The 424,916-nt window shown below is 38.2% G+C and carries 358 protein-coding genes, 1 tRNA gene, 1 other RNA gene and 1 riboswitch (1 of these 361 only partly in view); of the genes, 169 read left to right on the top strand and 191 right to left on the bottom strand.

The features are described 5' to 3' along the window. Together AC6I5C_RS07925 and AC6I5C_RS07920 are read right to left on the bottom strand one after the other, a co-directional pair. Positions 1–4,425: FIDD domain-containing protein (locus AC6I5C_RS07925; protein WP_497904673.1), on the bottom strand; the 4,425-nt coding region annotated here is incomplete at its 3' end. A gap of 16 nt (positions 4,426–4,441) precedes the next feature. After that, positions 4,442–4,921 carry an RNA-binding protein gene (locus AC6I5C_RS07920; protein WP_497904672.1) on the bottom strand — a complete coding sequence of 160 codons (480 nt, stop codon included), beginning with the start codon at positions 4,919–4,921 and terminating at the stop codon, positions 4,442–4,444. Between the two features lie 194 nt (positions 4,922–5,115). On the opposite strand from AC6I5C_RS07920, the gene folE reads away from it, so the two are divergent. The 5 genes from folE to AC6I5C_RS07895 all read left to right on the top strand — a co-directional run bounded on the left by folE (position 5,116) and on the right by AC6I5C_RS07895 (position 9,004). Continuing rightward, positions 5,116–5,793: a GTP cyclohydrolase I FolE gene (gene folE, locus AC6I5C_RS07915; protein ID WP_076664189.1), complete on the top strand. Its 678-nt coding sequence runs from the start codon at positions 5,116–5,118 to the stop codon at positions 5,791–5,793. 27 nt (positions 5,794–5,820) lie between these two features. Continuing rightward, positions 5,821–7,302, top strand: coding sequence for a cysteine--tRNA ligase (gene cysS / locus AC6I5C_RS07910; RefSeq protein ID WP_497904671.1), 1,482 nt, complete (start codon positions 5,821–5,823; stop codon positions 7,300–7,302). Between the two features lie 74 nt (positions 7,303–7,376). Continuing rightward, positions 7,377–7,598 (top strand): membrane protein insertion efficiency factor YidD, encoded by a 222-nt coding sequence (gene yidD / locus AC6I5C_RS07905; RefSeq protein WP_076664186.1) that lies wholly within the window; start codon positions 7,377–7,379, stop codon positions 7,596–7,598. A 79-nt stretch (positions 7,599–7,677) separates the two neighbouring features. After that, positions 7,678–8,508: a prolipoprotein diacylglyceryl transferase gene (gene lgt / locus AC6I5C_RS07900; protein WP_497904670.1), complete on the top strand. Its 831-nt coding sequence runs from the start codon at positions 7,678–7,680 to the stop codon at positions 8,506–8,508. Position 8,509: 1 nt separating this feature from the next. After that, entirely contained in the window at positions 8,510–9,004 is a 495-nt protein-coding gene (locus tag AC6I5C_RS07895) for a DUF192 domain-containing protein (RefSeq protein WP_497904669.1), read from the top strand. Here the strand turns inward: AC6I5C_RS07895 and AC6I5C_RS07890 are convergent. From AC6I5C_RS07890 to mdh, 5 genes are all read right to left on the bottom strand, one after another. Then, positions 8,966–9,457, bottom strand: coding sequence for a GNAT family N-acetyltransferase (locus tag AC6I5C_RS07890; protein ID WP_497904668.1), 492 nt, complete (start codon positions 9,455–9,457; stop codon positions 8,966–8,968). The genes AC6I5C_RS07895 and AC6I5C_RS07890 overlap by 39 nt on opposite strands. A gap of 3 nt (positions 9,458–9,460) precedes the next feature. Then, the gene (locus AC6I5C_RS07885) at positions 9,461–10,756 is read right to left on the bottom strand and encodes a phosphoribosylamine--glycine ligase (protein ID WP_497904667.1); all 1,296 of its coding nucleotides are present in this window, start codon (positions 10,754–10,756) and stop codon (positions 9,461–9,463) included. A gap of 168 nt (positions 10,757–10,924) precedes the next feature. Next, a complete protein-coding gene (secDF, locus tag AC6I5C_RS07880; protein ID WP_497904666.1) occupies positions 10,925–13,939 on the bottom strand; it encodes a protein translocase subunit SecDF in 3,015 nt (1,004 codons plus the stop codon). Between the two features lie 202 nt (positions 13,940–14,141). After that, positions 14,142–14,780, bottom strand: a complete 639-nt coding sequence (locus AC6I5C_RS07875) for a hypothetical protein (protein WP_497904665.1) — start codon at positions 14,778–14,780, stop codon at positions 14,142–14,144. A gap of 149 nt (positions 14,781–14,929) precedes the next feature. Next, on the bottom strand, positions 14,930–15,856 hold the full coding sequence (gene mdh, locus AC6I5C_RS07870; RefSeq protein ID WP_053975687.1) for a malate dehydrogenase: 927 nt from the start codon (positions 15,854–15,856) through the stop codon (positions 14,930–14,932). Positions 15,857–16,091: 235 nt separating this feature from the next. Between mdh and AC6I5C_RS07865 the strand changes: the two genes are divergently transcribed. Continuing rightward, positions 16,092–16,427 (top strand): cupin domain-containing protein, encoded by a 336-nt coding sequence (locus AC6I5C_RS07865; RefSeq protein ID WP_497904664.1) that lies wholly within the window; start codon positions 16,092–16,094, stop codon positions 16,425–16,427. A 52-nt stretch (positions 16,428–16,479) separates the two neighbouring features. Here AC6I5C_RS07865 and gyrB read toward each other — a convergent pair whose 3' ends face one another. Both gyrB and asnB read right to left on the bottom strand, forming a co-directional pair. Then, entirely contained in the window at positions 16,480–18,420 is a 1,941-nt protein-coding gene (gyrB, locus tag AC6I5C_RS07860) for a DNA topoisomerase (ATP-hydrolyzing) subunit B (protein WP_497904663.1), read from the bottom strand. 375 nt (positions 18,421–18,795) lie between these two features. Beyond that, positions 18,796–20,460: an asparagine synthase B gene (asnB, locus tag AC6I5C_RS07855; RefSeq protein ID WP_497904662.1), complete on the bottom strand. Its 1,665-nt coding sequence runs from the start codon at positions 20,458–20,460 to the stop codon at positions 18,796–18,798. Between the two features lie 233 nt (positions 20,461–20,693). On the opposite strand from asnB, the gene AC6I5C_RS07850 reads away from it, so the two are divergent. Further along, positions 20,694–21,230, top strand: coding sequence for a DUF2911 domain-containing protein (locus AC6I5C_RS07850; protein WP_497904661.1), 537 nt, complete (start codon positions 20,694–20,696; stop codon positions 21,228–21,230). 52 nt (positions 21,231–21,282) lie between these two features. Here AC6I5C_RS07850 and AC6I5C_RS07845 read toward each other — a convergent pair whose 3' ends face one another. Then, positions 21,283–21,912 (bottom strand): 7-carboxy-7-deazaguanine synthase QueE, encoded by a 630-nt coding sequence (locus AC6I5C_RS07845; RefSeq protein ID WP_053975692.1) that lies wholly within the window; start codon positions 21,910–21,912, stop codon positions 21,283–21,285. 104 nt (positions 21,913–22,016) lie between these two features. On the opposite strand from AC6I5C_RS07845, the gene AC6I5C_RS07840 reads away from it, so the two are divergent. Genes AC6I5C_RS07840 through rluF form a run of 6 tightly spaced genes read left to right on the top strand, consistent with a single transcriptional unit; the run spans position 22,017 to position 27,095 of the window. Further along, positions 22,017–23,549 (top strand): helicase HerA-like domain-containing protein, encoded by a 1,533-nt coding sequence (locus AC6I5C_RS07840; RefSeq protein ID WP_497904660.1) that lies wholly within the window; start codon positions 22,017–22,019, stop codon positions 23,547–23,549. 40 nt (positions 23,550–23,589) lie between these two features. Continuing rightward, entirely contained in the window at positions 23,590–24,144 is a 555-nt protein-coding gene (locus AC6I5C_RS07835; protein WP_497904659.1) for a hypothetical protein, read from the top strand. 15 nt (positions 24,145–24,159) lie between these two features. Next, positions 24,160–25,125 carry a YitT family protein gene (locus AC6I5C_RS07830; RefSeq protein WP_497904658.1) on the top strand — a complete coding sequence of 322 codons (966 nt, stop codon included), beginning with the start codon at positions 24,160–24,162 and terminating at the stop codon, positions 25,123–25,125. Between the two features lie 5 nt (positions 25,126–25,130). Then, the gene (locus tag AC6I5C_RS07825) at positions 25,131–25,493 is read left to right on the top strand and encodes a cupin domain-containing protein (RefSeq protein WP_497904657.1); all 363 of its coding nucleotides are present in this window, start codon (positions 25,131–25,133) and stop codon (positions 25,491–25,493) included. Beyond that, positions 25,493–26,320 (top strand): alpha/beta fold hydrolase, encoded by an 828-nt coding sequence (locus tag AC6I5C_RS07820; protein ID WP_497904656.1) that lies wholly within the window; start codon positions 25,493–25,495, stop codon positions 26,318–26,320. Before AC6I5C_RS07825 ends, AC6I5C_RS07820 begins: the two co-directional genes overlap by 1 nt. Before the next feature lie 16 nt (positions 26,321–26,336). Continuing rightward, positions 26,337–27,095: a 23S rRNA pseudouridine(2604) synthase RluF gene (gene rluF, locus AC6I5C_RS07815; protein WP_497904655.1), complete on the top strand. Its 759-nt coding sequence runs from the start codon at positions 26,337–26,339 to the stop codon at positions 27,093–27,095. Positions 27,096–27,153: 58 nt separating this feature from the next. On the opposite strand, the gene folD is transcribed toward rluF, so the two are convergent. From folD to AC6I5C_RS07800, 3 genes are all read right to left on the bottom strand, one after another. Beyond that, entirely contained in the window at positions 27,154–28,038 is an 885-nt protein-coding gene (folD, locus tag AC6I5C_RS07810) for a bifunctional methylenetetrahydrofolate dehydrogenase/methenyltetrahydrofolate cyclohydrolase FolD (protein ID WP_497904654.1), read from the bottom strand. 102 nt (positions 28,039–28,140) lie between these two features. Continuing rightward, on the bottom strand, positions 28,141–29,469 hold the full coding sequence (ffh, locus tag AC6I5C_RS07805) for a signal recognition particle protein (protein ID WP_053975700.1): 1,329 nt from the start codon (positions 29,467–29,469) through the stop codon (positions 28,141–28,143). 139 nt (positions 29,470–29,608) lie between these two features. Further along, the gene (locus AC6I5C_RS07800) at positions 29,609–31,870 is read right to left on the bottom strand and encodes a LamG domain-containing protein (RefSeq protein ID WP_497904653.1); all 2,262 of its coding nucleotides are present in this window, start codon (positions 31,868–31,870) and stop codon (positions 29,609–29,611) included. Positions 31,871–32,030: 160 nt separating this feature from the next. Here AC6I5C_RS07800 and AC6I5C_RS07795 point away from each other — a divergent pair, with 160 nt between their 5' ends. The 3 genes from AC6I5C_RS07795 (at position 32,031) to AC6I5C_RS07785 (ending at position 35,829) form a co-directional block, all read left to right on the top strand. Next, complete coding sequence (locus AC6I5C_RS07795) at positions 32,031–32,549, top strand: RNA polymerase sigma factor (protein WP_497904652.1); 519 nt, start codon at positions 32,031–32,033, stop codon at positions 32,547–32,549. Between the two features lie 78 nt (positions 32,550–32,627). Further along, a complete protein-coding gene (locus AC6I5C_RS07790; RefSeq protein WP_497904651.1) occupies positions 32,628–33,524 on the top strand; it encodes a FecR family protein in 897 nt (298 codons plus the stop codon). Next, entirely contained in the window at positions 33,517–35,829 is a 2,313-nt protein-coding gene (locus AC6I5C_RS07785) for a TonB-dependent receptor plug domain-containing protein (RefSeq protein ID WP_497904650.1), read from the top strand. The genes AC6I5C_RS07790 and AC6I5C_RS07785 overlap by 8 nt, the downstream gene beginning before the upstream one ends. A 28-nt stretch (positions 35,830–35,857) precedes the next feature. Here AC6I5C_RS07785 and argS read toward each other — a convergent pair whose 3' ends face one another. After that, positions 35,858–37,636: an arginine--tRNA ligase gene (gene argS, locus AC6I5C_RS07780; RefSeq protein ID WP_497904649.1), complete on the bottom strand. Its 1,779-nt coding sequence runs from the start codon at positions 37,634–37,636 to the stop codon at positions 35,858–35,860. 544 nt (positions 37,637–38,180) lie between these two features. Between argS and AC6I5C_RS07775 the strand changes: the two genes are divergently transcribed. Next, positions 38,181–40,244 carry a tetratricopeptide repeat-containing sensor histidine kinase gene (locus AC6I5C_RS07775; protein ID WP_497904648.1) on the top strand — a complete coding sequence of 688 codons (2,064 nt, stop codon included), beginning with the start codon at positions 38,181–38,183 and terminating at the stop codon, positions 40,242–40,244. A gap of 62 nt (positions 40,245–40,306) precedes the next feature. Here the strand turns inward: AC6I5C_RS07775 and ctlX are convergent, their stop codons facing one another. Both ctlX and AC6I5C_RS07765 read right to left on the bottom strand, forming a co-directional pair. Then, positions 40,307–41,254 carry a citrulline utilization hydrolase CtlX gene (gene ctlX, locus AC6I5C_RS07770; RefSeq protein ID WP_497904647.1) on the bottom strand — a complete coding sequence of 316 codons (948 nt, stop codon included), beginning with the start codon at positions 41,252–41,254 and terminating at the stop codon, positions 40,307–40,309. Positions 41,255–41,356: 102 nt separating this feature from the next. Then, positions 41,357–41,938 (bottom strand): NUDIX hydrolase, encoded by a 582-nt coding sequence (locus AC6I5C_RS07765; protein ID WP_076664165.1) that lies wholly within the window; start codon positions 41,936–41,938, stop codon positions 41,357–41,359. A 122-nt stretch (positions 41,939–42,060) separates the two neighbouring features. Between AC6I5C_RS07765 and pyrE the strand changes: the two genes are divergently transcribed. Further along, positions 42,061–42,705 carry an orotate phosphoribosyltransferase gene (gene pyrE / locus AC6I5C_RS07760; protein WP_053975705.1) on the top strand — a complete coding sequence of 215 codons (645 nt, stop codon included), beginning with the start codon at positions 42,061–42,063 and terminating at the stop codon, positions 42,703–42,705. A gap of 22 nt (positions 42,706–42,727) precedes the next feature. After that, entirely contained in the window at positions 42,728–43,123 is a 396-nt protein-coding gene (locus AC6I5C_RS07755; protein WP_053975706.1) for an SRPBCC family protein, read from the top strand. Here AC6I5C_RS07755 and AC6I5C_RS07750 read toward each other — a convergent pair. Beyond that, positions 43,120–43,851 (bottom strand): biotin--[acetyl-CoA-carboxylase] ligase, encoded by a 732-nt coding sequence (locus tag AC6I5C_RS07750; RefSeq protein ID WP_497904646.1) that lies wholly within the window; start codon positions 43,849–43,851, stop codon positions 43,120–43,122. The two genes, AC6I5C_RS07755 and AC6I5C_RS07750, sit on opposite strands and share 4 nt — an antisense overlap. A 96-nt stretch (positions 43,852–43,947) precedes the next feature. Between AC6I5C_RS07750 and rsfS the strand changes: the two genes are divergently transcribed. From rsfS to AC6I5C_RS07720, 6 genes are all read left to right on the top strand, one after another. After that, positions 43,948–44,319 carry a ribosome silencing factor gene (gene rsfS / locus AC6I5C_RS07745; protein ID WP_053975708.1) on the top strand — a complete coding sequence of 124 codons (372 nt, stop codon included), beginning with the start codon at positions 43,948–43,950 and terminating at the stop codon, positions 44,317–44,319. Positions 44,320–44,329: 10 nt separating this feature from the next. Beyond that, positions 44,330–46,258 carry an ATP-dependent zinc metalloprotease FtsH gene (ftsH, locus tag AC6I5C_RS07740; protein WP_053975709.1) on the top strand — a complete coding sequence of 643 codons (1,929 nt, stop codon included), beginning with the start codon at positions 44,330–44,332 and terminating at the stop codon, positions 46,256–46,258. Between the two features lie 112 nt (positions 46,259–46,370). After that, a complete protein-coding gene (locus AC6I5C_RS07735) occupies positions 46,371–46,982 on the top strand; it encodes an LUD domain-containing protein (RefSeq protein ID WP_076664163.1) in 612 nt (203 codons plus the stop codon). 43 nt (positions 46,983–47,025) lie between these two features. After that, entirely contained in the window at positions 47,026–47,847 is an 822-nt protein-coding gene (locus AC6I5C_RS07730) for a phosphatidate cytidylyltransferase (protein WP_497904645.1), read from the top strand. Beyond that, positions 47,837–48,487: a phosphatidylserine decarboxylase family protein gene (locus AC6I5C_RS07725; protein ID WP_076664162.1), complete on the top strand. Its 651-nt coding sequence runs from the start codon at positions 47,837–47,839 to the stop codon at positions 48,485–48,487. The genes AC6I5C_RS07730 and AC6I5C_RS07725 overlap by 11 nt, the downstream gene beginning before the upstream one ends. Further along, positions 48,487–48,753 (top strand): acyl-CoA-binding protein, encoded by a 267-nt coding sequence (locus AC6I5C_RS07720; RefSeq protein WP_497904644.1) that lies wholly within the window; start codon positions 48,487–48,489, stop codon positions 48,751–48,753. Before AC6I5C_RS07725 ends, AC6I5C_RS07720 begins: the two co-directional genes overlap by 1 nt. A gap of 2 nt (positions 48,754–48,755) precedes the next feature. On the opposite strand, the gene AC6I5C_RS07715 is transcribed toward AC6I5C_RS07720, so the two are convergent. The 37 genes from AC6I5C_RS07715 to rpsL all read right to left on the bottom strand — a co-directional run bounded on the left by AC6I5C_RS07715 (position 48,756) and on the right by rpsL (position 73,001). After that, positions 48,756–49,670, bottom strand: a complete 915-nt coding sequence (locus tag AC6I5C_RS07715) for a dimethylarginine dimethylaminohydrolase family protein (RefSeq protein WP_497904643.1) — start codon at positions 49,668–49,670, stop codon at positions 48,756–48,758. Positions 49,671–49,751: 81 nt separating this feature from the next. After that, positions 49,752–51,038, bottom strand: a complete 1,287-nt coding sequence (locus AC6I5C_RS07710; protein WP_053975715.1) for a citrate synthase — start codon at positions 51,036–51,038, stop codon at positions 49,752–49,754. Positions 51,039–51,219: 181 nt separating this feature from the next. Then, on the bottom strand, positions 51,220–52,785 hold the full coding sequence (locus AC6I5C_RS07705; protein WP_497904642.1) for a glycogen synthase: 1,566 nt from the start codon (positions 52,783–52,785) through the stop codon (positions 51,220–51,222). A gap of 241 nt (positions 52,786–53,026) precedes the next feature. Then, positions 53,027–54,316 (bottom strand): phosphopyruvate hydratase, encoded by a 1,290-nt coding sequence (gene eno / locus AC6I5C_RS07700; protein WP_497904641.1) that lies wholly within the window; start codon positions 54,314–54,316, stop codon positions 53,027–53,029. A gap of 176 nt (positions 54,317–54,492) precedes the next feature. Then, positions 54,493–55,596, bottom strand: coding sequence for a glutamine-hydrolyzing carbamoyl-phosphate synthase small subunit (gene carA / locus AC6I5C_RS07695; RefSeq protein ID WP_053975718.1), 1,104 nt, complete (start codon positions 55,594–55,596; stop codon positions 54,493–54,495). A 248-nt stretch (positions 55,597–55,844) separates the two neighbouring features. After that, positions 55,845–56,327, bottom strand: a complete 483-nt coding sequence (gene rplQ, locus AC6I5C_RS07690) for a 50S ribosomal protein L17 (protein ID WP_053975720.1) — start codon at positions 56,325–56,327, stop codon at positions 55,845–55,847. A 69-nt stretch (positions 56,328–56,396) separates the two neighbouring features. Continuing rightward, complete coding sequence (locus tag AC6I5C_RS07685) at positions 56,397–57,389, bottom strand: DNA-directed RNA polymerase subunit alpha (protein WP_053975721.1); 993 nt, start codon at positions 57,387–57,389, stop codon at positions 56,397–56,399. A 23-nt stretch (positions 57,390–57,412) separates the two neighbouring features. Beyond that, on the bottom strand, positions 57,413–58,018 hold the full coding sequence (gene rpsD / locus AC6I5C_RS07680) for a 30S ribosomal protein S4 (RefSeq protein WP_497904640.1): 606 nt from the start codon (positions 58,016–58,018) through the stop codon (positions 57,413–57,415). 175 nt (positions 58,019–58,193) lie between these two features. Next, a complete protein-coding gene (gene rpsK / locus AC6I5C_RS07675; RefSeq protein ID WP_497904639.1) occupies positions 58,194–58,583 on the bottom strand; it encodes a 30S ribosomal protein S11 in 390 nt (129 codons plus the stop codon). Positions 58,584–58,594: 11 nt separating this feature from the next. Next, positions 58,595–58,969: a 30S ribosomal protein S13 gene (gene rpsM / locus AC6I5C_RS07670; protein WP_053975724.1), complete on the bottom strand. Its 375-nt coding sequence runs from the start codon at positions 58,967–58,969 to the stop codon at positions 58,595–58,597. A 2-nt stretch (positions 58,970–58,971) separates the two neighbouring features. Next, positions 58,972–59,088 (bottom strand): type B 50S ribosomal protein L36, encoded by a 117-nt coding sequence (gene ykgO / locus AC6I5C_RS07665; RefSeq protein WP_008269159.1) that lies wholly within the window; start codon positions 59,086–59,088, stop codon positions 58,972–58,974. A 4-nt stretch (positions 59,089–59,092) separates the two neighbouring features. After that, entirely contained in the window at positions 59,093–59,308 is a 216-nt protein-coding gene (gene infA / locus AC6I5C_RS07660) for a translation initiation factor IF-1 (RefSeq protein ID WP_026753784.1), read from the bottom strand. Positions 59,309–59,319: 11 nt separating this feature from the next. Next, positions 59,320–60,663, bottom strand: a complete 1,344-nt coding sequence (secY, locus tag AC6I5C_RS07655; RefSeq protein WP_053975725.1) for a preprotein translocase subunit SecY — start codon at positions 60,661–60,663, stop codon at positions 59,320–59,322. A gap of 13 nt (positions 60,664–60,676) precedes the next feature. Next, positions 60,677–61,129 (bottom strand): 50S ribosomal protein L15, encoded by a 453-nt coding sequence (rplO, locus tag AC6I5C_RS07650; protein WP_053975726.1) that lies wholly within the window; start codon positions 61,127–61,129, stop codon positions 60,677–60,679. A 12-nt stretch (positions 61,130–61,141) separates the two neighbouring features. Continuing rightward, on the bottom strand, positions 61,142–61,324 hold the full coding sequence (gene rpmD / locus AC6I5C_RS07645) for a 50S ribosomal protein L30 (RefSeq protein WP_053975727.1): 183 nt from the start codon (positions 61,322–61,324) through the stop codon (positions 61,142–61,144). Positions 61,325–61,335: 11 nt separating this feature from the next. Further along, positions 61,336–61,860, bottom strand: coding sequence for a 30S ribosomal protein S5 (gene rpsE / locus AC6I5C_RS07640; RefSeq protein ID WP_053975728.1), 525 nt, complete (start codon positions 61,858–61,860; stop codon positions 61,336–61,338). 6 nt (positions 61,861–61,866) lie between these two features. Beyond that, complete coding sequence (rplR, locus tag AC6I5C_RS07635; protein WP_497904638.1) at positions 61,867–62,226, bottom strand: 50S ribosomal protein L18; 360 nt, start codon at positions 62,224–62,226, stop codon at positions 61,867–61,869. Between the two features lie 10 nt (positions 62,227–62,236). Next, positions 62,237–62,779: a 50S ribosomal protein L6 gene (gene rplF / locus AC6I5C_RS07630; RefSeq protein WP_497904637.1), complete on the bottom strand. Its 543-nt coding sequence runs from the start codon at positions 62,777–62,779 to the stop codon at positions 62,237–62,239. Positions 62,780–62,798: 19 nt separating this feature from the next. Further along, on the bottom strand, positions 62,799–63,197 hold the full coding sequence (gene rpsH / locus AC6I5C_RS07625) for a 30S ribosomal protein S8 (protein WP_053975731.1): 399 nt from the start codon (positions 63,195–63,197) through the stop codon (positions 62,799–62,801). Between the two features lie 75 nt (positions 63,198–63,272). Continuing rightward, positions 63,273–63,542 carry a 30S ribosomal protein S14 gene (rpsN, locus tag AC6I5C_RS07620; RefSeq protein ID WP_053975732.1) on the bottom strand — a complete coding sequence of 90 codons (270 nt, stop codon included), beginning with the start codon at positions 63,540–63,542 and terminating at the stop codon, positions 63,273–63,275. A 3-nt stretch (positions 63,543–63,545) separates the two neighbouring features. Continuing rightward, a complete protein-coding gene (gene rplE, locus AC6I5C_RS07615) occupies positions 63,546–64,097 on the bottom strand; it encodes a 50S ribosomal protein L5 (protein WP_053975733.1) in 552 nt (183 codons plus the stop codon). A 5-nt stretch (positions 64,098–64,102) separates the two neighbouring features. Continuing rightward, positions 64,103–64,414 carry a 50S ribosomal protein L24 gene (rplX, locus tag AC6I5C_RS07610; RefSeq protein ID WP_053975734.1) on the bottom strand — a complete coding sequence of 104 codons (312 nt, stop codon included), beginning with the start codon at positions 64,412–64,414 and terminating at the stop codon, positions 64,103–64,105. A 13-nt stretch (positions 64,415–64,427) separates the two neighbouring features. Next, positions 64,428–64,796: a 50S ribosomal protein L14 gene (gene rplN, locus AC6I5C_RS07605; RefSeq protein ID WP_053975735.1), complete on the bottom strand. Its 369-nt coding sequence runs from the start codon at positions 64,794–64,796 to the stop codon at positions 64,428–64,430. A 2-nt stretch (positions 64,797–64,798) separates the two neighbouring features. Continuing rightward, on the bottom strand, positions 64,799–65,056 hold the full coding sequence (rpsQ, locus tag AC6I5C_RS07600) for a 30S ribosomal protein S17 (protein ID WP_053975736.1): 258 nt from the start codon (positions 65,054–65,056) through the stop codon (positions 64,799–64,801). A 17-nt stretch (positions 65,057–65,073) separates the two neighbouring features. Beyond that, positions 65,074–65,265, bottom strand: a complete 192-nt coding sequence (gene rpmC / locus AC6I5C_RS07595; protein WP_053975737.1) for a 50S ribosomal protein L29 — start codon at positions 65,263–65,265, stop codon at positions 65,074–65,076. Positions 65,266–65,274: 9 nt separating this feature from the next. Next, entirely contained in the window at positions 65,275–65,700 is a 426-nt protein-coding gene (gene rplP, locus AC6I5C_RS07590; RefSeq protein WP_053975738.1) for a 50S ribosomal protein L16, read from the bottom strand. Between the two features lie 18 nt (positions 65,701–65,718). Further along, positions 65,719–66,435 carry a 30S ribosomal protein S3 gene (rpsC, locus tag AC6I5C_RS07585; protein WP_053975739.1) on the bottom strand — a complete coding sequence of 239 codons (717 nt, stop codon included), beginning with the start codon at positions 66,433–66,435 and terminating at the stop codon, positions 65,719–65,721. Positions 66,436–66,444: 9 nt separating this feature from the next. Further along, complete coding sequence (gene rplV, locus AC6I5C_RS07580; protein ID WP_053975740.1) at positions 66,445–66,855, bottom strand: 50S ribosomal protein L22; 411 nt, start codon at positions 66,853–66,855, stop codon at positions 66,445–66,447. 8 nt (positions 66,856–66,863) lie between these two features. Continuing rightward, positions 66,864–67,142 carry a 30S ribosomal protein S19 gene (gene rpsS, locus AC6I5C_RS07575; RefSeq protein WP_053975741.1) on the bottom strand — a complete coding sequence of 93 codons (279 nt, stop codon included), beginning with the start codon at positions 67,140–67,142 and terminating at the stop codon, positions 66,864–66,866. Positions 67,143–67,148: 6 nt separating this feature from the next. Then, entirely contained in the window at positions 67,149–67,976 is an 828-nt protein-coding gene (gene rplB / locus AC6I5C_RS07570; protein WP_053975742.1) for a 50S ribosomal protein L2, read from the bottom strand. A 10-nt stretch (positions 67,977–67,986) separates the two neighbouring features. Next, entirely contained in the window at positions 67,987–68,277 is a 291-nt protein-coding gene (rplW, locus tag AC6I5C_RS07565) for a 50S ribosomal protein L23 (RefSeq protein ID WP_053975743.1), read from the bottom strand. A gap of 7 nt (positions 68,278–68,284) precedes the next feature. Next, positions 68,285–68,914, bottom strand: a complete 630-nt coding sequence (rplD, locus tag AC6I5C_RS07560; RefSeq protein ID WP_053975744.1) for a 50S ribosomal protein L4 — start codon at positions 68,912–68,914, stop codon at positions 68,285–68,287. Continuing rightward, positions 68,914–69,531 carry a 50S ribosomal protein L3 gene (rplC, locus tag AC6I5C_RS07555; protein ID WP_497904636.1) on the bottom strand — a complete coding sequence of 206 codons (618 nt, stop codon included), beginning with the start codon at positions 69,529–69,531 and terminating at the stop codon, positions 68,914–68,916. Before rplC ends, rplD begins: the two co-directional genes overlap by 1 nt. Positions 69,532–69,677: 146 nt before the next feature. Further along, positions 69,678–69,983 (bottom strand): 30S ribosomal protein S10, encoded by a 306-nt coding sequence (gene rpsJ / locus AC6I5C_RS07550; RefSeq protein WP_007650482.1) that lies wholly within the window; start codon positions 69,981–69,983, stop codon positions 69,678–69,680. A gap of 11 nt (positions 69,984–69,994) precedes the next feature. Then, positions 69,995–72,121 (bottom strand): elongation factor G, encoded by a 2,127-nt coding sequence (gene fusA / locus AC6I5C_RS07545; protein ID WP_497904635.1) that lies wholly within the window; start codon positions 72,119–72,121, stop codon positions 69,995–69,997. A gap of 4 nt (positions 72,122–72,125) precedes the next feature. After that, positions 72,126–72,602 carry a 30S ribosomal protein S7 gene (gene rpsG / locus AC6I5C_RS07540; RefSeq protein WP_053975747.1) on the bottom strand — a complete coding sequence of 159 codons (477 nt, stop codon included), beginning with the start codon at positions 72,600–72,602 and terminating at the stop codon, positions 72,126–72,128. A 24-nt stretch (positions 72,603–72,626) separates the two neighbouring features. Continuing rightward, entirely contained in the window at positions 72,627–73,001 is a 375-nt protein-coding gene (gene rpsL, locus AC6I5C_RS07535) for a 30S ribosomal protein S12 (RefSeq protein ID WP_053975748.1), read from the bottom strand. A 194-nt stretch (positions 73,002–73,195) separates the two neighbouring features. On the opposite strand from rpsL, the gene AC6I5C_RS07530 reads away from it, so the two are divergent. The 6 genes from AC6I5C_RS07530 to rlmB all read left to right on the top strand — a co-directional run bounded on the left by AC6I5C_RS07530 (position 73,196) and on the right by rlmB (position 82,628). Next, on the top strand, positions 73,196–74,860 hold the full coding sequence (locus AC6I5C_RS07530; RefSeq protein ID WP_497904634.1) for a POTRA domain-containing protein: 1,665 nt from the start codon (positions 73,196–73,198) through the stop codon (positions 74,858–74,860). A 100-nt stretch (positions 74,861–74,960) separates the two neighbouring features. Further along, complete coding sequence (locus AC6I5C_RS07525; protein WP_497904633.1) at positions 74,961–78,113, top strand: SusC/RagA family TonB-linked outer membrane protein; 3,153 nt, start codon at positions 74,961–74,963, stop codon at positions 78,111–78,113. A gap of 10 nt (positions 78,114–78,123) precedes the next feature. Continuing rightward, on the top strand, positions 78,124–79,572 hold the full coding sequence (locus AC6I5C_RS07520) for a SusD/RagB family nutrient-binding outer membrane lipoprotein (protein WP_497904632.1): 1,449 nt from the start codon (positions 78,124–78,126) through the stop codon (positions 79,570–79,572). Between the two features lie 20 nt (positions 79,573–79,592). Further along, positions 79,593–80,516, top strand: a complete 924-nt coding sequence (locus AC6I5C_RS07515; RefSeq protein ID WP_497904631.1) for a hypothetical protein — start codon at positions 79,593–79,595, stop codon at positions 80,514–80,516. Positions 80,517–80,529: 13 nt separating this feature from the next. Then, a complete protein-coding gene (locus tag AC6I5C_RS07510) occupies positions 80,530–81,756 on the top strand; it encodes a hypothetical protein (RefSeq protein ID WP_497904630.1) in 1,227 nt (408 codons plus the stop codon). A 137-nt stretch (positions 81,757–81,893) separates the two neighbouring features. Beyond that, positions 81,894–82,628, top strand: a complete 735-nt coding sequence (gene rlmB / locus AC6I5C_RS07505) for a 23S rRNA (guanosine(2251)-2'-O)-methyltransferase RlmB (protein WP_497904629.1) — start codon at positions 81,894–81,896, stop codon at positions 82,626–82,628. On the opposite strand, the gene AC6I5C_RS07500 is transcribed toward rlmB, so the two are convergent. After that, positions 82,625–83,386, bottom strand: coding sequence for a rhomboid family intramembrane serine protease (locus tag AC6I5C_RS07500; protein WP_497904628.1), 762 nt, complete (start codon positions 83,384–83,386; stop codon positions 82,625–82,627). The genes rlmB and AC6I5C_RS07500 overlap by 4 nt on opposite strands. 142 nt (positions 83,387–83,528) lie before the next feature. On the opposite strand from AC6I5C_RS07500, the gene AC6I5C_RS07495 reads away from it, so the two are divergent. Next, the gene (locus tag AC6I5C_RS07495) at positions 83,529–84,809 is read left to right on the top strand and encodes a replication-associated recombination protein A (protein WP_497904627.1); all 1,281 of its coding nucleotides are present in this window, start codon (positions 83,529–83,531) and stop codon (positions 84,807–84,809) included. Here the strand turns inward: AC6I5C_RS07495 and AC6I5C_RS07490 are convergent. The 4 genes from AC6I5C_RS07490 to radC form a co-directional block, all read right to left on the bottom strand. Beyond that, positions 84,806–85,606, bottom strand: coding sequence for a hypothetical protein (locus tag AC6I5C_RS07490; protein ID WP_497904626.1), 801 nt, complete (start codon positions 85,604–85,606; stop codon positions 84,806–84,808). The genes AC6I5C_RS07495 and AC6I5C_RS07490 overlap by 4 nt on opposite strands. Before the next feature lie 39 nt (positions 85,607–85,645). Next, on the bottom strand, positions 85,646–86,335 hold the full coding sequence (locus AC6I5C_RS07485; protein WP_497904625.1) for a YjjG family noncanonical pyrimidine nucleotidase: 690 nt from the start codon (positions 86,333–86,335) through the stop codon (positions 85,646–85,648). Continuing rightward, entirely contained in the window at positions 86,322–87,626 is a 1,305-nt protein-coding gene (locus AC6I5C_RS07480; protein WP_497904624.1) for a polysaccharide deacetylase family protein, read from the bottom strand. The genes AC6I5C_RS07485 and AC6I5C_RS07480 overlap by 14 nt, the downstream gene beginning before the upstream one ends. Before the next feature lie 90 nt (positions 87,627–87,716). Next, the gene (gene radC / locus AC6I5C_RS07475; RefSeq protein ID WP_053975759.1) at positions 87,717–88,415 is read right to left on the bottom strand and encodes a RadC family protein; all 699 of its coding nucleotides are present in this window, start codon (positions 88,413–88,415) and stop codon (positions 87,717–87,719) included. 133 nt (positions 88,416–88,548) lie between these two features. Here radC and AC6I5C_RS07470 point away from each other — a divergent pair, with 133 nt between their 5' ends. Together AC6I5C_RS07470 and AC6I5C_RS07465 are read left to right on the top strand one after the other, a co-directional pair. Further along, positions 88,549–88,998: a DUF1569 domain-containing protein gene (locus AC6I5C_RS07470; RefSeq protein ID WP_497904623.1), complete on the top strand. Its 450-nt coding sequence runs from the start codon at positions 88,549–88,551 to the stop codon at positions 88,996–88,998. Between the two features lie 6 nt (positions 88,999–89,004). Then, the gene (locus AC6I5C_RS07465) at positions 89,005–89,598 is read left to right on the top strand and encodes an FMN-binding negative transcriptional regulator (protein ID WP_497904622.1); all 594 of its coding nucleotides are present in this window, start codon (positions 89,005–89,007) and stop codon (positions 89,596–89,598) included. Between the two features lie 26 nt (positions 89,599–89,624). Here AC6I5C_RS07465 and AC6I5C_RS07460 read toward each other — a convergent pair whose 3' ends face one another. Both AC6I5C_RS07460 and AC6I5C_RS07455 read right to left on the bottom strand, forming a co-directional pair. Then, complete coding sequence (locus tag AC6I5C_RS07460) at positions 89,625–90,269, bottom strand: hypothetical protein (RefSeq protein WP_497904621.1); 645 nt, start codon at positions 90,267–90,269, stop codon at positions 89,625–89,627. A gap of 6 nt (positions 90,270–90,275) precedes the next feature. Then, a complete protein-coding gene (locus AC6I5C_RS07455; protein WP_497904620.1) occupies positions 90,276–90,914 on the bottom strand; it encodes a hypothetical protein in 639 nt (212 codons plus the stop codon). A gap of 228 nt (positions 90,915–91,142) precedes the next feature. Between AC6I5C_RS07455 and AC6I5C_RS07450 the strand changes: the two genes are divergently transcribed. Further along, positions 91,143–93,776, top strand: coding sequence for a mechanosensitive ion channel family protein (locus tag AC6I5C_RS07450; protein ID WP_497904619.1), 2,634 nt, complete (start codon positions 91,143–91,145; stop codon positions 93,774–93,776). Between the two features lie 3 nt (positions 93,777–93,779). Next, the gene (locus AC6I5C_RS07445) at positions 93,780–93,989 is read left to right on the top strand and encodes a putative signal transducing protein (RefSeq protein WP_497904618.1); all 210 of its coding nucleotides are present in this window, start codon (positions 93,780–93,782) and stop codon (positions 93,987–93,989) included. Between the two features lie 77 nt (positions 93,990–94,066). Here AC6I5C_RS07445 and AC6I5C_RS07440 read toward each other — a convergent pair whose 3' ends face one another. Then, positions 94,067–95,803, bottom strand: coding sequence for a TonB-dependent receptor domain-containing protein (locus tag AC6I5C_RS07440; RefSeq protein ID WP_497904617.1), 1,737 nt, complete (start codon positions 95,801–95,803; stop codon positions 94,067–94,069). 30 nt (positions 95,804–95,833) lie between these two features. Next, positions 95,834–98,860, bottom strand: a complete 3,027-nt coding sequence (locus AC6I5C_RS07435) for a tetratricopeptide repeat protein (RefSeq protein WP_497904616.1) — start codon at positions 98,858–98,860, stop codon at positions 95,834–95,836. 257 nt (positions 98,861–99,117) lie between these two features. Here AC6I5C_RS07435 and AC6I5C_RS07430 point away from each other — a divergent pair, with 257 nt between their 5' ends. Next, positions 99,118–99,801: a cell division ATP-binding protein FtsE gene (locus AC6I5C_RS07430; RefSeq protein ID WP_053975767.1), complete on the top strand. Its 684-nt coding sequence runs from the start codon at positions 99,118–99,120 to the stop codon at positions 99,799–99,801. Between the two features lie 20 nt (positions 99,802–99,821). On the opposite strand, the gene AC6I5C_RS07425 is transcribed toward AC6I5C_RS07430, so the two are convergent. After that, positions 99,822–100,643, bottom strand: coding sequence for a 2OG-Fe(II) oxygenase (locus tag AC6I5C_RS07425; protein ID WP_497904615.1), 822 nt, complete (start codon positions 100,641–100,643; stop codon positions 99,822–99,824). A 95-nt stretch (positions 100,644–100,738) separates the two neighbouring features. Between AC6I5C_RS07425 and AC6I5C_RS07420 the strand changes: the two genes are divergently transcribed. Together AC6I5C_RS07420 and AC6I5C_RS07415 are read left to right on the top strand one after the other, a co-directional pair. Continuing rightward, complete coding sequence (locus AC6I5C_RS07420; RefSeq protein WP_497904614.1) at positions 100,739–101,632, top strand: glycosyltransferase family 2 protein; 894 nt, start codon at positions 100,739–100,741, stop codon at positions 101,630–101,632. After that, on the top strand, positions 101,629–102,573 hold the full coding sequence (locus AC6I5C_RS07415) for a glycosyltransferase family 2 protein (protein WP_497904613.1): 945 nt from the start codon (positions 101,629–101,631) through the stop codon (positions 102,571–102,573). The genes AC6I5C_RS07420 and AC6I5C_RS07415 overlap by 4 nt, the downstream gene beginning before the upstream one ends. Here AC6I5C_RS07415 and AC6I5C_RS07410 read toward each other — a convergent pair. Then, on the bottom strand, positions 102,540–102,935 hold the full coding sequence (locus tag AC6I5C_RS07410) for a sugar 3,4-ketoisomerase (RefSeq protein WP_497904612.1): 396 nt from the start codon (positions 102,933–102,935) through the stop codon (positions 102,540–102,542). The genes AC6I5C_RS07415 and AC6I5C_RS07410 overlap by 34 nt on opposite strands. Continuing rightward, a complete protein-coding gene (locus AC6I5C_RS07405) occupies positions 102,925–103,767 on the bottom strand; it encodes a glycosyltransferase family A protein (RefSeq protein WP_497904611.1) in 843 nt (280 codons plus the stop codon). Before AC6I5C_RS07405 ends, AC6I5C_RS07410 begins: the two co-directional genes overlap by 11 nt. Before the next feature lie 55 nt (positions 103,768–103,822). Here AC6I5C_RS07405 and AC6I5C_RS07400 point away from each other — a divergent pair, with 55 nt between their 5' ends. Then, the gene (locus tag AC6I5C_RS07400) at positions 103,823–104,962 is read left to right on the top strand and encodes a glycosyltransferase (protein ID WP_497904610.1); all 1,140 of its coding nucleotides are present in this window, start codon (positions 103,823–103,825) and stop codon (positions 104,960–104,962) included. Here the strand turns inward: AC6I5C_RS07400 and AC6I5C_RS07395 are convergent. The 6 genes from AC6I5C_RS07395 to AC6I5C_RS07370 form a co-directional block, all read right to left on the bottom strand. Then, positions 104,955–105,725, bottom strand: a complete 771-nt coding sequence (locus AC6I5C_RS07395) for an acyltransferase (protein ID WP_497904609.1) — start codon at positions 105,723–105,725, stop codon at positions 104,955–104,957. The genes AC6I5C_RS07400 and AC6I5C_RS07395 overlap by 8 nt on opposite strands. Beyond that, positions 105,722–107,200: an oligosaccharide flippase family protein gene (locus AC6I5C_RS07390; RefSeq protein WP_497904608.1), complete on the bottom strand. Its 1,479-nt coding sequence runs from the start codon at positions 107,198–107,200 to the stop codon at positions 105,722–105,724. Before AC6I5C_RS07390 ends, AC6I5C_RS07395 begins: the two co-directional genes overlap by 4 nt. Before the next feature lie 11 nt (positions 107,201–107,211). Continuing rightward, positions 107,212–108,522: an O-antigen translocase gene (locus tag AC6I5C_RS07385; RefSeq protein WP_497904607.1), complete on the bottom strand. Its 1,311-nt coding sequence runs from the start codon at positions 108,520–108,522 to the stop codon at positions 107,212–107,214. Beyond that, the gene (locus AC6I5C_RS07380) at positions 108,523–109,623 is read right to left on the bottom strand and encodes a DegT/DnrJ/EryC1/StrS family aminotransferase (protein WP_497904606.1); all 1,101 of its coding nucleotides are present in this window, start codon (positions 109,621–109,623) and stop codon (positions 108,523–108,525) included. Beyond that, positions 109,620–110,570 carry a GNAT family N-acetyltransferase gene (locus tag AC6I5C_RS07375; RefSeq protein ID WP_497904605.1) on the bottom strand — a complete coding sequence of 317 codons (951 nt, stop codon included), beginning with the start codon at positions 110,568–110,570 and terminating at the stop codon, positions 109,620–109,622. Before AC6I5C_RS07375 ends, AC6I5C_RS07380 begins: the two co-directional genes overlap by 4 nt. Positions 110,571–110,692: 122 nt before the next feature. Next, a complete protein-coding gene (locus tag AC6I5C_RS07370; RefSeq protein WP_053977021.1) occupies positions 110,693–110,926 on the bottom strand; it encodes a hypothetical protein in 234 nt (77 codons plus the stop codon). 184 nt (positions 110,927–111,110) lie between these two features. Between AC6I5C_RS07370 and AC6I5C_RS07365 the strand changes: the two genes are divergently transcribed. Together AC6I5C_RS07365 and AC6I5C_RS07360 are read left to right on the top strand one after the other, a co-directional pair. Then, entirely contained in the window at positions 111,111–112,418 is a 1,308-nt protein-coding gene (locus AC6I5C_RS07365) for a hypothetical protein (RefSeq protein WP_497904604.1), read from the top strand. Continuing rightward, a complete protein-coding gene (locus tag AC6I5C_RS07360) occupies positions 112,402–113,559 on the top strand; it encodes a glycosyltransferase family 2 protein (RefSeq protein WP_497904603.1) in 1,158 nt (385 codons plus the stop codon). The genes AC6I5C_RS07365 and AC6I5C_RS07360 overlap by 17 nt, the downstream gene beginning before the upstream one ends. Before the next feature lie 84 nt (positions 113,560–113,643). Here AC6I5C_RS07360 and typA read toward each other — a convergent pair whose 3' ends face one another. Further along, entirely contained in the window at positions 113,644–115,443 is a 1,800-nt protein-coding gene (gene typA, locus AC6I5C_RS07355) for a translational GTPase TypA (protein WP_053975784.1), read from the bottom strand. A gap of 310 nt (positions 115,444–115,753) precedes the next feature. Here typA and AC6I5C_RS07350 point away from each other — a divergent pair, with 310 nt between their 5' ends. The 10 genes from AC6I5C_RS07350 to AC6I5C_RS07305 all read left to right on the top strand — a co-directional run bounded on the left by AC6I5C_RS07350 (position 115,754) and on the right by AC6I5C_RS07305 (position 122,442). Beyond that, positions 115,754–116,113 (top strand): hypothetical protein, encoded by a 360-nt coding sequence (locus tag AC6I5C_RS07350; protein WP_053975785.1) that lies wholly within the window; start codon positions 115,754–115,756, stop codon positions 116,111–116,113. 39 nt (positions 116,114–116,152) lie between these two features. Beyond that, entirely contained in the window at positions 116,153–116,971 is an 819-nt protein-coding gene (kdsA, locus tag AC6I5C_RS07345; RefSeq protein WP_497904602.1) for a 3-deoxy-8-phosphooctulonate synthase, read from the top strand. An 11-nt stretch (positions 116,972–116,982) separates the two neighbouring features. Continuing rightward, on the top strand, positions 116,983–117,843 hold the full coding sequence (locus tag AC6I5C_RS07340; RefSeq protein WP_497904601.1) for a hypothetical protein: 861 nt from the start codon (positions 116,983–116,985) through the stop codon (positions 117,841–117,843). Positions 117,844–117,923: 80 nt separating this feature from the next. After that, complete coding sequence (locus AC6I5C_RS07335; RefSeq protein WP_053975788.1) at positions 117,924–118,388, top strand: GNAT family N-acetyltransferase; 465 nt, start codon at positions 117,924–117,926, stop codon at positions 118,386–118,388. Positions 118,389–118,522: 134 nt separating this feature from the next. Next, positions 118,523–119,131 (top strand): hypothetical protein, encoded by a 609-nt coding sequence (locus AC6I5C_RS07330; RefSeq protein WP_076664121.1) that lies wholly within the window; start codon positions 118,523–118,525, stop codon positions 119,129–119,131. Positions 119,132–119,134: 3 nt separating this feature from the next. Continuing rightward, the gene (locus AC6I5C_RS07325; protein ID WP_076664120.1) at positions 119,135–119,428 is read left to right on the top strand and encodes a winged helix-turn-helix domain-containing protein; all 294 of its coding nucleotides are present in this window, start codon (positions 119,135–119,137) and stop codon (positions 119,426–119,428) included. A gap of 53 nt (positions 119,429–119,481) precedes the next feature. Further along, the gene (creD, locus tag AC6I5C_RS07320; protein ID WP_497904600.1) at positions 119,482–120,855 is read left to right on the top strand and encodes a cell envelope integrity protein CreD; all 1,374 of its coding nucleotides are present in this window, start codon (positions 119,482–119,484) and stop codon (positions 120,853–120,855) included. Positions 120,856–120,927: 72 nt separating this feature from the next. Further along, positions 120,928–121,416 (top strand): Coq4 family protein, encoded by a 489-nt coding sequence (locus tag AC6I5C_RS07315; protein ID WP_497904599.1) that lies wholly within the window; start codon positions 120,928–120,930, stop codon positions 121,414–121,416. Continuing rightward, positions 121,413–121,790, top strand: coding sequence for a ribosomal maturation YjgA family protein (locus tag AC6I5C_RS07310; RefSeq protein ID WP_497904598.1), 378 nt, complete (start codon positions 121,413–121,415; stop codon positions 121,788–121,790). The genes AC6I5C_RS07315 and AC6I5C_RS07310 overlap by 4 nt, the downstream gene beginning before the upstream one ends. Further along, entirely contained in the window at positions 121,783–122,442 is a 660-nt protein-coding gene (locus tag AC6I5C_RS07305) for a DUF1361 domain-containing protein (RefSeq protein WP_497904597.1), read from the top strand. Before AC6I5C_RS07310 ends, AC6I5C_RS07305 begins: the two co-directional genes overlap by 8 nt. Here AC6I5C_RS07305 and AC6I5C_RS07300 read toward each other — a convergent pair. Continuing rightward, positions 122,439–123,221 (bottom strand): SDR family NAD(P)-dependent oxidoreductase, encoded by a 783-nt coding sequence (locus AC6I5C_RS07300; protein ID WP_307900006.1) that lies wholly within the window; start codon positions 123,219–123,221, stop codon positions 122,439–122,441. The two genes, AC6I5C_RS07305 and AC6I5C_RS07300, sit on opposite strands and share 4 nt — an antisense overlap. Positions 123,222–123,377: 156 nt before the next feature. Beyond that, positions 123,378–124,580, bottom strand: a complete 1,203-nt coding sequence (locus tag AC6I5C_RS07295; protein WP_497904596.1) for an NAD(P)-dependent oxidoreductase — start codon at positions 124,578–124,580, stop codon at positions 123,378–123,380. A 236-nt stretch (positions 124,581–124,816) separates the two neighbouring features. Here AC6I5C_RS07295 and ssrA point away from each other — a divergent pair. The 4 genes from ssrA (at position 124,817) to AC6I5C_RS07275 (ending at position 126,835) form a co-directional block, all read left to right on the top strand. After that, positions 124,817–125,212, top strand: a transfer-messenger RNA (tmRNA) gene (ssrA, locus tag AC6I5C_RS07290). Between the two features lie 55 nt (positions 125,213–125,267). Beyond that, positions 125,268–125,453, top strand: coding sequence for a hypothetical protein (locus AC6I5C_RS07285; RefSeq protein WP_497904595.1), 186 nt, complete (start codon positions 125,268–125,270; stop codon positions 125,451–125,453). 65 nt (positions 125,454–125,518) lie between these two features. Further along, positions 125,519–126,382, top strand: coding sequence for an outer membrane beta-barrel protein (locus AC6I5C_RS07280; RefSeq protein ID WP_497904594.1), 864 nt, complete (start codon positions 125,519–125,521; stop codon positions 126,380–126,382). A 165-nt stretch (positions 126,383–126,547) separates the two neighbouring features. Then, positions 126,548–126,835, top strand: coding sequence for a hypothetical protein (locus AC6I5C_RS07275; RefSeq protein ID WP_497904593.1), 288 nt, complete (start codon positions 126,548–126,550; stop codon positions 126,833–126,835). Between the two features lie 79 nt (positions 126,836–126,914). On the opposite strand, the gene AC6I5C_RS07270 is transcribed toward AC6I5C_RS07275, so the two are convergent. Beyond that, the gene (locus tag AC6I5C_RS07270) at positions 126,915–127,916 is read right to left on the bottom strand and encodes a T9SS type A sorting domain-containing protein (RefSeq protein WP_497904592.1); all 1,002 of its coding nucleotides are present in this window, start codon (positions 127,914–127,916) and stop codon (positions 126,915–126,917) included. 325 nt (positions 127,917–128,241) lie between these two features. Between AC6I5C_RS07270 and AC6I5C_RS07265 the strand changes: the two genes are divergently transcribed. Together AC6I5C_RS07265 and AC6I5C_RS07260 are read left to right on the top strand one after the other, a co-directional pair. Continuing rightward, positions 128,242–128,700: an RNA methyltransferase gene (locus AC6I5C_RS07265; protein WP_497904591.1), complete on the top strand. Its 459-nt coding sequence runs from the start codon at positions 128,242–128,244 to the stop codon at positions 128,698–128,700. A 136-nt stretch (positions 128,701–128,836) separates the two neighbouring features. Continuing rightward, entirely contained in the window at positions 128,837–129,859 is a 1,023-nt protein-coding gene (locus AC6I5C_RS07260; protein WP_497904590.1) for a hypothetical protein, read from the top strand. A gap of 1 nt (position 129,860) precedes the next feature. Here the strand turns inward: AC6I5C_RS07260 and AC6I5C_RS07255 are convergent, their stop codons facing one another. The 9 genes from AC6I5C_RS07255 to AC6I5C_RS07215 form a co-directional block, all read right to left on the bottom strand. Next, positions 129,861–130,211 carry a hypothetical protein gene (locus AC6I5C_RS07255; protein ID WP_497904589.1) on the bottom strand — a complete coding sequence of 117 codons (351 nt, stop codon included), beginning with the start codon at positions 130,209–130,211 and terminating at the stop codon, positions 129,861–129,863. 62 nt (positions 130,212–130,273) lie between these two features. Beyond that, the gene (locus AC6I5C_RS07250) at positions 130,274–131,698 is read right to left on the bottom strand and encodes a hypothetical protein (RefSeq protein WP_497904588.1); all 1,425 of its coding nucleotides are present in this window, start codon (positions 131,696–131,698) and stop codon (positions 130,274–130,276) included. A gap of 125 nt (positions 131,699–131,823) precedes the next feature. Beyond that, positions 131,824–132,588, bottom strand: a complete 765-nt coding sequence (gene trpA, locus AC6I5C_RS07245) for a tryptophan synthase subunit alpha (RefSeq protein ID WP_497904680.1) — start codon at positions 132,586–132,588, stop codon at positions 131,824–131,826. Positions 132,589–132,596: 8 nt separating this feature from the next. Further along, the gene (trpB, locus tag AC6I5C_RS07240; RefSeq protein ID WP_497904587.1) at positions 132,597–133,778 is read right to left on the bottom strand and encodes a tryptophan synthase subunit beta; all 1,182 of its coding nucleotides are present in this window, start codon (positions 133,776–133,778) and stop codon (positions 132,597–132,599) included. Further along, positions 133,759–134,403, bottom strand: a complete 645-nt coding sequence (locus AC6I5C_RS07235) for a phosphoribosylanthranilate isomerase (RefSeq protein WP_497904586.1) — start codon at positions 134,401–134,403, stop codon at positions 133,759–133,761. The genes trpB and AC6I5C_RS07235 overlap by 20 nt, the downstream gene beginning before the upstream one ends. Next, positions 134,400–135,185, bottom strand: coding sequence for an indole-3-glycerol phosphate synthase TrpC (gene trpC / locus AC6I5C_RS07230; RefSeq protein WP_497904585.1), 786 nt, complete (start codon positions 135,183–135,185; stop codon positions 134,400–134,402). The genes AC6I5C_RS07235 and trpC overlap by 4 nt, the downstream gene beginning before the upstream one ends. Before the next feature lie 2 nt (positions 135,186–135,187). Then, positions 135,188–136,180, bottom strand: a complete 993-nt coding sequence (gene trpD, locus AC6I5C_RS07225; protein WP_497904584.1) for an anthranilate phosphoribosyltransferase — start codon at positions 136,178–136,180, stop codon at positions 135,188–135,190. A gap of 42 nt (positions 136,181–136,222) precedes the next feature. Then, on the bottom strand, positions 136,223–136,789 hold the full coding sequence (locus AC6I5C_RS07220; RefSeq protein ID WP_076664100.1) for an anthranilate synthase component II: 567 nt from the start codon (positions 136,787–136,789) through the stop codon (positions 136,223–136,225). 39 nt (positions 136,790–136,828) lie between these two features. Beyond that, complete coding sequence (locus AC6I5C_RS07215; RefSeq protein WP_497904583.1) at positions 136,829–138,232, bottom strand: anthranilate synthase component I family protein; 1,404 nt, start codon at positions 138,230–138,232, stop codon at positions 136,829–136,831. 309 nt (positions 138,233–138,541) lie between these two features. Between AC6I5C_RS07215 and AC6I5C_RS07210 the strand changes: the two genes are divergently transcribed. The 5 genes from AC6I5C_RS07210 (at position 138,542) to AC6I5C_RS07190 (ending at position 143,130) form a co-directional block, all read left to right on the top strand. Then, positions 138,542–139,066: a redoxin domain-containing protein gene (locus tag AC6I5C_RS07210; RefSeq protein ID WP_497904582.1), complete on the top strand. Its 525-nt coding sequence runs from the start codon at positions 138,542–138,544 to the stop codon at positions 139,064–139,066. A gap of 5 nt (positions 139,067–139,071) precedes the next feature. After that, positions 139,072–139,683 carry a thioredoxin family protein gene (locus AC6I5C_RS07205; protein WP_497904581.1) on the top strand — a complete coding sequence of 204 codons (612 nt, stop codon included), beginning with the start codon at positions 139,072–139,074 and terminating at the stop codon, positions 139,681–139,683. A 105-nt stretch (positions 139,684–139,788) separates the two neighbouring features. Beyond that, positions 139,789–140,106, top strand: a complete 318-nt coding sequence (locus AC6I5C_RS07200) for a rhodanese-like domain-containing protein (protein WP_497904580.1) — start codon at positions 139,789–139,791, stop codon at positions 140,104–140,106. Positions 140,107–140,116: 10 nt separating this feature from the next. Then, positions 140,117–140,521 carry a rhodanese-like domain-containing protein gene (locus AC6I5C_RS07195; RefSeq protein WP_497904579.1) on the top strand — a complete coding sequence of 135 codons (405 nt, stop codon included), beginning with the start codon at positions 140,117–140,119 and terminating at the stop codon, positions 140,519–140,521. 191 nt (positions 140,522–140,712) lie between these two features. Continuing rightward, on the top strand, positions 140,713–143,130 hold the full coding sequence (locus tag AC6I5C_RS07190) for a protein-disulfide reductase DsbD family protein (protein WP_497904578.1): 2,418 nt from the start codon (positions 140,713–140,715) through the stop codon (positions 143,128–143,130). Positions 143,131–143,170: 40 nt separating this feature from the next. On the opposite strand, the gene AC6I5C_RS07185 is transcribed toward AC6I5C_RS07190, so the two are convergent. From AC6I5C_RS07185 to AC6I5C_RS07145, 9 genes are all read right to left on the bottom strand, one after another. Next, positions 143,171–144,355 (bottom strand): acetate/propionate family kinase, encoded by a 1,185-nt coding sequence (locus tag AC6I5C_RS07185; RefSeq protein WP_497904577.1) that lies wholly within the window; start codon positions 144,353–144,355, stop codon positions 143,171–143,173. A gap of 18 nt (positions 144,356–144,373) precedes the next feature. After that, positions 144,374–146,467: a phosphate acetyltransferase gene (gene pta / locus AC6I5C_RS07180; protein WP_497904576.1), complete on the bottom strand. Its 2,094-nt coding sequence runs from the start codon at positions 146,465–146,467 to the stop codon at positions 144,374–144,376. 459 nt (positions 146,468–146,926) lie between these two features. Further along, positions 146,927–148,207: a hypothetical protein gene (locus AC6I5C_RS07175; protein WP_497904575.1), complete on the bottom strand. Its 1,281-nt coding sequence runs from the start codon at positions 148,205–148,207 to the stop codon at positions 146,927–146,929. Between the two features lie 38 nt (positions 148,208–148,245). Continuing rightward, the gene (locus AC6I5C_RS07170) at positions 148,246–148,830 is read right to left on the bottom strand and encodes a YceI family protein (RefSeq protein WP_497904574.1); all 585 of its coding nucleotides are present in this window, start codon (positions 148,828–148,830) and stop codon (positions 148,246–148,248) included. A 201-nt stretch (positions 148,831–149,031) separates the two neighbouring features. Continuing rightward, positions 149,032–150,393 (bottom strand): oxygen-independent coproporphyrinogen III oxidase, encoded by a 1,362-nt coding sequence (hemN, locus tag AC6I5C_RS07165; RefSeq protein ID WP_497904573.1) that lies wholly within the window; start codon positions 150,391–150,393, stop codon positions 149,032–149,034. Positions 150,394–150,511: 118 nt separating this feature from the next. Next, entirely contained in the window at positions 150,512–151,351 is an 840-nt protein-coding gene (locus AC6I5C_RS07160; RefSeq protein ID WP_497904572.1) for a universal stress protein, read from the bottom strand. Between the two features lie 82 nt (positions 151,352–151,433). Beyond that, complete coding sequence (locus AC6I5C_RS07155; RefSeq protein ID WP_053975821.1) at positions 151,434–152,489, bottom strand: response regulator; 1,056 nt, start codon at positions 152,487–152,489, stop codon at positions 151,434–151,436. Next, complete coding sequence (locus tag AC6I5C_RS07150) at positions 152,486–153,730, bottom strand: PAS domain-containing sensor histidine kinase (RefSeq protein ID WP_497904571.1); 1,245 nt, start codon at positions 153,728–153,730, stop codon at positions 152,486–152,488. Before AC6I5C_RS07150 ends, AC6I5C_RS07155 begins: the two co-directional genes overlap by 4 nt. 135 nt (positions 153,731–153,865) lie before the next feature. Beyond that, positions 153,866–154,399, bottom strand: coding sequence for a lipid-binding SYLF domain-containing protein (locus AC6I5C_RS07145; RefSeq protein WP_053975823.1), 534 nt, complete (start codon positions 154,397–154,399; stop codon positions 153,866–153,868). 201 nt (positions 154,400–154,600) lie between these two features. On the opposite strand from AC6I5C_RS07145, the gene AC6I5C_RS07140 reads away from it, so the two are divergent. Further along, a complete protein-coding gene (locus AC6I5C_RS07140; protein WP_497904570.1) occupies positions 154,601–156,517 on the top strand; it encodes a glycoside hydrolase family 97 protein in 1,917 nt (638 codons plus the stop codon). Positions 156,518–156,580: 63 nt separating this feature from the next. On the opposite strand, the gene AC6I5C_RS07135 is transcribed toward AC6I5C_RS07140, so the two are convergent. The 15 genes from AC6I5C_RS07135 to AC6I5C_RS07065 all read right to left on the bottom strand — a co-directional run bounded on the left by AC6I5C_RS07135 (position 156,581) and on the right by AC6I5C_RS07065 (position 180,315). Next, positions 156,581–158,200, bottom strand: a complete 1,620-nt coding sequence (locus AC6I5C_RS07135) for a sodium:solute symporter (protein WP_053975825.1) — start codon at positions 158,198–158,200, stop codon at positions 156,581–156,583. A gap of 9 nt (positions 158,201–158,209) precedes the next feature. Then, positions 158,210–159,388 carry an aldose epimerase family protein gene (locus tag AC6I5C_RS07130; protein WP_497904569.1) on the bottom strand — a complete coding sequence of 393 codons (1,179 nt, stop codon included), beginning with the start codon at positions 159,386–159,388 and terminating at the stop codon, positions 158,210–158,212. Between the two features lie 33 nt (positions 159,389–159,421). Beyond that, positions 159,422–160,912: an L-arabinose isomerase gene (gene araA, locus AC6I5C_RS07125; RefSeq protein WP_497904568.1), complete on the bottom strand. Its 1,491-nt coding sequence runs from the start codon at positions 160,910–160,912 to the stop codon at positions 159,422–159,424. A gap of 15 nt (positions 160,913–160,927) precedes the next feature. After that, complete coding sequence (locus AC6I5C_RS07120) at positions 160,928–161,629, bottom strand: L-ribulose-5-phosphate 4-epimerase (RefSeq protein ID WP_076664085.1); 702 nt, start codon at positions 161,627–161,629, stop codon at positions 160,928–160,930. Next, positions 161,629–163,305 carry a ribulokinase gene (locus AC6I5C_RS07115; RefSeq protein WP_497904567.1) on the bottom strand — a complete coding sequence of 559 codons (1,677 nt, stop codon included), beginning with the start codon at positions 163,303–163,305 and terminating at the stop codon, positions 161,629–161,631. The genes AC6I5C_RS07120 and AC6I5C_RS07115 overlap by 1 nt, the downstream gene beginning before the upstream one ends. 58 nt (positions 163,306–163,363) lie before the next feature. Beyond that, a complete protein-coding gene (locus tag AC6I5C_RS07110) occupies positions 163,364–165,400 on the bottom strand; it encodes an alpha-L-arabinofuranosidase family protein (protein WP_497904566.1) in 2,037 nt (678 codons plus the stop codon). A 105-nt stretch (positions 165,401–165,505) separates the two neighbouring features. Next, complete coding sequence (locus AC6I5C_RS07105; protein ID WP_497904565.1) at positions 165,506–166,516, bottom strand: glycoside hydrolase family 43 protein; 1,011 nt, start codon at positions 166,514–166,516, stop codon at positions 165,506–165,508. Positions 166,517–166,518: 2 nt separating this feature from the next. After that, positions 166,519–167,862, bottom strand: a complete 1,344-nt coding sequence (locus AC6I5C_RS07100; RefSeq protein WP_497904564.1) for an MFS transporter — start codon at positions 167,860–167,862, stop codon at positions 166,519–166,521. An 82-nt stretch (positions 167,863–167,944) separates the two neighbouring features. Beyond that, positions 167,945–170,317, bottom strand: a complete 2,373-nt coding sequence (locus AC6I5C_RS07095) for a beta-L-arabinofuranosidase domain-containing protein (protein ID WP_497904563.1) — start codon at positions 170,315–170,317, stop codon at positions 167,945–167,947. 1 nt (position 170,318) lies between these two features. Next, entirely contained in the window at positions 170,319–171,314 is a 996-nt protein-coding gene (locus tag AC6I5C_RS07090) for an arabinan endo-1,5-alpha-L-arabinosidase (RefSeq protein WP_497904562.1), read from the bottom strand. Between the two features lie 4 nt (positions 171,315–171,318). Beyond that, on the bottom strand, positions 171,319–172,326 hold the full coding sequence (locus AC6I5C_RS07085; RefSeq protein WP_497904561.1) for a glycoside hydrolase family 43 protein: 1,008 nt from the start codon (positions 172,324–172,326) through the stop codon (positions 171,319–171,321). Positions 172,327–172,428: 102 nt separating this feature from the next. Next, on the bottom strand, positions 172,429–174,006 hold the full coding sequence (locus AC6I5C_RS07080; protein ID WP_497904560.1) for an arabinan endo-1,5-alpha-L-arabinosidase: 1,578 nt from the start codon (positions 174,004–174,006) through the stop codon (positions 172,429–172,431). Between the two features lie 33 nt (positions 174,007–174,039). Next, positions 174,040–175,590 carry an alpha-N-arabinofuranosidase gene (locus AC6I5C_RS07075; protein ID WP_497904559.1) on the bottom strand — a complete coding sequence of 517 codons (1,551 nt, stop codon included), beginning with the start codon at positions 175,588–175,590 and terminating at the stop codon, positions 174,040–174,042. A gap of 81 nt (positions 175,591–175,671) precedes the next feature. Next, complete coding sequence (locus AC6I5C_RS07070; RefSeq protein WP_497904558.1) at positions 175,672–177,240, bottom strand: RagB/SusD family nutrient uptake outer membrane protein; 1,569 nt, start codon at positions 177,238–177,240, stop codon at positions 175,672–175,674. An 18-nt stretch (positions 177,241–177,258) separates the two neighbouring features. Then, positions 177,259–180,315 (bottom strand): SusC/RagA family TonB-linked outer membrane protein, encoded by a 3,057-nt coding sequence (locus AC6I5C_RS07065; RefSeq protein WP_497904557.1) that lies wholly within the window; start codon positions 180,313–180,315, stop codon positions 177,259–177,261. Between the two features lie 237 nt (positions 180,316–180,552). Between AC6I5C_RS07065 and AC6I5C_RS07060 the strand changes: the two genes are divergently transcribed. The 5 genes from AC6I5C_RS07060 to AC6I5C_RS07040 all read left to right on the top strand — a co-directional run bounded on the left by AC6I5C_RS07060 (position 180,553) and on the right by AC6I5C_RS07040 (position 187,149). Then, complete coding sequence (locus AC6I5C_RS07060) at positions 180,553–181,242, top strand: NUDIX hydrolase (RefSeq protein ID WP_497904556.1); 690 nt, start codon at positions 180,553–180,555, stop codon at positions 181,240–181,242. A gap of 378 nt (positions 181,243–181,620) precedes the next feature. Further along, complete coding sequence (locus AC6I5C_RS07055; protein WP_497904555.1) at positions 181,621–182,364, top strand: hypothetical protein; 744 nt, start codon at positions 181,621–181,623, stop codon at positions 182,362–182,364. 209 nt (positions 182,365–182,573) lie between these two features. Then, a complete protein-coding gene (locus AC6I5C_RS07050) occupies positions 182,574–183,800 on the top strand; it encodes a glycoside hydrolase family 88 protein (protein ID WP_497904554.1) in 1,227 nt (408 codons plus the stop codon). Positions 183,801–183,813: 13 nt separating this feature from the next. Continuing rightward, complete coding sequence (locus AC6I5C_RS07045; protein ID WP_497904553.1) at positions 183,814–185,121, top strand: BNR repeat-containing protein; 1,308 nt, start codon at positions 183,814–183,816, stop codon at positions 185,119–185,121. Positions 185,122–185,133: 12 nt separating this feature from the next. Next, the gene (locus AC6I5C_RS07040; RefSeq protein ID WP_497904552.1) at positions 185,134–187,149 is read left to right on the top strand and encodes a DUF2264 domain-containing protein; all 2,016 of its coding nucleotides are present in this window, start codon (positions 185,134–185,136) and stop codon (positions 187,147–187,149) included. Position 187,150: 1 nt separating this feature from the next. Here AC6I5C_RS07040 and AC6I5C_RS07035 read toward each other — a convergent pair whose 3' ends face one another. The 4 genes from AC6I5C_RS07035 to AC6I5C_RS07020 all read right to left on the bottom strand — a co-directional run bounded on the left by AC6I5C_RS07035 (position 187,151) and on the right by AC6I5C_RS07020 (position 193,664). Continuing rightward, positions 187,151–188,656 (bottom strand): hypothetical protein, encoded by a 1,506-nt coding sequence (locus tag AC6I5C_RS07035; protein ID WP_497904551.1) that lies wholly within the window; start codon positions 188,654–188,656, stop codon positions 187,151–187,153. A 457-nt stretch (positions 188,657–189,113) separates the two neighbouring features. Further along, positions 189,114–191,060 (bottom strand): M43 family zinc metalloprotease, encoded by a 1,947-nt coding sequence (locus tag AC6I5C_RS07030; RefSeq protein WP_497904550.1) that lies wholly within the window; start codon positions 191,058–191,060, stop codon positions 189,114–189,116. A 47-nt stretch (positions 191,061–191,107) separates the two neighbouring features. Beyond that, positions 191,108–192,367 carry a BamG family beta-barrel-assembly machinery protein gene (gene bamG / locus AC6I5C_RS07025; protein ID WP_497904549.1) on the bottom strand — a complete coding sequence of 420 codons (1,260 nt, stop codon included), beginning with the start codon at positions 192,365–192,367 and terminating at the stop codon, positions 191,108–191,110. Continuing rightward, complete coding sequence (locus tag AC6I5C_RS07020) at positions 192,351–193,664, bottom strand: DUF4270 family protein (RefSeq protein ID WP_497904548.1); 1,314 nt, start codon at positions 193,662–193,664, stop codon at positions 192,351–192,353. The genes bamG and AC6I5C_RS07020 overlap by 17 nt, the downstream gene beginning before the upstream one ends. A gap of 240 nt (positions 193,665–193,904) precedes the next feature. Here AC6I5C_RS07020 and AC6I5C_RS07015 point away from each other — a divergent pair, with 240 nt between their 5' ends. The 10 genes from AC6I5C_RS07015 (at position 193,905) to AC6I5C_RS06970 (ending at position 203,607) form a co-directional block, all read left to right on the top strand. Continuing rightward, positions 193,905–194,804, top strand: a complete 900-nt coding sequence (locus tag AC6I5C_RS07015) for a DUF6268 family outer membrane beta-barrel protein (RefSeq protein ID WP_497904547.1) — start codon at positions 193,905–193,907, stop codon at positions 194,802–194,804. Then, positions 194,801–195,820 carry a Kelch repeat-containing protein gene (locus AC6I5C_RS07010; RefSeq protein ID WP_497904546.1) on the top strand — a complete coding sequence of 340 codons (1,020 nt, stop codon included), beginning with the start codon at positions 194,801–194,803 and terminating at the stop codon, positions 195,818–195,820. Before AC6I5C_RS07015 ends, AC6I5C_RS07010 begins: the two co-directional genes overlap by 4 nt. Positions 195,821–195,899: 79 nt before the next feature. Further along, complete coding sequence (locus AC6I5C_RS07005; RefSeq protein ID WP_497904545.1) at positions 195,900–196,259, top strand: DUF4907 domain-containing protein; 360 nt, start codon at positions 195,900–195,902, stop codon at positions 196,257–196,259. A 37-nt stretch (positions 196,260–196,296) separates the two neighbouring features. After that, positions 196,297–197,028, top strand: a complete 732-nt coding sequence (locus tag AC6I5C_RS07000; RefSeq protein WP_497904544.1) for a LytR/AlgR family response regulator transcription factor — start codon at positions 196,297–196,299, stop codon at positions 197,026–197,028. 127 nt (positions 197,029–197,155) lie between these two features. Then, entirely contained in the window at positions 197,156–198,484 is a 1,329-nt protein-coding gene (locus AC6I5C_RS06995) for a TolC family protein (RefSeq protein ID WP_497904543.1), read from the top strand. 5 nt (positions 198,485–198,489) lie between these two features. Beyond that, positions 198,490–199,710, top strand: a complete 1,221-nt coding sequence (locus AC6I5C_RS06990) for an efflux RND transporter periplasmic adaptor subunit (RefSeq protein WP_497904542.1) — start codon at positions 198,490–198,492, stop codon at positions 199,708–199,710. A 57-nt stretch (positions 199,711–199,767) separates the two neighbouring features. Next, positions 199,768–200,520: an ABC transporter ATP-binding protein gene (locus AC6I5C_RS06985; RefSeq protein WP_497904679.1), complete on the top strand. Its 753-nt coding sequence runs from the start codon at positions 199,768–199,770 to the stop codon at positions 200,518–200,520. A 53-nt stretch (positions 200,521–200,573) separates the two neighbouring features. Next, positions 200,574–201,794, top strand: coding sequence for an ABC transporter permease (locus AC6I5C_RS06980; RefSeq protein WP_497904541.1), 1,221 nt, complete (start codon positions 200,574–200,576; stop codon positions 201,792–201,794). Further along, entirely contained in the window at positions 201,787–202,860 is a 1,074-nt protein-coding gene (locus AC6I5C_RS06975) for a sensor histidine kinase (RefSeq protein WP_497904540.1), read from the top strand. The genes AC6I5C_RS06980 and AC6I5C_RS06975 overlap by 8 nt, the downstream gene beginning before the upstream one ends. Positions 202,861–202,863: 3 nt before the next feature. After that, a complete protein-coding gene (locus AC6I5C_RS06970) occupies positions 202,864–203,607 on the top strand; it encodes a LytR/AlgR family response regulator transcription factor (protein ID WP_497904539.1) in 744 nt (247 codons plus the stop codon). A gap of 88 nt (positions 203,608–203,695) precedes the next feature. Here AC6I5C_RS06970 and AC6I5C_RS06965 read toward each other — a convergent pair whose 3' ends face one another. The 8 genes from AC6I5C_RS06965 to AC6I5C_RS06930 all read right to left on the bottom strand — a co-directional run bounded on the left by AC6I5C_RS06965 (position 203,696) and on the right by AC6I5C_RS06930 (position 216,838). Then, positions 203,696–204,796 (bottom strand): alkaline phosphatase, encoded by a 1,101-nt coding sequence (locus AC6I5C_RS06965; RefSeq protein WP_497904538.1) that lies wholly within the window; start codon positions 204,794–204,796, stop codon positions 203,696–203,698. 331 nt (positions 204,797–205,127) lie between these two features. Beyond that, positions 205,128–206,225, bottom strand: a complete 1,098-nt coding sequence (locus AC6I5C_RS06960; RefSeq protein WP_497904537.1) for a phosphoglyceromutase — start codon at positions 206,223–206,225, stop codon at positions 205,128–205,130. 11 nt (positions 206,226–206,236) lie between these two features. Then, positions 206,237–207,826, bottom strand: a complete 1,590-nt coding sequence (locus AC6I5C_RS06955) for a fibronectin type III domain-containing protein (protein WP_497904536.1) — start codon at positions 207,824–207,826, stop codon at positions 206,237–206,239. A 1-nt stretch (position 207,827) separates the two neighbouring features. Beyond that, positions 207,828–209,189: a (R)-1-hydroxy-2-aminoethylphosphonate ammonia-lyase gene (gene pbfA / locus AC6I5C_RS06950; protein WP_497904535.1), complete on the bottom strand. Its 1,362-nt coding sequence runs from the start codon at positions 209,187–209,189 to the stop codon at positions 207,828–207,830. Further along, the gene (locus tag AC6I5C_RS06945; protein ID WP_497904534.1) at positions 209,176–210,444 is read right to left on the bottom strand and encodes a ComEC/Rec2 family competence protein; all 1,269 of its coding nucleotides are present in this window, start codon (positions 210,442–210,444) and stop codon (positions 209,176–209,178) included. The genes pbfA and AC6I5C_RS06945 overlap by 14 nt, the downstream gene beginning before the upstream one ends. Before the next feature lie 2 nt (positions 210,445–210,446). Beyond that, complete coding sequence (locus tag AC6I5C_RS06940) at positions 210,447–212,075, bottom strand: alkaline phosphatase family protein (RefSeq protein WP_497904533.1); 1,629 nt, start codon at positions 212,073–212,075, stop codon at positions 210,447–210,449. 14 nt (positions 212,076–212,089) lie between these two features. Further along, positions 212,090–213,670 carry a SusD/RagB family nutrient-binding outer membrane lipoprotein gene (locus AC6I5C_RS06935; protein WP_497904532.1) on the bottom strand — a complete coding sequence of 527 codons (1,581 nt, stop codon included), beginning with the start codon at positions 213,668–213,670 and terminating at the stop codon, positions 212,090–212,092. A 12-nt stretch (positions 213,671–213,682) separates the two neighbouring features. Further along, on the bottom strand, positions 213,683–216,838 hold the full coding sequence (locus AC6I5C_RS06930) for a SusC/RagA family TonB-linked outer membrane protein (protein ID WP_497904531.1): 3,156 nt from the start codon (positions 216,836–216,838) through the stop codon (positions 213,683–213,685). 195 nt (positions 216,839–217,033) lie between these two features. Here AC6I5C_RS06930 and AC6I5C_RS06925 point away from each other — a divergent pair, with 195 nt between their 5' ends. Continuing rightward, the gene (locus tag AC6I5C_RS06925) at positions 217,034–217,600 is read left to right on the top strand and encodes a helix-turn-helix domain-containing protein (RefSeq protein ID WP_497904530.1); all 567 of its coding nucleotides are present in this window, start codon (positions 217,034–217,036) and stop codon (positions 217,598–217,600) included. Positions 217,601–217,623: 23 nt separating this feature from the next. Here the strand turns inward: AC6I5C_RS06925 and AC6I5C_RS06920 are convergent, their stop codons facing one another. The 6 genes from AC6I5C_RS06920 to pflB form a co-directional block, all read right to left on the bottom strand. Further along, positions 217,624–218,304: a phosphonatase-like hydrolase gene (locus AC6I5C_RS06920; RefSeq protein ID WP_497904529.1), complete on the bottom strand. Its 681-nt coding sequence runs from the start codon at positions 218,302–218,304 to the stop codon at positions 217,624–217,626. A gap of 2 nt (positions 218,305–218,306) precedes the next feature. Next, positions 218,307–219,461 carry a TIGR03364 family FAD-dependent oxidoreductase gene (locus tag AC6I5C_RS06915; protein WP_497904528.1) on the bottom strand — a complete coding sequence of 385 codons (1,155 nt, stop codon included), beginning with the start codon at positions 219,459–219,461 and terminating at the stop codon, positions 218,307–218,309. 3 nt (positions 219,462–219,464) lie between these two features. Beyond that, positions 219,465–220,751: a DUF5690 family protein gene (locus tag AC6I5C_RS06910; RefSeq protein ID WP_497904527.1), complete on the bottom strand. Its 1,287-nt coding sequence runs from the start codon at positions 220,749–220,751 to the stop codon at positions 219,465–219,467. A gap of 172 nt (positions 220,752–220,923) precedes the next feature. Further along, complete coding sequence (locus tag AC6I5C_RS06905; protein ID WP_497904526.1) at positions 220,924–221,721, bottom strand: formate/nitrite transporter family protein; 798 nt, start codon at positions 221,719–221,721, stop codon at positions 220,924–220,926. 43 nt (positions 221,722–221,764) lie between these two features. Next, positions 221,765–222,517 (bottom strand): pyruvate formate-lyase-activating protein, encoded by a 753-nt coding sequence (pflA, locus tag AC6I5C_RS06900; RefSeq protein ID WP_497904525.1) that lies wholly within the window; start codon positions 222,515–222,517, stop codon positions 221,765–221,767. Between the two features lie 109 nt (positions 222,518–222,626). Continuing rightward, a complete protein-coding gene (pflB, locus tag AC6I5C_RS06895) occupies positions 222,627–224,882 on the bottom strand; it encodes a formate C-acetyltransferase (protein ID WP_497904524.1) in 2,256 nt (751 codons plus the stop codon). A gap of 471 nt (positions 224,883–225,353) precedes the next feature. Between pflB and AC6I5C_RS06890 the strand changes: the two genes are divergently transcribed. From AC6I5C_RS06890 to katG, 5 genes are all read left to right on the top strand, one after another. Further along, positions 225,354–226,658 (top strand): hypothetical protein, encoded by a 1,305-nt coding sequence (locus AC6I5C_RS06890; RefSeq protein WP_497904523.1) that lies wholly within the window; start codon positions 225,354–225,356, stop codon positions 226,656–226,658. 11 nt (positions 226,659–226,669) lie between these two features. Further along, positions 226,670–227,554, top strand: a complete 885-nt coding sequence (locus tag AC6I5C_RS06885; RefSeq protein ID WP_497904522.1) for a decaprenyl-phosphate phosphoribosyltransferase — start codon at positions 226,670–226,672, stop codon at positions 227,552–227,554. After that, complete coding sequence (locus tag AC6I5C_RS06880; RefSeq protein WP_497904521.1) at positions 227,551–228,150, top strand: HAD-IB family hydrolase; 600 nt, start codon at positions 227,551–227,553, stop codon at positions 228,148–228,150. The genes AC6I5C_RS06885 and AC6I5C_RS06880 overlap by 4 nt, the downstream gene beginning before the upstream one ends. Positions 228,151–228,254: 104 nt before the next feature. Then, positions 228,255–228,455 carry a hypothetical protein gene (locus tag AC6I5C_RS06875; RefSeq protein WP_497904520.1) on the top strand — a complete coding sequence of 67 codons (201 nt, stop codon included), beginning with the start codon at positions 228,255–228,257 and terminating at the stop codon, positions 228,453–228,455. 762 nt (positions 228,456–229,217) lie between these two features. Further along, positions 229,218–231,389, top strand: a complete 2,172-nt coding sequence (gene katG, locus AC6I5C_RS06870; RefSeq protein ID WP_497904519.1) for a catalase/peroxidase HPI — start codon at positions 229,218–229,220, stop codon at positions 231,387–231,389. A 192-nt stretch (positions 231,390–231,581) separates the two neighbouring features. On the opposite strand, the gene AC6I5C_RS06865 is transcribed toward katG, so the two are convergent. Beyond that, on the bottom strand, positions 231,582–231,827 hold the full coding sequence (locus AC6I5C_RS06865; RefSeq protein ID WP_076664041.1) for a hypothetical protein: 246 nt from the start codon (positions 231,825–231,827) through the stop codon (positions 231,582–231,584). Between the two features lie 209 nt (positions 231,828–232,036). On the opposite strand from AC6I5C_RS06865, the gene AC6I5C_RS06860 reads away from it, so the two are divergent. From AC6I5C_RS06860 to AC6I5C_RS06830, 7 genes are all read left to right on the top strand, one after another. Continuing rightward, positions 232,037–232,873, top strand: coding sequence for a CHAD domain-containing protein (locus AC6I5C_RS06860; protein WP_497904518.1), 837 nt, complete (start codon positions 232,037–232,039; stop codon positions 232,871–232,873). Between the two features lie 72 nt (positions 232,874–232,945). Further along, positions 232,946–233,527, top strand: a complete 582-nt coding sequence (locus AC6I5C_RS06855; protein ID WP_497904517.1) for a DUF2202 domain-containing protein — start codon at positions 232,946–232,948, stop codon at positions 233,525–233,527. Positions 233,528–233,849: 322 nt separating this feature from the next. Beyond that, positions 233,850–234,503 (top strand): hypothetical protein, encoded by a 654-nt coding sequence (locus AC6I5C_RS06850; RefSeq protein WP_497904516.1) that lies wholly within the window; start codon positions 233,850–233,852, stop codon positions 234,501–234,503. Between the two features lie 65 nt (positions 234,504–234,568). Further along, the gene (locus tag AC6I5C_RS06845; RefSeq protein ID WP_497904515.1) at positions 234,569–235,027 is read left to right on the top strand and encodes a DUF2059 domain-containing protein; all 459 of its coding nucleotides are present in this window, start codon (positions 234,569–234,571) and stop codon (positions 235,025–235,027) included. A 133-nt stretch (positions 235,028–235,160) separates the two neighbouring features. Next, positions 235,161–235,892: a DUF4328 domain-containing protein gene (locus AC6I5C_RS06840; RefSeq protein ID WP_497904514.1), complete on the top strand. Its 732-nt coding sequence runs from the start codon at positions 235,161–235,163 to the stop codon at positions 235,890–235,892. 51 nt (positions 235,893–235,943) lie between these two features. Then, positions 235,944–236,924: a YARHG domain-containing protein gene (locus tag AC6I5C_RS06835; RefSeq protein WP_497904513.1), complete on the top strand. Its 981-nt coding sequence runs from the start codon at positions 235,944–235,946 to the stop codon at positions 236,922–236,924. Positions 236,925–236,941: 17 nt separating this feature from the next. After that, positions 236,942–237,577, top strand: a complete 636-nt coding sequence (locus AC6I5C_RS06830) for a DUF2306 domain-containing protein (protein ID WP_497904512.1) — start codon at positions 236,942–236,944, stop codon at positions 237,575–237,577. Between the two features lie 52 nt (positions 237,578–237,629). Here AC6I5C_RS06830 and AC6I5C_RS06825 read toward each other — a convergent pair whose 3' ends face one another. Both AC6I5C_RS06825 and AC6I5C_RS06820 read right to left on the bottom strand, forming a co-directional pair. After that, positions 237,630–238,679, bottom strand: a complete 1,050-nt coding sequence (locus AC6I5C_RS06825) for an acyltransferase family protein (protein ID WP_497904511.1) — start codon at positions 238,677–238,679, stop codon at positions 237,630–237,632. A 22-nt stretch (positions 238,680–238,701) separates the two neighbouring features. Beyond that, entirely contained in the window at positions 238,702–239,289 is a 588-nt protein-coding gene (locus AC6I5C_RS06820; protein WP_497904510.1) for an ankyrin repeat domain-containing protein, read from the bottom strand. 215 nt (positions 239,290–239,504) lie between these two features. Between AC6I5C_RS06820 and AC6I5C_RS06815 the strand changes: the two genes are divergently transcribed. From AC6I5C_RS06815 to AC6I5C_RS06805, 3 genes are all read left to right on the top strand, one after another. Then, positions 239,505–241,592 carry a helix-turn-helix domain-containing protein gene (locus AC6I5C_RS06815; protein ID WP_497904509.1) on the top strand — a complete coding sequence of 696 codons (2,088 nt, stop codon included), beginning with the start codon at positions 239,505–239,507 and terminating at the stop codon, positions 241,590–241,592. A gap of 223 nt (positions 241,593–241,815) precedes the next feature. Beyond that, on the top strand, positions 241,816–242,178 hold the full coding sequence (locus AC6I5C_RS06810; RefSeq protein ID WP_497904508.1) for a hypothetical protein: 363 nt from the start codon (positions 241,816–241,818) through the stop codon (positions 242,176–242,178). Between the two features lie 124 nt (positions 242,179–242,302). Next, on the top strand, positions 242,303–245,002 hold the full coding sequence (locus AC6I5C_RS06805; RefSeq protein ID WP_497904507.1) for an AAA domain-containing protein: 2,700 nt from the start codon (positions 242,303–242,305) through the stop codon (positions 245,000–245,002). A 167-nt stretch (positions 245,003–245,169) separates the two neighbouring features. Here AC6I5C_RS06805 and AC6I5C_RS06800 read toward each other — a convergent pair whose 3' ends face one another. After that, positions 245,170–245,346, bottom strand: a complete 177-nt coding sequence (locus AC6I5C_RS06800) for a BF3379 family histone-like protein (RefSeq protein WP_497904506.1) — start codon at positions 245,344–245,346, stop codon at positions 245,170–245,172. Positions 245,347–245,626: 280 nt separating this feature from the next. On the opposite strand from AC6I5C_RS06800, the gene AC6I5C_RS06795 reads away from it, so the two are divergent. The 5 genes from AC6I5C_RS06795 to AC6I5C_RS06775 all read left to right on the top strand — a co-directional run bounded on the left by AC6I5C_RS06795 (position 245,627) and on the right by AC6I5C_RS06775 (position 248,589). Beyond that, positions 245,627–246,130, top strand: coding sequence for a thioredoxin family protein (locus AC6I5C_RS06795; protein WP_497904505.1), 504 nt, complete (start codon positions 245,627–245,629; stop codon positions 246,128–246,130). Between the two features lie 123 nt (positions 246,131–246,253). After that, positions 246,254–246,985, top strand: coding sequence for a hypothetical protein (locus AC6I5C_RS06790; RefSeq protein WP_497904504.1), 732 nt, complete (start codon positions 246,254–246,256; stop codon positions 246,983–246,985). A 74-nt stretch (positions 246,986–247,059) separates the two neighbouring features. Continuing rightward, positions 247,060–247,437, top strand: coding sequence for a hypothetical protein (locus tag AC6I5C_RS06785; RefSeq protein WP_497904503.1), 378 nt, complete (start codon positions 247,060–247,062; stop codon positions 247,435–247,437). 23 nt (positions 247,438–247,460) lie between these two features. Then, positions 247,461–247,904 carry a hypothetical protein gene (locus tag AC6I5C_RS06780; RefSeq protein ID WP_497904502.1) on the top strand — a complete coding sequence of 148 codons (444 nt, stop codon included), beginning with the start codon at positions 247,461–247,463 and terminating at the stop codon, positions 247,902–247,904. Positions 247,905–247,956: 52 nt separating this feature from the next. After that, a complete protein-coding gene (locus AC6I5C_RS06775; protein WP_497904501.1) occupies positions 247,957–248,589 on the top strand; it encodes a hypothetical protein in 633 nt (210 codons plus the stop codon). Between the two features lie 203 nt (positions 248,590–248,792). Here AC6I5C_RS06775 and AC6I5C_RS06770 read toward each other — a convergent pair whose 3' ends face one another. The 5 genes from AC6I5C_RS06770 to AC6I5C_RS06750 form a co-directional block, all read right to left on the bottom strand. After that, positions 248,793–253,676: a DNA repair ATPase gene (locus AC6I5C_RS06770; protein WP_497904500.1), complete on the bottom strand. Its 4,884-nt coding sequence runs from the start codon at positions 253,674–253,676 to the stop codon at positions 248,793–248,795. A 117-nt stretch (positions 253,677–253,793) separates the two neighbouring features. After that, positions 253,794–255,884, bottom strand: a complete 2,091-nt coding sequence (locus tag AC6I5C_RS06765) for a flotillin family protein (RefSeq protein ID WP_497904499.1) — start codon at positions 255,882–255,884, stop codon at positions 253,794–253,796. A 17-nt stretch (positions 255,885–255,901) separates the two neighbouring features. After that, positions 255,902–256,555, bottom strand: a complete 654-nt coding sequence (locus AC6I5C_RS06760; protein WP_497904678.1) for a hypothetical protein — start codon at positions 256,553–256,555, stop codon at positions 255,902–255,904. A 59-nt stretch (positions 256,556–256,614) separates the two neighbouring features. Next, entirely contained in the window at positions 256,615–257,325 is a 711-nt protein-coding gene (locus AC6I5C_RS06755; protein WP_497904498.1) for a PspA/IM30 family protein, read from the bottom strand. Positions 257,326–257,346: 21 nt separating this feature from the next. Then, on the bottom strand, positions 257,347–257,742 hold the full coding sequence (locus tag AC6I5C_RS06750) for a YbjN domain-containing protein (RefSeq protein WP_497904497.1): 396 nt from the start codon (positions 257,740–257,742) through the stop codon (positions 257,347–257,349). Positions 257,743–257,998: 256 nt separating this feature from the next. Here AC6I5C_RS06750 and AC6I5C_RS06745 point away from each other — a divergent pair, with 256 nt between their 5' ends. The 4 genes from AC6I5C_RS06745 (at position 257,999) to AC6I5C_RS06730 (ending at position 263,899) form a co-directional block, all read left to right on the top strand. Next, entirely contained in the window at positions 257,999–258,772 is a 774-nt protein-coding gene (locus AC6I5C_RS06745; protein ID WP_497904496.1) for a helix-turn-helix domain-containing protein, read from the top strand. Between the two features lie 355 nt (positions 258,773–259,127). Then, a complete protein-coding gene (locus AC6I5C_RS06740; RefSeq protein ID WP_497904495.1) occupies positions 259,128–259,799 on the top strand; it encodes a phosphoglycolate phosphatase in 672 nt (223 codons plus the stop codon). 1 nt (position 259,800) lies between these two features. Beyond that, positions 259,801–261,234: an FAD-dependent monooxygenase gene (locus AC6I5C_RS06735; RefSeq protein WP_497904494.1), complete on the top strand. Its 1,434-nt coding sequence runs from the start codon at positions 259,801–259,803 to the stop codon at positions 261,232–261,234. A gap of 166 nt (positions 261,235–261,400) precedes the next feature. Next, on the top strand, positions 261,401–263,899 hold the full coding sequence (locus AC6I5C_RS06730) for a glycoside hydrolase family 95 protein (RefSeq protein ID WP_497904493.1): 2,499 nt from the start codon (positions 261,401–261,403) through the stop codon (positions 263,897–263,899). Between the two features lie 36 nt (positions 263,900–263,935). Here the strand turns inward: AC6I5C_RS06730 and AC6I5C_RS06725 are convergent, their stop codons facing one another. Continuing rightward, the gene (locus AC6I5C_RS06725) at positions 263,936–264,787 is read right to left on the bottom strand and encodes a universal stress protein (protein ID WP_497904492.1); all 852 of its coding nucleotides are present in this window, start codon (positions 264,785–264,787) and stop codon (positions 263,936–263,938) included. Positions 264,788–264,854: 67 nt separating this feature from the next. Next, a complete protein-coding gene (locus tag AC6I5C_RS06720; protein ID WP_497904491.1) occupies positions 264,855–265,241 on the bottom strand; it encodes a hypothetical protein in 387 nt (128 codons plus the stop codon). A gap of 288 nt (positions 265,242–265,529) precedes the next feature. Between AC6I5C_RS06720 and AC6I5C_RS06715 the strand changes: the two genes are divergently transcribed. From AC6I5C_RS06715 to arsB, 6 genes are all read left to right on the top strand, one after another. Further along, positions 265,530–266,120 (top strand): CDP-alcohol phosphatidyltransferase family protein, encoded by a 591-nt coding sequence (locus AC6I5C_RS06715; protein ID WP_053978549.1) that lies wholly within the window; start codon positions 265,530–265,532, stop codon positions 266,118–266,120. A gap of 7 nt (positions 266,121–266,127) precedes the next feature. Next, positions 266,128–267,345 (top strand): metallophosphoesterase, encoded by a 1,218-nt coding sequence (locus tag AC6I5C_RS06710; protein ID WP_497904490.1) that lies wholly within the window; start codon positions 266,128–266,130, stop codon positions 267,343–267,345. Positions 267,346–267,428: 83 nt separating this feature from the next. Further along, positions 267,429–267,758 carry an ArsR/SmtB family transcription factor gene (locus tag AC6I5C_RS06705; RefSeq protein WP_053978545.1) on the top strand — a complete coding sequence of 110 codons (330 nt, stop codon included), beginning with the start codon at positions 267,429–267,431 and terminating at the stop codon, positions 267,756–267,758. Positions 267,759–267,802: 44 nt separating this feature from the next. Continuing rightward, positions 267,803–268,267, top strand: a complete 465-nt coding sequence (locus tag AC6I5C_RS06700; protein ID WP_497904489.1) for a DUF6428 family protein — start codon at positions 267,803–267,805, stop codon at positions 268,265–268,267. A 14-nt stretch (positions 268,268–268,281) separates the two neighbouring features. Then, positions 268,282–268,902 (top strand): arsenate-mycothiol transferase ArsC, encoded by a 621-nt coding sequence (locus tag AC6I5C_RS06695; RefSeq protein WP_497904488.1) that lies wholly within the window; start codon positions 268,282–268,284, stop codon positions 268,900–268,902. After that, complete coding sequence (gene arsB, locus AC6I5C_RS06690) at positions 268,902–269,948, top strand: ACR3 family arsenite efflux transporter (RefSeq protein WP_497904487.1); 1,047 nt, start codon at positions 268,902–268,904, stop codon at positions 269,946–269,948. The genes AC6I5C_RS06695 and arsB overlap by 1 nt, the downstream gene beginning before the upstream one ends. 77 nt (positions 269,949–270,025) lie before the next feature. Here arsB and AC6I5C_RS06685 read toward each other — a convergent pair whose 3' ends face one another. After that, on the bottom strand, positions 270,026–270,781 hold the full coding sequence (locus tag AC6I5C_RS06685; RefSeq protein WP_497904486.1) for a spondin domain-containing protein: 756 nt from the start codon (positions 270,779–270,781) through the stop codon (positions 270,026–270,028). A 219-nt stretch (positions 270,782–271,000) separates the two neighbouring features. On the opposite strand from AC6I5C_RS06685, the gene AC6I5C_RS06680 reads away from it, so the two are divergent. The 3 genes from AC6I5C_RS06680 to AC6I5C_RS06670 all read left to right on the top strand — a co-directional run bounded on the left by AC6I5C_RS06680 (position 271,001) and on the right by AC6I5C_RS06670 (position 275,774). Then, positions 271,001–271,699 carry a winged helix-turn-helix domain-containing protein gene (locus tag AC6I5C_RS06680; RefSeq protein ID WP_497904485.1) on the top strand — a complete coding sequence of 233 codons (699 nt, stop codon included), beginning with the start codon at positions 271,001–271,003 and terminating at the stop codon, positions 271,697–271,699. 5 nt (positions 271,700–271,704) lie between these two features. Then, a complete protein-coding gene (locus AC6I5C_RS06675) occupies positions 271,705–273,180 on the top strand; it encodes a sensor histidine kinase (RefSeq protein ID WP_497904484.1) in 1,476 nt (491 codons plus the stop codon). 161 nt (positions 273,181–273,341) lie between these two features. After that, positions 273,342–275,774 (top strand): glycoside hydrolase family 95 protein, encoded by a 2,433-nt coding sequence (locus tag AC6I5C_RS06670; protein WP_497904483.1) that lies wholly within the window; start codon positions 273,342–273,344, stop codon positions 275,772–275,774. 39 nt (positions 275,775–275,813) lie between these two features. On the opposite strand, the gene AC6I5C_RS06665 is transcribed toward AC6I5C_RS06670, so the two are convergent. From AC6I5C_RS06665 to AC6I5C_RS06650, 4 genes are read right to left on the bottom strand one after another with little or no spacing between them, the layout of a single operon-like run. Next, on the bottom strand, positions 275,814–276,203 hold the full coding sequence (locus AC6I5C_RS06665; RefSeq protein ID WP_497904482.1) for a YchJ family protein: 390 nt from the start codon (positions 276,201–276,203) through the stop codon (positions 275,814–275,816). Between the two features lie 8 nt (positions 276,204–276,211). Further along, a complete protein-coding gene (locus tag AC6I5C_RS06660; protein WP_053978571.1) occupies positions 276,212–276,571 on the bottom strand; it encodes a hypothetical protein in 360 nt (119 codons plus the stop codon). A gap of 29 nt (positions 276,572–276,600) precedes the next feature. Beyond that, on the bottom strand, positions 276,601–276,825 hold the full coding sequence (locus AC6I5C_RS06655; RefSeq protein ID WP_497904481.1) for a hypothetical protein: 225 nt from the start codon (positions 276,823–276,825) through the stop codon (positions 276,601–276,603). Between the two features lie 39 nt (positions 276,826–276,864). Continuing rightward, positions 276,865–279,267 carry a patatin-like phospholipase family protein gene (locus AC6I5C_RS06650; RefSeq protein ID WP_497904480.1) on the bottom strand — a complete coding sequence of 801 codons (2,403 nt, stop codon included), beginning with the start codon at positions 279,265–279,267 and terminating at the stop codon, positions 276,865–276,867. A gap of 379 nt (positions 279,268–279,646) precedes the next feature. Here AC6I5C_RS06650 and AC6I5C_RS06645 point away from each other — a divergent pair, with 379 nt between their 5' ends. The 4 genes from AC6I5C_RS06645 (at position 279,647) to AC6I5C_RS06630 (ending at position 306,377) form a co-directional block, all read left to right on the top strand. Continuing rightward, positions 279,647–290,710: a DUF8693 domain-containing protein gene (locus AC6I5C_RS06645; protein ID WP_497904479.1), complete on the top strand. Its 11,064-nt coding sequence runs from the start codon at positions 279,647–279,649 to the stop codon at positions 290,708–290,710. A gap of 224 nt (positions 290,711–290,934) precedes the next feature. Then, on the top strand, positions 290,935–297,672 hold the full coding sequence (locus tag AC6I5C_RS06640; RefSeq protein WP_497904478.1) for a DUF8693 domain-containing protein: 6,738 nt from the start codon (positions 290,935–290,937) through the stop codon (positions 297,670–297,672). A gap of 264 nt (positions 297,673–297,936) precedes the next feature. Continuing rightward, on the top strand, positions 297,937–305,367 hold the full coding sequence (locus AC6I5C_RS06635; RefSeq protein ID WP_497904477.1) for a DUF8693 domain-containing protein: 7,431 nt from the start codon (positions 297,937–297,939) through the stop codon (positions 305,365–305,367). A 194-nt stretch (positions 305,368–305,561) separates the two neighbouring features. After that, on the top strand, positions 305,562–306,377 hold the full coding sequence (locus tag AC6I5C_RS06630; RefSeq protein WP_497904476.1) for a DUF8693 domain-containing protein: 816 nt from the start codon (positions 305,562–305,564) through the stop codon (positions 306,375–306,377). An 82-nt stretch (positions 306,378–306,459) separates the two neighbouring features. On the opposite strand, the gene AC6I5C_RS06625 is transcribed toward AC6I5C_RS06630, so the two are convergent. Beyond that, positions 306,460–307,392: an FKBP-type peptidyl-prolyl cis-trans isomerase gene (locus AC6I5C_RS06625; protein ID WP_497904475.1), complete on the bottom strand. Its 933-nt coding sequence runs from the start codon at positions 307,390–307,392 to the stop codon at positions 306,460–306,462. A 200-nt stretch (positions 307,393–307,592) separates the two neighbouring features. On the opposite strand from AC6I5C_RS06625, the gene AC6I5C_RS06620 reads away from it, so the two are divergent. Together AC6I5C_RS06620 and AC6I5C_RS06615 are read left to right on the top strand one after the other, a co-directional pair. Beyond that, positions 307,593–307,967 carry an RNA-binding S4 domain-containing protein gene (locus tag AC6I5C_RS06620; protein WP_053978388.1) on the top strand — a complete coding sequence of 125 codons (375 nt, stop codon included), beginning with the start codon at positions 307,593–307,595 and terminating at the stop codon, positions 307,965–307,967. Between the two features lie 51 nt (positions 307,968–308,018). Next, complete coding sequence (locus AC6I5C_RS06615; protein ID WP_497904474.1) at positions 308,019–308,522, top strand: phosphoribosyltransferase domain-containing protein; 504 nt, start codon at positions 308,019–308,021, stop codon at positions 308,520–308,522. Positions 308,523–308,532: 10 nt separating this feature from the next. On the opposite strand, the gene AC6I5C_RS06610 is transcribed toward AC6I5C_RS06615, so the two are convergent. Beyond that, on the bottom strand, positions 308,533–309,060 hold the full coding sequence (locus AC6I5C_RS06610) for a shikimate kinase (protein WP_497904473.1): 528 nt from the start codon (positions 309,058–309,060) through the stop codon (positions 308,533–308,535). 117 nt (positions 309,061–309,177) lie between these two features. Here AC6I5C_RS06610 and AC6I5C_RS06605 point away from each other — a divergent pair. Further along, positions 309,178–309,250, top strand: a tRNA-Lys gene (locus AC6I5C_RS06605). A 66-nt stretch (positions 309,251–309,316) separates the two neighbouring features. Here AC6I5C_RS06605 and AC6I5C_RS06600 read toward each other — a convergent pair. The 8 genes from AC6I5C_RS06600 to AC6I5C_RS06565 all read right to left on the bottom strand — a co-directional run bounded on the left by AC6I5C_RS06600 (position 309,317) and on the right by AC6I5C_RS06565 (position 321,817). Further along, complete coding sequence (locus tag AC6I5C_RS06600; RefSeq protein ID WP_497904472.1) at positions 309,317–309,883, bottom strand: TlpA family protein disulfide reductase; 567 nt, start codon at positions 309,881–309,883, stop codon at positions 309,317–309,319. Between the two features lie 89 nt (positions 309,884–309,972). Beyond that, positions 309,973–312,243 carry an aconitate hydratase gene (locus AC6I5C_RS06595; RefSeq protein ID WP_497904471.1) on the bottom strand — a complete coding sequence of 757 codons (2,271 nt, stop codon included), beginning with the start codon at positions 312,241–312,243 and terminating at the stop codon, positions 309,973–309,975. A gap of 173 nt (positions 312,244–312,416) precedes the next feature. Beyond that, complete coding sequence (locus AC6I5C_RS06590) at positions 312,417–315,194, bottom strand: bifunctional aconitate hydratase 2/2-methylisocitrate dehydratase (RefSeq protein ID WP_497904470.1); 2,778 nt, start codon at positions 315,192–315,194, stop codon at positions 312,417–312,419. A 253-nt stretch (positions 315,195–315,447) separates the two neighbouring features. Next, on the bottom strand, positions 315,448–316,587 hold the full coding sequence (locus AC6I5C_RS06585; protein ID WP_497904469.1) for an acyltransferase family protein: 1,140 nt from the start codon (positions 316,585–316,587) through the stop codon (positions 315,448–315,450). A 23-nt stretch (positions 316,588–316,610) separates the two neighbouring features. Then, entirely contained in the window at positions 316,611–317,564 is a 954-nt protein-coding gene (locus AC6I5C_RS06580) for an AAA family ATPase (protein WP_497904468.1), read from the bottom strand. 1 nt (position 317,565) lies between these two features. Next, positions 317,566–318,975, bottom strand: a complete 1,410-nt coding sequence (locus AC6I5C_RS06575) for a peptidylprolyl isomerase (protein ID WP_497904467.1) — start codon at positions 318,973–318,975, stop codon at positions 317,566–317,568. A gap of 1 nt (position 318,976) precedes the next feature. Beyond that, positions 318,977–319,831 carry a peptidyl-prolyl cis-trans isomerase gene (locus AC6I5C_RS06570; protein WP_497904466.1) on the bottom strand — a complete coding sequence of 285 codons (855 nt, stop codon included), beginning with the start codon at positions 319,829–319,831 and terminating at the stop codon, positions 318,977–318,979. Next, positions 319,832–321,817 (bottom strand): peptidylprolyl isomerase, encoded by a 1,986-nt coding sequence (locus AC6I5C_RS06565; RefSeq protein WP_497904465.1) that lies wholly within the window; start codon positions 321,815–321,817, stop codon positions 319,832–319,834. Between the two features lie 208 nt (positions 321,818–322,025). Here AC6I5C_RS06565 and AC6I5C_RS06560 point away from each other — a divergent pair, with 208 nt between their 5' ends. The 7 genes from AC6I5C_RS06560 (at position 322,026) to AC6I5C_RS06530 (ending at position 328,207) form a co-directional block, all read left to right on the top strand. Then, the gene (locus tag AC6I5C_RS06560) at positions 322,026–322,481 is read left to right on the top strand and encodes an SRPBCC family protein (RefSeq protein ID WP_053978378.1); all 456 of its coding nucleotides are present in this window, start codon (positions 322,026–322,028) and stop codon (positions 322,479–322,481) included. Beyond that, positions 322,474–322,713, top strand: a complete 240-nt coding sequence (locus AC6I5C_RS06555; RefSeq protein WP_497904464.1) for a hypothetical protein — start codon at positions 322,474–322,476, stop codon at positions 322,711–322,713. Before AC6I5C_RS06560 ends, AC6I5C_RS06555 begins: the two co-directional genes overlap by 8 nt. Before the next feature lie 10 nt (positions 322,714–322,723). Next, positions 322,724–324,601, top strand: coding sequence for a M1 family metallopeptidase (locus tag AC6I5C_RS06550; RefSeq protein WP_497904463.1), 1,878 nt, complete (start codon positions 322,724–322,726; stop codon positions 324,599–324,601). A 154-nt stretch (positions 324,602–324,755) separates the two neighbouring features. Beyond that, entirely contained in the window at positions 324,756–325,130 is a 375-nt protein-coding gene (locus AC6I5C_RS06545) for a hypothetical protein (protein ID WP_497904462.1), read from the top strand. Positions 325,131–325,338: 208 nt separating this feature from the next. Further along, positions 325,339–326,304, top strand: a complete 966-nt coding sequence (locus AC6I5C_RS06540) for a hypothetical protein (protein WP_497904461.1) — start codon at positions 325,339–325,341, stop codon at positions 326,302–326,304. A 141-nt stretch (positions 326,305–326,445) separates the two neighbouring features. Next, positions 326,446–326,787, top strand: coding sequence for a hypothetical protein (locus AC6I5C_RS06535; RefSeq protein WP_497904460.1), 342 nt, complete (start codon positions 326,446–326,448; stop codon positions 326,785–326,787). Between the two features lie 163 nt (positions 326,788–326,950). Beyond that, positions 326,951–328,207: an NAD(P)/FAD-dependent oxidoreductase gene (locus AC6I5C_RS06530; protein ID WP_497904459.1), complete on the top strand. Its 1,257-nt coding sequence runs from the start codon at positions 326,951–326,953 to the stop codon at positions 328,205–328,207. Between the two features lie 72 nt (positions 328,208–328,279). On the opposite strand, the gene guaB is transcribed toward AC6I5C_RS06530, so the two are convergent. The 9 genes from guaB to AC6I5C_RS06485 form a co-directional block, all read right to left on the bottom strand. Further along, on the bottom strand, positions 328,280–329,752 hold the full coding sequence (guaB, locus tag AC6I5C_RS06525; protein ID WP_053978372.1) for an IMP dehydrogenase: 1,473 nt from the start codon (positions 329,750–329,752) through the stop codon (positions 328,280–328,282). Positions 329,753–329,824: 72 nt separating this feature from the next. Beyond that, positions 329,825–330,508, bottom strand: a complete 684-nt coding sequence (locus AC6I5C_RS06520) for an Insecticidal toxin complex protein (protein ID WP_497904458.1) — start codon at positions 330,506–330,508, stop codon at positions 329,825–329,827. 73 nt (positions 330,509–330,581) lie between these two features. Further along, complete coding sequence (locus AC6I5C_RS06515; RefSeq protein ID WP_497904457.1) at positions 330,582–331,886, bottom strand: DUF3570 domain-containing protein; 1,305 nt, start codon at positions 331,884–331,886, stop codon at positions 330,582–330,584. Positions 331,887–331,888: 2 nt separating this feature from the next. After that, a complete protein-coding gene (locus AC6I5C_RS06510) occupies positions 331,889–332,101 on the bottom strand; it encodes a DUF4266 domain-containing protein (protein WP_171971859.1) in 213 nt (70 codons plus the stop codon). Next, the gene (locus tag AC6I5C_RS06505; RefSeq protein ID WP_497904456.1) at positions 332,098–333,075 is read right to left on the bottom strand and encodes an FAD:protein FMN transferase; all 978 of its coding nucleotides are present in this window, start codon (positions 333,073–333,075) and stop codon (positions 332,098–332,100) included. The genes AC6I5C_RS06510 and AC6I5C_RS06505 overlap by 4 nt, the downstream gene beginning before the upstream one ends. Before the next feature lie 8 nt (positions 333,076–333,083). Next, positions 333,084–333,521 carry a thioredoxin family protein gene (locus tag AC6I5C_RS06500; protein ID WP_497904455.1) on the bottom strand — a complete coding sequence of 146 codons (438 nt, stop codon included), beginning with the start codon at positions 333,519–333,521 and terminating at the stop codon, positions 333,084–333,086. 162 nt (positions 333,522–333,683) lie between these two features. Then, the gene (locus tag AC6I5C_RS06495) at positions 333,684–334,547 is read right to left on the bottom strand and encodes a hydroxymethylglutaryl-CoA lyase (RefSeq protein WP_497904454.1); all 864 of its coding nucleotides are present in this window, start codon (positions 334,545–334,547) and stop codon (positions 333,684–333,686) included. Positions 334,548–334,598: 51 nt separating this feature from the next. After that, positions 334,599–335,216, bottom strand: coding sequence for a LysE family translocator (locus tag AC6I5C_RS06490; RefSeq protein ID WP_076663595.1), 618 nt, complete (start codon positions 335,214–335,216; stop codon positions 334,599–334,601). After that, positions 335,216–336,235 (bottom strand): quinone-dependent dihydroorotate dehydrogenase, encoded by a 1,020-nt coding sequence (locus AC6I5C_RS06485; protein ID WP_497904453.1) that lies wholly within the window; start codon positions 336,233–336,235, stop codon positions 335,216–335,218. Before AC6I5C_RS06485 ends, AC6I5C_RS06490 begins: the two co-directional genes overlap by 1 nt. A gap of 121 nt (positions 336,236–336,356) precedes the next feature. Here AC6I5C_RS06485 and pepT point away from each other — a divergent pair, with 121 nt between their 5' ends. Continuing rightward, a complete protein-coding gene (gene pepT / locus AC6I5C_RS06480; protein WP_497904452.1) occupies positions 336,357–337,595 on the top strand; it encodes a peptidase T in 1,239 nt (412 codons plus the stop codon). Between the two features lie 77 nt (positions 337,596–337,672). Next, entirely contained in the window at positions 337,673–338,266 is a 594-nt protein-coding gene (locus AC6I5C_RS06475) for a YdeI/OmpD-associated family protein (protein WP_497904451.1), read from the top strand. Positions 338,267–338,343: 77 nt separating this feature from the next. On the opposite strand, the gene yajC is transcribed toward AC6I5C_RS06475, so the two are convergent. From yajC to AC6I5C_RS06455, 4 genes are all read right to left on the bottom strand, one after another. Next, entirely contained in the window at positions 338,344–338,625 is a 282-nt protein-coding gene (gene yajC / locus AC6I5C_RS06470; protein WP_053978363.1) for a preprotein translocase subunit YajC, read from the bottom strand. Between the two features lie 4 nt (positions 338,626–338,629). After that, positions 338,630–339,112, bottom strand: coding sequence for a DUF1573 domain-containing protein (locus AC6I5C_RS06465; RefSeq protein WP_053978362.1), 483 nt, complete (start codon positions 339,110–339,112; stop codon positions 338,630–338,632). Between the two features lie 68 nt (positions 339,113–339,180). Beyond that, positions 339,181–340,125 (bottom strand): transcription antitermination factor NusB, encoded by a 945-nt coding sequence (nusB, locus tag AC6I5C_RS06460; protein ID WP_240472309.1) that lies wholly within the window; start codon positions 340,123–340,125, stop codon positions 339,181–339,183. Positions 340,126–340,237: 112 nt separating this feature from the next. Next, positions 340,238–341,341 carry a Glu/Leu/Phe/Val family dehydrogenase gene (locus AC6I5C_RS06455; protein WP_497904450.1) on the bottom strand — a complete coding sequence of 368 codons (1,104 nt, stop codon included), beginning with the start codon at positions 341,339–341,341 and terminating at the stop codon, positions 340,238–340,240. 136 nt (positions 341,342–341,477) lie between these two features. Here AC6I5C_RS06455 and AC6I5C_RS06450 point away from each other — a divergent pair, with 136 nt between their 5' ends. Beyond that, positions 341,478–343,235, top strand: a complete 1,758-nt coding sequence (locus tag AC6I5C_RS06450) for an ABC transporter ATP-binding protein (RefSeq protein ID WP_497904449.1) — start codon at positions 341,478–341,480, stop codon at positions 343,233–343,235. 76 nt (positions 343,236–343,311) lie between these two features. Further along, the gene (locus AC6I5C_RS06445; protein WP_053978359.1) at positions 343,312–343,713 is read left to right on the top strand and encodes a PUR family DNA/RNA-binding protein; all 402 of its coding nucleotides are present in this window, start codon (positions 343,312–343,314) and stop codon (positions 343,711–343,713) included. Between the two features lie 98 nt (positions 343,714–343,811). Here AC6I5C_RS06445 and AC6I5C_RS06440 read toward each other — a convergent pair whose 3' ends face one another. From AC6I5C_RS06440 to AC6I5C_RS06430, 3 genes are read right to left on the bottom strand one after another with little or no spacing between them, the layout of a single operon-like run. Next, positions 343,812–344,843 carry a 1-acyl-sn-glycerol-3-phosphate acyltransferase gene (locus tag AC6I5C_RS06440; protein ID WP_497904448.1) on the bottom strand — a complete coding sequence of 344 codons (1,032 nt, stop codon included), beginning with the start codon at positions 344,841–344,843 and terminating at the stop codon, positions 343,812–343,814. Continuing rightward, on the bottom strand, positions 344,840–345,751 hold the full coding sequence (locus tag AC6I5C_RS06435) for a bile acid:sodium symporter family protein (RefSeq protein WP_497904447.1): 912 nt from the start codon (positions 345,749–345,751) through the stop codon (positions 344,840–344,842). Before AC6I5C_RS06435 ends, AC6I5C_RS06440 begins: the two co-directional genes overlap by 4 nt. A 4-nt stretch (positions 345,752–345,755) precedes the next feature. Continuing rightward, on the bottom strand, positions 345,756–346,091 hold the full coding sequence (locus AC6I5C_RS06430) for a tRNA-binding protein (protein ID WP_053978357.1): 336 nt from the start codon (positions 346,089–346,091) through the stop codon (positions 345,756–345,758). A gap of 127 nt (positions 346,092–346,218) precedes the next feature. Between AC6I5C_RS06430 and AC6I5C_RS06425 the strand changes: the two genes are divergently transcribed. The 5 genes from AC6I5C_RS06425 to AC6I5C_RS06405 all read left to right on the top strand — a co-directional run bounded on the left by AC6I5C_RS06425 (position 346,219) and on the right by AC6I5C_RS06405 (position 352,949). Next, entirely contained in the window at positions 346,219–346,779 is a 561-nt protein-coding gene (locus AC6I5C_RS06425; protein ID WP_497904446.1) for a thioredoxin family protein, read from the top strand. Between the two features lie 61 nt (positions 346,780–346,840). Then, entirely contained in the window at positions 346,841–349,630 is a 2,790-nt protein-coding gene (locus tag AC6I5C_RS06420; protein ID WP_497904445.1) for a DUF8487 domain-containing protein, read from the top strand. 93 nt (positions 349,631–349,723) lie between these two features. Then, positions 349,724–350,197 (top strand): DinB family protein, encoded by a 474-nt coding sequence (locus AC6I5C_RS06415; RefSeq protein ID WP_497904444.1) that lies wholly within the window; start codon positions 349,724–349,726, stop codon positions 350,195–350,197. 129 nt (positions 350,198–350,326) lie between these two features. Then, positions 350,327–352,036, top strand: coding sequence for a right-handed parallel beta-helix repeat-containing protein (locus AC6I5C_RS06410; RefSeq protein ID WP_497904443.1), 1,710 nt, complete (start codon positions 350,327–350,329; stop codon positions 352,034–352,036). A 154-nt stretch (positions 352,037–352,190) separates the two neighbouring features. Next, entirely contained in the window at positions 352,191–352,949 is a 759-nt protein-coding gene (locus tag AC6I5C_RS06405) for a DUF6090 family protein (RefSeq protein ID WP_497904442.1), read from the top strand. A 3-nt stretch (positions 352,950–352,952) separates the two neighbouring features. Here the strand turns inward: AC6I5C_RS06405 and AC6I5C_RS06400 are convergent, their stop codons facing one another. From AC6I5C_RS06400 to AC6I5C_RS06390, 3 genes are all read right to left on the bottom strand, one after another. Beyond that, positions 352,953–356,222, bottom strand: coding sequence for an FIDD domain-containing protein (locus AC6I5C_RS06400; RefSeq protein WP_497904441.1), 3,270 nt, complete (start codon positions 356,220–356,222; stop codon positions 352,953–352,955). A gap of 122 nt (positions 356,223–356,344) precedes the next feature. Next, the gene (locus AC6I5C_RS06395) at positions 356,345–357,574 is read right to left on the bottom strand and encodes a glycosyltransferase (protein ID WP_497904440.1); all 1,230 of its coding nucleotides are present in this window, start codon (positions 357,572–357,574) and stop codon (positions 356,345–356,347) included. Then, positions 357,574–358,050, bottom strand: coding sequence for a heme-binding domain-containing protein (locus AC6I5C_RS06390; protein WP_497904439.1), 477 nt, complete (start codon positions 358,048–358,050; stop codon positions 357,574–357,576). The genes AC6I5C_RS06395 and AC6I5C_RS06390 overlap by 1 nt, the downstream gene beginning before the upstream one ends. Positions 358,051–358,087: 37 nt before the next feature. Here AC6I5C_RS06390 and AC6I5C_RS06385 point away from each other — a divergent pair, with 37 nt between their 5' ends. The 3 genes from AC6I5C_RS06385 (at position 358,088) to AC6I5C_RS06375 (ending at position 360,294) form a co-directional block, all read left to right on the top strand. Beyond that, entirely contained in the window at positions 358,088–358,651 is a 564-nt protein-coding gene (locus tag AC6I5C_RS06385) for an adenylosuccinate lyase (RefSeq protein WP_497904438.1), read from the top strand. A 106-nt stretch (positions 358,652–358,757) separates the two neighbouring features. Continuing rightward, complete coding sequence (gene purB, locus AC6I5C_RS06380) at positions 358,758–360,101, top strand: adenylosuccinate lyase (RefSeq protein WP_497904437.1); 1,344 nt, start codon at positions 358,758–358,760, stop codon at positions 360,099–360,101. A gap of 16 nt (positions 360,102–360,117) precedes the next feature. Next, positions 360,118–360,294 (top strand): hypothetical protein, encoded by a 177-nt coding sequence (locus AC6I5C_RS06375; RefSeq protein ID WP_157503292.1) that lies wholly within the window; start codon positions 360,118–360,120, stop codon positions 360,292–360,294. Between the two features lie 75 nt (positions 360,295–360,369). Here the strand turns inward: AC6I5C_RS06375 and AC6I5C_RS06370 are convergent, their stop codons facing one another. The 4 genes from AC6I5C_RS06370 to AC6I5C_RS06355 all read right to left on the bottom strand — a co-directional run bounded on the left by AC6I5C_RS06370 (position 360,370) and on the right by AC6I5C_RS06355 (position 362,544). Continuing rightward, entirely contained in the window at positions 360,370–360,915 is a 546-nt protein-coding gene (locus AC6I5C_RS06370) for a GFO_1091 family lipoprotein (RefSeq protein WP_497904436.1), read from the bottom strand. Between the two features lie 4 nt (positions 360,916–360,919). After that, positions 360,920–361,492, bottom strand: a complete 573-nt coding sequence (locus AC6I5C_RS06365) for a GFO_1090 family protein (RefSeq protein ID WP_497904677.1) — start codon at positions 361,490–361,492, stop codon at positions 360,920–360,922. Positions 361,493–361,556: 64 nt separating this feature from the next. Then, the gene (locus tag AC6I5C_RS06360; protein ID WP_497904435.1) at positions 361,557–362,048 is read right to left on the bottom strand and encodes a PG0215 family putative anti-sigma factor; all 492 of its coding nucleotides are present in this window, start codon (positions 362,046–362,048) and stop codon (positions 361,557–361,559) included. After that, positions 362,035–362,544, bottom strand: a complete 510-nt coding sequence (locus AC6I5C_RS06355) for a GFO_1088 family ECF-type sigma factor (protein WP_053978346.1) — start codon at positions 362,542–362,544, stop codon at positions 362,035–362,037. Before AC6I5C_RS06355 ends, AC6I5C_RS06360 begins: the two co-directional genes overlap by 14 nt. A 245-nt stretch (positions 362,545–362,789) precedes the next feature. On the opposite strand from AC6I5C_RS06355, the gene AC6I5C_RS06350 reads away from it, so the two are divergent. Further along, the gene (locus tag AC6I5C_RS06350; RefSeq protein WP_497904434.1) at positions 362,790–364,229 is read left to right on the top strand and encodes a GFO_1087 family putative carboxy terminal peptidase; all 1,440 of its coding nucleotides are present in this window, start codon (positions 362,790–362,792) and stop codon (positions 364,227–364,229) included. Between the two features lie 51 nt (positions 364,230–364,280). Here AC6I5C_RS06350 and AC6I5C_RS06345 read toward each other — a convergent pair whose 3' ends face one another. Beyond that, positions 364,281–365,360, bottom strand: coding sequence for a YncE family protein (locus AC6I5C_RS06345; protein WP_497904433.1), 1,080 nt, complete (start codon positions 365,358–365,360; stop codon positions 364,281–364,283). 3 nt (positions 365,361–365,363) lie between these two features. After that, complete coding sequence (locus AC6I5C_RS06340) at positions 365,364–367,199, bottom strand: TonB-dependent receptor plug domain-containing protein (protein ID WP_497904432.1); 1,836 nt, start codon at positions 367,197–367,199, stop codon at positions 365,364–365,366. A 32-nt stretch (positions 367,200–367,231) separates the two neighbouring features. Continuing rightward, positions 367,232–367,455: riboswitch (cobalamin riboswitch) on the bottom strand. A gap of 72 nt (positions 367,456–367,527) precedes the next feature. Between AC6I5C_RS06340 and AC6I5C_RS06335 the strand changes: the two genes are divergently transcribed. From AC6I5C_RS06335 to AC6I5C_RS06315, 5 genes are all read left to right on the top strand, one after another. Next, complete coding sequence (locus tag AC6I5C_RS06335) at positions 367,528–368,670, top strand: ABC transporter substrate-binding protein (RefSeq protein ID WP_497904431.1); 1,143 nt, start codon at positions 367,528–367,530, stop codon at positions 368,668–368,670. After that, positions 368,663–369,694: a FecCD family ABC transporter permease gene (locus tag AC6I5C_RS06330; protein ID WP_497904430.1), complete on the top strand. Its 1,032-nt coding sequence runs from the start codon at positions 368,663–368,665 to the stop codon at positions 369,692–369,694. The genes AC6I5C_RS06335 and AC6I5C_RS06330 overlap by 8 nt, the downstream gene beginning before the upstream one ends. 12 nt (positions 369,695–369,706) lie before the next feature. Continuing rightward, positions 369,707–370,501 (top strand): ABC transporter ATP-binding protein, encoded by a 795-nt coding sequence (locus AC6I5C_RS06325; RefSeq protein ID WP_497904429.1) that lies wholly within the window; start codon positions 369,707–369,709, stop codon positions 370,499–370,501. 130 nt (positions 370,502–370,631) lie between these two features. Then, complete coding sequence (locus AC6I5C_RS06320) at positions 370,632–372,359, top strand: tetratricopeptide repeat protein (protein ID WP_497904428.1); 1,728 nt, start codon at positions 370,632–370,634, stop codon at positions 372,357–372,359. A 79-nt stretch (positions 372,360–372,438) separates the two neighbouring features. Then, the gene (locus AC6I5C_RS06315) at positions 372,439–373,827 is read left to right on the top strand and encodes a DNA recombination protein RmuC (protein WP_497904427.1); all 1,389 of its coding nucleotides are present in this window, start codon (positions 372,439–372,441) and stop codon (positions 373,825–373,827) included. Positions 373,828–373,920: 93 nt separating this feature from the next. On the opposite strand, the gene AC6I5C_RS06310 is transcribed toward AC6I5C_RS06315, so the two are convergent. The 3 genes from AC6I5C_RS06310 to rpmH all read right to left on the bottom strand — a co-directional run bounded on the left by AC6I5C_RS06310 (position 373,921) and on the right by rpmH (position 377,504). Then, positions 373,921–374,310: a T9SS type A sorting domain-containing protein gene (locus tag AC6I5C_RS06310; RefSeq protein WP_082332049.1), complete on the bottom strand. Its 390-nt coding sequence runs from the start codon at positions 374,308–374,310 to the stop codon at positions 373,921–373,923. A 76-nt stretch (positions 374,311–374,386) separates the two neighbouring features. Next, positions 374,387–377,239, bottom strand: coding sequence for a carbamoyl-phosphate synthase large subunit (carB, locus tag AC6I5C_RS06305; RefSeq protein ID WP_053978338.1), 2,853 nt, complete (start codon positions 377,237–377,239; stop codon positions 374,387–374,389). A 103-nt stretch (positions 377,240–377,342) separates the two neighbouring features. Next, positions 377,343–377,504, bottom strand: a complete 162-nt coding sequence (gene rpmH / locus AC6I5C_RS06300; protein ID WP_076663569.1) for a 50S ribosomal protein L34 — start codon at positions 377,502–377,504, stop codon at positions 377,343–377,345. A 166-nt stretch (positions 377,505–377,670) separates the two neighbouring features. Between rpmH and AC6I5C_RS06295 the strand changes: the two genes are divergently transcribed. Together AC6I5C_RS06295 and AC6I5C_RS06290 are read left to right on the top strand one after the other, a co-directional pair. Beyond that, positions 377,671–378,234, top strand: coding sequence for a hypothetical protein (locus AC6I5C_RS06295; RefSeq protein ID WP_076663568.1), 564 nt, complete (start codon positions 377,671–377,673; stop codon positions 378,232–378,234). 181 nt (positions 378,235–378,415) lie between these two features. Then, positions 378,416–379,096, top strand: a complete 681-nt coding sequence (locus AC6I5C_RS06290; RefSeq protein WP_497904426.1) for a hypothetical protein — start codon at positions 378,416–378,418, stop codon at positions 379,094–379,096. Positions 379,097–379,104: 8 nt separating this feature from the next. On the opposite strand, the gene cls is transcribed toward AC6I5C_RS06290, so the two are convergent. Genes cls through AC6I5C_RS06275 form a run of 3 tightly spaced genes read right to left on the bottom strand, consistent with a single transcriptional unit; the run spans position 379,105 to position 382,214 of the window. Next, complete coding sequence (gene cls / locus AC6I5C_RS06285; RefSeq protein ID WP_497904425.1) at positions 379,105–380,565, bottom strand: cardiolipin synthase; 1,461 nt, start codon at positions 380,563–380,565, stop codon at positions 379,105–379,107. After that, positions 380,562–381,503, bottom strand: a complete 942-nt coding sequence (locus tag AC6I5C_RS06280) for a lytic transglycosylase domain-containing protein (RefSeq protein WP_497904424.1) — start codon at positions 381,501–381,503, stop codon at positions 380,562–380,564. Before AC6I5C_RS06280 ends, cls begins: the two co-directional genes overlap by 4 nt. A 48-nt stretch (positions 381,504–381,551) precedes the next feature. Then, complete coding sequence (locus AC6I5C_RS06275) at positions 381,552–382,214, bottom strand: alpha/beta hydrolase family protein (protein WP_497904676.1); 663 nt, start codon at positions 382,212–382,214, stop codon at positions 381,552–381,554. 203 nt (positions 382,215–382,417) lie between these two features. Between AC6I5C_RS06275 and AC6I5C_RS06270 the strand changes: the two genes are divergently transcribed. Continuing rightward, positions 382,418–382,714, top strand: coding sequence for a GNAT family N-acetyltransferase (locus AC6I5C_RS06270; protein ID WP_171971857.1), 297 nt, complete (start codon positions 382,418–382,420; stop codon positions 382,712–382,714). Positions 382,715–382,770: 56 nt separating this feature from the next. On the opposite strand, the gene AC6I5C_RS06265 is transcribed toward AC6I5C_RS06270, so the two are convergent. Then, positions 382,771–383,289: a hypothetical protein gene (locus AC6I5C_RS06265; protein WP_497904423.1), complete on the bottom strand. Its 519-nt coding sequence runs from the start codon at positions 383,287–383,289 to the stop codon at positions 382,771–382,773. A 105-nt stretch (positions 383,290–383,394) separates the two neighbouring features. Continuing rightward, positions 383,395–384,720, bottom strand: a complete 1,326-nt coding sequence (mtaB, locus tag AC6I5C_RS06260) for a tRNA (N(6)-L-threonylcarbamoyladenosine(37)-C(2))-methylthiotransferase MtaB (protein WP_497904422.1) — start codon at positions 384,718–384,720, stop codon at positions 383,395–383,397. 322 nt (positions 384,721–385,042) lie between these two features. On the opposite strand from mtaB, the gene AC6I5C_RS06255 reads away from it, so the two are divergent. Then, entirely contained in the window at positions 385,043–386,635 is a 1,593-nt protein-coding gene (locus AC6I5C_RS06255) for an ABC transporter substrate-binding protein (protein WP_497904421.1), read from the top strand. On the opposite strand, the gene AC6I5C_RS06250 is transcribed toward AC6I5C_RS06255, so the two are convergent. Both AC6I5C_RS06250 and AC6I5C_RS06245 read right to left on the bottom strand, forming a co-directional pair. Then, positions 386,632–387,810: a GlmU family protein gene (locus tag AC6I5C_RS06250; protein ID WP_497904420.1), complete on the bottom strand. Its 1,179-nt coding sequence runs from the start codon at positions 387,808–387,810 to the stop codon at positions 386,632–386,634. The genes AC6I5C_RS06255 and AC6I5C_RS06250 overlap by 4 nt on opposite strands. 151 nt (positions 387,811–387,961) lie before the next feature. Further along, entirely contained in the window at positions 387,962–388,213 is a 252-nt protein-coding gene (locus AC6I5C_RS06245) for a type B 50S ribosomal protein L31 (protein WP_053978329.1), read from the bottom strand. A gap of 159 nt (positions 388,214–388,372) precedes the next feature. Between AC6I5C_RS06245 and AC6I5C_RS06240 the strand changes: the two genes are divergently transcribed. The 11 genes from AC6I5C_RS06240 (at position 388,373) to purL (ending at position 402,577) form a co-directional block, all read left to right on the top strand. Then, positions 388,373–388,903 (top strand): DUF4199 domain-containing protein, encoded by a 531-nt coding sequence (locus AC6I5C_RS06240; RefSeq protein WP_497904419.1) that lies wholly within the window; start codon positions 388,373–388,375, stop codon positions 388,901–388,903. A gap of 43 nt (positions 388,904–388,946) precedes the next feature. After that, a complete protein-coding gene (locus AC6I5C_RS06235; RefSeq protein ID WP_497904418.1) occupies positions 388,947–389,894 on the top strand; it encodes a glycosyltransferase family 2 protein in 948 nt (315 codons plus the stop codon). 97 nt (positions 389,895–389,991) lie between these two features. Further along, on the top strand, positions 389,992–391,719 hold the full coding sequence (locus tag AC6I5C_RS06230; protein WP_497904417.1) for a phospho-sugar mutase: 1,728 nt from the start codon (positions 389,992–389,994) through the stop codon (positions 391,717–391,719). After that, positions 391,719–393,545, top strand: a complete 1,827-nt coding sequence (locus tag AC6I5C_RS06225; protein WP_497904416.1) for an ABC transporter ATP-binding protein — start codon at positions 391,719–391,721, stop codon at positions 393,543–393,545. The genes AC6I5C_RS06230 and AC6I5C_RS06225 overlap by 1 nt, the downstream gene beginning before the upstream one ends. Before the next feature lie 292 nt (positions 393,546–393,837). Further along, a complete protein-coding gene (locus AC6I5C_RS06220) occupies positions 393,838–394,380 on the top strand; it encodes an RNA polymerase sigma factor (RefSeq protein ID WP_053978324.1) in 543 nt (180 codons plus the stop codon). 31 nt (positions 394,381–394,411) lie between these two features. Further along, complete coding sequence (locus AC6I5C_RS06215; protein WP_497904415.1) at positions 394,412–394,927, top strand: hypothetical protein; 516 nt, start codon at positions 394,412–394,414, stop codon at positions 394,925–394,927. Continuing rightward, on the top strand, positions 394,924–395,367 hold the full coding sequence (locus AC6I5C_RS06210; protein ID WP_497904414.1) for a sensor of ECF-type sigma factor: 444 nt from the start codon (positions 394,924–394,926) through the stop codon (positions 395,365–395,367). The genes AC6I5C_RS06215 and AC6I5C_RS06210 overlap by 4 nt, the downstream gene beginning before the upstream one ends. 192 nt (positions 395,368–395,559) lie before the next feature. After that, the gene (locus tag AC6I5C_RS06205) at positions 395,560–396,774 is read left to right on the top strand and encodes an RsmB/NOP family class I SAM-dependent RNA methyltransferase (protein WP_497904413.1); all 1,215 of its coding nucleotides are present in this window, start codon (positions 395,560–395,562) and stop codon (positions 396,772–396,774) included. Between the two features lie 18 nt (positions 396,775–396,792). Then, positions 396,793–397,881, top strand: coding sequence for an endonuclease (locus tag AC6I5C_RS06200; protein WP_497904412.1), 1,089 nt, complete (start codon positions 396,793–396,795; stop codon positions 397,879–397,881). Between the two features lie 57 nt (positions 397,882–397,938). After that, on the top strand, positions 397,939–398,799 hold the full coding sequence (locus tag AC6I5C_RS06195) for a fructosamine kinase family protein (RefSeq protein WP_497904411.1): 861 nt from the start codon (positions 397,939–397,941) through the stop codon (positions 398,797–398,799). A 112-nt stretch (positions 398,800–398,911) separates the two neighbouring features. Further along, the gene (purL, locus tag AC6I5C_RS06190) at positions 398,912–402,577 is read left to right on the top strand and encodes a phosphoribosylformylglycinamidine synthase (RefSeq protein WP_497904410.1); all 3,666 of its coding nucleotides are present in this window, start codon (positions 398,912–398,914) and stop codon (positions 402,575–402,577) included. Between the two features lie 295 nt (positions 402,578–402,872). Here the strand turns inward: purL and ppdK are convergent, their stop codons facing one another. Beyond that, positions 402,873–405,599, bottom strand: coding sequence for a pyruvate, phosphate dikinase (gene ppdK, locus AC6I5C_RS06185; protein ID WP_497904409.1), 2,727 nt, complete (start codon positions 405,597–405,599; stop codon positions 402,873–402,875). Between the two features lie 365 nt (positions 405,600–405,964). Between ppdK and AC6I5C_RS06180 the strand changes: the two genes are divergently transcribed. The 9 genes from AC6I5C_RS06180 (at position 405,965) to AC6I5C_RS06140 (ending at position 418,779) form a co-directional block, all read left to right on the top strand. Continuing rightward, a complete protein-coding gene (locus AC6I5C_RS06180; RefSeq protein WP_497904408.1) occupies positions 405,965–406,393 on the top strand; it encodes a hypothetical protein in 429 nt (142 codons plus the stop codon). A 250-nt stretch (positions 406,394–406,643) separates the two neighbouring features. Then, a complete protein-coding gene (locus AC6I5C_RS06175) occupies positions 406,644–409,358 on the top strand; it encodes a phosphoenolpyruvate carboxylase (RefSeq protein ID WP_497904407.1) in 2,715 nt (904 codons plus the stop codon). A 69-nt stretch (positions 409,359–409,427) separates the two neighbouring features. Beyond that, a complete protein-coding gene (locus AC6I5C_RS06170) occupies positions 409,428–410,051 on the top strand; it encodes a class I SAM-dependent methyltransferase (protein ID WP_497904406.1) in 624 nt (207 codons plus the stop codon). Positions 410,052–410,169: 118 nt separating this feature from the next. Then, positions 410,170–411,918: a TrkH family potassium uptake protein gene (locus AC6I5C_RS06165; RefSeq protein ID WP_497904405.1), complete on the top strand. Its 1,749-nt coding sequence runs from the start codon at positions 410,170–410,172 to the stop codon at positions 411,916–411,918. Between the two features lie 11 nt (positions 411,919–411,929). Then, positions 411,930–412,613: a potassium channel family protein gene (locus AC6I5C_RS06160; RefSeq protein WP_497904404.1), complete on the top strand. Its 684-nt coding sequence runs from the start codon at positions 411,930–411,932 to the stop codon at positions 412,611–412,613. A gap of 575 nt (positions 412,614–413,188) precedes the next feature. Continuing rightward, positions 413,189–414,124 (top strand): mechanosensitive ion channel family protein, encoded by a 936-nt coding sequence (locus AC6I5C_RS06155; protein WP_497904403.1) that lies wholly within the window; start codon positions 413,189–413,191, stop codon positions 414,122–414,124. A 155-nt stretch (positions 414,125–414,279) separates the two neighbouring features. Continuing rightward, positions 414,280–415,656, top strand: coding sequence for a cytochrome ubiquinol oxidase subunit I (locus tag AC6I5C_RS06150; RefSeq protein WP_497904402.1), 1,377 nt, complete (start codon positions 414,280–414,282; stop codon positions 415,654–415,656). Between the two features lie 12 nt (positions 415,657–415,668). Continuing rightward, on the top strand, positions 415,669–416,706 hold the full coding sequence (cydB, locus tag AC6I5C_RS06145) for a cytochrome d ubiquinol oxidase subunit II (RefSeq protein ID WP_497904401.1): 1,038 nt from the start codon (positions 415,669–415,671) through the stop codon (positions 416,704–416,706). Positions 416,707–417,009: 303 nt separating this feature from the next. After that, a complete protein-coding gene (locus AC6I5C_RS06140) occupies positions 417,010–418,779 on the top strand; it encodes an AMP-dependent synthetase/ligase (RefSeq protein WP_497904400.1) in 1,770 nt (589 codons plus the stop codon). Positions 418,780–418,870: 91 nt separating this feature from the next. Here AC6I5C_RS06140 and AC6I5C_RS06135 read toward each other — a convergent pair whose 3' ends face one another. Both AC6I5C_RS06135 and AC6I5C_RS06130 read right to left on the bottom strand, forming a co-directional pair. Beyond that, positions 418,871–421,288: a T9SS type A sorting domain-containing protein gene (locus tag AC6I5C_RS06135; protein WP_497904399.1), complete on the bottom strand. Its 2,418-nt coding sequence runs from the start codon at positions 421,286–421,288 to the stop codon at positions 418,871–418,873. Between the two features lie 322 nt (positions 421,289–421,610). Beyond that, positions 421,611–424,916, bottom strand: the 3' portion of a protein-coding gene (locus tag AC6I5C_RS06130) for a DUF8693 domain-containing protein (protein WP_497904398.1). It continues 837 nt past the right edge of the window; the window shows 3,306 of its 4,143 coding nt (coding positions 838–4,143); its start codon lies off the right edge, out of view; the stop codon is at positions 421,611–421,613.

Raw genomic sequence — 424,916 nt, 5'->3', positions numbered from 1 at the left:
GCGCACATAGATGGTCTGTGGGCTGGCCATGTTCGCATAGGCCGTTGGGTCGGGGATCGCTCCGGTCCCCTGCTCAGCATCGAAAAGGCTCTCGTGGTAGCTGGCAGATACCCCGGCCTCTCCGTTGATGATATAGGTCTCGTTCTCCGTTAGGTCGAACAGCTCCACCTCGTCACCAGTGTTCTCGTCGTCGCACAGTTCGATGTCCGATGGGTCCTGGCTCGGGGTAGGGTTCGGCAACACGCGGATCGTCAGTGTCGTCTGGTCCGTACAGCCCGTGTCCGTATCGGTCACCACCACAAACAGGGTCTGTGGGTTGGCCGCCACTCCGTTCACCGAAGTGTTAACATAGGCCGTTGGGTCGGGTATCGCATTGGTCCCCGCATCGGCATCCGCCTGGGTCTCATAGTAGCTCACGCTCCAGCTTCCCTCGTTGCCCGTGATCTCCCCGTCCTTAACGGTAAGGTCGAACACCGTCAGCTCATCGGCCACCTCGTCGTCACAAAGCTGCAGCGGCGTTGGCTGGATCGCTACCGGCGGCAGTTCCACACGGATCTCGAACTCGCCCGTGCTCACACAGCCGTTCCCTAGGCTCTCCACTCTTACATATATGGTCTGTGGGTTGGTCTGGTTCACATAGCCCCATGGATTGGCGATCGGTGCCGTTCCCGACTCTGCATTGGCGGCCGTCAGGTGGTAGCTAAGGTCAAACTGTGTCGGGTCCTGTGTCCCGAGGATCCCTGAATCCATAGAGGTCAGGTCGAAGCTCGCATAGCCGTCCGTGTTCGTATCGCAGATCACATAGTCCTCGATGGCCGTAGGCACTACCGGTGACGGCAGTACGTTCAGCTGCAGGCCTACCACGGTATGGCAGCCCGTGAGCATGTTCTCCGCTCTGGCATATACCACTTGGGCATTGGCCACGATATTGTCGTAGGGGCTCAACAGCGGGGTGTCGCCGTTCTCTGCATCTGCCTGGGTCTCATGGTAGGTGATGGCAATGTCAAGTTCCCCGTTGATGATCTCCTGGGTGCGCTCCTCCAAATCGAAGCTCGCATAGCCGTCGTTGTCACCGTCACATTCCTCCAATGGGGTCGGGTCCGCCTCCGGTGAAGGGATAGGGTTCACCCTAAGGTCAAGTATCACCGTGCTGTAGCAGCCCGTATTGCTGTTCTCTGCCCTAACAAATAGGGACTGGGGGTTGGCTATGTTCGTGTAGGGGCTCGAAAGGGCGTTGTCGCCGCTATCGGCGTCCGCCGCTGTAAGGTGGTAGCTAAGCACGATCCCAACCTGTCCGCCAAGGATACCCGCCGTACTGTCCTCAAGTAGAAAGGACTCCTGTTCGTCGCCAGGGCTGTTGTAGTCGCAGAGCTCCAATGCCGCTGGCTCCATCAGTACCGGCAACGGGTTCACGATAAGCTCCAGTGGCACCACTTTGTGGCAGCCGTTGGCGCTGTCCTCCACACGTACCCACACCTGCTGTGCGAACGGTACCGTGTTGGTAAAGCTCAGTGGGTTCGGGATGGCAGAGGTGCCGGACTCGGCATCGTCCTCCGTAAGGTAGTAGGATACCACATACTGTACAGGGTCAAGGCCGTCAAGGACCTCGCTGTCCTTCAGTGTCAGGTTGAACTGTGCATAGCCGTCTCCCGAGGCGTCGTCGCACACTTCCAATGCCGTTGGCTCCTCAAGCTGAGGAGTCGGGTGCACCACCAAAACAAGCTCTACGATCGTCGCACAGTCCGTCGCGATCGTTGCGCTCTCAACCCGCACATAAAGCGTCTGTTGGTTCTGGACAATATTGTAGTAGGGGCTCGACTGGGCACTCGCCCCATTCTCTGCATCGATCAAGGTCTCGTGGTAGGTCAGCACCAATCCCGTGTTCCCCCCGGTGATCGCCGCCTCGGCATCCGAAAGGTCGAACACGCCAAAGCCATCGCTGTCCGCATCGCAGTACTCCAAGGGGTCGGGGATGTTCGCCTCTGGCGCCTGTTCCACCACAAGGTCCAAGGTGGTTGTACTGTAGCAGCCCGTCTGGATATCTTCAATACGTACGAAAACCGTCTCGCCCGTGGTCCCGAAATAAGGGATCGCCAGTGCATTCGCTCCCGACTCGGCATCAGCCAGTGAGTTGTAATAGCTTACAACAAATGATGGATTGTTTCCGTTGATCTCTGAATTCTTTATGGTAAGGTCAATGTCAGTCGAACCGTCCGGTACGTTGTCGTCGCACACTTCCAATGGGGTCGGGTCCACATAACTCGGCAATGGGTTCACCCAAAGCTGGAAACTCGTGGTACCGTAACAGTCCGGATAGTTATCATCCTCCACCCTTACATAAATGGTCTGTGGGTTGGAAGTATTGCCGTAGGAAGAAGGTGTTGAAATGGCTCCCTGAGCCAATTCAGCGTCCGTAAGACTGGTATAGTAATCAACGCTGTATACCGCTGGATCCTGTGCTCCCAAAATAAAACTGTCTTGGGCCGTTAGGTCGAAAATATCAACTCCATCATTAGAACTATCATCACATACAATTAAATCTGTTGGTTCAAATGCTTCGGCTAATGGGACAAAAGTCACATTTACATCCTCAGAAACCACACAATCCTCATCAGTGACTATTACTGAATAACTTCCAGAATTTGGAGATAAAACGATTAAACTTGAATTAGTTTCTCCAACTAACTCATCTCCTTCATAAATCCACTGATATGTAGCCGTCTCTGAACTAACCCCAGTATTTAATAAAACTGAAGAGCCATCATTACACACTACTTGATCTGGTCCTAAATTCACCTCAAAACCAGGGTCTTTATAAACCACTACATCATCTGTTACTGTTACAGTATCTCCATTACAATTAGTATAAACCACTTGAGCAGTATAAACTTCAGTTGTAGTATTACAAACAGACAGAACAGGATCCGTTCCCACTACGTTACCATCTGAATCTAACCAAGAGAATTCAATTACACTAGGACCTGCAGGAGTAAAACGCCAAGCTTCCTCCGAAGTTGACCATGCCCCTGTATTCCTCCCTGGAGGAACAAAAGCCTCTGTTCCTGCATCATTTTGAATTCCAATCACTGTACTTCCACTATTAAAAGTAGGACATGAAGGACTATTAGCTATATAAATATCAATGACATTTGTAGTTTCATAAAGCACAGCCATATGTGTCGCTATTAAACTAGTACATTGGTACATTGGGACATTATAAAACGAAACCGCTAAAACTCTATTAGGAGCTGTCCCTATGATTTCCCACCGTATCTCTTCATTAGATCCTGCAAAAGGGTTAATATCATGACAAGGTGTAAAAATATTAGCTTCGCCTAATGTAGGGTTTGAGTTATTTGGAAGCGACTCTGTAAATGCATAACCATTAGAGCCTGTCCCTGTATCACTTGGATCTACATCAAACCTAATTACACCATTAGAGCCCACTTGGAATTGTGTTTCAATACCTCCAAAAAAACAAAAGTCAAATGGCAATTGTTGGGGTGCATTCCATGCATCATCAATATCCGTGTTTACAGAATTGGTCAATCCTTGAAAAGGAAATGGCGGCACAAATACAATTTCAGTGATATCATAAGTATTGGTTTCCCCGATATCTAAAAAAGTGGCCGATATTTCAACACAATCTTCCCCACAAGGAATAACTACATCTTCTCCTGCATCGACATAAGGATTCCCTGGCGTGGATGCTCCAATTTGAGCCTCAACCCCTATGTCATTGGCACTTTGACATCCAGCTGGGTTACTATCTGTAATAGTTAATGTTACATCATAAATTCCCGCAGTTGTGTAGGTATAAGTCACACTTTGTCCCACCGCAGTATTTCCGTCTCCAAAATCCCATAAATATGTAGCACCACTACCGTCTACTGAAAAGGAACCACTACCATTAAACGTTATGGTTTCATTTACATCTGCAATTACTGTATTGGTTGTATCTAAGGCGGGGACGGTACTTTCTATATTTGCCACAATACTCTGACAGGGTGTATAACAACTTATTTCTGCGGCCCAACCTGTTGTAACCCCTGTTCCATTTGAAATAAATTCAAAAGTTAAACATCCACTTGTGTTAGACGAAGAAGGCTCTATAAAACCGGGGTTATTAGCTCCAGAAAAAGTACCTAAAGTAGGGTTTGAAGTAGTATCACCATCATAGACAGTTAAAACATCAGCGTTTAATTGTGATGAAAATTCTGTAAAGTTCAATTGTACTACATCCCCAGTATTTTCAGGACATATGGTTATTACAAAGTTTTCATTACTTGAATAATTACCACCAGATCCTCCAGAGTCATAGAACATACCTGAACACTGATTTACTATTCCGTTTTGCATTATGACATCCTGGGAAAACGAGACGTATGAATATATCAAGAAAAATACTAGTAAAGCTTTTTTCATAAACTAAGATAGGGAGTTAAAGTTGTTGATGTTGAGGTTTAATAGCTATCAAATAATTTGTATTATCAACCCAATAATAAGTTGTAAACCTATTTTTTGAATAAAAATCAAACTGATATTTCAAAGGATTAAATCCATCCACTGAAAAAATATCTCTTTCTAAATTGGAAATATAAGCTGTAAAAAGAGGTACTTGAGACAACTTTTGATAAACAGATAAATCTTTACCGGGATGTTGAGTTACTTCAACTCTATTCCTCAAAATATTTTTTACATCCTTTAACCTTTGTGGTCTAGTCAAAATATCTTCTTCAGCTTTATCTCCATAAACTTCAATTATTTTAGATAATTCTTTAGAATCTAATGGATCATCAACATTTTCGTAATATATAACTCGAGCAAGTGATTGCTTGTTAGATCGCGTTTGGGCGACAGAATGATTTATAAAAAAAAGTGCAAAACCTACGACAAGTAGGGAGGGTAGTTTTAAATTCATATTGTAGTTTAGTTTTTAAAGGTGCGGAATTTAAGGAATTTTTAATAAAATATTAGCACTTACTTAATGATTTTAACACTTGCTTTGTGCAATGATATAACAGCTCAAATTAAAAAACCCCTACCCGCAATTTGATTTTTTTAATTGCTTATCTTTGCAATCTGTTTAATAAGAGCTTATTTTGAATTTTTGAAATGAAAATAGAAAACGACATAGAAGATTTTGAAGCTTTAGGGAACGATCATATTGGTACTTCGGCAAATACACCGATGAGAGAAGATGCCTTCAAACTTTCCAATGATGAAAAAATCGATATCATCAAGGATGATGTGCGCCATATCATGGAAACCTTAGGTCTGGACTTAACTGACGACAGTTTAAAAGGCACCCCAATGCGCGTTGCCAAAATGTTCGTAAAAGAAATTTTTGGAGGTCTTAACCCCGACAAAAAACCTAACGCTTCTACTTTTGATAACAAATACAAATATGGAGAAATGTTGGTGGAAAAAAACATCACCGTATACTCCACTTGTGAGCACCACTTGCTTCCAATCGTAGGAAAGGCCCATGTGGCCTACATCTCTAACGGAACGGTAGTAGGGCTTTCAAAAATGAACCGTATAGTTGATTATTTTGCCAAACGTCCACAAGTACAGGAACGTTTGACCATTCAAATAGTAAAAGAACTTCAAGAGGTTTTAAATACCGAAGATGTTGCCTGTGTTATCGATGCTAAACATTTATGTGTGAACTCTAGAGGAATCAGAGATGTGGACTGCAGCACAGTAACTTCGGAATTTGGCGGAAAATTTAAAGAAAAAGAAACCCGTAGAGAATTTCTGGATTATATTAAATTAGACACCCAATTTTAGTTTAAAAACCTAACGTAATACATCAGCATGCAACTTTACGAGCAACAACCTATTTCTATATACAATTCACTTAGCGGACAAAAAGAAGCGTTCAAACCTATCAACGACGGCTATGTAGGCATGTACGTTTGTGGACCTACGGTTTATAGCAATGTCCATTTAGGAAATGTAAGAACCTTTATGTCCTTTGATGTTATCTTTAGATATCTAAAGCATCTAGGCTATAAAGTGCGTTATGTTAGAAATATTACAGATGCTGGTCATTTGGAGAATGATGCTGATGTTGGTGAAGACCGCATTGCCAAAAAGGCACGTTTGGAACAAATTGAGCCTATGGAAGTTGTACAACGTTACACTGTCGATTTCCACAACATCCTGAATACTTTCAATTTTTTTCCGCCAAGCATTGAGCCAACGGCAACAGGCCATATCATAGAGCAAATTGAACTCATCAAAAAAATCATTGATAACGGTTTGGCTTACGAGGTAAATGGGTCGGTGTATTTTGATGTTTTAAAATACAACGAAACCAAGCCTTACGGTATCTTGAGCAAGCGTAATGTTGAGGATTTAATTCACAACACGCGCGCACTTGATGGACAAACAGATAAGAAAAATCCTCAGGATTTTGCCCTCTGGAAAAAAGCAGAACCACAGCATATCATGCGCTGGCCTTCCCCTTGGAGCGATGGATTCCCTGGATGGCATTTGGAATGTACTGCCATGAGCACCAAATATTTGGGAGAACAATTTGATATCCATGGAGGCGGAATGGATTTAAAATTCCCTCACCATGAATGTGAAATCGCCCAAGCCGAAGCTTGCAACAACCACGCGCCCGTAAACTATTGGATGCATGCCAACATGTTGATCATGAACGGTAAGAAAATGGCGAAATCTACTGGAAATTACATTTTGCCAAATGAAATTTTCTCAGGAGACAATCCTCATATTACAAAAGCTTACTCACCGAGTGTAGCCCGTTTCTTTATGCTTCAGGCGCACTATAGAAGTGTCTTGGATTTTACCAATAATGGCTTATTGGCAAGTGAAAAAGGTTTCTACAGGCTTATGGATGCCATTAATGTATTAGATAGCATTACTCCTTCGGGCAATTCTACCTTCAATGTTTTGGAATGGAAACAGAGCTGCTACGACGCTATGAACGATGACTTTAACACCCCTATTTTGGTGGCCAACCTGTTCGAGGCCGTTAAGTTCATCAATCAATTGAAAGAAGGAAGCGCGAGTATTTCCGAAGAAGATTTAAAAACTTTAAAGGAAACCATCCATGCATTTGTATTTGACATTTTAGGTTTGGTGAATGTAACTGCAGAAGATTCTGGCACAGATAAACTTTCAGGCGCAGTAGAACTATTGATCAAATTAAGACAGGAAGCAAGAGCCAATAAGGATTTTGCCATGTCCGACAAAATTAGAGACGAATTGGCTGAAGCAGGCATTCAGTTAAAAGACGGTAAAGACGGCACCACTTTTACGACCAATTAATTAGTTGTGCAGTCTACCTATATCATAAAAGGGTGCAATAGTATTGCGCCCTTATTTAATTATAATTTAGCCTCATGAAAAAGTTGCTCATTGCTCCTTTTCTATTTCTTATAAAGGTATATCAAACAATGATATCCCCGTTCACACCGTCTACTTGCCGTTACCAACCTACCTGCTCACACTACACTAAAGAAGCGCTCCAAAAACACGGACTTTTTAAAGGCGGTTGGCTCTCCATTAAACGAATCTTGAGCTGTCATCCGTGGGGAGGCAGCGGTTATGACCCAGTTCCCTAAACCAACACATTAATTTACCCAAACCATAACGTGTAGTCTTTTTCAAAGTGCTATATTTACCCTTGAAAATTTTTATCATATGCATTTTTTATCCTTCGTTTGGGACCCTTCAAAAGGAATCGATTTAGGCTTTTTTACCCTACACTATTATAGCATGATGTGGATTGTGGCATTTGTCCTTGGACTTGCCATTATGAAACGCATCTACAAGCACGAGAACCAAAGCGATGAATCTTTGGATTCACTTTTCATCTATTCAGTAATAGGAATTATGTTGGGTGCCCGATTGGGACATGTGATTTTTTACCAACCAGAATTGTTCAAAGAAGACTTTTTCAGCATCTTTTTACCGTTCAGTTTTAAAGGCGGCATTCACTTTACAGGCTTTCAAGGTTTGGCCAGCCACGGAGCTGCCATTGCCATGATTGTTTCCATGTACCTTTATAATAAAAAAGTACTTCACAAATCGGTGCTTTGGATTTTGGACCGCGTAGTAATTCCGGTAGCTTCTGGTGCTGTATTTGTAAGATTGGGGAATTTCATCAATTCTGAAATTATTGGAAAACCAACAGGAAGTGACTATGGCGTGATCTTTAAGCAACTGCCTCAGGACATGCAAGTGCCAAGACACCCTGCTCAACTTTACGAATCCTTCTCATATGTATTCGTATTTTTGATCTTATGGTATTTCTATTGGAAAACCAACAAAAGCGAGCAACAAGGCTTTTTGTTTGGTTTGTTCCTAGTGCTTTTGTGGACCATCCGTTTCTGTGTAGAATTTGTGAAGGAAGCCCAAAATGCAGAACGTGCCGATTGGGCTTTGAACACAGGTCAATGGCTAAGTATTCCATTTATTCTTATTGGCCTTTACTTCATGTTTGTATACAAACCGAAAACTGAATTGAGCTAAAATGCGTAAAATATCTATTGGCAGCCTTCTTTTCCTTTCCTTATTTATAGCCATAACGGTTATATCCTGTAAGGACCAACCCAAGGTTGTCAAGGAGATTATAGTTGAATTTAAGAAAGAAGGCACGCTTAGTCTTTACAAAGCAGCTTCCGACTCCCTAGTAAAAACCATTGCCATTGAAATTGCCGATGACGACTATCAAACCCAAACGGGCTTGATGTATCGCAACACTATGGAAAACAACCAAGGCATGCTTTTTATATTCCCAAGGGAAGAATTCCATAGTTTTTATATGAAAAACACACGGATTCCTTTGGACATTATCTTTATTGACAAGGATAAAACCATTATCAATATCCAAAAAAATGCCAAACCTTTTGATGAAACTTCCTTGCCTTCCACTGCCCCAGCCCAATATGTGTTGGAAATTAACGGAGGGCTTTCTGATGAATGGAATTTAAGAGCCGGAGATCGTATCTATTTTACTAGACTCTAAAAGCAACGGCGGACAACTATAGATGATTTCTGTATCGCCATATGGCGTTGTGATGCATTCACTTTTTCCAAAGCCATTCTTGGCATAAAAACTATGCAATGCTTCATCCTCAATAGCTAACCAAAAGCCATTTTTAGGATAATTTTCCCTTACCAACATCAACCATTCCGAACCCAATTTCTGCCCCCTAAAGGCTTCCATGGTATAAATAAAACCTAGATAAAAATATTCCTTTGAAAACCAATTTTCGGCACCTTGCTTATAGTATAACAAATCTGGTGGGCACTGCTTAAACACTAGCCCTCCCACCATAATTTGTTCATTGTTTTTAATTACATACAGCTTTGTAGTTTCTTGAATGTCTTCCCAAAACGGCACAATAGCCTCTTGCCAATCCTCTGGAAGTTTTTCAAAAAAAAGGTTCGCTTTATTTGTATAGTCTAATAGTTCCATCACCTATAGCAGTCCCCAAGACCATAATTTATCGGAATCTTCAAACCAACGATCACCAATATCGGTTCTGTAATATCCGTTATTGATGATGACGTTCTGAATCCTGTTATACATCAAGCGTTGGGCATCTTTCATGGTAAGTCCAGATCCAGTTACCAAAACGGCAATCCCAGTATTTCCGGTAATAAGCCATTCATTATTCACATTTTTCAAATGCATTGGGTGCACACCCTCCTTGACATTCCTTTTAAACACCACCACGGCGTCCTTTGAAAAGAGCTCGAAGGATTTTTTATCATTATAAGGAAATGGTGGTACTACGATAAACGCCCCCACATGAAAGCCCTTTTTCACGGAAATCCTAAACTGTTGTCCCGAAGCAATTTTATACAGCATTTCGCCAATTGGCTCAACAATAGAAGACCGTTGAATCAAGATTTGCGGATAGCCAAAACGCGAGGTGAACTCCAATGGATAGATTCCTTTACCATTAACGATACAATTCAGGTCGATATGCCCCACAAACTTATGTTTCGACAAGGTAGTTTTAAAATGTCTTAAAGTAGCTTCAAAAATTGGAGATTTGTCGGCCCAAAACATGCTCGTACCCATTTCTCCTGTAGACACACCAAGCTCCTTTGGAAATAGCTTCTTATGCTCAAACGTGATGTTGATTGGTGCTAGAAAATCGGTACCATTGAAAAAGGCAGACACACCAATCTCCACACCCTTTACCTTTTTCTGCAACTGAAAAGTTCCAAATTGGTCTCCCCAAGATTTTTCGTAGGCTTTCAAAACCCTAATGACATCCAAACCTTCATCATCACTCCCCACAAACAACAATTGTTTGATGTCCTGTGTTTCTCCACAGGGTTTAATAACATAAGCATTGGGATGCTGTTGAATGTATTGAATAGCCTCTTGAAAACTAAAGAATTCCTTATAGGGCAAGGTTTTTATCTTGTGGCGCTTCAATTCGCTTTGGCCAAAATCCCTATCGAGTTCCAACCTATCGGTATATTCAGTGCCACCAAACACCAATTTACCTTGAGCCCGCAAGTCTTCACATTCCCTTCCGTAGCCGGTATAGTCAAAAACTATAAGATCGGCCCAATCGATATGCGCTTTCCAATCCCTAACTTTTTTAAGGAACCCGAAGCCAATTTCGCGGGAGTCCTTATCTTCAATACACATTTTTACTTGATTGCCTTCTAGTGAAGCTGCATAGGCAATATCCAATATTTCTCCCCATCGAGAAACAAAGAGGAGTTTTCTAGGAGGTGTAGGCTGTGCTTTCACACTCCAAAAAGTCAAAAATAATCATAAACGTAACGTCTAATTTTTCGATTCAAAATTAGTCAAATAATCAATTCAAAAATTAGAGGGCAGCGTAATTTTTAGTTAATAATTAGCCAATAAAAAAGGCTACCAAAACGGTAGCCTTTTTCAAATTATATAAAGAAATTATTAGTCTTCTTTTGGTGCTTCACCTTTATCCTTTAAAGAATCATACATGATAGGCGTTGCAATGAATACAGAAGAGTAAGTACCTACTACTACCCCAACGATCAAGGCAAACAATAGACCTCTTAATGAATCTGCTCCAAAGGTAAACATGGCCAACAATACTACCAAAGTAGTAAGGGAAGTATTCAAGGTTCTACTCAATGTACTGTTGATTGCAGAGTTGATATTAGCGCCTCCTTTGAATCCTAATTTCTCAGCAAGCACCTCTCTAATACGGTCAAATACAACCACGGTATCGTTAAGCGAGTAACCAATTACCGTTAAGATAGCCGCGATGAAAGCTTGATCGATTTCCATGCTGAATGGCATGAAAGAATGCGTGATAGAGAACACACCCAATACAATGATAATATCGTGGAATACCGCCGCAACAGCACCCAATGAGAATTGCCATTTCTTGAAACGTAACAAGATGTAAAGGAATACTACAACCAAAGATCCTAATACTGCCCAGAAAGATTCTTTCTTGATATCATCGGCAATGGTTGGACTTACTTTACTTGACAATACTTTACCAATACCGTTTTTACCATCGGCAAAATCTTGGTAAGCCATTCCTGAAGGCAAGTAAGGCTTCAAGGCGTCAAATAACATTGTTTGTACTTCCTCATCAGCTTCAGCTGAGTTTTCGTCTACTTTGTATTTAGTAGAAATTTTCAATTGGTGTGAGTTTCCGATAGTTTTCACTTCGGCACTACCAAACTTATCCATCAAGTTAGCTTTAACTTCTTCTGGCTTCACGTCTTCAGTAAAACGCACTTGGTAAGTTCTACCTCCAACGAAGTCGATACCTTGATCCAAACCTTTAGTAGCTAAAGATCCGATGCTCAATACCAATAAAATTCCAGAAATGATGTAAGCAACTTTTCTTTTGGTGATAAAGTTGATGTTCGTGTTTTTGAACAAACCTTTTGTTAATCCAGTTGAGAATTCTAAAGACTTCCCTTTGTTCACATACCAATCTACTAAAATTCTTGTAATGAAAATTGCAGTGAACAACGATGTTACGATACCAATTAATAAAGTAGTTGCGAATCCTTTGATTGGCCCTGTACCAAATACAAATAAGATGATTGCTGTAAGACCAGTAGTGATGTTGGCATCCAAAATTGAAGACAATGCATTTGAGAAACCGTCTTTAATAGCTTCTTGCTGTGTCTTACCTGCCGCAATTTCTTCCCTGACACGCTCAAAGATAAGTACGTTAGCATCCACCGACATACCAATGGTCAATACGATACCCGCTAAACCAGGAAGTGTCAATACTGCTCCCAATCCTGAAAGCACACCAAAAATCAACAAGATGTTGAACAACAATGCGATATCCGCAAAGCTACCCGCAACACCATAGTAAAGAATCATCCATACCAATACTAAAGCCAAGGCAATCATAAATGATTTGATACCAGAGTCGATAGCTTCTTTTCCTAAAGATGGTCCAACCTCATCAGCTTGAACGATATCGGCAGATGCAGGTAATTTACCAGCTCTCAATACGTTTGCTAAATCCACTGCTTCATTTAATGTGAAAGCACCAGAAATTTCAGAGTTACCTCCAGAGATAGGCCCTGTACTTACACCAGGTGCAGAGTATACGATGTCATCCAATACAATGGCAATTTGGCTTTGTTGTTGGTAAGCTCTACCAGTCATTTCTTCCCAAATCTTAGCACCTTTGCTGTTCATTTGCATGCTTACAGAAGGCTTCCCTAATTGGTTGTAAGATTGACGTGCATCTGTAATTACAGCTCCACTCAATTCTGGCTCATTTTCTCTGTTTCCAACCAATGCATATAAATCTATATAGTCGCTATCCTTAGGTTGGATACCCCATGCAAATTTCACATAACGTTGCTCAGCTGGCAATAAAGCTCTTACTTTTGGATTGTTCAAGTAAGATGTGATTAAGTCTTTGTCCTTAGCTTCAAAAGTGGCTACAGAAGCACCTCCTGCTCCGTAACCTCTCAATAAATCCAAAATTGGATTTGCTTCCACATCTGTAGAATCAGCAGAAGTTTCACCTACCAATTTATCCAATAAATCAGCATTTCCTTCTTCTGTAGTTGTAGAATCTGTTGCAGTTTCAGCAACCTCAGCTACTTCTGTTTTCTTTTCAGCATTTACAATCGGCTTCAACACCTCATTAGCTTGTGCCAAAAATGGTAAAAATTGATCTCCTCTGTAAGCATCCCAAAACTCTAACTGAGCTGTACTTTGTAATAATTTTTTAACACGCTCTACATCCTTGGCTCCTGGAAGCTCTACAAGGATACGTCCTGAATTTCCTAAACGTTGGATGTTTGGTTGTGTCACCCCAAACTTATCGATACGCTTACGCAATACCTCAAAAGCAGATACGATAGACTCATCTACCTTCTTCTTGATAACATCCTTAACTTGGTCGTCAGACATGTCAATAGTGATTTCTTCACTTAAGGTACGGTTAGCGAAAATGTCTGGAGACGCCAATTTTGTGTCACCTTTAATAGCGTCAAACGCAGTAAAGAAAGACTCCAAATATGGCTCTTGAGCATCTTTTTGGATTTCTTCAGCATCAGATAATGCTTTGTTGAAAACAGGATCTGTAGTGTGGTTAGCCAATCCTTCCAAGATATCTTTTACAGAAATCTCCAAGATTACGTTGATACCACCTTTAAGGTCCAATCCAAGGTTCATGGCCTTGTCCTTAACCTCTGTATAGGTATAATCTGCAATACCTATGTCAAATACTTTAATACTTTGTCTTTTTCCGTCCACCTCAACTTTATAGGTTTGAAGTGAATCCAAATAACGAATCTCCTCGGCATTGATTTCCTCTGGAGTATTGTATTTACTAAATGCCGCTTCTTCAGCAGCTGCGTCTATTTGATTGGATTTAAAGGTAAATGATAATTGATAGATACTTACCAGTCCAAACAATAGTGCAAACAATTTTACTAATCCTTTGTTTTGCATTTTTAATTATTTATTGGTCAATTTTTTAATCGGGCAAATATAGAATTTACCCTTGATTTGACAATTATTCTAAATGATTTTGTAAGTGGTTAGCTGTTTATGGAATATTCCATAAAGCTAGCTGTGTTTTTTGAGGCTTTCGCTGTCCCTTTTTTGGTTGACATTGAAAACTTCTTTTGCTGATAATTGTGCGGGAAGAATTTTATCCCAACATCCCATACAAGCTGGGGCCTGCCCTTACTTCTGGGATTTTTTTGGAGATATTGTCTATTGCAAGCGCAATATTTGTGTAGAATTTATAGGCAACCTTTACATCTGTTGGCACCGTTTCAATACTGAACACCTCCACAGATAAGGATTCGTGTGCCATGAAAGAACGATCGTGGTTTGCTTTCAGTTCCACAGCCATCTTTCCACCTAAATCAAAGGCGGAATGATCCCCCTTGTGGATTTCGTAGACATCCAGATCATACTTAACCGAAGAATCTTTGATTGGAACTTTTGGAGCTTGCTCTTTGTGTTCAACTCCAGTGTAGCCTAACTCCAACAAATCATCTTCTGCCAATAACTTTTTGATACTGGCAACATCGGTGTCGCTGTAATAGGTAATTTTTAACTGTCCGTCTTGAAGTTCACTAACCTTGATATGTTCAACCCCTACTTGTTGTAGTTGTTCGGTTAGCTCGACAATGGCCTTTTTGGCTTCAGCTGATGATACATCCCCATTAGAGAACTGCAACACGATTTCCTGATTTGGAACAGGATTGTGCTGTTTTGCTGCAATTCCCCCTAAGAGTGAAAGGATAATTATTAAAGTACTAATGTACCATCTTGAATTCATGCGCCAAATATATAAAAATTTCAAGATTGAACTCGCTGAATCCCGCATAAATTAAGGTGCTATATCAGATTTAAAACCTACTTATAAATAGCTTCTTACAAAAAAAGGCTGCCTAATGGCAACCTTTTCAATCTTTTATTGTTTGGTGATTATACGTCCAACAAACCGTTGGTCTTTGTAACACCTTCTGCACTAGCAGCCATATGTGCTTTTTCAGCATCACTCAATTCAATTTCTACGATGCTTTCAATACCGTTTCTACCTAAAATTACTGGTACCCCGATACACAAGTCAGACAAACCGAACTCACCTTCCAACAACGCAGAACATGGGAACATTTTCTTTTGGTCGCAAGCAATAGCCTGTACCAAAGCGCTTACTGCCGCTCCAGGTGCATACCAAGCTGAAGTACCTAACAATTTAGTTAAAGTGGCTCCACCAACTTTAGTATCTTCCTTAACTTGCTCCAGTCTTTCTTCCGATAAGAACTCAGTTACTTTAATACTGTTTCTGGTTGCATGGGCAGTTAACGGTACCATACCTGTATCGCTGTGTCCACCAATAACCATTCCGTCTACATCACTGATAGGCGCTTCTAAAGCCTCTGCCAATCTGTACTTGAAACGAGCCGAATCCAAAGCTCCTCCCATACCTATGATACGGTTTTTAGGAAGTCCAGATGTTTTGTGTACCAAGTAGGTCATAGTATCCATTGGGTTACTCACCACAATGATGATTGTGTTTGGGGAATTTGCAATCAAATTTTCAGATACTGTTTTCACAATTCCAGCATTGATTCCAATCAATTCCTCACGAGTCATTCCTGGCTTACGAGGAATTCCTGAAGTGATTACACAGATATCACTACCTGCAGTTTTGGTGTAATCGTTGGTTACCCCTGTAATTTTGGTATCAAATCCGTTTAAAGAAGCTGTTTGCATCAAATCCATAGCTTTACCTTCGGCAAAACCTTCTTTGATATCCAACAAAACCACCTCACTTGCAAAATCCTTAATTGCAATATATTCCGCGCAACTGGCACCAACCGCACCAGCTCCAACTACTGTTACTTTCATATAAAAAAATTTTTAGTATTTGTTGATTTTAAGTCAGCCAAAAATACGAATTTTTATACGGTTAATGAAGCCTAAAGAGATAAAATAACAAGGATATTTGCAACAATTTTAAGCCCGTTTTCAAAACGTAAAAAACCTTGTCTAACTACCGCAACTTTCAAGAAATTCAATCAGAAAACACAAAAAAATCCCGTACTTTTATTGGTTCATTCTCAATAAGAAATCACAACACAAAATGGAAGTTATCAAAGCAGACGATGGGTTTCAACCCGTGAATTCAAATCCCGATATCCAACGAAAAGTTATTCACCTAAACGACCTGATGGTAACCATCATCGATTTTCATAATGGCCCTATGGAAGTTCCAGATCCTTTTCACCATCACCCACACGAACAAATCACTTATGTAGCTTCTGGTTCCTTACTATTTTTTATTGAGAACCGACAATACACCTTGCATGTCGGCGACAGTTTTAAAGTAGCTTCCAACCTGAAACACTCTATACAGACGCTCACAGAACATGTGAGATTAATAGATAGTTTTTCTCCTATTAGGGAAGAGTTTTTATAAACAAAAAAAGAGTACTTTTCAGCACTCTTTTTTATTCTAATTCTGTTTGCAATTACGCGTCAATATTTGCGTAAATGGCATTCTTTTCAATGAATTCTCTACGTGGCGGCACCTCATCTCCCATCAACATTGAGAAAATACGGTCTGCCTCACTACCATTATCAATATTCACTTGACGCAAGGTTCTAAACTCAGGATTCATGGTTGTGTCCCACAACTGATCTGCGTTCATCTCTCCAAGACCCTTGTAACGCTGTACGTTTACACTTCCTCCAAACTCTTCAGAAATAGTATCACGTTCCTTATCGTTCCACGCATACTGCTTTTTGTTTCCTTTTTTCACCAAGTAAAGTGGCGGCGTTGCGATATAAATATGTCCGTTTTCAATCAACTCTTTCATATATCTGAAGAAGAAGGTCAAAATCAAGGTTGCAATGTGGCTACCATCGATATCGGCATCACACATGATCACAATTTTATGATATCTAAGCTTCGAAAGGTTCAAGGCTTTACTGTCTTCTTCGGTACCAATAGTCACCCCAAGAGCGGTAAAGATATTCTTGATTTCTTCGTTTTCAAATACCTTGTGGGTCATTGCTTTTTCCACGTTCAAGATTTTACCTCTCAAAGGCAAAATAGCTTGGAACGCTCTATCACGACCTTGTTTGGCAGTACCACCTGCCGAATCTCCCTCGACAAGGAATACCTCACATTTTGTTGGATCCTGCTCTGAACAGTCACTCAGTTTCCCAGGAAGCCCCCCAATACTCATAACTGTTTTACGTTGCACCATTTCACGCGCCTTTTGAGCGGCATGACGTGCCTGTGCAGCAAGGATTACTTTTTCAACAATTAATTTTGCATCTTCTGGGTGTTCTTCCAAATAGTCAGTCAGCATCTCTGAAACCGCCTGGCTCACACTAGCAGACACTTCTCTGTTTCCTAATTTGGTCTTGGTTTGTCCCTCAAATTGAGGCTCCGCTACCTTCACCGAAATGATTGCCGTTAAACCTTCACGGAAGTCATCTCCTGCAATATCAAACTTCAACTTATCCAACATTCCAGATTCATCGGCATACTTTTTCAAAGTATGGGTCAATCCTCTTCTAAAACCAGATAAGTGCGTTCCCCCTTCATGGGTGTTAATATTGTTTACATAGGAATGTAAATTTTCAGCATAAGAAGTATTGTAAATCATGGCTACCTCAACTGGCACACCATTTTTCTCACCTTCAAAGGCAATGGCATCCTTCATTAACGGTTCACGGTTTCCATCCAAATAGGTAATGAATTCCTTCAATCCATTTTCAGAATAGAAAGTTTCCCCTAAATATTCACCTTTTTCGTCTTTGTTTCTCTTATCCAACAAGTGAATGGTAATTCCCTTATTCAAGTAAGCCAACTCACGCATTCTACTTGCCAAGGTATCATAGCTATACTCTAAGGTTTGTTGGAAAATTGTTGGATCTGGCTTAAAGGTTACAGTCGTACCTCTACGCTCAGTTTCTCCAACAGTCTTTACAGGATATAGAGATTTTCCTCTTTCATACTCCTGCTCCCAGATTTTACCGTCTCTGTAAACGGTGGCTTTTAAATGCTCAGACAACGCATTCACACAACTCACACCTACCCCGTGCAGACCTCCTGATACTTTATAGGAATCTTTATCGAATTTACCCCCAGCACCAATTTTAGTCATTACCACTTCTAAAGCAGAAATTCCCTCTTTCTTGTGAAGGTCTACCGGAATACCACGTCCGTCGTCCTCACAAGTAATGGAATTATCTTCGTTGATAATAACCGTAATGTTGTTACAGTGTCCCGCAAGAGCCTCGTCGATTGAGTTATCAACCACCTCATAAACCAAGTGGTGCAACCCTCGTACTCCTACATCACCAATATACATGGATGGACGCATACGTACGTGCTCCATCCCTTCAAGCGCCTGGATACTATCCGCCGAATAATTGTGCTTGTTGAATTCTTCCTTCATATATTACTATGTTATATTTTCTTTTAAAATTTTATAACTAACTGAATTTTAATAGATTAAAAATTACATTAATCACTCGCATAAAAAATCAGCAAGTATTTTTACAAAAACACATAAAAAAATGCCCTGTACGGCATCTTTTAGTGTACTCACAAAGATAAGAATTTAAGGCACCATTAAAAAGCTTTTTAGAGAGTTTGATTCAAAATTATCAACAATTGTTAACTACTCAAAAATGGCTTAAAAAGGCTAAAAAAGGCCTTAAAATAGATTTTCTCCATTTTTCGTTTATCAGCAAAAAGCAAAAAAACCTAAAATCCCGCAGAGGCGACATTTTAGGTTTCACAAACAAAACTACGAAATCTAATTGAGACCTTAATAGGCCTCGGCATGCACATTTGCTACGGCCCTACCCGATGGATCGTTCATGTTTTTAAAGGCTTCATCCCACTCCAAAGCAACTTTGGTACTACAGGCCACACTAGCTTCCTGTGGCACCGATAAAGCAGCTGCATCACTAGGGAAATGCTCTGCAAAAATAGAGCGGTAATAGAACTCCTCTTTATTGGTTGGGGTTTGTATAGGGAACTTATACTTAGCATTAGCCAGTTGCTCATCGGTTACGGCTTCGCTTACCAATTCCTTTAAGGTATCAATCCAACTATACCCTACACCATCGCTAAATTGTTCCTTCTGTCTCCAAGCAACGCTTTCTGGCAAATAACTCTCAAACGCCTTACGCACGACCCATTTCTCCATACGCTCTCCGTTGATCATTTTATCCTGCGGATTGATGCTCATGGCCACATCCATAAATTCCTTGTCCAAAAACGGTACACGTCCTTCAATTCCCCAGGCAGCCAAACTTTTGTTCGCTCTTAAGCAATCGTACATATGAAGCTTGCTCAACTTACGCACAGTTTCCTCATGGAACTCTTGTGCATTTGGTGCTTTATGGAAATACAAATAACCTCCAAACAGCTCATCAGCACCTTCTCCAGACAACACCATTTTAATCCCCATAGACTTGATTACTCTAGCCATTAGATACATTGGCGTACTTGCCCTAATGGTAGTGATATCATAAGTTTCCAAGTTGTAGATAACATCCCTAATGGCATCCAAGCCTTCCTGAATGGTGAACTTTATTTCGTGGTGCACCGTGCCTATGTGATCTGCTACCTTTCTAGCCGCAGCTAAATCCGGTGAGCCTTCCAATCCTACAGAAAAGGAGTGTAATTGCGGCCACCAAGCATCCGATACATCATCGCTTTCAATACGTTTTTGGGCATATTTTTTAGCAATGGCCGATGTTACCGAAGAATCCAAACCTCCAGACAGCAGCACCCCATAAGGCACATCACTCATCAATTGTCTGTGTACAGCTGCTTCCAAGGCTTCCCTAATTTTTTCAATACTGGTTTCATTATCCTTTACAGCTTCATAATCGGTCCAATCTCTTTTGTACCACTGCACAAATTCGCCATCCTTACTATATAAATAATGCCCCGGAGGAAACAATTCTATTTTAGTACAAATACCTTCAAGCGCTTTCAATTCAGAAGCTACATAAAAAGTTCCATTGGCATCCCATCCTATATATAAAGGAATAATCCCCATATGGTCACGAGCCACAAAATATTCATCCTTATCTAAATCATAAATAGCAAAGGCAAAAATACCGCTTAGCTCATCTACAAAATCAACTCCACGCTCTTTATAAAGCGCCAAAATAACTTCGCAATCACTTTCAGTTTTAAATTCATAAGTCCCTGTGAACTCCTTACGCAAAGTTCTATGGTTATAAATTTCGCCATTGGCCGCCAACACCAACTTACCATCATCACTCAACAACGGCTGCTTCCCTGAGGCGGGATCTACAATAGCCAAACGTTCATGCGCCAAAATTGCCTTTTCATTATTAAAGATCCCATTCCAATCCGGTCCGCGATGACGGATCTTTTTAGACATCTCCAATACTTGGGGTCTTAAATCTTCTGCTTTCTGTTTTAAATCGAATGCACATACAATTCCACACATATTAATCAAGTTTTAATTACATGTCAAAGATGTATTTTACATATCATAATAAAAACATAACAACACATTATACTTCCAATTTGTAACTTTTAAAATATTTTTAAATAAAAATCGTTATTTAAAAACAACGGTTTTAAGCCATTCACATTTCAATTGTCAATTTAAAATGTATGATTTTTCGGAAACTATTTTTACAAATTCTTCTATCTTTAAACAGTCAAAAAAACATTTTTATGAAAAATAGAATCATCACAACACTTTTACTGGTATTCACCATGTTTTTGTCGCAAGGTATAAATGCCCAAGAATTCAGCGATTTAGACAAAAGTCCAATGGATGCAGCTGCATATCCTACTAGCCACAAAGAAAGCAGCAAGAGCATTAAAGTAATATACAGCCGCCCTCAATTAAAGGGACGCCCACTAAGCAAATTGACTCCAGAAGGCAAAGTTTGGCGTACAGGAGCTAATGAAGCTACTGAAATCACGTTCTCTAAAGACGTTGTTTTTGCAGGAAAACCTGTAAAAGCCGGAACGTATTCATTTTTTACAATTCCAGGTGAAAAGCAATGGACAATTATTTTGAATTCTGCTACCAATGTTTGGGGAGCTTATTCCTATGACGAAGCACAAGATGTCGCGAGAGTTACCGTTCCGGTAAGTGAAGACAAAAAAGCTTTGGAAGCCTTTTCAATTACTTTTGATAAAGATGCGACCATGTATTTAGGATGGGACACCCTAAGAGTAGCCATCCCAATTGAAGTGAAATAAATTCTTTTACATAGCACAACAAAAAGGCCTTGAAAATTCAAGGCCTTTTTTATTAGGGTATATTTAGGTACTTATGCGTTTGTAAGGACACTTTCCACTTTGGATTTTTCATGACATAATCCACAATTTCCGGAATCATCTTTTCGCGTTTGCTCCACTCTGGCTGTAAGTACAAAATACAGTCTTTGTTTACTTGAGCCGCCTGCTCTTCAGCAAAACGGAAATCATCCATATTATAGACAATCACCTTAAGCTCATTGGCATTCTCATACACTTTTTGTGTTGGAAGCTTCATTTTTTTGGGTGATAAACAAATCCAGTCCCAAGTTCCGCTCAACTCATATGCACCAGACGTTTCAATATGAACTTTCAATCCCTTCTCCTTCAACTGTCTTGTTAACTCCGTCATATCCCAAGTCAATGGCTCGCCACCGGTAACCACAATCGTGTCGCTATATTTTGCAGCGTTTTCTACAATCTTGGAAGTTTCTGTAGGCGGATGGATTTCGGCATTCCAGCTTTCCTTCACATCACACCAATGACATCCAACATCACAACCACCTACACGGATAAAGTAGGCAGCTGTTCCTTTATAAAATCCTTCCCCTTGAATGGTGTAAAATTCCTCCATCAAAGGCAACATTAGTCCCTTGTCTACCAAGGTCTGTACATCTTGTTTCATAGAGTGCAAAGATAGGTTACTAGTAGAAGTTTCTTGTTAAAATATTGAAAAGATTTTCCAGCGTATTGCTGCAAGATTAGTACTTTTATAAAAATTTTGGGACTATGGGCAAAACGGAAGACTTTCTCAATATCATTCAAGAAGGAAACACATTTAAAGGAGACTTTATCACAGTAGGTTCAGCTATGTTGGATGGAAAAACATTGCCCAAAGCCTTTGTAAATATTCCTTTAAAAACCATGAACCGTCACGGCCTTATTGCCGGTGCCACGGGAACAGGAAAAACCAAAACCCTGCAGGTGTTGGCGGAAAATTTATCTGAAAAAGGAATTCCTGTATTGCTTATGGACATCAAAGGTGACCTTAGTGGTTTAGCCAAACCAAGTCCTGGTCATCCAAAAATTGAAGAACGTCATGAACTCATTGGCCTTCCTTTTGAAAGTAAAGCCTTCCCGGTTGAAGTCCTCACCCTTTCTGAACAGGATGGCGTTCGATTGAGAGCTACCGTGAGTGAATTTGGCCCTGTGTTAATTTCCAGAATACTGGATGTTTCCGAAACCCAAGCAGGGATTATCGCCGTTATCTTTAAATACTGTGACGACCATCAATTGCCGCTTTTGGACTTGAAGGATTTCAAAAAGATTCTTCAATATGCTACCGATGAAGGCAAAGAAGAATTTGAAGCTGCCTACGGACGCATTTCAACCTCTTCCACTGGAGCCATTTTGAGAAAAATTGTGGAACTGGAACAGCAAGGAGGCGATTTGTTTTTTGGAGAACGCTCGTTTGATCCGCAAGATTTGTTACGTGTAAACGAAGAAGGCAAAGGGTACATTAACATCATCCGCCTTACAGATATTCAGGATCGTCCTAAACTGTTTTCAACCTTTATGTTGAGTCTTTTGGCTGAAATCTATTCTACATTTCCAGAACAAGGTGATGGCGAAAGACCAGAGCTGGTACTATTTATCGATGAGGCTCACCTTATTTTTGATGAAGCTTCCAAAGCCTTACTCAACCAAATAGAGAGTATCATAAAACTTATCAGAAGTAAAGGTGTCGGGATTTATTTTGTAACGCAAGATCCTACCGATGTGCCAGAATCTGTTTTGGGACAATTGGGACTTAAGATCCAGCATGCCCTTCGCGCTTTTACAGCCAAAGACCGAAAAGCCATTAAGCTTACCGCTGAAAACTATCCTGAAACAGACTATTACGATACAACGGAAGTCCTTACTTCTTTGGGAACAGGAGAAGCCTTGGTTTCTGCATTGGATGAAAAAGGAAGACCAACGCCTTTAGCAGCAACCATGATGCGTGCTCCCATGAGCCGCATGGACATTCTAACCGAAACAGAGTTGAGTGAATTACTTTCCAAATCTAATTTGGTCAAAAAATATAATGAAACTGTTGACAGAGAAAGTGCCTACGAACTACTGAACAAGAAAATTGAAGTAGCCCAAGCCAAAGAATCTCAAGAAAAAGCCGAACAGGAGCAAAAAACCATAGAGAAAGCTCAAAGAAAGCAAACATCGTCTACCAAGCGAGACAACTCTTTAGATCCCTTAATTAAAGTAGTGACCAGTCCCTCATTTATCCGTGGTGTCTTTGGTATACTTAACAAAGTTTTAAAATAAACCTTTAACCTAATATTAATTACAAACCATTTTTAAAGAAATGTACAAATCTATTTTAAGCCTCAGTATTCTATCAATTTTAGCGGTAAGCTGTAAAAAGGAACAAGATCCTTTTGCCATTGAAAAGCAACATGTAGGATTGCTTACCGATTCCACAAAAGTTAAAGATCTCAAAATGATTTTTGCCCAGGATTCCATTGCCCAACCAATTACAGGTGATGAATATATGAGAGGAGGCAGCGATATAGAAATTTTCACAAAAACCGGAGACAAATTGTTGGTATTGACTCCAACTCAGGCATTGGATTCTACAGCTACCATAGAAAGTGTACAGATAATGGACCCACGCTTCAAAACCGCAAAAAACATTTCTACGGTAAGTACATTTAAGGAAATTCAAGATTCTTATAAAATTACCAGAATCAATAACCTTATCAATACCGTTGTGGTATTTGTTGATGAAATCAATGCCTCGTTTACGATTGACAAAAAAGAATTGCCTGCCAACTTAAGGTTTGACATGAATTTGAAGATTGAAAAATCACAAATTCCAGACAGTGCCAAAGTGAAGTACTTTTTCGTACACTGGAACTAGATATGAAATAACGAAATGAACCCTTTTTTTTCAAAACTACTCGCCGACATTGCTCGCAAACGCCTGGAAACAGACCACAAACCTATTTCCAAAAAGCAAATTGAGCCAATGGTAACATCCCTACGGGTAGAATTGTCACATGCCATCAGGTCCTATTTTTTTATTGTCCTTGGTGTATTTTCGGCTGGATTTGGATTAAAAGGGTTTTTATTACCCAATCGCTTTATCGATGGAGGAGCTACTGGGATTTCCCTGTTATTGGAAAATATCACCCACATTGAACTAGGCTACCTTCTTGTCTTGGTCAACATCCCATTTTTAATCTTAGGCGCTCTCACCTTCAACCTTAAATTTGCTTTAAAAAGTATTAGCGCAATAGCCTTTTTGGCCTTTGTAGTCCATTTTGTGGAGTATCCCACTATTACCGATGACAAACTGCTCATTGCTGTTTTTGGAGGATTCTTCCTAGGGTTGGGAATTGGAATGGCTATGCGTGGCGGCAGCGTTATCGACGGAACAGAAGTTTTGGCCATCTATTTAAGCCGAAAACTATCGATGACTGTCGGAGATGTCCTCTTGGTGACCAATATTATTATCTTTTCATTTGGCGCCTATATTCTTTCAATAGAAACGGCACTCTATGCCATTCTCACCTATCTTGCCGCTGCCAAGACTGTTGATTTTGTTGTTGACGGTGTGGAAGAATATGTTGGTGTGACCATTATTTCTGAAAAACATGAAGAAATACGAATCATGCTTATTGAAAAACTACGTCGTGCTTGTACCATTTACGCTGGAAAAGGCGGTTATGGCCAACACGGAAAAAGCTACGAAAAAGACATTATCTATACAGTAGTAACACGTTTGGAATTGGCTAAATTACACACCGAAACTGATAAGATAGACAAAAACGCTTTCATTATTATGGGAGTTGTCAAGGACATTAAAGGAGGCATGATCAAGAGAAAACCATTAAAATAAAGTCGATGAAAAATTATACCGTCCAAGACAATCCTTTTGTTGTTCCCACCGATGATGGAAAAGTAATTAAGGAACATTTTGGAGTGGCCACCAATGGCGACACCCAATTGAGCATTGCCCATATGATAGCACCTCCCGGCTGGAGCGAACCTTTCCAAACACCGGAATTTGATGAATATACTTTCATTATAAAAGGTCAAAAGCAATTCATTATTGAAGGAGAAACCGTTGTGCTAAAAGCAGGTCAATCTATTAAAATAAACAAGCATACTAGAATACAATACTCCAATCCATTTACAGAACCTTGCGAATACATTGCTATTTGCAAACCCGCGTTTTCAATGGACTTGGTCAATAGAGAATCATAATGAAAAATACTTTGGTTAAACTTGTGGGACTAAGTGTAAACACCTCAAGTTTCATCTCGAAATCTTTTGCTGCTGAAAGGGCCTTAAGCATATTTTCAACTCCTTTAAAGGGCAGGCCTAATGAAGAACAATCGGATTTTTTAAACACGGCTTTCAAGGAAGAATTACAATACAACAACATTCCCATAATGACCTATCGTTGGCTGGGGAAGAAAGAAACCGTTTTATTGGTTCATGGTTGGGAAAGCAATTCGGCACGCTGGAAAAACCTCATCCTAGAATTAAAGGCAAAGGATTACAACATTGTAGCTTTAGATGCTCCGGCACATGGAAATTCAGGAAGCAAGGGCTTCAATGCACTTCTCTATGCTGAATTCATAAATGTGGTTGCTAAAAAATATAGCCCAAGCATTATTATTGGGCATTCTGTTGGTGGCATGGCTTCGGTTTATTTTCAACACACCCATCAGATTTCTTCCATACAAAAAATGATTTTATTGGGAGCTCCTTCCGAGTTTTCTGGAATATTGAATCGTTATGTTGAAATGCTAGGCTACAATAGAAGAGTATCCAATCAACTAAATTCCATTATTCGAGACAGATTTGGCGTTACTCCAAAAGAGTTTTCAACTTCAAAATTCATCTCTAATATCACACCAAAAACACTGATTATCCATGATGAATTGGATAAGATCATTCCTTATCAAGATGCCCTTCTACTAAAAAATGCCTACCACAACAGTAAATTGATCACCACCAATGGTTTTGGCCATTCACTCAACAATGCTACGGTAAGCAATCATATTCATTCTTTTTTAGAGGGTTAAACACTATCTTTGCGCCATGGAAGATCAATTGAAACGATTAAATAAATACCTCAGCGAAGTTGGTTATTGCTCAAGAAGAGAGGCCGATAAACTTATTGATGCTGGACGCGTGACCATTAACGGAAAAGTTCCTGAAATGGGTACAAAAGTAGCTCCCACGGACCAGGTACATGTGGATGGAAAATTAGTCACCAACACCAAAGAAAGTTTTGTATACCTTGCTTTCAACAAACCTGTAGGTATTGTTTGCACTACAGATACCCGAGTTGAAAAAGACAATATCATTGACTTTATAAATTACCCTAAACGTATTTTCCCCATTGGAAGATTGGATAAACCCAGTGAAGGATTGATCCTATTGACAGATGACGGTGACATCGTCAATAAAATTCTTAGAGCTAGCAACAACCACGAAAAGGAATATATTGTAACTGTTGACAAACCTATTTCGCAAACGTTTATCGAGCGTATGTCTAACGGTGTTCCTATTCTGGATCAAGTTACCAGAAAATGTAAAGTTGAAAAGTTAGGCAAGTATGAATTCAAGATTGTATTAACCCAAGGGCTCAACCGACAAATACGTCGCATGTGTGAGTATTTGGGTTACGAAGTACAAACCTTAAAGCGTGTAAGAATCATGAATATCAATCTTGATGTACCTCTTGGAGCATACCGTGAACTTACCAAAGAGGAAATGAACGGCCTTGAAAAGTTGTTGCAAGGTTCAACCAAAAGCTATACCCCAAAACCACCAACAAGACGTAAAAACCCTTAAATATTTATAATAAAAAAGGAGCTCGATGAGCTCCTTTTTTATATGTATTAGCAAACTTCTATTTTGCTGCTTGATGTCTTTCTCTTGCCAATAAAGTATTTTTAAGCAACATAGCAATTGTCATAGGCCCTACACCACCTGGAACAGGGGTAATATGACTAGCCTTGGGACTTACACTTGCAAAATCCACATCACCGGCTAAACGGTAACCTGCCTTTTTAGTCTCATCTGGTACCCGTGTAATTCCAACATCGATAATTACCACACCATCTTTAACCATATCACCTGTAAGGTATTCTGAAATACCAATAGCAGCTACGATAATATCGGCACTACGAGTAATGTCTGCCAAGTTTTTAGTACGACTATGTACCACAGTAACGGTAGCATCACCAGCCTTACGCTTTTGGCTCATTAAGATACTCATAGGGCGACCAACAATATGGCTACGGCCCATAACCACCACATTCTTTCCTGAGGTTTCTATATTGTAACGCTCCAACAATTCCATAATCCCAAATGGAGTCGCCGGTAAAAAGGTAGGCAAATCCAAAGTCATTCTACCTACGTTTGTTGGGTGGAATCCATCAACATCTTTATCAGGATCGATTGCCATCAATACTTTTTGCTCATCGATATGCTTCGGCAAAGGTAACTGAACGATAAATCCATCGATATCATCATTCGTGTTTAATTCGTGGATTTTTTCCAATAAAACGGCTTCCGTGGTTTCTTCTGGCAGGTCTATTAAAGTTGAATTAAACCCGATTTTCTCACAAGCTTTAACTTTAGCATTCACGTAAGTCATACTCGCACCATCGGTCCCTACTAAAATCGCAGCTAAATGCGGCACTTTCTCACCATTAGCAATCATGCCTTGAACATCGATCGCTATCTCATCTTTAATATCATTGCTGATTTTCTTACCGTCTAAAATTGTCATTTCTTCCGCTTTGGTTGGTCACTCGCAGAATAGACCAAAAACTTATCATTAAAACCTCACCCGTCTGCGTCCAGGGAGACAACCTTTATAAGTTGATATTTTTTATCTCATATTCTTCATGGCCTGCATCATGCGTTTACCGCCGCCACCTTGCATCATCTTCATCATTTTGCTCATTTGGTTAAACTGCTTCAGCAATTGGTTAACCTCTTGAACCGATGTTCCAGAACCTTTACCTATACGTTTTTTACGACTGGCATTGATAATTGAAGGGTTAGAACGCTCTTCTGGAGTCATAGAATGAATTATCGCTTCAATTCCTTTAAAGGCATCATCATCGATATCTATATCCTTCATCATTTTACCAGCACCAGGAATCATCCCGATAAGGTCCTTCATATTACCCATTTTCTTGATTTGCTGAATCTGCTTTAGGAAATCATCAAACCCGAACTGGTTCTTTGCAATTTTCTTTTGAAGTTTACGTGCTTCCTGCTCATCAAACTGCTCTTGCGCACGCTCAACCAAGGACACAACGTCCCCCATCCCCAAAATACGGTCGGCCATACGTGAAGGATAGAACACGTCTATGGCTTCCATTTTCTCACCGGTACCAATAAACTTGATTGGTTTATTTACTACAGACTTAATAGAAATAGCTGCTCCACCACGAGTATCCCCATCTAATTTGGTAAGGATAACCCCATCGAAGTTCAATACATCGTTAAAGGCTTTTGCCGTGTTAACCGCATCTTGACCAGTCATGGAATCTACCACAAACAATGTTTCTTGTGGTTGGATAGCATTATGGATGTTCGAGATTTCGGTCATCATAGCCTCATCTACTGCCAAACGACCCGCGGTATCGATAATTACCACATTAAATCCGTTGGCTTTTGCATGGGCAATACCGGCTTGAGCAATAGCAACCGGATCAGGATTTCCCTTGTCGCTATAAACCTCAACATTAATCTGCTCCCCTACTACGTGCAACTGATCAATCGCCGCTGGACGATATACGTCACAGGCAACCAATAATGGACGCTTGGTCTTTTTATTTTTAAGATAATTTGCTAATTTTCCTGAAAAGGTAGTTTTACCAGACCCCTGCAAACCGGACATTAAAATAACGCTTGGATTCCCAGAAAGGTTGATTCCTTCAGCATCACCACCCATTAACTCGGTCAATTCATCCTTGACCAATTTCACCATTAATTGCCCTGGTTGTAGAGATGTCAATACATCTTGCCCAAGTGCTTTTTCCTTAACTCTATTGGTAAATTCTTTGGCTATCTTAAAGTTAACGTCGGCATCTAACAAGGCGCGTCTTACCTCTTTAAGAGTTTCTGCTACATTGACTTCGGTAATACTTCCATGTCCCTTAAGAACGTGTAAGGCCTTATCTAACTTTTCACTTAAATTATTAAACATATTATTCCTGAAATTTTAAGAAGTGCAAAGTTAACAATTTGTAATATATTAAGGAAGTAAACCTCTTAATTCTAAAAGAAAAAAGGATTGCTATGGCGAGCAACCCCTTTTAACAACCTAAAAACTAAAAAAAACTATCTTAAAGACACGTGAAGCAATCTGCTTCCAGTGTAAATAATTCTCCTACTTCGTTTGGACTGAGCGTTCTTTTATAAACCCTTAAATCATCCAAATGACCAGTAAACCATTGCCCCAGAATGTAATTTTCCAATTGGCTTTCATCAATATTGAAATTTGAGTTTTCATCAACATTTCTCATAGTCCCATCCCTATAAAGCCTTACTGTATTGTTAGAATCTACTGTAAGCACTAGATGATGCCAATTTGTAATATCATACCATAAATCTGTACTAGCATTCCAATCCATATCCCAAAGACCGTAATCGTTTGTAGTATCACTCATCATAGGAGTATTCATATCATATACAGCCAATTGAAACCCCTCATTTCCCATTGCCCCTTTTTGAAAGAGCCACTCTAAATTACCTTCTTCTGTATTTTGCATTTTAAACCAAAGACTTACTGAAAAGCTATCCCCTTGAACCAATTGATTTTGTTCTGTCACAGCTATCGACAAATAATCTTCACCAGAAAATGCCACTGCACAGCTTGGGTTTCCATTTCTATCCTCAACATAATCTACAGTCATATTCCCAGCTTCATTACCATCAATTAGATTAACAGCCTCATTGGAAAAAGGCATATAAATGATCAAATCATTGGTCATAATTCCGGGATTTGCACAATCATTACAATCCTCTACTTCCAATTCCACCTCAAAAATTTCAAAAGTATCCGTGCCCGCCATGGTCACTCTAGCATAAATGGTTTGCGGATTGGACACGTTGTTGTATGGAGAAACCAATTGATTCATCTCCATTTCGGTATCAGAAACAGTTTCATAAAAGTCTACCTCAACCTCATCTGTCACACAATTTGGATAGACATTATTCAGATCAAAGCTGGCCATGCCATCAAAAGGTTCTTCATCACACATAGTCATTTCTGCATCCGAAAAACACTCAAAAACGGATTCATTTTCACAATTTTGTATTAAAGTCAATGCTGTGTCACCATCCATAAACAATAGCCCATCTTCCTCACATTCCAAAAGCTGCCAAACGCCATTGTAGGTATCCGTCCCAGTAAGGTTAATACTTAAAAACAATTCCCCTTCTTCCACAGAAATTTCCCAAGTGCCTTCATCGTACACTTCTTCTTCGTTTAACAATGTCAATTGATCATTTGTATTGAACAAAAAGACAGTTGACGAAGGTGGATAGTTATTTAAAGCTGGTATTTGGCTACATTCCATTAACAACTCCTGTATGGTTTCCAAATTGCAATCTGAAGTATCTTCACATTCTCTTTCCAACACTACGGTAATTTGAGCATCCCCGACTGTTTTCACCAATTCAAAATGCTCTTCACCACATTCTATCACCAACCAATCTCCTCCCAAATCCTCAGAAAAAGCAGTCAATTCGGATAAAGTTACAATCACACCTTGGTCTGAAATGGACGTTTGCCAATTGCCTCCAATAGCCACCGCTGTATCCCCATCTGCTATTGACAAAGTGCCATTGTCTTCAAAGTTTATTTTCAATGATTCAAAATCATCCGAACCATTATAGCTTTCTACTTCCCAATAACAAGTTGTTAGGAATTCATCTACTTCAATTTCGGAACAAGTATCATCATTACAGATTGCCGCGGCATTTTCAATAGCCTCAAGCAGAGCTTCGTTAGAAGTTATTTCCACTTCATCTTCATTGGGTAATACCATTGTGATTGGAAAATTTATACTAGCCAACAGTTGTGCATCGTTAGACAACTGTAACCCCTGAAGGAATTCATACAGTTCCCAATCACTTTCCAAAGTCACTGTTTCGGTAGCTTGGGAATTGGCATTATAAATAGAAAATGATATTGGGTAGACAAAATCGATGCAATCGATGACTTCCAAAGCCTCTTCACAGGTTTCAATCCACACCTCCAACTCCTCGTCATTGTTGATCACTATTTCCGAATAGTCATTAAGCAGAATGGTTATTGGATAAAGGAACTCCAAGGTATCATCATCCTCATCAAATTCATCAAAAATCTCCAATATTCCCTGTAAATCTTCCAAGGTATTAACGGTAATAGAAGTTTCATTTACTATCACAGTTACAGGCAAATCAACCGACAGGCAGCTAGCATTATCCAAAATATCATCCAGGGTTCCGTCGTTTGCAGAAGTCAACGCCATGACACTGACCAAAGTTGCATCAAAATTCACAACATCGGTCGTATCAGGTTGGTTGGGTGCCACATCTTCCTCTTGACAAGATGTGGCCATGATAAGGGTTAAAAGGCAAAAAAAGGTGTTTCGAAAAAATTGGTTGGTTGGTAATTTCATTGTTAGCAAAATTTATTTCTCATTAATAAAACAAGAAGGTACAAAAAATTCCTACCGTTAATATTTATTTTTAATAAGTTTATGGGCTGAAAATCAAACTATGCCCAAACAATTACATGACAACATCTGTGCCGAACACCTGTTCTCGTCGTTGTTTAAGAAATACTCAAAAGATTTACATGATTTTTTGTATTACAAGTTTGGAGACCGTTTGAACCCAAAGGACAAAGTTCAGGATGCCTTTATCAAACTTTGGGAAAATTGCGGCAAAATCCCTCCTAACAAAGCTAAAAGCTTCCTGTTTACTACCGGAAATAATTTGATGCTTAACGAGGCTGCCCACCAAAAAGTAGTCCTCAAGCACCAACAGATAAAACCCAAATCGCATACCGCCATCACCCCTGAATTTTTAATGCAGGAGGAAGAGTACTTGAAAAAGCTTGAAAAAGCCTTAAGTAACCTAACAGAAGCCCAAAGAGTAGCATTTATGATGAATAGAGTTGAGGGCAAACGATTTAAAGAAATTGCCGAGATTTTGGGAATTTCCACCAAAGCTGTTGAAAAGCGCATATATGGCGCCCTAAAAAAATTACAAGAAGATATAGAAGGATTTAAATAATATACCTTCACCAAACTATTTCAAGATATCGGGTAGGAAATTGGGAAGACTAATTGTTATATAGGTGTAACGAATACCATGGAAAGAGAAGATTTAATACAGAAATGGCTGGACCACAACCTTAGCGAAGAGGAACATGAGGCTTTTAAAAAGCTTGATGACTACGAAGCTTTAATACAGTTGGACCAGTCCATGAAGTACTTTAAGGCTCCCGAATTTAATGTTGGAGAAACCCAAGCCACGGTATTAAAACGTATCAAGTCCAAAAAGAAAAAAGGTATCAATACGCCCCTTATTTTAATGCGTATTGGCGCCATTTTTCTTGTAACGTTTGGCATATACTATTTTTATACATCGCGAGACATCACCGTAACAACTTTGGCTGCCGAGAAATCTACCATTTCGCTGCCAGACAAATCACTCGTCACTTTAAACGCTCTAACCTCCCTTGTTTATAACAAAAGACATTGGAAACAAAAAAGAGAAGTGATTCTAGATGGAGAAGCTTTTTTTAAAGTTGCCAAAGGCGCCACCTTTGATGTAAAAACCGATCTTGGCACTGTAACTGTTTACGGAACTCAGTTCAACGTTAAGGAACGAGACAATTATTTTGAAGTTATATGCTACGAAGGTTTGGTTGGTGTAACCTATAACAACGAACTCACCAAACTCCACCCTGGAGAGCATTTCCTGATAAGAAATGGCAAATATATTGAAACCGACATTACCCAAACCGCAGCTCCTACTTGGACCAACAACGAAAGTTATTTTAAAAGTTCGCCTTACAGTGAAGTCATTTCGGAGTTTGAAAGACAATATAACGTCACTATCCAACTTCAGGACATAGATACATCGCAATTATTCACGGGAAGTTTTACGCATAAAAACATGGATGTTGCCTTAAAATCCATTACCTTACCACTCCAATTAAGATTTACTAAAACTGCTAATACCATTACTTTGATACGTGAGTAAAAAGGAAGTTTATTTTCTTTTCATTTCATTGTTCTTTTTTGGTGTCAATAGAATTTCGGGGCAACAGACCTTAAAAAAAGACCTGCCTCTCATCTCTATTTTAAACACTTTAGAAGACCGTTACGATATTCACTTTAGTTATATAGACAAAACGGTTGAAGCCATTTATACTACGCTTCCTCCTGATCATTTATCATTAGAAGAAGCTTTGGAGCTCCTCAAAGTTGAAACCAATTTGGACTTTATTGTCATAGATGCCAAAAGTGTCGTGATTTCAAAGCGCATCAATCCTTTAAGTGAAGTGATTACCCAGAAACTGGAAGAGGTTGTCATCAACAACTTCCTTACCAAGGGAATTTCCAAAAAGAATGATGGAAAAGTCACTATTGAAACTGGCAAGTTTGGAATCCTACCAGGCCTAATTGAACCCGATATTTTGCAGACTATTCAGGCATTGCCAGGAATTATTAGTGTTAATGAAACCGTATCCAACATTAATGTAAGAGGTGGTACCCACGATGAAAACCTAATTTTGTGGGACGGCATCAAAATGTACCAATCAGGACATTTTTTTGGTTTGGTATCGGCTTTCAATCCCTATTTAACCAAATCTGTAGATGTTTCAAAAAACGGAACTAGTGTAAGGTTCGGGGACGGTGTTTCAAGTTTGATCAACATGAAGCAATCCAACAACCTAGACCAAGATTTTAAAGTTGGTACAGGCTTCAACCTTATCAGTGCCGATGTGTTTTCCAAAATACCACTTTCAGAAAAAACAGAAATCCAAATAGCCGCCAGACGCTCCATTTCCGATTTAATTATTACACCAACCTACGAACAATATTACAAAAGAGCTTTTCAGGACTCAGACCTTTCAGGAACCAATGAATCTTCCCAAGTCATTCGTAATAATGAGCATTTTTACTTTTACGATATATCCACCAAATTCCTATATGATATCAGCGACTCTGACCAATTACGATTTAATTTTTTGACGATTAGAAACAACCTAGATTATGATGAACAGACCAATATCGAAGATACTTTAGAAACCTTGAATAGTAGCCTGGAACAGGACAATTTGGCTATGGGCTTGGAGTATTTAAAATATTGGAACAGCCGATTGACCACAACCACCCAAGTTTATTGGTCTAATTACAATTTGAATACCACCAATTACGATTTGATAGACGAGCAGCGATTGATGCAAAAAAACGCTGTGAGCGACATAGGCATTCGTATAAATGCCACCAACCACGTAGACCAAAATCTTAAAATCTACGGCGGCTACCAGTTCAACGGCGTGGTTGTAAAAAATTCGGAAGATGTCCTTAATCCGGAATACCATGATTATTCTAAGGAAATTAACCGTATTCATGCTCTTTATGCCGAAGCGGAATTCACCTCAGTCAATAAAAATACTTACGCTCGAATTGGTTTGCGCACCAATATTATTGAAAAGTTGAACGAAGTCTATACCGAACCAAGATTGTCCGTTAGCCATAAACTCAACAATGCCTTTAGAGCCGAATTCCTTGCTGAATTCAAAAGCCAGACCATGGCACAAATTATCGATTTACAAGATGATTTCTTAGGAATTGAAAAACGCCGTTGGGTACTTTCAAATAACGACAACATTCCTGTGATACAGAGTAAACAAGCCTCGGCTGGAATTCATTACAACAAAAACAAGTTACTTATAAGTGCCGAGATATTTGCTAAAAAAGTAGAGGGCATTAACAGTAGAAGTCAAGGATTCCAGAATCAATACCAGTTTCTAAACACGATAGGGTCTTATTTCACCAAGGGCTTCGACTTTTTGGTCCATAAAGAATTTAAATCTACAAGTGCGTGGTTAAGCTATTCCAACAGCAACAATGATTATACTTTTGAAGAATTCAATGAAGGGAACGACTTCCCAAACAACCTAAACATCAAACATGCCCTAACTTTTGCTGGAACCTACCAAATGAACAGTCTTAAAGTGGCCCTTGGAGTGAATTGGCATAGCGGAAAACCCATCACTTTACCTGCAACTATCCAAGACAATTCCAATAACACCATTGAATATAGTAATCCCAACGGCAGCAACTTAAAGGATTATTTAAGAACCGATGTTTCCGCTAATTACACCTTCAAAACAAGTCAAACATCGCATGCCATTATAGGCATGTCCATATGGAATTTACTCAACCGCAAAAATGTAGTAAACACCTATTACACGTTGAATGAAGACACCGTTTCTACAGTAGAAATCAGTTCCCTAGGAATTACCCCTAATGTAAGTTTTAGAGTAAATTTTTAAAATTTAAAAACCAGCTTTAGGTTGAAACCTACATGCGCTCTGGCACGTTGATCCCTAAAAGGCTAAAGGCGTTTTTAACCACTACCCCAACCATTTTGGACAACTGAACTCTAAAGTTTTTGTCATTGTCATTATCGGCTCCAAGGATAGATACATTTTGGTAGAATGAGTTGAACTCCTTCACCAAATCGTACGTATAATTGGCAATTAATGCAGGACTATGATTGTTAGCTGCGTTTTGCACAACCTCGGGAAACAACTGTAATTGCTTTAACAGTTCTTTTTCCTTTTCATGCAATTCAATATCACTATAAGCTCCTTCTAATGCACTTCCTGCTTTCCTTTGGATAGATTGGATTCTGGCATATGTATATTGAATGAAAGGACCTGTATTTCCTTGGAAATCGATAGATTCCTTTGGATCGAACAAAATTCGTTTTTTAGGATCAACCTTTAAAATGTAATACTTCAAAGCTCCCAGTCCAATAGTTTTGTAAAGCTCGATTTTTTCCTCTTCGGTATAACCATCCAATTTTCCCAATTCATCCGAAATTTCTTTGGCTGTAGCGGCCATTTCATCTACCAAATCATCGGCATCCACTACGGTTCCTTCTCTACTTTTCATTTTTCCAGAAGGCAAATCCACCATTCCATAACTTAGGTGATAAAGATTTTTGGCCCAGTCAAATCCTAGTTTTTTCAGGATCAAAAACAACACTTGGAAGTGGTAATCCTGCTCATTACCCACTGTATACACCATACCACCAACATCCGGATGATCCTTAATTCGTTGAATGGCGGTACCAATATCCTGGGTCATGTAAACGGCCGTTCCATCAGCTCTCAGCACCAACTTTTCATCCAAACCATCTTCGGTTAGGTCACACCACACAGAACCGTCTTCCTTCTTATAAAACACACCTGATTTTAACCCTTCGGTTACAAATTCCTTTCCTAATAAGTAAGTTTGGCTTTCGTAATACAAGTGGTCAAAATCAACACCTAAATTTTTATAAGTGATATCAAAACCTTCATATACCCAACCATTCATTTTAGTCCACAGTTCAACAACTTCCTTATCTCCTGCTTCCCATTGACGCAACATATCCTGAGCTTCCAATAAAATAGGCGCCTGTTTTTTGGCTTCTTCCTCGGATAAGCCCTGCGCCACCAATTCCTGGATTTCATTTTTATATTCCTGATCGAACTTTACATAGTAATTCCCTACCAGTTTATCACCTTTCAAACCTGTGCTTTCAGGGGTTTCACCATTACCATATCGTTTCCAAGCCAACATACTTTTACAGATGTGGATTCCACGATCGTTGATAATTTGTGTTTTGTAGACTTTTTTACCCGAAGCCTTCAATATTTCAGCAACACTATATCCTAACAAATTATTTCTAATATGCCCCAAGTGTAATGGCTTATTAGTGTTGGGTGAGGAATACTCTACCATAATAGCCTTGTCCTTAGGTTCTGGTGTTACAAAACCGTAGTCAGAGTTTCCTGAAATAGAGGTAAAGAAGTTTAAATAATAAGCATCATCAATTTCAACATTCAAAAAGCCCTTTACAACATTATAGCCTTTCACCTCTTCAACATGCTTTACCAAATATGCTCCAATCTGCCCTCCTATTTGAACAGGATTTCCTTTTACCACACGCAACATAGGAAACACCACAACTGTTATATCTCCTGCAAATTCCTTACGGGTTGCCTGAAATTCTACAGTTTCCAATTCAGCATTAAAAATATCTTTAACAGCCTGTTTTACGTATTTCGATAAAGTGTCTTGAAGGTTCATTTTGCTTATTTTTAAGTGTGCAAAGATAGCACTTTTAACAGTATTTCAATAACAATACACCACAACATACATCTCTATAACCTCTCTCTTCCTACGAGAATGCCTGCAGAATTGCTATTTGAATACAGCCCATCTTTCTATAGCAACTTTACATCTTCAAAGTTATTCGTTAAAATGAATTAAAAAACCCCAACAAACTACAAGTCAGAACATTATAAAAACACTCAACAGAATTCAAAATTTAACAGAAACTTCTCATTAAAATTGCCAATTCTATGCATTTCATCGATACTTTCATTTTTTAGTAGGAGATACCGTTCACTTTATCTAATTTTTTGGTAGTAAAACCCAAAAATTAGATTTTTACTTGGCTTTTAAAGATTTTTGAAGGGAGCTATTAATCAAAGTCCCAAATATTGATGATACTTAATATTCAACCCGTAGTAGGATTGTTATTATTGTATTTTGTGTCCTTACTTCACCTCTCCCTCAAGGCAAGTTGGCTTAAAAACAGTATTGCAACAAGTAAAACATTATTTGGAAAATGAAACAGTTAATCATCTTAGCTGCTTTATTTTCTGCCCTCCTTAGTTATTCTCAAACTAGGGAGATAGACAGCCTTACCCTAGAATTAGCGTATCAAAAACAAGATTCTATCAAGGTTGAAACCTCATTATTGCTTATAAAAAACCTTTATAAAACCAAGGATTACCAAAAGGCCTCTATGTTTGTGGACCAAACAGAGCGCTTATCAAAATCGCTTAATTACACCAAAGGTGTTGCCGAGTCTGTTTACTACAAAGCCCTTATCTATTCCCAAAGGGGAGACTACTATAATTCTATAGACAGTTTTAACAAATCCAGAAAATTATACCAACAGCTTAACGATACCTTAGGGATTGCCAAAGTGAGCAATTGCATGGGACTTATAGAAATTAAGCGCGGTAACTATATTGTAGGATTAGAGAATTCGCTTTCGGCCATCAATATTTTTGAAACCAAAAATCTCAGGGAAGAATTAAGTTCGGCCTACAACAATTTGGCCGAAGCATATTACAAAACCCAGCAAATAGACAAAGCAATTGAGTTCAACCTAAAAGCCTTGAGCGTTCGAGAACAATTACAGGACAGTACTGGCATTAAAACTTCCACAAAAAACATTGCCCACCTTTACTCTTTAAGAAGAGAGCATCGCAAAGCCATTGAGTATTATGAAAAGGTCTTGAAATTACTCAATCCAGAAAAGGATTTGGATCTTAAGGGTGAAATTCTTCCCAGAATTGGGGAAGAATATTTGCGTTTTAAAGATTACGACAAAGCTGCAGACTATTTGGTTGAAGGTTTAAAATTTAACCGAAGAAGAAATGATAAGGAAGGCTTGTTACGCTCCCTCAACTCGGTTGGAAAACTAAATCTTACACAAAATAAAACAAGGTTGGCAGAAAGGCAATTAGATGAAGCCTACGCCATTGCCAAGGATGGCGGCGACCAATTGGAATTACTAAAGAACTACCAACTCCACAAAGAGTTGGATTCCATGCAGGGGCAATATCAAAATGCCTTTTTCTGGCAAGGCAAATATTACGCACTTAAAGAAGAGTTGGAAAAACAAAACCAACCAAAAATACCAGTTAACACAGATGTTATTATTAGGGAAGAAAAGCCATTGGTTACTTCTAGCACAGAAGAAGCTTCTGCAATTATCCCTAGCCTGACATCCAAAAACAGTCAGGAAGTCAAAAAACTGAAACTGATTTCTTATGTCCTTGTTGCAGCATTTTTAATCGCACTCACTTTTTTAATGCTCATTTATTTAAGGCGAAAGAGCAGATTGGCCTACACCAAGGAACTTGAAGAAAAGAACAAACAAATCCAGATGCAAAACGAAGCCATTTTGGAGCAATCCCTTCACTTGGAAGAAATCAACAAAGTGAAGGATCGTTTGTTTTCTATCGTTTCACACGACTTGAAGGATTCGGTGTCTTCTATCAAAGGGTTTATTGATCTGTTAAAAGAAGACAGCCTTTCCAAAGAAGAATTCTACGACCTTATCCCAGAGCTTAGCGAAAATGCCAATAATGCCTCCCTGCTATTATTCAATTTGTTGAACTGGTCCAAATCGCAAATGCAGAACCTGGAACCAAACCCTGAACTGTTCAATATCCAGGAAGTATTTCAAACCAAGATCAGCTTGATTGAACAAAAGGTGGAGCAAAAACGCATCGTTTTAATTGACGAATCCCAACGTGATTTCATCTACGCAGATAGAAGTATGGTTGAAATAGTTATTCAAAATCTATTGACCAATGCCGTGAAGTTCAGTAAAGTTGGAGATATTATTACCGTTTCCAATATTGACAGAAATGGCAGATCCTTAATTTGTGTAGAGGATACAGGCGTGGGGATTTCTCCAGAAAACATGGAGAAGCTTTTCAAAAACAACACCTTCACTACCGTTGGCACTAAGAGCGAAAAAGGAACTGGTTTAGGACTTACTATCTGTAAAGAATTGGTTGAGTTGAACCACGGAAAAATTTGGGTAGAAAGCACTCCTAATGTAGGAAGTAAGTTTTTTGTGGAATTACCTAAATCGAAACCGAACAAGTAACTTTCGAAACAAGGGCAAAAGAGACTTTTGGAAAGCAAAGCTAACAGCTATACCCAGTTTATTTAAGCCAATCTTAATCCTGTACGCGGCAAAAACACTTCAGCCATCATACAACGGGCACTTCCACCTCCACAAGTTTCAATAGTCTCAAGTGAACTAGACAAAATAGGACAATGCTTTTCAATTTTAGCAATTTGGTCTTTGGTCAAACTATCATATGCTGATTGGCTCATCACCAAAAAGCGTTGATCATTTGCACCTCTTACCTGTAACATATTTCCAGCAAATTGATGCATTTGCGCTTCAGTAATGGCAATAACTTCCTTGCCATCTGTCTTTAAATGAGTAAGCACATTTTTGCGTTCCTTTTTATCATCGATACTGTCCAAACAGATAACTGCAAAAGTTTCAGCCAAACACATCATTACATTGGTGTGATAAATAGGTAAACGCTTCCCTTCTACTGTTTGAAATGCCGTAAATACCACGGGAGTATATTCAAAATCTTCGCAAAATTCTATAAACAGCTCCTCATCGGCTCTAGGTGATAGCGCACAGTAGGCTTTACCATTTACACGATCCAACAGCAAACTCCCAGTCCCCTCCAAAAAGACACCTTCTTCTTCGGCACTGGTGTAATCCACAATATTTTCAATAGTAAATCCCTCTTTTTCCAATATTTCAAGCACATCCTCACGACGCTCCCTCCTTCTGTTTTCAGCAAACATAGGATATAAAGCCACATCACCATTTTCATGAAAACTTACCCAGTTATTAGGAAAAATGGAGTCCGGCGTATCCAAAGAAGGATCATCATTTACCACTACTACATTTACTCCAACAGCTCGCAGTTTTTCAACAAAAGCATCAAATTCCTCTTGAGCTTTCTTATTGATATCTGCTTGTACTAAATCCAAATCTTCCTGAAAATAGTTATTAACGGCAGTTTGTTCATTCATCCTAAAGTTTACTGGACGAATCATTAATATGGTATTTGTAGTTTGTGGCATGCTATTAAAAATTTGCGGACAAAATTAAGCTTTTTTGAATGAGATAATTCCCTAAAATGAGAAGTTTCATTTTACATCCCAATAAGATTCGAAATCAAAAAACTAGATGAGAATTTTAATATTAGCATAGGAATTATTCATAGCCTTTATTTGTTGAGCTTCATTCAACCATTTCACCTTAGTAATCCCCTCGTTTTCCTGTGGCTCCAACTTCCCCTCAAACATCGTTTTCATTTCAAACCAATGGGTAATCTTAATTTTATGCTTTCCGTTGCGCTTAAAAATATGGTAGGTGATATCCAACGCCCTTGTTATTTCAAGGCCTTGCACCCCAGTCTCCTCTTCCACTTCTCTCAAAGAAGTTTCTTCTATTGACTCCTTCCCCTCAACTTTTCCCTTCGGAAGATCCCATTTGTTATTACGGTAGATAAAAAGCACTTCCTCTCTGTGGTTAATTACTTTTCCCCCACCGGCAACCACGTTAGGTAATTTCTTTAGGAATTTCTTTAAAAGTTTATCGGGATTTTTATGAATAAGCCTGACCTCTTCCAATGAGGTTGTGTTGAGCTCCTTAATTACCTTACTGATGTTAACCGTATCCAAAAGGTAATTTTTAAAATTGGTTTCCTCACTAACAACCGACGTTAATATAATTGGTTTGTCATTGACAAAGACTTGGTACATTGATATTGCTGATAGTTTAAAGCTGTAAAAATATTACTTTTTAATTCATACTGAGGATTTCAAATTTAATTTTATTTAAAATTTTCAAAATTACTTATGCCAAAATTGTGTAGTTTTGCCCTATGATTTTTAATAAACATACCGCCAAAAAAACCGCAGAAGTTTTATTGCAAATCAACGCTATAAAACTTAGTCCGCAAGAACCATTTACTTGGGCTTCTGGATGGAAATCTCCCATCTACTGCGACAACAGAATTATTTTATCCTATCCACCTATTCGCAATTACATTCGCGAAACCATGGCCAAACAAATTGAAAAGCAATATGGCAAGCCAGATGTAATTGCAGGAGTTGCCACTGGAGCTATTGGTATAGGAATCTTGGTTGCCGAATATTTAGGATTACCTTTTGTTTATGTGAGACCTGAGGCAAAATCGCACGGACGCCAAAACCAAATTGAGGGCCACCTTGAAAAAGGACAGAATGTAGTGGTTGTAGAAGACCTGATCAGTACTGGAAAAAGCAGCTTGAATGCCGTAAAAGCCTTGAAAGATGCTGATGCAAACGTTAAGGGCATGATTGCCATTTTCACTTATGGTTTTGACGTTGCCAAGCAAAGTTTTGAAGAAGCAGACATTCAATTACAAACTTTAGGCAACTATGAAAGCTTGTTGGATCAGGCCTTAGAAACCAACTATATCACCAAACAGCAACAGGAACTTTTGGCACAATGGAATGCCAATCCAAGTGAATGGAACGCTAATTGATATAGCTTAATAAAAAAACGACATGAATTTAGAATCCCCAAAAGTAATTGTAGATAAAACCCCTCAAGAAACCTTTGATTTCTTATCGGAAGTGAAAAATTTTGAAAAGTTAATGCCTGAAAACATTAGCAAATTTGAAATTTTAGGGGACGACACCTTTTTGTTTGCACTTAAAGGTATGCCGGAAATCGTACTCAAAAAGAAAGAAACTATCGCCCCGAATAAAATTGTATTAGGTGCAGCCGGTGGCAAGATGGACTTTTCTTTAACCGGATCTATTGCTGAAACTGCTGATAACAAAAGTGAAGTTCAGCTAGCATTTGCAGGCGATTTCAACCCTATGATGGCCATGATGGTCAAAGGGCCTATCTCCAAGTTCATAGAGACGCTTGTAACCAAAATGACAACAACGGTTTAATACAATAAGGTAATTTCTTTAAGATCGAATGTTTTAAGGACTTCATCTTCCAAAAGAACTTCAAGACTCCCAGAGTCCGTCACACCTTTTATAAAACCCGCAAATAGATGGCCTTCAACATCCTTAAATGTTGAAGGCTTATTTATTCTGAACAGTCGCTTTTCATATAACCTTTTAAGTTCTTTGGTCTCGCCATTTTCGAGCATCGTAAAATAATACTCCATTTTATTGATTATCTTATTCAACACTTCATCTAGATCAAAAACATTTCCGGAAGTTAAACGCATGGACGACGCTTTGGGCAAATCGGGGTATTCCGTTTGATTAACATTAAGTCCTACCCCAATAATGGTATACTGGATTTGATTTTGTTTGATGACATTTTCAATAAGAATGCCAGCAATTTTCTTGTTTTCTGACAAAATGTCGTTTGGCCATTTTACCTTTACCCTTTTTAATCCAAAATATTTCAAGACATCAGAGATTGCCAAAGCGGCGGCCATACTGATGAAAAATTGGTCTTCAATTTTCAAAAAAGAAATGTCCTTAAGCACGCTAACAGTAAGGTTTTTACCCTCTTGAGCATCCCATTGAGTCCCCATTTGCCCGCGCCCTTCTGTTTGTCTATCAGTCATAACAACCGTGTAATCCTCAAGTAATTGAGCAGCACTTAACTGCCGTAAATAGGAATTGGTTGAGTCAATGGCACTAAGTTTGATAATGTGCATAAAGGAAATATTTATTACTTTATATTTTTCTTAATAAAATTTAAGGTTCAAAAGAACTAAAAAAATAATAACTTTGCACAAAACTAAATCAATTTAATGGCTAAAAAAAACAGTAATGTAGATCAACTAATAGCAACGATATTAGCTGGTATTGAAGATGTTAAAGGGAAGGAGATTACAATTCTAGATTTAAGAGAAATTGAAAACACTGTCTGTGATTATTTTATTGTTTGCGAAGGAACTTCCAATACACAGGTAAACGCCATAGTCAATTCCATCCAAAAAAAGGTTAGTAAAACACTTAAAGATAACCCTTGGCATGTTGAAGGTGTCGACAATGCCGAGTGGGTACTTATCGATTATGTGAACGTTGTTGTACACGTGTTCCAAAAACACGTTAGAGAGTACTATGACATAGAAAGCCTTTGGGGAGACGCAAAAACAACAGTTATAGAAACAAGTTACTAAAAGAGCATTAATGGCAAACGACAATAAGAACACCAACAAAAAACCAAAATTTAACCTCTATTGGATCTATGGAATCGCAATATTGGGGATTTTAGCTGTACAATTATTATTTGGAGGTTTTGGCAGTGAAACTACATCCACTACCACACCCCAACAGTTTTTGGAATTTCTGAAAGATGGGGATGTTTCCAAAATTGAAATCATCAATAAAAGAGAAGCTAAGGTCTACCTAACTGACGAAGCCGAGAAAAAGGAGGTTCACAAAAAAACCATTCCAAACAGTATCTTACCTACGGTTGCGCCTTTACCTAACTATTCTTTTGAATTTGGAGATTTACAAAACTTCGAAAAAGGAATTAACGAAACCATTAAGGACAATAACCTTACTACAGAGGTAAAATATAAAACCGAGGAAAACCTTTGGGGCAATTTCCTTATCTCTTTATTACCGTTTGTATTGATTATTGCCGTTTGGGTATTTATTATGCGTCGTATGTCTTCTGGTGGAGGCGGTGGTGCTGGAGGGCAGATTTTCAATATTGGAAAATCGAAAGCCAAACTTTTTGATGAAAAGACTGATGTAAAAACATCTTTTAAAGATGTAGCCGGATTGGAAGGTGCTAAGGAAGAAGTACAAGAAATTGTAGACTTCCTTAAAAACCCGGAAAAATACACCTCTTTGGGAGGTAAAATCCCAAAAGGAGCCTTATTGGTAGGACCTCCGGGAACAGGTAAAACCTTATTGGCTAAAGCTGTTGCCGGTGAAGCCAAAGTACCATTCTTCTCATTGTCTGGATCGGATTTTGTGGAGATGTTCGTAGGAGTTGGTGCTTCTAGAGTAAGAGACTTGTTCAAGCAAGCTAAAGAGAAATCACCTTCTATCATCTTTATTGATGAAATTGATGCCATTGGTAGAGCTCGTGGAAAAAGCAATTTCTCAGGGTCTAATGACGAACGTGAAAATACGCTTAACCAACTTTTGACTGAAATGGATGGTTTTGGAACCAATACCAACGTTATTGTATTGGCCGCTACCAACAGAGCCGATGTTTTGGATAAAGCGCTTATGCGTGCTGGTCGTTTCGACCGCCAGATTTTTGTAGATCTTCCAGACGTAAGAGAACGTAAGGAAATTTTTGAGGTACACTTAAGACCTATTAAGCAATCTGAAAAATTGGATATCGATTTCCTTGCCAAACAAACCCCAGGATTCTCTGGAGCGGATATTGCCAACGTATGTAACGAAGCGGCTTTAATTGCTGCTAGAAATGGCAAAAAAGCGGTAGATAAGCAGGACTTTTTAGATGCTGTGGACCGTATCGTTGGAGGTTTGGAGAAGAAGAACAAAATCATCACTCCTGAAGAAAAACGTGCCGTGGCTTATCACGAAGCTGGTCACGCCACTATAAGCTGGATGTTGGAACACGCTGCCCCTTTGGTAAAAGTAACCATTGTACCACGTGGACAATCGCTTGGTGCTGCTTGGTATTTACCTGAAGAGCGCTTAATTGTACGCCCAGAACAAATGTTGGATGAAATGTGTGCTGCCCTTGGAGGTAGAGCTGCTGAGAAAGTAATTTTCGACAAAATTTCTACTGGAGCTTTGAGCGATCTTGAAAAGGTAACCAAACAAGCAAGAGCTATGGTAACCATTTATGGCCTTAGTGATAAAGTGGGTAATTTAACCTATTACGATTCCTCAGGACAGTCAGAATATGGCTTTACAAAACCTTATAGCGAGCAAACTGCTGAGTTGATTGATAAGGAAATTTCAGATATCATTGAAGAGCAATATGCTCGTGCTATCAAGATTCTTGAAGAGAACAAAGACAAGCTTACGGAACTAGCTGAAGTCCTCCTTGACAAAGAAGTCATCTTCAAAGATAACCTTGAAAAAATATTTGGAAAAAGACCTTTTGAAAAGGAAAAAGAAGCTTAGGAAAAACACCTAATGTTTTTATAAAAAACTTAAATTAACCATGTGTTACTTTAAGTTTTTTTATATTTGAATTAATACAATACGAATAACCCGGGTTAATAGCAATTCATACATGAGTCTATTTCGTAAAATCTTCGGACTTAAGTCTGATAATGAAGAGGATAACATAAAAAACGAAGAGAGAGGCAAGTACATGCCGGAGATCAAGCTACCTGTAGATGAAAGATTCACGATCAATTTTAAGGCTAATGGTGGTAAATTCCTGTATTGTGAAAATCTTGACGAAATAAGAGATAGCCTTAGATTGATTTTAAGTGAAAATGACTGGCAGAATGAATCGGTTTTACTTTTGGACGATCGCTTAAAAGAGCTTTTCAAAGGAATGCAATACCAGTCTACCAAAAACCTTTCTGAGGCTACCTACTTTTTATCTACTTGTGAATATTTGATTTCTGATGATGGTTCCTTATTGATTTCATCCAATCAAATTGCCGAGAAAAAGCTTATTGAACTTCCCTCAAATTTTATCATTTATGCTACCACAAGCCAATTTGTTGAAAATATTGGCGAAGGTCTTAGGGGTATAAAAGGGAAAAACAAGGAAAAAATCCCTACCAACATTACTACCATTAAGCACTTTAAGGCCCCTACTGAAGATAAAGATTTCCTTTCCTACGGAAGTAGTTCAAAAAACTTATATTTGCTCCTTCTAGAGGATTTATAGGCGGACATCTTAATCCTTTCTTCTAAGCATATAAAAACAATTCATGAAAGAACTTGTTACTAGGACTCTATCCGGTATTTTATACGTTAGCTTGCTCATGCTTTCTCTTTGTTGGAAATGGGCATTGGCAATTTTATTTTACCTGTTTGGTCTAGTTTGCTTGGCAGAGTTCAAAAAGTTGATTGGGCTACAAAAGTTTCTACCTTACATCATCTTTACAATCTTATATTTTGTATTTGGATATTGGGTTTCCATTTTGAATTCTAAATCTGGATTTAATGATTCTATTCAAATACTTCATGTCATCACCATCTTTGTGCAATTATTTTTGATTAAGGATTTGTTTTCTGAAAAAACCATTCCTCTTTTCAGTTCTAAGAGATACATCATCACCACATTTTATTTGTCCAGTGGTTTTGTGTTTTTGTTTTTAATTGCCAACCTACACCACACTTTTACTCCATTACTGCTTTTGGGAACCTTTATTCTTTTGTGGACCAATGATACCTTTGCTTATTTGGTTGGAAAGAATTTTGGAAAACAAAAACTCTTTGCCAAAGTTTCTCCTAAGAAAACCGTTGAAGGATTTTTAGGAGGATTGTTTTTTTCCTGTGTAGCTAGCTATTTTATTGCTAAATTTACAGATACCTTAACGTTCAACAACTGGCTTGCTATGGCAATTATTGCAAGTGTTTTTGGGACTTTAGGGGATTTGATAGAATCTAAGTTCAAAAGACAAGCTAACGTAAAGGATAGCGGGGTAATTATGCCTGGTCACGGTGGATTACTGGACCGTTTGGACAGCATTATATTTGCAGCACCTTTTATCTATTTATATTTAAGATTTATTACCTATGTTTCATAAAGAAGGGCATAAAATTATTTTCATCACACTGGTTATTGTAGTTGCTTTATTAATGACCATTGATTACACTGTTCAATTGCCATGGCTAAGAACTGTTTTAATGTTGGCAGCTTTGGTTTTCTTGATTTTGATTTTACAGTTTTTCAGAAACCCAAAAAGAAACACGGTCGCAAACGAGCACCACGCCCTCTCCCCTGTTGATGGTAAAGTGGTCGTTATTGAAGAAGTTTTTGAAAAAGAATTCTTCAATGAAAAGCGTATACAAGTATCTGTTTTCATGTCTCCAATCAATGTGCATGTAACCCGCTACCCAGTAGGAGGAAATGTAGTGTACAGCAAATACCATCCAGGAAAATATTTGGTGGCATGGCACCCAAAGGCAAGTGAAGAAAACGAGCGCACGACAGTGGTGGTAAACAGTCCCACCTTTGGAAACGTACTTTACCGTCAAATTGCAGGAGCTTTGGCAAAACGTATTGTAAACTATGCCAAAGAAAATGATAAAGCTATACAAGGAGCCGATTCTGGCTTTATTAAATTTGGCTCTAGAGTAGACGTATTTTTACCCCTAGATGCCGATATAAAAGTAAGCCTTAATCAAGTTGTAAAAGGAGGCGAAAGCATTATAGCTGAGATATAATGACATCTGAAGAATTGGATATTGAGTTTAAGGAAGCCGTAAAAATGGTTAACAGCTATACGGAACCTTTTCCCGCAGACTTCTTATTGCGTCTTTACGCCTACTATAAAAAGGCTACAGGAGATTATGGTCGGCCAAGTAGCCGAAAGCCTATCATCAATGCTTTTAAAACCAATGCGCTTTTCCAGGTTCAAAATGTAAGCCGTGAAGAAGCCAAGCGTATTTATATTGATTTGGTAAAAAACTACTTTCTTTACCGCAAATAAACCTAATCTCTTATTAAAGGCATCGTAGAGCAGCGCAACAAGCCTTCCTGCTTTGCTATTTCGGCATAAGGCACCTCCTCTACGGTAAATCCATTAGACCTTAGCCAATCGTTTAATCTGGTAAAATTACGCTCGGAAATCACTACATTTTCTGAGATGGAAAATACATTACTATACATATTATACATTTCATCTTTAGTGATTTCAAAAATATTCTCCTTTCCAAAGAAATCTACCAACCAATTGTATTCGCTTTCAACCAAAAATCCATTTTTATGGAGGATTGCTTTATCTTCTCCCACAGGCTGAAAACAACAATCCAAATGAAGGGCATTTTCCTTGGCATTGGTGTTGGATTTTCGAAGTTCGAAGGCCTTCACTATTTTATCTGGAAATAACTCTTGTAGCGCAATTACAGCGTCCATATTGGTTCTTGCCGTTATGAAATTGGAATAATCTGGCCCGGAATAGGTTCCAACAAAAATATAATCTCCATACAACATCACATCTCCCCCTTCCACGTGGCAATCTTCAGGTAGAGTTATCACATTTTCTGAAGGAATTTGATCAATGACATGCTGAATGGCTTCCACCTCACGTTCACGATCAGGTAGGATATTGGCTTTTATCAGTTTATCTTCAATCACAAAAGCAATGTCACGAGCAAAAATTTGGTTGTAATCCTTGATTGTTTTTGGTCTAAAAACAGTGACATCATACTTTTCAAACACTTTAGCCACAGCGTCCATTTCCTTGATCATATCATCTTCTTTAGGATATGTACCTGCTTTGATATGTTCTATGGATTTAGGATCATAAGCCTCCTCTTCCGTTGGAATGGGACCGATACTTTCTGCGATTCCTAAAACAACTGCTCTAAGACGTGACGTCTCGTCATTAACATGTAATTGTAACATAAAGTGTATGAATTATAAAAAAAAACTGCCCAAAAAGAGCGTATGCAATTTTAAGGCAGTTTTTTCTATTTATAAAATCTTTTATCTGTCTTTTCTTTCTTTGAAAGACCTTAACGTTTCTCCAACGTATACTTGACGTGGACGTCCAATTGGTTCTTTACGCAATCTCATTTCTCTCCACTGTGCAATCCAACCTGGAAGTCTTCCTAAAGCAAACATAACTGTAAACATGTCTGTTGGAATTCCCATAGCTCTATAAATGATTCCAGAGTAGAAATCTACGTTTGGATATAGCTTACGGTCTACAAAGTACATGTCTTCCAAAGCTTCTTTTTCCAATCCTTTTGCGATATCCAAGATAGGATCTTCAATTCCTAAATCTCCCAATACTTCATCGGCAGCCTTTTTGATGATTTTAGCTCTAGGATCGAAGTTCTTGTACACACGGTGTCCGAATCCCATCAAACGGAATGGATCGTCTTTATCTTTGGCTTTCCCCATGTATTTTTTGGTATCGCCACCATCTGCTTTAATAGCTTCCAACATTTCCAAAACAGCTTGGTTAGCTCCACCGTGAAGTGGTCCCCAAAGCGCAGAAATACCTGCAGAAAGCGATGCAAACAAACCGGCATGAGATGACCCCACGATTCTAACAGTAGAAGTAGAACAGTTTTGCTCGTGATCGGCATGAAGAATCAATAACTTGTCCAAAGCATTGATCAAAATTGGATTTTGAACATATTCTTCGTTTGGTTGTTTGAACAACATTTTCAAAATGTTCTCTACATAACCCAAATTCTTATCTCCATAATCTAATGGCAATCCTAATTTCTTGTGCATTGTCCAAGCTACCAATACCGGGAACTTAGCCAAAATTCGAACAATGGCATTGTACATTTCTTCCTCAGAATCTACATTTACCGAAGAAGGGTTAAATGCCGTAAGTGCACTGGTTAAAGAGGACAACACTCCCATTGGGTGTGCAGATCTAGGAAATGCATCCACAATCTTTTTAATATCATCATCAACAACAGAGTGCTTTTTTATATCGCTGTGAAATTGGTCCAATTGCTCTTGGGTTGGCAATTCTCCAAAAATCAACAAATAAGCTACTTCTAAGAAATCGGCCTTTTCGGCTAATTCCTCAATAGAATAGCCCCTATATCTCAAAATTCCTTTTTCTCCATCCAAAAATGTGATAGCACTTTCACACGCTCCGGTATTTTTATAACCCGGGTCAATGGTAATTACTCCATTGGTAGCACTTCGTAAATTTTTGATATCGATGGCAACTTCATCTTCTGAGCCTTTGATTAAAGGAAACTCATGTTTTTGACCGTTAATTTCTAATATAGCTTTATCTGACATATTTCAATAAAAAGTTTTTAAATGGTTGTCTTGAAACGACAGCCCCAAATTTATGAAATATCTCACGATTATTAAAGCTTCTCAACAAAGGATTTAACTATTGAAATATTAATAAAATTGATACCGAAAACAAGGTTAGAATTACAAATTTCGTAAGTGTCTTATTTTCAATATCTAGGATTTATTCTTGATAAATTTCCTCGTTAACTTCCAATTTGTATAATTTGTGGTAATATTCTATTACTGAAGATTTCCATGTAAATTTTTGGGCTTTTGCGTTAAGACAGATGTCATCCCACTTGGGTTTATCTTTGAAAAAAACATCCAAAGCCTTTTGGAACACCTTAATAAAGTTTTGTGTTTTTTCATTAATAGTTGCCCCGTCAAAAGCAAAGCCCGTTTTCATATGCTTCACCGTATCCTTCAATCCACCAGTATGGTGCACCAAACAAGGCTGGGCATTCCGCATTGCCAACATTTGACTGATACCGCAGGGCTCAAAAAGACTAGGCATTAAATACAGATTGGATTCGGTATAGATGGAATCGATAACTTCCTCAGACTGTCCGTTGAAGAAGATAAAATTTTCGTAATCGTAACTAATTTTATGAAGCAACTCCTCGTATTCTGGGGCACCAGTACCCAAAATAACATATATACCATTTACAGGTTTAAGCTTTTCTAAAATGGAAATCAATAATTCTGGAGAGTTTTTATAAAAATAAAACTTCTGCTCTGTAAGCCTCGCTACACTGGCACAAACAAACTTTGCTGGGTCTTTAATCAACTTAACAATTTTCTCGCCAGTATGCACCAAAAATTGCGATTTGTATTCTTTATCCGGATTTTGAAGCCATTCAAAAATAGCTTGAATAGCATTCACATAAAAAGCACCATGTGGAACCAAATTGATGTTTTTATAGTTGCAACCATTTAAAATTCCAAACAAACGCTCCTCATCATTAGCCTCTTTTAAAAACCCTTCTAGGCCTTCTCCTCCAATAAAGTTTGGAAAATCACTAGGCTTCATTATATCTTCTTTATACGAGGGTGATACGGTATGTACGGCATTTGCAAACTTAATTCCCAAAGCCATAAGGTTAATACAATCATGGTACCTAGGATCTTTTAAACGATCGTAATCAAACTCTACTTCTGGATAAAAGGCCTTTAGGGAGGACGTGCTACCTTCAAAGGGACGAATACCCTGAATAGCTAAATTATGAATGGAATACACAAACCTAATGTTATTTAAAAAACCATACGCAGGATGGTAAGCTCTCAAAAAAAGTACCATACTGGAATGCCAATCGTGTAGGTGTACAACATCCAGATGCCCAAAAACGTCTTGTTTTATGGATTGGGCAACGGCCGTACAAAACAATGAAAACATACAGGCATCTGTAAAGAAAGGCTGCTCTGGATCGTTAAAGTAGATATGTGCAATATTTCCAGAAACAATTTCAGGATGATGAATAACGTAATGTGTAATATTATCATATTCCTTTTTGGGAGTAACCTTGTATACTTCGGCCATTTCTTCTTGGCCACGATAAGAAAAATGTAGCTCGGTAAGCTTTTCCCCGTTTACATGCAACCTGCCATAAGCCGGCGTTACAACATGGGCTCTATCTCCAAATGCTGCAATCTGCCTAGGCACATCCCTAACTACATCTCCCATCCCCCCTGCTTTACAGTTTTTGATTGCGTCATTTTCGGCTGAAACAAAAAGAAAGTTTGACTGCATGTATTGAGGTTTTAGTTTTAACTAATGACTTATTTATGCTTTTTTTGAAATGCCAACACTGAATTGTTTGGGTTTGGCTTAACGTACTTTATTTTATCATAAATTACTTAAAATAAATTGAGTAATAAAATGTTTACACATTATTTCAATATTAAAATTAAAATAATTTCTAACTAGCAATAAAAAAGCCCTCTGTTTTCACAGAGGGCTCTTCTAAATGTATTATCACTTAAAATTATGGTTATTTTACTTTAAACGCATTTGTTTGCGGGTAGTAAGCAACATCTCCCAATTCTTCCTCAATACGCAGCAATTGGTTGTATTTTGCCATACGGTCACTACGTGAAGCCGATCCTGTTTTAATTTGTCCTGTATTTAAAGCTACAGCCAAATCAGCGATTGTGTTGTCTTCAGTTTCTCCAGAACGGTGAGACATTACAGAAGTATAGCCAGCGTTGTGCGCCATGTTTACAGCTGCAATAGTTTCAGAAAGTGTTCCAATTTGGTTTACTTTAATCAAGATAGAATTAGCAATTCCATTCTCGATACCTTTAGCCAAACGCTCTACGTTAGTTACATAAAGGTCATCTCCTACCAATTGTACTTTATCTCCGATAAGTTCAGTTAAATATTTCCAACCATCCCAATCGTTTTCATCCATACCATCCTCAATCGAGATAATTGGATATTTAGCCACCAATTCCGCTAAGTAATTTGCTTGCTCTTCAGAAGTTCTTACCACTCCCTTATCTCCTTCAAATTTAGTATAGTCGTATTTTCCGTCAACATAGAATTCCGCTGAAGCACAGTCCAAAGCAATCATTACTTCGTCACCAAATTTATAACCTGCTTTTTCAACAGCTTTTTGGATAGATTCAATCGCATCTTCTGTACCATCTAAAGTAGGCGCAAAACCTCCTTCATCACCTACAGCAGTACTTAAACCTCTATCATGTAATACTTTTTTAAGGTTGTGGAAAATTTCTGTTCCCATTTGCATAGCGTGCGTAAAGTTTTTAGCCTTTACTGGCATCACCATAAATTCTTGAAACGCGATAGGCGCATCACTGTGAGAACCTCCATTGATGATGTTCATCATTGGTACTGGCAATGTCTTAGCTGACACACCACCTACATATCTGTAAAGAGGCATTCCCAATTCATTAGCAGCCGCTTTTGCTACAGCCAAAGAGACTCCTAAAATGGCATTGGCTCCCAATTTTGATTTATTTGGAGTTCCGTCCAAATCAATCATCATTTTATCGATAACATTCTGTTCAAATACAGAAACCCCTAACAACTCCTGAGCAATTACAGAATTTACGTTTTCTACAGCCTTTAAAACGCCTTTACCCATATAAGAATCGCCACCGTCTCTAAGCTCCACAGCCTCATGCTCACCAGTAGATGCTCCTGATGGTACTGCAGCTCTTCCCATAACGCCGTTTTCCGTTACTACATCAACCTCTACGGTTGGATTTCCTCTTGAATCTAATATTTGTCTTGCGTGAATGTTAATTATTATGCTCATAATGCTTAGTTTAAGGTTGATTACTTATTACTTAATTATCTATTTTTTCTTTAACAAATTTACGAAATAGTTACCCAAATAATGGCTCCAAAATCATTATTATACATTAATCTTACTACATTGTTTTCGAATAAAAAAAACCTCAAAAAAAAGTGAATTTCTTTGAGGTTTTTCTATTATTTATTTTTGATGTTTTCTATAAATTGATCAAACAAATAAGAAGAATCGTGTGGACCAGGACTTGCCTCTGGATGGTATTGTACCGAGAACACATTTTTGCTCTTCATCTTGATCCCTGCTACCGTATTGTCATTTAGGTGAACATGGCTAATCTCAATATCTGGGTGGCTTTCAGTTTCTTCTCTATTAATGGCGAATCCGTGGTTTTGAGAAGTAATTTCACCTTTTCCAGTTGCTAAGTTTTTAACCGGGTGATTGATTCCTCTATGGCCGTTATGCATCTTGTATGTAGAAATACCGTTGGCCAAAGCAATTACTTGATGCCCTAAACAAATCCCAAATAACGGCAAGTTTCTTTCAATGATTTTCTTTGCAACCGCTTGAGCTCCTTCCAAAGGTTCTGGATCACCAGGACCATTAGATAAGAAATACCCATCAGGATTCCATTCGTTCATCTCTTCAAAAGTAGCATTGTATGGAAATACCTTAATGTACGCATCACGTTTTGCTAGATTACGAAGGATATTCTTCTTGATTCCTAAGTCTAACGCAGCAATTCTATACGTAGCGTTTTCATCACCAAAATAATAAGGCTCCTTGGTAGACACTTTTGATGCCAACTCCAAACCATTCATTTCTGGTACTTTAGCCAATTGCTCTTTTAAACCTTCAATATTGTCAACATCAGTAGAAATTACAGCATTCATAGCCCCGTTCTCTCTAATGTAGCTTACCAAGGCACGTGTATCCACATCTGAAATTGCCAAAACGTTATTCTTTTCAAAGAAATTTTTCAAAGAATCATCGGCAGCTTCACGTGAATAATTGAAACTGAAATTTTTGCAGATCAAACCTGAAATTTTAATAGAATCAGATTCAACTTCTTCTTCTTTGGTACCATAATTCCCAATATGGGCATTGGTTGCTACCATGATTTGCCCAAAATACGATGGGTCTGTAAAGATCTCTTGATACCCTGTAGTTCCTGTATTAAAACATACTTCACCAAAAGCAGTTCCAGATTGTCCGATGGATTTCCCGTAAAAAATGGTTCCGTCAGATAATAATACTAAAGCTTTGTCTCTTTTATTGTACTTCATTTGTTCGAAAAGTTTTGCAAATTTCCACAAAAAAAAGGACAAACTAAAATGTTAGGGGCTATATTTTAAATTGACAGGGAATTATAACAAGTTAAACTTTTCTAAACATCAAAAACATTGTTTTACTATCCTATATATTCCATACCTATATATAAAAGTTTATTAAGTCAAGGATTAAAAATTAGACCATAAAAAAAGGGATAAACAAATTGTTTATCCCTTTTGAACTTAAAGTATTAAAATACTTTCTATTCTTCTTCCTCGTTTGCAGTTTTAGTTTCAGCAGCAGCTGGTGCAGGAGCAGCAGCTTTAGATCCACCTCTTCTACTTCTACGGGTAGTTTTCTTTTCTGGTTTCCCAGCATTGTAGATTTCATTGTAATCAACCAACTCGATCATTGCCATATCAGCGTTATCCCCAAGACGGTTACCCAATTTAATGATTCTTGTGTATCCTCCTGGACGATCGCCTACTTTGGCAGCAACATCTCTGAACAACTCAGCTACAGCTTCTTTTTGTCTTAAACGAGCCATAACAATACGTCTGTTGTGCGTAGTGTCTTCTTTTGATTTTGTAATCAAAGGCTCAACAAATAGCTTTAAAGCTTTAGCTTTAGCAACAGTGGTGTTGATACGCTTGTGCTCGATTAAAGAACAAGCCATATTGGCCAACATTGCTTTTCTATGAGCTGTCTTTCTTCCTAAATGGTTAAATTTCTTTCCGTGTCTCATGACATTTGATGTTAACCTTCATCTTGCTCAACCCAGGATTGGGGAGCAAACTATGAAGGAATTTGTTTGTTAGTCTTTATCTAATTTGTATTTGCTCAAATCCATTCCGAAACTTAATCCCTTAACAATTACAAGTTCTTCCAACTCTGTCAAGGACTTTTTACCGAAGTTTCTGAATTTCATTAAATCGTTCTTATTAAAAGAAACCAAATCTCCCAATGTGTCTACTTCAGCCGCTTTCAAACAGTTCAATGCTCTTACAGAAAGGTCCATGTCAACCAATTTGGTCTTCAATAACTGTCTCATGTGAAGTGATTCTTCATCATAAGTTTCTGTTTGTGCAATTTCATCCGCTTCAAGGGTAATGCGCTCGTCAGAGAACAACATGAAGTGGTGAATAAGGATTTTAGCAGCTTCTGTTAAAGCATCTTTTGGGTGTATTGATCCATCTGTGATGATTTCAAAAACCAATTTCTCATAATCGGTCTTTTGCTCAACACGATAGTTTTCAATACTATACTTCACATTTTTTATTGGCGTATAAATTGAATCGGTAAATATAGTACCAATTGGAGCAGAAGCTTTTTTGTTTTCCTCAGCAGGTACATATCCTCTACCTTTTTCAATAGTAATTTCCATGTTGATGTTCACCTTTGGATCCAAGTTGCAGATCACTAGATCTTTGTTCAACACTTGGAAACCAGAAATGAACTTTTGAAAATCACCTGCTGTGATTTGCTCTTGTCCAGAAATAGAAATAGAAACAGATTCGTTATCGATTTCATCAATTTGGCGCTTGAAGCGAACCTGCTTTAAGTTCAAAATAATTTCTGTAACATCTTCCACTACTCCTGCAATGGTAGAAAACTCGTGATCAACGGTTTCTATTTTAACAGATGTAATGGCAAATCCTTCCAAAGAAGATAATAACACTCGTCTTAAAGCGTTACCTACTGTCAATCCATATCCTGGTTCTAAAGGTCTAAATTCGAATTTACCTTCAAAATCAGTAGAATCAATCATGATTACTTTGTCAGGCTTCTGAAAATTTAATATTGCCATATTGTGTGTTTTGTTTCTAGTTATTATTTAGAGTATAATTCGACGATGAATTGCTCGTTGATATTTTCTGGAATTTGCACTCTTGCAGGAACTGAAACATAAGTTCCTTGCTTGGTTTCGCTATTCCAAGTAATCCACTCATAAACTTCACTAGAATTAGCCAATGAATTTAGAATGGTTTCTAAAGATTTTGATTTTTCTCTTACTGCAACAACATCACCAGCTTTCAATTGGTAAGAAGGAACGTTTACGATTTCACCGTTCACAGTAATGTGTCTGTGAGAAACCAACTGTCTAGCACCGCTACGAGAAGGAGCAAGCCCCATTCTGTAAACTACGTTGTCAAGTCTAGACTCACAAAGTTGTAACAATACCTCACCTGTAATTCCAGGAGCAGCAGTTGCTTTTTTAAACATGTTTCTGAATTGCTTTTCCAAAATACCGTAAGTGTATTTTGCTTTTTGCTTCTCCATCAATTGAACAGCATATTCAGATTTTTTTCCACGACGCTTGTTTGCACCGTGTTGACCTGGAGGATAGTTTCTTTTTTCAAAAGCCTTGTCATCTCCATAGATAGCTTCACCGAATTTACGGGCTATCTTAGTTTTAGGACCAGTATATCTTGCCATTTGTTAAAATTAATTGTGGGAGTGTTTATGAATTAAGGTCTTATTCTTATCCTTCGATAAACAATAAATCTCCCGTTAATACTTGTTTATAAATTTTTCAGCTTGCAAATTTAACAGAAATAATTAATATCAATTGTAAAAACAATTGATATTAATTATAAAATTTCTGAATAAATTATACTCTTCTTCTTTTTGGAGGTCTACATCCATTGTGTGGTAGTGGAGTAACATCGATAATTTCTGATACTTCGATACCTGAGTTATGGATAGATCTAATAGCAGATTCTCTTCCGTTACCTGGTCCTTTTACATAAACCTTCACTTTTTTCAAACCTGCTTCTTTAGCTACACCTGCAGCATCCTCTGCAGCCAATTGCGCAGCATATGGCGTGTTCTTTTTAGAACCACGGAAACCCATTTTACCGGCAGATGACCATGATATAACATCTCCTTTTTTGTTAGTCAAAGAGATGATGATATTGTTGAAAGAGGCCGCAATGTGCGCTTCTCCAATAGAGTCAACAATTACTTTACGCTTTTTAATTTTAGTATTTGACTTTGCCATGTTACTAATTATTATTTAGTTGCCTTTTTCTTGTTTGCAACTGTTTTTCTTCTACCTTTTCTTGTTCTAGAGTTGTTTTTAGTACGTTGACCTCTTAATGGAAGTCCCGCTCTATGACGAATACCTCTGTAACATCCAATGTCCATTAAACGTTTAATGTTCAATTGAGTTTCAGAACGAAGCTCACCTTCAATAGTATAAGCTGCCACAGCCTCACGGATGCTTCCGATTTGGTCGTCTGTCCAGTCCTGTACTTTTGTGCTCTCGTCAACTTTAGCTGCCGCTAAAATTTCTTTCGCTCTACTTCTACCTATTCCATAGATATAAGTTAAAGAGATAACTCCTCTTTTCTGTTTTGGTATGTCTACACCTGCAATTCTTGCCATAATTACCCTTGTCTTTGTTTGAATCTAGGATTCTTTTTGTTAATCACGTAAAGTCTACCTTTTCTGCGCACTAGTTTACAGTCTGCGCTTCTTTTTTTAACTGATGCTCTTACTTTCATCGTATTAGTATCTATAAGTTATTCTAGCCTTAGTTAAATCGTAAGGACTCATTTCTAATTTTACTTTGTCTCCTGGTAACAGTTTAATATAGTGCATACGCATTTTACCAGAAATATGCGCAGTCACAATATGACCATTCTCCAACTCAACTCGGAACATTGCGTTAGACAATGCTTCGATGATTGATCCGTCTTGTTCTATTGCTGCCTGTTTTGCCATAGTATAATAATTTAAGCTACTGCTTTTCTATTTTTACCAGTTTTCATCAAGCCATCATAGTGTTTGTTTAACAAGTAAGAATTTACTTGTTGCATGGTATCTATTGCAACTCCTACCATAATTAGTAATGATGTCCCTCCAAAAAATAAGGCCCAACCTGCCTGTACATCCATTAGCTTTACAATGATGGCTGGGAACACAGCTATCAAAGCCAAGAAGATAGAACCAGGTAAGGTAATTTGCGACATTATCTTATCCAAATATTCTGAAGTTTCAGATCCAGGACGAATACCTGGGATAAAACCACCACTACGCTTTAAATCATCTGCCATTTTGTTCGTTGGAACAGTAATAGCAGTATAAAAATATGTAAATACAATAATCAATAATGCAAATACCACGTTATACCAAAATCCGAAAATATCTGAGAACTGTGTTTGCATCCATGTACCTACGGCTCCAGAACCAAATGATTTCCCAATTAAACTAGGCACGAACATAATTGCCTGTGCGAAGATGATTGGCATTACACCTGAAGCATTCAATTTTAAAGGTAAAAATTGTCTGGTACCAAAAACATTCTTTTCATAACCACCAGTTGCGGTACGTCTAGCATATTCAACAGCTACTTTACGTACTCCCATAACTAGCATGATAGATCCAAGGATGATCAACAACCAAATTACAAGTTCGATCAAGATCATGATCAAACCACCGTTTGATTGTGTAACCCTTGCAGCATATTCTTGCAAGAAGTTTTGTGGCAACTTAGCAATGATACCTACCATAATCAATAATGAAATACCATTACCAATTCCTTTGTCGGTGATTTTTTCACCCAACCACATTGCGAAAACAGTACCTGTTACCAAGATGATTATAGATGAAAAATAGAACATCCCTCCTGTACCCAATAAAAAGGCACTTTGAGGAATACCTAAAGTAGGTAAACTTGCCAAATATCCTGGTGCTTGAACCAAACAGATACCAATGGTTAACCAACGAGTAATCTGGTTGATTTTTTTACGCCCACTTTCTCCTTCTTTCTGTAGCTTTTGAAGATAAGGAATCGCAATTCCCATCAACTGCACCACGATAGAAGCAGAGATATATGGCATAATACCCAACGCAAAAACAGAAGCGTTAGCAAACGCTCCTCCTGTAAATGCATTTAAGAGCCCAAGAAGTCCATCTTCAGTATTGTTTGCTAAACCTCCCAATTGAGATGCATCAATACCAGGAAGCACTACTTGTGCACCAAAACGATAAACCAAAAGCAGGCCGAGCGTAAGCACGATCCTGTCTTTTAGTTCCGTTATTTTCCAAACATTTTTTAAAGTGTCTATAAATTTCATACTCTAATAAGTCTTATAAAGTTACGGCTTCTCCACCTGCAGCTTCAATTGCAGCTTTTGCTGAAGCAGTAAATTTATGAGCAGATACTTTTAGTTTAGATTTCAATTCTCCACGACCTAGGATTTTCACTAGTTCGTTTTTACCAGCCAAACCAAGTTCAACCAATGTATTAAAATCAACAGTATCCTTCACCTTATTATCATCAACCAACTGTTGTAATGTATCAAGGTTTACACCTTGGTACTCTACACGGTTAACATTAGTAAATCCAAATTTAGGTACACGTCTTTGAAGAGGCATTTGTCCACCTTCAAAACCAACTTTCTTAGAATATCCAGAACGAGACTTAGCTCCTTTGTGTCCACGTGTAGCAGTACCACCTTTTCCAGAACCTTGTCCTCTACCTACTCTCTTACCTTGATTTTTAACTGAGCCTTCAGCTGGTGTTAAATTACTTAAGTCCATTTCTATGCTGTATTATTTTGTTTCTTCTACAGAAACTAAATGTTTAACTTTATTCACCATACCAACGATGTTTGGAGTGGCATCATGTTCTACAACCTGACCGATCTTTCTCAAACCTAAAGCTTCCAAAGTTCTCTTTTGGGTTTGCGTACGGTTGATTGCACTTCTTACTTTTGTTACTCTAATTTTTGCCATCGTCCTATAAATTAACCGTTAAATACTTTTTCAAGAGAAATTCCTCTATCCCTAGCTACAGATTCAGCGCTTCTTAATTGTAATAATGCGTCAAAAGTAGCTTTTACCACGTTGTGAGGGTTAGAAGATCCTTGAGATTTAGACAATACATCATGTACTCCCACTGCTTCCAAAACTGTTCTTACAGCACCACCAGCAATTACCCCGGTACCAGGAGCTGCAGGAATAATATTTACTCTTGCACCACCAAATTTACCTTTTTGCTCGTGTGGCAAAGTTCCTTTGATAATTGGAATTTTCACCAAGTTTTTCTTAGCATCTTCTACAGCTTTAGCGATAGCAGTAGCAACGTCTTTAGATTTTCCTAAACCGTGTCCTACTACTCCAGCTTCATCTCCAACTACTACGATAGCTGAAAAACCGAATGCTCTACCTCCTTTTGTTACTTTAGTAACCCTTTGTACACCAACTAAACGATCTTTAAGATCTAATCCACCTGGTTTTACCAATTCTGCGTTTTTATATTTTTGATACATAATTTCTTAGAATTTTAGTCCTGCTTCTCTAGCACCTTCTGCCAATGATTTAACTCTTCCGTGATATTTATATCCTCCTCTATCAAAAGAAATAGTATCAACACCTGCTTTAAGAGCTTTCTCTGCGATTGCTTTACCTACCAAGGCAGCAATTTCAGTTTTGTTTCCAGCAGCAGCAGCGCTAATGTCTTTATCTCTTGAAGATGCAGAACTGATAGTTGTACCAGTTACATCGTTTATAAGTTGAGCATAAATTTCTTTATTGCTTCTAAATACAGCCAATCGTGGTCTAGCTTCAGTTCCTGAAACTATTTTACGGATTCTGCTTTTTATTCTTAGTCTTTTCTGATTCTTTGTCAATGCCATAACTTAACTATTAAGCTGATTTACCTGCTTTTCTTCTTAATTCTTCACCAACAAACTTGATACCTTTTCCTTTGTAAGGCTCTGGTTTTCTGAAACTACGGATTTTCGCAGCTACTTGTCCTACCAACTGTTTGTCGTGAGAGGTTAATTTAACGATTGGATTTTTACCTTTCTCAGATATGGTCTCAACTTTAACTTCAGGAGCTAAATCTAAGATAATATTATGAGAAAAACCTAATGCTAAATCCAATTTTTGTCCTTGGTTCGATGCTCTATAACCAACACCCACCAACTCTAGTTGCTTGGTCCACCCTTCAGATACACCCTTAACCATATTGTTAATCAAGGCTCTATAAAGACCGTGCTTTGCTCTTTCGTCTTTTTTATCTGAAGAACGCTCAACTATAACGTTTCCTTCTTCTACTTTAATTTCTACACCAGAAAATTCTTGAGTTAATTCACCTAATTTACCTTTTACAGTAATTACATTGTCTTTAACTTCAACTGTAACTCCTCCTGGGATAGTTACTGGGTTTTTACCTATTCTTGACATGTCTTTCTGTTTTTATAAATTAGTAAACGTAACACAATAATTCTCCACCAACGTTTTGTTGTTGCGCTTGCTTCCCTGTTAACACACCGTGAGATGTTGAAACAATAGCAATTCCAAGACCGTTAAGAATTCTTGGCATTTCATTGGCACCTGCATATTTACGTAAACCTGGTTTACTGATTCTTTGAATCTTTTTGATTACAGGCTCTTTAGTTTCTTTATTGTACTTAAGAGCGATTTTAATGCTCCCTTGTACTGAAGAATCGTCAAACTTGTAACTTAAAATATATCCTTGATCGAATAATATTTTAGTAATTTCCTTTTTCAGCTTAGATGCTGGAATCTCAACCACTCTGTGGTTGGCTTTCACGGCATTTCTAATTCTTGTTAGATAATCTGCGATAGGATCTGTATACATGTATATTAATTTGCGGTTTTGGTTTTCGGAGCCGACCTTCGGCTCCGAACTTCAAACCAGTTTATAATTCTTTTTTTACCAGCTAGCTTTTTTCACTCCTGGAATAAGTCCTTTATTTGCCATTTCACGCAACATTACACGTGAAATTCCAAATGTACGAACATACCCTTTAGGTCTTCCTGTAAGTTTACATCTGTTGTGCATACGTACTGGAGAAGCATTTTTTGGTAACTTCTGTAGTGCTTCGTAATCTCCAGCTTCTTTTAAAGCTTTACGTTTCTCAGCATATTTAGCTACTGTTTTTGCTCTTTTTACCTCACGGGCTTTCATTGATTCTTTAGCCATATCTTAGTTCTTTTGAAAAGGTAGTCCTAATTCAGTTAATAACGAATGTGCTTCTTTATCAGTCTCTGCAGACGTTACAAAGGTAATGTCCATTCCTGATATTTTGTTGATTTTGTCAATATCAATTTCTGGGAAAATGATTTGTTCGGTAATACCTAAGTTGTAGTTACCTCTACCATCAAATCCAGTAGCTTTGATACCACCAAAATCTCTTACACGTGGTAAAGCTGAAGTAATCAAACGATCTAAGAATTCGTACATTCTCTCTCCTCTTAAGGTTACGCGGGCACCAATTGGCATTCCCTTACGTAATTTGAAAGTTGCAACGTCTTTTTTAGAAAGTGTAGCTACAGCTTTTTGTCCAGAGATCTTAGTTAATTCTTCAACTGCATGATCGATTAATTTCTTATCAGCAACCGCAGCACCAACTCCTCTAGATAAGATGATCTTTTCTAGTTTAGGTACTTGCATTACGTTTTGATAACCGAATTCTTCTGTAAGAGCCGCAACGATTCTGTCGCGGTACTCTTGTTTTAATCTTGGAGTATAAGTCATAACTACTATATTACTTCATTAGATTTTTTGGCAAATCTTACTTTTTTATCACCTTCCATTTTGTAACCTACTCTAGTAGTTTCACCTTTAGAATTTACCAAAGATAAATTCGAGATGTGGATTGGTGCTTCTTTCTCTACGATACCACCTTGAGGATTTTGTGCGCTTGGCTTAGTGTGCTTCTTCACAATGTTCACTCCTTCTACGATGGCCTTGTTCTTATCTACAAATACTTTAAGTACTTTACCTTCTGATCCTTTGTTGTCTCCAGCAATTACTTTTACGGTATCTCCTGATTTTATTTTAAGCTTTGTCATCTTAGTTTAGTCATTAAAGCACTTCAGGTGCCAATGATACAATTTTCATGAATTGTTTATCACGAAGTTCTCTAGCAACAGGTCCAAATACACGTGTACCTCTCATCTCACCTTGAGCATTTAAAAGTACACAAGCGTTGTCGTCGAATCTAATGTAAGATCCGTCTGGGCGTCTTACTTCTTTCACGGTACGCACAACAACAGCAGTAGAAACTGCTCCTTTTTTTACGTTTCCGTTAGGAGTTGCATCTTTTACAGAAACAACAATTTTATCTCCAATAGAAGCATATCTCTTCTTAGTACCACCTAGAACACGTATTGTTAATACTTCTTTTGCTCCAGTGTTGTCGGCTACTTTTAATCTTGATTCTTGTTGTACCATAATTACTTCGCTCTTTCAATTATTTCTACTAATCTCCAACATTTAGATTTACTCATAGGTCTTGTTTCCATGATCCTTACAGTATCTCCAACGTTACAGTCGTTTGTTTCATCGTGTGCAACGTATTTTTTCGTTTTCAACACGAATTTACCATACATAGGGTGTTTTACTTTCTTAACCTCAGAAACCACAATGGACTTCTGCATTTTGTTACTTGTAACAACTCCTATACGTTCTTTTCTTAAGTTTCTTTTTTCCATCTTTCAGCAGAATACAGTTATTGTAGTTCTCTTTTAGTTAATTCAGTCTCAATTCTTGCTATTGAACGTCTTACCGAACGCAATTGAATTGGATTTTCTAAAGGAGAGATTGCATGAGCCATTTTTAGGTCTGCATAACTCTTTTTGGTCACACCAAGTTGTTCTTGTAACTCGGCTGTAGATAGCTGTTTAATTTCTGATTGCTTCATAATACATTCTTATTGAGCTTCGTCGTAATCTCGAGCTATAATAAACTTAGTTTTAACTGGAAGTTTTTGTGCGGCCAATCGCAAGGCTTCTCTTGCAACTTCTAAAGGCACACCGGTAACTTCAAATAACATTCTACCTGGTTTAACCACAGCAGCCCAATATTCAACAGCACCTTTACCTTTACCCATACGTACTTCAAGAGGTTTCTTTGTGATAGGCTTGTCTGGAAAAATTTTGATCCAAAGTTGCCCCTCTCTTTTCATATAACGTGTTGCAGCAATACGGGCAGCTTCGATTTGACGCGCAGTAATAAATTCTGAGTCAAGCGATTTTATACCAAACATTCCATTTGAAAGTACGTGCCCTCTTCCGGCATTTCCTTTCATGCGACCTTTCTGTTGCTTACGAAACTTTGTTTTCTTTGGTTGTAACATCTTCTTTTACTTTTAAAATTACTTTCTTCGTCGAGATTTGTTTGTATTACCTCCACGTCCTGTTTTTCCTTGCTTTTTGGATAACCCAACTAGCGGAGAAAGTTCTCTCTTACCATACACCTCACCTTTCATGATCCATACTTTTACTCCCAATCTACCGTAAGTAGTGTGGGCCTCTACCAAAGCATAGTCGATGTCAGCTCTAAATGTCGATAATGGAATACGACCTTCCTTGTAGTGCTCGGAACGTGCCATCTCAGCACCGTTCAAACGGCCACTGATCTGTACTTTGATTCCTTCTGCATTCATACGCATCGCAGCCGCGATAGCCATCTTGATTGCACGTCTATAAGAGATACGGTTCTCAATTTGACGAGCAATGCTAGACCCTACCAAGAATGCGTCAAGTTCTGGTCTCTTTATTTCAAAGATGTTTAACTGAACTTCCTTGTTTGTAATCTTTTTAAGCTCTTCTTTCAACTTGTCTACCTCTTGACCACCTTTACCGATAATGATACCAGGTCTGGCAGTAGTGATAGTAACGGTTACAAGTTTAAGCGTACGCTCAATAATTACTCTAGACACACTAGCTTTAGATAAACGAGCGTGAACATATTTTCTAATCTTATCGTCTTCAGCAAGCTTGTCTCCATAGTCATTGCCTCCGTACCAGTTAGACTCCCATCCTCTGATGATTCCTAAGCGATTTCCGATTGGATTTGTTTTTTGTCCCATATCTCTATCTTAGCTTTGTGTGTTGTTATTTAATGCTCCAATCACAACTGTTACGTGGTTAGAACGTTTTCTAATTCTGTGTGCTCGACCTTGAGGAGCTGGACGCAATCTTTTCAACATTGTTCCTCCATCTACTCTGATCTCTTTTACAAATAAGTTAGCCTCTTCGATGTTAGCATCTTCGTTTTTAGCTTGCCAGTTAGCGATTGCAGATAGTACAAGTTTCTCTAAACGACGTGATGCTTCTTTCGAGCTAAATCTAAGGATCTGAAGAGCTTTTTCAGCTTTTTGACCTCTTACCAAATCAGCTACTAAACGCATTTTTCTTGGTGAGGTAGGACAGTTGTTCAATTTTGCAAAAGCAATTTGCTTTCTGTCTTCTTTCATAGCCTCTGCCATTTGTTTTTTACGACTTCCCATAGCTCTTCTTATTTTTTACCTTTATTTTTTGCACCTGCATGCCCTCTAAAAGAACGTGTTGGTGAAAATTCTCCTAATTTATGACCTACCATGTTTTCTGTTACGTAAACTGGTACAAACTGACGACCGTTGTGTACTGCAATAGTTTGTCCTACGAAGTCTGGAGTAATCATAGAAGCTCTAGACCAAGTTTTGATAACTGTCTTCTTGCCAGACTCAACATTTTGTTGAACTTTTCTATCTAATTTATAATGAACGTAAGGTCCTTTTTTTAATGATCTTGCCATGTCCTATTATTTCTTTCTACGTTCTACAATATATTTATTACTCGCTTTTGTCTTAGAACGGGTTCTGTAACCTTTAGCAGGTAAACCTTTTCTTGAACGTGGGTGTCCTCCAGATGAACGTCCTTCACCACCACCCATTGGGTGATCTACAGGGTTCATTACTACGGCTCTTGTTCTTGGTCTTCTACCTAACCATCTGCTTCTACCTGCTTTACCAGATACGATCAACTGGTGGTCTGAGTTAGATACAGCTCCAATAGTAGCCATACAAGTTACAAGTACCAATCTGGTTTCACCTGATGGTAATTTAACGGTAGCAAATTTACCGTCTCTTGCCATCAATTGAGCGAAAGCTCCAGCACTACGAGCCATAACAGCTCCTTGCCCTGGGTGCAACTCAATACATGAAATAATAGTACCTAAAGGTATTTCGCTTAAAGGCATTGCGTTTCCAATTTCTGGAGCTACTCCCGAGGCACCAGATACAACGTTTTGTCCAACTTGTAAACCATTTTGAGCAATGATGTATCTTTTTTCACCATCTTGGTAGTTCAACAACGCGATAAAAGCTGTTCTGTTTGGATCGTACTCGATAGTTTTCACTTCAGCAGGGATTCCTGCTTTGTTTCTTTTGAAATCGATGATACGATACTTCTTTTTGTGACCACCACCAATGTAGCGCATGGTCATTTTTCCTTGACTGTTTCTACCACCAGATCTTTTTTTCGGAGCAAGCAAGCTTTTCTCCGGCTTATCAGTAGTGATGGCGTCAAATCCATTAACTACTCTAAAACGCTGAGCTGATGTAATCGGTTTTAATTTTCTTACTGACATTTTCGTCTAATTACATGTTACTGTATAAATCAATTGTCTCACCTTCCGCCAGTTGTACAAATGCCTTTTTAACGGCATTTGTTTTACCATGCTGAATACCTGTTTTTGTATAACGGGTTCTTCTTTCTGGACGGACATTTATAGTACGAACTTTTTCAACAGAAACGCCATAAGCAGCTTCTACTGCTTTTTTAATTTCTACCTTGTTCGCCTTTGTGCTCACTTCAAAGCTAAAGCAGTTGTTCAACTCACCTTGAGTTGTTGCTTTCTCTGTGATAATAGGTTTAATTAAGATACTCATGACTTTCTTATTTACTTAAATTCGTTTCAATTCCCTCTAGAGCCCCCTCTAAAAGGACTACTTTACTTGCGTTCAAAATTTTATAAGTGTTTAATTCTGAGGCAGTTATCACTTCAGACCCTTTAAAATTACGCGACGACAAATATACATTATTATTTGACGCTCCCAATACAAACAAAGATTTTTTGTCTTGAATATCAAGGGCTTTTAAAACCGCTGTGAAGTTCTTTGTTTTTGGAGTGTCAAAGCTAAAGTCTTCCAAAACTACGATTGACTTGTCATTTGCCTTAATGCTCAAAGCTGATTTACGAGCCAAACGCTTAAGGTTTTTGTTCAATTTGAAACTGTAGTTTCTTGGTCTTGGACCGAACATACGTCCACCTCCTTTAAATACTCCAGACTTGATACTACCCGCACGAGCTGTACCAGTTCCTTTTTGCTTTTTAAGCTTACGAGTACTTCCAGAGATTTCAGCTCTTTCCTTAGCCTTGTGAGTACCTTGGCGTTGGTTAGCCAAATACTGCTTAACGTCTAAGTATACTGCGTGATTGTTAGGCTCAATAGCAAACACATCCTTAGAAAGCTCTGCTTGTCTACCTGTGTCTTTTCCGTTTATATCTAAAACTGCTACTTTCATTATTTCTCAATGATTACATAAGAGTTTTTGTGTCCTGGAACACATCCTTTAACTACAATAAGGTTCTTTTCTGGAACTACTTTGTAAACTCTTAAATTTTCAACTTTCACTTTTTCACCACCCATTCTTCCGGCCATCTTGATTCCTTTGAATACTCTCGCAGGATAAGATGCTGCACCGATAGAACCAGGAGCTCTTAAACGGTTGTGTTGACCGTGGGTAGCTTGTCCAACCCCACCAAATCCGTGACGTTTTACAACCCCTTGGAATCCTTTTCCTTTAGAAGTTCCTGAGATGTCCACAAACTCACCTTCGATGAAGTGCTCTACTGTGATTGCATCACCTAATTTGTAATCTCCTTCAAATCCTTGGAATTCAACGACTTTTTTCTTAACAGAAGTACCAGCTTTTTTGGCGTGACCAAGTTCCGCTTTCGTAGCACTTTTTTCTGTCTTGTCATCGAAACCAAGTTGAAGAGCATTATACCCGTCAACCTCTTCGGTTCTGACTTGGGTAACGATACATGGTCCAGCTTCGATTACTGTACATGGAATGTTTTTTCCATTTTCATCGAAAATGCTGGTCATACCGATCTTTTTTCCTATTAACCCAGACATATTTATTAATTATTAAATTGATTACTATATTATTTTAAAAAATTCAGGGTCAAAATACGTTTCAACCCTGAACTGTACTTTTTCCGTTTTTCCTTTGCACGAAGCGCCGGACATGTGATCAAGAAAATTTTTCTTGATGTGCTTACTTACACCTTGATCTCTACTTCAACTCCACTTGGCAATTCAAGTTTCATTAAAGCATCGATTGTTTTAGAAGATGAAGAGTAGATATCCAACAATCTCTTGTAAGAGCTTAATTGGAACTGCTCTCTAGACTTCTTGTTTACGTGTGGTGAACGTAATACAGTGAAAATCTTTTTGTGAGTTGGTAATGGAATTGGACCCGTTACAACAGCACCTGTACTTTTTACTGTTTTTACAATCTTGTCAGCTGACTTGTCAACCAAGTTGTGATCGTAAGACTTTAATTTTATTCTGATTTTTTGACTCATTTTCTTAAGATTTAAGCTTCAACTCCTTTAGCTGCCTTAATCACTTCTTCCGCAATGTTCGAAGGAGTTTCAGCATAATGTGAAAATTCCATAGTAGAGGTTGCTCTACCAGAAGACAACGTACGTAAAGCAGTTACGTAACCAAACATTTCTGATAATGGTACGTGCGCTTTTACAACTTTAGATCCAGATCTATCGCCCATGTCATTAACCTGTCCACGACGACGGTTAAGGTCACCTACGATATCACCCATGTTTTCTTCTGGAGTGATAACTTCCAATTTCATGATAGGCTCCATAATCACGGCTTTAGCAGCTCTTGCAGCAGCTTTGAAACCAAGTTTAGCAGCCAATTCGAATGATAACTGGTCAGAATCCACATCGTGGTAAGATCCGTCTGTCAAAGTTACTTTCATAGCATCTACTTCGTAACCTGCCAATGGACCGTTTACCATAGCCATCTTGAATCCTTTCTCGATTGAAGGGATAAATTCTTTTGGTACGTTACCACCTTTGATCTCTGAAACGAACTCTAGACCAACTTTACCTTCTTCTGCAGGCTCAAGAGTAAATACGATATCCGCGAATTTACCACGTCCACCAGATTGCTTCTTGTAAACCTCTCTATGTTGTGCAGTTTGAGTAATAGCTTCTTTGTACTCTACTTGAGGTTGTCCTTGGTTAACTTCAACCTTGAACTCACGCTTCAAACGGTCAACAATAATATCTAAGTGAAGCTCACCCATTCCAGAAATGATAGTCTGTCCTGTAGCTTCATCTGTTCTTACTGTAAAAGTTGGATCTTCTTCTGCCAATTTAGCCAAAGCCATACCTAGTTTATCAACGTCAGCTTTAGTTTTAGGCTCAACCGCGATACCAATTACTGGATCTGGGAAGTCCATACTTTCCAATACAATTGGGTGTTTCTCATCAGACATAGTATCACCAGTCTTGATGTCTTTAAACCCTACTGCCGCACCAATATCACCAGCCTCGATATATTCGATAGCATTTTGCTTGTTAGAGTGCATTTGATAGATACGAGAGATACGCTCCTTTTTACCTGAACGGTTGTTCAAGATGTAAGAACCTGCATCTAAACGTCCAGAGTAAGCTCTAAAGAATGCCAAACGACCTACGAAAGGATCGGTAGCAATTTTAAATGCCAATGCAGCGAAAGGCGCGTCAACACTTGGTTTACGAGTCTCTTCAGCTCCTGTGTCTGGGTTAGTACCAATAATGTTATCTCTATCTAATGGAGAAGGCAAATAACGACAAACAGCATCTAATAAGAACTGTACACCTTTATTTTTAAATGAAGAACCACAAATCATAGGAATGATAGCCATATCCATTACAGCAGCTCTAAGTGCAGCGTGCACTTCTTCTTCTGTAATAGAGTTTTCATCTTCCATGAATTTCTCTAATAAGTTCTCATCGTAAGAAGCTACCTCTTCGATTAAAAGTGCACGGTATTTGTGCGCTTCTTCTTTCATATCTTCTGGAATGTCGATAACATCAAAAGTTGCCCCTTGAGTTTCATCATGCCATACGATAGCTCTGTTTTTTACTAAGTCTACGATACCTTTGAAATCTGCTTCGTCACCAATGTTCAATACGATTGGCACCGCGTTAGATTTCAACATATCTTTTACTTGTTGACATACTGCTAAGAAGTTAGATCCTTGACGGTCCATCTTGTTAACAAATCCAATACGTGGTACTTTATAGTTATCAGCAAGTCTCCAGTTAGTTTCAGATTGAGGCTCAACACCATCAACTGCACTAAATAAGAATACCAAACCATCTAATACACGTAATGAACGGTTTACCTCTACAGTAAAGTCAACGTGACCCGGAGTATCGATAATGTTAAAGTGATACCCTTGAGTCTCTGGAGTAGGCTGCGCATTCTCCAATGGGAACTGCCATGTACAAGTTGTAGCTGCAGATGTGATAGTAATACCACGCTCTTGCTCTTGCTCCATCCAGTCCATAGTTGCAGCACCATCGTGCACCTCACCAATTTTGTGAGAAACCCCTGTATAATAAAGTATACGCTCCGTTGTTGTTGTTTTACCAGCATCAATGTGAGCTGCAATACCTATATTTCTTGTAAGTTTTAAATCTCTTGCCATTTTATTAGAATCTAAAGTGTGAGAATGCTTTGTTAGCCTCTGCCATCTTATGAGTATCTACTCTTTTCTTAACGGCTGCTCCTTCTTCCTTAGCTGCTGCTAAAATTTCTGAAGCCAAACGTTGTGCCATAGATTTTTCATTTCTTTTACGCGCATAACCGATTAACCATTTCATTGCAGTTGAAATTTTACGGTCTGGACGTATTTGCATAGGGATTTGGAATGTTGCACCACCAACTCTACGGCTACGTACTTCTACGTGAGGCATAACGTTTGATAAAGCATCTTTCCAAAGTTCCAACGCTGTTTTCTCATCATCAGCTTTCTTAGACTCTACAATATCAATAGCATCATAGAATATTTTAAAAGCTACAGACTTCTTACCGTCCCACATCATCATATTAACGAAACGTGTTACCAACTGATCGTTAAAACGTGGATCTGGTAAAAGCGGTCTTTTTTTCGCTTGTCTTTTTCTCATGTCTTCTTCTTAAAGTTTTTTTAATTACTTCTTAGGGCGTTTTGCACCATACTTAGATCTACGTTGTGTTCTACCATTAACACCTGCAGTGTCAAGAGCTCCACGAACGATGTGATATCTAACTCCTGGTAAATCTTTTACCCTTCCGCCTCTAACCAATACTATCGAGTGCTCTTGTAGGTTGTGACCCTCACCTCCGATGTATGCGTTAACCTCGTTACCGTTTGTTAAACGAACCCTTGCTACCTTACGCATTGCTGAGTTAGGTTTCTTAGGCGTTGTAGTATAAACACGAGTACACACACCACGTCTTTGTGGGCACGAATCCAAAGCAGCCGATTTACTCTTCTTGGTTATTTTGGCTCTTCCTTTTCGTACTAATTGTGAAATTGTTGGCATATATTACTATATAATTTTTATTAAAGCCTCTATTTAGAGGGCTGCAAAGGTAGGAATAAAAATGAATTTTTCAAATGTTAAGTGATTAATTTTAAAAAGTTTGGTGAATTATTTTTTACTCCGCATATTTTAGTTGAATTATTTCCGTTAGCTTTGAAATCAAATTCCGTATGATGCCCTCCTCAAAATTGTTAATGCAATTAATTTTTTGGACGTTGCTTTGCAACATCATTCACGCTCAATCACTTCACTTAAGCGTTCAGGGTAAAACCGAAAAAGAAACCCAAATCATTGACTCCATAGGGTACAAAAAAATCTACTCTAATTATAGCGAGTTGGAAACTGAGCTGTTTTCCCTTCAACAAAAAATAAACAAACTGGGGTATTTGGAATCAAACCTCGAAGACCTCACAAAAGAATCCGATTCAAGCTACCTTGCTCTCTTACATTTAAACAACCATTACAAAACCATCCATGTATATTTTAAGGGATTAGACCCTAAATATTTAAAAGCACTCAACCTAAAAACACTTGATGACTATTTACTCATTAGCATTGCAGAACTAGAAGACACTTTAGAAGCCCTCAATACTGAGATTGCCAATACAGGAGACCCATTTAGTTCACTTGAATTAACGGACCTAAAAAAAATAAATGATTCCACTCTATCAGCTAATCTGAAAATCATTAGCAATAAAATCAGGACCATAGATGGTATAGTAATTAAAGGTTATGAAAAATTTCCAAGGTCATATGTCAAACACTTTTTAAAAATCAAGACTTCTCAAACATTTAACCTATCCAAAATAAAAGAACGAACAAACCTGTTAAACGATTTGCAATTCGCCAACCAAATCAAGGATCCCGAAGTTTTATTTACCAAAGATTCCACTACCTTATATTTATATATAGAAAAGACCAAAGCGAATTCTTTTGATGGCTTTTTAGGGTTTGGAAGTAATACGGAAACTCAAAAATTGGAATTTGACGGTTATTTAAATCTATCCTTAATAAATAATCTCAATTATGGTGAATCCTTAAAACTACTATATAAGAGTGATGAGAATGACCAAAGAACCTTCAACCTTGATGTTAGTCTCCCCTATCTTTTCAAAACTCCCATTGGGGTAGATGGTAATCTTAATATTTTCAGGAGAGATTCCTCGTTTGTGAATGTCACACAATCCGCCAACATATTTTACCAACTCAACTCTAGGAACAAACTATCAGCTGGGATACACGGAATCAACTCCAACAATTTACTGGACAACGCAACGAGTACCATTACAGATTACAAATCGACTTTTTATAAAATCAATTACGCTTTCATAAAACCACAATATTACGATAACCTATTTCCAACAAACTTTCTGTTTGATTTTTCTACCGGCTTTGGAAAACGCTCATCAGAATTCAAAACAGAAAGGCAAACCCAGTTTCAAGTCAATAGCTATAAAATTTTCAACTTAAACGACAGGAACAGCCTATTCACTCGTTTAAATGGAGCCTATTTAAATTCCGACCAATATTTAGAAAACGAATTGTATCGCTTTGGAGGCATCAATTCTATAAGAGGATTTGAAGAAAACAGCATCTTAGCCAACCTATACGCAGTACTCAATACAGAATACAGATACCGCCTCTCAAATAACCTTTATGTTCACAGTGTTTTAGACGCCTCATATTTTGAAAACCAATTAAACGACACCAAAAAAAAACTATTTGGAGTAGGATTTGGTTTTGGACTTCGCACAAACACAGGGTTATTTAAACTCAACTACTCCAACGGAAAGACAGAAAACCAGAAATTTAAGTTTTCCGATTCCAAAATCCACATCAGCATTTCCTCTACATTTTAACAAAAAAATTAAAAGGCTTCATTAATTTTTAATGCAAGTTTGTTGTTTTATTAACTTTTTATTAAGATATTCGAACAGGCTAATTCAAATTAATTTAAATATGAAAACAAAGTTTAGTGGAATTCTAACGCTAATACTGGCGTTTGTTGTGCAAATAACTTTTGCACAAGAAAAAACAATTTCAGGAACGGTTACGGATGAAACCGGCCTACCGCTTCCTGGAGTTAACATCATTGTGAAAGGCACTACAAATGGAACCCAAACAGATTTTGATGGAAACTATGCCATCACAGCTAAATCGGGTGATATTTTAACTTTTACATACATCGGACTAAAAACCCAAGAAATCACGGTAGGCTCATCAAGTACAATTAACATCACTATGTTGGAGGATGCGGCTGTTCTTGATGAAGTTGTAGTAACCGCCTTAGGGATTAAACGAGAAGAAAAAGCACTAGGGTATTCTGTACAAAGTATCAAAGGTGAGGGTATGACTGAAGCTCGAGAAAGTAACATATCAAATGCCATTAGTGGTAAAGTTGCTGGAGTTCAAGTAACTGGAACTTCCGGAAGTGTAGGAGCCTCTTCACGTATTGTACTTAGAGGTAACTCCTCTATTACAGGTAACAATGAACCACTATATGTCGTAGACGGTGTACCTATAGACAACAGGTCATTTGGTAACGCAGGAAGCGGAGGAGGAGTAGATTTACCTAATGGCGCTGCTGATATTAATCCTGATGACATTGAATCAGTAACCGTCCTTAAAGGACCTAACGCAGCTGCTTTATATGGTTTACGTGCAGGTAACGGGGTAATTGTCATCACTACAAAAAGTGGCAGTGGAGCCAAAAAATTTGGAATATCAATTAACACAAACGTAACCTTTTCAAATCCATTACTACTACCAAATTACCAAAACTCATATGGACAAGGTGGAGACCCTAGCTATTTTGAGTTTGTTAACGGTGCTGGTGGAGGTGTTGGCGATGGTGTAGACGAAAGTTGGGGGCCGGCTTTAGATTCCGGACTGGAATTCATACAATGGAACTCTCAACTATATGGAGGTGCTCCACTTCCTTGGCAATCATACCCAGACAACGTAAAAGACTTCTTGGATACAGGAATAAACATTAGCAACAATGTTTCTTTAACTACCGATAAACTAAGACTATCCATCGGAAACAGTGATGAAAAAGGAATGGTTCCGTTCACTGAATTAAAAAAGACAACTTTTGGTTTAAACGGAACACTTGATTTAGGTGAACGCTTTACAGCAATGGCTTCGGTTACTTATTTCAACATAGATAGTGATAATCTTCCGATAACAGGTTACAACAACGAAAACCCATTCCAACAATTCATCTGGTCTGCTAGACAAGTGAACTTCTCTGATTTAAGAGATTGGAGAAATTTCCCTTTAGCTCCGGCAGGGACTGCAGCAGAGGGTACTCCTTTGAACTGGAACCACAATTTCCAAAACAACCCTTATTGGGTATTGGAAACCAACAGAAACACATTGGAAAAAGACCGTATAATAGGAAATGTAGATTTGAGCTATGAAGTTTTGGATTGGTTAACTGTAGGAGCTAAAGTTGGTATCGATTACTACAATCAATTTGAAACAAGAAGACAAGCCAAAGGTAGTAACAATGCTCCTGATGGATCTTATTACGAGATTGAAAGACGTTTTGAAGAAATCAACTCTAGCCTATTGGTTAGTATCAATAAAGACTTGGGAGAAAATTTCAACTTCTCTTTAAACTTAGGTGCCAATAAAATGTCACAAAAAAATAGTTTGACATCAGGTTATCTTCCGGCTTTGGAATTACCAAACCTCTACACTCTTTCCAACCTTCAAACAGGGGCCACGGCAGGAACAAATGTTAGCCCAACAGGTGCTCAATATTTATTCCCACAAAGTTCTCAGGAAATAAGCAGTGTGTATGGTTATGGACAGATAGGATTTGGAAATTTTGTCTTTATCGACTTCACGGCTAGAAACGATTGGGCCAGTATTTTACCTGTTGAGAATAATTCCTTCTTCTATCCATCCGTGAGTGGATCTATTGTCCTTACCGATGCATTGGATTTTACAAGCAACACCGTAAACTTCTTAAAGTTAAGGGGAGGTTGGTCAAAAGTTGGTAGTACAGGTGCCTTAGGCCCTTATAGATTAAACTCTATTTATAGTCTAGGTAATAATGCATTTGGAAACCAAGCCTCTGTTCCAGATATTCAATGGAATCCCAATTTGAAGGCTGAAACTGTTACTGGAGTGGAAGTAGGTATTGATGGTAAGTTCTTCCAAAACAGATTACGTTTTGGATTCACCTACTACGACCAAAAATCAGAAGACCTTTTAGTACCAATTCAGGTTACAGCGGCAACAGGTTTCACAAATGTGTGGGATAATGTGGCCGATATGACCAATAAAGGATTTGAAGTTCAATTTGGAGCGACCGTAATAGAAACAGAAGATTTTAGTTTCGACATAGACCTTAACTGGGCCACCAATGAAAATGAAGTTACTTCTCTTGGAGAATTGGACACTTATATCTTAGGCGGTCAATGGGGACTTAATTTGGAAGCAAGACCGGGATTACCTTATGGAGTTTTGGTTGGTAGAGATTTTGAAAGAACCGAAGATGGTCAAGTAATTTACGAAGATGGTCTTCCAGTAATTGACCAAGACTATAAAGTTTTAGGAGACATTGCTCCAGATTGGACTGGAGGTGCAAACTTTGCCATTAGAATTAAAAACTTTGACCTTTCTACTTTGATCGATGCCAAAATTGGTGGCGATGTACATAGTATGACTTACGCTTGGGGTAGATATGCAGGAACTCTTGAAGAATCTTTGATTGGAAGAGAATCTGGTGTTGTTGGAAATGGTGTTATGTCAGATGGAAACGGAGGATACGTTCCAAACAATGTAGTGGTAGATGCAAAAGTTTTCAACCAAGCAGCCTATAGTAACGACGTAGAATCTAGTTCTATCTTCGATGCTTCCTACGTAAAACTAAGACAAATTACTTTGGGGTATTCGATTCCAAAGAAATTCTTCAAAAACTCCGCTATAGAAGGATTAAAATTCTCTGTTGTGGGGAGAAATCTAGCGATGTTGTATAAGAAAGCACCGCACATCGATCCTGAAACAGGATTTAGTAGTGCCAATGGACAACAGGGCCAAGAATTTGGTCAGTATCCATCAGCGAGAAATATTGGTTTCAACATCAACTTAAAATTCTAAAAAAAAGATTATGAAAAAAATAAAATTCATTATTTGCACCTTCATCACGCTTTCCGTGATTACAGGTTGCACCAAAGATTATGAAGAGCTTAATACAGACCCTAATAATCCTGTAGCGGTTCCTGCCCACCTATTGTTAGGAACCACACAAAGAGTCTACATGAATGTGATGCATGGTGTATTAGGTGGAGCTGGTGGTGATATGGGCGCTGTTTGGGCACAGTTGTGGACAAAGGTTCAATACAACTCGGAAGAGCGTTACATTCCAAGACGTACTGTAATTGACAATATTTGGGATAATGCTTTTGCAAGTGTTATTGCCGAAGCAGACGCTATGGAAAAGTTAGCTATGGAAGAAGGCAACACAAACCTTCAAGCCGCCGCAATGATCATGAAAGCTAGTGGATTTCAGTTTTTAACAGAACTATTTGGACCTATTCCATTTACTGAAGCAATGAACCCAACTATCCTGAAGCCCGTTTATGATGATGAAGCTACAATTTACAATGGAATCATAGATATGTACACCGAAGCTGCTTCTATGCTAGCTAATGGTTCCGGAGAAATAGTTGCTTCTTCTGATTTATTCTACGGAGGAGATGTGACGAAATGGAGAAAACTGGCCAACTCTTTAAAATTCAGAGCTTTGATGAGGATTTCATCCACACAAGATGTTAGTTCAGAATTACAGGCACTTGTAAATGGAGGTTACCTTATGTCATCAAATGCAGATGACGCCCAGGTTAACTACACAGCAACACAACCTGATGCCAACCCAATCTACGAATTGATTGATTTTGGATCTAGATTGGAGTATAAAGTAAATTCTCTTGTTGTAGATAGAATGACAACCTTAAATGATGATCGTTTACCCCTATATGTTGCCCCAGCAGAATCTGATGGAGCATACAGAGGGAAACCAGCAGGCTATGGAGACCTTACCGCTTTACCTAACGAAGGTTTAGGTTATACATATGCCAACATTTCTGGACTTGGAGATTTCTATTTAAATCCTGAATTACCGGGAGTATTAATGTCTTTTTCGGAACTTAGTTTCTTAATGGCAGAAGCTGCAAATGAAGGCTATATTTCTGGAGGTCTAGATGCTGCCTTGAATTACTATTACACCGGTATCGAAGCGAGTTACGAATTTCATGGCATTAGTCCTTCCTCATACATTGGACAAGAAGGTTTAGGTTTTGCCAATCAAAATGATGCACGTGAAAAAATTGGTGAAGAAAAGTGGTTAGCACTTTTTGGACAAGGGTTTGAAGCTTGGACAGAATGGAGAAGAACAAATGTTCCTGTCCTCACTCCAGCGATCGAAGGGGATATCAATCAAATTCCTTCAAGATATTACTACCCAACAACAGAACCATCACTTAATGGAGATAACCATGCTGCGGCCGCCTCTTCGATTGGAGGTGACGAATTGACTTCTTCATTATTTTGGCAATAATAACCTATAAACTTACAAGTATGAAAAATATAAAATTCTTAATATTAATGTTGTTTTCGTTGTCAATGGTTGTATCCTGTGTAGACGACGATAATGACGAATTAACCGGCGGAGCATCAACTGGGGGTTTAATTACACTTAATAATGCTGCTATAGGTTATGTCGTGGGAAATGGTGCAACTTATACCGCCTCTGGAAGTGTATACCAAGGCAATACCAAGACTGTAAATATCGACATATATAAATCCTTCACTAGTTCGGCAACTGGAAATAGTACCGATGAAATCTTATATGATTCTGTTACAATTACAGATACTGAATTAGGAACCAATGCTCCTTTTTCAACATCGTTTACTTATGAAGATTTAATAGAAGGTTTGACATTGGATGGAAGCCCATTACCTACAAGTGATAGCGAACTAAATATTGGGGACTTTTGGACCCTTCGATATGAAGCGACCCTGAGTACTGGAGAGGTTTTTGCTAGCGCTGCAACTACAAAAGTATCTGTTGGGACGCGCTTTGCAGGACTTTACCGCTGTATCGAAGCAGAATACTATAGACTTGGTGTACTTACCTATACAACTTCAGATTGGCCTTCAGAAACAACCATTGAATCTGTTGATGCAACCACCTACAGAGTTGTAGAATACTTCGGAGCATTTAATGGTAATGAGTGGTACTTCCAAATTGACGAGAACGACAAAATCACCTATCCTGACGAAACTCCTAGTGGAGATGCCCAAACAGGAAACGGACAACCGTTGATTACCTGTGAATCTTCTCCAGCAGATATGAGTAATGTTCCATGTGGGGCAGAAACTAATATTGTAGTAAGAGATGAAGTGAATGGTGAGGATTTACTATATATGTCCTTTGGCTATTATACTTCAGGATCTGGATCAAGAGAATTCTATCAAGTCATGGAAAAAATTGTAGAATAATAAATCAAAAAACATGAAAAATAAATTTATAAAAATATATCTTATGGTCTTTGCTCTTATTGTTACTACAGCTTGTAGCGACGATGATCTAACAGGGCACAGCACCATGGAACCAAGCAACCCAACACTTAGCGTTGCATTGGATTTCGCTAATAACCAAACTTTGGTTGAAGAAGAAACAACTTATGGTTTTACAGTAAGTATAAGTGAACCTCAAATTGTAAACGTAAGAGTTTATCTTGAGCAAACTGCTGGGGACGCAACTGATGGTGAGGATTTTTCTTTTCCACATAGCGTAACAATTCCTGCGGGGTCAACTTCTGTATCAGATGTAATTGCCATTCATGCCGATGATTTAATTGAAGAAACTGAAACAGCTACAATCAAAATCGGTACAGGTAATGAATCCAACGTTTCAGCTATAAATGAGCAGGTCGTTACGTTCAATATCCAAAACCTTGTTGAAGGTGATTTAATGATAGGAATGTCTTGGGAAACTGCAACAACGGTTACGGACAATTTCGGAACAGAATTGGGAGCTACGGACGTAGCCGATTTACGCTTACTGATAACTGATGTTCCTTACACAGAAATATTAGGAGGTGCAGATGGGGGTAGCTTTGAAACTTACACCATTTCTTCAGACACTCCTGACGGTGATTACTACGTGGTAGCGGATTATTACTCTGCTATGGACATTCCTGTAGATTTAAATCTACATTTGACCTTTGACCAAACAGGAGTTATCAACGGTGAGGAATATAGTTTTGCAGGTGCAATGAATACTGGAAATTCTTGCTCCAGTGTTTACTACATCATGGCTCAAATAACCAAAATGGGAGATAGTTACACAATCACGGAAATTGGAGAAAGTAGCCCAGTTACGGCGGCACCTTTCATTGGAACAGCAACTGTTGTAACCGATGAATGGGCTGATTATGATCCAGGAGAAACTATAGAAATTGAAGAAGGCTCAAATGAAAATGAATTTTGGATAAGAGCATATGGTAATCCATATATTGAAAATCCTGATACAGCATACTTTATAGTTACTATTGATCCTGCAACCGCAAATGTCACCCTTATGTCCAATGAAGACTTTCAATACGGATGTAGTGAAGGAGTCGTAACTGGTTCTGGAACTGTAAATGCCTGTGCAGGTACAATTGACCTTGTCTTAGACTTTGGTCTTGGTAATTGTGGGGATTATCCTGGATATGGTTTCTCACTACAATTATAAACTCTGAATAATTAACCAATTATTATAGTTAGTCTTTAAACCACCTCTTAGAGGTGGTTTTTTTTTTATGAATTGCTTCTACTATTTATTTTATCCAATACATTTTTGTAAAACTTGTTTTTTATACCTTTGTCGCAATGGAAAAAGAGACTACAATTTTTGGGATTAGAGCTGTTATTGAAGCGATTAAATCTGGGGAGAACATCGATAAGATTTTCATCCAAAAAGGACTACGAGGAGATTTGTTTTCAGAATTGGAACAACTTCTAAAAAAAGAGCGTTTAAACACCTCCTACGTTCCTGTTGAAAAGCTCAATAGACTTTCCAATAAAAACCATCAAGGAGTTATTGCCCAAATTGCACCAATTACTTTTTACGACTTGGAAGAGTTGGTAATGGAAGTGATGGAATCTGGTAAAACACCGCTCTTTCTCCTACTCGACCAATTAAGTGACGTCCGCAACTTTGGAGCCATTGTGAGAACAGCAGAATGCACGGGCGTTTCCGGAATCATTATTCAAAAGAAAGGTGGCGCACCAGTAAATGGTGACACCGTAAAAACCAGTGCTGGGGCTATTTTTAAAATGCCAATTTGCAAGGTTGACCACATTAAGGATGCTGTTTTCTATATGCAAGCATCAGGAATTAAAGTCATTGCTGCGACTGAAAAAACAGACCAAACCCTTTACGATATTTCTTTTACAGAACCATGCGCCATTATCATGGGATCTGAAGGAAAAGGTATCAACCCTTCGGTGTTGAGTGTTGTAGATGAAAAAGCTAAACTTCCTATTTTGGGAGAAATTGAGTCTCTAAATGTTTCCGTGGCTTGTGGGGCCTTTTTATATGAAGCTATTCGCCAAAGACGTTAATCTTCGGCTGGACTTTTTTTAAAATCGTAAACTATCTTTACCTGACTTTCCTGTTGCAAATTGTTTTTATTTTCTTCAGATTCATCTATTTCGTCCTTTAGTTCGATGAAATTACCATTTTCATCAAAATGTTTCAAAAAAGGGTCATCATCCTCGTTATAATCTGGTTGCTGCCATACATAACGTTCTGGCTTAGCAATGGTCTTTCTGAATAGCAACGCAAACAAAAAGCCTGTAATCAAACCTGCCAGATGCCCTTCCCAGGACATCCCCCTCTCCCCTGGGAATACATACCAAATCATACTCCCGTATAAAAAAACAACCAGAAAGGAAAGTGCCACCAACCTATAATACTTGGCAAAAATACCCTTGAAGAATATAAAACTCACCAAAACATATATTAAACCACTTGCTCCAATATGGTTGGCTGGTCGCCCAATACACCAGGTAATGAATCCCGACAGTATGATTCCATATAACAGTACTTTCCAAGCTATTTTTCGGTAGAAATAGAACAAGGACATGGACAACACCAAAAGCGGAAGACTGTTGTGGTACAGATGTTTGATATCGGAATGAATAAACGGACTGAACAACACGCCTCGAAGTCCCTTTAACGTTAACGGATACACCCCAAAGTTTTTAATACCGTGAAAAAAACGAACTTGAAGCCAAAATACAATCCAAATCGCCAGCACCATAAAAATTGGATAAGCGACAACGCCGGTAGAATATTTAAATTGTTGTGAATTGTCCATATTTAAATTTAGAATATTCTTGTCAAAATACTAACCATTTATAAGTTTAATGAAATATTGTCATCTTTATTATTCATATAAATTGAAAAATTGAATCACAATCAGCTTACAAACTTGCCTCTCAATTTTGTAATTTTACCCTATGAATGAACCCTTAGCAGAACGACTCAGGCCCAAGCACCTTAAGGATTACCTTAGCCAAACCCATTTGGTTGGCGAACAAGGTTCTCTATCGCAACAATTAAAAAATGGCGTCATACCATCCATGATTTTTTGGGGGCCACCTGGCACTGGAAAAACCACTTTGGCCAATATAATTGCGAATGAATCAGGGCGTCCCTTTTACACCTTGAGTGCCATTAGCTCAGGAGTAAAGGATGTGAGAGATGTTATTGAAAAGACCAAGCAAAGTGGGGGTTTGTTTACTACCAAAAATCCAATCTTGTTTATTGATGAGATCCACAGGTTTAGTAAATCGCAACAAGATTCCCTGTTACAAGCTGTAGAAAAAGGTTGGGTAACTCTTATTGGCGCTACCACGGAAAACCCGAGTTTTGAAGTGATTCCTGCACTTATTTCTCGCTGTCAGGTTTATGTATTGAATTCCTTCAGTAAAGAAGATTTGGAAGCGCTTCTCAACAGAGCTATCCAAGAAGATGACATCCTATCTACAAAGAACATTCAATTAAAGGAAACCGAGGCTTTGATTAGACTTTCGGGGGGTGATGGACGTAAGCTTCTCAATATTTTTGAGCTTATAGTCTCTTCCTTTGGAGAAGACCAGGATATTGTCATTACCAATGACGATGTGTTTAAAAAAGTGCAGAACAATACGGTTCGTTATGACAAAACCGGCGAACAACATTACGATATTATTTCTGCCTTTATAAAATCCATAAGGGGAAGCGATCCCAATGCTGCCGTATATTGGTTGGCTCGAATGATTGAAGGGGGAGAGGATGTTAAATTCATTGCACGTCGACTTCTTATTTTAGCCAGTGAAGATATTGGCAATGCCAACCCCACTGCCCTCGTCATTGCCAATAATTCTTTTCAAGCTGTTTCCTCAATTGGCTATCCAGAATCCCGCATAATTTTAAGTCAGTGTGCCATTTATTTGGCCACCTCTCCAAAAAGCAATGCATCCTACCAAGCTATAGGTAAAGCGCAGCAATTGGTAAGACAAACGGGAGATTTATCTGTGCCATTGAGCATAAGAAATGCCCCCACGAAACTCATGAAGGAGCTAGGTTATGGTGAAGATTACAAGTATGCACATAGTTACGAGAACAACTTCGCTCCTCAGGAATTTCTACCGGACGAAATTAAAAATACAAGGCTCTACGAACCAGGAAACAATGCAAGGGAACAATCGCAACGTGAGTTTTTAAAACAGCGTTGGAAAGACAAGTACGGCTATTAAAACTTAATGTTTAAGGTTTTTGAACTTACCGATGCGCCATTGTTATGGGAATAGTACCAAGTACCATTTTCTTTGTATACGATAGCATCGCTACCTTTTACCACAAATACATCCGTTTTGGAAGTTTCCAAAAGAACCATCACAACCTTTGGAGTTCTATCTACCAATTGATACCCTTTATCCAAAGCCTGCGCATACAAGGTTTCTGTTTCACTTACTGTTGAAGGAGTAGATTTTATTGTATTACTCACCGAAGCCGATGTTGTTACAACAGGAGTAGTTTCCTTTGGAGTATTTGTAACAGCTGGAGTCGTTTCCGTTAAAGTCGTAATCGGTTGGCTAACACCTGACACTGGCTCATAAACGTAGTCCATATATTGAAAAGTTTCAAAAGCATCTCTCAAGGCCATGGTATATGCCTTGTCGTATTCCTTTTCCCTTGACTCCCCTACTTTGGATGACTGAATTACTTTTCCATCACAATTTTTTAAATCTATTTGCAATTTGGTTTTAAATACGCCACCTTTTATTTGAGTAACATTGGCATACATAGCCAAACATCTGTTGGAGTGTAAATCCGCAGGAAGTGTTTCATTATTGAAAAAAGCAGTAAAACCATATTTGTTGAATAGGAATTTGGTCAAGGAATTTAATTGATATTCATCGTGTGCTTTTAGAAATTCATATGTCGTTGGAATGATAACATATTTATAATTGTTTACAGCATCTTGTGCAAAGCTTCCAACCGCAAACAAGTTGATAGATACCAGTAATAAAAGACGTTTATAAAAATTCATTGTATTTCTTTTTTTGAATTATAAAGTTACTTATTAAGTCTAAAGATAATTTTTTAATTGAATAAGATGTGTTACTTGTTTTACAGATTCTTCTACCTCTTCATTCCGGCAGTTAAAAAAAATGGCGTCCAATCCAACTTCCATGGCGCCTTGTACGTCCGCTTCTAAACTATCCCCTACCATAATGCTCTCTTCAGGCTTGGCATTGGCTTCGTTTAGTGCGAACTTAAAGATTTCGGGATTGGGCTTCTTCACTCCCACCACTTCGGCATTGGTCATAGTTTTGAAAAAATGGCCCATTTTGGAACCATCCATCTTTTTGTTTTGGGCTTCCTTAAAACCATTGGTAATGATATGAAGCTCATAGTTCGGCCTTAAATAATCCAAAATTTCCAAAGCCCCTTCGTACACGTGATTGAACGTGGTTAAATAGGTGATATAGTCTAGTGAAAGTTGCAAAATAAGCTCATCCGATGCTTCAAATTCTATGCTATCAAAGGTGTCACGCAACCTACCGTAGCGCAACTTTTCCTTGTCGACTTTTTCATGCCTGTAGAGTTTCCAGTAGTTATGGTTCACTACATTATAAACATCCAAAAACCTATCCAACGGGGCTTGTATCCCATGGATTTGGAAGATTTTTTCAAAGGTCAATGCAGAGTTTCGGTCAAAATCCCAAAGGGTATGATCCAAATCAAAAAATACGTGCTTGATTTTATGAAGCTTCATTTACAGAATCCAAAACAATATTAAACAATTCCCTAAATCCTTTCCATCTATCATTCTCACTAAACGTATAGTTATGGAAAATGGGCGTAAAGGTACCGTTTACTTTTTGCACACTCTTTATCAACCGCTGTAATTCTTCCTTTTTATCTAAAAGAGACTGCTTTTTTAACAGTGCAAAATCAATAAAATGAAAGGAATTAATCTGCAGAGGCGTTTGGATTTCATAATCCAAATCGTAAAACTGAAATGGCGTACAGGTACTTGCCCTAAAACCCAATTCGTTAATATAACCCATGGTAAAATCCTGCGTCACTTCCAATTCAATCAAACTTCTGTAAGTTTCTGGCAGATTGATTTTTGAAAACGAATTACGAGATGCTTCCAAATTATAGTTGGTGATGGCTTCCATTTTGGCCTTTTCCTTCTTCAAAACGTCCTTGTTATCCAAAGCAAAATAAGAAACCTTAAGCCCTACCTTACAATAATCCGCCACCGATTTGATGAGAGCCACAAACTTTTTCTTGTTCACATTGATATTCTTATCATAAGTAGAAAAATCACCAATCAAGAAAAACACCATGAATTTATCCTTAAACTGTTTTTGGCGGTTAATGATCCATTTAAAATTATCGTAAGGATCTCTTTGAAACCCAAAAATCACCAAAAAACGGGTATAGAGACTTTTCAATTTAAAGCGAAACAAATCACTCATCGTTCCTCCAATAGTCCTCAACAACCCTTTTTGTTTGTAGTAATAGGCCATTGGCACATCTATCACAGGTTGTACCTTATACTTCTTTTCAGGAAATTGAAACGTCTCAAATTGCTCCTGAATGACAGCCTTGAATTTATAGGCCCAAATATCGATAACTGGTTGATTGAGAAACCCATTTTTATAGGCCAGACTTTCCTTGGCCACAAACCTCCCGTAAGAATCTTTAACGTGAGGCATATATTCCTCATAACGACAAAGCAGATAAAATGCAGCCGAAAAAATATCAAAGGGCAAACTACTTTTTTCACTCGTGGTAAAAAAGCATTTGGTATCTTCCCACTCCATCACGTTAATTTCCACATCGCTCAGCCCCTGCTCAAACAACAGCTCATGACTTCTTATAAAAATTTCATTGCCCAAAGGTTGTTTGGTATACGACATTTTAATGTCCTCATGGGCAATAAACTCTTCAATAGTAGTAGTAAACCCAACAGGAATTCCCAAAATCCTAGTGCAGATATGCTTGAAAGTATAAGTTAAACGCGGGGTTATTTTATGGGTATAGACTAATAGCATAGATAGTATTGGAAGGCCTCAACCAGTGTTGTCAATCAAAAATAAGAAATTCCGAAAGTCCACCGATAGCATCTCCCTATAAATTTAATTTCACAGGATGCCGTCATCGGCGAAACTAAAATAAGCTCTTTCGGTAATGATTAAATGATCCAACACTTTTATATCCAAACTAGAACTTGCCTGTTTTAATTTTTGGGTGATTTGTTTATCGGCTTCACTAGCCACTAAAGTTCCAGAAGGGTGATTGTGAACTAAAATAAGTCCTGTAGCTCCCACTTGGAGCGCTGTTTTCAAAACCAATCGCACATCAACAAGAGTTCCTGTAATCCCGCCTTTGCTCAACAAATTTTTCTGAATTACCTTATTTGAATTGTTGAGATAAAGTATCCAAAACTCTTCATGGGGCAACTCACCCACAATGGGCTGCATAAGTTCAAACACCGAAGCACTGGAGAGTATTTTTTGTTTTTCCAAGGCTTCCTCCCCTCTACGTCTTCTCCCCAATTCCATAGCCGCAACAATGCTAATTGCTTTGGCCTCACCAATCCCTTTGAACTCCATAAGCTGAGTAATACTCAATTTTCCAAGGTCATTCAGATTGTTATCTACACTTGCCAAAATACGTTTACAGAGTTCCACAGCACTTTCACTTCTACTTCCTGATCCTATTAAAATAGCAAGCAATTCAGCATCGCTCAATACCGACTTTCCTTTGTCTCGTAATTTTTCTCGGGGCTGGTCGTCTTGTGACCAATTTTTAATGGAGAATGATGGCTGGTTATTCTGCATAAATAAAACTTAAGGGTTAGTGTTCCTTAAATTTACATAAAGTAAATCAAACTTTTAGGCATATTAAATTTTGCCTGACATTCTTTGAAATCCTTTTTATTGTAAATTTACCCGATACCATTTAAACCTAATTATGAAATCCCTTTTTGCCACTTCAGCACACAATGAGCTTCTAGAACGAATAGAAAACATTCAAGAAAACAGTATTCCACTTTGGGGAGAGATGAATGCCTCCAAAATGTTTGCTCACTGTTGTGGTCCTTTAAAAGTGTCGTTGGGGAAGCTTGAATTGGAAAAACCGAATTTTATGATGAAGTTTATGTTGTCATTTTTCAGAACTTCCCTTTATGATGACAAACCTTGGAAAAAAGGCTTACCTACCACCAAGGAATACAAAATTACCAAAGACACCAATTTCGGCAATTCCAAAAAAGAACTGATAGACCTCATCAACGAATTCCAAGCTAAAAAAGACCAAAAGACCTGGCCAGTACATCCTTATTTTGGATCCTTTACTCCCGAGCAGTGGGGAATGATGCAGTATAAACATTTAGATCATCACTTTACACAATTTGGAGTATAACGGTTTATGGCCTATCCTCCAAAAACATATCAGGACAGCTCTTTATCTCATTTGCTTGAAGTTATAAAAGCATATCCCTTGGCGACGGTAATTTCTGTAGAGAACAACCGCCCAGTAGTTACTCATATCCCATTGGTCTATAAAGAGGGTAAACTCATTGGCCATTTGGACAAACAAAATCCACAAGCCGAACTTCTAAAAAACAACCAACCGGTTACTGCTATATTTTCTGGACCTCAAGCATACATTTCTCCCAGTAATTTTGAGTCGGAACAACTGCCAACATGGAATTATATTTTTGTGCATGTTCAAGGAAATGCCATTGAAATTTCAGATGCAAATGCCATCAAGGACTCCATGGTAGCCATGACCCATTTTTTAGAAGCTCCAGACCATAAATACATTTTGGAACAGGACAATCCAAGAATGGAGCAACTTATCAACTACGTAAGTGGCTTTGAAATAGACATTACCCATTGGGAGGGCAAATTCAAACTTTCGCAGGACAAACCTCATCAAGAATTTGAACAGGCCAAAGAAGCCCTTATCACTGAAAACCAAAAGAGCATTCAAGAGTTTTTGGGGAGACTCTTTAAGTGAATGCCCTTTTCAAAAAATGATTTAAATTATTCCAAATGAAAGGAAACCAATCGTCTTTCTATTGCAGGAATGTCTAACGCTACATGTGATGGAGTATCCTTTACCAAGCCTATTCCTTCGGCATAGTAATAGTTAACTTTACCCGTATACATAGTTTCATCTTCATCATATTTCAAATAATACTCCATTTTCAAACATTCAAAACTTCCTGATTCTACATCAACCATAACAGGGTTTTCATCAACTTGAATATAATAGGAACCAAAACCTTCCAATTCCCTAACCAGAATTTCATCAAAATTGTTGTTTACAAATTTGATACTGTTATCCTGGTCTATAAGCGAGCCTTTATAAGCCCTTAAATATTCAAAGTGCTCTCCGTTGGGATTACAGTAAGTTATCTCTGCATCATTTCCCGTAGTCTTTGTTCTAAACTCAAAATAAGAGTCCCCATAAATATGCTTTGTACCAACTATGGATACAGAATCTATAATACCAGTATCTTCATATGCTTGAGATGTTGTATTATACTTAAAATTCTTATAGACCCAAGAATTCCCAACTTTTAATGCATAATAGTCTTCAGGCGAAGGACCGGAATCGTCACTCGAACTACAAGACACTAAAAGGAATATTACCGCTATTGCGAATGCTGTTGCTTTCATTTTCATAAACTATTAATTTTTAATTTTATAAGAATCCAATCTTCTAATAATATATGGGATGGGCTGACTCACCCATGACACTGTTTTATAAACCAATCCCACGCCGTCTGCATAGTAATGACGATCTACTGCTGGATATTGCTGTCCTGAAGGAGAAATAAAATATATTTCAGAGTTTATACATGTGAATGTTCCTGCTTCAACCGTGAGTTCCGTGGTTCCTTCCACCAAGCGTTCGTAAATTGATCCATAATTCGATTCCGAAAGCAATCGCTCTGAATAATCATTGTTTATAAATTTCACAAAACCATCATCCCGTAAAAGAGTTCCTTCATAGTCCCGCAACAACTCAAAATGTTCTCCATTGGCATTATAAAGAGTGCTACCAGAGTCATTGCCTGTTGTAAAAGTTCTAAATTTGTAATATGTATTACCATAAACTTGCTCCTTACCCACAATACTTACAGAGTCTACAACACTTGTCCCTAAATACTCGTCTAGAGAAGAACTATATCGATAGTGTTTATAAACCCAAGAGTTTCCAACTTTCAAAGCATAAAAATTGGAGGATTGATTGGAGGATTCATCGTCGTTCGAGTCACAGGCAAGAAATAACGCCCAAAAGCATAAACAGAAAAGAATACGTTTCATAATTGATTGGTTAAAATTGATTAATTAAAAAACGTAGTTGTACTCTATGCTTGTGATTTTATGATTTACAATTCATTTAACGCAATAATTCCTACAATATTATTGAATCTTAAAATTTCTTATCCAACACTACAAAACAACCAACTACACCATTCATTTTCAATAAACTAAATATTTTTTAAGGGAATAAAATAGTATATTAGCTATGTAAGTCCATGGCCAATATTTATGTTTAAAATTTCCTCGCACATATATAAAACTATTGTATTTCTTGCGCTGCTTACATTTCCTATCCTTACCATTGGACAGATTTTGGATACGGAAATCCCCAATGTTATATCAGATTCCATAAAGACAAAAACGCCAAAGGTCATTCCGCTTACCCATATAATCGAAGGGATAGAAGTTACCAACAAGGAGATTTCGAGCATCAATAAAAAAATCAACAAGGACAGAAAGATTACAGAAATAGATTCGATGTTCCCCATTTATGAGGAGTTTTTAAAAATCCAGAAGGAGGAGGTTAACAAATTTATCAAAGCCGATCCGAACCGTGAAAAAATAGTCAATCTCATCATTAAATGGGAAGGCTATGGTGAGTATCTGGGAATCTGGCAGTCTGAAATTAACGAATTTGAAGAACGCAACTCTAGACTTTACGAAACTATTGAACCGGCTGAAACTACTTGGAATTTAACCTATGACAATGCTCTTGAAGAAAATGCACCTCCCGAAATTTTAAACAATATTGTAGCCATTAGGGATAGCGTTATAAAACTCAAAGATATCATTCTGAAAAACAATAATGACTTTTTGAGTATGGAAGCCAGGATTAATGTAGAATTAAATGAAATTGATGAAGTCATTGAAGAACTGACCTCTTTGAAAGATTCAGATGTTTACAATTTGTTCTATCAACGCCTCGCACCTGTTTGGAAAACGTCCTTCAGTAATATTTGGGAGCGCTCCGGAACCAATAATATTGATGCAGTTAAAAAGAGTACACTAGGCTCCTTCGATTTTGTAAAAAACCTTAAAAGATCCCTTCCGCTCTTTTTATTTTTGGTAGCCTTGATCACACTTCTTGTGCTCTACTTAAAAAAGGCTTTTTCAACTTACCCTTTCACAGACGAGAATGCATATTTACAACATGCTAAAGATGTTCTCACGGAACATTATGTAGCAACTATTTTCTTCCTTACCTTTCTGTTGGCCAGGTTTTATTTTGTACCAGCCCCAAAATTGGTTTTGGACATCTTTACACTATGCTCTTTATTCTCGGCCATTGCATTGGTTAGACCTTTAATGTATAAGCGCTTTAAAAAGCTTATCTACTTTGCCATATTCTTTTATGTGTTCGACTCGGTTAAAACCTATGTCTGGTTCAATGCGGAACAATATAGACTATATACATTCATAGAAGCGGTTTTGGTTATGGTCGTGATATTTTCCTTTACCCATCCTTACAGAGAAACCCTAAAAATGAAAATGGAAACTTTTGGGAAATTCCTATTAAGATTCACTCCATTGATTTACGTTCTGTGTGGCATCTCCATACTCGCCAATATACTTGGATATATCAATTTAACCGATTTAACTTTAAAAATCAGTACCCGAAGTGGGGTATTCATCATTTTGTTTTATTCCCTATTGATTATTTCCAATTCCATTTTCTTGAGTATCATCCATAGGCATTTTAGTGTACAACCATCCTTCGATCCAGAGTTAAAACTGCAAACAGAAAAGAAAGTACTCAAGTTCAATAGAGTAACTGTCATTATCATTTGGGGATTGGTCTTTCTTAGTATGATAGACCAATTAACCCCTATCCTAACTTATTTTACAGACACCTCCAGTGAACCCTATAAGTTTGGAAATTTGTCATTCACCCCAAATGAAGTCCTATCATTTCTATTAGTATTATTCATCTCTTTTGCGCTCACCCGAATCATATCATTTCTTATTAATGATGATCAAGGAATTTTAAGAGTGTTTAAACTTCCTAAAGGAATTCCTGCTGCCATATCTCTGGTAATAAGATACCTGATTATTGGCTTCGGATTGATCTTAGCCCTATCTTCCCTTGGTATCGATTTAAGCAAATTTAACCTTATGGCTGGGGCGTTGGGCTTAGGTATTGGTTTTGGTTTACAAACCGTTATATCCAATTTTGTATCTGGATTGATTTTGGTCTTCGAACGACCCATTTTACAAGGCGATACTGTTGAAGTGGACAACCTCTTGGGAACCGTAAATCGAATTGGAGTGAGGTCTTCTACCATTACTACTTTTGATGGCGCCGAAGTGATTGTACCCAACAACAACCTAATTTCAAACGACCTCATCAACTGGACGCTTTCCAACAATACCAAACGTGTCGAAATATTGGTTGGCACCTCTTATAGTTCCGATCCCAATGAAGTACTTAAAATTTTATATGATGCCGCAATCAACTATGAAGACACCCTTAAAAATCCACCACCACAAGCCTTATTTGTAGACTTTGGAGACAACTCTCTCAACTTCACACTTCGTTTTTGGGTACATTATGAAGTTTCGTTACAGGCCAAAAGTGATGTCTCTATTGAAATCTATAACCAATTCAAAGAAGCAGACATCGAAATTCCGTTCCCACAGCGTGACATCCATGTAAAAAATATTCCCGAAATTGTTTCCAATTATAAAACGCCACCACCTCATGATCCACCAGATGCCGAAGCCAATATGGACGACACTGAGATTCCTAAAGTGGTAATCCCCATTGAGCACAGAGATCCAGGGCACGATGTAGAAGTTGAGAAAAAAGAAAGTGAAGCAAACGATGATCAAGAACCAAACAATGACAACCAAGAAACCCAATAAATCATGAAACAAGTTACTGTATATTCAGCAAAATCGGATGTTAAAGCCATGGCAATAAAAAATTTGTTAGCCGACAACGATATTTCCTTTACCGAAATTGATAAGAGAGATACCTCTTATGCCAATCTTTTCGGAAATATTGAAATTTCAGTTGATGAAACCGATGCTGAAAAAGCCCAATCCCTAATTGAGGAACTTCAGCTTGAGGAATAAAAAAAAAGTGAAGCTCCAATCCAAGGTTTTACGCTTGGTTTGAAGCTTCAAAAAATATTATTCAACAAAAAGGTTATCTAAAAATCGAACTGGTAAGTTGCTCCTCCAAGAATCTGTAAGCCTTGAACAGGGTAATTCATCCAACGTTCGTAATCCTGGTTGAACAAGTTATTCCCTTTAAGGAAAATAGATAGTTTTTCGTTCACTCTATAACCAGCATGTAAGTTAACATCAAAATAACCATCAAGCGTTCTGGTTTCTTCAATTGGTAAGATCAAAGTACCCTCTTCAAAGAACACATCTTTACGCTCCCCTACATAGAACAAACTAGCACCAGCAAACCATTGTTCGGTAATTTGATAATCCGCAAACAAAGAGGCCTTAAGTTCTGGAAGGTTCCATGCCTCGTCTTGATTATTCGTATTATACATAAAATATGCTGCCTTTGCTCCAAGATTAAAATTTCTATTGATGTCTACGCTAAGCTCTCCTTCAAAAGAAAAGGTCTTGACATCGTCATAGACAACTCCAAAAGAGTTTCCGTATTGGTAATCTTCAGTGGCTTCTCCCAATACACTATTCGCCTTGAAAAGCGCTTTATTTCTATCGGCTGTATAATTTCCACTAACGCTATACCCAATGGTATTGGTCAATTTACCTTTCACACCTAAAGTAGCATTGTACTGCTGGTCTGTTGGTACCACCAATAAGGTTGGTGACACAAATAGATTTTCCATTGCAAAATCCTCATAGGTATTTTGTATTAAACGACCTTCAATGCCTCCAAATGCAATCATCAACTCATCTACCAAACGGTAAGATCCCGTTATATTTGGATAGATATACAGCTTGTTATCGCCATCTTTTGTATTGTTTAAATACACCAATCCAATTCCTAAATTAAGGGTTAAATCATCCTGCACCAACTGATAGCTAGGCGCCAATCCAACATTGAAATTACCGTATTCCAATTTATCCTCGGAGTAATAGTTTCTTTCAAAAGAACCTCCCAAATAATCCACGGTTACTTCTGTTTTAATGGTTTCGTCCATTAAAGGAATACCAAAAGTTCCCTTTACCAGCAAACGGTTTTCACTTGAACCTTGATCATCCCCAAAATGCCTAAAACGCAAACTAGCCTCCTCTGCTATGGCATCATCAAAAGTAATCTTACCTCCTACATTGGCATTATAAAACGCATGCTTCACATTTAAATCGTTGGCGGTAGTTCCATCAAAATACGGTTGCGGCAATCCATACCAATTATAGGTAAGGAATTTTCCTCCTCCATCAACACGCCAAGTATAATTGCGCTGTCTTTGGGTAAAATTGGCATGAAGGTTAGTATTTGAAAATTTGTCATCCAAAAGCAAACCATCGATGCCTCCTTGAGACGAATGGTGACTAAAATACCCGCCAACCGTTTCGGTATTGCTCAATTTATGATTCAAATACACTTCCCCTAAAATGGTCGTGTAGGTCCCCAATCCTAAAGAGGCATAGTTATCGTACAACTTTACAGATTTCGTCTTGGCCACAGCTTCTGCTTTCCCTTTGGCAGGCGTAAACGTGGAGGCCACCGGAATGGAGAAAATATTGTATTTCACTTCCTTTTTAGTTGCCGTGGTTTTATCATCCAAAGTAGGTTCTTCCTTTATTTTAAACGCATCGGAAATAGTAGGTGTATATGGTTTTACCACAGTTACCACTTGGGTGTCGATGGTATCATTGGTTTGTTTGCGCTCCTGCGCATAGGTTTGACATACAGTTCCCGTAAAGGCCGTAAGTACTATATATTTAAATTGCTTGAACATGAATATCTATTATTTGTTTTGAGGAAAAAATTAGTTGCCTGGTTCTGAAATTACCGATGAATTGGTCTTGGCCTGTTCGGTTTTGATCTTGTTCAATTCCTCTTGGGCTTCTTGCACAACATCATCAAACTCTACAAAATTCTTGGTAACACTTTCCAAAATATAAGTGGCTTGGAAAGCATCATCCAAAGCATAGAAGTTTTTGGCCATGATCACCAAACCTTTAGCACTGTAATATTTGTAGCTGGAGTAATCTTTGGCCAACTGTTGAACCGTTGCGTTGGAAGCTTCAAACTGCCCTTCCTTGTTTTTGAAATAGGCATTATAATAAAGTGCCTCTGCCGCCAAAGAACCTGTTGCTATCTTTTCAACATTGGCATAGGCCGTTTTAGCCTTGGCTTCATCCCCAGTTTTAATAGCCGAACGCGCAATAATAATCTGGGCATCACTTTTCACCTTATTGTCAATTTTGGAATTCGACAATACTTTTTCGGCATAACTTACCGCTTCGGAATACTTTTCCTGCTTGTAGTACGCATTCATTAAGTTGGATTGCGCATAAGTGATATTTTGAGGATAATCCGCTTCGGTTTCCAAACGCTTCAACAAGGGAATGGCCTCATCCAATTGAGAGGTATTCAAATAAATTTCGGAAAGCTTTACCATGGCCTGCTCGGTGTATTCATTTTTCGGTTTGTCCACCACATATTCATAATGAGATTGGGCATTCTCTGGCAAATCCTTTTTGGTATACAGTTCTGCCAAATAGAAATGTGATTTCAAGGCGTGAATCCCATTCGGAAATTCCGTCAAGTAGGTATTGAATTGCTTGATGGCTTTTTCAGAATTATTATCCAAATACTGCTTTTCGGCAGCTAAGTATGAAGTGTTGTCCAACTCGGCATCGGAGACATCAATATAATCTAGAGTTCTTACCCATTCAGCATATTCGTCTACACGTCCCAAATCAATATAAATCAAACGCGCTGTGGCAACCGCCTGCACCGCTTCTTCCGAATTCGGAAAATCTTTGGCCACTGTTTTAAACTTGGTCAAGGCCCTATTGTTGTCATTGGTATTGTAGTAAGACAACCCTTGACGCAATAATGATTTCGAAACAAAAACCGAGTTTTTATAATCTGAATTCAATCTATCGTACATGGCCATAGCCTTATCGGTTTCACCTGCCTTTACATAAGAATTGGCCAATTCGTACATAGCATCATCACGTAACGAAGATTTAGGATAGCCATTGATAAAAGCATTGAGCTCCTGGATTTTTTTGGAACCTTGTCCTAAATAGCCATAACTCATCGCCTTCTGGAAAAACGGATAATCCGACTCCAAAACTTTAAGAGCAATCGCCTTATCATAAGCAGCAATGGCATTGCTGTAATCGCTAGACACAAAATAACCGTCACCAAGTCTTAGGTAAGCGTCATTTACTCTTAATTTGTCCTCTTTATTTGCGTTGATAAATTCTTGAAAATGCTCTGTAGACTTCGGATAATTTTTCAGTTTGAAATAGGTATAGGCCAAGTTGTAATCTATATGTTCCATTTCTGGTACATTGTCGGCCTCTGCCTGTTGTAAAAATTGCTTAAAGCCAATAAGTGCATCGTTGAAATTATTCAGCAAGTAATCTGTTTCTGCTTTCCAGTAAATAGCCCTAGCGGTAAACACAGAGTCTTTAGCTTCTTGAGCCGAACTGGAGAACATACCTTTAGCCTCGTTATACTTAGCCTCGTTGTACATTTCAATTCCGCGGTAAAAGGTCACTTTTTGATACGCTACCCTATTTTCGAAGCTGCGCTTTCCTTTCAAAAGCTCCAAAGCCTCTTCGTAATTTTTTGAAGTGATATAAGAGTCAATCAATAAAGTCTCCACCTCTTCCTTGTAAGCTGTATTAGGATATTTTTCCAGATAACCTGTCAATACCTGCGGCACGGATTGATAAGGATTTCCAATTTCATAACTGATCTTGGCATAATTCAACCAAGCATCTTCTTGAATTTTCAAATCGAAATCCATTTGAGATGCATTCCTGAAAGCATTCAAGGCTTCCTGCTTTTTATCCAAATTGATGTAGCTTTCACCTAAATGATAATAGGCATTTTGCGCCACACTATTTGTTCCGTCTATAATTTTATTGAACTCTGAAATTGCACTTTCAAAATCATTTTGCTTGTAATAAGCATAGCCCAACTGATAGTAATCTGTATTTGTCCACTTGCCTTTTTTGCCTTTATAAGCCTTTAAATAAGTAATGGCTTGATCATATTGACCCAAATTGAAATAACTCTCCCCAATGATTTTGGAAAGGTCAGACACTTCATCCCGATTCCCTTTTGCCATTTGGGCTTTGGCTAGTTCAATGGCTTTTTCAAAGTTTCCTAATTTAAAATTTAAATCCGCTTGGTAATAGGAAAGTTTTTCTTTGTAACCTTCTTGGTCGCTAACTTGATCAAAATATTCATTCGCGGTATCATAATCATCCCCTTCATAAGCCATATAACCAATATAATACTTGGCTTGTGACCCGTATGTTTTTGAATTGACCACACGGTTCAAATACTTTTGAGCTTCCACTTCTTCCTTAGTTGAATACAAGGAATACCCGTAGTTGAAATAGAAACGATCGCGCTCTGTACGCGAAATGCTGTTTTCTTCCACACGCTCGTACCACTTCCGTGCATACGAATATTTACCGTTTGCGAAATAGTAATCCGCCACATCCAAAAATGCCGTATTACGCTTGGTGCTCGTAGGGTAATTGTCCACAAACTGCTGCATTAAAAAATCAGCATTCTTTTGGTTTAATCGTACCGCACAATTGGCGATGTAATAGGCACAATCCGATTCCACCTGCTCATTACCCGACTGGTCCTTGACCTGATCGAACAATGTTTGGGAAGCTTGGTACTGTTTGTTGTTGTAAAGTGTGAGGGCTTTTTGGTAATCCACCAAATCGTTGGTGTAAATTGAAGATTCCTGTGCTTGTATATAAACGTTTAGCATCGCAAAGCTTGCTAAAGTGATTATTTTTTTGTGAGCCATTAAGTTCGTTTTTTTGATGTTCAAAGATAAATGAATCCTTATACTATAACGACGGATTTTACGTATAATTATAAACGGATTTATTAAAAATTACGTTTACAAAAAGAAGCTAAGCCCTTACATTTTTGAATAATTACAATTTTCTGTTTGACGAATTCGAGTTGATATTCAGCCCATAGACTTTGCAAAACATAAAATTTGAATTTTGAATTTTAAAACAATACATTTACAACGCTTAAAAAATACCCCACTACAAGATGTCCGAAATGGTTTTACAATTAAAAGACGCCTCTATTTTCCAAGGAGAAAATATGGTGCTCAGCAATGTGAATTTTGAAATGCACAAGGGTGATTTTGTGTATTTAATTGGAAAAACCGGAAGCGGAAAAAGTAGTTTTATGAAAACGCTTTATGGCGATTTGGAACTTACCAAAGGGGAGGGCTCCATCGTGGATTTTGACTTGAGAACGCTAAAGGAAAAGGACATTCCTTTCCTACGCCGCAAGCTTGGAATTGTATTTCAGGATTTCAAATTACTACCAGATAGAACCATCAATGGTAATTTGGAATTTGTTTTAAAAGCAACGGGGTGGAAAAACAAAAATGAAATCACGGAACGCATTGAAAAAGTATTGGACAAAGTAGGTATGAAGACCAAAGGGTTTAAATTTCCTCATGAGCTTTCCGGTGGAGAACAACAACGCATTGCCATTGCAAGGGCCTTATTGAACGAACCAGAACTTATCCTTGCCGATGAGCCTACTGGAAACCTAGATCCTCAAACCAGCATTGAGGTAATGGAAGTGCTGCGTGAAATCAACAAAAATGGCAACACCATCCTTATGGCTACACACGACTATGCCTTGCTTTTGAAATACCCAAGCAAGACCTTAAAATGTGACGAGAATAAGGTTTTTGAAGTGGTGCAGCGCAGGGGTTAGTTATTGAGATATCGCTTCATTTACTTCTTATAGATGTGAGGATTCTTCCTCACACCTTTCTTGAACAATTTTCGCAACATCATTCTTAAATTGGAATCTACATCCAATACAATATTTGTGAACTTATTTTCTGGTCTTCCCTTAAACTTAGTGACATGGAATTTATCTGTAGTTTTCAGGGGCGTATCACTAAAAAAATAATTCGAAATGCAACATCTGCTCTTGTCTACCGTCACTTTATTTACAGAGTGCCAAGAAGTGTCATGAGTGGCCATAACAACAAGCCTGTTAAACTTGCTCTCTACAACTAAAGGCTCCTTTTTTGGTCCATTTGGCCAAAGTTCTAAATGACCTCCAAAGTCAGTTTCCCATCCTGGGGTAACATAATACAACAAGTTAAATACTCTCCAACGCTCTCTTTCGGCATCATGTGAATTATCTAGATGTGGGTGTAAAAAATTGTTTTGAGCCATCAAAGATATACCCCCAGCATACAAAGACTCATCCGCAAATAGCGAAGGAGCGCCACAGATTTCCCCTACCAACTCCACAATATTTTTTTCTTGAAATGCGTAAATAACTTTCTCCAAAAGGGGATTGTGCTGGTTCATCTGGGCAGATACATGCTTATATTCCCTTAAGCTCTTCAACTCTCTCATTTCTGAAGAATCAGGAAACACATCATAGCATTGTTTAGCTAGCTCTTCTGGTAATAAATCATCGATATAAAAATATCCAATTCCAGACTTCGTGCTATTATAGCACGACATAAGATGTTCCTTTTCGCTATTTATTTTATCGTAAATTAATTTAGAAATATCGCTTGATGAAAGAGCTTCCATTAAAAGTATTTTAAAAAACATCGCAATTTACACCTTTTCACAAAAAGCCCTGTGAGATGGATTAAAAAATGTATTTTTGAGCATTATTTTCAAGAATGCTTTCCGTACTCATACCCACATATAATTACGCTGTATTTGAACTCGTAGAAGCCCTTTACAACCAATTGAAAGTTGCAAATATTGCTTTTGAAATTTTGTGCTTGGAAGATGGTTCAAATAATGACTTCATTGAAAAGAATAGAGCCATAGAGAATTTTAATAATACTAGACAGCTAATTTCAAACACCAATCTTGGAAGAACCAAAGCTAGACAGGTTTTATGCGATTCCGCCGAGCATGATTGGCTTTTATTTTTAGATGCCGATGTCATGCCCAAAAAGAGCAGCTTTATCCAGGAATACTTAGATGCTATACCTTTAGGTTCTGAAGCCATTTATGGTGGCATTACCTATAAAAGAGAAAAGCCTCTTCCTGAATATATGTTACGATGGAAATATGGCATTTCCAATGAAGAAGTAAATGCCAAAACCAGAAGTAAAAATCCTTTCAGAAATATAGTTTCCGCTAATTTTTTAATTAAGAAAACTATATTTTCAAAAGTAAACTCAAAAATGTCTCCCAACAGATATGGTTTTGACAAGTATTTTGGTTCTTTACTCAAGGACATGAATACAAAAGTTGTTCATATCAACAACGAAGTTTACCATTTAGGATTGGAAAACAGCAATACTTATCTACAAAAAAAGGAAGAGGCCACAGACACATTGCTCTATTTAATTAAAAATCAAAAAATTGCAAGCAATGACAATAATTTAATTGTTTTATTTTCCTTACTTAAACGCTTTAAACTCAACTATACCTTTGCTTATTTGTTTAAGCTAAATAGAAAAAGCCTTAGAAAAAATTTAACAAGCGGTAACCCTTCTATATCTTTATTACAGGTGTATAGAATTACTTATATGTGTTACAAAGATTTAAATAAGACATGACATCACCTTTTTTTTCAGTAATCATTCCTCTTTACAATAAAGAGAAACATATAAAGAATACCTTAAAATCCGTTATTAACCAAACATTTACAAATTTTGAGGTAATTGTAGTAAACGACGGCTCCACTGACAATAGTGCTGAAATAGTAAATTTCCTCGGAGATGGCAGAATAAAATTAATTAACAAAAAAAATGAAGGTGTATCCATAGCCCGAAATACAGGCATAGAAACGGCCTCTGCTCCATACATTGCTCTTTTGGACGCTGATGATTTATGGAATCCAAATTTCCTTTCAACAATATATAATACGATCCAAGCTTATCCCAATCAGTCTATTTTTTCTGCAGCTATTTCTTTTAAATATCGAAATAAGACTGTACCTGCTCAATATTGTTTCAAGAAATCAACTGAACCAATGGTTTTAGATTATTTCAAAAACAGTCTGAATCAGCCAATTTTACACAGCTCCAGTAGTGTATTCCAAAAAGATATTCTATACAAAATTGGATTTTTTGACCGCAAATTAACAACAGGAGAAGACACGGATATGTGGATAAGAATGGGCATTCATTATCCCATAGTATTTATAAGCGATATTTTGGTCAGCTACCTTTATGATTACAAAAGTTTATCCAACACTAATTTTGATTTAGAAGGCAAACCAAAATTTGATAAGTTTAAAATTGAAGAATTAGACAATAGCCACTTAAAGAAATTATTAGACAGAAATAGATTTTCAATGGCTATTTTAAGCAAACTACAGAATAACAATGACCGTTTCAGGTTCTATAAAAATGATATTTCTCTCAAAAACCTAAAAGCTCAACAACGCATTTTATTGTTTGCTCCTAGAAATATTCTAAAATTACTCCTTTACATCAAATCTGTGAAAGGCATAAAGCTTTACTATAAACCTTTAAAAGACAAGAACTCCTTATAATCTCTTATATAATCCTGCTCATCAAACTCATCCGAAGCCAATACCAAACATACAGCTCCTGAAGAAAAATTCTCGAGTTCCCTCCACATCCCTAATGGAATTAGAAGTCCTTTATTAGGTTTATTAAGCATAACCTTCTCTTTAGTTGCTCCATTATCCAAAACCACTTCAAAACTTCCACTTAGAGCTACCAAAAATTCATATTGTTCTTTATGCGCATGCCCACCTCGATAAGCCGCGCTCGGCACATCATATAAATAATAAACCCGCTTTATCTTAAAAGGAATGCAATCCTTTTCTATTACTGAAAGATTACCCCTAGGATCTTCAATTTTAGGAATGTCTATAATTTTAATGTTCATATATTTTATCTATCTCTCCAGAAGCTTTTAAAGCTTTATATTTTTTTATTGCCTTTAACCCTATGGCAAATTTTCTAGGCATTTCTCCAAAACCAATATACCTGTCCTTCCACATAAACACAGTATATTTCAACAGCCAAAGGTAACTTAAATCCCCAATGAAACGATACTTCGAAACCGTTCTTGCAGAAAATGCACTATCACTTCCCATCATCTTACCGGAAGTCAAATTAGGATGACTTACGATTTTCTTTGAGACATGGATCATTTTAATTCCTTTATCATAAGCATTTCTTAAAAAAACATATTCTTCACAACCTTCAAATTCTGCTCCAAAACCAAAATGACGATTATAATATATTCCATATTTTTTATAAGCCTTCCTATCAAAGGATATTACCCACGTATAAATTTTTGATAGAGTCTTTTTATTATGCACTCCTTCCTTGTAATAATTGGTATAAGCTTTCCCTTCCTCATTTAAAGCTTCAAAAGAAATCATTTGTGCATATGGATTTTTTAAATATGCCTCTAAAATAACCTCTCTTAGGTTTCGTTCATAAACTATATCATCATCAGCCATCAAACAAATATCACCAGTAGCATTTTTTATGGCTAAATTTCTGCTTTTAGGAACCCCAAACCCTACACTGTTAATAACTTTGATATGGTCATATTTGGAAAAAAGCAACTGCTCACCATTTGATTGATTTACAATTAAAATCTTGAAATCTCTATGGTTATTATTCTTAAACATTTGAGTTAAAAACTCTAATGACGTTCGGTTAACTGTCGAGATAAGAATTTCAATAATTGGAGATTTAATTTCCATAAATGGTTTTAAAACTAATGCGATTTAATATTTTTGAAACAAATGTAATTGTTTTATGCGAATATTATTGGTGGGAGAATTTAGTAGGCTTCACAACTCTCTAAAAGAAGGACTTACAAAATTAGGGCATGAAGTTATCTTAATGGGAAACAAAGATGGCTTTAAAGACTATCCTGTAGACATCTATATCAACCACTCTTTCCAAAATTGGTTTTTACATAAATTAAAAGTTGCACTATATAAATTTTCGGGTATTGATCTAGGGGGTTTGGAGGTATACCATAAAGCAAAAAAGCAGATTAAAATACTAGATTCATTTGATGTCATTCAATTCATAAATCAATCTACTTTCCAGCTTTTACCAGAAATTGAAATTAAATTAATAAAATTATTTCTTCAGAAAGGTAAAAAAACATTCTTATTATCTTGTAGCTATGACCACTATTGCATTTCTCACATCATGAACGGAGGGTTTAAATACAGCGTAATGACCCCCTATTTAAACAATCCTGCTTTAAAAAATGAATTCAAATTTCAACTTCAGTTTCTTGACAGTAGATATAAAAAGTTGCATGACTTTATTTCAAAAAATTTCAACGGGGTTATTTCTACTGACATGGATTATCACATTCCCCTAAAAGAAAAGGAAAAATATTTGGGACTAATCCCCAACCCCATCAATAACGACATTATTAAATATGCCCCCCTGAAAATAGATGGAAAAATCAAAATATTTCATGGTATCAACACCAATTCTGCCATCAAAAAAGGAAACCATTTTTTTTCTGAAGCCCTAAAAATTATAGACGAAAAATATAGTGATAAAGTTGAAATCAAAATTACCCATAGCCTCCCATACAAGGAATACATTAAACATTATAACGAATGTCATATACTACTAGATATGGTATATGCTTATGATCAGGGCTACAATGCCCTTGAAGCTATGGCAAAAGGCAAAGTAGTATTTACGGGAGCAGAACAAGAGTGGTTAGATTATTACAATCTAAAAGAAAACATGGTAGTTATTAATGCCTTACCTGATATTCAGTATTTAGTTAAGAAACTAGAATGGCTCATTTTAAATCCAGAGAATATCATTACAATTAGTAAAAATGCAAGAGCATTCATTGAGAAAGAACATAATTATATTGAAGTAGCTAAGAGATATCTCGAAACGTGGGAGACTAACTGAACAAAGACCGTTTAGTTAGATGGCGCATCATCCTTTCATGCTCGCCTTGCCAATCCCTTGAAATCTGTGTTTTCAATAATTTAGCAGGAATCCCTCCTATAAGAACATTTCCTCCCAACCCTGAGTAGTTTTTGTTACACAAAGTACTTGAAGCCACAGTACAATAATCTGGAGTAACAGTACCTTTAAAAATTAAAACCCTCCTTCCAATATAATTATACGCACCTAAAATTATAGGCCTATTGATCGGGTATTTTTCATTGGTTTCAAGATTAACCATTTGATGAAAATCCGTATCTATTACTTCCGATTCTGACCCAATTCTTGTAAAATCATTAAATGTAATTCTATGAGTACAAATTAGCTTAGCCATACTGGCCATACTAGCCATATTTCCTAAACTCAAAACAGCTTCGCTATCTACCAAGATAAAATAATCCTTTCCAAACTGAACCCTACCCTTACATATTATTTTTCCCCTTAAAACAATTTCCGATATTCCAATGCCTTTTGTCGTCATCTCATAAGGCTGACCGAAACCAATCATTCCTCGTTCTACAGGGGCATCAATAATAAACTTTCCTGTTAATTTTGAAAACTTAACAGGACCATAAAAAAACACCGGCAATTTTTTAGCTGTTTGAATCGGAAACATTTTAAAATTAAAATATAATGTCTTGATCCAGTTTACAGAAAAAAAGGATGCTTGCATCTTATAAACAATTCTAAATGGAATGATTATTCTTTTTAAAATTTTTATCATTTCTTATGTAAAAAATGCTTTATATATTCTATCAATCCAATTCGTTTATCCAATTCGTTTAGACTAAATATTGCAGAAATAAATGCTATTAATGTCATCAATGTGTACTTCAAAAATGGAGAAAAAACGCTAAAAATGACTGACATTGCACATAAAACAATTGAATATAAAAAAATTAAATAGAGTCCTTTAGGCAAAGATAAACCATAGCTTACCTTTGTAATAAAAAAGACACCTATAAAATGAAAAAAATAATATACAAGAAGTGCAATCCCCATTCCTGTTAGCCCCCAAAAATGATACCCAGCAATCTCCATACAAAAAAACAAAACATTAAAAAATATGGCTGTTTTTATAAATAGTTTTGAATCACCTTTTGCCAATATTACATACCCAATAGACCATGATAAGGCCTGAAATAATGTTGCCAAAATAGCCCAACTCAAATACCCTTCAATCACCAAAAACTGCTTAGAATACAACATGTTTATAATCAATGGAATAGCGATTAAAAAAATAAGTATGATAGGAGTTATTATAAGAATTGCGATAATAGCCTGTTGATAAACTATCATATTCATTTGAGTTCTATCATGAATAATGGCAGATAAACGAGGGAAATAATCAGTTCTCATTGCTTTAAATATAATCCCAACATAGGAATTAATAATCATATACCCTGCCATATAATATCCAACCTCATCAACACCTCCATAATAACTAATAAACACCTGTATTAAATAAGCTGTAAATAATGTAATCAACCCCCTTAAACTTATCATAAAGCCAAGTTTAAGCATGTGTTTCCCTTCTTTTATAACCTGTCTATAGCCGAGCCTAATATTAGTTCTTTCAATATTTTTTAAATAGGCCCTACTAATTAATAAGGCCAACAACGAAGAAGCTATAATTGTTGGCACAATGGCATCTATTTGAAAATAATAGTATAATGGAAGAGATAGTATTAATCCTAACAAATTGCCATAAAGACTAGCTTTTGCCAAACTCTTCAACTCCCTAAATCCTTGAAGTATTGCCAAATGTCCCTGAGCTAATTGTTGAAATAGCAAACTCACTGAAACCCAAACAAAAGCCAATGTATGTTTATAGTCACCAAACGCTAGCTTACTTAAAATTGGAGATAGCAGTATAGTTAAAACCATTCCTAAAAGCCCAGTAATCCAGAGTATCCGGTTGATTACTCCAACCGCGAATACAACTCTTCTTTTATCAGACTCTTCATTTGCTATTGAAATTTCCCTAACCGCTGTAGTATCAATCCCCATCTTTGAAAATTCACTAATAATATTTAGAGAACTATTCAAAAGTCCAATGATCCCCATCCCCAAGGGACCTAACCAAATAGCCACGAATTTAGACCTAATCAAAGAAATAACAATATTCATAACCTGTACACCCCCAAAAATAGATGTAGCTTTTAGAATTTGTTGATATGATCTTTTAGTAGTAGACATTAGTAATAATCCTAAATACCATTTCCATTTTTATCGGTAACAATACCAAAAAGAGAACTTCCAAACATCAACAATATCACTCCATAATGCATTAAATAACTCGCAAAATGCCCCATTACCGCGCCCTTTACCCCAAAATCATCAATCAAGTAAACACTGGAAAAATACAGCATCACCACTAGGAACAATTGGATAATAATGAAGTGGGTAAACATTTTCTTGGCCAGAAACTGAAAGGCTATGACGAAGGAAAGCACCTTGACAAAATCGCCCAACAACTGCCATAAAAACAAGCCTTCCACAGGCTGAAATTCTTCTGAAAAAATAATATCAATTAAAAAAGACCTTAAAAAATAAATAGACACCAATCCTAATCCGAAGACTGGAATTATAGATTTATAGAAACTAAAAACTTCAGCCCTGAACTCCGACTTATTATCAATTTCACTAAACCTTGGCAAAATATAAAGTGACATAAGAGAATTGACGAACATTAAATAATAATCCGAAATCCGGTTCATGGCTTCCCAATACCCAGCCTCCTTCAGACCAACTTTATCTATAATATAATTTCTAATAAGAATTGACACCAAAGGCAAGGCAAAAGTAGACACCAAAGCCATTAAAGTAAACGGACTGAATTTCTTTAGAATTTCAAAATTGACATTGGTAATTTTGATAGAACCTACCAAACTTCTCTGGTTCATAAAGCCCACAAATGTTATCAAGAATATCAATGAAGGTGCTATTACTGCAGAAATCAACGCACCGTCAATGTTATTTTGGTAAATCAGCAGCAAGGTTACCAGTAACCCTAAAATTTGACCAATAATATTAATGATAAGAAGGATCTTGTATTTGGAAAATCCGTTCATAATAGAAAAGCTGAACATATTCAGCGAATAGAACGGCAGTGCAAGAGCCATGATTTTTATGATATAAGCGTAATTATGAATGGACGAAAACAAAAAATCATTGATAGCATCTGCATTATAATAGCAAATAAATGCAATGAGCATCGTGGCTATAAATCCAAAATAATAGGCCGAAGACAATGTTTGACTAAGTTTAACCGCATCGTTTTTGAATTCGGCGATATACTTCACCAACCCCTTGTAAAACCCTAAAATAGAAAATGATTGAACTGCACTTAAGAAGTTTCTAATGTTTCCAATAAGTGCCAAACCTTCTACACCAATAAAAATGGCAATTGCCTTGGAAGTAACAATTCCCGCCAAAATTTTGGTAATGATTGTAGCGGAATTTAAATGGGCTACCTTAAATAAAACCTTTGTATTGATATAGTGCAGTAACTTTCTCAATTAGTAGGCATTTAAGATATCAATTACACGGCTTACCTCTTTATCCTCCATAACGGGGCTCATCGGGATACTTATCACTTTTTGATGTATTTGATCGGTTAATGGGAGTGACAAGTTACAAAAATTTATCAAGGCTTTTTGACGATGCGGCGGCGTTGGGTAGTGAATTAACCAACCAATGGCGTTATCATCCAGGTATTTTGAAAAATGATCTCTATTTTCAACCTCTACCACAAACACATGGAACACATGGTTATCACTTCCATCATAAAAAGGCAACTTTATTTTTGAATTATTGATCTCGGCAGAATATCGACGAGCAACACTACGACGTTTTTCATTATCCCTATCTAAATTTGGGAGTTTGGCATTTAAAAACATGGCCTGCAATTCGTCCATTCGGCTATTGAAGCCCACATATTCATTGACATACTTCTGCAATCCGCCATAATTTCTTAAAGCAGAAATACACTTTGCCAACTCCGAGTCATTAGTAACCACCGCACCAGCATCACCCAAAGCTCCAAGATTTTTACTTGGATAAAAGCTAAATCCAGCGGCATCTGACAAATTTCCAGCTTTTATACCTTTTGAATTGACCGCACCATGTGCCTGTGCGGCATCCTCAACTATCAACAAACCTTTGTCACTTGCCAAAGAAATAATAGCATCCATCTCTGCTAATTGGCCGTAAAGATGCACAACCAAAATAGCTCTTGTTTTAGGAGATAAGTGCTTTTCAATTTCCTCAACTGAAATATTATAGGTATTTCTATCTGGCTCCACAAAAACAGGAATCAAACCAGCATGCAAGACTGACAATATACTGGCGATATATGTATTAGCAGGCACAATAACTTCATCACCATCCTTTAGTTTCCCCAATTCCAAATAGCCCTTAAAAATCAGGGTAAGTGCGTCCAATCCATTTCCAACTCCTACACAATGTTTGGCACCACAATATTCAGCGAAATTAGCTTCAAACTGTTCAACGCCATTTCCTAAAATATAGTAGCCTGTATCTAAAAACTGTTGAAATTCAAAGTTGAATTTCTTCTCATATTCGGCATTTATTTTATGTAGATCTAGAAATTTAATCATGCTAATTTCAAACTATATATTTCCTGAAGATAAAGATTACACCCCAACTCTTCCTTTTGTTTTAAGAGCCCCGGATTATAGCCTTGTTCGAAGCTATCATCCATAACGGTTCCCATAGAAAAATAGTGTTTCCCTTTTTCTTGGAAATGTTTTATTAAGTGTATGAACAAATAATCAAATGCCCGTAATTTTTCACCTTCTTTGGTAGTTGCTCCATATTGCGATTTTACGACCAATTCATTCTCAAATATGGTGATTCCAGCCAAAATTCTATCCTCATAAAAAATATCAAATTGCCTAATATTATCAGGAAACCTCTCCCTTAACAACTGAATCTCTTCTAAACTATGTACGGGCTTTGTATCAAACTTACTTTGTAAACGTGGCTGTAATACTTCGTTCCAGAACAGAGAAAAGTCTGTGCTTTCTTTAATTACAAACTTCATATCACTATTTCGTTTGTAATGCTTAAGCTTCGTTTTGTGAATTGATAAAGGATGAGCATAATCAACGGCCAATACCATAAATGTCTTGACTAAACTTGCTCCTTTATTTTGAAGCATAAAAGTCATTTCATTGGCTGCCGATTTGCAATAAAAAGAAGGCAAAGTTTTCACATTAAACTGTTTTACCCCTTGTTTTGGCAAAAACTCCAAAATGGCACTTATCATCTCGTTTACCTGCTCAAAACCAATATTGGGTTCCAAAAGTAATCCTCCAAAAGTCAAACCCTGATGTGAATGCAATACTTCCCCGACTCTATTTCCCGGTAACAGAGCTTTTAGAACACCGTGCTTAAATACCAAAAGAGAAAAATCATGGAACCTATCACTATGATATTCCATAAAATTTCTATGGAACAAAAAAGTGGTGTTTTTTGCCTTAGCAACAAAATTATTCCAAACATCGAAGTCGTTTGGAGTATATAATCTTACGGTAAATTTCAAATCTTTGTTTGGTTAGTTCAAGGGTCCTAAAACTCGAAAATCACGCTTATTGCATGACTACTCATAACACTTTTCAAAGATAATATTATTTCGATGGCTTAGTTAACGGACCTTTGTAGAATTTAAGTTTTCCTTTTGAAGAATAAATAATAAAGGTTGATAAGCAGAATTGCAGCGTTGGTCACGATAATGGGCCATGCTGTCTGCAACATAAACCCATAAATTACAAACAGTGCACACCCAACGGAATTAATAATGCGCAACTTAACCAAATCCTTCATGGTAAAAGACAGTAACAATCCAGCTGAGGCCAGATAACCCACCCATTCAGTAAAGCTCACTCCCAAAAATTCCATAATCTTAAATTGATTGTTTAAGATAGTGAAAAAAGTTGAGTATTAAACACCTATACAACCTTTCAAAAAACCACTTAAAAGTATTTCATCTTTAAATTTAAAGTTTTGATTATTCATTCTACTTTTGCTCTAGCTCACTATTTGTGATCAAAGATCACTACAAACCACCTCTGGATTTATGATAATGCCCAAAAAGCTCACAAAAGAAAATTTAGTTATTTCAATCCTGTTTACAACTGTTTTAGTTTTTGTTCTTTCAAAACCTGCCATATATTCCCCCGATACTTATTCATTTTTAAGAGCGATGCCTCAAAGACATCCTTTGTATGTTATTTTTTTAAAAGCACTTTCGAATGTGATTCCCAATAAATCACTTTTCGATTTTTCAATTGTCCTCATACAAGTTTTAATGGGACTGTTATCCGTTTTTATATTTATAAAAAAAATTTCGAGTATACTTCAGCTAAACCTACCAGAAAGATCAATAATATTCGCTTTACTATTATTTCCCTTTTTTCCTCCTCTTTCAGTAGCTAACAACATATGCCCTGAGGGGTTAAGCTATTCCTTTTATTTACTATTCTTAATCCTAGCCCTGGATATTACTATCAAAAAGAATACTAAACATTTAATATATTTTATTGGCACTTACGTTTTACTAGCCCTAACGAGAGGACAATTTATCATCTCTACACTCATTTTTATTGTTCCTTTTTTATCGCAACTTAAGACCAAACCATTTAGCATTACCTTTTTAAAGCAACTGTCATTATTTGTTTTAGCTCCAATATTTGTCATATTAATAGACAAAAGCTACCACAAATTAAAAGATGGATATTTTAAAACTACCCCTTATGGGTTTGTTAATGCATCTGCGTTGGCATTTTATGTGTCCAATGAAGACAATTCAAATTGCTTCCAAGACAAAAAAGAAAAGGATATTTTTTTAAGGAGCATTAAAACGCTTGATGACAAAAAGTTGTTAATGTCCAACCAAAAAGCAATTACGGATAAAGAAAAGTATTATTTTTTTCACACCCACGTCCCCCCCATTTGCAATAGAACGATTCATACAGAAACTATTAATTTTTTCAAAGAAAAAGTCATCCTAACAGATGAAAAACAAAAAGACGCCTACGCCCTTTTTAATTCAGAAGCAGCTTTAAAAAACATAACCCTAAAACTCATAAAAGTTAATTTCCAACAATGGATTAGAATGTATTTCCAAAATATGAAATATGGTTTTAAATCTATTTTCTTGTTGCTTTTTATTATAGGGGTATTCTGTTATAGCTCGATTAAACTTTTTTATAATTACAACAAAAAATATGCGTTACTATTTATTTTCTCTTCACTAACCCTATCCAATGCAGTATTGGTAGCATTTGCCAGCCACTCAATTATGAGATATCTGTTTTACAACTACATTTCAATCTTACTTATTTTTATATTGATTTTTAAGCTCCTTAGTAAAAATGAAAAATCCATTTGAACTATCTATCGTTATGCCTTGCCTAAACGAGGCAGAAACTTTAGAGACTTGCATTAATAAAGCGAACCTGTTTTTTTCAAAAAACAATATAAACGGGGAGATTATCATTGCTGACAATGGTAGTACTGATGATTCCATTCAGATTGCAGAAAGGTTAAAGGCAAAGATTGTCAACGTAAAAGAAAAAGGTTATGGAAGTGCCTTAAAAGGCGGCATTGAAGCTGCCCAAGGCACCTATATAATCATGGGTGATGCCGATGATAGCTATGACTTTGAATCTCTTTCACCCTTTTTAAAAGAGCTTCGTAAAGGAACTGATCTAGTTATGGGTAACCGATTTAAAGGAGGCATAAAAAAAGGCGCGATGCCTTTTCTCCACAAGTATTTAGGCAACCCTGTTTTATCATTCATAGGAAGGCTCTTTTACAAAATCGACATTGGAGATTTTCATTGTGGTTTAAGAGGTTTTTCTAAAGAAGCATTCGAAAAAATGGATCTAAAAACTCCAGGAATGGAATTTGCATCAGAAATGATTGTGAAATCAAAATTGAAAAATCTAAAAATCACCGAAGTTCCAACAGTGTTACATCCTGATGGAAGAAGTAGAAAACCTCATTTAAAAACTTGGAGTGATGGCTGGAGACATTTACGGTTTTTATCGCTCTATAGCCCAAATTGGCTTTTCTTATACCCCGCCATATGCCTAATGTTTTTTGGCATATTAAGCTCCTTAATACTCATTATGAACCCTGTTCATTTTAAAGACGTTGTTTTTGATATACACACTCTTTTATATACCTCTAGTACAGTATTAATCGGATTTCAATTTTTTGTTTTCTACTGTATGACCAAAATTTATGCAGTTGAAAATGGTTTGTTACCAAAAAGCAATCGCTACGACAAATTATTTAAATATATCAATTTAGAACGCGGGTTGATATTAGGGGGATGTGTATTCCTTTCGGGAATTATTTTAAGCTTCTACGGGGTGTCAATATGGGAACACACAGGCTTCGGGAATTTAAATCCCACTAATACTCTAAGAGTAATTATACCTGCAGTTTTCACGATGCTACTAGGCATTCAAATCATCTTGTTCAGTCTATTTTTCAGCATATTGGGATTAAAGAATAATCGCTAATTATAAAATAAAAATACGATCTAAAAAAAAGCGAAACCTTTAAAGGTTTCGCTTTTTAAAATGATGTTTTGTAGCATCTATATATTAGATATTCTTATTACGCTTACGCTCTACTTCAGTCAATAAAATTTTACGGATACGTAAGTGGTTGGGAGTAACCTCTACATACTCATCCTTTTGGATGTATTCCAAGGCTTCTTCCAAAGAGAATTTAATAGCAGGTACAATTCTAGCTTTATCATCCGCTCCAGCCGAACGTACGTTACTTAATTTTTTCGTCTTGGTAATGTTAACTGTCATATCATCTTGACGGGAGTTTTCTCCAATTACCTGTCCTTCGTAAATATCTTCTCCTGGATCTACAAAGAATTTACCTCTATCCTGTAACTTATCAATTGAGTAAGGAATTGCTTGCCCTTTTTCCATAGATACCAACGATCCATTTTGACGCTCAGGAATTCCTCCTTTTAAAGGTTGGTATTCTTTAAAGCGGTGCGCCATAATAGCCTCACCTGCTGTAGCTGTCAACAATTGATTACGTAAACCAATAATTCCACGAGATGGCACCATAAATTCAATCACCATACGATCTCCCTTAGCTTCCATACTCAACATTTCTCCCTTACGCATGGTCACTAATTCAACTGCCTTACCAGAAACGTTTTCTGGCAAATCGATGGTCATCTCCTCTACTGGCTCACATTTCTCACCATCAATTTCCTTGATGATTACCTGTGGCTGTCCAATTTGAAGCTCATACCCTTCGCGACGCATGGTTTCAATCAACACAGATAAGTGAAGTACCCCACGACCAAACACCAAAAACTTATCGGCACTATCAGTTTCCTGAACACGTAAGGCCAAGTTTTTCTCCAACTCTTTTGTCAAACGTTCTTTAATGTGACGAGATGTTACAAACTTTCCGTCTTTTCCAAAGAAAGGAGAATCGTTAATAGTAAACAACATACTCATTGTTGGCTCATCAATGGCGATGGTTTTTAAAGCCTCTGGATTTTCAAAATCGGCAACAGTGTCTCCAATTTCAAAACCTTCTAATCCAACAATAGCACAGATATCTCCAGTTTGTACGTGATCTACTTTTACACGCCCAAGACCTTCAAAGACATGAAGTTCTTTAATTTTATTTTTAACCACAGTTCCATCACGCTTTACCAACGAAATGTTCTGTCCTGCTTTCAATTCACCGCGAGTCAAACGTCCAATAGCAATACGTCCCGTAAAGCTTGAGAAATCCAAGGACGTAATCAACATTTGAGTAGTTCCTTCATCAAATTTTGGTGCAGGAATATGTTCGATTACCATATCCAATAATGGTTCGATGTTTTCAGTCTGGTTTTTCCAGTCATCACTCATCCAGTTGTTTTTCGCCGAACCATAAACTGTTGGGAAATCCAACTGCCATTCTTCCGCCCCAAGTTCAAACATCAGGTCGAATACCTTCTCATGAACTTCTTCCGGAGTACAGTTTTCTTTATCTACTTTATTTACTACCACACAAGGTTTCAAACCAAGGTCAATAGCTTTTTGCAATACGAATCTTGTTTGCGGCATTGGCCCTTCAAAAGCATCTACCAACAACAACACACCATCGGCCATGTTAAGAACACGCTCTACTTCTCCACCAAAATCGGCGTGACCAGGAGTATCAATAATATTGATTTTAGTGTCTTTGTAAGTTACGGACACGTTTTTGGAAGTAATGGTGATTCCTCTTTCACGTTCCAAATCGTTATTATCCAAAATAAGATCTCCTGTGTTTTCGTTTTCGCGAAACAGTTGACAGTGGTACATGATCTTATCAACCAAGGTTGTTTTACCGTGGTCTACGTGAGCAATAATTGCTATGTTTTTAATATTAGCCATAATGACGCCTTATTTTAAGCGTGCAAAGGTACATTAAATTCCTTTGGAAAAAGGAATTATCATTAATTATTAGCATCCTATCATATAATTTTTCAACGTCTTCAACTTAGCTCCCAACCATCCAAGCAACCAATTGAATGTAAACATCTTAAAACTTCCATCATTCTATTAAAGATTTATTAATTTAGTTAATTCTATGTTAGAATAATCCAAAAACAGGGGTTCAATACGTATATTTATAAGAAGAATGACCTACCATAAATCACTTCACCTACTTAACATCAAGAAACAATTCACATTTTAGTCAAAAATGAACCTAATTCAAAAATATTCGAAATTCATCCCCTACCTATATTTTCTATCTGTGATTGCATTTTGGTTTACAGACGTTAATAGACATCTAGGCATTGAGGCCTACCCTATTTTAATCTTCGCCTTACCCTTTGTATGGCAGCTCATAAAGCCAAGTAAACAACTCAACTTTTCATTGGGAATTACCTTTGTATGCCTGTCCTCTTATATGATTTGGGCCTATCTCTCAGATGCACTCAATATCATTCAATTTTCAGGTTTCATAAAAAGATTTGTGCTTTATAGCGGACTCTTTGTTTTTGCCAATTTTATCATGTCTCTTTGGATGATACGAAACAGTATTAAAAAAAGCTTTTAAATATGTATCTTTGCGGCTTAATTTAGAAAAATCAAGCAGATGAAACTCAGCGATGTCCCTAAGATAAAACACACCAATTCAAACAATTTCTTCTTATTGGCTGGTCCATGTGCCATTGAAGGCGAAGACATGGCAATGCGTATTGCAGAAAAAGTGGTTGGCATTACCAACAAATTGGAAATTCCTTATGTGTTTAAAGGAAGTTTCAAAAAGGCCAACAGAAGTAGAATTGATAGTTTCACGGGTATTGGAGATGAAAAAGCGCTTAAGATTTTACAAAAAGTTTCCAAAGAATTTGACATCCCAACCGTAACCGACATTCACGAGATTTCAGATGCTACCAAAGCTGCCGAATATGTAGACGTGCTTCAAATTCCTGCTTTTTTGGTAAGACAAACTGATTTAGTAGTTGCTGCTGCTGAAACTGGCAAGGTGGTCAACCTTAAAAAAGGACAGTTCATGAGTCCTGAAGCCATGAAACATGCAGTGCAAAAAGTTATGGATTCTGGAAGTGACAAAGCTTGGATAACCGATCGAGGTACTATGTTTGGCTATCAAGACATGATTGTTGACTTTAGGGGCATCCCAACCATGAAGCAATACGCTCCTGTGGTGTTGGACGTAACGCATTCCCTGCAACAACCCAACCAAACGGCTGGTGTAACAGGTGGAAGACCAGATATGATTGAAACCATTGCCCGTGCTGGAGTTGTAAACAACGTTGACGGTTTATTTATTGAAACACACTTTGACCCCGCTAACGCAAAAAGTGATGGAGCCAATATGTTGCATTTGGACAACTTGGAAAACCTTCTTACAAACCTTGTCGCAATCAGAAAAACAATTAACTCTTTATAAGGTCCCGATTAATGAGAATACGCACAATTCCTTCATTATTGGGGGTACTTGTTGCTTTGTGCTCTACAGTAGCCCAAGCACAAACTGCAGATACCATTAAATACACAGCTTCCCAAAAAGGGAAGCTCTTTTTTAGTTGGGGAGGCAACAGGGAAGTCTATTCAAAATCAGACATTCATTTTAAAGGTGAAAACTACAATTTCACGATAAAGGATGCCACGGCCCACGACAAACCAAAAGGCTGGCATATCGATTACATCAACCCTACACGCATCACCATTCCGCAAACAAATGCCAAATTGGGCTATTTTGTTTCCGACCATTATTATGTTTCCATAGGTGTGGACCATATGAAATACGTTATGGAACGTGACAAAACCAGAACAGTTGATGGATATATCAATTTACCGGCTTCTGAGGAAGGCTCACAGTACAACGGGATTTATGATAATGAAGAATTTTTGGTGTCTGCCGACTTTTTAAAATTTGAACATACCAACGGATTGAATTATGTGTATGTTGAAGTTGGTAGATCTGATGATATTTCATCTATTTTTCATCTTCCAAATACCGATAAATTCCAAATCAACTTGATGGAAGGCATAGGCGGCGGTGTTCTATACCCTAAAACCAATACCACATTATTGAACAAAGACCGTTATGATGAATTTCATATATCGGGATATGGTTTTTCAGTAAACGCAGGTATCAACTTTACGTTCTTTAAATACTTTTTCATTCAAACAGACGTAAAAGGGGGCTATATTAATATGCCAGATATTAGAACTACAAGCAATGTGAAGGAAAGTGCCTCCCAGCACTTTTTCTTCTTGCAAAACATTATAGCTGTTGGTGGGATTTTCAGAGTTTAGGTTCCGAACCTCCCACTTCACATTTTATTGATTTACAAGAATTGTTATAATTTTGTAACTCTTAAGCCAAACAAAAGATCATGATTCAAATTAGAGAAGCTACCAAAGAAGACATTCCGTTTATTACAGCACTTTTTAGGGATACCATCCAGAATGTTAACAGTAAGGACTATTCTGAAAAACAGATAGAAGTTTGGGCTTCAGGTGCCAATGATATCGAAAAATGGGAAGAACGCATTGAGTCCCTTTATTTCATTGTTGCCGAACAGAATGACACCATCACAGGCTTTGCCTACCTTAAAAACGGTAATTATCTAGACGGCCTTTTTGTACACAAAGATTACCAGCGCCAAGGCATAGCCTCCAAACTTTTAAGAGTTATGGAATCTTATGCCATTGGAGAAGGCTTTGAAGAGATGCGCTCAGATGTTAGCAAAACAGCACTCCCCTTTTTCGAGAACCATTATTTTGATGTCATCAAAAAACAGAAGAAACCTTTTAAAGGCATCGTGTTCCAAAACTATTTGGTGAGTAAAGCTTTATAAGCTTTTGATCATTGATCTCTACTTAGGTCTATTACTATAATCTTTCATTTCTTAAACCTCTAGATTTTTTTTCAAAAAAACATAGTTCAAAATTGAAATAAATTTATTTACTTTGTTTTTCAAAGTACTTTTACATGGAATCAAAAGATTATCTAAAAGACATTACCGAAATTAAAAACCTAATGAACAAATCCTCGCGATTTATTTCATTAAGTGGCCTCTCTGGAATTCTCGCTGGTATTTACGCCCTAATTGGAGCCAGTGTTGCCTATTGGCTCGTTGCCAATTCCGATAGGGAATATCTAATATTGGATGGAATGATTTTCAAATTGGTGATGTTAGATTTGTTCCTGATTGCCTTTTTAAGTGCGGTTACAGGTGTGATCCTAACCACAAGAAAAGCTAAAAAAGCAGGTGAAAAAATATGGGATGGCGCTTCCAAAAGATTGGTCATAAATTTTTTGATTCCTCTGGTAGTAGGCGGTATCTACATCTTGATAATTTTGGGTCAACAAAAATATGGTCAAACTGGTGCTCTAATGCTTATTTTTTATGGACTGGCATTAATCAATGCTTCCAAATATAGTATAGGAGATATTCGCTATTTAGGTTTCGCCGAAATAATTTTAGGCTTAATTTGCGCCCTATATCCTGGTTATGGTTTTTGGTTGTGGGTCATTGGCTTTGGCCTTATGCACATCATTTACGGTACTTGGATGCATTTTAAATATGACAGAGCATAGGTTTTGAGCATTATCAACAACATAAATAAGGTCTTTGACCATAGAATTAGGCTGGGCATTATGTCCATTTTAATGGTCAACGAATACGCCGATTTCAATACCTTAAAAGAACTTCTCGGTGCTACGGACGGGAATCTTGCCAGCCATACCAAGGCTCTGGAAAAGGCAGAATACATAAAGGTGGAAAAGCAATTTATAGGAAGAAAACCTAACACACGCTATTCGGTGACAAAACTTGGCAGAGCCGAATTTCAAAAGCACATCGAAGCCCTTGAAAAATTGATCAATAAACAATAACATATTTTTTTATCAACTTACTTTGAATTTCAAAGTACTTTAAATACTCAACCATGGAACAACTACAAAAACTTCAACCGAACAAATTTGGCAATTGGCTAAAAACCTCCATTACAGCACGCATGCTCATGGTAGGCTTCTTGGTATTGATTTTATTGATTCCCCTTTCATTTATTGAAAGCCTCATTTTTGAACGCTCCATGCGGCAACAGGATGTAGTCAACGAAATCAATGACAAATGGGGAAACCACGTGATGATTTACGGCCCAATTTTAAAACTCCCCTATAAAACCTATTCGGAAACAAAAACTTTCAATGAACAAACAAAAACCTATTTTACCGAAACGACTTCAGAAATAAAATATGCCTATATCTTTCCTGAATCCCTAAAATCTGATGTAGATGTCGATTCTAAATCTTTGAACCGAAACAATTATGAATCGGCCGTCTACACTGCTAATATGGATTTCAACGGAAATTTTCCAATCCCCAACCTTAAAATAAAAGACATCAAGGATGAGGACATCTTGTGGAACAAAGCCACAATTCTTATTAAAACGTCCAACTTAAAGGGTATTAAAAATGAAATGTCTTTAAAATTGAACGACAGCATCTATTCTTTCGAAACCAACTTTAAATCCAATTCTAGAAATAGCACGGAACTGGATGAATTGGAGTCTGGATTTTTAAAAGAAACGGATGTCCCAAAATCTGCCAATACCAATTTCAGTTTCCACATGACCTTTAACGGAAGCCAGAACATTCAGCTCATTCCAATTGGAAAAACAACAAGCATGCATATGACCTCCAATTGGGCCAACCCCAGTTTTATTGGCAATTTTCTTCCCAACGACGAAACAAAAACAATTACAGACGAAGGTTTTGAAGCCGATTGGAAAATCCTGCATATCAACAGGGCCTTTTCACAACAATACCTTAATAACGTTCCAGATTTACAGGAATTTGCCTTTGGCACCAAGTTTATCGTCATGGTTGACGAATACCAAAAAAGTGAGCGCTCGGCCAAATATGGCTTCCTTGTCATCGGGCTAACCTTCCTCATTTTCTTCCTGATCCAAACCATGAGTAAAATTAATATACACCCATTTCAATATTTAATGATTGGTTTGGCACTCACCATGTTTTACACCTTGTTAGTGTCCATTTCGGAACACAGTAATTTCCTGAAGGCTTATTTGGTAGCAGGTATTTCGGTGGTAACTCTTATAACACTGTACTCCAAATCCATACTCAAAACCTTTAAGTTCCCAATTTTTATTGGATTGAGCCTTACTGCGCTTTACACCTTCATCTATGTCATCATTCAATTGGAAAACTATGCGCTTTTGGTTGGCAGTATTGGACTGTTTATCATTTTGGCAACCGTCATGTTTGTATCCAGAAAAATTGACTGGAATAACGGATAATCTTTTCCCCAAAAACAACTCCTGTTCCCTTCATCCCATTGAAGGGACGGGAGTTTTAAAACCTACCACATAATGAAAACATACAGAAAACAACTTATCCATTGGCTCTTTGAAATATCAAAGACTATCTACACACGAATTTTCAAACATCATGAACCATGGGGCATTACTACAAATCAACTCCTCCAACTCCCTGAAGCTTCCTTCGGCAGACACTTGGGCGAATTTTTAAACCAACACGGTTTTGAATTGATTCCAAAAGTGGAACGTCACGATTGCTACCATGTTTTGACAGGATACGGTATTACCGTAGAAGATGAAATAGCTTTACAATATTTAAGCTTTGGCAACGGCAAACAAAGCCCCTATATGTACGGCGCCATTTTGTTGGGCACCCTAATTCTGCCAGATTATTTAGGCTACTATTTAGATTCCTATACCATTGGCAAAAAAGCCAATACATTTCATAACTTAGATTTCAAAAAGCTACTGAATATAGACTTAACCATCTTACAGGGTGCATTTTTCCTTAGATCTCATTCACCAATAAAAAACATATGACACTAACATTCCATAAATCATACTTTTTCCTAACGCTGTTGCTATTTGCAGTTGAAACACTCATTGCTACCAACCTAGAAACTGGCTTCATCCGCCATACCTTTGGAGATTTTTTAGTTGTAATCCTCCTGTACTGTTTAGTTAGAAGTTTTACAAAGCTAGCCATCTTTCCAACAGCCATATTGGTATTAGCAGTTTCCTATATCATTGAAATATTGCAAGCCTTCCACTTGTTGAAATTGCTGAACTTGGAACACAGTGCACTCGCCAAATTAATCCTAGGCAATACTTTTAATTATACCGATCTCATGGCATATTCCTTAGGCATTATTACCGTAATAATTGTTGAATTTAAATTGCTTACCAATGAATAATATTAAATACTTGCTGTTTTCTCGATTCAAGATTATAGTGCTACCCATAGTGGCAGCCACTTTAAGCATAATCCTCCTAATGGTTCGGATGAAACTCACCTACTCCTTTTACTTTCTGTTTTTGGTCTGGAATCTATTTTTAGCCATAGTGCCTTTTGCGATTTCCACCTATATGAGAAGTCTGAGTCAACTCAACAAATTTGGCACACTTATAGGATTTGGCATTTGGTTACTCTTCGTCCCCAATGCCCCATATATCATCACGGATTTGTTCCACCTCAAAAATAGCAGTCATGATATTCTGTGGTTGGATGTATTGGTAGTAAGCTCTTTTGCGTTAACGGGAGTACTCCTGTTTTTCCTTTCCTTATTGGATATAGAATTGATTATGAAACGTTATTGGCAAAGCAAGACCATTTCCTTCTTAATGTTGCCACTTTTCTTTGTTATTAGTTTTGGAATGTACTTAGGTCGCTATTTACGCTTCAATTCTTGGGAAGTGCTACAACATCCTCTTACCATTTTCAATGATATTTGGAGTATTCTTGCACATCCCAATCAGCATCTCAGCGCATGGACCTTTACCATAAGCTTCGGGATCTTTTTAGGAATAGGTTATTGGCTTTTTAAAAGTATTAGAAATGCCAATTAGTCGGCTCTGTTTTTTTCTTGGATATTTCTAACAATAGAGGTGGCCAGTTTTCTAGGCATGATACGTGGAAGTGTTGCCAAAAACTTATTGAATCCACCAGGAATGGCCACAGATTTCCCTTTATTCATTGCTTTATAACCATAGGCAGCAACGTCTTTGGCTGTTGCCATATTAAAAGTGATTTTATTCTCCGAAGTTCCTTCTGAAACCACTTGTTGAAAAGACGTTTTCGTAGGGCCAGGACAAAGTGCCGTAACCGTTACTCCGGTTCCCTTGAGCTCATTAGCAATGGCCTCTGAAAAAGACAAAATGTACCCCTTGGTAGCGTAATATAATGACATTAAAGGCCCTGGTTGAAAACCTGCTAAAGAGGACAGGTTTAAAATCTTCCCTGATCCTCGAGCCACCATACCTTTTAGTATAAGTTTGGTTAAATGCGTGGTAGTAACCACATGAAGGTTCAACATTTTGGCTTCACGGTCCCAATCGGTTGTGGCAAAAGTACCGAACAATCCAAAACCGGCATTGTTTACCAGCACATCTATTGCAGTATCTCCAAGTTCAGCCACAATTTCTTCAGAGATATTGACTTGGCTCAAATCCTTCAGCATTACGCGGACATTGGCATTATACTTCTTTTCCAACGTTTCTTTTGCCTGCTTTAAATTATCTGCATTGATATCTACCAACACCAAATTATATGTATCCTTTGCAAACAGCAATGCCAATTCATATCCCAATCCTGAAGCTCCGCCTGTTATCAATACCGTTTTAGCCATTATATCTTTAATCTATTTTTAGCCAGTTATGCATGTTACTATTTTAACCTCCAAGATCAATTTAGATGAACACTTGTTCTCGATACATTTTTTCTCCATTACATTTCGAAAAAACACTCGAACTGACGTATTTTATACTTCTATTTTTACAAAGAATTATTTCCCATCCACATAGTCCTGCAAATAAGCAAACCTTTCGGTTAACTTACCATTCTCAGTCACCTTTGCTCGCTGCAAGATACCATCTTTATCGGCATTAAAAAACGCAGGCAACACATACTCCAAAAACAAACTTCCAAAACCTTCGCTGGCATCTTTAGGCAATTCGCAAGGCAAATTATCTACCGCCATGACAGCGATAGCTTTAGGGTCTTTATAATCGATTTCCATTTCGGTTTGTGGTTCGTAACCATAAATTGGCTCTGCAATGGTAGATGGCCTAATAGTAGTTGCCACTGGTCCATCGATATCGCAACTAATATCGGCCACTACTGAAATATTGAAATCCTTGGATTTGGCATCCTTCCGAGTAAACAAATAAGGCGCGCCATCTCCATAGAAATGTCCAGCAATAAAGAAATCGGTGACTTTGGCAAAGCGCATAAAGTTGGATTCATAGGCTTCTGGATGATTGAAAAAGTCCAAATTATCAATCACTTGTCCATCCTTGCGCTTGTTATAATCCAATACATCAATAACACAATACACAGGTTTATCAAAAGTTTGCTCTAAATAGGCCGCTACCTCAACCTGTTTAATGTTCATGGCATCCAACATTTCCTTGGCACCTCCTGCCACCTTACCACTTCCTGTAAGCAAAATTTTTATTGGCGGTAAGGCAATGGTATTAAGCTGTGCTATCAAAGCCTGTTGGTCTGCCAAGGTCTCGGCTTTAGGTAAATTCCAAGCATCATGTTTTAGGCCCCAAGCCCTAAATCCATTATAGGCCCCAACAATGCCTGCATAACGTCCAAAACCTATGAGTCGTGCGCCATTTTCCCTAACAATGGTTTCGTGGTCATAAAGCGTGATGTTCTTTTCCAAAATGGAACGCAGCAAATCCCTGTTGTAAGGTTGCTTTTTAATGGTATGTGAAAAGAAGAAATAGGATTTATTGGGTATCAGGTTGTCTACAGGTACTTCCTTTACTCCAATCAATACATCACAATCGCTAACATCGTCAACCACCTCAAATCCTTGACTGCGATATGCCTCATCTGGAAACACCCTAATATTGGAAGCTTCCACTTTAAAAGTGGCCTGAGGGAATAACTGACTCGCTGTTTTTAGGGTTTCGGGCGAAAAAACCACACGTCTATCCGGTGGTGATTTGCGCTCCTTGATGATGGCAAATTTCATAGCAATGAAGCATTTAAGGTAACTGACACATACCGCTTTGGTATAATGATTGCACGAAAATAAGTGGAATAGTATGGTTATACAAACTTTTTAATAACTTTGCATCCGCGTTAAGGATTGAGCAATTTGTATGAGCTCTTTTTGGGAGAAGCGCCCAAAAAAGCGAGTTGCGAAAGCCTGCCCCGTAAGGGGAACGCCCACTTCTCGACCAACTCTAGAAGTGACATGATTACCTTGGGGTCGACTGGTTTTGACAGCGAGATTAATTAAACGGTAAGCACGTCGTGTAATGACTTTGAAACACGTAAAAGGCTAGGTCAAACTTTTAAACGGCGAGAATAACTACGCTTTAGCTGCTTAATCTGAATTATAGTAAGATTTGCCTAGGTACACAAGGTGTACAAGCTAAATGTCTCCGGAAAGCCTTGATTGACGGCGTTCCATTTTGAGGCATCGTAAATGTCAATATAGAAGGTAGGGCGCTTTGACCTGCTTTTGAAATTAAAAAAGATAAGTTGTCGCTAGGCTGTCTTTAGCCAGGTTGCAATCGAAAACACAAAAAAAGACTAAGCGTGAAGAAAGCTCTTTAGTTACTTGTTTGGACGAGAGTTCGATTCTCTCCGACTCCACCAAAACATCCCAGACCCTCTGTTTTTACAGGGGGTTTGTTTTTTAATGGATAAATTTATGAAAATAAACAAACTTTTATGGCCTTTAGAAATTGTTATTTCCATTATTACCCTAGCCTTAGTAATCATTGCTCTTACAGATGTTTGGCCAAACAATCCGTTTATCAAATACAAATTTTTGATAGTCATTTTCTCCATTGCCTATAATAGATCCCTTATAAAAGCCTATAAAAACCGAAACTAGAGCCCGTGTTTGTTGCTCTAGCTGTTTAATGGTAGTATCTTTGCAAAAATTTTTACCAAACAAATATGAAAACAAAACTATTTACAGTAGTTGGCCTATTGTTGAGCGGTATGTCTTTTGCACAGTTGCAAATTTCTGCCAGTGGCGGGTATGCTATTGGAAGTGCTGAAATTAAGTTAGGCGAAAAAGTGAGCACTACTACTACCGAGAACTCTTATGGAAGCTACGGAGAAGGTGTGAATTTCCAATTAAGAGGGACCTATTTCTTTAACGAACACTTTGGAGCCGATTTAGGTTTTGGATACCTTCATGGAGCAGACCAAACCGTTTCTGAGGTTAATTTACCAAACCTAGAGTTGGACGCTATTGCCAGAGCCCGTGCTTATGGAGCTTCTTTGTCTATGGTTTATAGATTTAGCAATAATATTTACGGACGTTTTGGAGCCTTGATTAAAGTTGGCGGAAAAACTGAAGCTGTTGTGAATCAAAAATCAGTATTCTCAGCTGCAGAAGCTACCGCTTTAAACCTTCCGGAAGGGTCTTATTCAGACACCCATTATGTTGAAGATTTCCACGGAAAATTCCCATTGGGATTTGTGGGAGCTTTAGGGTATAAATTTGACGTAAGCCCTAACATTAGTTTGTTTGCGGAGGCGGAATATTACGGAATCAGCTTAAAGCGTAAAGACTCTGAACTTGTTGAATTCAACACCAACATTGTATTACCTGATGGTACTGTGGCCGTCGAAGGATTCTATACTTTGGACAACTTGCCGGCGGGATACTCTAAAAAAACTACCTATGTAGATGAGTTGCCAAACGACAATACTGATCCTTCTAGAAAACTAGCGCAAAAGGTGCCGTATTCATCCTTTGGAATCAACATTGGGATTACCTATACCTTTAAAACATCGTCTAAAAAACAATAAGTTGTTTTTTAAAAACTCTTTTCAAATTCTTACCCTCTGTATCTACAGGGGGTATTTTTTTGCTATAAAATGAGCAAGAAAATAAAATAGTAACAGGACGCATAAATTGTGTTGTAAATTCCATAATTATTATTGAAATTCACCTTACCATTTAACCTACTTACTATGGACGTAAAATTTGAACTGCTTCGTCTTGGCGGCAGAAGAAAAGATGCTGCCGATGAACTACTTATCCGTCAAAACCTCAATTTTCTAAGGGTTGGTATTCGCCATGTGCTGCAAAACTTAGAACCTGCCAATGACAATAATCGGTTGGACATGGTATTGGTAATTCCTGAAGAAGGTGTGGATGTGAAAATTGTTTTGGACAACCTTGCTTCACCACATATTGCAGAATTATTGAAAGCCCGCTACCCCAACAATATTTTTGAAGGCGATTATAAGCTTATTTAAACTAAAAAAGCAAGGCCGTAAATGACCTTGCTTCCTATTAGGTTTGACATTTGAATACAATTGCCGTTACCTAAAAGATTTATTTTTTAATAATCTTCTTAGTGATGGTTCCTTTATTAGTGTCTACTTTCAAGAAATAAACTCCTGTAGACAAGGCAGAAACATCTATGGTATTTTGGTTTGTAACCAACAAGGTGCTTCCTGCAACATTCATTATGTGTAAGCCCAATATCTCTACTGAATTACCACTCACTATATGGATTTCATTTTCGAATGGATTAGGGTATACAGAAACATTATCACTGAAAATTACATCCTCAACTCCCAAAGTACCATTACACTCTAGGCTGTAACTTGTTTGATCATCTTTATCTTCCCAGTTGGCTTCACTAAAGTCTACATCATCAACTTGTACACATTCCAAACTTGGATTTTCTTCAATATAGAATTCGGTAATAATTTCATTGTTCCCATTAGCTACATTTAAACTCTCCAAAGCATTTTCTGTAAGCTCTATTAGAAACAAAGCAGTATTCGCGCTTAAATCCAATTCTGTAAGAGCATTATCTGCCAAATCCAATATTTCTAAAGCCGTATTATTACTCAAATCCATAGAAGCGATACCACAACTAGCTGAAGCGAAAAGTGTAAGCGCAGTATTAGCACTTAAGTCTATTGTTGAAAACGTATTATCCTCGCTGTAAAGTTCAGTTAACGCTGTGTTGGCTGTTACATCTAAACTTGTTAGTGCATTGTCATTAACCTCTAGAACAGTTAATGCTGTATTATTGGACACATCAATACTTGTCAATAAATTTTCAGAAGCATGTAACTCTTCCAAAGCAGTAAAATCTTCAATTCCGGCTAAACTTGTAATACCAAGACCTTCAATATCCAATTCTGTAATGGTGCTAATACTGGCAGTAGCAACACTACCATCAATAACATTATCATAACCTAAATTAATAAGAGCTTGTTCAAAAACACTATCGGTAATGCTGGTTGTTTGCGCCAATCCCGAAAAAGAGATTAGTCCTAAGCTTAGTGCTGTTAACACTCTTAAATGTAATTTTTTTGTCATTTAAATTTCCTTTAAAAATTAATATTTGAACAAACATACCCCTTATTTTGAATGATTCCAATTTGTAGTCCTTTTCTTTTTAAATAAGAAAAATACTCCAAAAATATCCATTCTAAGAGTCAGCATACCAAAACACTTACAGTCAATAGGTTAATTTCAAAATCATCTTATTCAAGGTTCAATCAAAAAATTAAATTGAAGACTTCTAGCTTCTTAAGCAAAATCATAAATTCAAAAAACTGACAATTTGAGAACACAATTCATAAAGTCCTAAAACCGAATGTTCCCTTTACAAAATCCTTCTCTTTTCCTATTTTTGCAGCCTATGAACGATAACTTTACAAATGAGTTTTTTGGCATTGGAATCCAAAACGGAAAAACTCCAGAGAACCTAGGCATGCTATGGCGTTCGGCACAAAACATGGGGGCCAGTTTTATCTTTACCATTGGCAACCGCTATGCCAAACAGGCCTGTGACACCCACAATGCCGTAAAGGCCATGCCCTATTTTCATTATGATACTTTTGAGAATTTTTTCAATAATATGCCTAAAGGTGCTCGTTTGGTGGGTGTAGAACTTACTGAAGATGCCGTTCCTTTGGAAACCTTCCACCATCCTAGACGCTGTGTCTACCTTTTGGGGGCCGAAGACCACGGACTTTCCAAAAAGGCTATTGAAAAGGCTCATTTCTTAGTAAAGTTCAACTCACAATTAAGTGTGAATGTTTCCGTTGCGGGAAGCATCGTGATGTACGACAGAGGTATTGCCAAACCGAGATCCTAAGTCCACGAGTTCATTTTGATGTAGCGTCCTCTGTTACAATTCCATGTAAATTACTTATATTCACTAAGCCTAAGCGTTCAAAATCGTTAGTTCAACTTAGCCTTAGCCCAGTTCCAACCTAGTAATATTGTGGATTATGAAACAGATTACACCATACCTCAACCTTCTAAATTGGGCCTTTATCCTTTTATGTTTTATACAAAGCTGTAAACAATCTCAAACATCCGATAAAGAGCACCCAATAATTGAAGAAGGTGATTCTTTAATTAAAAAAGCTGGCTTTTCACAAGTTCAAACAAAGCAAGTCGATACAATACAAGCATTTGACGAACATCTATTTTGTTTCGCCGAAAAATCGAAAGCGGTCAACTATCCCAATGAATACAATTATGAATTCATACGTCTTGAAAAGGATGATGACGGAAAAGTTACTGGTCAATTCTATGTATCCTATTTTGGAAAAGATGAGGCCAAAGGACACCTAAAAGGTGTTTGGAACAAAGACAAGCAGGCATTTGATGTTACAGCGGAATATTTGGCTGAAGGTGAAACTTACAGAGAACAAAGAACCTATGTCATAAAAGAAGACCATATTTTATTAGGCTATCAAACTCCGGATGGCCAAGAAGCAAGCCTACCTAGAATCAATTGTGAAATATACAAGGGCTTGTTTAAAGAATACCAACAAGGTTTTATAAAGCACTTTTTAAATACAACCGATAGAAGCCGACTAAAAAAAGTGATGACTTCCCAAAACCTTGGCTATTCCGAAGAAGATTTGGAACAACTAAAATTCTTGGAAGCTATGGTGGATCTTAACCACGACCCAAGCGACTATGAATACCTGCTTTACGTAATGGACCCCATGCTTTGTGGGACAGGAGGCTGCAATTTGTTTATCCTGAACAAATCTGGGGAAGCGCTCTCTGAAATTTCCGTTACTAGACCACCAATATATGTTCCTATAACCTCTTTTGAAAATGACCAAAAGCAAAAAGGTGAATGGAAGGAACTTTATGTGTACAGTAAAGGCTACCGACGCTTGGTGCCTAAAAATGGCCAATACCCAACTAATGCCTCGATGGCACCTGAAATTTTGGAAGCGCAGTTATTAAATTTTCCTAATGCCTACCGATTGGTAATGGATTATTTGGATTAATCTATTCGATTCGTTCCATACGCCATTTCCAAGTAGCGTATTTACTTTTGGCCGTTCCTTCAATGACATTGGAAGAAATCATTTTTCCTGTATATGTTGAAAAGCCGTCATTAAATTTCAAAATAACCTCTTCACCATGCTGTTCCCAAGTATCATTATCTTTGGAAGTATCATTAGGATGGGTGGTTACCAACATGCCATTTTTCTCAAACCGCACTTGATAGGTCCAATCTGAATCACTATAAGTCCAAAGAGTTTCCTGAAGAGCAAGGTTCATTTCTTCTATACTTTTTGAGGTTTTACATCCCAAAAGCAATAAACAAGGTATTATCAAAACCAAGAGTTGTTTCATTTTGAAAATTCTTACTGAAGGACTACAATAAACAGAGGCTTAAAAAAGAAATATCTATTCTATCAAGGTTCCTCTTCTTTTTCTTCATCCTTTTTAATAGGAATGATGTTGTCAAAAAACGGCACTTCAATTCCAACCACAAAGCGCCATCTGGTATAGTCTAATTTTGAAGTTTCGTTGGTGGCTCCCAAAAATTCACCCAACAAGTTTAGAGAAGTCGTATATTCAGAAGAACCATTGGCATATGTACCTCCCAATATGATTCGACCCCATTTTAGGGAATAATCAAACCCAGCTGCCATATGTAAAAAATCGTCTCCCATATTGAGCAAACTAGCATGGGAACTGGATAAATCAAAGAAATTGGAACTTTCCTTTTCAGCAGAATAGTCTGTCGAGAAACTGACATAGGCATTTAAATTATGACGAACATAGATTTCTGCGCCAGCTCCAAAATTCACCACCGATTTTAAATCTTGATAGAAATCAGGAGATAATGTTTCCGTATCGCTAATTTCAAATTCCGGCACAGAAAAACGCGAGTAGGAATTTAAACCATTAAACCATTCCACATTCAAATGCAACATGCTTTTTCCTAAAGGAATCCCAGCCCCCACGGCCAAACCAAAAGGTTGCTTGCGTTTGGCATCCAAATCTTTAAATCCGGCTATAACCGATTGATCACTTCCTGTTCCAACTCCTGAGATCACCTTATTGTAACCGTATCGGCTATTACTGAGAAGTTCCCAATATGGCAAAGACATGGTCATCCCAAAATCTACACCCTTACCTCGATAGCTGGCACCAATTTTCCAAAATAAACCATAAGATTCCTGACTATAATTGATTTCCTCATTAAAATAGGCCACTTTGTCTTCTCCATATTTTACGGTATTACCCAAAGCGGTTCCCCCGGAATTTCTATAAATCGAGAAAAAACCACTAACCCCAACACTCAAACGATCATTTAGCGATTTGGCCCAAGTAATCCCGACCCACTCATCTTTTACAGCGTTTTTGAGTTTTATCCGTGTAGAATACATCTCATTCCCTTCAACGATATCTACAATATCTGCTTCCTTAAATGGGGTATCGTAATTAAGATCTATGCTGTTTCGGAATTTAGAAAATGAAGAATAGGCAAATTGTTCGCCCTTAAACTTAAAAGTTCCCGCTACCATGGATGGAATTCCGTCGAAATTTTTGCTACGGATGGCCGCATCTTCTGGCCCCACATTGTTATTGAGCCGAATCCTGCTGTAGTCGTATGCCTTGGCGTTAATTGTAAAGGTAGTGTTTTTGGCCAATGCCAAACGCGAAGGATTGTAATAGGTAAGCCCCAAATCGTTTACACTTCCCGTTACATTACCCAAGAGCAACACTGAACGGTTTCCGTAATTTTCAAACTTGTAGTTGGTTTCTTGAGCGAGCAATTGCAAGGAACACCCTAAGACCATAAAAACGCATAGTGGTAACTTTAGCTTCATTAACTGCAAAGGACTTAAATTCAACAATCTATTATAAAAATACTACTTTTCTTGCTGAAACTTGCACTTCAGAAGCTGAAATACAGCTACTTAAAAATCCACAGTCAACTTATCCTCCCTTAACTTTATTCCAAAATTGTCTTTACAAAGTCTTTTATAGTTCCTTCCCCATTTTCCCGTAAGTGTTTGATAAAAGCACTCCCTATAATTGCTCCCTTGGCATAAGCTGTTGCCTGTGAAAAGGTTTGTTTGTTGGAAATTCCAAAACCTACTATTTGAGCATTGTGCAATTGCATTTTGGCAATTCGCTTAAAATAATTGGTTTGTTCCTCTCCAAATCCCTCTTGGCTCCCCGTAACACTGCTACTGCTCACCATATAAATAAACCCATTAGAAATAGAATCGATAAATTTTATACGTTCCTCAGAAGTTTGAGGCGTGATCAAAAACACATTCAGCAAGCCATGGGCTTCAAACATTTTTTGATGGTCTGCTACATAAACATCTACAGGTAAATCAGGAATGATTAGTCCATCAATTCCAACCTCCTGACATTTTTTACAAAAGTCTTTGACTCCATATTGTAGGATTGGATTAAAATAGCCCATCAGCAATAATGGAATTGAAACTGTCTCCCGAATGTTTTTAAGCTGCTGAAACAAGACCTCTGTGGTCATGCCATTTTTTAAAGCTCGAGTAGAACTAGCCTGAATGGTCGGGCCATCCGCTAAAGGATCACTAAATGGTAAGCCAATTTCAATCATATCCACTCCGCTTTGCTCCAATTCATTTATAATGGATGCTGTATCCTCTAGGTTAGGAAATCCTGCCGTAAAATAAATGGACAGTAACTTATTATCTTCTTTGAGCTTTGTTTGAATGCGGTTCATCATATCTTCTATAGCTTAAAATAATTGATGTATGTATCGAGATCCTTATCTCCCCTCCCTGACAAACAGAGCACGACAATATCATTGGGATTGAATTGTTTCTTTTCAAAAACTGCTAAAGCATGTGCACTCTCAATAGCAGGAATTATCCCTTCCAATTGTGCCAATTTCATTCCAGCGGTCATGGCTTCGGTATCTGTAGCTGCCAAAAACTCGGCCCTCCCAGAAGCAAACAAATGCGCATGCATGGGCCCTACTCCAGGATAATCCAAGCCCGCAGAAATAGAATAAGGCTCTGTAATCTGGCCATCCTTGGTCTGCATTAATAGGGTTTTACTTCCATGGATAATCCCCACTCTACCCAAAACCGAGGTCGCTGCACTTTCTCCGGAATCAATCCCATGACCTGCCGCCTCCACAGCAATCAATTTAACAGAAGTGTCTTCTAAAAAATGATAGTAAGCACCGGCTGCGTTACTGCCACCTCCCACACAGGCCACCACATAGTCTGGTGTTGAGGTTTGCTCATATGCCAGTAACTGTTCTTTAATTTCTTCAGAAATCACCGATTGGAACCTCGACACCATATCTGGATATGGATGCGGCCCTACCACACTTCCAATAATGTAGTGCGTATTGACAGGATTATTGATCCAATCCCTGATGGCTTCATTGGTGGCATCTTTCAAAGTCTTGCTTCCTGACAAAGCAGGAACCACCGTCGCACCCAACATTTTCATTCGGGCCACATTAGGCGCTTGCCTGGCAATGTCAATTTCTCCCATGTAAACAATACACTCCAAGCCCATCAAGGCACATACGGTAGCCGTTGCCACACCATGTTGTCCGGCACCTGTTTCGGCAATAATTCGGGTTTTGCCCAAGCGTTTGGCCATCAAAATCTGCCCAATGGTATTATTGATTTTATGAGCGCCCGTATGATTGAGGTCTTCACGTTTCAAATAGATTCTGGTGTTATACACTTCAGACAATCGCTTGGCAAAGTATAATGGCGAAGGTCTACCCACATAGTCTTTGAGCAATTGATTAAATTCAGTCTGAAACTCGGGTTCAGCCATTACCTCTAAATAATTCTGCCGTAGTTCCTCTACATTTGGATAGAGCATTTCTGGGATGAAAGCTCCTCCAAACTCCCCATAATATCCTTTGTTATTGACGTTGTAGCTCATTTATAAAGTTTTCTAGTTCATTCACATTCTTATGTCCTGCCGTAATTTCAAACCTACTGTTTACATCAATGGCATAACAATATTTTGCTGCCGAAGATTTGAAAAACCGCTTCAATATCGGCACATCTGTTGGTCCTATACCGCCACTCAAAATATAAGGTTTCGTCGAGGGGTAACTCTCCAAAATTTTCCAATTGAATAGCTCCCCATTGCCTCCTGGTAAATCTCCTTTGGTATCAAACAAAAAATAGTCACTCATGGTTTCAAAAGGTTTGATGTTATCAAAATTGAAATTCCTATCTACACTGAAGACTTTAATAATTTCCACAGATGAATCGGATATCTTATTCAATTCCTTTTTCAAACCATCTATAAACGTTACCGACTCCGCGCCATGCAACTGTACTGCTTTCAAGCCGTAATCAGTTACCTTTTTAATGACCTCTTGAATGGACGCATTTACAAACACCCCCGTCTTTTTAATAGCATCTGAAATTTCAGGAATGGTTCCTTTAAAAAATCGACTAGAGCCTTCATAGAAAATGAACCCCAAATAATCCGGTTTCAAAGCAGCTACCGCCTTGATATTATCCGAATACTTCATACCACATACCTTCAGTTTCATTGTTTCAATTGTTTTATAAATTCTAGGGCTGTTTCTTCCGGACTTTTGTTTTTCATAAAGTTTTCACCCATCAAGAAACCCGAAAACCCATAGTCCCTTAATGTTTTGATGGCTTCCAAACTGCTAATGCCACTTTCCGACACCTTTACAAATTCATCAGGAATTAGTGCACTTAGTTCTTTACTTATTTCCAGGCTCACCTCAAAAGTCTTTAGATTGCGATTGTTAACTCCCAATAGATCCAAACTAGGCATTAGGGATTTTTGAAGCTCTTCTTGGTTATGGACTTCCAACAACACTTCCAATCCTAAACTTTTTGCCAATTCTGAAAATTGTTTGATTTCATTCCTACTCAATACTGCAGCGATTAGCAAGATCACATCCGCACCGTAAGCTTTGGCCTCCACTATTTGGTATTCATCTATTATGAATTCCTTTCGCAACAATGGCAATCCGCAGCTGGCCCTAGCCAAAAGCAAATCGTCTAAAGAGCCACCAAAATACTTTCCATCCGTCAACACCGACATGCCACAAGCCCCTGCCTTTTCATAGCCTTTGGCCACATCAAACACATTGGCATCTTGATTAATTACTGCTTTAGACGGCGAACGCCTTTTATACTCGGCAATAATGCCCGAAGTGCTATTTTTCAGATGTTCACACATGGAAACCGTAGCTCTACCAAACAATACCGATTGCTCCAATTGAGAAAAAGGAATGAGTCCTTTTCGGAATTTTACTTCTTGTCTTTTGTCTTTGATAATTCGTTGTAAAATATCCATAGCTACTGACTTAAATCCCACAACAGATTAAAACGCCTTAGGGCTTCGCCACTTTCCAAGGATTCTTTGGCCATTCCATAACTTGTTTCCAAATCGGTGCCCTTTACCGTCGCGATAGCCATAGCAGCATTGGCACATACCACACTGTTTTGTGCCTCGGTGCCCTGACCTTGCAAAATATGCATGAATATTTTCGCAGAAGATTCCACAGAACCACCTCCGTGAATAGACTCTGAAGTTAAGGTCTGAACCCCAAATGATTCCGGAGTCAACATAAATTCAGCATCCCTTTGTACCACTTTGGCTGTTCCCGTTAAGGAAATTTCGTCATAACCATCCAATGCGTGAATGATACTGTATGTTTTATCGGAACCTTCGTATAAATAACTGTACAAACGCAGTAATTCCAAATTAAACACCCCAACCGCCTGGTATTTAGGTTTTGCAGGATTCACCATGGGACCTAGCATATTGAAAAAAGTCTTTACTCCCAATTCCTTCCTAATAGGCGCTACATTTTTCATGGCAGGATGGAACAAGGGTGCATGCAAAATGCAAATGCCCGTTTTGTCCAAACTCCGTTTTAAAAAGTTTCTTTTATTACTGAATTTAATACCCAAATGCTCCAACACATTGGAAGAGCCACTCGCCGAAGACACTCCATAATTACCATGCTTGGCTACATTTACCCCTGCTCCTGCCGTTACAAAAGAAGCCAAGGTTGAAATATTAAACGTATGCTTACCATCGCCACCAGTACCACATAAATCTATGGCATCATAACCATCCAAATCCACATGTATGCACAGTTCCAAAAGAGCATCTCTAAATCCCTTCAATTCTTCCACCGTGATCCCGCGCATCATGTAGATGGTGACAAAAGAGGCAATTTGGCTGTTATTGTATTCCCCTTTGGAAATATTTACCAAAACCTCTTTGGCTTCCTCACTGGAAATATACTCCTGATTGATAAGTCTGTTTAATATTTCTTTCATGTGTTTAAATCTTTTGTTGGAACTCGTTTTTTATATTGAAACCTATTCCTTGATCCAATTTTCCAACATTTGTTTTCCTTGAGGTGTCAAAACAGATTCGGGATGGAACTGCACTCCTTTTACATCGTACACTTTATGCCGTAAGGACATCACCTGCCCATTACTGTCATAAGAGGTTGCTTCCAAACTATCTGGCAAGTCTGGAGCCACCACCCAAGAATGGTAGCGTCCTACTTCTATGGTTTTATCCAATCCTTCAAAAAGTTGTTCGTTGTCCACACAAATGGTTACTTGAGTAGACACGCCATGAAACACGGTTTCTAAATTGATTAAACTTCCACCAAAGACTTCTCCAATGGCCTGTTGCCCCAAGCACACCCCAAGAATACTTTTGGTAGGCGCGTACTTTTGGATGATTGGCTTTAATAACCCTGCCTCATCAGGAATTCCCGGTCCTGGAGACAACAATATTTTATCGAAAGGCTCCACGTCTTCCAAACTAAGTTGGTCATTTCGTATTACCGTTACTTCACAATCCAAGTCTTCCAAATAATGGACCAGATTATAGGTAAAGCTGTCGTAATTGTCGATGACTAAAATCTTTTTCATTTTCTCTATTCGTTAATTCTGAATATCCTTATTTAATTCCTATATATTTTCCGCAAGTTCAAGCGCCTTGTTTAAAGCCCCCAACTTGTTATAAACTTCCTGTAATTCGGTTTCTGGAACGGATTTAGAAACCAAACCTGCTCCCGCTTGCCAATGCAATACATGATCCTTACTCACAAAAGTGCGAATCATAATGGCATGGTTAAAATTCCCATCAAAGTCCATAAACCCAATCGCACCACCGTAAAATTCCCGGCTTGTTTTTTCGTATTTCTCAATCAACTGCATAGCCATATGTTTGGGGGCTCCCGTAAGGGTTCCTGCAGGAAAGGTATCTGCCACAATTTGCATGGTTTGGGTATAAGCGTGCTTTTCTCCAATAACCTTGCTTACCAAATGGATGACATGTGAAAAAAATTGAATTTCCCTATAAGTTTCCACCTTAACATCACTACCATGGCGACTCAAATCATTTCTCGCCAAATCCACAAGCATCACATGCTCACTGTTTTCCTTTATATCATTGGCCAATTGTTTTGCCAATTGAGCATCTTCTTCATCATTTCCAGTGCGCTTAAAGGTACCTGCAATAGGATGAATTTCCGTCCGACCATCCTTAACTACCAAGTGTGCCTCGGGCGAACTTCCAAAAATTTTAAAGTCGCCATAATCGAAGTAAAACAGATATGGTGAAGGATTGATACTTCTTAACGCCCTGTACACATTGAATTCATCTCCCTTAAAATGTTGGGAGAATTTTTTAGACAGCACCAACTGAAACACATCTCCTCTAGCGCAATGCTGTTTCGCCAGTTCCACATTGGCCATATATTCTTCGTCGGAAAGATTGGAGGCTGGTTCCCCTTCCTTGGAAAAATTGAAAACAGTATAGTTTTTGGATTGTATGAGTTGATGGATTTCATCAATATTATTTTCAGCCTCGAAACAGTGGGCAAAAATATAGGCCTCATTTTTATAATGGTTGATGGCAATAATATTTTGATAAACCGCATAAAAAATATCAGGAATTCCCAAACAATCGTCTTTTTTGGAAATCTCGATATCTTCAAAAAATCGCACTGCATCATAGCCCATATATCCAAATACCCCATTATTGATAAACTTGAACTCCCTGTTTGAATGCACCTTGAAACGATGGGTGAACTTATGAATCTTCTCTATCACCTCATTGTTCTGCTTGATTTTGTTAACCAAAACACTCCTGTCAGGAAAGGTGTGGGTTATCACATTATTCTCAACCTTAAAAGTAGCAATAGGATTGCAGCAGATATAAGAAAAACTATTGTCGCTGGTATGGTAATCGCTACTTTCTAACAAAATACTATTGGGATATTGATCTCGTATTTTGAGATACACCGATACTGGTGTAATGGTATCTGCCAAGATTTTCTTGTAATGGGTATAGAGACTAAAGGTTTTCATAATGTTGGATAATTCATGATATAAAAAAAGGCCTGTCGTGAACGACAAGCCTTTATATTGAAATTTAAATATACAATAGGGTCTAATTCACGAAAATTTGATTTCGGGAACTCCACCACCATGTATTATTTAAAATTGTTTGCATTGTTTGTTTATTGAGTTTCAAAGATATAAATGTTCTCCTGTTTTTCAAATTTTTTCTCTAAAAATAATTTTCAGAAAGAAAACACCTCATCAGCCTTCCTTTTCTTGTCCTTAATTTTATGTTAAAAAATTAATTCCTACAGATACACTTTATAACTTTAGCTAATGAAAAAGATTTTAGTTTTTATTGCCCTACTTGGAATATTCTCTTGTCAAAACAACAAATCCAAGGAACCGATTGCCGAAAACAACATAGTTGAAAAACAGCAGTATGCTTTAGAAGTGCATAATTTTGATGGTATTCAACCTTACCTTACTTCCAATGACGATAAAACCTATGTAGTGAATTTTTGGGCTACTTGGTGTGCCCCTTGTGTAAAAGAGCTTCCCTATTTTGAACAATTGGGAACTAACTTTAAAGACAAGAATGTGGAAGTTATTTTAATAAGCCTTGATTTCCCGAATCAATATGAATCAAAATTGATTCCTTTTATAGAAAAGAATCAATTGCAATCTAAGGTCGTTGCCTTAAATGACCCAGATTCTAACTCTTGGATCCCAAAAGTAAGCGACAATTGGACTGGTGCTTTGCCTGCTACCCTAATCTTCAACGCCAAGGATCGAAAGTTTTTTGAAAAATCATTTGATTATAACGAACTAGAAACCGAACTTCAACACTTTTTAAACTAATTATTATGAAAACAATGAAACTTTTATTTGCCTTTGTTGCCATTTTAACTCTTTCGGCCTTCACTTCTGTTACAACAGAACCTGGGTATAGCGTGGGAGACATGGCTACAGATTTTAAACTGGAAAATACTGATGGAAGAATGATTTCCTTGTCCGATTACAAAAATGCTAAAGGATTCATCGTGGTCTTTACATGTAACACTTGCCCGTATGCAGTTGCCTATGAAGACCGCATCAACGATTTGAATAAAAAATACGCTCAAAAAGGATATCCCGTTATTGCCATCATGCCAAACAACACCGACATAAAACCAGGAGATAACCTGGAAGCCATGAAAGTAAGAGCTCAAGAAAAAGGCTTTACGTTCCCTTATTTGATAGATAAAAACCAAGAGATTTTTCCTCAATATGGAGCGACAAAAACACCTCATGTATATGTGCTTCAAAAAACCGATAAAGGAAACCAAGTTAAATATATTGGAGCTATTGATGATAACTACCAAGATGCTTCTGCTGTTAACACCAAATATGTAGAGAATGCCGTTGACGCCCTTTTACAAGGTAAAGACATCAAGGAACCACACACAAAAGCCATTGGGTGCTCTATCAAGATTTAAGACCTAACATCCTTAAAAATAAGAATCCGGAGTGTAACACTTCGGATTTTTTTTCGTCTATATGGTAAAGAAAAGTTAATTTTGTAGTTCTAAAAATACAAAAGAATGGCAGATTTAACACAAGAAGAATGGGCTGAACAGCTATCCCAAGACAATAACGCTGTGGTATTGGACGTTAGAACCCAAGACGAAGTTGACGAAGAAGGCATTATCCCTAATGCAATACATATAGACATCTACAAAGGACAAGGATTCATCTATGAACTAGAAAACTTGGACAAAAGTAAAACCTATTATGTGTACTGCAGGTCAGGAAACAGAAGCGGTCAAGCTTGTGCCATTATGAACCAATTGGGTTTTGAAAAAACCAACAATTTATTGGGAGGTTTCAGCGAATGGACTGGAGACGTAACGTCCCTCTAAAACAATATTTATGAAACATTTTCTAATCATCTTAAGTTTGGCCTTGATGGTTCTTTCCACAAGTTGTGGATTGGATTCCAAAGGCGATGGTGAAATCAACTTGGTGACACCAGATGAAATGCAAACGCTTTTGGAGTTAGAAGATGTTCAGCTCATCGATGTACGTTCTTCAGAAGAACATAATGAAGGGTACATCCCCGAATCACAAAATATAGATTTCAACTCCCCTACTTTTGATGAGGACATTTCCAAATTGGACAAAAGCAAACCTGTGATTCTCTATTGCCGAACAGGCAAGAGAAGCGCTGAATGCTCCGAAAAACTTAAGGAAGCTGGATTTGTAAAAATCTACGATTTGGACGGTGGATTTTCCAAATGGAAACACGACGGACTCGATATTGACACAAAATCATAAAATACTTTAAAACAACAAAAAAGCCGAACTTCAATGTTCGGCTTTTTTGTTGTCATTTAGTCCTTTTTTAAAGTGAATTTTAAGAATCGTTTATGGGTTTATAAGATAAGTTCTTTTAAATTTGCCGACAACCTGACAATTATCTGTAAAACACTAACTGTTTTGCAGATTTTTTAAAATTATGTTACCTAATGAACAAATTTTTAGCAAGCTTATTTTTTTTAATACTGTCCATTACCGCTACCAATGCTCAAGTTCTTGAGCCTGTAAAATGGTCAACCTCTGTTGAAAAAATTTCCGAAAACGAGTATTATTTAATTTCCAAAGCCACCATTGATAAGGGATGGCACCTTTACTCACAAAATGTTCCGGAAAACGGCCCTATAGCCACCACATTTTCTTATAACAAAACCACCGATTTTGAACTAATAAAAGAAACCCTTGAAGAAGAAGGACATGTTGTAGATGATCCTGTATTCCTTATGGAAATCAAGTTTTTTGAAGACCATGCCGAATTTAGACAACGCATTAAAGTATTAAATGCCGAATTGTCTTTGGTTAAAGGCGAAGTGGAATTCATGGTTTGTGACGACGAACGCTGTCTACCTCCTAACTTTGTTGATTTAACTTTCGACCTTACAAAAAGTGTAGCGGCAGCAGTCGAAGAAGGAGCAATCTTTAACAAAACAGAAGACAATGCCGCAGCAAACTCCAACATCATTGAACCCGTAAAATGGACAACTGCTGTTGAAAAAGTTTCTGACACCGAATACAACTTAGTATCCAAAGCCTCCATTGATAATGGGTGGCACCTATACTCTCAAAAGGTACCTAATGATGGCCCTATAGCAACAACATTTGTATACAATGAAGATGCTGCTTATCAAGTTGTAGGCAATACCGTAGAAGAAGATGGCCATACCGTAAACGATCCTGTTTTCAACATGGAAATTAAATTCTTTGAAAACACTACTGAATTTAGACAACGCATCAAAGTATTGGACAACACTTTAAAAACCGTAACTGCGGAAGTAGAGTTTATGTCCTGCAATAACACACAGTGTACTGCCCCTACTTATGTAGACTTAAATTTCGACTTATCGAAAAGTGCAGCCGCTTCAGTTGACAACTCTACAGAGATTAGTGAAACATCAACCGAAGATGAAAAAGGCCTTCTGGGAATTTTCTTTGTAGCCTTCCTTTCTGGTTTTGCCGCCTTGCTCACTCCTTGCGTATTCCCAATGATTCCTATGACCGTAAGCTTTTTTACAAAACAAAGTAAAAGTAAAGCTGCAGGAATCAGAAATGCTGTTATTTATGGTGTTTCAATTATCGTAATCTATGTGCTTTTAGGGATTTTGGTAAGTTTAATATTTGGAGCCGATGCTCTGAATGCCCTATCTACAAACGTATGGTTCAACCTCATATTTTTTATCTTATTGTTGGTTTTTGCGGCCTCCTTTTTGGGAGCTTTCGAAATATTGCTTCCTAACTCATGGGCCAATAAAGTAGATTCACAAGCCGATAGAGGCGGGATGATCGGTATCTTTTTTATGGCTCTAGCCTTAGCTATCGTGTCCTTTTCTTGTACGGGACCAATTGTTGGAACCTTATTGGTACAAGCTGCAGCTGGAGGAAGTCAAGTAGGACCAATTGTTGGAATGTTAGGATTCTCTTTGGCCATAGCCTTACCTTTTGCCTTGTTTGCAGCATTCCCAGGATGGTTAAACTCCTTGCCTAAATCTGGAGGATGGTTAAACACGGTTAAAGTTGTTCTAGGATTTTTAGAATTAGCTCTTGCATTCAAATTTTTATCCAATGCCGATTTGGTATTACAAACACACTTCTTAGAACGAGAAGTATTTATCGCTATTTGGATTGCTATTTTTGGAGCTTTAGCTTTTTATCTGTTCGGAAAAATTCAATTACCGCACGATTCGCCTATTTCCCACATTTCTGTAGGAAGATTGAGTTTAGGACTTTTAGTATTGTCGTTCACTATTTATATGATTCCTGGACTTTGGGGAGCGCCTTTAAATTTAATCAGTGCCTTCCCTCCTCCATTGGATTATAGTGAGTCTCCATACGGTGTTGGAAATTCAAAAGGAGGCGGAGCCGCTGCTTCCGTGAGCCACGAAGATCTTCCTGACGGCGCACATTTATTGGCTCCTCACCAAATTTTAGCCTTCAACGATTACGACAAAGGCTTGGCTTATGCCAAAGAAGTTGGCAAACCGGTAATGCTTGACTTTACAGGGTGGGCCTGTGTAAATTGTCGTAAAATGGAACAAAATGTTTGGGTAAAAGATAACATCTTAAGCATCTTGAAAAACGATGTGGTACTAATTTCATTGTATGTAGATGACAAGCGTCCGCTTCCTGAAGGTGAAGTGATGGAATCGCAATTGAAACCAGGAAAACAATTAAAGTATATTGGACAAAAATGGAGTGAATTCCAAACCATTAAATACAAAACCAATACACAGCCATTCTATGTGTTGATGGATCACAACGGAGACAATTTAAACACGCCTGTTGGTTACACTCCAGACGCAGAAGAATATCACACTTGGTTAGAAAATGGTTTGAACAATTTCAAAACCGAATAATAACAAAAAACCTCCCGATCGGGAGGTTTTTTTATGCCTTTTACTCGGCAACTAACTCATAACTCTCTTTGGCAATTTCCAGCTCTTCATTGGTTGGGATTACCAAAACCCTCACCTTAGAATCTGGTGTGCTGATATCTCTGGAATCCTTAGACCTAATGGCATTCAATTCTGTATTCAATTGAATTCCTAAAAAGTCCATATCCTCACATATCAAACCTCTCAACACATCACTGTTCTCGCCAATTCCTGCTGTAAATACAATGGCATCCAAACCATTCAGTGCAGCAGCATAAGCGCCTATAAACTTCTTAATGCGGTAGGCGTTCATTTCCAAAGCCAATAAGCATTCTTCATTTCCTTTCTCTGCTTCTGCTTCTATCTCACGTAAGTCACTGAATCCTGTTAAGCCCAACATCCCACTCTTTTTGGATAAAATGTCTGACATTTCTTCTTTGGAATAACCGTACTTATTCATCAAGTAAAAAATAACAGATTGATCTATGGAACCACTTCTGGTTCCCATAATCAAGCCCTCGTTAGGTCCAAACCCTAACGTATGATCCAAACTTTTACCTTCATGAATTGCTGTCATACTACAGCCATTTCCTAAATGGATAGTGATGATCTTAGCGCTTGGATTTCCTAAAAACTCAACAGCCTGCTCCGATACGTATTTATGTGAAATTCCATGAAAACCATACACACGAATTCCTTGATCCAAATACTTGTTTTCAATAGCATACTTGTATACTTTTTTAGGCAATGACTGGTGAAACGCCGTATCAAATACCGCTACTTGTTTGGCATTTGGAAAAATACGTTCTGCCACAAGTACTCCTTCATAGTTTGGAGGATTGTGCAAAGGTGCCAAAGAGAACAGACTTTTGATTTTGTGTTTCACCTTCTCATCAATTTCTATGGTATCTGAAAAATCCTTTCCTCCATGAACAATACGGTGCCCTACAATATCAATTTCATCTACATTTGAAATCACGCCCTTTTTAGGGTCCATAAGTAGTTTGGCTACTTCAGACAAACCAAAGGCATGGTCCGCCACGGGAATATTTAACGTAATCCCTTCACTGCCTTTTTTATAAACAATTGCCCCCACATCCAAACCAATACGTTCCACCAAGCCGGAGGCAACGACTGTTTCTGAAGGCATTTCAATCAATTGGAATTTAATAGAAGAACTTCCTGAATTTATTACAAGTGTTTTCATACAAATAATCTAATAAAATTATAGGCCCTGTGCCTGAATGGCTGTTAATATCACGGTGTTGAACACATCATCTATGGTACAACCTCTACTCAAATCATTTACTGGTTTGTTAAGTCCCTGCAACATTGGTCCGATGGCCAAAGCTCCAGTTTCACGCTGAACCGCTTTATAGGTATTGTTTCCAGTATTCAAATCTGGGAAAATCAATACTGTGGCTTGTCCTGCCACTTCTGAATCTGGCATTTTGCTTTTTCCAACCACAGGGTCTACAGCCGCATCATATTGAATTGGTCCCTCCACCTTTAAATCTGGGCACTGTTGTTTTACAATTTGGGTCGCTTCTCTTACGATCTCCACATCTTCACCTTTACCGGAAGACCCAGAGGAATAGGATAACATGGCTACTTTGGGCTCGATACCAAAGGCCTCACTACTTCTCGCTGAAGAAATGGCTATTTCGGCCAATTGTTCGGCATTTGGGTTTGGATTGATGGCACAGTCCCCAAAAATGGATACTCTATCATCCAAACACATAAAGAATATGGACGATACAATAGAACAACCCGGTTTGGTTTTTATAAACTGAAGTGCTGGACGAATAGTATGCTGTGTAGTATGGATTGCTCCTGAAACCATTCCATCGGCATCACCTTTATAGATCATCATGGTTCCAAAATAGGATAGATCACACATCATATCTCTAGCCATGTCCATGTTTACATTTTTGTGTTTGCGCAATTCGTAGAAGGTTTCTACATAATCCTCAAACTTTTCATATTTGGCTGGCTCAATAATCTGGATTTTGGAAGCATCCATGTTCAATCCCAATTCATCGATCTTGGTTTTGATTTCCTTCTTATTACCCAACAATACCAAGTCTACCAAATCCAACAATGAGAGCCTAGCCGCTGCCGTAAGGATACGTGAATCTGTCGCCTCTGGAAGTACAATGCATTTTTTCTCTTTTCTAGCCTTTTGAATCAATTTATACTGAAACATTCGAGGCGTCATCACCTTGGTTTCGAAAGCCGTCAATTTCTCGAAAATATCACCTAAAACAACATATTTATGGAATGTAGCTATCGAGGTTAGTATTTTCTCCTTGCTTTTGGCATAAATATTAGATTTAATACTACCTATTCTTTGGGTCACCTCAAAAGTACCTTTGTTAACAGACACGATAGGCACCACATTGGAAAGTCCATCGATCAATTTTAAAATAGGCTCTTCTGGCATCAAACCTCCTGTAAGGACGATTCCAGAAATATTTGGGTAGTTGCTCGACAAATGGGCCTGTAAGGATCCCAAAATCAAATCGGCACGGTCTCCTGGCATAATCAGCAAACTTCCCTCTTTAATATGTGTCAGGAAATTGCGAAGCTGCATAGCTCCAACGGCAAAATTCCCCGATTGGTTGCCCATATGCTCTGCTCCAAACAACACTTTTCCTTCCAAGGCATCTGTAATTTCGGTTAAGGTTGGAAATGCCAAAGTATCCACCAACGGGATGGTAAGTACCTCCACTTCTTCCGGAATAAATGACTTGATAGACTTTTGAAGTAACTTGGTATTTTCCGGTTGTATTTTATTGGCTATCAATGCCAAAATTTCTACATCTTGACTTTTAAACGTTTTATAGGCCATTTCTAAGCTGCCAATAAACTTCTCTAAAGTTTTCCCTACCCCACTGCTCACAATTACGGTAGGTAAACCCAGGTTTTTAGCAATATTGACATTCCAGTCAAATTCAAACACACTGCCTTCCCCAACAAAATCGCTACCTTCTACCAACACAAAATCATATTGGTCTTCGAGCTCCTTGTACTTCTTGATAATGATATCCAAGGACTCGCCTATTTTCCCAGCATTTCGGTTCTGAATGATCTCTTGACGGGTTAGAGCATAGGCATCTTCATAAGGGATGTCTAAATTAAAATATGTAAGAATTGTATCTATATGGTTGTCCTTAACACCCTCCTCCTGATTACTTATAATGGGTCTGAAATATGCTACTTTGGGAGTTTTTCCTAAAAGCGCCTGCATTAGTCCCAAGGACACGATTGACTTACCACTATTGGTCTCCAAGGTTGCAATATAAAGTCCTTTGTTCATGGTTGTTTACTTTTGGTTAGTAATTTAAAGAATCGCATAACTGAGATTCCTTGTTATTTTTATGAATTGAAATCTTTAAGATCAATATCGTAAAAGATTTCGTGTTATTTACCAATATCTTTTAGTGCAATTTGGCTTTGTAGCTGTTTTTGGTAATTGGGGTGCGAATTTACATGAACTACTTTATTACCTCCCATTCTATTGAATACTCTGGCTAAATTGAGCCCACCTGACTCAAAATCCTCCTTAAACACCTGTAATAAAAATAGTTAACCACGAATTTAAGGATTATTTTCCAATCCAAAACCCAAAGATGGGTGACACTACAATTAAATTTAAAAGATTGTTGGCTCTTTTTAAATTGATTAAAAACAAAGGCCCCATTTAGTATTTTAAATGAGGCCTTATCCATCAATCAACACTAACTTAATACAACATATTAAGCAGCTCTTTTATAATTTAGAAGCTAATTACGGCTTCCATCATTAGTCCATCGAATTGACCATCGTGTAAGATGTTGTCTACTGCGTACCCATCATAAGTTTGGTTTACGTACTCAGCTTTTACAAGAATGTTGTTTGTCATGAACCAACCTGCTGCTAAGTTGAATCTTGAAATATCTACATCCTCTCCAGTTCTTTCTTCAGCACTTACCATGTTGTAACGACCACCTACGTAGAAGTTTTCGTTGCGTCCAAATCTGTAGATTAACTCTCCAGCGTATTGGTTAGCACTTCTTCTTTCAGCTTCAGAATTACGTCTACCGTTAGCAATTTCAATAGTTCCAAAGAACTCCAATCCTCCATATTTCACGAATGGGTTGATCATGAAAGCTGTTACTTTGTTACCAAAGTTTGGATTGTAACGTCCAGATCTGAAGTTGTCATCAGCTCCTTCTGCTTGCATTACGTGGTAGTATCTAGATCCTGTACGGTCTGCACTGTATAGGTAAGAACTTGCAACGCTACCTGTGTTGTAAAGAGATCCTGTTAAACGTAATCTCAAATCGTCTGTAACTTGGCTGTCATATCCTACTTTTGCTAAGAAAGAAGCTCCGTTAGCATCGTTTTTCACTGTAGACTGGTTCAATTTACCATTAGAGAAACCTACCATTCCAAGGAATCCACTGTGAGTATAGTAAAGTTCAGCACCTACTTCTGTAGTGAAGGCATCCATGATCAAGTTTCCAACAAATGGGTTGTAGATAGCTTGAGCGTTATCACTTCTTCTAAAGTGAGCATCACCGTAGTTGTTTTCCATGTGCCCAATTCTAACAGTGGTGTGTTTCATTAGGTCTTCCAAAAGTCCTTCTTTGATGAAGTCTAATTTGTCAATTTGGAAATATCCACCTTTTACATATGGTTCCGGGTGGTGTCTAGAACTCAAGTAAGTTCTTAAGTGCATACGTACCCCATCTGCAAGTGCCACGTCTAAATCTAAGTTTGCTGTCGCTAGGTTAAAGTTGCTTCCCAATTCATCCAAAGCTAATGGGTTTCCTTCTGCATCTATTCCTGAAGTTTCATGATCCAAACCTTGGAATTGTAAGGCGAAAGACCCACCTACTCTTACTCTAAGACCATCGAAAGTTGAAATAGTATCCTTTACATCTTCGAATACGTTAACCCCGTTTTTATCTGGTTCTCTATAATTGTCTAAACTTCTATTATTTTTTTGGGCAAAACCGTTAAGTCCTCCGATTAACATTACTGCCACTACTGAATTTGTAAAAATTGATTTCATGTTTTAAAATTTTTTGCGTTAGATTTTGTTGTTTTTATTTAGTTTATCATGATGGTATTAAATTCTATGGTAAGCGCATCTCCAGTGGTCACTGCACCAAACATTGCTGTTGGAGGCTCAACTTTAAAGTCGGTCATTTTAATATCCTTACTTCCTTTAAGCGTTGCTTGATTTCCTTTTACAGTAAGCTCGAAATCCAAGGTCACTTTTTTGGTGGCTCCTGAAATGGTCAAGTTTCCTTCGGCGGCCACTTTATATTTTCCATTTCCTAGATCCTGAACACTTTTTGTGTTTAAAAGCTCAAAAGTGATGTACTTATATTTTCCAGTGTTTAAGGCTTTATAAGTGTTCTTGTCCATGGCAGACTTTCCACTCTTCAAGCTTTCTGCCTCGATTTCAATTTTAAGACTATTGATTGTAAGGCCATCTGTTGTTGCAATGTCCAAACTCCCTTTTTGAGTTTCTGCAGTCTCCTCCCAATCGTGCAAGCTTGAGGTTCCTTTCACCACCAAAGTAGAACTTTGGTTGTTCAACTTGAACTGTTGTGCAAAAGAGGCCGTAGACGAAATGAACAGAAGTGCCAATACACTAAGAGCGATGTTCATTTTGTTAAGCGTTTTCATATCCGTTTTGTTTTTAATTATGGTACAAAGATGCAACCCATGTAAGAATTAAAATATGACGATAATCATACACCGACATAAAACACTGACAATAAATCATTTAAGGTGTGTAAAATTTTTACTACAAGGGTCTGCAAGAATGGAAAATTCTTTTGAATTAAAAAGGAAGAAATAAAAAAATCGCCCAAAGGCGATTTTCATTTAAATAGTCATGGAAAATATAGGTTTTCCAGAGCTCTTTTTTTGGAGTTTGACATCAAAAGCCATACATACATTCCTTACGAAAGGCACTCCTTTTTCTGTAATCCTAATAGCGTGATCCCCTATTTCAATAAGACCGTCCAGTTCCATTTCATGAAGTTGCGAAACTACTTCTGGCAAACTCTCAAAATATGTTCCCTCATTTTCCCAAGACGTTTTGAATTGGCACATCAATCCTAAAATATGTTTTCTAATGATTAAATCTTCCTCATTTAATATGTGACCCCTAAACACAGGAATCAACCCCTCATCTATCAACTGTTTGTAGGTCTCGATATCTTTGGCATTTTGGGCAAAGGCATACCAACTATCTCCAATAGCCGAAACTCCCAAACCAATCATCATTTGGGTTTTTGAAGCCGTATAGCCCATAAAGTTTCTATGCAACTGGTCAGTTTTCATAGCTGTATACATAGAATCTGTAGGCAGCGCAAAGTGGTCCATACCAATCTCCATATAACCTACCTGCTCCAACAAGGCTTTTCCGTTTTCGTATTGTTGCCGTCTACTTTCTGCCGAAGGCAAATCTTCTTCATTAAATCCACGTTGACCATTCCCTTTAATCCACGGTGTGTGGGCATAGCCATAAAACGCAATGCGATCTGGCTTTAAAGCTTTGGTATAAGCTATGGTAGTTTCAATATGTTCCATCTCCTGGAAGGGCAGTCCAAAAATAATGTCATGTCCAACCGAAGTATACCCAATAGCTCTAGCCAATTCGGTGACTCTCTTTACATTTTCAAAAGGTTGCACACGATGGATGGCCTTTTGCACCTTTTCATTATAGTCCTGAACTCCAAAACTCACTCTTCGGAATCCTAAATCATACAAGGTCTGTAAATGTGCTTCCGTAGTATTGTTAGGATGACCTTCAAAACTGAATTCATAACCTTCTGCCAAATCAACATTCTCCAGAATACCTTGGATAAGTAGCTGCAAATGCTCTGGCGAAAAAAAAGTAGGGGTCCCCCCTCCTAAATGCAATTCCTTAATACATGGTCTTTCAGGCAAAATTTCACAATACAGGGCCCATTCGCGCAGTACATAATCTATATAAGGTTTCTCAACATCATGACGTTTCGTAATACGTTTATTGCAACCACAGAAAGTGCATAAACTTTCGCAATAAGGCAGGTGAATGTAAAGACTAATGCCCTCTTCCTTACTTTCAACAAATGAAGTTTTTAAGGATGTTTTCCACTGTTCCAAAGAAAAGGAATCCACATCCCAAAATGGCACCGTTGGATAACTGGTGTATCGTGGTCCTGGAACGTTATATTTATTGACTAGGTTACAATTCATTTACAATATAATTTTTGCCAAAAATAAAATGTATGCCATCATTTGCATATGACATATATCAGTTTAAAAACCAACCATCTCCAAAAGGAGACAATTGGTTTTCATGCAATAAAAAAAGCTATTTGGTTGGTCGGTGTTCATGGAACACCAAAAATGGAATATTCGTTAAATAGGTTAGTTTCTTAACACTTGGCTGAAACAACAAGCGTTGCATATAGTTTAGATTTTTTGCTACCAAAGCAATCAAATCCACACCCTGATCCTCTACAAAAGACTGTATGGCCGCCTCCAATTTTTTATCATTGAAGAAATTGAAACTATGATGAAAATATCTCAAAAAAGCCTCTAAGTAGGTTTTGTTTTTTATTTGATCAGGGAAGAGCTCACTGTCCTTTTTACATACGTGCAATACCCTAAAATTAGTGTCAAAGCGCTTTAAAATAGCACCTATAGACTTTAAGGTATCATCGTTATAAATCATGGAAAAATCCGTTGGGAAAACGATTTCCTTACAATCTTTAAACTTAGCATGTTCAGGTACTACCAAAGCATTGCATTTCACCTTGGTAATGATTTCGTGGGTATGGGTTCCTATACCCCCATTTTTAAATTCATTGGCGCCTTTGGTACCAATAACGATGACATCTATTTTTAGATTTTTCACCTGATTGCGGATGGATTCCACAAAAAAGTTATAGTCTGTCAAAATGTGCAATGTGAAGTGATGCCCTTGCGGCAACTCTTGTTCCAAAGTTTGACGCAGCTGCTCCAATTTTGCTAGTACCTTTTCCTGATGGGCAGAAAGTTCTGCTGCCGACAAATTGGACATACCATTTTTCAACACAATTATATGCAGCAAAAAGAACTCACAAGTTTCCCCTTCATAAAACTTAAGGGCGTATCTTATAGAGTTCAATGAATTTTCTGAAAAATCTGTTGGTAATAGTATATTTTTCATTGTTCACACTTTCTTACACAAAAGTAATTTGAAAGTGAAACTAAAAATATGATTTAAATCATACCCTCAAAGGAAACAAATGCTAATGCATGTCCTGAAGCCTCTCTAAATCTAGGATTCGGATGTTTTTACCTTTGATTTCTATAATGCCTTGTTTCTTAAAATTGGAAAGTGTTCTTATTAAAGTTTCAGGTGCAATTCCCGCCACACTGGCTAAATCACTCCTTGAAATTGTAATGGCCTTATTGGTATCGTGATTCAATTTTTCGGCAAATTTAATAATGGTAGTAGCCGTTTTTTTGTTTACGGAACTATAGGCCATTTGCAACAATTGGTCCTTGATCCCCAAAATATCGTTGGTAAGCAATTGCATTAATTCCAATGCTATTTTGTGGTTGTGATCCAACAACTCCTTGAGGGTTTTCTTTGAAATACAAGCCACTTGGGTATCTACAATGGCCGTAGCAGTTTCCTGATAGGGTCTGTCTTGCGAAAAGGAAGCGTAACCAAACAGGTCATCTTCATTGTAAAGCGCTGTGGTAAGGTCTTTCCCTAACTCATCCAGTTTATGGCTTTTTACAGATCCTTTCGTGATTAAATAAATGAAGTTGGAATTCTGGCCTTCCTCGTAAATGGTATCCCCTTTTTGAAAACAAAGTACTTCACCATTATCATCAAAAAAGTTTTTAAGGTCGTTTAGAGTTTCCAATTCATCTACATCTGCTTCTTCCACAGCAACATCATTGGTAGCACGTTGGTCTTTTAAAATTTCAGACTTGGCCAACCTACTTTCTATGGCATTGATAAGTTCGTCTTCCTGAAAAGGTTTTGGGATGTAATCATCGGCACCCAATTCCATCCCCTTCCTAACGTCTTTACGCTCGGTTTTTGCAGAAAGAAATATGAAGGGAATATACTTTGTTGCTTCATCTTTGGATAAGGCCTCCAACACCCCATAACCATCAAGCTCGGGCATCATAATATCGCATATCACGATGTTTGGGAGATCCTCTTTTATATGTTCAATTGCCTGTTTACCATTAGGAGCCGTATTTACCGTATAGCCTGAAAGTTCTAATAATTCGGCGGTATTTTCCCTAAGCATGGTATCATCTTCAATCAACAGTATTTTCTTCATATTTCAATTTTATTTGGGATCGACATGATAAAGGTTGTCCCCTGATTTTCTTTGCTGTCAAAGGTAAGGTTCCCGCCTAAATTTTTCAAGTGACTTTTCACAATATTCAGTCCAATTCCGGTACCTTCCACCAGCAATACATTTTCTGCCCTAAAGTAACGTTTGAATATGTTTTTCTGATCTTTTTTAGGAATCCCCATACCTTCATCAATCACCTTAAAAATGGTATCGTCCTTCTTCTGCTTGATCACGATTTTTATGGTAGAATTTTCTGGAGAATATTTGATGGCATTACGTACTAAATTGGATAATCCCAATTCTACAATTTTTTCATCTTGGGTAAGACTGATATCATCAATATCTTCTGGATAGATGATGTTCTGACCTTCTTTTAATAGCATATTACAGTCATACACCACTTCGTTCACCACTTTACTCAACTTAAAAGTGCTTACCTGATAGCTGATATTCCCTGTTTCCAATTTTTCTATGGAAAGGAAGTCTGTAAGAATGTTATTAAGGTAATGTACTTTATTGGTGATGTTACCTATTTGCTTATCACGTTTTTCCTGCTGCTCCTCCAGTTTATATTTGCTCAACAGCATGGTAGAGGTTAAAATACCACTTAGCGGCGTTTTAAACTCATGGGACACCAAGGAGAGGAATTTGGTCTTTAAATCGTTGAGTTCCTTTTCCTTTTTAAGGGCCTTTTTCACCTTTCTTTCGGCTTCCAAGCGCTTTTCATTTTCCTTTCTTAATTCCAAGTTCAGCAGTTGAAGCTCCTCTACGGAATCACTTAAGTCCTGTGTTCTCTTGGCTACTTTTTGCTCCAACTCGGCATTCAAATCCAGAATCTCCTTCTCGTGCTGCTTTCTAATGGAAATATCACTAATGATGGCCATGACAATCTTTTCGCCATGAAGTTCTATAATGTTCAAACCAATTTCCACAGGAAAGAGCTTTCCGTCCTTTCTCAATGCGAACAGATCCATACCCTTCCCCATTTGTCGAGACCTGTCTTCAGCAATAAATATGCTTACTTTTTTCTCATGACCGTGTTGATTAGCTTTCGGGAGAAGAATAGATAAGGGTTGCTCCAAGAGTTCATCATGTTCATAGCCAAACATTCTCTCTGCAGAAGTATTGGTCGCAATAATAGTATGATTCTGGTTTACAACAACTACCCCTTCGGAAACAGATTCAAAAAGGAGCTGAAAGACATCGTTTTCTCTTTTTAGCATGGCAAGACGTTACAAGCAACTAATGTACAAAAGAGTTTTGAAGAAGCTAGCAATATTCCAATTAACTTGCCCAAAATACCCCACAAAAAAAGACCTTTTTAAAAGGCCCTTTATAACATCTTGAATACATCTTTTTTAGAATGATTTGTATTTAAATTTCTGACCTCCAACAGACACTTCGGCCATCAAACCTCCCTTAGTATGAGTAAACACTGCCACACCATCCTTGTATTTCATATCCAAACTTTTTCCTTCTGTTAAAGCTGTTGCCGAAATACCTGCGTCAAATTCAAATTTACTTTCCTTAAACTTATCAACTTCTTCCTTGGTTTCAAAAAAGATTACCTCTATTAAGGCCTGACCTCCAATTTGGGCCCCCACACTGATTTCCTTCACGCTTGCCATTCCCTTTTTATGGCCATATTCATACAATACACCATTACCTGAAGCCCCGCCAATAATAAGTCCACCTTTCCCTACATTGGGAAACACTACACAGCCAGCAGATTTATCGAAGTACTCCCGTAATCCTGGGTTCACTTCCAATAAAGTTGCAACCGCCTTATCGGCTTCCTCGATTATTTTTTGATCTTTACTTGATTGTGCGGACAGTGTCAACGCCAGATTCCCTACCAAAAGGAAAACCATTAATTTTTTAAAATGTCTCATAGTCTTTTTACGGTTTAAACAGTTAATTAACAGAGAGTTAATTTACCAAAAACCAATGACTTTTTGAAATTGACAGCATTTTATTTTTAACAAACCTTCTCTGTTACAAACAGTTGCAAAAACCAGGTCCTTTCTAGCCTAAAATCGACAGTAAAAACCATAGATATTTAGTACTTTTAAAGTGTCTAATTAACATTTAAAATGAAAAAATTAACCCTACTACTTATTGCAATTATAAGTGTTTCCTGTTCCAAAAAGGAAACGCAAAAACTACTGTCCAACCCCTCAAACACCATATCCGTTGAAGTTGGCCTAAATGCCCACAAACAGCCTTACTACCTAGTGTATGACAAGACCGAATTGGTGATTGACTCTTCAAGTTTGGGGCTTGTGCGCGAGGATGCCAACTTTTTCAACAACATGACTTTAAAGGGCATTTCCGAAGCAACAAAAGTTTCGGATAAGTATAGCATGCTTCACGGCAAGCAAAAACATATGACTTATGAGGCCAACCAATACACCGTTGACCTTGAAAACGAAAATGGACAACCTATGCAAATTGTCTTCAACCTTTCAGATGACGGGATTGCCTTTAAATATGTATTCCCAAACACTTCTGAAGACATCAAAAAAATCACGGAAGAACTGACTACTTACAACTTCCCAACGTCAGCCAAAGCTTGGGTACAACCTATGTCCAAAGCTAAAACTGGCTGGAGCAGCACCAATCCTTCCTACGAAGAACACTACTATCAAAATGTAGCTATCAACACCAAATCGGAGATTGGTGAAGGTTGGGTATACCCGGCACTTTTCAATACCAATGACACTTGGGTGCTGATTTCAGAAACTGCTTTGGAACCTAATTATTGTGGTACCCATTTACAGTATAAGGACGATAAAAAGTCGCTGCAAGTGGTATTTCCTCAAAAAGAAGAGTTCTTCCCAGGCGGTGCCCTTAACCCAGAATCCAAATTACCTTGGGAAACTCCTTGGCGCATCCTTGCCATTGGCGATCTTGCTACGGTTACCGAAAGTACTTTGGGAACCGATCTTGCCAAGCCTGCTATGGATATGGACACATCGTTTATAAAAGGAGGTCTTGCCTCTTGGAGTTGGGTTTTGTTGAAAGATGATTTTATTACTTACGACACTACCAAAAAGTTCATCGATTATTCTGCTTCCATGAATTGGCCTTACTGCCTTATCGATGTGAATTGGGACCAAAAAATAGGCAACGAAAAGATCAAGGAATTAGCCGAATATGCCAATTCTAAAGGTGTTAAAATATTGGTTTGGTATAACTCATCAGGAGATTGGAATGAGACGCCTTATACTCCAAAAAGTAAACTACTTACTCATGATAACCGTGCAGCTGAATTTCAAAAGTTAGTGGATTTAGGAGTTTCTGGTGTTAAGATTGATTTCTTTGGAGGTGATGGGCAATCCATGATTGCCTATTACCATGACATCCTTAAAGATGCAGCTGAACATAAGCTTTTAGTGAACTTCCACGGTTGTACCTTGCCTAGAGGTTGGCAACGTACCTACCCTCACTTGATGACCATGGAATCCATAATGGGGGAAGAATTTGTAACCTTCGACCAAAAAAACGCCGATTTACAGCCTAACCACTGTACCATGTTACCTTTTACTAGAAATGTGTTTGACCCAATGGACTTTACCCCAATGGTATTGGATTCCATTACCAACATCAACAGAAAGACCACCAACACTTTTGAATTGGCATTGCCTATTCTATTTACATCAGGGGTGCAACATATGGCAGAAATTCCAGAAGGCATGAAAAAGCAACCAGACTATATCGTAGACTTCCTAAAGGATATTCCAGTAAATTGGGACAGCAGTAAATTTGTGTCTGGATTCCCAGGGAAAGATGTCGTAATGGCAAGAAAGTACAACGGAAATTGGTATGTAGTAGGTATCAACGGAGAAGACAAAGCCAAAACTTTAGAAATGGACCTTTCTTTTATTGGAGAAGGTAACGGAACCATGATTGCTGATGAAGATGATAAATTTGTATTGGAACCCGTAAATGCAGCTACTGTAAAAACTGTAGAAGTACAGCCTTATGGTGGATTTGTAATGAAGTTTTAACCTCATCATCACCTATAAAAAAAGCGGGCCTTGGCCCGCTTTTTTCGTATAACACTTTATGTTTTATTTTCCATTAAAGAATACCATCACCCCAATAACAATAATAATAACTACGATAGAAATAAAGATATCTACCCAGCTATAACTGCTTTTGTTGTTGGCTTTTTCTTCTTCAGAAATTGTAGAAAACGTAAGGTTGGCCACTTTTTCTTCTGACGGTGCTTTGCTCAAGAAACTTACTGTAATGATCAATAATACACAGAATAAGAAGAACCATGCACCAAAGGTCAAGAAGTTCATGTCTCCCAAGAAGAACAATACTCCGTTTGGATCCAGTGAACCTTTTACCAATTCCAATACAATTCTAATGGCTGCGACTATCAATCCTACAACTAAAGTAACATAAGCTCCCGTTCCGTTGATTCTCTTTGAGAAGATTCCCAATAAGAATACCGCTGTAATTGGAGGCGCAATATAGGACTGTACACTTTGTAAATATTCATACAATACTCCAGAAATATTGGCCATAATAGGAATCCAAATAATTCCGATGATTACGATAAATACCGTTGCAATCTGTCCTGTTTGCACCAATTTCTTTTCAGGTGTATTCGGTCTTAATTTCTTATAGATATCAACCGTAAATAAGGTAGAACAAGAGTTGAACACCGATGCCAATGAACTCATCAATGCTGCCAAAAGTCCCGCTGCAACCAATCCTCTTAAACCAGAAGGCAACAAGTTACTCATCAATACAGGGAAGGCCTGATCTGGAGTATCCCAATGTAATTCTCCTCTCATTTTTAATGCCAAGGCAATAATCCCTGGAACCAAGAATAAGAATACAGGAAGCAACTTCAACAAAGCTCCAAAAATAGTTCCTCTTCTACCTTCCTTAATGTTTTTAGCAGTCAAGGTTCTTTGAACGATATATTGGTCGGTACACCAATACCAAATCCCCACAATGGTACTTGTAATGAACAAGGTTGGCCATGGGAAATCAGGATCTGTAGCTGGTCTCCACATGTTCAAGTACTCAGGAGAAACCGTTTCGGCCATACTCTCCCAACCACCTACGTGGTCCAAACCAATAAAGGTCAATGCTGCAGCACCTACTACCAATACAATTGCTTGTAGGGTTTCAGTATATACTACTGCGCGCATTCCTCCTACAACCGTATACAATCCTGTTAAGATTACTGTAGCCAAGGCTCCAGTCCAGAAATCAATTCCCAATAAGGCTGATACTACCACACCTCCTGCGTAAATGGTTACCGAAATTTTGGTAAGTACATAAGCTGCAATAGAGAAAATGGATAAGATCCAACGTGAACGTGAATCGAAACGTTTTTCCAAGAACTCAGGCATTGTAAACACACCACTTCTGGCATAAAAGGGTAAGAATACCCAACCGAGAATCAATACCACCCAGGCCTGAATCTCGTAAATAAGCATTGGTAATTTATTTCCTGCTCCGGCTCCCGCCAATCCTACAACGTGTTCTGACCCGATATTGGAGGCAAAAATAGAGGCTCCAACCACAAACCATCCCACATTTCTTCCTGCAAGGAAATAGTCTTCTGTATTATTTTGTTTTTTTCTGATGATCCAAACGGCAATTCCTACCAACACCAAAAAATATACCCCAATAAATATCCAATCTAAAGTATCTAAAGTCTTCATTTGCTCTTATTATTTAGTTGAAAATTTATAAATGGTCGTCGTTGTGTACGTTTCTTTTGGTTGTAAAACCGTAGAAGGAAACTCTGGTTGATTAGGAGAATCTGGGTAATGTTGTGTTTCTAAACAAAATCCGGTTCTAGGTCCATAAGTACCTCCATTGGGCATTGGCAACGTGCCATCCAAAAAGTTCCCGGTGTAGAATTGCATTCCAGGCTCATCGGTAAACACTTCCATAAAACGTCCACTAGTAGCATCAAAAGCAGAACCTACTTTTCTCAAGCTTCCAGCTTCTCCGTTCAATATCCAACAATGATCGTAACCTTTTCCTAAAGTCAATTGCTCATTATCTGCTTCAATATCCTTTCCAATTGTTTTCGCAGTTCTGAAATCGAAAGGTGTTCCTTCCACATTTCTGATTTCTCCTGTTGGGATCAAGGTAGCATCTACCGGTAAAAATGCATCGGCATCCAATACTACTTCATGATCTAAAATAGATTTTGAAAAATCTCCCGACAGGTTAAAGTAACTGTGCTGGGTTAAATTCACCACCGTAGTTTTATTGGTAGTGGCCTTATATGAAACCTTCAACTCATTGTCATTGGTCAACACATACGTTACGGTCACATTCAAATCTCCTGGATAACCTTCTTCTCCATTCTTGCTCAAATAATTCAATCTTAAGGTTGAATCCTCTTCGCCTTCGATAGCTTCGGCTTTCCAAACTACGCGGTCAAAACCGTCCACACCACCGTGCAAATGATTAGGGCCATCGTTGGTTGCCAATGTATATTCGTCTCCTTCTAAAGTGAATTTTCCTTTGGCAATTCGGTTTCCGTAACGCCCAATCAACGCACCAAAGAATGGGTTATCTGTCAAGTAATCCTCTAACTTATCAAACCCAAGTATGACATTCTCAAACGCTCCTTGCTTATTAGGTACTTTAAGGGAAGTAATCCTTCCACCATAAGTTATTACCTGCATTTCTACCCCGTTATGGTTCTTCAAGGTGAATTTCTCTACCTCTTGACCATCTGGCATCGTGCCAAATATTTCCTTATCAATTGTTAATTTCTCTTTCACTGGAATTGTTGTTTCTGATTCTTCCTTTTTTTCATTTTTACACTGAATATTGCTCAAGGTTAACACCAACATTAGTGCATAAAACAAGGAACGTTTTAGAATCTTCATGTTTAATTAATTTTAGTTAGTCCTAACCTACTATTATCTATAGTAGGCCTCATTGGTATGTATGGTATTTTTAAAATCCCTGATGGTTGTATGTTCATCAATCACCAAAGATTCTATGCCCGCAATTTCGGCAAAATCTTCCAATTGCTCAACCGATACATTTTCACTATAACAAGTATGGTGCGCTCCACCCCCTAAAATCCAAGCAGTACATGCAGTTTCGAAATCTGGTAATGGTTTCCACATAATTCTTGCTACCGGCAATTTAGGCAAGGCTTCTTTTACTTCTTCACCAACTGTTTTGTTGATCAACAATCTGAAACGGTTTCCAAAATCCATTAAACCAGCAACTAAAGAATCTCCTGCTCTACCATTAAATACCAAACGTACAGGGTCTGCTTTTCCTCCAATTCCCAATGGGTGTACTTCACAAGAAGGTCTTGAAGCCGCCAAAACCGGATCTACTTCCAACATGTGGGATCCTAAAATTCTAGGTTCTTTAGGATCTAGGTGGTAAGTGTAGTCTTCCATAAAGGCATTTCCACCTTCCAATCCAGCTCCCATAACCTTCATAGCACGTACCAGAGCAGCCGTTTTCCAGTCACCTTCTCCTGCGAAGGAATATCCCTTTTGCATCAAACGTTGTACAGCAATACCTGGCAATTGTACCATTCCGTGTAAATCTTCAAACGTATCGGTGAAGCCTTTAAACCCACCATCAACCAGGAACTTCTCAAGTCCTAATTCAATGCGAGCTGCTTCAATTAAAGACTGTCTGAACTCTCCACCTTCCAACAAGGAATCAACCATGTTATAAGAACTTTCATACTCCTTAACCAACTCCGCAATAGCCTCATCAGACACTCCATTGATAACTTCTACCAAATCTCCAACAGCATAAGTGTTCACTGAAAAACCAAATTTGGTTTCCGCTTCTACTTTATCGCCATCGGTTACGGCCACAAAACGCATGTTGTCTCCAAAACGAGCAAACTTAGCACCTTGCCAATCGTCCCATCCCGCAGCTACACGAGTCCAATCTCCAATTTTCTTTTGAACAGATTCTTGAGACCAGTGTCCAACAACTACTTTTCTATTTTTACGCAATCTGCTTACTATAAATCCAAACTCACGGTCACCGTGGGCCGCTTGGTTCAAGTTCATAAAGTCCATATCGATGGAATCCCAAGGAATGTCTCTGTTGAATTGCGTATGTAAGTGACACAAAGGTTTTTGAAGGGCCGTTAACCCACGAATCCACATTTTAGCAGGTGAAAACGTGTGCATCCAAGTAATGATTCCGATACAGTTCGCCTCTTGATTAGCTGCGGTTAAGGTTTCATAAATTTCTTCGGTAGTCTTTACCGTTGGCTTAAAAACAACTTTTACAGGAATTTGCTGAGATGCGTTCAAAGCTTCAACAATTTCCGAAGAGTTTTTGGCCACTTGCTCCAATGTTTCTGGACCGTATAGATGTTGGCTTCCTGTAATGAACCAAACTTCCTTTTGTGATATATCAATCATAATCGTGTGTATTAATTATTGACCGTAATAGGCATTTTTACCGTGCTTACGCTCGTAATGTTTTTTTATTAATGAATCTTTTAATCTTGGTGCACTTGGGTTGATTTGAAGTGTTAAATAGGCCATTTCTGCCACCACTTCCAGCACCTTACTGTTATATACTGCCTTAGCAGCATCTTTACCCCAAGTAAATGGGCCATGGTTTCCAATTAGCACCATTTCCACTTCTTGATGCGAAATGTTTTTATCCTTGAAACAGTTCAAAATTTGAATCCCCGTGTTGTGCTCATAATTCCCTTCAATAAGGTCGTCGCTCATAGGTGGTGCACAAGGAATATCGGCTGTTAAATGATCGGCGTGGGTGGTTCCAAAAATAGGAATGTCTCTTTGCGCCTGTGCCCATGATACCGAATACGTAGCATGCGTGTGGGCAATCCCTCCGATGTCATCCCAATTTTTATACAAGAAGGAATGCGTTTTGGTATCGGAAGACGGTCTCATAGTTCCTTCCACAATATTGTTGTCGTAATCCAAGATCACGATATCTTCAGGCTTCAAAATTTCATAAGGCACGCCACTTGGCTTAATGGCAAATACGCCATTGGCTCTGTCTACAGCACTTACATTTCCGAAAGTGTACACTACAAGGTTCAAGGCATTCAATTGCATGTTTGCCTCGTAACATTCTTCTTTTAAAGATTTGTACTTAGAACTCATTACTTTTTGGATTTAATGTTAGTTTCAACAAAGGTTGCCAATGTTTTGTAGGCCTCCATATAATTGGCATACACCTTCACTTGTTCTGTTTGCGGGAAATATTCTGCTTCAAAGTCACTTCCCATGACTTTGCTGGCTTCAATTACGTTTGGATACAAACCTGCTGCTACAGCGGCATAAATGGCAGCCCCCAAAGCTGGTGCTTGGTCTGATTCCGCCACTTTAATAGGCATGTTTAATACATTGGCCAAAGTTTGCATGATGAAAGGCGACTTTCTTGCCACACCTCCAATTCCGATAACAGATTCTATTTTCACGCCTTCACTTTCAAAACGATCCACAATCATTTTGGAACCAAAACAAATAGAATTCACCAAAGCCTTGAAGATATGAGGCGCTTTTGTTCCCAAGGAAATTCCAGAGATGGCACTTTTCAACTCTTGGTTGGCATCTGGCGTTCTTCTTCCGTTTACCCAATCCAATGCAATTGGAATGGCTTCTGAAATTGGAATTCTCTCTGCTTGTTCTGCCAAAGTACGAATGAACTTAGCTTCAACTTCTTCACTTAAAGCCTTCTTTTGCTCGTCTGTCAATACTTTAGAAGTCAACACAAGGTTTTCGATTGGCCAAGACAACACATCTTTAAACCAAGCCAAAACATCCCCAAAAGCAGACTGACCTGCTTCCAAACCAATCATTCCAGGAATCACAGATCCATCTACCTGCCCACAAATTCCTTTTACACAGTTATCCCCAATCACTTCACGAGGTGATACCATGATATCACAAGTAGAGGTTCCCATAACACGTACCAACGCATTATTGTCAACCTTAGCTCCCACCGCACCAGAGTGTGCATCGAAAGTACCCACAGCAATTACCGTTTTTGTTGACAGACCTAATTTAGCGGCCCACTCTTCATTAAGGTGACCAGCAATATCATCGGACGTAAAAGTTTCTGTATATAAATTATCTTTTAAATCGGCTAAATATGGATCCAATTGCCCTAAGAATTCCTTAGCAGGCAATCCTCCCCAACTCTCATGCCACATGGCTTTATGTCCTGCAGCACAACGGCTTCTTTTAAACGTATTTAAATCTTTGTTATCGGCCAGTAAGTAAGTGATATAATCGCAGTGCTCCATCCAAGTGTAAGCCTGCTCTTTTACGGCCTTATCCTCTCTGGCAATATGTAATATTTTTGCCCAGAACCATTCAGAAGAGTAAATTCCTCCTTCAAATTTGGTATAGTCTTCACCTCCCCAAGTTCTGGCCAATTCGTTGATTTCATTCGCTTCAGCAACCGAAGTATGGTCTTTCCAAAGTACCATCATGGCGTTTGGATTTTCTGTGAACCCATCCACAAAAGCCAATGGTGTCCCATCTACTGTTAATGGCATTGGTGAGGACCCAGTAGTATCAATACAAATTCCCACTACCGCCTCTGGTTTCACGTCACTTTGCTGCATTACTGAGGTAATGGTATGTTCAAGTCCTTCAATATGATCTAAAGGATGTTGCCTAAATTGGTTAATTCCCGCATTACAATATTTTTGTTCCTTCCATCGTGGATACCAAAACACTTCCGAAGCCAATTCGGCTCCGTTTTGTGTATCAATCAAGACCGCACGAACAGAATCCGATCCATAATCTAATCCTATAACATATGTTTTCATCTTAACTTGTTTAGTTGTTTGTATACAAAGATACGCTTTACATCAAAATAAGTGTATTTTATACACTTTTAAATTTTAGTTTTAACACATTCAAAGAACTAGGCTCTAATTCTATTTCAAGCTCCCCATTCTTCAATTCAATTTCATTAGTTTTTGGGCCTATTGCTTTTGGTGATTTAAAGGAATTACTAAGTCCTCTATCACCACTTTGAAGAATAATCAAAGTTCCTTTTTCTTCTAAAGTATCCTCACTCATGTTTAGTAAAATACGCTTCCCCTCTTCTGCTGTATTCACCAATTTCACTATCAGCTCATTTGTGTTGACATCCTTTACCACCGAAGCATACAATTGCTCTTGGCCAATTAGTGGTTGCCCATCCTTGGTAATTTTTAACAAATCTGTTCCAGGATTATTGGCATACAGCTTTTGCACATAATAATTGGGCGTTCCATAAGCTTCCAAATTGTTAAACCAAATCATATCTGGAGCCCATTGAAATGCATCAATATGCGCCATCAAAGGAGCATAAGATGTTAATTGCACCATATCGGCATTGCGTTCCAATCCTGTCATGAATGCCGCTTCAGAAAGTGCTGCCAACCAATTATTCTCTTTAGGACCGTCTTCCACGTCTTTGGGATGTGCGGCATACTCTCCAGCAAAGACTTTTGGCCCATTTCGGTCATAACTGTCATATCTGTTGGCGTTTTCCAAAAACCATTCTGGAGAACGATAATAATGTTCATCTACAATCTCGGCATTCATTTTCTTGAGTTCCTCCCAACCATATTCAAATTGGTCTCCATCTGGAAATGGTCCACTACCAGATACTATGATAATCTCAGTATATTTAGCTTTTATAGCCTTATGAAACACCTTGTAACGCTCAATATAAGCGGGTCCCCATTGCTCATTCCCTACCCCTAAATATTTTAAGTTGAAAGGCTCAGGGTGACCCATGTCGGCACGTAGTTTTCCCCAAGTTGTAGAAGTACTTCCGTTGGCAAATTCTATTAAATCCAAAGCATCTTGAACATAAGGATCCAAACCATCCATAGGAACCAACTCACCTGTGTTAAACTGACAAGCAATTCCGCAACTCAAAATAGGAAGTGGCTCAGCACCTAAATCTTCCGATAGCTGGAAATATTCAAAAAAGCCAACACCGAAACTTTGGTAATAATCTGGAGCTGGTTTATGCGCAAACTCCGTATTCCAACGGTTCACCAAAATTTCTCTATCGTCAATATCACCAACAGTTTTTTTCCATTGGTAGCGTCGTTCCAAAGTTCTTCCTTCAACAATACAGCCGCCAGGAAACCTTAAAAATCCAGGATTTAAGCCATCCAACAACTCAACGATATCCTTTCGTAATCCTTTCTTTCTACCTTTCCAAGTATCTTCGGGAAACAAGGAAATCATATCCAAATCAATAACGCCTGTACCTTCAAACGTGATTTTTAGTTGGGCATTCATTTGGGTTTGATTGGCTGCCAATTGCGCCTCGTAGTTCGTCCACGAAGTTCCTTTTGGGACAATGCTAGTTTCCCCTAAAACTTGGTTTAGGGAGTCTATAAACTGAAACCGGATTTTTTGAATATCCCCGCTTACCATTTTCGCATCCAAGGTCAGGTTGTATTGAGCATCCTTTTTAATACCCATACCTCTAAACCCTTCATTGAGCAATTCGTAGTTTGCTCCTTTCACCTCCACACGAGCATAGGTATGATTGGTATTTTCACCTGTATACTTAATTGGACTTAAATACCCTGATTCCGTATTATGACTATGCGTATTACTATTAGGTTCCTTCCAGCCCATTTTTGGGTTTAAGAACTCAAACGAACGGTTTTTCACCATTTCGGCATAAAGGCCTCCATCAGCAGCAAAGTTGATATCCTCAAAAAAGATTCCGTACATGGTAGGTTGAATTTTGACACCTGTATCATTTAAATCAACCACTAGTTGTGTAATTTCCTTTGAAGCAATATTTGTTTCGGGAATAGACGTTTCCCCTACTTTCTTTTTACATCCAAAGAAACCACAAATTGCCATGGCAACTAAAACCACTGGTTTTAAAACTGTTTTTTTCATTTAAAAATTTGCAAATAATTTATGCATCAAAATTCTATAAATTTTATGCCAACCATGGATGGTAATCGTTCATCCTTGGGACACTATTTAACCAAAAGACAAAATTTAATACAATTCAAAAAGCGGTTTTCCGTTACTGTCGTAGCTCACCTCTAACATTCTTGCATGTCGGTTTGGATCGTATAGTGGGTCGGCCACAATCTCCTCCAATGGTCTAGTATCTGTTTTTGGAACCACGGTAGGATCGCCAACTGCATTTTCATAATCTCTTGCGTGATAGATGCACAGCGGTGTTGTATCATCTTCTGCCACGGTAAAGCAATTATGCCCTGGGCCAAAAATTTTCTTATCGTAATTGGTTTCCAATACTGGATATCTGGTTTTTGTCCATGAATTTCTATCTAGTAAATCGGCAGTTTCATCCGCTTCCATATAGCCCATACAATAACAGGATCCAGTGGCACTAGCCGAAAAGGTGATAAATATTTTGTCGTTGTGTTTTAGAACGGCTGGACCTTCATTCACCCAAAAACCAATACGTTCCCAATCGTAATCTGGCGTGGTCAGCATAAACTGAGTTGTTTTAAGTTTGATTGGCGATTCCATTTCTGCCAAATACAAATTGGACGCCGCAAATTGACCTCCTGTTTTTTCAGCCCAACAGAAATAACGCTTGCCATTATTTTCAAACACGGTACCATCCAATGAAAAGTCGATGAATGATTTTTCGTCACCATCGGCAGCTTGCATCATCCCCAACTCAATCCATTCATTATTAAGAGGGTCTTCACCTGTACACTCTAAAACATAAGGTCGCAATGCCCAGATATCCTCCTCTTCACTAGCCGCAAAATACACATACCATTTCCCATCCAAATAATGAATCTCAGGCGCCCAAATATGACGGCTCATTGGCCCGCTTTCATGCTTGAACCACACATCAAAGGTTTCGGCATTCTGCAATTCAGCAATTGTTTTCGCTCTTCTCAATTCAATACGATCATAGGTTGGCACAGACCCCGTGAAATAGTAATAACCATCAGTATGCTTATAAATAAACGGGTCGGCACGTTGTTCTACAATCGGTGCATTTTTCTCAGAACTCTCCATCTTCATTGTTATATATTTAATTTCTTTTTAATTGTTTCGTAATATGAATCAGTGATTTTATAGCGGAACATCATGCCTCCCATAATCACATGGAAGATTCCTGGAATTACTGTTAGCATTAAGGCGATTCCCCAAAGGGCAAAGTCGGTTTGCGTTTCTGCTTTTGGTACATATTCGAAGAAATCCAATAAATATCCTACGGCAGCTCCTGCAATTCCCATTCCCAATTTTTGAGCAAAGGAAATCCCTCCAAAGGACAACCCTGACACGCGTTTTCCTGATTCGGCATGCCCATAATCTACCGCTTCTGCAATGGCCGACCAAAATACCGGCGCATGTAAATCGACTACAAAAGACAAGATGAAATACAATACATAGGCCATCACAAGGTTTCCTGGCTGTACTACCAATAACATAATAAGACTAATCACTCCCACCGCAATTTGGGACCATTTAAATAATTTTACTTTACAGTATTTTTTAGTAATAAATGTAGAGGCTGGCATTGCTAAAATCGCCGCCGCAACACCAGTTGCCATAAACGATGATTGCACACTGGCATCACCACCCAAGAAATATTTAGCATAGAAAATAGCAACAGAATTACGGATTACGTAACCAACGGTACCGAAGAAACATACCCCAAACAAAAGAGTCCACTGACCATTTTTCAACAACAACTGAAACTGTTCTTTCAAAGGCTTATCCTCTACCACATGTTCTACGCGTTCTCTTGTGGTAAAAAAGCTAAATAAGAACAATAGGGTTCCTAAAAGGGCCATTAAACCCATGGCCATTTGATAGCCTCTACCCAAATCATCTTTTCCAAACTTATCTGCCAAAATAGGTACGACGATAGACACCAAGAAAGCTGCAACCTTCGCAAAGAACAGTCTGTAACCATTAGCCGACAAACGTTCTTGAGGATCGCTGGTCAACACCCCAATTAAGGAGATATACGGAATTGTTACCGATGTAAACATAATCGTCACAAATATGTACGTGATGTACGCATAGATCATTTTACCGGCATAATCAAAATCAGGTGTGGTAAAGGTTAAGAATACCGAAATTCCAAAAGGCACCGCCAAGAACAAAAAGTAATGTCTATAACGCCCCCATTTAGTTGTGAACTTATCGGTGATCAATCCCATTAAAGGGTCGGTAACAGCATCGATTAATCTTACCAATAAAAACAACAGTGCCATGTCTTTGGGTTTTAACCCAAAGACATCGGTATAAAAGAAGGTGATGATAAGGAACATGGAAGATATCACAACATTTACCGCTGCGTCTCCAGAGCCATATCCAATTTTTTCAAGTAGGCTTAATTTTTGATTTTCTGATTTCATATGGTCTTTTTCAAAATGCTATTTCTAGCAGTGAGGCACAATTTTCATTGATCTCTATTAGCAATTATTTTTTTCTTGTTTTCTATTCATTTGAAGTACCAGAGACACTCATTAAGCGTACCCCATAAATTCCTGCCGTTGTTGAATTTTCATCCGCTTCAAAACGCACTTCTAAAAGTTCGTTATCTTTCACAACATTCTCCGGCAATTCATAATCCACTTCAAAAAACATATTACCTTTATTTCCTTTTAGTTTGGGATTGGCAATAGTCTGTCCATTCACACTAATCTTAAAATTCCTATTGGCGTCCAAGCCAAAATAGGTGATGCGTAAAGCTTTTGCTTCAGCTTCCTTATTTTTAAGCTCGTAACTAAACCAACCCGAAGCATCTCGCCAGTGACGGTTTTGGTTCACTCCTGAATTGGAACGCTCTGATTTAAAACCATGGTCTGACTCCGGCTGCTGTTCTCCCGGCGCCACATAATCCAAGGTTATGGAACGTAAATAGGCTTGGGCTTTTTCCTTTTCTGCCAACTCACGTTGCATTTGCGCTAAACCTTCAGGTGTTTCATTTTTGAAATAAATAGCATAGCGCTTTTCATGGATTTTATAAAATGGCTGAAGTACCAAATTCTTATAGTTTTGTGGATATACTATATCTTCTACTGTAAACTGTAGCAGCTTTCCTTGTACCGGCTTTATTTTTGTTAAAATATCCTCTCCTTTTTCTGCGAGGAACATTGGAGCCTCTGTCATTGGTAAAAACGGTCCGTGGGCAATATGACCTCCACGACTATCGTCGGCAAACAAACCATCTTGATGGTCATCTCCAGTTACTGCAGCCAAAACAATTGGTCCATATTTTACAGACACATAGCCTGACTGATCAGGGATTTGCTCCAAACTTAAATGCATTGGCAATTCCATAGTGATTCGGTCACCAGATTTCCATTTTCTATAAATTGGAATATAAGATCCTGGAGTTCCTTCAACCTCCATAGATTTTCCATTAATAGAAATTTTTAAATCACCGGCTTCCACCCATTGTGGATATCGCAACATCAAGGTGGCTTTCCTTGCTTTTTTACTCTCCCAAATCAAGGCAGTAGCAGCTTCCTCTGGAAACTTGGTTTCTTGTGTAATGCTTGCTTGTTGCGCTTCCCAATTTACTTTGGAAGGCATGAAAAGATTCACATAAAGTGTATCTTCGCTTTGGGCATAAATCAGTTCATTGTATTTGGTATGGTTTTCCATCCCAGAGCCCACGCAACACCAAAAACTGGTTTCCGGTTGCGAGTACACTCGGTAATGCCCCGAACGCATTGGAGTGAAATACACGAAGCCTCCCTTAGGATTTTGAGAAGACAAAATATGATTGTAAAGGCCACGTTCGTAAAAATCGATATACGCTTCGTTGGCGGTATCCTCAAACAAAAGCTTGCTCAACTTTAGCATATTGTAGGTGTTACAGGTCTCAGGTCCCTCTTGACTACTTAGCACATCACTAAAATCATCGATTGGGTTAAAATGTTCCCGAACACTATTCCCGCCAATGCTTAGAGTGCGCTCCTTAGTAACATTGTTGTAAAAATTATAAGCTGCATCATGGTAAATAGCGTCATGATCCAACTGTGAAATACGCTCGAACCCAATAAATTTCGGAATCTGCGTATTGGCATGCATGCCTGTTAAAATATCTTTGTTTCCTGACAATGGCTCTAACAAGGCTTTTTCAGAAAAGCGCTTGGCCAACTGCAAATATTTTGTTTCCCCTGTGATGTGATACAACTCTGCGAACACTTCATTCAATCCACCATGTTCCGAACGCAACATGTCTTGCACCTGTGCCTCGGATAAGTTTTTGGTCACCCCAATAAACCAATCGGTTAAAGTAACCAACATGGTTTTGGCTTGAGGTTTTTGGGTATATACCCAAGCATCCTTTAAGCCTGCAAAGGTTTTATGGATGTTATAAAGTGGCACCCATTTATCGTTCAAACTGAAACTTCCTGCATTGATGTGTCCATTTTCAATTTCGGACCATAAAGCTTTACTGCCTGGGATTCCACCAATGTACCCAGTGCCGTTTGCCTTTTGAACACGCTGCAATTCGGACAGCACGTAATCGATCAATTCATTGGCTTTTGTATTATTTGTTGAAGCGTAATACATAGACAAAGCCGACAAATAATGTCCGAAAGTATGCCCATCCAATCCTGTATTTTCCCAATTGGTGTAAGATGGCGCTTTAGGCACCAAACCTGCTTCTCGAAGAAATGGCGACAGCAGTCTATCTGGGTTTAACTGTTGTATATAATTAAAATCAGTTTCTGCGGCTTCCTTAAATACACCGGAAGTCACAGAAACTTGATTTAATGGGAATAGGTTTACCGCTTCTTGTGCCGTGGCCGTCAGCGTGCAAATAATTCCCAAACTTGCTATTAATGATTTCATTTTAATCAAGTACATTGTCTTTTAGACTTGGCCATAAATCGGCATCCCATTTCAATTCAGAAACTCGAAGTTTAGGTAAACCTTTATCGGATGCATCATAACCATGGAAGAAAATATAATCCTTACCATTGAAGGTATACACACTATTATGCCCTGCGCCATACCATTTGTCATTGCCTTCAAGCACCAAAGTTCCGCCTCCTTCATTTAAGGACTTTCCGTTTCTATCTACATATGGTCCCGTGACTGTTTTGGAGCGTCCAACCACAACTTTATAGGTACTGTTTTCTCCACGACAGCAATAGTCCCAAGACAAAAACTGATAGTAATAATCGCCCTTTTTGAAAATGAACGGCCCTTCCAAAGCGGCATCCCCGGCATCAGCATCTTCTTTTTCAAATGAACGCTCCCGACGAGCAATGGTATACCACTCTTCGGGCTCTGCAAGTGATTTTAAATCTTGTGCCATTTTCACCATTTTGAGCCCTCCCCAAAACGATCCAAAAGCCATCCAAGGTGTTCCTTGTTCGTCAAAGATTAAATTAGGGTCAATGGCATTCCAATAATCCCTATTCGGGATGGACTGAATGACAATTCCTTGATCTTCCCATTGGTAATTTTTATCCTTAGGATTTAAGGTCGTATTGGTTACCAAACCTATCGCGGATGTGTTTTTTCCAAAAGCAGAAATTGAATAATACAAATAGTAGGTACCCTTATGCAATGTAATGTCCGGGGCCCAAATATGTCCATTGAATCCAGGCGCTACTTCTTTAGCCCATTTTGGATTTACTGAGAACACAGGATCGGCCTGTGTCCATGTTTTTAAATCCTTGGATGTGAAACTTGTAATCCCCGGTCCTGTACAGAATAAATAATAGGTATCTCCCTGTTTCGCTATGACAGGATCATGGGTAATAGGCTTATCTGTTTGGGCCGACACCACCATCCCTGCCAACAAAGCAAAGACTGCTATAGATTGCTTTATAAATTTCATAACTCTATTTTTGAATTCCTTCAGAAGTCATTATTACACGTTGCAGCGTACCATCTGGGTTATAGTTTAACTCATCGATACACACCGATCTTCTAAAACTTCCTCCATTAGGATTGATACCTCCCGTATGATAGATGAAATAATCCTTTCCTTTATACTCAATAATTGCTTGGTGGTTAGTATTGCTATTACCTGCCAGCTCATTTAAGATCCCTTTATATTCCCATGGTCCAGTAACCGATTTACTCATGGCATACACAATTTTTTCTGGGAATTCTGAGGCGTACGATAAATAATACCAATCACCTTTTTTATGAATCCAAGGTGCTTCGGTAAACTTAGGTACATCAATCACATGGATTGGCCCGTCAAGTTCTACCATATTCTCTTTCAACTTAGCATACTTGCACACGGTATTCCCCCAAAATAAATAAGCCTGACCGTCATCATCGATAATTACCGACGGATCAATATCATCCCAAGAAATATCGGTATGCGTTGTCATATCATTGGTCACCAAAGCTTTTCCTAGAGCATCCTTAAAAGGTCCTATTGGAGAATCGGCCACTGCCACTCCAACTGCTTTGCCTGGATGGGTATCGTCATGTTCTACGGTAACATACCAATAGAATTTTCCGTTTCGCTCGATTACCTGAGCAGCCCAAGCATCGCCTTTGGCCCATTTAAAATCTGAAGGTTTTAATGGCACAGGATGTTCCTGCCAATCTACCATATTTGTAGAAGAATACACCAACCATTCGTTCATTCTATAGAAATGAAAATCGTTTGGCGCTTCATCATGGCCAGCATATAAGTACACCGTTCCATCGTGCACCAAGGCAGCAGGATCTGCGGTAAACTTATCTTTAATGATTGGGTTATTGAACTGTAATGATGCTTTTACAACCACTTTTTCAGAAGGCGTCACCTCTGCAATTTCATGAGTCTTATTCTGTTCTTTACATGACATGAACAAGGCCACACCTAGTGTTAGTGCAATACTATATTTCATCTGTTCGATTTTATTTCAATTGTCAGATGGAACTTTATATGATTTTTTGATACTTCATCAGTTCGTTAAGCATCTAAAAATTCATAGTCGTTTCATCATTAATTAATTTATTTTTTTAGCCCAAATAGGTTTTCCATCAACGGTTAAACCGGAATATGAAATTGTCACTTTTCTTGGTGAACTTTCCCAATCCCAAGCATCAAACAACTTACACTCATTCCCGTTTATGGTTAGCGTATTAGTGTCCGTATCCAAGCTCCATGTTCCTGAAACAGCACCAGATAACGTTCCATTACTGTTAAACACGATGGTTTCTGAGGTTTGCATTACTTGATATTGGTAGTCCATTGTGATTTGTTCCCAAATTCCAGAAATGTCCTCAGCAGTAATTTCGGTTTCAGGAACTGCGGCATATCTTTCAGGTGCCACCACAGGCCATCCATCTGAAGTCCATTTTAACTCCCTAACATGCCCCATCATCACAGCATTGGACACATTGATTCCAGGAACCCCTTCTGGCAACCTAGCCTGAGAGGAGAAATACCACTTTTGAGTGGCTTCATCCTGAAACACGGTACAGTGTGAAATTCCAACCCATCCCGTATGATTGTTGAACTGATAAGGATGTGTTAACATTGGCCAACACTCGGCTCCTTCTGATACATTTTGATTATCGATACCGTAATAGGGCCCCATAATATCGGTAGCCCTTGCAACTCTTGTGTTGTAAGCTTTAGACAATTCGTCATAAGCCAAAAACAGGTAATAATATCCGGTATCTGGATTGTAAATGATCTCGGCACCTTCAGTTCCTTGCCATCTATTGGTATTTATATTACCACGTCCTGCGATTCTCGTACCATAATCCTCAACGGTGTCCAATTGAAATGGTTTTCCTGTAGCAGGATCCAACTGTACGGCTGCAATCCCTGTCATCCAAGAACCATAGACCAACCAATGTTCCCCTCCTGGAGTTACAATATAACTAGGGTCGATACCATTAAATTTATAGTAGGAACTCCAGTCGTTACAACTCGTTCTGTAACGATCTTCAATTCCATCAGGAATGGCCGTAACTACCATACCTTTATCTTCCCAATTGTTGGAAGCCAAATCGGTAGTTTCCATCATCCCAATATAAGGACGCTCTCCCCAAGAGGCACATGGATCGGTTCCCTCAATCAACTCATCCACCACAATACTGTAGTACATTCTGTAAACACCATTCACATTTTTTACACATGGTGCCCAATAGCCATAGTTGGGACTATCGATTTCAGGCAATCCCATTTGTGCTCTTTTGGTATTCATGGAATCCTTTACCCAAGCAGGCGCATTATCCATAGTACTTCCCAAATATTCCCAATTCACCAAATCGGTAGAGCGTCGACCATGAAAATGGCCATGTCCGTCATGGGCATTCCCGTAGGACGCATCGGTTTGGTACATGTAAAAATAATTGTCTTGCTTTACTACTGTTGGATCATGCACATTGGCTAGATTCCAATTGCTTCTATTGGACCATGAAGAAATCGGTGTATAATTATCAGAGTAAGTTGGACCATCAAAGGTATTTTCTATTGGGTCATCATCTGTAGGATCTTCACCTCCGATAGGGTCTTCTGTGGTGCTGTCGTCTTTGGAACAGCCTAAGGCTGTTCCAAAAATCAACAGTATCATAAATATTCTTTTGATAGTTATCATGACTATATATTATTTAGCTTCCAATACTACTACAGATAAAGCAGGAACCGTAATCTGAAGTTTCCCTTTCTTCAATTTGAAATCCTTAAATGCTACTGGAGCAATTTTACTAGGATTATCAAAAGAGTTATAATCGTGTACATCGGAAGACGTCAATACCGTACCTGTCACATTTTTAATCTTCAATACATCTACATCAATACTGATAGTATGTTCTTTTGTAGGATCAATGTTCACCAAAGAAATGTGCTTTTCATTCTTAGCATTGTAAGATGCCGAAATTGAAACAGCCGGTAAGGATTGACCGTCCAAAGTATATTGAGGCGATGTGAATGACACTGGCATTAATGTAGCATCTTGGTGTACATTGTACATCTTCATAACATGGTAGGTTGGAGTTAACAACATCTTGTTTCCTTCTGTCAAGATTACTGCTTGCAATACATTTACCGTTTGTGCGAGGTTGGCCACCTTTACTCTATCTGCCCAGTTATTGAAAATATTTAAGGTTACCCCAGCAATCATAGCATCACGCATCGTGTTCTGTTGGTACAACACCCCTTTATCTTGGGCTTCACCGTCATACCAGCCTCCCCATTCGTCAACTACTAGGGCAATTTTATGTTCGGCATCATACTTATCCATGATAGCCGTATGTTTCGTTATTAGCTCATCCATTTTTATGGCTTGTTGCATGATCTTGAAGTATTGAGCATCTGTAAAGGATTTGTCTGGACCTTTATCTCCCCAATCCAACACACAATAGTGGTGCAATGCCACACCATCGATTAAATTTTTAGGAATATCACGCATCAACACTTCTGTCCAATGGTAATCTTCACTGTTTGCTCCAGAAGCAACTCTAAATAAAGCATTGCTATTGGTCCAATCGGTCATGAAAGTAGCATACTTTCTATACACATCGGCATAGTATTCTGGACGCATGTTACCACCGCATCCCCACATTTCATTTCCTACACCCCAAATTCTAACGTTCCATGGTTTTTCACGACCATTTTCACGTCTTAATTTGGCCATAGGACTAATACCGTCATGGTTTACATATTGCAACCACTCGGCAAATTCCTGAACCGTTCCACTGCCAACATTGGCAGCCAAATATGGTTCCGCATTCAAGGCTTCACATAAATTTAGGAAGTCGTGAGTTCCAAAACTATTATCTTCGGTTGATCCTCCCCACCATTGGTTCACGATAGTAGGACGGTCTTCTTTAGGCCCAATACCATCTTTCCAGTGATACGTATCAGCAAAACAACCTCCTGGCCATCTAAGATTTGGAACTTTCAAATCCTTAAGTGCTTCAATAATATCATTTCTTACTCCATTGGTATTTGGAATGGGACTATCTTCTCCCACATAAAAACCATCATAGATGCAGCGCCCTAAATGCTCTGCAAAATGGCCATAAATATGTTTACTGATTTGAGGTGCGTTCTCTTTTTTTGAAAGGGTTACTTCTACTGCATTCTGTGCGCTTAGGGATAGGCCTAAACACAAAAATACAGCGATTAACAAAGTTGTAATGCTGTTCTTTTTCATATCATTTTTTTTATTTTAAAGAAAGACCGCGCGACCGGCGCGGTCTTTCGTAACTGAAGACTAATTCAAAATTAACAAATATTAATATCCTGCATTTTGACCAATGGTCATTAACGGGTTATTATCCATTTCAGATTGTGGAATTGGGAAATACTCTCTTCCTGGCACATAGCTGTTGTACTCTGGATCTCTAGATTTCAACCATTCCAATTTAGCAGAATCCTCAAGCCATCCCCAACGACGGATATCGTCAAAACGGTGCCCTTCCAAGGCAAACTCCAAGAAGCGCTCATGCCCAATTTGCTCACGCATTTGCGCTTGACTCATTCCTGGATTTACGGTTGCCAAATCAGGTAAGTTCACACGGTCTCTTACCTGCTGGATATAAGGGTATGCTGCATCGGTTTGTCCTAATTCGTTCAAACACTCCGCATACATCAACAAGACATCTGCATAACGCATGATACGCTCGTTGATCCCTGATCTCCAATCATATTCATCAACTTGACTTCCATCAGAGTTTTGGTATTTGGCACAGAAAATTTCATTTAAATAGGAATCATTACCTGCATACACATCTGCAAAATACACACCGTATAACATCATCCCTGGCTTGTTGTAGAACATGGTAGCATCTAATCTTGGATCTACCTCTCCATCTACGGTCAATTCATCTTGGAATTCATTAAACAAGGTCCATGTTGGCTGCACATCGGTAAAGCCAAATAAAGGAGGTCCATAAGTAATAGCTCTTGCAGTGGTTTGCCCCCAACCAGAACCTGGGGTACCTCCCCAAGCAAGGTCAACTCCACCTCCTACATTTCTATTGAACTGCACCTCAAAAATAGATTCGACGTTATTTTCATTCACTTTCGTAAAATTGTCGGTATAGTCTGGCACCAAATCGTAAACCCCTAAACCTATCACCTGTTCAAAAGCTGTTTTTGCTTCTGCAAACTCTTGGTTAAACAAATGTGCTTTCCCTAAGTAAGCCAAAGCTGCCCCTTTAGTAGCACGTCCTCTTTGACCTTGATCTAACCCAGACACATCATCATAAGACACTGGCAACAAACTAGCAGCCATTTCCAAGTCGGACTTTACCTGTGCCCAACCTTCTTCCTGTGTTTTTTGCTCGTGGTAAATTTCTACACTCGTTAAAGGTAATGGTACGTTTTTAAACATGTTTACTGCATGGAAAAAATACAAGCCTCTCAAAAAATAAGCCTGCCCGAGAATTCTATCTTTTAAATCGGCATCCTCCATTTCAATACCGGGCACATTTTCTAGTACCTGATTTGCTCTAAAGATTCCTTGATAATACATCTCAAAGGCCCATCCATAAATAGCGGCATCTGCAACACTGCTATTAAACTTGCCAACATTTGCCATGGCTGCCCAAGGCGAATTACTTCTTGTACAATCACCTTTTAAATCTAACAATAAAGGAGTACTACGCATGTAAGTTCCATCGTTTAACAAGGCTCCATATACCGCATTTACACCTTCAAAGGCATCCTGGTCATTTTGCCAAAAGGAGGCTGCTGTTTCATAATTTGGATCTACTTGGTTAAGATCCTCATCGCTCACACAACTGGTAGCCAACACTGAGGTTGCTACTGCTATTGAATATAATATATGTCTAGTTTTCATAATCTCAATTGTTTCTAATTAAAAGTCTACCTGTACTCCTAAGGCCAAGGTTCTTGGGTTAGGGAATGATCCAAATTCCGTACCTCTGTTAAACAAACCATCACTGATGAAATCAGGGTCATAGCCACTATAACCGGTAATCACGAACAAGTTTTGACCTGAAGCAAACACTCTGGCTCTCGTAAACACTTTCGTTTCTAAAGGAATATTGAATCCAAGCTCTAAACTTTGTAATCTTACAAAGTCTCCATCTTCAATAAATCTATCTGATGCTCTGTTATTGGCGTTTGGATCTCCAATCACTGGTCTTGGCACATTGGTATTGGTATTATCTGGCGACCAGTAGTTCAACATATCGGTATGCATATTGGCCAAATCGCCACCCATCAATGTTTGGTACGTAGCGTTATATACTTTATGACCAGCAGCCCCTGTGAAGAAAGCTGAGGCATCAAAGTTTTTATAACGGGCACTTAGGTTTAAACCAAAATTAAGTTTAGGAATTACGGTTCCTTTAAAAGTTCTATCCTCATCAGTAATAAAACCATCGCCATTGATATCCTTAAACTTCACATCCCCAGGAGCTGTATTTCCTGTTTGGTAAGCATGGTTATCAATTTCCTCCTGAGATTGGAAAATTCCTTCTGCTTCATACACGTAGATTTCACCAGCCGAACGCCCTACTTCAGTTCTTCCAACACCAGCGGTAATTGGTGTATCATCAGTACCTATTTTCTTTACCTCGTTTTTCAAGGTTCCAAGATTTGCAGAAATATTATAGCTAAAATCTTCTTTGCTATCTCCCCAATCCAGAGTAAATTCCATACCAGTATTTTGTACGGTACCCGCATTGGTTGTCAACAAAATTGGGAATGATCCAGAAGAGTAAGGGATTGGCACATCTGCTAACAGATCAACCGATTCCTTTCTGAAATATTCCGCAGTAAACTTCAATCTATTATTGAACATTCCAAACTCTGCAGCAACGTTGGCAGAAGAGGTGTCTTCCCACTTAATATCTGGATCAACAATTTTCACAACAGTAGTTCCTGGAGCAGTCTCATTTCCAAAACTTGAGTTTGCAAAAGAGTTTATATTTAAGGCAAATTCGTATAAGCCAATAGTATTGTTCCCTAATTCTCCATACCCCCCTCTAATTTTAAAGGTATCCCACCATTCTGGTAAGTTAATATCGTTGTGAACTTTCCAAGCTCCAGATACAGAGAAATAGTTTCCTGTGTTATTTCTAACCGAGAATTTTGACGATTTATCTTGTCTAAAATTGAACTCTACCAAGTATCTATCATCAAACGTATAATCGAACCTACCAATGTAGGATTTATAGGTTTCAGCTGACTCATATTCACTAGCATTTCTAGGTTGCGTTGAATATTCCAAATGAGGAATAGTACCATCAGGATACCCTGTAGCCCAAGCTCTCAAGTTATAATAATCGTTACGCTCTTGTATCATACCTCCCAGAAAATTAAAATTATGTTTCTCTGCCAGATTTAACTCATAAGTTAATAAATTATTGATAATAGTCCTTGTACTATGTCCACTATTCACATCTAATAAAGCCTCGTCTGGTCCTGTAACATAATACCATCCCAATTCACTCTCTGGATTAAAATATCTGGTATTCCAATTGGTACGGTCCCCACTTACATTCAATCTGTATTTAAGACCTTTTAAGATTTCGTATTCACCCCAAATATTCCCAACAAAACGGTTACGTTTGTTTTCATTGGTAATCAGGTTGTTGTATCCAATAACGTTTAAGGAAATGGCACGTTGGGCAACACCATCCGTTCCACCATAGCCGCCAAGATTATTTTCATCATAAACCGGCATGGTTGGTACCGCTGTCAATAAATTAATGATAGAACTTGTTCCTGCCAAATACTCGTTGAAGTTTTCTTTATCAGATAAAGAGTAAGCCACTTTGGCCCCATATTTAAAACGCCCCTTTTCACCATTTAAATTAATATTGGTAGAGTAACGTTCATAAGCTTGAGGTGTCTCGAAGTAACTAGTGTTTTTAAAATAATCCAAGTTCACATTATAGCTTAAAACCTCAGCCCCTCCATTAAAGGTCAAACTGTGGTTTTCCAAAATACCAGTTCTGAAGGCCTCATCCTGCCAATCGGTATCTACATCATCAATAAACAAATCGTTGTCTGGATACACCCCTGGCGTAGTAGGCACTCCCAATCCTTGTGCATTGGCATTGGTCTCCGCTACTCTTACCAATTCTTGATACTGCTCCCTATTAGCTAGATCATACCATCTGTTTTTCGCAACATTCTGGAAACCAATAGTTGTTTTATAGCTGATATCCAATTTTCCTTCCTTACCTTTTTTAGTGGTAATAATCACTACCCCATTGGCTCCACGAGCCCCGTAAATAGCCGCAGAAGAAGCATCTTTCAAAATTTGGATGGACTCGATGTCTCCTGTAGCAAAATCATAAGGATTATCAACAATTACTCCATCGATAACGAACAATGGGTTATTGTTTCTAAAAGAAGTAATCCCTCTAATTTTAATGTTTACAAATCCACCAGGCTCACCAGATGACTGTACAGTCACCCCCGGCGCTTGCCCTTGGATCATTTTAGCAACATCATAAGTAATAGTCTTTTTAGCATCCTCTACGTCAACCACACTTACCGATCCTGTTAAATTTTCTTTCTTTTTAGCACCGTACCCTACTACAACGATTTCGTCAAGGGCTGCAACATCTTCTTCCATGGCCACATTAATAACAGTTTGACCTCCCACGGTTACCTCCTTTTGCTTGTACCCAACAAAAGAAAACACCAAAACGTCACCCGAAGATGCCGTTATAGAATAGTTTCCGTCAAAATCTGCAGCAGCACCGTTGGAAGTCCCCTTCACAACAATATTAACCCCTGGAAGTGTCATACCATCTCTGGCCGATGTCACTGTTCCAGTAATGGTTTTCTGTTGGGCAAAACCAGTTGCCGACAACAGCACCATAATCATCACAAAAAGACACTTTGGAACCCTTAGTGTCAAATGATTACCAATCAAAAATTTGGTTGTTATCATACTAGAATAATTTAGAATTAGTTTTAAAATTTAGCTATAAGTGTTAATTATACACTTCCAAAGGAATTAAAGTTTTTTCAAATAAGCAAGTTTTTTTATGATTTTTTTAAGAATTACATATTTAAGCACTATATTTATTACCGAATTAATAATTGTGTTTTTTACATTTATTAAATTTTAATTGATTAATTGTAATATTTTTCATAAAGTTGCCTAGCAATGCTCAAATAAATTTAGATGCTAAATAACTACAGTAAAGAAGACAAGGTTTTATTGGCCGTGGACTGTATCATTTTTGGCTTTGACAAAGACAAGCTGAAAATTTTGCTCATTAAAAGGGATTTTGAACCCGAAAAAGGAAAATGGTCCCTAATTGGAGGATTCTTGAAAAAAGAAGAAAACCTAGACGATGCAGCCAATAGGGTTTTGAATCACCTTACAGGTCTTGACGAAGTATATCTGGAACAGTTTTTCACCTATAGTGAAGTAGACCGTGATCCTGAAGAGCGCACCATTTCGGTTGCTTACTATGCACTTATCAATATTGAAGACCACGACCAAGAACTCATAGAGCACTATTCGGCCAAATGGTTTACCATTGATAAAATTCCGAACCTGATTTTTGACCACAACGACATGGTAGACCAAGCCATTAAACGATTACAATACAGAGCCTCTACCAAACCTATTGGGTTTGAACTCTTACCTGAAAAGTTTACCATGCGGCAATTGCAAAAACTCTATGAATCTATTTTGGACACAGACTTGGACAAACGGAATTTCATCAGTAAAATCAATGCCTTGGATATTTTAATCAAGCTAGATGAAAAGGACATGGAATCTTCAAGAAAAGGTTCTTACCTTCACATGTTTGACAAAGAAAAATACGACAAAAAAACCCACGAAGGCTTTATCTTTAAAATCTAACACACAAAAAGAGAACGTAACCGTTCTCTTTTTTTTATTCCACAATTCATCACAAACAGTAAAGCAAATAAATTCACTACACAGCCACCTCCCCTCCACAAACACAACACAATATATTTCAAGATATTACGTTAAAAAATTAACTAAACTTTTTACCTACATCACATTCCGCCAATGACTTCCAAAAAGCTAAAATTGGAAGACGAAATACAAAGCTTGGGTAAAATATTGATGCTTATTACGTGAAATAAGCATCATTGCATAGTTTTCAACAAAATAATCCATCCCTCGGTTATTGCCTTCCAACCTTGTTCACTGCTATCCCTTCCTTATTTTATACTTAGGCTGTAATTAAAAACAAACATAAAATCTAAGGCTATGAAAAAAGTACTGCTATTAATCACAATCTTTGCAAGCCTTTTGGCTTGTAGCAACGACGACGATTCTTCCACCCCCTCCAACAACATTCCCGATGACCTACCGGATGTTTCGCAAGTAACCTTCACATACCCAACCACAATCACCAACAATTATTTTGGCCCGCAAACCACAGGAACCATCTATGTGTATGAAGCTGGTGATATTGGAGAAGAACCCGAAGAGGAAATTAGAATAGAAATAAGGACCAACACCAAAACGGTCATGGGAGTGACCTGTTTTATCCAACATGATGTGGTTTATAAAGACGGTATTCTTATTGAAGATACCGATGATTGGATTGCCGAAGATGACAATGGCAACCTTTGGTATTTTGGAGAATCGGTTAAAAATTACGACGATGATGGAGATTTTGAAGACAATGACGGCTCTTGGGAAGCAGGAATAGATGATGCCCTACCCGGTTATTGGCTTCCAATTGCACCATATGTAGGACAGACGTACCACCAAGAATATTGGGAAGACGAAGCCGAAGATTATGCCGAAGTTTTAAGTACCAACGAAACGGTTTCCATAGATTTAGGAACCTATCAAAACTGTTTGATGACCAAAGACGAAAATCCCTTCGAAACAGGTGAATACGAAATAAAATATTACGCCCCAGACATTGGCTTTATCAAGGAAGAAAAATATGTAAACGGTGCATTAGTTGAAATGGAACAATTGGTGGAAATTATAGAATAAAACAAAATTTATAACCGAATACCATTTGATATAAATCTTTCCCAATAACACCTTGGCATCCACGTAGCAGCAACCATAGTGATACGTGGGTGCCTTTTTACAAATAACAAGTTCCCCAATACCATAAAAAACATGTAGTTTTGTAGGACAACAGTGCTTTATAAATGACAAAACTAAGTTGTAAAATTAACCTCTCACCTGAAAATTAAATGAAATTTAAAAATCGATTAGTCCCATACCTCCTGATAAGTTTCTGCTTAACAGTTAACCTTATCTCCTGTAAAACAGAGAACAAAAAACCTCAGCACTCAGAAACTAACTGGGCTGAGCAGCATTTGGAAATGGCAGCCAACAACTACAAAACCCTTTCCAAAAACGTTCCTGTCAACCAATTCCCCACTACTTATACCAATGATACTCTTAGATTTAGTGACTCTGGTTGGTGGTGCAGTGGTTTTTACCCAGGTACTTTGGTGTATTTATTTGAAGGTACTCAAGATTCCATGTTTCTTAAAACAGCCGAAACAAAATTGATAGAACTTGAAAAAGAACAATACAATACAACCACCCACGATTTAGGATTTATGATGTTCTGCAGTTTTGGTAATGCTTATCAAGTAACGCACAATCCTGAATATGCCGAAATCATCAAAAATGCATCACAATCTATAAGCTCTCGTTTCAATCCAAAAACGGGAACTATCCGTTCCTGGGATCCTGCACCGTGGAATGACAAATGGGAATACCCTGTAATCATTGACAATATGATGAACCTGGAAATGCTTCTTTGGGCAGGAAAACATGTCAACAACCATAAATTTACCGAAGTAGCCCTAACGCATGCCGATACCACGCTAAACAATCATTTCCGTAAAGATTTTAGCAGCTACCATGTTGTCTCCTACGATACCATTTCAGGAAATGTTGAAATGAAAAATACCGATCAAGGCTATGCTGATGAATCTTCTTGGGCACGAGGACAAGCCTGGGGATTGTACGGCTACACCACAATGTACCGATATACCAAAGACCAAAAGTATTTAGAACATGCTATGGGTATTGCAGACTTTATCGTGAATCACCCCAACCTTCCTGAAGATAAAATTCCGTATTGGGATTTTGATGCCCCAAATATTCCAAATGCCAAAAGAGACGCCTCGGCTGCGGCTATCATGGCTTCTGCCTTTTTGGAACTCAAAAACTACGCTTCTGAAGACAAAGCCAAAATCTATTTTAACACTGCCGAACAAATGCTCAAAAGTCTTTCTTCCCCTGAATATTTTGCATCGCAAGATGAACAAGGCGGTTTTATCATCAAACACTGTGTTGGGAATATGCCAGATAATACCGAGGTTGATGTTCCCCTCTCCTATGCAGACTATTATTACGTGGAAGCTCTTTTAAGATATTTAAACAAAATAGAACTCATCAATTAGACATTAGGCAATCATGTTAAAACATACGTTTTCCTATCTTTTACTTTTTCTTTTGGCAGCGTCTTGCCATAAGACTTCGTTCCAAAAACCTTTAGAAACCAGCATCTCGAAGGTTGGTGAAGGATGGGCCAAGAACTCTATCAATACGGTTATTTTTAGAAAAAATTCTTTAGCAACGCACAACAAACACCAGTACATTGCCTACTATAATCCAGAAGGCAATGTGGTATTGGGAAAAAGACTCTTAAAATCCAACCAATGGGAAACCTTCGTCACTCCTTACACTGCCCATGTAGAAGATGCCCATAACTCCATCAGCATTATGGTGGATGGCGAAGGGTTTTTACATGTGGCTTGGGGCAACCACAACAATCAGCTTAACTATGCGAAAAGCCTACATCCCAATTCTTTGGAACTTGGCAAGAAAACACCAATGTTAAGAGATAAAGAGCAACAGGTCAGTTACCCTGAATTCTACGCCTTACAGGATGGCAACCTCCTGTTTTTCTACAGAGATGGAGGTTCTGGAAACGGCAATCTAGTCATCAACCATTACAATACCCAAACCCAAACTTGGCACAGGGTACAGGATAATCTTTTAGATGGAGAAGGTTTGAGGAATGCCTATTGGCAGGCCTATGTAGACAAAAATGACCAAATTCATATTTCCTGGGTTTGGAGAGAAAGCCCCGATGTGGCTAGCAATCATGATTTGGCTTACGCCACTTCCAAAGACGGTGGAAAAACCTGGCAAAAATCGACAGAAGAAATATACCAACTTCCTATTACAGAAAGTTCTGCTGAAGTGATTGAAAACATCCCTCAAAACAGCGAGCTTATCAACCAAACCTCCATGACCTCCGACAAGCATGGCAATCCTTTCATTGTTAGTTATTGGCGTGAAGCCGATAGTGAGATTCCGCAATTCCATCTCACCTACAAAACAGACCAATGGCAAACTGTCGATTTAGGTTTCAGAAAAACACCTTTTAGCCTAAGCGGACTAGGCACGAAATCCATCCCTATTTCCAGACCTCAAATAGTAGCAACGGATTCTAAAGACATCATTGTCATATTCAGGGATGAAGAGCGCGGTAGCAAAGTATCAATTGCGTATAATACATTTCCTTTTGATAGTAACTGGAAAATTTTGGATGTAACCGAGGACTCTTACGAAGCGTGGGAACCGACTTTAGACACGGAACTTTGGAAAAGTTCAAAAAAACTGAGTTTGTTTTTACAAAAAACCTATCAAGTAGACGGTGAAGGCTTATCCGATATTCAAGAAAGTGATGTTGAAGTTTTAGACTGGCAACCTTAAAAAAATAAAACGGTGAGAATCATATTTACACTAACAGCACTCTTTATAGCAGCAAATTTCTCAACTCTTAATGCCCAAAGCAACCAAAAGGCTGCGGCTGTTTTTCAAATTGACCAACCTGATTACGAACAGAGTCCTTTTACCGGAATGACCAAACAACACTGGAGGGATGCCGCATTATACATATTGGAAGGCGCCTTTTCATACATCAATTCCTATGAAGACCCGATGAAGTTCCCCAAGTTGCCTGGAAAAAGCTATCCGCATAACGAAGATCAGGTACCAACGGAAAAGCTAGAAGGCTTATGCCGTACGTTGTTTGTGGCAGCGCCACTTTTAAAGGAAAATCCCTCCTTACAGGTTAACGGCATTGATGTGGCAAAATACTATCGCCTTCAAATTTTAAATTTACTGGATCCTTCTAAGGCCTCCTATATTCCACCTAGAACCCAAGATCAGGGTCCAACTCAAATTCTCGTAGAGTTTGGAGCGTTGGCCATTTCACTTTTTGTAGCACCGGAGGCCATTTGGGAACCACTATCCCAAGAGGAAAAGGACGCCTTAGCCCATACCATGCTGAGCTACGGCAATGGACCAACTGTACCTTCCAATTGGAGGTTTTTCAACATTTTTGTGATGAGTTTTTTCAAAGATCAAGGATACCCCATAAACGAGGAATTATTAACCGAATATTTAAATCTATCCCTAGATCAATACCGTGCGGATGGCTGGTATAATGACGCTCCTGCCTATGATTATTACAGCATGTGGGCCTTTCAACTTTACGGTATTTTATGGTCTGAATTTTACGGACAGAAGTACCTTCCGGAAATTGCAGCAAAGTTCACCAGCAATTTTACGGACATGACCGACAATTATCCTTATCTGTTTTCAGAAAATGGAGAAATGATCATGTATGGCAGAAGTATCAGCTACCGGTTTGCATCTATTAGCCCGCTTCCCTTTTTCGGAACCTTGGAAAATGAAGACATTAATTATGGTTGGATGCGCCGAATTTCCTCTGGTGTCCTAATGCAGTTTTTGTCCAACCCAGAATTTCTGGAAGACGAAGTTCCTACTTTAGGCTTTTATGGACATTTTGAACCTGCCGTTCAAAATTACAGCTGTCGCGGCAGCGTGTATTGGATGGGCAAAGCCTTTCTGGGGTTGCTCATTCCTGATAACAATCCCTTTTGGACTGCCATAGAAAACAACGGCCCTTGGGAAACCGATTTCAAAAAAGATACGGTTTACAATAAATTCCAAAAAAAGTCAAACACCTTAATTACAGATTACCCTAATATTGGCGCTTCCGAAATACGTGCTTGGTGCCATGAAAAAGTAGCGGATGATTGGCAAAAGTTCCGTTCTTCAGAAAATTACAATAAACTGTCCTACAACAGTGCCTTTCCTTGGCAAGCAGATGGACCAAACGGAGAAGTCTCCATGAACTACGCCATCAAAAACCAAAAAAATGAATGGGAAGTATTTAGACTTTACGATTTCAAAAAATTTGAGGACGGTATTTACTATCGAGATGCAGTTTTGGAAACCGATGAAAGCGTTACCATGCAATTGGCCGACATTCCTTTACCAAATGGCATACTGCGTGTAGACCTTAACACAACCAGCAAACCATTGGAAATGCGTTTGGGACATTACGCCCTTCCTAAATTGGAACAGGAAATCAAATACTCAAGGAAACGCATTGATGGCCACGACATTTTGATTATGGATAATGGCGCCTACCAACTTGCCATGGTCATACTGAGAGGTTGGGACAACTTAGAATTTGTTGAAACTGCAGGATTGCATCCTGTTTCCAAAGAAAGTAGTGTTTTAAATGCCATTGCCCAATACACACCAAAAGAAGACAGTGTTTTTGCTACTTTGATGCTTTGGAAAGCATCTGGAGACTCTTGGAGTAAAGAGGATTTAGTTCCTGTAAAAAGTCTAAAATTGAAAAATGACCAGATTATTGTCAAAATGAAAGATGGCACTACCAAAACCTGTACGTTTTCAAATTAAGCTACTCTATACTCAAAGTATTACTAAATTCATGGGCTCCTATATCTTGTGATTCACCGGTCAAGGAAGCATTTCCAAAATAATCATAATTCCCGATATTGTAGTCTAGATTGACACCTGCATCGATAAGCGGTGAACTCGATCCCAATTTATAATTGACCAAGTTAGGCTCCTCGTAATAATTTCCTTGAAAGGAAATATTATCATCACAATTCACTCCTCCACTCAGGATGTTATTTTTCACATAAACCACCTCGGGATCCCAACTATTTATAGTTTTAAAAGCCAATTTATTATCCTGAACGACGGTGTTGTTATAAAAGAATATATCTGACACCGAGTTTTTACTACTCATGTTAAACAAAAACAAACTTCCGCTATAGCCATTCGCATCGTTATCCGATATATTATAGCGCACAGTGATGTTGGACATTGGTCGCGCCCCGCTGAACTGCCCCACCTGAAATCCAGCTCCATGGTTATCATGAGAGTAATTGTACTGCATAATGCCATTCACCACGCCTCCATCCAAATCAAAGCCTGCAGCATCACAACCCTGTGTTTGGATATTATAAGCCTCGCAGTATTCAATAGCCACATCTTTGGCATCCCAATACCAAATACCGCAATTCCCACCACAATGTGTATTATTGTAACCACTATCGTAAACCACACAGTTGCTTATGGATGAAAATTGCACGTCAGATAATACAATACCATTCCCTGAATGACTCCACTGATTATCCCAGCCACTGATATTATAAACCGTACACCCCTGAACATAAATATGTTCATGCGAATACCCTGCTTTATTTTGATTGAAATACCCCTTGGATATTATGCCGCTATCCATGCAATTGAAAATCGTACAATTAAGAATACTCACATCGGAGAAGCCTGAAGTATCGTTAACACCTTCTATTGCAATCCCGCCATAGCCTCCGCTGACATTTAAATTGGAAAATTGAAACCCTTGCAGTTTGGTAGCTCCTTCCAAAGTACTATAGAGATTTACACCATTCCGAGGAAACTCTCCTTCTGGTACTTGTGGAATGACAACATCAACATCAGTAACGGTAAAACCAGACGTGTTCACAAAATCCATCCCTTCAAAAACAGCCACACCTTCTCCATAGGATGAAATCGTTATTCTATTATTGGAATCCCCTCCATCGTTTGCATCGAAAGCAATACTTTGATAGGTATATCCGCCATCAAACAGAATTGTATATCCCGGAAGAAAATCGTCACTATTCACCTTAGCACTAGTCTGCCAGGCTGTTTCCGGCGAAAGTCCATCATTGGAATCGTTACCGTTTGGAGAAACGTAAAAGATATTCGTATTTTCAATTGAGTAAGACTGTTCTTCGGTTGTGGTGCATCCCAGCACCAAAAACAGCATGGCTAATATTCCAAATCCTTTCCCACTACCCAAAAGCAACTTTGATTTTGATGGTAGAAATCTGTGAATTTGAAAACGGTTTAATTTGGGGCAAATCGTATTCACTTTCGTTTAGTTATGTCTGCTTTGTCCAAACGCAACAATCCAAACACGCAAAACTGTTCTGTAGGTTAATTAAAACAGTAGTATTGTAAAGGCACAAAAGAATGGCTCTAAGCTGAAAATTCTTTTCGAATTCCTACAACTTTTCACTTCATTTCATACTCCAATAAATGACAGGAAATAGCTATTTGAACAAAAAATTCGAGCAAATATATCAATCTTTTTTTATCTAAAAATATTTGAAGAAAGACCTTACTTTTAGATTAATTATTAACAAATTATACCTTACAAAATTCAAAAAAATCGTACTTAAATTAAAATTAATTCAATAAAAAAAGCATGACCAACAATTTTGACCATGCTTAAAAAATTGCCCCACACGTAACAGGACACTTTTTGGATTCAAAAAACTAAATTAAACTCAACCAAAAGTTTTTTAGTAACACAAATCACCAAACCATTAGTTCTTCAAAAATTGAACATACGTGGTTTCATTTCCTTTATTCAATTTTAAAAAATACAATCCTTGAGCATAAGAACTGACATTGATATTTAAATCTTCGTCTAAACTTATTTCTCTCCCATTGATTTTTTGACCAAGGGCATTGTAAATTTCATAGCTATCAGGCAAACTATTATTGCCAATCTTAACCGTCAAAATATCAGTGGCAGGATTTGGGTAGACTTTCAACTCTGCGTCCATAAAATAATCCTCAGTACCAAGTGTAGCATAATGAATGGTAACAGATTCAGTATCCTCAAAACCGCCTCCTTCAGCCAAAATGTTTTCATCCCCATCAGCCAATACATAAGATCCTTCTCCATAAGAACAGCAAATACCATCTCCATAAGTATCATTAATTGTAAACAGATAACAGTCTTCGCTTTCTAGATCAAAGGTTTCACTAAATACACTTCCCGAATTCCCATTGGTATAAGGTCCTCCTGAATACAACACAGTACCCTCACTATCTTGAAGAGACCAAGTGGTTTCGTCTCCATAATTATCCAAAGTCAGGGTCAAATTTATTTGTGAAGCAGCTATCTGCAAGGCGTCATTAACACTAAAGCAGGTACTATCACCATCATTACATGTCCGCGCATTAAGGCTATTGGCCACTGAAACATTAAAGATGTGATCTCCCGCTGTTGTTTCCATAGTCTCCAAAACAACTTGAACACTGGATTGAGCCTCCAAGGTCCCAGACCAATTATAAGTTATTGGAGTTCCACTGTCTATATCATATTGAATGGTTACAGTCGTTAATGGCTGGGTTCCCCAATTGGAAAGAGTTACTACGGGAGTAATGGACGTTCCACAACCAATTTGCAGCTCTTCAATTGCCACAGCAGGATCGGAAGTGACTTCCGTTGGAGCATTCAAGGCAAAAGAATCTTCCAAGGAAGCTCTATTTGTTGAGGCACTGAGTACGGCAAGAATTCTCGCTTTTTGGTCGTTAGTAAAAACATTCATACACTCGTCATTAGTGTAGTCCATAAAGTTTTCCACCATGTCATAAGTTCCACAGGATAAATTACTAGTTGGGCACCCATAATTAGCTTCTTCCACCGCAGGTGTATCATCGCAATAATCCTCATCATCACAACCTCCTTGGAAAGTGTGGTAAAGACCTAAAAAATGCCCAACCTCATGGGTCATGGTTCGCCCCTTATCGTACGGAACAGAAAGACTGAAGGTCCCGTCATCATAATCGGAGCTTCCAAAGGTGGTGTAATTGGAAGCCACCCCATCTGTATTGGCAGTGCCTCCTGGAAATTGCGCATAGCCCAAGATACCCTCCAAATCATCTATAAATTTAGCTGACCACATGTTCAAATAGTTTGCAGGATCCCAATAGGTTTGCGTCTTTTGACTTTGCATTTCGCTATAACCTACGCCATCCATACAAATATTCACCCTATCTATTCCATTGGTTGGACAACCCTCTGGCGTCTGTTGCGCCAAAACAAATTCCACCTCTACATCGGCACCATCTTCATTAGTATTATACCCAGGTGTGCCCATCATACGTCTATAATCTTCATTAAGCACTGTAATTTGCGACAGCACTTGTGCTTCCGTGATATTTGGTCCTACTCCAATAGCTTCTCCATTGTGCAACACATGGACTACCACAGGAATGACTATAACATCTTCTGTTGTTTCGTTACTTCTTTGTGATTTTAAGCCTTCCAAAGTCTGCTTGAGTTTTTTTTCAAAGCTTTTGCTCCCCATCATATTGGGATGTTCATTGCGGATAATGGTATTGTACTCATCCGAATAACATCGTACCGTGGAACCAAGATTCGGTTGCTTCGACTTTTTTACTGGTGAATTATTTTGAGCCCAACCCTGCATACTCAAGGCAAAGAAAATACTCAATGACGCTACATAAAGTTTGTTCATAATATTGATGATGTGTTAAAATTAAACTTGACAAAAACCTAAGCCCCCTATTTGTACTTCAGCTTTTGATACCAAATATCTGATAGGGACAACCCTATATTGATAGTATTTAAGTTCTCTTGAATTACAGAACTACTTGCTGCTCCAGAGGTAAAACGCCTAGAATAAGAAATGTTCAATGAAGAAAAATTACGGCCCAAAGGAATCCCCACACCCACGGTAGCCTCAAAGTTGTCCGTTCGCATATCATCAATCATCAAATAACCGGAATCGTATTTCACACTAGACCTAAAACTGAAATACTCCCAATACTTATTGGGATTGGACTTTTTATACTGCATACCCAAACTATAAATGCTTTGGTCAACAAAAGTTCCAAGATTATCCTTTTGGTCTGTGGCGTCCCAAAACTTATGGTTGAAATCCAGATTAAACAAAAAGTCCGATTTTAAAGAATACGTTAGCCCTGTTCCAACATGCAATGGCATATAAAAATTATCGGCTCCCACATCATTTTCATCCTCTACTATGCTCGAAATCCCATCGGTGGTTTTATAGACGTCAATGTTTTTCTTTGCGTTGACCTTCGTAGGAAAGTTGACAATAGCCCCAAAAGTTACATCCTTACTGATATTGGCCGTTCCACCAAGTCCTAACTTGACACCATTGTAATAATAGTCTTCTTCAATAGCCAATTCCGATACAGATGTTGCAGAATATCTGGATTGTTCAATCTTCCCAAACAGATAAGAAGTTGTAATCCCTAAATTAATATTAGCCCCTATTTGATAGCCATAGCTCAACTTAAGTTCATTAATTCCACCAGAACCAATAAATACATTCCGATATTCTTCGTTAGCTCCCTCCACCGCCAATGGTTCACTAATAAATGAGTAACCCACAGAAGTTGCCGGAAGCAGGGACAAACTAATCCCTGACTTCTTATTCAACTTGGTAGCCAACGAAAAATGAGACAAATTAGACTGAAGAAAGGTTTTGCTATTTCCTGAATTAGACAACTCATTGATGGACACATTCACCCCAGCATCCAAAATAAATATATCAGAATACAAACCACTGAGAGTTGCCGGATTCAAGTCGTTTATAAAATAAGGATTGTTCCAAGCCAGCCCACTTTGCGACATGCTTGGTGCCAGCCCAATGCTATTGGGGTTGTAGTATCCCAATCCATATAAAGAATAAGGAGACCCGTTGGAAGTGGCGGATTGCGAATACAAAGACATGGATGCTAAAAACACTAGCAAAAATGCCCCATACAACTTATAGGTTTTAATTTTCAACATCATAAATGGCATAAACAATTTTTAATTTGGGACGGTATTCAGAATCTGGATCATCATCAATAATAATCCTGTCCACCATAGCATTGAACAGCTCTGGATAAAAGGTCAAGCCCTCATTGGTATCTTGGGTATCTGGATCGAGCAAATCATCCACATAACCATCCAAAGCCACTTTATAGGAAGTCAGCTCAAATTCCGATGCGCCTTCCACTCGGTTGGCATAGATATAATCTTCACCATTATCCAATTGACCGGTAATGTTATTCTTCCCTCTAATTTTTGAAACAATCAAGGAATCCTGCAAATGAAAAGGGGCATTATAGGTCCCCCAATCGGGTGTAAAGGTTAAATCGGCACTCAGCACCGTGCCTTTTACCGGCCAATCATAAAGGTTTTTCAAGGTTGGAAAATCGATTCTAAAGGTATACCCCGTTCCCGACTGCATCACTCCTCGAAAATCGCATTCGGAAGTCGCAATACTCAAATCCTGATCTATCATTTGCGATAGACATTCGCTACTATTGGTAGAGGAAATTTTATTGTAAGAAGACACATCTCCCTGGCTCAATTTAAGATCGAACGTATAGGAATCCTCACCTACCTCACCACCTAGCGAATAATAAAACCGCAAATAGGTATCGTCTGTACTTTTGGAAATCCCCAAAATCGAGGTATTACTTTCCAATTCAGGCTGAATTGTAAGCCCCTTGAAGACTTCCTCAAAATCGGAGAACTCATCAATTTGATTTTCTTCAATAGCATTAAAAATAGCAGCACCAAAACTATTTGGCAGAGTCACATGAATAGAATCGCCAGACATTGGTCTTGGAGCCACTGTTACCTGCGTTATTGGCGTTTGGTTGTAAGCAATGGAACTGGTATTGTAAAAGTCATCATTTGCTGGTTTTACTTTTTCAATGACTTTATGAATGTTTAGCGTAACCGGTTGAAGCGTATCCCCGTAATAATATTTATCATAACCCAAAATCAAAGCCACACTGTCCAAGGTTGCTCCATCTGTAATGGAATAGCTAGAAGGGTACATTTGAAAGAAAGATTCGGCGCGAACCCTTCCAAAATATTCATCATCAGATTGTCCAAACAACAAACGATCGGTTCCAGAGGTGACAATGCTGTCAATCTTAAAATTGGACAGCTTTACCGTAAACGTATCAATGACCATAATTTTGGTCCCCGATTCCAAATAATCACCGTCCACCAGAAAATAATCCCCCTCATAAGGTGAGGAACAGGCTCCCAATGTCAATGCTACAATAAGTATGCACAGAAATGACTTCATAGCTACATTTTTTTAGATATGAAGCAAATAAAAGGGGTTTTGAAAGTGCAAATAGTCAAGACTATACACACGGACGGTTTTTATCTATATAAGCCTAAATTCTCACTACGATTGTCCAAAACTTGGTTTGTAGATGAAAAACTAGGCTTTAACCGTATGATTCCATTGTTTGTATATTAAATATGAAAGGATAGAAAGTTGCAATCTACGTTTGCGATGATGAAAAGGAGAATCTTACTTATGCTGTGCACATTTTGGTGCGCCAACAACCTATACAGCCAAACAACGGAAGCCCCCCCAAACAGTCAATTGAAGGGAGATTTCAGCTATGAAATTGTTCCTAGTTTAGGTGAGCAACAATTAACCATTATTGGAGGTGAGGTTGAGCAGACTATTGGAATTGGTGCATCGTCCCTGAATTTTGGCTTGGGATATTACAATTACGGCGTCATCTTTAACAGTTTTGCAGAAGATGAGCCCCTAGTAAATGCCTTTGAACAAAACCATCTGATTGCACTAAACGCAGGCTACGGTTTAACATTTGGCAACCAATGGCAATGGCAAATATCCCTTAACCCAACCCTTTCCAGCACCTTAAATACCTCCCCTTCATTGGAAGATGTGATTTTCAATACCAAAAGCACATTCTCAAAAAACCTAAAATCTATTGGAGGTCAAGTGGAATTTGGTTTAGGCTACGGAACTCTTTTTGGTGCCCCCAACCTCTACCCAATCATTTCGTACAACAGTACTCTAGGGACAAAATGGAGCTATCAGATTGGGTTCCCCAAAAGCTATATCAATTACAAGCCTTCCTGGAAAAACGAATGGTCGTTTACAGCACAGCAGGACGGGGATTATATGAACAACCCTAGCAACGCTTATCTTTCTAGTAACGGACAAGCAATAACGAACAGCAAACTGGAATATCGCAGTACCAAATTTGAGCTAAACTATTCAACCGCTTTACACGAATATTACCGTGCCTACATAGGTGCAGGATATCATACAAATACTAGCCTGGAGATAAACTCCCAAAACGGGAAGTCACTGTATCCACTTAAAAGCAACAACTCCTTTTCCATACATTTTGGGATAAAGTTTCAATTGGACAATAACATAAAAACAACAGAAAAATGACAGATTTATTTAGATTAAAATTCCGCTTTGAGGCCATCAAAATACTAGCCATTTCCATGGCCTGCCTTACCATGTCCTGTAGCTCCGACGATGAAGATGACGACGATTACGGAGATTGGATAGAAGTTTCCGTTTTTGACGGTGTCCCTAGAAGCAATGCTGCAGCTTTCACCATAGACAACATTGGCTATATGGGAACGGGGTACGATGGTGATGATTACCTAAACGATTTTTGGGCTTATGATTTCGACGGCAATTATTGGTACCAATTATCTGACCTTCCTGGAGTAGCCAGAAGTTATGCCGTGGCATTCAATGTCAACAACAAAGGATATGTTGGTTTGGGATATGACGGCGAGACCAATGACGAACTGGGTGATTTTTACAGCTACGACACACAAGCAAATACCTGGGCCAGCATTGCCGATTTTGGTGGAGGAACCAGACGTGGTGCCGTGGCCTTCAGCTCTGAAACTGCTGGATATGTAGGTACAGGATATGATGGACAAAATGACAAAAAAGACTTTTGGAAATACGAACCTTCTACAGACACTTGGAGTCTTCAAACTGGCTTTGGAGGCGAAAAACGTCGCGAAGCTTCAACCTTCACAATCGACAATACCGTGTATTTAGGAACTGGTGTTTCCAACGGAATCAACCAAACCGACTTTTGGGCTTTCAACCTAGATACCGAAACTTGGACCCAACTTGAGGACCTGGACGAAGATGACGATTACAGCATTATTAGAAACAACGGCGTAGGATTTTCAATGAATGGCAAAGGCTATTTCGGATTGGGAGTATACAGTTCTTATGTAGACAACTCCATTTGGGAATACGACCCTTCAAAAGACAGTTGGGAAGAAAAAGCCAACTTTGAAGGTGTTTCAAGACAAGGTTCCATCGCATTTAGTAATGGTAGTAGAGCCTTTATCGCTTTAGGAAAAAGTGGAAGTTTGTATTTGGATGACAACTACGAATACTTCCCTACCGAGGTTCAAGATACCGATGATTAATAACATGTGATAACTCCCATAAAGGTTTAAAGCGATAAACCAACCACTTTAAACCTTTAGGGATTTAATAAGAAAAGAGATGAAGTATCTAAATATCAAAAACATTGGGATAGGTTTAGTTTTGGCAACAGCACTAAGCCTTTTGGCCATTTATTCAAATAGCCTACAACAAGATTTTGTCATTGAAAAAGAAGTGTACCATGTGGTTACTCAAAAAAGTGAGCAAGGCGGATGGATTTATAACATCTACCATTTGCAACAATTGCTTATCAAACAAGAATACGTTCCTGCCTTAGATGGAAAGTTTCAGTTTTCAACCCAAAAGGATGCCGAAAAAGCCGGCAGAAAAGTAATGGAACGTCTAAGCAAAGGCCACAACCCTTCGCTGAGCCCAAAGGACTTTAACGAGAACAATATCCAATTAGTGAAAGTCCCGTAAATATTCATTTTAATACAAATCAGAAGTACGTTGAAAAATGAAAATCAATTGTATCATCATAGAAAACAACCCCAAGTATTTAAACGCCCTTCAGCGCTATTGTTACGAAAATGACGATTTAAACTGGATGGGGAGTTATAAAAATCCTCTAGAAGCTATCGATACTATAAATTCGTTTAAAACTGTATTGGTATTTTGCAATATAGGCCTTTTGGAAGCAAACCCAACAAAGTTTACCCAACACTTAAAGGGCAATCCAATGTTCGTGTTCCGTACCAAAACCAATGCGGCCCTTACTCGTATTAAAGGATTAAAAACAATAGAATCCATTCAAGGTCCCATCACAGCCCAAACCGTGAAAAATGTAACAAAAAGAGCCTTAAAAATTTTGGACTTCAGTGCCTTGATGGAAACCAACATCTTCCCCACCGATGGCACCTCCCTTACTTCATCAAAAGCTATTATGGTGAAATATGGCCATGAGGCCTACCAAGTGAGCATTGACGACATCACCTATATACAGGGCATGCAAGGCGCTTTAAGAATTCATATGGTAAATACACCTCCCGTGAGAACCCTCATGAAAATTACCGCACTTGAAGAAAAACTGGATACCGCAAAATTTGTCAGGATACACCCTAGTTTTTTGGTAAACATTACAAGAATAACCGCCATACAGAAAAAGAAGGTCAAACTGAATGACATCTACCTTCCTGTAAGCGATAGTTTTAAACCCTCTTTACTGGACAGAATAGGTCAATTTGAGTAACCTCCTACAAAAACTTTTTAGTCCTTAAATACTTGGGAAACGTCTAGCAAAACTTCGGGTATATCTATTTGGTTTTTAAAACATTATAATTCTGTTGAATTTTACACTCAAGAAAGCATCTCATAAAATGAAAGTATATTTTTCAATACTAATCGCACTCCTTACAACTGTTGTTCAGGCTCAGGAACATGCTCAGGAAATAGTAAAAAAATGGAGCCTCGAAGAATGTATAGCCTATGCAACCACCCATAATTTAACGGTGAAGGATGCTCTATACAGTCAAGACAAGGCACAATTGAACTACGACCAGTCCAAATACAACAAACTCCCAAATGTAACAGGAAGCGCCTCACAAACCCTATCCAACGGAAACAGCATCGACCCTATTACCAGCGATTATGTCACACAACAAATCCATTCCTCAAGTTTTGGGATCAATTCCTCCCTGACTGTTTATGAAGGTAGCAAACTCAATAAACAGCAAAAGCAACAACAATTGATTTTTGAGCAAAACACCCTGTATGTGGAAGAAACCCAAAACAATATTACCCTTCAGATTACGGAAGCATATTTACAGGCACTATACATGCAGGAAGGCATTGCCATAGCACAAAACAATCTAGAGGCTTCGCTACAAGAAGCTACATTGGCCAAGGCCAAACTTGATGCAGGAAGCATTCCTATGCAAGATTACACCGATGCCACTTCCCAAGCCGCTACCAAAAAATACGATTTGATTACCGCAAAAAACAACTATGCACAACAGATTACAACCCTAAAACAGCTTTTGGAACTGGACCCGGAAACTGAATTTGCAATAGAAACACCTGACAACATCAATGAGATGGTAGAAACACAATTGGACAAAATAGAAGTCTACAAAAAGGCTTTGAGCATCCTTCCTGAAATAAAAGCCACTGAATTAAACAAAGCCATCAGCGAAAAGGATATTGAAATTGCCAAAAGTGATAACCTCCCATCGCTTTACTTAAATGGAAGTTTGGGATCTGGATTTACCAGCACCCAAGAATTGAATTTCGTTGACCAAATCAATGTCAACTTTAACCAAAGAATCGGGCTGTCACTTAACATCCCCATATTCAATAAAAACCAAACCAAAACCGAAATTAAACTAGCAAAAATCAATGCCGAGCAAGCCGACTTGGAATTGCAAAATGCCAAAAAGGATTTGTACAAAAAAGTAGACACCGCTTGGCAGAATTCAATAGCCTCTCAGGAACAATTATTGGCGGCAGGTGCCGCAAAGGATGCCGCCGAGGAATCCTATAAACTGGCCAAAAAGAAGTTTGAATTAAACGCACTAAACACGTCAGACCTCGTGGTAAGCCAAAACAACTACACCAATGCCCAGCTCGATTATATCAAAGCCAAGTATCTAAACATTTTGTATTACCAACTCCTTCAATTTTACCAAGGAAACGCCATTGAAATTTAAAAACAATGAAAAGCAAAACTTTAAAAATAATCGTAATCACTATAGGAATTCTAGGAGCCTCCGCTCTAGGCTATAGTTTTTTAAGCAGCAGCAAAACCTCTAAGGTAGAAGTTAAAACAGTGGCTATTTCCAAAGGAGATGTCATTACCACGGTCACAGCCACTGGAACGGTTGCCCCTATCACTCAAGTGGAAGTGGGAACCCAAGTTTCGGGGGTTGTAGAGAAGATTTATGTTGATTATAATAGTGAAGTAACCGAAGGACAGCTCATTGCCGAATTGGACAAAACCAACCTAAAAGCTGCCGTGGTACAGAGCAGAGCACTTTATGACAACGCTCTAAATGAAAAGAACTATTTACAGACCATCTTTGACCGTCAAAAACAACTCTACGACAGCAAGGTGATAAGTAAATCGGATTACGATGAAGCCCTTTACAAGCTCAACACAGCCAATAGTACAGTAACACAACGTCAATCTGAATTGAACCGCGCACAAACCGATCTTGGCTTCGCCAATATCTATTCGCCTATTGATGGCGTGGTTTTGTCCCGCGATGTAGACGAAGGACAAACCGTAGCGGCCAGTTATAGCACCCCAACCCTATTTACCATTGCCAAAAACCTTGAAGAAATGCAGGTAGAAGCCAATGTAGATGAAGCCGACATAGGACAAGTCAAAGAAGGACAAAGCGTGACTTTTACGGTTGATGCCTACCAAGATGACATCTTCAAGGGCGTAGTGACACAGGTGCGCTTAAACCCAACCACCACTTCAAACGTGGTCACCTATACCGTGGTCATCAGAGCCAATAATCCTGATTTTAAATTGAAGCCAGGTCTAACGGCTTCGGTGTCCATTTACACCTTAGAACTTAAAGATGTGCTTACCGCCGAAGCAAAAGCTATCAACTTCAAGCCGAATATGGAAATTCTTCACCGCTTCCAGAAAGAAAACAACATTGAGAAGCCAGAGCCTCAGGGACCACCACCAGCTGACACCGAAGGCACCATGGTTTGGGTCTATAAACCTAATGGGGATATAGTGCCTACCCCAATAACCTTGGGAGCCAGTGACGGGATACATGTTCAAATCTTGAAAGGCCTTGAGCTTGGAGACAATTTGGTATACAGTTTAAAAGCCACCGGGTTGACAGAAGAAGCGGCTCCAATGCCTGAAGAAAACAGCAGCCCATTTATGCCGAAACCTCCAGGAAAGAAAAAATAAATACCCAATAACATGGAAACATTTGAAGAAACCAAGGTTAAAACCGATACCCGTAACATGCAGAAAAGAATCATTGAAATAGAAGATTTGAAAAGAAGTTTTGTGATGGGAAACGAGGTAGTTCATGCCTTAAAAGGCATCTCTTTCGATATTAAGGAAGGGGAATTTGTGACCATTATGGGTTCTAGTGGATCCGGCAAAAGCACCATGTTAAATATTTTGGGCTGTTTGGATAAACCATCAGCAGGCGACTACGGGCTAGATGGCATGCTCACAAACGATATGAGCAAAAACCAATTGGCCAAAATCAGGAACCACAAGATCGGATTTATATTTCAATCCTATAATTTATTGGCTCGAACCACTGCTTTAGAAAATGTAGAATTACCTCTAATGTATAATAGCTCGGTTTCCATTGCAGAACGAAAAAAAAATGCCATTTCGGCCTTAAAAAAAGTGGGACTACAGGAGCGAATGTACCATACACCTGCGCAGTTATCGGGCGGGCAACAACAGCGGGTAGCCATTGCACGAGCTTTAGTGAACAATCCTGTGGTGATATTGGCAGACGAAGCTACCGGTAATTTAGACACAAGAACGTCCTATGAAATCATGGCCCTTTTTCAAGACCTGAACCGTCAAGGAAAAACCATCGTTTTTGTAACCCACGAACCAGATATTGCAGAGTTCAGTCAACGTACCATTGTCTTAAAAGACGGAAAAATTATAAAGGACGCCCTAAACAGTAATGTGAAGGACGCCAAAGAAATGTTATCGCTTTTACCAAAAGAAGACCATGAAACAGTGTGAAACAGTTAGAGGCATGGGTAAGAAGACAATTCGTAAACAAAAAAACTTGTAAGGTGAAGCTATTTAATTTATTAAAAATTGCACGGAAAGCAATCATCCTAAATAAGGTTAGAACCTTTTTAACCATGCTAGGAATTGTTATTGGCGTAGCCTCTGTAATTGCCATGTTGGCCATTGGGGAAGGCTCCAGCCAAAGCATTAAAAGTCAAATTGCAAAAATGGGTTCAAACATGATTACCATCAGACCAGGGTCGGAAATGCGCGGAGGGGTGCGAATGGATCCAGGACAAATGCAAACCCTGACTTTAAAAGACTTTCAGAATCTAAAGGACAACAGCACACTCCTCACCTATTTAACTCCAATGGTAGAAGGTAGCGGACAGTCCATAAACGGCACCAACAACTGGCCTACTTCTATCTATGGCGTTTTACCAGATTACCTAGCCGTGAAATCTTGGGAAGTAAAAACAGGAAGCATTTTTACAGAAGCTGAAGTTAAAGCAGCTGCCAAAGTGGTGGTTTTAGGGCAAACCGTTGTAGACAATCTATTTAGTGAGGGCATAGACCCTATTGGAAAAGTCATTAGGTTCAACAACATCCCCATGAAAGTAATCGGCGTATTGACTGAAAAAGGAGAAAACACCTTTGGGCAAGATCAGGATAACGTCATCATAGCTCCCTATACCACGGTACAAAAACGTATATTAGCCATAGATTACTTACATTCCATTAGCGCTTCGGCCCTAAGCGAAGAACAGGCTCAAGATGCTGTAGAGGAAATTACAAGCATTTTGAGAAGTTCCCACCAAATTGGCCCTAATGATGAGGATGATTTTAACGTATTTTCTATGGAAGAATTGGTTTCCATGTTCAGCTCAACAAACGACATACTCACCATCCTGTTGGTTGCCATAGCTGGCATATCCCTATTGGTGGGCGGCATCGGCATTATGAATATTATGTATGTATCAGTAAAAGAGCGCACCCGTGAAATTGGCTTACGAATGGCGGTAGGCGGACAAGGAAGGGACATCCTCACCCAATTTTTAATTGAGGCCGTCATGATCAGTATTTCCGGAGGCCTTTTGGGAGTGCTTTTAGGATTGGCCGCTTCATTTTTTATTGAAAATATTTTAAGTTGGCCAACAGTGATCACCTCTTATTCCGTAGTCATTTCATTTGTGGTGTGTGCCGTTACCGGAATATTTTTTGGATGGTACCCCGCAAAAAAGGCAGCCGCTTTAGATCCTATAACAGCCTTGCGATATGAATGATTTCTTTAAAAAATATAAAAACCGAAAAGCTGTAAGCATTATTTCGCATATATTGGTGTGGGGGTTCATCTTCAGCACCCCTTACCTGCTATCGAACTCTTCGGGTCAAAATCAATTTGACAGGGCCATCATGGTTAGGACTTGGCTGCAATTATCGGTCTTTGCTTCCATCTTCTACCTAAATTATATTTGGCTGATCGATAGATTACTTTTTAAAAAGAAAGTTTGGCTATTCAGTATGATCAACCTGATTTGCATCATAGCCTTTGTTGCGCTTCAATTTCAAATGAACCATTTTGTTTTTGATGGCATGCGGGAGATGCCTCCTATGAAAATGGAGAACATGAAAAATCCTCCTCCAAAGGATTTTTTCTTCTACCTTCAATTTATCACCTATTTGCTGCCTTTGGCATTCGCAATAGCCATAAAGACTACTGAACGTTGGATGAAAATAGAATTTGAAAAAACCGAAGCCGACAATGTAAAACTCCATTCCGAACTTCAACATTTGCAATACCAATTGCAGCCTCATTTTTTCTTCAACAGCCTAAACAATATCTATGCCTTGGTAGATACCGCTCCCGAAACAGCCAAAACTAGCCTCCATGGATTGGCTAAACTAATGAGATACCTACTATATGATACGAAAACCGAATCTGTAAGCCTCTCGCATGAAATCGACTTTATAAAGCGTTATATTGAATTGGGGAAAATCAGGATTCCAGAAACTACCCAGGTAAATTATACCTTCCCTGTGGTTTCCCAAAACATCAAAATTGCCCCGCTATTGTTCATATCCTTAATAGAAAACGCCTTTAAGCATGGGGTTTCCGCCAATAAGGAAGGAGACATATCTTTTAACATGGATATTAACAATAATAAGGTTTTGTTTGTCTCAAAAAACCCTAACTTCCCTAAAGAAAAAAGCGACAAAAGTGGTTCTGGTATTGGTTTGGAAAACCTCAAAAAACGTCTGGAACTACTCTATCCCGGAAAGCATAGCTTGACCACAGAAATAAAAGACAATACATACACCACAGTTTTGGAGATTGATTTAAACCACTAGTAAATGAGCAGCAACAAACTTACTTGTATTACCGTAGATGACGAACCAATGGCCTTGGGATTGGTAGAAGACTACATTAAAAAAACACCCTTTTTGGAATTACAAGGCAAGTTTGGAAATGCCATAGACGCTCTGGAATTCTTAAACCAGACTACGGTTGACCTCATCTTTTTGGACATCCAAATGCCTGACCTGTCCGGTATGGAACTTTCCAAATTGCTTCCCAAAGAAACAGGGATTATTTTTACCACTGCTTTTGACCAGTATGCTTTGGAAGGCTTTAAAGTAAATGCCATTGACTATCTCTTAAAACCCTTTGATTATGCCGAATTTTTAACGGCAGCCAATAAGGCCAGACTAAGGTTGCAACCTTCAAAAGGACATGATACCCCCAATAGTCCAATTGAGACTTTACCTCCTCAAAAGGAATTTATTTTTGTAAAATCTGAATACCGCCAGTTGCGTATTGAGCTTAAAAACGTGCTGTATTTTGAAGGCTTAAAGGATTATGTAAAAATCTGGCTAAAAGACACTCCCAAACCCATCCTCACCCTAATGAGTTTAAAATCCTTAGAGGAGGAACTGCCGCAAGAAGAGTTTATGAGAGTACACAGATCATATATTGTTTCCTTAAAAAATATTGAAACCATCGAACGTAGCCAAATTATTATCAACAACCAACGCATTACCGTTTCGGAACAGTACAAAACAAAATTCCACGATTTCATCAATAAGAATTCACTTTAAACCTCAACCTTTCCATAAAAAAACAAGTGCTTAAAAATCCTAAATTGGACTTCTCAGCACCTGCTTTTATTTTATCTCTATTGATTATCTACTCCACAATTCTGTCCTGTTGGATCAAGGCCAAAATTTTATGGTACAACTCATTGTTTTCATAAATACCACCAAAATTTTCAGCTCCTTTACCGTAAGCCAACACAGGTACCATGGTTCCAGAATGCCCTCCAGTAGAGAAGGTTGGCGTTACCGCATTATAATCACCTTCTTTTGATGCAAGTGTGAATCCTCCAGTTTCATGGTCGGCAGTCATTAACACCAATGTATTTCCATCCTTCTTGGCAAAATCAAGTACAGCTCCAATAACATTGTCAAAATCCTTCATTTCTTCAATCAAGTACTGCGCCTCATTGTTATGGCCTCCCCAATCAATTTGTGAGCCTTCTACCATTAAAAAGAACCCTCCAGATGTTTGAGACAAATAACTCAGGGCCTTTTCTGTACCTTCCTGTAAAAAGTCCCCTCTTCCTTCGGTCATTTTAGGCATGCCGTCTTCAGCCAACAAATACCCGTATTTGCGGTTCTTTTTAAGTTTTTTGTCTCCTAATTGCACAGTATCCATTTCAAAGCCCTTCTTTTCCAACGCAGCTACATAATCCGCTCCGTCTTTTCTCTTGTTGAAGAACTTCAAACCTCCAGCTGCAAAAAAGTCAATATTGGAAGTTGGCAATTGCGCCGCAATGGCCTCATCCAACTTTCTACTAGGCACATGGGCAAAGAAAGACGCTGGCGTAGCATGGGTAATTGAAGATGTTGCTACCAACCCATTTTTATAGCCCATTTTAGAAAGCACTTCAGTCATATTTTCAGCTGCCGTGGTATCCTGTAATACTCCAATAGCACCGTTATAAGTTTTCACCCCACATGCATAAGCTGTCGCCCCAGCAGCAGAGTCCGTAATTAAATGTGAACTAGACGAGGTCTTTAACAAGCCAACATGTTCAAAATTTGGAAGGTTGATGCTGTCCTTTTTGAAATAAAACACTGATGACATTTGGGACAATCCCATACCGTCTCCTATCAGCAAAATAACATTTAAAGGCTTGTTGGTTTCCTTTACTATTTTTGTTTCTGACTTCTGGCTATATCCAAAACCAATTGTCAAGAAAGCCATAACACTTAAGATTAATTTCATTCTATGTTTTTGTATTTAGGTTTAATGTTTACGATTTGTAATTCAAATTCAAAAGAGCCTATTAAATCCTTGCCTTAACGTTCCTTTTTACTTTGACTTATTCACAAGATGCAAAAGTAAGAAAAACCAAAGCTTCTGTATTTTAAGAAAATGTAAAGCATAGTTAAAGAAATCCCAAAAAATCTACTTTTTAATTAAGTTCCCTTACCATTACCAAGAGGTAAACGAGAGTAATTATAGCAATGTAAAATCTAAATCAACAAAAAAAACCGGCAATCACATTAAGTAATTCCCGGTTTAAACTAATTCAACAATATAACATAAAAATCAACTAACTCTTTATCTGTAACTTTAAAGACTTACCTTCCATATTTTCTCCCAGTTCTGTTTTGTTTAAAATCTCCAACACAGTAGGGGCAATTTGGTTACTGAATAAACGCTCTTCCGAAGATACTTCTCCCAAAACCTCTACTCCTTGACCAAAAACAATCATCCAAACTTGATCGGCTCCATTTATTTTTCTTCCGTGATTTCTCCAATCATCAACAGGCTTCTCCCCGCGACCGTGATCTGTAGAAATAATAAACACGGTATTGTCTTTATAAAAGGCATCTTGCTGGGTAAAATCATATAATTTCTTGATCAATCCATCAGTATTTCTAGCAGCCTTTAAATAGGAATCATATTCCCCATCATGGGCAAAATCATCAGTTTCCCCAAATGCTACATACACCACTTCTGGATGCTCCCGTTTCATATACTCAATGGCATAGCCTGCCGTAAAAGCATCTAATCGTACCGAATTCCATGGCGATGGCACCTCTGGCTGAAGTTCATTCAAAAACAATTCTTTTTCCGACAAATCATCTCCTTTCGCAGTTTCAAAACCGGCATTTACAGGAATTCCCGACCGCTCTTCATTAATGATATAAGGAAATACATCCCAGCTACCGAACGCCGCAATTTTGCCTCTATAGTCCGACGTATTTTGAAGTCTTTCCAAGAACGTCACGTTTGGATTGTTTATTTTCTCGTTACTTGTGATGCGCTCATTATCGGCTTTCCCTGTTAAGATTTCATTATAGCCAGGATACGAAAACCACATATTATTGGTTAAGTTCACATAACTACCCAAGTTTCTATTGCCGTGGATTTGTCCCATTTTAATAACTTCCCCCCAAACAAAAGGCATTAAGGTTATTCTTCTTTCCTGAGGGTTTTCTCTCCAAAATTCAGTTTTTAATCTTTTGGGATTATCCACATATTTTTTGTTCTCCACCAATTTAGCATCAGCACCAGAAAACAACTCCTGCCAACGCAATCCATCTACAGTAATGACAACAACCTTTGGAGTGTCAGCTTTTGTTTGGGCCTTTATTGCATTTATTGATAGTAACAATACCCCTACTGATAATAATATTCTTTTCATCAATTTATTATTTATTGTTTTGTTTCAAATGATAATACTTGGGACCATTCACTCCAGTTCAAGTTTTGGTCCCTATACCTTACCCGCCAATAATAGGTCGTGTTAGGTTTTAGTCTATTGGTTTTCTCATCGGTTAAATCATCTCCTTTCTGGCGATCTTCTAAATAATACCAGTTTTCAAACTGCTTCCAGCTATCAAAAACAGGCTTTTCAAAACTCTCATCTTCCGATACCTGCCAATGCGATGCCGCATGAAACGCATCCTTAAAATCACTTTCAAAAGGGCCTGCTTTCAACACTACTCCTTCAATAGATCCCTGTGCATTTGGAGAAATCGCCACTGGAGCTTTTGGCTTTCTTTCCTTTCGCCAAACCGTAATGCTATCCGTTAGCACATTGTCTTTGGTTCCTACAATATTGTTTCCTCGACTGATTCTCTTTATGGTGAATTTTGGGTTGTGATGATCTCCATCTACCTCTACCATTACAAACCCATATTCATCTTGTGTTACAGTGAATTCATTGTAATCGCGACCTTCGTATTCTCCCCAATTATCAATAGCGCCCCCAGCCGAAGCAACATTGATCCACAAATGCTTGTGCTCTTTGGATTGTCCTCTGGAATATCCGTGTGTATGCCCAAAAAAATGAATACTTGGCTTTCCTGTTTTGGTTGAAAAATCTTCCAACATTTTCACCACCTTCCCACTGAAATCCGTTTCCCCAGGAATCCACAATTCCGATTTATGTGGATGGTGCATTTGAGCAAAAACAAAATCGACATCTTCATTGTTAGCAGTGTCTTCCAACAGTTGTCTCAACCACTCGTATTGGTGTTTGCTATCTCTGTAACCATCGTTGGAATTTAAACCGATAACGCGTGTATTTCCATAGTCTTTATACCACCAATGCTCGGCATAGGCAGGTGTTCCATTTTCCGGAAGGCTGAAATATTTAAAGTAAAACACCGAGTTGTTTTCATGGTTTCCTATGGCAGGATATACTGGCACTTCGGAAAACAACTTTTCTCCCGGTTTGAAGAAATCGTTTTGCCATTGGCCATATTTCGTACCGTCTTGTACCAAATCACCCGGGATTAAGACCATTGCCAAATTTTCTGGCAATTCACCTTCAAAAGCCTTATCCAGATATTGTAAAATACCATCGTTAACTACTTCCAAAAACTTATCGGGATGATTATGGTCCTTTTGCATATCGCTCATGGCCACAATATTGAAAGACTCTTGATCTGAGGCAAAAGGAGGCGTTTTAAATTGATAAATATCCGAGACCAATTTCCCCGTTCTCACGCGGTAATAATACTCTGTGAAACGTTTCAATCCTTCCAATTTCACGGTATGTAATCTTGACTTTCCGAAGTCTACATTTTCAGCAGTACCTATTGATTTCTTGCCAAGTTTAGGTGTTGGCCCGTATTCTACAATACTTTCTTCACCTTGACTGGTTTCCCACATAATCTTGATGGAACTTGGTTCTGCATCCTGAAGATATGGCTGAACCAAAAACGTCGTCTTTTCGCTTTGTGAGAAAACTGAATGTAAACTTATAAATGCGATTACCGCTAATCCTATTTTTTTCATGTTATTGATTTCCATTTACAATGATTAAACTTGTATCTAATATGTGTAATGCTTTATCCAAATCTTCTCGTGAAATGGTCAAAGCAGGCGACAACTGCAAGACGTTACCCGAGGACACTTTAAAACTCAGTCCTTGTTTTAAGCATTCGTACATGACTTGCTCAGCTTCTTCAACAGCTTTTTCTTTGGTGATTCTATCTTTTACCAACTCAATTCCCCAAAGCATCCCCAAGCCTCTCACATCACCAATGATATCATGTTTCTTTTTGAGTGATGACAGAGCAGTTTCTAAATATGTTTCGTCTTGATGAACTTTTTCCAAAAGGCCTCCATTTTGTAAAAGCTCAATAGTGGTCAAACCTGCTACAGAGCCCAAAGGACTTTTTTCATGAGTATAATGGCCTAGGGAAATATCTCCAAAGACATTGTAATCGTCTCTAGTGATAATGGCCGCCTGAGGGACAATGCCCCCACCCAATCCTTTGCCAATGCAAAGAATGTCAGGCTCAATGCCAAAATGCTCGAAGGCAAACATCTTTCCTGTTCTACCTAAGGCAATTGGGATTTCATCCAAGACCAGCAGTACGCCATAAGTATCGCAAAGTTTTCTGGCTTCCTTCCAAAAATGCTTTGATTGGATTTGCACATCGGTATTTCTGATGGTCTCGGCAATAAACACTCCTATGTCATTCTCTTTTGAAAACACATATTCCAAATACTCCAAGCATTTGTCTTCGTTATTTTCAAAAATACCCCGATAGGTCACTGGTGGAGGAATACGTTCCACGCCCGGCATTAAAGGCCCCATATATTCCCTAAAAACCGATTCTCCCCCAACGCTAATGGCATCCAAGGAAGCACCATGAAAGGAATCCCAAAACGAGACCACTTTAAACTTTTTAGTTATGGCGCGTCCCAACTTTAGGGCAATCCCAACAGCAGAACTTCCATTAGGGGTTAAGAGTACCCTGTTTAAATTGGAAGGTGTCAACGAGGCTAACTTTTCAGCGAAATTGATGGCTGGTTCATTGGTAAATCGTCTGGGCGAAAATGACAGTGTTTGCAGCTGTTTGATCAAATTTTCAATAAGCCGCGGATTTCCATATCCTATTTGATGCACATTATTACCGTGGAAATCCAAATAGGTTTTCCCTGAAATATTTTCAAATGAAGGTCCTTCACAGGCTTTTAAAACGTCTAAACATGGCGTAGACATGGACTGATGCAAAAAATAACGCGCGTCCTTTTCCAGCAACTCGGCAGTCCTTTCATCTACTTCTGTTTTCAACCAAGATTCTCGAGCGGGAGCCATGTTGATATCCCCCTCGGTTCTTTTGTTTAGAGAAATACTATCTTGATTCATATGGTCCAAATTGTTTTACCAACTCACGTGTTTGGGTAGTATCATTCAACACAAAAACTTTATAAGTATCTCCACCCTTTTCCACTCGCACTACCACATGTCCGTTTTGACTTTTGTATTGATCCAGCTTTCCTCCAATAACATCTCTATTGGCCTGGAGCATAGTGATAGAAAACACATCTCTTTCACCAGGATATATTTTTTCGGATAAAATTCTTCGCAATACATCATCCCCAGGATGGTCTGACGACCAATTTTGCTGTACCCAAACTCTTGGGCGAATCGTTCTTACATAATAGGCATTCTGCGAATCCCTGTTTCCATGGTGGTTCAAGGCAGCTACATCTACGGCTCCAACCACAGGCGCAATGTTAGATTCCAAACTATTGAAATTAGTACCGCCCAATTCATCAATTCCATTCACATCGCCTCCTGTGAAATAGTCAAATTTTCCATAGGAAATTTTAATACAGGTGCTTAACGGATTTTCACCTGGATAGTCGCCTTCCTTGAATAAATCAAAAGTAAAATTCTTCTCTCCCGTCCAGATTTGACCATTTACGGCCACATTCTGAACATGAAATTCAGGATAATTATTAGGCGCATATAATAATTGAATTTGATGCTTCTCTCCCGCTTTTAGGGTTTCGTGAACCAATCCGTTGGTTTTATTCTGAAAGTCTATGAACTTCCAGTATTCCTTTAAGGTCGCCATCATTTTATAGGAATCATTGATGAAACGCTCCTGCGACTGCACCTTTTTATCCTTTAGATTGATAGGAAACTCACTCCCTCGATCAATGAGTGTTTTTATGGGCATCAAGGTTCCCACTTCCATAATCCCCGTAAGCTGATAGCCCCCAGGAGCCAGTGTTCTCAATGAATCGGCTTCCCCAAAATGGTCATCGTGATAATGGGTAATTAGGGCATAGTCCAAATGCTGCGATTTGCTTTCTGGAGCAAACTGACGGATATAATCCACAATCCATTCAGGAGCTGATTTGGTATTGTTAGGTTTCAGTACTTCATTCCTTGCAGACAAGGTCCTTGGATGGGTTTCGGAAGTATCCCCAGCATCGATCAATAAGGTTGTACCATCCGGCATTATGACGAAGCAAGCATCACCACGCCCCGTGTTGATGTGGTGAATTTCCATTACTCCTTCTTCCCAAGAAGGATAGCCTTCCTGGGAGAAAAGAAGTAAACTAGACAAAAAACCACACAATAAAAATTTGTATTTCTTCTTAAAAATCATGTTTATTTTAAAATTGTAGCAGGAATGATTTGTTTGGTCATGGTTTTGGTTTGATAGGACACATCCAACCAACTTCCGCCTCCGCCATTAAACCAAACCACCTCTAAAGGATATACACCTGGTTTAAGCGTTATTTTTCCGCCCTTTTCTTTGACACCGTGGTCGCCATCATTATCAACCACCATTTCATTGTTCACCTTTAAATAACTTCCGTCATCCGATCTTGTATAAAAACTGTATTCATCTTCTTTTTCAATGACCATTTGAGTAGAGAACCTTACTACGGTATTCTCCTTGATTTTAGCCTGTATTTCATCTGAAGTAATTTCAAAACAAAACCCGGTTTCATCCGCTTTTTGATTCCCTAAAAATGGAATGCTCGTCAAGTCATTCATATAAAATATGTCATAGAAAACCGTAGGCTTTGCATTGGCAGGAATGATTCTAAAAAATGCTTCGGTTACTGTACTGGCCACGGCACCTTCATTAAAAACCGCACTTTTCACCACGGTATTTTCAGTAACTTTAAAAGGTTCTTTGTAAAGATCTGAAGATGCATTTGGCATGCTGCCATCCAATGTGCATCTAAGTTCCCCGCTTCCGTTTATAACAACTTCTGCTTCATCCATGAACATACCCCCTGCTCTTTTATAAGTGTCGAAATTTGGTAAAATAACCGGTGCTGCAAATCGCTTTGCAATAGGATAGGCATCTACCTCATCAAAACCAACAAAGGCATTTTTTACAGGTCGCCCAATACAAGCCATTGGCAATTTTACGCCCAGAGCAAAGGCCACCGTAGCTGCATTGTCATATTGGTACACAGGGTATTCAAGGGTTACACCCTTTTTAACAGATTTTCCCCAAACGATAAATGGGATTTCCATTTCCTGCAGCGTTTCTCCTCCATGACCATTCCCCAAACCACCATGGTCCGAACTGATTACAACTATTGTATCGTCTGCAATTGGAGACGATTTGATAGCCTCCATAACCTTTCCCAACAAGGCATCGGCTTTCTCTACAGATTTGTAATACTCTGTGGTACCATGTCCATATTCATGCCCCGCATGGTCTACGTGGTCAAAATGAATAAAAGTAAATGTGGGCTGTTGTTCTGAAATATATTGTATTGCCGCCTTAGCGGTCTCATCTTCACCTTTAGGGTTGACGTCAAAGTCAACGGCATCTTTTTCAAACAAACGCCCGAAACCTCCCCAATCGTAAATGGCTCCGATTTCGGCATTAGGTATTTGCTTATCAATGTCATGAAATATGGTTGGAAAAAGGAAGTCTTCACTTTTAACAACCGTAGGCATTACAAAATTGTTCTTTTCCCAATTGTTGGATGTTATACCGTGTTGCTCCGGACCGGCCGCCATTATCATAGATGCCCAATTGGTACTAGAACTGGAAGGCAGCACAGATCTTGCCTGCATGGAAGACGCACCTTCGCTTATAATTTTATCAAAATTTGGGGTTTGTGCTTTTTCAATCCCATCTGGGCTTAAGCCATCAAAACCAATTACCACTACATGCTTTACAGGAACAAACTCCTGTGTCTTTTCTGAAACACAAGACCACAGGGAACAAATCCCTATGGCCATGCTTAAAATTTTAGTAAACTTCATGCTATTCTTAAAACCTAATTATTATCTACTACATCCCACCAAAGACGCACATTGATATCATCGCCTCCCATGTGGTTAACTGCGTTTTGATAATTGGCATTATTGGTAGATTTTACATCGTTTGGATACATAAAGCGCACCGGAACTTTACCTCCATTGGTTGCACTAGGACCAGGAACCACTTCTGGCATCGCTGTACGTCTCCAGTCCGACCAACCTTCAATACCGGTGTAGAACAACCCAATCCACTTTTGTAAAGCGATCAACTCCAATTTCTCTTCTGTAGATCCTGTATAAAGAACACCAGCCTGCCCAAGGTAACCGTCAAGATCTGTGTTGGCCATCGCATTTGCAATTTCGGTCCACTCTGCCACTCTCTCCGTATAATATTCGAAAGATGCCACAATTCCATTTTCGTAGTAGTTTTGTGCAGTATCTCCAGCAGAAATCAAGCCTCTTTCTTTAGCTTCTGCTAAAATGAAAGCCAATTCAGAATAGCTCATCAAAATAGTTTGAGAAGCTGTTGCGGAAGCCATTTCTGTATTACAAGCTCTACATGCCAATAGGATTCCCATTCTTGAAATATAGTTGGAACCAGACTCTTCCGAGTTTCCAGAAGGACTGTAAGACAAGGCTGCCTCGTCATCCAATCCGTTTGGCATCCCAACATAATCATCCCAGTTATCGGAGTAAATCCCTGCACCAGAAGCCGAGGTTGGCTGAGCAAACACTTTTAAACGGGTATCGTTAAATGCTTTTAAACGAGTTTCCAAAGTTTCACTTAAGCGCACCTCATCAAAACTTCCTGAACGCGTGGTGTATTTTGGCTGTGGGTTATCGGTATTCCATTGGATAACCGCCATGTCTTCATTCCCTCCGAAAATAGGATATTGGGAAGGGTTTGACACAATCTGCTGCATTTCCTGCTGTGCTCTTGCTTGATCCACATCACTAATGCGCATTAACAAACGTAAACGCAAGGAGTTGGCAAACTTCCGCCACATGCTAACATTTCCACCGTAGATAATATCTCCGGAAATATTTGTAGCGTTGGCCAAAGCTTCATTAGCGAGTACCAAGTCGTTTAACATACCGTCATAGATTTCACTTTGATAAGAAAAATCAGGCGTGATGTTATTGTCTCTAAGTCCCATAATAGCATTGGCGTAAGGCACATCTCCATAAGCATCGGTGGCATATGAGTAGATGAAGGATTTCAACACCAAACCAACACCATAATACCCTTGCATGTTTTCGTTATCCTGAGACACGTTGATCACGTTCATCACATCCCTCATACTGTCGTATACAAAGTTGTAAGGATTGGAAGTTGCATTCCAGATGTAGCGGTCCTGATCCGTAAACTGTAAACGAGCGGCGTACTGTACGGTTGTAAAACCTTCTTCCCAAGCTTTACCTCCCCAGTTATACCCCAGTTCGCGCATAATCCCAGGAATCAAGTATTCCGGTGAAGCCGACCCTGGATAATTTGGATTGGTGTTTACTTCTTCAAAATCTTTTGTGCAAGACAGTGTTGTAGCCAACACACCTCCTAGCAGCACTAGTTTTTTGGTTTTATATAAATTTAATTTCATGAGTGACAATTTTTAAAAATCGATATTAATGTTGAATGTGAATGTTCTGGTACTTGGCAAAGACATGTTCTCAATACCAGGCTGCAAAGTTCCTCCTGCAACTGCAACAGTTTCTGGATCAAAATGTGGGTTATCTGTCCACAACACCAAGTTGCGACCAGTTAATGAGAAGCGTACATTTTCTGCGAAGATTCTATCAGTGAAAGAGTTTGGCAAACTGTAGCCCAAAGTCACCTCTCTTAACTTCGTATAAGACGCATCATATTTTGCAGCCTCTACGTTACTACGGTCGTAGTAGCTGTAGTTCCAAGTTCTCGCGTTTACGTTAACACTATTTGGCTCGTATACTCCAGGAGACACTTCTACTACACCATCCCCTACAATACCAGTTTCTCTACCCACCAAAGTTTCTTTCAACTGACCTGCAGTACTTGCAATGGTTTTAGTTCTAGACACTACGATACCACCTTCTCTAATGTCAAACAAGAACCCAAAATCGAAGTTTTTGTATTTGAAAGAGTTTTGGATACCCAAGGTAAAGTCTGGAGCATAATCCCCTTGGTATTCCAAATCACCCGTTTTTAATGGCAATCCATCTGAGCCGTAAATGATTTCTCCATAATAAGGGCTGTTTTTATCTTCAACCCTCTGGAATCCGATTCCATAAATAGCACTTACAGACCCGCCTTCACGCGCTTGGATATAAGCACCGTTCCTGCTGGTCAAGGTGTAGTTTACACCTCCCAAATCGGTAACTTCACTTTTGTTTTTCGCAAAATTGAACATGGCATTCCAAGTGAAATCATCCGTCACTACTGGCTTGATGTTCAACATAGCCTCGATACCATAATTTTTCACCTCACCAGCATTAATCAGCTTGCTTGTATATCCACTAGCGATATCGGTATCAATTCCAATAATCTGGTTTTTTGTAGTACTGCTGTAGTAAGTGGCATCAAGATTCAATCTACCTCCGAAGAAACGCAAATCGGCACCAAACTCATAAGAAGAGGTCAACTCCGGCTTTAAGTTGGCATTTGGAAGCGCAGAAGACTCCGTTAACACAGGATAAGACCCGAATGCAGACTCATTGTTAAAGTAACTGCTCAATCTATATGGATTGGTATCGTTACCAACCTCGGCATAAGCGGCACGTACTTTTGCAAAAGTTACAAACTTAGGCATGTTCACAATTTCGCTAAGAATGGCACTTAAGGTAGCCGATGGGTAGAAATAAGAATTGTTGCTTGTTGGCAGCGTACTTGACCAGTCATTTCTACCAGTAATATCCAAGAACAACTTGTCATCGTATGCAAAACGGGCAAATCCATACAAACTGTTGATTCGCTTCTCATAATCAGAAACCGTAACGGCTAAAGGCGATCTTGCATTATTGAATGAATACACCCCAGGGTTGATCAATTGATCGGCTACAGTTTGTTGGTAATCCTGCTTTTGCTTCATTTGGTTTCCACCAACAGAAAGGCTGAAATCCCATTTATCATTAAAAGTTTTGTTGTAGCTCAACAAGAAATCGGAGTTGATTTCTTCAAAAAACACATTGTCCTCTCTGTAATACCCCAATGGGAAACGCTGCGTACTGAACGCTCTTTTCTTCATACGAAGGTCACGGTAAAAATCTCTACCTGTACGTACCATCAAGCTCAATTCATCGGTGATTTGGTAGTTCAAATTGATGTTACCATATACTCTGTCCTTGTCTTGAGCATTGGTGTTTTCGTATACATTGAAATATGGGTTGTCATGGTAGTTGTAGTTGTAATTGAACTGCTGAATACCTTCCAATCCATCCATCCAGTAATCTCTTAAACTGGCAGTGTTTATCTGACGACCGTACCATGTCCATAAATACATTACGTTTTCAGTACCATAACTTAAAGAAGGACGGTTACCACTGTCACTCTTCACATAGTTTACGTTAGAATTCAATGTGATTGCATCTGTCAAGTTGATAGATGATGTCATGTTCACTGTATGTCTTTTCAAATCGGTGTTAGGAACCACGCCCGTTTGATCGAAGTTTTGATAAGAAAAACGTACGCTTCCCATCTCTCCTGATTTTGACACAGACAAGCTGTTGGTATAGGTATATCCTGTTTCGAAGAAATCCTTAACATTATCTGGATGAGACACCCAAGCCGTAGGAATGATTGGTGAAGAACTATTCAAGTCACCTCCGCGAGTTCCGTCTTCTCTAGGAGAATCAAACTGAGCGATCATTAATCCTGAATCCAATCTTGGCCCCCAGCTTTCATCCACACCATCGGCGATTCCGCCACCACTTCCATCAACAAACTCAAACATCATGTTATTACCTTGACCATATTCATTTTGAAAATCAGGTAACGTAAAAATGTTATCAATACTCACAGCACTGTTTACATTTACCCTAAGCTTTCCTTTTTTTCCTTTTTTGGTCGTAATAATGATTGCCCCATTGGCTGCTCTCGATCCATATAAAGCCGCTGCTGCAGGTCCTTTCAATATGTTGATAGACTCAATATTTTCTGGGTTAATCTCAGCAGCTCCGTTACCGTAATCCACATCCTGAGTACCAGACCCTGTTGATCCTACTATCTGGTTACTAATAGGTGTACCATCTACTACAAACAATGGAGAGTTGGCATTCATATTCAGAGAGGCATTCCCCCTAATGGTAATATTGGCAGAACCACCAATACCTGAAGATCCGTTGGTAATGGTCATACCGGCAACCTTACCGGACATACTGTTTAAAAAGTTAGGCTCTTTTGATTGGGTCAACTCTTCAGAATCTACTTCCTGAGAGGAATATCCCAAAGATTTCTTCTCTCTTTCAATCCCTAAAGCTGTTACTACAACTTCATCCAACATAGCCGCATCTGGCTCTAACACAAAGATGGTTTCTGTTGTGTCATCAATATTCACTTCCATTCTTTTGTATCCCATATAGGAAATCACCATCACCTTGTGTCCCTCTGGCAATACAATAGAAAATTCCCCATCAAAATTGGTAGAACTTCCTATATTAGTTCCTTTAACCTGCACGGTAGCTCCGGGCAATGGCATTTGATTTTCGTCCTGCACCACACCATTAAATGATGTTTGTGCAAAACCTAGTACACTCATAAAAAGTGTAAAGATTAATACTAACTGTGTTTTGTTCATTTTAGATAGTTTGAATTTATTTGTTTACAAATATTAAACCACCAAGTAAACTTAACCTCTTTTCAAAATGAACAAAACATTTATAAATCCTTAATTTTGTTAAACAATTGTTAAGAGCTAAATTTTACAAATAGTAAAAAAGACATGTACTCTATTCTATTAAATAAAAATGTATTTTTAACCAAAAAGAACGAAATGACAGATTACTTAGTTGGTATTGGGAAGCATATTAAAGAGGTAAGAAAATCCAACGGTCAGAATATTAGCAACATAGCACAACTGGCAGAGGTAAGCAACGGACTTATTTCCAGAATTGAAAACGGAAGAACCATCCCTTCCCTGCCCGTTTTATTGAATATCATTAACGCTCTGAACGTGGAAGTTGCCGAATTTTTCAAGGGCATCCCCCAAACGAGCAATTCTAATTTTATAATTTCCAGAAAGGAAGACAATACGGTTATTGAAAAAGAAGATGAGGCTGTTGGTTTCACTTATAAACATATTTTCAGTAAACAGATTTCTTCCCTAGGTTTTGAAACCGTTCTCCTGGAAGTAGCTCCCAATTCAAAACGGGAAAAAGTAACTACAGATGCTTTTGAGTTTAAATATATTCTATCTGGAGAGTGCTCCTATATAATAGGTGAAGAAGAAGTGTTGCTTAAAGAAGGGGATTCTTTATTTTTTGACGGAAGAATTCCGCACGTACCCATCAACAGAGGAGCTGAAACATCAAAAATGTTGGTTATTTACTTTTTTGTATAATAGCAAATAACCAACATCGATTACTATTTTAGTAGAATACCTCTTAGTTCCGATAGAGATTCCAGCACGAAATCAGGATTGGCCGATGCCAATTGTTTTGCGGTGTGAGCCCCTGTGGTCACACCAACCGTTAAACCACAAGCTGCATTTTTGCCTTCCTCAATATCGATAATGGAATCCCCTGCTTTCAACACTTTTGAGGATTCAGTGATATTGGTTTGTTTCATGGCTTCAAAAATCATATCTGGATTTGGCCTACCATTTTGCACATCATCGGCCGTAACCAAGGCATCGTAATGCACTCCCAAATCCCATTTCATTTTGCCCAACAACAACTGAGCTGTTGCTTTATCATACCCTGTATTCAAGACCACCTTTACATTGGCATGTTTTAAATCCTGGATTAATTCCACCACACCTTGATAACTTGTCACTTCTAAAGCTTTATAGGCTTCCGCCAACAACACTTTGAATTTCTCAAAGATTCCATTAGATTTTGCCTCAAAATCCTCTATCCCGATTTCTTCCAAAATATCTTTTATAGCTTGATGCTTCTCTTTCCCTGCTCCAAATTCTAAAACAAAATCCAAAGTCACATCAAACCCTTCATTATTGATAACTTGTTGCAATGTTTTGTACACCACATTATCCTCATCTACCACAGTTCCAGCCATATCAAAAATGACCAATTCTATATTATGCATATTTAAAAATTAAAAATTGTATTAATATTATGTTTTGAAAACCCAGCACTACCTGTCATTCCCTTACCACCAATACCTGTGACAATATGAATGTTTTCTCCAATGGTATTTTGATAGATATCTGAGGTTTTGCATTGGGAGTACATCCCAAACCAACGGTGTTGGATTTCATAATTTGGCAGATCTATAATTTTCTTTGCTTCCTGGATAATGAAGTTGTCTATATCCATGTTCAAATCAAACCCAAGATCATCCATATTGGCAACATCGGCATATTCATGGGAATCCCCAATAATCACCGACCCATCCATAGCCTGTTTGAACAAAATATGAACGCCCCATTTCTTTTCTAAAGCATCCTTATCCTCTTTCTCCTTTATTTCTTTATATGATTTACATTCCTCAAAGGCCTCATAACGCCTAATGGAAAGCCCTGTTAATACCGAACCATTCAATGTATAATTGGCTTGCGGCTTGGTTGACATCATTTGCAATTTAGATACTACTAAATCACTTTCAGCAAACATTTTAGGATATAAGGTTTGAAAATCGCTCCCGTTACAAATGATCACTTTGGAAGCAGTAAAAATTTCATTTGTAGACGTCCTCAACTTAACTTCCCCATTGAATTCTTCACAGGCAACAACCTTCGACTTAAAGAAAATGTCCATGCCCTCAGATTTCAAAAAGGCATGAAATTTATTGATCATCGTTAATGGCTCTACGGTAACTTCTTCCGGAAAGAACAATCCTGCTTGCACATAATCGCTTCTAAGTCCACTGTAATTGGTCAAGCACTGCTCCTTTGTCAAAAGTTTTGAGCAGTATTGATTGGCATTATTAATTTCCGAGAGCTCTTCAATAAGGGTCACTTCTTCATCATTTGAAGCCAGATATACCGAACCGTTTTGGCGTATGGAAATATCAAACTTCGATTGGATATCCTTGTAAATCTCTAGACTTTCCCTTCCAAAGTTTTGCCATTTTGTATTCATTCCAGAGGGCACCACCTGACCAAAATTTCTAACCGTTGCCCCTTGTGGGAATTGATCTTTTTCCAGTATGGCAACCTTCAATCCTTTTTGTTTTGCATGGTAAGCATGGAATGTTCCCAACACACCACCGCCAACAATAATTACATCGTATTTTGTATTCATGATTTATAGTACAGCTTGTAATTCCGCTTGAGAACTACTTTCGTTTCTTTTATATTTTTTTCTGAAGTACACCAGGGAAGCCAAAGAAATGACACCTCCCAAAACAGCTATGAAATAGGTCCCCTTAATAAAAAAGCTGAGCCAAGAAATGGAGCTCTGTCCAAAATTCTTATACAGCAAAACGCTCATACTTCCCAAATAACCAAAGGCATCAGCGATATAAATTAAAAAGCCCGCATTTCCCTTAATGCGAAAGGTAGCAATCATCCTATCAAAGAAAATGCAGTTAAAGGGCACATAACATATGTAAAGTCCAAACCCAACGGCAACCATCCAAAAAACAGGAGAAAGCAAGTTCATTTGAAATAAAAAGGTGGCAAGCCCAATGGAAATGGCCCCAAAAATCAATGCATAATGATAGGACACAAATGCCGTAAAATTATGTTTCATGACACCTATCCTTCCCATAATTACCAATACCAATATGGCAATGGGAATTTCAGTGATGGTATACACCGAAGTATTGTTTTCAAACCCTAAGGCATCCCAAATTTCCCTTGAAAAATTGTCTCTAAAATCTCTGAAAGCTGTTAGAAACACATAGAAAAGCACCAATAGAATGATAGGCAGTAAAAACGTCCTGAATACCTTTTTTCGGTCATCGGATGTCATGATAAAGCGCTCCGACCTCAACTCTTTATCTTCCTGAATTGGACTTGGCAACCCATTCAACAACACGGCAAACAAGCTAAACGGCACCACAAAAATTGCCCCGGTTATGGCCGGCATCCAAAATTGGGACACTTGAAGATGATCCATCACCAACAACCCAATAGACTTTACCGCCCCACTGGACACAATAAAACTGGAACACAGAATAACGCCAAGCAGTTCAGACAGCTTTCGACCTTCCAAATATGAAAAAACTACGCCCCAAACCATCCCCAAGGAGAGGCCGTTTAAAAACATAAAAATGAAATTATAGGGTGCTGCTACCAATCCAAAACAAAGCAAAGTGGCTTCGGCAAACAAGATCATCCCCAACAGATAAAAAATACGCTTATCGGTTTTGAGTTCAGAGATTAATTTGATCCCCAAAAACTTGGCAATCATATACCCCAACACCTGAGCGATGATCAAAATAATTTTATAATCCACACCCCATAATGATAGGTCTTCAAAAGTGACCACTGTAAAGGGCTTCCTAAACGCATACATACAAAAATAGGCTCCGAAAGAAGCAAAGGAACCATTTAATAAAAACCGAAAATCTGTTTTGGACAACCTCACAACAAAAATTACTATTAGTAAATATTATTCAGCAATAGTATCTAAATATTTACTATTAGTAAACTTTTTAAGGTTATATGATTGTTATGTAAAATTTAAGAAACCAAATTGCAACATAAAAAAAGCTCCCAAATCTAGAGATTCAAGGAGCTTTCCAATAGTTACAACAACACTATTTTTTATAAGTTTTATCTTCTGTCTTTCCGAAAAGATATCCATAAGGAGTCCCTACAAATAAAGCACCGCCAACAATATTACCCAAGGTGGCCGGAATTAAATTGGACGTAAAAAAAGTACTCCAAGTAATATCGGCGCCTTCAAAAATAGCCAATGGAATGAAATACATATTGGCAATACTGTGCTCAAACCCCATAGTGACAAAGGCCATGACAGGAATCCAAATAGCGACAATTTTTCCAATGGTATGTTTTGCCGCAATCCCCTGCCAAATGGCCAGACACACCAACCAATTGGCTCCAATACCCTTAATAAAGGTGACCAAAAATGAGTGACTGGTTTTACCTTCTGCTATTTTACGAACCATATCTATATACGGGGTATCACTTACCAAGTGGGTTAAATGTGTGATAACATACGCCAGAAAAAGGGCACCCACAAAATTTCCAATGTAAACTAATCCCCAATTCTTCAACATGGCATAAACCCGTTGGCGTTTGGTTAAAATATTCGGAATAAAATAGGCATTGTTACCTGTAAAAAGTTCGGCACCAACAATTACTACCAAAATGAGCCCTATTGGAAATGCCGCCCCAAACAGGAACCTCGCCAATCCAGGATTGCTAGCGGCTATTCCCGGAGAACCTCCAGAAACAATAATGGACAACAGACCTCCAAAAGCCACATAAGCTCCCGCCAAAAATGCCAAAATCAATGTTTTGCTTACCGTATAGCCTTCTTTGTTCAAGGCTATTTCATTTATGATTTTTATCCCTTCTTTAGGTGAATTCATAATAACATATTCAATAATGGTTAGTTAATCAGTTCGTTTTGGTTTAGTTCACTTTAACTTCTTTAAAGTAGTCCTTCAGAATAGCTACAGCTGCGTCAATCTCTTCTTGGGTATTCTCTCTGGCATCTTTAAGCTCATACACCCAACCTAAAGCTTCCCATTTGTGGATTCCCAATTTATGGTAAGGCTGCAGTTCTATTTTCTCGATGGTTTTATACGCTTTAAAATAGTCTCCCAAAGCGTGAAGTAATTCTGGAGTATTGGTAATTCCAGGAATTAACACATAGCGTAACCACATAGCTTTGCCTGATTGCTCCCGGTGTTTCGCAAAGTTAAAAGTGGTTTCCTTGTTTTTGGCACCCGCCAAGGTTTGAAAGCCCTCTTCGGTCATGTGCTTGATATCCAGCATTACCAAATCGGCATAATCATCTAGAAGTTCCATAGTAGGATGATTCAGTAATCTCCCATTGGTATCCACATTGGTATGGATCCCCTCTTCTTTTAAGCGTTTAAAAAACGGTATCAAGGCTTTGGCCTGCAGAAGCGGTTCTCCACCCGAAACGGTCACACCGCCAAGATCCCCAAAATAGGGTTTCATACGAATGGCCCGTTGTACTAAATCTTCAATTTGATATTCTGTACCGCCTTGGGTATCTATGGTATCTGGATTGTGACAGTATTGACATTTTAGTTTGCAACCCTGCAGGAAGATTACCAATCGTATCCCTGGTCCATCATGAGTTCCAAAAGACTCTATAGAATGTACACTTAAGGTAGTATCTGGAGTTTTCATCATCGATAGGATTTAAGAATTAAAAAAAGAGGCATCCAAAAAATGTATCACACCTTTTAGAATGTTCGTATCATTTTTTGAACACCTCAGAACTTAATCAGCAGAGTTATTGTTACATAGATTGGTGGAACGAACGGGAAATGACTTCCATCTGTTGTTCTCTTGTCAATCTAATAAAGTTTACCGCGTATCCAGAAACACGAATGGTTAACTGAGGGTGATTTTCTGGATGTTCCATTGCGTCTAGTAATGTGTCTTTATCTAAAACATTCACGTTTAAGTGCTGTGCACCGTTGGAGAAATATCCCGTTAGGGTTGCTACCAAGTTGTTGATGCGCTCTTCTTCTGTAGCCCCTAAAGATTTAGGTACAATAGAGAAGGTATTGGACACACCATCCTGTGAATCTTTATAATCAATTTTTGCTACGGAATTCAACGATGCAATCGCTCCATTGGTATCACGACCGTGCATTGGGTTGGCTCCTGGTGCAAATGCTACACCTGCTGCTCTACCGTCTGGTGTCGCACCAGTTTTCTTACCGTACACTACGTTAGAGGTAATGGTCAATACAGACATAGTAGATTCTGCATTTTTGTATACTTCCAATTGTTTCAACTCATTGTTAAAGTCTTGTACCGCATCGTGTGCAAACACATCTACTCTATCATCGTCGTTTCCATATTTAGGGAACTCCCCTTCAATTTCGAAATCAACGGTCAAGCCTTCTTCGTTTCTAATTGGTTTTACTTTGGCATATTTAATAGCCGATAATGAATCTGCTACAATTGAAAGCCCTGCAATACCATAAGCGATATTGATATCTGGATTGGTATCAATTAAGGCCATTTGCGCTTTTTCATAATAGTATTTGTCGTGCATGTAATGGATAATGTTCATGGAATCATTGTACACACGTGCTACTTCTTTCATGGCTATTTTGAAGTTCGCCATTACTTTATCAATGTTCAAATACTCATCTGTATCTTGCTCGATGCCATCCACCATTAAGGTTCCGGTTTCCTCACAACGACCACCATTTAAGGCCAACAATAAGGTTTTTGCCAAGTTGGTACGTGCTCCAAAGAACTGGATTTGTTTTCCTAATTCTTGGTAAGACACACAGCAAGCGATACCGTAATCGTCAGACCCTCGTAAATCACGCATTAAATCGTCATTTTCAAATTGAATTGAAGAGGTATCGATAGCCACCTTAGCACAGAATTTTCTAAAGTTCTCTGGCAATTCTGGCGACCATAACACGGTAATATTCGGTTCAGGTGATGGTCCTAAATTATAAAGAGTATGCAAGAAACGGAAGGCCGTTTTGGTTACCTTAGTGCGCCCATCCTGCAACATTCCACCAATGGCTTCGGTTACCCAAGTTGGATCCCCAGCGAAAATTTCATCGTAGGCCGACATTCTTAAGTGACGTACCATACGCAATTTCATCACGAATTGGTCGATATACTCTTGAGCTTCGGTTTCTGTAATAAGTCCAGCATTTAAATCTCTTTCAATGTATATGTCCAAGAAGGTAGACACATTCCCCAAAGACATGGCAGCTCCATCCTGCTCTTTTACAGCAGCTAGGTAAGCCATATAGGTCCATTGTACTGCTTCACGGGCAGTTTCAGCAGAACGACTCAAATCCAAATCGTACGCCTGTCCCATAGCGATCATATCCTTTAAAGCTCTGATTTGCTCAGAAACTTCTTCTCTCAAACGAATTTTGGCATCGGTCATTGGGCCATTGATATTGGCTAAATCTTCTATTTTAGCCGCTATTAAGGCATCAATTCCGTATAGGGCTACTCTGCGGTAATCCCCAATAATTCTACCACGGGCATAATTATCTGGCAATCCAGTTAAAAGCCCCAGAGATCTATATTTTCTTATTTCATCGTTATAAGCATCAAAAACCCCATCGTTATGGGTTTTTACATACTTAGAGAACAATTCGTCAATTTGATTTGCTGGTTGTAAACCATGCTCTTCCAACGCTTTTTGCACCACTTTATAGCCACCAAAAGGCTTCATGGCGCGTTTCAATAGGGCGTCCGTTTGCAAACCAACGATTACCTCATTGTCCTTATCTATATATCCAGCTCCAAAGTTTGCAATCCCGGAAATGGTATCTACATCTACGGAGTGTAATCCATTTTTTTCTCTTTCAATTTTAGTAGCGTCCTTACAAATTTCCCAAAGCTTCTGGGTACGCTCACTCGGGCCTACCAAAAATTCGCTGGTTCCATAATAAGGAGTAAGATTTTTAATTACGAAATCACGTACGTTAATCGCCTTAGTCCAAGCTCCGTTTTGGAATTCTTTAATTCCTAGGTCTTCTTTTTTTAACTCTGCTACATTCATATGATATCTGTTTAAACTGTTTTTGTCTTAACTGATTTGTTATGAGGCAAATTTCGTGACATAGCAGAGCTTAAAATATGATAAAAAGCAGTTTTTGAAGAATTGACAAGAATGCAATTTTACCCCCTAAAAACTGCCATTACTGCACAAAAAAGGTACTCCTACCTCAACTTTGTCAACACTCTCATTTCCGTATTGACATTATTGAAAATAAACCCGATTTCATTTAAGAAAATTTAAGAGCGCTTTAAGTTTTTATTTCAATTCAAACATCTTAAAACCAAATAATTAAACACGAATTATTTATTAAAAACAAATTATACAACCAATAAAATTCAATCCCATTAATTAAAAAAATACCTAGAATTAAGTATTGCTTCACTTTTATAAAAAAACTAAATTATTTGTCTATCCACTTTTAAATTATACAATAAAAAATAATTTCATATTAGCTAAAGCAAGTAACCAAAAATGAAAGAGATACTAGAGACAGTTTTCAAGCAAAAAAATCCAAAACAAACTTTATTGGACAGTGCTTTCATTCTGTTTACAACATCCCTTTTAATACGCTTTTTTATATTTTTATTTTCGTCTTTTGATTTTGAGAGCTGGCAGATTTCTGAATTTCTCATTAACTACAAAAATGGTTTTGTCAGAAGAGGGTTAACGGGGGAAATATTGTACTTTTTTGTTCAAAAATTCAATATCAACATAGAATGGACCATTAAGATTATATGTTTTATTTGTCTTGTTTCAGTCTCTTCCTTTTTTGCTAATGCTTTTTTTAAGAGAGGTTATTCCATGTATATTTTACCTCTGTGTTTTTTTCTGGGTTCAGGTATTTTATCCAATTTTTGGATCAGAAAAGACTACCTTCTATTTTGCTTTTTGATACCTATTTTATGGATTTATTCAAAATCCAGTCTATCCCTATTTACAAAATTTGTGCTTTTCAACATTTTTGGAGTATTCATCATTTTAAGTCACGAAGTTTTTATGTTTTTTGGAATACCAATAATAGCGCTACTATTGTTTCGCCAATACAAAGAAAAAGGCATTTTTCGATCCTTAATTGCAAGCTCACTATTTTTACTACCCTGTATTTTGGCATTCCTTTCAACCTTGTATTTTCATGGAAATAATGAAACTGCCAAAATTATATGGGATTCATGGACTCCATTTTTCAATAGAGAAACGTTAAGAATAGGCGACTCAATAGCAGCACTTGGTTGGTCAAGCTCATATGCCTTCAAATTTCATTTTAAAACAAATTTCTTGACGGTAGACAACAATATAATTTCATTCTTGGTTTGGGTTATAATTTTCCCAATAATTTACTATATCTCTACAAACTTCTTATTAGCTTTTAGTAAAAAAACTAAATACTTCTCACGAAAAGACAAAACTACTTTATCAACTATCCTTATTTTTCAACTATTATGCCTATCTCCTGTTCTTATTTTTCTTTCATGCGATTATATTAGAATAAGCTTCTACTGGATAGCAAGCTCTTTTGCCATATTTTTACTAATACCTAAAGATCATATTGAAAATTTGTTCCCCTCGTCTATAATTAACTCTATTGAAAATCTTAATAAAATTGCAACAAAAACATTACCCCCAACAAAAGCCAATCTAGCCTTTTTAATGGTATTCACTGGAATTCCTGACTGGGGTTTTTCAATAAATGGAATGCTTAAAAACACAATGTTTTTCAACATATTGTTACCCATATCCAAACCATTTATTTTGTTAAAAGAATTCTTACTACACTAAAACTTTAGGGTATGAAGATAGAGCCTATCATCAAACTCCTTAGACCAGAACAATGGACAAAAAATACATTTGTCTTTTTACCCTTATTCTTTAATGGGCAAATCCTAAATATCCATATGCTATCCCAATGTCTAGTAGCTTTTTTTGCATTTTCAACCGCAGCAAGCTCGATTTACTGTTTCAATGATATTTACGATGTCAAGGCCGACATGCTACACCCGAGAAAATGTAAACGGCCAATTGCCTCAAAAAAAGTTTCTATTAAAACAGCTTATATTGTAATGTTTTTATGCATCTCAATTTCCCTACTTATTCTCTTATTATTTGCCAATTCTCAAAAACATAGCTTAACAGCTTTAATAGGACTTTATTTCTTTATGAACATTGGATATTGTATAAAACTAAAGCAATTCCCCATTATTGACGTCACAATTATATCTATTGGATTTATATTGCGCGTTATAGTTGGAGGCACTGCTACACAGATTTGGCTTTCCGAATGGATTTTAATAATGACCTTTCTAATTTCATTATTCCTTGCTTTTGCTAAACGACGTGACGACGTGGTCTTATTTAACGCTACAGGTGTTGCGCCTCGAAAGAACACCCAACGGTATAATATTGACTTTTTAAACTTAGTGGTTACAGTAATTTTATCCATCATTATTGTAGCTTATATTATGTACACTCTATCTCCAGATGTAATTGAGCGATTTCAATCAAGATATGTTTATATTACGGCAATATTCGTTTTGATTGGAGTTTTTCGGTATTTACAAGTTACGATCGTTGATTTGAAAAGCGGAAACCCAACAAAAGTTCTTTTATCAGACCGTTTTATTCAATTCTGTATAATTGGATGGATAATTTCATTTTCTATCATTATTTATCTATGAAAAAAGAAACTATTGTTGCGTTTGATTTTGATGGTACAATTACTAAGAAGAATACCTTCCTTCAATTTATAAAATTCAGTAAAGGAAAGTGGTCCTATTATTTCGGTTTTATGCTTTTTTCCCCTTTCATTTTAGCAATGAAATTGAAAATTTATCCTAACTGGAAAACCAAACAAAAATTATTTTCTTACTTCTATAAAGGCACCTCCATTGAGATGTTCAATGCGTGGGGGAATAAATTTAGTTCTGAAATTGACAAAATGCTGAGCACTGAAGCTATGGAAACTCTAAGAGTCCATAAAAAAAAAGGAAATCACATTATAATTATTAGCGCCTCTATCGAAAACTGGATTAAATTTTGGGCAAAAAAAAACGACATAAATATAGTGTTAGCTACCTCGATAGAAACTAATAAAAATGGTTTATTAACAGGTAAATTTCTATCAAAAAATTGTAATGGGCGAGAGAAAGTCAATCGTCTTTTAGAAATCTTCCCAAATAGAAAAGAGTATAAACTTATAGTTTATGGGGATAGTATTGGAGACAAAGAACTCATGAAAATATCGAATAAAAGCTATTATAAAAAATTCACATAACCCTAAATGTTAATCTCGAGATAAAACCCAACTATTTTTTCCTTCCATTAATTCTTATCTACAAGGCAATAAACACAAAAAAACAATAATTATACGTAAAACAAATGGGGAAACACCCTGAAAAAGAAGACTTCGTTCTCATTCAAAATGGTCCGTACAAAGGTTATGCCTTTATGGATAAATCTGAACAAATTATGCACAGCTCAGATCTTGAAACCTTTTTGATTCCGCAAAAAGACACTATAGATATCCAAAGGGTTTTACGACCTTTGATTTTAAAAGAAACGACTTCCAATTCCGACTAAAAATGCACCAAGAAACATGTTTTATACGACTTTATGGTTGCAAGCTTTATAATTGATTGGCTTTCAAAAAGACTAAGATTATAGTTATGCCCATACCAATAGTTGAAGCAATAACATTTACACCTATCAATTCAGTTTTACCGATGCCGTAAATCTGATTTCCAATTTTCTTCCTATTCATAATAATGACAGGCCAAAGAAAAAGTAAGAAGCTGAGGATAATTATTAATAGTCGAGCACCATATGTAACGTCCACAAACCTCATGTTAAAGACCAAGTTGGAAATCAAAAAATAGAAATAGGATTGTATTAAAATCGAACCAAATTTTCTATTGATAAAAATTCTAATCATTGGAATCAATAATATAATTACAGGTCTGTAAAATTAAGTTCTTTGTAAAACTTTCAACAAATCTTTGATTCCTAAATCAATTTCTATACTATCCCCTAAATATGGAGAGGTTTTAATAAATGCTCGAATAAGGACAATTATAAAGATGCTTATAATTGAAAGCTTTATTAATAAAATCGGATAATTTTTCTTTATCTTTTTTGTAGTTAGATTCAATATATCTTATAATTTTTTGACAGAGAAAACAAATTCCATCATCCGAGCTCAAATAGAATCCATGGCGAAATAAATTTTTGCTATTACCAAATAGTTAATTGAAATAGAAAACCAAATGATTCTCCTATAAAATCATTAATTTTAAAGGTGTTACACAAACACTACAGACATTATAACATTTTAAATCCAGTAATATGAAGGAAAATTCAAGTTCAACAGGCGGAAAATGTCCGTTTGTACACGGTGCCAACACCGGAGTGAAAGATTCAGTTATGGAATGGTGGCCTAACTCATTAAACTTAGACATTCTAAGTCAGCATGACACAAAAGTGAACCCACTTGGAGAAGATTTTAATTATCAGGAAGCTTTAAAATCACTCGATGTAGAAGCTTTAAAGAAAGATGTAACCAATTTAATGACCGATTCCCAAGATTGGTGGCCTGCCGATTGGGGGCACTATGGAGGATTGATGATCCGTATGGCATGGCATGCTGCAGGATCGTATAGAATTGCTGATGGTAGAGGTGGCGGAGGAACCGGAAATCAGCGCTTCGCACCGCTTAATTCTTGGCCAGATAACGTGAGCTTGGATAAAGCCAGACGCTTGCTTTGGCCTATCAAAAGAAAATATGGCAATAAAGTAAGCTGGGCCGATTTAATTATTTTGGCAGGAACCATCGCTTATGAAAGCATGGGATTAAAAACCTATGGCTTTGCATTTGGTCGCGAAGATATTTGGGCTCCAGAGAAAGACACCTATTGGGGAGCTGAAAAGGAATGGCTGGCACCTAGTGACGAGCGTTATGGTGATGTTGGCAAACCAGAAACGATGGAAAACCCTTTGGCTGCCGTACAAATGGGATTGATTTATGTGAATCCAGAAGGGGTGAATGGCAAGCCCGACCCTATAAAAACGGGAGCTCAAGTACGCGAAACCTTTAAGCGTATGGCCATGAATGATGAGGAAACCGTAGCACTAACCGCAGGTGGACATACGGTTGGAAAAACCCACGGGAATGGAGATGCCAGTATTTTGGGACCAGACCCAGAATCGGCTCCTGTGGAAGCACAAGGTTTCGGATGGGCCAACCCAACACGAACAGGCGTAGGTAAAGACTCAGTAACCAGTGGATTGGAAGGCGCTTGGACTACCTATCCTACAAAATGGGACAATGGTTTCTTTGAAATGCTTTTCAACCATGAATGGGAACTGCGCAAAAGTCCTGCTGGGGCATGGCAATGGGAACCGGTAAGTATCAAAGAAGAAGATATGCCTGTGGATGTGGAAGACATGACTACTAGACACAACCCAATGATGACCGATGCCGATATGGCCATGAAAATGGATCCTATTTATAGAGAAATTTCATTAAAATTTAAAGACGATTTTGAAGGCTTTTCCGACGCCTTCGCCAGAGCTTGGTTTAAACTGACACACCGTGACATGGGACCAAAAGATCGTTGGTTTGGACCGGATATCCCTTCCGAAGATTTAATTTGGCAGGATCCTGTTCCAAAAGGAAAATCCGATTATGATGTGGCTGCTGTGAAAGCTAAAATTGCTGCTTCGGGATTGAGCATTCCTGAAATGGTTGCTACCGCTTGGGACAGTGCAAGAACCTACAGAGGGTCTGATTTTAGAGGTGGTGCCAATGGAGCGCGCATTCGTTTAGCCCCTCAAAAGGATTGGCAAGGCAATGAACCTGAAAGATTGGCCAAAGTTTTATCGGTTTTGGAACCAATTGCAGCTGAATTTGGAATTAGTGTGGCAGACACCATTGTTTTGGCTGGTAATGTTGGTGTAGAAAAAGCAATTAAAAATGCAGGCATGGACCTAACCATACCGTTTGCTCCTGGCCGCGGCGATGCCTCTCAAGAGATGACCGATGTGGATTCTTTCGAGCCTTTGGAACCTTTAGCTGACGGATTTAGAAACTGGCAAAAAAAGGACTATGTGGTCAGTTCAGAAGAAATGTTGTTGGATCGTGCCCAACTGATGGGACTAACCGCGCCTGAAATGACTGTATTATTAGGTGGTATGCGTGTTATGGGAACCAACTACGGTGGCACGAAACATGGAGTATTCACCGATAATGTGGGTGCTTTAACCAACGATTTCTTTGTAAACCTAACCGATATGGCTTACACATGGAAGCCCGTTGGCAATAATGTTTACGACATATGTGATCGTAAATCTGGAGTTACCAAATGGACAGCCACAAGAATCGACTTGGTATTTGGTTCCAATTCCATTTTAAGAGCCTATGCAGAAGTGTATGCCCAAGATGATAGTAAAGAGAAATTTGTAAAAGACTTTGTGAATGCCTGGGTGAAAGTTATGAATGCCGACCGTTTTGATATATAAACCCAAAACCATTCCATTTATAAATATGAAAGCCGCTTTTTTAAGAAAGTGGCTTTTTCTATTAATCGAATAAACTTGAGGATGTTAAAAATTATGGCATAAGCATTGCTAATTGACCAAAGCAACTTTATAAAACCTGACAATTCCCCCTACCCAAAGGAGCTAAACCATAGGCTTTATAACCCAAAAGTATTAAGCGATATTTTTTGGTCCCCAATGAGAACACAACATGTCTGGCGCAGCTTTTGTTGGATTTGGGCAACTTGGCGTTGAAAATCGCAAACAGGTTGCACAACTGGTATCGTCTTTTAAGGCCAGCTTCATATCGAAAGAATCACAAGTATAGTCATGATTTACTTTAACATGATGCACTGCACACATATGAGTTGCTTCCATATTGGCGCAATGGTCGCAGCTATGAGAGAATCTAATTGCCATAATTTCAAGTGTTTAAATTATATACAAATATACAATTCGATCACGCTAAAAACAATCCAAACAATTAATTTTCAAGCATTTACATTTAAACTAATTTTAAATAAACCTAAATAAAAACTTGCTTCATCACGATGTTGGCTTCCTTTAGCTATCTTTAAACATACAATATGGTAACGGCAAAGTTTCACCAACCTTTCAGCAATATAGCAATGAATAAAAGTAAGCTCATTCAATATTACAACAACCAATCGGACACTTTTCTAAGGTGTTTTAACCAAGCGCAGGAAAGTATGGAAATGGAGGCCATACACCAAATGAGAGTGGCTATAAAAAAACTCAAAGCCATTTGGTGTTTACTCGAGATGCTAAGTGATAAAAAATGGAAGAAAACCAAGCATTTTTCATTGGTTAAAAATTTATTTAAATCTGCTGGAAAGTTGCGAGAAACACAGTTAAACCTACTGATGACAGAGCAATTTGAGGATATTAATTTATCGGAATACACAGAAAGCTTGATAGAAAAGGAAAAAAACTACAGCAAGAAACTAACCCTGGCCCTCGAAAAATTTGATCTCCAAAAACTGGAAAGATTGAATGCCAAGTTGCTTAAGGCGATTATAAAGATTCCAGACGACATTGTTTTAAAACAAGCTTTGGCCAATGTTACAAAAAGGAACAAAAAAATCGCGAAAACCAAGGGGTTGCTTTTCAACGAACATAAACTTCATAAAATTCGGATTCAATTAAAAGCCATGCAGGAAATATTGGCTGTTATAGAAGAATTAAATGCCAATAACCCAATGGATACCCTGCGAAGTCAAATAAAGTCACTCAATGAACACATAGGCCAATGGCACGATTATAAAATACTACGGAAATCCTTAAAGCAGTTCCTTTCCAAAAACCCACATAGCCAAAATACTTCCTTGATAAAAAATGTAATTAAAGACATAAATTCTGAACAAAAAGAACGGCAACAGGAAATATTTGGGCTTATAGAGATGTACCTTGCTGAACACAACCCTAAACTGAACCGTTATATATAAATCTTCCCAAATCTAAAGTTGCTATGTAGCATTAGTCACCAAAGAAATGGATTAAGGTTCTTAAATTTATATATGAAAACGTTTGTACTACTTTTTGTCATTGGGGTTTCATTTCTTACGTCTTGTGAAAAGGATGAAGCTCCTTATTTAAGCGACCAAGAAAAGACCGATTTGCTATTTTTAAGGGAAGAAGAAAAGTTAGCAAGGGATGTGTATCTCTATTCCTATAACCTATACAATCTGAGTATATTTTCCTACATTTCCAACAGCGAGCAATCCCACATGAATAGCGTTTTATCCTTATTAAACAAGTATGAACTTGTCGATCCTGTAACCAATAATGCCTTAGGCATCTTTTCAAATAGCGACCTACAGTCCCTTTACAATCAATTAACTGCCATCTCCGATATTTCCTTAAGCAAAGCCCTTGAAGTAGGTGCCAATATTGAAGACTTGGACATCAATGACATCAGTACCTTTGCCAATCATACTTCAAAAACCGACTTACTGGAAGTTTATGACAATTTAGCCTGTGGATCCCGCAATCATCTACGAAGCTTTGTAGCCCAATTAGGAACTTATACACCCATTTATATCAGCCAATCGGAGTATGACAACATTATTAGTTCTTCGCAAGAGCAATGTGGCAACTAGGGAAACTGAATTGAATAGTGCAGAAAATATCTTTAGGGAATGACATCTCAGCAGCTCCCCAACAAGTACCAACCTATACTTTGTTTTCTTTTGACTTGAGTCAATTGAAGGTTAAAACATAAAAGGTTTTAGACACCTCTCTTTTATCTGTAAGATTTTTTTCTATTTTAGTAACACCAACTAAACTAACCAATGGACTACTCAATTCACAACACAGTGTTTCCATGCCACAAGCATAGCAATACACTGCCCTTCAACATAGAAATTTGTCCCTTGTTTAAGCTGTCTACCTTATATACTTTCTAACCAAAATCCAACAAAAATGTTTGCAAAATCCCTAGTCTCTATTTTAATTATCATTACTGCTTTTTTCGCAGAAAACATAAAAAATGTTTCGAACTCTAATGAAGAATATTTCAAAATTAAAATCTCCCAAAATGGAAAAATCATAAAGGAAAAAAACGGAGTCATTGAACTTAAAAAAGCCCCTTTTAAAATAGAAGTTGATCTTATAAAAACAGACCATATTTACGTTTCCTCTTCATGGGGTAAATATTATTATGATTACCCTAGCGACAAAAATATTTTTCAATGTGATGACGACATCTATTTAAAGAACTGCCGATTTGTAGCAATTAAAACAGGAAACGAGGATAAGTTTAATGTTAACAAGGACATTTATGTTGGTGATGGCTCTTACCAAAACGTTTGGTTCTATAATCCGGATAAGGAATGGCATAGATTCGATAACGACATAAAAGTGGAAAATGGAGTGATCTATGCAAACGTAACTGTTGAAAACATTTACGACATGGATAAAAGAGATGAAAGAAAGTATGAGGAAACTGAGTACAACTATCCCATTGAAAAGATTGGTTCAGACATTTATTTTGTATTTGCAACTGATCATTACGAAAAAGGAATGGATCATCCCCAAGAATTGCAACGTAAGAAGCTACTACTAAAATTTAAATAACCAAATCTTTAAATACTAACAACCTAAACCAACCAATTATTAATAATCATCAAAAAAGAGAAACTATGAAAAAATTATTTACCACATTAACTGTTTGTTTAATTCTAACTTCAATGACTTTTGCCCAAGAAAAGGCCGTAGACACCCAGGAATATAAAAAAACACTTCATACAATGTTTAGTCTTTCAGGTACAGAGCAAACATATCAAGCTGCCATCAGCCAGATGTTGAACATGTTCAAACAGCAATATGCATCTGTTAACGAAGACATTTGGAATGAACTAGAACAAGAATTCAGAAAAAGTTCACTAAATGACTTAGTTGATCTATTAACTCCTGTATATCAAAAACATTTAACAATAAATGATCTCAAAGAATTGATAAAATTCTATGAATCCCCAGCAGGACAAAAGCTTGCTCAAACAACTCCATTGATTACCCAAGAATCCATGCAAGTAGGTCAACAATGGGGCATGCAAATAGGGCAAGAATTTGCAAAAAAAATGCAAGAAAAAGGTTATTAATTTATAGTTAGGACCAAATATATTAAAGAACAGGAGCAGTTTCCTTCCTCGAACCAGCTTCTGTTCTTATTTTTTTGAAGTATTGTACAGACTACTAAAACAACTTTACTCAAACCTATAAGAACTAACCACTATGATAGAAGTACCCCCAACAACCTTAGAGACACCAACAGAACATTTTGAAATATGGGACAACTCCAAAAGAGCTAAAATTGTTTTGGTCATATTTTGGATATTAATTGCCATAACGTTTGTAGCCGCCATTTCCGGTTATTTAGAACTGGAACTGCTAAAGCATGCTCAAATGGGAGGCTTTATAGATGAAGACGAAGCTAATGCCAGTGATTTTAGGCAAGGCCTTATAGGCCTTTTACAAACAGCGCTCCTTATCACATCTATAGTTGTTTTTTTAAACTGGTTTAGAAGAGCCTATGGCAACCTGCATAGACTAGGCGTTACTTATCTTAAACACAAAGAATCTATGGCTGTTTGGTCTTGGTTCATCCCAATTATTGTTTTTTTCAGACCCGTACAAATTATGAACGAAATTTGGACCGAAACCCAAGAAAAGATCAAAAGCTACGACAACTCCTTTAGTATTTTAAAGCATGGCGGCATCCTTATCGGCCTATGGTGGACATTATTTGTCATTTCAAATTTTATAGGTAGATATATTATGAAGACCGCTTTTAAAGATGATACTATTGAAGACCTTATTGAGGGCTCAAGAGCCCTTTTGATCTCTGACATCATGGAAATACCAGAAGCCCTATTGGTAATTGTAATTGTCTATCAACTATCTAAGATGGAAACAAAACTAGCGGAAGAAGTTCGAAAAGCTGGCGGCACCATACTTTACAAATAAAAATAACACCACAAATGAGCTACTACACAAACCATTGTAAACAAGTAGAAAATGAAATATTTAATAAGCACAATAATTGTTTTTGTTCTCCTAACAGGATGTAATTCTGCGATAAAAAATGAAAATGCTCAAATCTTAGTTGAAGAGGGCACAGAGATAGACACAGTTTCACAAGAAGAAACACCAAGCAAAAACACTAATAAAACTTTAAAACCTTTAAAAAATACGACCAGTGTTTATTGGGTTGGATTTTTCTCTCCGCACAAAGACATTGACATGGAAGACAAATACATATATGCAGATGAGGGGCTCTTCTGGAGTAGAAGGAACAAAATCAGCATCTCCATTGACAAGATTATCGGTGATTCGATAATCGGACATAGTGTGGTAGCAGGAAACCATCGCCCCTTTTATGGCAAATTCATTACGGACAATGATACAAAAGAGTATACAGTAAAAGAACCAGGAGATGACAAATATGACGGGCAATTTACTTTTAGAATAAGCAATGACAAGCTAATAGGCACCTGGGATGCTTACAACCCAATTGATATTCCAAAAAGAGAATATCAGCTTAGTAAAAAAACCTTTAAATATGACGCAGACATAATGTTAACTATGCGAAGTCGTTATGGAGACTGGAATAAATTTATTAATCATGGTAGCCAATCCGAAATAGTGGATGAGGGCACTCCTGACGAAGAGATATATGAATGGGTACACAGAGAATATGCCTCATCAACAGATAAGATATTTGAAATAAATGCCTCAAACACCTTACTCACAAAGGAAGACGTTGAAAATCTCACCAATAGCGATTTAGTAGTTATAAGAAATACCATTTACGCAAGGCACGGATATTCATTCAAAAACAGGCCTTTACGAGTGTTTTTTGATGAACAGGATTGGTACATCCCTGTTCATGCCGATATCAAACAAGATTTTACAGAGATAGAAAAGAAAAACATCCAACTACTTTTGAAATATGAAAAAAACGCTAAGGAGTATTATGATTATTTTGGAAGAGGTTAAATTCTAAGAAATAGATTTTGAATAGTTATAAAATCAAGGTTTCCCATATTTTAAAAATTGTTGGTTACTGTGCACTAGCTTATCTAAGCTTTTTAATGTTTTTAATTACAATACAGTATATTCCAATAAATTTTAATGCTGCCTTTTTAGCTGTAAAAGAAGCTGAAATAATAAAACCTTACTATCAAATCTCATTTTTCACTCATGTTTACACAAGTATTTTCACCTTACTATTTGGGTTCTTTCAATTTTCCGAAAAATTTCGTTTAAAATTTTCTCGATCTCACAGATTTATAGGTAAGCTCTATATCACTCTGATTATTTTTCTTGCTGGCCCAACAGGCTTCGTTATGGGAGTCCACGCCAACGGAGGGATCTACTCGCAAATTTCATTTTGTTTGCTCTCAGTACTATGGATCTATTTTACAATACAAGCTTATCGGTACGCTAGAAAAAAGCAATGGAACCAACATTCCAACAACATGTACAGGAGTTATGCACTTACTCTTTCCGCTATTAGCCTGAGATTATTTAAGTGGATAATAGCTAGTACCCTTGCTCTACCTCCTATGGATATTTATAAAATAGTAGCATGGGCTGGGTGGCTTGTTAACTTATTAATTGTTGAATTTATTATTCTGAAAAAAAAATAACACACTGCTTACCCCCACTCATTACATTTCAAATACCCTCAATTCGTTGAAATCAATTAACCTTCAATCCAAACAAAAGTCTTAGCACCCCTAGCCTCCTGACAATAAATTCATAGATAACAAAACACACCACAAAGGTAAAAGTTGTAATCGCCAAAAATTGCAGGAATGGAGACATGTCTATTTTCAAAATCCATAAAGAGCTCAAATATAAAACCGCCATATGAATGATATACACAGGATAGGCGGCCTGACTTAGATACGACAAAGCCCTGCTCGGTTTATTTAAATAGTGATAACCTATTCCAAAGAGACATAAAATCCAAGAAATAGATTCCAAGGCCATAAGGTAACTAGGTGCTTCCATTTCAAATTTCAGAACTCTTATCCCATACAGTATCAGTGCTAAAATTAGATACCCCCATTTCCATTTTTTAACCGTATTCCAGAAACTGCTACCGCTATACACAAACAGATATCCAAAAAAGAAGGCTAGTGCCCCCAGGAAAAAGCCATGCCGGGTTTCGGCGTACATGGCATAGATCTGGGGTTTTACCAACAGGCCTTCTGCAATAAAAAATAAAGAAACAGCCAATGGTCCTAAGGGGTTTGACATCACCTTCTCCATCACCCTCTTGAACCCCACCATTTCCATGTGCTTCATCATATAAAAAACAGGCAAAAATAGCAGCACATATACAAAAATGTTCCCTAAAAACCATAGGTGCCCTTGGTGCGGGTAATAACTCGATGGCAATTTATAAAACATCTGAAATACATACATATGCAATGGGGTAATTGCTACAATCCCAAAAACAAACGGCAACAATATGCGTCGGGAGCGTTCACCTAGAAGTTGTTTCCAATTCCGTTTGCGCATAGCAAAGAACATTCCCATGCCCGATACGAAAAACAAAAATGGAATGCGCCACACATTCAACATAGTCATAGGAATCCATAAATCCTGTAAAGGAGTTTTACTCCTTACAAACCCTATAAACGAGGCCCAAGGCTGGAATACTATGGCTATGTGGTAGATAAGAAGTAAAGCTATGGCTATTACCCTCAGCCAATCAATATCGTATCGTCTCATTGTTTTCATGATTTCTACTTTTCTTTATTTTTTACTGTAACATTATAGCGATTACTGGACGTGTTTTTTCTATTTCAGAAAGGTCCAGAGTCAATCCCAATGGTTCTAATTGTTGCTGGAGCATGTCATAATAGGGTTTTATCTCCTCAAATGGCCCCATAACTGTTTCTCGGGGTGTTGCCCCAAAGTTGTTTTCCACGGTTTTATCTGCTCCCGCATCCAATAGCATTTTTACCGCTTCCACACGACAGAAAAATGCAGCAACATGAAGCGCTGTTGAACCGTCGTTGTTTTTAATGGAAAGATCTGCCCCTGCCTGGATGAGTTCTTTTGCAATAGGCTGTTTCCCAAAAGTAATGGCCGAAATTAATGGAGTAGCACCACTGAATGCATCTTTTTCATTTAACAGAGAGCCTGCTTTGATGTGCTGCTGTACCGCATCCATATTTCCAGAAATAACGGCCTCCTGTAATTTAATCTTGGGAGCTTTAACTTCCGTTTTAGCCATTGTTTCTTGAGAAGCTTCGGTTTTATCCTGTTTACAAGCCAAAAGGCCCAATACGGCAATAAGAAGTAAATACTTAATCTGTTTTACGGAATTGAATTGCATTGTTTTCATGATTTTAATTTTTAATTGTGTTGAACATTAAATTTTATATTACAAAGGTCCTGCAAAGGCTGAAGCAAGACCAATAACCCATGAAGCGAAGTATGCAAAGGGCGCGGAAGGGATGCAACTCATGACGCAAGCATGCCATTTATGGCGCAATTTGTGCCGTATGCCGTGCTAAGTAATTGTTTATCTTTGCTTGTATCAGTAAGTAGGAAACCACCATGACACAAGACCAAAAAGGGCTGAAATTTACCGATCAGGCCAAAGCCATTATTCATGAGCATTTAAGTGATGAGAACTTTGGAGTCTCAGAACTGGCATCTGCCATGTATATGAGCCGGTCGAATTTATTGCGGAAGTTTAAAAAGGAGACAAATCTTTCGGCCAGCCAGTTTATGCGTCAGGTTCGTCTTGAACAGGCCATGGAGTTACTTAAAGAATCTGACCTAACCATTTCCGAAGTTTCCTATCAGGTGGGATTTGGAAACTCTTCCTATTTTATTAAATGCTTTAAAGAACAATACGGTGTTACTCCCGGTGAGGTAGGCAAACAAGCAGAGGAGATTACCCAAGAGATCAAAGTTCAAGAGAAAGCCATTTCTCCCACCTTTTTCAGACGTTACAAATGGCCTGCAATTGTAGGAACTGTGATTGCACTAGCAATTATCACCTATCTTTTAATCCCTTCAACGCCTACAGTGGAAAAGACAAGACCAATCTACCAAGACTTGGAAAAATCTATCGCGGTGCTCCCTTTTAAAAATGAAAGCAGCGATTCCACCAACTTATACTTTGTGAATGGCTTGATGGAGGCCGCTTTGGGCAACCTTCAGAAAATAGGTACACTACGAGTGATCAGTAGGACTTCGGTGGAAAAATATAGACATTCCAACAAAAACATTGGGGAAATTGCTGCCGAATTGAATGTGAACTATATCGTTGAAGGCAGCGGACAAAAAATAGATGATCAAGTATTGTTGAACATACAGCTGATCGATGCCGCCACGGACACCCGACTTTGGGGCCAGCAGTACAGCCATGAAATTGTGGATATTTTTGCTTTGCAGAATGAAATTGCCAAAACCATTGCCGATGCCATTCAAGCCAACATCACCCCTTCCGAATTGGAACAAATAGACAAGAAACCCACCAATAATCTCGTGGCCTATGACTATTACCTACAGGCACAAGAACCTTTTTTTAGAAGAACCACCGAAGGTCTTTTGGAGGCCATTCCTCTGTTTGAAAAGGCGCTAGAGGAAGACCCAAAGTTCGCCTTGGCATATGCCGATTTGGCCATTTCCTACTACTACCTTGATTGGTTCAAAAAAGAAAAACAGTATACAGAACTTATCAATAACTACGCCGATAAAGCACTACTGTACGATTCCAAACTCACCGAAAGCCTAATCGCCAAAGCGCTATACTATGAACATATTGGCGATTACCGTTTGGCGGTGCCCCATTTAGAAAAAGCACTGGAGTACAATCCCAATTCTTCTGCTGTAATGCAGTTATTATCCGGTTTGTATGCCAATTACATTCCAAATACAGGAAAATATCTGGAGTACGCCTTAAAAGGTATTCAACTGGATATTGCCGCCAATGATTCCATTGGCAAAAGTTATATCTATCTGCATTTGAGCAATGCTCTTGTGCAATCAGGATTTACAGACGAAGCACTGAGCTATATTGATCAATCCCTTGCCTTATTCCCCGACAATCCTTACTCCCCGTATTTGAGGGCTTATATTCTTTACGCCAAAAACCAAAATCTCCAAGAAACCCTTCATGCCCTTAAAAAAGAATATCAAAAGGACACAACACGACTGGATATTTTACAGGAAGTAGCCAAGTTGCACTATTTCCAAAAAGACTATGATAATGCCTATTACTACTACAAACAATTTGACTCCATTAGGCAGGCCAGAGGTTTGGCCATTTACCCACAAGAAGATATCAAAATAGGTTTTACTTATGAACAAATGGGCCTAAAGGAAGAAGCTTCCAGATTGTTTGATTCCTATTCTGCATATTGCGAACAGGATGCTTCTATCTACAAAGATGCTAGTTTGGCTGTAAAATATGCCCATGAAGGTAATTTTGATCTCGCTATCGAGCATTTAAAGACCTTCTCGACGCAAGATCATTTTCAATATTGGATTGTCTTGTTCATGCTCTTGGACCCAGCACTACAAGCTTTGGAAGCTCACCCTGAGTATGAATCTGTCATGAAAAAGATTGACGAGCGATTTTGGAAGAACCATGACGAGCTGCAAGAAACCTTGGAGGCAAAAGGACTGCTTTAAACAATTTCCAAGTTTTGTTTAATTCCTTTTTCGAGAATTCAGGAGACAAAGTCTATTAAATCTCACAACCATAAAAGTCATTTTTTTCACACAAAATATACAGGCAATTAGATATCTTTAGCCACAATAACCAATAATATTCCATGGCATTTAGCCTTTAGTGGCTAACAATTAGATCCTAAATTAAATAACTAAAAAAACAGATAAAAAGAAGGACAAAATATTGAAAGATCTTGAGAAAAAATACGTTCGAAATTATTATACTATTACAATTATTGTAAATGTGATTTTACCTATTCTATTTGCAATTTCTACAATTGGAAATAAAGAAGGTGAAATTCAATTAGTATATATATTTATTGGTGTTTGGGGACTTATTTCCTCCATTGTTTATACATTCTATTTTGCTATTCCTGAATTTAGTAACAAATGGGAAAAAATAGCAGGACTTTTGTTCCCTACAGTTCTTCTAAGCTTATTACTTACACAATCTTGGAATTTAATTCCTTTGATTTTAATAAATCTAATAATGAACGGATTTTTCATTTGGCATCTAAAAAATAAAACGTTTGCCAACACCGTATAACACGCATTGCTTTCTTGGCTTCCTGCCCCGAAAATCCTAGCGGATTTTCACACAACGAAACTATAACCAACACCTTGTATAACATTCTCGGTGAGCACACAGTTTTTGAAACAAAATATAATAGGTGAAATATCAAGCTAAAAACTTCTACAATTACTACAAAGACTGCTACAAACTAGATTATAAAGAGTTTGAAGTGGACAATATTCTATCACAGAAACACGCTTTTAAATGGTTTGAATCAAAAACTGAAGAGCTTGTAAGCGGGAGACTTCCTATAATTCCGTATTTCAACAAAAAATCAGAAGAACTTAAGAAAGAGATTGAGCTTTATAAATTAGAAAAAAAACTATTCTATGGATGTTTTTTTCTGCTGGGAAAAAAGGAAAGTTCATTTTCAAAAGATAAAAGAGTATGTGCCCCATTTCTTTTGTATCCTGCAGAAATTGAAACTCGTGATGATGAAAAGTTCTTAAAAATTGACACTAGTAGCCTTGTAATAAACAGAGCTGTACTCACAAAACTAGAAACCAACAAACCAAGTCTTACAAAAGACGCTTTTATACAAGAGATATTTGAGTTGCTTTCTGCAGGAAACAATGACCTAATAAGACTTAAAAGTACATTTGACAAGTACTTTTCTAACATAAACACTGACGAGCTACCGCTTTATCCAACGGTATGGCCAGTGACCAGAATACGGAAAGAACTGTTAGACACTGAATATGGAGACAACGAATTTAAACTTGTACCGGCCGCAGGAACTGTGTTTATTGAAAAATCGGAATCTTCACTTAGGGTACTAAACGACCTAACAGAACTGGCAAGTACAAGGGCATTTAACTCAAGCATACAAAGCCTCATAAATGAAGAATATTCTGAGTTTGATTATGGTCCGAGTCTATATAAATCCAGATTGAATAAGGATCAATATAAAGCGCTTCAAAATGCTTATCGATTCACTAATTCTGTTATTGTTGGACCTCCAGGTACAGGAAAAACCTATACCATAACATCTATTGTGGCCGATGCCGTGGTTAAAAACAAATCAGTACTTGTCGTTTCTAAAACGAAACAAGCTGTTGAAGTACTCCGGTCGATGCTACAAGATGATTTTAACTTAAAAGATTACTTGATTCATACAACAGGTAGAAACTACAAGCACAGTTTAAAGGTAAAAATCAAGAAATACCTGAGCGGTATCACTCAGCATAAAGATTTCAGGCATAAAAAGACAGTTATTGATAACTTAATAAGTCAGCTCAACCAACTTGAAGAGCAATTTGAAAATTTTGTTGAACATGAGCTCAACCTGTCAGATCTTGAATTCGCTGAAGAATTAAGCCTTTTTAATAAATGGAAACGGTTTTACTTAAGGTTAAAATCGTTTGATGGTGAAAAACTATGGGAGATATTTAACAAAATTGACGAAGTGCTGATCCGTCTAGAAAAGGAAATATCATTCTTTACAAAACAGAAAATTCAATCCAATATCGATAGTAATTTCAGGCTCTTCAGAAAAGATATTTCACGGTTTTTGGATGCTTTGGAGGCTTCAAGTTTTTCCGAATACAAAAGACTAACAGAAACAGTTAAACAAGAGAATATATTAAAAGTCTTTCCAATATGGCTTGCCAACCTTTCTGAACTCAATGCAGTAATGCCCTTGGAAAAGGATTTGTTTGACCTTGTTATTATCGATGAAGCAACCCAATGCGATATTGCATCTGCACTGCCGGCCCTTTACCGTGCTAAAAAGGCAATTGTAGTGGGCGATCCTAATCAGTTGCGTCATTATTCATTTGTTTCAGCATCTCAACAGTCTGTATTGAGAAGTAAATATGAGTTACCTGAAGACAAAATATTTGATTATCGCAACAGAAGTGTTTTGGATTTCTTCATTTCAAAAGTACCCGATCAGCGACAAGTTTCATTTTTAAGAGAACATTTTAGATCTACTCCCTCGTTAATTGAATTCAGCAATCAGCAATTTTACGATGGACAGTTAGAAGTACTTAAATCAACCCCCAAACATATAGCAAACAACCAGCTTGAAATCATAAACACTAGAGGTAAAAGAAATGAACAAGGCGTTAATGAAGTTGAGGCCCAAGCAGTTTTAGAAACCTTAGATAGCATAATTGATAAGCACAGTAGCTACGATAAGAAACCATCCATTGGCATACTTTCTCCTTTTAGCAAGCAGGTAGCACATATCAATAAGTTACTAAAGAACAAATACAGTCTAGATGAATTAAAAAAACATAAAATTCTGTGTGGTTCTCCATATCATTTTCAAGGATCAGAGCGAGACATAATGCTACTTTCATTTTCGGTATGTGATTCTACCCATCCGTCAGCATTTATTCACGCCAATAAACCTGAAGTCTTAAATGTGGCAATAACCCGTGCAAAATCATATCAAGTAATATTCAAATCTGTTTCTGATGAAACACTAAATCAGGAAAGCTTATTATATCAATACTTCAAGTTTGCAAATGAATTTTCTCATACTAATGGACAAAGCCCTGAGCAAGATGAATTTCAAAGCGAAGTCTATGAAGAGCTCACAAAACTTAACTATGATGCTGTTCAATGTGGTTATCCCCTTGCAGGCAACATGCTGGATATTCTTGTAACACACCAAAACCACAATTACTTTATCGACTTAATTGGCTACCCAGGAATGTTCAAGGAGGCATTCCCTCTTGAGCGCAATAAGACTTTAGCTCGAACAGGTGTTAAAAGCTTCCCGCTTCACTATTCGTTTTGGAAAAAGAATAAAGAAACTGCAATTAAAATGATTAAAAAATTCATTACATGATTAATTGTCAAGTGAAATAACACCTTATAAAATTTACTAACTAGGCTACACTTAGGGTGCAAAACCTCACAGAATAAAAAAACAGCTCCAAAAATGAAGCTGTTTTTCTATTATTTGTGTTCTCGAAGTTGATTTCAACTACACAAAACAACTAATCTAAAGATACCTTATTGCTTAGAAGCTTCTAAGGACACTTTACGAAATTCCTTCATTAACTTGGTCATTTCCAAAGTTGCTTTACGAGCTCTTGTACCTGCTGCTTTGTTTCCATTTTCCAATTGTGCTGCTGCATCAGTTGAAAATGCTTCGAATTGTGCACTGATTTGATCTAAAAGTTCTTTCATAGATTCAAGGTTTAAAATTAATTCTGGCGAAAATAGAACTTTAAAGGCTATATACAAGGGATAAATCACCTAATTGCACTTAAACAGTCTAGTATTTATATCACTTTTGAAGGGAGACATCGTTTTACCTTTCGGAAAATCACCTGCTGTCGTGAAAGTCGGTTTTCTTTACCTATCTTTAATCCAAGTAATCCTACAATGGAGGCCTTACACAAACCCCTTCCCAAAACTGATGCCTTAGCCAACCATTACTTGCAGAGTTTTAAAATTATCACCCCTTATGAAACAAATAAATATTGACAACGCCAATCCATCGACCGACTCCCCAGAAATTAAAAAAAAGAAGTCCCATCCGTTTTGGAGATGGTTCTGGCTCACGTTCCTTGTGGTTTCCCTTGCTTATGCATGGTATTCCTTTTATGTACCTTCCAATGATGTGGCCTGGGCAGACAATATGGTCTCAGCAAAGGAACTTGCCAAGGATTCCAACAAGAACATGCTCCTATTTTTCACTGGAGAGTGGTGTGTACCCTGCCGAATTATGAAACGTGAAGTTTTTGCGGATAAAGATGTCATGAAGGCCATCAATTCGCAAGTTGTACCAGTAATGATCAATATCGACGACCCCAATGCAGCCGAAATTGTAAAGCATTATAAAATTGGAGGCACACCGATAACAATTTTTACCGATCCTGAGGGAAAGATACTTGATTACGCGGTTGGAAAGATTGGAAAAACGAAATTCCTTGAAATGCTTAAAAATTTGGAGAAGGTTGACCTCTAAGATATGACAGCTTTTTCACACAAATTTTCTAATAAAAACATATCTTTAACCAAAGAACCAACCCTACCGAAATAATGGGTATAAAAACAATTGTTTTTGTAAAAACTGTTGGCAGTAATTTGAATGAAGAACATTGTAACATACTTTTTATTAGTTTTCCTATTTGGTTGTTCTACAAAACAGAAAGAAAACTTAATTGGAAATTGGTATTCAAACAGTGATAAAAACTATGGATTTTTAGAATTTCAATTTTATAATGACTCGCTTATTATTTATGATAAACTTGGCAAACGGTTCTCTCAATGGGAAGTTAATAAAGGTAAAATTCAGTTAACCCACATAAACGGATTTACTAGTAAAAAGCAATTAACTTATTCTTATAAATTAGATAAATCAAACGAATTACTTAATCTTAAAGTTTTAGGAGACACTATAATTAAACTCCCTGAACTAATTAAAGCCAAAAATATTTATGACTTCTTCCAAAAAAATATCGGTATAAAAATTGATTTACCAATAAAAGAGAATGAGTTAATCTCTTTAAACTCCACTAATAATTTGGTTTTTAATATTTATGCAGGTTTTTTAGATAACAATTTAATTGTAAAAACCGATTTCACATCTGACTTAAAAAACTTAGAAAAAGAAGTAGCTGATTTCAAAGAAAATTCACGAGAAGAATTAAAACCATTCTTTAGATTTAACTTGATTGCTGACAAAAATGTAACTGAATCTCAAATGGACTCAATTAAAGATCGCCTTAACAAAACTTCAATTGAGCGAATTTTTAGAACATACAAAAATAAACAAACCGATTATGAAAATAATTTGAATTGGTTTGGACAAAAAGAATAAAAACTAACACTATATAAAGTATAGGTAATCAACTAGCACAAATTATGATAAAGAACATTTTAAAATTCTTGGGAATGGAAACCTATACAATTCCCATTGATAGTTTTAGAGCACAATTTGGTAACATGATGAATTTAGAATGGAAAACCGTCAAAGTCAAAGACCCACATGGCATGATTTCCTCTTATCAAACCTTTCCAATTAACGAAATAAAAGTAATAGATGATAACGGACAGTCAAAAACGCTAAATGTTAAACCTTCGTTGGAGATGAGGGTAACTGATAAATTAGGAAAAAAATCTGTTTTCTACTTTGATAAAATAATGGTTCAGAATGACACTTTGATCGGGGATCAATCCAGATTTTTATCTTTCATAAAAAAAGAAATTCCTTTATTAGAAATTTCCAAAATTGAAATTCAAGATGGAAAAAAAAGGTATAAATATGTATAGTTATTATTACAGATCAATTTAATTTGACTAAAAATAGAAAATCCATCCCCAATTCCTGGTGTGGATTATGGACTGACAGGAATGAAAAGCAGTTAATAATTCAATCTACAAAAGATGACTCTTATTCTGTGACTGTTTTGGATACATATGGAAACCCATTCCAAATTGATTTACTTGAAAACAAAAAAAGAGACACTAAAAAATTAACAGGACGGTTTTCAAAAGACATAAATGGAATTCCGATTTTACAAATTGAAGCCGGTTCAAATGGAATTGGACCGACATTTAACTTGTACTTTTTGACCACAAAGGATAATGGCAAACTAAAACTAGCCAAAAATTCGGACGATTTAGATAAAATAATTATCAAACCAAGTGTAGGAATAGGACTCTATGACGATTGGGAAGATGACTTAGGTGTTCCATGGGCATTTCCACTAGAAGATTTTAAAAAGAAAAAAGAATAAATAATCCGTAACTTAGGTTATACCAACCGTTGCAAAACATTTGAAAAAATTCATGAACATATTATTAACGGTTGCTATAATTGCATTTTTATGTCTAATTGGATTTTTAATTGTTGGAATTTTTGTTATTCAAGATAAATATGAACCTACTCCTACCCGAAAATTAACTAAAATTTCAAAAAATGAAATAGACACTAGCAACATTGCGAAAATTTTCACAGATACTTTAAGAACATCGGAGTTCTACAATCAAATTATTAATTGGAGCAATAATCTTAATGAAACAACTGATTTTTATAAAGCTGCAAAATTCCCTTCTAAACTTATCACTATTCGAAAATTAAATGGAAACTACATTTTATATGATAGATGTAATGGTTCAGACCCAAGGGTCATTTTGACCAATGGGTCAATATTTATTTATGGACCACTCGAAACTTCTGAAGAAAAAATTGAAAGTATTTCAGTAATTAATGGAGTTTTAATTTTAACTTTCAATAATAACAAATCAAAATTGCTTTTAGAATTATCAGAAATAGAAGATGTTTATAAAGTGACTTTTGAAAACCATTGGTTAGATTGGATCAAGTATTTAACTCCAATTGACAAAGTGAAAAATTTCGATTTACTTGTTAACCATTGTCCTGATAAAATATTAGAAGAGTTTGACGGTTTCGACGATTAAAAACGTTGTACAACACCGTGTATAATTCATTGCTTCCGATTTTCCTCACGGAAATTTTGTTATCCTAGATTCGTTAGAACCAATAAATGATTCATTTTAGACTTTCATGATGGTCATGTAAAAAGAATAGCCATTTAAAAATACAAACTGAACAACAAAGGCCAATTGGAATTTGAACTACTAATTCCAACTGGCCCATAATATTAGTTCAGCAATTCATTGTTGAGTCCTTGTTCTAATACTTTTTTAATGCCTTCCAGATTATCGGTAAAAGCCATCATTTGGGTGAGTACTTGTGCCATTTCGTTTTGGTTTCCAAAGCCTTTGAGCTTGTTGTTTTTCTGAAACGTCACTTTAATACTGTCCCAACGGTCTTGCTCGGTGGTGTTGAGCTCGCCTATGAGTTCTTTGTACTTTAACAGGTTGGCTTCGGCAGCCGAGGTTAAGGTTTGCGACTCACTCTCGTAATGCGATAGCAACAGGCGCTGCAATTCGGCCTCATTCATAATAGGCACTACCTTGCTTACCAGTTTGTTCATATCTCTATACGAGCCTTGCAGTTTAAACGAAGGTTCGGTACGGTATTCGTCTTCCATCGCAGCCGATTTTATATAGGTTTCGTTCACCTTTAACACCGTATTGCGTATGGTAACCACCTTTTCTATCACCGCTACGTACTCTTCTATCTCTTGCGTGGTGTGGTTGCCCTCTAGTTGCACCTCCTGGTTTTTGTTTTCTACCTTATCTAGCAATTTGTACACATCGTCAAAATACTTACTGCTCAATTGCTGCAACACCGGGTTCGATGTCAACGCATTCTCTATTAAACTAAGTTTAAACAAATGTGCGGTATCGCCAATAATGTCACCCAGATTGTAAATATCGGCACGGTTGGCCAACATATCAGGTATACGGAACTTTTCACCGCTTTCGGTATACGGGTTTCCGGCCATAATTACACAAAACTTCTTCCCACGAAGGTCGTAGGTTTTGGGTTTCTCTTTGTACACCCCTTCTATACGACGGGTACCATCGGAAAGCGAAATAAACTTCTGTAAAAACTCCGGATTGCAATGCTGAATATCATCTAAATACAGCATTACATTGTTGCCCATCTCTAAAGCAAGGTTGAGTTTCTTTAACTCTTCGCGTGCCGCAGAATTAGTAGCCGATGCCGGGTCTACCGAGGTTACCTCGTGACCAATAGCGGGACCGTTAATCTTCATAAACACCAAGCCCAAACGGTTGGCCATGTATTCCATCAAGGTTGTTTTTCCGTATCCGGGTGGCGACAGTAATAAGAGCATTCCCATACGGTCGGTACGTTTGTTATCGCCCACCGTTCCCAATTGTTTGGCCAAATTATCGCCAAACAACGGCAAGTATACCTGGTCTATGAGCTTGTTACGCACAAAAGACGTCAATACTCTAGGTTTCAACTCTTGTAATTTCAGTTCGGCTTTCAAAGTTTCGGTGACTTCGTGTTTTGCCTTTTTAAATTCCTGAAATGCCGGCACTGTTTCGGCCACATACGTAGCCAACAAACGCGTAAACGCATGGTAATTGAACGCATACACTCCATCGTTGATGCTGGCATGGTCTCCTTTCAAACCTTCTATCACGGCAGTGGCTGGCGCGTAGGTGTTTTTCTGTACCGCTTTGGTATCAAACAACAAAGTACACACCACCTCATCAGCATACGCTACATCATATTCATTTTGATGCGATTTGATGAAGGAAGTTACCCATTGGCGCACCAAACGAACCTGTGCTTCAAAGTTGCTGAGCTTCTCATAACTGTTTCTAAACTGAAGGTCGGCCTGTTTGCTTTGCAAAGCTTTTAGAAAATCTTCTTTTAGTTTCAAAGCATCGCCACTCACCATAAACGTAGCATCGGTTTTGAGTTCATCAAACAAATAGGTAGCCAGCTCAGCGCTGAGTTCTTCGGCAAACAAACCAGATTTCTCCGAAAAATCGGCTATATAATCTGTAAGCTCTAGCAATAAGAACTCATACTCTCTAGACTCCGGAAAAATGCTGAGTACAGCGCCCGAAGCTTTGAGTAATTCGTCATAATTCTGTTGTACTTCGGTGTCTAAACTATGCCAAAAGAATTGTGCAGCGGCTCTCACCTGCGGATCAAAGCTCAACAAGCCCAATTCGGCATGCTTTTTCACCAAGGTTTCCAAAATAGCAGCCGCATCTACATCGTGCACACCTTTGATATATCCTTCGGAATAATTGCTGCTGCTTTCTTCCTGCACAATCTTTAACAATTCTTCGGAAGTAGCGTTTTCTAACACTTCGGAAGGAATGCTGGTAAACAATTTATACGCCAAATACGCACTACGATACACGTCATTGTTCTCCGAAATATATTCCTGATCCCATAACTGGCGGGAATTTAACAAGGTTTTGTCGGTTACCGTTTCGTAAAAGTCGGTTCCGGTCAAGTGGTACTGCAAACTATTGTTTTTGTACACAATAGTAAGGTCTAACACCTGCTTGTTAACCCCAAACTTATGTTTCCCAAACTTGATGACCTTATCGCCGTCTTCGTACAACTCAAGTTTGTCTTTTAACTTGCGTAAAGCATCTTCACGGGCTACTTTTAGCTTGGTTTCTATTTCTTCGGCCCTTCCGGTATCATCTAATTCTTTTAATTGCTGCACAATATCGCGCAACTTGTTCACCATTAAATCCGAAGCAAAATACCCATTGATCTCGGTATTGCTGCCCAAGCTTTGTGCTCGTTTGTCAACTCCTTTTAAAATACGATCGGCAGCATTTTCTAACGCTAAACTCTTTTTGTTGCGCTTTTCGGCAATGGCGGTTTTTCTACCTTCAAAGGCATTGTACACCTCTTCGCGCTTTTCAATGATCTGCGCAATAAATTCTTCGTAATCGGCAAACTTACCTTCCAGCTCTTCTAACTGAATAGTGATCTTTGTTTGAAATTCATCACACTTTTCCACCGTATCAGCAATATCTAAGTAATTGATGATACTTTGATCGGCCAGTTTTAACTGTGCTACAAAATCGGCTTTGGCTTCTTTGCTGCCCAGTGACTTGCGTTTGTTTTTAATGCCCGCCTTTAACTGATTTAAAGTGGCGAAAATCAACGAAATATTGTCAATAATCTTGGTAGAATGCGAAGTATCTTCAATAGAAAGATTGGAAACAATGTCGATTAACATCTCCAGATCATTCGCAATCTGATTCACCTCTTCTTCCAGCTTTTTAGCATCGATTACTTTGTGAATTTCGGCTAAGTGCTGTTCTTTTTCGGCTACTCTTTCATGATACGGTGCCAAAGCTTTGTCGTCAAGCAAAAACTGCACACAACGCTCTGATATTTTTTGGGTATGTGTGGCAATTTCTTCCTCTATCCCTTTGATAAATTGGGTGTCTACATACCTGATCTCGTACAAACCAATGGCTTCGCCACGCAATGTTCGCAATTGGTTGAGCAACAACACAAAATCGTCAATCGATTTAAAGGAAGTGCTTTTTACCTTGCCAAAAACAGCATCGGCTTTGCCTTGCAATACTTCGGTTTCTTTTCCGGCAGTCTTCTTTAATTGTACCACTTTGGCAAACTCATCAATGGCGGCATTCGCTGCTTTGTTGATCTCTGCTAGTGGCAGTTGTAATTGCTGAGTTTCTTCCTCAGTTAACCAATAATAGGCATCTAAAATGTCTTTGGAAAGCTTCGCAATGTCTGCATACAATCCGCTATAGGAATCTTCTTTGCTCAACAAGTTGATCAACTCCTGAGACTCGGCCATAGCACGCACAATATCCTTGTTCCCTATCTTGTACAACAAGGCATCTTGATGCTGAGACGGCATAATATCTCCTTTTAAGAAAGGTGTTTGCCAAATCTGCATCATGTGGTGTTTGGTTTGCTCTTCTTCCTGTTTAAAGTAGCACAATTCGCCATTCCCATGAATGGTAAAACCATTACAAATGATAGGTGTTTGCACGGTTTGCTCAATGACGTTGTATTGCATGAGGACATAAGTACCCAAAGCAGCTCCGTAGAACACAAACAGGTAATCTTCCCCATTCGGCGAAGCAATGCGTTTTAAAAACTTCAGGTTATCAGTATCGCTATCAAAAACCTGGTATTCTCCGGTTTGTAAATAATAGCCATTCGGGAAAATAATCCCCTGTTCGTCCGGTAATAAGATGGCGGCTTCCTTGATGCTCTCAATCTTTTGCACCTCTTTGATCTTGTGATTGTACACAAAATAGCGTGGTGCCTCCTGAAAGGGTTTGATCTCTAACGCTATCAGGTTTCCTAAGTCTGCATAACGGAATTGTCCGTCATCCAGAGTTTGGTCTACCATTTCAACGGGTTCGGAATAAATCCCTTGTCCGTCGTTAGTATTGTCTTCCACCTTAATGGTAAGATCGCCACCAATGGTTTCTACAAAAACCTTATCTAAAATGGAAACATGGGCATGTTCTCCGTAGCGCTGGTTATCGCGGCCTGCTTCTAACCATTTAAATTCGTGCTGCGCAGGATATTTTACCTCATGGTCGCTTCGGCTGTCAATATATTGCAATTGCCCGTCTTTGATCAACCATTTAAACGCTTTAATGTCGGTAACACTATCGCTTAGCTGAAAGACCATGTACAAGTAATTCCCAATCACTGAAAATCTGGTAAAGATGGTATTACGATAGTACTTATAAAGATTCGTAAAGTCGTCAATAAAAGTTTCATCCTGTAGCAACGCCAAATCAACCGTTTTGAATTGCTGGTTTTGGTATTGGTAGATACTAAACACATCAGACAGCGTAATTTCGGTACGTAACCCAAAATGAACGTTGTATCCAAAAATGCAATATTCCTCTATGGTTACAATATCACGAGCAATACAATTGTTTTCTGTATTGATCCGATTGTTGGCCAAAAGTTTGGTTTCTAATGATCCAAAAACCTCTTTCCGAGCTTCATTCAACCCCTGTAAGCGTAGCTGAAGATCCTGCTTTTGCTTCTGCAAACGGCCCTGAATTATTTCATAGGTTCCTCCATCAAGCTCCTGACTAACAGATTGTTTTTTGTTTTCTTCTTGCATACGTTTAATTTGAAAGGAATGTCTGAAAACTTAATAGCTTTCTTAATTTAAAAACTTAAAAAAAATGTTACTCCCGACGTTAAGGCCAGAGGTAACATTATTTATTATGCCTTGTTACTATTTTAAATATTTTTGTTTAAGGTCTCCAACAACCTTATTAGACATTCCTAGCCCCTGAGCAAGATTAAAGAGATTATTAAACATTGTATGCTCTTGTTCATCATTAGATTTTCTCTTTAAATCCATTAATAAATTGGCTAGGGTTAAATTCTTGATATCCTCTGAAGAAATACCATATTTAACAGAAAACTCTTTCACTTTTTCTATTAAATTTCCTTGGATATCATCACTCCCTAGAATAGAATCTTTCACTTGCTGAATGTTACTACTGTTCTGCACCAATCTGTCGATTCCCTTACCTCTGGTAATTTGCCCAACAATTTGATCGAAGAACATAGTTTCTCCACCAACAATATCAATTTTCGAGTTTTTCAAGGCATCGCTCAACACCAAGGCTTGTGCGTCTGCAATTTCTTTCTGAATATTGATATTTGCCAAGTCCACCTGTAATTCTTTGTCTAAACGCAGTTTGAACTCTTCGTGCTCTTTTCCTACGCCGTCCAGTTTCTTCATGGCAGCAGCTTTCTCTTCTATTCCAACAGCATCGGCCAAGGCTTTGTCTTTAATCACTTCGGCTTGTGCCTTTCCTTCTTTCAATTCGGCTTGTGCTTTCGCTTCGATACCCGCAGCTTCAGCTTTTGCTTTCTTCTCAATAATAGATGCATCCACAATTCCCTGACGTTCGCTTGCATCTGCTTTTGCATGCATTACCTGTGCTTCAGACATACCAATGATGGCTTCTTCTTTTGCTTTGGCTTCTGCCAATGTTTTGCGTGCTTCAGCTTCTTTCTCGCTAGCCTCTTTACGCGCCAATGCTTCAATGTTTATTTCTTCTGCACGTTGTTTGGCAGCTTCTTTCTTAGCTTCCGCTTCTTTGATCGTTTTGATCAATTCTTCCTGCGCTTTCGCTTCAGCATTGGTAATCTTCACTTTCTTATCACGGTCGGCCGTTTTGAAAGCTTCAATATCTTTCATGCTTTCTTGCTCTTCAACCACACCTTTTTCTAACATCACGCGGTCTCTAATCACATCTTGAATGTTTTTCTTCTCTACCTCCACGACTTTCTCTTTCTCTATCTGAGCCAGTGTTACCACGCGTTCTCTTTCGGTAGCTTCCAACAATCTGTCTTTTTCTACGCGCTCGTTTTCAATAGCATTGGTGCGTTCCTTGTTTTTAGCTGCCACAATTATTTGGCGTTGCATGTTTTCTTCGGCTACTTTTACTTTTTCTTCAGTAGCAATTCTCGCAGATTCTGATTTTAAACGCTCTTCTTCGGCAACTTTCAATGTTTCTGCTTCTTCACGTGCTTTGATGTTGGCAATTTCACGTTTTTGTTGCTCTTCTTTTTCTGCCAATTGCTTGTCTAAAGCCAGAATAGCTTCGCGTGCTTCAACATCTTGCTTGCGAATGGTTTTCTCTTCATCGCGTTTGATCAGGTTGGCTTTTACATTTTGATTCGCCGTAAGCTCCGTGATCTTTTTGATACCTTCTGCATCTAAAATATTATCTGCTTTTAAGTGCGACATAGGTGTTTGCTCTAAAAAGTCAATAGCACAGTCCTCTAAGGTATAGCCATTTAAGTCGGTTCCAATAATGTCTACGATTTCGTCACGGAATTCACGACGTGCTTCGTACAACTCTATAAAATCAAACTTCTTCCCTACAGTTTTTAAAGCTTCCGAGAATTTAGCTTCGAAGAGGTCTTCTAAGGTTTCTATACGAGACGCTCTGGCAACTCCGATGGTTTGCGCTACTTTCTTTATAAAATTAACATCGTTGTTGACTCTAACGAAGAAAGCAACCTTAATATCGGCACGCATGTTATCTTTACAGATCAACCCTTCTTGTGATAAACGTTCTATCTGAATCTTCTTTACAGAAATATCCATTACTTCCACTCTGTGGAAAACCGGTACTACATACAACCCTTTGTCGGTTGCTACTTTGGTACCTCCAAAACCGGTACGAACCAAAGCTTGCCCTTGATGTACCTTTTTGTAAAACATTGCGATAATAGCAAAATATACTACCATCAAAAAAAGAACAAGCCCTAAGCCCATTCCAATAATTGATAAAATCTCTCCCATTGGTTAATTAAATTGATTTAGTTGTTATATGCCTGAACAAGAAAGGAGTTCTTGTCATTGGCTTGATTGATAATTAAAATTTTTTGTTGGTATTGCAAAGGTGATCCATCCAATGATTTTACGTAAATATTATACGAATCCCCATTGATAAAAACTTCGGCATTCCCCATGCGCTCTCCAGAAATACTAGACAACATGGTTCCAGTTCTACCCAAATACTCTACTGCTTTATCGCCGTCTTTGTTTAGATTTTTGAAGAAACCTTTAAAAGGGGTTGTAAAAATCTTAGTCACAAACAGCGAAGGAATCATAGCTCCCAGCATGACTACAAAGCCAAAAGCATTCTCGTAACTACCGGTAAGTTTTGTTATGAGTACCGTAACGAACCACCAGATAAATATCCAGGCGGTAAAGGTGAACATAAAAGGGAGCCCGACAAAGTTGAAATAGATCAGCACAATTTGCCACCATTTTAATGGCTGCCTTCTGTTACCTACCACCTGTTCCTTGTCTACCTCTGCATTTGCAATATCCTGGAAATCCATATTACCACCTTCTATGCCTGTATCGGCGTCCACATCAACATCTAAATCAATGTCGACGTCTACATCGTAGTCAAAGTCGATACCGCTGACCATGGTTAAAACCCAATAGACGATCAGCAATAGCATAAGGATGGTAAGCGTAATATTTACCTCTGAAAATATGATATGGCCTATGTTACTCAAGGTTACTCCTGTTTATTAAGTCCTAATTGTTGTTTTAATTTTTCTAAGTCGTCTGATGCTTTTGCTTCCGTAGAATCTACCGCTGCATTTAGTTCATCGTCTACAGATTTAGATGTATTTGCAATATCGCCATAGGCTTCTGCCAAGGCTTCTTCCTGGGCTACTTTTTCTTTCATACGCTCTAGCATAGAAACCGTACTACTGCTATCAATTTCCGCCATTTGCTTGTTCAGATTTTTGGTAGCGCTAGAAACTTTAACCCTAGCTTTTAGCGTACGCAATTCGTTTTCCCAATTGCTAATATTGCTTTTAATTCTTTGAATATTTTGTTCTAACTGGGCAATAGAATCTTCAAACTTATCGCTATCCGCTTTTGCTCTGGTAGCCTGCTGCTCTGATTCTTGTTTCTTAATCAAAGCTTGCTGAGCCAAACGATCCGCTTCTGGTGCTTCCATTTCTCCTTTTTCGGCTTTCTTTAAAATTAAAATGGCTTTGCTTTGGTAATCAACCGCTTTATCGTTGTATTCTTCATATTCATTTTTGGAACGGATTGACATGGCTTTCACCTGTGCCAGGGCTTCCAGACTTTTATCTAAGTCTTGTTTCATATCGCGGATGCCCTGCTCTGTCATTTTGATAGGGTCTTCCATTTTATCTAAAGCTGCATTTGTTTCAGCTTCTCCAATTTTAAATAGTCTTTTAAATAGGTTCATATGGAATGGTTTTAATAGTTTTTAATATTTTGAAAATTCAATAATTTTTTCGGAATATTCACTCATCAACAAACTCAAGGAGTTCAAAGAGCCTTCCAGCTCATTTAAATCCAAATTTTCGATTTGCAAAGTGTCTCTGAATATTACACGCCTACCGCTATCATCCAAGCAAAAGGCACCGTGGATTGTGTCTCTATTTTTCTGTAATAGATTTCTAAAAACCTTTTCATTTTGGTTGCTTATATTGAATATAAACTGTTCCAAAATCAAGATTGGGGGTGCTACTCCAATAATCAGGTTTTTTATTCCAAAAGTTTCTTTTTGAACAACAAGAACGCCTTCTTCTAGACTCTGGTGGGTAATGGTAAAATTTAATTCTAGTAAAAAATCTTTTGTGATTTGAAAATAGTCCTTCATTAATAAATTTAGTTTTAGTTGGTTACAATATACTACCAAAATAACTGAAACGCTTATTGGCCTGCAAATTATTTTGGCAAAAAAATATCACAATACAATTGCTTTTAAAAATTATATCTTGATAGTTTAACCTGGAAAGATTACAATCATGACAACTCAAAAAACAAGAATACTTTAATATTTATTTGTATATTAGCTAATATTGTTAGATAAATTTACAAATATTTTTTTATTAAGCAAATAAAATTAGCTAAATATGTCGCATTTTGGTAAAAATATTAGGAAAATAAGAAATATTAAAAATATGAGTCAGCAAGCATTCGCTGACCTTTTTGAGCTAAAACGTGCAACATTAGGCGCTTACGAAGAAGAACGCAGTGAACCCAAAATTGACACCTTAATCAAAATAGCTAATTATTTTAGCATAAGCATAGATGATCTGCTAACAAAAGAACTCACAGTCAACAATTTACTTAAATTCAAAGAAGACATACCTTTTGGAAGCGAAGAGAAAAACATAGAGAAAACAACCAATATCCCTTACCTAACAGATCATAGTATTAAGGACTTTATTAGTTACCATGAAGATGACACTTTTTTAAAACAGCTCCCCACGATACAACTCCCAATTTCAACAAAGAAAAAACTTCTAGGATTCGTGGTACAAAATTTGGAAATGACCAACTACAATCAAGGATTATACCCTAAAGACATTGTTATTGGTGAGTTAGTCCACAAAAGCAACTACAAATCAATACCCGACAACAGTATTGTTTTAGCATTAACAGACCATAAATTGTTACTACGACGATTACAACATTCAGACAATCGTCTAATTTTTAAAGCAGACCACAATAATATAGAAGATATAACCTACGAAATTTCTGATTTAAAGGAAATCTATAAAATCAATTACCATTTCCACCAACTAACTTCAGAAAACCATCAACAAATAAGCACTTTAAATATAAAGACTAAATTAAATTTCCTAGAACAGGAACTCTTAAGGATCAAAGATCAAATGCCGTAGAATTCCCACGTGCTAATTTAGAGCTAATCCTTCCCATAGTTCTTATGCATTTGTAAAATTATAATTCAAAAATCAATTCAATTGGACTTTACACTGTCAAACTAAAAACCTTCTTCTAGACATAGATAAAGATAATAATATAGAAATCTGACTCACAATTGAACCAAAGAATTGGCTTTAAAACCAAACACATCACCATGTACTTCATTGTTTCTGATTTTCCTTGCGGAAAACTACTCATTACAATATAATATACATTCACCAATAATTTACATACCCCCATAGACTCTTAAAATTCCCCTAAACACTTAGTATTCTCTGAAAACTTCCGCATCTTTGCCACAAATAAGGCATTGTGAATTTTAAAGACAAAGAACTCATTATCTTCGACTTTGATGGCACGCTCATCAATAGCATTCCAGATCTTACCTTGGCAATCAATAAAATGTTATCACACTACAATTTATTGCCATTAACCATAAAACAGGTAACGCCTTTTGTAGGCAATGGCGCCAAACCCTTAGTACGTAGATCTCTGGAACTTTCCATGCAAAACAACAGTATTTCGGAGGCGCTTATGGAGGAAGCTTTTGATATTTATTTTTCAGCTTATAAGCAAGACACTTGTGTCGATACCTTTATGTATCCAGGAGTCCTAGACACCTTAAACTATCTAGATAAAAATGGTTACCATATGGTAATCTGCACCAATAAACCGTTGGATTTTATCGAACCTATTTTGGATAAATTAAAAATCAAACAGTTCTTCAAATATTGGATTGGAGAAAATTCATTGCCTCTTAAAAAACCCAATGCGGCTCCCCTACTTCATTTGGTCGACACCATGAATACAACTATAGAAAAGTCTATTATGGTGGGTGACTCCAAAAACGATATTCTTGCGGCGCAAAATGCCAAGATGGAAAATATCGGTCTGAGCTATGGGTACAACTACAACGAAAATATTGCAGATTACAACCCTACCCTTGTAGTGGATCAATTCTCTGAGCTCCAAAAACTGTTTTAGCATGAGCAAAATTTACAATGTTGGTATTATTGGAGGAGGCATTTCTGGAGTGGTTACTGCGTTGGAATTGGCAAATTATGGCGTAGATAGCATTTTGTTTGAACAGCAGAGCAGTGTGGTTAACGGCCCTCCGTTTTGCCATTTGCATGCGGGTGGAAATCTGTATCCGGAGATTTCCGACGAGCAGTGCAAGATACTCATGAAACAGTCGATAGAGATGGCACGTTTGTTTCCACAATCCATTGACGAAAGACCAACATTTATAAGCATTCCTAAGTCAGAAAAACAAGATATTGGCAACATTTTGGAACGCCTTGATATGTTGGTGACCTATTACCAAACATTAATAAAAGAAGACCCCGAAAATGAAATCCTAGGAGCTCCAAAAGACTACTACAAACTTTATAATGAAGAAGATTTAACGGCATTATTCAAGGAACCAACCATAGAACGTCCAAGTTCTCCTGACGAATGGATGTGCAATGCCATTAAATTAATTGATTACAAAAAATTAAAAACACCTGTAATCCTGGTTCAGGAATATGGCTGGAACCTTTTCAGGTTGGCAGCTCAAGCGCAATTAGCCTTGAAAAAATCTGAGCAATGTAGCCTAAAAACAAATACCTCTGTTACCAAAATTAAAGATCTCCGAAATCATAAGTTGGACTATAATTGGGAGATTTATACGCACGACGCAGTTTACAAAGTCAAATATTTAGTCAATTCAAGCGGTTTTAATACTGGAAAATTTGATGAATCATTACGAATTAACACGAAACGTCTTATTGAATTTAAAGCTGCTTATGTTTCAAAATGGCAGCCCATCTCTGGTTTAATTCCTGAACTCATTTTTCATGGAGAACGCGGCACTCCAAATGGGATGGCCCAACTTACTCCCTATTGTGATGATTATTATCAAATTCACGGGATGACCAAGGACATTACACTGTTCGAAAATGGATTGGTACAGTCAAAAGATAATGGAGCGCAGCCTGAATTTAATGATGACATTAAGGAAAAATTAAAGAACGGTTGGGAAGACAATGAAATTAAAAACAGAACAAAAAAAGCAATTGATTTTGTTGCCAAATTTGTACCTTCTTTTGAATCTGCCACTCTTGGTGGACCGCCTTTGTACGGAGCTCAGCAAATTTCTGGGGACGATCCAAGTTTAAGGGTTGGTGAGGTTAGTTTCCCCAGTAAATCCTATGCGCGAAGCGAAATCATCAAAGCCTCTTCTGCCCTAACGGTTGCTAATCAAATCATCCATAAAATTCAAGAGGAAGAAATAATTCCTCCCATCCAAACCAAACTAGAGCAAAACGCCTTATTGGATAGTATCTCTATAGATGAAATTAATGACTTCGCTAGCGAATTGGTCATTCAACGTGGATACCCGGAAGCCCTATCCAGATTGCTTATTGAAAAAAAATAGCCGCAGTACACTCACTATTCACGGCTTACCCATAATTACACAGAGTGTCATAATACCTTTTGTCTTCATTCTTAATTTAAGATAAAAAAGTTCAGTATTTTCACACAAAATAAGAACGATTGGATGAACCTAATCGGTCTTTAATCAACCTGAAAAACCAAACTTGATGATTAAGACAAAATTGAACACTATAATCAAATTACTTTCAGTAGGCTTTCTTGCTATTTCTTTTTCAAATTGTACGGCGGATAAGCCTTCCGAAATAACAACTCCCGAAAAACATCTTAAACTTTGGTACGATAAGCCCGCAAAACTTTGGGAGGAGGCTTTACCTATTGGGAACGGAAGAATTGGCGCCATGGTTTATGGCAAAACCAACCAAGAGGTCATTCAGTTTAATGAAGAAACTGTTTGGGCCGGGGGGCCTGGAAACAATATACTCCCAGAGATTAAGGAACACTTACCCAAAATTCGTCAGCTCATTTTTGAAGGCAAATATAAGGAAGCTCAAGATTTGGCAAATACCTATTTGCCACGTCGAGCAAGTAAGGGAACCAACTATGGTATGTGCTATCAGCCAGTGGGCAATTTGCAAATAACCTTACCTGACAGCACAAATATTACCGATTATTACAGAGATTTAGACATCTCAAATGCCGTGTCTACCGTAAAATACACCGCCAACGGTATCAACTATCAAAGAAAGGTCATCGCATCCCTTGAAGATGATATTATTGCAGTTGAAATATCTTCCAACACCCCTTCTAGCATTTCTTGTATCCTTTCGGTTAATAGCCCTCATGAAAATCAGAATTTAGAAGTGAACAGCAATGCCTTATGCTTGCGAGGCATCAGTAGTGATTACGAAAACAAAAAAGGGAGTGTAAAATTCACATCCATAGTTAAGCCAAAGCTTTTTGGAGGAAAGCTCACTTCAACGGACAGTTCATTGGTTATTTCCAATGCCGACAAACTAATAATTTACTTATCGGTAGCTACCAATTTCAAGTCCTACAATGACCTCACAGAGGATGCCGATTTAAAAGCTTCCAAATTATTAGAAACAGCCTATAAAAAAGAATTTGTTGAGTTACAAAAAGCGCATACAACCGCGTACAAAAACTATTTTGACCGGGTTGAAATTGATCTTGGGACAACAGATTCCATCAACAATCCAACAGATGTACGTTTAGAGCAGTTTAACACTTCTAATGATCCTCAATTAGTTGCATTGTACTATCAATTTGGACGCTATCTTTTAATTTCAAGTTCACAACCAGGAACCCAGGCTGCCAACCTTCAAGGACTTTGGAACAACAAAATAAAACCGCCATGGGATAGCAAATACACTGTCAACATCAATACAGAGATGAACTATTGGCCTGCCGAACCAACCAACCTTTCGGAAATGCACAGCCCATTGTTCGACCTTATTGGGGATATTTCAAAAACTGGCGTAGAATCAGCCTCAAAAATTTACGGCGCTAGAGGTTGGAACATCCACCATAATACCGACATATGGCGAATATCTGGAGTTGTAGATGGGGGTTATTACGGCTTATGGCCAATGGGAGGTGCTTGGTTGAGTCAACATCTTTGGTACCATTACCTGTTTACAGGAGATAAAGATTTTTTGAAAGAGAATTACCAAATTTTAAAAGGGATCTCATTATTCTATAAAGATATCTTGGTTGAAGAACCCAAAAATAAATGGTTGGTGGTTTGTCCATCTATGTCTCCGGAAAATTCCCACCATGAAAAAACTACCATTGCAGGTGGGACCACTATGGACAATCAGCTGGTTAATGATGTCTTCAACAATGTTATTGAGGCTTCCAAAAACCTAGGGATTGACAAAACATATGCCGACAGTTTAAGTTCAATACTACCCAAATTAGCTCCTATGCAAGTGGGTAATTGGGGGCAACTTCAAGAATGGATGGAGGATTGGGACCAGGAAGGCGATAAACACCGCCATGTATCTCATTTATATGGTCTATTTCCATCCAACCAAATATCACCTTTTAGAACGCCTAATTTGTTTACTGCAGCCAAAACCTCATTACTAGCGCGCGGCGATAAATCTACAGGATGGTCCATGGGCTGGAAAGTCAACCTTTGGGCGCGATTATTGGACGGAAATCATGCGTTGAAATTAATCAAGGACCAACTAAAACCATCCATACAAGATGATGGAAGTCACGAAGGAGGCACTTATCCCAACTTATTTGATGCCCACCCACCTTTTCAAATTGATGGCAATTTTGGCTGCACCTCAGGGATTACCGAAATGTTATTGCAGAGTCACGATGGAGCTATCCATCTACTTCCGGCTTTACCTGACACATGGAAAGAAGGCTCCATTAAGGGCCTAAAAACATATGGAGGGTTTACTGTGGATATAAATTGGAAAAATGGAACACTAGCCAATGCAACGATAAAATCCACATTGGGCGGTAATTGCCGTATTCGTTCCTATGTTCCTTTAAAAGGTGAAAATATTACAGAAGCGAATGGAGATAACCCTAATCCATATTTTAGGGTTAGACCAACCCTAAGCCCTTTAATACATTCAACCAAAGGCATGGAAACTTCTGAAGTGAAAGTCTATGAATATGATATTATTACAAATCCTGAAGAGATTATTAATCTCAGTTTAGAATGATGAACTATTCATAACACGAAGGTCTTTAAAACCCTGTTATTTTTTCCCAAGCTTGGTAGGAATGACAAAAAACGGAATGTTCAAATGAAAACCTATTTGGTTAATGGTTGATTTAAAAAATAGGTTTTCAAAAAACGAGTGCTTGTTATTTAGCATCACCAATAAATTTACTCTAACCTTTAGTTGAAAATTTGTGATGGCTTCTTGCACCGTTTCATTTTGTACACTGTGGAATACATATGCCGAATGCTTAAAATAGCGTTCCAATTTCTGTTTATTCTGTTCCTGAAACTCCGACAAGCCATTTCCCTTTACCACGTGCAAAATATTGACCCTCGCAACATTCTTTCCTATTAAGTCCAAAAGGGGTTGTATGTGCTCAGCCTGATAGTCAATTCCATAATCTGTTGGGAATAAGATTTCATGAGGAGATTCATAAGTAAAAGTCTCAGGCACGGCAATGATTGGACATTTCACTTTTTTAAATACAAACACCGTATTGGATCCAAAAAGCACTTCCCTAGCACCTGTAGCGCCTTTTGTCCCCATCACTACATAGTCTATAGATTTATCCTTTACCTCTTCATTGACCTGCTCTACCAAGGTGTTAAAAATAGAAATGGTTTCTATGGAATGTTTAGGGTTGTTGAATTCCGTTTGCATCCTTTCCTTCAAACTTTCCAAATGCTTCAGGGAATTTTCTTTAAAAGAATCCAATACCCCATCGGGTTCGGGGACTACCAAAAGGTATTCTACTTGATATACCGCAGGCGCATAGGTATTTAACAAGAAAAAAGTACATTCCTCATTTTTGAACAATTGCAGTGCATATTTTATGGCATTCCAAGAGTTTTCGGAAAAATCTGTTGGTAAAAGTATTTTTTTCATGACTACATAATTTTAGAACTTTTTAAAAGACCGTAGATATACTCTCAACTGTTCCTTAGCTCCTCCCTTAAATAGTGACTATGCCATAAGCTGTATTCAGCAAAAAAAGGCCGACCAAGAACAAAAGGATATAAAAAACCTGTACCAGTTTTATATTTAAAAACTCCAGCCAATCTACCGTAGGCTTAGGAAAAATGAATAAAGCCAATCCAATGAACAAAGAGGCCCAACCAATTAGGGTAATGATGAGTTTCTCGTTCATTTCCCAAATGTTGTGAAACAGAATATTGAGCAATCCCACCAATATGGCAATAAAAGCGGTGAGGATAAGAAATTTTTCATTCCTTAAATCCTTAAATATTTGCCGTATACGTTTTGGGTTAAAACTTAATACAAAGAAGAAAATGATGAGATACCATCCCCAAAATTTAGTTAAAAAAACTGAAGTGTCCATTGTATGTTAGTTTTTGTGTTAGCACCCCAAAAACCTGTTTTATCATGATAACACATTATCCTCACTAAGCTATAAATAAACTAGTTAACATAAAATGATATTTATCAATGTAAGGGAATTTATCTCCCAGTTTTCAATGCACAACATCCTAATAATCTGAGAAATATCATAGTAAAATTTGTTGTACAAACGTATCTTTATTCCTATCGTCCGTAATAAGGACATTTGCAATGCAACGTATTTCTTTTTAAATTAATCATACCTAGCAGCAAAAGGTTTAAACACAACATGTTTACTTTTAAAAACTTTAATATCGCCGATTGGTTTTCTTTCTACCGAATCATCAGTTCCCCATTGCTTTTAGCGCTGATCTGGTTAGATTTAAGATTGGTGTTTTCTTGGTTATTGCTTGTAAGCTACCTCACAGATGCCATTGACGGTCAATTGGCTCGAAAATTGAAAATAACCAGTCCAAGGGGTTCCCAGTTGGACTCAATTGGCGACCAACTTACCCTAATTGTTGGTTTATTGGGGCTACTGTATTTTGAAACTGATTTTATCAAAACCAACCTTACCCTAATTCTAATTGCATTTCTCCCCTTTATTCTCCAAATGTTCATAGCCTATTACAAATATGGCAAAGCCACAGCATTTCATACCTATTTGGCAAAACTGTCTGCAGTGGTACAGAGTGTATTCATTCTCTGGTCCTTATTTTTTAGTCCAGTGTATGCGCTTTTTTACATCATGTTGATTATTGGCATCTTGGAAACTATAGAAGAAATCACCCTTATTTTTATGTACGACAATTGGGCCTCGGATGTTAAAGGAATTTATTGGGCCTTACGGGACAAACGGCGTTTAGAAAACAAACAATAGAAGGGTCATGAAAAGTTATTCATTGTTTTCAATATTACTTTTATGCCTCGCTTTATTGCTTGTTGATGCTTTGGCCTTTTACTGGCTACAATCCATTACCAGTCTTTTTAATTCTTCCATTTTAAAAATTACAGTAAATGTTTTGTTCTGGTGTTTTTCTATTGGTTTGGTAGTGGGCATCATTATCTTAAAAGTCATTTTGGACGATATCAATCCCAGAAGAAAGCACCTACTCATTTCTTCTTTGTACGGACTCACCGTGTCCTCCTTTATTCCCAAAATAGTCTTTGTAATTATTATCTCAATTCTCTTTTATGCCAATCAAGCTTTTTCTGAAACCGAATCGGCAGTCATTATTCCAATTGTAGGACTTTTAGCTGGCTTGCTTCCTTTTGCCGTGATTCTCTACGGAATTTTCAAAGCGGTTTATCGCTTTAAAATCATTCACCATAAATTACATTTCAAGAAGCTTCCTGAAGCTTTTCATGGATTAAAAATTGTCCAAATTTCTGATCTGCACATTGGCAGTTTCAACTATAAATATGATATCCTAGAAAAAGCGGTCAAACTCATCAACGACCTTCATCCCGATGTGATTGTTTTTACGGGTGACCTTGTCAATAACTATGCTTGGGAACTGATTGGATGGGATAAAGTGCTAAATAAACTAAAGGCTACCAAGGGTAAATATGCTGTGCTGGGCAATCACGACTATGGCGATTATTCCAAATGGGACAATGACAAGGACAAAGAAGAAAATTTTGAGGGTATACTGAATTTTTTCAAAAAAATTGACTTCACATTACTTATGGATGAGTCTGAAAATCTAGAAACCAACAACCAAAGTATTGCCATAATTGGCGTGCAAAATTGGGGCACGCCTCCTTTTAAACAATATGGCGATTTACAAAAGGCAATGAAAAACACAGAGCACATTCCTTTTAAGATTCTACTCTCGCACAATCCCACCCATTGGAGTGAAGAGGTTTTGGATAATACGGATATTGCTTTAACCCTGTCGGGTCACACCCATGGTATGCAATTCGGGGTCAATTACAAAAACAAAACTTGGAGTCCCATAAAATACAAGTACAAACATTGGGAAGGCCTGTACATGCACCATGAGCAATTTTTATACGTCAACAAAGGTTTAGGCTGGCTAGGATTCCCAGGAAGATTAGGCATGCGCCCCGAAATTACTTGGTTTGAATTATATAGCAAATAACATTAAGTGATACATTTTAAGAAAAATAATTTTGTTACCGCCTTACTTAATCGTAATATTGCAATGAAACAATTAAAGAGCTTATGGGCATCACCAAAACCGAAATATTTACCGATTACCAAAACCAAATAGCCCTATTGGCAAAAGCGTTTGGTCACCCTGCAAGAGTGGCAATTCTAGAACATTTGTTCAAAATTGATGCTTGTGCCTGTGGTGATTTGGTTGAAGAAATTGGCTTGGCGCAACCAACCATTTCACAACATTTAAAAGAACTCAAACAACTTGGCTTGATTAAGGGAAATATTGAAGGCACCAGTGTGTGCTATTGCATTCACAAAGAAAATTGGACGGAGATGAAAACCCTTCTCTCTGAATTCCTCAACAAGGACATACCAAAAACGGATTGTTGCTAAAATTCAAACATGTTTAATTGCAGCTTTGCTAAAAACCTATAGATATGAAACTATCAGAAGTAAAAAAACATTTGGAACAGTTGGAAACTCTAGCGTTCCAATTACCAAACGGAACCTTGGTTCCTGAACATTTCCACGTAACGGAAATAGGCAAAATCACGAAGCATTTTATCGATTGTGGTGGAACTGTGAGACAGGAAGAAGTCATCAACTTCCAGCTTTGGAATGCCAACGATTACAATCACCGTTTGCATCCAGAAAAACTCGTGCACATTATAGAACTTTCAGAAAAGACCCTTGGCCTTAATGATGCCGAAATTGAAGTGGAATACCAAGGAGAGACCATTCAAAAATTTGGGTTGGATTTTGACGGCACTAACTTCCAACTTACCACAAAACAAACAGATTGTTTGGCAAAAGACAACTGTGGCATCCCTGCCCAAAAACCAAAAGTAAAACTATCAGACCTTCAAAACGCTTGTTGCACACCCAATAGCGGTTGTTGTTAAAGACCATTCAAAATATGTCATTATTTAAAAGTATAGAGGAGTTCATCTCCACCCTAAATGTGAATTCAATTTCGGAAGAACGCAAAGAAATCCTTCAGCCTCTTGTGGATTATATTCAACAAAAAGTAGCACAGAAAAACGATATCCGTATCAATTTTATTTGCACCCACAATTCAAGAAGAAGTCACTTATCGCAAGTTTGGGCACAAACCATGGCCTGCCATTTTGGGATCAAACAAGTGTTTTGTTATTCGGGAGGTACAGAAGCCACGGCCTTATTTCCTATGGCTGCGCAAACCCTTCAGAACACAGGATTTGAAATTGCCAGATTATCCGAAGGCACCAATCCCGTTTACAGTATAAAATATGCTAAAAACGCCCACCCAATCATTGGTTTTTCAAAAAAAATGGATGATGAATTCAATCCAAAATCTGAATTTGCAGCCATTATGACCTGTGATTCCGCCAACGAAGCCTGCCCTATTGTTCCTGGTGCAGAACAACGCATTCCAATTATGTTTAAAGACCCAAAAGCCTTCGACAACACACCTCAGCAAGCTGAAAAATACAGCGAACGCAGCACACAAATCGCTACTGAACTCTTTTATGTATTCTCAAAAATCCAAACTAACTAATGGCTACAAAAAAATTAAGTTTTCTAGACCGTAATCTTACGCTATGGATTTTCGTTGCCATGGCAATTGGTATTGGTTTGGGATATTTTATCCCTTCCTTTCCAGATTACATCAACTCATTTAACCAAGGCACTACCAACATTCCCATTGCCATCGGGTTGATTTTAATGATGTATCCTCCTTTGGCAAAAGTGAACTACGCCTTGTTGCCACAAGTGTTCAAAAACAAGAAAATCCTATCCATTTCATTGGTGCTCAACTGGATTGTAGGCCCAATATTAATGTTCGTTTTGGCCATTATTTTCCTTAGGGATTATCCAGAATATATGGTGGGATTGATCCTCATTGGTTTGGCGCGTTGTATTGCCATGGTGTTGGTTTGGAACGACCTTGCCGAAGGTAGTAGCGAATATGGTGCAGGATTGGTAGCGCTCAACAGCATTTTCCAAGTCTTTGCCTATAGCTTTTACGCTTGGATTTTTATCACCATACTTCCTCCCTATTTTGGATTTGAAGGCGCTATAGTAGATATTTCCATTGGAACCATTGCCGAAAGTGTGGCTATTTACCTTGGAATTCCTTTCCTAATGGGGATTTTAAGCCGATTGATTTTAGTCAAACTGAAAGATGAAGCATGGTATATGAATACTTTTATACCTAAAATCTCTCCAATGACACTTATTGCCTTATTGTTTACCATTGTGATCATGTTCTCCCTAAAAGGGGAATTGATAGTTGAAATACCAATGGATGTGCTCATTATTGCCATTCCGTTATTGATCTATTTCGGATTAATGTTCATCATTGGATTTTTCGTTACCAAATCCATGGGTGCCGAATATGACAAAACTGCCTCAGTAGCCTTTACCGCAGCGGGAAACAATTTTGAATTGGCCATAGCCGTTGCCATTGCCGTATTTGGATTGAATTCTGGGCAGGCCTTTGCAGGCGTTATTGGTCCCCTGGTTGAAGTACCAGCTCTGATTTTATTGGTAAAAGTTGCCTTTTGGTTGAAAGACAAATACTATATAAAGGCCAAAGCCTAGTATATTTTCAGAAACCTATTGAAAGAAAAAATGCCCTTATTCAGGGCATTTTTTCTTTTCAACTAAACTTGCTTCCACTATTCCATAGGAGTTACCGTTACTTGAATAAAATCGGCAATTTCTGGATAGGTAAATCCGTCGTCCACCATTCTCACAACACCATGTTCATCTTCTCCAGTATTCGGAGCCGATTGTCTAGGTGCCTGGTTAGGTCCAATCCCTGGTTCTTCATTTACTTCTGTTCCCGCATCCCAAAGCGACAAATACATGCTCACATCTCCACTAATGGGCATTTTGTTATCATCAAACAAAGCGATTCCCATAGCCTCTGGTGCAATAAAAATATCGTTGGACTGGGCATACATCGTTACAAAGTTCAAATAATCATTGTGTTTGGCCGTTACATAAAATTCATAAGAATTTCCTGGTGTAATAGGACTCGGCATATCAGCTCCCATAGGGGTATTAAACACCCCAAAAGATCGTAAATCCGGGTTGGCCGCATTGCTTAAACTTTCATGTAACATACTTGGGTTACCATCCTCGGCAATACCCTCTACACCTTCCCCATAATCAGCTTCCCAAGCCATGAATAAAGGCATGGTGTTTTTCTTTTGAACCACAAACACCCCAGGAGAAAGCACCGTTGGGTAGGTTGTTTCGGCGCCAATGTTCGCAATGGTTACCTTAAAAGTGGTAAACGCATTGTTTTCATTAGCCTTTCTAGCGGCTTCTTCAGAAGTCCCTGCCTCACTGGCCATGGCTTCTGTTTCATTTGTACAGGCCGTAAACATTAAGGCCATAAACGCGATCATACATAATACTGTTCTCATAATAATTGATTTTAATTGTTGACTACACAAACCTACTCGCCAAGTATCACAATCCTATAACAAGGTTGTAAAGGATGTGTCACATTTTTATACAGTGCTTCTTTAAATTCACCTTTATCCACCAAGCACTTCTGGTTGTTTCACCTTTTTTAGAATGTGATACAATTGTGATACTTTTTCGAAAATTCTTCGCTAACTTGCTTGAAAAGAATCCATTTCATGACCAATATATTAGTGATCGAAGACGACAGGCACATTGCCGAATTGATAGCTATCAACCTAGAGGACGATCAAACCAAAGTACGTTGTTGTTACCATGGCAGTGAAGGTTATATTGAAGCTACGCAAACCGATTACGATTTGATTATTCTGGATTTAATGCTGCCTGGAAAAAAAGGCATGGACATTTGTAGGGATTTAAGGGCGAGTAAAATTCACACACCAATCATGATGTTGACCAGCAAAAGTGATGAAATTGACAAAATTTTAGGTTTGGAAACTGGCGCAGACGATTATATTACCAAACCGTTTAGTGTGAGGGAAGTTCAAGCCCGCGTGAAAGCAATTTTAAGACGTTCCACATTTGATAATCACGAGAATGAAGGCCAAAAATTGCCCGATATCAAGATTAAAAACCTATTGATCAACCAGGAACTACGAAAAGTAGAATTCAACAACGAACGCTTGAGTCTTACCCCAAAGGAATATGAACTGCTCTCACTTTTGGCCAATCACCCAGGTAAAACCTTTAGCCGTGCCCAACTGTTGCACCGTATTTGGGGGTATGAATTTGAAGGCTATGAGCACACCGTCAACTCACACATTAACAGGTTAAGAGCAAAATTGGAAAAGGATCCCAGTCAACCAGAATTTATCCTGACCACTTGGGGCGTTGGGTACAGATTTCCTGAAGATTAAAAATCATGAAAACAAGCAACACCTTATTTTACAAAATTGCGGCAGTTTTAACCCTCCTTTTTTTGGGCTTGGCCTTTTTGATAAGTAATTCCTCTGTAAAGCTTTCGGAAGATTATCATGATGAAATCACCCAAGGACTCAATAAGGATGTGTCCAAATACATTGTAGAAGAAGTGCAAGGCCTATTTGATGGTGACTCGGTAGTAGAATCAAAAATGGGAGATTTAATGCACCACGTAATGGCTACCAATCCTGCCACGGAGGTCTATCTTTTAGACCTAAAAGGTAACATCCTCAAACATGTAGCCATGAACAAGGAGGTGAAAGCAACTTCAATAGATTTAGATCCCGTAAGGGAATTTATTTCCAAAGACGGTCAAATCTATATTAAAGGTGATGACCCTAAAACCATCGGTGGCAAAAAGATATTTTCTGCTGCTCCCTATACTCACCAAGGACAAACCGTTGGTTACATTTACACTATTGTTGGAGGTAACGATTATGACGCGCTCATCAAAGAACACGAAGCTAGTTACATCCGTAAACTCAGTGTCCGAAATATGTTGTATGCTCTTTTAGCTGCCTTGGTCATTTCTTTATTGACCATTTATTTGCTTACGCGGAATTTCAACAAGATCACCTCAACGTTTCGGGAATTTAAGGCCGGAAATCACGATGCGCGGGTTAAAGGCGTTAAACAAGGTGAAATGGGGCTTTTGGCCAATACCTTTAACGATATGGCCGATACCATCGCCTCCAATATTGAAGAACTTCAAAGCGTAGACAATCTTAGAAAAGAATTGATTGCCAATATTTCCCACGACCTTAGAACACCCATTGCGTCCATTAGAGGCTTTGTGGAAACCCTAATGATTAAAGGTGATGAACTGACTGAAGCACAAAAAGAGCGCTATATGGAAATTGTGCTCAAAAATTCTGACAAGCTCAAAAAATTGGTCGATGATTTATTTGAACTGAGCAAATTGGAAGCAGAACAACGAACGCTAGATTATGAACCCGTACAAATGGCAGAAATCATCCAAGATATTGCCGACAAATACCGCATCATTGCCCAGAAAAAGGGCGTTAGTATCAATACGGTTTATTCAAAAGATTTGCCTTTGGTGTATGCCGATATCGCCTTAATTGACAGAGCGCTTCAAAATATTATCGACAATGCTATCAACCATTGCGAACAAGGTGATGTGGTGACTTTGGAATTGTCTAGAAATGAAGACGAGCTCAAAGTAAGCATTTCCGATACTGGAAGTGGTATTTCTAATGAAGAATTGCCTCATATTTTTGAACGTTACAGAAAAGGGAAATTTCTAACTGATTCCAAAAAAGGAAGCGGACTTGGCCTTGCCATTGTAAAGCGCATTATGGATTTACATCAAGTGTCCATACACGTTAAAAGCGTACTTAATCAAGGTACAGAGTTTTTCTTTAGCCTTCCCATAAAAAGGCTATCAACGGTGTAAATCAAATTTCAAAAGCAGTCTTCCATTCACAGAAATACCACCTTTACTGAGTTGATAACCCTTCTAAAAATCCAGTAATATCAAGGGAATTGGTTATCTTTACCTTTTATTAAGGTCACTTAGACCTTAACCCTTAAAAATTTTAGAAGACACCATTCCATATGACATCTAAATTATATCTAATCGCCTTTTTAGGCTTAGCCATAAGCTTCACTTCCTGTGAAAAACAAACTGCAGAACCACAGACCTCCAACATGAAATTATGGTACAAGGACCCCGCCAAGGCTTCGGTAACCGACGATCCAAATGGATGGAACGACGATGCTGAATGGCTTAAAGGTCTGCCTATGGGAAATGGTGCTTTTGGAGCTGTTGTGTTTGGCGATGTACACAAGGAACGTATTCAGTTGAACGAAGAAAGTATGTGGTCTGGAAGTGAAAACGACAATAATAATCCAGACGCTTTTCCGGCCCTTGGAAAAATCCGAGAGCTTTTATACGAAGGCAAATACAAAGAGGCCACAGAACTCACCAACGCCACCCAAATCTGTAAAGGCGTGGGATCTGGGTATGGTAGCGGGGCCAATGTTCCTTTTGGCTGCTTCCAAACCTTGGGTGATTTATGGATTGATTTTGAAAACAAACAACCTTACGAAAATTACCATAGAGAATTGGATCTTGAAGATGCGGTTTCCAGAATTCAATATACCCAAGATGATGTCAACTACAAACGAGAAGTTTTTGTGAGTCATCCAGACCAATTGATGGTCATCAAATTAACAGCAGACCAACCAGGAAAACTGTCCTTCAGTACTAGTATGAGTAGACCTGAACACTCTCAAATCCACACTGAAAATGATCAATTGATCATGGAAGGTACTATGACGGACGGTAAAGAAGGTGAAGGACTGAACTATATGGTACGCCTTTCTGCAGTCAATAAAAGTGGAGACCTTAGTTTTACAGATAACGAACTTGTGGTTAAAAATGCTGATGAAGTTATCTTATTGCTAACCGCTTCTACGGACTATGTGTTGGACTATCCAAAATACAAAGGACGCCCTTATAAAGACCTTACCCAAACACACCTTCAAAAAGGAAAGCAAACGTCTTATGAAAATCTTTTAAAAAGGCATATAACAGATTACCAACAATACTACAAAAGAGTCGATTTAAGTTTGACTTCCAACCTAAGGGATACCATTCCAACAGATGTAAGGCTTCAAAACTTTAAAACCTCAACAACCGATTTGCATTTAGTAGAATTGTTGTTTCAATATGGGCGCTACCTATTGATTTCGTCCTCTAGACCAGGAACCCTTCCAGCCAATTTACAAGGCATTTGGGCCAACAAAGTTCAAACCCCTTGGAATGGCGATTACCATACGGATGTAAATGTGCAAATGAACTATTGGCCAGCCGAAACCACCAATCTGGGTGAAATGCACTTACCTCTTTTCGACTTAACAAAAACACTGCAAACTCCGGGGTCAGAAACTGCCAAAATTCATTATAATTCTGATGGTTGGGTGGTGCACCCCATCACCAATGTTTGGGGCTACACTTCTCCTGGAGAAGGTGCCAGTTGGGGGATGCACGTTACAGGCGGTGCTTGGCTGACCTCCCATATTATGGAACATTATTACTTCACTTTGGACAAAGCTTTTTTGGAAGACACCTACCCTATTTTAAAGGCTTCTACCCAATTTTATATGGATTGGTTGGTTGAAGACAAACTTACAGGCGACTTGGTATCTGGTCCATCGGTATCACCAGAGAACACCTTTATTGCTCCAGATGGCAGCAAGTGTCAGATTTCTATGGGACCGTCTCACGACCAGCAGGTGATTTGGCAACTCTTTAAAAACTTCATAGACGCTTCCAATGCCTTGAAAATAGACAATGAATTTGTACAGCAGGTAACAGCTGCCCAAGAGCGTTTGGCAAAACCTAAAATAGGGGCAGATGGCCGATTGATGGAATGGAATGAAGCTTTTGAGGAAGTAGAGCAAGGGCACCGCCATATCTCCCACTTATTTGGTTTGCACCCAGGCTATCAAATAGATGTTGATGAAACCCCTGAATTGGCTGCAGCAGCCAAGAAATCTATGGATTTTAGAATTGCCAATGGTGGTGGCCATACCGGTTGGAGTGCCGCTTGGCTGATTAATCAATATGCCAGATTGGGGGAAGCTGAAAATGCCCTTCACGGATTGGAAATGGTATTGCAAAAAAGCACCAATCCTAACCTATTCACTTCGCATCCACCATTTCAAATAGATGCCAATTTTGGAACCACAGCTGGTATTGCTGAAATGTTGTTGCAAAGTCAATCTGGAAGCATTCGTTTGTTACCTGCCCTACCAAAATCTTGGGCCAATGGAAGCTACAAAGGACTTTGTGCCCGTGGTGGCTTTGTAGTAGATGTCACTTGGGCAGCAGGTATTCCCGTTGATATAAAAGTATTTTCTAAAGAAGGAGGTGAATGTACCTTGGAATTTAAAGGACAAAAAATCACTTTAGACACCGAAAAGGGAAAGGCATACTTCCCTCTAAAAGAACAGAACCCTTTTGGTGCTATTTCTAAGGAATAGCACCTCAACGGTTTTATTATTTCCAAATTCTTAAAAGGTTTATTCTACAGCGTCAAGATACACCCAATGCCCTTGTTCCTTGCAGAATCTAGAGTTTTCATGGATGACTTGTATGTTGCCATCTTCCATAAAAAAGGCTTTAAATTCTACAGTTCCGGTATCATCTGAAGCGGTTCCTTTAGTAGTGTTCAGTACTTCCAACTTTATCCAATCTACTGACTTTGCCCATAGCTGAATTTCTTTCTTTTCCCGTTTTGAGGGACGCTTACTGCTATGATGGCTTTTCTGCAAATAATCGATGTCAGCCAGAACAAAGGCACTGAATCTAGAACGCATTAAAGCTTCTGCAGTAGTCACCGACAGAATGTTATCATGCGCCTTTTGGCAGCATTCACTGTATAATTTGGAAGGGTTGCACGGACATTGCATATCAATGATTAATTAACGAGTTCTTTTTTATCTTTAATTCTAAAGCAATGTTCTTCCCCCAAATACAGAGGGTTTCCATGCTTTTCAGACCAAAATCCATCCAAAACATCGGCAGAAATACAACGGTAAACCGCAACGCCTTTATAGGTATTTCCGTCTTCACCTTTGTACTTAAAGTTAAGCACCAAGATTTGATCCTTGAAAAACCCAGTACCCGTTTGCACCTGTTCTCCATTAATCAACCAATTGGCCACTATTCTATTGTTGGCATCCAATTCCAAAGTCAAAACGCCTTTATAGGAATGTTCGGTATCATCCTGATTCTTTCCCAATAGGCTAAAATTGCCCACAATATCCTCAACCGTCATCAAAATGTATTCTGTTTTATGTTTAGAGACTAATCTTCCCACCCGCAAAGTGTTCTTTTTAACTCCTTAGCTTCTGCCAAGGATACCTTGTAAATATCCGTAGAGCAGTTGGACAGGCCTCGACAAGATTTATTGTAATGATATTTTTTACTGTAATTGCCTTTGCAAATATACACATTAGTCTCTGCAATGGTGAAGGAACTCAACAGGCATACCGCAACACCTAAAAGAGCTGTGTGCTTTAATAATTTCATGGTTGGTTTGAGGTTTTAAAAGTGAAAATAGTTTTAGAATTAATCCGGAATGTTTAACAATAGGCCCGCACTAAAAAAGAGCTGCAGGCTACTTAGGTTGTTCATATAAGACATATCGAAATGAACAGGCCCCAAAAACGAGGCATACGAAAGGGTAAGACCTGTTGAAAACATAATTCCGGGATCATCAGAATTAATCCATTTGTCTTGCTCCTTAAAGGCATGCTTCATATAATCCTTAAAGCTTCCAAATCCCACATAGGCCCAATTGGCATAAGGTGTTACATAGACTTTTCTAACTGGGCTCCATTGACATCCCAAATTAAATTTGGTGAATTGCGTCACCACTAATTCGGCATGATCAATCCCTTGAAATTTGTAGGTGTCCCGCCTAGGCTTATCCAAGTTGCCTCCTAAAAAGAATTTCCCAGAATGTCCATGATCCAGAAAAGAAACGTCATCATCATCGGGTGCGTCCAAAAACATATAGCCTGCATCAGCTCCAACAATTACCGAGGTACTTGGACTTAAGGGAATGCGCCTTTCATATTCAAAACTAACTTTTGTAAAGCCATCGGTACTTCCTTGGGCATCATATTCAAATTGCTCCACATACGACACATTTACATCATGTACCAACGACCTCCCAATTCTTGTAATTATTCTTGTCCCTCGTTTTGGAAAAAAGACCTGATGGAAACTGTTATAGGAAAAGTGGGCGCTCAATTCGAAATTATTAAAACTGTAGCGTCTTATGTCGTAGGCATTGTTGTTGATTTCCGGATCTGTTTTAGGCTTGATTTTGGAATACTCATAGCTCAAATCCAACCCGATATAACTTTTAAAGGGATTCAAATTTCTATTGAATTGGGTATTGACCCTATTGTATTTATTTATCAGTTCATCCCCTCTTACACCATTTCCATAATAATGCTGATTGATACGCTCTCCAAAAATTTCTGTACGCGACCACCAGTTTTTAAGTTTCCCAAAATTGGTTTGATACTGCACCCGAAATCTTGGTTGTTCTGCAATATCCAATCCTATCAACACTCGTGAAGCGTTCCCTAAAATGTTTCGTCCCGTGTAATTGGCAATGAGCCCTACTCCATGATTGGTATCATAATGTAAGGCGCCACTAAGTTGGTGCTGACTCTTTTCTGAAACCACCAAATTTAAAATGGTAGCACCTTGCTTGTCCTCCAAATAATAATTGATTTGAAAGAAAAGTTCCGTACCCATGGCTCTATCTATCGCCTGTACAATTTCTTGGGTCGTGTAGCTTTTATTGGCCTCCAATAATGTTCTGGCCTTAACCAAATTTAAATTAGGTTCACTTATATTTTGATAAACAATCCTATCGATATGAATAGTATCCGAAACCTTTGGCAATTTATGTTCCCGCTGCGGAAATTGTTTTAAACTATCAGCCAAAGTAACCAAAGCAGATACACTGAGATCCCTTGCCACCTTTCCTTCTTCATAAATAATTCCACTTTTCTCGAAATCTTGAGTGGAATAGCTCAAATTTTGGGTATGGTCTAACAAAATATCGCATTGCGCCCTACTGTCTTCATTTTTAAGATTACTAGTAAGCATGGAGGTTTGAAACAAAATAGTAGCCATATTATTGAGTTTTTCCATAGGCTGCAAGCCTCCCCCAACATCACTACCTATGACTATATCTGCCCCCATTTCTTTGGCGACATCTACTGGAAAATTGTCCACAACCCCGCCATCCACCAAAAGCGTTCCCCTATAAGGCACAGGTGCAAACACACTTGGAATGGACATACTTGCCCTAACAGCTACCCCCAACTGCCCATCTTTTAGAACGACCTTTTGACCGTTCACCAAATCGGTAGCAATGGCTCGAAAGGGAATTGTCAGTTCATCAAAATTCTCAATATTGTAAACCGGGTGCATTAACAGACTAAAAAACTCCCTAAGGTTTTGATCCCTTAAAATAGAAGGTTTTATTTGAGGTTTGCCGTCAACTACATCCAAACTCAACAAATACCGTTGGAATTCACTCTTTTCTTCCACCCCAACATCTTTAAGCGAAACAGTTCCTCCCAACAAATCATTCCACTTGGCTGTTTGAGCCAATTTTGCAATACTATCTCCAGAATATCCTATGGCATAAAGACCTCCTACCACACTCCCCATACTGGTACCAACAATTAAATCTGGTACAATCCCCAAACTATCCAAAGTTTGTATTAATGGGATATGGGCAATCCCTTTAGCTCCGCCACCACTAAGTACCAAAGCCACCTTAGGTTTTTCTTGTTGAGAAGTTTCTTCTTGAGGACTTTTGTCTTGAGCCATCAAATTTGCAGGCACGACCAACAGCATAAAAAAGAAGATTCCTAAAAGGGATTTTTTATACATTTTCACTTTTGAAAACAAGATAGTTTTTAAAAAGTTACCGGCCTTCATTTGATTGTGTGTTTTCGTACAACAAGAAACAACATTTACAGATAAATTTCAGTTAAAATTAGAGATTATTTAGATTCCATTCCCCCTCCAAACCAACCACAATCAAAAAGCTGCAAATCAATCAATTACAGATTAAACTTACGAAACTAATATAAAATTCCTACCCTAAAAAACACACAAAGTAGAAAGGTGTTGTTTGTCGATTTTATTTCATAACCTACTGGTTTTAAAATACTTTTAAGTTATTCCTAATACAAGTAACAGCTTGATTAATAGCCATTGTTTCTACGATAACCAAAAGATTTTTTGAGATTGATTTTTGGTTGTTGTGGTATTGTTTGCCCCAGGTTTTCATAACCCTATTAACAACAATGTAACTATGAAATACCATTACCCAAGCGTTATCCAACTGGCTGTGCTGTTATTAATTTCAAATCTCAGCTTCCCTAAAACCAATTTATTAGATCAATACATTAGTCTTAATGATGTTTCTATCATTATAAATACAAACCTCAACCAGGACACTTCTGAAACCTCAGCTCTATTTTTGGCAGCCGATCCATCTTGCGGAGATATTGAGGTATATTTAGACGATACTGGGAATGTATCCATTCTACCGGAAGACATTAATCCTTCCAATACTGGCGCCAATTTCGTATTAGACATTGATAGTTTTACCTGTGCGGATGTAGGCTCAACAATTCCAGTAACCATTACTGACACAAATAATTCCACAACATGTACGGCAAATGTTACTGTTATTGATAATTTACCTCCCGTTTTAGCTAACCTCCCAACAGACCAACTCAATATTCCAATGGATCCTGGAGCCTGTGGAGCCTCTATCACCTTTTCAGATCCTACAGCAACAGACAATTGTGATAGCTCAGTAACGATTGTCAGAACAGATAGTACTGGACTCAACAGTGGAGATCTCTTTCCTGCAGGAAGTACAACCATAGGCTATACTGCCATTGACAGTAACGGAAATTCTGAAACTTACAGTTTTCAAGTAACGGTTGATGCCGATGGCGAAGATCCCGTTTTAGCTAATCTTCCAACAGACCAACTCAATATTCCAATGGATCTTGGAGCCTGTGGAGCCATCATCACCTTTTCAGATCCTATAGCAACAGACAATTGTGATAGCTCGGTAACGGTTGTCAGAACAGATATCACTGGACTCAACAGTGGAGATCTCTTTCCTGCAGGAAGTACAACCATAGGCTATACTGCCACTGATAGTAACGGAAATTCTGAAACTTACAGTTTTCAAGTAACGGTTGATGCCGATGACGAAGATCCCATTTTAGCTAACCTCCCAGCAGACCAACTCAACATTCCAATGGATCTTGGAGCCTGTGGAGCCACCATCACCTTTTCAGATCCTACAGTAACAGATAATTGTGATAGTTCGGTAACGGTTGTCAGAACGGATGGCACAGGACTCAACAGTGGAGATTTGTTCCCCGAAGGAGACACAACCATAAGCTATAGTGCTACTGACAGTCAAGGAAACTCTGCTATACATAGTTTTTTTGTAAGTGTTAATTCCGACAACGAAGCCCCTAACGTACAATGCCAAAACACAAGTATTGCCCTAGATCCTTCAACTGGGAATGTTTCTATCTCACCAAGTGATATTGATTTTGGCTCTGATGACAATTGTGGAATTGTAAGTTGGGATTTGAGCGTTACTTCATTTGATTGCTCCAATATAGGTGACAATACAGTCACCTTAACTGTGGAGGATGCAGTTGGTAATAGCAGTTCCTGTAGTGCGACAGTAACTGTTACAGACAACAGTACTTCAGCCTCCGTTGCCATTGCAAGTACTACGGGAACAACCCTTTGCTCCAATGAGGATATTACCTTCAATGCCACTCCCAACAATGCTGGCAATGATGTGGAATATACTTGGTACACAAATACCGGATCCGGATTTACAGTAGTTTCTGGGCCATCACCAGACTCGCAATTAACACTGAACAATCCCGTAGCAGATGGTACCCAAGTAAAAGTTGAGATTACTTCCGATAGTTTTGCCTGCCCTGTGGAAAGTAACTCCATTGCACTTACCGTAAACACTACTGTTACTCCTTCCGTAGTTATCCAAGCTACCGACAATTCCATTTGTGAGGGGGAATCGGTTACTTTTTCAAACATTGAGGGTTCTACTTTCAATATGGGGCTAAATCCTAGCTTTTCATGGCAACGTAATTCAATTGAAGTAGCAACGACTTCCACCTATACTGCAAGTGATTTGAATGATGGTGACGTAATCCAATTAGTCATAACCCCTGATCCTAGTGTGCAATGTCCAGACCCTGCCACAGCCATAAGTAACAGTATTTCAATGACGGTTAATGCCCCTCCAACAATTGGTATTAATGCTTCTGAAACTCAAATATGTCTTGGAGATCAGGTTACCCTGTCGGGAACTGGAGCTCAATCCTATTCTTGGGATCAAGGGGTAACGGACGGCGTTGCCTTTACACCCACAGCCACGCAAACCTATACAGTTACAGGAACCGATGCCAATGGCTGCCAAAATACGGCTTCCATTGAAATAATCGTCAATCCTTTATCAACCGTCACTATTACCCCTAGCAATACCACAATCTGTTCTGGAGACCTCGTAACGCTCAATGCCAGTGGAGCTGCCTCCTATTCTTGGAGCTCTGGTGTGACGGCCTCTGGAGTAAACAATGAACAAGGAGAAGTTTCTCCTACAACCACGCAAACCTATACAGTTACTGGAACAGATGCCAATGGCTGCCAAAATACAGCTACCGTAACTATTACGGTAAATGATCTGCCAACCGTCGTTGCAAATACTTCAGATCTCGAAATCTGTTCAGGAGAGGAAGTCACGTTATTTGGAAGCGGTGCAAACTCTTATACTTGGGATCAAGGTGTTTCAGACGGCGTTCCTTTTTCACCAACAGCTACCCAAACCTATGAAGTTACAGGAACTGATGTTGATGGCTGCCAAAATACAGCTTCCGTAACTATCATAGTTCATGACCTACCAACTGTCGTTGCAAATGCCTCTGACATTGAAATATGTTCAGGAGAGGAAGTCACATTATTTGGAAGTGGTGCAGATTCTTATACTTGGGATCAGGGTGTAACGAATAATGTTCCTTTTTCACCCACAACCACCCAAACCTATACGGTTACAGGAACTGATGCCAATGGCTGTCAAAATACGGCCTCTATAGAAATTACCGTAAATCCATTGCCAACTGTAACAATCAGTGCCACTGCCACCGAAATCTGTATTGGGGATTCGGTGACCCTTAATGCTAATGGGGCATCCTCATACACCTGGAGCACCGGTGTAACGCCTTTTGGAGCAAACAATGAACAGGGAGAAGTCTCCCCTACTATAACTCAATCCTTTCAAGTCACGGGAACTGATGCTAATGGATGTGAAAATACAGCAACAATTGAAATTACTGTACTTCCTGATGCAACAATGACTTTAAACTCTGGAAACAACATTCAAAATGTGTGTGTGGACAATCCAATTTCAGGTATAGACTATATTCTTGGAGGTGGTGGAACAGGAGTAAATGTTACTGGATTACCCAGTGGTCTTGATGTTACTCCCGATAGCAACAATGAAATTTTTACAATTTCAGGAACTCCCAATATATCAGGAACCTTTGATTATACCATAAATACAGAAGGATGTGGCGGCACTTCTCTTTCAGGAACCATTATTGTAGATTCTGGTATTCCTGTAGCACCAACCAATTTAGATAATATCACTGGATCTTTTACTTATTGTCCTCCTTATGTTAATGAAGTATTCAGCGTAGATGAAATTCTTGGAGTTACTTATAATTGGAGTCTTCCTTCTGGCTTTCAAATTGTTTCGGGGGCTGGAACACATGAAATAACTGTAAATGTTGCTGGGAATGCTCAAGCTGGACAAGTTTCAGTAACCGCTTCCAATTCTTGTGGAACAAGTCCAAGTATATCAGAACCTGCTTTTATAGGCTCAGGAGCCGCTGCCGATGCAGGTCCTGACCAGTACATTTGTTTAGGCACTACCCAAATAACATTAGATGGTTTTGTAAATGGGGTACGGCAAAATAAAAGCCAAGATTGGTGGTGGACCGATAATGGTTCCGGAGGCACAATACCTAATAGCAATCCCTATCAAAATAATTTACAGGGAACTTACATTCTACCGCCAGGCGTAGCCGCTGGAGATATAATCACTATTTCAATTAATACAGCAGACCCTGGCGGAGATTGTGGAGCGGCCCATGATGAAATGCAAATTTTCATTATGGACAATCCAACTGCTACTGCAAGTATTACCGCAGCAAACCCTGTTTGTGAAGGTAATAGTTCTGAAATTACCTTTTCAGCTACAGCCTCCCCCAATAAAGAGCTTATTCTTACCTATAATATCAATGGAGGTGCTGATGAAACCATCAATCTAACTACCGATAGCTCTGGAAATGCTTCTTTTGTATTAGGCACAGGAACTTTAACTACAAATGCTATTTACAATTTACTAAGCATTGCGTATGCGGAAACTCCCTCTTGTACACAACCACTTTCTGATTCATTAACCATAGCTGTAGATCTTGATGCTACCCTGAGCGCTCCTTCAAATAACAATCAAACCTTGTGCTTTGGAGATACTTTGGACGATATAGAATTTACAATTGGAGGCACCATTACCAATGTATCACTTAGTGGAAACTTGCCAATAGGAATAGACTACGATGACAGCAATCCTTCATTGTTTACAATCTCAGGAACTGCTAATGAAGCTGGAACCTTTAGCTACACAGTTGAAGCCACAGGTCCCTGCGAACTGGCTTCAGAATCAGGTACCATTACAGTCCTTAACACACCTTCAGCTTCCATAGCTATTTCAGGAGACTCCCCGATTTGTGAAGATACTAGTTCCGAAATCACTATTTCGGCCACTGCATTTCCAAATAGCGATATTGTGGCTACCTACAATATCAATGGAGTTACTCCCCAAACTTTTAACACAACAACCGATGGTTCTGGAGATGCCTCCTTTATTGTTAATACAGGTAACTTGACAGCAGATACCACCTATAATTTGGTCAGTATTGCCTATGTTGATTCACCAAACTGTGAAGAAACGCTCTCAAATTCAGCAACCATAATCGTTACTCCAAATGCAACTATCACTACACCTTCAAACATTGACCAAACTATATGTTTAGGAGATCCATTAGACCCAATAGTATTTGATGTTACGGGAGATCTTACAAATGTTGACGCTACTGGACTTCCTTCCGGATTAAGCTTAGTTTATAACAATGTTGATTCAACCTTTACTATTTCAGGAACCCCAAGCGATGCCGGTGATTTCGGATATACGGTACAGACTATTGGAAATTGTGTTCAAGCCAATACACTTGGAAGTATTACCGTTCTTGACACACCTTCTGCTTCCATAAGTATTTCAGGTGACTCCCCGATTTGTGAGAATACCAGTTCCGAAATCACAATTTCAGCCACGGCATTTCCTAACATTGATATTACAATAACATATGATATCGATACTGGTGGCGATCAAACTTTAAGTACGACAACAGATGATTCTGGGAATGCTTCTTTCACAATAGACACCGGGAATCTAACAACCGATACAACTTATAATTTGCTAAGTATTGCCTACGTTGCTTCTCCACTATGTGAAGAAACACTTTCTGGCACTGCAACCATATCAGTTACACCTAATGCAACTATCAATACCCCTTCCAATATAGACCAAACCATATGTTTGGGAGATGCTTTAGATCCTATAGAATTTACTGTTTCAGGAGACATTACGAATGTTACGGCAACCGATCTTCCTTCCGGAGCAACTCAAAATTTTGATGGAACTTCAACATTTACAATTTCGGGCATACCAAGTGTATCGGGAGATTTCAACTATACCGTAAACACGCAGGGTAGTTGCGAACCAGCCTCCATATCAGGAATTATTACCGTTAAAGAACCTCCGGTTATTACGACGCAACCTCAGAATTTAGGAGTATGTGCTAGTGAAGCAGCGAGTTTCACGGTAATTGGAGCCGGTGATGATCTTACCTTCCAATGGTACAGCGGTACAGCTCCAGGAGGCACTCCTGCCACTCCAAATTCCAATATTAGTATCACTGCCAATACAACCTCCAGCACCTTAAGTTTCGGCCAAGTAAGCATGAGCGATGCGGGATCTTACTACGTGATTGTTAGTGGTGACGGTAGTTGTGCGCCTGTAACCTCAAATGCTTTCAGCTTAAATGTGAACCAGGAAATCACTATTACCAGTGAATCTACAGATCTAGAAATTTGTGAAGGTATCGATGCTATTTTTAGCGTGGATGCTGAAGGAACTATTACAAGCTATGAATGGTACCAAGTGGGAAGTCCTGACATAGTCCTGAGTGATGGTGGAAACATATCAGGTGCAGACACCCCTGAATTAACCATTTCAAATTCAACACCTTCAGATTCAGGAAGCTATTATGTTGTAATTTCAGGACCTGGTGGGACTTGCCCAAGTATTTCGTCTTCTCCGAAAATATTGACAGTCACAGCCCTCCCCACAGCAAGCATAACCTATTCAGACAGTCCGTTTTGTAATAACATTGCAACTGAACAAGCAGTTACCTTAAGTGGGACCAATGCCTATACTGGCGGAACATATTCCGCGCCTGCCGGATTAACCATTAACGCTTCAACCGGAGCTATCACCCCTTCCTCAAGTGATCCTGACACCTATGTGGTAACATATACTGCTCCAGCTTCTGGGGGGTGTGACGAAGTTTCCACAACCACCAACGTTACAATTTCTCCATTACCAACCGCCAATATTAGTTATAACGAACCTGCATATTGTGAAACTGACTCCTCACCAATATCCGTTAATTTATCCGAAACAGATAGCAGTGGTGGTGCTTTTACTTCAAGTCCAGCTGGGCTAAGTATCGATTCTTCCACAGGTCAAATTACAGCAAATACAAGTACTGTTGGAGAATATACCATATCATATACTATTGCTGAAGCTAATGGTTGTGAAGCTGTCGTAGCCACTACCACAATCAGTATAAACCCGCTACCAGTAGCAAACTTCAATTATAGTAATTCCGAGTATTGTCAATCAGGAACTGACCCTAGCCCAGTTTTTACAGGAGGGGGAATTGCAGGTTTATTTTCGTCTTCGTCTTCGAATCTGGTTTTTGTTGATTCTGATGGAGACAACAATTCACCTACAGGCGCAATCGATCTTTCAGCGAGTCAACCAGGCACCTACACAGTCACAAACACAATTGAAGCTTCCAATGGATGTGAAGCTGTTTCCTCTGATTTCGAAATTACGATAGATCCTCCGGCAAATGGAGGAATAATTACAGGGACTGCTATTGGTCCTGATGGGACCTTAAGTTCTAGTTCTGTACTATTGGTATGTGCCGAAACTGGTGGTGATTTGGCACTCTCAGGGCATTCCGGCTCTGTAATTCTTTGGCAATATTCTGATGACAATGGTCAAAATTGGACTGATATCGATACCGACAGCACTTCCATTTCATATACCGACATCTTAGACACACGTTTATATCGCGTACTCGTAGACGCTGGTAGTTGCGGACAAACCTACTCCCAAGTAGCCGTGGTAAGTGTTGTTCCCAGCGATTTGAAACCAAGTCCAGTAACAGTATCAGACTATATCATTTGTCTTGGTGACTCCTCTCATTTTACAGCTGAAAGCAGCATCGCCAATGGCCAATTTATTACTGGAGGAAACTTTCAAACAGGGCAGTTAAATACACAAGATCCTGATAGTTGGCTTGTAGATGGCCAAACTGGAAACTGGACTGCCAATGGAGATAATACCGATCCACCACATGATTGGTCTGGGACCAACCCTCACCCTTTTGGAGGTGGAGTATTTTTAGATTCAGGAGATCCAAAATTTGCCATTGCCGATGGAGATATCAATACCCAACTAGAAACCCCTATCTTCAACACCTTTGGACTGGAAGAGGCCATTTTTGAATTTGATTATGCCTATGTGCTGCCTGATGATGCTGATTATTTTCTAGTTGAAATCTCTATTGATGGAGGGGCAACCTATTTACCAACCCCGCTATGGGAAGTAAATGGTGGTATTGGCGTAGAATCTGGAAATTATGACCCTTTTTCTGTCAATCACTTTTCTTATGATCTCTCCACCTATCCAGATATGAACCTCTTGGGGATTCCTAATTTAAGAGTCAAATTCACTTTTAATGGCAATACCGCTGAAAGTCTCGTAGCTATGGATGGGATTACCCTACCAGCACCTCCAGTTGAGGACGTCATTGTTTGGACAGACATAGGTGAAGATGTGATGTACTACACAAATGAAATAGATGTAACTCCCCCTGAACCTGGTATACACACTTATGCTGTGACCTCCTATTTGGTAAACAGTTGTGGCTACACCGTAACACCTGAAAATTCGGAATTTGTTGATATTGAAGTCTATGATAATATCATTGCTCAAGCTGGAGTTGATCAAATTTTTGACACGACAGAATGTGGGCTGACATATGCCTCTCTTAGTGCCAACGATCCGTTTCCTGGGCCGACAACCTATCATAACTCCTTAGGAGGAAACTGGACCGTCACTTCTGGCCAGACGGATGGTTTTGCTTTTTCTGACACAACAGATCGCTTTGCGACATTTACTGGAATGCCGGGAGAAACTTACACTTTGGCTTGGACAATTGATAATGTGGCCTGTGAGCCTTCTACTGATTCTATAGACATATCTTTTACTGCATGTGCTACTTTGGATTTTGATGGTATTGACGACAATGTCACATTTAGAAATCACTATGATCCGAATGCAGCCTTCTCCTTTGAAGTTTGGATAAAACCAGATGCAACCAATGGAAATATACAGACTATTTTATCCAAACGCGATGGTTCTGCCAACGGCTCAGGTTATGATTTAAGACTCGTTAATAATACCCTATCTTTTCATTGGGACAATAATTCAGTTTCCTCAAGTTATCAAATCAATACAAACAGATGGTACCATGTTGCTGTGACCTTTGATGGAGGCAACTATTTGATGTATGTAGATGGTATTGAAGTGGGTTCCAGTACTGGTAGTGCACCTTCAAATACATCTTACGAATTCCTATTGGGAGCTATGGACCAAGCCGCAGCTGAAGGCAATCCTAACCCTATTAATTTCTATGAAGGTTGGATGCAGGAATTCAGGTTTTGGGATACCTCCTTGACACCTGACCAAATTAGAATGATGATGAACCAACAAATTATAGATAATGGTGGGGCTGTGAGAGGAGCTATTGTTCCTATAGACGTTCCAGGTTTAAGTTGGAACAACCTCGTCGCTTACTATAGAATGAACCAAGCAACGGAGGTCATGAATGGATTTATTGTACCAACCGATGGCACAGGTGCCTTTAACGGTCAACTTAGAAATATTACCACTTGGCAAGAGGATACGGCACCACTTCCATATACCACTATTAACAATGGTAATTGGACAGACCTATCTCCAAGCACTCCATGGCTATATGGCAATTCTGTTTGGGACTTCCCTAATAGTATAGGGATAGACGGCAGTACTCCCATCGACTGGAACATTGTGCAAACAGGGCATAATCTTCTATCAACCGATAAGGATATTACTTTATTAGGTCTACTCTCCGATTCTGGAGAAATCACGATTGCAGATCCAGGAACACCGCAAAATGAAACTAATGACGGTCAAAGCCTTCGTATAACGCATTACTTAAAATTGAATGGTACTATTGATTTATTGGGAGAATCCCAGTTGCTTCAAGACGAAGGAAGCATATTGGATATAAGTAGTGGCGGTCATCTTTATAGGGCACAACAAGGACTTACCAACTTGTACAACTACAATTATTGGGCTTCCCCTGTGAGTATTATCAATACCTCCACCAATAATACGCCTTATACAGTAAGCGACATTATGTTTGACGGTTCCAACAACTCCAATCCTTTGGCATTGCTTTGGACGAGTTCATATGATGCCAATCCAAATACAACTCCAATAACCATTAGCCGTCGATGGGTTTGGGCCTATGAAAATTTTCCAGTGGATGATAGCCCTGGAAGTGGTAGTAGTTATGCCTCTTGGCAATACAAAACGGAAACAGGCAGCATTGATGTAGGACTATCTTATACCATGAAAGGAAGTGGTGTTGGTGGTTCTCCGTATACAGGAACCCAAAACTATGTGTTTGTTGGAAAGCCCAATAACGGCACCATACAAACGCCTATCACTTCCGGAAACCAAGCATTGGTTGGAAACCCCTATCCTTCCGCAATCAATGCTGATACCTTTATATTGGAGAATGGTCCTGGTTATGCCAATAGTATTGATGGAAACCTCTATTTTTGGGAACATTACGAATCCAATTTTACACATATATTGGAAGATTATGAAGGAGGCTATGCCATCTACAACCTTTCTGGAGGGGTCGCCGCTGTTACTCCACCTTTAATTAGCGGTAACGGAACTCCAAATAAAATTCCGGGTCAATATATTCCAGTAGCTCAGGGCTTTTTTGTAACAACAAGTGGTACTACAGGTCAAGTGACCTTTAATAACAGTCAGCGTGTTTTCCAGCGGGAAACCTCTAGTTCTGTATTCTTTAGAACAAGCAGCCCTAACAATGAATCAAACAGTAATGAAGACATTACAGACACACCAATTAAACGAATCCGCTTGGATTTTATCACTCCAGAAAACGCTATACGTCATTTACTTTTGAGTTTCTTTCCTAACAATGAGGCCTCTGATGACTTTGATTTTGCATATGATGCTCCTAATACAGATGTACATCCAAATGACATGGCCTTTTTAATTGATGAAAACAACTATATCATTCAAGGTGTGGGAGCATTCGATGAGACCAAACAATATCCTTTAGGTATTTATCTCTCTAATACAGGAACCGTTGAAATAGCTTTGACAGATTTGGAAAATTTCGAAGAGCTTATTGAAGTCTATATTTACGACTCCCTTTTGGGCACCTATACCCAAATTAATGAATTCAATTTCCAAATGACCTTAGATCCCGGAGATTATGTAGATAGATTCTATGTAACATTCCTAGACAGCAATGCATTGTCATTGGAAGAACTTAACAAGGAAAATATTATGATTAACTATTTGAATAGTTCTCATGATATCTATATAAAAACTTCCGAAAACATGAAGATTAAACAAATTTATTTAATCAATACTATTGGTCAAACAGTTAAATCGTGGAACATGACCAACATACCAAATATGAACAATGAACTACGCATTCCTGTGAGTAAAATTTCAGAAGGGAATTATCTATTGAAAGTAGTTACGGAGCAAGGCACTTACAACAAAAAACTGATCATCAATTACTAAAATACTTACAAGTCATCCCCTATTTTACACTTAATCGGTAATTTACGCCATTCGTCCAAAACCCTATCTTAGTCATTATGAACATTTTAACACTCATAGAGATATAACTGCACTTCAACGATTATTTTTCACCCAAAGAACGTGGGCATAGTATGTTTGTACCTCCCTCATTGAATGTTTAACAACGAAAATCCCGTAAAACCAACATAAAAGAGCGGGTCCGTATGAAACAATTTAGTGACATGAAACAAATCTACACCTACTATGTCCAATTGGCATTAATAATTTTTGTCAATTTCTCTTACGCTAAAACAAATCAATTAGATCAGTACATCAGTTTAAACACAGTTTCCATTGTGATGGATACTGAAGTTAATGCAACTGAAAATGAAATTCAATCTGTTAATGCGGCCTTTGCTACATGTGATCCACTAACGGTTTACCTAGATGATTTTGGAACAGTTACTATTTCTCCAACTGATATAAACTCCGGTAATACTGGGGCAAATTTTATTCTTAGTAATGATACTTTTGATTGTTCTCAAATAGGAGCTATTTCTGTAACCCTAACGGACACTGATGACTCCACTACATGTACAGCAATAGTAACAGTAGTGGACAACCTAGCACCTGTTCTTGTTGACGTTCCTGCAGGCACAACAGTGGAATGCGATGCGATACCTGCCCCTGCCACAGTAACGGCCACGGACAACTGTGACGCCACACTTTCCGTTAGCTATTCCGAAACCGAAAATACCGTAGCGGATGGCATTGGATCCATTACAAGGGAATGGTCCGTGACGGATAACGCCGGAAATACTACTACAGAAACACAGACCATTACCGTAATCGACTCAACCGACCCTGTACTTGTTGGCGTTCCTGCAGGCACAACTGTGGAATGCGATGCGATACCTGCCCCTGCCACAGTAACGGCCACGGACAACTGTGACACCACACTTTCCGTTAGCTATTCCGAAACCGAAAATACCGTAGCGGATGGCATTGGATCCATTACAAGGGAATGGTCCGTGACGGATAACGCCGGAAATACTACTACAGAAACACAGACCATTACCGTAATCGACTCAACCGACCCTGTACTTGTTGGCGTTCCTGCAGGCACAACTGTGGAATGCGATGCGATACCTGACCCTGCCACAGTAACGGCCACGGACAACTGTGACTCCACACTTTCCGTTAGCTATTCCGAAACCGAAAATACCGTAACGGATGGCATTGGATCCATTACAAGGGAATGGTCCGTGACGGATAACGCCGGAAATACTACTACAGCTACTCAAACAATTACAGTTGAGGACAATACTCCTCCTGTGGCAGACCTTGCTAATTTAACAGACATAACAGCACAATGTCAAATAACCACATTATCCCCTCCATCTGCATCCGACAATTGTTCTGGAACCGTTACTGTAACCAGTAATGCCTCATTCCCTATAACCACGCAAGGAACTACAGTAGTTACGTGGACCTATGATGACGGAAACGGAAACACATCGACTCAGACCCAAAACGTAATCCTAAACGATTTTACGCCTCCTTCAATAACTTGCCCAAATAACTTAACAATTGGCACTAGCAATGATGGAACTGGAAACTGTACGACTACAGCTTCTATTACCACTCCTTCTACTTCTGATAATTGTGGTGTAAATTCTGTTATTGCTAAAATTGGAGGAGCAACCATTTCTCCTTCAAGCTATGTATTTCCTATTGGGAACACTACAATAACTTGGATTGCTACGGACAGCGCTGGAAATTCAACGCAGTGTAACCAGATTATTACTATTGTAGATGATGAAGATCCAGAGATTACTTGTCCTTCCGACGACAATGTGTTTTTTGAAAACAATTGTCAATTTACACTCGCGGACTATACAAGCATGGCATCAACTTTAGATAATTGTGATACCAATGTAACGGTTACTCAAAGTCCAATGCCCGGGGCAGTAATCTCAGGAGCTGTTGTGGTTACCTTAACAGCAACAGATGACGCCAATAGAACGAGTACTTGTACATTCCAGGTGATTCCTTCAGATAATGAAGCGCCTATCGCCGTTTGCCATGATATTACTGTTAGCTTAAGTACCACACCTAACAATGGGGTGGTAAATATTTTTGCTTCGGATCTAGACAATGGATCTACAGATAATTGTTCTAACAATTCATTATTTTATTCGGTTTCCCAAAGTTCCTTCAACTGCTCAAATGTGGGAGCAAATGAGGTAACATTTACAGTCAGTGATCAGGCAGGAAATGTAAGTGAACCTTGTACTGCCACCGTCTATGTAGAGGACATAACCCCTCCAACGGCTATCTGTAATGATTTCGTAGTGGTTTTGGATGCTATTACCAGAGAAGCAACTATTGAAGCGGCAAATATTGACAATGGATCTTTTGACAACTGCGGCATTGCTTCTATGACTGTTGAACCAAGTTTATTTGAAGAAGCCGCTGATGGTCTTCAATACGATATGGAAACCGTATTAACGGTAACTGATTTCAGTGGAAACACATCTACTTGCACTGCTACTGTAACTGTTGAGCCGCCTAAAAACTTAAACACCTATATGACTGGTGTGATTTCAGCTCCTACACCCGACTATCCACAACCTCCTGGTCCATTGGTAGAAGTTACAGCATGTCCTGGAGAGTTACTGGATGGAGTGACTGTTTCATTCAACCTACAAGGTATTTCTCCATATACCTTGGTAGCCACGGATGTACTATTTTGGGAAGTATCATATGACTATGGAGAAAATTGGGACCCGATTTCTTCTTCGGCTGGAACTTTGACTCAATCCCTTTCGGGAATTACCAATGATACTTTTGTTAGAGCGGTAATTACAGATCCTGATTCCGGAGCCACAAAAACTACTGCGGAAGTTTATATTAGATTTTTACCTCCGGATGAACCTCCAATCATTACTAGTATTAGTCCAGACCCTCCAATAATATGTCTTAACGAATCCATTGTAGTTACGGCAGAAAGCTTCTTTGACCAGCCTAACGGGCAGTTTGGAGAAGGTGGAGAATTTAACTATGCTCAACCAGAAGGGTGGCGTGTAGATGGTCTTGATGGGTTTTTCCCTGCAAGTGGTAATAATCAATCTGAATCAACTTGGAAAGAGACTAATTCTAATGATAATGCCAACACGACTTTTAGTGGGATTAATTATGATACTGAGGATAATACAAAATTTGCAATCGCTCATGAAGAATTTATGACCGCTACCGATTCAACCACATTAGAAACACCTGTTTTTAGTACAATTGGAATGACCTCTAGTGAAGCCATTATGACTTTTTATACAAATTACTATTTCTGTAATGATGCTTATGGAGAAATAAAATTGTCTTTTGATTCCGGAAACACTTATCCTGTTACTTTAACAACTATGCAAGGTGATGACTTAGACTCTAGAACAGGAGGAACAACTACCCTCGGCGTTCAAGCTTATAAAGGAAATGGAAATAACTGCAACAACAACCAATTCCCTGTTGCAGATCCATTTAGATATACTAGTATTGACCTTGGAGCTTACACAGGACTATCAGGACTACGTGTTATGTTTATATTTCACAAAGGAAATGGAGGTTGTGATAATGTAACATTCCCAAAACACTCTTCTAACAATTGTGCCCAGACACAAACTTTTGATGTTGCAAGTGGTTGGTGTATTGATGATGTTGGTTTCGCTTATGCCTATGTTGATGAAGAAATAGAATGGACTGATGAAGATGATAATGTTGTTTCCACTTCTACCGAAGCAACCATCACTCCAGTAACCCCAGGAATCAGAACTTATGGAGTAACATCTTTAGTAAACGGATGTAGAACAGAAAACGACGAGGGTACCCAATTTGTTGATTTCTATACCAACTTGGCCTATGCTGGAAAGGACTATACACCACTAAATAGTGAATGTGGTGAAAATACACTTCAGTTGAATGCGTATGACAACACAAAAACTGCTGTGCAAAATTTCAATAAGGGAGCTTGGGAAACGAATCTTTATGTAGTACCAGATACCGCTGCTGGCGATACCGATTACTTGGGAACAGGAATGACTGGCCAATGGACCGTTACAAATGAAAGCTATAACTCCTGCGGGACTAGCTGGGCATTTTCAGACGACAATAATCCTGATGCTATTTTTTCTGCAGATCCTGGAGTGTTCACTTTGAGGTGGACTTTAGAAAATGGCTGCTATGATGAAATTACAGTAGAAATAAAGGATTGCCCAACTGTTGATTTTGACGGCATTAACGACAACGTTACCTTCAGAAACAATTATAATCTAAATTCTGAATTCAGTCTTGAAGTATGGGTAAAACCAAACACCGTAAGCGGAACAAGTACTGTATTTTCCAGAAAAGACTTTAGTGACAACACCAAAGGATACGACTTGAGTATTGTTAATGGTCAAGTAAGATTTAATTGGTATAATGCTTCTGGAGCTGGTTCAGTAACTTCTGGAGGATACTCAATCGATACGGACAGATGGTATCACTTAGCAGTAACTTTCAATGGGTCCTTGTACACACTTTACGTGGATGGGATTGAAATGAACGCTGTAAGTGGGACTGCTCCTGACGCAACTACTGGAAGTATACACGCTCTTCTTGGAGCCATGGATCAAGCTAATCCAAACGATCCTACAAATTACTATCACGGATGGATTGATGAATTGAGAATATGGAACAAAGCATTGTCTGTTGTACATGTTAGACAAATGATGAACCAAGAAATTCAAGCATTAAATACCGATGTTGGAGGTGTCGTAATTCCAACAAAAATATATGGTCCAGACTATAATAATGACAATATAGATGATGACCCGTTACTTTGGAGCAATTTAGACGGTTACTACCGAATGAATCTTACATGTGGTGATTTAGCAGCCTATAAAGGAGTTAGCGGAAGACTTAGAAACATTACTTCAAGTCAGCAACAAACAGCACCACTGCCTTATATCACATCAAAAGCAGGAAACTGGAATATGGATAATTCAACTGCTTCACCATGGATCAACTGGAGTGTATGGGATCATCCAAACAGTACAGGAATCAACGGAGATCCTATTGATTGGAATATTGTAAAAACAAACCACAATGTTATCAGTAATACACAAGATCTAACTTTGTTAGGATTACTTGTGAACACAGGAGAATTAACAATTACCAATACTGGAACACAAGATGAAACCAATGAAGGTCACGGCCTGTGGATTACGGATTATCTGAAGTTAAATGGACAAATCGATCTTGTAGGAGAATCTCAATTAGTACAAAAGAGATACACCCTTGAACAACTTAACGAAAGTATTCTAGATATGAGCAGTGGAGGTTATGTAGAGCGTGATCAACAAGGAACGACAAATCTTTACAATTATAATTATTGGGGAGCACCTGTAAGTTATATCAATACATCCTCTAATAATTTACCTTATTCTGTTGGAAACATATTAATGGATGGTACCGATAGCGACAACCCATTGTCTTTACAATGGACCAGTTCCTATAATGCCAATCCAAATACTACTCCAAAAACTTTAAGTCGTCGTTGGATTTGGGCATACGAAAACTATGCAGCTGATACTTACGCGGCATGGAGTTACAAACAAGAAACCGGTAATTTGGCAAGTGGATTGAGTTTCACCATGAAAGGAAGTGGGGCTTCCACTACTGAGCAAAACTATGTATTTAGAGGAAAACCAAACAATGGGGACATCTCTAATCCTGTGACAACAGGCAACCAAGCTTTAGTTGGAAATCCATACCCTTGTGCCATAGATGCCAATGAATTCATATTGGATAACCTTCCTTTGGTCGTTAATGGCACAACCACTTCTGCCAATTCCGACACTTCTGGAAGTATTGATGGGACCCTATATTTCTGGGAGCATTACCCATCCAACTTCACTCATATTCTAGAACAATATGAAGGTGGTTATGCCACCTACAACCTCCTAGGGGGTAATCCAGCGGTTTCTCCTCCTTTAGTTAGTGGTGAAGGAACACCTACCAAAATTCCAGAACGCTATATTCCAGTAGCCCAAGGATTCTTTGTTACAGCCTTGGGAAATGGAGGACAAGTAACCTTTAATAATAGTCAGCGTGCATTTGTAAGAGAAGAAGTAACAGGTGCCCCAAACAACGGTTCAGTTTCCTTTAGAATGGCCAATTCTACAAATTCTGACAATAACGACCAAGGTGAAGACGAAGAAGAAAATATAGATTTAATTCAGCGTGTTCGATTAGAATTTACAGCTCCTGATGGAATTGTAAGACCCTTACTATTAGGATTTGTTTCAAACAACTTAGCAACCAACGGAATCGATTATGGCTACGACGCTTTAAACAATGATACTTTGGCCAATGATATGTCTTTCATAATTGAAGGTCAAAATTTCACAACACAAGGTGTCGGTGACTTTGATAGTACAGAGCAATACCCTGTGGGCATTTACCTAAGTACGACAGGTGCTATAGAAGTATCCTTAAAAGCTTTGGAGAACTTTGACCCTGAAATCGATGTGTATATCTATGATTCCCTGAACGGAACCTATTCTCTTATTAATGAAACTCCTTTTGAAATGGATCTAGATGCCGGAGATTATGAAGACAGGTTCTATGTTGCTTTTCAAAATGAAGACGAATCCTTGTCCATTTCTGATCTAAAATCAAATCAAGTCGTTGTCAATTACCTTAGCAATACAAAGGAGATTTACATTAAAACAATCAATAATATTGCTATTTCAAAAGTTCAATTAGTAAATATGATAGGACAAGAGATTAATTCATGGGATGATATTGATGCTAATTACAATGGAGAAATAAGAATTCCAGTCTCAAAAATAGCTAATGGGAATTATGTTGTTAAAGTAACCACTAGAGAAAAAAGTCTCATCAATAAGAAAGTTATCATTAAACAATAGTTCAAGACTTATCCCCCTTCCTCAAAAAAAGCAACTATTTAAAATGGTTGCTTTTTTCTTATCAGTTAATTTTATTCTTTAAAAAATCACCTACATTTAAAGAAAAAAATTGCATTTCATCGAATATTTTGTATATTTGGTCCGACACAATGTATTTTAGTTCATACTTCATACAATGAAAGATAATGTAGGAATCCGCTCTAATTATCTACTCTCTTTTAAGAGAATAACTTGCTATCCCCTAATTTCAAACAAATTATTTATATGATAAAAAACTACCTCTGCCTTGTCCAGTTGGTCCTTTTTACATTAACAACCAACCTTTTAGAAGCCAAAACCAATCAGCTTTTCAATTACATCACCTTAGACAATGTTTCTATCGTTTTTGAAGAAACAAGTAATAGCCTTTTATTCTATGCACCACTCGATACAATTTCCTGCGCTACCGGATTTGTGGTTGAATTAGATGACAATGGGGAAGCAATAATTAATCCAGAAGACATAGAAACTTCTAACCTATATGACAATGATCCTGCTGTGGAATTAATTGTTACCCCATCGATAATAACTTGTGAACATGTTGGATCTACTGTAATAACTATATCCGTTGTTTCTAGTACTGATAATAGTGTAGTTTTAGAATCTTGTACAAGTATAATTACTGTTATCGATAACATTGCCCCCGTATTGGACTGTTCTTCCTTGGGAGGGAATTTCGACACAGATCCAGGTTTATGTACGACTTCTGTAAGTTTCGAGGCAGACGTTGAAGACAACTGTACTCCTATCATCACCTATACTCTTGCAGGCTCTGGTGACACAATTACCTCACCCTATAATTTCCCTGTAGGTACTACAACTGTAAAAGTTAAAGCGAATGGCAATGGTTCGATAGCTCTTTGTGAATTCGATGTCATAGTTACGGATAATCAGGCTCCTACTTTCACAGGAATAGAAAACATCACTTGGGGATGTGAGTATTCAGTTCCAGTTCCTACCGGAACAGATAATTGTGGAGGAACTATTACAGGTACAACCTCAGATCCTACCTCATTTAATTCAAACGGAACATACACCATTAATTGGAATTTTGATTTTGGAAATGGAAACGTATATAACATTCCTCAAATAATTACGATACAAGAAATTAATTGCAACATCACTGTTGGCCAACACGTGAGCTGTTATGGCGGTAATAATGGTATCGCCAATTTGAATATCTCTGGAGGAGTAGCTCCAATAACAGTAGATTGGAATGGACAAGATCCTAATGCCCTTGCGGCAGGCAATTATACCGTTAATATTACAGACGCTAATGGGTGTTCAACTTCTTGTTCTGTGATTATCGAAGAACCTGAAGCACTTTCAGCTACAGCAACACAAATTTCTCAAGTAAGCTGTAATGGTCAATCAGATGGTGAGGCTACTGTCAATGTATCTGGGGGTAATAGCCCTTACTCATATACTTGGGATAACGGAGAAAATGGTGTAACAGCTAATAATTTGGATGGGGGGATTCATTCTGTGACTGTCACCGACTCAAATGGATGCAGTATCTCTACTTCAATAGAAATTATGCAACCGGAAACACTATCTATTGATATTGAAGAGAAAAACAATGTATCTTGTACTTGGGGCTCAGATGGCACTATCGATATTACCCCAATTGGAGGAACTCCCCCCTTTAATTACCAATGGTCTGGTCCTGCAGGTTATTCAAGTAGCAATCAAGATATTGAAAATTTATCCAGTGGTAACTATACAGTAATAGTAATAGATAACAATGGGTGCCAAATTGTTCAATCTATAACTATTACTCAACCCAGCAATATATCCCTTTTACTATCAAGAACAAATATATCCTGTAATGGATTATCAGATGGCACTTTGACTGCAAATGTTGCAGGAGGAGTAGGCCCGTATACCTATTCATGGAATACCTCCCCTATTCAAACCACCCCTACCGTTACAAACTTGGCAAATGCATATTATACTTGTATAGTAACGGATGCTAATGGGTGTTCAAAAACAAAAGGCATGTGGATTAACGAACCAACAGCCTTAATTGCTTCCGCATCTTCCACTGATCCCTCCTGCTTCAATGGGACCGATGGTACAGCAAATGCAACTGTATCTGGAGGAACTCCCCCATACACCTACCAATGGAGTATATCTGCAGGTTCAGCAACCACAAGTTCGGTTTCCAATATTTCGGCAGGATACCATACCGTAACAATTACCGATAGTAATGGCTGTCAGGAATTGGTTGAAATTAATGTTACTGAACCAGCCCCTGTAACAGTAAATGTTTCTGGAACTGAAGGGTGTCTAATAAATGGTTCAAGTACAGGAGGAAGCGCTACGGCAACACCTTTAGGAGGGACTGCACCATATTCTTATTTATGGAACACAGGAGCAACTACACAGACTATTTCAGGTTTAGCTCCTGGAACTTATACAGTAACAGTTACAGATAGTAATGGATGTTCTTCTACTCCAGTTAGTGTCACCAATGCTACTCCAACAGAACTTACAGTATCAGCTACATGGACCAACACTACAGGAGCTGGAGCTTCAAACGGCTCTGCTTCTGCAACACCCTCTGGAGGAGATGCTCCTTACACCTATCTTTGGAGTAATGGTCAAACCACTTCCTCAATTTCTAGTGTACCCTCGGGAACTTATACTGTAACTGTTACCGATGAAAGTGGATGTACCTCAACTGCAACCGTTTATATTGGAGATCCTTTAAACGCTTCTATGACCACTTCTTCAGAATGTGTAGATATTGACGATTTAGAAACATTGACAATTGTTCCAAATATTTCAGGAGGTATTGCCCCCTTTACCCTTACATGGAATTTTGGGGTAGATTCTCAAACATCCCCGGGAGTATATAGTGGCACGCAAGAAGTGGAGTATGCCACTGCAGGAGACAAGGTAATAACCCTAACCGTTACAGACGCTTCGGGTCAAAGTACAACTATTTCACAATCCCATCAATTGGCAATTTGCTACACATATAATGTAGATTGTTCAAAATGTAATTCTAACGATTTTGTTATTGGTGATTTCTATATAGGAGATGTAGACGGTAACCCAATAGAGGAATGTACCGGAGGTACCCCTTTGTCTGTTTATATTTGGTTTACTACTCCAAGTACAGCACAGCCAAAATACAACCTTTATGTAATTGTTGGTTACGAAGTAACAGATGCGCTTACAGGTCTTACCACTTCTCAATATATTGAAGACTGTCTTTATGAGGGCCAACCAATACCTACTAGCAGTCAAGGACAACTTCTCTTGGATGATGACTATATCTGTGGAAATCAAATCACTTTAACAGGATTACTTTATTCTTGGAAACAGCACGAAGATTCAGACTGTTTGCCGTCAAAACCAAAATGTAATTGCGCAAGTGATGCAATAACTGTAATTGCTCCATTGGCTGCCGTAGCCCAAACTACTCCTGTAGATTGTAACGGCAATTCAACAGGTGCAGCTATCGTGAACGCCACCGGAGGTGAAGCTCCTTATACCTATGTATGGGATAACGGAGAAACTAGTGATACTATTTCCAATGTTCCTGCAGGAACCTATTCAGTTACGGTAACTGATGCTGCAGGTACTATTACAACTGCCAATGCTGTCATTACAGAACCCGCCCTATTAACCGCTACAGCCAATGTTTCCAGTAATTATAACGGCGAGGACATATCTTGTTTAAATGGTAATAATGGAACTGCAACAGTCATTCCTACAGGAGGAACTTCACCATACTTTTATATTTGGTCCAATGGTCAAACAACCGCCACTGCAACCAGCTTACCTGAAGGAACTTACACGGTAAACATTACAGATAGTAATGGATGTACATTTGAAACAAATGTTACCTTAGAAGACCCAGAAGAAATCCTAACGAATATTACCTCTACAAATCCAACTTGTTTTGGGTCCGCAAATGGTTCTGCAACTGTTTCAATTACTAGTGGAGGTATAAGTCCTTTCACCTATCAATGGTCTAACGGACAAACATCACAAACTGCTAACGGACTAGCTGCAAACACAAATTATTCGGTCATTGTTACAGATGCTAATGGCTGTTCTGTTTCAAATTCAGTGACTCTCTCGCAACCAAACGCATTACAAGTTAGCATGACCAAAACTCCTGCTCTTTGCTTTGGAAGTAACGGAGGTACTGCAACAGCAACTCCTTCAGGAGGAACTGCTCCTTATTCCTATGCATGGTCCAATGGTCAAACAACCCAAACTGCATCAAACTTAAGTACAGGATCTTATACTGTAACGGTTACAGATAATAACGGTTGTCAAGAAATTAAATCGGTTACCATTACACAACCATCCCAATTAATGGCTACAGCAGAAGCTTTTGATGCATCCTGTTACAATGCCTCCAATGGTTATGTTACGGTAACGGTGGAAAATGGAACCCCAGGATACACCTATTCTTGGAATACTTCTCCTGTTCAAACAACAGCTACAGCATCTGGACTTTCTGCTGGAACTTATTCAGTAACAATTACTGATGCCAATGGTTGTACAACCACTGCTTCAGCAACCGTAAATGAGCCAATCGAATTAACCTCCACCATTAGTGGAAATAATGTTTCTTGTTATGGATTCAATGATGGAACGGCATCTGTTTCTGTATCAGGAGGTACTGCTCCTTATGAATATACATGGAACACTTCCCCCGTTCAAAATACTTCTGTGGCCAACAACTTAACAGCCGGAAACTATGAAGTTATTATTGAAGACGCTCAAGGATGTCAAATTACCAAAACAATTACTATCACACAACCTCAAAACTTGACCAATGCCAATGCTGGAGCTGATCAAACTTTGAATTGTGGTTTGGATACAACTATATTAAACGCTAATACTCCAACCGTAGGTAGCGGTTCTTGGTCATTGATTTCATCACCTATTGGAGCATCAACAACATTTACAGATGTCAATCAGCCAAACACATCCTTTTCTGGTGATATGGCTGGTACTTATGTTTTAAGATGGACCATTGGCAGCGGAAGTTGCCCTGCTAAAATGGACGATGTTCAAATTACCTTATCGGAATGTAGCACCTTGGATTTTGACGGAGTAAATGATAACATCACTTTTAATAATCATTATGACCTAACTGGCCCATTCAGTTTAAGTGTTTGGGTGAAACCTGGTAGTGTTTCCAGTAACACTCAAACAATTCTCTCAAAAAGGGATGCAGGCAACCTTTCTACGGGTTACGACCTTAGATTGGTTAACAACACTATATCCTTTAGATGGAATGGCAACAGCTTGATTTCTCCTTACCAAATAAGTACACAACGCTGGTACCACATTGCGGTAACCTATAGTGGCTCAACCTACAAACTATACATAGATGGTATTGAAGTAAACAGCGCTAATGGTACTGCTCCAATATCCAACTCAAGAGAGTTCATCGTGGGCGCCATGGATCAAACTACTACTCCTCCATTTAAACCTGTCAACTATTTTAAAGGATGGATGGATGAACTACGTATTTGGGATGTAGCCCTTACTCAAGACCAACTTAAATTAATGATGAATCAGGAAATCGAGAATAATGCAGGAGCTGTAAGAGGCTTAATTATTCCTCAAGAAATCCCTGGTTTATCTTGGAGTGACCTAACAGCCTACTACCATATGGACCAAGCAACAGATGTTACCAATGGATTCTTAACCGGAAACACTTCAACATCTTTCAATGGAAAACTTAGAAATATTACCACATGGCAAGAAGAATCAGCTCCTATTCCTTATAAATCAAAGTCAGATGGAATTTGGACAGACACATCGAGTACTACACCATGGTTATATGGAGACAGTGTTTGGGACTACCCTAACGGAACAGGTGTAAATGGTTCTTCCATTGATTGGAACATTGTAGTAACCGACCACAATATTTCTTCAGGCAATAAAGACATTATCCTATTAGGTTTATTGAACAACTCAGGAGAACTCACTATAGCCGATCCTAGCACTCCCCAAGACGAGACTAATGATGGACAAGGTTTGAGAATTACCCATTATTTAAAATTAAACGGGAGCATAGACCTTCTGGGAGAATCTCAATTAGTACAAGATGAAGGCAGTGTTCTGGAGGTAGCCAGTTTTGGATTTATTGAAAGAGACCAACAGGGAACTACAAATCTATACAATTACAACTATTGGGGATCACCTGTGAGTATCATAAATCAATACTCCAACAATGTACCATACAGTATCAATAACATATTAAACGATGGAACCACTTCCTCAAATCCAGAATCATTACAATGGACCAGTTCCTATAATGCCAACAGTTCAACCTCACCAATAACTATGAGTCGTAGATGGATTTGGGCCTATGAAAATTATGCAGAAGACACCTATGCAGCTTGGAACTACAAACAAGAAACAGGAAGCATCTCAAGCGGACTTGGGTTTACCATGAAAGGAAGCGGGGCTGCGGGATCATTACAAAATTATGTCTTTATAGGGAAACCTAACAATGGCACAATTACTACTCCCATTACTCCTGGAAACCAAGCTTTGGTCGGGAATCCATACCCATCTGCTATCGATGCCAATGTATTTATATTAGAAAATGAAAGTAATATTGATGGTACTATTTATCTTTGGGAGCATTACCCTTCCAACATTACACACATATTGGAAGATTACGAAGGAGGATATGCCACCTATACCCTTACAGGAGGAAATCAAGGTGTGTACCCTGGTCTTATCAGTGGTGAAGGCGAACCTACAAAAGCTCCTGAGCGTTATATTCCTGTTGGACAAGGATTTTTTGTAACCTCTAGTGCTACGGGTGGTAATGTTACGTTTAATAACAGCCAACGTATCTTTAAAAGAGAAGTGGTTACGGGGGCACCTAATAATGGTTCTGTATTCTTCAGAACGAGCAACGAAGCCCAAACAAGTGCCAATTCTGAAAATCAAGAAGGATCTGAAGAAGAGTTAGTAAAACGTATCAGAATTAATTTCAAAACCCCTGAAGAAGCAACCAGACCGCTGTTATTAGGATTTGTACCAAACAATCTTGCTACAGATGACATCGATTATGGTTACGATGCATTAAATACTGAAACGCTTCCAAATGACATGTTGTTCAATGTTGGTGAACACAAATTAACCACTCAAGGTGTTGGTGAATTCGACAGCAGCAAGCAATATCCCGTAGGCATCTATCTTTCTACAACAGGAAGTGTTGAAATTTCATTAAAAGCGTTAGAGAATTTTGAATCCGATATTGAGGTTTATATTTATGATTCTCTATTGGGAACCTACACTCAAATTAATGAAGCTAATTTTATAATGGAACTGGATGCAGGTACTTATGAAAATAGATTCTACATTACATTTGAAACAGACAACGCTTTGTCTACAGTTGACAGAGATTTCGAAAGCATTGTGGTAAACTATTTAAACCATAGTAAAGAAATCTATATTAGGACTCCTGGACATCTTAATGTAAAACAAGTATATCTTACAAATATTATTGGCCAAACAGTGAAATCTTGGAATGCTACAAATACCCCTATTTCAAGTGAATTTAAAATTCCAGTAAAAAAGATTGCTGACGGTAATTATATTATTAAAGTAGTTACAGACAAAGGATCATTCAACAAAAAAGTGGTCATCAAACTAGATTAAAAACCTATAACCATTCATTATAAAAAAAGCAGCCTTAAAGGCTGCTTTTTTTATGACCTCAGATTAGTAGACAAGTTCAATTTCAAATGAAAATTACACTTTATCGAATTTTTATGCTTTTAATAGATATTTTTAGATTTGTTTTTCTATATTAGGGTCCTAACTAATGATAATTTCATTTAAGCCCCAATAATATGAAAAAGTTAACCAACTTACTGACTGCCTTAATATTGCTATGCGCATCTAACTTCAGTAAAGCAACAACTACAGAAACCCAAACTACCAACAATACCATTCAAAGGGTACGTATTGATTTTGTGACCCCATTGGGCTATACGCGTCATTTATTATTGGCATTTACTGCTAATAATGCAGCTACGGATGGTGTGGACTATGGTTACGATGCTCCAAACATTGAAGTTCTACCAGATGATCTAAACTGGCGAATAGAAGACCAAAATTATGTAATCCAAGGTGTGGGAGCTTTTAATGCCACTAAATCATACCCTTTGGCCATGTTTTTGGATAACTCTGGAGAAATTCAAATCGCTTTAAACAGCCTTGAAAATTTCACCTCCTCCATAAACGTATACATTTATGATTCTGTTTTTGATACCTTCACGCAAATTAACGATGCCAATTACACTAATCAATTGACTAGCGGTGACCATTTAGATAGATATTTTATCACCTTTTCAAATAACATTGATGAAATCACTTTTGTGAATAGCTCCAACGGAACTTTAGGTATCGAAAACAATCAAATAGATCTAGCTAAAATTACTTACTCTAAGTTCTCTAAAGAATTAAAAGTAAAAGCGTCCCAAGGAACCAACTTAAAGAATGTTTCTATTTACAATGTATCGGGACATAGAATTCTTAATAAAACAAGATTAAACAGCAACGAAACCAGCCTTACTTTTTCAAGAGCAGAAAATCAATCCTATGTTGTAGTGATTGAAAGCTCCGAAGGGGTATTCAGTAAAATAATTGCTCTAAATAATCTTTAATTAACAAAGAGCAAACAGTATAGAAAATAAAAAGAGCCACTAACTAGCGGCTCTTTTTTATAATCGTTGTATCCAATCAAACTTAATCTTGATTAGATTCTGTGGAGTTCTCATCTAAATACAACGGCACGCCATCTGCATTTAAGTCGTTAGTTGGATCTCCATCGTTATCCAAATCTTCATGTTTTGTCAAGACATCGTCACCGTCGTCATCTACATCTAAAAAGTTAGGTACCTCATCCTCATCGGTGTCATCATTGTATAGATCCTTATCTCCATCCAAATCTTCCAAATAAGAAGGTACGCCATCGCTATCGTGATCATTTACTTCGGTTTGGTACAATTCAAACTTAAAAATCAAGTTGGAATAAGAAGGAATGTCTGTTTGTGCCGAAGAAAAATACCCCAATCCAGAAGGTAAAAACATTGCTCCAAAACCATAGTTTTCGTAAGTAACCGTTCCATCTCCATTTTCAACAAATGACGTAGAGGCATTGAATTGGGGCAACACTTCTCTCCATCCCGGAATCACGCCAAGCAAGTCAAAATCAGTATCAGCATTTACGGTACTATCAAACACTTCCTCATCCATTGTATTTCCAGAATAGTTTACCAAAACACTGTCCGAAAAATGAGGCATATCCCCTCCTCCTTGGTTCAACCTTAAAATGTAATATTCATATTCCGTTTCCTGATAAGTAGTTGTATGAGTTTCCACAGCGTCAATCAACAAGGTATTGTTTTCAGGGTCTGGCAATTCCAAATAGTTCCCATCATCATCTGTTGGTAATTCAGAAATCACCAAATCAGACAACGTATAATTTCCAGGAGAGGTAAATGTAGAAGCATTGTAATAGTGCGTTTCAAAATACCCCATTAGAGAATCTCTATCTGTCACCTGCTGCTCTACTCTGTCCCTTTCAGCAACGGTAGTACTTCCGTCATCATCCTTATTACAGGACACAAAGCCCAAAATCAATCCAAGTAACAATACGTGGTAGTTCTTTAATTTCATATGCCTTATTTTTTAACCTTAAGTCGTCGCCGCCTTTTAAAGTTGCGTTTTGAAGACCTATTGTGTAGTTAAGTTATTTTCTTTTTCTATGTGCATTCTGTAAGGCAGAACACAACAATATTGCGTAATTTTAAGTGCGCAAGATACAATATTATAATACTTTTGTACAAAAAGATTAACGTAGTTTTTATTATTTTAATATGCGGATTGACAAATATCTTTGGTGTGTGAGATACTATAAAACAAGAAGTATTGCAACGGAAGCTTGCAAAAAGGGACACATAAAAATCAATGAGCAAGTAGCCAAACCAAGCAGGGAAGTTTTTATATCGGATACTATAGATTTACGAAAGGACCAGATCAACTATAAATTAAGAGTGAACGATATCCCTCCCAACCGTGTTGGTGCAAAACTGGTAGACATTTATAGAACCGATTTAACCCCTAAGGAAGAATTTGAAGCCAAGGAACTCTTAAAGTACTCTCAGGATTACTATAGAAAAAAAGGCACTGGACGTCCAACCAAAAAAGACCGCCGGGATTTAGAAGACTACCACGATGAAAATGATGATTGATTTTCCCTTTTTTGAATTTTCTCCTTTATCTTTGACAAAACAACAGAAACCATGACTGCCACAAAAAACACCATATTAACCCATCAAGAAATCCAACATAAAATCCGTCGTATTGCCTATCAAATTTATGAAAGTAATGTTTCGGAAAAAGAGGTCATTTTAGCAGGAATTGATAGCAATGGTTACCTATTAGCTCAAAAACTTAAGGCCACCTTGGATGAAATCTCAGATATTACAACTGTATTGTGCAAAGTGATTATTGACAAAAGACATCCTTTGGAAGCAGTTAAAACTTCTTTAAAAGAAGAAGAATACACCAACAAATCCATTGTATTGGTGGACGATGTTTTAAACTCTGGCAGTACCCTTATCTACGGTGTAAAGCACTTTTTGAATGTTCCATTGAAACAGTTCAAAACTGTGGTGTTGGTAAACAGAAACCATAAAAAATATCCTGTAAAAGCCGATTTCAAAGGCATTTCCCTATCCACTTCTATTAAAGAACATGTAGAAGTGATTTTGGAGGGAGATACTTATGAAGCATTCTTGCAATAAGCAAGATGCTTCAATCTTCTGCTTTCAAAACTTCTTCAACAATTTCATCTATCGACTTTCCATCGGTAAGAATAGTTATTTCACTTTGACTATAAAATGGTGCTCTCTCAAAAAGATGTTTCCCTATAAACTCAATAAGAAGTTCCTTTGAATTCAAATGAGCTATCAATGGGCGCTGTTCCTTTTCTGTAAACAATCGTTCTGCTAAAGTAGGAATGGTAGCCTTTAAATACACACTCTTCATATTAGTAGCCGATAATACCCTTTCCATATTATTACCATAACAAGGTGTTCCCCCTCCCAAGGAAACTACCATCGGCTCATTTTTATCTATTATTTCTTGAAGATACTTGGTTTCTGCCTTTCTAAAATAAATTTCCCCTTTCAATTTGAACAACATTTTTACAGACATTCCCTCCTTTTCTTCAATAAATGCGTCCAAATCCAAGAACTTACAATTTAAAATTTCAGCCAATTTAGCACCAACCGAGGTTTTACCTGAGCCCATGTATCCTATTAAGAATATTTTTTTTATCATGTTATATATTGATTTCTAAAACCATATGTCTATACAGGGCAAAAAAACGAAAAATTATTTTGAAAACGGTTTGGAAAACCAATAAATCATCATATATTTGCACCCGCATTACAAAACGACTAGGTAGCTCAGCTGGTAGAGCATAACACTTTTAATGTTAGGGTCCTGGGTTCGAACCCCAGCCTGGTCACAAGAAAAAAGTTAAGCAGCAATGCTTAACTTTTTTTGTTTCTATTGGTCAGAAAGACAAAACTGCCTATTCGTTTCCTAACAAACTTTCTATCTGCTCTTTAACAGTATCGCTATTCCAATTGGCAGCACCTGTTTTATCAATCACGATAGCGCCATTCTTATCAATTAAAAATGTTCTAGGTATAGTAGATACTTCAAAATTATTTGGAGGCGCCTGAAGTGGTTTATACGCTTTAAAACTATAGTCTTTCTTCTTTAAAAACTCAGTAACCACAGCATCATCTTCGGTGCTTACAAATATAAACAAGACTTCATCTTTGTAGGTTTCATAAAGCGCTTCCAAACTATCCATTTCTGCAATACAGGGAGGACACCAAGTGGCCCAAAAATTTACCAAAACAACTTTGCCTTTACAGGTTTCAAAATTTAATATTTCACCGGTATTATCCTCTAACTTCCAATTATAAGTGCTCAACACCTCCCTATCTTCAACGTCCTGTACCGAAGGTCCAAACAAGGCCAAACCTTTGTTCAACAGCAATTGAATGGGAAATCTAGTTTGTGGCACAAGCAACAATACTAACAATATTAAAAAAACAATATTTTGCTTTTGAGATTTGTTTAATTTCATAATGTAAATATGAGATATTTTGTATTACACAACAATAAAAAAAGCTCCCAAATGAATTAGGAGCTTTTTGATATTTACACAAATACCATTTAAGCCGCATTTTGCTTTTTAATGAGATTAAGTGCCGAACCTTCCTTGTACCAAGTAATTTGCGCCTCATTATAACTATGGTTGGCGATAATGACATCCTTTGAGCCATCGGCATGTACCAATTCTATGCTTAACGGCCTATTTGGAGCAAATTCATTTAAATCCAAAAAGTTGAACGTATCATCTTCCTGCACCAAATCATAATCGTTTTCATTTGCAAATGTTAGAGCCAACATCCCCTGTTTTTTAAGGTTTGTTTCATGGATACGGGCGAAAGACTTCACTAATACAGCTGCCACTCCTAAATGCCTAGGCTCCATAGCGGCATGCTCACGAGAAGAGCCTTCTCCATAGTTATGGTCTCCAACAACTATTGTTTTGATTCCGGCAGCTTTGTATTGGCGCTGTACATCTGGTACGCCTCCATATTCTCCTGTCAATTGATTTTTCACAAAGTTGGTTTGTTGATTATAGGCGTTTACCGCACCTATTAAACAGTTATTGGAAATATTATCTAGGTGCCCTCTAAAACGCAACCAAGGACCAGCCATAGAAATATGATCTGTAGTACATTTACCAAAGGCCTTGATCAACAATTTAGCACCTGTGATTGTGTCTCCTATAGGTGTGAACGGCTCCAATAATTGTAAACGCTCCGAAGTTGGACTTACTGTTACCTCTACGCCACTACCATCTGCAACCGGCTCTACATAACCATTTTCTTTTACTTCAAAACCTTTAGGAGGCAATTCCCATCCTGTAGGCTCATCAAACATCACCTCTTCTCCATTTTCATTAATTAACTTATCCGTCATTGGATTGAAGTCCAAACGACCCGCAATGGCAATCGCAGCCACCATTTCTGGAGATGCTACAAAGGCATGTGTATTTGGATTTCCATCCGCACGCTTTGCAAAATTTCTGTTGAAGGAGTGAATGATACTATTTTTTGGTGCATTTTTAGGGTCGCTATATCTCGCCCATTGCCCAATACATGGTCCACAAGCATTTGTAAATATTTTAGCGTCCAATTTTTCAAAAATGGAAAGGATGCCATCCCTTTCGGCTGTATAACGCACCTGCTCAGACCCTGGGTTGATTCCAAATTCTGCTTTTGTTACCAGACCTTTATCCAAAGCTTGTTGAGCAATAGAAGATGCTCTAGACAAATCCTCATAGGAAGAGTTGGTACAAGACCCTATCAATCCCCATTCTACAGCCAATGGCCATTCGTTAGCTTTTGCCTTTTCGGTCATTTCCTTACCTGCTGTAGTAGACAAATCTGGCGTAAACGGTCCATTTAAAAGTGGTGATAATTCTGAAAGATTGATTTCAATTACTTGATCAAAGTACTGTTCTGGGTTTGCATAAACTTCAGCATCAGCCGTCAAGTATTCTTTGATTTCATTGGCGGCATCGGCAACATCAGCTCTTTCTGTAGCACGCAAATAACGCTCCATAGATTCATCATACCCAAATGTAGAGGTGGTTGCTCCAATCTCCGCTCCCATATTACAAATGGTCCCCTTTCCTGTACATGACATAGCGGTTGCTCCAGGGCCAAAATATTCCACAATGGCTCCGGTACCACCTTTTACCGTTAGGATTTCTGCAACTTTAAGAATCACATCCTTTGGCGCCGTCCAGCCCGATAATTTTCCTGTTAACTTAACCCCGATCAATTTAGGAAATTTAAGCTCCCAAGCCATACCTGCCATCACGTCTACTGCATCGGCTCCTCCTACTCCAATGGCGACCATTCCCAATCCTCCTGCGTTCACAGTATGGGAATCCGTACCAATCATCATTCCTCCGGGAAAGGCGTAATTTTCCAATACCACCTGATGAATAATTCCAGCTCCGGGTTCCCAAAACCCGATACCATATTTATTGGATACAGAAGCCAAAAAGTCAAATACTTCCTTGCTAGTTTTATTGGCTTGCTTTAAATCTTGCTTGGCTCCCTGCTTTGCTTGAATCAAGTGATCGCAGTGTACGGTTGTAGGCACGGCAACTTTTGGTTTTCCTGCTTGCATAAACTGCAATAAGGCCATTTGAGCGGTTGCATCCTGACAGGCGATTCTATCCGGTGCAAAATCCACATAATCCTTTCCTCTAATAAAAGCTTTTTCAGGAGTTCCATCCCATAAATGGGAGTATAAAATCTTTTCGGAAAGCGTCAATGGTTTACCCACAACCTTGCGTGCCATATCAACGCGCTCCGCCATTTTCGAGTAAACATCCTTTATCATTTCTATATCAAATGCCATAAAATTTCTTGTTGTTTATTGAATACTTTTTTAGTGTCTACAATATACAAAATAAGTCCCCGAATGAAAAACCTAAATACCAGTGCTTTGCGGAACAAAATGCTAAAAATAAAGGCATAAAAAAAGTCCGAGTATTAAGCTCGGACTTTTCATATATATAAAATCTATGATGATTATAAAACCAATTGCTTTTGAGATGGTGCAAATCTAGTCAATACAATTCCCTCAACAGCTGCTTCGTACTCTTCCATAGTAGGAGTTCTACCCAAAATTGTAGACAATACTACTACTGGAGTGGAAGACAATAAAGATTCTCCTTTTTTCTCTCCAGAATCTTTTACAACTCTTCCTTGGAATAAACGTGTAGATGTTGCCATTACTGTATCACCTGGCTCTGCCTTTTCTTGGTTACCCATACACAGGTTACAACCTGGACGCTCCAAGTATAACATGTTTTCGTACTTGGTACGTGCTAAACCTTTTGGTGCATTGTCGTCAAACTCAAATCCTGAGTACTTTTGTAATACTTCCCAATCTCCTTCAGCTTTCAACTCGTCAACAATGTTGTAAGTTGGAGGCGCCACTACTAACGGAGCCTTAAACTCAACTTTTCCTTGTTGCGCTTCAATGTTCTTCAACATTTGAGCTAAAATCTTCATATCTCCTTTGTGAACCATACAAGATCCAACAAATCCTAAATCAACTTTCTTAGTTCCTCCATAGAAAGATAACGGTCTGATGGTATCGTGTGTATAACGCTTAGAAACATCTTCATTATTTACATCTGGATCGGCAATCATTGGCTCAGCAATTTCATCCAAGTCAATCTCTACCTCTGCATAGTACTTAGCATTAGCATCTGGTCTAAGAGCAGGCTTAATTCCTGTTTTAACTTCTACAATTCTTGCATTTGCCTTGTCTACCAAACCTTGAAGTACTTGCTGTTCGTTATCCATACCTTTATCGATCATGATTTGGATACGGTCTCTAGCAATTTCTAAAGATTCGATTAAAGTTTCATCTTCCGAAATACAGATAGAAGCCTTAGCTTTCATCTCTGCAGTCCAATCGGTAAATGTAAAGGCCTGATCAGAAGTCAATGTTCCAATGTGAACTTCAATTACACGTCCTTGGAATACGTTTTCACCTCCAAACTGTTTCAGCATTTGCTGTTGTGTAGCATGAACCACATCACGGAAATCCATGAAACTTCTCATGTTTCCTTTGAAGGTTACTTTTACAGATTGTGGAATTGGCATAGTCGCTTCACCTGTTGCCAAAGCCAATGCTACAGTACCTGAATCGGCACCAAAAGCAACTCCTTTAGACATACGTGTGTGTGAATCTCCTCCAATAATAATATCCCAATCACTTACTGTAATATCGTTTAACACCTTATGAATTACATCGGTCATTGCGTGGTATTCACCTTTAGGATCACGCCCTGTAATTAATCCGAAGTCATTCATAAACTTCATCAACTTAGGAATGTTCGCTTTAGATTTATCATCCCATACAGAAGCCGTGTGACATCCAGATTGGTAAGCTCCATCAACAATTGGAGAAATGGTCGTTGCCGCCATCGCCTCTAACTCTTGAGACGTCATTAATCCAGTAGTATCCTGAGACCCTACAATGTTTACTTCAACACGAACATCAGAACCAGCGTGTAATGTTTTACCTGGTGTAGTTCCAACAGCATTTTTGTTGAAGATTTTCTCAACGGCTGTCAATCCTTGTCCTTCAATAGAAATTTCTTTTGAAGTAGCATATACTTGAGGAATTTCAATTCCTAATACTTTGGCAGCAAATGTTTGTAATTTTTTACCAAATACCACAGCATAAGAACCACCTGCCTTGATGAACTCTACTTTTTGTGGTGTTAAAGACGCAGAAATATCAATTAATTCCTGATCTCCATTGTATAATTTTTTCTCTTTAGTATTGATGGTAAGCACTGATCCTGTTTCCACAGAATAGGCTTGCTCTAAAACTGGATCTCCGTTTGCGTCTACAACCGTATTTCCTTCAGCATCCTTTTGCTTTACCCAGTTTTTAAGATCAATACCAATACCACCTGTTACTCCAACAGTTGTTAAGAAAATTGGAGAAATTCCGTTGGTTCCTGCAATTACCGGTGCAATATTGATAAATGGTACATATGGGCTAGATTCAATACCGGTCCACAAGGCCACGTTGTTAACACCAGACATTCTTGAAGACCCAACTCCCATAGTTCCTTTTTCAGCAATAAGCATTACGCGCTTATCTGGGTGTTGTGCTTTCAATTCAGTCAATGCTTTTTGCATGTCTTTGTTATGCTCAAAGATAGACTGGCCGTGCAACTCACGGTCTGAACGTGAATGTGCATCGGCACCAGGAGACAATAAATCTGTAGAAATATCTCCAACACCAGCAATAAAGGTTACTACTTTAATCTCTTCATCCACCTCAGGAAGTTGTGTAAAGAATTCAGCTTTAGCATAGCTTTCTATCAATTCTTTAGCTATAGTATTTCCAGCTTTAAAAGCTGCTTCCAAACGAGCTGTATCAGCATCGTATAAAAACACCTGAGTTTTTAACACTTTAGCAGCTTCTGCAGCAATTGCGGTATCCTCTCCTAAAGCCAAATCCAAAAGCACTTCAATAGAAGGCCCTCCTTTCATGTGAGACAATTGCTCAAACGCAAACGCTGGTGAAATTTCTTCAACAACAGACTCACCAAGAATAATTTCTTTTAAAAACTTAGCTTTAACTCCAGCAGCACTTGTAGTTCCTGGAAGCGTATTGTAAATAAAGAAATTCAGAGAATCTTCGCGATTTTCGTTATTCAAATCCTTAATTTGTTCAATAATCTCGCTTAACAAATCAGCTCCGTCAATAGGCTTTGGGTGAAGCCCCTGAGCTTTTCGTTGTTCGATCTCCTTGATGTAATCGTTGTATAAATTCATATTATTAGTATTATGATTTAATTGGCCTATTTTGCGATTTAAATTTCATCTGCCGAAAGTAGATTTTCTTGTTAAATCAAAGCCGTTTATAACATATTTTTTTCTTTAGCCTCGCAAAAGTAAAGAATTAATACAAAGTTTTAAAAATAAAATATTGAATACAATATCCAACCATACGAAATCGATATAATACGATAATTAATTCGTATGATTTTTGAGGTCCATCCGTTGAAAAAACAGTAATTTTCCTAATTTATCTATTCAACAGAGATTTCAATTTTGGCCGGTCTCTTAAATCCATTATTGGTTTTTCAAAATAGGTATACAAGAGGTGACTCAAATAAAGGGAGAGGCTCCAATACACCAATAAAACTATCATCTTCAACATTATAGAAAATTCACTCATATCTATAAAATGCTGGATAGTTAACAATACTATAGAATAATTGGTTAAATAGAGTGCATATGACAAAACGCTCAGTTTTGTAATCACTCTTTTTAGAGAGCCCTTACTTTTTATTTGTATGACAAATGGGAAACAGAGTACTAAAGCAATGGCCACGAAGGGCAAATAAAATACATTAAAAAACAGAGGTGCATTTTCCGGACTTAACGCTGCATAAAAAATAATAGCATGCATTCCAAAAAACAAAAGCATTCCTACAACGAAAATATGGCCTCTAAAATTCTGCCATATGACTTTGAAGTATGTGGCTATATACACTGCCAAAAAACCATAATAAATAGCATCAATTCTATAGACAACCACTTTTCGCAATGCTCTACTCCACTCCTGTCCAGATTCAAGAATATTATTGACGTGAAAATAATATCTGGAAATTATGATTCCTATTATAATTAGTACCGTAATAAAAAGAAACAGCAAATGTTTAGGAACTCGTTTTACCAAGACAATGCTAAAATATAAAAGTAATGGCCCTATTACATAAGCAAATTCCTCTATTGATAAACTCCACGATTCTGTAAAAAAATCTTCTTGTGGAGAGGCAAAATTTTGCAAGAACAAAAAATAGCAGCCGACACCCTTTATAATTTCACCATAAAAAATATAGACCAAAAATATATTTATAATTAAAATGAAATAATAATTGGGTAAGGTCCTAAACCAACGTCTTATCCAGAAATAAACAAAATCTTTAAAATTTGTTTTATTTGAGTTTATTTGTTGTAGAATAATACCTCCAATTAAAAACCCACTCAAAACAAAAAACAAGTCTACGCCTATAGTCCCAAAAAATCTAATGGCAGTAAGTAAGGTATTTTCTTGATTAGGATAGAGTAATAATGATGAATGCGATATTAAAACCAATAAAATAGCTACTGCCCGTATAGCATCCAAGCCAAAAATTCTATGCTTATTAGTTTCATTCACAAACTAGATCGCATACTACATTTTTAAAACAAACTCTCTATAATTCGTTCGTCTGTGATGCCTTCGGCTTCTGCTTTGTAGTTTTTGATGATACGGTGTCTTAGGATACCATTGGCAACGGCCTGAACATTTTCAATGTCTGGAGAAAATTTTCCTTGGATGGCAGCATGTGTCTTGGCCGCCAAAATAAGATTTTGGGATGCTCTTGGACCTGCTCCCCAATCCACAAACTCTTTCACCAACTCTGAAGCAGTTGATTCGTTTGGCCTAGTTTTAGACACCATTCCTACAGCATATTCAATCACATTGTCCGCTACAGGAATTCGACGAATAACACTTTGGAATTTGATGATTTCCTCGGCAGTAAACAAAGCATTGACTTGAGGTTTGTTGTCTGAAGTGGTAGCCTTTACAACCTCTACTTCTTCCTTAAAAGAAGGGTACTTTAAGTTAATGGCAAACATAAAACGGTCCAATTGGGCTTCTGGCAAAGGATATGTTCCTTCTTGTTCAATTGGGTTTTGAGTTGCCAACACAAAATAAGGCAGGCTCAATTTGTAGTGGTGTCCTGCAACCGTAACTGCACGCTCTTGCATTGCCTCTAAAAGCGCTGCTTGGGTTTTAGGCGGTGTTCTGTTGATTTCGTCTGCCAAGATAATATTGGCAAAAATTGGCCCCTTGATAAATTTGAAATGGCGATTTTCATCTAAAATCTCACTTCCTAAAATATCACTAGGCATTAAGTCTGGTGTAAACTGTATACGTTTGAAATCTAAACCTAAGGCTTGTGCAATGGTATTTACCATCAAGGTTTTTGCCAATCCTGGCACTCCCACCAACAGGGAATGACCTCCCGAGAAAATGGAAATCAAAATTTGATTTACCACTTCATCTTGACCAACAATTACTTTTGCAACTTCACTCTTTAAGGCTTTGTATTTTTTTACAAACTGTTCTACAGCTGCTACGTCAGACATATTATTTTTCTTTTTTTAACCAATTACTGTTAAACTCGCAATCTCTATATTCACCATTAATTTTGATATAAGTTTCCTGAATTTTCTCTTCAGTCCACTTATCAATGGCTTCATATTGCTTTTGTTGTTCTGCTAGGTTTTTAATTTTCAAATAATCTCTGGCAAAATCTGCTTCATGTTCATCTATTCTATCTGTTACCGTCAAGATTTTAAATTTAATACGATTTACACGATCCTCATCCTGTAGCACCAAACTCACTTCTCCATCTTTCAAATTTTGAATTTGAGAATATAGTTCTGGATCCATTTTTGTTAACTCAAAATTATGATCCTGTGTTCTTGGGTTGATCAATTGTCCTCCGTCTTGCTTGGTTTCCTTCTCATCACTGAATTCTCTTGCGGCATCTGCAAAGGACACTTCACCATCTACAATGCGTTTTCTTACAAGCTCTATTTCATCCTTAGCTTTCTTAATAGATTCTTCAGTTATCTCTGGACGCAGTAAAATATGTCTTACCTCATAAATCTGTCCTCTAATTTTTTCTAGATAAATGATATGGTATCCAAACTCTGTTTCGAAAGGTTCTGAAATTTCACCTTCTTGTAATGAAAAGGCAACTTCTCTAAACTCCTTTACCATTTGAGGATGCTTTTTATTCAATTCGTATTTCCCTCCATTCTTTCTAGAGGCAACATCGTCTGAATAAAACACAGCTTTGGTTGTAAAACTTGCTCCATTTTCAATAACGTCGGCTTTAAATTCCTTCAGTCTGTTGATTACCTTTTGCTTTTCTTCTTCAGAAACTTCTGGAATCACTACAATCTGGGCTACCTTTAGCTCCGTACCAAATATCGGACGCTCATCTTTAGGAATCCCATTAAAGTACTCACGTACTTCTTCTGGAGTTACCTCAATATCCGCAACAATCTTGTTTTGCATCTCAAATGCCAATTTTCCATTTTTGTTGATGATGAACATTTCTTCCCTTAAACTCTGCTCGCTGTCTTTATTGTAGAATTTTAACAGTTCATCCATAGACCCGTTGGTCTGCTCCAAAAACGCACTAATTTGCTGCTCGATGTTGGAACGAATTTCCAATTCATTCACCGTGATACTATCCTGAATGGCGTGATGTGTGTACAGCTTATCCTCCAACAATTTCCCAAACAACTGGCATCTAGTAATGTCTGCCGTAGATACCCCTCTGGCCTGCAACTGAACAAACTCCTTATCGATATCTGAATCTAAAACTACGAAATCTCCTACTACAGCAACCACACCATCCACTTTTTTACGTGCGCTGGGGTCTATGGTTAGCTCCTTTTTTTCTACTTCAGGTTCTTCTATGATTTCCTGTGCATTGCCAGCCCCGTATGACATAAGCGCCAAAGCGGCCAGCATAAATTTCATATTAATTGAAGATTTCAAATTGTTTGTTTTTAATAGCATCTTTGGTAATATCTTTTTCCAGCTGTTTAATGAGTTCCAATTTCCTTTTGTTCATTACAATTTGATTAATGGTTGGCTTGACGTATTCCAAGGGTGCATAATCATTTTGCAAAAGGACATCATTTATTTGCATCAAATATAGGTCTAATGAATCTTTGAGCTGTAAAAAATTAGATTTTTTTAACAGTTCTTTTTTATTCTCAGCGGATAACACCGGAACCTTGTTGATGACTTGGGAAACTTTAACCCAAACAGAATCGTTTAGCGTGTAGGACTTAAATTGAATAGAAATAGAGTCCAAATAACGCTTATCCTCATCAGTGTAACGTTTAAAGCGTTTCTCGATATCGTCCTTATTGATAGCGTTTTGCGCAATTTTAATGTAACGCAACTTCAACAACTCTTCATTAAGCTTAAAGGTTTCCTTGTTGAGATCGTAAACGTTTTGTGCCTCTTCTGAAGTTACTGTAGTGTCAATATTTCTTTTCACCAAGGCATCCAAATAGGCTTTGGTAAAAAGATCTTTTTTGTACTGAGATACCAACTTGTTAAAATCCTGTTGCATTTTCTCAGGAAGGTTGGTTTGTGCCCCATCTACCAACAGCAACTGCGTTGCCCATCTGTTGATAAACCCATTTACCAAAAGCGTACTGTCCTCTGATGGCGTGCCTTCTGCCACCAAGCCTTCTAAATCCTCTTTGTAAAGGTAAGATTCATTGACCCGGGCAATAGGAATCCTGTCGTCTGCTTTTTTAAACATATCGCAAGAGAAGACTGCAAGCAGCAACAGCAGTATGATGATACTGTATTTATTCAATTAATTCAGAATTTGAGATTTCACTTTAGCCAACACTTCTTGATCTATTTCAACATTGTAACGCTCATGCAAAGTGTTCAACCAGTTTTCTTCGATATAATTTTGATAATCACTCACCACACTTCCTCTTGCCTCTTCAAAAGTTTTAGGACCTTTGGGATACACTTCCTCTACAAGAGCTACATGATAGGAATCGTTGAATTTGTAAATCGAAGACACGCCTTTTTTGAATTCAAAATCCTCAGGAAGTGCTTGATGGGTTGTATCCATGATTCCTTTTGTAAAAATAACCTTTTGCTCGCTCTCAGTATTCAATTTAGCACTGATTTCTTCAACCGACTTATGCTCTTCCAATAAATCCTCTACTTTGGAAATGTCTCTTTTCTTAGCCGCCGAAGCAACCACCGCATCTGCCCTAACCGGCCAAACATAATCTGCTTTATGCGATTCGTAATAGTTTTTCAACCCAACAGTATCTTTTGATGCTGTATTCCAAACTTCCTTTTCCATTAGGTCAAACAACAACAAACCATCTCTATATTCTCCTAAAATAAAGGCAAATTCCTCATCTTCAAACTCCAAGTTACGCTCACGGTAGTCAATAAGTTTGGCTTCCAAAAAGGCCGCGTACTCAGCTGCAACAACTTCGGCTTTGGTCAATTGCTTTCCAAAGTATTTTCTTTGAGAAGATACTAAATAATCCCCAAACTCTCCATAAGTATAGTCTTGTTTCCCAATGGTGATAAAGGTTTTGTCCTTAGTGGAATCTGCTGGCAAAGCCCAACTGTTTTGGAAATATTCGGCATTGATCAATCCTTCAAAATATGTCAAAGCCTCTTGGTTGTCCTTAACATTATAGCGTTGCTTTAAATTATTGGTGAGCGCCGTATTGATTATAGCCGAACGTGAATCACGTTTTACACGCTGCTCCAATTCCAACTTAATGGTATCAAACTCCGGATTTCCTTTTTTGTCGATCAGTTTCACAATATGCCATCCAAACTCGGTTTTGAAAGGCTCTGAAATCTGTCCGTTTTCAGTCAATCCAAATGCCACTTCTTCAAATTCCGAAGAACTCAATTGCCCTCCTTTGAATGACGGCAGCAACCCTCCTTTAGCAGCTGAACTTTTATCGTCGGAAAACTGTTTTGCCACAGCCTCAAAGGACTCACCTTGCATGATTTTTTTGTAAAGCTCATTGATACGCACTTCCGGATCTAATGAATCATCCTTTTGAACTTTAGACACCATAATGTGCTCTACAGTTACCTCTCCACGAGAAGGACGCTTGTCCTCAACCATCACAATGTGGTAACCAAAACGTGTTCTGAACGGCATGGAAATATCACCAACTTTAGTATTGTAAGCAACCGTTTCAAAATTATAAACCATTTTGAAAGCTGAAAAATACCCCAACTCTTCAGCGTAGGTTTCATGTCCTTTGTAACTGATTTCCCTTGAACCAGGTGCCTTGTATTTTGTGTTCAATTCGTTGAAAACCGTTTCAAAACCTTCTTTCAACGCTCTTTCGCGCAAGGCCAACAAATCGTTGTAAACCTTCAAGGTATCACGCTCGGCTTCCTCTACACGAAATAAAATATGCGAAGCCTTAATGTCATAAGACATACGCTCGTAAGCCTCCTTTACCAAAGCATCGGTTACCTTATTATCCGTAAGGAAATTTTTGGTCAACTGTTTTTTGTAATTACCAAACTCCCTTTTATACTGGGCGTTGTCATCAAGCCCCAAACGCTTGGCTTCCTTGATTTTCAATTGATAGTTCACAAAAAGTTTTAAATATTCATCTACATCCTTTTGCGATTCGTCCTTTACCAAATCAAGGTTTTTATTATAAACCCTAATAAATTCCGAAGCCTTTACAGGATCTCCATCAACAGTAAACAATACATCATCACTTGTGGTTTGCGCACTTACAAACCCCGATACAAATAAAGAAAGGACTAAAAACTTTAGTTTTAATTTCATAGTTAAAATCAATTGGTCAATTGCAGCAAAAATAACATATTTAGCATATTTAGCAAGCTGCTTTTATGAAACGACCATATTCTGCTATTCGTATAAAAATGCTTTCTCTACTCTTGTTAAAATTTCTCCATTTTCAGTTGAAAACCAGAAAAACAAATCGATTTTCAAAATATCATAGTATATTTAATTCTTAAATAAATTGCTAACAATGAAGTACTCCACAAAAATTACCGTGGCCTTACCGTTGAATGAATTTCTGCATAAATTCAACAACACCGAGAACATGAAGCATTGGCAAAAAGGCCTTATTGCTGCCGAACATATTTCGGGCACCCCAGGAGAACTTGGTTCCAAAATGAAGTTGATTTACAAATTGGGCAATCGGGTGATGGAACTTATTGAAACCATAACGCATGCCAATTTACCCTACGAGCTGCATGCTACCTATACTACCCACGGCTTGCACAACATACAGGAAAACTATTTTAATCAAACCGAAGAAGGCCATACCATTTGGACTTCGGATAACGAATTTGTGCCCTTAAGCTTTACCATGAAATTAATGACCAAATTTATGCCCAGTGCTTTTAAGAAACAATCGTTGCAATACATGGTAGATTTTAAGAACTTTGCCGAAAAAGGAACTTCTGTAGCCAATGCGTAAATTAAAATTAATCTGGGACTTCCGTGGGCCAGCCGCCCTAAAGACTGCCCAACACCATGAAATCCATTTAAAAGAGTATATTCGCATGCAAAATCTGGATATCGAGATTACGGGTGTTGAAACCTTATCTGATATGCATTCCATCGCTTTTTTGGTGGTGGACGAGTCCCAAATGAAACCTATACGAGATGCACTTAAACCCCACCGAGGCCAAGTGTACCAAAATCAATAATTACCAAAACATGAAATATCCCCTTATTCTTCTATTTGCCATAGCTTTGTCATACCTTAACTGTGCTAGCGAAAAAGAACCTGCCAAAACTAAAACTTTTGTAGAAGAACCTCATTCCTTTGCCATCCCCAACAAGGCCTACATCAACCAATTAGATTTAGACATTGAGGTAGACTTCGATTCCGAAACCATAAAAGGATCGGCTACATATGACATCACCAACAACAATGCGTCTGAAATTGTTTTGGACAGTAAGTTTTTGGATATTAAAAGTGTGGAAGCTGATGGTAAAGAAACTACATTCCATTTAGGTGATTTTGATGAATTTCTGGGGCAAGCACTTCATATAGATATTAAGAACGATACGAAAGCCATCAAAGTGTTCTATGAAACCACAGAACGCACCGAGGCACTTCAATGGTTGGATCCACAACAGACGGCAGATAAAACCCACCCGTTCCTGTTCACACAAGGTCAAGCTATTTTAACCCGTACTTGGATTCCTATTCAAGATAGTCCGCAAATACGCATCACTTACAACGCTACGGTAAAAGTTCCTTCTGAGCTTATGGCGGTGATGAGTGCCGAAAACCCAAAAGAAAAAAACCCAGAGGGATTGTATCATTTTCAAATGAAACAACCAATCTCTCCTTACCTGATAGCGCTTTCAGTTGGAAATTTAGAATACAGAGCCATTAGCAACCGTACAGGTGTATATGCCGAAACCTCAATGATTGATAAGGTTCAAAATGAATTTTCCGAAATGGACAACATGCTCAAAGCTGCCGAAGCTCTTTATGGTACTTATGCCTGGGAACAATTCGACGTCATTGTATTACCACCTAGTTTCCCTTTTGGAGGTATGGAAAACCCACGACTTACCTTTGCTACGCCTACCCTAATTGCGGGAGACAAAAGTTTAACTTCAGTAATTGCCCATGAATTGGCGCACTCTTGGTCCGGTAATTTGGTAACCAACTCCACTTGGAATGATTTCTGGTTGAATGAAGGCTTTACTGTCTATTTTGAAATCAGAATTATGGAAGCTCTTTACGGGAAAGAACGTGCCGATATGTTGGCCTTGATTGGCCGTCAGGATTTAGAGGATGAAATTGAAGATTTGAAAGACACTCCAGAAAGCACACAATTAAAATTGGACTTAAAAAACGAGAATCCAGACGATGGTATGAATAGCATTGCATACGATAAAGGTTACCTGTTTTTAAGAACCTTGGAAGAAACTGTTGGTCGCGATAAGTTTGATGTGTTTTTGAAGAGCTATTTTACTACCAATGCTTTTAGCACTTTGACTACTGAAGATTTTGTAAATTATCTGAACACACAGCTGCTACAACCAAATAACATTACATTCAACACAAAAGACTGGATTTATAAGCCTGGAATTCCTTCCAATGCGGCAGTAATTTCTTCAGATAAATTTGATACTGCAGAACGCTCCTTGGAACAATTTCTAAAATTGAATGAAGTAGATACTGCCTTGACCAACAATTGGACCACACAGGAATGGGTGCATTTCATCCGTAATTTCCCAGAAACCATCACGCCAGAACAAATGGCACTTTTAGACAACGCCTTTGACTTTACCAATTCTGGCAACTCCCATGTTGCTATGGTTTGGTTTGAACAATCCATCATTCACGATTACAGAGGTAATGATGTCGATAAAAATATTGCGTCATTTTTAACCCAGGTAGGTCGTAGATGGTATGTAGAAACCTTGTTTAAAGCCTATAAAAAAGCTGACAAAGTTGAAGAAGCTTTATTCATTTACAAAGAAACACGTGGCAATTACCACTCAGTTACGGCTGGCACTATAGATTTGTTGTTGAATTATACACAAGAAAGCACGACATCACAGGTTGAATAGGTATGAGGAATTTCATTTTAAACCAAAACTTTACATTCTCTTAACATTGAAATTAAAAGCTTCCTAGCTTTAAATAGTAAATTTACAGTTCAAGTTAACCAACATGAGGCTGTTAGCCATTCTAGCAGCCAAATACCGATTAACGACAAACTATATGAAACTGCAACATACCGAGGATTTCTTAAGGAAATTCGACTACGACTACCTCCGTCAGGATAATCAATTGATTGTAAAAATGGAACCTTCCCAACAAGTCTCCATAAATTTTTCCAATCCACAACAACCGGTTATTACCAATGAACTTACAAGATGGAATTTTTTGACCGGTATTTTCAACATGCGAATTAAAAACGCTGTCCTGCTCAATTTTGCATTAGGGGTGATTTTAAGTTTACTATTAGCCACCCAAAATTTAGAGACAGGAATTTCCGTGTTTTTGATTTATACCATTTGGATTTCATTTTGGGCAGCACACTACCTTTCTAAATCCAAGACTTTAAAAGAAAACTTGGCTCATTGGAATAACTAACTGGTTTATTCCATAAACCAGTATTTTGCTTTTTTCCTACTATTGTAAGAAATGCATTTCGTCGATGATTTTTGAGTCAACTTGTTATTCCTCGCCTTTTTAACTCATTACATCAAATATAAATCTTCAGAATTACAAAAATCAATTCATTTGTTTGTAAAATCCTAACAAACAATGGTGTTTGCTAGTAACCTTAACTAAATGAATCATGAAAAACATGCCCAAAATCAACCAGTTCTTAGGGTGCTGTATGTTGGTTTCTATCCTAATGTTTTCCTGCCAATCTGAAGAATTACAGGACAACCAAATCCCTGAAAACCCACAATCCTTAAGTTTAGAAAAGCTAAGTCCCGTAAAGAACACTACCATGAGCACTTCTGCCATGCGTGAAGCCTACGTAGACTGCGAAACGACTTGTATTGTTGCCGGTAGCGGCAATTACTTTGTAATGGCAGACTCTGACTTTTATGAGAACGGCAACGGCAATGGATATAAAAGAAAAGAGATAAGTTATGAAGCCTATAATACCGAAACACAATTTATAATTGATGTTTATTATCAGTACACTGGAAATGCAAATTTTGATTCCTCAATAGAAATTGAAATAACTGATGTTACTATTAACGAAGAACCACAAGTAGTCAATATTTCTCCAATAATTCAAGATAATCTGGAAGGTGGAGAAATTGTATCTCTGATATACAATTTACCAATGGATTGGGAAGCTTGTGATAAAATATCATTTAGTGTTAAACAAGAAGGTCTTTCTGATGATCTTACATTAGATGCTACCTATTCTTTAATAGGCATCTGCCCTTGCGAGGAAAGCTTTAGCTATGAAGCTACAAGCGAGAACAGTTACATATTTACCTATTCCAACGTTGAGGCTATGGAAAATGCAGTTGTTCAATTTACTTGTCCTCACATTACAAGTTTTGAACCCTTAGATGGCAAAGAATATTCGGTTAATCCTGGAAATGGCCAAGGATCCCCAACGGTTTTAACTTGGGTTGGCGATTTAGGGGCCTGTGCAGAAACTACATTCGCCATTAAATTTTATGCCGATTGTGATCAAAACAATGCTAATTTTGCCAACATTTTCACAGACTTTAAAGTGAATGGAGATTCCAAAAAAGGAGATGTTTCCAACATAAAATTTGATTGTGCCGAATAAACATTAGCACAAACTAAACCTTTAAAAGCCCTATGCATTAAGTATGGGGCTTTTTTAATTCCCAAAATTCATTTATACAATTTAATTCCGTAATTTTAAAAGACATACGTATTCACTCCCAAACCACAAAATTTAAACTTCATGAATGATTTTGTTACCAATTGGACCAAAGACGAATTAAAGGCATACATCATGATTTTTTGTTCCCATGCCGATTTCAACGAATCCAAAGCTGAAAAAACATACATAAAATCAAAAATAAAGGATTTAGACCTTCAGCAGATCCATCGTGAATTTGACAAGGACAACGACTATCAAAGTATTCAGAAAATTAGATCCTCACTTTCTTCCCTTAATTACAATCCAGAAGAGCTGGAAACCTTAATAACAGAAATCAAAGAACTTTTTATGGTCGATGGCCATATTGACACCTTGGAACACAATCTGCTATTAGGATTAAAACACATTCTAAAAGATCCATAAATCGCAACTTTTTCAGCAAAACAGCTTACTATACGCACCTTAAACCATAAAATATTTGCATTTTGAAAAAAGAGCTTTTCAATGTTATTTTTATGTTATCAAATCTTCTGTAGTTTGGCCGTAGCCAATATCTTTGTAGGTACATTCAGATCATCCATTAATCATGTCCAATAAAAAAACCGTCATCATTGTTGGAGGTGGCTTTGCTGGTTTAGAACTTATCAACCAACTAGGCAACTCCAACTATAATGTAATTTTGGTAGACACCAACAATTACAATTTCTTTCCACCTCTACTCTATCAAGTTGCTGCTGGGTTTATGGAACCTTCAGCTATTAGTTATCCTTTCAGGAAAATATTGCGCTCAAAGCCTAACGTTAAGTTTAGATTGGGTTCCTTGGAAAAAGTTGTCCCGAAGGAAAACAAAATAATTGTTAGCAACGGTGAGCTTTACTATGATATTTTAGTGATGGCCACTGGAGCCGAAACCAATTTCTTTGGCAATAAAAACATTGAAGAATACAGTTTGCCAATGAAAACCATTAGCGACGCCTTAGCCTTGCGAAATGTGATCTTCACCCGATTGGAACGCGCCACACGTCTTGAAAAAAGAGAAGACCGAAAAAAATTGCTATCCTTTGTCATAGCAGGTGCAGGTCCTACTGGAGTGGAACTTTCCGGAATTTTTGCTGAAATGCGCGCCCACATCCTTACAAAGGATTATCCAGAATTGAGTATGGACGATTTAGGTGAAATTTATTTAATTGACGGACAAGATGCCGTATTGGCCGTGATGTCTGAAAAGACCCAAAAATACACCTATAAAAAGCTAGAAGAACTTGGCGTAACTATCAAACTGAATACTTTAGTAAAGGACTTTAAGGATGATATTGTTTCATTATCAGACGGCACAGAAATACATAGTAGAAATCTTATTTGGGCGGCTGGAATTTCAGCTAAAACCTTTGATGGTTTTACACCAGAAAACTATGGCCCTGGAAGACGTTTAAAAACCAATGCCTTCAATTTGGTGGATGGTTATGACAATATCTATGCGATTGGCGATTCTGCCTTGGTTTTAGGAGATCCCAACTATCCAAAAGGACATCCGCAATTGGCCCAAACAGCCATTCAACAAGCAAAAAACCTAGGCAAAAATTTATGTGCAACTAGCGAATGGAAACCATTCACCTATAAAGACCTAGGCTCAATGGCCATTATTGGACGTAATAAAGCCGTTACGGATGGTCCTGACCAAAAGTTTTTCTTTAAAGGATTTTTGGCTTGGTGTATATGGATTTTCGTGCACATCATGTCTTTGGTAAACTTTAGAAACAGAATGCGTGCCCTTTACGATTGGATTGGATATTACATCAATAAAGACCAATCCTTCCGAATGATTATCAAACCAAAAAAATAGTTCTGTAAACTATATAAACAGAAAAAGCGCGATGAAATCCATCGCGCTTTTTGTTTTATTTAATTGCTCTTACTATCTAGAATAGTTAGGAGCTTCTTTTGTAATTGTTACATCGTGAGGGTGGCTCTCATTGATTCCTGAAGCTGTGATTTTCACAAACTGTCCTTTTTCCTTTAAGGTCTCGATGTCCTTAGCTCCACAATATCCCATCCCTGCACGTAAACCTCCAATAAATTGGTGGATACTCTCTACCAATTCACCTTTGTAAGGTACACGTCCTACGATACCTTCTGGAACCAATTTTTTGATATCATCTTCCACATCTTGGAAATAGCGATCTTTACTACCTTCTTTCATAGCTTCAACAGATCCCATTCCTCTGTAAGACTTGAACTTTCTTCCTTCGTAAATAATGGTTTCACCTGGAGATTCCTTAGTTCCTGCCAATAAAGATCCTAGCATTACACTATCAGCACCTGCAGCAATCGCCTTAGGAATATCTCCTGTGTAACGGATACCTCCATCAGCAATTACAGGAACTCCTGAACCTTTAATGGCTGCAGCAACTTCCAATACAGCAGAGAACTGTGGGAAACCAACTCCTGCAACTACACGCGTAGTACAGATAGAACCAGGTCCAATTCCAACTTTCACGGCATCCGCTCCTGCTTCTACCAAATATTTAGCAGCTTCTCCAGTTGCAATATTTCCAACAACCACTTCCAACTGAGGGAACTTTTTCTTTACTTCTTTCAATACCGCTACCACACCTTTGGTATGACCATGGGCAGTATCAATAATTACCGCATCAACACCGGCATTTACCAAAGCTTCCGCTCTTTCAACTGCATCGCCAGTGACACCAATAGCAGCTGCCACACGCAAACGACCGTATTCGTCTTTGTTGGCATTTGGTTTTTGGGTTAGCTTAGTGATGTCTCTAAAGGTAATCAACCCAGCCAATTTATAATTGTCATCTACAATAAGTAGCTTTTCAATTTTATGTTGTTGTAAAATGATTTCAGCATCTTTTAGAGAAGTCCCCACTCCTGCAGTCACCAAGTTTTCACTGGTCATTACCTCAGAAATAGGACGGCTGTTTTTGTGTTCAAAACGCAAGTCTCTATTGGTCACAATCCCCTTTAAGGTACCGCTTTCATCCACGATTGGAATTCCTCCAATGCTGTGTTCCTTCATATATTGCTTTGCATCTGCAACTTTAGCCGTCAACGGAAGCGTTACAGGATCGATAATCATCCCGTTTTCTGCACGCTTTACACGTTTTACTTTAGCAGCTTGTTGCGCGATAGTCATGTTTTTGTGCAAAACACCAATACCCCCTTCACGTGCCATGGCAATAGCCATTTTACTTTCGGTTACCGTATCCATAGCAGCGGATACAATAGGTACATTAAGAGTAATGTTTTTGGTAAATTTTGTTTGAATGCTAACTTCTCTAGGTAAGACTTCAGAAAAGGCTGGGACTAGAAGAACGTCGTCGTAAGTTAATCCTTCTCCCACAATTTTATTTTGATGTGCTATCATGATGCAATTACGGTTATAATTGCGTGCAAATATACGATTTTTAATGACATTAAACTTTTAAATGAAGTTAAATTATGGATAATACACTTTGCAATATTCTCTTAGTGTATGTAAGGCATATTCGTAGCGTTTTTCTTCCAACAAAATATCTCCTTTAAATCGGATTTGCCTAGGTACAACCATAGCATAAAACCCCTTTCCTTTGGCCATACGCTCTATGGTTTTTAAAGTAGATGAATCGACTTCATCATATATCTCACTTAGCCATACATGCTGTTCTTGATACAGTATTTGTTCATCCCAAAGGAGAGCATCATTTCCTTTTAGTATCTCATCCGAGAAGTATAGGGTTCCCAAGGTTTCAAATGCACCGTCAAAGGCTGTTTCACTACCCAAGTAGGCATATTTCTTGATATCCTTTTTCATGAATATTTTATAAGGAAATGCTTTGGTCAATCGTAATTTATTAGAAATAAAATATGCCATTTTCGGCCAGACTACTTCATGTCCCTTTGCATCTAAAGCCTCATATAACCATTTATAAAAGTCTGTCCGTTCACGAATGGTCCTGTACTCTTCTGGCAAGTCATGTTTTAAATTATATTCATTGGCTCGTTGCCATATTTGAGTATTGTGAATTCTATCTGCTCTCAACCAATCGGAAGGTGCTAAAGAATCTGTTCCCGTTGCCTTTTCAAAATCTTTAATACAAGACCATTCCTTGGCCATGACAGAATTTCCCAATGCCAAAAACAAGATAATAAGGCTGTAATTTAATCTCTTTTGCAGTATCAATTTGAGCTTTGATAAAACCTAAAGATACTTATTTCTAATCAATCAAAAACTTAAATCCTGTCGAGAAAATATTGGCCGAAAGTCCATCACTTCGCTTGTAGTACCCATACCTAAAATCGATACTTTTTAGTCCTGCTTTCCAAATATGGAAGGAGGTAAAAATATCGGTGTAGTTGAATCCAACACCAAACTGGTTACTATTGAATTTTGAAAGATCATAATCTGAAGTATAAAACTCTTCGGTTGACAAATGTTCTTCATAAGGCGCAAAATAATCTGCCGCAGTTTGGGTATAATACCTGTAAATTGGATACACCGTGAATTTATCGCCAATCTTGTAAGGTAGCTCAACACTTGCCGTGTGTGAAGTAATCCCCCAATCGTCTGTATAAAAACGGTAATAGGTTCTCAAGGTCAATTTCTCATTAAAGAAATAATTCAATCTTCCGCCAATAGGAATTTTGAATCTACTATCAGGCAAACGTTCCACGTCATCGGCCAACTGAAAATCATCAATGAAGAAATCAGGCTGATCTGCAAAATAAACACGTTGGTGCGGTGTAGAAAGCAGTCCCTGTTGCAGCACAATATCCATAAAAACGGAAGCTTGCAGATTTTTAGTAAGGATTTGCGAAAAACTTAAAGACAAACTATAGGAATTCCTACCAAGGTCATTGAACTTTTCGTCTTTAAAAGGATCATACGTTCCTGGCCCAACAATACCAGGATGAGAAAACCCTCCTCGCAATTCAATGGGATATTGAGGATTCCAAGTATCCAAAAACACATTGGCCTTTACGCCTACTTCGGTGTTTTTTTCATTGAACAAACGCGTATAATTTCCTCCAAAACCAATAGAGAAATAATCAAACTCCGAAGCCACACTTAAATTAGCGCCTACAATTTTGTTTCTATCGTCGGAAGAATGTGCATAACTAAAATTTCCGTTCACCCATGTATCAGATCTTGAAGCTCCTGAAGAATCCGAAAACGGACTGGCAGGTTTGTTAGAATCGAACGGATTGATGTTACTGGAAGATGCCGAAGTGTATGCAGAAATCCCAGCATCCACGGTCAATACATCGTCACTGTTCAACGGAATGGCCACCACAAACGTTGGTGTAATATCCGTTAATTTTTCATCCCCAATTCCTCCAGAAACAGCCGCATGTTTCCCATCCTGAGCATAATAACTCATCAAAAAATCAACTTCGGTGGTTTCTAACACCCTTTTCTTATAAGCTGAAGAAGGTTCGGTTTGCAATGTATCTGCTGGTTGGGTTTGAGAATATCCAACAGCCACAAAAAGGAGCAAGAGTATGAGACTTATTTTTTTCATATCTAATTACATCCGCAGCCTCCACCTGTTTTCCCTCCGTTAGCACCGGAAGAACCTTCTCTGTACAACTGAAAATTGGTTTCAAAACGTTCTGCTTTTCTTGCCGACAAAGCCATTTCCGGGTCATTGATATTGACCTTTTCATATTCCTTTACCGCCGTGCAAGAGCTTAATGAGAGCATCAAAAACCCCATTAAAGACATGTACTTTATCATTGTTTTGGTTTTATTAAATTGGAGTAAAATATATTTCCTTGTTCATCTATAATGATGCATTCCACACCGTTCAACTGATTGATAAAATCCAAACCGACTTCCTTCCCCATCACAAATACGGAAGTTGCTAAGGCATCGGCCAATTCGGCTTTTGGAGCCATCACACTCACACTAATAATCCCTGTGCTGGGATAGCCCGTCCTTGGATCGATAATGTGAGCATATCTTACCCCATTGAATTTTACAAACTTTTCATAATTTCCAGAAGTAACAATAGCCTGATTGTCCATTGGCAACATGGCAAACACCTTATCCTTGTTCAACGGGTTTGTAATGGCAATATTCCAAAGTTCGCCGTTGGGTTGCCTTCCCCATGTATTCATATCTCCCGAGGCATTTATGATTCCAGCTTCCACCCCAAGATCCCTCAAGAGTTGTTTCGCCTTGTCTGCAGCATATCCTTTTCCTATCGCCCCAAAGCCAATTTTCATCCCTTTGGTATCAAGAAAAACGGAGTTATTGCTTTCATTCAATTTGATATGCTGATAACCAACTTTCGATACAGATTGGGTAATTTCCTCCTCACTTGGTATCGTTTGCATACTGCCATCAAACTTCCAAATTTTGTCCATCGAGGCATAGGAAATGTCAAAAGCACCTTGTGTGAGTTTTGATATTTCAATGGCGCGTTTAATTAAATCGAACAATTCCCTATCAACTTCTACAGGCTGTATCCCTGCATTGGCATTGATTTTTGAGGTTTGGGAATTGGGATCCCAAGAGGATATCAACTTTTCAATTCTAGAGATTTCTTCAACCGCCGCATCAATATAGCCATCTGCCTGTTCTTGGGTTTTGGCTACCACAGAAATGTCAAAGCGACTTCCCATTAACTTCAAAGTACGTTTAAAGGTAGACTGTGCCGAAGAGAAGCCAAAGGTGAAGAAAAAGCCGATGATGAAAAGTCGTTTCATTGGAAAACCTATTTCATGAAGCCTTTCAGTTTTTCAACATAGGCTTCTGGAGTCGTCTTTTCGTAGCCTGTTTCTCCCAGCACTTTCCCATCTGGAGACATGACCACTACAAAAGGGAAAAACCCTTTTTTATTGTAAGTTTCAGCCAATCGTTTATTCTGTTCCTGAAGGGCTTCGTCCAATTGGTTCTGTTTCTTTCTTGGGAAATCGGCTCTTACAAGAATCGCCTTTTCCAAAGCAAAGGATTTGAACTCCTCCGTTTCCAAAATTTGTTTTTCCAACTTGATACAAGGAGCGCACCAATCGGATCCGGAGAAAATCAAAACAATGGATTTGTGTTCTTTTGCTGCTTGGGATTTGGCAGCCTCAAAGTTGGTCTGCCATTCTTGCGAAAACATGCTATTTACCCCCAAAATAAATAACACCAGCAATGTTAACTTACGCATAGTAACTTAATTGTGTCTGTTCAACAGGATTAACAACGTAAAGTAATGCGCTTTATTTCAATTTGGAGGTAACAATGGTTACAATTTTAAGCAATTAAAATTGAGTTTAAATAAGAATTATAACTGCATAAGAAAATGACAGACAAGTATTTGATAAAAAGCCTAGTGATAGTATTTGAAAATTTTCGTAGCCTCGTTATGGGCACTTTCAAAACTCATGGCATTGAGGTTGGATTGCTTTTTAGCCGTAAAATAAGACAGTAATTTTTCTGTAGGCATATTTCCTGTAAGCTCGTCTTTTGCCATTGGGCAACCACCAAAACCTTGAATGGCCCCATCAAAACGTCTGCACCCCGATTTAAAAGCTGCATCAACCTTTTCGAACCAAGTGGTAGGCGTGGTATGTAAATGGGCCCCAAATTCTATGTTGGGATATTGTGGTATTAAATGGGAAAACAGATACTCAATACTTTCAGGATTGGAGCTTCCAACAGTGTCGCTTAACGATAAAATATTTACTCCCATTTGCGATAAAGTTTCCGTCCATTCGCCTACAATATCTACATTCCAAGGATCTCCATAAGGATTTCCAAAGCCCATACTAATATAAACCACAACCTCCTTACCTACTTTATTGGCAATTTCCAGAATTTCCTGCAGCGTCACTACAGACTCCGCAATGGTTTTATGGGTATTACGCATTTGGAAGTTTTCTGAAATGGAAAACGGATAGCCCAAATATTGGATTTCGGGATATTGGCAGGCATCCATTGCACCGCGGGTATTGGCGATAATGGCCAATAATTTACTGCTGGTATTACTTAAATCTAAACGAGATAATACTTCGGCGGTGTCTGCCATTTGCGGAATGGCTTTGGGGGAGACAAAACTTCCAAAATCGATGGTATCAAAGCCTACCCTAAGCAACGACTGGATATATTGAACTTTCTTTTCGGTTGGAATAAAATCCTTAATACCCTGCATGGCATCTCTAGGGCATTCTATAATTTTAACGTAGTCGCTCATAAAAGTCAAAGATAGTAAAGTTCACCGGCTACTAAAACGTTTTCTTGAAAACTAGATTAAAATGAAAATAGCGATTCCCACAAAGACAATAATCTGAAGCCATTTCAACACCAAGCCAGTATTTTTATGATGAATAAGATAATTGGAAATAGCTCCTGAAAGAATGGCAATACCAGCAAAAATCACCAAGGAAACGCCCATGAAAATAAATCCCAACACATAAAACTGCCAAACGGTTGACAGACTATCACTGAACAAAAAACCCGGAAAAAGGGCTAAAAAAAACAAAGACACTTTAGGGTTTAGCACATTCATAATAACCCCTTGTTTGTACAGTTGGGAAACACTCTTTTTAGGAATGCCACGGGAGTTCAATTCCAATGCCGAACTGCTTTTATACACCTTATAGGCCAAATACAATAAATAGCCCGCTCCAAACAATTTGATGGCTAAATAGATATAGTCGTTTTCCTTAATCAAGGTAGACACTCCAAAAGCCACCAAAGTGGTATGTACTATACATCCCGAAATCAATCCAGCCACAGTAGCCAAACCATATTTTTTGCCATGGGCAATGCTTTGCAGCAGCACATAAATATTATCCGGTCCTGGCGAAATTGCCAAGGCCGAGGTTGCCACTACAAACGATATCAGGATATCAACGTTCATTAAGCGCGATTTAAAATCGCTTTGTTGATCTTGGAAATCAGTTTTGGACCTTCATAAATGAAGCCTGTATACAACTGTACCAAACTAGCACCTGCATCCAGTTTTTCAAGAGCATCTTCTGCGGAATGAATCCCTCCAACACCAATGATCGGGAATGCCTTATTGCTTTTTTCAGAAAGAAAACGAATCACTTCTGTAGATCTTTTGGTCAATGGTTTTCCACTTAAGCCTCCAGTTTCTTCTTTGCTTTCAGATTTTAACCCTTCTCTTGAAATGGTCGTATTTGTGGCAATCACACCTTCAATTTTGGTGTCCTCAACAATATCGATAATGTCCATTAATTGCTCATCGGTTAAATCTGGAGCAATTTTAAGTAGAATTGGTTTTGGACTCGACTTTTCAGCATTGAGGTCTTTCAAGGTTTTTAAAAGATGCGTCAAAGGCTCCTTATCCTGTAACGCTCTTAAGTTTGGTGTATTTGGAGAACTTACATTTACCACAAAGTAATCCACATAATCAAACAGCGCATTGAAACAGATTTTATAATCCTCCACCGCGGTTTCATTAGGCGTCACTTTATTCTTTCCAATGTTCCCTCCTATCAGCACGCCTTTATTCTTTTTCAAGCGTTCTACAGCTTCCTCAACACCTCCATTGTTAAAGCCCATTCTATTGATGATGGCAGAATCTGCTTTCAAACGGAACAAACGCTTCTTAGGGTTTCCAGGTTGTGCTTTTGGCGTTAAGGTGCCTATTTCAATAAATCCAAATCCAAGGTCTCCCAACTCCTTGTATAATTTGGCATCCTTATCAAAACCGGCCGCCAAACCAACAGGATTTTTAAATTTCAAACCAAAGAGTTCGCGTTCCAATCGTTTATCTTCAACAAGATACAAGCCTCTAAATATGCTTGGTACCAAAGGAACTTTATGAAGAATTCGAATTAAGGAAAATGTGAAATGGTGAATTTTTTCCGGGTCAAAAAGAAAAAATAACGGTCTTACGATAAGTTTATACATAATTACAAGCTTGGACTGCAAAAATACTACGCAAATGACAAATAACCTTACTATTCATTTTAGAAATTAGTAGTATTTTTGAAGACTTTATTAACATTGATTTTCATTAAAATACCCTCTCATGATAAACAAACAACACCTTATAGACAGATTTATAAGTTATGTAACGGTTGACACAGAATCGGATCCTGCATCTGAAACGACTCCAAGTACCGAAAAACAATGGGATTTGGCCAATGCTCTAGCCCAAGAACTTAAGGATATTGGGATGACCGATGTGACTATTGATGAGAACGCATACATTATGGCAACCTTGCCTAGCAACGTAGACCATGAAGTGCCTACCATTGGATTTGTATCGCATTTTGATACGTCACCTGACTTTACTGGCGCCAATGTAAAACCACAAATTATAGAAAACTACGATGGTAAGGATATTGTTTTAAATGCTGAAAAGGACATTATCCTGTCTCCTTCCTATTTTGAAGACTTATTGCAATACAAAGGTCAAACCTTGATTACCACCGACGGAAACACCCTTTTGGGCGCTGATGACAAGGCTGGTATTACCGAAATTGTTTCGGCTATGGAATACCTTATCCAACACCCAGAAATAAAACACGGTCCTATACGTGTGGGCTTTACTCCAGATGAAGAAATTGGTAGAGGGGCTCATAAATTTGACGTTGAAAAATTTGGAGCTGAATGGGCTTATACCATGGACGGGAGCCAAATTGGCGAATTGGAATACGAAAACTTCAACGCTGCAGGAGCCACTGTGAAGGTAAAAGGAAAGATTGTGCACCCGGGTTACGCCAAAGGAAAATTGGTAAACTCCATGTATATCGCTACAGACTTCATCAATTCATTGCCAAGACTTGAAACTCCAGAGCACACCGAAGGTTACCAAGGATTTTTCCACTTACACGGCATGGAGGGGAAAGTTGAGGAAACCGTTTTGAAATACATCATTCGTGACCACGACAAAGGACATTTTGAAGCTCGTAAAGAAGTGATGCAGAAATTGGCCAACGAAATCAACTCTGAATACGGAAGAGAAGTGATTGAAATTGAAATCAAAGATCAATACTTCAACATGAAGGAAAAAGTAGAGCCTGTAATGCATATTGTAGATATTGCCGAAAAAGCCATGAAGCAATTGAACATTAAACCTCTTATCAAACCTATCCGAGGTGGTACAGACGGGTCGCAATTAAGCTATATGGGCTTACCTTGTCCAAACATCTTTGCTGGAGGACATAACTTCCACGGACGTTATGAATATGTCCCTGTAGAAAGCATGATCAAGGCCACAGAAGTAATCTGTAAGATTGCCGAACTTACTGCATTGAAAAAATAAGATTGAATAAAATTGCCTAATTTAGTAAACGGGAACCCAAAAAGTTCCCGTTTTTATTTTCTCAATTCTTATGTATTATGGCAAAAGCTACTTCTGTTGAAGCTTATATTGAAAACTCCAATTTCCCCGAAGCTCTGGGCCTTTTAAGGGATATCATCACTTCCACCGAAGTAGAAGAATCCTTAAAATGGAATGCTCCCGTGTATGCTATCGATGGTAAAAATGTTATTGGATTGGGGGCTTTTAAAAATCATTTCGGCATATGGTTTTTCAACGGTGTATTTTTAAAAGATGAAAAACAATTATTGGTCAATGCCCAAGAAACAACCAAAGCGCTTAGGCAAATGCGTTTTGAAAGCATTGATGACATTGATAAAAATGTAGTGCTTTCTTATGTAAAAGAGGCTATAGAAAACCAAAAATTGGGAAAAGAACTCAAGCCTGAGAGAAAGGGAAAAACGGTTGAAATCCCTGAAGAACTTAAAAGGCTTCTTGACAATAGTTCGGAATTGGAACAACACTTCAATGCGTTAACGCCTGGCAAACAACGGGAATATTGCGAGTATATAGCAAGTGCCAAAAGAGAAGCGACCAAACAAACCCGATTGGATAAAATTACCCCAATGATTCTACAAGGTATTGGACTGAACGACAAATACAAAAATTGCTGATTTCCATATAAGGTTATAAAAAAAGAGCCACTTCAATGAAGTGGCTCTTTTTTCTATGTTGTAAAGACATTTTTTAATTACGCCTTTTCTTGAACTTTTTTACTCATTTCCATGGAAATGGCAGAACGTTCAAATTTTATTTTACCAGCTAGAGTTTCGATAACGCAACTATTGTCTTTATCATTCAGTTCAACAATTTTACCGTGCAAACCGCTTTTGGTAATTACTTTGTCTCCCCTTTTTAGTTCGTTAGCAAACTTCTTTTCTTGTTTAGCTCTTTTCATTTGCGGCGCAATCATAAAGAAATACACCACTGCAAACATGGCTATAAAAGGTAAAAAATTCTGTAAACCTTCCATATATTTAGTGTGCTGCTGCTGGCTTAGCTGCTTCGGCAGCAGGGTCAGCTTCGATAAACGCTTTAATTTTAACCATTTCCTTACCTTTTTCTGTGTTGGTAGTTAAGGTAATAGTCTTAGAAATTTGGTTTTTCCCTTTACCGTTGAACTTCACTGTAAACTCAGCAGATTCTCCCGGTGCTAAAGGTTCTTTACTCCAATCTTGAGGCACTGTACATCCACAAGTACTTTTGATGTTACTTACAACCAATGGAGCTTTACCAGTATTAGTATATTTGAATTTAGTTTCAACAGGAGTTCCATTTTTAATGGTACCAAAATCGTGCTCTGCTTCCTCGAAAGAAATTACAGGTAGGTCTCCAGCTACAGCATCTCTTTCTGCAGCAGCTGCTACATTTTCACTATTTACTTTACTTGCTGCATCTTCTTTACATGAAGTAAAAGCTACTAAACAAAGAGCGCTTAAACTTAATATCACTTTTTTCATTGGGATAAAATTTAATTATTAGTATTAATTGTTCCTTTTTGAGCGGTAAATGTAGTAATTATTTCTAATTACATCAATCCTCTCCCAATTTTATTTAATTTGTCCTCAGCAGTGTACTCCTTGACAATCTTATCTAAAATACCATTGATAAAGATGCTACTTTTAGGTGTAGAATATTCTTTGGCAATTTCCAAATACTCATTAATGGTCACCTTTACAGGAATGGATGGGAACTTTTGAAACTCGCAAATGGCCATTTGCAACAGTACGGCATCCAAACTAGCGATACGCTCTGTATCCCAGTTTTTAGTTTTCTTAGCAATGTCCTTATTGTATTTGGACACGTTAAGCAGAGTTTTCTTCAATAAGTCTACTGCAAAATCCCTATCGTCCAAATCTTTGTATAGGTCTGGAGTAAAATAGGTATCAGGACTGTCCTTTTTCACTTTTCTTAACAACTTAAGAATACTCGTATTTACTATTGGTAAATCGTCAACCCACGTAAGCTTCTTGTCCTCAAAATAGTCGTATAACTTTTCGTTAGGGGCAATAATATCTGAAAAGATGTTTACCACCAACTCTTTATCCTCCTTAAAGCTATCGACTGGAGAAGCCATGTATTCCTTATAAAGGTCACTTTCCAAAATGGCTTTGAATATGATCTCTACATATTCAAAATCCAAATACCAATAGTTCAACTTTCTGGCCTCGATTTCGTCAGACAATTCTTGATTGTCTCTTAACGCATGCAATAGGCGGTTATTGACAAACTTGGAATTCGGGTTCCTTTCTTCGTCGGTTGCAAGAAGTTTCTTTTGGGTTTTGTTAAGATGGTCTTCGGCTCTTTTGTGAGTTTCTATCAGCAGTGCTAGGATTACCAAGTACAAGTCGTACATACTATCCAAGCTTTGAAGCAAAAATCGTTCATCCTTCTTTATGTCATCACTTTCGGTACCATTAAAAGCATAAATGGTTTGCATCACCTTGATACGGATATGTCTTCTGTTAAGCATATATAAGAACCTTTTATAAAAAATTAAAAGAGGCGAAAGTGTTGATTCTTTCGCCTCGCAAAAATACTATTATTTATTCATTGCTGAAACTAAAAAAGGAATTGGCTCGTAATTATTTTGCGTTTTCCTTTTTACGCGTTTCAATACGTTCTTGAGCAATTTTTAAAGCTGCCTCATGAGTTGTGATTTGAGCAGCTTTTGCTTTTTCAAGAATCTCCAATGTTGTATTGTAAATGTTTTCTGTTTTACGAATGATTTCCGGTCTTCCGTAGTTTTCCAATTCAGCATATACATTGATAATTCCACCAGCATTGATCAAGAAATCCGGAGCATATACAATACCACGTTCTTGTAACAACTTACCGTGAACACGCTCTTCTGCCAATTGGTTGTTAGCCGCACCTGCAATAATTTTTGCTTGAATACGGTTGATGGTCTCATCATTAATTGTAGCTCCTAAGGCACAAGGTGCATAAATATCCATGGCTTCGCTATAGATATCTTCTCCTGTGTAAATGGTTGCTCCATATTTTGAACTCACCATTTCCAAACGCTCAGGACTGATGTCTGTAATGGTTACTTTAGCGCCTTCATTCACCAAATGCTCAACCAAAGCTTCCCCTACATTTCCAATTCCCTGTACAAACACGGTTTTGTCTTCCAATACATCCGAACCAAATTTAAATTTGGCCGCAGCCTTCATCCCCATAAACACACCGTAAGCCGTAATTGGCGAAGGGTTTCCTGCACCACCTTTGTCTTCTGAAATACCAGTTACATAAGGCGTTACTTCTCTTACAAGGTCCATGTCTGAAGTTGCCATACCAACATCCTCTGCAGTGATGTACTTACCGCTTAAGGAATGTACAAACTCACCAAACTTTTTCATAAGCTCAGGAGTTTTTTGGGTCTTGGCATCCCCGATGATTACTGCTTTACCACCACCAAGGTTCAACCCAGTGATTGCAGATTTATAGGTCATCCCTCTAGACAAACGCAATACGTCGTTTAAGGCTTCCCATTCGTTGCTGTAATTCCACATTCTTGTCCCTCCCAAAGCAGGTCCTAAAACTGTGTTGTGAATACCAATTATTGCTTTTAAACCAGTATCTTTGTCGTTGCAAAATACCACTTGCTCATGGTTGTCAAAAGATAATTGACCAAAAACCGGATCGACTTTCGAAAGTTCATCAGAACTTATAACGTCTGAAATCATGTAAATTGAATTAATTAAAATACGTTCTTAGCACCTCTAAAAACGCGTGCAAAATTAATCCATTATTGAATTATTAGCAAAAAATAATCGTAAAATAAAACTATCTTAAAAAAAGCTTAACAGTTCTGTTTTTTCAATGAAAGAATTACAACATCTCAATAAATACTTTTACAAATACCGCTATAAACTACTCGCTGGAATTGTTATCACCATCATCGCCCGTATTTTCTTGTTGTTCACCCCTGAATTGGTGGGCTCTTCTGTAGATATCATCGATGAATATAGAAAGGGACTTGTTTCAGATATGTCCGTGGTAAAAAAGGAACTTTTAATCAACATTCTTTACATTGTTGGAGCGGCCATTGTTGGAGGTGTTTTCACATTTTTAATGAGACAAACCATCATCAATGTTTCGAGATACATAGAATATGATTTAAAAAATGAAGTGTACCGCCAATACCAACGTCTCTCTTTAGACTTTTACAAAAGCAACCGTACGGGAGATTTAATGAACCGTATAAGTGAAGATGTTGGAAAGGTACGTGAATATGCAGGGCCAGCAATCATGTACAGCATCAACACCATTACTCTGTTTATAATTGCCCTATTTTTAATGTTTAAGTCGGCACCAATGTTGACTTTATATACCATCATTCCTCTTCCTGTGCTTTCCTATTTTATTTATATTCTTAGCAAAGCCATCCACAAACGCAGCACCATTGTGCAAGTTTGGTTGTCTAAACTGAATACCTATGCGCAAGAATCCTTCAGTGGGGTTAGTGTTATCAAGTCGTATGGAATTGAGGAGCAGATTTATGAAGGCTTCGATAAACTTTCAGCAGAAAACAGGCAGAAAAATATCGATTTAACTAAAGTCCAGGCCTTGTTTTTCCCGTTGATGATTTTGCTTATCGGCCTTAGTAACATCATCGTTATCTATATAGGTGGAAAACAATATATCAACGGAGAGATTGAAAGTTTAGGAGTTATTGCTAAGTTCATCATTTACGTGAACTTACTTACTTGGCCTGTAGCCACCGTAGGTTGGGTAACTTCTGTGGTACAAAGGGCCGAAGCTTCACAAAAGCGCATCAATGAGTTTTTAAAATTAGAGCCAACCATCAAAAACAACACTGAAAAACATGCCGATATTCAAGGTAATATTGAATTCCAGGAAGTTTCCTTTACTTATCCAGACACCAACATTCAAGCTTTAAAGAATGTTAGCTTTACTTTGAAAAAAGGGGAATCCCTTGCCATTCTAGGGAAAACTGGTTCTGGTAAATCCACCATTTTGGACCTTATCGGAAGACTTTATGATATTGATTCAGGTACGATTCTTATTGATAAAACGCCTATCGACCTCGTTAACCTTACCGATTTGCGTGACAGCATTGGTTATGTTCCTCAGGACGCTTTTTTGTTTTCGGACACAATCCAGAACAATATCAAGTTCGGAAAAGAAGACGCCACGGACGAAGAAGTTATTGCCGCGGCTAAAAATTCTGACGTACACAAAAACATTGTTGGATTCTCTAAAGGCTATGATACTATTTTGGGAGAACGAGGCATCACTTTATCAGGAGGGCAAAAACAACGTATTTCCATTGCAAGGGCAATCATAAAATCGCCAGAGATTTTGTTGTTTGACGACTGTCTTTCAGCTGTTGACACCGAAACCGAAGAGAAAATCCTCAAGAATCTTAAGCGCGTTTCCAAGGACAAAACTACCATTATTGTAAGTCATAGAATATCCTCTGCAAAGAACGCCGATCACATTATAGTTTTGGACAATGGTGAGATCATTCAAAGGGGCAACCATGAAACTCTCTTAAATTCAGAAGGTTACTATAAAGACCTTTATTTGAAGCAGCTCACGGAAAAAGAAATATGACAAATTGTTGGTTTCTTAGCATTTTTTTTAGATTTTTGAGACATTAATAGGAACTAATTTTTTAATATAAAATCTTATGAGTGACCAAGGAATGATGGAAAAAGAGGAAATTTTTTCGAAAGTATTACGAGCAGGAAGACGGACATATTTTTTTGATGTAAGAGCAACCAAAGCGGGAGATTACTACCTAACGATTACAGAGAGTAAAAAATTCACCAATGAGGATGGATCTTTTCACTACAAAAAACATAAAATTTACTTATACAAAGAAGATTTTGCTGAGTTCAACGAAATCTTAGGAGAAATGATTGATTTTGTTATTGATGAAAAAGGAGATGAAGTAATTAGCGAGCGTCACCAAAAAAACTTTAAAAAAGACGATTACTATTCTAACGATGATGTAGAAGAAGGAGGAACAAGCTACGAAACATCGGCTTCTACAGGAAGTTTCACCGACGTCAACTTTGAAGATATATAATCATTCGATTTTTATAAAACTCTTAAAAAGCGCTACCGAAACGTAGCGTTTTTTTTTGTAACAAAGTCAAATCATCTGATTTAGTTCCGAAAAAACTCCTATAACTTGACTGCTAGAAGGGCAATAAGCAATATGCATGCGAAATATACACCTGCGATTGGCGTTCCCAAAAGTCCTCCAACCAACAATGTGGTCAAAATTAAATAAAATGGAATTAAGGTAATGGCCACTGCAAAACGAAAAGTGGCTACAAATTCCCGTTCCTTGATTTTAGGAAGCAAAGCATGTTTCCAAACCAAATATGTTGGTAACAGGACACATTTTAAAAGGCCCATAAAAAAGCGCTTCGGCAATCCATCTTGTTTTCCCGTTTGCAAGTTTTTGGCATCAAAATTACTTGAGATGTATTGGTTAGCTGCTATTGGATTAAGAAAATCCACCTTGTCTTCTTCCAACCGTTGCAAGGTATTTTCATAATGTTCTGAATCGATATGCGTGGTCAGCGCACACAATTCTTCATGAACCCTTGTTTTAATCTGTTGCGCCATATTAGGACTTTTCATGGTGTCTTTGGAAGTAACTTCGATAGTTTGTCCAAAATTTAAAAAGACCCCATTGGCATAGCCTTCTGCATTTTCGTAATTGATACCAACCGGAATCAAAGACAATTTTGTGTCTGGATAGCGTTCCAAAGTTTCAAAAACAATTCTCGTAAACCCTTTGCTTAAGGGCCGAACCATTCGTTTTAAATTATGGTTACCTTCAGGAAAAATGGTCACCGCATTATCAGAATGCAATAATTTGGAACAAGTTTTAAATATTTCGTCATTTTTTGAAATGGTATTCCATCCATCTCGAACCCTATAAACTGGTAACATCCACAGGCTTCTTAAAATTTTTGCCACCAAAGGATTACTAAAAACGCTGGCCCGGGTTAAAAAATACACAAAACGTCCATTTTTCACCGCAATAATTAAGGCATCCATTAAAGCGTTTTGATGGTTTCCCAAAAAGATGACGGCTTCATTCTTGGGAATGGATTCCTGCATAGCAACAGAGATCCTTCTGTAATAAAAAAAGAGCCCCAGTTTTATATAGCTTCTTACTAAAAACAGCCAAATCTTGTTCAAACCACGCTAATTTTAGAAGACACTTTAGACCAGTATAACGACAAGGCCAAGCCCGAAATGATATGCCAAATACCCCAAAAAGCCGCCATGATGGCCATACCCCCAAGCCCATTGAAGAACGTAAATATCAAGAGTAGTCCCAATCCAGAATTTTGGATACCAGTTTCAATAGCAATGGTTTTTTGGTCCTTCGTAGACAACCCAAAGAATTTAGCAATAACAAACCCAGTAAAGATAGCCAACAAGTTATGCCCAGAACCAATATAAACCACATGCGAAATGTAATTATTAAAAACGTCCAAGTTGTTTGAAAAGGCAATTACCACAATTGCTATGAACACAATGATGGAAAGTGGTTTTAGCAATTTTGAAAGTTTTTCAGCCAATTTTACGTTTTTATAGCGTACTGCCATTCCCAATATCAACGGAATTCCCAAGAGCAACACTACCAATTTCAGCAATTCAAAAGGTGCTACTTCAACCGTCTTTAAAATTTCCGCTGTGGGTGGATATAAATTCCCATACAACTGAAAATTTAATGGGGTCATGATGATGGCCATTAAAGTTCCCAAAGCTGTTAAACTTACTGATAGTGCAGAGTTTCCGTTAGACAAATGCGTCATAAAATTTGAAATATTTCCCCCTGGACAAGCCGCCACCATCATCATTCCCAAAGCAATACTTGGTTGTGGGTTCAATATTAAAATTACCAAAAAAGTTAAGAAAGGTAAAATGATAAATTGAGAAAGCAACCCTACAAAAATAGACTTAGGCTGCTTTATGACATTTTTAAAATCGTCTATGGAAATTCCCAAAGCCACACCAAACATGACTACGGCCAAAGCTATATTGAGCACCCATAAATCATCATTATTAAACTGGATTTGGACAGTATCTAATTCTTGCATATGCTTAAGCTACAGAGGAACCATTTGTCACACGGTCTTCGGGATTCAACAATACTACATCCTTCCCGTTCACCGCTCCCAATAACAAACATTCGCTCATAAAATTGGCTATTTGTTTTTTAGGGAAATTAACAACGGCAACAATCTGCCTGTTCAATAATTCTGATTTTGTATATAAGGAGGTGATTTGGGCCGAAGATTTCTTGATTCCCAAGGCTCCAAAATCGATAGTAAGTTGATATGCCGGACGATGTGCTTTTGGGAAATCATTCACTTCAATTATGGTCCCTACACGCAGGTCCACTCTTGCAAAATCCTCAAAAGTTATGGCTTTGTTCATCCGGCAAAAATACAAACATATTTTAAATATCCTGCCGTATTGTTTATGAACATGTTATACAAATGCAAGCCCGCTATCCTTTCAGTTTGGCTAATTTTTGAGTAATTTTGAGTTTAATTTAATTGTTATGGCCAGAACACCTTCAAACATGCTCCCTTTAGGCACCACAGCTCCTCAGTTTACGCTTTATGATACCATAAGTGACACCAATCTTTCACTCGATGATATAAAAGGCGTCAAGGGTACAGTCATCATGTTTATCTGCAACCACTGCCCTTTTGTAAAACACGTCAATGCTGAATTGTCTAAAATTGCCAAGGACTTTACTCCAAAAGGAATTAATTGGGCTGCGATTTCCAGCAATGATGTTGAAAACTATCCTGAGGATCACCCTGACTTAATGAAGGAAACAGCCATTAATGAAGGGTATATTTTTCCTTATCTATATGATCAAACACAAAAAGTAGCCAAGGATTATGATGCTGCCTGTACCCCAGACTTTTATTTGTTTGATGATAATTTAAAGCTTGTGTACCGAGGCCAATTGGACGATTCAAGACCTGAAAATGGTATTTCTGTAACAGGAAAAGACCTTAGAGAAGCCATAAATGCATTGTTGAGCAATTCTCCTATTTCAGACAAACAAAAACCAAGTATTGGCTGTAACATTAAATGGAAAAAATCTTAATAAATCACTTAACCTACATTCAATTAACCACAACCACCAGCCATTTTAGACTTCATATCTTATGAAATACGCATATCTTATTCTACTCTGTGTGTTTTGCTTTAACTGCCAAAACACATCCACTCCAACACAATACAGACATACATTAAATCTGGAAGGTTCATGGCAATTTGCCTTGGACACGGCCAATGTTGGTATTTCCAAAAAGTGGTTCTCAACAGATTTAAAAGACAAGGTTACCTTACCAGGAACTACAGATTCCAATAAAAAAGGCTTTGTTAAGACAGATACCACCACAATGCACCTCAACCGTCCTTTTACTTATGAAGGTGCCGCTTGGTATAGAAAAAAGGTGGTCATTCCTGAAAATTTCAAAGAACAGCATATTACTTTGTTTTTGGAACGCACAAAGCCTTCAAATGTTTGGATTGACAATAAGCATGTTGGGTCTTCACAATTATTGCAAGCCCCTCAACAGTTTGATGTGTCTTCCTATTTAAGTCCTGGGGAGCATTATATCACACTTCAAATCAACAACGATTTAAAATTAACACCCTACGGCAACGTACACATCTATACAGACGACACCCAAACCAATTGGAATGGAGTGATCGGAAAAATGTACTTGGAAGCCTCTGCCCAAACCTATATTTCCAACTTACAGGTATTTCCAAATATTGAAAAGAAAACAATGGATGTTGCCATTGAGGTAGAAAATGGCTCAGATCAAGTTTCCCTAGAACTTTTGGTAGAGAGCAGCATCAATGGCGTAACTACACAATTACAACCTCAGCAATTCATTCTTGCCAATAAGCCCAAAAATACTGTGAGCTATGCCTTTGAAAACGACATTGCTTTATGGGATGAATATGAGCAACCACTTTATAAAGTAACAGCCATTATTTCCAACGAAAACACCAAAGATGCCCAATCTGTAACTTTTGCAATGCGCGATTTTAAAGTTGACGGAAGACATTTTGCCATCAATGGACGCCCTACCTTTTTAAGAGGAAAGCACGATGCAGCCGTATTTCCAATTACAGGACACACCCCCATGGATGTGGAATCTTGGCGAAAAATCTATAAGATTGCTAAATCTTACGGCATCAACCATTACCGTTTCCACACCTACTGTCCTCCAGAAGCTGCCTTTACTGCAGCAGACCTAGAAGGTATATATCTTCAGGCCGAACTTCCATTTTGGGGCGGTTTGGAGTCTGATACTATTGCTTCCCAATTGAAAGCCGAAGGAGAAGCGATGTTGAAATCCTATGCCAATCACCCTTCCTTCGTCATGTTTTCCCCTGGAAATGAAATTTGGAGCGGTCATGACAATATTGAAAAACTAATGGTGTCTTTAAAAGATTACGACGGTCGCCCACTTTACACCATGGGATCTAACAATAATATCGGTTACGTGCCGCCTCGCGATTATGCCGAGTTTTTTGTAGGGGCCAGAACTCCTTTTGATGGAGATGCCAACAAAGCACACACAAGATTAACACACGCCTTTGCCGATGCCAAGGATGGCGGAATTTTGAACACCCAAACACCATCAACAAATTTCAATTTTGATTATTCGGTATCTCGTTTGGAGCTTCCAATTATCAGTCATGAAATCGGGCAATACCAAATCTACCCTGATTACAAAGAAATTGAAAAATACTCCGGTATTTTAAAGGCTTGGAACCTTATCGAGTTTAAAAACAGACTTGAAAAAGCTGGTATGCTAGATTTGGATAGTGCCTTTCAAAAGGCTTCAGGTGCTTGGTCCGCTATTTGCTATAAGGCAGAAATGGAAGCCGCGCTTCGCACAAAAGATATGGCAGGGTTCCAACTTTTAGACCTTCAGGATTTCTCTGGTCAAGGAACAGCTTTGGTTGGTATTTTGGATGCTTTTATGGACAGTAAAGACGTGGTGACTCCTAAAACATGGAAACAGTCCTGCAACGATGTGGTTCTGCTACTTGAATTCCCTAAATACACATGGACCAACAGTGAACATTTCACAGCTCAATTAGATGTTGTTAACTATTCCAACAAGGCGATTACTGAAGGCGTGCAATGGAAAGTTGAAAAAGAAAATGGCTTTGTCATGAACCAAGGCAATGTTAGCGCAACATCCATTTCCAATGACGGGTTATCCAAGTTAGGAAAATTAAGTGTTGACTTGTCAAACATTGAAAAACCTGAAAGATTAAACGTTTTGGTGTCCATTCCCAATACGGAATACAGCAACTCCTATCCTATTTGGGTGTATCCTTCCAAAGAGAATATTGAAATTCAAACTTCTATTTCCATTGTTGAAGACTTGAATACTTCTGCTTTAAACCACCTAAAAAATGGCGGTACGGTTTTGTATTTCCCAAAAACAACATCTGTTGAAAAGAACAGTTTTCCAGGACACTTCCCTCCCGAATTTTGGAACTACGGCATGTTCAAGAGCATTAGCGAATCCAACAACAAACCTGTTTCGCCAGGAACACTAGGATTACTTATGGATCCAAAACATCCAATATTTAATGCTTTCCCTACCGATTTTCATACCAATTGGCAATGGTTTTCAATGATCAAAAACAGTAATTCTCTAATATTGGATAATACAGCCAATGATTATCGTCCGATTGTTCAGGTAATTGACAATTTGGAACGCAACCACAAATTAGGCCTCATTTTCGAATTTAAGGTTGGTAAAGGAAAGTTATTGGTTTGCATGTCCCAACTGAACAAAATTGCAGACAAACCAGAAGCACGTCAATTATACCAATCCATTCTCAACTATATGGAATCTGAAGATTTCCATCCGCCCTATGAAATATCTACAGAAGAATTGACTTCTCTATTTCATTAGAAAACAACTAAAGGTTATCATCAATTTTGTATTTTTAAATGTCCTGTTTTTTTCGAATTGGACTTAAAAACCCTGATGGTAACCTTTACTTTTATGGAACGCTCAAAACAAATTGCCAATCGGTTTGGGGAGGTGATCCTTTCTGGGGATTGGATTGCGAACACAAATTTAAAATCATTGCTCTCCGATGTCAATTGGCAAATGGCCATCACACCTATTGGGCAACTCAACACTATAGGTGCTCTTGCCCAACACATCCACTACTACATTGCTGGTACACTAAATGTTTTGCAAGGAGGAGACCTTTTAATAAAGGACAAATTCAGTTTTGATTTCCCTCCTATAACTTCTCAAAAAGATTGGGAACATCGACTGAAAATAATCTTTGAAGATGCAGAAACCTTTGCTCTTGAAGTTGAAAAACTCTCTTCTCAGGATCTAGATAAAGTTTTTATAAAAGAGGCCTACGGAACCTATGAACGTAATATTGAAGCCATCATAGAACACAGCTATTATCATCTTGGGCAAATTTCATTGTTAAAGAAATTAGTTTTATCGTCAAGGTAGAATTAGTTTCAATTATAAATGATTTTATAAAATTTAACAACCTTAACCTATTTCCTATTGAAATAAAATTTGGAAATTTCTCACATTAAAACTACTTTTCTCCTCGATATCAACCATAACTGTACTCTCATGCAAAAAAATCTACTTTATTTAATTTTCTTTTTATCCACTTTTGCAAATGCTTCTGTAATTACAGGAAGCGTTTTGCTCGATGACAGCTCCGATCATAGTGGTATTACCATTAAATTTGTCCCTATTTCGCCTAGTGCTGTTTATGGTGAAACAACATCAAACTCAGATGGTACATTCAACGCAACCATTGAGAATGGAATTTATGATGTCACCTTTGAAAAAGAGGGCTATCAAACACACACCTTGAGCGACCAGTTCATCGCCGAAAACACAACACTTCCAAGCGTTGTTCTAAACTCCAATTCCGTAGTCAATGTGGGGATCCCAAGTGTAGTCCCTTCAAATGTATCTGGGGTATGGACAAGTAACAACACCTATGTTGTTAACGGAAATATTAAAGTACCCTCTGGAGCAACTCTTACCATTGAACCTGGAACCCTAGTTAAATTCAGTGGTTACTATTCAGTTTTGGTTAACGGCACCTTAAATGCCATTGGAACTGAGGAAAATTACATTAGGTTTACTTCTCAAAATTCCAATCCCACAAATACTGACTGGAATAGGATAAACATTAATTCAAGTTCAAACTCAACTATTTTGAAATATTGTATCATTGAATATGGAACAGCAGAGAATTTCGAGAATAAAGGAATAGTAAATATAGAAGCTGAAGCCACTATAGAAAACTGCATTATAAGACATAGTGATGAAAAAGGAATAAGTATTGGCAATGATGCAACAAATGTGAACATTTTAAACAATGAAATATCGGATTGTGATATAGGTGTAGCTTTCATTGGTTCAACTAACCCCATTGCAATTATTGATGGTAACCGTATCTATGACAATGCCATTGGGATTTTTACAGCTTGGGCAAATTACCAAACTGTAGTTCGTAACAATATCATTTCAGATTGTATAAATGGTATATCAACTTATACAAGCATTACTATCCACAACAATATTATTTTCGATTCAACTAAAGGGATTTCTGTTAATGGTAACCAACCTACCATAAGAAACAACACTATTTTTTCAAATTTAAAAGGAGTAAGCATTTATAATTCAGATGCATTTAACCCAAACCCTATAATAAACTCCAATATCATTATAAACAACAGTGTAAGCGGAATCATTTCAGAAGGAACTCCTGTTCCGAACTCTGTAACCTATAACCTTTTGTACAACAATGGAAATGATGTGAGCAATTTACCTATAGGAATCGGGACCATTGTAACCACCAATGACAATGGAACCCCATCAGACACCTATTACAATATCTTCTCTTCAGCTGATTTGATTTCTATGGATCCTCTAAACCCTGATTTTTGTAAATTAAATAATTCCTCAAGCGCCATTAATGCGGGCGATCCCGACATAGAGAACATTTATAATTCTACAATAATTGACATAGGTGCTAAGGAGAGTTCTGAAACTCTCTCTATAAACGATTTATTGGAAAATAATGTTTCCATTTTCCCTAATCCCATTTCAGACCATCTCAATATAAAAGCGTCAAAGAACCAGCAGTTCAATAAAATAATACTTTACAATTTGAATGGAAAAATGATAAATGAGTATACCCTAGAGAATTTGACCAGTGAATACACAATAGAAAATTTAGATAACTTAAATTCTGGAATTTATTTTTTAGGTCTTTTCAATAACAATTTTGAGCTCAATACAATTAAACTCTTGAAAAAATAAACTCCTTTGTTTAAATCAAAAAAATACTGCTGCTTATATCTTCTTATAAACGGCAGTATTTTTTTGCAAATTATTCGTCTCAGAACTCATTTCCTCAGCTTTATTCAATTTTGATTAAATTAGTTACTAATGTCTATCATTTCATTAACCAACTATGCTGAAATTCTTTAAAAACATCAGAAAAACACTTCTGGATAAAAATAAATTGGGACAGTATTTAAAATATGCCTTGGGAGAAATTCTTCTTGTCGTTTTAGGGATTCTAATTGCGCTTCAAGTAAACAACTGGAATCAAGACCGAATTGAAAAACAACATACCTTGGATTACCTAAACGACTTGACAGTTGACATTGCATTGGATTTGGAAAACCTAGAGGACCACATCCAATTTCTGGATGATATGAGCAATAGAAAAAGAACACTTTTAAAGCAGATTTCGCATGAACATCTAGAAATGGATACCATTATCAAATTAGTGATGCCTATTTACCTCACCAAGCCTATTATAGACAGAACCTACCAAAAATACAACTCCACAAACATTTCCAAACTTATTGACAATAAAGAGCTTTACAACAATATTAACACCTATTACACCACGGTTAAAACCAGATATCTCACCCATGTTGTTTGGGATGAAAAATATACTTTGGAAGAAGCTGAGTTTTGGTATTACAATGATGAATTTGAAAGCCGATACCTTGATGAAGATTTACCATTTCTCCACAATGACTCTATTCAAAAAGCTGTTCTAGAAACGCAATTAAAATCCGTGAAAGGGAGAAATTTACTCCGCACTAGTCTTTTCAGAAAAAAGCGCATCAAGACCTATGTGGTGGAAGTGCAAAATCGGGCATTGGAACTATCCAACGATATCAAGGATTATCTTGAAGCATCCGGCTATTACAACTAAACTTTATCTTAAAAGACTAAAATGCCCTCTTAAAGTTCTAGTTTGCCCATTTAATCGTATCAATTGAGCTTCAAACCAATAATCGGTAGCAGGTAAAGCCACACCGTTAAAGGTACCGTCCCATCCTGAACCTGAAGGTTTGATTACGGCCATAAGCTTTCCGTAGCGGTCAAAAATATTAACGGTGGATTTTTCGGAATAGGCTTCATTAAATCCTTTGATATTCCAAACGTCGTTATAGGTATCTCCATTCGGACTAAAAAACTTTGCATAACCTACCACAAAAATCTCTAATTGGGCGATGCCGCAACCATTCTTATCACGAACATACAAGATATGTTCTCCTGCAGCAACCTCATCAAAATAAGGGTCGTCCTGGAAACTTGAAAACTCATCATCCAAGGCGTATTCATAATCTCCTATACCCAAACCATTGGGGTTTATAGAAACGGTATTATTATTTGAAAAATCCTGAATAGTAATATCATCTATATCCAAATCTGCCACCGAAGATTCTATGACTGCTACCACACTTGGTTCCGATTGACAACCATATTCCGAAGTCGCAACTACCGAGTACATTCCTCCCGAAACAACAGTAACTGAAGGTGTATACGAAATAACTGTACCACTGCTATCTGTCCATTCATAGGTGTAACTACCGTTAGGGTTTGTCACCATCAAGGTAACAGGATCTCCTTCCAAACAATAAATGACTTCATCGTCGGTATCAAATTGAGGCAAAGTATAGACTTCCAACATCAAGTGAGGTCCAATCCCAAAACAGTCACCATTGTCATCGCTTTCAACCCGAACATACAATAATTGGGCATCAGGAGTTTCGTTGGTATAAGGTATGGAGGCATCGATTTCATTTTGCTCGAGTTGGGCATCTGCTAGATTTTGATAGTAATGAACACTTAAATTTTGCCCTGTTGGAAATTGGTCCAAAAACACTTGAGATATCTGGCTTAAATCGAATTCATAAAAACCATCACCATCGTCATCACAATACTCTAAAGTTTCCATATAACCGTCCTGAAACGAAGTTGTAGACACCTCTAATGTAATGGTTGAAACCCGAAAACACCCATTTGCGGAAACAACCCTTGCAAACACTTCTTCCGAAACAGAATTATTGAATGGCACGGGATCAACAGCCTCAATGCCGTCATTGGCATCGACTAAAGTCAGGTGATAGGAAACCTCAAACGCCTCTGAACTTCCGTCAACCAAAACTTCATTAATTTCATTCAAATTGAAATTAGTATAACCATCCGCCAACCCATCTTCATCGCAATTTTTGAAGATCAAACTAGAGACAACGTCTGGCAAAGCATTCACCTGAATATCAAAACTCCCTTCCGAATAACACCCATACTCCTGCAAATTTGTAACTCGAACATAAATAGGTTGAGTATTAGCAACTGTATTTTCAAAATTATCAGGAGCTGTGATTTCCTGAGAAAATGCCGCATCCAAAAAATATGAGAAACTATAATCCGAGGCGGGAGCACCATCCAAAATCACAGATTCATTTTGGGTTAAATCGAAACTTGAAATACCATTGGTATCATCGCCATCCAAATTGGAATCACAAACTTCTAATGCGGATATATCATTTGGCACTTGAGGCGTTTCAAATAAAACCACAGTTACCATAGTACGAATAGAACTTTCACACCCATCCATAGTTTGCGAGGCATAATAGCTCGTCCCATTCTCTAAGTTTTGAGAAGTCGCTAAAGGTGTTCCTCCTGTATCCGAAGCATACCAAACAACAGCTGTTCCTTCAACCTGCAAATTTGCAATGGTAGCATTTTCAAGGCTACAGAAAACCTGTTCCGCATCTGCAATGGGTGATGGCGTATCTTGAACCGTCAAGGTCACGGCAACTCTATTTTCACTTATACAATCGTTATATTGAGCTTCGGCATAAAACGTCGTGGAAACAGTAAGTTCTGGTGTTGTAAAGGAATTTTCTGTCCCCACTACATTACCACCAACCATGGCATCATACCAAAAAACAGTTCCTTGGGAAGAGGTTGCGCTAAGTACGCCACTGCCCGATCCACCACAAATAATAGCATCATTATAATCTGTTATGGTAGGAATTTCAACCACCGTGGCAACAACTGGTTCCTTTATCCCGTTTGGGCAACCATTTATGGAAGCTAGCACATAATAAGTTGTTGTTACTGAAATTTCTGGGGTTGTGAACGTCAATCCTGAAGCTATGGAAGTTCCATTTGGATCATCAAACCACAATACTGTGCCTCCCGAAGACACGGCTTCCAATTCCACGGAACCTGAACCACAAACCGTAGCACCAACAACATTCATAATTTCAGGAATGGTAATTTTGGTACTCGCAGAAATATCCACTTCCGGATCGCCCGGCATGCCTCCATATTCAATTATATAACCCTTTGGCTGATAATCTCCCGAAGTATCCCCTGCATTAGGCAAATCGTTCCAAGATCCTGGAACACCAACTCCCGGAGCCGTGACATGGGCATAGTCTTCATTGTTTAAATTATTGGGCTCTCCTGTGTTCCAAAAAGCATAATTGGGCGTAGATCCGTTCACGCCTCCATTCCAAAATACCATGCCTTCTTCTGGTCCTGTCATCCATTTCCAGGTTCCTTCGGACTCTACGTCACTACCACCTATCCAGCCAGCTCCGGCCGCTTGCTCCCCTGATAATTGCGCTTCTTCGGCAGACGTTATAGTGGCCAAATATCCTTGAAGACCGTAATATGTACTACTTTCCGCAGCAGCTTTTGCCGCTGTCCACGTGATTCCTAAATTTGGAACATACTCATAATAATGCCCTGTGGAAGGTAAAAAGTTGGCATCACCTACGGTAAATGAGAAATACTTTTCCCCAGAAACGTTGGCAGTGTTGCTTTGGTACATTACATCATTAACAGCCGCAATCAAATCTGCATAAGTTGGTTCTGAAGTTCCCACTCCACTCAAGGTCAATTTTCCTTGATTGACATCCCAACTTGTAGAAATGTTAGGATGGCTTCCTGTTAAGACCAAATTATCAATACCCTGCTGATAGCCCGTAGATATTTGAATGTAGAGCGCCTCTACACTAGTATCGTCGGGATCGACAATATCAAAACTGGTGACAATGTTAATTTGCGACAAGGGGCAGTAATCCTGATCTCCCTCAGCTTCAATGGAAGGAGGTACATTACCTTGGGCAGCACAAAAAATAGGTAGAAAAACTAGGAATAGGAATATATGTATTTTTGGGATCACAAATGCTTTGTAAAAATTTACTGTAAATTTACATTAAAAATTCAGCAATTATCCCCTCCCTAAAATAAGATTTAAGCAAAAACCATTAAAAAATATGGAAAAGTCTCAATGTTGTAAAAAATCTATGCATTTTTAGCCTCTATCCATTTGCTCATAAACTTGGTACTTTGCAGACTGTGGTGTAATAACATGGAGCCAATAAAATTTTGTTGTCTGTGAAGAGGTAAAGTTTTTAATAGTTCCTCTACCCGATTCATAAAAGGCACTTCAAATTGGGATTTCATAAATCGCTTTTCCAGACATTGAAAACCTTGTTCTTGGCTCTGCTCCCAGACCACTTTATCATTGTACAAACACACTGCTTGGTCTGCAAATTCTTGAGGAGTTACCGCAATAAAACCATTCGGTGGCAATTGGCCAAACATACCCTCAGCTGCAATTGGACTCATCACACAAGGTGTTCCATTGATCATAGCATCTATTAATTTCCCCTTAAGTCCAGCCCCGAATTTCAGAGGAACCAAACACACTTTAGCACTTTGCATTACCTCATCAACTTCATGGGCTACACCTTTTATCAAAAAACCTTCTTTTTCATTATGTAACTGAAACACTTTTTGGGAAGGATAGGCGCCATAGACATGTAATTCTGCTTTAGATAATTGCTTTCTTATCAATGGCCAAATAGCAGTTTTTAAATACAACACCATATTGTAATTAGGCTCATGTAAAAAATTACCAATACTCACAAAATGTTGTCGTTCCCCAAACGTAGGTAAACTTCTTAAGGTACCTTCTTGGATTTCATCGAGAAGAAACGGTAAATAATACAATAGTGAAGCCTCTATTTTGAATGTATTGGTAAGCAAGTCCATTTCTACTTCTGAAATGATCAAACTTAAATCACAGCGATAGATACTGGCTATTTCCCTTTTGGCTGTGTCGTTGAACAGATAACTATTGTCAAATTCCTTACCTTCTTTTAAAGCTTGATGCCTTCCGCGGCGCAGGCAATGCAAATCTTCAGTATCCAAAATACGTAGAGCGTTTGGGCAGTGCTCTGCTACCCGCCAACCGAATTGCTCTTCAGCCAAAAACCGATCGAACAACACAATATCGGGATGCAATTCTTTTACAAAAGTGTCAAAACTTGAGCTGTTCAGCTCTATGGCTTTTACTGTAACACCAATGCTTTCCAAATCAAAAGCATTATCGGTTTTGGCCGTTGCCGTGGCGAAGGTGATTTGGTAATTCTGATGTAGAAAACTAAAAATTAATTGCATCATTCGGCTTCCTGCTGCCGAACTTTTGGGTTCTGGCCACACGAAGCCGATAACAAGCAGTTGTTTCATTAATCGTTGCTGGTAATTTGAGCTTGGTATTGGGTGCGTAATTGCTTGGCCCAAGAGTTAAGAGCTATTATTTGGGCCTCGGTAAGGTTGGCTTCACCATGAGTCCAAGTATAGGATGGCAATGGCATTTTGCCTTCTTCAACTTCTTCTATCAATTCATCCAATTTATGGTCCTTTTTCTTCACAGAATAGTCATTCCAAGCAGAGAAATTCAAATGTTTCTTACCGTCTTCCACATGCTCTCCCATCCAAAAATTCACTGGCGTAATATTGTTATACCAAGGATACCTAGTTACATCACTATGACAGTCATAACAACTTTCCTTTAAAATGACTTTTACATCTTCCGGAGGGTTGGTTTCAGTTAAAAAAGGCTCCAAAGAAGCAAGGTCTCCCTCATTCTTTTCAGGACCAAAAAACTGAGCCACAACAACAAGGACTAAAAGTACCAATAAGATTTTCTTGAATATTTTCATTTTAGTTATTTTTAGGATTTAAAAATAGCAATAAATAGTGACTTCAGCTCAACTCTACGACGAATTAAATTTTGTCAACCATTCCCGCGAAAAGCGCTTGTACTATGCCAATTTGGTAATCTCTACCCCTACACTTATTCCTAAATTATTGGATATTTTGTTTATGGTGGATGACAAGGTTTCCTGCAGGGCGGCTTGGGTATTGGAGTTTGTAGGAGGAGAAGATTTGGAGGCTTTGATTCCATTCCTAGATAGGTTTACGGAAGATATGGGCAAAGTGCATTTGGATTCGGCTGTAAGGCCTGTAGCCAAAGTATGTGAATACCTGATTAAAGCCTATTACGAAAAAACTCCAAACCGTATCCAAACCGAATTGTCCCCAACCCATAGGGAACGCATTATTGAAGTCTGCTTTGACTACATGATCAATGATCAAAAAATTGCGCCAAAGGCCTATGCCATGCATACCCTTTTTCTGTTAGGCAAGGATTACGATTGGATCCATCCGGAACTTGCCATGATCTTGGAGCGTGATTTTCAATTGCAAAGTGCAGGATATAAGGCCCGAGCACGGCATATTCTCAAAAAAATAAAATCTTAGATTTTGTAAAGAAAAGTCGCCCCAATTCTTCCAAAAACTTCATAATCTGCACTTCGGTCTTACACCTAAAAAGATTATCTTTGCAACTTCTAAAAAAACATACATCATGTCTTTATCACCATTAAATGCCATCTCTCCAATTGATGGGAGATACCGAAGTAAAGCAGAAGCGCTTGCTCCATATTTTTCTGAAGAAGCGTTAATTAAATATCGTGTTCAGGTAGAAATTGAATATTTTATCGCGCTTTGCGAAATTCCACTACCGCAACTTGCCGATTTTGACACCACGCTATTTGATAAATTAAGAGCTATTTACCTAAATTTCTCATCGGAAGATGCTCTTAAAATTAAAGACATTGAAAGCATTACCAATCACGACGTTAAGGCTGTTGAATATTTTATCAAAGAACAGTTTGACGCTCTTGACATTGCCAAATACAAGGAGTTTATCCACTTTGGATTAACGTCTCAAGATATCAACAACACGGCTATTCCTTTAAGCATCAAGGAAGCTATGAACGATGTTTACGTTCCTGAATATTTTAGTGTTGTAAACAAATTAAAGGAACTTGTAGAGGAATGGGCAGACATCCCTATGTTGGCGAGAACTCACGGTCAGCCAGCGTCTCCTACGCGTTTAGGTAAGGAAATTAACGTATTTGTAGTACGTCTTGAAGAACAATTGGCCTTGTTGAACGATATCCCAAGTGCGGCAAAATTTGGTGGCGCTACAGGAAACTACAATGCCCACAAAGTAGCTTACCCAAATATTGACTGGAAAGAATTTGGAGGGGAGTTTGTACAGAAGAAATTAGGTTTGTACCACTCCTTCCCAACAACTCAAATTGAGCATTATGATCACATGGCGGCTCTTTTTGACACCTTGAAAAGAATCAACAACATCTTGATTGATTTGGACAGAGATATCTGGACTTATGTATCTATGGACTATTTCAAACAAAAAATCAAAAAAGGGGAAGTTGGAAGTAGCGCGATGCCACATAAAGTAAACCCTATTGATTTTGAAAACTCTGAAGGTAACCTAGGAATTGCCAATGCTATTTTTGAGCACTTGGCGGCTAAATTACCTATTTCTCGTCTACAAAGAGACTTGACCGACAGTACGGTTTTACGTAATGTTGGGGTTCCTTTTGGACATACCATCATTGGATTTAAGGCTACACTGAAAGGATTGAACAAACTATTGTTGAACGATGCTAAGTTTGCGCAAGACCTAGAAAACAACTGGGCGGTAGTTGCTGAAGCTATTCAAACTATTTTGAGAAGAGAAGGCTATCCTAATCCTTACGAAGCGTTAAAGGGACTTACCAGAACCAATGAAAAGATTACTCAATCCTCTATTTCAAATTTTATTGATACCTTAGAGGTGTCTGAAGAAATCAAGGACGAATTAAAAGTAATCACACCATCTAATTATACTGGTATTTAATTTGACTTAACAGATTATGAGCAGAAATGTCCTATCCGTAATTTTTACAGCTGTGATTGCTGCAGGATTTTTTATCTCGGGGCTTTTTGACATTTTGGACAATTTCATGATCAAACTATTATTGTTTATCAGTTTTGGAGCATTCATCGCCTATTTCTGTGTGATGATTCTTTCTGACAAACAATCAAAATAAAATAGTATTACGTCTATAAACAAAAAATCACCTTGGATCCAAGGTGATTTTTTTTATGTGTTAATTTTTGTTCTTCTACTTGAACATTTCGGCAAACTTCCCGATTTCGGCATCTCCCAAATCTGCATTTTCCAACACCGATGACAACTTCATGATTTTGTTAATGTTCATGTTATCGCCCAAAACCCTGATAATAGCAAATCCTTTGTCGTTGGAATCTCCAAAAAGCACCAATTCATCTATATTGGTTTCCTCTCCAAGATACTTTACCACAAAATGTCCGTCGGTAGAATTTCCTCCTCTAATAAGCTCTTGGTATTTCGGATCCTTTAAAATGGTCTTTACCTTTGCTACTTCAGTTTCGTATTCCGTTCTATTGGAGTCAGATACTACAAACGCCAACATATTCAATTTATCAACCGACTCATAGGCTTCTTTCTGCTCCTCTGTTAATGACGTTTCTTCTATATTCAAAAAACTAGTCGGAACATCTATAGAGGTAAAACCAGGTTTAAGTTCGTTGTCTACGTAATAGGTTTGCAACGTTGGTCCTTGGCTACAGCTTAATAAAGCTATAACCAAGGCTACCAACCAGATGCTATTTTTGATTGATGGTATCATAATCTTAATTTTTCTTACCTGCTTTTTCTAAATGCTCGCCACCAGGTACGTTCATGCTATTGGTCATTTTTGAAATTTGACGCAAATCAATATCTCCCGTCAAAGACAACAACACTGTTTCCACTTCACGCTTCTCACCGTTTATAGTAATATCCGCGTCTTTAGTGTATTCTGTAAGTCCGTTGATAAACATCAGCAACTCCTTAACGTGGTTTTCATCCTTTCCTTCCTTCACATAGAATTTTACAGTTTGATCTCCATCTTTAATTCTCATTAGTTCTTGCAAACTGGAAGTTTTTAGATAACTGTTTACTGTTGCATTCATATCTTTGGAAACCTCCATATTATCTGTAGTAAATACTTTTAGACCTGTAATTCTTTTGGCCATATCCATAAATTGTTGAGCTTCTGGATCGTCCAAATCTACATTGACACTAGCCAACATGCTGAACATTTTTTGGTTGATAATGACAGAAGTAACCCCATCTTGATCTTCATATTTATCGAAAATACTCTGACCGAATGACAGCACTGGCAATAATACCAAGGCTACCATTATTATTAAACTCTTGCCCATAGTATGTGTTTGGTTTACGTATGTGCTAAAACGCGCTAATTTTTTCATAATCTTGTTTCTTTTTCTAATTACTTAGGTTAAAAATCTTGTTTGTTGTTTCTGAAAACTCTCCTACGTAGTTCATAGACTCCACACCTTTTTCCAAATTTTGGGAGACAAGGTTCAAAGCGTTTAAACTACTTGCCCCTTTGTTAAACTTTGTAGACACTAGGTTGAGAGCTTCCACTGTTTGGTTGTAGGCCATTAGCTCATCATGGCTAAGACTCTCCAACCCTTGTTTTGTATCGGTAAGCAAATACACCGACACCATAAGAACTGCTACTGCCGCGACCGAAATCCATCTATACAATTGATATTTCTTAGGTTTTAATGGAACGTCTTTGGTAAACTGCTCTTGTTTTGTAGCGTCAAAATACTGGAACATTACCTTGTACGACTCTAAATGTGGTGGCACATCCTCTTGAGCAAAATAGGCCTTTAACTGCTCTTCTTCTCTCAAGCTGGTCTCACCATTATCGTACTTTTCCAGCAACCGCTCTATACTATTTAATACCATAACTGTGCGTATGTGTTAATTTTTCTCTTATTGTTTTCCTTGCCCTAGACAATGCCACTCTAATGGCGGTTTCATTCATGTCTACAACTTTGGCAATCTCACTAAATTCATACCCCTCAATATCTCTAAGCTGTATGATAATTTGTTGTTGTTCGGGCAACTCTTCCATGATTTTGGACACCCAGCTCATGCTATCCCTTACTTCAACTTCCCTTTGCAACGCCACATTATGATCTTGATAATTGCTATGAACAATTTTTAGGTTTTGTGCCTGTTTGGACTTTAAACGATCCAAGCAAAAGTTTTTGGTCATGGTCATAGAAAATGCTTCAATATTTTTATACTCCGCCATTTTCTGTTTGTTGTTCCACAGCTTGACAAAAATCTCTTGAGTGGCATCTTCGGCTTCTTCCCGAGATACCAACAAGCGCTTTGCCAGTCTAAAAACCTTATCCTTTAAAGGCATTACAATATGTACAAAATCACTCTGTGTCATTGTTTGGTTTGGTCAGTCGAAAACGTTCTATTATCGCTTTCTATCCTTACGACGATATACCTTATTTTTTGTTACAGCGTAAAAACATATTTTTTATTGAATACTTTAATCTCTTGTGTTTATTGACATTCAGAAAACAAAACACGTTATAAATTATTTTTTTAATTCACCATAATGTAAGTAAATTTAGAACTTATTAACCTACTTTGAAGCTTATTTGATAAGCGACATCAAAAAAATAACCTATGAAGTTTTTAAAATTGAGCCTTTTGGCATTGGTCCTTTTTACAGCCACAAGCTGTTTTGATGATATGGATGACACCATTAGTTCTTCTACAACTAATGTCAAAGATTTCGTTTGGAAAGGCATGAACTTTTGGTATCTCTATAAAAGTGAAATCCCAGATCTTGCAGACAACCGCTTTTCTTCCAATGAAGAATACAGTAATTATCTCAACAGTTTTTTGACGCCCGAAGAATTGTTTGAAAGCTTGATTTACCAACGTGAAACCGTTGATAGATTTAGTGTTATTGTGGATGATTATATTGCTTTGGAACAAAGTTTCGATGGCACTTCCTATAGCAACGGGCTTAAGTATACCCTATATGAATTCCCAGAAAATTCTTCAAATGTCATTGGAATCATTAAAATGGTTTTAAATGACAGTGAAGCTTCAGCTGCCGGTGTACAGAGAGGGCAAATCTTTAATTCGGTTGACGGTACGGTTTTGAATATAGATAATTACGGTCAACTTTTAAACCAACAAAGTTACACTTTGGGCTTTGTAGACTATAATGATAATGGCACTCCCGAAAATGAGGATGACTTTGTAGAATCTAATGGACAGACCATAAGCTTAACCAAAGTGGTTTATAATGAAAACCCTGTTTATATTTCCAGTATGTTAGAAGTGAATGGAGAAAATGTGGGCTACTTAATGTATAATCGATTTAACAATAATTACGATAGCCACCTAAACAATGCTTTTGCCGAATTTCAAGCTAGCAATGTGCAACACCTAATTATGGATTTCCGTTACAATCCGGGTGGTTCTGTAAATACAGCCTCGCTTTTGGGAAGCATGGTGACAGGACAGTTTACAGGCGAAAACTTCTCAAAACTTATTTACAACAGCGACCTTCAATCTCAAAACTCCACTTACGAATTTAAAGATAGCTTTAATGGTATTGGCATTAACCATCTTAACTTGAGCAAAGTGTACATAATCACTTCTGCTCGTACAGCTTCTGCAAGTGAGTTGGTCATTAATAGTTTAAACCCTTATATCGATGTTGTTGTGGTGGGAGATGAAACTGTTGGAAAAAGCCAAGCCTCTATTACAGTGTACGATTCACCAAACTTTACAGCCCAAAACAGAAACCCAACGCATACTTATGCCTTACAGCCTTTGGTAGCGCAATCTATCAATTCACTCGATGAAGCAGTGCCTTCCAGCGGATTGGTCCCTGATATTGAAGTCATTGAAAGCGCTTTAAACCTAGGTGTTTTAGGAGACGTAAACGAACCGCTTTTGGCCGCCGCTTTGGCTGACATCCAAGGAAGTTCAGGAAGATTTGCGCCTTCGATTGAAAAACCTTTCTTAAAACCAATCGATTCTGACTTAGACAAGAATCCTTTTGAAGACTTTATGTATTTGGATGACGACCACTCTCCTTTTAAATAAAAAAAATGGCCGCTAAATAGCGGCCATTTTTTTTATACAATAGTATCTTTTTTAGTTGAAGTAAACCTTAGAAGCCGCAAGACCAACTTCGATGGTATTGGTTAAGTTCCCTGTGGCCAAGTCATAAATTAACAAATCACTCAAAGAAGCATAGTCTTTAGCATCCGTTATATAGGCCATTCCGTCTTTCACATTAAATCCGTAGGGTGACATTGCGGTTATATCTACAATTGCGGCTGTAGGTAACGCAGTATCATTTTCCGACATTTCAAAAATTTGCCCTCCCATTTGGAAGTAAATAGTACCATTGGCATAGCTCATCAAGTTTGGACTGTTACCTTCTTCAAAGGGAATCTCAGAAACTACTGAATTATCCGAAGAGTTAATTCTAGTAATAGCTCCTTGAGTATACCCTACTACTGACCAGTTCTCATCATAAATTGTAGCACCTTCAGATAGCACAATTAAATCTCCAGAATCACTCATCAAGATTTCATCTGGAGTATCATAAACTTCAATAGTTTCCACAGAATTATCAGCAGTATCTATCACCGACACAATGTTATTTATGGAATACCCCCCTTTATGAGTCACAAACAATTTATCTCCAACAGCGATAATTTGCTCTGGACCTTCACCCACAGGAATCGTGGTTTCTACAGAATTTGTGGCCAAATCAATAACGGCTATAAAATCATCATCACCAATGAATCCGTCTCCCCAATTGGTTACATACCCCTTACCATTAGCAAAAGCAATAAAACGAGGCAATGACAATCCTGAAGTTATGGTCACGTCTTTTTCAAACGTAAATCTATCAACAACATTAATAGTATTGTTATCCGTTACAATATACCCTTTACCGTCGTGGAAACCCATTGATTGTACATAAACGCCTAATTCTTCCGAATTGACACCATAAAAAATGCTATTTTCTGAATAACTGTAATCATCAGCCACAAAGGAAACCGATCCAGAGAGACTTCCTCCTTCGGCCAATACCAAAATGCCATTTTCATATTGTCCTTCTTCAACAGGCAGCGTAACGGAGTCATCATTATCACTGCTACATGAGGTAAAAAATAGCCCTACAAATAAAGAAAGAGCTAAAAACTGAAATATATTTTTCATGTTTTAAAAATTAAAGTTTATGTAAAAGTTATAGTTGATACCAGGCATGTAGCGATTGGCTACACTTTGGTAATTTTTGTTCATTATGTTTTTAATTTGAAATCCCAGCTTCCAAGATTGGTCTTCACCAAGACCGTATTCCAAACCTGCATTATGTAACCAATAACTATCCACGACATACCTTGGATTGTTATCGGAGAGTATAAACACCTCACCCGTAAATACAGATTGCCAGTAAGCACTTAGTGCTTTATATTGATAGCCTACACCTCCAAATGCTTTATGGTATGGCACATAAGTCAACTGTTTTTTGGTTTCCTGATCTTCAGATTTTGTATAGGAATAATTAGCATTGAATGAAAATTCATGATCTCTAATAACCCTTTGGTATTCCAATCTAGTCTCCAATCCATAAGCCTCTACATGATCTGTATTGATAGGCTTCCAATTGGAACCATTAGGCAACCATCTGATCATATCGGTTATGTCGTTGTAGAAACCAATGACTGAAAACGAACCATTTTTAAAGGAGATATTGTTCCCTATTTCGAATTGATAAGAAGTTTCAGGATCCAAATTAGGGTTGGCACTTCCTGTCCAATACAAATCGTTATAAGTAGGGATTCTATAATTTTTGGAAGCGTTCAGATTAAGTGTGTATACCTTGTTGAACTCGTATTGAAGTCCCAAACTGAATAACAGGGGACTGTCGTAATTTTGAGTGATTTCCTTCCTTAAAGTAGCTTCATAAAAGAACTTTTTAATAGCCTGCTTCCACAATAAACTTCCGCCTGTAATGGTGCGCTTATTTTCGTGAATGCTGGAACCTTCTCCATTGGTATGAGTAACGTCCAACACTCCTTGGAGATAAGTTTTTTTGGCAATTTTATATCCCAGTTGGTATTTTCCGATAAGGGATTTTGCTTCACCAAAAGTATAGGAATCCGAAGCTATATTTCCAAAATACTTAAACCGCTCTGTGATATAGGCCAACTTGACATTAGACCTAAAACCACCAAAGAACACATCCCATTCCAACATATTTCGGGTATTGAAATCTTTATATTTCGTTGGAGTTTCTGATGGGCTCTGCAAAGAAAAATGTCTATCTCCATCAAACACATAGCTATAAAACTTCAAAAAGCTTTTGTAACTCAATTTATAGCCTATGGTTGCAGAAAAACTGGTGTTGTAAAACTCTCCATTCATGTTAGACTTTTCACTATCCACAAAGTCATAATCGTTTTCAGAACTTGTTCTACTCAATGAGGCATTTACACTCATTCGGTCGTTGGAATACCCAGATTGATAAGCCAAATCCAAGGTTTCAAAGCTTCCATAACGAACAAACAATCTATTGCGAAATCCTTCGTTGAAATGCAGCACGTTGTTCAAGTGAATAGAACCTCCTATGGCACCACTCCCGTAAAGTACGCTTCCTCCCCCACTTCGCACATCAATCTCATCAAAATTTCTAATGTTGATGGTATTAAAATCCGTCTGCCCATTAAACTGCGAATTGATATTGATGCCGTTCCAAACTACTGCCGTTTGTTGTGCCGTAGTTCCCCTAAATGCCGCCGAAGACACCATTCCCAACCCATTTTCCTTGAAGTAAATGGAACTATTGAAATTTAAAACATCGGTTAAAGACGAAGCACTTCGCATTAAAACACTGTCCTTAAGAGTAGACACTGATTGTGTATTGGAAAATGTTTTCAAATACGTATCGGTCTTTACAACTATTTCATCCAATTGTTGCAAAGAATCCAATGACGTTTGTGTTTGGCCAGTGTAAACTGCCAGGAGAACCGCGATGTATGTAAAAACCTGTTTCATAGTGTTAAAACTTTTTTTCCCGAAAAGTTTTATATCTAGTTATGAAATTGGCAGGTCTCCTGACTTGCATTTTACTGTTTTACCTTCCCAGTTTTCACCAGTGGTTATGAAGTGAACAGTAACTCTTTTTCAAAAGAGATGCCCAATTAAAGTTGGACACTATGCTTACAGTTGCGGGAACAGCTCTGGACTTACACCAGATTCCCTTTTAATCCGTACAATTAAGTTTAACGGAACCAAAATTCTCTGCAAAAGTAAACAATTCCCCGAATGTTTTACTATAAAGCACAAATAATCCTATTTTTGACATGTGAAAAAATTGAAGCTTGTGAGACCTCTGTTTCTATTACTATTTTGTTTGGGCCTGTTTGGCTGTAAACAAGACAAACAAACCATTCCCAACAAAAAAATGGATGGAAGCCGCTCGCAATTCAAGTATGCCAAAGGGTTTTCAATTGTTCACAACGAAAACTTCAAAGTACTCACTATTACAGATCCTTGGCCTAATGCCAGTAAGCAATACAGATATGCCTTAGTGCATAGAAGTCTCTTGCCAAGTATCACCTTTGATGCTAATTTGTTCGATGCAATTATCCCGATTCCTATAGAGCGTATGGTAGTAACTTCTACTACGCATATTCCTGCTTTGGAATTATTGGAAGAGGAAACTTCTCTTATTGGGTTTCCCGGTACGGAATATATTTCTTCCCCTAAAACTCGAAAACTTATTGATGAAGGGAACATTAGGGAACTTGGAAAAAACGAAAACCTGAACACCGAAATTTTATTGGAATTGCAACCAGATGTGGTAATTGGTTTTGGTATTGACGGGAACAACAAAACCTTTGAAACGATTAAAAAAGCGGGCATTCCTGTTATTTACAATGGCGATTGGGTTGAAAGTTCGCCTTTGGCCAAAGCCGAATGGATCAAGTTTTTTGGCGTACTTTATAACAAAACAAAAGCAGCCGACTCTATATTCAATCAAATAGAATCAGACTACTTGAAGGCAAAAGAACTTGCCGCCAATGTTAAAGAACAACCTAGCGTTTTAAGCGGTGCCATGTACAAGGATGTTTGGTATTTACCCAGTGGCACAAGTCCAGAAGCTCAATTGCTGAATGATGCCAATGTTGATTATTTATGGAAAGACACTCAAACTAGTGGAAGCCTGGCCCTAAGTTTTGAATCGGTATTTTCAAAAGGAAAATCAGCCGATATATGGCTGAGCCCTTCTTACTACAACTCCATGGAAGCCTTAAAGGAAGCCAATCCTCATTACGCCGAATTTGATGCGTTTATCAATAAAAAAATATATTCTTTTGTAAATACAACAGGACCAACTGGAGGTGTCACTTATTACGAATTGGGTACGGCAAGACCCGACCTTGTTTTAAAAGATCTCGTAAAAATTTGCCACCCCGAGCTATTAGAAGACTACCAACCTCATTTTTTCATACCTCTTGAATAACACTTCGAGCTCATATAAACTTCCGTTTACAATTTTGGTTTTATTATTAGCCATATGTTTTGTGGTAAACATTACTTTGGGATCGGTTTCAATTCCGTTAAAGGAGATTTTCAATAGCCTTTTTGGAAACATCGAAAATCAATCTTGGCAATACATTATCCTCAATTTTAGATTACCCAAAGCCATCACAGCTATTTTAGTAGGATCTGGTTTGGGTATCTCTGGCTTGTTGATGCAAACCCTGTTTAGAAACCCTTTGGCAGGTCCATTCGTACTGGGAATTAGTTCTGGTGCAAGCTTGGGAGTGGCCCTTGTTATATTGGGAGCGGGGACTTTCGGAGGCTTTCTCTCGACGTTTTTAATTTCTAAATGGAGTATTGTTATTGCTGCAAGTTTAGGAAGTTTATTGGTGCTTCTAGCGGTATTGGCCATGTCCGTAAAAGTACGGGATACCATGGCTATTTTAATTATAGGATTGATGTTCGGAAGTATTACCGCAGCAGTAGTAAGCGTGCTTTCCTATTTTAGTTCTGCAGAGAAATTACAACAGTATATCTTTTGGGGTTTTGGTAGTTTAGGAAATCTTTCATGGAGGGAATTATTCGTATTTTTCTGCATTTATGCTTTAGGACTACTATTAAGTGTTACCTCTATAAAAGCTTTAAACACGCTGTTATTGGGAGAAAACTACGCCAAAAGCTTAGGACTAAACATCAAACAAAGTAGATTGGTCATTATTTTTGCCACAAGTCTTTTAGCGGGGACTATTACAGCTTTCGCAGGCCCTATCGCTTTTATAGGACTGGCAATTCCACATATGGTACGCCAAGTTTTCAATACTTCAAACCATAAAATATTATTGCCTGCCGTATTTTTGCTGGGAGCTATCATCATGCTTATCTGCGATAGTATTGCACAATTGCCGCATAGTGACTTTACTCTTCCAATTAATGCCATCACTTCTTTAATTGGGGCGCCTGTGGTAATTTGGCTCTTGGTGAGAAAACGAAAAATGATGTTCTAATTTATACAATAAGTGGCCTTAGATACGCAACATACCATTCTTTCTACAGACAACCTCTCCATTGGATATAGTTCCAAAAAGGCCCAGCATGTTGTAAGGTCTGGAATCAATTTGGAATTGCAACAGGGCCAACTTATTGGCCTGGTGGGCGCCAATGGAATTGGGAAATCCACTTTATTAAGAACCCTCACCAAGGTTCAGAAACCCTTATCTGGGCAAATTCTGCTTAATGGAAAAAATCTATCTCATTATACGCCTGTAGATTTGGCCAAAACCCTAAGTTTGGTACTCACCGAGAAGATTGCGTCCAAGAACCTTTCGGTTTTTGAATTGGTAGCATTGGGTAGACATCCCTATACCGATTGGATTGGCAACTTGAATGAAACCGATATTGCCATAGTCAACAAAAGTCTTACTCAGATTAATATAGCGGACCTAAAAGACAAAAAGTGTTTTGAACTTAGTGATGGTCAATTTCAAAAAGCCATGATTGCCAGAGCCCTTTCCCAAGACACCGATTTAATAATTCTGGATGAGCCCACTACACATTTGGACATGTACCACAAAGCCTATATCCTGAAATTATTGCAGAGATTGGTAAAAGAAACCCAAAAGACCATTCTGTTTTCTTCTCATGAAATAGACTTAGCTATTCAGCTTTGTGACTCCATGATTGTCATGACCAATTCTGAGGTTACTTTGGACGCTCCAAAAAACTTAATTTCGAAAGGAATCTTTAACGAATTGTTCCCAAAAGATTTAATCACCTTCGATCTTGAAAGCGGAAGTTTTAGGGTGAAGAAATAAAAATCTTTCATTATTCTTATAATTTCATTACATTTAGAAAACTATAAACCAACGTTTTAAATCTGCCTTATTAATTTTCATCTACTTGTTTGGGTAAATTCTTTGCATCTAATTTTTATCCTCAATAGTCATGAAAACTAAATTAATTTTGTTGGTGTTTTCTTCCCTAGCCCTTATTATTACTTTTTTTTATTTCAACAGCACCGAAGAAACATACAACTACCCTGACCAAGTTGGCCTTAACGCCATAAGTTGTACCCCAGCCAATTTTATGCTGGAAGATGTCGATTTCAGCAAGCCAATCTCCCCTCTTTTTGAAAATTTGGGGGACCATACCTATACCGTAAGTACCAAAAACGACTTGGCCCAAAAGTTTTTCAATCAAGGATTGCGTCTTACCTATGGTTTTAATCATGCTGAAGCCCATCGTTCGTTCTTGGAAGCCTCCCGTCTTGATACCAATTTAGCAATGGCCTATTGGGGACAGGCCTATGTTTTAGGCCCTAACATCAATGACCCCGCTCCAGATGATGACAGAAAAACCAAAGCCAATGAGGCTATTGCAAAAGCCGTTGAACTTTCTGGTAACAGCACCCAAAAAGAACAAGATTTAATCAACGCTTTAAATCACCGTTACGCTACCGACCTCTCTACAGAGGTTGAGGATTTAAATATCGCCTATATGGACGCCATGTCCAAAGTATCCAAAACCTACCCAAATGATTCCGATATACAAACGCTGTATGCCGCATCGGTAATGAATACGACTCCTTGGAATTATTGGGATAAATCCGGAAAACCTTCGGCCAATATTCCTGAAGCAAAGGCCGCTTTGGAAAAAGCCATCCAACTAGACCCTGACAACCCTGGAGCCCATCATTATTACATCCATATGGTTGAATTGCCAAATCCTGATTTAGCTGTTCCCAGCGCAGAAAAACTAGGGTCCTTAATGCCTTCTGCTGGACATATTGTGCACATGCCATCTCATATTTACATTAGGGTTGGTCGCTATAAAGATGCTGTGACCACAAACCAAAAAGCAATTTTAGCAGATGAAGACTATATTTCCCAATGCTACGCCCAAGGAATGTACCCCTTAGGATATTACCCCCATAACATTCATTTTTTATGGTCGGCATCCAGCTTATTGGGGGCAAGTGAAATTGCCATTGATGCCGCAAAAAAAACAGCAGAAAAAGTCCCTGTTGGCGAAATGAAAGACCTTCAATTTCTACAGAATTTTGCTTCCACACCACTATTGGCCTACACTAGATTTGGCAAATGGAATGATATCTTAACGACTCCAAAACCAAATGACAACATCAAACACTTATCCCTTATATGGCATTATTCCCGAGGAATTGCCTTCATTAAAAAACATAACATTGAAGAAGCTCAAGAAGAATTGGACGCTATTTCCCTATTGATCAAAGATCCAGAAATGGAAACCAATCTCGCTACCGGATTTGACTCAGGGACTACCATAGCAAAACTAGCCTACGAGGTGGTTGCAGGCGAATTGGAAGCTGAAAAAGGGGACTTGGATAAAGCCATCTCTCATTTAGAAAAGGCTGTGGAAATGGAAGATAATTTGGTATATAATGAACCTTCCGAATGGCATATCCCGCCACGCCAAAATCTAGGTGCCGTTTTAATGAAAGCTAAAAAATATCAAGAAGCTGAAAAGGTCTACAAAAAGGACCTCGAAATTCTACGCCAAAATGGTTGGTCCTTAATGGGACTGCACCAAAGCCTCTTAGCCCAAGGAAAAACTGAAGAAGCTCAAACAATTTTAAATGAATTCAACCAAGCTTGGAGTGAGGCCGATATAAGAATAACCACATCTGTATTGTAAGTTTGAGATTAAGATTTCTTTAAGGAGGAAATACAATCTTCCAAGTAAAAATTTATCTTTGGACAAACTTCAATTTTAAATGAACGACAATCTAACTCTCATTCTAGCCATTGCAGGATCGGCTGGAATTGGCACTTATGTTGGCATGACCTTTACCAAATTGAAAAGTAAAGGTGAAAAAAGCACTCTAGAAGAGCGCAATGCCAACCTTGTTCAGCAATTACAGGATATCAAATTATTATCAGAAACTGAGCTTCAAAAACAATCGGAGCAATTTAGTGTACAACTGAATGAACTAAAAACCACCGTTTCTAAAATAGAAGAAGAGCGTGAAGACATTCGTCGTGAAAAAGAATTCCTGAATACGGAATTGGCTAGAAGAAATTCGGAATACGAAAATCTTCAGCGACTCAACCTTAAACGAGAAGAAGAACTTGAAGAACGCCAACAACAACTCCGAAAAGATTTTGAACTGTTAGCCACTAAAATACTGGATGAAAAATCTGAAAAGTTCACCATTCAGAATAAAGAAAACATCAAGAATATCTTGAATCCACTTCAAGAAAAAATACATCTTTTTGAAAAGAAAGTTGAGGACACCCAAAAGGAAAGTATCAGCATGCACTCTGCCCTTAAAGAGCAGTTGTTAGGATTAAAAGATCTTAACCAACAAATGACCAAAGAGGCTACTAACCTTACCAAAGCTTTGAAAGGAGACAGTAAAATGCAAGGAAATTGGGGGGAATTGGTTTTGGAGCGCGTTCTTGAAAAGTCTGGTTTGGAAAAGGATCGAGAGTATTTTGTTCAGCAAAATTTCACAAGAGAAGATGGCACTAGAGTGCTTCCTGATGTGGTATTGCATTTACCGGACAATAAGCGTATGATTATTGACAGTAAGGTATCATTAACAGATTACGAGCGTTTTGTAAATGCTGATGAAGAACACCGTCCGCAATTTTTAAAAGCCCACGTAAATTCTATCAGACGCCACGTAGATCAGCTTTCTGAAAAGAACTATCACGACTTGTACGACATGGAATCACCAGACTTTGTACTTCTGTTTATTCCTATTGAACCTGCTTTTGCCGTGGCCATCAATGACGATAATTCCCTTTATAACAAAGCCTTTGAAAAGAATATTGTTATTGTAACACCATCTACGCTGTTGGCTACTTTAAGAACCATTGACACGATGTGGAACAATGAGAAGCAACAGCAAAACGCTATTGAAATTGCAAGACAGGCTGGAGCACTTTATGATAAGTTTGAAGGTTTGGTAAAAGACCTTACCGGAGTTGGGAAAAAATTGGACGATGCCAAGAAAGACTATTCTTCGGCCATGAATAAATTGGTGGATGGACGAGGCAATTTAATTACCAGCGTTGAAAAATTGAAAAAATTGGGAGCCAAAGCAAAAAAAGCACTTCCTGAAGCTATTATTAAGAGAGCCATTTCGGATGATGAATAGAAGTTTTGATTTTTAATTAGATCTCCGTTTCCAAAATATCATAACAAAAAAGCCACCTTTTCAGGTGGCTTTTTACTGGGACTAAGTAGTCCTTTATTGTTTTACAAACCTTCTGGTCTGTTTAAAATTGTCTGTTGAAACCTTTACAAGGTACACACCACTATTCCATTTTGACACATCAATTGAAGCGGTCAACGAATTCAATTCTTGACTGTACACTTTTTTTCCCAACACATCAAAAATACTCACTTGGGCGTTTTGCAAGCCCTTTGGCAAGCGAATATTCAATTTTGTAGATGCAGGATTCGGGGAAATCGTGAACTCCAAATTGTCATCTTGCAGCGCATTTAAAACTAGCATACTTTCAGATGTAAACTCATCTGACACAGCTACTTCAAAATTGCTTGCATTATGTGCTTCAACACGATAAAACGTTAGTAGTGTGAGACATAATATTTTAAAACCTAGTAATTTTATTCTCATAATCTCATCCTATGTTAATACTAAATTACTAATTTTTTGAATACACCTACTTACCTTTCATCGAAAAAATGGTGAATTATTTACTCAAGTACATTTTTCTTCTTGAATATAGATTGTAGAATTCATCATCCTTCAAGCTATCGATAAACAAGATGCTTTCTCCTGTACTCTTCATTTCTGGTCCCAATTTTTTATTCACCTTCGGGAATTTGTTGAAAGAGAATACTGGTTGTTTGATGGCATATCCTTCCAATTGTGGATTGAAATCAAAATCAGTTACCTTTTTCTCACCCAACATTACTTTGGTTGCAAAGTTTACATATGGCTCACCATAAGCCTTTGCAATAAATGGTACCGTACGCGATGCTCTCGGGTTCGCTTCAATGATGTATACCGTATCATCCTTAATCGCAAATTGAATGTTGATCAATCCAACTGTATTCAAGGCCAAAGCAATCTTCTTGGTATGGTCCTTAATTTGTTGCATTACAAATTCACCTAGGTTAAACGGCGGCAAGGTAGCATTACTGTCTCCTGAGTGAATTCCACAAGGCTCAATATGCTCCATGATACCAATGATGTATACATTTTCACCGTCACAAATGGCATCTGCTTCAGCTTCGATTGCTCCATCTAGATAATGATCCAACAACAGTTTGTTATCCGGCATAGTACGTAATAAATCTACCACGTGCTCTTCCAACTCATTTCTGTTGATTACAATCTTCATCCCTTGTCCTCCAAGTACGTAAGAAGGTCTTACCAAGATAGGGAAATCCAACACATCTGAAATAGCTAAGGCCTCATCTGCCGTAGTAGCCACGTCAAATTGTGGGTAAGGAATGTTGTTTTCTTTTAACAAGGTTGAGAAACTACCTCTATCCTCAGCCAAATCCAAAGATTTAAAGCTTGTTCCAATAATTTTGATACCGTAACGGTCTAATTTCTCCGCCAATTTCAAGGCCGTCTGACCTCCCAACTGTACAATTACACCTTCTGGTTTTTCATGTTGAATAATATCATAGATATGCTCCCAGAATACTGGTTCAAAATATAATTTGTCTGCAATATCGAAATCTGTTGAAACCGTTTCAGGGTTACAGTTGATCATGATGGTTTCATACCCACACTCGGCACTTGCCAAAACACCATGCACACAACAGTAATCAAACTCAATACCTTGCCCAATTCTGTTTGGTCCAGATCCTAAAACAATTACCTTCTTCTTATCTGAAACAACACTTTCATTTTCCGAATATACATTTCCGTCAGTAGTTTCTACACTATTCTCAAAAGTTGAGTAGTAGTAAGGTGTTTGCGCTTTAAACTCTGCCGCACAAGTATCTACTAACTTGTAAACACGTTTGATATTCAATTCTTCTCTACGAGCATGAACTTCACTTTCCAAACACTTCAACATATGGGCTATTTGACGGTCTCCATATCCTTTTTGCTTGGCTTCAAGAAGTAAATCTCTTTCAATAGTATCAATCGTGTAGTTTGAGATTTCTTTTTCTAGGTGATATAATTCTTCATACTGCTTTAAGAACCACATATCAATCTTTGTAATCTCATGGATTCTGCTCAATGGGATTCCCAATTGAATAGCATCGTAAATTACAAATACACGGTCCCAACTAGCATGTGTAAGCTTGTCGATGATTTGGTCATAGTTTTTATAACCCTTTCCATCTGCTCCCAATCCATTTCTCTTGATTTCCAATGATTGAGTTGCTTTATGAAGTGCCTCTTGGAATGAACGTCCAATGGCCATTACCTCACCTACAGCTTTCATCTGTAATCCCAAGGTACGGTCGCTTCCTTCAAATTTATCGAAGTTCCAACGAGGTATCTTAACAACCACATAATCCAATGTTGGCTCAAACAATGCTGAAGTTGACTTTGTAATCTGGTTGCTCAATTCATCCAAGGTATAACCAATTGCCAACTTAGAAGCTACTTTAGCGATAGGATATCCAGTTGCCTTACTAGCCAAAGCCGAAGAGCGAGATACACGAGGGTTAATTTCAATTGCAATAATGTCCTCTTTTTCATCTGGACTTACTGCAAACTGCACGTTACATCCTCCTGCGAAGTCCCCAATACTTCTCATCATGTGGATGGCCATATCCCTCATACGTTGGAATGCCGTATCTGATAATGTCATGGCTGGAGCTACAGTAATGGAGTCTCCTGTATGGATTCCCATAGGATCCATATTTTCAATGGTACAGATAATAACAACATTGTCATTTTTATCTCGCAACAACTCCAACTCGTACTCTTTCCAACCTAATAGAGCTTTATCAATCATCACCTCATGAATAGGCGAAATTTCAAGTCCGCGGCTTAACAACTCATCAAAATCAGCTTCATCATAAACAATAGCTGCTCCTGCTCCACCTAATGTAAACGACGAGCGAATACATAATGGAAAGCCAAATTCTTGCGCTATTTCTTTTCCTTTTAAAAATGAAGTTGCAGTAGCTTGAGGCGCCATTGGCACACCAATTTTAGCCATTAAGTCTCTAAACTGCTCTCTATCTTCTGTGATATTGATGGCGTCGATATCCACACCAATCAATTCCACATTGTATTCTTCCCAAATTCCTTTTTCATCGGCCTCAATACATAAGTTCAAAGCGGTTTGCCCTCCCATGGTCGGCAAAACGGCATCGATTTGAGGGTGCTCCTCCAAAATCTTTATGATTGATTTTGTAGTTAACGGCAATAGGTACACGTGATCCGCCATTGTAGGATCCGTCATAATGGTTGCCGGGTTCGAATTGATCAAAATCGTTTCTATTCCATCTTCTCTTAGAGATCTAAGCGCCTGCGTCCCAGAGTAATCAAATTCACATGCTTGACCAATCACGATTGGTCCCGACCCTATGATAAGTACAGAATTAATGTTTTTATTTTTTGGCATTTTTATGAGAGAATATATTTATTTACAAAAATAGTTATCAAAATGATATAAAAAAAGGCGTTGCACCTAAGCAACACCTTAATATATTAACAATTGTCAATCATTATTTCTTATGTCTTGGCTCAGAAGATACAGACAATTTTTTTCTTCCTTTAGCTCTTCTACGAGCAAGTACCTTTCTGCCATTAGCAGAAGCCATTCTTTCTCTGAAACCGTGTTTGTTTCTTCTCTTTCTTTTTGACGGTTGAAACGTTCTTTTACTCATTGTCTTATATCTTTAAAATCTTCTTTGCTTATTACTGTAACTAAGTTTTATAGCCGTTCTAAAAACTGCGTGCAAATATACAAAGACTTTTTACTTTGGCAAACCAAAAGTGAAAAATATTTTCAATAGTTTTTATTAACTTTGCAAACTTAAATTTAATTAGGTAATGTACAATAAAAATATCAAACTACTCATAGCTGCTTTAATATTTGGCTATGCCATCTATCAATTTACCGAAGGTTACATAGGAAACGGCATCATGTTGATCCTTCTTTCTCTAGTATTTGTATTCTTTTACTTTAAGAACGAATTTATTCTTTTGGCCTTCCTTAAATTAAGAAAGCAAGACTTTGAGGGTGCTAAGAATTGGCTTAATAAAATAAAGAACCCATCTAGCGCCTTGGTAAAAAAACAAGAAGGCTACTACAATTACCTTCACGGCATCATGGTTTCCCAAACCAATATGAACGAAGCCGAGAAATATTTCAAAAAAGCGGTGAGCCTTGGATTAGCCATGGATCATGATATGGCAATGGCAAAACTAAATTTGGCTGGTATTGCGTTTAGCAAACGCAGAGCACAAGAAGCCAAAACACTTTTGGGTGAAGCTCAAAAATTGGACAAGCGCGGTATGTTGACCGAACAAATAAAAATGATGAAGGACAGCATGAAAAAAGCTCAAATGCCTAACCAACATTACGGTTCTATGCGACACGGCAGAAGACGTTAAACCTTTAAGCCAATCCTTATAAATGTAAAAAAGCACTGTAATTACAGTGCTTTTTTTGTTCTTAATAGTTTCTAAATAGTTAATTAACAATATGTTTAAACGAATAACTTTTGGTTTTATTGTATGGTTTTGTAACTTTAGGTAACAGCTCAATAATTAAATATTGTTACATATGGTTAGAATGTTTACAATATTATTGCTTGCCTCTTCTTTATTAACCTACGCCCAGGATGATAAAGTCTACTTCAACGATGCCCTTTCCCAACATTTGAAACCCTATATAAAACAGAGCGATTTGGCCTTTGAACACAAAGATTATGAATTGGCAGAAACTCTTTTCGATTCCCTTCTACAAAACCATTTATTGAATACTTACATACCAAATTTAAGCCTTCCCAAACTTTCGGGAGGGATTTTGGAAACTGACGAAATAGAGAATCCGTTTTTGCTCATTACCAAAACCACTTGGGATTTTCCCAATGAAAAAGAAATTGAAGCCATTAACACCATCGCGCATGCCTATCGTAACCAAGTAGAAATAATCGTATTGTATTGGGGACCTCGCAAAAAAGTAAAAGACGTTACAGGCAACTACAACAAAAATGTAACACTCACTTATATAGATGAAACTGAAAACCTATCCAACTCTATCATCAAAACCTACAAGCATTCCTTTGGGGCTCCCGCTTGCTTTTTTGTATCAAGCACAAAACAATTAATGGCTTTGGATAAAAAATTCTCTTTGTTTTCTTTTGATATGGATCAGTCCAAAGAAGCCTATGTCATGGCTGAAAACCATATTAAGGAGCTAATTTTCCTATTTGAAGAATTCAAAAAAAGTCTCCTTACAGACAGACAATAAAAAAACTACTATAACAAAGGCGACCATAGCCTACAATAAGCCTCCTTCGCCCTTTGATGAAACGGCCGAGTCTTCCATCTCTCAAAATCTACCCGCTCGGCATCCTTTAAATCTTCCATAAATTGGTTTTCCAATTGCCGGCTCAACTCTTTGTTGTAAATAAGCGCATTAATTTCAAAATTAATATTGAAACTCCTGTAATCCATATTTGAAGTTCCTATGGAAGAAAACACACCGTCCACAGTAATGGTTTTAGCATGGATGATCCCTTTGGTATAGCGATATATCTTTACATCGGCCTCCATCAAAGTTTCCAAATAGGAATTACTGGCATATTTAGCCGTCCATGAATCTGATATTTTAGGAATCAACAGCCTTACATCTACCCCACTTTTGGCCGCTACCTGTAAAGCGGTTATAATTTGTTCATTGGGAATAAAATAAGGTGTAGTAATATAGACATACTCATCAGCCGTATTGATGGCTGTAAAAATTGCCTCCATGATATTGGCCCAATCAGTATCGGGGCCACTGGCCGCAATTTGTACGGCAACTTCTCCATTGGTAGCCACAGCTTCTGGAAACAAGTTCTTGGAAACCTTAAAGGTTTGGCCAGAAACAAATTCCCAATTGGTCAAAAAATGCACCTGAAGTGGCTTTACAGCTTCTCCCGTTAATTTAATATGGGTATCCCTCCAAAAATGTTTGTTTTCTTTTCGGTTGTTCAAGTAATTATCGGCTACATTAATTCCTCCTAGATATCCAACCTTTCCATCGATAATGGCAATTTTCCGATGGTCTCGATAGTTCATTTTACTGGTAAATTTCTTAAAAAGTACTGGCATAAAAGGATAAAACTCAACTCCGCTATCTCTTAACTTCTTTCTAGTAGCCCTAGACAGTTTACTTCCCACGGAATCAAAACTAAACCTAACGGACAATCCTTTAGTTGCCTTTTCACAGAGAATATCAATGATTTCAGAACCAATATCGTCATCATTAAAAATGTAGTACTCCAAGTGAATATGGTCTTCGGCAGCTTTTAAATCCTTCAACAAATTATCAAACGTCACATCTCCATTAATAAGAAGTTCAACATCATTTTTTAGGGTCAAAGGTGAGTTTTCACTCTTTTTCAAGAGATTCACCAATTTGATTTTATCTCCCAAAAAATGATCTAATTTGATCCTCTGCCCAAAATCCAATTCAAAATCCCTCTCCAGAGATTTTATAATATTTTGGTTGAGAATATGTTTTCTGTTGAAGATCTTGTTCTTACGGTACTCCTGACCAAAAAAGTAATAAACAATCAATCCTAGAAAAGGAAAAAAAACCAAGGTCAAAATATATGAGATGGTTTTGGTTGGATTGATATTTTTAGACAAAATTGTGGCTGCCGCAGAGGCAGCCAACAGGTAGTTTAGAACTAAGATTATTGTCCAAAAATTGTCCTTTACAATTTCTATCATTCAGGTTTTGACGTCTTGTAATAGCCTTCCTTAGGGATTTCTATAAAATATTCTTTTCTTGACTTATTGTTTAAAAATGGTTCCCTAAGCCAAGGATTGTGAATTTTTAAAATTTTGTAATTGATTCCAAAATCCTTAGCGAATTTTGAAAAGTCGGTTACGGCTGTGTCCACTTTTACCTTATACGTAGGCACTTCGGTATACAAATCACTTTCCTTGAAGTTGAAACCATACTGGCTAGGGTGGTTTAAAATTTCCTTAAGCGCCACGATTCTGAATAAATAACGCCCTGTTTCCTCTCCTAACAATAAATCGTAATAGTCATTAACCCCCTGTTCTTCCAACCTTTTGGCAACACCGTTGATACCTGCATTATATGAAGCAGCAGCCAACGTCCAAGAGCCAAACCGCTCCTTAGCATTCAAAAGGTATTTACAAGCAACTTCGGTGGCCATTTCCAAATGATATCTTTCATCCACATTGTCATTAACCTCCAGTCCATTTTCACGACCTGTAGCTTGCATAATTTGCCAGACCCCTCTTGCGCCAGCTGGCGATACGGCATTGGTCAATCCACTTTCAATAACAGCCAAATATTTAAAATCGTCCGGCACACCATTCTTCTTTAAAATAGGCTCTATGATTGGAAAATATTTATTTGCCCTTTTAAACAATAACAAGCCATTGGACTGCCAATAGGTATTTACCAACAACTCCCTGTCCATACGCTCATAAATATCAGGGTTTTCCAAAGGCACCAATTCCCCTGCAAAATTTAAATTTTCAGGCACACTCAAAGCATATACGTTGTAATCTTTGGTATACCTCGAAGGTTCTGTTAAAAGTTTATCTGAAGTTGATGTTTGTGTTGCGAAAATAAATAGCCCCGACACACAAATTAAACCAAAACCTGCTAAAATATTTCTCAAAGTCCTCATAATCCTGTTTTTATATAAATTTAAAAAATTTCCTTCACTCTTTATTTGTTAGCCCAAAATTAGTTTGGGCAAATGCTCATTGAACCAACGGTACCTGTTAACGATCATTATATGGGTTCCTCCTTTTACAACAATACAGTTGCCGTTGCATGAATGTGGAAAAATCCCATCCTTATCTCCATGAATGTAAATAGCATTAGGATGTGCTTCCTTTTGCTCCCATGAAATCACTTGCTTAATGGCCCAATCCCAATAGCGCTTATCCGTAACCGAAAGATACTTTTTGTACAACTCTACCCTTTTGGCCATGGTTTTGCCAACTGTATATTTACTTAAGGCTTCCACATGACTCACCAATTGCGTAGGCAAAAATTTATAGGCATTTGTAAACTTTGCCAACTTCATCCTTTTTGGCAGCTCATGTTTACTCTTAACGCTAGAAACTACAATTATTTTCCTTACGGGAATAAATTTGCTCATCTCCTGCACCAAAATCCCTCCAAAGGACACACCCAATAACACCACATTGGTATGTTTTATTTTAGCCACCATACGCTGCGCATAATGCGACAAACTTTCATTATCCTCTGGCAACATCCATTCCAACCAATGGATTTGGAACAGCTCCTTTGGTAATTTAATATTTTCAAAAATTGTTGGATTTGCTGCCATACCTGGCATCATGTATACGTGTATAATCTCCTCGCTCATTCCTTGTAATTCCAATCTCAAGAGTTCAACAATAAAACCTAGTTACACACCCAAAAAGCCTCTAAAAAACCTAAAGTTTTATCTCCTAAACACTTAACCTTAACAGGGCTTTAATATATGCAATAAATTTTGTAAATTTGCACTGCAAAACTACAGAAATGTTTTTTGTTTCCCCACTGACCCTTTAAAATAAATAATTAACTATGATTGATGCAGCTGAATTAATTGACAACGATTTTTTACGTCAATATGAACTAAAAATCGACAACGAACTTGCTAAGATTGAATATTCGCTTCAAGACCGTAAAATTTTCTTGACCAAGCTTATCATTCCGGAAACGGTAGAATCTGATGAGTTTGCCGAGGACTTTCTAAAATTGGTTTTTGCGGATATCCAAGATCGAAACATTAGCGTAGTTCCAACTAGTCCAGAAATTGCGAAATTCATAAGAAGACACAGACAATACAAAAAAATGCTACCGGTAGGTATCAGGATATAACAAAAAAACCGAAGTCTTATTACAAGGCTTCGGTTTTTTGTTTGTGCTTTTCTTAATTACTGTTTGGTATACACTTTAGTTAAATCTTTTGTTGCTACTACTTCAGTAAGCTCTGTATTGTATATTTCTATCGCATTTCCATAAACTATAGTCAACTCTCCTCCATTCAATGTGGCAACTGTATTTTCTCCCATTTGAACAGTTCCATTGGCACTATCATATGCATAATCCATAGCAAAACCAATAATTCCTTCGGCACATTCTACTTGAACTGCATAAGCATTGGCCCCTTCTCCATTCACTTCTGAAAACATTACCGTTGGATTGAATGTATCTTCGGATGAAACTATGCCATGTACATCGAAACTTAAAGTTTCCTTATTTGAACAGGTAGTTTCCTTTAAAAGATTAACGTTTGCTAGACCATCATTATTTAAGTCCATAGGCACTTCTGCTGACCAAGAGGTCAATTTCCACTTTCCTACTAAAGCATTTTTGGAAGAACTGTCTTCAGAACAAGCCACAGACAACTGTAGTATACAAATTAGGGAAATTACGGCTCCAAATTGTTTCATCAAATTACAAGCAGTTTTAAAATTTTTAAAAATACCGCTGAAAAAATTCCCAAGATTAAAAAATTGGATAAACTGTGAGAAAAACAGATAAAATGAAGATTCTCCTTAAACAACCAAGGCCTTAACAAACTCAAACCTTACAATACCGTCTTCTCCAATCTCCGTAAGGTTCACTTCATGCAGTGTATTGACCAATTCAGGGTTCCAAGGCGCTTTCACTTTAACATAATTATCGGTGAAGCCATGAATATAGCCTTCCTTATTTTCTCCTTCAAACAATACAGTTCTAGTAGCCCCAATCTGACTCTCATAAAAAGCTCTTCTCTTTTTAACAGATAGGCCTCTTAACATTTTACTACGTTTTCCCCTAACATTTTTAGAAACTACACCATCCATCAAAGCCGCTTCCGTATTGTCGCGCTCAGAATAAGTGAAAACATGCAGATAGGAGACATCCAATTCATTCAAGAAATTGTAGGTCTCCAAAAAGTGCTCGTCAGTTTCCCCTGGGAACCCTACAATAACATCCACTCCAATGCAGGCATGTGGCATCACTTCTTTTATCTTATTAACTCTGTCCACATACAACTCGCGCATATAGCGACGCTTCATCTTTTTCAAAATATCGTTGCTTCCACTTTGTAAAGGCACATGGAAATGGGGTACAAAAGCTCTAGATTTTGAGACCAACTCAATGGTTTCATTTTTAAGAAGATTAGGCTCTATAGAAGAAATACGCAAACGCTCAATCCCTTCTACCTGATCCAATTGGGTTACCAAGTCCAGAAATGTATGTTCGTGACGTTTATTTCCAAACTCGCCTTTACCATAATCCCCAATATTCACACCTGTCAAAACAATCTCCTTGATGTTCTTTTCTGAAATTTCCCTTGCATTTTTTAGTACATTTTCCATGGTATCACTTCTGGAAATACCACGAGCCAACGGAATGGTGCAATAGGTACATTTATAATCGCATCCATCCTGCACTTTCAAAAATGCTCTGGTCCTATCCCCAATGGAATAACTTCCTACATAAAAATCGGCTTCTTCTATTTCACAGGAATGTACTTCTCCAAAATCGTTTTTGGTAAGGTCGTTTAAATAGTCGGTGATTTTAAACTTTTCGGTGGCACCCAAGACCAAATCTACGCCTTCCACGTCAGCAAGTTCTTGAGGTTTCAATTGCGCATAACACCCAACAGCCGCCACAAAAGCTTCGGGATTGACTTTTTGAGCTTGCTTTACAATACTTTTAAATCGCTTATCGGCATTTTCCGTAACAGAACAGGTATTGATTACGTAGATATCTGCTTGCTCAGAAAAATCAACGCGATCAAATCCTTCATCGGAAAAACTTCTAGCAATAGTAGACGTTTCCGAGAAATTAAGTTTGCATCCTAATGTGTAAAAGGCGACTTTTTTATTCATCTTCCTAAACTCTTGAAAAGGAGTGCAAAAATACAAAAAAAGAGCGCTTTATCTAATTAAGCGCTCTCTTTTTTAATCTACTGACATTGAAACTCCTATTTCAAAAAACTCATTAAATTCCAAACCAACAAAGCCACTTTACAAACATGAACTTAACTCACATAAAAAGGAACTATTTATTTAATCTTTGAAAATTTTAAATGAAAATTAAAAAAGTATATCCAATATACATTCCAAACTAAAAGCCTTTGTAATTTTTTTTCATACTTTTATTTTTTAAGATTTCACACAATACCAAATCAGTACTATCATTCATTACCAAATGAAATTCCCTCCTATTTTTCACTTATTCCTCTTTACCTTATTATTTAATTGCCAGAAAAAAGAGAGCAACAACAATTTAGTTTTCCGCTATAACGAAAGCAATATTATCGGCTCCTTAGACCCAGCTTTTTCCCGCAATGTTGGCGAAACTTGGTTGGCCAATCAACTTTTTAATGGTCTTGTGCAAACAGACGACAGTTTGAACATCCTTCCTTGTATCTCCAAAAGTTGGTCCATTTCTGAAGATGGCTTGACTTACACTTTCAACTTAAAAAGTGATATCTACTTTCATAAAAGTCCTCTTTTTGGAAACGATTCCACTAGAACCGTTACGGCCGAAGATTTTGTGTATAGCTTCAACAGGCTTAGGGATAAATCCATTGCTTCGCCAGGAAGCTGGGTTTTGAACAAAGTCAACGACTTTAAAGCCATTAATGATACTATTTTTGAAATTAACCTTAAGACTAGATTTCCTGCTTTTTTAGGGTTGATGACCATGAAATACTGTTCGGTAGTACCTCGTGAGGTCGTAGACCATTATGGTAACGAGTTCAGGTCTCACCCTATTGGCACAGGGCCATTTTCATTTAAAAGATGGGAGGAAAATATCAAATTGGTTTTAAGACGAAACAACGCCTATTTTGAATATGATAAAAATGGTAAGCAATTACCCTATTTGGAAGCTGTTTCCATAACATTTCTTCCAGACAAACAAAGTGAGTTTTTACAATTCGCCCAAGGAAAACTCGATTTCCTGAACAGTCTTGACGCTTCTTACAAAGATGAAATACTCACAGCAAAAGGGGAATTAAGACCCAATTATGCAAAAGATGTCAATATGCTTCGAGGCCCTTATTTAAACACAGAATATTTAGGCTTTTATCTAGATGCAGACATTCCAGAAATACAATCTGAGACCTTAAGAAAAGCGGTTAATTATGGTTTCGACAGAACTAAAATGATGATTTATCTGCGAAATGATGTGGGCGTACCGGCCCATGGCGGCATGATTCCCAAAGGACTTCCTGGTTACAAAGCAGATATCGGTTTTTCCTATCAACCCGAAAAAGCCAAACAATTGGTAGAGCAGTTCAGAAAAGAGACCAACATCCAAAATCCGGAAATCACCATATCCACCACCAGCAACTATTTAAATTTTTGCGAATATATTCAAAGGGAATTAGGCAAGATTGGCATTTTGGTCAATGTGGATGTATTACCTTCCGCCACTTTAAGAGATGCAAGAAACAACGGGAAATTAGGTCTGTTTAGAGCCTCATGGGTAGCCGACTATCTGGATGCTGAAAATTATTTGAGTTTATTCTTCAGCAAAACCTTATCTCCAAACGGTTCCAACTACACACACTTTAAAAGCACCGCTTTTGATAGCCTTTACAATGCTTCCTTTGCAATCAATGATATTGAAAAACGAAAAGCACTTTACACCCAAATGGACAGTTTAGTGATGCAACAAGCTCCCATTGTTCCTTTGTATTATGACGAAGTTATTCGGTTTACCCAAAAGAATGTTTGGGGATTGGGTATCAATCCCGTAAACCAATTGGATTTAAGAACAGTGAAAAAGAATTAAAACGATTTTCTGTATTTATGAGTCATCTCAAATATATGCTCCAAAATAGCAGCGTCTTGTTCCGTAAATTCAATATTACGTCTTGACATCACAACATTAGCCACCTCAAATGCTTTTTTGGTTACAAATGTTGTAAATCCTGAACTCCCTCCCCATGCAAAACTTGGAATGAAATTTCTTGGATAACCACTACCAAAAACATTGGCACTCACCCCAACAACAGTTCCAGTGTTAAACATGGTATTGATACCCGACTTGCTATGATCTCCCATCATCAACCCACAAAACTGTAATCCTGTTCTAGCAAAACCTTCAGTTTCATAGTTCCAAAGACGGACTTCTGCATAGTTATTTTTTAAATTGGAATTATTGGTATCGGCTCCCAGGTTACACCATTCTCCCAATACCGAATTTCCCAAAAACCCATCATGCCCTTTATTTGAGTAAGCAAAAAGCACCGAATTATTGATTTCGCCACCAACCTTACTATAAGGTCCAACCGTGGTAGGGCCGTAAATTTTGGCTCCCATTTTTACAGTAGCACCTTCACATAAGGCAAATGGACCACGGATAATGGAACCTTCCATAATCTCGGCATCCTTTCCAATATAAATTGGACCGTTGGTAGCATTTAAGGTTACAAATTCCAATTTGGCGCCCTCTTCAATAAAAATTCTATTGGCGTGAATGGTATTGTTTGAAGATGGAATTGGCTGAGACTCCTTTCCTTTGGTCAACAGTTCGAAATCTTCGACAATAGCTTCGCCGTTTTTAGCAAAAATATCCCAAGTATGTTCTATTTTCAAGACGTCATCTTCAAACTCAATGGCTTCATACGTTTCAAAATCTACTTCTTCTTGAGTATCTGTGGTAAAAAATGCCAACACATCTTCACCCTTAAAAATGGCTTGGTTTTCTTTCAGGCTTTTCACCATCTCAACTAATTCCGCATTTGGCAGATAGGATGCATTGATCATGACATTCTCCTCCATTTCTACCATTGGAAATTTATCAGAAAGATATTCTTCTGTCAAAGTTGTGGTGGTGTACCCCAAAAATGTTTCCCATTTTTCACGAATGGTTAAAATACCAACCCGAATATCGGCCACCGGACGCGTATAGGTAAATGGCAACAAATTGTTGCGAGAAGGACCATCAAAAAGAATATAGTTCATTTGGAATGAGTTAAAGATTAAAAAGGCGAAAGAGCAAAGATGTTATAGAGAATCCGCCCAATAGCCACATCAAAAGTACCATATTTAGCCAAAACAAAAAAGCCTTTGGAACATTCCCAAAGGCTTTATATGTATAAAAAGACGCTTTAAATTACTTTTTGAATTTAGCGTATTTGTTTTTGAATTTATCAATACGTCCAGCGGTATCAACCAATTTGGATTTACCAGTATAAAATGGGTGAGACGTTCTTGAAATCTCTAACTTAATCAATGGATACTCAACCCCATCCACTTCTAAAGTTTCGTTAGTAACTGCTGTTGACTTTGTTAAAAATACGTCCTCGTTAGACATATCTTTAAATGCTACAAGTCTATAATTTTCTGGATGTATACCTTTTTTCATCGCTAAAGCTATTTTATCGTTTCATTTTTTCGAGCTGCAAATTTAAGCATTTTTTACTTATGTACAATGTTTTTTTAATTTTTATTGCAGTAAATTTATGTAACGATTTAGTATATTTGATTACTAACCCTAGTGTAAACTAAAAAAATCATCATTACAATGGAAAAATCTATCAAGTCCTCCGCCCTTAATTATGGACTTTATCTTGGCGCTACGCTTGTATTGGTAACCGTGCTTTCTTATGCTATTAACCTTGAACTTTTGACTAAATGGTGGCTTGGAATCATTTTATTTTTAGTCATTTTGATTTTTGGAATTGTCTCTACAGCAAGATCCAAAGGATTACTAAAAGGGTTTATCTCTTTTAAGGAAGCATTTTCCTCCTATTTCATTACCATAGCTGTAGGCTTTGTAATTAGTACGCTTGTTAGTATTGTACTTTTTAATGTTATTGATCCTGAAGCTTCAGAAATACTTAAGGAAAACGTCATGGAAAGCTCTCGCCAGATGATGGAAAATTTTGGAGCTCCACAATCTGAAATTGATAAAGCAATGCTACAAATGGAAGGCGAAAATCAATTTGCAATGGGCAATCAATTAAAATCGGTAGCGTTTCAATTGGTATTCTATTCAATCATCGGGCTTATCGTAGCATTGGCCATGAAACGCAATGATCCTAACGCAGCTTAAATAATTTCTTTACTTTTGGACGTAGAATTTTGAATTACACTCCATGGATATATCAGTAGTTATACCACTACTTAACGAACAAGAGTCTTTAACAGAACTACATGATTGGATTGCACGCGTTATGCAATCCAATCATTTTTCTTATGAAATCCTTTTTATTGATGATGGAAGTACAGATCAATCCTGGCAAACCATTGTAGGACTTTCTAAAAAAGATCCCAATGTAAAAGGAATCCGTTTTTTGAAGAATTTTGGCAAATCTCAGGCACTACATGCCGGTTTTTCTAAGGCTGAAGGAAACGTGATCATCACCATGGATGCCGATTTACAAGACAATCCAGAAGAAATACCTGAACTCTACCAAATGATTGTTCAGGACGACTACGATATGGTATCTGGATGGAAAAAGAAACGCTACGATTCCGTCCTTACCAAAAACATGCCTTCCAAACTCTTTAACTGGGCGGCAAGAAAAACCTCGGGGGTCAGCTTAAATGATTTCAACTGTGGTTTGAAAGCCTACAACATAAATGTGGTAAAAAACATTGATGTAAAGGGTGAAATGCACCGTTACATTCCTGTTTTGGCAAAAAATGCCGGCTTTTTGAAAATTGGCGAAAAGGTAGTTCAGCACCAAGCTAGAAAATACGGCACCACCAAATTTGGAATGGACCGTTTTATTCACGGCTTTTTAGACTTGATTACCATTTGGTTCATCTCCAGATTTGCACGACGTCCTATGCATCTTTTTGGCGCTTTGGGAGTTATCATGGTTACTATTGGATTTATCTTTGCACTTTATTTGGGTATCGACAAGCTCTTTATCCACCCACAAGGAAGATTGATTACCGAACGTCCTCAATTTTACATCTCCCTAACCACCATGATTATGGGAGCCCAGTTTTTTGTAGCAGGTTTCTTGGGCGAAACCATCCTTCAAAACAAAGAAGATAAAAAACGCTATTTAATTAAAAGCGAACTCAACCTATAGAAAGAAAGCAATTTAACTTTCTAAAAACCATTTCATCAACTCAAAAGCATCTCATAAAATGTATGAAATGCTTATTTTTGTGATATAATATTAGCTTATGAACACTTTAGAACCTCAATTACAGGAACGCATCCAAACCTGGCTAACCTCAACCTTTGATGCCGATACCCAGCAACATATCAAATCTTTAATGGACAGCAACCCCAACGAACTTAAGGAATCCTTTTATAAGGACCTTGAATTTGGCACCGGAGGTATGCGTGGTATTATGGGCGTTGGTACCAACCGTATCAACAAGTACACCCTTGGAAAAAATACGCAAGGATTGAGCAACTACCTGTACAAATGCTTCCCAAACCAACCTATTAAAGTGGTTATTGCCTACGACTGTAGACATAACAGTAAAACTTTGGCAAAAGTGGTGGCCGACGTGTTCTCTGCCAATAATATTGAAGTATATCTGTTTGAAGATTTACGTCCTACTCCAGAGCTTTCCTTTGCTGTGAAACACCTAGGATGCCAATGCGGAATTGTTTTAACAGCATCACACAACCCTCCTGAATATAACGGCTACAAAGTATATTGGGAAGATGGAGGTCAATTGGTACCACCTCAAGATCATGAAACTATCGAAGAAATTAATGCATTGGATTACTCTGAGGTTAAATTCAATGCCAATAAAGACTTGATTCATTTTATAGGAAAAGATATTGACGATGCCTTTGTAGATGCAGCGGTTGCCAATGCTTGTTTTACTAGTCAGGAAGCGAAAGACAATTTAACCATTGTGTTCACGCCATTGCACGGAACTTCCATCACCACCATCCCGGAAACTTTAAAACGTGCTGGTTTTAAAAATGTTCACATTGTGGAAGCTCAAAGCGAACCAAACGGAGACTTCCCTACGGTGACCTCCCCAAACCCAGAAGAACCTGAAGCTTTAAAAATGGCCTTGGAATTGGCAGAAGAAGTTAAAGCTGATATCGTAATAGGAACCGATCCCGATAGCGACCGTTTAGGAGTTGCCGTGAGAGATTTGGAAGGCAATATGGTATTATTGAATGGAAACCAAACCATGATCATGATGACGGAGTTTCTATTGAAACAATGGCATGACAAAGACCTTATCAAAGGAAAAGAATTTATAGGTTCCACTATTGTATCTACCCCTATGATGCAAAACCTAGCCGATGCTTTTGGAGTTTCGTATAAAGTAGGACTGACAGGTTTTAAATGGATTGCAAAAATGATCGTCGATTTCCCTGAACTGAAATTTATTGGTGGTGGTGAAGAAAGTTTCGGATTTATGGTTGGGGATTTTGTTCGAGATAAAGATGCAGTGACTTCTACCCTATTAGCTTGTGAAATTGCCGCGTATACCAAAGCTCAAGGCGGTTCATTCTACCAAGGTTTAATTGAAGCCTATGTGAAATATGGATTCTTTAAAGAACGCTTGATCTCTTTAACTAAAAAAGGAATTTCCGGTGCTGAAGAAATCAAACAAATGATGGTTGATGCCCGTGAAAATCCATTGAAAGAAGTGAATGGTTCAAAAGTAGTGACGGTGGACGATTACCAATTATCCATTTCTAAAGATTTAATACAAGGCACTGAAAGTCCTATAGACATTCCAAAATCCAATGTATTGATCTACACTACCGAAGACGGTAGCAGAATAGCCCTAAGGCCTAGTGGTACAGAGCCTAAAATCAAATTTTACATTAGCGTAAACACGATGTTAGACAATGTGTCAGAATTCAAAGCTGTGGAACAAAAATTGGAATCGAAAATCGATGCCATTTTAAAGGCCATGAAACTCAATTAATGGAATACCTAAAAAAACTGTCGCAATTCATACTTCCCTACAAGAAGTATGGGTACCTCAATATTTTCTTCAATGTGCTTTACGCACTGTTCAGTACACTGGCCATGGTGTCTTTAATGCCCATGATCAATGTATTGTTTGGAGAAACTAAAAAACTCACCGTAAAACCTGTGTATCAAGGCATCAAGCATCTAAAATCTTACGGTGAGGATTACCTGAATTACTTTGTAACAACAACCAATGCCAATGAAGGGCCAGAGCGCACTTTATTATATATGATTATTTTGATCATTAGCTTGTTCTTACTTAAAAACCTGTTTAATTATCTAGCCTTGTTCTCTATAACATTTCTTAGAAATGGGGTCCTGAAGGACTTAAGGAATGCCATTTACGACAAAGTAATCACCTTGCCTATTTCTTTCTATTCCGAAAAGAAAAAGGGGGACATCATTGCGCGTATTTCAGGAGATGTGAATGAAGTAAAAAACTCACTATTGGCCGTATTAGAACTTATTATCAAGGAACCTTTAACCATTGTATTTGCAATTATCACCATGTTTACCATTTCCACAAAACTCACTGTTTTTGTGTTTTTGTTCATTCCGGTAGCTGGGTTGATTATTTCTAGAATTGGAAAAAGTTTAAAACGCAAATCCAATAAAGTACAAACTGAACAAGGTGTATTCCTGTCAACCCTTGAGGAAACACTAAGTGGACTTAAAGTCATCAAAGGGTTTAATGCCGAGAAACGCTTTAATGATAAATTTCAAGACTCTACAAATCGCTTTTATCATTTTTCAAACACCTTACTGAATCGCCAAAACTTGGCCTCTCCTACTAGTGAATTTCTAGGAATCGTTACCATAGCAGCATTGTTATGGTATGGAGGCAGTATGGTTCTTATAGAAAACACTCTCTCGGGAGGTGCTTTTATCACCTATATGGCTTTGGCCTATCAAATTTTGACACCAGCGAAAGACATTAGTAAAGCAAGCTACAAAGTAAAGGCAGGAAATGCCGCCGCCGATCGTGTGTTGGAAATTTTGAATACAGAATCGCCTTTACAGGATAAGCCAAATGCCAAAGTTAAAAATGAATTCACTACGGCAATCGACATTAATAATATCTCCTTTAAATATGAAGATGACTGGGTTTTGAAAGACTTTTCAATTATTGTGCCTAAAGGAAAAACCGTAGCCTTGGTAGGACAGTCTGGAAGTGGAAAAAGTACCATTGCCAATTTGGTGACCAGATTTTATGATGTCAACAAAGGTAGTATTACCATAGACGGCGATGATATTCGCGACCTTAGCAAGCATTCATTAAGAGGCTTGATTGGATTGGTAACCCAAGACTCTATCCTTTTCAATGATTCCATTAAAAACAACATGCTTATAGGTAAAGAAGACGCCACTGATGAAGAGATTATCGAGGCCTTAAAAATTGCCAACGCTTGGGAATTTGTAAGCACACTTCCAAACGGTATTGAAACCAATATTGGAGATTCTGGGAACAAACTTTCTGGAGGCCAAAAGCAACGTCTTAGCATCGCTAGAGCCGTTCTAAAAAATCCTCCAATTATGATTTTGGACGAAGCCACTTCAGCATTGGATACTGAAAGCGAACGTTTGGTACAGGACGCTTTGGAAAAAATGATGATGCACCGTACTTCCATTGTCATAGCCCATAGGTTATCTACCATTCAAAATGCCGATGAAATTATTGTGATGCAAAAAGGACAAATTGTAGAGCAAGGTTCCCACGAAGAATTGCTTGCCAAACAAGGCGCCTATAAAAAGCTTGTGGAAATGCAGAGCTTTGATTAACAAACAATAACCTTAAAAAGCCAGAAAAGGATGCGACAACTGTTGCATCCTTTTCATTTTTATTACCAAATTTGGGGACATTGGTAACAGGTTTATAGGTTAGGCTGATGTAAACTTATAACATTTTTACATACAATGCAAGAAAAAAATGCATTTTATCGTGTTTTATTGCATTTCACCGATTCACTCGTGACGTAAATAATTAAACTTCAGCTAATTACACAAATACCGCATTTTACCAAAATTCCATTAAACTTTTCCTAATTTGTGGTGTCTAAGCAATAAACAACAGGTGATAAGCGAACAAGACCTCATAGTTCAATTAAAATCAGAACGCACCAAGGAACAGGCATTTAAGGAATTACTGTCTCAATACAAGGAACGTTTGTACTGGCACATCAGGAAAATTGTCATTTCCCATGATGATGCCGACGATGTCTTGCAAAACACCTTTATTAAAGTTTACAAAAACATTCATAACTTTAAAGGAGAAAGCCAATTGTTTTCATGGATGTACCGAATTGCCACCAATGAATCTATTACCTTTCTCAACCGAAAAGCAAAGTTTTTAAAAGCTTCAAGTGAAGAAATTCAGCAACAGGCCATAAACAATCTAAAAGCCGATGTGTATTTTGAAGGTGACGAAATCCAGTTGAAATTGCAAAAAGCCATAGCCTTGCTACCACAAAAGCAACAGCTCATCTTCAACATGAAATATTTTGATGACATTACTTATAGGGAAATGGCAGACATTTTAGAAACTAGTGAAGGTGCCCTGAAAGCATCCTATCATATTGCTGTGAAGAAAATAGAAAAATACCTAAGCTCAAATTAAACCTTTTTGGTATAATTTAGTCCAATTAATAATGAAAGACAACAAATTACATCTAAATAAATCTGCGGGACACCAAGTTCCTGAAGGCTATTTTGATAAGGTCGAAGACGCTATTTGGAATCAAGCAAATTTGTCCAGCAAAATAACTACTCCCGGATTTGAAGTGCCCTCTAATTATTTTGAGTCTTTTGATGCCAAAGTTTTAAGAAAAGTCCAGACCCAAGAGCTCGCTAACCCCAAAATTATACCATTTTGGACGCGGCAAACTACTTTTTATGCAGCCGGAATTGCGGCCAGCATCATCTTACTTTTGGGTTTATTTTTGAATTCCAAAGACAGTCTGGATTTTAATGACCTAGAAACAGTTTCCATTGAAAGCTATTTATCTGAAGAAGAATTTACAGATCAAGACCTAGCAGCTTTGACCACTGAGGACTACTTGCTTTTTGATGGATTTAACGAAACCAACATCCCAGATGCAACCATAGAAAATTATCTTATAGAACATTCGTCATTGGACGATTTGGAATACATATCAGAACCATGAGACAATTCACTTTAACAGTACTTCTTTTTTGCCTGAGCTTTGGCATCCAAGCCCAAGAACCAGACAGGGAGAAAATCAAGACCTTGAAAATTGCCTTCCTAACAGAACGTTTGAACCTCACCAAAAAAGAGGCCCAAGAATTTTGGCCAGTTTACAACACTTTTGAAGATAGCAACAACCAGCTTAGGCATGAAGCATTCACTAAACGAAGAAATGCCAATTTGGAAAGTTTAACGGAATCCCAGGCCAAAGCCCTACTAAATGAAATTGCAGCTATTGAAAACCAACGTCACCAGTTGAAGACAAAATTTCTCAAGGATTTACAGGAAATTTTATCTGCCAAGAAAATTTTGCTGCTCAAACAATCTGAAGATGATTTCAAGCATCAAATGTTTGAGGAATTCAAAAAACGTCGTCGTGAACAACATGGGAAACCATAATAAAAAGGAAGTCAAAATGGCTTCCTTTTTCATTTCAACCACAACATATCGCCAGGAATGTGTTTTACTTAAAATTCTTATGACAATTCGTAGCTTTTAAACTACCTTTGCATGTTTTTATTTTTTAAATCCGGCAACTGTTAAACTATTGCATTAAAACCAATTAGCCAGCAGGGCCTTGAACATTACAATATGCGCTTACACAGAAACCTATGTTTTGCAACCGTAGATGGTTTATTACAGATATTCAATGAAGGACTTTATGCAGATAAAGTAATCCAACAGCTTTTAAAACGCGACAAGCGTTGGGGAAGCCGTGACCGTGCCTTTGTGGCCGAAACCACTTACGATATTGTACGTTGGAAGCGCCTGTATGCCGAAATCGCCAACGTAAAAGAACCGTTTGACAGAGATGATATTTGGCGTCTATTTGCTGTTTGGGCAACCTTGAAAGGTATTAGATTGCCAGATTGGAAATATTTTGAAAACACCCCACAACGAAAAATCAAAGGGCGTTTTGATGAACTTTCCAAAATTAGAAAGTTCCGCGACTCCATTCCTGATTGGATGGACGAACTTGGTGTTCAGGAATTGGGCGAAACGGTTTGGACCAAAGAAATTTCAAAACAAAACGAACAGGCCGATGTAATTTTAAGGGTAAACACTTTAAAAACGAACAAGAAAGACCTTCAACTTCGTCTTCAGTCTGAAAATATAGAGACTGAGTTTTTATCAGACTACCCTTCCGCCTTAAGGCTTAAGGAACGTGCCAATGTTTTTAAAACCGAGGCCTTTAAAGAAGGATGGTTTGAAGTTCAGGATGCTTCTTCTCAATTGGTTGCTCCATATCTAGATGTTACCCCTGGCATGAAAGTTGTTGATACCTGTGCAGGAGCTGGTGGAAAAACATTGCACATTGCTTCCCTTATGGAAAACAAAGGCCAAATAGTTGCCATGGACATTTACGAAAGTAAATTGAAAAAGCTCAAGGTTAGAGCAAAACGCAACGGTGTGCACAACTTGGATTTAAAAGTTTTGGATTCTACCAAGCCTATCAAGAAGCTTTACGGAAAAGCTGATAGAGTATTAATTGATGCGCCGTGTTCTGGTCTAGGAGTAATGAGAAGAAATCCAGATTCCAAGTGGAAATTGGAACCTGAATTCATTGAAAATATCAAAGTGACCCAACAGGAAGTATTGCAACAATATTCCAAAATGGTAAAACCAGGAGGAAAATTGGTATACGCCACCTGTTCTGTACTACCATCGGAAAACCAAAACCAAGTGGCTGCCTTTTTGAAGTCAGAAAACGGTAAAGATTTCAAATTAGTAAAAGACAAAAAGATTTTGGCCTACGAATCTGGATTTGATGGTTTTTATATGGCTCAATTGGAGAAAAACAAATAATAATCGAAACGTGCGTTTATGAAACATAACTACCTACTGCTTTTATTTTTCATGACTTTCCGTTTGTTTGCTCAGATTCCTGAAGGATATTATGATGCAGCCGAAGGGCTCGATGGGTATACTCTTAAAACAGCACTTAAAACCATTATTGATGATATTGACGATAGTAACGGCCAAGCCTTTCATGATACTTCCGTAACCTACAGTCAACTTTGGACTTTGTATCAAACTTCTGATGTAAGAGCTGATGGTAAGGTTTGGGATATTTATAGCGATTGTGATTTTGAATTTGGCACCGACCAAGATAATGGAACTGGCGGTACAGTAGAATGTGATAGATACAACCGTGAACATACTTTTCCTAGAAGTTGGTTTGGCAATAACCAAAACCATCCCATATTTGCTGATGCGTTCCATATTCTACCAACTGATAAAAAAGTCAATGCCGAACGCGGCAATTTGGCTTTTGGTGAAGTTTCTACGGCAAGCTACACGTCTCTAAACGGATCTCAAAGAGGCAGCACTGACCTTTCGGGACCTGTGGGAGAAGTTTTTGAACCTGTAGACGATTATAAAGGGGATATTGCCCGTGGCCTGTTTTATATTGCTGTTCGTTACCAAGAAGATGTGGCTTCATGGGAAACTAACGACACCAACGGCAACAGTATGTTGGATGGCACTAGCGATAAAGTATTTGAGCAATGGGCTTTAGACCTGCTTTACAATTGGCATATCAACGACCCTGTAAGCACTAAAGAAATAGATAGAAACAATGTCATTTTTGAGCATCAGGACAATAGGAACCCATTTATTGACCACCCCGAATATGTAAGTGCTATTTGGCAGGAAGAATTATCGGTAAGTGAGCATCAAGCCCATCTGGAACCTATCTTCTACCCCAACCCGGTAAATGGCAATGCCCTTTATATAGAAACCACTTTTGATTTGGATATTCAAATCTATAATGTCTTGGGAAAACTGAATCTTGAAAAACAGGTATCCAACACTGAAAACAAGTTGGACATTTCCAAGCTAAACAGCGGCATCTATCTGGTTAAATTACAGTATCAAAATCAGACAGTCACCAAAAAGCTTATCAAACAATAACTTCATAAGAATTTGTAATTTTAAGGTCATCTATCAACAGATGACCTTTTTTATTGCATGGAAACCAATATCATCACCTACCTATCAGAACAATTAAATGAATCCATTTTGGACTTTCAATCCATTTCAGGAGGCGATATTTCTCAGGCTTATTTATTAAGAACCAAGAGCAATTCCTATTTCCTAAAAGCCAACAAGAGTTCCAAAGCTCTCGATATGTTTCAAAAGGAAGCCTTGGGACTGAAGCTCATTGCAGAAACCAACACCATTTCCACTCCAGACGTATTACATTGTAATAAACTTGAAGATACTTCTCTTTTACTCATGGAATATATACCTGCAAAAACTCCTTCTTCCAAAGATTTTAAAACCCTTGGAGAAGAATTAGGAAACTTACACAAGATATCCAGTAGCTCGTTTGGGTTTAATAGCGACAATTATATAGGAAGTTTGCATCAAAGTAACAAAACAACTGACACTTGGATCGAATTCTACGTAAACGAACGACTGTTTCCTCAATTACAACTCGCTATTCAAAACTACTTACTTTTTGAGTCAGAATGTCCTTCCAAAGAACAAATGATAGAAAAACTTGCTCCCTTCTTCCAAAATGTAGTTCCCTCACTTTTACATGGGGATTTATGGAGCGGAAATTACCTGATTTCTCAAGATGGCACTCCCTATCTTATAGACCCTGCGCCTTACTATGGACACCACGAAGTAGACATTGCCATGAGCAAATTATTTGGTGGCTTTGGCCCGGAATTATATAAGGCTTACCACAAACAACATCCAGAAACTTTTCATACCCAAGACAGAATTTCTATTTACCAACTCTATTACTTATTGGTGCACCTCAATTTGTTCGGAAAGAGCTACTATGGTTCTGTTAGTCATCTCTTAGAAAAGTACTTTTAAGCACCACTTATTAACCCTTTGAAAATAGGAATAAGCTTTCCTAAAAAATGCCACTTAAATGACTAAAAAAGTGTATTTTTGCATTTTTAAATTACAACCTAATACATCAACAATGATTCATTTCTTTGGAAACGTAAACAGTAAGGTTTTTGCTGTTCAAACAACAAAAGAATTATCAACAGAAACCATTTCTAAATTAACATGGTTATTTGGCAACCAGCCTAAAATAGAGCAAGCATCATTGGATGCTTTTTTTGTTGGGCCAAGAGCAGCTATGATTACGCCTTGGAGTACCAATGCGGTGGAAATCACTCAAAACATGGGGATTTCAGACATCATCCGAATTGAGGAATTCGAAGCTGTTTCTGAAGATTTCAAAGGGTATGATCCTATGATTTCTGAAAAATTCAACGGATTACACCAAGAATCATTCACAATAGATATCAAGCCAGAGCCTATTCTGGATATTGAAGATATTGCGGCTTACAATGCTCAGGAAGGGCTTTCTTTAAGCGACGAAGAAGTGGCTTACTTAGAAGGTGTTTCTGAAAAAATCGGTCGCCCGTTAACCGATTCTGAAGTTTTCGGTTTCTCTCAAGTAAATAGTGAGCACTGTCGTCACAAAATTTTCAATGGAACATTTGTTATTGATGGCGAAGAAAAACCGACGTCATTATTTAAAATGATTCGTAAAACATCTGAAACCAATCCTAACGATATCGTTTCTGCATATAAAGACAATGTTGCTTTTGTAAAGGGACCTGTTGTTGAGCAATTCGCTCCTAAAACAGCGGATAAACCAGATTTTTACGAAACTAAAGATTTCGAATCTGTGATTTCATTAAAAGCGGAGACGCACAACTTCCCGACTACTGTAGAGCCTTTTAACGGAGCTGCAACAGGTTCAGGAGGTGAAATTCGTGACCGTTTAGCTGGAGGAAAAGGATCGTTACCTTTAGCTGGTACTGCGGTTTATATGACGTCTTATTCGCGTTTGGAAGAAAACCGTCCTTGGGAACAAGCTATGGACGAGCGCAAATGGTTATACCAAACACCAATGGATATCTTAATCAAGGCTTCTAACGGAGCATCAGATTTTGGTAACAAATTTGGTCAGCCATTAATTTGTGGTTCGGTATTAACATTTGAGCATGAAGAAGATGCCAGAAAATTAGGATTCGATAAAGTCATTATGCAAGCCGGAGGTATTGGGTATGGTAAAGCTGAACAAGCTTTAAAAGATACACCTAAAACTGGTGACAAAGTGGTTATCCTTGGTGGTGAAAACTACCGTATTGGTATGGGTGGTGCTGCGGTATCAAGTGCAGATACTGGAGAATTCGAGTCGGGTATCGAGTTAAATGCAGTACAACGTTCGAATCCTGAAATGCAAAAACGTGCTGCCAATGCGGTTCGTGGTATGGTTGAAAGCGATGAAAACTACATTGTTTCTATTCACGATCACGGTGCTGGTGGACACTTAAACTGTCTTTCGGAATTAGTTGAAGAAACTGGTGGACACATCGATTTAGATAAATTACCTGTAGGTGACCCAACCTTATCTGATAAAGAAATTATCGGGAACGAATCTCAGGAACGTATGGGATTAGTGATTGCCGAAAAACATATTGAAACCTTACAAAAAATTGCCGATCGTGAGCGTTCACCAATGTACACCGTTGGAGACGTAACCGGTAATCACCGTTTCACATTTGAATCTAAAACCAACGGTCACAAACCAATGGATTTAGCCATGGATGATATGTTTGGAAGTTCTCCAAAAACATACATGCATGATAATAAAGTAGCTCGTAATTACGCCGATGTTGCTTACAACAAAGAAAACTTCTACAATTATTTAGACCAGTTATTACAATTGGAAGCTGTAGCGTCTAAAGACTGGTTAACTAATAAAGTAGACCGCTGTGTTGGTGGAAAAGTAGCAAAACAACAATGTGTTGGACCATTACAAATTCCATTAAACAACGTAGGTGTGATGGCCTTAGATTACAAAGGTAAAGAAGGTATCGCAACGTCTATCGGTCACTCACCTATTTCTGGATTAATCAATCCGGTAGCAGGAAGTAGAAACTCGATTACTGAAGCTTTAACCAACATTATCTGGGCGCCTTTAAAAGACGGATTACAAAATGTGTCTTTATCGGCAAACTGGATGTGGCCTTGTAAAAATGAAGGTGAAGATGCGCGTTTGTATGAAGCTGTTGAAGCTGTTTCAGAATTTGCCATTGATTTAGGTATTAACGTGCCAACTGGAAAGGATTCCTTATCAATGAAGCAAAAATACCCTAATGAAGAGGTTATTGCACCCGGTACGGTAATCATTTCGGCTGCTGCAAACTGTATCGATATTAATAAAGTTGTTGAACCTGTATTCCAAAAAGGTGCTGGTAATGTGTATTACATCAACCTATCTCAAGATAACTTTAAATTAGGAGGAAGTTCATTTGCTCAGGTGGTTAACAAAATTGGTAACGACACGCCAAATGTTCAATCTGCTGCTTACGTGAAGACCGTATTCAATACCATTCAACAATTGATTCTCGACGGACAAATTGTTGCTGGTCACGATGTAGCTTCAGGTGGTTTAATCACAACGTTATTAGAATTATGTTTTGCTGACAATAATTTAGGTGCAGAACTAGATATCACTGCTTTAGCTGAAAACGATTCATTTAAAGTGTTGTTTGCTGAAAATGCCGGTTTAGTAATTCAGTCGAAAGATGCTTCAATCGAAACGGTATTATCTGCTGCTAATATTGAATTCTTTAATATTGGTAAAGTTACAGAAAGTGATGTATTAAGCATCATCAACGGAACAGACGTATTTACCATGACGGTATCTCGTTTACGTGATATGTGGTACAAAACATCATTCTTATTAGACCAAAAACAAACGGCTAACGGTTTAGCGCAAGACCGTTACGACAATTATAAAAATCAACCATTACAGTACACCTTCCCAAGTCACTTTACAGGAAAACTTCCTGTAATCGATGCGAGTAAGCCAAGACCAAAAGCAGCGATTTTACGTGAAAAAGGAAGCAACTCTGAGCGTGAAATGGCAAACGCGATGTACTTAGCAGGATTTGATGTGAAAGACGTTCACATGACCGATTTAATTTCTGGTCGTGAAACGTTGGAAGATATTCAATTCTTAGGTGCTGTTGGTGGATTCTCAAACTCAGACGTTTTAGGTTCTGCTAAAGGTTGGGCCGGAGCTATCAAATACAACGAAAAAGCGAATGAAGTGATTAAAAACTTCTTCAAACGTGAAGATACACTTTCGGTTGGTATTTGTAACGGTTGTCAGTTATGGATGGAATTAGAATTAATTAACCCAGAGCACGAGGTTCACGGTAAAATGGTTCATAATGATTCTCATAAACACGAAAGTGCTTTTACTTCGGTAACTATTCAGGAAAACAACTCGGTAATGTTATCGAGTTTAGCAGGAAGCACTTTAGGGGTTTGGATTTCTCATGGTGAAGGTAAATTTAACTTACCAGAATCTGAAGATCAATACAACATTGTTGGTAAATACGCTTACGCGGAATACCCACACAATCCAAATGGTTCAGATTACAACACAGCTATGATGTGTGATACAACAGGTCGTCACCTAGTAACGATGCCGCACATTGAGCGTTCTACATTCCAATGGAACTGGGCACACTACCCAAGCAACAGACAAGACGAAGTATCGCCTTGGGTTGAAGCTTTTGTTAACGCCAGAGAGTGGGTGGAAAAACATCAATAAGAATTACAATTTTTCATAAATAAAGCGGCCAAGAACAACTCTTGGCCGCTTTTCTTTTGAATTATGATGGATACCTTTTTCTCATTCCGACAAAAGAAGAATTTTATTTCTCCTCCATAGATACTTTAGGTATTTCCCCTACATGAAAACGAGCAATCGAACAAGATAGAATCCCTCATCAATAATGTATTTCACAAAATATGTCATAAAAAAAGCGGTCAAGAATACATCCTTGACCGCTTTCCATTTAATTAAAAACCAATATTAAATTTATTAAACAAATCTACTTAAACATTTATGCTGATTTAATGGCAGCTTGAGCTGCAACCAATCTTGCTATTGGCACTCTGAATGGTGAACAACTCACGTAGTTCATTCCTGTGTTGTAGCAGAACTCTACAGAGCTTGGTTCTCCACCGTGCTCACCACAGATACCCACTTTTAATTGTGGTTTTACGCTACGACCTCTTTCGGTTCCCAGTTGAACTAGCTGCCCTACGCCTTCTTGATCCAAGACTTCAAAAGGATCTACTTTCAAAATTCCTTTTTCAATGTAGATTGGCAAGAACTTACCAGCATCATCACGAGAATATCCAAAGGTCATCTGAGTCAAGTCGTTGGTTCCAAAGGAGAAGAAATCAGCATGCTCGGCAATTTTATCGGCCATCAAGGCTGCTCTAGGCACTTCTATCATGGTACCGATTAAATAGTCTACTTTATCATTACGTTCTTCAAAAATGGTGTTAGCCGTATTTCTGATGATGTTTTCCTGTGCCACAAACTCTTCAACTGTTCCAATTAAAGGCACCATAATTTCAGGTTGACAAATAATGCCACGTTCTTTCAAGTTCAATGCTGCTTCAATGATGGCGCGGGTTTGCATTTCGGTAATCTCTGGATAAGTGTTTCCTAATCTACATCCTCTATGTCCAAGCATTGGGTTGAACTCTTCCAATTCAGCCACTTTATTTTTAACTGCGGTTAACGAAATGTGCATTTCTTCAGCCAATTCTTTTTGGGTCGCCAATTGGTGAGGTACAAACTCGTGTAATGGCGGATCCAATAAACGGATGGTTACAGGAAGGCCTTCCATAGCTTCAAAAATTCCTTCAAAATCCTCACGTTGCATTGGTAACAGTTCTTGTAGCGCTTGCTTTCTACCCTTTACGGTATCGGCCAAAATCATTTCACGCATGGCTTTGATTCTGTCCACTTCAAAGAACATATGCTCAGTTCTGGTAAGTCCGATACCTTCTGCTCCGAAACCTCTCGCTATTTTAGCATCTTTTGGTGTATCGGCATTGGTACGCACTTTCATTTTGGCATATTTGTCGGTAAGGGTCATCAATTCTGCAAATTCCCCGCTCAATTCAGGTTCTACAGTTTCTACTTTACCTTCAATGATATTACCTGTTGAACCGTTTAGAGAGATCCAATCCCCTTCATGGTATTCATGACCATCAACGGTTAGAGTTCTTGTTTTGTAGTTGATTTTTAAAGCCCCTGCTCCCGAAATACAACATTTACCCATACCACGGGCTACCACTGCCGCGTGTGAAGTCATCCCTCCGCGAGCCGTTAAAATACCTTTGGCAATGTGCATTCCTTCCAAATCTTCCGGAGAGGTTTCAATGCGCACCAAAATACTGTTTTTGAACTTGGCTGCTTCATCGGCAAAGAACACTATTTTTCCAGTAGCCGCTCCAGGAGATGCTGGCAACCCTTGTGCAATTACATGGGCACTTTTTAAAGCTTTAGGATCGAATACTGGGTGAAGTAATTCATCTAATTTGTTTGGCTCTATATGAAGTAACGCTTCTTTTTCGTCGATTAAGCCCTCTTTCAATAAGTCCATAGCAATTTTCACCATTCCAGCTCCAGTACGTTTTCCGTTTCTGGTCTGTAAAATCCATAACTTGCCTTCCTGGATGGTGAATTCCATATCCTGCATGTCTCTATAATGCTGTTCCAATACTTCTTGGTAGCCATCGAGTTCAGCAAAAATGCTAGGCATTACTTCTTCCAACGACGGATATTTTTCTGCTCGTTCTTCTTCTGTAATTTGAGCTAATTCTGCCCAACGTTTAGATCCTAATAAGGTAATTTGCTGTGGTGTTCTAACACCGGCTACCACATCTTCTCCTTGGGCATTGATAAGATATTCACCATTGAAGACATTTTCACCGGTACCGGCATCACGGGTAAAGCACACCCCTGTTCCAGAGTTATTCCCCATGTTTCCATACACCATAGCCTGAACATTTACAGCAGTTCCCCAGTCGGCTGGATATCCGTGCATATTTCTGTAGTAAACGGCTCTATCTCCATTCCAGCTATTAAACACCGCTATAATGGCTCCCCAAAGCTGTTCCCATGGATTGGTTGGGAAACTGTGACCAGTTTGTTTTCTTACGGCATCTTTAAAGTCGTATACCAAATCCTTTAAATCCTGAACGGTAAACTCTGTATCTAATTGAATTCCACGTTTTTCCTTAAGGTTTTCCATGATTTCCTCAAACGGATCGATATCTTCTTTAGACACGGGTTTCATACCTAAAACCACGCCTCCATACATTTGAATAAAACGACGGTAAGAATCCCATGCAAACTGTTCGTTATTGGTTTTTTTAGCCAAGCCCAGTACCACTTCGTCATTCAAACCTAAATTCAAAACCGTATCCATCATCCCTGGCATGGATACTCTAGCTCCAGAACGTACAGACACCAACAATGGGTTTTCCTTGTCTCCGAAGCCACTTCCCATTAAAGATTCAATATTAGCAATAGAAGCTTCTACCTCCTCCTTAATCATATCAACAACAGTATCCTTACCTAGTAAATTATACTCCGTACAAACTTCTGTGGTGATTGTAAAGCCTGGCGGTACTGGAATACCAATAGCACTCATTTCTGCTAAATTGGCCCCCTTACCTCCCAAAAGGTTTTTCATTGTACTATTGCCATCTGCCGATTTATTTCCGAACCGGTAGACTCTAGTTTTTGTTGCTTCCATTATTTCCATAATATTAATCTTTAAGAAAATTTAACACTTCTTTGTGAGTATAAAAGTACTCATTACCAGTAGCTCAATAAATGATTTATATCATACAATGGAAGATATTAATTACTTATATCTATTTGAAAACAGTCTAATAATCAATATGAATCAAATTGATATTCCGTGAAAATATTTTTATTGTTAGGGTTTTATTTTAGATGTAAATAATACCTTAGGTACTCATATAATATAATTGTATCCTTATTTTTTGATTGATATAGGAAAACCTTAAAGGGGACATTTATTACCTCTTCATTAACTTAAAACTTTTCTTACATTTATATAATTGCAATTCAAGTTCATAGTTTACTTAATTGATATCGATAATAATGAAAGCCTTTATTTACATTCTATTTTACCTGTCGGGAATCGTTGTTTATTCTCAGAATCCTAAAGTTAGTATTTCACAATATTCCAGTTTTTGCAATAAAATAGCAGACTATGATGAAAAAGAAATTAAAATTGATAGTGTATACTTAAAAGAAAACAATTGGATTATTGAAGCTACCGTTGAAGACCAATGCATTGTAAAGTTATATCCAATAGAAGAAACTTTAGGTGATACCTTAAAGATTAATTTTATGGAAATCACCAATAATGAATTTGAATTAATAAATGGAGATAGATACGTAGAATTAAATCATCGATACGATTGCTTCTGTCTCTATGAAGTTAAATTAGAATGCCATATAAAGGATTTGAAGCACTTAATGATAAACAATAAGCTTTTTCTAAAAAATGCCTTTTACAAAAATTAAATAATTTAACACAGACTATCTACCTAGCTTTTATTCTGTACAATCTGAAACTCTCCCCTCTGTACTATTCTAAAACAAACACAATTTATTAACCTGAAAATCAAATAAGTATCACACATAATTTCTTATCTTTAATCGCTGAACTACAAATTGGTTTCTCGTCCTTCATTAGGCTCATATTATTCCTGTAAACCATTATTAACAGCTATATTTAAGAACCAAACATAACACCAATACAAATAAGTATAAAATGACAAAAGTATCACTCCAACAAAAGGGATTTGAGAAGATAAAACTTGATTTCCAGTATCTATTGTCAGTCTTCAAAGAGATGCTGGCATCCATAGGCGAAACAGATTTAGTAGACATTTTACCTTTCGATAATTTAGATGCAGCTGCAAAAACATATAGTTCAAATGAAAAGATGACCCAAGCCATTGGCATCTGTTTTGAACTTTTAAACTTAGCTGAAGAAAATGCCGCCACTCAATACAGAAGAGAATCTGAAACAAAATTCGGTATTGAAACAACACGCGGTTCTTGGGGAGAAACCCTAAAGCAATGGAAAACCGAAGGATTGGATGAGGAGAAAATTGCCAAAAAGTTACGAGAAATACTCGTCATGCCCGTTTTAACGGCCCACCCTACCGAGGCCAAACGACTAACGGTATTGGACATCCACCGTGAGCTTTACCTGCTCTTGGTTAAAAGAGAAAATCCCAATTGGTCAACTTCTGAACAGGCCCAATTAAAACAGGAAATGATCAGTTTGATGGAGCGCTGGTGGTTTACGGGTGAAATCTATTTACAAAAACCGCGTCTTGAAGACGAAAGAGGCAACCTGATGCACTATTTTGTAAATGTCTTCCCCGAAGCAGTTCGGTTGACAGACCAACGCCTGCAGCATGCGTGGACCACCATGGGGTATGCTCCAGAGCTACTGGAATGGCCAGAACATTTCCCAGTAATTAAGTTTGGTAGTTGGGTTGGTGGCGATCGTGACGGCCATCCTTTTGTAACCCCAGAATTCACGGCCTCGACCTTAAGATTGCATCGTCAAGCCATCCTTAAGGTCATACAAGAACAGCTTTTTGATCTCGCGGCAGAACTGAGTATTTCCAGTTATATCACGTCTGTTCCAGATGACTTTTTAATGGACATCGAAACTACAGCCAAATTATTTGGCGAAGAAGGCAAAAAAGCGGTGGATAGAAACCCCTCTGAGCCTTTCCGTCAATATGTCAACTTATTATTGGTTCGCTTGAACCACACCATTGAAGACAACCACACCTTGGGAGAAGCCGGATATTTCAAATCTTCAAATGATTTGTTATCGGAACTTCAAAAATTGAGACAGGTTTTAATTGATTTAGGAGCCAAACAAATGGCCAAGCAATGGTTATTCCCTATTGAACGTCTTATTCAATGTTTCGGTTTTCATTTGGCGAAGTTAGATATCAGACAAAACAGTACCTATCATGAAAAGGCCATTAGCCAGATGTTGGCAACTTCGGGTTATGAAGATTCCAATTATGGAGAATGGAACGAAGACAAACGATTGGACTTTCTAAATAATGAGCTTACCAGCAACCGTCCTTTTTTGGTTAGTGGCACTTCCTGTGGTCTTGAAGCAGACAATGTTCTAGGGTACCTTCGGGAAGTAAAACTGTACGTAGACTTATATGGCACGGAAGGTATTGGTTCCATCATTGTGAGCATGACGCGGTCCTTAAGCGATTTACTTTTGGTTTATTTATTTCTGAGAGAAGTTGGGCTGAAAGATGCTGGACTTATGGTGGCACCACTTTTGGAAACCATAGACGATTTAAATGCTGGACCCGACATTTTAACGGCCTACCTAAACCACCCTGTTGTGAAACAGCAACGGGAGAATTCAGATAGTTTTACACAAGAAGTCATGTTGGGCTATAGTGATAGTAACAAAGATGGAGGAATCCTGACCAGCCGTTGGAACATTTACAAAGCCGAAGAAAATCTCACAAAAACGGCTGAAGCCTTAGGTGTGAAGGTTTGCTTCTTTCATGGTCGTGGAGGGACGATTAGTCGTGGTGGTGGAAAAGTCCACCGATTTTTAGACAGTATGCCTCCAGGATCCTTGAGCGGTCACATTAAAATGACGGTGCAGGGAGAAACCATTGCCAACCAATTTGCCAACAGACTTACGGCCACCTATAATCTGGAAATGTTTATGGCGGGAACCGCCAGGCAAACTATGAAAACAGCTCCTAAAACCAAAGACACCGAACTTTACAACATCATGGACACTTTGGCCGATATGAGCAGAATAAATTACAGAAAACTACTCGATCATCCTAAGTTCATGGACCTATATTCCCATGCCACACCTATTGATGTCTTGGAACTAAGCAAAATTGGCTCTAGACCAGCTCGTAGGACAGGGCAACGCACCTTGAATGACTTACGCTCGATTCCTTGGGTATTTAGTTGGAGCCAATCCAGGTTCAATCTTAGTGGTTGGTTTGGATTAGGAGCTGCTTTGGACGAATTTCAACAAGAACACCCAAAAGATTATGAGCGATTGAAAAAACTTGCCGAAGATTGGCCATTTTGGAAATACCTTCTCATTCAGATTGAATCCAACCTGATGGATTCGGATATAGACATTATGAAAAAGTTTGCTGAACTTATCGAAGATCCGCAGACCAAAGAAGAGCTGATAGAACTTATCATCAACGACTACCACTCTTGTCTTCACGAAATAGACGACATTTTGGGAGAGCCTGTAGCCACTAGACGAATCTCTAAAATGGAGGATATGAAATTAAGAAAGTTGGCCTTAAAATCCTTGAGCGAACTTCAAGTAGATTACCTCAAAAAATGGCGAACTATTCGTGAGATCGATCCAAAACAGGCCGATCTGTACCTTGTACAACTATTAATCTTGATCAATGCCCTGTCTACAGGCCTGAAAGGAACAGGTTAAATTGATTTTTAATTGCACATAGGCACTAGCTAAAGTATATTGCCAATATCAAACTTAACAAGATAAAAAATGACCGATACTTGGTTACAACTTTGGAATGACCGATATAGAGATCCTGTCTACGCCTATGGCACCAAGCCTAATGAATTTTTAAAGCATAAACTCCAAAAACTAGACCCTGGAAACATCCTTTTTGGAGCCGAAGGTGAAGGCCGAAATTCGGTTTATGCAGCAACCCTTGGCTGGAAGGCCCATGCCTTTGATATTAGTATTGAAGGCAAACAGAAAGCCCTAAAATTGGCCGAAGAAAACCATGTTTCCATCGACTACCAAGTTGGACTGTTACCTGAATTGGACTTCCCAAACGAACACTTTGATGCCATTGCTTTGGTATATGCCCATTTTCCAACAAATATTAGATCGGAGTACCATCAACTACTTGACAAAAAGTTGAAAAAAGGAGGGTATATTATTATGGAAGCCTTTAGTAAAAACCACTTAGAATATCGTAACAGAAACCCTAAAATTGGTGGCCCTGGAGATTTGGCATTATTGTTTTCAAAAGAAGAATTGAAATCGGATTTTCCCTACTATGAAATTTTAGAATTGGAAGAAACAGAAGTAACGCTACATGAAGGGCTTTACCATAACGGTATCGGTTCTGTGTTACGGTTTGTTGGCAGAAAAAAATAGCTCATAAAACCCAAGATATTTTTTTCATTAGTTCACCTTCAAAAGGGTATCATTATTTTATGGATTGAAACTAGTTTCATTCTTATGAATAAAGTAAGGAATAACCTATTTTTGTTGCATGAACCACAACTTGAAAAACCTTTACGCAACTGCATTTTGGGCAAGCGTTTTAGGAATGTTTGCCTTTCTTTTTGACTTCGGTTTCCAAAAAGCCACTCTTACACAACAGATTATAGATGCTTTTTACTTTATTGTTATTGCCTTAGGCGTGGTTTCAACCTCAGCAAGGTACTTTGAAAACCCACTCTTGTTCAAGCGTAAAGTTGCCATTTTCGATGTGATTTCTGTGGCTTTTAGCCTTTACATTTTTTACATGTACCTCTTTGTTGGGGAAGCGTTTAAAACAGATTTAATTTTAGAAAACCCTCTTTGGGTGGTTTTGGCGGTAATTTTATCCTTTATCAGGGAATTTTCGGAACAAAAGCTAAACCTCACCAGAACCTTTTTCAACCCGGCACAATTATTCATCCTAAGCTTTTTAACTATCATTCTCCTGGGGGCTCTGCTTCTCATGTTGCCAAAAGCAACGTATAACGGCATCTCTTACATCGATGCCCTGTTTACTTCCACAAGTGCGGTTTGTGTTACGGGATTGATTGTGGTAGATACAGGGACTTACTTTACACATTTTGGGCAGTCCATCATTCTATTTTTAATACAAGTTGGCGGGTTGGGAATCCTAACATTTGCCAGTTATTTCAATTACTTTTTTAAAGGTGGTAGTACTTATGAAAACCAGTTAACGCTTAGTGAGATGACCAATTCCCAAAAAATTGGTGATGTATTCAGTACCTTGAAAAATATTATCGTCATTACCACGATTGTGGAATTGGCTGCGGCAACACTTATCTTTTTCTCTTTGGACAAATCCTTGTTCGATCGATTTTCAGATCGCGCATTTTTCTCCATATTCCATGCTATTTCCGCTTTTTGCAATGCGGGGTTTTCAACTTTGAGCAACAGTATTTACGATACCGGTTTTAGATTTAATTACAGTCTACAATTAGTGCTTATCGCTACGTTTGTGTTGGGAGGATTGGGATTTCCTATTGTGGTGAACATTGTTAATTTGATCAAGCATAAAATCATCAACCTGTTCAGTTTCAATTCCAAAGTCAAAACCTACAAACCATGGGTTCTAAACATTAACAGTAGAATTACCTTGGTTACGACCATGTCTCTTACCCTGGTTGCCTTTGTGTTGTTTTTCATTTTGGAATACCACCATACTTTGGCGGAACATTCCCTATACGGAAAACTGGTGAATGCCCTATTTGGCGCAACCACTCCAAGAACTGCAGGATTTAATGCCGTAGACATGAAAGCCTTGGCCTTTCCAACCGTGATGATCACCTTTTTACTGATGTGGATTGGAGCTTCGCCCGCCTCCACGGGTGGTGGTATTAAAACCAGTACTTTTGCCATTGCCACACTTAATATTTTGAGTTTGGCCAAAGGAAAACAGCGTATTGAAGTATTCCGCAGAGAAATTGCCGATATTTCCGTAAAAAGGGCCTTTGCCACCATTGCACTATCCCTAATTGTGATAGGTACTGGCATCATGCTCATTACGGTTTTCGATCCCCAGCAAGGTTTGTTGAATATTGCTTTTGAAAGCTTTTCGGCCTACAGTACTGTTGGTTTAAGTTTGGGCATTACCGGAAGTTTGAGCACCCCAAGTAAGCTTATTGTTATTGCCATTATGTTCATTGGTAGGGTTAGTATGCTCTCCATTATTGTGGCCGTTTTCAAAAAAATCAAACATAAAAACTATCGCTATCCTAGCGAAGAAATTACAATTAACTAAATAGTTTAGTCATGAAATATATTGTTGTTGGCTTAGGAAATTTTGGGGCCTCATTGGCCGAAAAATTAACTACTCAAGGCAATGAGGTCATTGGCATTGACAGCCGAATGACCAAAGTAGATTTGTTCAAAGAACGAATTTCCCATACCATTTGCATGGATGCTACAGACGAATCCACAGTATCGGGACTTCCGCTTAAAGACACCGATGTGGTGATTATTGCCATTGGTGAAGACCAAGGCGCCAATGTCATGGCTACCGCTTTATTTAAGAACTATCAAGTGAAGCGTTTGATAAGTCGCGCCATTGACCCTTTACATGAAAAAGTACTCATTGCTATTGGTGTGGATGAAATTGTGCACCCAGAAGAAGAAACCGCCGAACGTTGGGCCAAAAAATTATGTTTGACCAATGTGGTAGACTCTTTTGAGTTGAGCCAGGATTTTAGCATCATTGAAATTGAAGTCCCAAATAAGTATGTTGGAAAAACCATCAAAGAAATTGGGCTGCGCTCTAAATACAATATTTTGGCTTTAACAACCATCAAAAAAACAGAGGTTAAAAGTGTGGTTGGAAAAACACGAAACGAAGATAGGGTTCAAGGGGTTGCTTCTCCAGATACTGTTTTAGGTGAACATGATATTTTAGTGATCTATGGAGCCAATAGGGATTTGAGAAACTTCACCAATCAATAACAATGCTGTTTATAACGAGCCTATTGTATACAGTTTTGATATGTATTTAGTTTCTCCAATTTCATCCAAAACTTTTATTAATTTTAAAGAACTTAAAGCACTCCTATTCTCACTAAATGAATAATGACGCCATAGAACACATCTTTAAATTACAAAAGGAACTTAAAAGAATGCGCCTTTTATTAATCCTTTTCACCTGGGTTCACATAGGCTACGTCATTCTAATGTTTTTAAATGATGATCAAAATATACTTACCCAAATCATCTTAATTATCAATATTGCATTCTATTCAATTTTTATAAGCTTTATTTGGAGAAGAATGCCGATGAGTAATTTTTCAAAACTAACAGAAACTGTGCTCATTTGTATTTTTGGAATTTTTGAACTTTGGCTTTGGCTACAATTTGATATAACCGTAAAAAAAATAAATACAGTAGCCAGTCATACATCCTTATAAAACTAATTTAGCCTCATTCCTATCACTTCCTCATAACCTACTTACTATAAAGCCTCAAACTTTGCTTTTCTGCTTTTCTTGACTTAATTTCATAGTGTTGTTAATCAACTAGGAGCCTTGCCCTCCATTTCGTCTATGGTTGCTATAGAAAACATCAAACATTGGATCTTGGAACACCCTAGCTTATCTAGTTTTCTGAAATTTTCCCTTTGGATTACGGCCATCTTTCTATTAATGCATTGGGCACGCATCTTTTTAAAGAAAAACCTTCCCGATAATTCTGTAAAGTACAAATCGCAAAAAGGCATTGAAATTATCGGCTACATTCTTATTGGCATTCTCGCCATTTCCTACTTTACGGGCAACATTAAAGATTTCGGTTTGGCCGTTGGGCTCCTTACAGCAGGGATTACCATTACTCTTCAAGAACTTATTTTGAGTATTGCTGGCTCTTTTTACATCTTTTTTGTACGCGTTTACAAACCGGGAGATCGTATAGAAATACACGGTATCAAAGGCGATGTCATTGACATTGACAGCATTTACACCACCATGATGGAAATTGGCGAATGGGTTTCGAGCGACAACTATAGTGGACGGATTGTTAAATTGAGTAATGCCTTTGTTTTTAAAGGCCCCGTGTATAACTATTCTAGAGATTTTCCTTTTGTTTGGGATGAATTCAACCTGCCCATTAAATATGGATCGGATATTGAATTGGCCAAACAACTAGTAATTTCCGTGGCCCAAGACCTACTTTCCGAATATGTCTCAGCCTCCAAATCCAACTGGAAACAGGTGGTTGGCAAATATTATATTGAAGATGCGCAAGTAGACCCCACTCTGGCCATTACCCTAACCGACAACTGGATACAGTTCAACCTTCGCTATATTGTGGATTACAAAAAACGACGTTCTACAATGCATCTCCTAAACAATGAAATCAACAACAGAATTCAACAAACCAATGGTAAAGTCCTTTTGTCATCCAGCACTATTGAAATAGTAAACATTCCAACTGTGAATATTTCTGACACATCCAATAAACAATAGCCACTTTCCTTTAACTGAAAAGGAACAGGACATAACGAAATACCTTCGCCTTCCTATCCCAAAATTTCTTAACTTTATAACTCATTGTAAAACAAGAGAACTTCTCTTGTATCTAGACTCCTTTTGATTAACCATCATAAAAACGGATCACACATATGGATACCGAAATACTCGCTAGAATCCAATTTGCATTTACCATTGCGTTCCATTATATCTATCCTCCCCTCAGTATTGGTTTAGGCTTGTTACTGGTAATTTTTGAAAGTCTTTTTGTGAAGACCAAACGTCCGGAATATCATATTTTGGCAAAATTTTGGACCAAGATTTTTGCCCTTACCTTTGGAATTGGAGTAGTAACAGGCATTGTAATGGAATTTGAATTTGGCACCAATTGGGCTGTCTATTCCAGATATGTTGGAGATGTGTTTGGTAGCGCTTTGGCTGCCGAAGGGATTTTCGCCTTTGCCTTGGAAAGTGGTTTTTTGGGAGTCCTCCTATTTGGTTGGAACCGCGTAAAGCCTTGGGTGCATTTAGTTGCTACCATCGGCGTATTTTTTGGTTCCATGTTTTCGGCCGTTTGGATTGTAGTAGCCAATAGTTGGCAACAAACGCCCGCAGGATATCACATTGTTGGAGAAGGTTTGCAGGCCCGAGCCGAAATCACTGATTTTTGGGCCATGGTATTCAATCCCTCCAGTGTGGATCGCTTAACCCACGTATGGTTGGGAGCCTTTTTGGCCGGTGCCTTTTTGGTACTAAGCGTACATGCCTATTACTTAATAAGAAGGCGTTATGTAGACATTTCCAGAAAAGCCTTTAGAATTGCTTTAGTGGTTGCCACTGTATTTTCATTGGGACAATTGTTTACAGGGCATAATTCGGCGGAAGGGGTTGCACACAACCAACCTGCAAAATTGGCCGCTTTGGAGGGACATTTTGAAGCCTCGGCCCCTGCTGATATGTACATTTTTGGATGGGTAGACAAAGAAGCTCAAAAAGTAAGCGGTCTAAAAGTTCCCGGTGGTCTTTCTTTTTTATTGGATTACGATTTTAATACCCCCGTAAAGGGATTGAATGCCTTTCCTGAAGATGAACGACCTCCGCAGGTGAATGCTGTGTTCCAGTTCTATCATATTATGGTGGCCATTGGTATGACCCTTGTTGCCTTGACGCTTTATGCCTGCTTTTTATGGTGGAAGGGCAAACTTTTTAGACGACGCTGGTTGCTTTGGGTATTTGTGTTTGCAGTATTTCTGCCGCAAATAGCCAATCAAGTGGGGTGGTTTGCTGCCGAAATGGGTAGGCAACCTTGGGTAGTATATGGATTGCTTCGTACTTCCGATGCCTTTTCCCAATCGGTTACGGATAATCAAATTCTCTTTTCCTTGATTCTATTTTTATTGGTATACACGCTTTTGTTTATCCTGTTCCTTTACCTACTGAATAAAAAGATCAAACATGGTCCGTATGACGAATCAGAAACCGATGACCGTCCACTGACCAAAGAAATTTCACAAGCAATAACCGGTTAAATCGCTAACAATATGGACACATTTTTAGGCATAGATTATCCCACTTGGTGGTTTTTGGTTGTAGGAGGCTTGTTTTCTGGGTATGCTATTTTGGACGGTTTCGATTTTGGCGCGGGGGCTTGGCATCTTTTTTTCAAAAAAGAATTGGACCGAAGGGTAGCTCTCAATGCCGTTGGACCTGTTTGGGACGGCAACGAAGTTTGGTTGGTCATTGGCGGCGGTGCCCTTTTTGCTGGCTTCCCATTAATGTACGCGACCTTTTTCTCGTCGCTCTACATTCCGTTCATGCTCTTTTTAGTGTTTATCATTTTTAGGGCTATTGCCATTGAATTTAGAGGAAAAGAACATATGAAATGGTGGAAAACCCTTTGGGATACCTGTTATAGCATTTCCAGTATTATGTTGGCTTTTTTATTGGGAGTGGTTTTGGGCAATGTTCTTCAGGGCATTCAAATTGGAGAAGATTATCTTTATCAAGGAGATGGCCTTTTGGAATTCCTGAATCCCTATGCCATCATGACCGGACTAACAACCTTGTCATTGTTTATGGCACATGGCGCCATTTATCTATTATTAAAAACGGAAGGCAAGATGTTTGAGCAACTCACAAAACTTCTAAAAAAAGGGATGATATTTTTTATGGTCTGTTTTGGAATTACCACTTTATACACCCTAATTTACATACCTCATCTTTCTGATGATTTTAAAAGTAACCCCAGTTTGTTCGTGGTGCCTTTAATGGTGTTTTTAAGCATTGCCAACCTACCTAGGTTAGCCTCAAAAAAGCGATATAAACTAGCCTTCTTTTTTTCGTCGTTGACCATTGCTCTGTCTTTGGTTTTGGTGGCCATTGAATTATATCCTAATTTGTTGATGTCCTCCATAGACGACAAATACCATATCGATATTTACAATGCGGCATCCTCTACCAAATCCATGCAAATTATGCTCACCATTGTAGCCATTGGAACTCCTTTGGTGTTGGGATATACCTTATTTGTCTATAGAACATTTAGAGGGAAAGTGACCTTGGATGATACCAGTTATTGAATAATGCCCCTTTCCTACCTGATTTTAATATTGATATTGTTGCTCTCTTTAAACAAGATAATATCATGCATAACTCAATTATCAAAAAACATTGCCTTCATCGTCACTCCTGAACTTAGGCTTGCTCATTATTTCTACTAAACAATTCTTAAGGAATCAGCCAAGATGTTGAGATTTTTATTAAGTTTGAAAATAAATAGCTTAATTATTGTAAAATTCAAAAATAAAGCAGCGCAAAAGGTTCAATTTGAAAATCTGCATTTATTTTTTATTTTGCGACACTTCAATTTTCTTAAACATTAAATGACAGAAATAACACGACTTTTTGATTTTCCATATTACCAATTGGAACAATACAATCTCGAGGATGCCCTCATTACCAAATATGACGGTGCATGGGAGGCCACGTCTACTAAGGATTATTTAGATAAGGCCAATGCAATAAGTAGAGCCCTACTTCGCTTGGGAGTGCAAAAAAATGACAAGATTGCGGTTATTTCCTCCAACAATAGAACCGAATGGAACATTATGGATATTGGAGTGCTCCAAGTGGGAGCGCAAAACATCCCCATATATCCTACCATTTCCCCTGAAGATTATGAATATGTATTGAACCATAGTGAAGCCATCTATTGCTTTGTGTCCGATGAAGAAGTTTTGGACAAGGTCAATACTATTAAGCACAACACCAAGGTAAAAAAAGTCTACTCCTTTAACCGAATTAAGGGCTGTAAACACTATTCCGAGTTATTGAAATTAGGTGAGGACGATAGCAACCAAGCTGAAGTTGAGGAACGAAAAAAGGCGGTCCAACCTAATGACTTGGCAACCATAATCTATACTTCCGGTACTACTGGAAGACCTAAAGGCGTCATGCTTTCGCACCATAATATTGTAAGCAATGCCCTGGACTCCATTCCCCGTTTGCCTATATCGGGTAAAGGAACTAAAGTACTGAGTTTTTTACCTATTTGCCACATTTTTGAGCGTGTCTTGATATATATCTACCAATATATGGGAGCCAGCATTTATTATGCGGAAAGTATTGAAAAGATGAGCGACAATATGAAAGAAGTAAAACCTCATTTAATGAGTGTAGTGCCAAGACTTCTTGAAAAAGTGTATGATAAAATCTATGCCAAGGGTCAAGAATTGTCTGGTATCAAACAAAAGCTCTTTTATTGGGCTATTGAACTGGGAGAACAATGGGAGCCTTACGAAAAAAATGGTGCTTGGTACGAATTTAAGTTAGGCATTGCCCGAAAACTTATTTTCAGCAAGTGGAAAGAAGCCTTGGGAGGTGAACTTGACACCATGGTATCTGGTAGTGCCCCTTTGCAACCAAGATTGGCACGTATATTTTGTGCAGCGGGCCTACAGGTTATGGAAGGGTATGGTCTTACTGAAACTTCTCCTGTTATTGCCGTTGGAAAATATGAAGGCCATATGTTTAAAATTGGAACCGTAGGTAAACCAATTGAAAATGTAGAGGTAAAAATTGCTGAAGACGGAGAGATTCTTGTCAAAGGTCCAAATGTTATGATGGGCTATTATAAAGATCCCGAAAAAACGGCCTCTGTAATGACCGGTGACTATTTTCATACGGGAGATAAAGGTGAAATTGATGCAGAAGGCTTCCTAAAAATTACTGGACGTAAAAAAGAAATGTTCAAGACCTCAGGAGGGAAATATGTAATTCCAACCCTTTTAGAGAACGAATTGAAACAATCCCGTTTTGTAGAACAAGTAATGGTTATTGGTGAAGGCGAAAAAATGCCAGCTGCCTTAATTCAATTAAACTTTGATTTTGTGAAGGAATGGGCCAGACGCAAGCACAAATCTATTGGTACTACCAACACAGAAATCTGCAACAACCAAGACGTTATTGATCGCATTCAAAAAGTGGTGGACCAATGTAACCAGCAATTTGGTAAATGGGAACAAATTAAACGTTTTGAACTCACCCCAGATGTATGGTCTATCGACGGTGGCCAGCTCACCCCCACTCTTAAAATGAAACGGGATGTGATTAAAAATATCTATAAAGATTTGTATGCAAAAATCTATAGCTAAATCTATCTTCTTATAGATTCCATAAAATACAAAAGGCGTTTCACAAATTATGAAACGCCTTTTGTAATAACTTGTCCAGATTAAACCTTGCTTATTTAACGATTAGCTTTTTAGTGGAGTTTTCTCCATCATTAGTTATTGTCACAAAATACATTCCTGAAGGAATCCTATCTAGAGCTATCTCTAATTTGGGAGAGGCCAAGCGGTCAATAGCTTGTTCAAAAATAACTTTACCCCTAACATCATTAACTTTTACATTCATAGACTGCCCCACATAATTAGCCAAATTTAAAGTCACCTGGCCGTTGCTTGTTGGGTTAGGGAACAGTGTCCAATCTTCCATGGATTCTGTTTCTTTACCTAATGGAGCCGCCATTCTCGATACGTTTTCCTGATCGTTTGGACACCCCCAAGACACGAGGTATTCCCATTGAGCTCGAGATCCACTTCCACAAGACACACTGACATCTGAAGAAATATCGAAAATGATTGTATCCCCCGTACTTTCAACACTTACGTCTGAAAGGTTTGAAGTATAAGGATTGTTGCTATTGAACAGAACCGTAGTGCCATCGGAATCCAAAATTCTGAGTTCATCGTAGTCGGTTTCAATACTTCCTGCCATAAACGCTACATGCACAGGTGAACCATCAGTACTTGTATAAGAGAACTGGTTGTTCTCATTATTTCCATAACAATACGTTTCTACGGATTCATAGCCACAAGGAATCACGCAATTAATATTATAATTTAGTGACACATAACCTCGAGTACTACAACTTGTACTGGAGTCTGATTGAATCATTACAGAAATTGTATCACCCGTACTTTCAAAAGTCAACCCTGCCAAAGCCCCATAATTTCCATAACCATTATACAATTGGGTAACACCATCGGAATCCAAAACAATAAATTCATCCCAATTATTTTCTACATACCCGGCGTTCACAACAATTTCCAAAGGAAGTCCTTCCGAGCTTGTATAAGTGAACACTGTGGTATCGTTGTCGGAATAACAGTATTCATTGTTTAGAGAAGTCCCACAGGACACCATAACAGGTGAAGTATCTAAACAGGATACGTTAAGGCTGGAAGCGCCTTCAGAATTATCGCCTGTTACATAAATGTAATATTGAATGCCTACTTCTGCATCAAAATTTATTTTAGAGTTCAAGCCTGCTCCAGAATCATTGTCGGCATCCACACACTCTAAGGCATCACAACTACCTTTAAACAATCCTAGACGTGTATCATATCCAGAACCATAGGTATCTATCGTTACTTTCATGTTGGGATCATTAGTTTGAAAAGTATACCAAACCCCTCCAGATTGCCCTAAATTGTTATAATCACAATACATACCTTCATTAATGGAAGCTCCTACCGTGCTTCCCATCACAGTCTCTTCACACCCTATAGGTATCGCACTATAGCATGGGTTTTCCATGGTAGTAAAACTATATTCCATACAACCGCTAGCACTACCATTAACATTATAAGGGGTAACCACAACATAATAGGTCGTGTTATAATCAAAACTACCGTCATCATAATTTAAGGCATTCCCTACATCATAGCTATCCAAAACATCGTTGCCCCCAGAAGTTGTTCCAATAGATATATAATAGCCATCAACTATTCCTGAGGCAACAGTCCAAGAAATTTCCTGATTTATGGAAGCCTCAACTGTTCCATTTTCAGGTGATACAACCGTAATATCGCAAGCCGGAGGTGTATCGCAGGTGATACTGTCACATGCCCCAAGTGAATCACCATGGGCCAAATGATTCTCTACAGCATTGGAAGAGACACACAGAGTAGAATAATTACCTTCCTCATCTACATGGCAAATAAGCACTTTACCATTGTTCGCATTATTACTACAAGCGACATCCACCACCAAAACAGTGGCAGTTTCATTTATGACTTCATACGCATCAGATACCGCTACGAAATATGCTGTTTCTTCCGAAGGACAAACCGTAATGGTTTGTGTAGTCTCTCCCGTGCTCCATAGTACATTATAGCTACCTGTACCTCCTACTACATTTACGGAAAGCTCCACACATTCTTGAGGATCATAGCCGTTATAGACTGTGTAACAAGACTCCCCAATACTGGCATTTAGTGGCACATAGCATAAAGTGTTCTCAATATTTATTTGATGTGCTGAATCACCTGAGCCCAGCAAAGTATTATTGTTATCATAAATCTTATAAGATACTTCTCCTGGCCAAGAACCTCCACCATTCCATACGGTTGTAATATTGGAACCATCAGTCACAGGAAGATACACTGCATAGGAATATCCGCCTCCTTGATTACCGTAAAGTTGAATATTATCTAAAACTACGGCACCATCAACTAATACATCTATGGTGTTACCATTCCATCCATCACCATAGGAATCCATCATTACCAATTTAAAATCACATTGATTTTGGGCATAAATTGAATAAGAAACTGTCGAGCAAAGTATCGCTAGACATAGCAAAGTAAATCTTTTCATAAAAAAAATGTTAGTGTTAATAAATTAGACCTTTTACTGATCTCTGTTAAAAAGGGTTTTGTTGTAAGTTGAAAGCGCGATAGTTGTTTTTGAAACTCCTTTATTTGGGAATCCAGAATTTTGCCAAGCTATTAAATCACGTGTCTCAACCACTGTAGTAAAAATAGCTTTGAGGAGCTGTAAAAGGCTAAAAAAACACTACTGCAAAACTACTAAAACTGCATGCTGCTGGGGGAATTCAGAGGATTCATTCAGGCTTTTAAAAATTTCAACCGATGACTTGCATATTTTTCAGATATCGGGACATAATGAAAAATGAACATCATTTAAGTATGACTTTCTGTGTTTTTTCAATACCATTGGCCAAAACAGCTTTTACAAAATAAACTCCTGAGGTCTTGTTGGTATTATTTAAGGTTAGCTGATGTCTATTTATGTCCGTCCTAGTTATGATCACTCTTCCTAGTATATCATAAACCGTCACACTGGAAACAACATCCTTACCTGAACTGATTTTGATATATTCTCCTTCCGGTGCAGAAATCATGATAGTTCCCAAATTGAATTCAGGGTTGGTTAAGGTGTACTCTGTAAATCTTAAAATGAACCTATCATTGAGCAACCCCAAATTCCCCGAAAAGCTATATGGTGACTGTTTTAAATCGTGAATGGTATTTAAATAGGTATCCTCTAAATAGATGCCTTGTCCCACATCCATAAACAAACCATCCAAAGAATTAATGGCTATGGTGAAAATATCATCTTCTGGCAAATACATGCCAAGAGGAATGGTATCGTCCTGATTAAAAGGAAGTGAACGCCCTTGAATGGACAGTTTATCATCACTATTGATAGTATAGAAACTTAAATCGGTAGAGCTTACTTCAAAGCCATCGTACAAACGGTCAAAATTATTGGTGGCTCCTTCTATATATCCCAATAGTAGCGTATTTGCAATATTGTTTGAATTGGACAGATTTAACCAAATTCTATGACGTTCAATCAACATAGTTTCATCTGCACTGTCCGTATCTTGAGTATTGGAATTTGTATTGTTTTGTCTAAAAAAACTACTGTTATTATATTCTGAAGAATATGTTCTCATACTATTATTAAACGTAACTGTTGAATTTAAAACCGTAGTGCTATGGTTCATCAAAACGAAAAAACCTTGACCTGAAGCAATATGTAAATCATCATAGCCAGGAGGGTTTGATCCTGAACTATTATATTCTATATAATTGTCAGCAGAATAATTATAAACATAATCTTCATAAAATGGATCTCCTACATCTGCACTAGGCAAAGACTCATGCTGCCATAGGTATACCGTACCATTGATATCGGTGTTATAGGCCACAAAGGCATCTGAAGAAATTGCGGAAGGATAGGGATTCCCTATTAAATTCCAATTGTCGTCGTCATTATATGCCAAGGTTCCCAAAGAACTATTTCCTTGATAGCCTGGATCTCCAACCTCATTATATCCGCCTTGCTGGATAGGCATTTCAATAACTCCGTTATTTGCTTCACCCGAAAACAATACGGTATTGGGTGTTACCGCAATTGCTGTATCAGGAGTTAAATTATTTGAAACCGTTTCTGATGTACCGGAAAGCCCTCTTATGATGTAACCTTTCCCAATCGTCATTAAACCTGAGGCATTTTCCCAATATCCATGATTACCCACTCCATAACCTGATACGGTAGGGTTCCATTCAAAAATCAAGCCTGAACTGGTTCCAGGAGAAACATTTCCTACATTAAAGTCATTTACAGGGCTAGACCAATACACATATTCCAGACTATTAACGCTCGTAAAGTTGGAATTCGGTGCTCGTTGCACGTATATGTTTCCGATGTTGAAGTTGTTATCATCAATTTGAATTAGGCTTGCATTGTTTTTTATATTGAAAACAGCGCTTCCTTGAACATCAATCCATTTATCAATAATCAACTCCGAACTATTAAGCTCTAAATAGGCATTATCCTTTAACGTTAAACTTAAACCATACCCCGGCTGAGGTGTAATGGAATTCTCAGAATAAACTAAAATTGGATCGTTTGGAGTAGTGATATTGTCTGGAATAACGATACAGTCTTGCAAAGTTGGCACTTCGTTTGGGGACCAATTTTCCGGGACGTTCCAATCTGTATTGACAGATCCGTTCCATACCGTGCAGCAACTTACCTCAGCTTCCCAACCACTGAGTGCCGTTGTACCATCGGAAGTAAACACAAATGTAAGACACCCATTTGCATTTGTTGCCGTGATGGACTGCCCCACGAGGTTGGCTGTTCCATCTGTAGGCGATTGATAACAGAAACCATCCGTTCCTGGTCCCAAACCCAAGCTTGCGGGGGTTATTTGAGGATACGTGTCATCAGGTCCATCATAAACTCTCAAATTATCGAAACAATAATTAGCTCCCGCCCCCTCTACTTGAAAACTAGTAAAAGTAACCGTTACATCAGAGCCTTCAGTTTCTGGACAAATTGTAATACTACGACTTTCATTGTTTGAATAATTTGCAGAAATTCCGCCTGAATCATAAAAACTATCACCGCATTGAGGAGGACAACTTATTTGAAAGATGACATTATTACTTGACGTCGTTTCAGTATCCAATAATATATAATAGGTTACGCCTCCAGTAAGCGTGAATGTAGAACTCCCTTGATCATTCCCTTCCAAATGCGCTATACAGGTCCAGTTGTTAGCATTACATCCATCATTGGCTTCCTTATACAAATAGTTAATATGAGCGTCACTCCCCGACCCAGAGGTTGAAATTTGTGATATACTGTATTCTGCCGTAACGGAAGGGGTAAAAGTGTACAAAGCTTCTTGCCCCTCAAGATCCCAAGATCCGCAGGGGTTATTATCAAAAAAACCTGTCCCGCCAGTTATAAAGGCAGTCTCATTTGTACTACATGATAACTCAGGAAGGGTTGAGGGATTTGAGCAGGGAGATACCAATGGAATGGTACAAATCTCAAAACTCGCATTATAATTACCAACGCTAGAAGTCATAACTTGAACATAATATGTAGCCCCAGGGATTAACCCTGTAGCTGTACTGTTGTTAGGAAATGAACACAGAGGCATACTGACAGGACTTGAGCAACTACCTTCGTATACAGCATGGAATAAATTAGTCGTATTTCCGGAGACATTTTCAATGTTAATAGAGTGAGATGTCTCTTGAGCCACAAAACTAAACCAGATATCATCGTCATCTCCGGACGTATTACAGTTTGCACTGCCGATGTTGGAATCTGTTGCAAAAAGAGTGTTTCCATAAGCACTCATACAGTCGCCAGAAACATCCAATGCAATAGCGTTGCAAGGGTCGTCGTTTAATGGTGGGACTCCAACACAAATATCAAAATCGACAATCGTTGGCTGTTGACTTAAAGTACTTGAATCTGCCCAGGAATACACTTGTATAAAATATGTTTGCCCAACAGAAAGCCCTGTAACCATGCTGTCATTGGGATTGGAGCAACTACCAGAAACCATATTTAAGGAACCACATGCATTACTGTAAACGGCATGAACTAAATCTGTATAGGTACCCGTAACATCCAAAATGCTGATGGTATGGGTTGTGGAGGTGGCAACAAA

The sequence above is a fragment of the Mangrovimonas sp. sgz306409 genome (assembly GCF_059735265.1).
This window is presented reverse-complemented; position numbering and strand designations above follow the sequence as displayed.

What these genes read in the sequence shown, in the direction of transcription:
- AC6I5C_RS07920 (WP_497904672.1), bottom strand. Translation starts at nt 4,921, where the DNA reads ATGAATTTAAAACTACCCTCCCTACTTGTCGTAGGTTTTGCACTTTTT.
- folE (WP_076664189.1), top strand. Translation starts at nt 5,116, where the DNA reads ATGAAAATAGAAAACGACATAGAAGATTTTGAAGCTTTAGGGAACGAT.
- cysS (WP_497904671.1), top strand. Translation starts at nt 5,821, where the DNA reads ATGCAACTTTACGAGCAACAACCTATTTCTATATACAATTCACTTAGC.
- yidD (WP_076664186.1), top strand. Translation starts at nt 7,377, where the DNA reads ATGAAAAAGTTGCTCATTGCTCCTTTTCTATTTCTTATAAAGGTATAT.
- lgt (WP_497904670.1), top strand. Translation starts at nt 7,678, where the DNA reads ATGCATTTTTTATCCTTCGTTTGGGACCCTTCAAAAGGAATCGATTTA.
- AC6I5C_RS07895 (WP_497904669.1), top strand. Translation starts at nt 8,510, where the DNA reads ATGCGTAAAATATCTATTGGCAGCCTTCTTTTCCTTTCCTTATTTATA.
- AC6I5C_RS07890 (WP_497904668.1), bottom strand. Translation starts at nt 9,457, where the DNA reads ATGGAACTATTAGACTATACAAATAAAGCGAACCTTTTTTTTGAAAAA.
- secDF (WP_497904666.1), bottom strand. Translation starts at nt 13,939, where the DNA reads ATGCAAAACAAAGGATTAGTAAAATTGTTTGCACTATTGTTTGGACTG.
- AC6I5C_RS07875 (WP_497904665.1), bottom strand. Translation starts at nt 14,780, where the DNA reads ATGAATTCAAGATGGTACATTAGTACTTTAATAATTATCCTTTCACTC.
- mdh (WP_053975687.1), bottom strand. Translation starts at nt 15,856, where the DNA reads ATGAAAGTAACAGTAGTTGGAGCTGGTGCGGTTGGTGCCAGTTGCGCG.
- AC6I5C_RS07865 (WP_497904664.1), top strand. Translation starts at nt 16,092, where the DNA reads ATGGAAGTTATCAAAGCAGACGATGGGTTTCAACCCGTGAATTCAAAT.
- gyrB (WP_497904663.1), bottom strand. Translation starts at nt 18,420, where the DNA reads ATGAAGGAAGAATTCAACAAGCACAATTATTCGGCGGATAGTATCCAG.
- asnB (WP_497904662.1), bottom strand. Translation starts at nt 20,460, where the DNA reads ATGTGTGGAATTGTATGTGCATTCGATTTAAAACAGAAAGCAGAAGAT.
- AC6I5C_RS07850 (WP_497904661.1), top strand. Translation starts at nt 20,694, where the DNA reads ATGAAAAATAGAATCATCACAACACTTTTACTGGTATTCACCATGTTT.
- AC6I5C_RS07845 (WP_053975692.1), bottom strand. Translation starts at nt 21,912, where the DNA reads ATGAAACAAGATGTACAGACCTTGGTAGACAAGGGACTAATGTTGCCT.
- AC6I5C_RS07840 (WP_497904660.1), top strand. Translation starts at nt 22,017, where the DNA reads ATGGGCAAAACGGAAGACTTTCTCAATATCATTCAAGAAGGAAACACA.
- AC6I5C_RS07835 (WP_497904659.1), top strand. Translation starts at nt 23,590, where the DNA reads ATGTACAAATCTATTTTAAGCCTCAGTATTCTATCAATTTTAGCGGTA.
- AC6I5C_RS07830 (WP_497904658.1), top strand. Translation starts at nt 24,160, where the DNA reads ATGAACCCTTTTTTTTCAAAACTACTCGCCGACATTGCTCGCAAACGC.
- AC6I5C_RS07825 (WP_497904657.1), top strand. Translation starts at nt 25,131, where the DNA reads ATGAAAAATTATACCGTCCAAGACAATCCTTTTGTTGTTCCCACCGAT.
- AC6I5C_RS07820 (WP_497904656.1), top strand. Translation starts at nt 25,493, where the DNA reads ATGAAAAATACTTTGGTTAAACTTGTGGGACTAAGTGTAAACACCTCA.
- rluF (WP_497904655.1), top strand. Translation starts at nt 26,337, where the DNA reads ATGGAAGATCAATTGAAACGATTAAATAAATACCTCAGCGAAGTTGGT.
- folD (WP_497904654.1), bottom strand. Translation starts at nt 28,038, where the DNA reads ATGACAATTTTAGACGGTAAGAAAATCAGCAATGATATTAAAGATGAG.
- ffh (WP_053975700.1), bottom strand. Translation starts at nt 29,469, where the DNA reads ATGTTTAATAATTTAAGTGAAAAGTTAGATAAGGCCTTACACGTTCTT.
- AC6I5C_RS07800 (WP_497904653.1), bottom strand. Translation starts at nt 31,870, where the DNA reads ATGGCCACATCTTGTCAAGAGGAAGATGTGGCACCCAACCAACCTGAT.
- AC6I5C_RS07795 (WP_497904652.1), top strand. Translation starts at nt 32,031, where the DNA reads ATGCCCAAACAATTACATGACAACATCTGTGCCGAACACCTGTTCTCG.
- AC6I5C_RS07790 (WP_497904651.1), top strand. Translation starts at nt 32,628, where the DNA reads ATGGAAAGAGAAGATTTAATACAGAAATGGCTGGACCACAACCTTAGC.
- argS (WP_497904649.1), bottom strand. Translation starts at nt 37,636, where the DNA reads ATGAACCTTCAAGACACTTTATCGAAATACGTAAAACAGGCTGTTAAA.
- AC6I5C_RS07775 (WP_497904648.1), top strand. Translation starts at nt 38,181, where the DNA reads ATGAAACAGTTAATCATCTTAGCTGCTTTATTTTCTGCCCTCCTTAGT.
- ctlX (WP_497904647.1), bottom strand. Translation starts at nt 41,254, where the DNA reads ATGCCACAAACTACAAATACCATATTAATGATTCGTCCAGTAAACTTT.
- AC6I5C_RS07765 (WP_076664165.1), bottom strand. Translation starts at nt 41,938, where the DNA reads ATGTACCAAGTCTTTGTCAATGACAAACCAATTATATTAACGTCGGTT.
- pyrE (WP_053975705.1), top strand. Translation starts at nt 42,061, where the DNA reads ATGATTTTTAATAAACATACCGCCAAAAAAACCGCAGAAGTTTTATTG.
- AC6I5C_RS07755 (WP_053975706.1), top strand. Translation starts at nt 42,728, where the DNA reads ATGAATTTAGAATCCCCAAAAGTAATTGTAGATAAAACCCCTCAAGAA.
- AC6I5C_RS07750 (WP_497904646.1), bottom strand. Translation starts at nt 43,851, where the DNA reads ATGCACATTATCAAACTTAGTGCCATTGACTCAACCAATTCCTATTTA.
- rsfS (WP_053975708.1), top strand. Translation starts at nt 43,948, where the DNA reads ATGGCTAAAAAAAACAGTAATGTAGATCAACTAATAGCAACGATATTA.
- ftsH (WP_053975709.1), top strand. Translation starts at nt 44,330, where the DNA reads ATGGCAAACGACAATAAGAACACCAACAAAAAACCAAAATTTAACCTC.
- AC6I5C_RS07735 (WP_076664163.1), top strand. Translation starts at nt 46,371, where the DNA reads ATGAGTCTATTTCGTAAAATCTTCGGACTTAAGTCTGATAATGAAGAG.
- AC6I5C_RS07730 (WP_497904645.1), top strand. Translation starts at nt 47,026, where the DNA reads ATGAAAGAACTTGTTACTAGGACTCTATCCGGTATTTTATACGTTAGC.
- AC6I5C_RS07725 (WP_076664162.1), top strand. Translation starts at nt 47,837, where the DNA reads ATGTTTCATAAAGAAGGGCATAAAATTATTTTCATCACACTGGTTATT.
- AC6I5C_RS07720 (WP_497904644.1), top strand. Translation starts at nt 48,487, where the DNA reads ATGACATCTGAAGAATTGGATATTGAGTTTAAGGAAGCCGTAAAAATG.
- AC6I5C_RS07715 (WP_497904643.1), bottom strand. Translation starts at nt 49,670, where the DNA reads ATGTTACAATTACATGTTAATGACGAGACGTCACGTCTTAGAGCAGTT.
- AC6I5C_RS07710 (WP_053975715.1), bottom strand. Translation starts at nt 51,038, where the DNA reads ATGTCAGATAAAGCTATATTAGAAATTAACGGTCAAAAACATGAGTTT.
- AC6I5C_RS07705 (WP_497904642.1), bottom strand. Translation starts at nt 52,785, where the DNA reads ATGCAGTCAAACTTTCTTTTTGTTTCAGCCGAAAATGACGCAATCAAA.
- eno (WP_497904641.1), bottom strand. Translation starts at nt 54,316, where the DNA reads ATGAGCATAATAATTAACATTCACGCAAGACAAATATTAGATTCAAGA.
- carA (WP_053975718.1), bottom strand. Translation starts at nt 55,596, where the DNA reads ATGAAGTACAATAAAAGAGACAAAGCTTTAGTATTATTATCTGACGGA.
- rplQ (WP_053975720.1), bottom strand. Translation starts at nt 56,327, where the DNA reads ATGAGACACGGAAAGAAATTTAACCATTTAGGAAGAAAGACAGCTCAT.
- AC6I5C_RS07685 (WP_053975721.1), bottom strand. Translation starts at nt 57,389, where the DNA reads ATGGCAATATTAAATTTTCAGAAGCCTGACAAAGTAATCATGATTGAT.
- rpsD (WP_497904640.1), bottom strand. Translation starts at nt 58,018, where the DNA reads ATGGCAAGATATACTGGTCCTAAAACTAAGATAGCCCGTAAATTCGGT.
- rpsK (WP_497904639.1), bottom strand. Translation starts at nt 58,583, where the DNA reads ATGGCAAAGTCAAATACTAAAATTAAAAAGCGTAAAGTAATTGTTGAC.
- rpsM (WP_053975724.1), bottom strand. Translation starts at nt 58,969, where the DNA reads ATGGCAAGAATTGCAGGTGTAGACATACCAAAACAGAAAAGAGGAGTT.
- ykgO (WP_008269159.1), bottom strand. Translation starts at nt 59,088, where the DNA reads ATGAAAGTAAGAGCATCAGTTAAAAAAAGAAGCGCAGACTGTAAACTA.
- infA (WP_026753784.1), bottom strand. Translation starts at nt 59,308, where the DNA reads ATGGCAAAACAGGCAGCAATAGAACAAGACGGATCAATCATCGAAGCA.
- secY (WP_053975725.1), bottom strand. Translation starts at nt 60,663, where the DNA reads ATGAAATTTATAGACACTTTAAAAAATGTTTGGAAAATAACGGAACTA.
- rplO (WP_053975726.1), bottom strand. Translation starts at nt 61,129, where the DNA reads ATGGACTTAAGTAATTTAACACCAGCTGAAGGCTCAGTTAAAAATCAA.
- rpmD (WP_053975727.1), bottom strand. Translation starts at nt 61,324, where the DNA reads ATGGCAAAAATTAGAGTAACAAAAGTAAGAAGTGCAATCAACCGTACG.
- rpsE (WP_053975728.1), bottom strand. Translation starts at nt 61,860, where the DNA reads ATGTATCAAAAATATAAAAACGCAGAATTGGTAAAACCAGGTGGATTA.
- rplR (WP_497904638.1), bottom strand. Translation starts at nt 62,226, where the DNA reads ATGGCATTGACAAAGAATCAGAAAAGACTAAGAATAAAAAGCAGAATC.
- rplF (WP_497904637.1), bottom strand. Translation starts at nt 62,779, where the DNA reads ATGTCAAGAATAGGTAAAAACCCAGTAACTATCCCAGGAGGAGTTACA.
- rpsH (WP_053975731.1), bottom strand. Translation starts at nt 63,197, where the DNA reads ATGTATACAGATCCTATCGCAGATTATCTAACAAGAATTAGAAATGCC.
- rpsN (WP_053975732.1), bottom strand. Translation starts at nt 63,542, where the DNA reads ATGGCTAAAGAATCAATGAAAGCCCGTGAGGTAAAAAGAGCAAAAACA.
- rplE (WP_053975733.1), bottom strand. Translation starts at nt 64,097, where the DNA reads ATGACTTATACTCCAAGATTAAAACAAGAGTACCGCGACAGAATCGTT.
- rplX (WP_053975734.1), bottom strand. Translation starts at nt 64,414, where the DNA reads ATGACAAAGCTTAAAATAAAATCAGGAGATACCGTAAAAGTAATTGCT.
- rplN (WP_053975735.1), bottom strand. Translation starts at nt 64,796, where the DNA reads ATGGTACAACAAGAATCAAGATTAAAAGTAGCCGACAACACTGGAGCA.
- rpsQ (WP_053975736.1), bottom strand. Translation starts at nt 65,056, where the DNA reads ATGGAAAAAAGAAACTTAAGAAAAGAACGTATAGGAGTTGTTACAAGT.
- rpmC (WP_053975737.1), bottom strand. Translation starts at nt 65,265, where the DNA reads ATGAAGCAATCAGAAATTAAACAGCTATCTACAGCCGAGTTACAAGAA.
- rplP (WP_053975738.1), bottom strand. Translation starts at nt 65,700, where the DNA reads ATGTTACAACCAAAGAAAACAAAGTTTCGTAAGCAACAGAAAGGTCGC.
- rpsC (WP_053975739.1), bottom strand. Translation starts at nt 66,435, where the DNA reads ATGGGACAAAAAACAAATCCAATCGGAAATCGCTTAGGAATCATCAGA.
- rplV (WP_053975740.1), bottom strand. Translation starts at nt 66,855, where the DNA reads ATGGGAAGTCGTAAAAAACAAATGGCAGAGGCTATGAAAGAAGACAGA.
- rpsS (WP_053975741.1), bottom strand. Translation starts at nt 67,142, where the DNA reads ATGGCAAGATCATTAAAAAAAGGACCTTACGTTCATTATAAATTAGAT.
- rplB (WP_053975742.1), bottom strand. Translation starts at nt 67,976, where the DNA reads ATGTCAGTAAGAAAATTAAAACCGATTACATCAGCTCAGCGTTTTAGA.
- rplW (WP_053975743.1), bottom strand. Translation starts at nt 68,277, where the DNA reads ATGAGTATCTTAATTAAACCTATTATCACAGAGAAAGCAACAACTCAA.
- rplD (WP_053975744.1), bottom strand. Translation starts at nt 68,914, where the DNA reads ATGAAAGTAGCAGTTTTAGATATAAACGGAAAAGACACAGGTAGACAA.
- rplC (WP_497904636.1), bottom strand. Translation starts at nt 69,531, where the DNA reads ATGTCTGGGTTAATAGGAAAAAAGATCGGTATGACCAGCATTTTCGAT.
- rpsJ (WP_007650482.1), bottom strand. Translation starts at nt 69,983, where the DNA reads ATGAGTCAAAAAATCAGAATAAAATTAAAGTCTTACGATCACAACTTG.
- fusA (WP_497904635.1), bottom strand. Translation starts at nt 72,121, where the DNA reads ATGGCAAGAGATTTAAAACTTACAAGAAATATAGGTATTGCAGCTCAC.
- rpsG (WP_053975747.1), bottom strand. Translation starts at nt 72,602, where the DNA reads ATGAGAAAAAGACAAGCGAAAAAAAGACCGCTTTTACCAGATCCACGT.
- rpsL (WP_053975748.1), bottom strand. Translation starts at nt 73,001, where the DNA reads ATGCCAACAATTTCACAATTAGTACGAAAAGGAAGAGCCAAAATAACC.
- AC6I5C_RS07530 (WP_497904634.1), top strand. Translation starts at nt 73,196, where the DNA reads ATGCAATTAATTTTTTGGACGTTGCTTTGCAACATCATTCACGCTCAA.
- AC6I5C_RS07525 (WP_497904633.1), top strand. Translation starts at nt 74,961, where the DNA reads ATGAAAACAAAGTTTAGTGGAATTCTAACGCTAATACTGGCGTTTGTT.
- AC6I5C_RS07520 (WP_497904632.1), top strand. Translation starts at nt 78,124, where the DNA reads ATGAAAAAAATAAAATTCATTATTTGCACCTTCATCACGCTTTCCGTG.
- AC6I5C_RS07515 (WP_497904631.1), top strand. Translation starts at nt 79,593, where the DNA reads ATGAAAAATATAAAATTCTTAATATTAATGTTGTTTTCGTTGTCAATG.
- AC6I5C_RS07510 (WP_497904630.1), top strand. Translation starts at nt 80,530, where the DNA reads ATGAAAAATAAATTTATAAAAATATATCTTATGGTCTTTGCTCTTATT.
- rlmB (WP_497904629.1), top strand. Translation starts at nt 81,894, where the DNA reads ATGGAAAAAGAGACTACAATTTTTGGGATTAGAGCTGTTATTGAAGCG.
- AC6I5C_RS07500 (WP_497904628.1), bottom strand. Translation starts at nt 83,386, where the DNA reads ATGGACAATTCACAACAATTTAAATATTCTACCGGCGTTGTCGCTTAT.
- AC6I5C_RS07495 (WP_497904627.1), top strand. Translation starts at nt 83,529, where the DNA reads ATGAATGAACCCTTAGCAGAACGACTCAGGCCCAAGCACCTTAAGGAT.
- AC6I5C_RS07490 (WP_497904626.1), bottom strand. Translation starts at nt 85,606, where the DNA reads ATGAATTTTTATAAACGTCTTTTATTACTGGTATCTATCAACTTGTTT.
- AC6I5C_RS07485 (WP_497904625.1), bottom strand. Translation starts at nt 86,335, where the DNA reads ATGAAGCTTCATAAAATCAAGCACGTATTTTTTGATTTGGATCATACC.
- AC6I5C_RS07480 (WP_497904624.1), bottom strand. Translation starts at nt 87,626, where the DNA reads ATGCTATTAGTCTATACCCATAAAATAACCCCGCGTTTAACTTATACT.
- radC (WP_053975759.1), bottom strand. Translation starts at nt 88,415, where the DNA reads ATGCAGAATAACCAGCCATCATTCTCCATTAAAAATTGGTCACAAGAC.
- AC6I5C_RS07470 (WP_497904623.1), top strand. Translation starts at nt 88,549, where the DNA reads ATGAAATCCCTTTTTGCCACTTCAGCACACAATGAGCTTCTAGAACGA.
- AC6I5C_RS07465 (WP_497904622.1), top strand. Translation starts at nt 89,005, where the DNA reads ATGGCCTATCCTCCAAAAACATATCAGGACAGCTCTTTATCTCATTTG.
- AC6I5C_RS07460 (WP_497904621.1), bottom strand. Translation starts at nt 90,269, where the DNA reads ATGAAAATGAAAGCAACAGCATTCGCAATAGCGGTAATATTCCTTTTA.
- AC6I5C_RS07455 (WP_497904620.1), bottom strand. Translation starts at nt 90,914, where the DNA reads ATGAAACGTATTCTTTTCTGTTTATGCTTTTGGGCGTTATTTCTTGCC.
- AC6I5C_RS07450 (WP_497904619.1), top strand. Translation starts at nt 91,143, where the DNA reads ATGTTTAAAATTTCCTCGCACATATATAAAACTATTGTATTTCTTGCG.
- AC6I5C_RS07445 (WP_497904618.1), top strand. Translation starts at nt 93,780, where the DNA reads ATGAAACAAGTTACTGTATATTCAGCAAAATCGGATGTTAAAGCCATG.
- AC6I5C_RS07440 (WP_497904617.1), bottom strand. Translation starts at nt 95,803, where the DNA reads ATGTTCAAGCAATTTAAATATATAGTACTTACGGCCTTTACGGGAACT.
- AC6I5C_RS07435 (WP_497904616.1), bottom strand. Translation starts at nt 98,860, where the DNA reads ATGGCTCACAAAAAAATAATCACTTTAGCAAGCTTTGCGATGCTAAAC.
- AC6I5C_RS07430 (WP_053975767.1), top strand. Translation starts at nt 99,118, where the DNA reads ATGTCCGAAATGGTTTTACAATTAAAAGACGCCTCTATTTTCCAAGGA.
- AC6I5C_RS07425 (WP_497904615.1), bottom strand. Translation starts at nt 100,643, where the DNA reads ATGGAAGCTCTTTCATCAAGCGATATTTCTAAATTAATTTACGATAAA.
- AC6I5C_RS07420 (WP_497904614.1), top strand. Translation starts at nt 100,739, where the DNA reads ATGCTTTCCGTACTCATACCCACATATAATTACGCTGTATTTGAACTC.
- AC6I5C_RS07415 (WP_497904613.1), top strand. Translation starts at nt 101,629, where the DNA reads ATGACATCACCTTTTTTTTCAGTAATCATTCCTCTTTACAATAAAGAG.
- AC6I5C_RS07410 (WP_497904612.1), bottom strand. Translation starts at nt 102,935, where the DNA reads ATGAACATTAAAATTATAGACATTCCTAAAATTGAAGATCCTAGGGGT.
- AC6I5C_RS07405 (WP_497904611.1), bottom strand. Translation starts at nt 103,767, where the DNA reads ATGGAAATTAAATCTCCAATTATTGAAATTCTTATCTCGACAGTTAAC.
- AC6I5C_RS07400 (WP_497904610.1), top strand. Translation starts at nt 103,823, where the DNA reads ATGCGAATATTATTGGTGGGAGAATTTAGTAGGCTTCACAACTCTCTA.
- AC6I5C_RS07395 (WP_497904609.1), bottom strand. Translation starts at nt 105,725, where the DNA reads ATGATAAAAATTTTAAAAAGAATAATCATTCCATTTAGAATTGTTTAT.
- AC6I5C_RS07390 (WP_497904608.1), bottom strand. Translation starts at nt 107,200, where the DNA reads ATGTCTACTACTAAAAGATCATATCAACAAATTCTAAAAGCTACATCT.
- AC6I5C_RS07380 (WP_497904606.1), bottom strand. Translation starts at nt 109,623, where the DNA reads ATGATTAAATTTCTAGATCTACATAAAATAAATGCCGAATATGAGAAG.
- AC6I5C_RS07370 (WP_053977021.1), bottom strand. Translation starts at nt 110,926, where the DNA reads ATGGAATTTTTGGGAGTGAGCTTTACTGAATGGGTGGGTTATCTGGCC.
- AC6I5C_RS07365 (WP_497904604.1), top strand. Translation starts at nt 111,111, where the DNA reads ATGCCCAAAAAGCTCACAAAAGAAAATTTAGTTATTTCAATCCTGTTT.
- AC6I5C_RS07360 (WP_497904603.1), top strand. Translation starts at nt 112,402, where the DNA reads ATGAAAAATCCATTTGAACTATCTATCGTTATGCCTTGCCTAAACGAG.
- typA (WP_053975784.1), bottom strand. Translation starts at nt 115,443, where the DNA reads ATGGCTAATATTAAAAACATAGCAATTATTGCTCACGTAGACCACGGT.
- AC6I5C_RS07350 (WP_053975785.1), top strand. Translation starts at nt 115,754, where the DNA reads ATGAACCTAATTCAAAAATATTCGAAATTCATCCCCTACCTATATTTT.
- kdsA (WP_497904602.1), top strand. Translation starts at nt 116,153, where the DNA reads ATGAAACTCAGCGATGTCCCTAAGATAAAACACACCAATTCAAACAAT.
- AC6I5C_RS07340 (WP_497904601.1), top strand. Translation starts at nt 116,983, where the DNA reads ATGAGAATACGCACAATTCCTTCATTATTGGGGGTACTTGTTGCTTTG.
- AC6I5C_RS07335 (WP_053975788.1), top strand. Translation starts at nt 117,924, where the DNA reads ATGATTCAAATTAGAGAAGCTACCAAAGAAGACATTCCGTTTATTACA.
- AC6I5C_RS07330 (WP_076664121.1), top strand. Translation starts at nt 118,523, where the DNA reads ATGGAATCAAAAGATTATCTAAAAGACATTACCGAAATTAAAAACCTA.
- creD (WP_497904600.1), top strand. Translation starts at nt 119,482, where the DNA reads ATGGAACAACTACAAAAACTTCAACCGAACAAATTTGGCAATTGGCTA.
- AC6I5C_RS07315 (WP_497904599.1), top strand. Translation starts at nt 120,928, where the DNA reads ATGAAAACATACAGAAAACAACTTATCCATTGGCTCTTTGAAATATCA.
- AC6I5C_RS07310 (WP_497904598.1), top strand. Translation starts at nt 121,413, where the DNA reads ATGACACTAACATTCCATAAATCATACTTTTTCCTAACGCTGTTGCTA.
- AC6I5C_RS07305 (WP_497904597.1), top strand. Translation starts at nt 121,783, where the DNA reads ATGAATAATATTAAATACTTGCTGTTTTCTCGATTCAAGATTATAGTG.
- AC6I5C_RS07300 (WP_307900006.1), bottom strand. Translation starts at nt 123,221, where the DNA reads ATGGCTAAAACGGTATTGATAACAGGCGGAGCTTCAGGATTGGGATAT.
- AC6I5C_RS07295 (WP_497904596.1), bottom strand. Translation starts at nt 124,580, where the DNA reads ATGAAATTTGCCATCATCAAGGAGCGCAAATCACCACCGGATAGACGT.
- AC6I5C_RS07285 (WP_497904595.1), top strand. Translation starts at nt 125,268, where the DNA reads ATGAAAATAAACAAACTTTTATGGCCTTTAGAAATTGTTATTTCCATT.
- AC6I5C_RS07280 (WP_497904594.1), top strand. Translation starts at nt 125,519, where the DNA reads ATGAAAACAAAACTATTTACAGTAGTTGGCCTATTGTTGAGCGGTATG.
- AC6I5C_RS07275 (WP_497904593.1), top strand. Translation starts at nt 126,548, where the DNA reads ATGGACGTAAAATTTGAACTGCTTCGTCTTGGCGGCAGAAGAAAAGAT.
- AC6I5C_RS07270 (WP_497904592.1), bottom strand. Translation starts at nt 127,916, where the DNA reads ATGACAAAAAAATTACATTTAAGAGTGTTAACAGCACTAAGCTTAGGA.
- AC6I5C_RS07265 (WP_497904591.1), top strand. Translation starts at nt 128,242, where the DNA reads ATGAACGATAACTTTACAAATGAGTTTTTTGGCATTGGAATCCAAAAC.
- AC6I5C_RS07260 (WP_497904590.1), top strand. Translation starts at nt 128,837, where the DNA reads ATGAAACAGATTACACCATACCTCAACCTTCTAAATTGGGCCTTTATC.
- AC6I5C_RS07255 (WP_497904589.1), bottom strand. Translation starts at nt 130,211, where the DNA reads ATGAAACAACTCTTGGTTTTGATAATACCTTGTTTATTGCTTTTGGGA.
- AC6I5C_RS07250 (WP_497904588.1), bottom strand. Translation starts at nt 131,698, where the DNA reads ATGAAGCTAAAGTTACCACTATGCGTTTTTATGGTCTTAGGGTGTTCC.
- trpA (WP_497904680.1), bottom strand. Translation starts at nt 132,588, where the DNA reads ATGAACCGCATTCAAACAAAGCTCAAAGAAGATAATAAGTTACTGTCC.
- trpB (WP_497904587.1), bottom strand. Translation starts at nt 133,778, where the DNA reads ATGAGCTACAACGTCAATAACAAAGGATATTATGGGGAGTTTGGAGGA.
- AC6I5C_RS07235 (WP_497904586.1), bottom strand. Translation starts at nt 134,403, where the DNA reads ATGAAACTGAAGGTATGTGGTATGAAGTATTCGGATAATATCAAGGCG.
- trpC (WP_497904585.1), bottom strand. Translation starts at nt 135,185, where the DNA reads ATGGATATTTTACAACGAATTATCAAAGACAAAAGACAAGAAGTAAAA.
- trpD (WP_497904584.1), bottom strand. Translation starts at nt 136,180, where the DNA reads ATGAAAGAAATATTAAACAGACTTATCAATCAGGAGTATATTTCCAGT.
- AC6I5C_RS07220 (WP_076664100.1), bottom strand. Translation starts at nt 136,789, where the DNA reads ATGAAAAAGATTTTAGTCATCGACAATTACGACAGCTTTACCTATAAT.
- AC6I5C_RS07215 (WP_497904583.1), bottom strand. Translation starts at nt 138,232, where the DNA reads ATGAAAACCTTTAGTCTCTATACCCATTACAAGAAAATCTTGGCAGAT.
- AC6I5C_RS07210 (WP_497904582.1), top strand. Translation starts at nt 138,542, where the DNA reads ATGAAAAAGATTTTAGTTTTTATTGCCCTACTTGGAATATTCTCTTGT.
- AC6I5C_RS07205 (WP_497904581.1), top strand. Translation starts at nt 139,072, where the DNA reads ATGAAAACAATGAAACTTTTATTTGCCTTTGTTGCCATTTTAACTCTT.
- AC6I5C_RS07200 (WP_497904580.1), top strand. Translation starts at nt 139,789, where the DNA reads ATGGCAGATTTAACACAAGAAGAATGGGCTGAACAGCTATCCCAAGAC.
- AC6I5C_RS07195 (WP_497904579.1), top strand. Translation starts at nt 140,117, where the DNA reads ATGAAACATTTTCTAATCATCTTAAGTTTGGCCTTGATGGTTCTTTCC.
- AC6I5C_RS07190 (WP_497904578.1), top strand. Translation starts at nt 140,713, where the DNA reads ATGAACAAATTTTTAGCAAGCTTATTTTTTTTAATACTGTCCATTACC.
- AC6I5C_RS07185 (WP_497904577.1), bottom strand. Translation starts at nt 144,355, where the DNA reads ATGAAAACACTTGTAATAAATTCAGGAAGTTCTTCTATTAAATTCCAA.
- pta (WP_497904576.1), bottom strand. Translation starts at nt 146,467, where the DNA reads ATGAACAAAGGACTTTATATTGCAACCTTGGAGACCAATAGTGGTAAG.
- AC6I5C_RS07175 (WP_497904575.1), bottom strand. Translation starts at nt 148,207, where the DNA reads ATGAAATCAATTTTTACAAATTCAGTAGTGGCAGTAATGTTAATCGGA.
- AC6I5C_RS07170 (WP_497904574.1), bottom strand. Translation starts at nt 148,830, where the DNA reads ATGAAAACGCTTAACAAAATGAACATCGCTCTTAGTGTATTGGCACTT.
- hemN (WP_497904573.1), bottom strand. Translation starts at nt 150,393, where the DNA reads ATGAATTGTAACCTAGTCAATAAATATAACGTTCCAGGACCACGATAC.
- AC6I5C_RS07160 (WP_497904572.1), bottom strand. Translation starts at nt 151,351, where the DNA reads ATGAAAAATATACTATTACCAACAGATTTTTCAGAAAATTCATTGAAC.
- AC6I5C_RS07155 (WP_053975821.1), bottom strand. Translation starts at nt 152,489, where the DNA reads ATGAAGAAAATACTGTTGATTGAAGATGATACCATGCTTAGGGAAAAT.
- AC6I5C_RS07150 (WP_497904571.1), bottom strand. Translation starts at nt 153,730, where the DNA reads ATGCTAAAAAGAGAAAACGATGTCTTTCAGCTCCTTTTTGAATCTGTT.
- AC6I5C_RS07145 (WP_053975823.1), bottom strand. Translation starts at nt 154,399, where the DNA reads ATGAGACATTTTAAAAAATTAATGGTTTTCCTTTTGGTAGGGAATCTG.
- AC6I5C_RS07140 (WP_497904570.1), top strand. Translation starts at nt 154,601, where the DNA reads ATGAAAAAATTAACCCTACTACTTATTGCAATTATAAGTGTTTCCTGT.
- AC6I5C_RS07135 (WP_053975825.1), bottom strand. Translation starts at nt 158,200, where the DNA reads ATGAAGACTTTAGATACTTTAGATTGGATATTTATTGGGGTATATTTT.
- AC6I5C_RS07130 (WP_497904569.1), bottom strand. Translation starts at nt 159,388, where the DNA reads ATGAAGATTCTAAAACGTTCCTTGTTTTATGCACTAATGTTGGTGTTA.
- araA (WP_497904568.1), bottom strand. Translation starts at nt 160,912, where the DNA reads ATGATTGATATATCACAAAAGGAAGTTTGGTTCATTACAGGAAGCCAA.
- AC6I5C_RS07120 (WP_076664085.1), bottom strand. Translation starts at nt 161,629, where the DNA reads ATGAGTTCTAAGTACAAATCTTTAAAAGAAGAATGTTACGAGGCAAAC.
- AC6I5C_RS07115 (WP_497904567.1), bottom strand. Translation starts at nt 163,305, where the DNA reads ATGAAAACATATGTTATAGGATTAGATTATGGATCGGATTCTGTTCGT.
- AC6I5C_RS07110 (WP_497904566.1), bottom strand. Translation starts at nt 165,400, where the DNA reads ATGAAAAAAACAGTTTTAAAACCAGTGGTTTTAGTTGCCATGGCAATT.
- AC6I5C_RS07105 (WP_497904565.1), bottom strand. Translation starts at nt 166,516, where the DNA reads ATGAAGATGGAGAGTTCTGAGAAAAATGCACCGATTGTAGAACAACGT.
- AC6I5C_RS07100 (WP_497904564.1), bottom strand. Translation starts at nt 167,862, where the DNA reads ATGAAATCAGAAAATCAAAAATTAAGCCTACTTGAAAAAATTGGATAT.
- AC6I5C_RS07095 (WP_497904563.1), bottom strand. Translation starts at nt 170,317, where the DNA reads ATGAAATCATTAATAGCAAGTTTGGGAATTATTTGCACGCTGACGGCC.
- AC6I5C_RS07090 (WP_497904562.1), bottom strand. Translation starts at nt 171,314, where the DNA reads ATGAAATTTATAAAGCAATCTATAGCAGTCTTTGCTTTGTTGGCAGGG.
- AC6I5C_RS07085 (WP_497904561.1), bottom strand. Translation starts at nt 172,326, where the DNA reads ATGAAATATAGTATTGCACTAACACTAGGTGTGGCCTTGTTCATGTCA.
- AC6I5C_RS07080 (WP_497904560.1), bottom strand. Translation starts at nt 174,006, where the DNA reads ATGATACTGTTGATTTTTGGAACAGCCTTAGGCTGTTCCAAAGACGAC.
- AC6I5C_RS07075 (WP_497904559.1), bottom strand. Translation starts at nt 175,590, where the DNA reads ATGAAAAAGAACAGCATTACAACTTTGTTAATCGCTGTATTTTTGTGT.
- AC6I5C_RS07070 (WP_497904558.1), bottom strand. Translation starts at nt 177,240, where the DNA reads ATGAAAACTAGACATATATTATATTCAATAGCAGTAGCAACCTCAGTG.
- AC6I5C_RS07065 (WP_497904557.1), bottom strand. Translation starts at nt 180,315, where the DNA reads ATGATAACAACCAAATTTTTGATTGGTAATCATTTGACACTAAGGGTT.
- AC6I5C_RS07060 (WP_497904556.1), top strand. Translation starts at nt 180,553, where the DNA reads ATGCTAAATAACTACAGTAAAGAAGACAAGGTTTTATTGGCCGTGGAC.
- AC6I5C_RS07055 (WP_497904555.1), top strand. Translation starts at nt 181,621, where the DNA reads ATGAAAAAAGTACTGCTATTAATCACAATCTTTGCAAGCCTTTTGGCT.
- AC6I5C_RS07050 (WP_497904554.1), top strand. Translation starts at nt 182,574, where the DNA reads ATGAAATTTAAAAATCGATTAGTCCCATACCTCCTGATAAGTTTCTGC.
- AC6I5C_RS07045 (WP_497904553.1), top strand. Translation starts at nt 183,814, where the DNA reads ATGTTAAAACATACGTTTTCCTATCTTTTACTTTTTCTTTTGGCAGCG.
- AC6I5C_RS07030 (WP_497904550.1), bottom strand. Translation starts at nt 191,060, where the DNA reads ATGAACAAACTTTATGTAGCGTCATTGAGTATTTTCTTTGCCTTGAGT.
- bamG (WP_497904549.1), bottom strand. Translation starts at nt 192,367, where the DNA reads ATGATGTTGAAAATTAAAACCTATAAGTTGTATGGGGCATTTTTGCTA.
- AC6I5C_RS07020 (WP_497904548.1), bottom strand. Translation starts at nt 193,664, where the DNA reads ATGAAGTCATTTCTGTGCATACTTATTGTAGCATTGACATTGGGAGCC.
- AC6I5C_RS07015 (WP_497904547.1), top strand. Translation starts at nt 193,905, where the DNA reads ATGCTGTGCACATTTTGGTGCGCCAACAACCTATACAGCCAAACAACG.
- AC6I5C_RS07010 (WP_497904546.1), top strand. Translation starts at nt 194,801, where the DNA reads ATGACAGATTTATTTAGATTAAAATTCCGCTTTGAGGCCATCAAAATA.
- AC6I5C_RS07005 (WP_497904545.1), top strand. Translation starts at nt 195,900, where the DNA reads ATGAAGTATCTAAATATCAAAAACATTGGGATAGGTTTAGTTTTGGCA.
- AC6I5C_RS07000 (WP_497904544.1), top strand. Translation starts at nt 196,297, where the DNA reads ATGAAAATCAATTGTATCATCATAGAAAACAACCCCAAGTATTTAAAC.
- AC6I5C_RS06995 (WP_497904543.1), top strand. Translation starts at nt 197,156, where the DNA reads ATGAAAGTATATTTTTCAATACTAATCGCACTCCTTACAACTGTTGTT.
- AC6I5C_RS06990 (WP_497904542.1), top strand. Translation starts at nt 198,490, where the DNA reads ATGAAAAGCAAAACTTTAAAAATAATCGTAATCACTATAGGAATTCTA.
- AC6I5C_RS06985 (WP_497904679.1), top strand. Translation starts at nt 199,768, where the DNA reads ATGCAGAAAAGAATCATTGAAATAGAAGATTTGAAAAGAAGTTTTGTG.
- AC6I5C_RS06975 (WP_497904540.1), top strand. Translation starts at nt 201,787, where the DNA reads ATGAATGATTTCTTTAAAAAATATAAAAACCGAAAAGCTGTAAGCATT.
- AC6I5C_RS06970 (WP_497904539.1), top strand. Translation starts at nt 202,864, where the DNA reads ATGAGCAGCAACAAACTTACTTGTATTACCGTAGATGACGAACCAATG.
- AC6I5C_RS06965 (WP_497904538.1), bottom strand. Translation starts at nt 204,796, where the DNA reads ATGAAATTAATCTTAAGTGTTATGGCTTTCTTGACAATTGGTTTTGGA.
- AC6I5C_RS06960 (WP_497904537.1), bottom strand. Translation starts at nt 206,225, where the DNA reads ATGAAAAGAATATTATTATCAGTAGGGGTATTGTTACTATCAATAAAT.
- AC6I5C_RS06955 (WP_497904536.1), bottom strand. Translation starts at nt 207,826, where the DNA reads ATGAAAAAAATAGGATTAGCGGTAATCGCATTTATAAGTTTACATTCA.
- pbfA (WP_497904535.1), bottom strand. Translation starts at nt 209,189, where the DNA reads ATGAATCAAGATAGTATTTCTCTAAACAAAAGAACCGAGGGGGATATC.
- AC6I5C_RS06945 (WP_497904534.1), bottom strand. Translation starts at nt 210,444, where the DNA reads ATGATTTTTAAGAAGAAATACAAATTTTTATTGTGTGGTTTTTTGTCT.
- AC6I5C_RS06940 (WP_497904533.1), bottom strand. Translation starts at nt 212,075, where the DNA reads ATGAAGTTTACTAAAATTTTAAGCATGGCCATAGGGATTTGTTCCCTG.
- AC6I5C_RS06935 (WP_497904532.1), bottom strand. Translation starts at nt 213,670, where the DNA reads ATGAAATTAAATTTATATAAAACCAAAAAACTAGTGCTGCTAGGAGGT.
- AC6I5C_RS06930 (WP_497904531.1), bottom strand. Translation starts at nt 216,838, where the DNA reads ATGAACAAAACACAGTTAGTATTAATCTTTACACTTTTTATGAGTGTA.
- AC6I5C_RS06925 (WP_497904530.1), top strand. Translation starts at nt 217,034, where the DNA reads ATGACAGATTACTTAGTTGGTATTGGGAAGCATATTAAAGAGGTAAGA.
- AC6I5C_RS06920 (WP_497904529.1), bottom strand. Translation starts at nt 218,304, where the DNA reads ATGCATAATATAGAATTGGTCATTTTTGATATGGCTGGAACTGTGGTA.
- AC6I5C_RS06915 (WP_497904528.1), bottom strand. Translation starts at nt 219,461, where the DNA reads ATGAATACAAAATACGATGTAATTATTGTTGGCGGTGGTGTGTTGGGA.
- AC6I5C_RS06905 (WP_497904526.1), bottom strand. Translation starts at nt 221,721, where the DNA reads ATGAATTCACCTAAAGAAGGGATAAAAATCATAAATGAAATAGCCTTG.
- pflA (WP_497904525.1), bottom strand. Translation starts at nt 222,517, where the DNA reads ATGATGAAAACTCCAGATACTACCTTAAGTGTACATTCTATAGAGTCT.
- pflB (WP_497904524.1), bottom strand. Translation starts at nt 224,882, where the DNA reads ATGAATGTAGCAGAGTTAAAAAAAGAAGACCTAGGAATTAAAGAATTC.
- AC6I5C_RS06890 (WP_497904523.1), top strand. Translation starts at nt 225,354, where the DNA reads ATGAAAGAGATACTAGAGACAGTTTTCAAGCAAAAAAATCCAAAACAA.
- AC6I5C_RS06885 (WP_497904522.1), top strand. Translation starts at nt 226,670, where the DNA reads ATGAAGATAGAGCCTATCATCAAACTCCTTAGACCAGAACAATGGACA.
- AC6I5C_RS06880 (WP_497904521.1), top strand. Translation starts at nt 227,551, where the DNA reads ATGAAAAAAGAAACTATTGTTGCGTTTGATTTTGATGGTACAATTACT.
- AC6I5C_RS06875 (WP_497904520.1), top strand. Translation starts at nt 228,255, where the DNA reads ATGGGGAAACACCCTGAAAAAGAAGACTTCGTTCTCATTCAAAATGGT.
- katG (WP_497904519.1), top strand. Translation starts at nt 229,218, where the DNA reads ATGAAGGAAAATTCAAGTTCAACAGGCGGAAAATGTCCGTTTGTACAC.
- AC6I5C_RS06865 (WP_076664041.1), bottom strand. Translation starts at nt 231,827, where the DNA reads ATGGCAATTAGATTCTCTCATAGCTGCGACCATTGCGCCAATATGGAA.
- AC6I5C_RS06860 (WP_497904518.1), top strand. Translation starts at nt 232,037, where the DNA reads ATGAATAAAAGTAAGCTCATTCAATATTACAACAACCAATCGGACACT.
- AC6I5C_RS06855 (WP_497904517.1), top strand. Translation starts at nt 232,946, where the DNA reads ATGAAAACGTTTGTACTACTTTTTGTCATTGGGGTTTCATTTCTTACG.
- AC6I5C_RS06850 (WP_497904516.1), top strand. Translation starts at nt 233,850, where the DNA reads ATGTTTGCAAAATCCCTAGTCTCTATTTTAATTATCATTACTGCTTTT.
- AC6I5C_RS06845 (WP_497904515.1), top strand. Translation starts at nt 234,569, where the DNA reads ATGAAAAAATTATTTACCACATTAACTGTTTGTTTAATTCTAACTTCA.
- AC6I5C_RS06840 (WP_497904514.1), top strand. Translation starts at nt 235,161, where the DNA reads ATGATAGAAGTACCCCCAACAACCTTAGAGACACCAACAGAACATTTT.
- AC6I5C_RS06835 (WP_497904513.1), top strand. Translation starts at nt 235,944, where the DNA reads ATGAAATATTTAATAAGCACAATAATTGTTTTTGTTCTCCTAACAGGA.
- AC6I5C_RS06825 (WP_497904511.1), bottom strand. Translation starts at nt 238,679, where the DNA reads ATGAAAACAATGAGACGATACGATATTGATTGGCTGAGGGTAATAGCC.
- AC6I5C_RS06820 (WP_497904510.1), bottom strand. Translation starts at nt 239,289, where the DNA reads ATGAAAACAATGCAATTCAATTCCGTAAAACAGATTAAGTATTTACTT.
- AC6I5C_RS06815 (WP_497904509.1), top strand. Translation starts at nt 239,505, where the DNA reads ATGACACAAGACCAAAAAGGGCTGAAATTTACCGATCAGGCCAAAGCC.
- AC6I5C_RS06800 (WP_497904506.1), bottom strand. Translation starts at nt 245,346, where the DNA reads ATGAAAGAACTTTTAGATCAAATCAGTGCACAATTCGAAGCATTTTCA.
- AC6I5C_RS06795 (WP_497904505.1), top strand. Translation starts at nt 245,627, where the DNA reads ATGAAACAAATAAATATTGACAACGCCAATCCATCGACCGACTCCCCA.
- AC6I5C_RS06790 (WP_497904504.1), top strand. Translation starts at nt 246,254, where the DNA reads ATGAAGAACATTGTAACATACTTTTTATTAGTTTTCCTATTTGGTTGT.
- AC6I5C_RS06785 (WP_497904503.1), top strand. Translation starts at nt 247,060, where the DNA reads ATGGAAACCTATACAATTCCCATTGATAGTTTTAGAGCACAATTTGGT.
- AC6I5C_RS06775 (WP_497904501.1), top strand. Translation starts at nt 247,957, where the DNA reads ATGAACATATTATTAACGGTTGCTATAATTGCATTTTTATGTCTAATT.
- AC6I5C_RS06770 (WP_497904500.1), bottom strand. Translation starts at nt 253,676, where the DNA reads ATGCAAGAAGAAAACAAAAAACAATCTGTTAGTCAGGAGCTTGATGGA.
- AC6I5C_RS06765 (WP_497904499.1), bottom strand. Translation starts at nt 255,884, where the DNA reads ATGGGAGAGATTTTATCAATTATTGGAATGGGCTTAGGGCTTGTTCTT.
- AC6I5C_RS06760 (WP_497904678.1), bottom strand. Translation starts at nt 256,555, where the DNA reads ATGCTATTGCTGATCGTCTATTGGGTTTTAACCATGGTCAGCGGTATC.
- AC6I5C_RS06755 (WP_497904498.1), bottom strand. Translation starts at nt 257,325, where the DNA reads ATGAACCTATTTAAAAGACTATTTAAAATTGGAGAAGCTGAAACAAAT.
- AC6I5C_RS06750 (WP_497904497.1), bottom strand. Translation starts at nt 257,742, where the DNA reads ATGAAGGACTATTTTCAAATCACAAAAGATTTTTTACTAGAATTAAAT.
- AC6I5C_RS06745 (WP_497904496.1), top strand. Translation starts at nt 257,999, where the DNA reads ATGTCGCATTTTGGTAAAAATATTAGGAAAATAAGAAATATTAAAAAT.
- AC6I5C_RS06735 (WP_497904494.1), top strand. Translation starts at nt 259,801, where the DNA reads ATGAGCAAAATTTACAATGTTGGTATTATTGGAGGAGGCATTTCTGGA.
- AC6I5C_RS06730 (WP_497904493.1), top strand. Translation starts at nt 261,401, where the DNA reads ATGATTAAGACAAAATTGAACACTATAATCAAATTACTTTCAGTAGGC.
- AC6I5C_RS06725 (WP_497904492.1), bottom strand. Translation starts at nt 264,787, where the DNA reads ATGAAAAAAATACTTTTACCAACAGATTTTTCCGAAAACTCTTGGAAT.
- AC6I5C_RS06720 (WP_497904491.1), bottom strand. Translation starts at nt 265,241, where the DNA reads ATGGACACTTCAGTTTTTTTAACTAAATTTTGGGGATGGTATCTCATC.
- AC6I5C_RS06715 (WP_053978549.1), top strand. Translation starts at nt 265,530, where the DNA reads ATGTTTACTTTTAAAAACTTTAATATCGCCGATTGGTTTTCTTTCTAC.
- AC6I5C_RS06710 (WP_497904490.1), top strand. Translation starts at nt 266,128, where the DNA reads ATGAAAAGTTATTCATTGTTTTCAATATTACTTTTATGCCTCGCTTTA.
- AC6I5C_RS06705 (WP_053978545.1), top strand. Translation starts at nt 267,429, where the DNA reads ATGGGCATCACCAAAACCGAAATATTTACCGATTACCAAAACCAAATA.
- AC6I5C_RS06700 (WP_497904489.1), top strand. Translation starts at nt 267,803, where the DNA reads ATGAAACTATCAGAAGTAAAAAAACATTTGGAACAGTTGGAAACTCTA.
- AC6I5C_RS06695 (WP_497904488.1), top strand. Translation starts at nt 268,282, where the DNA reads ATGTCATTATTTAAAAGTATAGAGGAGTTCATCTCCACCCTAAATGTG.
- arsB (WP_497904487.1), top strand. Translation starts at nt 268,902, where the DNA reads ATGGCTACAAAAAAATTAAGTTTTCTAGACCGTAATCTTACGCTATGG.
- AC6I5C_RS06685 (WP_497904486.1), bottom strand. Translation starts at nt 270,781, where the DNA reads ATGAGAACAGTATTATGTATGATCGCGTTTATGGCCTTAATGTTTACG.
- AC6I5C_RS06680 (WP_497904485.1), top strand. Translation starts at nt 271,001, where the DNA reads ATGACCAATATATTAGTGATCGAAGACGACAGGCACATTGCCGAATTG.
- AC6I5C_RS06675 (WP_497904484.1), top strand. Translation starts at nt 271,705, where the DNA reads ATGAAAACAAGCAACACCTTATTTTACAAAATTGCGGCAGTTTTAACC.
- AC6I5C_RS06670 (WP_497904483.1), top strand. Translation starts at nt 273,342, where the DNA reads ATGACATCTAAATTATATCTAATCGCCTTTTTAGGCTTAGCCATAAGC.
- AC6I5C_RS06665 (WP_497904482.1), bottom strand. Translation starts at nt 276,203, where the DNA reads ATGCAATGTCCGTGCAACCCTTCCAAATTATACAGTGAATGCTGCCAA.
- AC6I5C_RS06660 (WP_053978571.1), bottom strand. Translation starts at nt 276,571, where the DNA reads ATGACGGTTGAGGATATTGTGGGCAATTTTAGCCTATTGGGAAAGAAT.
- AC6I5C_RS06655 (WP_497904481.1), bottom strand. Translation starts at nt 276,825, where the DNA reads ATGAAATTATTAAAGCACACAGCTCTTTTAGGTGTTGCGGTATGCCTG.
- AC6I5C_RS06650 (WP_497904480.1), bottom strand. Translation starts at nt 279,267, where the DNA reads ATGAAGGCCGGTAACTTTTTAAAAACTATCTTGTTTTCAAAAGTGAAA.
- AC6I5C_RS06645 (WP_497904479.1), top strand. Translation starts at nt 279,647, where the DNA reads ATGAAATACCATTACCCAAGCGTTATCCAACTGGCTGTGCTGTTATTA.
- AC6I5C_RS06640 (WP_497904478.1), top strand. Translation starts at nt 290,935, where the DNA reads ATGAAACAATTTAGTGACATGAAACAAATCTACACCTACTATGTCCAA.
- AC6I5C_RS06635 (WP_497904477.1), top strand. Translation starts at nt 297,937, where the DNA reads ATGATAAAAAACTACCTCTGCCTTGTCCAGTTGGTCCTTTTTACATTA.
- AC6I5C_RS06630 (WP_497904476.1), top strand. Translation starts at nt 305,562, where the DNA reads ATGAAAAAGTTAACCAACTTACTGACTGCCTTAATATTGCTATGCGCA.
- AC6I5C_RS06625 (WP_497904475.1), bottom strand. Translation starts at nt 307,392, where the DNA reads ATGAAATTAAAGAACTACCACGTATTGTTACTTGGATTGATTTTGGGC.
- AC6I5C_RS06620 (WP_053978388.1), top strand. Translation starts at nt 307,593, where the DNA reads ATGCGGATTGACAAATATCTTTGGTGTGTGAGATACTATAAAACAAGA.
- AC6I5C_RS06615 (WP_497904474.1), top strand. Translation starts at nt 308,019, where the DNA reads ATGACTGCCACAAAAAACACCATATTAACCCATCAAGAAATCCAACAT.
- AC6I5C_RS06610 (WP_497904473.1), bottom strand. Translation starts at nt 309,060, where the DNA reads ATGATAAAAAAAATATTCTTAATAGGATACATGGGCTCAGGTAAAACC.
- AC6I5C_RS06600 (WP_497904472.1), bottom strand. Translation starts at nt 309,883, where the DNA reads ATGAAATTAAACAAATCTCAAAAGCAAAATATTGTTTTTTTAATATTG.
- AC6I5C_RS06595 (WP_497904471.1), bottom strand. Translation starts at nt 312,243, where the DNA reads ATGGCATTTGATATAGAAATGATAAAGGATGTTTACTCGAAAATGGCG.
- AC6I5C_RS06590 (WP_497904470.1), bottom strand. Translation starts at nt 315,194, where the DNA reads ATGAATTTATACAACGATTACATCAAGGAGATCGAACAACGAAAAGCT.
- AC6I5C_RS06580 (WP_497904468.1), bottom strand. Translation starts at nt 317,564, where the DNA reads ATGTCTGACGTAGCAGCTGTAGAACAGTTTGTAAAAAAATACAAAGCC.
- AC6I5C_RS06575 (WP_497904467.1), bottom strand. Translation starts at nt 318,975, where the DNA reads ATGAAATTTATGCTGGCCGCTTTGGCGCTTATGTCATACGGGGCTGGC.
- AC6I5C_RS06565 (WP_497904465.1), bottom strand. Translation starts at nt 321,817, where the DNA reads ATGAAATTAAAACTAAAGTTTTTAGTCCTTTCTTTATTTGTATCGGGG.
- AC6I5C_RS06560 (WP_053978378.1), top strand. Translation starts at nt 322,026, where the DNA reads ATGAAGTACTCCACAAAAATTACCGTGGCCTTACCGTTGAATGAATTT.
- AC6I5C_RS06555 (WP_497904464.1), top strand. Translation starts at nt 322,474, where the DNA reads ATGCGTAAATTAAAATTAATCTGGGACTTCCGTGGGCCAGCCGCCCTA.
- AC6I5C_RS06550 (WP_497904463.1), top strand. Translation starts at nt 322,724, where the DNA reads ATGAAATATCCCCTTATTCTTCTATTTGCCATAGCTTTGTCATACCTT.
- AC6I5C_RS06545 (WP_497904462.1), top strand. Translation starts at nt 324,756, where the DNA reads ATGAAACTGCAACATACCGAGGATTTCTTAAGGAAATTCGACTACGAC.
- AC6I5C_RS06540 (WP_497904461.1), top strand. Translation starts at nt 325,339, where the DNA reads ATGAAAAACATGCCCAAAATCAACCAGTTCTTAGGGTGCTGTATGTTG.
- AC6I5C_RS06535 (WP_497904460.1), top strand. Translation starts at nt 326,446, where the DNA reads ATGAATGATTTTGTTACCAATTGGACCAAAGACGAATTAAAGGCATAC.
- AC6I5C_RS06530 (WP_497904459.1), top strand. Translation starts at nt 326,951, where the DNA reads ATGTCCAATAAAAAAACCGTCATCATTGTTGGAGGTGGCTTTGCTGGT.
- guaB (WP_053978372.1), bottom strand. Translation starts at nt 329,752, where the DNA reads ATGATAGCACATCAAAATAAAATTGTGGGAGAAGGATTAACTTACGAC.
- AC6I5C_RS06515 (WP_497904457.1), bottom strand. Translation starts at nt 331,886, where the DNA reads ATGAAAAAAATAAGTCTCATACTCTTGCTCCTTTTTGTGGCTGTTGGA.
- AC6I5C_RS06510 (WP_171971859.1), bottom strand. Translation starts at nt 332,101, where the DNA reads ATGATAAAGTACATGTCTTTAATGGGGTTTTTGATGCTCTCATTAAGC.
- AC6I5C_RS06505 (WP_497904456.1), bottom strand. Translation starts at nt 333,075, where the DNA reads ATGAAACGACTTTTCATCATCGGCTTTTTCTTCACCTTTGGCTTCTCT.
- AC6I5C_RS06500 (WP_497904455.1), bottom strand. Translation starts at nt 333,521, where the DNA reads ATGCGTAAGTTAACATTGCTGGTGTTATTTATTTTGGGGGTAAATAGC.
- AC6I5C_RS06495 (WP_497904454.1), bottom strand. Translation starts at nt 334,547, where the DNA reads ATGAGCGACTACGTTAAAATTATAGAATGCCCTAGAGATGCCATGCAG.
- AC6I5C_RS06490 (WP_076663595.1), bottom strand. Translation starts at nt 335,216, where the DNA reads ATGAACGTTGATATCCTGATATCGTTTGTAGTGGCAACCTCGGCCTTG.
- AC6I5C_RS06485 (WP_497904453.1), bottom strand. Translation starts at nt 336,235, where the DNA reads ATGTATAAACTTATCGTAAGACCGTTATTTTTTCTTTTTGACCCGGAA.
- pepT (WP_497904452.1), top strand. Translation starts at nt 336,357, where the DNA reads ATGATAAACAAACAACACCTTATAGACAGATTTATAAGTTATGTAACG.
- AC6I5C_RS06475 (WP_497904451.1), top strand. Translation starts at nt 337,673, where the DNA reads ATGGCAAAAGCTACTTCTGTTGAAGCTTATATTGAAAACTCCAATTTC.
- yajC (WP_053978363.1), bottom strand. Translation starts at nt 338,625, where the DNA reads ATGGAAGGTTTACAGAATTTTTTACCTTTTATAGCCATGTTTGCAGTG.
- AC6I5C_RS06465 (WP_053978362.1), bottom strand. Translation starts at nt 339,112, where the DNA reads ATGAAAAAAGTGATATTAAGTTTAAGCGCTCTTTGTTTAGTAGCTTTT.
- nusB (WP_240472309.1), bottom strand. Translation starts at nt 340,125, where the DNA reads ATGCTTAACAGAAGACATATCCGTATCAAGGTGATGCAAACCATTTAT.
- AC6I5C_RS06455 (WP_497904450.1), bottom strand. Translation starts at nt 341,341, where the DNA reads ATGATTTCAGACGTTATAAGTTCTGATGAACTTTCGAAAGTCGATCCG.
- AC6I5C_RS06450 (WP_497904449.1), top strand. Translation starts at nt 341,478, where the DNA reads ATGAAAGAATTACAACATCTCAATAAATACTTTTACAAATACCGCTAT.
- AC6I5C_RS06445 (WP_053978359.1), top strand. Translation starts at nt 343,312, where the DNA reads ATGAGTGACCAAGGAATGATGGAAAAAGAGGAAATTTTTTCGAAAGTA.
- AC6I5C_RS06435 (WP_497904447.1), bottom strand. Translation starts at nt 345,751, where the DNA reads ATGCAAGAATTAGATACTGTCCAAATCCAGTTTAATAATGATGATTTA.
- AC6I5C_RS06430 (WP_053978357.1), bottom strand. Translation starts at nt 346,091, where the DNA reads ATGAACAAAGCCATAACTTTTGAGGATTTTGCAAGAGTGGACCTGCGT.
- AC6I5C_RS06425 (WP_497904446.1), top strand. Translation starts at nt 346,219, where the DNA reads ATGGCCAGAACACCTTCAAACATGCTCCCTTTAGGCACCACAGCTCCT.
- AC6I5C_RS06420 (WP_497904445.1), top strand. Translation starts at nt 346,841, where the DNA reads ATGAAATACGCATATCTTATTCTACTCTGTGTGTTTTGCTTTAACTGC.
- AC6I5C_RS06415 (WP_497904444.1), top strand. Translation starts at nt 349,724, where the DNA reads ATGGAACGCTCAAAACAAATTGCCAATCGGTTTGGGGAGGTGATCCTT.
- AC6I5C_RS06410 (WP_497904443.1), top strand. Translation starts at nt 350,327, where the DNA reads ATGCAAAAAAATCTACTTTATTTAATTTTCTTTTTATCCACTTTTGCA.
- AC6I5C_RS06405 (WP_497904442.1), top strand. Translation starts at nt 352,191, where the DNA reads ATGCTGAAATTCTTTAAAAACATCAGAAAAACACTTCTGGATAAAAAT.
- AC6I5C_RS06395 (WP_497904440.1), bottom strand. Translation starts at nt 357,574, where the DNA reads ATGAAACAACTGCTTGTTATCGGCTTCGTGTGGCCAGAACCCAAAAGT.
- AC6I5C_RS06390 (WP_497904439.1), bottom strand. Translation starts at nt 358,050, where the DNA reads ATGAAAATATTCAAGAAAATCTTATTGGTACTTTTAGTCCTTGTTGTT.
- purB (WP_497904437.1), top strand. Translation starts at nt 358,758, where the DNA reads ATGTCTTTATCACCATTAAATGCCATCTCTCCAATTGATGGGAGATAC.
- AC6I5C_RS06375 (WP_157503292.1), top strand. Translation starts at nt 360,118, where the DNA reads ATGAGCAGAAATGTCCTATCCGTAATTTTTACAGCTGTGATTGCTGCA.
- AC6I5C_RS06370 (WP_497904436.1), bottom strand. Translation starts at nt 360,915, where the DNA reads ATGATACCATCAATCAAAAATAGCATCTGGTTGGTAGCCTTGGTTATA.
- AC6I5C_RS06365 (WP_497904677.1), bottom strand. Translation starts at nt 361,492, where the DNA reads ATGGGCAAGAGTTTAATAATAATGGTAGCCTTGGTATTATTGCCAGTG.
- AC6I5C_RS06360 (WP_497904435.1), bottom strand. Translation starts at nt 362,048, where the DNA reads ATGGTATTAAATAGTATAGAGCGGTTGCTGGAAAAGTACGATAATGGT.
- AC6I5C_RS06355 (WP_053978346.1), bottom strand. Translation starts at nt 362,544, where the DNA reads ATGACACAGAGTGATTTTGTACATATTGTAATGCCTTTAAAGGATAAG.
- AC6I5C_RS06350 (WP_497904434.1), top strand. Translation starts at nt 362,790, where the DNA reads ATGAAGTTTTTAAAATTGAGCCTTTTGGCATTGGTCCTTTTTACAGCC.
- AC6I5C_RS06345 (WP_497904433.1), bottom strand. Translation starts at nt 365,360, where the DNA reads ATGAAAAATATATTTCAGTTTTTAGCTCTTTCTTTATTTGTAGGGCTA.
- AC6I5C_RS06340 (WP_497904432.1), bottom strand. Translation starts at nt 367,199, where the DNA reads ATGAAACAGGTTTTTACATACATCGCGGTTCTCCTGGCAGTTTACACT.
- AC6I5C_RS06320 (WP_497904428.1), top strand. Translation starts at nt 370,632, where the DNA reads ATGAAAACTAAATTAATTTTGTTGGTGTTTTCTTCCCTAGCCCTTATT.
- AC6I5C_RS06315 (WP_497904427.1), top strand. Translation starts at nt 372,439, where the DNA reads ATGAACGACAATCTAACTCTCATTCTAGCCATTGCAGGATCGGCTGGA.
- AC6I5C_RS06310 (WP_082332049.1), bottom strand. Translation starts at nt 374,310, where the DNA reads ATGAGAATAAAATTACTAGGTTTTAAAATATTATGTCTCACACTACTA.
- carB (WP_053978338.1), bottom strand. Translation starts at nt 377,239, where the DNA reads ATGCCAAAAAATAAAAACATTAATTCTGTACTTATCATAGGGTCGGGA.
- rpmH (WP_076663569.1), bottom strand. Translation starts at nt 377,504, where the DNA reads ATGAGTAAAAGAACGTTTCAACCGTCAAAAAGAAAGAGAAGAAACAAA.
- AC6I5C_RS06295 (WP_076663568.1), top strand. Translation starts at nt 377,671, where the DNA reads ATGTACAATAAAAATATCAAACTACTCATAGCTGCTTTAATATTTGGC.
- AC6I5C_RS06290 (WP_497904426.1), top strand. Translation starts at nt 378,416, where the DNA reads ATGTTTACAATATTATTGCTTGCCTCTTCTTTATTAACCTACGCCCAG.
- cls (WP_497904425.1), bottom strand. Translation starts at nt 380,565, where the DNA reads ATGATAGAAATTGTAAAGGACAATTTTTGGACAATAATCTTAGTTCTA.
- AC6I5C_RS06280 (WP_497904424.1), bottom strand. Translation starts at nt 381,503, where the DNA reads ATGAGGACTTTGAGAAATATTTTAGCAGGTTTTGGTTTAATTTGTGTG.
- AC6I5C_RS06275 (WP_497904676.1), bottom strand. Translation starts at nt 382,214, where the DNA reads ATGAGCGAGGAGATTATACACGTATACATGATGCCAGGTATGGCAGCA.
- AC6I5C_RS06270 (WP_171971857.1), top strand. Translation starts at nt 382,418, where the DNA reads ATGATTGATGCAGCTGAATTAATTGACAACGATTTTTTACGTCAATAT.
- AC6I5C_RS06265 (WP_497904423.1), bottom strand. Translation starts at nt 383,289, where the DNA reads ATGAAACAATTTGGAGCCGTAATTTCCCTAATTTGTATACTACAGTTG.
- mtaB (WP_497904422.1), bottom strand. Translation starts at nt 384,720, where the DNA reads ATGAATAAAAAAGTCGCCTTTTACACATTAGGATGCAAACTTAATTTC.
- AC6I5C_RS06255 (WP_497904421.1), top strand. Translation starts at nt 385,043, where the DNA reads ATGAAATTCCCTCCTATTTTTCACTTATTCCTCTTTACCTTATTATTT.
- AC6I5C_RS06250 (WP_497904420.1), bottom strand. Translation starts at nt 387,810, where the DNA reads ATGAACTATATTCTTTTTGATGGTCCTTCTCGCAACAATTTGTTGCCA.
- AC6I5C_RS06245 (WP_053978329.1), bottom strand. Translation starts at nt 388,213, where the DNA reads ATGAAAAAAGGTATACATCCAGAAAATTATAGACTTGTAGCATTTAAA.
- AC6I5C_RS06240 (WP_497904419.1), top strand. Translation starts at nt 388,373, where the DNA reads ATGGAAAAATCTATCAAGTCCTCCGCCCTTAATTATGGACTTTATCTT.
- AC6I5C_RS06235 (WP_497904418.1), top strand. Translation starts at nt 388,947, where the DNA reads ATGGATATATCAGTAGTTATACCACTACTTAACGAACAAGAGTCTTTA.
- AC6I5C_RS06230 (WP_497904417.1), top strand. Translation starts at nt 389,992, where the DNA reads ATGAACACTTTAGAACCTCAATTACAGGAACGCATCCAAACCTGGCTA.
- AC6I5C_RS06225 (WP_497904416.1), top strand. Translation starts at nt 391,719, where the DNA reads ATGGAATACCTAAAAAAACTGTCGCAATTCATACTTCCCTACAAGAAG.
- AC6I5C_RS06215 (WP_497904415.1), top strand. Translation starts at nt 394,412, where the DNA reads ATGAAAGACAACAAATTACATCTAAATAAATCTGCGGGACACCAAGTT.
- AC6I5C_RS06210 (WP_497904414.1), top strand. Translation starts at nt 394,924, where the DNA reads ATGAGACAATTCACTTTAACAGTACTTCTTTTTTGCCTGAGCTTTGGC.
- AC6I5C_RS06205 (WP_497904413.1), top strand. Translation starts at nt 395,560, where the DNA reads ATGCGCTTACACAGAAACCTATGTTTTGCAACCGTAGATGGTTTATTA.
- AC6I5C_RS06200 (WP_497904412.1), top strand. Translation starts at nt 396,793, where the DNA reads ATGAAACATAACTACCTACTGCTTTTATTTTTCATGACTTTCCGTTTG.
- AC6I5C_RS06195 (WP_497904411.1), top strand. Translation starts at nt 397,939, where the DNA reads ATGGAAACCAATATCATCACCTACCTATCAGAACAATTAAATGAATCC.
- purL (WP_497904410.1), top strand. Translation starts at nt 398,912, where the DNA reads ATGATTCATTTCTTTGGAAACGTAAACAGTAAGGTTTTTGCTGTTCAA.
- ppdK (WP_497904409.1), bottom strand. Translation starts at nt 405,599, where the DNA reads ATGGAAATAATGGAAGCAACAAAAACTAGAGTCTACCGGTTCGGAAAT.
- AC6I5C_RS06180 (WP_497904408.1), top strand. Translation starts at nt 405,965, where the DNA reads ATGAAAGCCTTTATTTACATTCTATTTTACCTGTCGGGAATCGTTGTT.
- AC6I5C_RS06175 (WP_497904407.1), top strand. Translation starts at nt 406,644, where the DNA reads ATGACAAAAGTATCACTCCAACAAAAGGGATTTGAGAAGATAAAACTT.
- AC6I5C_RS06170 (WP_497904406.1), top strand. Translation starts at nt 409,428, where the DNA reads ATGACCGATACTTGGTTACAACTTTGGAATGACCGATATAGAGATCCT.
- AC6I5C_RS06165 (WP_497904405.1), top strand. Translation starts at nt 410,170, where the DNA reads ATGAACCACAACTTGAAAAACCTTTACGCAACTGCATTTTGGGCAAGC.
- AC6I5C_RS06160 (WP_497904404.1), top strand. Translation starts at nt 411,930, where the DNA reads ATGAAATATATTGTTGTTGGCTTAGGAAATTTTGGGGCCTCATTGGCC.
- AC6I5C_RS06150 (WP_497904402.1), top strand. Translation starts at nt 414,280, where the DNA reads ATGGATACCGAAATACTCGCTAGAATCCAATTTGCATTTACCATTGCG.
- cydB (WP_497904401.1), top strand. Translation starts at nt 415,669, where the DNA reads ATGGACACATTTTTAGGCATAGATTATCCCACTTGGTGGTTTTTGGTT.
- AC6I5C_RS06140 (WP_497904400.1), top strand. Translation starts at nt 417,010, where the DNA reads ATGACAGAAATAACACGACTTTTTGATTTTCCATATTACCAATTGGAA.
- AC6I5C_RS06135 (WP_497904399.1), bottom strand. Translation starts at nt 421,288, where the DNA reads ATGAAAAGATTTACTTTGCTATGTCTAGCGATACTTTGCTCGACAGTT.